Source organism: Cyanobacterium aponinum PCC 10605, assembly GCF_000317675.1.
GTDB lineage: Bacteria > Cyanobacteriota > Cyanobacteriia > Cyanobacteriales > Cyanobacteriaceae > PCC-10605.
This window is the reverse complement of record NC_019776.1, coordinates 2,941,244-3,402,616: the sequence shown is the minus strand read 5'-3', so window position 1 is coordinate 3,402,616 and position 461,373 is coordinate 2,941,244. Positions and strand designations below refer to the sequence as shown.

The 461,373-nt window shown below is 34.7% G+C and carries 378 protein-coding genes, 4 tRNA genes, 5 pseudogenes and 2 CRISPR repeat arrays (2 of these 389 only partly in view); of the genes and pseudogenes, 185 read left to right on the top strand and 202 right to left on the bottom strand.

Features of this window, described 5'->3' with window-relative positions:
* Together CYAN10605_RS14225 and CYAN10605_RS14220 are read right to left on the bottom strand one after the other, a co-directional pair.
* Nucleotides 1–602, bottom strand: the 5' portion of a protein-coding gene (locus CYAN10605_RS14225) for a response regulator transcription factor (protein WP_015220647.1). The gene continues 286 nt to the left of window position 1, outside the view; the window shows 602 of its 888 coding nt (coding positions 1–602); its start codon is at nt 600–602; its stop codon lies beyond the left edge, outside the window.
* 198 nt (nt 603–800) lie between these two features.
* On the bottom strand, nt 801–1,385 hold the full coding sequence (locus CYAN10605_RS14220) for a hypothetical protein (RefSeq protein WP_015220646.1): 585 nt from the start codon (nt 1,383–1,385) through the stop codon (nt 801–803).
* A 220-nt stretch (nt 1,386–1,605) separates the two neighbouring features.
* Here CYAN10605_RS14220 and CYAN10605_RS14215 point away from each other — a divergent pair, with 220 nt between their 5' ends.
* Entirely contained in the window at nt 1,606–2,550 is a 945-nt protein-coding gene (locus CYAN10605_RS14215) for an NAD-dependent epimerase/dehydratase family protein (RefSeq protein ID WP_015220645.1), read from the top strand.
* A gap of 290 nt (nt 2,551–2,840) precedes the next feature.
* On the opposite strand, the pseudogene CYAN10605_RS19450 reads toward CYAN10605_RS14215, so the two are convergent.
* Nucleotides 2,841–3,888 (bottom strand): annotated as a pseudogene (locus CYAN10605_RS19450) (IS630 family transposase).
* Between the two features lie 358 nt (nt 3,889–4,246).
* Between CYAN10605_RS19450 and CYAN10605_RS17940 the strand changes: the two are divergent.
* From CYAN10605_RS17940 to CYAN10605_RS14170, 7 genes are all read left to right on the top strand, one after another.
* A complete protein-coding gene (locus tag CYAN10605_RS17940; RefSeq protein ID WP_015220643.1) occupies nt 4,247–7,093 on the top strand; it encodes a response regulator in 2,847 nt (948 codons plus the stop codon).
* Between the two features lie 123 nt (nt 7,094–7,216).
* Nucleotides 7,217–8,935: a VWA domain-containing protein gene (locus tag CYAN10605_RS14195; protein WP_015220642.1), complete on the top strand. Its 1,719-nt coding sequence runs from the start codon at nt 7,217–7,219 to the stop codon at nt 8,933–8,935.
* A gap of 119 nt (nt 8,936–9,054) precedes the next feature.
* A complete protein-coding gene (locus CYAN10605_RS14190) occupies nt 9,055–9,780 on the top strand; it encodes a hypothetical protein (RefSeq protein ID WP_041922916.1) in 726 nt (241 codons plus the stop codon).
* 67 nt (nt 9,781–9,847) lie between these two features.
* Complete coding sequence (locus tag CYAN10605_RS14185; RefSeq protein ID WP_015220640.1) at nt 9,848–11,029, top strand: substrate-binding domain-containing protein; 1,182 nt, start codon at nt 9,848–9,850, stop codon at nt 11,027–11,029.
* A 232-nt stretch (nt 11,030–11,261) separates the two neighbouring features.
* Nucleotides 11,262–11,492: a DNA-directed RNA polymerase subunit omega gene (locus CYAN10605_RS14180; RefSeq protein WP_015220639.1), complete on the top strand. Its 231-nt coding sequence runs from the start codon at nt 11,262–11,264 to the stop codon at nt 11,490–11,492.
* Between the two features lie 36 nt (nt 11,493–11,528).
* Nucleotides 11,529–12,146 (top strand): hypothetical protein, encoded by a 618-nt coding sequence (locus CYAN10605_RS14175; protein WP_015220638.1) that lies wholly within the window; start codon nt 11,529–11,531, stop codon nt 12,144–12,146.
* A 6-nt stretch (nt 12,147–12,152) separates the two neighbouring features.
* Nucleotides 12,153–13,268, top strand: a complete 1,116-nt coding sequence (locus tag CYAN10605_RS14170) for an FAD-dependent oxidoreductase (protein WP_015220637.1) — start codon at nt 12,153–12,155, stop codon at nt 13,266–13,268.
* Nucleotides 13,269–13,403: 135 nt separating this feature from the next.
* On the opposite strand, the gene gloA is transcribed toward CYAN10605_RS14170, so the two are convergent.
* Nucleotides 13,404–13,808: a lactoylglutathione lyase gene (gene gloA, locus CYAN10605_RS14165; protein ID WP_015220636.1), complete on the bottom strand. Its 405-nt coding sequence runs from the start codon at nt 13,806–13,808 to the stop codon at nt 13,404–13,406.
* 28 nt (nt 13,809–13,836) lie between these two features.
* On the bottom strand, nt 13,837–15,201 hold the full coding sequence (locus CYAN10605_RS14160) for a recombinase family protein (RefSeq protein WP_015220635.1): 1,365 nt from the start codon (nt 15,199–15,201) through the stop codon (nt 13,837–13,839).
* Nucleotides 15,202–15,335: 134 nt separating this feature from the next.
* On the opposite strand from CYAN10605_RS14160, the gene CYAN10605_RS14155 reads away from it, so the two are divergent.
* Complete coding sequence (locus tag CYAN10605_RS14155) at nt 15,336–16,346, top strand: glucokinase (RefSeq protein ID WP_015220634.1); 1,011 nt, start codon at nt 15,336–15,338, stop codon at nt 16,344–16,346.
* A gap of 153 nt (nt 16,347–16,499) precedes the next feature.
* Here the strand turns inward: CYAN10605_RS14155 and prfA are convergent, their stop codons facing one another.
* Nucleotides 16,500–17,609 carry a peptide chain release factor 1 gene (prfA, locus tag CYAN10605_RS14150; RefSeq protein WP_015220633.1) on the bottom strand — a complete coding sequence of 370 codons (1,110 nt, stop codon included), beginning with the start codon at nt 17,607–17,609 and terminating at the stop codon, nt 16,500–16,502.
* 395 nt (nt 17,610–18,004) lie between these two features.
* Here prfA and petJ point away from each other — a divergent pair, with 395 nt between their 5' ends.
* Nucleotides 18,005–18,340, top strand: a complete 336-nt coding sequence (petJ, locus tag CYAN10605_RS14145) for a cytochrome c6 PetJ (protein WP_015220632.1) — start codon at nt 18,005–18,007, stop codon at nt 18,338–18,340.
* A 288-nt stretch (nt 18,341–18,628) separates the two neighbouring features.
* On the opposite strand, the gene nusB is transcribed toward petJ, so the two are convergent.
* From nusB to larE, 5 genes are all read right to left on the bottom strand, one after another.
* Nucleotides 18,629–19,258 carry a transcription antitermination factor NusB gene (nusB, locus tag CYAN10605_RS14140; RefSeq protein WP_015220631.1) on the bottom strand — a complete coding sequence of 210 codons (630 nt, stop codon included), beginning with the start codon at nt 19,256–19,258 and terminating at the stop codon, nt 18,629–18,631.
* 243 nt (nt 19,259–19,501) lie between these two features.
* Complete coding sequence (locus CYAN10605_RS14135) at nt 19,502–20,662, bottom strand: LptF/LptG family permease (RefSeq protein WP_015220630.1); 1,161 nt, start codon at nt 20,660–20,662, stop codon at nt 19,502–19,504.
* A gap of 5 nt (nt 20,663–20,667) precedes the next feature.
* Complete coding sequence (gene lptB / locus CYAN10605_RS14130; RefSeq protein ID WP_015220629.1) at nt 20,668–21,396, bottom strand: LPS export ABC transporter ATP-binding protein; 729 nt, start codon at nt 21,394–21,396, stop codon at nt 20,668–20,670.
* A 37-nt stretch (nt 21,397–21,433) separates the two neighbouring features.
* On the bottom strand, nt 21,434–21,811 hold the full coding sequence (locus tag CYAN10605_RS14125; protein WP_241212839.1) for an LptA/OstA family protein: 378 nt from the start codon (nt 21,809–21,811) through the stop codon (nt 21,434–21,436).
* A gap of 207 nt (nt 21,812–22,018) precedes the next feature.
* Nucleotides 22,019–22,843 carry an ATP-dependent sacrificial sulfur transferase LarE gene (gene larE, locus CYAN10605_RS14120; RefSeq protein ID WP_015220627.1) on the bottom strand — a complete coding sequence of 275 codons (825 nt, stop codon included), beginning with the start codon at nt 22,841–22,843 and terminating at the stop codon, nt 22,019–22,021.
* A gap of 418 nt (nt 22,844–23,261) precedes the next feature.
* Here larE and CYAN10605_RS14115 point away from each other — a divergent pair, with 418 nt between their 5' ends.
* The gene (locus CYAN10605_RS14115) at nt 23,262–25,061 is read left to right on the top strand and encodes a diguanylate cyclase domain-containing protein (protein ID WP_015220626.1); all 1,800 of its coding nucleotides are present in this window, start codon (nt 23,262–23,264) and stop codon (nt 25,059–25,061) included.
* 309 nt (nt 25,062–25,370) lie between these two features.
* On the opposite strand, the gene CYAN10605_RS14110 is transcribed toward CYAN10605_RS14115, so the two are convergent.
* Nucleotides 25,371–26,543: a class I SAM-dependent methyltransferase gene (locus CYAN10605_RS14110; protein ID WP_015220625.1), complete on the bottom strand. Its 1,173-nt coding sequence runs from the start codon at nt 26,541–26,543 to the stop codon at nt 25,371–25,373.
* Nucleotides 26,544–26,882: 339 nt separating this feature from the next.
* A complete protein-coding gene (locus CYAN10605_RS14105) occupies nt 26,883–27,125 on the bottom strand; it encodes a hypothetical protein (protein ID WP_015220624.1) in 243 nt (80 codons plus the stop codon).
* Between the two features lie 110 nt (nt 27,126–27,235).
* Between CYAN10605_RS14105 and CYAN10605_RS14100 the strand changes: the two genes are divergently transcribed.
* Both CYAN10605_RS14100 and CYAN10605_RS18910 read left to right on the top strand, forming a co-directional pair.
* A complete protein-coding gene (locus tag CYAN10605_RS14100; RefSeq protein ID WP_015220623.1) occupies nt 27,236–28,864 on the top strand; it encodes an MFS transporter in 1,629 nt (542 codons plus the stop codon).
* Nucleotides 28,865–29,028: 164 nt separating this feature from the next.
* On the top strand, nt 29,029–29,184 hold the full coding sequence (locus CYAN10605_RS18910) for a DUF8639 family protein (RefSeq protein WP_015220622.1): 156 nt from the start codon (nt 29,029–29,031) through the stop codon (nt 29,182–29,184).
* Nucleotides 29,185–29,228: 44 nt separating this feature from the next.
* On the opposite strand, the gene CYAN10605_RS14095 is transcribed toward CYAN10605_RS18910, so the two are convergent.
* From CYAN10605_RS14095 to mutS, 4 genes are all read right to left on the bottom strand, one after another.
* Nucleotides 29,229–29,420, bottom strand: coding sequence for a hypothetical protein (locus CYAN10605_RS14095; protein WP_015220621.1), 192 nt, complete (start codon nt 29,418–29,420; stop codon nt 29,229–29,231).
* A gap of 50 nt (nt 29,421–29,470) precedes the next feature.
* Nucleotides 29,471–29,995: a hypothetical protein gene (locus CYAN10605_RS14090; protein ID WP_015220620.1), complete on the bottom strand. Its 525-nt coding sequence runs from the start codon at nt 29,993–29,995 to the stop codon at nt 29,471–29,473.
* 58 nt (nt 29,996–30,053) lie between these two features.
* Nucleotides 30,054–30,272, bottom strand: coding sequence for a DUF2283 domain-containing protein (locus tag CYAN10605_RS14085; protein WP_041922532.1), 219 nt, complete (start codon nt 30,270–30,272; stop codon nt 30,054–30,056).
* Nucleotides 30,273–30,675: 403 nt separating this feature from the next.
* Nucleotides 30,676–33,297, bottom strand: a complete 2,622-nt coding sequence (mutS, locus tag CYAN10605_RS14080) for a DNA mismatch repair protein MutS (RefSeq protein WP_015220618.1) — start codon at nt 33,295–33,297, stop codon at nt 30,676–30,678.
* A gap of 504 nt (nt 33,298–33,801) precedes the next feature.
* Here mutS and CYAN10605_RS14075 point away from each other — a divergent pair.
* Nucleotides 33,802–35,111 (top strand): annotated as a pseudogene (locus CYAN10605_RS14075) (NF041680 family putative transposase).
* A 191-nt stretch (nt 35,112–35,302) separates the two neighbouring features.
* Here CYAN10605_RS14075 and CYAN10605_RS14070 read toward each other — a convergent pair.
* The 4 genes from CYAN10605_RS14070 to pilM form a co-directional block, all read right to left on the bottom strand.
* Nucleotides 35,303–37,531, bottom strand: a complete 2,229-nt coding sequence (locus CYAN10605_RS14070) for a secretin GspD/PilQ domain-containing protein (protein WP_015220616.1) — start codon at nt 37,529–37,531, stop codon at nt 35,303–35,305.
* A gap of 94 nt (nt 37,532–37,625) precedes the next feature.
* The gene (locus CYAN10605_RS14065) at nt 37,626–38,381 is read right to left on the bottom strand and encodes a hypothetical protein (RefSeq protein ID WP_015220615.1); all 756 of its coding nucleotides are present in this window, start codon (nt 38,379–38,381) and stop codon (nt 37,626–37,628) included.
* Nucleotides 38,378–39,241, bottom strand: a complete 864-nt coding sequence (locus tag CYAN10605_RS14060; protein ID WP_015220614.1) for a PilN domain-containing protein — start codon at nt 39,239–39,241, stop codon at nt 38,378–38,380. The genes CYAN10605_RS14065 and CYAN10605_RS14060 overlap by 4 nt, the downstream gene beginning before the upstream one ends.
* A 2-nt stretch (nt 39,242–39,243) precedes the next feature.
* The gene (pilM, locus tag CYAN10605_RS14055; RefSeq protein ID WP_015220613.1) at nt 39,244–40,359 is read right to left on the bottom strand and encodes a type IV pilus assembly protein PilM; all 1,116 of its coding nucleotides are present in this window, start codon (nt 40,357–40,359) and stop codon (nt 39,244–39,246) included.
* A gap of 288 nt (nt 40,360–40,647) precedes the next feature.
* On the opposite strand from pilM, the gene CYAN10605_RS14050 reads away from it, so the two are divergent.
* Complete coding sequence (locus tag CYAN10605_RS14050) at nt 40,648–41,979, top strand: ABC transporter substrate-binding protein (RefSeq protein WP_015220612.1); 1,332 nt, start codon at nt 40,648–40,650, stop codon at nt 41,977–41,979.
* A gap of 143 nt (nt 41,980–42,122) precedes the next feature.
* Here CYAN10605_RS14050 and CYAN10605_RS14045 read toward each other — a convergent pair whose 3' ends face one another.
* The gene (locus tag CYAN10605_RS14045) at nt 42,123–42,578 is read right to left on the bottom strand and encodes a hypothetical protein (protein WP_190275036.1); all 456 of its coding nucleotides are present in this window, start codon (nt 42,576–42,578) and stop codon (nt 42,123–42,125) included.
* Between CYAN10605_RS14045 and nrtS the strand changes: the two genes are divergently transcribed.
* Together nrtS and CYAN10605_RS14035 are read left to right on the top strand one after the other, a co-directional pair.
* Nucleotides 42,577–42,807 (top strand): nitrate/nitrite transporter NrtS, encoded by a 231-nt coding sequence (nrtS, locus tag CYAN10605_RS14040; RefSeq protein WP_015220610.1) that lies wholly within the window; start codon nt 42,577–42,579, stop codon nt 42,805–42,807. The two genes, CYAN10605_RS14045 and nrtS, sit on opposite strands and share 2 nt — an antisense overlap.
* 341 nt (nt 42,808–43,148) lie before the next feature.
* Entirely contained in the window at nt 43,149–43,817 is a 669-nt protein-coding gene (locus CYAN10605_RS14035) for a class I SAM-dependent methyltransferase (protein WP_015220609.1), read from the top strand.
* Nucleotides 43,818–43,895: 78 nt separating this feature from the next.
* Here the strand turns inward: CYAN10605_RS14035 and CYAN10605_RS14030 are convergent, their stop codons facing one another.
* The 5 genes from CYAN10605_RS14030 to CYAN10605_RS14015 form a co-directional block, all read right to left on the bottom strand.
* Complete coding sequence (locus CYAN10605_RS14030) at nt 43,896–45,125, bottom strand: DUF4336 domain-containing protein (RefSeq protein ID WP_015220608.1); 1,230 nt, start codon at nt 45,123–45,125, stop codon at nt 43,896–43,898.
* A 61-nt stretch (nt 45,126–45,186) separates the two neighbouring features.
* Nucleotides 45,187–45,744 carry an FKBP-type peptidyl-prolyl cis-trans isomerase gene (locus CYAN10605_RS14025; protein WP_015220607.1) on the bottom strand — a complete coding sequence of 186 codons (558 nt, stop codon included), beginning with the start codon at nt 45,742–45,744 and terminating at the stop codon, nt 45,187–45,189.
* Between the two features lie 90 nt (nt 45,745–45,834).
* On the bottom strand, nt 45,835–46,605 hold the full coding sequence (gene map / locus CYAN10605_RS14020; protein ID WP_015220606.1) for a type I methionyl aminopeptidase: 771 nt from the start codon (nt 46,603–46,605) through the stop codon (nt 45,835–45,837).
* 229 nt (nt 46,606–46,834) lie between these two features.
* Nucleotides 46,835–46,978 (bottom strand): hypothetical protein, encoded by a 144-nt coding sequence (locus CYAN10605_RS18905; protein ID WP_015220605.1) that lies wholly within the window; start codon nt 46,976–46,978, stop codon nt 46,835–46,837.
* 205 nt (nt 46,979–47,183) lie between these two features.
* On the bottom strand, nt 47,184–47,498 hold the full coding sequence (locus CYAN10605_RS14015) for a four helix bundle protein (protein ID WP_015220604.1): 315 nt from the start codon (nt 47,496–47,498) through the stop codon (nt 47,184–47,186).
* A 131-nt stretch (nt 47,499–47,629) separates the two neighbouring features.
* Here CYAN10605_RS14015 and CYAN10605_RS14010 point away from each other — a divergent pair, with 131 nt between their 5' ends.
* From CYAN10605_RS14010 to ftsH3, 3 genes are all read left to right on the top strand, one after another.
* Entirely contained in the window at nt 47,630–51,265 is a 3,636-nt protein-coding gene (locus tag CYAN10605_RS14010; RefSeq protein ID WP_015220603.1) for a hydantoinase B/oxoprolinase family protein, read from the top strand.
* 236 nt (nt 51,266–51,501) lie between these two features.
* The gene (gene trpB / locus CYAN10605_RS14005; RefSeq protein WP_015220602.1) at nt 51,502–52,743 is read left to right on the top strand and encodes a tryptophan synthase subunit beta; all 1,242 of its coding nucleotides are present in this window, start codon (nt 51,502–51,504) and stop codon (nt 52,741–52,743) included.
* Nucleotides 52,744–53,012: 269 nt separating this feature from the next.
* Entirely contained in the window at nt 53,013–54,860 is a 1,848-nt protein-coding gene (gene ftsH3, locus CYAN10605_RS14000) for an ATP-dependent zinc metalloprotease FtsH3 (protein WP_015220601.1), read from the top strand.
* Nucleotides 54,861–54,964: 104 nt separating this feature from the next.
* Here ftsH3 and clpX read toward each other — a convergent pair whose 3' ends face one another.
* Both clpX and clpP read right to left on the bottom strand, forming a co-directional pair.
* The gene (gene clpX, locus CYAN10605_RS13995; protein ID WP_015220600.1) at nt 54,965–56,314 is read right to left on the bottom strand and encodes an ATP-dependent protease ATP-binding subunit ClpX; all 1,350 of its coding nucleotides are present in this window, start codon (nt 56,312–56,314) and stop codon (nt 54,965–54,967) included.
* A gap of 49 nt (nt 56,315–56,363) precedes the next feature.
* Nucleotides 56,364–57,080 carry an ATP-dependent Clp endopeptidase proteolytic subunit ClpP gene (gene clpP / locus CYAN10605_RS13990; protein WP_041922529.1) on the bottom strand — a complete coding sequence of 239 codons (717 nt, stop codon included), beginning with the start codon at nt 57,078–57,080 and terminating at the stop codon, nt 56,364–56,366.
* 170 nt (nt 57,081–57,250) lie between these two features.
* Here clpP and fbp point away from each other — a divergent pair, with 170 nt between their 5' ends.
* Nucleotides 57,251–58,279 (top strand): class 1 fructose-bisphosphatase, encoded by a 1,029-nt coding sequence (fbp, locus tag CYAN10605_RS13985; protein WP_015220598.1) that lies wholly within the window; start codon nt 57,251–57,253, stop codon nt 58,277–58,279.
* A gap of 423 nt (nt 58,280–58,702) precedes the next feature.
* Nucleotides 58,703–61,027 carry a DNA helicase PcrA gene (gene pcrA, locus CYAN10605_RS13980; protein ID WP_015220597.1) on the top strand — a complete coding sequence of 775 codons (2,325 nt, stop codon included), beginning with the start codon at nt 58,703–58,705 and terminating at the stop codon, nt 61,025–61,027.
* 60 nt (nt 61,028–61,087) lie between these two features.
* Here pcrA and CYAN10605_RS13975 read toward each other — a convergent pair whose 3' ends face one another.
* Both CYAN10605_RS13975 and CYAN10605_RS13970 read right to left on the bottom strand, forming a co-directional pair.
* Nucleotides 61,088–61,429: a HepT-like ribonuclease domain-containing protein gene (locus tag CYAN10605_RS13975; RefSeq protein WP_015220596.1), complete on the bottom strand. Its 342-nt coding sequence runs from the start codon at nt 61,427–61,429 to the stop codon at nt 61,088–61,090.
* Nucleotides 61,401–61,742, bottom strand: a complete 342-nt coding sequence (locus tag CYAN10605_RS13970) for a nucleotidyltransferase family protein (RefSeq protein ID WP_015220595.1) — start codon at nt 61,740–61,742, stop codon at nt 61,401–61,403. Before CYAN10605_RS13970 ends, CYAN10605_RS13975 begins: the two co-directional genes overlap by 29 nt.
* A gap of 100 nt (nt 61,743–61,842) precedes the next feature.
* On the opposite strand from CYAN10605_RS13970, the gene CYAN10605_RS13965 reads away from it, so the two are divergent.
* Nucleotides 61,843–62,637 carry an ABC transporter permease gene (locus CYAN10605_RS13965; RefSeq protein WP_015220594.1) on the top strand — a complete coding sequence of 265 codons (795 nt, stop codon included), beginning with the start codon at nt 61,843–61,845 and terminating at the stop codon, nt 62,635–62,637.
* A 145-nt stretch (nt 62,638–62,782) separates the two neighbouring features.
* Nucleotides 62,783–63,622, top strand: coding sequence for an HIT family protein (locus CYAN10605_RS13960; protein ID WP_206536253.1), 840 nt, complete (start codon nt 62,783–62,785; stop codon nt 63,620–63,622).
* Nucleotides 63,623–63,628: 6 nt separating this feature from the next.
* Here the strand turns inward: CYAN10605_RS13960 and CYAN10605_RS13955 are convergent, their stop codons facing one another.
* The 3 genes from CYAN10605_RS13955 to CYAN10605_RS13945 all read right to left on the bottom strand — a co-directional run bounded on the left by CYAN10605_RS13955 (nt 63,629) and on the right by CYAN10605_RS13945 (nt 66,474).
* Complete coding sequence (locus CYAN10605_RS13955) at nt 63,629–64,909, bottom strand: DUF4912 domain-containing protein (protein ID WP_015220592.1); 1,281 nt, start codon at nt 64,907–64,909, stop codon at nt 63,629–63,631.
* Nucleotides 64,910–65,158: 249 nt separating this feature from the next.
* The gene (locus tag CYAN10605_RS13950) at nt 65,159–65,461 is read right to left on the bottom strand and encodes a WD40 repeat domain-containing protein (RefSeq protein ID WP_015220591.1); all 303 of its coding nucleotides are present in this window, start codon (nt 65,459–65,461) and stop codon (nt 65,159–65,161) included.
* Nucleotides 65,458–66,474 carry a hypothetical protein gene (locus tag CYAN10605_RS13945; protein ID WP_041922528.1) on the bottom strand — a complete coding sequence of 339 codons (1,017 nt, stop codon included), beginning with the start codon at nt 66,472–66,474 and terminating at the stop codon, nt 65,458–65,460. Before CYAN10605_RS13945 ends, CYAN10605_RS13950 begins: the two co-directional genes overlap by 4 nt.
* Before the next feature lie 747 nt (nt 66,475–67,221).
* Here CYAN10605_RS13945 and CYAN10605_RS13940 point away from each other — a divergent pair.
* The 4 genes from CYAN10605_RS13940 (at nt 67,222) to CYAN10605_RS13925 (ending at nt 71,130) form a co-directional block, all read left to right on the top strand.
* The gene (locus CYAN10605_RS13940; RefSeq protein WP_015220589.1) at nt 67,222–67,875 is read left to right on the top strand and encodes a cofactor assembly of complex C subunit B; all 654 of its coding nucleotides are present in this window, start codon (nt 67,222–67,224) and stop codon (nt 67,873–67,875) included.
* Between the two features lie 82 nt (nt 67,876–67,957).
* Nucleotides 67,958–69,043 (top strand): tetratricopeptide repeat protein, encoded by a 1,086-nt coding sequence (locus CYAN10605_RS13935; RefSeq protein WP_241212768.1) that lies wholly within the window; start codon nt 67,958–67,960, stop codon nt 69,041–69,043.
* A gap of 113 nt (nt 69,044–69,156) precedes the next feature.
* Complete coding sequence (locus tag CYAN10605_RS13930) at nt 69,157–70,125, top strand: undecaprenyl-diphosphate phosphatase (RefSeq protein WP_041922527.1); 969 nt, start codon at nt 69,157–69,159, stop codon at nt 70,123–70,125.
* Between the two features lie 60 nt (nt 70,126–70,185).
* Nucleotides 70,186–71,130, top strand: coding sequence for a GDP-L-fucose synthase family protein (locus CYAN10605_RS13925; RefSeq protein WP_015220586.1), 945 nt, complete (start codon nt 70,186–70,188; stop codon nt 71,128–71,130).
* A 402-nt stretch (nt 71,131–71,532) separates the two neighbouring features.
* Here CYAN10605_RS13925 and pstS read toward each other — a convergent pair whose 3' ends face one another.
* Nucleotides 71,533–72,618 carry a phosphate ABC transporter substrate-binding protein PstS gene (gene pstS / locus CYAN10605_RS13920; RefSeq protein ID WP_015220585.1) on the bottom strand — a complete coding sequence of 362 codons (1,086 nt, stop codon included), beginning with the start codon at nt 72,616–72,618 and terminating at the stop codon, nt 71,533–71,535.
* A 163-nt stretch (nt 72,619–72,781) separates the two neighbouring features.
* On the opposite strand from pstS, the gene CYAN10605_RS13915 reads away from it, so the two are divergent.
* Entirely contained in the window at nt 72,782–73,291 is a 510-nt protein-coding gene (locus tag CYAN10605_RS13915; protein ID WP_015220584.1) for a TolB family protein, read from the top strand.
* A gap of 161 nt (nt 73,292–73,452) precedes the next feature.
* On the opposite strand, the gene CYAN10605_RS18900 is transcribed toward CYAN10605_RS13915, so the two are convergent.
* A complete protein-coding gene (locus tag CYAN10605_RS18900) occupies nt 73,453–73,605 on the bottom strand; it encodes a hypothetical protein (protein ID WP_015220583.1) in 153 nt (50 codons plus the stop codon).
* A 216-nt stretch (nt 73,606–73,821) separates the two neighbouring features.
* Between CYAN10605_RS18900 and CYAN10605_RS13910 the strand changes: the two genes are divergently transcribed.
* From CYAN10605_RS13910 to CYAN10605_RS13885, 6 genes are all read left to right on the top strand, one after another.
* Entirely contained in the window at nt 73,822–75,498 is a 1,677-nt protein-coding gene (locus CYAN10605_RS13910; protein WP_015220582.1) for an ABC transporter permease, read from the top strand.
* 659 nt (nt 75,499–76,157) lie between these two features.
* On the top strand, nt 76,158–76,940 hold the full coding sequence (locus CYAN10605_RS13905; RefSeq protein WP_015220581.1) for a 4Fe-4S dicluster domain-containing protein: 783 nt from the start codon (nt 76,158–76,160) through the stop codon (nt 76,938–76,940).
* 84 nt (nt 76,941–77,024) lie between these two features.
* Nucleotides 77,025–78,071 (top strand): CoB--CoM heterodisulfide reductase iron-sulfur subunit B family protein, encoded by a 1,047-nt coding sequence (locus CYAN10605_RS13900; protein WP_015220580.1) that lies wholly within the window; start codon nt 77,025–77,027, stop codon nt 78,069–78,071.
* A 256-nt stretch (nt 78,072–78,327) separates the two neighbouring features.
* Entirely contained in the window at nt 78,328–79,371 is a 1,044-nt protein-coding gene (locus CYAN10605_RS13895; RefSeq protein ID WP_015220579.1) for an FAD-dependent oxidoreductase, read from the top strand.
* 236 nt (nt 79,372–79,607) lie between these two features.
* Nucleotides 79,608–80,210: a 4Fe-4S dicluster domain-containing protein gene (locus CYAN10605_RS13890; protein WP_015220578.1), complete on the top strand. Its 603-nt coding sequence runs from the start codon at nt 79,608–79,610 to the stop codon at nt 80,208–80,210.
* Nucleotides 80,194–81,084 (top strand): CoB--CoM heterodisulfide reductase iron-sulfur subunit B family protein, encoded by an 891-nt coding sequence (locus CYAN10605_RS13885; protein ID WP_015220577.1) that lies wholly within the window; start codon nt 80,194–80,196, stop codon nt 81,082–81,084. Before CYAN10605_RS13890 ends, CYAN10605_RS13885 begins: the two co-directional genes overlap by 17 nt.
* A gap of 164 nt (nt 81,085–81,248) precedes the next feature.
* Here the strand turns inward: CYAN10605_RS13885 and CYAN10605_RS13880 are convergent, their stop codons facing one another.
* From CYAN10605_RS13880 to CYAN10605_RS13860, 5 genes are all read right to left on the bottom strand, one after another.
* Nucleotides 81,249–81,911 carry a Fe2+-dependent dioxygenase gene (locus CYAN10605_RS13880; RefSeq protein WP_041922907.1) on the bottom strand — a complete coding sequence of 221 codons (663 nt, stop codon included), beginning with the start codon at nt 81,909–81,911 and terminating at the stop codon, nt 81,249–81,251.
* A 65-nt stretch (nt 81,912–81,976) separates the two neighbouring features.
* Nucleotides 81,977–82,732 (bottom strand): histidine phosphatase family protein, encoded by a 756-nt coding sequence (locus CYAN10605_RS13875; RefSeq protein ID WP_015220575.1) that lies wholly within the window; start codon nt 82,730–82,732, stop codon nt 81,977–81,979.
* Between the two features lie 755 nt (nt 82,733–83,487).
* Nucleotides 83,488–84,366, bottom strand: coding sequence for an alpha/beta fold hydrolase (locus tag CYAN10605_RS13870; protein WP_015220574.1), 879 nt, complete (start codon nt 84,364–84,366; stop codon nt 83,488–83,490).
* A gap of 21 nt (nt 84,367–84,387) precedes the next feature.
* Complete coding sequence (locus tag CYAN10605_RS13865; RefSeq protein ID WP_015220573.1) at nt 84,388–85,128, bottom strand: hypothetical protein; 741 nt, start codon at nt 85,126–85,128, stop codon at nt 84,388–84,390.
* A gap of 101 nt (nt 85,129–85,229) precedes the next feature.
* Entirely contained in the window at nt 85,230–85,538 is a 309-nt protein-coding gene (locus CYAN10605_RS13860; protein ID WP_015220572.1) for a hypothetical protein, read from the bottom strand.
* 438 nt (nt 85,539–85,976) lie between these two features.
* Between CYAN10605_RS13860 and glyS the strand changes: the two genes are divergently transcribed.
* The 3 genes from glyS to lpxB all read left to right on the top strand — a co-directional run bounded on the left by glyS (nt 85,977) and on the right by lpxB (nt 89,976).
* Nucleotides 85,977–88,112, top strand: coding sequence for a glycine--tRNA ligase subunit beta (gene glyS, locus CYAN10605_RS13855; protein ID WP_015220571.1), 2,136 nt, complete (start codon nt 85,977–85,979; stop codon nt 88,110–88,112).
* A gap of 194 nt (nt 88,113–88,306) precedes the next feature.
* Nucleotides 88,307–88,759, top strand: coding sequence for a signal peptidase II (gene lspA, locus CYAN10605_RS13850; protein WP_015220570.1), 453 nt, complete (start codon nt 88,307–88,309; stop codon nt 88,757–88,759).
* Between the two features lie 53 nt (nt 88,760–88,812).
* Nucleotides 88,813–89,976, top strand: coding sequence for a lipid-A-disaccharide synthase (gene lpxB, locus CYAN10605_RS13845; protein WP_015220569.1), 1,164 nt, complete (start codon nt 88,813–88,815; stop codon nt 89,974–89,976).
* Nucleotides 89,977–90,138: 162 nt separating this feature from the next.
* On the opposite strand, the gene CYAN10605_RS13840 is transcribed toward lpxB, so the two are convergent.
* The 5 genes from CYAN10605_RS13840 to CYAN10605_RS13825 form a co-directional block, all read right to left on the bottom strand.
* The gene (locus tag CYAN10605_RS13840; protein WP_015220568.1) at nt 90,139–92,466 is read right to left on the bottom strand and encodes a transglutaminase TgpA family protein; all 2,328 of its coding nucleotides are present in this window, start codon (nt 92,464–92,466) and stop codon (nt 90,139–90,141) included.
* 338 nt (nt 92,467–92,804) lie between these two features.
* Nucleotides 92,805–94,286 (bottom strand): glutamate synthase subunit beta, encoded by a 1,482-nt coding sequence (locus CYAN10605_RS13835; protein WP_015220567.1) that lies wholly within the window; start codon nt 94,284–94,286, stop codon nt 92,805–92,807.
* 1,051 nt (nt 94,287–95,337) lie between these two features.
* Nucleotides 95,338–95,439 (bottom strand): HNH endonuclease, encoded by a 102-nt coding sequence (locus tag CYAN10605_RS19190; RefSeq protein ID WP_241212837.1) that lies wholly within the window; start codon nt 95,437–95,439, stop codon nt 95,338–95,340.
* A 14-nt stretch (nt 95,440–95,453) separates the two neighbouring features.
* Nucleotides 95,454–96,527, bottom strand: coding sequence for a reverse transcriptase domain-containing protein (locus tag CYAN10605_RS13830; protein ID WP_015220566.1), 1,074 nt, complete (start codon nt 96,525–96,527; stop codon nt 95,454–95,456).
* 593 nt (nt 96,528–97,120) lie between these two features.
* Nucleotides 97,121–98,155, bottom strand: a complete 1,035-nt coding sequence (locus tag CYAN10605_RS13825) for an RNA-guided endonuclease InsQ/TnpB family protein (protein ID WP_241212767.1) — start codon at nt 98,153–98,155, stop codon at nt 97,121–97,123.
* Between the two features lie 169 nt (nt 98,156–98,324).
* Between CYAN10605_RS13825 and CYAN10605_RS13820 the strand changes: the two genes are divergently transcribed.
* From CYAN10605_RS13820 to CYAN10605_RS13800, 4 genes are all read left to right on the top strand, one after another.
* Nucleotides 98,325–98,915, top strand: a complete 591-nt coding sequence (locus tag CYAN10605_RS13820) for a GUN4 domain-containing protein (RefSeq protein WP_015220564.1) — start codon at nt 98,325–98,327, stop codon at nt 98,913–98,915.
* 281 nt (nt 98,916–99,196) lie between these two features.
* Nucleotides 99,197–100,615: an efflux RND transporter periplasmic adaptor subunit gene (locus CYAN10605_RS13810; RefSeq protein ID WP_015220563.1), complete on the top strand. Its 1,419-nt coding sequence runs from the start codon at nt 99,197–99,199 to the stop codon at nt 100,613–100,615.
* Between the two features lie 254 nt (nt 100,616–100,869).
* Nucleotides 100,870–102,075 (top strand): HhoA/HhoB/HtrA family serine endopeptidase, encoded by a 1,206-nt coding sequence (locus CYAN10605_RS13805; protein WP_015220562.1) that lies wholly within the window; start codon nt 100,870–100,872, stop codon nt 102,073–102,075.
* Between the two features lie 395 nt (nt 102,076–102,470).
* Complete coding sequence (locus CYAN10605_RS13800) at nt 102,471–104,708, top strand: CHASE2 domain-containing protein (RefSeq protein ID WP_015220561.1); 2,238 nt, start codon at nt 102,471–102,473, stop codon at nt 104,706–104,708.
* Nucleotides 104,709–104,814: 106 nt separating this feature from the next.
* Here CYAN10605_RS13800 and CYAN10605_RS13795 read toward each other — a convergent pair whose 3' ends face one another.
* From CYAN10605_RS13795 to proA, 5 genes are all read right to left on the bottom strand, one after another.
* Nucleotides 104,815–106,119, bottom strand: a complete 1,305-nt coding sequence (locus tag CYAN10605_RS13795; RefSeq protein ID WP_015220560.1) for an ABC transporter substrate-binding protein — start codon at nt 106,117–106,119, stop codon at nt 104,815–104,817.
* Between the two features lie 847 nt (nt 106,120–106,966).
* The gene (locus tag CYAN10605_RS13785) at nt 106,967–107,797 is read right to left on the bottom strand and encodes a thermonuclease family protein (protein WP_015220559.1); all 831 of its coding nucleotides are present in this window, start codon (nt 107,795–107,797) and stop codon (nt 106,967–106,969) included.
* Between the two features lie 309 nt (nt 107,798–108,106).
* The gene (locus CYAN10605_RS13780) at nt 108,107–108,811 is read right to left on the bottom strand and encodes an SIMPL domain-containing protein (RefSeq protein WP_015220558.1); all 705 of its coding nucleotides are present in this window, start codon (nt 108,809–108,811) and stop codon (nt 108,107–108,109) included.
* 260 nt (nt 108,812–109,071) lie between these two features.
* On the bottom strand, nt 109,072–110,940 hold the full coding sequence (ilvB, locus tag CYAN10605_RS13775) for a biosynthetic-type acetolactate synthase large subunit (protein ID WP_015220557.1): 1,869 nt from the start codon (nt 110,938–110,940) through the stop codon (nt 109,072–109,074).
* Between the two features lie 348 nt (nt 110,941–111,288).
* On the bottom strand, nt 111,289–112,593 hold the full coding sequence (gene proA / locus CYAN10605_RS13770) for a glutamate-5-semialdehyde dehydrogenase (RefSeq protein WP_015220556.1): 1,305 nt from the start codon (nt 112,591–112,593) through the stop codon (nt 111,289–111,291).
* Between the two features lie 525 nt (nt 112,594–113,118).
* Between proA and dnaK the strand changes: the two genes are divergently transcribed.
* From dnaK to CYAN10605_RS13755, 3 genes are all read left to right on the top strand, one after another.
* On the top strand, nt 113,119–115,296 hold the full coding sequence (dnaK, locus tag CYAN10605_RS13765) for a molecular chaperone DnaK (RefSeq protein ID WP_015220555.1): 2,178 nt from the start codon (nt 113,119–113,121) through the stop codon (nt 115,294–115,296).
* Between the two features lie 396 nt (nt 115,297–115,692).
* Entirely contained in the window at nt 115,693–115,938 is a 246-nt protein-coding gene (locus tag CYAN10605_RS13760; RefSeq protein WP_015220554.1) for a four helix bundle protein, read from the top strand.
* A 470-nt stretch (nt 115,939–116,408) separates the two neighbouring features.
* The gene (locus CYAN10605_RS13755) at nt 116,409–118,160 is read left to right on the top strand and encodes a succinate dehydrogenase/fumarate reductase flavoprotein subunit (RefSeq protein WP_015220553.1); all 1,752 of its coding nucleotides are present in this window, start codon (nt 116,409–116,411) and stop codon (nt 118,158–118,160) included.
* A gap of 272 nt (nt 118,161–118,432) precedes the next feature.
* Here the strand turns inward: CYAN10605_RS13755 and CYAN10605_RS13750 are convergent, their stop codons facing one another.
* From CYAN10605_RS13750 to CYAN10605_RS13740, 3 genes are all read right to left on the bottom strand, one after another.
* Entirely contained in the window at nt 118,433–118,915 is a 483-nt protein-coding gene (locus tag CYAN10605_RS13750) for a chemotaxis protein CheW (RefSeq protein WP_015220552.1), read from the bottom strand.
* Between the two features lie 203 nt (nt 118,916–119,118).
* Nucleotides 119,119–121,368: a glycoside hydrolase family 57 protein gene (locus tag CYAN10605_RS13745; RefSeq protein WP_015220551.1), complete on the bottom strand. Its 2,250-nt coding sequence runs from the start codon at nt 121,366–121,368 to the stop codon at nt 119,119–119,121.
* Nucleotides 121,369–121,744: 376 nt separating this feature from the next.
* The gene (locus tag CYAN10605_RS13740) at nt 121,745–122,197 is read right to left on the bottom strand and encodes a PEP-CTERM sorting domain-containing protein (RefSeq protein ID WP_190275001.1); all 453 of its coding nucleotides are present in this window, start codon (nt 122,195–122,197) and stop codon (nt 121,745–121,747) included.
* Nucleotides 122,198–122,405: 208 nt separating this feature from the next.
* On the opposite strand from CYAN10605_RS13740, the gene CYAN10605_RS13735 reads away from it, so the two are divergent.
* The 3 genes from CYAN10605_RS13735 (at nt 122,406) to CYAN10605_RS19505 (ending at nt 125,048) form a co-directional block, all read left to right on the top strand.
* Nucleotides 122,406–122,885, top strand: coding sequence for a WecB/TagA/CpsF family glycosyltransferase (locus CYAN10605_RS13735; protein ID WP_041922904.1), 480 nt, complete (start codon nt 122,406–122,408; stop codon nt 122,883–122,885).
* 153 nt (nt 122,886–123,038) lie between these two features.
* Nucleotides 123,039–124,265: an RNA-guided endonuclease InsQ/TnpB family protein gene (locus CYAN10605_RS13730; RefSeq protein ID WP_015218643.1), complete on the top strand. Its 1,227-nt coding sequence runs from the start codon at nt 123,039–123,041 to the stop codon at nt 124,263–124,265.
* A 27-nt stretch (nt 124,266–124,292) separates the two neighbouring features.
* Nucleotides 124,293–125,048, top strand: coding sequence for a WecB/TagA/CpsF family glycosyltransferase (locus tag CYAN10605_RS19505; RefSeq protein ID WP_051018156.1), 756 nt, complete (start codon nt 124,293–124,295; stop codon nt 125,046–125,048).
* A gap of 62 nt (nt 125,049–125,110) precedes the next feature.
* Here CYAN10605_RS19505 and CYAN10605_RS13720 read toward each other — a convergent pair whose 3' ends face one another.
* On the bottom strand, nt 125,111–125,971 hold the full coding sequence (locus CYAN10605_RS13720) for an SHOCT domain-containing protein (RefSeq protein WP_015220549.1): 861 nt from the start codon (nt 125,969–125,971) through the stop codon (nt 125,111–125,113).
* A gap of 438 nt (nt 125,972–126,409) precedes the next feature.
* Between CYAN10605_RS13720 and CYAN10605_RS13715 the strand changes: the two genes are divergently transcribed.
* From CYAN10605_RS13715 to CYAN10605_RS13700, 4 genes are all read left to right on the top strand, one after another.
* Entirely contained in the window at nt 126,410–126,757 is a 348-nt protein-coding gene (locus tag CYAN10605_RS13715) for an NINE protein (RefSeq protein ID WP_015220548.1), read from the top strand.
* Between the two features lie 138 nt (nt 126,758–126,895).
* Nucleotides 126,896–127,609 (top strand): helix-hairpin-helix domain-containing protein, encoded by a 714-nt coding sequence (locus CYAN10605_RS13710; protein WP_015220547.1) that lies wholly within the window; start codon nt 126,896–126,898, stop codon nt 127,607–127,609.
* 148 nt (nt 127,610–127,757) lie between these two features.
* Nucleotides 127,758–128,099, top strand: a complete 342-nt coding sequence (locus tag CYAN10605_RS13705) for a histidine triad nucleotide-binding protein (protein ID WP_015220546.1) — start codon at nt 127,758–127,760, stop codon at nt 128,097–128,099.
* Between the two features lie 78 nt (nt 128,100–128,177).
* Entirely contained in the window at nt 128,178–128,534 is a 357-nt protein-coding gene (locus CYAN10605_RS13700; RefSeq protein WP_015220545.1) for a DUF1823 family protein, read from the top strand.
* A gap of 51 nt (nt 128,535–128,585) precedes the next feature.
* On the opposite strand, the gene CYAN10605_RS13695 is transcribed toward CYAN10605_RS13700, so the two are convergent.
* The 15 genes from CYAN10605_RS13695 to CYAN10605_RS13625 form a co-directional block, all read right to left on the bottom strand.
* Entirely contained in the window at nt 128,586–129,935 is a 1,350-nt protein-coding gene (locus CYAN10605_RS13695) for a sensor histidine kinase (protein ID WP_015220544.1), read from the bottom strand.
* 272 nt (nt 129,936–130,207) lie between these two features.
* Nucleotides 130,208–130,990: a sulfite exporter TauE/SafE family protein gene (locus CYAN10605_RS13690; protein WP_015220543.1), complete on the bottom strand. Its 783-nt coding sequence runs from the start codon at nt 130,988–130,990 to the stop codon at nt 130,208–130,210.
* A gap of 20 nt (nt 130,991–131,010) precedes the next feature.
* On the bottom strand, nt 131,011–131,352 hold the full coding sequence (locus CYAN10605_RS13685) for a rhodanese-like domain-containing protein (RefSeq protein ID WP_015220542.1): 342 nt from the start codon (nt 131,350–131,352) through the stop codon (nt 131,011–131,013).
* A gap of 68 nt (nt 131,353–131,420) precedes the next feature.
* Nucleotides 131,421–132,119, bottom strand: coding sequence for an MBL fold metallo-hydrolase (locus CYAN10605_RS13680; protein WP_015220541.1), 699 nt, complete (start codon nt 132,117–132,119; stop codon nt 131,421–131,423).
* A 248-nt stretch (nt 132,120–132,367) separates the two neighbouring features.
* On the bottom strand, nt 132,368–133,717 hold the full coding sequence (glmU, locus tag CYAN10605_RS13675) for a bifunctional UDP-N-acetylglucosamine diphosphorylase/glucosamine-1-phosphate N-acetyltransferase GlmU (protein WP_041922523.1): 1,350 nt from the start codon (nt 133,715–133,717) through the stop codon (nt 132,368–132,370).
* A 129-nt stretch (nt 133,718–133,846) separates the two neighbouring features.
* The gene (gene psbQ, locus CYAN10605_RS13670; protein WP_015220539.1) at nt 133,847–134,299 is read right to left on the bottom strand and encodes a photosystem II protein PsbQ; all 453 of its coding nucleotides are present in this window, start codon (nt 134,297–134,299) and stop codon (nt 133,847–133,849) included.
* 210 nt (nt 134,300–134,509) lie between these two features.
* Entirely contained in the window at nt 134,510–136,888 is a 2,379-nt protein-coding gene (locus tag CYAN10605_RS13665) for a hypothetical protein (RefSeq protein ID WP_015220538.1), read from the bottom strand.
* A 339-nt stretch (nt 136,889–137,227) separates the two neighbouring features.
* A complete protein-coding gene (locus tag CYAN10605_RS13660) occupies nt 137,228–137,860 on the bottom strand; it encodes a phospholipase D-like domain-containing protein (protein WP_083887262.1) in 633 nt (210 codons plus the stop codon).
* A 39-nt stretch (nt 137,861–137,899) separates the two neighbouring features.
* On the bottom strand, nt 137,900–138,898 hold the full coding sequence (locus CYAN10605_RS13655) for a hypothetical protein (RefSeq protein WP_041922521.1): 999 nt from the start codon (nt 138,896–138,898) through the stop codon (nt 137,900–137,902).
* A 114-nt stretch (nt 138,899–139,012) separates the two neighbouring features.
* Entirely contained in the window at nt 139,013–140,437 is a 1,425-nt protein-coding gene (locus CYAN10605_RS13650) for a DEAD/DEAH box helicase family protein (protein ID WP_015220537.1), read from the bottom strand.
* 86 nt (nt 140,438–140,523) lie between these two features.
* Nucleotides 140,524–140,826 carry a hypothetical protein gene (locus tag CYAN10605_RS13645; protein ID WP_041922520.1) on the bottom strand — a complete coding sequence of 101 codons (303 nt, stop codon included), beginning with the start codon at nt 140,824–140,826 and terminating at the stop codon, nt 140,524–140,526.
* Nucleotides 140,827–141,003: 177 nt separating this feature from the next.
* Nucleotides 141,004–142,062 carry a DUF2357 domain-containing protein gene (locus CYAN10605_RS13640; RefSeq protein WP_041922519.1) on the bottom strand — a complete coding sequence of 353 codons (1,059 nt, stop codon included), beginning with the start codon at nt 142,060–142,062 and terminating at the stop codon, nt 141,004–141,006.
* 548 nt (nt 142,063–142,610) lie between these two features.
* Entirely contained in the window at nt 142,611–144,092 is a 1,482-nt protein-coding gene (locus CYAN10605_RS13635; protein ID WP_051018154.1) for an McrB family protein, read from the bottom strand.
* 170 nt (nt 144,093–144,262) lie between these two features.
* Nucleotides 144,263–144,904, bottom strand: a complete 642-nt coding sequence (locus CYAN10605_RS13630; RefSeq protein WP_015220536.1) for a hypothetical protein — start codon at nt 144,902–144,904, stop codon at nt 144,263–144,265.
* Between the two features lie 405 nt (nt 144,905–145,309).
* A complete protein-coding gene (locus tag CYAN10605_RS13625) occupies nt 145,310–146,098 on the bottom strand; it encodes a hypothetical protein (protein ID WP_015220535.1) in 789 nt (262 codons plus the stop codon).
* Between the two features lie 164 nt (nt 146,099–146,262).
* On the opposite strand from CYAN10605_RS13625, the gene rimM reads away from it, so the two are divergent.
* The 3 genes from rimM to CYAN10605_RS13610 all read left to right on the top strand — a co-directional run bounded on the left by rimM (nt 146,263) and on the right by CYAN10605_RS13610 (nt 148,707).
* Complete coding sequence (rimM, locus tag CYAN10605_RS13620) at nt 146,263–146,907, top strand: ribosome maturation factor RimM (RefSeq protein ID WP_015220534.1); 645 nt, start codon at nt 146,263–146,265, stop codon at nt 146,905–146,907.
* Between the two features lie 253 nt (nt 146,908–147,160).
* The gene (locus tag CYAN10605_RS13615) at nt 147,161–147,838 is read left to right on the top strand and encodes an ATP synthase subunit B family protein (protein WP_015220533.1); all 678 of its coding nucleotides are present in this window, start codon (nt 147,161–147,163) and stop codon (nt 147,836–147,838) included.
* A complete protein-coding gene (locus CYAN10605_RS13610) occupies nt 147,835–148,707 on the top strand; it encodes a transporter substrate-binding domain-containing protein (protein ID WP_015220532.1) in 873 nt (290 codons plus the stop codon). Before CYAN10605_RS13615 ends, CYAN10605_RS13610 begins: the two co-directional genes overlap by 4 nt.
* 264 nt (nt 148,708–148,971) lie before the next feature.
* On the opposite strand, the gene secF is transcribed toward CYAN10605_RS13610, so the two are convergent.
* From secF to CYAN10605_RS13595, 3 genes are all read right to left on the bottom strand, one after another.
* A complete protein-coding gene (gene secF, locus CYAN10605_RS13605) occupies nt 148,972–149,919 on the bottom strand; it encodes a protein translocase subunit SecF (protein WP_370670896.1) in 948 nt (315 codons plus the stop codon).
* A gap of 132 nt (nt 149,920–150,051) precedes the next feature.
* Entirely contained in the window at nt 150,052–151,464 is a 1,413-nt protein-coding gene (gene secD / locus CYAN10605_RS13600) for a protein translocase subunit SecD (protein ID WP_015220530.1), read from the bottom strand.
* Between the two features lie 289 nt (nt 151,465–151,753).
* Entirely contained in the window at nt 151,754–152,737 is a 984-nt protein-coding gene (locus tag CYAN10605_RS13595) for an alpha-ketoacid dehydrogenase subunit beta (protein WP_015220529.1), read from the bottom strand.
* Between the two features lie 125 nt (nt 152,738–152,862).
* On the opposite strand from CYAN10605_RS13595, the gene CYAN10605_RS13590 reads away from it, so the two are divergent.
* The 3 genes from CYAN10605_RS13590 to CYAN10605_RS13580 all read left to right on the top strand — a co-directional run bounded on the left by CYAN10605_RS13590 (nt 152,863) and on the right by CYAN10605_RS13580 (nt 155,224).
* Nucleotides 152,863–153,219, top strand: coding sequence for a single-stranded DNA-binding protein (locus CYAN10605_RS13590; RefSeq protein ID WP_015220528.1), 357 nt, complete (start codon nt 152,863–152,865; stop codon nt 153,217–153,219).
* 6 nt (nt 153,220–153,225) lie between these two features.
* Nucleotides 153,226–154,371: a glycosyltransferase gene (locus CYAN10605_RS13585; protein ID WP_015220527.1), complete on the top strand. Its 1,146-nt coding sequence runs from the start codon at nt 153,226–153,228 to the stop codon at nt 154,369–154,371.
* Between the two features lie 130 nt (nt 154,372–154,501).
* A complete protein-coding gene (locus CYAN10605_RS13580) occupies nt 154,502–155,224 on the top strand; it encodes an undecaprenyl-phosphate galactose phosphotransferase family protein (RefSeq protein ID WP_015220526.1) in 723 nt (240 codons plus the stop codon).
* Between the two features lie 408 nt (nt 155,225–155,632).
* Here CYAN10605_RS13580 and CYAN10605_RS13575 read toward each other — a convergent pair whose 3' ends face one another.
* A complete protein-coding gene (locus CYAN10605_RS13575) occupies nt 155,633–155,905 on the bottom strand; it encodes a FeoA family protein (RefSeq protein ID WP_015220525.1) in 273 nt (90 codons plus the stop codon).
* A gap of 104 nt (nt 155,906–156,009) precedes the next feature.
* Here CYAN10605_RS13575 and sir point away from each other — a divergent pair, with 104 nt between their 5' ends.
* Nucleotides 156,010–157,944, top strand: coding sequence for a sulfite reductase, ferredoxin dependent (gene sir / locus CYAN10605_RS13570; protein ID WP_502688801.1), 1,935 nt, complete (start codon nt 156,010–156,012; stop codon nt 157,942–157,944).
* Between the two features lie 194 nt (nt 157,945–158,138).
* On the opposite strand, the gene CYAN10605_RS13565 is transcribed toward sir, so the two are convergent.
* Nucleotides 158,139–159,362 (bottom strand): RNA-guided endonuclease InsQ/TnpB family protein, encoded by a 1,224-nt coding sequence (locus CYAN10605_RS13565; RefSeq protein WP_015220523.1) that lies wholly within the window; start codon nt 159,360–159,362, stop codon nt 158,139–158,141.
* Nucleotides 159,363–159,569: 207 nt separating this feature from the next.
* Between CYAN10605_RS13565 and CYAN10605_RS13560 the strand changes: the two genes are divergently transcribed.
* A complete protein-coding gene (locus CYAN10605_RS13560; protein ID WP_015220522.1) occupies nt 159,570–159,758 on the top strand; it encodes a hypothetical protein in 189 nt (62 codons plus the stop codon).
* A 55-nt stretch (nt 159,759–159,813) separates the two neighbouring features.
* Here CYAN10605_RS13560 and CYAN10605_RS13555 read toward each other — a convergent pair whose 3' ends face one another.
* Nucleotides 159,814–160,923 (bottom strand): glycosyltransferase family 4 protein, encoded by a 1,110-nt coding sequence (locus CYAN10605_RS13555; RefSeq protein ID WP_015220521.1) that lies wholly within the window; start codon nt 160,921–160,923, stop codon nt 159,814–159,816.
* Between the two features lie 574 nt (nt 160,924–161,497).
* On the opposite strand from CYAN10605_RS13555, the gene CYAN10605_RS13550 reads away from it, so the two are divergent.
* Both CYAN10605_RS13550 and CYAN10605_RS13545 read left to right on the top strand, forming a co-directional pair.
* Nucleotides 161,498–162,067 (top strand): DUF1997 domain-containing protein, encoded by a 570-nt coding sequence (locus tag CYAN10605_RS13550; protein ID WP_015220520.1) that lies wholly within the window; start codon nt 161,498–161,500, stop codon nt 162,065–162,067.
* 54 nt (nt 162,068–162,121) lie between these two features.
* Nucleotides 162,122–163,339, top strand: a complete 1,218-nt coding sequence (locus tag CYAN10605_RS13545; RefSeq protein ID WP_015220519.1) for an ABC transporter permease — start codon at nt 162,122–162,124, stop codon at nt 163,337–163,339.
* A gap of 133 nt (nt 163,340–163,472) precedes the next feature.
* On the opposite strand, the gene CYAN10605_RS13540 is transcribed toward CYAN10605_RS13545, so the two are convergent.
* The 6 genes from CYAN10605_RS13540 to CYAN10605_RS13515 all read right to left on the bottom strand — a co-directional run bounded on the left by CYAN10605_RS13540 (nt 163,473) and on the right by CYAN10605_RS13515 (nt 172,748).
* Nucleotides 163,473–165,884: a pentapeptide repeat-containing protein gene (locus CYAN10605_RS13540; RefSeq protein WP_015220518.1), complete on the bottom strand. Its 2,412-nt coding sequence runs from the start codon at nt 165,882–165,884 to the stop codon at nt 163,473–163,475.
* Between the two features lie 174 nt (nt 165,885–166,058).
* Nucleotides 166,059–167,234: an HhoA/HhoB/HtrA family serine endopeptidase gene (locus CYAN10605_RS13535; RefSeq protein ID WP_015220517.1), complete on the bottom strand. Its 1,176-nt coding sequence runs from the start codon at nt 167,232–167,234 to the stop codon at nt 166,059–166,061.
* Between the two features lie 254 nt (nt 167,235–167,488).
* Nucleotides 167,489–168,469, bottom strand: a complete 981-nt coding sequence (locus tag CYAN10605_RS13530) for an MraY family glycosyltransferase (protein WP_015220516.1) — start codon at nt 168,467–168,469, stop codon at nt 167,489–167,491.
* A 154-nt stretch (nt 168,470–168,623) separates the two neighbouring features.
* On the bottom strand, nt 168,624–169,064 hold the full coding sequence (locus CYAN10605_RS13525; RefSeq protein WP_041922901.1) for an FHA domain-containing protein: 441 nt from the start codon (nt 169,062–169,064) through the stop codon (nt 168,624–168,626).
* 177 nt (nt 169,065–169,241) lie between these two features.
* On the bottom strand, nt 169,242–170,393 hold the full coding sequence (bioF, locus tag CYAN10605_RS13520) for an 8-amino-7-oxononanoate synthase (protein ID WP_015220514.1): 1,152 nt from the start codon (nt 170,391–170,393) through the stop codon (nt 169,242–169,244).
* 201 nt (nt 170,394–170,594) lie between these two features.
* Complete coding sequence (locus tag CYAN10605_RS13515; protein ID WP_041922900.1) at nt 170,595–172,748, bottom strand: WD40 repeat domain-containing protein; 2,154 nt, start codon at nt 172,746–172,748, stop codon at nt 170,595–170,597.
* Between the two features lie 372 nt (nt 172,749–173,120).
* Between CYAN10605_RS13515 and tyrS the strand changes: the two genes are divergently transcribed.
* From tyrS to CYAN10605_RS13475, 8 genes are all read left to right on the top strand, one after another.
* The gene (tyrS, locus tag CYAN10605_RS13510) at nt 173,121–174,332 is read left to right on the top strand and encodes a tyrosine--tRNA ligase (protein WP_015220512.1); all 1,212 of its coding nucleotides are present in this window, start codon (nt 173,121–173,123) and stop codon (nt 174,330–174,332) included.
* Between the two features lie 525 nt (nt 174,333–174,857).
* On the top strand, nt 174,858–176,441 hold the full coding sequence (locus CYAN10605_RS13505) for a hypothetical protein (RefSeq protein ID WP_015220511.1): 1,584 nt from the start codon (nt 174,858–174,860) through the stop codon (nt 176,439–176,441).
* Nucleotides 176,442–176,444: 3 nt separating this feature from the next.
* Nucleotides 176,445–177,029, top strand: coding sequence for a type IV pilus modification PilV family protein (locus tag CYAN10605_RS13500; RefSeq protein ID WP_015220510.1), 585 nt, complete (start codon nt 176,445–176,447; stop codon nt 177,027–177,029).
* Entirely contained in the window at nt 177,007–177,549 is a 543-nt protein-coding gene (locus CYAN10605_RS13495) for a pilus assembly FimT family protein (protein WP_015220509.1), read from the top strand. Before CYAN10605_RS13500 ends, CYAN10605_RS13495 begins: the two co-directional genes overlap by 23 nt.
* 28 nt (nt 177,550–177,577) lie before the next feature.
* The gene (locus CYAN10605_RS13490) at nt 177,578–178,384 is read left to right on the top strand and encodes an Rpn family recombination-promoting nuclease/putative transposase (protein WP_015220508.1); all 807 of its coding nucleotides are present in this window, start codon (nt 177,578–177,580) and stop codon (nt 178,382–178,384) included.
* 112 nt (nt 178,385–178,496) lie between these two features.
* Nucleotides 178,497–179,234, top strand: coding sequence for a PulJ/GspJ family protein (locus tag CYAN10605_RS13485; protein ID WP_015220507.1), 738 nt, complete (start codon nt 178,497–178,499; stop codon nt 179,232–179,234).
* A gap of 131 nt (nt 179,235–179,365) precedes the next feature.
* Nucleotides 179,366–180,415 carry a biotin synthase BioB gene (gene bioB, locus CYAN10605_RS13480; RefSeq protein ID WP_083887261.1) on the top strand — a complete coding sequence of 350 codons (1,050 nt, stop codon included), beginning with the start codon at nt 179,366–179,368 and terminating at the stop codon, nt 180,413–180,415.
* 227 nt (nt 180,416–180,642) lie between these two features.
* Nucleotides 180,643–181,266, top strand: coding sequence for a biotin transporter BioY (locus CYAN10605_RS13475; protein ID WP_015220505.1), 624 nt, complete (start codon nt 180,643–180,645; stop codon nt 181,264–181,266).
* 628 nt (nt 181,267–181,894) lie between these two features.
* Here CYAN10605_RS13475 and CYAN10605_RS13470 read toward each other — a convergent pair.
* The 5 genes from CYAN10605_RS13470 to CYAN10605_RS13450 all read right to left on the bottom strand — a co-directional run bounded on the left by CYAN10605_RS13470 (nt 181,895) and on the right by CYAN10605_RS13450 (nt 186,182).
* Nucleotides 181,895–182,215: an STAS domain-containing protein gene (locus CYAN10605_RS13470; RefSeq protein WP_015220504.1), complete on the bottom strand. Its 321-nt coding sequence runs from the start codon at nt 182,213–182,215 to the stop codon at nt 181,895–181,897.
* A gap of 414 nt (nt 182,216–182,629) precedes the next feature.
* Nucleotides 182,630–183,706, bottom strand: a complete 1,077-nt coding sequence (gene acsF / locus CYAN10605_RS13465; protein ID WP_015220503.1) for a magnesium-protoporphyrin IX monomethyl ester (oxidative) cyclase — start codon at nt 183,704–183,706, stop codon at nt 182,630–182,632.
* Nucleotides 183,707–183,869: 163 nt separating this feature from the next.
* Nucleotides 183,870–184,616, bottom strand: coding sequence for a DUF2232 domain-containing protein (locus tag CYAN10605_RS13460; RefSeq protein WP_015220502.1), 747 nt, complete (start codon nt 184,614–184,616; stop codon nt 183,870–183,872).
* Between the two features lie 39 nt (nt 184,617–184,655).
* Nucleotides 184,656–185,258, bottom strand: a complete 603-nt coding sequence (locus CYAN10605_RS13455; RefSeq protein ID WP_015220501.1) for a L,D-transpeptidase — start codon at nt 185,256–185,258, stop codon at nt 184,656–184,658.
* Between the two features lie 342 nt (nt 185,259–185,600).
* On the bottom strand, nt 185,601–186,182 hold the full coding sequence (locus CYAN10605_RS13450) for a hypothetical protein (RefSeq protein WP_041922517.1): 582 nt from the start codon (nt 186,180–186,182) through the stop codon (nt 185,601–185,603).
* 370 nt (nt 186,183–186,552) lie between these two features.
* Here CYAN10605_RS13450 and CYAN10605_RS13445 point away from each other — a divergent pair, with 370 nt between their 5' ends.
* The 4 genes from CYAN10605_RS13445 to CYAN10605_RS13425 all read left to right on the top strand — a co-directional run bounded on the left by CYAN10605_RS13445 (nt 186,553) and on the right by CYAN10605_RS13425 (nt 192,920).
* Complete coding sequence (locus CYAN10605_RS13445) at nt 186,553–187,305, top strand: OB-fold-containig protein (protein WP_015220498.1); 753 nt, start codon at nt 186,553–186,555, stop codon at nt 187,303–187,305.
* Nucleotides 187,306–187,369: 64 nt separating this feature from the next.
* Nucleotides 187,370–189,469 carry a flotillin family protein gene (locus CYAN10605_RS13440; RefSeq protein ID WP_015220497.1) on the top strand — a complete coding sequence of 700 codons (2,100 nt, stop codon included), beginning with the start codon at nt 187,370–187,372 and terminating at the stop codon, nt 189,467–189,469.
* 350 nt (nt 189,470–189,819) lie between these two features.
* Nucleotides 189,820–190,128 carry a hypothetical protein gene (locus CYAN10605_RS13430; protein WP_015220496.1) on the top strand — a complete coding sequence of 103 codons (309 nt, stop codon included), beginning with the start codon at nt 189,820–189,822 and terminating at the stop codon, nt 190,126–190,128.
* Between the two features lie 287 nt (nt 190,129–190,415).
* Entirely contained in the window at nt 190,416–192,920 is a 2,505-nt protein-coding gene (locus tag CYAN10605_RS13425; protein WP_015220495.1) for an ATP-binding cassette domain-containing protein, read from the top strand.
* A gap of 201 nt (nt 192,921–193,121) precedes the next feature.
* On the opposite strand, the gene petA is transcribed toward CYAN10605_RS13425, so the two are convergent.
* The 4 genes from petA to CYAN10605_RS13405 all read right to left on the bottom strand — a co-directional run bounded on the left by petA (nt 193,122) and on the right by CYAN10605_RS13405 (nt 195,486).
* The gene (gene petA, locus CYAN10605_RS13420; RefSeq protein WP_015220494.1) at nt 193,122–194,087 is read right to left on the bottom strand and encodes a cytochrome f; all 966 of its coding nucleotides are present in this window, start codon (nt 194,085–194,087) and stop codon (nt 193,122–193,124) included.
* A 55-nt stretch (nt 194,088–194,142) separates the two neighbouring features.
* The gene (gene petC / locus CYAN10605_RS13415; RefSeq protein WP_015220493.1) at nt 194,143–194,682 is read right to left on the bottom strand and encodes a cytochrome b6-f complex iron-sulfur subunit; all 540 of its coding nucleotides are present in this window, start codon (nt 194,680–194,682) and stop codon (nt 194,143–194,145) included.
* 181 nt (nt 194,683–194,863) lie between these two features.
* The gene (locus CYAN10605_RS13410; protein WP_015220492.1) at nt 194,864–195,283 is read right to left on the bottom strand and encodes a putative toxin-antitoxin system toxin component, PIN family; all 420 of its coding nucleotides are present in this window, start codon (nt 195,281–195,283) and stop codon (nt 194,864–194,866) included.
* On the bottom strand, nt 195,265–195,486 hold the full coding sequence (locus CYAN10605_RS13405; protein ID WP_015220491.1) for an AbrB/MazE/SpoVT family DNA-binding domain-containing protein: 222 nt from the start codon (nt 195,484–195,486) through the stop codon (nt 195,265–195,267). The genes CYAN10605_RS13410 and CYAN10605_RS13405 overlap by 19 nt, the downstream gene beginning before the upstream one ends.
* A 182-nt stretch (nt 195,487–195,668) precedes the next feature.
* Between CYAN10605_RS13405 and CYAN10605_RS19030 the strand changes: the two genes are divergently transcribed.
* The 5 genes from CYAN10605_RS19030 (at nt 195,669) to CYAN10605_RS13380 (ending at nt 199,445) form a co-directional block, all read left to right on the top strand.
* Entirely contained in the window at nt 195,669–196,430 is a 762-nt protein-coding gene (locus CYAN10605_RS19030) for a DUF8820 family protein (RefSeq protein ID WP_015220490.1), read from the top strand.
* A 24-nt stretch (nt 196,431–196,454) separates the two neighbouring features.
* Nucleotides 196,455–197,042 (top strand): hypothetical protein, encoded by a 588-nt coding sequence (locus CYAN10605_RS13395; RefSeq protein ID WP_015220489.1) that lies wholly within the window; start codon nt 196,455–196,457, stop codon nt 197,040–197,042.
* A gap of 30 nt (nt 197,043–197,072) precedes the next feature.
* Nucleotides 197,073–197,387, top strand: a complete 315-nt coding sequence (locus tag CYAN10605_RS13390; RefSeq protein ID WP_015220488.1) for a DUF3067 family protein — start codon at nt 197,073–197,075, stop codon at nt 197,385–197,387.
* A gap of 165 nt (nt 197,388–197,552) precedes the next feature.
* On the top strand, nt 197,553–198,923 hold the full coding sequence (locus CYAN10605_RS13385; RefSeq protein WP_015220487.1) for an MFS transporter: 1,371 nt from the start codon (nt 197,553–197,555) through the stop codon (nt 198,921–198,923).
* Between the two features lie 90 nt (nt 198,924–199,013).
* Complete coding sequence (locus CYAN10605_RS13380) at nt 199,014–199,445, top strand: DUF4168 domain-containing protein (protein WP_015220486.1); 432 nt, start codon at nt 199,014–199,016, stop codon at nt 199,443–199,445.
* Between the two features lie 64 nt (nt 199,446–199,509).
* Here the strand turns inward: CYAN10605_RS13380 and CYAN10605_RS13375 are convergent, their stop codons facing one another.
* Nucleotides 199,510–200,298 (bottom strand): creatininase family protein, encoded by a 789-nt coding sequence (locus tag CYAN10605_RS13375; protein WP_015220485.1) that lies wholly within the window; start codon nt 200,296–200,298, stop codon nt 199,510–199,512.
* Nucleotides 200,299–200,443: 145 nt separating this feature from the next.
* Here CYAN10605_RS13375 and phoU point away from each other — a divergent pair, with 145 nt between their 5' ends.
* Nucleotides 200,444–201,088: a phosphate signaling complex protein PhoU gene (gene phoU, locus CYAN10605_RS13370; protein ID WP_051018152.1), complete on the top strand. Its 645-nt coding sequence runs from the start codon at nt 200,444–200,446 to the stop codon at nt 201,086–201,088.
* 35 nt (nt 201,089–201,123) lie between these two features.
* Here phoU and CYAN10605_RS18210 read toward each other — a convergent pair.
* Nucleotides 201,124–201,315, bottom strand: a pseudogene (locus tag CYAN10605_RS18210) (zinc ribbon domain-containing protein); the annotation flags it as partial.
* A 458-nt stretch (nt 201,316–201,773) separates the two neighbouring features.
* Between CYAN10605_RS18210 and CYAN10605_RS13365 the strand changes: the two are divergent.
* Together CYAN10605_RS13365 and CYAN10605_RS13360 are read left to right on the top strand one after the other, a co-directional pair.
* On the top strand, nt 201,774–202,658 hold the full coding sequence (locus CYAN10605_RS13365) for a Tab2/Atab2 family RNA-binding protein (RefSeq protein ID WP_015220483.1): 885 nt from the start codon (nt 201,774–201,776) through the stop codon (nt 202,656–202,658).
* A gap of 218 nt (nt 202,659–202,876) precedes the next feature.
* On the top strand, nt 202,877–203,767 hold the full coding sequence (locus CYAN10605_RS13360) for a TIGR04168 family protein (RefSeq protein ID WP_015220482.1): 891 nt from the start codon (nt 202,877–202,879) through the stop codon (nt 203,765–203,767).
* Here the strand turns inward: CYAN10605_RS13360 and CYAN10605_RS13355 are convergent.
* Genes CYAN10605_RS13355 through CYAN10605_RS13340 form a run of 4 tightly spaced genes read right to left on the bottom strand, consistent with a single transcriptional unit; the run spans nt 203,755 to nt 208,508 of the window.
* Nucleotides 203,755–205,770: a SpoIIE family protein phosphatase gene (locus CYAN10605_RS13355; RefSeq protein ID WP_015220481.1), complete on the bottom strand. Its 2,016-nt coding sequence runs from the start codon at nt 205,768–205,770 to the stop codon at nt 203,755–203,757. The two genes, CYAN10605_RS13360 and CYAN10605_RS13355, sit on opposite strands and share 13 nt — an antisense overlap.
* A 52-nt stretch (nt 205,771–205,822) precedes the next feature.
* Nucleotides 205,823–206,164 (bottom strand): XisI protein, encoded by a 342-nt coding sequence (locus tag CYAN10605_RS13350; RefSeq protein ID WP_015220480.1) that lies wholly within the window; start codon nt 206,162–206,164, stop codon nt 205,823–205,825.
* Nucleotides 206,134–206,568: a XisH family protein gene (locus tag CYAN10605_RS13345; protein ID WP_015220479.1), complete on the bottom strand. Its 435-nt coding sequence runs from the start codon at nt 206,566–206,568 to the stop codon at nt 206,134–206,136. The genes CYAN10605_RS13350 and CYAN10605_RS13345 overlap by 31 nt, the downstream gene beginning before the upstream one ends.
* Before the next feature lie 47 nt (nt 206,569–206,615).
* Nucleotides 206,616–208,508, bottom strand: coding sequence for a S9 family peptidase (locus CYAN10605_RS13340; protein WP_015220478.1), 1,893 nt, complete (start codon nt 208,506–208,508; stop codon nt 206,616–206,618).
* 216 nt (nt 208,509–208,724) lie between these two features.
* On the opposite strand from CYAN10605_RS13340, the gene CYAN10605_RS13335 reads away from it, so the two are divergent.
* The 3 genes from CYAN10605_RS13335 (at nt 208,725) to CYAN10605_RS13325 (ending at nt 212,524) form a co-directional block, all read left to right on the top strand.
* A complete protein-coding gene (locus CYAN10605_RS13335; RefSeq protein WP_015220477.1) occupies nt 208,725–210,131 on the top strand; it encodes an aromatic ring-hydroxylating dioxygenase subunit alpha in 1,407 nt (468 codons plus the stop codon).
* Between the two features lie 213 nt (nt 210,132–210,344).
* Entirely contained in the window at nt 210,345–210,896 is a 552-nt protein-coding gene (locus tag CYAN10605_RS13330; protein ID WP_015220476.1) for a photosystem I assembly protein Ycf4, read from the top strand.
* Between the two features lie 407 nt (nt 210,897–211,303).
* The gene (locus CYAN10605_RS13325) at nt 211,304–212,524 is read left to right on the top strand and encodes an ATP-dependent 6-phosphofructokinase (protein ID WP_015220475.1); all 1,221 of its coding nucleotides are present in this window, start codon (nt 211,304–211,306) and stop codon (nt 212,522–212,524) included.
* Between the two features lie 449 nt (nt 212,525–212,973).
* On the opposite strand, the gene CYAN10605_RS13320 is transcribed toward CYAN10605_RS13325, so the two are convergent.
* Complete coding sequence (locus CYAN10605_RS13320; protein ID WP_015220474.1) at nt 212,974–213,921, bottom strand: DNA polymerase III subunit delta'; 948 nt, start codon at nt 213,919–213,921, stop codon at nt 212,974–212,976.
* A 188-nt stretch (nt 213,922–214,109) separates the two neighbouring features.
* Between CYAN10605_RS13320 and purC the strand changes: the two genes are divergently transcribed.
* From purC to CYAN10605_RS13300, 4 genes are all read left to right on the top strand, one after another.
* A complete protein-coding gene (gene purC, locus CYAN10605_RS13315) occupies nt 214,110–214,856 on the top strand; it encodes a phosphoribosylaminoimidazolesuccinocarboxamide synthase (protein ID WP_015220473.1) in 747 nt (248 codons plus the stop codon).
* Between the two features lie 33 nt (nt 214,857–214,889).
* Entirely contained in the window at nt 214,890–217,169 is a 2,280-nt protein-coding gene (locus tag CYAN10605_RS13310; RefSeq protein ID WP_015220472.1) for a BamA/TamA family outer membrane protein, read from the top strand.
* A 436-nt stretch (nt 217,170–217,605) separates the two neighbouring features.
* Nucleotides 217,606–217,827: a hypothetical protein gene (locus CYAN10605_RS13305; protein WP_015220471.1), complete on the top strand. Its 222-nt coding sequence runs from the start codon at nt 217,606–217,608 to the stop codon at nt 217,825–217,827.
* Nucleotides 217,828–217,837: 10 nt separating this feature from the next.
* Complete coding sequence (locus tag CYAN10605_RS13300; RefSeq protein ID WP_015220470.1) at nt 217,838–218,965, top strand: response regulator; 1,128 nt, start codon at nt 217,838–217,840, stop codon at nt 218,963–218,965.
* Between the two features lie 134 nt (nt 218,966–219,099).
* Nucleotides 219,100–219,503: a CRISPR direct-repeat array (repeat unit 37 nt; unit sequence GTTTCAATCCCTTATAGGTATTAATTAGAGTTTAAAC).
* A 418-nt stretch (nt 219,504–219,921) separates the two neighbouring features.
* Nucleotides 219,922–222,571: direct repeats of the CRISPR family, unit length 37 nt; unit sequence GTTTCAATCCCTTATAGGTATTAATTAGAGTTTAAAC.
* Between the two features lie 229 nt (nt 222,572–222,800).
* On the opposite strand, the gene cas2 is transcribed toward CYAN10605_RS13300, so the two are convergent.
* The 4 genes from cas2 to cas4 form a co-directional block, all read right to left on the bottom strand.
* A complete protein-coding gene (gene cas2 / locus CYAN10605_RS13295) occupies nt 222,801–223,073 on the bottom strand; it encodes a CRISPR-associated endonuclease Cas2 (RefSeq protein ID WP_015220469.1) in 273 nt (90 codons plus the stop codon).
* Nucleotides 223,074–223,092: 19 nt separating this feature from the next.
* Entirely contained in the window at nt 223,093–224,100 is a 1,008-nt protein-coding gene (gene cas1d, locus CYAN10605_RS13290) for a type I-D CRISPR-associated endonuclease Cas1d (protein ID WP_015220468.1), read from the bottom strand.
* A gap of 59 nt (nt 224,101–224,159) precedes the next feature.
* Complete coding sequence (locus CYAN10605_RS13285; protein ID WP_015220467.1) at nt 224,160–224,528, bottom strand: four helix bundle protein; 369 nt, start codon at nt 224,526–224,528, stop codon at nt 224,160–224,162.
* 77 nt (nt 224,529–224,605) lie between these two features.
* Complete coding sequence (gene cas4 / locus CYAN10605_RS13280) at nt 224,606–225,196, bottom strand: CRISPR-associated protein Cas4 (RefSeq protein ID WP_015220466.1); 591 nt, start codon at nt 225,194–225,196, stop codon at nt 224,606–224,608.
* A 53-nt stretch (nt 225,197–225,249) separates the two neighbouring features.
* Between cas4 and CYAN10605_RS13275 the strand changes: the two genes are divergently transcribed.
* Entirely contained in the window at nt 225,250–225,630 is a 381-nt protein-coding gene (locus CYAN10605_RS13275; RefSeq protein WP_015220465.1) for a clan AA aspartic protease, read from the top strand.
* 47 nt (nt 225,631–225,677) lie between these two features.
* Here the strand turns inward: CYAN10605_RS13275 and cas6 are convergent, their stop codons facing one another.
* From cas6 to CYAN10605_RS13225, 11 genes are all read right to left on the bottom strand, one after another.
* Entirely contained in the window at nt 225,678–226,505 is an 828-nt protein-coding gene (gene cas6, locus CYAN10605_RS13270; RefSeq protein WP_015220464.1) for a CRISPR-associated endoribonuclease Cas6, read from the bottom strand.
* A gap of 71 nt (nt 226,506–226,576) precedes the next feature.
* A complete protein-coding gene (gene cas3, locus CYAN10605_RS13265) occupies nt 226,577–229,309 on the bottom strand; it encodes a CRISPR-associated helicase Cas3' (RefSeq protein WP_015220463.1) in 2,733 nt (910 codons plus the stop codon).
* On the bottom strand, nt 229,302–230,117 hold the full coding sequence (locus CYAN10605_RS13260) for a hypothetical protein (RefSeq protein WP_015220462.1): 816 nt from the start codon (nt 230,115–230,117) through the stop codon (nt 229,302–229,304). The genes cas3 and CYAN10605_RS13260 overlap by 8 nt, the downstream gene beginning before the upstream one ends.
* Nucleotides 230,118–230,189: 72 nt before the next feature.
* On the bottom strand, nt 230,190–231,065 hold the full coding sequence (locus CYAN10605_RS13255) for a hypothetical protein (protein ID WP_015220461.1): 876 nt from the start codon (nt 231,063–231,065) through the stop codon (nt 230,190–230,192).
* A gap of 3 nt (nt 231,066–231,068) precedes the next feature.
* Complete coding sequence (locus CYAN10605_RS13250) at nt 231,069–233,654, bottom strand: hypothetical protein (RefSeq protein WP_015220460.1); 2,586 nt, start codon at nt 233,652–233,654, stop codon at nt 231,069–231,071.
* A 100-nt stretch (nt 233,655–233,754) separates the two neighbouring features.
* Nucleotides 233,755–233,880, bottom strand: a complete 126-nt coding sequence (locus CYAN10605_RS19340; RefSeq protein WP_015220459.1) for a hypothetical protein — start codon at nt 233,878–233,880, stop codon at nt 233,755–233,757.
* A 462-nt stretch (nt 233,881–234,342) separates the two neighbouring features.
* The gene (mntA, locus tag CYAN10605_RS13245) at nt 234,343–234,735 is read right to left on the bottom strand and encodes a type VII toxin-antitoxin system MntA family adenylyltransferase antitoxin (RefSeq protein ID WP_015220458.1); all 393 of its coding nucleotides are present in this window, start codon (nt 234,733–234,735) and stop codon (nt 234,343–234,345) included.
* Nucleotides 234,736–234,741: 6 nt separating this feature from the next.
* Entirely contained in the window at nt 234,742–235,179 is a 438-nt protein-coding gene (gene hepT / locus CYAN10605_RS13240) for a type VII toxin-antitoxin system HepT family RNase toxin (protein WP_015220457.1), read from the bottom strand.
* 3 nt (nt 235,180–235,182) lie between these two features.
* Nucleotides 235,183–235,635, bottom strand: coding sequence for a type VII toxin-antitoxin system MntA family adenylyltransferase antitoxin (gene mntA / locus CYAN10605_RS13235; protein WP_015220456.1), 453 nt, complete (start codon nt 235,633–235,635; stop codon nt 235,183–235,185).
* Nucleotides 235,636–235,639: 4 nt separating this feature from the next.
* Nucleotides 235,640–235,972: a HepT-like ribonuclease domain-containing protein gene (locus tag CYAN10605_RS13230; protein WP_015220455.1), complete on the bottom strand. Its 333-nt coding sequence runs from the start codon at nt 235,970–235,972 to the stop codon at nt 235,640–235,642.
* Entirely contained in the window at nt 235,969–236,259 is a 291-nt protein-coding gene (locus tag CYAN10605_RS13225; protein WP_015220454.1) for a nucleotidyltransferase family protein, read from the bottom strand. The genes CYAN10605_RS13230 and CYAN10605_RS13225 overlap by 4 nt, the downstream gene beginning before the upstream one ends.
* Nucleotides 236,260–236,361: 102 nt before the next feature.
* Here CYAN10605_RS13225 and CYAN10605_RS13220 point away from each other — a divergent pair, with 102 nt between their 5' ends.
* The 5 genes from CYAN10605_RS13220 (at nt 236,362) to CYAN10605_RS13200 (ending at nt 244,742) form a co-directional block, all read left to right on the top strand.
* A complete protein-coding gene (locus CYAN10605_RS13220) occupies nt 236,362–237,231 on the top strand; it encodes a WYL domain-containing protein (protein ID WP_015220453.1) in 870 nt (289 codons plus the stop codon).
* A 478-nt stretch (nt 237,232–237,709) separates the two neighbouring features.
* Complete coding sequence (locus tag CYAN10605_RS13215; RefSeq protein ID WP_015220452.1) at nt 237,710–238,315, top strand: Crp/Fnr family transcriptional regulator; 606 nt, start codon at nt 237,710–237,712, stop codon at nt 238,313–238,315.
* A 257-nt stretch (nt 238,316–238,572) separates the two neighbouring features.
* Nucleotides 238,573–239,772 carry an OmpH family outer membrane protein gene (locus CYAN10605_RS13210; protein WP_015220451.1) on the top strand — a complete coding sequence of 400 codons (1,200 nt, stop codon included), beginning with the start codon at nt 238,573–238,575 and terminating at the stop codon, nt 239,770–239,772.
* A gap of 49 nt (nt 239,773–239,821) precedes the next feature.
* Nucleotides 239,822–242,968, top strand: coding sequence for an Hsp70 family protein (locus CYAN10605_RS13205; protein WP_015220450.1), 3,147 nt, complete (start codon nt 239,822–239,824; stop codon nt 242,966–242,968).
* A 139-nt stretch (nt 242,969–243,107) separates the two neighbouring features.
* Nucleotides 243,108–244,742 carry an alpha-D-glucose phosphate-specific phosphoglucomutase gene (locus CYAN10605_RS13200; protein ID WP_015220449.1) on the top strand — a complete coding sequence of 545 codons (1,635 nt, stop codon included), beginning with the start codon at nt 243,108–243,110 and terminating at the stop codon, nt 244,740–244,742.
* A gap of 138 nt (nt 244,743–244,880) precedes the next feature.
* Here CYAN10605_RS13200 and ndhD1 read toward each other — a convergent pair whose 3' ends face one another.
* Nucleotides 244,881–246,464, bottom strand: coding sequence for a photosynthetic/respiratory NAD(P)H-quinone oxidoreductase subunit D1 (gene ndhD1, locus CYAN10605_RS13195; RefSeq protein WP_015220448.1), 1,584 nt, complete (start codon nt 246,462–246,464; stop codon nt 244,881–244,883).
* Nucleotides 246,465–246,750: 286 nt separating this feature from the next.
* Here ndhD1 and CYAN10605_RS13190 point away from each other — a divergent pair, with 286 nt between their 5' ends.
* The 4 genes from CYAN10605_RS13190 (at nt 246,751) to cofG (ending at nt 250,138) form a co-directional block, all read left to right on the top strand.
* The gene (locus CYAN10605_RS13190) at nt 246,751–248,055 is read left to right on the top strand and encodes a M16 family metallopeptidase (protein WP_015220447.1); all 1,305 of its coding nucleotides are present in this window, start codon (nt 246,751–246,753) and stop codon (nt 248,053–248,055) included.
* Nucleotides 248,056–248,164: 109 nt separating this feature from the next.
* Nucleotides 248,165–248,488 carry an AbrB/MazE/SpoVT family DNA-binding domain-containing protein gene (locus tag CYAN10605_RS13185; RefSeq protein ID WP_015220446.1) on the top strand — a complete coding sequence of 108 codons (324 nt, stop codon included), beginning with the start codon at nt 248,165–248,167 and terminating at the stop codon, nt 248,486–248,488.
* Entirely contained in the window at nt 248,488–248,943 is a 456-nt protein-coding gene (locus tag CYAN10605_RS13180) for a type II toxin-antitoxin system YhaV family toxin (protein ID WP_015220445.1), read from the top strand. Before CYAN10605_RS13185 ends, CYAN10605_RS13180 begins: the two co-directional genes overlap by 1 nt.
* 250 nt (nt 248,944–249,193) lie before the next feature.
* The gene (gene cofG / locus CYAN10605_RS13175) at nt 249,194–250,138 is read left to right on the top strand and encodes a 7,8-didemethyl-8-hydroxy-5-deazariboflavin synthase subunit CofG (protein ID WP_015220444.1); all 945 of its coding nucleotides are present in this window, start codon (nt 249,194–249,196) and stop codon (nt 250,136–250,138) included.
* 48 nt (nt 250,139–250,186) lie between these two features.
* On the opposite strand, the gene CYAN10605_RS13170 is transcribed toward cofG, so the two are convergent.
* The 4 genes from CYAN10605_RS13170 to psaK form a co-directional block, all read right to left on the bottom strand.
* On the bottom strand, nt 250,187–252,151 hold the full coding sequence (locus tag CYAN10605_RS13170) for an ATP-binding protein (protein ID WP_015220443.1): 1,965 nt from the start codon (nt 252,149–252,151) through the stop codon (nt 250,187–250,189).
* 58 nt (nt 252,152–252,209) lie between these two features.
* Nucleotides 252,210–253,004: a hypothetical protein gene (locus tag CYAN10605_RS13165; protein ID WP_015220442.1), complete on the bottom strand. Its 795-nt coding sequence runs from the start codon at nt 253,002–253,004 to the stop codon at nt 252,210–252,212.
* A gap of 73 nt (nt 253,005–253,077) precedes the next feature.
* Nucleotides 253,078–254,145, bottom strand: coding sequence for a mechanosensitive ion channel family protein (locus CYAN10605_RS13160; RefSeq protein WP_015220441.1), 1,068 nt, complete (start codon nt 254,143–254,145; stop codon nt 253,078–253,080).
* Between the two features lie 550 nt (nt 254,146–254,695).
* Nucleotides 254,696–254,959 carry a photosystem I reaction center subunit PsaK gene (gene psaK / locus CYAN10605_RS13155; protein ID WP_206536280.1) on the bottom strand — a complete coding sequence of 88 codons (264 nt, stop codon included), beginning with the start codon at nt 254,957–254,959 and terminating at the stop codon, nt 254,696–254,698.
* Between the two features lie 369 nt (nt 254,960–255,328).
* On the opposite strand from psaK, the gene miaA reads away from it, so the two are divergent.
* On the top strand, nt 255,329–256,231 hold the full coding sequence (gene miaA / locus CYAN10605_RS13150) for a tRNA (adenosine(37)-N6)-dimethylallyltransferase MiaA (protein WP_041922891.1): 903 nt from the start codon (nt 255,329–255,331) through the stop codon (nt 256,229–256,231).
* Between the two features lie 24 nt (nt 256,232–256,255).
* Complete coding sequence (locus CYAN10605_RS13145) at nt 256,256–257,770, top strand: NAD(P)/FAD-dependent oxidoreductase (protein WP_015220438.1); 1,515 nt, start codon at nt 256,256–256,258, stop codon at nt 257,768–257,770.
* 206 nt (nt 257,771–257,976) lie between these two features.
* Here the strand turns inward: CYAN10605_RS13145 and CYAN10605_RS13140 are convergent, their stop codons facing one another.
* The 3 genes from CYAN10605_RS13140 to CYAN10605_RS13130 form a co-directional block, all read right to left on the bottom strand.
* Nucleotides 257,977–258,099, bottom strand: coding sequence for a photosystem II protein Y (locus CYAN10605_RS13140; protein WP_015220437.1), 123 nt, complete (start codon nt 258,097–258,099; stop codon nt 257,977–257,979).
* A 408-nt stretch (nt 258,100–258,507) separates the two neighbouring features.
* A complete protein-coding gene (locus CYAN10605_RS17935) occupies nt 258,508–260,163 on the bottom strand; it encodes an NHL repeat-containing protein (protein WP_015220436.1) in 1,656 nt (551 codons plus the stop codon).
* A 237-nt stretch (nt 260,164–260,400) separates the two neighbouring features.
* A complete protein-coding gene (locus CYAN10605_RS13130; protein ID WP_015220435.1) occupies nt 260,401–260,760 on the bottom strand; it encodes a Mo-dependent nitrogenase C-terminal domain-containing protein in 360 nt (119 codons plus the stop codon).
* A gap of 395 nt (nt 260,761–261,155) precedes the next feature.
* Here CYAN10605_RS13130 and truB point away from each other — a divergent pair, with 395 nt between their 5' ends.
* From truB to CYAN10605_RS13095, 7 genes are all read left to right on the top strand, one after another.
* Complete coding sequence (gene truB, locus CYAN10605_RS13125) at nt 261,156–262,046, top strand: tRNA pseudouridine(55) synthase TruB (RefSeq protein ID WP_015220434.1); 891 nt, start codon at nt 261,156–261,158, stop codon at nt 262,044–262,046.
* A 172-nt stretch (nt 262,047–262,218) separates the two neighbouring features.
* Nucleotides 262,219–262,656 (top strand): DUF6918 family protein, encoded by a 438-nt coding sequence (locus tag CYAN10605_RS13120; RefSeq protein ID WP_015220433.1) that lies wholly within the window; start codon nt 262,219–262,221, stop codon nt 262,654–262,656.
* Nucleotides 262,657–262,895: 239 nt separating this feature from the next.
* The gene (cimA, locus tag CYAN10605_RS13115) at nt 262,896–264,527 is read left to right on the top strand and encodes a citramalate synthase (protein WP_041922889.1); all 1,632 of its coding nucleotides are present in this window, start codon (nt 262,896–262,898) and stop codon (nt 264,525–264,527) included.
* 160 nt (nt 264,528–264,687) lie between these two features.
* Nucleotides 264,688–266,373 (top strand): DUF6930 domain-containing protein, encoded by a 1,686-nt coding sequence (locus CYAN10605_RS13110; RefSeq protein WP_015220431.1) that lies wholly within the window; start codon nt 264,688–264,690, stop codon nt 266,371–266,373.
* A 207-nt stretch (nt 266,374–266,580) separates the two neighbouring features.
* Nucleotides 266,581–268,314, top strand: a complete 1,734-nt coding sequence (gene ggt, locus CYAN10605_RS13105; RefSeq protein WP_015220430.1) for a gamma-glutamyltransferase — start codon at nt 266,581–266,583, stop codon at nt 268,312–268,314.
* A gap of 128 nt (nt 268,315–268,442) precedes the next feature.
* Entirely contained in the window at nt 268,443–269,639 is a 1,197-nt protein-coding gene (locus tag CYAN10605_RS13100) for a 4-hydroxy-3-methylbut-2-enyl diphosphate reductase (protein ID WP_015220429.1), read from the top strand.
* A 144-nt stretch (nt 269,640–269,783) separates the two neighbouring features.
* Complete coding sequence (locus tag CYAN10605_RS13095; protein WP_051018150.1) at nt 269,784–270,068, top strand: ArsR/SmtB family transcription factor; 285 nt, start codon at nt 269,784–269,786, stop codon at nt 270,066–270,068.
* Nucleotides 270,069–270,082: 14 nt separating this feature from the next.
* On the opposite strand, the gene recN is transcribed toward CYAN10605_RS13095, so the two are convergent.
* A complete protein-coding gene (gene recN, locus CYAN10605_RS13090; RefSeq protein WP_015220427.1) occupies nt 270,083–271,828 on the bottom strand; it encodes a DNA repair protein RecN in 1,746 nt (581 codons plus the stop codon).
* A gap of 263 nt (nt 271,829–272,091) precedes the next feature.
* Complete coding sequence (locus tag CYAN10605_RS13085; RefSeq protein WP_015220426.1) at nt 272,092–274,623, bottom strand: exonuclease domain-containing protein; 2,532 nt, start codon at nt 274,621–274,623, stop codon at nt 272,092–272,094.
* A 184-nt stretch (nt 274,624–274,807) separates the two neighbouring features.
* Here CYAN10605_RS13085 and CYAN10605_RS13080 point away from each other — a divergent pair, with 184 nt between their 5' ends.
* The 3 genes from CYAN10605_RS13080 (at nt 274,808) to CYAN10605_RS19500 (ending at nt 275,721) form a co-directional block, all read left to right on the top strand.
* Nucleotides 274,808–275,233, top strand: coding sequence for a helix-turn-helix domain-containing protein (locus CYAN10605_RS13080; RefSeq protein WP_015220425.1), 426 nt, complete (start codon nt 274,808–274,810; stop codon nt 275,231–275,233).
* Nucleotides 275,226–275,489, top strand: coding sequence for a hypothetical protein (locus tag CYAN10605_RS19180; protein ID WP_051018148.1), 264 nt, complete (start codon nt 275,226–275,228; stop codon nt 275,487–275,489). Before CYAN10605_RS13080 ends, CYAN10605_RS19180 begins: the two co-directional genes overlap by 8 nt.
* A gap of 112 nt (nt 275,490–275,601) precedes the next feature.
* Complete coding sequence (locus CYAN10605_RS19500) at nt 275,602–275,721, top strand: VapC50 family PIN domain-containing toxin (RefSeq protein ID WP_502688800.1); 120 nt, start codon at nt 275,602–275,604, stop codon at nt 275,719–275,721.
* Between the two features lie 42 nt (nt 275,722–275,763).
* On the opposite strand, the gene CYAN10605_RS13070 is transcribed toward CYAN10605_RS19500, so the two are convergent.
* From CYAN10605_RS13070 to CYAN10605_RS13030, 9 genes are all read right to left on the bottom strand, one after another.
* Nucleotides 275,764–277,047 carry a vWA domain-containing protein gene (locus CYAN10605_RS13070; RefSeq protein WP_015220424.1) on the bottom strand — a complete coding sequence of 428 codons (1,284 nt, stop codon included), beginning with the start codon at nt 277,045–277,047 and terminating at the stop codon, nt 275,764–275,766.
* An 18-nt stretch (nt 277,048–277,065) separates the two neighbouring features.
* Nucleotides 277,066–278,088, bottom strand: coding sequence for an ATP-binding protein (locus CYAN10605_RS13065; protein WP_015220423.1), 1,023 nt, complete (start codon nt 278,086–278,088; stop codon nt 277,066–277,068).
* A 453-nt stretch (nt 278,089–278,541) separates the two neighbouring features.
* Entirely contained in the window at nt 278,542–278,745 is a 204-nt protein-coding gene (locus CYAN10605_RS13060) for a hypothetical protein (protein WP_015220422.1), read from the bottom strand.
* 3 nt (nt 278,746–278,748) lie between these two features.
* Nucleotides 278,749–279,207 carry a PIN domain-containing protein gene (locus tag CYAN10605_RS19175; protein ID WP_015220421.1) on the bottom strand — a complete coding sequence of 153 codons (459 nt, stop codon included), beginning with the start codon at nt 279,205–279,207 and terminating at the stop codon, nt 278,749–278,751.
* 89 nt (nt 279,208–279,296) lie between these two features.
* Nucleotides 279,297–279,758 (bottom strand): hypothetical protein, encoded by a 462-nt coding sequence (locus CYAN10605_RS13050; RefSeq protein WP_015220420.1) that lies wholly within the window; start codon nt 279,756–279,758, stop codon nt 279,297–279,299.
* A gap of 108 nt (nt 279,759–279,866) precedes the next feature.
* The gene (locus CYAN10605_RS13045; protein WP_041922511.1) at nt 279,867–280,475 is read right to left on the bottom strand and encodes a hypothetical protein; all 609 of its coding nucleotides are present in this window, start codon (nt 280,473–280,475) and stop codon (nt 279,867–279,869) included.
* Nucleotides 280,462–281,898: a variant leucine-rich repeat-containing protein gene (locus CYAN10605_RS17925; protein ID WP_015220418.1), complete on the bottom strand. Its 1,437-nt coding sequence runs from the start codon at nt 281,896–281,898 to the stop codon at nt 280,462–280,464. The genes CYAN10605_RS13045 and CYAN10605_RS17925 overlap by 14 nt, the downstream gene beginning before the upstream one ends.
* Before the next feature lie 198 nt (nt 281,899–282,096).
* Nucleotides 282,097–282,507, bottom strand: coding sequence for a hypothetical protein (locus tag CYAN10605_RS13035; protein WP_015220417.1), 411 nt, complete (start codon nt 282,505–282,507; stop codon nt 282,097–282,099).
* 134 nt (nt 282,508–282,641) lie between these two features.
* Nucleotides 282,642–283,319, bottom strand: coding sequence for a M28 family peptidase (locus CYAN10605_RS13030; RefSeq protein ID WP_370670895.1), 678 nt, complete (start codon nt 283,317–283,319; stop codon nt 282,642–282,644).
* Between the two features lie 351 nt (nt 283,320–283,670).
* Between CYAN10605_RS13030 and CYAN10605_RS17920 the strand changes: the two genes are divergently transcribed.
* The 8 genes from CYAN10605_RS17920 (at nt 283,671) to leuB (ending at nt 293,775) form a co-directional block, all read left to right on the top strand.
* Complete coding sequence (locus CYAN10605_RS17920) at nt 283,671–285,224, top strand: 3'-5' exonuclease (RefSeq protein WP_015220415.1); 1,554 nt, start codon at nt 283,671–283,673, stop codon at nt 285,222–285,224.
* Nucleotides 285,225–285,363: 139 nt separating this feature from the next.
* Complete coding sequence (locus tag CYAN10605_RS13020) at nt 285,364–285,954, top strand: hypothetical protein (RefSeq protein WP_015220414.1); 591 nt, start codon at nt 285,364–285,366, stop codon at nt 285,952–285,954.
* Nucleotides 285,955–286,044: 90 nt separating this feature from the next.
* Nucleotides 286,045–287,862 (top strand): serine/threonine-protein kinase, encoded by a 1,818-nt coding sequence (locus tag CYAN10605_RS18200; RefSeq protein ID WP_015220413.1) that lies wholly within the window; start codon nt 286,045–286,047, stop codon nt 287,860–287,862.
* Between the two features lie 71 nt (nt 287,863–287,933).
* Nucleotides 287,934–288,095, top strand: a complete 162-nt coding sequence (locus CYAN10605_RS18895) for a hypothetical protein (RefSeq protein WP_015220412.1) — start codon at nt 287,934–287,936, stop codon at nt 288,093–288,095.
* Nucleotides 288,096–288,252: 157 nt separating this feature from the next.
* Nucleotides 288,253–289,071, top strand: coding sequence for a molybdate ABC transporter substrate-binding protein (gene modA / locus CYAN10605_RS13010; RefSeq protein ID WP_015220411.1), 819 nt, complete (start codon nt 288,253–288,255; stop codon nt 289,069–289,071).
* A 136-nt stretch (nt 289,072–289,207) separates the two neighbouring features.
* A complete protein-coding gene (gene modB / locus CYAN10605_RS13005; RefSeq protein ID WP_015220410.1) occupies nt 289,208–291,052 on the top strand; it encodes a molybdate ABC transporter permease subunit in 1,845 nt (614 codons plus the stop codon).
* A gap of 96 nt (nt 291,053–291,148) precedes the next feature.
* Nucleotides 291,149–292,372 (top strand): rod shape-determining protein RodA, encoded by a 1,224-nt coding sequence (gene rodA, locus CYAN10605_RS13000; RefSeq protein WP_015220409.1) that lies wholly within the window; start codon nt 291,149–291,151, stop codon nt 292,370–292,372.
* A 323-nt stretch (nt 292,373–292,695) separates the two neighbouring features.
* A complete protein-coding gene (leuB, locus tag CYAN10605_RS12995) occupies nt 292,696–293,775 on the top strand; it encodes a 3-isopropylmalate dehydrogenase (protein WP_015220408.1) in 1,080 nt (359 codons plus the stop codon).
* A gap of 258 nt (nt 293,776–294,033) precedes the next feature.
* Here the strand turns inward: leuB and CYAN10605_RS12990 are convergent, their stop codons facing one another.
* From CYAN10605_RS12990 to sufB, 6 genes are all read right to left on the bottom strand, one after another.
* The gene (locus CYAN10605_RS12990; protein WP_015220407.1) at nt 294,034–295,464 is read right to left on the bottom strand and encodes a TldD/PmbA family protein; all 1,431 of its coding nucleotides are present in this window, start codon (nt 295,462–295,464) and stop codon (nt 294,034–294,036) included.
* Between the two features lie 159 nt (nt 295,465–295,623).
* The gene (locus CYAN10605_RS12985) at nt 295,624–296,442 is read right to left on the bottom strand and encodes a TlyA family RNA methyltransferase (protein ID WP_015220406.1); all 819 of its coding nucleotides are present in this window, start codon (nt 296,440–296,442) and stop codon (nt 295,624–295,626) included.
* 174 nt (nt 296,443–296,616) lie between these two features.
* The gene (locus CYAN10605_RS12980) at nt 296,617–297,180 is read right to left on the bottom strand and encodes a peroxiredoxin (protein WP_015220405.1); all 564 of its coding nucleotides are present in this window, start codon (nt 297,178–297,180) and stop codon (nt 296,617–296,619) included.
* A 392-nt stretch (nt 297,181–297,572) separates the two neighbouring features.
* Nucleotides 297,573–298,622 (bottom strand): LOG family protein, encoded by a 1,050-nt coding sequence (locus CYAN10605_RS12975; protein WP_015220404.1) that lies wholly within the window; start codon nt 298,620–298,622, stop codon nt 297,573–297,575.
* Nucleotides 298,623–298,859: 237 nt separating this feature from the next.
* Entirely contained in the window at nt 298,860–299,183 is a 324-nt protein-coding gene (trxA, locus tag CYAN10605_RS12970; protein WP_015220403.1) for a thioredoxin, read from the bottom strand.
* A gap of 301 nt (nt 299,184–299,484) precedes the next feature.
* Nucleotides 299,485–300,924 (bottom strand): Fe-S cluster assembly protein SufB, encoded by a 1,440-nt coding sequence (sufB, locus tag CYAN10605_RS12965; protein ID WP_015220402.1) that lies wholly within the window; start codon nt 300,922–300,924, stop codon nt 299,485–299,487.
* A 429-nt stretch (nt 300,925–301,353) separates the two neighbouring features.
* Between sufB and ppk1 the strand changes: the two genes are divergently transcribed.
* The 4 genes from ppk1 to CYAN10605_RS12945 all read left to right on the top strand — a co-directional run bounded on the left by ppk1 (nt 301,354) and on the right by CYAN10605_RS12945 (nt 305,634).
* Nucleotides 301,354–303,525: a polyphosphate kinase 1 gene (gene ppk1 / locus CYAN10605_RS12960; RefSeq protein ID WP_015220401.1), complete on the top strand. Its 2,172-nt coding sequence runs from the start codon at nt 301,354–301,356 to the stop codon at nt 303,523–303,525.
* A gap of 193 nt (nt 303,526–303,718) precedes the next feature.
* On the top strand, nt 303,719–304,561 hold the full coding sequence (locus tag CYAN10605_RS12955) for a hypothetical protein (protein WP_015220400.1): 843 nt from the start codon (nt 303,719–303,721) through the stop codon (nt 304,559–304,561).
* Nucleotides 304,562–304,605: 44 nt separating this feature from the next.
* A complete protein-coding gene (locus CYAN10605_RS12950; protein WP_015220399.1) occupies nt 304,606–304,890 on the top strand; it encodes a hypothetical protein in 285 nt (94 codons plus the stop codon).
* A 51-nt stretch (nt 304,891–304,941) separates the two neighbouring features.
* Complete coding sequence (locus CYAN10605_RS12945; protein WP_015220398.1) at nt 304,942–305,634, top strand: ABC transporter ATP-binding protein; 693 nt, start codon at nt 304,942–304,944, stop codon at nt 305,632–305,634.
* A gap of 120 nt (nt 305,635–305,754) precedes the next feature.
* On the opposite strand, the gene pheT is transcribed toward CYAN10605_RS12945, so the two are convergent.
* From pheT to CYAN10605_RS12915, 6 genes are all read right to left on the bottom strand, one after another.
* Nucleotides 305,755–308,190, bottom strand: a complete 2,436-nt coding sequence (gene pheT / locus CYAN10605_RS12940) for a phenylalanine--tRNA ligase subunit beta (RefSeq protein WP_015220397.1) — start codon at nt 308,188–308,190, stop codon at nt 305,755–305,757.
* A gap of 316 nt (nt 308,191–308,506) precedes the next feature.
* A complete protein-coding gene (locus CYAN10605_RS12935) occupies nt 308,507–309,046 on the bottom strand; it encodes a chemotaxis protein CheW (RefSeq protein WP_015220396.1) in 540 nt (179 codons plus the stop codon).
* A 371-nt stretch (nt 309,047–309,417) separates the two neighbouring features.
* A complete protein-coding gene (locus tag CYAN10605_RS12930; protein WP_015220395.1) occupies nt 309,418–309,777 on the bottom strand; it encodes a response regulator transcription factor in 360 nt (119 codons plus the stop codon).
* A gap of 141 nt (nt 309,778–309,918) precedes the next feature.
* Nucleotides 309,919–311,121, bottom strand: coding sequence for a response regulator (locus CYAN10605_RS12925; RefSeq protein WP_015220394.1), 1,203 nt, complete (start codon nt 311,119–311,121; stop codon nt 309,919–309,921).
* A gap of 287 nt (nt 311,122–311,408) precedes the next feature.
* Nucleotides 311,409–312,908: a Ycf46 family AAA ATPase gene (locus tag CYAN10605_RS12920; RefSeq protein WP_015220393.1), complete on the bottom strand. Its 1,500-nt coding sequence runs from the start codon at nt 312,906–312,908 to the stop codon at nt 311,409–311,411.
* 384 nt (nt 312,909–313,292) lie between these two features.
* Nucleotides 313,293–313,586 carry a four helix bundle protein gene (locus tag CYAN10605_RS12915; RefSeq protein WP_015220392.1) on the bottom strand — a complete coding sequence of 98 codons (294 nt, stop codon included), beginning with the start codon at nt 313,584–313,586 and terminating at the stop codon, nt 313,293–313,295.
* 488 nt (nt 313,587–314,074) lie between these two features.
* Here CYAN10605_RS12915 and ppc point away from each other — a divergent pair, with 488 nt between their 5' ends.
* Complete coding sequence (gene ppc / locus CYAN10605_RS12910) at nt 314,075–317,104, top strand: phosphoenolpyruvate carboxylase (RefSeq protein ID WP_015220391.1); 3,030 nt, start codon at nt 314,075–314,077, stop codon at nt 317,102–317,104.
* Nucleotides 317,105–317,294: 190 nt separating this feature from the next.
* Here the strand turns inward: ppc and purF are convergent, their stop codons facing one another.
* Complete coding sequence (gene purF / locus CYAN10605_RS12905; protein ID WP_015220390.1) at nt 317,295–318,767, bottom strand: amidophosphoribosyltransferase; 1,473 nt, start codon at nt 318,765–318,767, stop codon at nt 317,295–317,297.
* Between the two features lie 322 nt (nt 318,768–319,089).
* Between purF and CYAN10605_RS12900 the strand changes: the two genes are divergently transcribed.
* The 4 genes from CYAN10605_RS12900 (at nt 319,090) to purH (ending at nt 323,993) form a co-directional block, all read left to right on the top strand.
* A tRNA-Arg gene (locus CYAN10605_RS12900) sits at nt 319,090–319,163 on the top strand.
* Nucleotides 319,164–319,581: 418 nt separating this feature from the next.
* Nucleotides 319,582–320,790: a bifunctional rod-capping linker CpcD/ferredoxin--NADP reductase PetH gene (gene cpcD/petH, locus CYAN10605_RS12895; protein ID WP_015220389.1), complete on the top strand. Its 1,209-nt coding sequence runs from the start codon at nt 319,582–319,584 to the stop codon at nt 320,788–320,790.
* Nucleotides 320,791–321,112: 322 nt separating this feature from the next.
* Complete coding sequence (locus CYAN10605_RS12890; protein ID WP_015220388.1) at nt 321,113–322,342, top strand: RNA-guided endonuclease InsQ/TnpB family protein; 1,230 nt, start codon at nt 321,113–321,115, stop codon at nt 322,340–322,342.
* 112 nt (nt 322,343–322,454) lie between these two features.
* Nucleotides 322,455–323,993 carry a bifunctional phosphoribosylaminoimidazolecarboxamide formyltransferase/IMP cyclohydrolase gene (gene purH, locus CYAN10605_RS12885; RefSeq protein ID WP_015220387.1) on the top strand — a complete coding sequence of 513 codons (1,539 nt, stop codon included), beginning with the start codon at nt 322,455–322,457 and terminating at the stop codon, nt 323,991–323,993.
* Between the two features lie 320 nt (nt 323,994–324,313).
* On the opposite strand, the gene psbA is transcribed toward purH, so the two are convergent.
* A complete protein-coding gene (gene psbA, locus CYAN10605_RS12880; protein WP_015220386.1) occupies nt 324,314–325,381 on the bottom strand; it encodes a photosystem II q(b) protein in 1,068 nt (355 codons plus the stop codon).
* 497 nt (nt 325,382–325,878) lie between these two features.
* Between psbA and CYAN10605_RS12875 the strand changes: the two genes are divergently transcribed.
* The 3 genes from CYAN10605_RS12875 to CYAN10605_RS19445 all read left to right on the top strand — a co-directional run bounded on the left by CYAN10605_RS12875 (nt 325,879) and on the right by CYAN10605_RS19445 (nt 326,929).
* Nucleotides 325,879–326,232, top strand: coding sequence for a nucleotidyltransferase family protein (locus CYAN10605_RS12875; RefSeq protein ID WP_015220385.1), 354 nt, complete (start codon nt 325,879–325,881; stop codon nt 326,230–326,232).
* 182 nt (nt 326,233–326,414) lie between these two features.
* The gene (locus CYAN10605_RS19170; protein ID WP_241212766.1) at nt 326,415–326,537 is read left to right on the top strand and encodes a HepT-like ribonuclease domain-containing protein; all 123 of its coding nucleotides are present in this window, start codon (nt 326,415–326,417) and stop codon (nt 326,535–326,537) included.
* Between the two features lie 131 nt (nt 326,538–326,668).
* Complete coding sequence (locus tag CYAN10605_RS19445) at nt 326,669–326,929, top strand: nuclease-related domain-containing protein (protein ID WP_083887259.1); 261 nt, start codon at nt 326,669–326,671, stop codon at nt 326,927–326,929.
* Here the strand turns inward: CYAN10605_RS19445 and CYAN10605_RS18640 are convergent.
* The 3 genes from CYAN10605_RS18640 to CYAN10605_RS12855 all read right to left on the bottom strand — a co-directional run bounded on the left by CYAN10605_RS18640 (nt 326,851) and on the right by CYAN10605_RS12855 (nt 327,831).
* Entirely contained in the window at nt 326,851–327,114 is a 264-nt protein-coding gene (locus CYAN10605_RS18640) for a hypothetical protein (protein ID WP_015220384.1), read from the bottom strand. The two genes, CYAN10605_RS19445 and CYAN10605_RS18640, sit on opposite strands and share 79 nt — an antisense overlap.
* 334 nt (nt 327,115–327,448) lie before the next feature.
* Nucleotides 327,449–327,670 (bottom strand): hypothetical protein, encoded by a 222-nt coding sequence (locus CYAN10605_RS12860; protein WP_041922509.1) that lies wholly within the window; start codon nt 327,668–327,670, stop codon nt 327,449–327,451.
* A gap of 76 nt (nt 327,671–327,746) precedes the next feature.
* A tRNA-Ser gene (locus CYAN10605_RS12855) sits at nt 327,747–327,831 on the bottom strand.
* A gap of 132 nt (nt 327,832–327,963) precedes the next feature.
* Here CYAN10605_RS12855 and cbiD point away from each other — a divergent pair.
* Entirely contained in the window at nt 327,964–329,043 is a 1,080-nt protein-coding gene (gene cbiD / locus CYAN10605_RS12850; protein ID WP_015220382.1) for a cobalt-precorrin-5B (C(1))-methyltransferase CbiD, read from the top strand.
* 272 nt (nt 329,044–329,315) lie between these two features.
* Nucleotides 329,316–331,313: a potassium channel family protein gene (locus tag CYAN10605_RS12845; protein ID WP_015220381.1), complete on the top strand. Its 1,998-nt coding sequence runs from the start codon at nt 329,316–329,318 to the stop codon at nt 331,311–331,313.
* A 307-nt stretch (nt 331,314–331,620) separates the two neighbouring features.
* Here the strand turns inward: CYAN10605_RS12845 and accB are convergent, their stop codons facing one another.
* Together accB and efp are read right to left on the bottom strand one after the other, a co-directional pair.
* The gene (accB, locus tag CYAN10605_RS12840; RefSeq protein ID WP_015220380.1) at nt 331,621–332,127 is read right to left on the bottom strand and encodes an acetyl-CoA carboxylase biotin carboxyl carrier protein; all 507 of its coding nucleotides are present in this window, start codon (nt 332,125–332,127) and stop codon (nt 331,621–331,623) included.
* 202 nt (nt 332,128–332,329) lie between these two features.
* Nucleotides 332,330–332,887: an elongation factor P gene (gene efp, locus CYAN10605_RS12835; protein ID WP_015220379.1), complete on the bottom strand. Its 558-nt coding sequence runs from the start codon at nt 332,885–332,887 to the stop codon at nt 332,330–332,332.
* Between the two features lie 368 nt (nt 332,888–333,255).
* Here efp and CYAN10605_RS12830 point away from each other — a divergent pair, with 368 nt between their 5' ends.
* Complete coding sequence (locus CYAN10605_RS12830; RefSeq protein ID WP_015220378.1) at nt 333,256–335,157, top strand: cation:proton antiporter; 1,902 nt, start codon at nt 333,256–333,258, stop codon at nt 335,155–335,157.
* 486 nt (nt 335,158–335,643) lie between these two features.
* Nucleotides 335,644–338,688: a peptidase domain-containing ABC transporter gene (locus CYAN10605_RS12825; RefSeq protein ID WP_015220377.1), complete on the top strand. Its 3,045-nt coding sequence runs from the start codon at nt 335,644–335,646 to the stop codon at nt 338,686–338,688.
* Nucleotides 338,689–339,342: 654 nt separating this feature from the next.
* Here the strand turns inward: CYAN10605_RS12825 and CYAN10605_RS18890 are convergent.
* Nucleotides 339,343–339,516, bottom strand: coding sequence for a hypothetical protein (locus CYAN10605_RS18890; RefSeq protein WP_015220376.1), 174 nt, complete (start codon nt 339,514–339,516; stop codon nt 339,343–339,345).
* Nucleotides 339,517–339,928: 412 nt separating this feature from the next.
* Between CYAN10605_RS18890 and CYAN10605_RS12820 the strand changes: the two genes are divergently transcribed.
* Complete coding sequence (locus CYAN10605_RS12820) at nt 339,929–341,674, top strand: diflavin flavoprotein (protein ID WP_015220375.1); 1,746 nt, start codon at nt 339,929–339,931, stop codon at nt 341,672–341,674.
* A 396-nt stretch (nt 341,675–342,070) separates the two neighbouring features.
* On the opposite strand, the gene CYAN10605_RS12815 is transcribed toward CYAN10605_RS12820, so the two are convergent.
* Together CYAN10605_RS12815 and CYAN10605_RS12810 are read right to left on the bottom strand one after the other, a co-directional pair.
* Entirely contained in the window at nt 342,071–342,364 is a 294-nt protein-coding gene (locus CYAN10605_RS12815) for a four helix bundle protein (RefSeq protein ID WP_015220374.1), read from the bottom strand.
* A 345-nt stretch (nt 342,365–342,709) separates the two neighbouring features.
* Nucleotides 342,710–343,489: a segregation/condensation protein A gene (locus CYAN10605_RS12810; protein WP_015220373.1), complete on the bottom strand. Its 780-nt coding sequence runs from the start codon at nt 343,487–343,489 to the stop codon at nt 342,710–342,712.
* Between the two features lie 137 nt (nt 343,490–343,626).
* Between CYAN10605_RS12810 and CYAN10605_RS12805 the strand changes: the two genes are divergently transcribed.
* The 5 genes from CYAN10605_RS12805 to CYAN10605_RS19330 all read left to right on the top strand — a co-directional run bounded on the left by CYAN10605_RS12805 (nt 343,627) and on the right by CYAN10605_RS19330 (nt 347,600).
* Entirely contained in the window at nt 343,627–344,136 is a 510-nt protein-coding gene (locus CYAN10605_RS12805) for an inorganic diphosphatase (protein ID WP_015220372.1), read from the top strand.
* 291 nt (nt 344,137–344,427) lie between these two features.
* On the top strand, nt 344,428–345,276 hold the full coding sequence (locus tag CYAN10605_RS12800) for a helix-turn-helix transcriptional regulator (RefSeq protein ID WP_015220371.1): 849 nt from the start codon (nt 344,428–344,430) through the stop codon (nt 345,274–345,276).
* Nucleotides 345,277–345,607: 331 nt separating this feature from the next.
* Nucleotides 345,608–346,702, top strand: coding sequence for an alkene reductase (locus CYAN10605_RS12795; protein WP_015220370.1), 1,095 nt, complete (start codon nt 345,608–345,610; stop codon nt 346,700–346,702).
* Nucleotides 346,703–346,884: 182 nt separating this feature from the next.
* Nucleotides 346,885–347,196 carry a glutathione S-transferase family protein gene (locus CYAN10605_RS19335; protein WP_277422483.1) on the top strand — a complete coding sequence of 104 codons (312 nt, stop codon included), beginning with the start codon at nt 346,885–346,887 and terminating at the stop codon, nt 347,194–347,196.
* Complete coding sequence (locus CYAN10605_RS19330; protein ID WP_277422482.1) at nt 347,148–347,600, top strand: glutathione S-transferase C-terminal domain-containing protein; 453 nt, start codon at nt 347,148–347,150, stop codon at nt 347,598–347,600. Before CYAN10605_RS19335 ends, CYAN10605_RS19330 begins: the two co-directional genes overlap by 49 nt.
* Nucleotides 347,601–347,949: 349 nt before the next feature.
* Here CYAN10605_RS19330 and CYAN10605_RS12785 read toward each other — a convergent pair.
* The 4 genes and pseudogenes from CYAN10605_RS12785 to CYAN10605_RS12770 form a co-directional block, all read right to left on the bottom strand.
* Nucleotides 347,950–348,802: pseudogene (locus CYAN10605_RS12785) on the bottom strand (RNA-guided endonuclease InsQ/TnpB family protein); the annotation flags it as partial.
* Between the two features lie 62 nt (nt 348,803–348,864).
* The gene (locus tag CYAN10605_RS12780; protein WP_015220369.1) at nt 348,865–350,256 is read right to left on the bottom strand and encodes an NAD-dependent malic enzyme; all 1,392 of its coding nucleotides are present in this window, start codon (nt 350,254–350,256) and stop codon (nt 348,865–348,867) included.
* A 222-nt stretch (nt 350,257–350,478) separates the two neighbouring features.
* Nucleotides 350,479–351,399, bottom strand: coding sequence for a hypothetical protein (locus CYAN10605_RS12775; RefSeq protein WP_015220368.1), 921 nt, complete (start codon nt 351,397–351,399; stop codon nt 350,479–350,481).
* Between the two features lie 862 nt (nt 351,400–352,261).
* Complete coding sequence (locus tag CYAN10605_RS12770) at nt 352,262–352,558, bottom strand: hypothetical protein (RefSeq protein ID WP_015220367.1); 297 nt, start codon at nt 352,556–352,558, stop codon at nt 352,262–352,264.
* A 233-nt stretch (nt 352,559–352,791) separates the two neighbouring features.
* Here CYAN10605_RS12770 and CYAN10605_RS12765 point away from each other — a divergent pair, with 233 nt between their 5' ends.
* The 3 genes from CYAN10605_RS12765 to proB all read left to right on the top strand — a co-directional run bounded on the left by CYAN10605_RS12765 (nt 352,792) and on the right by proB (nt 357,566).
* Nucleotides 352,792–355,896 (top strand): efflux RND transporter permease subunit, encoded by a 3,105-nt coding sequence (locus CYAN10605_RS12765; protein WP_015220366.1) that lies wholly within the window; start codon nt 352,792–352,794, stop codon nt 355,894–355,896.
* Between the two features lie 196 nt (nt 355,897–356,092).
* A tRNA-Phe gene (locus CYAN10605_RS12760) sits at nt 356,093–356,165 on the top strand.
* 288 nt (nt 356,166–356,453) lie between these two features.
* Nucleotides 356,454–357,566 carry a glutamate 5-kinase gene (proB, locus tag CYAN10605_RS12755; RefSeq protein ID WP_015220365.1) on the top strand — a complete coding sequence of 371 codons (1,113 nt, stop codon included), beginning with the start codon at nt 356,454–356,456 and terminating at the stop codon, nt 357,564–357,566.
* Nucleotides 357,567–358,308: 742 nt separating this feature from the next.
* Here the strand turns inward: proB and CYAN10605_RS12750 are convergent.
* From CYAN10605_RS12750 to CYAN10605_RS12680, 14 genes and pseudogenes are all read right to left on the bottom strand, one after another.
* Nucleotides 358,309–359,580 (bottom strand): L-lactate MFS transporter, encoded by a 1,272-nt coding sequence (locus CYAN10605_RS12750; protein ID WP_015220364.1) that lies wholly within the window; start codon nt 359,578–359,580, stop codon nt 358,309–358,311.
* Between the two features lie 342 nt (nt 359,581–359,922).
* A complete protein-coding gene (locus CYAN10605_RS17910) occupies nt 359,923–362,778 on the bottom strand; it encodes a cellulase family glycosylhydrolase (RefSeq protein ID WP_015220363.1) in 2,856 nt (951 codons plus the stop codon).
* A 536-nt stretch (nt 362,779–363,314) separates the two neighbouring features.
* Entirely contained in the window at nt 363,315–363,659 is a 345-nt protein-coding gene (locus tag CYAN10605_RS12740) for a hypothetical protein (protein ID WP_015220362.1), read from the bottom strand.
* A 327-nt stretch (nt 363,660–363,986) separates the two neighbouring features.
* The gene (locus CYAN10605_RS12735) at nt 363,987–364,886 is read right to left on the bottom strand and encodes a sulfite exporter TauE/SafE family protein (RefSeq protein WP_015220361.1); all 900 of its coding nucleotides are present in this window, start codon (nt 364,884–364,886) and stop codon (nt 363,987–363,989) included.
* 27 nt (nt 364,887–364,913) lie between these two features.
* Nucleotides 364,914–365,378 (bottom strand): putative iron-sulfur cluster-binding metallochaperone, encoded by a 465-nt coding sequence (locus CYAN10605_RS12730; RefSeq protein WP_015220360.1) that lies wholly within the window; start codon nt 365,376–365,378, stop codon nt 364,914–364,916.
* Complete coding sequence (locus tag CYAN10605_RS12725) at nt 365,371–365,712, bottom strand: hypothetical protein (protein WP_150108958.1); 342 nt, start codon at nt 365,710–365,712, stop codon at nt 365,371–365,373. The genes CYAN10605_RS12730 and CYAN10605_RS12725 overlap by 8 nt, the downstream gene beginning before the upstream one ends.
* Nucleotides 365,713–365,813: 101 nt before the next feature.
* On the bottom strand, nt 365,814–366,458 hold the full coding sequence (locus CYAN10605_RS12720) for a peroxiredoxin-like family protein (RefSeq protein ID WP_015220358.1): 645 nt from the start codon (nt 366,456–366,458) through the stop codon (nt 365,814–365,816).
* 48 nt (nt 366,459–366,506) lie between these two features.
* Nucleotides 366,507–367,859, bottom strand: coding sequence for a DUF3179 domain-containing (seleno)protein (locus tag CYAN10605_RS12715; RefSeq protein WP_015220357.1), 1,353 nt, complete (start codon nt 367,857–367,859; stop codon nt 366,507–366,509).
* Nucleotides 367,860–367,973: 114 nt separating this feature from the next.
* Nucleotides 367,974–369,341 (bottom strand): annotated as a pseudogene (trxB, locus tag CYAN10605_RS12705) (thioredoxin-disulfide reductase).
* Nucleotides 369,342–369,344: 3 nt separating this feature from the next.
* Complete coding sequence (locus tag CYAN10605_RS12700) at nt 369,345–370,205, bottom strand: cytochrome c biogenesis CcdA family protein (RefSeq protein ID WP_015220354.1); 861 nt, start codon at nt 370,203–370,205, stop codon at nt 369,345–369,347.
* 129 nt (nt 370,206–370,334) lie between these two features.
* Entirely contained in the window at nt 370,335–370,964 is a 630-nt protein-coding gene (locus CYAN10605_RS12695) for a TlpA family protein disulfide reductase (protein WP_015220353.1), read from the bottom strand.
* A gap of 149 nt (nt 370,965–371,113) precedes the next feature.
* The gene (locus CYAN10605_RS12690; RefSeq protein WP_015220352.1) at nt 371,114–371,713 is read right to left on the bottom strand and encodes a TlpA family protein disulfide reductase; all 600 of its coding nucleotides are present in this window, start codon (nt 371,711–371,713) and stop codon (nt 371,114–371,116) included.
* 226 nt (nt 371,714–371,939) lie between these two features.
* Entirely contained in the window at nt 371,940–372,602 is a 663-nt protein-coding gene (locus tag CYAN10605_RS12685; protein ID WP_015220351.1) for a DUF4079 domain-containing protein, read from the bottom strand.
* 56 nt (nt 372,603–372,658) lie between these two features.
* Nucleotides 372,659–374,923, bottom strand: a complete 2,265-nt coding sequence (locus CYAN10605_RS12680; protein ID WP_015220350.1) for a glycosyltransferase family 2 protein — start codon at nt 374,921–374,923, stop codon at nt 372,659–372,661.
* A gap of 409 nt (nt 374,924–375,332) precedes the next feature.
* Between CYAN10605_RS12680 and CYAN10605_RS12675 the strand changes: the two genes are divergently transcribed.
* The 6 genes from CYAN10605_RS12675 to cruF all read left to right on the top strand — a co-directional run bounded on the left by CYAN10605_RS12675 (nt 375,333) and on the right by cruF (nt 382,038).
* Nucleotides 375,333–375,944: a cysteine dioxygenase family protein gene (locus CYAN10605_RS12675; protein ID WP_015220349.1), complete on the top strand. Its 612-nt coding sequence runs from the start codon at nt 375,333–375,335 to the stop codon at nt 375,942–375,944.
* Nucleotides 375,913–376,089: a CopG family transcriptional regulator gene (locus tag CYAN10605_RS18625; RefSeq protein WP_190275000.1), complete on the top strand. Its 177-nt coding sequence runs from the start codon at nt 375,913–375,915 to the stop codon at nt 376,087–376,089. Before CYAN10605_RS12675 ends, CYAN10605_RS18625 begins: the two co-directional genes overlap by 32 nt.
* A 137-nt stretch (nt 376,090–376,226) precedes the next feature.
* Nucleotides 376,227–377,666, top strand: a complete 1,440-nt coding sequence (locus CYAN10605_RS12665; RefSeq protein ID WP_015220347.1) for a sensor histidine kinase — start codon at nt 376,227–376,229, stop codon at nt 377,664–377,666.
* Nucleotide 377,667: 1 nt separating this feature from the next.
* The gene (locus CYAN10605_RS12660) at nt 377,668–378,354 is read left to right on the top strand and encodes a response regulator transcription factor (RefSeq protein ID WP_015220346.1); all 687 of its coding nucleotides are present in this window, start codon (nt 377,668–377,670) and stop codon (nt 378,352–378,354) included.
* 155 nt (nt 378,355–378,509) lie between these two features.
* Entirely contained in the window at nt 378,510–380,837 is a 2,328-nt protein-coding gene (locus tag CYAN10605_RS12655) for a DUF3769 domain-containing protein (protein ID WP_015220345.1), read from the top strand.
* Between the two features lie 301 nt (nt 380,838–381,138).
* Nucleotides 381,139–382,038 (top strand): gamma-carotene 1'-hydroxylase CruF, encoded by a 900-nt coding sequence (gene cruF / locus CYAN10605_RS12650; protein ID WP_015220344.1) that lies wholly within the window; start codon nt 381,139–381,141, stop codon nt 382,036–382,038.
* Between the two features lie 130 nt (nt 382,039–382,168).
* Here the strand turns inward: cruF and CYAN10605_RS12645 are convergent, their stop codons facing one another.
* The 4 genes from CYAN10605_RS12645 to CYAN10605_RS12630 form a co-directional block, all read right to left on the bottom strand.
* On the bottom strand, nt 382,169–383,179 hold the full coding sequence (locus CYAN10605_RS12645) for a Rossmann-fold NAD(P)-binding domain-containing protein (RefSeq protein ID WP_015220343.1): 1,011 nt from the start codon (nt 383,177–383,179) through the stop codon (nt 382,169–382,171).
* Nucleotides 383,180–383,287: 108 nt separating this feature from the next.
* Nucleotides 383,288–383,839: a hypothetical protein gene (locus tag CYAN10605_RS12640; RefSeq protein WP_015220342.1), complete on the bottom strand. Its 552-nt coding sequence runs from the start codon at nt 383,837–383,839 to the stop codon at nt 383,288–383,290.
* Nucleotides 383,840–383,887: 48 nt separating this feature from the next.
* Entirely contained in the window at nt 383,888–384,955 is a 1,068-nt protein-coding gene (locus CYAN10605_RS12635) for an inorganic phosphate transporter (RefSeq protein ID WP_015220341.1), read from the bottom strand.
* Nucleotides 384,956–385,076: 121 nt separating this feature from the next.
* The gene (locus CYAN10605_RS12630) at nt 385,077–385,811 is read right to left on the bottom strand and encodes a DUF47 domain-containing protein (RefSeq protein ID WP_015220340.1); all 735 of its coding nucleotides are present in this window, start codon (nt 385,809–385,811) and stop codon (nt 385,077–385,079) included.
* Between the two features lie 94 nt (nt 385,812–385,905).
* Between CYAN10605_RS12630 and CYAN10605_RS12625 the strand changes: the two genes are divergently transcribed.
* The 6 genes from CYAN10605_RS12625 to CYAN10605_RS17905 all read left to right on the top strand — a co-directional run bounded on the left by CYAN10605_RS12625 (nt 385,906) and on the right by CYAN10605_RS17905 (nt 391,199).
* Entirely contained in the window at nt 385,906–387,039 is a 1,134-nt protein-coding gene (locus CYAN10605_RS12625) for a glycosyltransferase (protein ID WP_015220339.1), read from the top strand.
* Nucleotides 387,040–387,428: 389 nt separating this feature from the next.
* Nucleotides 387,429–388,367, top strand: coding sequence for a tRNA epoxyqueuosine(34) reductase QueG (queG, locus tag CYAN10605_RS12620; protein WP_015220338.1), 939 nt, complete (start codon nt 387,429–387,431; stop codon nt 388,365–388,367).
* Nucleotides 388,368–388,458: 91 nt separating this feature from the next.
* A complete protein-coding gene (gene lexA, locus CYAN10605_RS12615; protein WP_015220337.1) occupies nt 388,459–389,064 on the top strand; it encodes a transcriptional repressor LexA in 606 nt (201 codons plus the stop codon).
* 108 nt (nt 389,065–389,172) lie between these two features.
* Nucleotides 389,173–389,373 carry a hypothetical protein gene (locus CYAN10605_RS12610; protein ID WP_015220336.1) on the top strand — a complete coding sequence of 67 codons (201 nt, stop codon included), beginning with the start codon at nt 389,173–389,175 and terminating at the stop codon, nt 389,371–389,373.
* A gap of 257 nt (nt 389,374–389,630) precedes the next feature.
* Entirely contained in the window at nt 389,631–390,377 is a 747-nt protein-coding gene (locus CYAN10605_RS12605; protein WP_015220335.1) for a serine/threonine-protein kinase, read from the top strand.
* A 303-nt stretch (nt 390,378–390,680) separates the two neighbouring features.
* Nucleotides 390,681–391,199, top strand: a complete 519-nt coding sequence (locus CYAN10605_RS17905) for a hypothetical protein (RefSeq protein WP_051018143.1) — start codon at nt 390,681–390,683, stop codon at nt 391,197–391,199.
* Nucleotides 391,200–391,446: 247 nt separating this feature from the next.
* On the opposite strand, the gene CYAN10605_RS12600 is transcribed toward CYAN10605_RS17905, so the two are convergent.
* From CYAN10605_RS12600 to CYAN10605_RS12575, 6 genes are all read right to left on the bottom strand, one after another.
* Nucleotides 391,447–391,527: transfer RNA gene (locus CYAN10605_RS12600), tRNA-Leu, on the bottom strand.
* A 57-nt stretch (nt 391,528–391,584) separates the two neighbouring features.
* The gene (locus tag CYAN10605_RS12595; RefSeq protein WP_155084170.1) at nt 391,585–391,968 is read right to left on the bottom strand and encodes a PilZ domain-containing protein; all 384 of its coding nucleotides are present in this window, start codon (nt 391,966–391,968) and stop codon (nt 391,585–391,587) included.
* Nucleotides 391,969–392,100: 132 nt separating this feature from the next.
* Complete coding sequence (locus tag CYAN10605_RS12590; protein ID WP_015220333.1) at nt 392,101–393,726, bottom strand: TonB family protein; 1,626 nt, start codon at nt 393,724–393,726, stop codon at nt 392,101–392,103.
* Nucleotides 393,727–394,002: 276 nt separating this feature from the next.
* A complete protein-coding gene (locus CYAN10605_RS12585) occupies nt 394,003–396,033 on the bottom strand; it encodes a thioredoxin domain-containing protein (RefSeq protein WP_015220332.1) in 2,031 nt (676 codons plus the stop codon).
* Nucleotides 396,034–396,158: 125 nt separating this feature from the next.
* On the bottom strand, nt 396,159–396,605 hold the full coding sequence (locus CYAN10605_RS12580) for a VOC family protein (protein WP_015220331.1): 447 nt from the start codon (nt 396,603–396,605) through the stop codon (nt 396,159–396,161).
* A 260-nt stretch (nt 396,606–396,865) separates the two neighbouring features.
* Nucleotides 396,866–397,375: a TIGR02652 family protein gene (locus CYAN10605_RS12575; RefSeq protein ID WP_015220330.1), complete on the bottom strand. Its 510-nt coding sequence runs from the start codon at nt 397,373–397,375 to the stop codon at nt 396,866–396,868.
* Between the two features lie 102 nt (nt 397,376–397,477).
* On the opposite strand from CYAN10605_RS12575, the gene CYAN10605_RS12570 reads away from it, so the two are divergent.
* Nucleotides 397,478–398,158, top strand: coding sequence for an urease accessory protein UreF (locus CYAN10605_RS12570; protein WP_015220329.1), 681 nt, complete (start codon nt 397,478–397,480; stop codon nt 398,156–398,158).
* A gap of 295 nt (nt 398,159–398,453) precedes the next feature.
* Here the strand turns inward: CYAN10605_RS12570 and aroC are convergent, their stop codons facing one another.
* The 3 genes from aroC to arsB form a co-directional block, all read right to left on the bottom strand.
* On the bottom strand, nt 398,454–399,545 hold the full coding sequence (aroC, locus tag CYAN10605_RS12565) for a chorismate synthase (RefSeq protein WP_015220328.1): 1,092 nt from the start codon (nt 399,543–399,545) through the stop codon (nt 398,454–398,456).
* Nucleotides 399,546–399,749: 204 nt separating this feature from the next.
* A complete protein-coding gene (locus tag CYAN10605_RS12560) occupies nt 399,750–400,613 on the bottom strand; it encodes a 6-pyruvoyl trahydropterin synthase family protein (RefSeq protein WP_015220327.1) in 864 nt (287 codons plus the stop codon).
* A 282-nt stretch (nt 400,614–400,895) separates the two neighbouring features.
* Nucleotides 400,896–402,029 (bottom strand): ACR3 family arsenite efflux transporter, encoded by a 1,134-nt coding sequence (gene arsB, locus CYAN10605_RS12555; protein WP_015220326.1) that lies wholly within the window; start codon nt 402,027–402,029, stop codon nt 400,896–400,898.
* Between the two features lie 350 nt (nt 402,030–402,379).
* On the opposite strand from arsB, the gene CYAN10605_RS12550 reads away from it, so the two are divergent.
* Together CYAN10605_RS12550 and CYAN10605_RS12545 are read left to right on the top strand one after the other, a co-directional pair.
* Complete coding sequence (locus tag CYAN10605_RS12550) at nt 402,380–404,170, top strand: sodium:solute symporter family protein (RefSeq protein WP_015220325.1); 1,791 nt, start codon at nt 402,380–402,382, stop codon at nt 404,168–404,170.
* 215 nt (nt 404,171–404,385) lie between these two features.
* Nucleotides 404,386–405,354 (top strand): glycosyltransferase, encoded by a 969-nt coding sequence (locus CYAN10605_RS12545; protein ID WP_015220324.1) that lies wholly within the window; start codon nt 404,386–404,388, stop codon nt 405,352–405,354.
* A gap of 216 nt (nt 405,355–405,570) precedes the next feature.
* Here CYAN10605_RS12545 and CYAN10605_RS12540 read toward each other — a convergent pair whose 3' ends face one another.
* Both CYAN10605_RS12540 and recF read right to left on the bottom strand, forming a co-directional pair.
* Nucleotides 405,571–406,512 (bottom strand): diguanylate cyclase, encoded by a 942-nt coding sequence (locus CYAN10605_RS12540; RefSeq protein WP_015220323.1) that lies wholly within the window; start codon nt 406,510–406,512, stop codon nt 405,571–405,573.
* A 265-nt stretch (nt 406,513–406,777) separates the two neighbouring features.
* On the bottom strand, nt 406,778–407,911 hold the full coding sequence (gene recF, locus CYAN10605_RS12535) for a DNA replication/repair protein RecF (RefSeq protein WP_015220322.1): 1,134 nt from the start codon (nt 407,909–407,911) through the stop codon (nt 406,778–406,780).
* 118 nt (nt 407,912–408,029) lie between these two features.
* On the opposite strand from recF, the gene CYAN10605_RS12530 reads away from it, so the two are divergent.
* Entirely contained in the window at nt 408,030–408,947 is a 918-nt protein-coding gene (locus CYAN10605_RS12530; protein ID WP_015220321.1) for a pentapeptide repeat-containing protein, read from the top strand.
* A gap of 124 nt (nt 408,948–409,071) precedes the next feature.
* On the opposite strand, the gene CYAN10605_RS12525 is transcribed toward CYAN10605_RS12530, so the two are convergent.
* Nucleotides 409,072–409,701, bottom strand: a complete 630-nt coding sequence (locus CYAN10605_RS12525) for a CPP1-like family protein (RefSeq protein ID WP_015220320.1) — start codon at nt 409,699–409,701, stop codon at nt 409,072–409,074.
* Nucleotides 409,702–410,013: 312 nt separating this feature from the next.
* On the opposite strand from CYAN10605_RS12525, the gene CYAN10605_RS12520 reads away from it, so the two are divergent.
* The 4 genes from CYAN10605_RS12520 to aroF all read left to right on the top strand — a co-directional run bounded on the left by CYAN10605_RS12520 (nt 410,014) and on the right by aroF (nt 412,846).
* Nucleotides 410,014–410,715, top strand: coding sequence for a response regulator transcription factor (locus tag CYAN10605_RS12520; protein WP_015220319.1), 702 nt, complete (start codon nt 410,014–410,016; stop codon nt 410,713–410,715).
* Nucleotides 410,716–410,877: 162 nt separating this feature from the next.
* Nucleotides 410,878–411,147 carry a 30S ribosomal protein S15 gene (gene rpsO / locus CYAN10605_RS12515; protein WP_015220318.1) on the top strand — a complete coding sequence of 90 codons (270 nt, stop codon included), beginning with the start codon at nt 410,878–410,880 and terminating at the stop codon, nt 411,145–411,147.
* Nucleotides 411,148–411,168: 21 nt separating this feature from the next.
* A complete protein-coding gene (locus CYAN10605_RS12510) occupies nt 411,169–411,654 on the top strand; it encodes a PAM68 family protein (RefSeq protein ID WP_015220317.1) in 486 nt (161 codons plus the stop codon).
* Between the two features lie 133 nt (nt 411,655–411,787).
* Nucleotides 411,788–412,846, top strand: a complete 1,059-nt coding sequence (gene aroF, locus CYAN10605_RS12505; RefSeq protein WP_015220316.1) for a 3-deoxy-7-phosphoheptulonate synthase — start codon at nt 411,788–411,790, stop codon at nt 412,844–412,846.
* A gap of 219 nt (nt 412,847–413,065) precedes the next feature.
* Here the strand turns inward: aroF and CYAN10605_RS12500 are convergent, their stop codons facing one another.
* On the bottom strand, nt 413,066–413,470 hold the full coding sequence (locus tag CYAN10605_RS12500) for a slr1601 family putative cell division protein (protein WP_015220315.1): 405 nt from the start codon (nt 413,468–413,470) through the stop codon (nt 413,066–413,068).
* A gap of 327 nt (nt 413,471–413,797) precedes the next feature.
* Here CYAN10605_RS12500 and CYAN10605_RS12495 point away from each other — a divergent pair, with 327 nt between their 5' ends.
* Entirely contained in the window at nt 413,798–414,541 is a 744-nt protein-coding gene (locus CYAN10605_RS12495) for an alpha/beta fold hydrolase (RefSeq protein ID WP_015220314.1), read from the top strand.
* 232 nt (nt 414,542–414,773) lie between these two features.
* Nucleotides 414,774–416,174 carry a diaminopimelate decarboxylase gene (lysA, locus tag CYAN10605_RS12490; protein WP_015220313.1) on the top strand — a complete coding sequence of 467 codons (1,401 nt, stop codon included), beginning with the start codon at nt 414,774–414,776 and terminating at the stop codon, nt 416,172–416,174.
* A gap of 407 nt (nt 416,175–416,581) precedes the next feature.
* Here the strand turns inward: lysA and CYAN10605_RS12485 are convergent, their stop codons facing one another.
* The 3 genes from CYAN10605_RS12485 to CYAN10605_RS12475 all read right to left on the bottom strand — a co-directional run bounded on the left by CYAN10605_RS12485 (nt 416,582) and on the right by CYAN10605_RS12475 (nt 419,546).
* The gene (locus CYAN10605_RS12485; RefSeq protein ID WP_015220312.1) at nt 416,582–417,874 is read right to left on the bottom strand and encodes an ABC transporter substrate-binding protein; all 1,293 of its coding nucleotides are present in this window, start codon (nt 417,872–417,874) and stop codon (nt 416,582–416,584) included.
* A gap of 285 nt (nt 417,875–418,159) precedes the next feature.
* On the bottom strand, nt 418,160–418,858 hold the full coding sequence (locus CYAN10605_RS12480) for a TIGR04283 family arsenosugar biosynthesis glycosyltransferase (RefSeq protein WP_015220311.1): 699 nt from the start codon (nt 418,856–418,858) through the stop codon (nt 418,160–418,162).
* A complete protein-coding gene (locus tag CYAN10605_RS12475) occupies nt 418,836–419,546 on the bottom strand; it encodes a hypothetical protein (RefSeq protein WP_015220310.1) in 711 nt (236 codons plus the stop codon). Before CYAN10605_RS12475 ends, CYAN10605_RS12480 begins: the two co-directional genes overlap by 23 nt.
* A gap of 402 nt (nt 419,547–419,948) precedes the next feature.
* On the opposite strand from CYAN10605_RS12475, the gene CYAN10605_RS12470 reads away from it, so the two are divergent.
* Nucleotides 419,949–422,123 carry a glutamine synthetase III family protein gene (locus CYAN10605_RS12470; protein WP_015220309.1) on the top strand — a complete coding sequence of 725 codons (2,175 nt, stop codon included), beginning with the start codon at nt 419,949–419,951 and terminating at the stop codon, nt 422,121–422,123.
* 238 nt (nt 422,124–422,361) lie between these two features.
* On the opposite strand, the gene CYAN10605_RS12465 is transcribed toward CYAN10605_RS12470, so the two are convergent.
* Nucleotides 422,362–424,170 (bottom strand): SLC13 family permease, encoded by a 1,809-nt coding sequence (locus CYAN10605_RS12465; RefSeq protein ID WP_015220308.1) that lies wholly within the window; start codon nt 424,168–424,170, stop codon nt 422,362–422,364.
* Nucleotides 424,171–424,285: 115 nt separating this feature from the next.
* Here CYAN10605_RS12465 and CYAN10605_RS12460 point away from each other — a divergent pair, with 115 nt between their 5' ends.
* Both CYAN10605_RS12460 and accC read left to right on the top strand, forming a co-directional pair.
* Entirely contained in the window at nt 424,286–425,032 is a 747-nt protein-coding gene (locus CYAN10605_RS12460; RefSeq protein ID WP_015220307.1) for a sirohydrochlorin chelatase, read from the top strand.
* Nucleotides 425,033–425,362: 330 nt separating this feature from the next.
* Nucleotides 425,363–426,706 carry an acetyl-CoA carboxylase biotin carboxylase subunit gene (accC, locus tag CYAN10605_RS12455; protein WP_015220306.1) on the top strand — a complete coding sequence of 448 codons (1,344 nt, stop codon included), beginning with the start codon at nt 425,363–425,365 and terminating at the stop codon, nt 426,704–426,706.
* Between the two features lie 124 nt (nt 426,707–426,830).
* Here the strand turns inward: accC and CYAN10605_RS12450 are convergent, their stop codons facing one another.
* Nucleotides 426,831–427,499 (bottom strand): HEAT repeat domain-containing protein, encoded by a 669-nt coding sequence (locus CYAN10605_RS12450; RefSeq protein ID WP_015220305.1) that lies wholly within the window; start codon nt 427,497–427,499, stop codon nt 426,831–426,833.
* A 361-nt stretch (nt 427,500–427,860) separates the two neighbouring features.
* Here CYAN10605_RS12450 and CYAN10605_RS12445 point away from each other — a divergent pair, with 361 nt between their 5' ends.
* From CYAN10605_RS12445 to urtC, 11 genes are all read left to right on the top strand, one after another.
* The gene (locus CYAN10605_RS12445) at nt 427,861–428,556 is read left to right on the top strand and encodes a vWA domain-containing protein (RefSeq protein ID WP_015220304.1); all 696 of its coding nucleotides are present in this window, start codon (nt 427,861–427,863) and stop codon (nt 428,554–428,556) included.
* Between the two features lie 105 nt (nt 428,557–428,661).
* The gene (locus CYAN10605_RS12440; protein ID WP_015220303.1) at nt 428,662–429,393 is read left to right on the top strand and encodes a PP2C family serine/threonine-protein phosphatase; all 732 of its coding nucleotides are present in this window, start codon (nt 428,662–428,664) and stop codon (nt 429,391–429,393) included.
* Between the two features lie 182 nt (nt 429,394–429,575).
* Nucleotides 429,576–430,946, top strand: coding sequence for a protein kinase domain-containing protein (locus CYAN10605_RS12435; RefSeq protein ID WP_015220302.1), 1,371 nt, complete (start codon nt 429,576–429,578; stop codon nt 430,944–430,946).
* Nucleotides 430,947–431,351: 405 nt separating this feature from the next.
* On the top strand, nt 431,352–434,750 hold the full coding sequence (locus tag CYAN10605_RS12430) for a DEAD/DEAH box helicase (RefSeq protein ID WP_015220301.1): 3,399 nt from the start codon (nt 431,352–431,354) through the stop codon (nt 434,748–434,750).
* Nucleotides 434,751–434,889: 139 nt separating this feature from the next.
* Entirely contained in the window at nt 434,890–436,530 is a 1,641-nt protein-coding gene (locus CYAN10605_RS12425; protein WP_015220300.1) for a hypothetical protein, read from the top strand.
* 193 nt (nt 436,531–436,723) lie between these two features.
* A complete protein-coding gene (locus tag CYAN10605_RS12420) occupies nt 436,724–439,432 on the top strand; it encodes a hypothetical protein (RefSeq protein WP_015220299.1) in 2,709 nt (902 codons plus the stop codon).
* 108 nt (nt 439,433–439,540) lie between these two features.
* Complete coding sequence (locus tag CYAN10605_RS12415) at nt 439,541–441,688, top strand: hypothetical protein (protein ID WP_015220298.1); 2,148 nt, start codon at nt 439,541–439,543, stop codon at nt 441,686–441,688.
* Nucleotides 441,689–441,779: 91 nt separating this feature from the next.
* Nucleotides 441,780–442,463 (top strand): dual OB domain-containing protein, encoded by a 684-nt coding sequence (locus CYAN10605_RS12410; RefSeq protein ID WP_015220297.1) that lies wholly within the window; start codon nt 441,780–441,782, stop codon nt 442,461–442,463.
* 19 nt (nt 442,464–442,482) lie between these two features.
* Nucleotides 442,483–443,088, top strand: a complete 606-nt coding sequence (locus CYAN10605_RS12405; RefSeq protein ID WP_015220296.1) for a DUF488 domain-containing protein — start codon at nt 442,483–442,485, stop codon at nt 443,086–443,088.
* Nucleotides 443,089–443,090: 2 nt separating this feature from the next.
* Complete coding sequence (locus CYAN10605_RS12400; RefSeq protein WP_015220295.1) at nt 443,091–443,528, top strand: DUF488 domain-containing protein; 438 nt, start codon at nt 443,091–443,093, stop codon at nt 443,526–443,528.
* Nucleotides 443,529–443,828: 300 nt separating this feature from the next.
* Nucleotides 443,829–444,986, top strand: a complete 1,158-nt coding sequence (gene urtC, locus CYAN10605_RS12395; protein ID WP_015220294.1) for an urea ABC transporter permease subunit UrtC — start codon at nt 443,829–443,831, stop codon at nt 444,984–444,986.
* Between the two features lie 91 nt (nt 444,987–445,077).
* Here urtC and CYAN10605_RS12390 read toward each other — a convergent pair whose 3' ends face one another.
* Nucleotides 445,078–445,389, bottom strand: a complete 312-nt coding sequence (locus CYAN10605_RS12390; RefSeq protein ID WP_015220293.1) for a hypothetical protein — start codon at nt 445,387–445,389, stop codon at nt 445,078–445,080.
* A 159-nt stretch (nt 445,390–445,548) separates the two neighbouring features.
* Here CYAN10605_RS12390 and CYAN10605_RS12385 point away from each other — a divergent pair, with 159 nt between their 5' ends.
* The 5 genes from CYAN10605_RS12385 (at nt 445,549) to CYAN10605_RS12365 (ending at nt 454,087) form a co-directional block, all read left to right on the top strand.
* A complete protein-coding gene (locus tag CYAN10605_RS12385) occupies nt 445,549–446,166 on the top strand; it encodes a VWA domain-containing protein (protein WP_015220292.1) in 618 nt (205 codons plus the stop codon).
* Nucleotides 446,167–446,342: 176 nt separating this feature from the next.
* Complete coding sequence (locus CYAN10605_RS12380) at nt 446,343–447,305, top strand: glycosyltransferase family 9 protein (RefSeq protein WP_015220291.1); 963 nt, start codon at nt 446,343–446,345, stop codon at nt 447,303–447,305.
* Between the two features lie 92 nt (nt 447,306–447,397).
* Nucleotides 447,398–448,174 (top strand): nickel pincer cofactor biosynthesis protein LarB, encoded by a 777-nt coding sequence (gene larB / locus CYAN10605_RS12375; protein WP_015220290.1) that lies wholly within the window; start codon nt 447,398–447,400, stop codon nt 448,172–448,174.
* A gap of 218 nt (nt 448,175–448,392) precedes the next feature.
* Nucleotides 448,393–451,863 carry a hypothetical protein gene (locus tag CYAN10605_RS12370; RefSeq protein WP_015220289.1) on the top strand — a complete coding sequence of 1,157 codons (3,471 nt, stop codon included), beginning with the start codon at nt 448,393–448,395 and terminating at the stop codon, nt 451,861–451,863.
* Between the two features lie 10 nt (nt 451,864–451,873).
* The gene (locus CYAN10605_RS12365) at nt 451,874–454,087 is read left to right on the top strand and encodes a hypothetical protein (protein WP_015220288.1); all 2,214 of its coding nucleotides are present in this window, start codon (nt 451,874–451,876) and stop codon (nt 454,085–454,087) included.
* A gap of 95 nt (nt 454,088–454,182) precedes the next feature.
* Here CYAN10605_RS12365 and CYAN10605_RS12360 read toward each other — a convergent pair whose 3' ends face one another.
* The 7 genes from CYAN10605_RS12360 to CYAN10605_RS12325 all read right to left on the bottom strand — a co-directional run.
* Nucleotides 454,183–454,626 carry a hypothetical protein gene (locus CYAN10605_RS12360; RefSeq protein ID WP_015220287.1) on the bottom strand — a complete coding sequence of 148 codons (444 nt, stop codon included), beginning with the start codon at nt 454,624–454,626 and terminating at the stop codon, nt 454,183–454,185.
* Nucleotides 454,627–454,664: 38 nt separating this feature from the next.
* Nucleotides 454,665–455,159: an SMC-Scp complex subunit ScpB gene (scpB, locus tag CYAN10605_RS12355; protein WP_015220286.1), complete on the bottom strand. Its 495-nt coding sequence runs from the start codon at nt 455,157–455,159 to the stop codon at nt 454,665–454,667.
* A gap of 31 nt (nt 455,160–455,190) precedes the next feature.
* Complete coding sequence (locus tag CYAN10605_RS12350; RefSeq protein WP_015220285.1) at nt 455,191–456,774, bottom strand: Hsp70 family protein; 1,584 nt, start codon at nt 456,772–456,774, stop codon at nt 455,191–455,193.
* A 382-nt stretch (nt 456,775–457,156) separates the two neighbouring features.
* Complete coding sequence (locus CYAN10605_RS12345) at nt 457,157–457,363, bottom strand: hypothetical protein (RefSeq protein ID WP_015220284.1); 207 nt, start codon at nt 457,361–457,363, stop codon at nt 457,157–457,159.
* 117 nt (nt 457,364–457,480) lie between these two features.
* Complete coding sequence (bioA, locus tag CYAN10605_RS12340; RefSeq protein WP_015220283.1) at nt 457,481–458,797, bottom strand: adenosylmethionine--8-amino-7-oxononanoate transaminase; 1,317 nt, start codon at nt 458,795–458,797, stop codon at nt 457,481–457,483.
* Between the two features lie 721 nt (nt 458,798–459,518).
* Nucleotides 459,519–460,697 (bottom strand): transaldolase, encoded by a 1,179-nt coding sequence (locus CYAN10605_RS12330; protein ID WP_015220282.1) that lies wholly within the window; start codon nt 460,695–460,697, stop codon nt 459,519–459,521.
* 110 nt (nt 460,698–460,807) lie between these two features.
* Nucleotides 460,808–461,373: the 3' portion of an alpha-ketoglutarate-dependent dioxygenase AlkB family protein gene (locus CYAN10605_RS12325; RefSeq protein WP_015220281.1), read on the bottom strand. 13 nt of this gene lie beyond the right edge of the window; 566 of the gene's 579 nt are visible here — the last part of the coding sequence; its start codon lies off the right edge, out of view; it ends in the stop codon at nt 460,808–460,810.

The following is a 461,373-nucleotide window of genomic DNA, read 5'->3' as shown; positions in this document are numbered from 1 at the left end:
TCCAAAGATAAATCCAATAAATGACCATATTTAACCGTTAACTGAGAGAAAACATCAGGAATACTATCTTTCAACGCAGAAGAAGCAAACATCCTCGCTGTAATACTCGGTTGAATCGATTGAGCCAAATTTTCTAAACCAGCGAATTCTTCTTGTTGTTGTTTTTGTTGCTTTAAAGCAGATAATCTTTCCACATACTGTTGACGTTCGATCGCTAAACGAATAGCATAAACCAAAGAGTTACAGTCTAAATCTATCTTTCTTAAATACCCATTTGCTCCCATCTGAAAAGCCCGAACAATTACTGCTTCATCCGTTGAATCCGTTTGGATTATAATGGGGGTATCGGGGGCATTTTCTTTTAACTTTAATAAAGACTCAAAACCCTTGCCATCTGGTAAAGTTAAATCTAAGATAATCGCCTCAAAATCTTTTTCTTTAATTACCTGTAAAGCTCCTGCTAAATTTTGAACACAACACAAACAAAAATTAGACCCTTCTGCGAGGGGCGAGTGATGAGCTGAAGACAAAAGATTTTCTATTAGTTGAGCATTATCAGTATTATCTTCTACCAACAAAATTTGATAAACATGATTCGACATTAAAAAAATTGATTTAATTAAAGAATGAGAATATGGATTTATAGTTTTTTAATATGTGATTAAACAAGAGATAAAAAATAAGATATTCAGGTTTTGGAGTGTTGGGGAAAAACTAATTAATGACCTTTGCCCTCCCCCCTCTCGAGGGGGGATAAAGGGGGGTTTGCCCTTTACCATTTATGCCTTACCCTAATTGCCTTATTCCTGACTATCCATTTGATAAATAGTTTTCCAAGCATTAACTGTACCACTGCCAATAGTCGCATCTGTGGTGCTACCATCACTCCATACCAAGCGAATTTTTAAATTAGTAGAAGGTGCATTGGCTAAAGCACTCATTAAGTCATCAGAGATTTTCCCCCCCTGATATTCATATAATTGACCATTGATAGAAAACATTATATATTCTGGATTTTTGCTTTTCCAAGAATATTTGTAAACAGGTTCTCGATCCCAATAAACTTCTTCTTCATACTTATTATTACGCCAAACACTACGAGTTCGTTTTACTTGCTTATAGTAATCAACCTCTTTTATCTGCCAAAAATAACTTAGACGGATAGCTTGTTTTGACCAACTACTTACAATTGCATAGCTTTCCCCAAACCCACCAAAATCCTTATCATAAACAATTTTACCCTCAAAGGAATCTTCCGTAACTTTTGACCAAGGTACAGAAGAATCTTGATTAATAGGAGAAGGTTGCACCTTCGCCATTGCAGGAAAATTTAAGGTTAAGACGGCAATTAAACTCAATACAGTTTGAGTAATACTTCGATTCATGGTAGCTAATTAGTCAGTCAGTGACAGATAAAATACTTTTTATATTAATTCTTGAGTATGTCTTGATGAATCAATAACTCTAGTTTAATTTTAGCAGTAATTCATCGCAGTCCTTAATTATTTTATTTACAAGCATTTTCAATGCAAGGTCAACAGAATTTACACAATAGTGGGAGGATTGCTATACTTTTTATCTATCTATTCCCATAATTTGAAAGAAATGCGTATTTTTATCACTGGTGGAAGCGGTTGTATAGGACATTATATAGCTGATTTATTAATCAAAAATACAAACCATGAATTATTTTTTTTAGTGAGAAATCCTAGTAAAGTTAAATTTGATTATAATTATCGTTCTGGTATCAATATTATCGAAGATAATTTAACAAATATTTTGGCTTATAAAGATATATTAAATACTATTAATATTGCGATTCTAATAGCTACTTGTTGGGGAGGAGAAGTAGAATCTTATCAAATAAATGTAGAAGCAAATATTAACTTAATTAACTGTTTAAATAAAAAAAATTGTGAGCGTATAATTTACTTTTCAACAGCTAGTATTTTAGATCAAAAAAATCAATTATTACCCCAAGCAGGAGAAATTGGAACAGATTATATAAAAACAAAATATCAGTGTTTTACACAATTAGAAAAACATCCCCTTTACCCAAAAATTATTACTGTTTATCCGACTTTAGTTTTTGGAGGAGATGAAAAGAAACCCTCTTCCCATTTAAGTGCTGGATTGAAAGATTTACCGAAGTGGTTTAACTTAATTCGTTGGTTTCAAGCTGATGGGGGTTTTCATGTTATTCATGGTCAAGATATTGCTACTATTATCGGTTATTTGGTGGAAAATGGAGATAAATTAGATCCTAGTTTTGAGCGTAAATTAGTGTTAGCCAATTCTCCTTTAACGGTTAATCAAGCTATTAAAGAAATTGGTAATTATCTAAATAAAAAAGTCTATTTACAAATTCCTCTACCTATTTGGTTAGCAAATGTCTTTATTAAGGTTTTTAATATTCAAATGGCAAAGTGGGACTATTTTTGTTTAAACTATCGTTATTTTACCTATGATAAATACGTTAATCCTCAATCATTTGGTCTTGATTATTATGTACCCAATATTAGTAAACTTTTAGAAATTTCTGGAGTTTAATATTGTCAATAGTATAAAATAATGACTCTATTACTTCTCGTTGTGTAAATTATTAGTGTTTGGTAGGCAATAGACAATTATTAAATGATAATTTATAAACTTTTAGTTTTTATTTTACCATGAACACTATTTAATAAAAGTTATAGAATTTATTTTCTATTAATTTATCATAACCGCACTCTAAAGAGCCAAAATAATCAGTAAAAAATTTAACTGACAAAATGCTTTGCTAAAATCAAAAATGCAATGAAGTAGGTCAGGAGAATAAAACATAGTTATGTAACAAATAGTTAAGCTGTTTTTAGGTTGATAAATTTTAGGTTATGATTATTTTTCTCTCCCCTTGATTCCAACCCCCAAATTACGTGACAAGCTAATTCTTTTTCACTCTCAAACATTTGCCCAGCTAATTCTTCTTCTTTTAGATGTTGCCATTCCAACTCGATGGGATTCATTTGTGAGCAGTAAGCGGGCAAAAAGAAAAAATATAGCCCTTGAGCTTCCCAATCTTGATATTTTTCTTTCACTTTCTTGCTTACATGAATTGAACCATTGTCGAGTACTACAACTCTCATACGCTTTTGAGCTTGGGCGATTTTTGCCTGTTGATCCATCATGACGATAAACTCTTCGCTTTTGAGACTTCCTACCACCAAACCATAAAAGAATTCCGCCAATGGTTGCCAAATTCCCATAATGCTCAATCTTTTTCCTCTTTTCTTTGTTTGTTCTTGTCGTTTTTGCTCTCCGCAAAAATAGTAACTATAAGTGGCTTCACTCCAACAACAAAAACCTGATTCATCTCCATAAAGTAGATCTATTTCCCCTAAAGCCGCTGCTATTTCTAACATTTCTAAATCTGCTCTTTTTTGCTTCACCCTCTTTAAATCTTGTTTCTTTTGATGAGAGGTTCGTGTTCGCTTCCAGATGATGCCCTTTTTTTTAGTAGCTGACGTAAATGATCCGCACTTAGTTTTATTCCTCGATCTTGTTTCAATTTGGCGACTAATTGTTGACTATTATATGTTCGTTCTCTATCTCGTAAGGTTTCTTCTAAATATTGTAAGTCTGACTCTTGCCAAGTTTTTTTACGTCCTCGTTTCCTTTTTCATACAATGCTCCTAGTCCTTCTTGTTGCCATTTATTCAATGTTTTTCTGACGGTTTCTACAGTCCAATGAAGATAAACTGCAATTTTTTCGACATACCAACCATGATGACTTAAACAAATGGCTTCAGCTCTTTCTCTGACCCGATGGCAAAGATTATTTGCTTGTCTCATTTGTTTCAATGTCATTTCCTCTGTGGGAGTGAGGAATACTCGAAGTCTTGCCCCCATTATATTTCTCCTTGAGAGTCTCTTTTACTTTTCTTAATATAACATTATATTTTTACCCTGACCTACTGATTATAAATTAACAATTTTAATTCAACCTAAAACCTAGCACCTGACATCCTACACCTTTTTTGGGGATAATTTATCATATTCAAAACAAGAGAGTCGTTTCTTTTTGCTTTTATAATAGACTTGTTGTGAAATAATGTCTTAAAATGCTCGAAATCCTTGCTATGTAAGATTTACAAACACTTCTAGCGTCAAATGGCTACAACTTATACTCAGTAAAGTTTTCAGAGGTTTTTTTTGTTATTTTGCAACAACTCTAATAGATACAAATAAGTCAAACTAAATATGCTTTATGACTTTTCCCCTTTATTTCCCCTTTTCTCTGACTCAATTTTGGAATAATTCTAATTTGAGAAAAAAATTAGCTCTTTCTTTTGGCATTTCCACATTTTTACTTTCAATTATTTTTAGTTTAGTGGTTAGTCAATCTTTAAAAAGTCATATCCAAAAGGAAAAAATTATCTTTCTTCAACAAATATCTAATGAATTAACAAATACTTTTAATCGTGGATTATTTGAGCGTCAACATGACATCGAAAATATGGCAATTTTACCTCAATTTCGTAATCCAACTAATAACAACGAAGATAGACGCTTATTTTTAGAAAAATTGCAGAATAGTTATGAATACTATGCTTGGATTGGTTTTGCTAACACAGAGGGAATTGTGGAAGTAGCAACGGGAAAGTTGTTGGAAGGAGAAAAAGTAAATGAGCGCCCGTGGTTTATTGAGGGGTTAAAATCAATTTTTATTGGTGATGTGCATGAGGCAAAATTATTAGCTCGAAAATTACCTCCTTTACCTAGTGGTGAGCCTTTGAGATTTATGGATGTGTCAATTCCCGTTTACAGTGAACAGGGTAGTTTAACTGGAGTTTTAGGGGCTCATTTAAGTTGGAATTGGATTGAAGATGTTGAAGATTCTTTAGTGGAAAATATACCTAATGACCAACAAATACAAATTTTAATCATAGCTAATGATGGTTTAATTTTATTCGACTCGGGAAATAGCTGGCGAGGAAAAACCGTTACTTCTCCTCCAGAGGATGCTATTTCTACTGAGTTTTTTAATAATAATGACTATATTATCAGCACTCAAGCAGATAAGGGGAATTTTCTTGTAAATAATTTGGGATGGCGTATAGTTGTAAGACAACCAAAGATAACGGCTTTTAAATCCATCGGAATTTTACAACAAAAAATATTATTTTGGGGTTTATTATTAGCTACTATTTTTTCTTTAATTGGTTGGTATTTTGCAAGTTATCTTACTCAACCTCTTCTTAATTTAGCATATTATGCAGACCAAATCAGACGAGGTGATTATGAAATAGTAAAGTGCGATCGCACTTTATTTGCTAATACTAAAAAACACAAATATTATAATAATTATTTTGAAATCCAAAACGAAATATTATTGCTTTATAATAGTTTTGAAGAATTGATATTCACTTTAATTAAAAAAGAAAAAGATTTAAAAAATATTAATAAACAATTAGAGGAAAAAGTTAAAATCAGAACCCAAGATTTACGCAAAGCAAAAGAAATAGCAGAAAAAGCAAATCAGGCAAAAAGTGTTTTTTTATCAAGTATGAGTCATGAATTAAGAACTCCTTTAAATGCGATTTTAGGCTTTTCTCAGTTAATTTTAGAAGAAGAAAATATAACGAAGGATACAAAAGAAAATTTGCAAATTATTATTAATAGTGGAGAACATTTACTGTCTTTAATCAATGAAGTTTTAGAAATATCAAAAATAGAGGCAGGAAAAATGGTTTTAAATAATAGTACCTTTAATTTTTATGAATTAGCCTCATCTCTAAAATCAATGTTATTAATTAAGGCGACAGAGAAAAATATTAATCTATTATTAGAGATAGATAATAATATCCCTGAATTTATGTATGCAGATGAAAGAAAATTAAAACAAATACTGTTAAATTTAATTAGTAATTCTCTCAAATTTACGCAAGCAGGTAGTATCACTGTCAAGGCAGTTTTGGAGACAGAAAACAAAATTTATTTTGCTATCACTGATACTGGTAGAGGCATGAAGCCAGAAGAGTTAGAGAAATTATTTACCCCGTTTTTTCAAACTGAATCAGGGATAGAATCAAAACAAGGCACGGGATTAGGATTAACTATTTCACGGCAATTCGTCAAGATGATGGGAGGTGAGTTAAAGGTTAAAAGTCAATTTAATCAAGGTACTACTTTTGAGTTTACTATTAATTTTCAATCAGATTCCTTACCATTTCATCAAAAAGAGGCTTTCAATTTAAGAAAAATTATCGGTGTTAAAGCAAACACTGCTAACTATCGTATCCTTATTGTTGATGATGAAGATAATAATCGTTTACTTCTAACTAAATTATTGCAACCTTTGGGATTTTCTCTCAAAGAAGCGGTTAACGGTAAAGAAGCAGTGGAAATTTGGCAAGATTGGCAACCCCATTTGATTTGGATGGATATAGGAATGCCTGTAATGGATGGTTTTCAAGCGACTCGTGCTATAAGGAAAAAAGAATCTATGACTGAGTCTTCTCATCAAACTATTATTATTGCTTTAACTGCCCATGCCTTTATGGAAGAAAAAGGTGAAATATTGGCAGTTGGTTGTGAGGAAGTGGTTAATAAACCTTTTATTAAGGAAATTATTTTTGAAAAATTACAGCAGTTTCTTAAACTGGAATATATATATAATTTTTCTTCTGTCATTACCCCCTCTGTTACAAATGTAGATAAATCAGATACATCTGAAATTAAGCGAAAAATATTAGTGGCAGAAGATAACTTAGTCAATCAAAAATTAGTTGTCAATTTGCTCAATAAATTAAACTATACAGTCAAAATTGCGAAGGATGGAGAAGAAGTTATTGAGATATTAAAAAAAGAAGATTATGATTTAATTTTTATGGATATTGAAATGCCTAAAATTAATGGCATTAAAGCTACTGAAATAATTTATCAAGAATTTTCTCATCGACAAATACCTCCTATTATTGCCATGAGTGCCCATGAAGATGAAAATATTATTTCTGTGTGTAAGTCTGTAGGGATGAAAGACTATATTTGTAAACCAATAAAACAGGATAATTTGAAATTGATTTTAGAAAAATATATTGGAGTTAAAAGCTAAGAATTAAGAGTTAAATTGTGATTTTTTTCATGATAATGATTCTTAAAGTGAATTTAACATTGATATAACGACCTATTAGTTATGATTGTTATTGGGAATACTAATAATTAAGGTTGTGTTTTTATGGCTTCTAAATTTAGGTTAATTCTGACTTTTATATTCATATCTTTTTCTTTATTGTCAGGATGTAGCGATAATAGTTCCGTTGATGGTAACACAAATCAGAGGCGATCGCAACTAGAAATAAAATTTTTAGCAGGAAGTGATTTAGGAGAATTTTGCCGCCAAATAGCAGAGAAACTAAATGAAACTAACCCTAAATTAGATAACGGAAAACAGTTTTATCTAACCTGTGATGCAAAAGGTAGCGGTGATGTCATTGGCGAAGTCGTTAACCTTACTCAACAATTAGCCAACAATGCCATTTCTGCCGATGATGCCCAATTTCCCTCCATTATTTCCGTTGACGGTGAAATCTATCAAAATCAGTTAATTTACCAAGTTGACAAAATTTTCCCCGGAGAAAACTTAATTCCTCCCATTACGGATACTCCTTTAATCGTTTTTAGCCCCATGGTATTCATGACGACAAAAGAGTTAGCACCTGTGTTGGAAAAATTACCCAACATCTATACAGCCTTAACCCAATATGACAATTATCAACAATTAGATTCCCAAGCCCCACCATTACCGATATACTTTGTACAAACTGCCCCCACTCGCTCAAACTCAGGTTTACAAACTCTAGTTGCCCAATTTGCCTCTGTTAGCAATAAACAACCCCAAGATTTAACCATTAACGATATTACAAAATATCAGGATAAAGTTAAGGCTATTCAAGAAAAAGTTACCCGTTATGGGGCTTCTACCGCATCCCTTGCCAATTCTATGGTTGAAAATGGTGTTTTTTGGGCTTCTGTAGGCTCTGTGTATGAATCTTTAGTTATTCAAGCTAATAGTCAGCCTAATGCTTCTCAAACTCAATATCAAGCAGTATATCCTAAAGCCACATTTAGCTCTAATATTCGGGGAATAATACCCAATGCCCCTTGGATGTCGGCAGAAGAAAAAGAAGGCGCACAAAAAGTCTTGGATTTTATGTTAACTCCTGAATCTCAACAATTAGCGGCGAGTCTGGGATTACGCCCCGGTATTCCGAGTATTTCTTTGGGTAACAAGTTTAGTAGTCAATACGGAGTCAATCCTAATCCTAATTATGAATCCTATCGCCCTCCTGCCCCAGAAGTAGTAGAAGCAATGTTAACCAATTGGCAGGATTATTCAAAAAAACCTTCTCAGGTTGCTGTAGTTGTAGATATTTCAGGTTCGATGCGAGGGCAAAAAATAACCGCAGTGCAGAATACGTTGTTAAATTATATTAACAATTTAGGTTCAAAAGAAGAAATTGCAATTATCACTTTTAGTGATCAAATTAACCCTCCTGTCATTATTAAAGGCACTCCTGAAGGAAAAAATCAGGGTATTCAGTATATAAGTAGTTTACAGGCAAGAGGAGGTACAAAACTATATGACAGTGCTTTATATGCCCGTGATTGGTTACGACAAAATTTAAAACCCAATTACATTAATGCGGTATTAATTCTGACTGACGGAGAGGATTCTGGTAGTGGTATTAATCTACAACAATTGGAGCAGGAATTGCAAAAAAGTGGTTTTAATAGTGATGAAAGGATTGCTTTTTTCACCGTTGGTTATGGTAATGATGGGGAGTTTAACGCCCAAGCCCTAGAAGAAATTGCCAAAATTAATGCCGGATATTATCGAAAGGGCGATCCTAATACTATTGATCTAGTTATGAAAAATTTACAACTAGAATTTTAATGATTAAAAGGTTTTAGGTTTCAGGTTAATAAAAATTTCTCCCCACGCCTCCCATGCCACTGCGGGTTGAATATATTCAATCCTTACATTACCTATTACCCCTTACTCATTTTTTATCTATGATACCAAAAATTGTTAATCCTCTTAATTATCCTCTTGCTGTTTTTGTTGCAGGTGTTTGTCTCTTTTTTGGAGTAAGATTTGCTAATGTTTCCAGTTTTTTGATGTTGCCTATTAGTATCTCAGTTGGTGTAATTGGTTCTGGTTTTTTAGCCAATAATTCATTAAATAATGATAATAAAATTAATCTCGATAACAGAGCCCTTGAAGAAGAGTTAGAATTGGCAAAACAAGAATCTAACTTATTAATTAAAAAGGCTGAAAATTTACGTTTAGAAGCTAAAAATTTACTTCATGATGCTCACCAAATGGATTTATTAACTGCCATTGAATATGGATGCGATCGCACTTTTGAATTACCAGAAAAAATCGAGTATTTAAGTAAGAAATTATCGGGAAGTGATTCTTTATTATCAGAGGAAGAATTAGAGGAAAAATTAAAAACTAATCTCAAAAAACAACAATCGGCTAATGGATTAGCTCTGAAACAATTAAGACAAATTGAAAGTAATTTAAGACGTAATATTGATTTAGCAAAACAGGGTAAATCAGCAAGAGAAGCCCAAGTTTTTGCCCTAACAAATATTCTCACTGAATCGGCGGGAGTTTTACAACAATTACAAAATAAATTGCGCACTTCTGACTTGACTAATTCTCAGGCTTTGCAAGATTTACAAGATTTAACTCAAGAATTAAGCAGTCTTTTAACAATGAATAATGAATAGGTTTCAGGTTACAGGTTGCAGGTGTTAGATAATTACTCTTTACTCCCTAATTATTACTCATAATATTATGAATAAATTAACGGAAAAATTCTTCTCAGTCTTGAAAATAACAACATCATCAGGAGAAATAATGACTACTTCTGAAAAAAAAGATTCTTCAATAAACAAAGTAATTTCTTTATTGATTATTTGTGCTAGTTTAGGCATAACTTATTTACCAATTTTTCCTATCAAAACTAACGTTACTATTGTTAGTGGTTCAGAATTAAAAGAAGTTTTAGAGGAAATTAGTGATAAGTTTGAAAAAGATAATCCTCACATTGATTTAGAAATAGAAATTCAAGGCTCACAAGACATGATTAGTAATGTTATTGATAAAAAAAATGACTTTATTCCTACTATTTTGATTCCTGCTAATAGTGAGTTAATTACTGAGTTGGAAAACCGCTTAAAAGCACAAGGAGAAACCAATATTTTTTATAATCCTCCAGAGGTGATCACCCGTACTCTTTTAGTTGCGATCGCGTGGGAAGAGAGAGGAAAAGTGTTATTTCCTAATAATAAATTTAGTTGGAATCAACTAGAAAAAGCCTTAAAAGTAAGAAATTGGCAACAATTAGGAGGAGATAAAAATTGGGGAAGTTTTGATTTTGTGACAACAGATCCAACACGCTCTAATAGTGGGCAGTTAACCTTAAGTTTATGGGCAAAAAATGACTTAAATCAAAATATTTTAACAGTTAATGACATTAATAATAATCAAATAATAGACTTATTTACCCTTATAAAAAAGTCCGTTTATCAACCACCGAGAAGCACCGATATTTTATTACAAGAATTTATCGCCAGAGGAGCAAATGATGCCGATGTTGCTACGGTTTACGAAAGTATAGCCCTTTATCGTTGGTCACAAGCAAAAGAAAGAAGAAACCAAGGCTATCAAATTTATTATCCCAATCCTACCATTGAAACCACAATTTCAGGGGTAGTATTAAAACAAAATGTAAATAATCAAGAAGCAAAATCAGCAAAAAAATTCATTAATTACTTAAGAGAAAAAGAGCAACAAATTATATTTGCAAAATACGGTTTTAGACCCATAATTGATCTAAATTTAGCAAACCTAAAAGAGACACCTTGGAGTAACAATATTTCAGGAGTAGAAATCAAACCAAATACAAATATAAAACCTAGCCCTGATAGTAATGTTATTAACGAAATAGAAAAAATATGGAATCAAGCAAATTAACCTAAGAAGTATATCAATTACTTTGGCTCTATCACTTCTCGTCGTGTAAATTATTAGTTAGGGTAGGCAACAGGTTTGAGAGGAAATATAAAGAGGTTGCCTCTTCCCTGATAAAAAAACAAATATAATGTCAGCTTGGTATCACTCATTATGTTGGCAAGGGTTTACTGTGGAGAATGGGAAAGATTTTGATATAATAAGACACCACTAATATCATAATTGTAAAACAAGAATGCTCAAAAAAAATAGCTTTGATTCTAGTCAAATTATGTTTCGTAGCGATGCCTTACTTGCGGCCGCTTCCAATCGTTATAAAATTACTGTAGGCGTTGCTAAAAGGGCAAAAGAAAGAAGAAAACAAGATATGGAAAATGTGGAAGAGGTTATGAAACCTGTATTAAGGGCAATTATTGAAATGTCTGACGAGTTAACTCAACCAGAGATTATTAGTGAACTAAAATAGAGTTGTTATATTGATTAATAGTGAGTGAATAGAAAGATGAAACGGCAATTTAGAAAATATAAATGGGTTATTGTTACTATCTTTTCTGTAATCATTAATCTATTCACCCATTATTTCTCAGTTCATTATTATAATGGTTCAGTGAATGTTAATCAAAACGAGTTACCATTTACTAGAGTTTGGGCTCAAACCTTGACTCCTGAAGTAGTATCGAGAGAAGTTTATCAACAAATACCAGACTTTCCCTTAGAAAATAATTATTTGAGTGTAGAGACAAATCAGGTAGTTTCAGAAAATACCCTAGTGTCGAGAATAGTTCGTTATCATCAATATGTCAAATCTCGTCCAACAGTATATCGCCTTGATTGGAAACTGACTCTTGCAGATTATTTAGGTAAAAATGAAATCATGGATGAGCAACGTTATCCCAGTACAACAATAACAGAAAATCCCCTTGAAAAAGACAAACAAGTAATAAAGAGTTTGACAAGACAACAAAGAGATGAATTAGTTAGTGTCTTGGTAAATATTTATAATCCCGAAAATCAAGAAATCAATCAAGAATCTACACAAAATCAACAAAAAACCCCTTCTTCCCAATCTCCCTCTTTTCAATTACCTAAACCCGGAAGTGCAGATTTACTCCTACAATAAATGATAATGAGATTACTTTTAATAGGAGGAGGTCATAGTCATGCGATCGCACTTTCTTTAATTAGAAAAAATTATTTAAACAAGGTTAATATTACCATCATTAGTGATACTCCTCTCAGTCCCTATTCAGGTATTTTACCCGCCTATGTTGCAGGATATTATTCTCCCCAAGATTTATTTATCCCCATCAAAAAAATAGCAGAAAGCAAGGGAATTAATTTTATTTTAGATAAAGTAATAGACATAAATCCTGAGCAAAAATATGTTATTTGCCATTCAGGAAACAAAATTACCTTTGATATTTTATCTATTGATATTGGTAGCACTCCTGATAAAAGCACCATTAAAGGAGCAAATCTATATAGTATTCCGGCAAAACCCGTATTATCTTTTTTAGATAAATGGAAAAAAATAACTGACTATTATCAAGTCAGTAAAAATCAATCCCTCACTCTAAATATTATTGGAGGTGGTGCAGGAGGAGTAGAATTAGCCCTCAATATACACAAAAAATTAACATCAATTATGACCTCGGATAATATTAATATCAATCTTATTCATCGAGGAGAAAAAATATTAGAAAATCATAACCAATGGGTAAGCTATAAACTCACAGATATTTTACAGGCAAAAAAGATTAACCTATTTCTCAACTCAGAAGTAAATGCAATTAATCAAACAGAAATAATCCTCAAAACAGGAAAAAAAATATCAGGAAATCATCATATTTTAGTTACCCAAGCAAGTGCGCCTTTATGGTTAAAAAATAATCCTATTAACACCGATAAAACTGGTTTTATCTTAATAAAAAATACCCTACAAACCACTAACTATAATTATATTTTTGCATCAGGAGACATTGCCACATTAAGAGAAAATCCCCATCCTAAAGCGGGAGTTTTTGCCGTCAGACAAGGTAAACCATTATTAAAAAACTTATTTAGATTTATTGAAAATAAACCATTAAAACCATATTTCCCACCCCGTAATTATTTAAACATTATTGGCACAGGAAATGAAAGTGCCGTTGCTAGTTGGAGTTATTTAGGATGGGAATCGCCACTATTATGGTATTTCAAAAATTATCTTGATTTAAGATTTATGAACAAGTTTAAACACTAACCAAAGAAAATATTGCCTGTAAGCCAAAAAGCACTAACTTCAATTTTTCTTGTTAACAAAGTAAGAGGCTTAAACCTCTTGTTATGATTCAAATTTTTACCTTCTGCCTGTTGCTTACTAATATAACTTTTACTTCTATGAGGAAGTACTACCTTGAGTCCCTAACTGTATTAATTCTATCTTATATCCATCAGGATCTTCCACAAAAGCAATTACTGTAGAGCCGTGTTTCATAGGACCTGGTTCTCTAGTTACTTTACCACCTAATGACCTAATTTGTTCACAAGTACCATAAATATCGTCAACCCCTAAAGCAATATGCCCATAACCATTGCCAATATCATAACTATCAGTATCCCAATTGTGAGTTAACTCAATTACAGTGTTATCACTTTCATCACCATAACCAACAAAAGCCAGAGTAAATTTCCCATTTGGATAGTCTTTTTGGCGTAATAATTTCATGCCTAATACTTGACAATAAAATTCAAGGGATTTTTCTAAATTCCCTACTCTTAACATGGTGTGTAAAATACGCATTGTGATTTATTTAACTTATTTTTGAGAGCTATACTTTTTCCCTATTTTGCCATGAATTGTTTAATTGTGCATTAGCGAAAACAAAATTTAGTTGAATATCTTTTTTTTGTGGATAATTATTCTGAGGAATAATCTCAATTATCTTAACAAATTCTCTTAGATAAAATCTTTTTTCAGAGGAAGATAAGTCATACCAAAATTGTGGTAAAGATAATGTATTTGCAATAGTATTTAAACTATTGGGAGGAAGTTTTGCTATTTGCTGTTTCAGCACTCCTATATCCTGTTTTATTTTATAAGTTCTTATTTTTGCAGTTTCTTCATCTAAAATTTTTTCTTCTAGTAGTTTTTCTATTTGTGTAATTACTCTTTTTTTTTGATTAATTTCTGTCAATAAATAATTTTTAATTTGTTCTATATTTGGCATTTGTTCTTGATTTTTAATTTCCTTAAAACTATTACAAATATTCTCGATAACCTTTTGTAAAACAAAATCATAATTAATGGATTTACAAGGAATTTCTTTTTGGCATTCCACAGGAGTTAAATATAAATAATTGGCGGATTTATTTCGCTTTGTGACAGTATTAACTCGAAAATTTGACTTACACCATTGACATTGAATTAAACCAGCTAAACAGTGCTGAGATGATGCACTTTTCGATTTAACTCGGCGATGGCTTTGAAAAATTCTTTCTATTTGTGCAGACTCTTCTCTAGTAATAATCGCAGTATGAGTATCAGGAATAATTTGTTTATTTTTATAGTTTAAATCTCCTCGATAAATGGGATTATTTAACCAATATTTTGCCGTAGATACTGATATTTTTTTATTATATTTTTCAGCTAAATAATTGACCGCATCTTGAAGAGAACCATAAAGTAAAAAACGATCAAAAAAAGCTCTAATAATGGGAGCAGTGGCACGGTTAACAATATAACCATCTTTGCCTCTTAGGTATCCATAAGGTGGTTTTCCGGGAGGAGGAAGGATATTTAAACGATTTTTAGCATGGGCTTTTTTCAATTTTCTATGTTTAATTAAACTTTCTATTTCCTGCCAAATTTTTAATAATTCTTTTTTTTGTTGTATGCTTGTTACATTATGAAAATTTTTACTGTGATAATCCTGTTGTAAAGAGATTATTTCGATATTAAGACTTTCTAATTTAAATATGTTATTCTCCACTTCTGTTAGGCTATTACCCAATTCGTGAAGACTATTAATTAAAAGATAATCAGGGGCATTATCTTGAGAATCAATGAATAATTGATTAAGTTTTTCTCTTGTATCTATGTCTTGATAAATTTCTTCTATTTCCCATCCCCAGATTTGAGGATCTGGTATAGAATCTATTAATGGCTCAATGTAGCTATAAGCGACTATTCTCATAGTCTTACTATTCCTGATTTATAGTTATTAAATATAATTTCAATATTATCAAAATTTTGAGCTATTTAATATAGTCAATCTTTCTTAAATTACTGGTAACACTCTCTTTATAAAAACAATAATTAGATAATAATATGAAAGTTTTAATCGGTGATATTGGTGGAACTAAAACTATCTTAAGATTGGTTGAAATAAATAAAAATAATCATTATGAAACCATTAAACAAATTAAGTATTCTAGTCAAGAATATCAAACTTTTTCTTATATGATAGAAAAATTTTTAGATGGTTTTGCGATTGATAAAATATGTATTGCGATCGCAGGTCCAATTAATAATAATAGCTGTAAACTAACTAACTTAAATTGGCATATAAAAGGGGATGAATTAGCCCAAGAATTTCACTGTCAAGAAGCCTATTTGCTTAATGATTTTGCGGCGGTGAGTTACGGGATTATAAATCTAAAAGAATCAGAATTATTTACCTTACAAGAAGGAGAAAAAAATAATAATTCTCCCATTGCTGTGATTGGTGCTGGTACTGGATTAGGACAAAGTTTTTTAATACCAGAAAAAAATAAATATCGTGTTTTTGCCACAGAAGGAGGCCACAGCGATTTTTCACCAAAAAATGAATTAGAATGGCAATTATTAAAATATCTTAAAAATAAGTTTGGTTGGGAAAGAATTTCAGCGGAAAGAGTTATTTCTGGACAAGGAATTGTTGCTATTTATCAGTTTTTAAGAGATACAAAATTTGCCCCTGAATCTGAAGAAATAAGCAGTCAAATCAAACAATGGGAACAAGGGGATAATACCATAGATCCGGGAGAAATTATCGGACAATCTGCCCTAACAAAAAGCGATATTTTAACAACTCAAACCATGACAATGTTTTTGGATGCTTATGCTGGAGAAATTGGCAATTTTGCCTTAAAAATTTTACCCTATGGTGGAATTTATATCGCAGGAGGAATTATCACAAAAATTCTTCCTTTAGTTCAAGATAGTGATTTTGTCAACACCTTTTTACACAAAGGCAGAATGAAACCTTTATTGGAAAAAATGCCGTTGAAAGTGGTAACTAATACAGAAGTTGCGTTACAGGGTCTTTTATATTATGAATCTATTGCTTTGAGTATATAAGTGATTAGTTTAGGTAGTGAATAGTGAATAATTAAAAACTCCGAACTCCCGTACGGGCGAATGGCCATTCACCCCTAACTCCCTGAACTCATTTCCCCCTCTCACCCTTCTCCTCAAAACTCCGAACTCAGATAATATCTCGCAGTTTGTAAGTTAAATTGCTTCAGCAGTAGTGGGTGAAGCTGCCATTTTTTCCAATCTTTCTTGTTGATCCTGTGCAATACAAGCCTGTATCACATCATCTATTTTCCCTTCTAAAACAGAGGATAAATCAAAGTTTCTGCCCAAACGATGATCGGTTGCCCGGTTATCTTTATAGTTATAAGTTCGGATTTTTTCCGATCGCGCCCCCGTTCCTACTTGCGATCGCCTCATGGATGTAACCGCCTCTTGTTGTTCACTCAATTTGATTTCATAAAGTTTAGCCCGTAAAATCTGCATTGCCCGTTCACGGTTTTTAAGTTGCGATCGCTCCTCCGTACAGAAAATCCTAATCCCAGTAGGTTTGTGGAATAAATCCACCGCAGTTTCCACCTTGTTAACGTTTTGTCCTCCAGCACCACCAGAACGAGCCGTTGTCATCTCAATATCTTTGGGGTCAATCTGTACCTCAACCTCATCTACTTCAGGCATTACGGCAACCGTAGCCGTCGATGTGTGAACTCTTCCTCCTGCCTCTGTCACAGGAACTCTTTGCACTCGATGCACTCCTGCTTCAAATTTCAACTTACTATAAACACTTTCCCCTGTAATTTCTAAAATTGCCTCCTTAAATCCCCCCATTTCCGCTAAAGACTCACTCAGTAACTTAACACTCCAATTCATCATCTCCGCATAACGAGAATACATACGAACTAAATCTCCAGCCCAAATACTAGCTTCATCACCTCCAGTACCAGCACGAATTTCTAACATGATATTTTTATCATCATTAGGATCTTTCGGGAGGAGTAAAATCTTTAATTTTTGCTCTAATTCCTCTAATTTATTCTCTAACTCTTCAATTTCTAACTGTGCCATTTCCTGCATTTCAGGATCGCTTTTAGACTCCTTTAATATCTCCCTTGCCCCTTTTAAATCCTCTTGAGCTTTTTGCCACTCTTGATAAGTCATCACCGTTTCTTCCAAAGAAGAACGCATTTTTGCTACTTTCTGTAATTCATCAGGATTCGTTGCAATATCAGGATCTCCCAAGCGTCTAGTTAATTCCTTAAAAGTCATCTCTACTGACGCTAATTTTTCTAACAAATATGATTCTGCCATTATCTATATATAAACTCGAATAAAATTATCAATATAAAGTCAAACTATATCTATCCTATTTTAACTGCTATTGGTAAGTCCCTTAATTAGTGTTGGGGTGAATAGATTTTAAAAGGGCAAACCCCCCTTTATCTCCCCTCGAGAGGGGGGAGGGCAAAAGGCAAGGGGCAATGGAAAAATTAAGAATTAAAAACTCCGAACACCTGTAGGGGCGAATAGCCATTCGCCCCTACTTCCCCTCATCCCCCCATCTCCCCAACCCTAAGCCCCTACTCGTTACTCATTTATTTACATCATTAAGAAAAGTAACAAATTTTGACAAGTAGTCTTTTGACAGGAAAAAGCAAATTCTCGAAGATGAAAACAATAGAAAAAAATTCAATCTTACAGTAACGATGAAAAAACTTTTAGGCTTAATTTTGTTATTAATCACAGCAGTTAACTTTTTCTTTGCAACTCCCGCTTTAGCCGGTGATGTAACTAAGGGGGCGGCTATTTTCAGTGCTAATTGTGCATCCTGTCATATGGGGGGTAAAAACGTAGTTAACCCTGCAAAAACTCTACAAAAAGAGGACTTAGAAAAATACGGAATGTATGATATTGAGCAAATAAAAACTCAAGTCATGAATGGAAAGGCGGCGATGCCTTCCTTTTTAAGTCGTTTAACTGATGAAGACATTGACAATGTGGCTTCTTATGTTTTAGCACAAGCTGATAACGGCTGGAAATAAAGCATTAACAATTAATCCCACCGTTAAGCCTTATTAAGAAACCTGAATTCGGGATAAATTGTCGTCCATAAGTGATGGTGAAAAGGGCAAGGGAAAAATTAAGAATTAAGAATTAAAAACTCCGAACACCTGTACGGGCGAATAGCCATTCGCCCCTACTTCCCCCTCTCCCCTCATCTCCTCATCACCGTAAGGGTTGAATATATTTAACCCCTACCACCTGCAACTTGCAACCTAAAACCTGACATTTACCCTTATCTGATATTCTTAAACCGAACTGAGGTTTTCTTAGTTTTCTAAGAGCTTATTACTAACCTTTCTTAAAACTCCGTTAATAAACCGATAACCGTCATCATCTGAATATTGTTTAGCAATTTCAATGGCTTCATTAATAGCAATTTTATGATCTTGTTGAAAGAATTTCATTTCCGCCACCGCTAAACGTAGAATATTAGCGTCAATTTGAGTAAGACGATTAACTGTCCAGTCAGTCATTAAACCATCAATTAACGAGTCTATTTCCTCTTTGTTATTGCGAATACAACTAATTAAATCAATAGCGTATTGTTTTACCTCTGTTTCCCTTGATACTTGTATAAATTCTGGTATTTCAACAATTGTACCCACACGATTAATTGCTTTCTGAGTAAGTGCGATCGCATCTTTAAGCATAATACGAGCTGAAGAAACATCGCTGGTACGAGTTTCACTTTTAAAAATCTTGTCATTACTGCGATTCAATTCATCCGCCGCCGTTTCCAAAGTGTTTTCCACCTCAATGGTAAGAGTACGAATTGCCCCTAAAATAAGATCATTTATCTCTAAATCTTCTAGCTGATCTGACTTTATCCTAATCTGACTTAAACTTAATAAAGCTAGAACTCTCGCAGTTCTTCTCGGTTGTTGACGACTTGCCATGTATCTTGAAAAGTTAAATAATTAGTGTATTTTCTTGCCCGTATCTCATTCTCTATCTTTCTCTGTTGATTGTCAATTATTTAATTGAAGGCAAAGATGAAAGGGCAAAGGGCAAGGGAAAAATTCAGAATTAAGAATTAAAAACTCCGAACACCTGTACAGGCGAATAGCCATTCGCCCCTACTTCCCCCTCATCACCTCATCACCTGCAACCGTCAAACCTAAAACCTAACAACTCTTCACTTATTTTGCCGACTGAACTAATAACCATGTGCCAACCCCTAAACCTAGCAAATTAGGCAACCATGCCGCCATTAGAGGAGTTAAAATTCCCCAAATCCCCATAGACTCACTCACGAAAGAAAGCAGATAGTAAGAAAAAATTAAACCAACACAAATACCAAAACTGGTTGCTTTGTTAGTATTTTGCGGACGTAAACCCAAAGCTGAACCAATTAAACCAAAGACTACACACACAAACGGTAGAGAGATTTTTCCCTGAATTCGTACCATCATTTTACGAATTTCCTTTTCATCCGCTTGTAATTTCACCACCTCAAGATATTCTCTTGCTTGACTAATGCTCATTTCATCGGGATTGGGGGGGCGTTGAGCTAAATCTAAAGGAGCTCGTGATAAAGCTAGTTGTTGATGTTCAAATCTAACGATATTACGATAAGCACCATCTGGAGAGATAAGATAAATTGTACCATTAAAAAAATCCCAAACATTGTCACCAATATTCCATGTGGCGGTTTTTGCCGTTAAAATTTGGTTCAAACCCTCCCGAGAAAGATCCAAAATAGTTAAATCTTTCATTTCTTCCCCGTTGAATTCTTGGGCATAAAATAATCTTTCTAAAACTGAGTGTCTGCTTCCATCGTCATACTGCACTGTTTTGTATTCTGGATATAAAATATTTCTATCCTTAAAAGTAGGTCTGACTCTGTTTAAGGCTCTTTGCATAGTTAAAGTCGCTTCTCGATTAGCAGAGGGTGTCACCACATCGTTAATAAAAAAAGTCATTCCCGTGACACATAAGCTCAGAATCACTGCGGGTATTACCAAACGATAGATATTAACTCCGACACTGCGTAAAGCGATAATCTCACTATCACTAGATAAACGACTATAAGCCATCAGAGTGGCTAGTAATAGAGACATGGGGAAGGCAAGGGCGATAAACCCCGGCATTCTGAGGAAAAGGATTTTGAAAGCAACACTCAACAGTAATCCTGATTCGGTAACTTTACGAATTAACTCAAATAATGTGCCTATGGATAAACCCAAAGAAGTAAATAAACCTATACCGAATAAAAAAGGTAATAATAGCTCAACCGTAACATATCGATCCATCACCGATATTTTTGGTAAGGGTAAGAAAAATTTGGGTTCTTTGTCCATTAGATTTAAGCCTGAAAATTATCTCCTAAATAATATTGTCTAACTAGGGGGTTATTGTAAAGTTCTTCTCCTGTACCAGAGGCTAAAATTTGACCCTCTCTCATGATATACGATCGCCCCGTAATTGCCAAAGTTTCCCGAACATTGTGATCTGTAATTAAGATACCCATGCCGTTATTTTTGAGTTTAGCAATCATTTCTTGAATCTCTGATACTGCAATGGGATCAACCCCGGCAAAGGGTTCATCAAGAAGTAAGAATTTAGGTCCTTCTTTACCCACTGCCAAAGCCCTTGCTAGTTCGGTTCTACGTCTTTCTCCCCCTGAAACTTGAGAACCTTTGGTATTGACAATTTTTTCTAAGCGAAATTCAGCGATCAATTGTTCTAAACGCATTTGTTGAAAACGGGGAGAATTATTGGTTTGTTCTAAGACTAATTGAATATTCTCTTTGACTGTCAAATTACGAAAAATACTGGCTTGTTGGGTTAAGTAACCAATACCTAGTTTTGCTCTTTTATTTAACTGCAATTTGGTAATATCTTCTTGATCTAGGTATACATTACCCTCGTTAGGTTTGATTAGTCCTGTTGTGATATAAAAAGTAGTTGTTTTTCCTGCACCATTAGGCCCTAGTAACCCGACAATTTCCCCTTGGGAAACTTTAAGATTAACTCGATTAACAATACATCTTTTATTGTAATATTTATGAATGTTTTGTAAAAATAGCTCCATTTTCAATTAGGAATAAAGAATGATAGGTTATGAATGGTTAATTGTTTTCTTCTTCATCTACTAGATAGATAGATTCTACTTGTTGTTGAGTTTCCGGGGTAGCGATAAAGCGTCCTTCGTCAATTAAATAGGTCATGGTTTCTGCTCTCATGGTGTTTCCATCTTGTAAAACATAAACGTTACCTGTTAACACTAATCGTCTTTCTTTACTAAAATATTGAGCTTGGGCAGAGGTTGCCTGAATGTTTCGGGCGGGATAGTTAATATAAACGTTTCCTCTGGCGGTTACGACTCCTGTTTCTGAGTTCGCTTCTTGAATATCTGATCGCACTGTTAAGGGTTGTCTGGGGGCTACATTTTGGGCTTTTACTTGAGCAAATTTTGCCTCTGTGAGGGTATTGAATACCAAAGGCATGGTTAAGGATAATGACAATAGAGCTAAAGAATAGAATTTTTTTAACATAGAAATATACTTACAATTATGGACAAGTATTACCTCAGTTCGATATAAGAATATCTGATTTAAATAAGTTTGACGGTAAAGATTTTCTGAAGGTTTGTTAGTTAATCAAAGAATTGAAAATAAAAAATCAATTTGTTTACTTTTTTCATCAATATCTGTTTATTTTAACTCCGAACCCTGAACTCCTAGTATTTGATTTAATTTTCCACTACGATAGCCTTCTAAGTCTAGGGTGACATAGGTAAAGCCAAGATTTTGAAAATCTTTTACTAGGTCTGGAATGTTGACATTGACGACAAAATGGCTAATTTGTTCGGGCAGTAATTCAATTCTAGCGGTGTTTCCATCAGATCTAACTCTGAGGTTACTATAACCTAATTTGCGGAGATAAATTTCGGCTCTTCCCACTCGATGTAATTTTTCATAGGTGATTTCTTCTCCGTAGGGGAAACGGGATGAGAGGCAGGGTTGAGAGGGTTTTTCCCACCAAGGTAAGCCAAGTTGTTTGCTTATTTCTCTTACTTCCATTTTGGTAATACCAACTTCTGCTAGAGGCGATCGCACTCCCCTTTCTTTAGCGGCTTGTATTCCGGGGCGATAGTCTTGTAAATCATCGGCATTTACCCCATCAATAATGTAAGGATAACCCCGCTCTTGGGCGATTTGTTTTAATTTGTCGTGCAGTTCACTTTTACAGAAATAGCAACGATTAACGGGATTCGATGTATAGTTGGGGTTGTTCATCTCTTCGGTTTCGATTAGTTCATGGTTAATCCCCATAAATTCTGCTTGTTGTTGGGCTTCGTCTAATTCTTCTGGTAATAATGATGGTGATACGGCTGTAATTGCTAAGGTGCGATCGCCCAGACAATCATAAGCAATTTTTGCAACTAATGTACTATCTATTCCTCCTGAATAGGCAACTAAAGCTTGTCCCATTTCTTGGAAAATCTTTTTTAAACTGGTTAATTTATCTTGAATCATAAATAATCCCCTAATTCTTATATCTATTTCTATTTTTAGTTGGTTTCAGGTTGCAGGTGGTAGGGGTTAAATATATTCAACCCTTACGATGATGAGGAGATGAGGGGAGAGGGGGAAGTAGGTGCGAATGGCTATTCGCCCGTACAGGTGTTCGGAGTTTTTAATTCTTAATTCTTAATTCTTAATTTTTCCCTTGCCCCTTGCCTCTTGCTCTTTTAACTTAGCTCTTTGCCCTCTAAACTCTTGCCCAATCTGCTACCACAACAAAAAAATTTATTTTGAATTCAGGTTAACTAATATTTTAAACATTAATTAACAAATCGTTACGGTTCTTTTTCTAATTTTGGACAGTCATTAACAAAATATATAATTAGAATAGTAGGCAAAAAAAACACAGCAAATCTATAATAATGCTCAAATGGAAAAAATATCATCTTCATCTGCACAAAATTCAGAGGAGTGGCAAAAAAGAGAAACACTAAAAAAAGAAATTAAACAAAAAATAAATAATTATATAAACAATTTAGATGATTCTTCTCATAATCAATATTTATATTTACTAATTGTTGAAGATAGTCAAGAACATCATCTCTGTTATTTAGAAAATTCTATTTACGAAATCGGTAGAAGGCACGATGCAGATATAATACTTCGAGACCTTTCTGTGTCTCGGACTCATGCGACTATAGTAAAAGAATATAACCAAGAGGAAAACTTATTTTTTTACAAAATAATAGATGGCAGTTTATCTGGAAATAAAAGTAAAAATGGTCTTGTTATTAATAACAAAAAATTTGGTAGTAAATATTTAGAACATGGTGACTTAATTATTTTTGGAGATCATGCTAAAGCTAGATTTTTTGTCATTGATAAAAATTCTCAAAATCAAGATTTTTTTAACATAGTCAATTTTGAAAAAACTAATATTTTAGATGAAGATAGTTATGCAAAAAAGACATTGAACAATAATAATTATATCGTCAAAGAAATTGATTCTCAATCAGAAAATATAAGGGATTATATTGCAAAACTAGGTTCTTTTGCTGAGTTAAGTCCTTATCCAATTATTGAAATTAATTTACAAGGAAAAATTACTTATTATAATCCTGCTACAGGATTATTATTTCCTGATTTAAAGGATGAAAAAATGAATCATCCTGTTTTGATTAATCTATTAAAAGCTGAACATAAAATTCATGGTAATTTGTTTGTAAGAGAAGTTTTTTATCAGGATAAAATTTTTGAACAATATATTCACTATTTACCAGAATTAAAAGTAATTAGAATTTACATTTTTGATTTTACTAAAAGAAAAAGAATAGAAGCAAAACTTAAAGATAGTGAAGCAAAATATCGAGCTGTTGTTGAACAAATTTCCGAAGGAATTTTTCTTTTTAATGCAGAAAATAATAAAATAATTGAGGCTAATGAGTCTGTAACTAGAATATTGGGTTTTTCTTTAGAAGAGTTAATAGGAGAAAATATAGAAACTTTTTTAAATAATAAAAATTTTGATTTTTGTCATAAACTAAGATTATTAAAGCAAACTAAGGCTAGTTTTAGAGAGGAATTAAGACTTAAGGCAAAAAATAGAGAATCAGTATATGTAGAATTAAGTATTAGTATTATTAATTATCAAAATCAACTGGTATTTTGTTCTGTTTTTAGAGATATTGGTCAAAGAAAACTTTTAGAGGAACAACTTAAATTTCAGGCTTATCATGATAGTCTAACAGGTTTATATAAAAGAAATTATTTTCGTGAGTATGCGGCAAAAAAAATAAATACTTTTCACAGAAAAAAATATTATTTAGCGGTGGCTTTTTTTGATATTGATTATTTTAAAGAAATTAATGATTCTTATGGCCATGATGTGGGGGATATGCTGTTACAGAACCTTACAGAAAGAATTAAATATTGTTTGAAAAAAAGAGATTGTCTTGCCCGTTGGGGAGGAGATGAATTTGTTGCTCTATTTGGTAATATTAAAGAGATTCAAGATTTAATTGTCATCGTTGAAAGAATTTTACAATCTGTTCGTCGTCCTTTTGTTTTTGATGGAGTAACAATAAATGCTTCTACTAGTATTGGGGTTGCTGTTTATCCTTTACACGGAGATAGTGTAGATTGTTTATTGAAAAAAGCTGATGAAGCGTTATACGAGACTAAACGTAATGGCAGAGACGGTTATACTATTGCTGGTTCGATGATGAATTAGTAAAGGGAGTGATGGGGGATTGAGAGTTTAGGGTATTAGGAGAAGGTAACTACTAACTAACCTCAGTTCGGTTTAAGAATATTGGATAAGGGTAGGTGTCAGGTTTCAGGTTGCAGGTTGCAGGTGTTGAGAGAAAGTAATGAGTAACAAATAATGAGTGTTCGGGGTTTTTAATTCCTAATTCTTAATTTTTCCTTTGCCCTCCCCCCTCTCGAGGGGTGATAAAGGGGGGTTTGCCTCTTGCCTCTTGCCTTTTGCCTTTTTTTCTCCATCATTCATAGATGAAAATTTATCCCGAACTCAGGTTAACTAATATTTGAATCCTTTTAAAGAGTAGTTTTTTTGTTCTTTATTTAAATTTTTCCCTTGAAGTAAAATGCCAAAATTACCTAATCCTTCTGGGTTAATTAAGCTATGAAGTTGATTTCTACGCTCAATTATTTCTCCAATGGGTATTTTACCACTAGATAGCTCAGAGATGCGATCGCCCAATCCTAAATTCATTAAAAATAATGCTTGAGGAGTATAAGCAATATTGGATAACCCGTATCTTTCTCCGTAAGTTTCTAAGGCGGTGAAATTGATGTGACTGGTAATATCTTGACAACCAATATTTACATAAGGATTGTTATGATGACGATGTTGATAATAACATTTTAAAGTCCCCTGAAATCGTTGAGGATGATAGTATTTATCCCCTTGATAGCCATAGTCGATAGTTAAGACATAACCTTTTTTAAGTTTTTTTGTCACGGTTTTTAGCCAATTTAGGGCTTGGATATTAACTTCTGTTCTATATTTTTCTGGGTAAATATCTTGACTAAAATTAATGTTTAATGTTTTAAAAAAATCTTCTATTTCTATAGTTGATAAATTTCCTAAAACTTCTGTTAAATTGCCTTCATTATTTGTGAGATACACTTCTTGTAAAATGCCTTGATTAAATTCTACTAAATGCACAGGAAAAGCATCAATTAATTCATTACTAAAAATACATCCTTGTAAAGAATTGTTTTCTATATCTTCCCATTTATACCATTTACTAATGACAGATTTATTGAAGCTCTTTTTTATAATTTGCTTCTGTTTTTCTGCTAATATTTCAGATTTTTCGATGATTATATATTCTATACTTTGAAAAAAATCAGGATAATGGGTTTTTAAATAGTTTAAAATGTTGATTGTTAAATTTCCTTCTCCTGCTCCCACTTCAACTAAATGAAAAGGGGTTGGTTTATCCATAACACGCCAAAATTCTTCTAGCTGAATAGCTAATAATTCTCCAAAATCAGAGGATAAAGAAGTAGAAGTGTAAAAATCGCCATTTTTACCAATGAGGATATTTTCCGAATTATAATAACCATACTCAGAATCATATAAACACAAATTCATATAATCAGCAAAAGTAATTTTTTTCTGGTTTGAAGAGTCAATTAATTCAATAATTTTTTTCTGTAAAAGATTCGATTTATTATTAGTCATCAATCAATTTAGATTATATTGTTGAGTTAATATTTGATTCTTATTTTACTTACAATTAACAGTAATTAAGGGTCTATCACTTCTCGTCGTGTAAATTATTAGTGTTTGGTAGGCAACAGGCAAGAGGCAAGAGGCAATAGGGGATTATTAAATAATAATTTATAAATTCTTAGTTTTTTTACTATAGACATCTCCATTAATTGCTAAAACGAGGGCTGAAGCCCTTACTACGAGCCAATTAAAAATATTTTTTGGACAAGTCTTATAAACACGATTCAATAAAGGTTATGGAAGTAATTTTCTATTAATTTATCATAACCACACTCTGAAGAACCGTAATTAATTATGATTATCTTCAAACGAAGGGCGCTCGTTACTCCACGCCCACCAAACTTGTTCGCATTCACACAAATAAAACTCTTGCCATTTCCGTCGATAATTCTCCATAGTAACAGGAGCGTATCGATTAAGCCATACTTTTTTTGCCTCTCTTGAAGAAGCCTCACAACGGGGGCAACAAAAATCAAACGCATGAGTGGCGGTTTTTGTCCAGTCTGGGGCATTACGAGTAAAGGCTTCCATAATTAATAGTCAAAAATTGATAGTTAATAATTCACTATTGAAAGTTAAACTAAATGATTATTCCTAAATTAAACTAACTAGCTATTTCATATTAGTATAAAATCAGTTTTATGACATCTCAACAAAAATTATCAGAAAAACTTTATTTAACGACAAAATTAGCTTTTGGGGCAGGAGATATGGGGCCTGCTTTAACTGCTAATATTTTGGTCTTTTTTTTACTTCCTTTTTTAACCAATGTTGCGGGGTTGAATCCTACTTTAGCAGGTAGTGTTTTATTTGTAGGAAAGGTTAGTGATGCTATAAATGATCCTATCATAGGTATGATGAGCGATCGCACTTCAACAAAATGGGGTAGAAGAATACCATGGATTATTTTTTCAGCAATACCCTTTGGTTTAATTTTTTTTCTACAGTGGATAGTACCCCATTTTAGCGATAATTCTAGTTTGAATAATACCCTTTTATTTATTTATTATTTAATTATTGGTATTGTTTTTAATATTTTTTATACGGCAGTAAATTTACCTTATCAAGCTCTCACTCCAGAGTTAACTCAAGATTATAATGAAAGAACAAGTTTAAATAGTTTTCGTTTCAGTTTTTCCATTGGTGCAAGTATTTTTTCCCTAATTTTAGCAGGAATTGTTTTTCAAATTTTTCAGGGAAGTGATCAACAAAAATATATAATTTTAGGATTAATTTGTAGCATTTTTGCGATTATTCCCTTATTCTGGTGTCCTTTAATTATTAGAGAGAGAGGTTATCAACCTTTATTAAATTCTAATCAGAAAAAAATTAGCGGTTATTTGCTCTTAATTATTTCTACAATTTTAGTCATTTATGGTATTTCAAATATTCTGGCAAAAAATAGCGAAGCAACCTTTTTTGGCTTAATTGCTCTCGCTTTAAGTCTTTTATTCGGTACGATAGCATGGAGTTTAATTACTGCTAAAACAGAATCTCATTTGGAATCAAGAATTATTACTCAAATTCAAGACGGCAATGAAAATCATAATTTAACATTCAAACAACAGCTAATAATAGTTTTTCAAAATAAGGCTTTTTTATTTGTTGTTGGTATCTATTTATGCTCATGGTTAGCCGTACAATTAACTGCTTCTATTCTCCTATTTTTTGTTGTAAATTGGATGGGGCTTTCAGAGGCTTCTTTTCCAAAAGTTGCGATCGCAGTTCAAGGAACAGCTTTAATAATGTTATTTATTTGGCAAAAAATTAGTGAAAAGTTAGATAAAAAAATTGTTTATTTTCTCGGTTCAACTATTTGGATAATGGCTCAAATTGGCTTATTTATGGTACAACCGGGACAAACTTTTTTACTTTATTTCCTAGCAATATTAGCAGGGGTTGGAGTATCTGTAGCTTACTTAATACCTTGGTCAATGATACCCGATGTTATCGATTTAGATGAACTAAAAACGGGCGAAAGAAGAGAAGGTATTTTTTATGGCTTTATGGTATTGTTACAAAAATTTGGTTTAGCTTTTGGACTATTTTTAGTGGGCATAGCTTTAGACATATCGGGATTTGTGAAAACTGTGGCAGGAGAAGCCCCTCCCATTCAACCCGAAAGTGCTTTATGGGCAATTCGCTTTGTTGTCGCCCCCTTACCCGCCATAATTTTGTTTTTGGGTATTATCTTGGCTTATTTTTATCCTATTACCAGAGAATATCACGCTAAAATACGTTTAGAATTAGACCAAAGAAAACAAAGTTGAGCCTAAATACATTTAACCCTATTTTTTTATTAATAATAAGTTATGGAAACTAACAAAAAAACGATAATTGATTTAATCAGATAAAAGATTTTTCCATCGAGTTTATGTAAGTTCTGTTGATTTGTGGCAAAATGATATTAGTGACCACTTAACAAAAGTTAACAATGAAAGATCTCGATCGAGAAAACGACAACTTAAATAATTGTTCGCAAAATCAAGATCAAAAACAAGAGGAAAAAATTTTGTGTCCTCACTGTAAACGTACAGCAACTAATGGGATTAAATGTAAAGGGATTTGTGTTGCGGATAGTGATTATTAAACTTTTTGGTAATTAAATAAGATGAATGATATCTGATTCTAACTCTATTTTTTTTTGTTTGATTTTGTGAATTTGTTTATCATAGATTTTAACACCCCTATTTCTTCTTTTTCATTAGAAATACTAACCCATTCATCATTTTCAATACTGTCTAATAATTCCCTTTCTTCTTTGTCTAAATTTATAGCCATCGCCAATTCATCAATGGAAAGATTATCGTAGTCTAAGTTATTCATAGTTTTATGCACCTAAAATTGTTTGCCTTTTCAGAGTGGGACAATATTTATCATTCTCTTAGCTGTTTTCTTAATTCTTCTAATTCGTCATCAATATTAGCTATATCAAAAATGTCTTGATTTTTGTTATTCTTTAATACCTTAGACTCTAATTTTTCTAGAGCATTTGTTGCATATTTTAAATAATTTTTTATTAATTTTATTTCTTCCTCAATATCTAATTCTTCTTTTTGGGACAAATGATCATTATCATTAATTTCTCTTTCCATTTTTTCAAAGTCAGATAATGGTAAAGTTGGTTGAAAATTAGGTAGTATAGAACGAGATTGTTTTTGTTCTGTTTTATCAATTTCTGTCGAAAGTTGACTAAGTTGAGATTCCAAACTTTTAACTTTATCGATGTATAAATTTTCTTGTAAAGAAGCCTCTTTTAATAAATCAAATCGGTTATTTTCTAGTGATAAATTTACTCTTTTTGACCACATCAATAGCTTAGATTTGGCTTCCTCTAATTCTTCCGATACTTGTTTTTTTCTACGGTTTAATATAATTATTGATTGTGTAAAATTATTCATTTTATTATAACTCCTAATTTTTTTATTTTTCAAATATGTTGATTTACATAATTGAGAATTAAGATATTTGCATCAATTTAACTTGAGAAGAATCTAAAATTGAATCCTGAATAAAATTACTAGCTTTAATAATTTCCAAGCCAATAATTTCACCATTTTGATTTAATTCTAATGTGATATTAGGGCTAATTTCGACACTTTGAAACTCATCTTCTTCCGATATAGTTAAGTGTAAAATATCTTCTTTTTCAAAATAAACCATTTTTGTTTTATTCATAGTTATTCGATAATAAATCTACCCGTTTTTAAACGAAATTTAATTTGCTGACGACTGGTTGCATGAATTGTTATGGGTTGTATATTATTATAATCATCATAAGGAATTATGACTAAAGTTTGTTCATGTTTCCCTACTACAATTAACCGATTTGTTTCTATTTCATAGTATCTTTCTGTTGAAAATCTGAAAATTTCTTCTATTTTATCTAAATTAAATCCCCTTAATTTAGCTCTATATTTAATATAATCTGATCAAATTATATGTTTCATAGTAAATGTTAATAATTTTTGTTAAACAAGGTTTATAGAGGTTAAATATTATTCAATTATTCAATCATTCAATTATTCAACCCATCAAAGATTTAGCCTTAATATGTATGCCCTAAAAGGCGAACTACAAACTATTCAAAGATGTCTAATTGATTCATTATTTCCTCTGTATTTTCCTGTTTAGAAGGGGTTAATTTTTTGATATTTTTTCTTAAGCCGATCGCAATTTTACTATGTTTTTCAATTTGACTCATTACCTGTTTTGCCCTTTTTATCACGACTGGGGGTAAACCTGCTAGTCTTCCAGCCTCGATACCATAGGATTTATCCGCCCCTCCTGCCTTGACTTCGTGTAGAAAAATAATCTCATTTTCTAGCTCTTTTACTGTTACTTGATAATTGGCTACATTTTCCAAAATAGATGCTAATTCATTTAATTCATGGTAGTGAGTGGCAAAAATCGTACGACTCTGAATTTCAATTGCTAAATATTCCGCCACTGCCCACGCAATAGACAAACCATCAAATGTTGCGGTGCCTCTTCCAATTTCATCTAATAAAACTAAGGATTTTTCTGTAGCGTGATTGAGAATATTTGCGGTTTCATTCATCTCCACCATAAAGGTTGATTGCCCTGTCGCTATGTCGTCCACTGCACCCACACGAGTAAAGATGCGATCGCAGATCGATAATTTTGCACTTTCTGCGGGGATAAAACTACCAATTTGAGCCATTAATTGAATTAAACCTACCTGACGCAAATAACAACTTTTACCACTAGCATTTGGACCAGTTAAAATAATTAAATCTGGTGCTTTTTCTGTTCCTAAAACAGTGGAATTAGGCACAAACATCCCAAAGCCTAATAATTTCTCGACTACGGGATGACGACCATTTTTAATTTTAATAATTCTATCTTCGGTAATTTCAGGACGGTTATAGTCTTGATATACAGCTAATTCAGCTAATCCGCTCAAAACATCCATAGCTGCGATCGCTTTTGCAATTTTTCTGATTTCTTCAGTTTTTTCTGCGACTAAAGAGCGTAAATTAACAAAGATTTCATATTCAAATTTAGCTAAATCATCCTTAGCATTTAAAATACGATTTTCCTTTTCTTTTAACTCAGCAGTAATGTATCTTTCTTCATTTAATAAAGTTTGTTTTCGCTGATAATTTTCAGGGGCTAAATTAGCTTTGGAACGAGGCATACTGATATAGTAACCAAAGGTTTTATTGTACCCTACTTTTAAATTACTAATGCCCGTGCGTTCCCTTTCTGTCACTTCCAGATTAGCTAACCACTCCTTATCTCCGTCAATGAGTTTGCGCATCTCGTCTAACTGCTGATTCACCCCATCCCGAATAATTCCCCCTTCCTTAACGTGTTGGGGTGGAAACTCGACAATAGAATCAATTACCTTTTTGCCCAATTCTTCCAATTCTGACGGCACATCTTGCAACGCTTGAAAATAGGGAGATTTTCCTTCTTTCGCTAACTCCCCTAATTCCCTCAATTTTAACAAAGAATCCGCTAAATTAAGTAATTCCTTCGGGTTTGCCGTACCTGCACTCACTCGCCCCGTTATCCTCTCTAAATCGTAAATACTCTTAAGAATTTCCCTAATAGCTTCCCTCAAAGGTAAATTATCCATCAATTCTGCGATCGAATCTTGTCTGGCAATAATCCCTCTTTTATTGAGTAAGGGTTGCAATAACCAACGTCTCAAAGCTCTACCCCCCATCGCCGTACAAGTTCTGTCTAAAGCCCAAAGGAGAGAGCCGTGAAAGGTGTTATCTCGCACTGTGCTAGTGATTTCGAGGTTTCGTCTGGTGGTGCTGTCTAAGACTAAATAATCGCTGACATTATAACTGCGAATCAGTTGTAATGGTACTTGATTAGCTTTTTGGGTATCCTGCACATATTCTAATAATCCCCCTGCGGCGCGAATAGCCAAAGGTAAATGCTCACAGCCTACACCCTCTAAGGATTTGAGGTTAAATTCCATCAATAATCTGGGCTTGGCTTCGTGAATATCAAAGGCTTTGTGCGATCGCAATGAATAACAAAAGCAATCAGGAAGAAAGTTAGGAAGATAGTCAGATTTTTGACCCGGACGTAGTAAACTGTTAATATCAGGAGCATTGACGGGAAAAAGAATCTCTGCTGGTTGTAAACGCAGTAATTCAGTGGCTAAAGAGCTTAAATCTTTATTTTGAGTCGTAAAAAATTCCCCTGTAGAGATGTCTGCATAGGCTAATCCCCAATGCTCTTTTGCGACTACAACCGCCGCTAGGAAGTTGTTTTGCTTGGAGGGTAACATCTCATCTTCGGTGATAGTGCCGGGGGTTAATAACTTGGTGATGGCACGTTTGACTAACCGTTTCTCTGCCGTTGCTGTTGCCGCATCTTCCACTTGATCACAGATTACCACCGCATAACCCTTTTCTACCAATTGTCTTGCGTATCTATCTAAAGCATGATGAGGTACACCAGTCATAGCGATTCTACCGACATTTTTTCCTGCATCCTTACTGGTGATGACTAATTCCAATTCTTGGGCGATGGTGACTGCATCCTGAAAAAAGCACTCGAAAAAGTCCCCGACTCTGTACAATAATAAAGCATTAGGATACTGTTCTTTTACCTCCACATAATGCTGATACATAGGAGTTAATTCTTGGGGATTGATGGGGCGATAATCTTCGTGGGGGGCGTTTCTGGTGGCTTTAGTGGAAGCGGATTCAGTCATTATTCAATCACATTTTTAGATACTGCTTTATCCTATTATTAATGAAATTCGGTGAGCTAATCAATATTCACACTTAAAAATTTCTTGAAATAAGCTATTCGGATAAGAGTAAATTTCAGGTAATAGGTTCATGATTTTCTTGTTCTAACATTTAATCAACCTCAGTTTGGTTTAAGAATATCGGAGAAGGTTAGGTGTCAGGTGGTAGGGGTTGAATATATTCAAACCTTACGGTGTTAGAGAGAAACTAATTCTTAAAGTGCTGAAGTTACTAATTACTAATTGTTTATTACCATTGCCCATTACCCTCCCCCCTCGAGAGGGGGGATAAAGGGGGGTTTGCCCTTTTCGCCATCACTCATAGATAAAAATTTATCCCGAACTCAGGTTAATTAGTCAGTTATAACCGTAGTTTAGACTAAATGTAGAGAAAAATGAGGAAGGACAAGACAAAAAAGAAAAATAGAGAGAAAATAAAATAATCACAAATTAAAATCTCTCTACATGAACAAATATAACAGACTAAAAAATTTTCGTCATGATACCTATGAAATGTTAGTCAAAAGTAAAGATGCCACATTTGAGCTAATGGACAGCATCATGACCAGAGAAAATGCTCGTAGTTTGGCACAATTTTCTTTATCGCCTTTTTTCCAGAGACAATGGTGTAGCACCTATGAAGCGGCAGAGGATAGTCGTCCCAATGGCAAAAAATTGATGAAACGATACACTCAAGAAATAGACACTTTAGAATATACGTTATTAGGCATAGATCATACCCAGTGGGAATGTAAAGATAGTCCCACGATGAAAGATAGAGGTTATCAATATTCTCATTCATCCCTAAATTCATCAGTAGTAGGACAAGGATATAGCACCATAGCATGGTTACCACCATTAAAAGAGAAAGGAAGTTGGGCATTACCTTTAAGACATGAAAGAATAACATCCTTTGAAACTCCTTTAAGTAAAGCCCGATGGCAACTCAAACAAGTGTGTCGAGAATTGCCAGAAAATAGACGGAAATTAGTGGTCTTAGATTGTGAATATGGCAATGGCAAATTTATCCAACAAACGGCAGACATTGAGATAAGTAAGTTGATTCGAGTACGTTCTAATTTATGTCTTTATAGCAAGCCAGACCCTTATAGCGGTAGAGGAAGACCGAAAAAACATGGAGCAAAGTGGAAGTTAAATCAATGTGATGATTTTCCTCAGAGTAATAAAGTATTGGAAATGGAAGATTCATCCCTAGGACTCATACGCATCAGTAAATGGACGGAACTTCATTTCTATAATGCCCCCACACAACAATTAACTTTATTCAAAATTGAAAGATTAAAGGAGAAAAAAACAGGGAGTTTACATCGCCCACTTTGGTTAATCTGGGTAGGAGAGGAATTTTTATCTTTGGAGTATATTTGGAGTCAATATAGGCGAAGGTTTGGATTAGAACACTGGTATCGTTTTGCTAAGCAGAGGTTGCATTGGACTTTGCCAAATTTTCGCACTCCTGACAGGTGTCAAAGATGGAGTAATTTAATCGTCAATATCACTTGGCAATTATGGCTCTCAAAGGATTTAGTCCAAGAACACCATTTGCCGTGGCAAAAACCACAACAGAATTTAACTCCTGGAAGGGTTGCTCTATCTATGACTTCATTATTGATAGAGATTGGAAGTCCTACCCTTTCTCCTAAAAGTCGGGGAAAATCCCATGGCTGGAACCTCAAGGGGGAAAAAGAAACAAAGCTAAAGTTTATCCCACCATTAAAAAACAGCAATCCAAAAGTAAAAAAAGGCGAAAAACCTAACTTTGAAGGAATAGTTAACTCAATTTATTTTCTCCGTAAGCTAATTTTTGTTAGCTTATTGATTGTCTTGCAATTTTTTCTTAGTCTAAACTACAGTGAGATAGGTGTCAGGTTGCAGGTTGCAGGTTCTAGGCTTTAATGAATTGCCAATTGTTAATTACTAATTACTAATTACTAATTACTAATTGAAATTAATAGGGAGTTGTAGGAATATTTAACCCTCTTTCTCGTAAGTATTTACCAGTTTCACGGGATGGAGTGTAATTATAACCAAAACCACTATAACCCTCAGAATCATCGAGAATTTGAGGAGTTAAAATAACCACAACTTCTGAACGGGCTTTATCCTTAACGGTAGAACGGAATAAACTACCTATAATTGGTAAATCCCCTAAGATGGGAACTTTGGAAACAGTGGTTCTTTCGCCATCTTGAATAATCCCCGATAAAATTAAAGTCTGTCCGTCTCGCAAACGAATCTTACCAGAAGATACAGTTCTTTCAACTAAAGGAGTAATCACGTTATCTGCACCAACTCCACTTCTGAATACTTGAGGAGTTCCGGGTGCACTAATATTGGGTTCAACTTGTAACGTAATAAAGCCATTATCATCGATTTTATCTACTACCACTGATAAAGTAAGCCCAGCAGGTTCAATAACAGGAGTAGTTGTTCTCACACCACTTAACTGATCAATGGAAGTATTGACGCTGGTAACTACGTTTTCAACTAATTTGACAGCCCCAACTTGCCCTTCTTGTACCACCAAAGTAGGATCTGTAAGAATTTTAGCATTACCCGAAGTCACATTCGCCCGAATTTGAGCCAAAAATGCTTGAGGTACATTAAAGTTTCTGCCCGGGCGTACTGTAGCAGGATTTCCGGGTTGAGTGGCATCATAATTGACTCCAAAAGGAGAAATCTGACCTGAGTTTGGCGAACCTAGAGGAATACCTTGTAAGGTTCTCGTTACTGTACGACCAACATTATTAGTTATATCTCTAACAACATCCTGAGTTAATGCACTTAATTGGGATTCACTCAAAGTTCTACCAGTTGTATTAATTAATTCTTGTTGAAGATTCCTTGTTAAAGTTTCTACTTGGTCTCTGGTGAAATTAGTGGTGTTACCAAATTGACTCAGGCTACGATTAATAGTATCCGTAAAATTACGAGAAAGAGTATCTGTTAAATTAGAAGCACTCTCCTGATCCAAAACATTTGCTAATGAACGTTCCACAGTGTCTTGTAAACTATCAGAGAGATTAGTGGAGAACTCTTCTGTAATAACTATTTCGTTATTAAATGGGTCTACAAGTTCATTATCGGCATAACCAGGTATCCCTAGACCTTGACCGCTAGTTCTCCAACTTTCAGAGTCAACATTTTGATTATTTGTACCAAAATTAATTACACCAACTCCACCGTCCTGAACAACACCTGTGTTATCAATTCCAAAGGAGAAGCTAGAGCCGAAACTATCAACTTGGTCTAATTGTATATCAACAACTTTAACATTGACGGCTACTTGGCGTCGGCGTACATCTAATTGAGTGAGAAAAGATGTTGCCGTTTGTACTAAATAGGGTTCTCCGACGAGGGTAATTGTATCGTGAATGGGATCAGCATGAACTGTTAAACCTTTTAGCACTAGATACTCACTATCTTTTTCTTCACTTTCTAAAGGCTTGACTTCAAAAGTTTGAGTAACTCGACCATCTTGCTCTTCTTCCTTTAGCTCAACAATATTTCCCTGCGCACCCTGACTATTCAAAAAACTAGCCGCTCCGATCGCGCTATACTGATTAAGCCGAATACTACGAGTAATGGTATTTTTAACGGTGGGGGGAAGTTTATTGCCCACAAAAACGGTGTTACCCTGACGATTAGCTTTTAATCCAGAAATTAATAAAACACTATTAAAAACATCTTGTATCGGTTCGTTTTCTAAATCTAAGGATACTGTCGCCCCACTTCCTTCTGTACCACTTTGGTCTGTGAAGATAATATTTAGTCCTGCAGCACGAGTTAATAGAGCCAAAACTTCTGTGGCGGGAGCATCTCGCAACACTAAGCGAGGAATTAAAGCCGATGTACCTAAGTTAACAGTTGGTATGGCATTGCGTACATTAGAAACGGACATATCCCCAACTGGGGGAGCAACTGCCCTGGGCAAAAACTGAGGTGCAGGAATCGTTGGTTGGGTTGAGTCCACTGGTTTTCCATCAATTTCTACAATGGGATTTGGGACTAATACATCTTGATTTTGAGTAGACAATTGGGCAATCCATTCAGGGGATTTTTTTATTTTTAAGGTTTTATTTAAACGAGGATTCGCAATGGCAAAAGACTGCCAAAGAAGAATAAAGGCGGTTGTGCCACTGACAACTTTAACTTGATTAAAAAGAAATTTATTCATCGGTTTATGCTCCTACACACAAATAAATTTTAAAGGATTGAAGACAAAATGATAAAAAAAAAATGATAAGAAAAATTAACCATTTCAAAGGTAATTATTGACCTTCTGTTGGTTGTTCCCCTTCAGGTGCTGGGGCTTCTGGGGCTGGTTGTAAGTCAGGAAAAACCGCTTTAAGAGTAAGAGTTGTTTTCAGAGTTGGTTCTTGAACAACCGATAGGCTATTATTTTCCAGTAGATAAATGGGCGGCTCTAAAATGCTTGTATTCAAATTTTGCACGACTAAAAGAGGTTGTAATCTTTCTAAATCCTGCAAGAAGAACTGTAATTGAGAAAAGCCCCCCTCAATGTCAAGATTATAGGTTTGCACCTGTAAATTGTTCGCCGCTAGAGTGCCAAAAGAATCATCTGCTACTTTTTCTTTATCTCCAGTGGGTACATAGCTATTCATTTTGATATTGCTCAAGTTGGCAAAATTATTAACGTCTAGCAGTAGGGTTTCTAAGTTTTGAGTTTGAGCAAACAATTGCAATACATCCCCTTTTAAATCTTTTGCTTCTTCCAATTCTCCTTGTTTTCTGGCAAGAATTTGCTCTAGTTCATTAGAACTTAGTTGGTTTAATTGTTCCTGTTTTTCCTGCTTTTGTTTATTTAATTCTGACAATTCCCCCAACACTGGCATTACTTGAGAAAAAAATAAATAACCAGCAATCAAAAATCCTCCAACGCCGATAGCTATACCCGAAATTTTCGGGGTAAAAGTAATACCAAAAGCACTGGGATAGTCGGCTTCCGCACCAAAACCCTCGTCTTGGGGATCAAATTCGTCAGAGGTAGTAAAAGATGTTGTCATTGTTGAGCTTCTCCTTCTTGTTCTTCTGATTGTTCTTGGGTTTCTTCTGCAATGGCTTCTAGTTGTAACACTCCCTTTCTTTGTAAGTTACTGAGCCTTGAAACTAAGCCGATCGCACCTCGTCTATTCAATAAATTTAATAGTTGTTCTGAGGATAAATCACTAATTTCTGAGGTGATAGTATAAAGAATTACTTGAGGTAACTCCAATTGAATCCCTGTATTAGCTCCCCCCGGAGTAGGAGTTGTTCCTGCCCCTCCATTTTCCCCTTGTGTTTGAGAATTTAACTGAGCGCGATCGAAAATAACTGTGCTAGGATTATCAGTCAAACTGCTAGTAGTCAGTCTGGTATTTTCTCCATTGAGAAAAGGAGAATTTTTTAAAGTTAATAGAAAATCATTAACATCATCATAAGATTGAGCATAACCATTGATGGTTAAGGTTTTTGTATCATTTTGAGTAATAGAATTAATCTGAACACTCGGAGGGGTAACATAAGCTATTTCTGCTAACATCGCAGACCAAGGCTTAATATTATTGAAAACACTAGCCAGGATACCTGTTTCTCGGTTCACATTGTCAATTTCTGTTTGAATTTGCTGTACTTGTTGATTTTGACCCTGTAACCGTTGAATTTCTGCATCTAGTTCCGCAATAGTTTTATTTGTACTTGATTTCTGTCCATTGAGAAGAACTAAAGCACCCCCCACCGCCGCAATAAAAGCGACTCCAACCCCTGTGCCAATGAAAATAGGAACTCTCTCACTTAAAGGAGTCGTGGGTTTTTTTTGAAAGGCTGTAGTGCCTCCTGTAGAATCTAGCTTTCTATCCTTTAAAAAATTAATATCAATGTTGTACATAACTAGCTCATCCTCATTCCTAAACCAAGAACAGTTCCCAATCCAGCCCTTTGCATCGGGGATAAATCCTCTTTCAAACTCAGAGATAAAGCTGAAATTGGGTCAACCTGCATCGTTGGTAAACTTAATTTTTTGGTAAAAAACTCATCAATTTGCGCCAAACCCGCCCCTGGACCAGATAAAAGCATCTGCACTACTTCCACATCTCCACTCTGATTGAGATAGAAATTGATAGAACGACGCAACTCATCCACTAATTCACCTAAAACCCTTAATAAAGAATCCATGCCGGGGTTTATCCAAGTTTGACTGCTAGTGGTACTAGCGCTGGTAGTTTGTTCTGGATTATTGGGAATAGTGATTTCCTGCAATAGTTCTGTGTTTTTGGAAGTGGGCAAATTCATTGCTTGAGCCAAGGCTGTTTGCATTTGATATGTGCCAATGGGGATTGTGCGGGTAAATTGGGGTACACCTTCACAGATAATGGCAATTTCGGTAGTATCAAACTCAATATCCACTAAAACCACCGCCTCACTAGAAGAAAATTGTTTGAGTTGTTCTTTTATAGTTCTAATTAAAGCAAAACTATTGATTTCCAGAACACTTACTTTCAATCCTGCCTGTTGAAATGTTTCTAGGTATAAGTCAGTTACTTCTCTTCTGGTAGCAACTAACAAAACTTGTACTTTTTCGATGCCATCCTCATCCACAAAGTAGCCTAATTTTTGATAGTCTATATCCACTTCTTCTCTAGGATAAGGTAGATATAAGGCTGCTTCATGGTTAAGCACCATGTCTCTTAATTCCTGATCATTTAATTCTGCAGGAATTGGTATAATACGCATAACCGCATCTTTCATGGGTACGGCAGTAGCAATTTGCTTTGGTTTAACCTTTGCCTCCTTTAAAAGTTGGTCAATCAACTCAGCCAATGCCGGAGAATCAACTATTTGTCCTTCCTCAAATATTTCTTCTGGCACTTCTAAAGAATAGTACTTGAGTAATTTGTATTGTTGACCTTTTTTACTAATTTGAGCAAGGGTGACTTTATCGGGACCGATTTCAATACCGACACCGTTGGTTTTCCCCCCCATGAAGTTGTCTAAAAAACTTAACATTGTTTAGCTCCTTTTCCTCCGTATTTATACGGATTAAATATAAAGGTTTGATAAAGTTAATCTTATCTTATCCAATTTGATGGATAACAATAAAAGTTTTGATATAAACAAACAAAGTATAATCGAATATTATTTATCTAAGATCAATATTAAAAGTTAATTAACAAAATACCAACGGTAAATATGGGGATTTTCTTAATCTCTGTTTGTATGGTGATATTGTGAGTAAAGGTATATATATTTAGTCATTGTGTTTTTATTAATTGATTGTTAATTTTTTTTAAAAGTATGTTTTTGAGTTTATTTGGCTCTCGTTTACAATCTCTTTTTGTTTATTTATCTTGGTTTATTGCTGGATTATTGTTAACTTTTCTCGTCAGTTGTACTACTTCGGTGTCCAATCCATCAGAAAGTATTGAATTTTGGACAATGCAATTACAACCTCAATTTACTAGCTATTTTCAGGAATTAAATAGTAGTTTTGAGCAGGAGAATCCTCCTAGTAAGGTAGAGTGGATAGATGTACCATGGAATGCTATGGAAAGTAAGATTTTGACGGCGGTGTCAGCAAAAACCGCTCCAGATGTAGTTAATTTGAATCCTGATTTTGCTTCTCAGTTAGCTAGTCGTAATGCTTGGTTAAATTTAGACACGCAAATTCCTTCAGAAGTGAAAGATAAATACTTAGGGAAAATTTGGGATGGAAATAGTATCAATTTATGTAGTGCAGAAAATCAGTGCGAAAAAATAATTTTTGGCATTCCTTGGTATTTAACTACCACGATTACGGTTTATAATGAGGATTTGTTAAATCAAGCAGGAGTAAGTCAACCCCCTCAAACTTTTGCAGATTTGGCAGTTGTTGCTCAACAGGTAAAGGAGAAAACAGGAAAATATGCTTTCTTTGTGCCTTTTGTTGCCAATGATTCTAACGAGGTTTTACAGTCTTTTGTGCAAATGGGTGTGAGTTTGTTGGATGAAAACGGAAAAGCAACTTTTAACACTCCCGAAGGTTTAAAGGTGTTTCAGTATTGGGTAGATTTATATCAGAGAGATTTATTACCTCCTGAAATTTTAACTCAAGGACATCGTCATGCCATCGAACTTTATCAAGCTGGGGAATTAGCTTTATTAGGCACAGGGGCAGAATTTCTGAAAACTATCGCTACTAATGCGCCAACTATCTACGAAAAATCTAATGTTACTTCTCAGATTACGGGAGATACGGGAAAGAAAAATGTGGCGGTGATGAATTTAGTAATTCCCAAGGATACGGATAAATCTGAGGAAGCCTTAAAATATGCTTTGTTTGTCACTAATGGTGAGAATCAGCTAAAGTTTACTCAACAGGCTAATGTTTTACCTTCCCATAAAGATGCGATCGCATCTTACATTAGTAGTTTAGAAAAAGAGAATAGTAACGATATTCTTATACAAGGTAGAAAAATAAGTGCTCAACAATTAGAAGAAGCAGAGGTATTAATTCCCCCAGTGAAAAATATCGGTCAATTGAAGAAAATTATTTATGATAATATTCAACAGGCAATGTTAGGAGAAAAAACTGTTGAACAAGCCATTAACGATGCCGCTAACCAGTGGGATAATTCAACGAGGAGTTAATTATTTAAAGGGCAAGGGGCAAAATTTGAGTTAGGAGTTAGTTAGGGGCGAATAGCCATTCGCCCGTACAGGAGTTAAGATAAAAAAGAAATTTTCCGTAAGGGTTGCATATATTCAACCCCAATACCCCAACACTAAATAATTTATGGTGGATAACAGTAATCATTAATTTCACGAACTAATTGCTGTTGTTTTGTAAATAATTGATTAACAGCTTGTTTAGATGCGATCGCATTTTCAGTGTTTTTAGTAGTAAATGCCTGTAAAAAATCATAGGTTACCTCGCCATATTCCTGATAAGTTGAAGCCAAATTTTTAGTAGATTGACTTAGAAAATTATCATTGATTTCAACTTGTAATAGTTTTTCCCTCGTCATCTCAAACTCTTGGGCAATTGCCTTTATTTCCAACACATTATCACTAGCTAAGGCAGGTTCTATTTTACTATTTAGGTCAGTTATTATATTTTTTATCTGCCGACAAGTTAAGGTTTTCTGACTTGTACAACTAATAACAGTCAAATTGGCTATTATTAAAACAATAAGAATTGTAAACTTTTCGAGAATATTCATCTTTTTAATCATGAATAACAATGTCATGGATTACCTGCAGAGTCTATTTAATCCTAAATATTGTCAATCGGCATTAAAAGTGGCTTTATTTGTAGGTACGATGTTATTTACAATTAATCATGGAAGTGCCTTAATTCAAGGGGAAATGACGCAACAAAGATGGATTTCAGGGATGTTAACATATTTAATTCCTTATAGTGTCAATATTCATGGGCGATGGAGTAGTAGTCGTTTAAAATCCCCTGAATCAAACTAATTGTTATACTCACCAAAAATTTAGACTCTATTACTTCTCGTCATGTAAGTTATTGGTTGAGTTAGACATACAGAGAATTTTTAAAATAGTAAAAGATAAAATTTTAATTTATTGCTTTTGTGAGAAAAATAATCTTTGTTGCCCTTATTTTCTATTAATTTGTCGTAACCACTGTAGAAGAGACAAAATTTTAAATTTCGGAAATTATTTTTACTTTGCAAAATGCCTATTGTAACTATGTTGATGCAATAGAAAATCAGTGAAGATTAGAAAATTCTTTTTTTTCCCTTAAGCATCTTTGCTATAATTGAATAACCATATAACTAAACAATTAAGTTTCCGTGTCATCAGAAGCAAAAAAACAAACTATAAATGATTTAGTTGAGAAACACTTAAGTAATAATCAACCATCGGCATGGTTTGAAGAATTATATGCCTCTGCTAAAAGTAATCCTTCTTACATACCTTGGGCAAAGTTAGAGGCTAATTCTCATCTTCGAGAATGGTTAAAAAACCATCAGGGAATCAAGAAAAATGAACAATTAACGGCTGTTGTTATTGGTTGCGGTTTAGGGGATGATGCAGAATTACTTCAAGAAACTGGTTTTCAGGTAACGGCTTTTGATGTATCTCCTACTGCAATTAATTGGTGTCGTCAGCGTTTTCCCAACACCAAAGTTAATTATGTTTGTGAAGATATTTTTCAGTTACCGAGGATATGGGAAAAACAGTTTGATTTTGTTTGGGAGTGTCGCACTATCCAAGCCTTACCCTTAGAGGTGAGAGAAAATGCAATTAATGCTGTTGTCTCCCTAGTTAAAGTTACAGGCACACTATTAATGTTCACTCATTATCATACTGAAAAAAAACCGCCTTCAGGTCCTCCTTGGGCTTTATCTGAGAATGATTTAGATTATTTTATTCGTTTAGGCTTAAAGGAAAATAAACGCTCCATTGATTTTTTACATGAGGGTAAAACTAATACTTTGTTATTAGAATATAGTTTTTGAGATAGATTCTATCGAAAATGTTAGTAGAAGGCCCTCACCATAAACTCAAAAATAAATCGTTTTGGTGACGGGAGAATGTCAAGAAAAAAGCGAAGAATTGTCTTCACCCTGAACTCTTTTTAATTTAGGTGGCTTGGCTATATTAAGTTTAATTAATGTGGCTTCCAATTGTTTAATAAAAGTGCTGTCTCGGCTAAAAATCTGTTGATTACCGCTAGGATAGAGCTTTTCTGGGCGGTTTGACTCTATGTCTAAAAAGGAAAAGGCTTGACGAAATTCAAGGGGTGTCGCCTGAATTGGTGCGGAAAAATGAGCGGGAATAATTTGCTTAAATTGCCATGAGGCGATGTTATTCGCCCAATTAATAGCCGCAGAGGGATTTTGGGGTAAAATCAGTGTTTCTAATATGGGAGCGACAAAGGGTTTTTCTAAAGATGCGATCGCATCAAAGGACTGTTTCCACCCTGATTGCCAACGGAAGGGATAGGCGCCAAAATAGTTCTCACGAGAGCGATTAGGAGCGTTAAAAGCCTCTTTTAGCAATTGTTTGAGAGGGGCTGTATCCACCATACTAGGACGGAAATAGAGAGCAAATAGACAAATTCTTTGCCATCCTTTAAGACGATTTTCAGGGGTATCTTCTAGTTTATCTAAGGCGGTTTCTCTAGCGTGAAAAAGAAGAGGGAAAGGATTTAATTCAAGAATTGCCGGAGGAGAAGGAGGAATTTTGATAACCGCATCGGTTACTAATAAAGTCTCTGTGGATTTATGTAATAGGGCAACCTCTGCAAATGAGCCTTTACTTAAATCAATGTTAACCATTGCATATTTAAACTCATCAGAAAAAGGAGTTTCTCGCCAATCTTCAGGTAGTATATAGGTGCGTTGGGGGGGAAAACCAAGCCATGATAAGGGCAAATTGAGAGGAAAACTCCATTGACTAGGAGCACACCAAATTTGAGCTTGAGGAAAACGACGGGCAAAAGGGGCAACAAAAATTTTATGCTCTAACCCTGAACTGGTAGAGTGGATAATATATTTTACTTCTCCATAACGAGCTTCTAATTCCCTCATCAATTTAACACATTCTGGAGTAGGTGCGATCGGGCAATAGACTAATAAACCACCCTGCTTTAATTTTACTACTGTCATACGAATCGGAACAACAGCATAAAGCAATCCGTGAGGTTGCTCAAAAGTCCAAATGGTATCCTCGACAACTTCTTGTCTGACAGTTGCCCGTTGTTGATAAGGATACAGGGGTAGTAAAAACCACCAACCCCATTTTTGCTCTCGTTTTTTACTCAATGGACAATTTACAATGTACAATTAACAATGAATAATTAAACAACTCCGAACCCCGAACTAACTACTTAATATCCAATAATTCTACGTCAAAAATAAGAGTAGAATTAGGAGGAATAACACCACCGGCACCTCTTGCACCATAGCCCAAATCAGGCGGAATAATTAAAGTGCTTTTTGTGCCAACACTCATTTTCGCTACTCCCTCATCCCAACCTTTGATTACCTGCCCTACTCCTATGGTAAAGGAAAAAGGCTGATTGCGATCGCGGGAACTATCAAACTTTTTGCCTCTAGCAAATCCCTCTTCCGCTAGATAACCCGTATAATGAACCACTACTTTTTTACCTCTAGTGGGTGTTTCACCATTTCCTGCCTCTTGCTCAATATACATTAAACCCGTAGAAGTAGTTTCTGCCTTTGATAAATCTATATCCATATTTCCTGTTGATTGAAGTTGACTAGCGGATGCAATCTTTGATACATCCTGTGTGAGTGTAGCATTAGTTTGGCTCATTTCTTCAGCAATCGCTCTTGTTTTTCCCTGATTAAGAAAAAAAGAACCAATTAAAAATAAACCACAAACAATAACAACACTTAAACTGATAATAATTGGCTTCATATAATAGGATAATTTTCAAAAATTTTTAGCTCAATCAATATTATCATTATTCCCTCTTCCTTTTCCCCTACCCTAATCAGTAAAACTGACTTAGCGATTGAGGGTTAAAATTTCTACACCATCATTAGTAACGGCTACAGTATGCTCAAATTGTGCCGATAATTTACGATCTTTAGTATAAGCTGTCCAGCCATCATCCCCCATTTCCGCTTCCCATGTGCCTTCATTAATCATTGGTTCGATAGTAAACACCATTCCGGGGCGTAATTTTTTCCCTGTGCCTTTTTTGCCGTAGTGAGGAATTTGAGGAGGAGTATGAAATACTCGACCAACTCCATGACCTACAAAATTTCTGACCACGGAAAAACCCTGACTTTCGGCATATTCCTGAATTGCCGCCCCTATATCTCCTATTTTTCCTCCCGGGCGTACAGCATTAATACCCCGATACATACATTCTTCTGTTACTTCTACTAATTTTTTGGCTATAGGAGATGGAGTGCCAACAAAAAAAGTACGAGAAGTATCACCGTGATAACCGTCTAAAATGGGAGTAACATCGATGTTGATAATATCGCCGTCTTTTAAAATCTGTTTTTTGTCAGGAATACCGTGACAAATGACATCATTGACGCTAGTACAAATAGACGCAGGGAAAGGAGGCTTTCCATAGCCTAGGGGAGCACTTTTTGCGCCATGAGCTTTTGTCCATTTTTCGGCTTCTTCATTTAATTCGTAAGTACTAATACCGGGCTTTACCATCTTTTCTAAATGGTCTAATAATTGTGCCGCTAGTTTGCCCACCTGACGCATTTTTTCGATTTCTCGACTAGATAAAAGAACTATGTTTTCGTTACCCATTTCTATTTATTGGTTTCTATGTCTGTTAACATCAATTTTTGTTGCTTCTGTCTATTTTATCTTTGTTAGGCATCGACTATCATTCTTATTATTAACTGATGTTACGCAAAAAGATAATTAGTTGTTGTTTTGAGGTATCAGGTGTCAGGTTTGACGGTTGCAGGTTGCAGGTTGCAGGTTGCAGGTGTCAGGTTTAGGGGAGTAGTGAGTAATGAGTAACGAGTAATTATCAACTATCAACTATTCGCCCCAACACCCCAACACTATTTACCTTCGCCCATTGTCCTTTTAAATTTTCTCCTTGCCCTTTGCCTTTTTCTCCATCATTCATAGATGAAAATTTATCCCGAACTGAGGTTAAACTATGTAACATTCTGCCAATTTCCTCACATTTGTTTAAAGTAACTTTGGTTCTTCTACAGTGGTTATGATAAATTAACAGAAAATAACTTCCATAACCTTTATTGAATAGTGTTTATAGTAAAACAAAAACTAAAAGTTTATAAATTATTATTTAATAATCCCCTATTGCCTATTGCCTCTTGCCTCTTGCCTACCCTAACTAATAATTTACATACTCAAAGTGATAGAGCCGTAACTTTTAATTCTTGCTCTTTAAGATAGCCTAATCGTCCTACAATCATCAAATGAGTTTCTAATTCTTTGAGTGAGCCATTTGCCATAGAAAGATGACGAATATAATCACCCAAATGATTTCTCCCTTTTCCTTCTGCGATGTTGGCAGGAATTGAAACTGCGGCTCTTTGTATTTGACTACTTAAACCATCAATTTCTGTTTTGGGAAATTGAGAAGTTAATTGATAACATATTACTACCAAATCCATTGATTTTTGCCAAACCGTTAAATCTCGATAACTTTTTAGTTCAATCATTTTTATTATTTCCTGAAACCTGAAACCTGAAACCTCCCTTAACTTAACACATCAATAAGTGCGTAACGTCAGTTATTAAATATTAATTCTAAAAAATAAAGAAAAATTAAATAAATAAAAGAAGTTAAATCATGAATAATCCCAGATTAAAAAAAAGAAAATGGCAATTTTGGATTGATAGGGGGGGAACTTTTACAGATATTGTTGCTTTAACCCCAGATAAAAATATTATTACCCATAAACTTTTGTCGGAAAATCCTGAACATTATCAATCTGCCCCCATTGAAGGTATTAGACAAATTCTCAATATTCCCCAAGGGCAACCTTTACCTCTTGAAGAAATTGAGGTTATCAAAATGGGAACAACGGTGGCAACTAATGCTTTACTGGAGAGAAAAGGTGAACCAGTTATCTTAGTTATTAATCAGGGTTTTAAGGATGCGTTGAGGATTGGTTATCAAAATCGTCCTGATATTTTTGCCCGTCATATCATCTTACCTGAAATGTTGTACCAAGATGAGATCGAAGTTCAAGGACGTTTTTCCGCTACGGGAGAAGAATTACAACCCCTCAATTTACCCCAAATAGAAAAGGATTTACAACAGGCTTATGATAAAGGTTTTCGCAGTTGCGCTATAGTTTTACTCCATAGTTATCGTTATCCAGATCATGAATTGCAAATAGGTGCGATCGCATCTAAAATAGGATATACACAAATATCATTATCCCATCAAACCAGCAACTTAATGAAGCTAGTGAGTCGGGGAGATACTACGGTAGTGGATGCTTACCTCTCCCCCGTCTTACAACGATATATTCAACAAGTAAAAAATAATCTTGCCCACGAAAAACAATCTTTACCCCAACTGATGTTTATGCAATCCAACGGCGGATTGGTTGACAGTAAATACTTTCAAGGCAAGGATAGCATATTATCAGGACCTGCGGGAGGAATTGTCGGCGCCGTCAAAACTTCTCAACAAGCAGGATTTAATAAAATCATTACTTTTGACATGGGAGGCACTTCCACCGATGTTGCCCACTATGCAGGAGAATATGAAAGAAATTTCGAGACAGAAGTAGCAGGGGTAAGAATCTGCACTCCCATGATGGCAATACACACCGTAGCCGCAGGAGGAGGCTCAATTTGCCATTTTGACGGTGAAAGATACCGAGTAGGTCCAGAATCAGCAGGGGCGAACCCCGGTCCTGTATGCTATGGTAAGGGGGATAAACTAACCATTACCGACTGTAATTTATTATTAGGCAAAATTCAAGGGAATTTTTTCCCTAAAGTATTTGGTAAAAATGCTAATCAACCCTTAAACTTAAGTTTAGTAGAAAAGCAATTTCAGCAGTTAAAAGCTACCATTAAAACTGAGAGAAAAATAGAAGAAATAGCTCAGGGATTTTTAACCATTGCCATCGAAATAATGGCAAATGCCATCAAAAAAATATCACTACAAAAAGGTTATGATGTCAGTGAATATGCCCTTTGTTGTTTTGGAGGTGCAGGAGGGCAACACGCCTGTTTAATTGCTGAAAATTTAGGCATGAAAACTATTATTATTCATCCCTTCGCTGGAGTTTTATCTGCTTATGGTATTGGTTTAGCAGAAATCATCATTATCAAAGAAAAAAGCCTTAATCTTAATTTTAATCTTGATGTCATTGAAGATATAAAAAAAGAATATCAGCTATTGGAAATCAAGGCTAAGAAAGACTTAGAAAAGCAAATTAATGAAGAAAGTAACCGTTATCAAATTAACTCAAAAATTTATCTTAAATATCAAGGTACAGACTTTAGTTTACCCATTAACTTTAACGAAAATTATCAAATAATAACTGAAGAATTTAATCAAATTCACAAGCAAAGATATGGCTTTATTCTCCCAGAAAAACAGTTAACTATCGAAAAAATTTCCTTAGAATTAATCTCTCCTACCTATCAGCAAAATCATCAACTCTTAAACCATAAGATTAACTCTCATTCTCAACCCATTACCACTGTGAAAATGTATAGTAAAAATCAGTGGCATGACACTCCAGTTTATGAGAGAAACAATTTATCTATCAATCAAAAAATTATTGGTCCTGCCTTAATTATAGAATCCACTGGTACAAATATCATTGAAAAAGGATGGCAAGGAGAAATTAACCATAATGGGCATTTAATATTAACTTATTTAGAAAGTCCATCAGATTCAAATATTAATCATCAAGACATAGCAAAACCTGATCCTATTTTACTAGAAATTTTTAATAACCTATTTCGTTTTATAGCCGAAGAAATGGGCATAACTTTACAAAATACTAGCTATTCAGTAAATATTAAAGAGAGACTAGATTTTTCCTGTGCAATTTTCGATTCTCAAGGGGAATTAGTGGCAAATGCACCTCATATTCCTGTCCATTTAGGCTCAATGAGTGAAAGTATCAAAGCCCTAATTAAAGATGAAAAAATAACTATAGAAAAAGGAGATGTTTATTTAACGAATAATCCCTATAATGGCGGTACTCATTTACCAGATATAACTGCCATTACTCCAGTTTTTATTAATGATAGTTCACAACCTAATTTTTATGTTGCTTCCCGTGGACATCATGCAGATATCGGGGGAATAACTCCTGCTTCCATGCCTTCTAATAGTACCAATATTGAAGAAGAAGGTATTTTAATCGATAATTTCTGTTTAATTAAAAATAGTCAATTACAAGAGCAAGAATTACAAATTTTATTAACAAATCATGCTTATCCTGTGAGATATTATCAGCAAAATTTAGCAGATTTAAAGGCACAAATTGCCGCCAATGAAAAAGGAGTCAAAGAATTAATCAATCTCGTTAATAAGTATAGCTTAACAACTGTCAATAGTTATATGCAGTTTGTCCAAGATAATGCAGAAAAATGTGTAAAAAAAGCTATTAAAAATCTGCGTAATGGTACTTATACTATTAATTTAGATAATGGTGCTAAAATTAAAACTAAAATAACCATCAATCAGGAAAACTTAACGGCAGATATTGATTTTACTGGCACATCTGCTCAACAAAATAATAATTTTAATGCCCCTGCGTCCATTACAAAAGCAGTAGTTTTATACGTTTTTCGCACTTTAGTTGATGATGATATACCCCTTAACGCTGGTTGCCTGAAACCTTTAAATATTATTATTCCTGAAGGTTGTCTGTTGAATCCGAAGTATCCTTGTGCAGTGGTGGCTGGAAATGTGGAAACATCTCAAAATATTGCAGATTGTCTTTATGGAGCATTAGGAATTATGGCAAATTCTCAGGGTACTATGAACAATTTTACTTTTGGTAATAGGGAGTATCAATACTACGAAACCATTTGCGGTGGTTCAGGGGCGGGATATAACCATAATGGTACAGATGCGATTCAGGTTCACATGACCAATTCCCGTTTAACGGATGTGGAAGTGTTAGAAACTCGCTATCCAGTGAGGGTTGAGGAGTTTAAGATTAGAGAAAATAGTGGAGGGAAAGGAAAATATAGAGGGGGTAATGGGGTAATTCGGGCGATTCGTTTTTTACAGCCGATGAGTGCAGGAATTTTGTCTAGTAGAAGGGTTATTTTTTCTCAAGGTTTAGAGGGAGGAGAAAAAGGAAAAAAAGGAGTTAATTATATTATTAAAAATAATAAAGAAAAGCAATTACTATTATCTAATGATTCTGTTAATATCGATATAAATGATGTTTTTGTGATAAAAACGCCCGGGGGGGGAGGCTTTGGTTTCGTCAATTAAAAATAAAATTATTAGTCACAGCACTTCTAAATCATTTATAAAAAATCAATGATTAGAAAAAACATCGAAGATACTATCTCTCTTATCCCTTGCCCTTTATCCATCTCCTAAACACTTTTTCTGCAACTCTTGTGGTAATTATCGTTAATCACGAAAGTGTCTAAATTCACCATGAAAGAGCAAACATGAGAGTAAAATAAGAAAAGAAAAATATCAAACTTATTTGTGTAGAAATTGTGACTGTTACACCTATTAAAAATAATAAATTTACTCAAGTACCAGATAACTTAGGGCGTTTTGGACAATACGGAGGAAAATATGTACCTGAAACTCTGATGCCTGCATTAACGGAATTGGAGACAGCTTACTATCAATATAAAGAAGATCCAGATTTTAAAAATGAATTAAATCAACTTCTTAAAGACTATGTAGGAAGAGAAAACCCCCTCTATTTCGCAGAAAGACTAACCCAACATTATGCTAAACCTGACGGCACAGGCGCACAAATTTATCTCAAAAGGGAAGATTTAAACCATACAGGAGCTCATAAAATCAATAATGCCCTTGGGCAAGTTTTATTGGCTAAACGTATGGGCAAAAAACGTATTATTGCTGAAACAGGAGCGGGGCAACATGGAGTAGCAACAGCAACGGTATGTGCTCGTTTTGGTTTACAATGCGTCATTTATATGGGTGTAGAAGACATGGAAAGACAAAAATTGAATGTTTTTCGTATGCGTCTTCTTGGAGCTACTGTACAACCCGTTTCTGCTGGAACAGGAACACTAAAAGATGCTACATCCGAAGCTATTAGAGATTGGGTCACAAATGTTGAAAATACTCATTATATCTTAGGCTCAGTGGCCGGACCTCATCCCTATCCGATGATGGTGAGAGATTTTCATGGGGTTATTGGTAAGGAAACCCGTAAACAATGTTTAGAAAAATGGGGCGGTTTACCAGACATTTTAATTGCCTGTGTGGGAGGTGGTTCAAATGCAATGGGTTTATTTTATGAATTTGTTGATGAGTCTTCCGTACGTTTAATTGGAGTCGAAGCCGAAGGTAGCGGTATTAATACAGGAAAACACGCCGCTACTTTAACTCATGGTAAACCGGGGGTTTTGCATGGAGCTATGAGCTATTTATTGCAAGATAATCAAGGGCAAGTGGTGGAAGCTCATTCCATTAGTGCTGGTTTAGACTATCCGGGGGTAGGACCTGAACATAGTTACTTAAAAGATTTGGGTAGAGCTGAATACTATAGCGTCACTGATGCTCAAGCCTTAGATGCTTTTCAATTGGTGTGCAAATTAGAAGGTATTATTCCCGCTTTGGAAACCGCCCATGCTTTTGCTTATTTAGAAACTCTTTGCCCTCAAGTTTCAGGAAGTCCTCGTATTGTGATTAACTGTTCTGGCAGGGGAGATAAAGATGTGCAAACAGTGGCAAAACATTTGAAGGGAATAGATTTATAAATTGTAGTTAGCAATTAGTAATTAATAACGATGATGCACTTTAAGAATTAGTTTCTCCTTAACACCCCAATACCCCAAAAGCCTGACACCTAGTCTTATCCAATATTCTTAAACCGAACTGAAGTTTTTTAAGGTGAGGTAATCAATAAACCTAAAAATTCTTAACATAAGTTAACATAGAATTAATAATCATGAAAAAAGCTCAAAACTCAGATTTACAAAAGTTATTGATAAAATAAATACAAATATAACAGGAGGCTATAAAAAGCGTGAGCAAAAATAATAAAAAATGGCGTAATGTCGGACTATACGCAATCTTAGCGGTAGTCGTTGTGGCTTTAGGCACTGCTTTTTTAGATCGTCCTCAAAACAGTCAGTTAAGTTGGAAATATAGTCAATTTATTGATGAAGTTCAAGGGGACAAGGTAGAAAGAGTTAATTTGAGTGCTGATCGTAGCGTTGCGATCGCAACTGCAAGGGATGGACAACGTTATACAGTGAACTTACCCAATGACCCTGAATTAATCGATATTTTGTCTAATAATGGGGTGGATATTTCTGTGTTACCCCAAAGTGATGATAGTTTCTGGTTCAGAGCCTTAAGTAGTTTATTTTTCCCAGTTCTGCTCTTAGTAGGTCTATTTTTCTTACTCCGCCGTGCATCTAGTGGCCCCGGCTCTCAGGCAATGAACTTCGGTAAATCTAAAGCCAGAGTACAAATGGAGCCTCAAACTCAGGTTACTTTTAGTGATGTAGCGGGTATTGAACAAGCAAAACTAGAATTAACTGAGGTAGTTGATTTCTTAAAAAATGGGGAACGTTTTACAGCTATAGGAGCTAAAATTCCTAAAGGTGTCTTATTAGTAGGACCTCCCGGAACTGGTAAAACCCTTTTAGCTAAAGCCGTGGCAGGGGAGGCAGGTGTGCCTTTCTTCAGCATTTCTGGTTCTGAATTCGTGGAAATGTTTGTCGGTGTGGGTGCATCCCGTGTTCGTGATTTATTTGAACAGGCTAAACAAAACGCCCCTTGTATCGTCTTTATTGATGAGATTGATGCAGTGGGTCGTCAAAGAGGTGCAGGTTTAGGCGGTGGTAATGATGAAAGAGAACAAACCTTAAACCAATTATTAACCGAAATGGATGGTTTTGAGGGTAACACTGGTATTATTATTATCGCAGCGACTAACCGCCCTGACGTTCTTGATGCGGCTTTATTACGTCCCGGAAGATTCGATCGCCAAGTAGTAGTAGATCGTCCTGATTATGCTGGACGTTGTGAAATTCTTAATGTTCATGCCCGTGGTAAAACCCTTGCGGGAGATGTGGAGTTAGAAAAAATTGCTCGTCGCACCCCCGGATTCACTGGTGCAGATTTGTCCAACTTACTCAACGAAGCGGCTATTTTAGCGGCAAGACGCAACTTAACTGAGATTTCTATGGATGAGGTTAACGATGCGATCGACCGTGTTTTAGCAGGTCCTGAGAAGAAAAATCGTGTGATGAGTCAAAAACGTAAAGAGTTAGTAGCTTATCATGAGGCAGGACACGCTTTAGTAGGTGCATTAATGCCCGACTATGACCCTATTCAAAAAATTAGCATTATTCCTCGTGGTCGTGCAGGCGGTTTAACCTGGTTCACTCCTAGTGAAGATCGCATGGAATCTGGTTTATACTCCCGTTCTTACCTCCAAAATCAAATGGCGGTAGCATTGGGTGGACGTGTTGCCGAAGAAATCGTTTTCGGTGAAGAAGAAGTAACCACTGGGGCATCTAACGACTTACAACAAGTAGCCAGAGTAGCACGTCAAATGATTACCCGTTTCGGTATGAGTGAGCGTTTAGGACCTGTGGCGTTAGGTCGTCAAAATGGTAACGTGTTCTTAGGTCGTGATATTGCGTCTGATCGTGATTTCTCTGACTCCACTGCCGCCATGATTGATGAGGAAGTGAAAAAATTAGTCGATGTGGCTTATCAACGAGCAAAAGATGTTTTACAAAACAATCGTGAAGTGTTAGATACATTAGCACAAATGCTTGTAGAAAAAGAAACCGTTGATTCAGAAGAATTGCAAGAGTTGCTAAATAACAATGATGTTAAATTAGCGGCGATGGCTTAAATTCATTGGCAAACAAAAAATGGCTTATAAAAACATAAGCCCACAACAATAAAATTTATTACCCCCTATTTTTGGGGGTTTTTTATTTAATTTACCAATTGCCCTTAAGCGGATTCTGGTTCAGGTAAAGAGGAAGGATGAAGAATTAACTCTGCGGTACTACGCTTTTCTACCATTTCTTTGGTAATCACGCAATGTTGAACATCTTGACGAGAAGGAATTTCATACATTACATCAAGCATAATTTCTTCCACAATACCCCTTAAAGCCCTAGCCCCAGTTTTACGGCGATAAGCCTCCTGTGCGATCGCTCTTATAGCTTCAGGTTCAAACTCTAAAATAACATTATCCATCCCCACAAGTTTCTGATATTGCTTAACAAGGGCATTACGAGGACGAGTAAGAATTTCCATTAAGGCTTCTTCATTTAAAGGATCTAGCACTGCTACTACGGGCAAACGTCCAGCAAACTCAGGAATTAAGCCAAAACGCACTAAATCATCTGGTTGCAGTTGGCGAGCCGCTTTAGAAACTCTTTCTTCTTTAGTGGTATTCTCCGCAGGAATTTGAAAACCAAGAATTTTTTTCTCTTGATCTTGTTCCACGATTTTATCTAGTCCCACAAAAGCACCACCACAAATAAACAAAATATTGCTAGTATCAATGGTGATACAGTCTTGGTAAGGATGTTTTCTTCCCCCTTGAGGTGGAACATTTGCCACTGTACCTTCTAGCATTTTTAAAAGTGCTTGTTGTACCCCTTCTCCAGAAACATCTCTTGTAATAGAAGGATTTTCGCTTTTACGGGCAATTTTATCAATTTCGTCAATATAAATGATACCCCGTTGTGCTTCATCTAAATCTAAATTAGAAACTTGTAACAAACGCAGGAGGATGTTTTCCACATCTTCTCCCACATAACCCGCCTCCGTAAGAGTTGTGGCATCTGCGATCGCAAAAGGAACATCAAGAATATTCGCCAAAGTTTGAGCCAAGAGAGTTTTACCAGAACCCGTAGGACCGATTAAAAGAATATTAGACTTTTGTAATTCGATGGTTTCTTCTTTACTCTTACCTGTTTTTTGTTCACTTTCCGCAACCGTTAAACGCTTATAGTGATTATAAACCGCCACAGAAAGAACTTTTTTTGCCTCATCTTGACCAATAACATATTGATCCAACAATTCCTTAATTTCCTTTGGTTTAGGTAATTTACTTAAAGAAAGAGGCTTACGAGTAGAACTTGTTTTCTTAGAAGGGCGAGGATTTGATTTAACCGCAGAGTGACTTGGTTGACTCCTATTACTCGGCATCAATTCCTCTTCTAAAATTTCATTACATAATTCTACACACTCATCACAAATATAAACCCCTGGACCAGCAATCAGTTTTCTTACCTGTTCCTGAGATTTGCCGCAGAATGAGCATTTTAGATGAGAGTCATATTTAGACATAAAATTAAAAGTAATATTAGACGTATATAAAAAAACAAAACTAGAACCCCTAGAGTGCCTCACTCAAATCAACGGAACTACGACTGAGAGGAAGACTAATGCCTTCACGAATAATCACCTCATCAATCAATCCATATTCTTGAGCTTCCGTAGAGGACATATAAAAATCCCTTTCCGTATCAAGGCTAATCTTTTCTAAAGGTTGACCAGTGTGATCAGCTAATAGTTGATTCAATTTATTTTTAATGTAGAGAATTTCCTTTGCTTGAATTTCAATATCACTAGCTTGTCCTTGCGCCCCTCCTAAAGGTTGATGGATCATAATACGGGAATTAGGTAATCCTAAACGTTTCCCTTTCGCACCACCAGACAGCAAAAATGCCCCCATACTAGCGGCGATACCATAACAAATAGTAGAAACATCTGGTTTAATTTGTTGCATGGTATCATAAATAGCCATACCTGCATAAACTGACCCGCCAGGAGAATTTATATATATATATATATCTTTTTCCGGATCATCTGCTTCCAAATAGAGAAGTTGAGCTACAATCGAATCAGCTAATTTATCATCAATAGCAGTACCCAAAAAAATGATTCTCTCTCTTAGCAATCGGGAATAAATATCGAAAACTTTTTCTCCCATGCCGGAAGATTCGACAACCATCGGCACCGCACTATTGTATATTTTCTCCTCTTTTTGAGAAGTCATCTGAAAATGGAAATAACTGTCAATGGAGAATTGAGGTGATTGCGATTCTAGCATCATAAGACTTGCCGAGCTTAAAGTAAGACGTATATTCTATGTTTTTGTTCCTTAATATTATACTATCTCAATCTGTTTTATTAACTTTAGAGAATCGTAAAACTTTAGAGAATTGTAAAATTGAGATCTGAGTACAATGAAAATTAAAAGAACTATCAAGAGGAAAATAAATGAATATTACTCAAAAGCCACAGTTAAGCATTCCTGAACATAGTTTAGATCGAGATTGTACAACCCTTTCCCGCCACATTCTACAACAATTAAATGACTTTTCTGGCGACGCACAAGATTTGAGTGCCATTATGAATAGAATTGCCCTAGCTGGTAAATTAATTTCTCGTCGTCTCAGTCGTGCTGGTTTAATGGCTAATGTACTTGGTTTTACAGGGGAGGATAATATTCAGGGAGAATCCGTAAAAAAAATGGATGTTTATGCTAATGAGGTATTTATTTCTGTTTTTAAACAAAGTGGTTTAGTCTGTCGCTTGGCATCAGAAGAAATGGAAAAACCTTACTATATTCCTGAAAACTGCCCCATTGGTAGATATACTTTACTTTATGATCCCATCGATGGATCTTCTAATGTAGATATAAACTTAAACGTAGGCTCAATTTTTGCCATTAGACAACAAGAAGGGGATGATTTAGATGGAGAAGCACGGGATTTACTGCAAAATGGTCATAAACAAGTTGCCGCCGGTTATATTTTATATGGACCAGCTACGGTTTTAGTCTATACCATTGGCAAAGGTGTACACTCCTTCTTTTTAGACCCTAGTTTGGGAGAATTTATATTAGCAGAAGAAAATATAAAAATTCCTAATCATGGTTCCGTATATAGTGTCAATGAAGGTAATTTTTGTAAATGGGATGATTCTTTAAGAGATTATGTTCGTTATGTTCATCGTCATGACAGTTATACAGGAAGATATAGTGGGGCATTAGTGGGTGACATTCACCGTATTTTGATGCAAGGAGGAGTATTTTTATATCCTGGAACCAAGGATAAACCAGAAGGGAAATTAAGACTACTATACGAAACTGCACCTCTAGCATTCATTATTGAACAAGCAGGGGGAAAAGCATCTACAGGCAAAGAAGATATTTTAGATGTGATACCTCAAAAAATCCATCAACGCACCCCTGCGATACTCGGTAGTTGTGAGGATGTCGATTTAGTAAAATCTTTTATTCAATAAATTTTCAGCTTAAGTTGAACACATACTTTTAGTTTATTGGGTATTAGGATATTAGACTTCTTGCAGAAGTCATGAGATAAGGGAATGAGGGATAATGATAATATTGATTTTAAACTGAGCTAATTTTAGCTTAATTTTTATTTTGCGAGAGGTCTATAAAAAAGAGTTGATTAAACATTAATTTATTAAATGATGTTTATTAAAAATAACTACATTAAATCGGTACTAATTAATTATAAAAATAAAATATTTTCGTTTTTAAATTAATAAATAATAATTCTGAATTTATTGATTATCTCTTTAGTATTATAAATTAATAAATTTCTATTTTCTTTCTTTTTTTATCCATATTATTAGATCTTGAACAAAGTCTAAAATATGGTACAATATAGGAATTAAATACATTAAGTTTAGCCTTTACCCATGAATTCTCGTATTGATTTTCTCAGTCACCTTAATTTATCTCAACGTCAGGCAGTAGAACATTTTTGTGGTCCTTTATTGGTCGTTGCGGGGGCTGGTTCGGGAAAAACAAGGGCTTTAACCTATCGTATTGCCAACCTTATTTCAACTCATAAAGTAGCACCAGAAAATATCTTAGCGGTTACTTTTACGAATAAAGCCGCACGGGAAATGAAAGAAAGAATTGAGTTAATTTTTGCTCAACAAATGGCGGAAGAAAAATATGGAAATAAATTAGAACTATTAGGAGAATTAGAACAAAAACAGATTAAATCTAAGGTTTATAGAAGGGCAATAAAAGATCTTTGGATTGGTACTTTTCACAGTTTATGTGCTAAAATCTTACGTTATGATATAAATAAATATCAAGATGAAAAAGGAAGAACTTGGCAAAAAAATTTCACGATTTTAGATGAATCTGATGTGCAGAGTTTGTTTAAGCAAATTGTGACTAAAAATCTTAATTTAGATGATAAAAAATTTGAGCCAAGGAAAATCCGTTATACTATTAGTAATATTAAAAATTTAGGTTTTACTCCTAGGCAATATGCTTTAGAAAATCCTGATTATAGAGGCAGAGTAATAGCGGAAATTTATGAGGAATATCAAAATGAATTGGCAAAAAATAATGCCCTTGATTTTGATGATTTGCTATTAATTCCTGTTAGAATTTTTCAAGAAAATGAGTCGATTTTAGGTTATTGGCATAATCAATTTCATCATATTCTTGTTGACGAATATCAGGATACTAACCAGATTCAATACAATTTAATTAGGCTTTTATCTACGAATAATGAGACTAATAAAAAATACTGGAATTGGAATAACAGATCAGTTTTTGTGGTAGGAGATGCTGATCAGTCAATCTATTCTTTCCGTATGGCAGATTTTACTATTTTACTCAATTTTCAGGAAGATTTTGGGGATAATTTACCAGATCAAGAAACTCAAACTATGATCAAATTAGAAGAAAATTATCGCTCAAGGGAAAACATTTTACAAGCGGCTAATTATTTAATTGAACATAACTCCCAAAGAATTGACAAGGTATTAAAAGCCACCAGAGGAGAAGGAGAAAGTATTTATCTTTATCGGGGAGATAATGAAAGAGAAGAAGCTACTTTTGTTTGTCGGCAAATAGCCCAATTAGTGAGAGAAAATGCTGATTTAAACTGGGGTGATTTTGCAATTTTGTACCGCATTAATTCTCAATCTCGAGCCTTTGAAGATGAGTTAATTAAAAAGAATATTCCTTACAATATTGTGGGGGGTTTAAAATTCTATGAAAGGAAGGAAGTTAAAGATGCTTTAGCTTATTTGCGTTTGATTGTTAATCCTGCGGATACCGTTAGTTTGCTCAGAATCATCAACACACCGAGAAGAGGAATCGGTAAAACCACAATTGATAATCTATTGACTGCTTCTGTAGAGTTAGGTGTACCATTATGGGAAATATTAAACGATCGCACCTCTGTTAATACTATAGCAGGAAGGGCCGCAAAAAGAGTGAATGAATTTGCCCAACTCATTCTCGACTGTCAGGAAATGATGAAAGAATCTTCGGCAGTAGAAGTATTGAATCATATCTTATTAGCATCAGGATATAGTCAAGATTTGCAACAACAAAACACCGATGAGGCGGAAAATAGACTGGAAAACCTCAACGAGTTAGCAAACGCTATGTCACAATTTCAGGAAGATAATGAGGATAGCAGTTTGGAAGGTTTTTTAAGTAGTGCGTCTCTTGCTTCAGATTTGGATAATCTTAATGAGGATAATCAGGCGGTTTCTTTGATGACGTTGCATTCTGCGAAGGGTTTAGAATTTCCTATTGTCTTTCTGGTAGGATTTGAACAGGGATTATTACCCCATAACCGTAGTTTACGAGATCCACTAGAATTAGAGGAAGAAAGACGGTTATGTTATGTTGGCATAACTCGGGCAAAAGAGCAACTGTTTATTACCCATGCCAGAGAAAGATATTCTTGGGGTAATGTGGACTATTGTACACCATCTCAGTTTTTGGATGAGTTGCCCCCTGAGTTACTTTCTAGCAATATCCCTCCTCGTAAATCTTTCCGTCATAACATTATCGAAGAGACTCCCAAGAAAAAATCTCCTTCTCAATCGTGGCAGGAGGGCGATCGCCTGTATCATCCTACTTTCGGTAATGGGGTTGTGACTCATTTATTGGGATTGGGAAGTAAAAATACTTTAGTTGTGCAGTTTGAGGTGGGAAGAAAAATTATTAATCCCAGTCATACGAAGTTGGAGAAAATATCTTGAATAGGCTAATTTTATTCAATTAGTTAAAAAAGTTATTTCCAGTAATAAAATAAGAGAAAATTAATCAGATTGAGAGGGTAAAAGGGGAGTAATATAAGTTAAAAGTTCGGGAATATAATTAATCACAACTTGCCAAACTAAATCTAATTTTACCTCATCATAATCATGTACTAAACGATCACGCATTCCTGCAATTTGTCTCCATTGAATTTGAGGATGATTTTCTCTAAAACCGGGTGACAATCTTTTCACAACTTCACCAATAACGGTTATTTCATATAATACAGCAAGATAAGTTCTTTCATCATTAAAAAATTCTTCCCTTGTCATATTATTTGTTAACCTTAAAATAGTTTGACAAAGATGTGCAATGTCAAGCAGATAAGATAGATCGTAATTCATAAATAACCCTTGCTGTATCTAAAATATGTTGACGGCGTAACCAATTATAACTATCAAGAATAGAGGATTTTTCAATTAAATCAACTTTACGCCTAGTTAAATTTTCAAGTTGATATTGAATATCTACTAAATCCATTAAACTAAGCTGAAATTCTGGTTTAAAAACTACTAAAAAATCTAAATCACTATTGTCATTAAAATCATCTCTTAAAACTGAACCAAAAAGTGACAATTCTTGAATATTATTCTCTTGACAAAAATCTCTAATTTGTTGTTTAGTTAAATTTAATCTTTTCTCAATTTCTTTATTCATAACTAATAGATAAATTAAAATATTTGTCTTAATTCTATTATGTTAAACTTTTAAAGAAAAGACTATCGCAATCTTACCTATAATTCATAATTTTTAATTGATGAAAGTATTTTGGAATATCATTGCCATTATCCAAAAAGAGTTACACGGCTATTTTGTGTCTCCTTTAGCCTTTAGTGTTGCTGCCGTTTTTTGGTTGATTTCGGGTATCTTTTTTGTTTTCCTTCTCTTGAGTGAACAGGGTATCATTCAAAGTGTGGCAATTCAAGAGCAATTAGGAAACACCGCCCCTGTGGATGTGGTGTATGAGTTTATGCAAATTTACTTTAATGCGATCGCATCTTTGACTTTGTTTATATTACCGATTCTCTCAATGGGTTTATATGCTGAAGAAAGAAAAAGAGGTACGATTGAGTTATTAGCTACATCTCCGCTCTTTAATTGGGTAGTTGCATTGGGTAAATTGATGGGAGTTTTGATTTTTTTTACCACTATGATCATGCCAATAATACTCTATGAAGCGATCGCATTTCAAGGAGCAACCCCTCCAATTTCTCTTCAAGTGCCATTATTAGCACATTTAGGCTTAATCTTAATGGCCGCATCAATTTTATCATTAGGAATGTTTATTTCTTCTTTGACAGATAGCACTATTTTTTCAGCAATTATCACTTTTATTTTAGTTATTACCCTTTCTATTTTGGACGCTTTAGCCAATAGTATTGGTGGTCAATTAGGAGAATTTTTAGCACATTTTTCTTTATTAAAAAACTATGAAAATTTTGTTATGGGTATTTTTAATAGTAGTAATTTAATTGTGTTTTTAACTTATATTTTTCTTGGTTTATTTCTCACTTCTCAATCCATAGAAGTATTTAGATTTAGCCGTAAATAATTATATAACACCCCCGTTTGATTTATAAGATTATCACGAAGATAGTAGTCAGTAGAAATAATTATAAATTAAGATATTTTTTTTCTAATACTTCGTTTTAAAAGGTGTGAATCTCGTACCTAAATTTGTTATTAATATTAAATCAATGGAGAATAAATATAGTCATCTAACAGCAATTGAAAGAGAAAAATTGTCATTTCCTGCAAGATATTTACATCGAAAAAAACTTTTAAAAAGTAATATTCTCGATTTTGGTTGTGGTTTTGGGAAAGATGTGGAAATACTCTCAAAAAAAGGCTATAAAATTACTGGTTATGATCCTCATTATTTTCCTCAATATCCTCAAGGGAAGTTTGATACTATACTCTGTTTTTATGTTTTAAATATTGTATTTTTAGAAAATCAAGAAGAAGTGATAATGAATATATCACAACTTTTAAAACCGAAAGGAAAGGCTTATTTTGCAGTGAGAAGGGATATAAAAAAAGAAGGATTTAGAAAGCACTATATACATGATAAACCTACTTATCAAAGATTAGTTAAGTTACCTTTTAAATCTATATATCTTGATGAATCTTGCGAAATTTATGAGTATCAACATTTTAATCAAATTAAACATCAATCTTCCCCTTGTATTTTCTGTAAACCTTATCCTAAGTTAATTTTACTAACAGAATCAACTTTAGCTTATGCAATTTTAGATGGTTATCCTTTAACTAAAGGACATAGTTTAATTATTCCTAAACATCACGAAGAAAATTATTTTAATTTATCTTTTTCCTTGCAAAGCCATTGTTGGCAAATGGTGAATAGAGTACAAGAAATCATCGGGGCAAAATATCAACCTGATGGGTTTAATATTGGTTTTAATGTCAATCAAGCGGGAGGGCAAAAAGTTAAACATACCCATATTCATTTAATCCCCCGCTATCGAGGAGATAATCAAGGAAAAAAACACGGTATTCGTTGTGTGATTGCCCGTTAAAAACTATCAATTAATATTTTGGGGTGATGTGAACCATTCAAGGGTTGCTTCTTCTTCTTTGTTCGTATTTTCCGAAATAGTATCACGGTTAAAACGAAGATGAATAGAGCGGGTTTGTTCTCCATCAGGTGCGATCGCTTTTATGGGATAATCAATTTGACCATCAGGAAAGGGGATGTGAAAATGAAATGTACCATCAGGATTGAGGCTAATTGGCGTGTCTCCTACTATTACTTTAGCACGAGGGTCAGTTGCACCATAAACAATTAATTCTGCGTTGGCGATTAACCAAAATTTCCGATTCCAAACTAAATCACCAGAAAAACCAGCACCAGAGCCAGACATTAAACCTATCCCTGAAGCCCAAATATTGGGGGAATAATCTCCCCGATGAAGCATCCATGAGCCAAAGCTGTGATTTTTGAAATTTTCTGGGATAGAGCTATTTTTCACGGGAATTAAGTCTTTTTTCTCTTTAACTAAATTACTTTTACCCGTTGTTGATAATTGCCATTGTTTTCTTTCTTTTAAGTCTTCTTCCCAAGGAATGGTAACAAATACATCCTCTACCCATTCACTAGGATAAGCACTAGGTATTTTTACTTGGGGGGAGCGGGCAATGGCTAACCAACGTCCATCTTCACAGCGATAACCGATGTCCACAGCATAGATGCGATCGCTTACAGGAATAGGTACATACCAAGCCCTAGCGACATCTCCGCACAAAAATTCTTTCACATTATGGGGAGTTTCCGAATCATAGTCTATGTCAGTCACATCATACAAGCGTAGAGCTAAAAATTTACCTCCTTGATTACGTAATTCTTTTTGTTTTTGAGGGGAAATATCCCAGTAAATATAACCCCATTGGGGGCTAAGAGGAAGAAGCATAACTTTCTCCTCTCCATAACTTTCTGGTAAATCCCCTAAATTCTCGTCAATACCGAAAAAAAAATTGTCAGGTAAATTTTTTAGTGACGAAAGTCTGACATTTTGACGAAAAGTATCACTAGAAGTAGTTAAATCGGGGGGATTATTTTCTTGGGTTCGCCTATTAAGAAAAGACTTTCCTTCTGGAGAAAGCCTATTTAACGACTTTTTTGCCTGATTATCCACATTGTTAGATGGGTTGGAGTTTTCAGGGGAAATATCATTTTTTTTAGTTTTAATAATGTTTAATAGTTGCTGTTTGCGCATTCGACTATATCGGGGAATATTGAGGATACTAGCTATTTTTCTTAGTTGCCTCAAAGTCATTTCTTCTAGGGTTTGTTTTTGTTCAGTCATGATTTTTTATCTTGATTATTTTCTTTATTAATAATTTATAGTTATAAATAATATTATTTTTATTTACTTATGGATTAAATGTTAATATCGATAATTTACTTTATAATCTTAATCCTACTGAATATATTTTATTTTTAAAACTTATTTTGGGATCAACTAATTTTTGCAAAGACGGTAGTATCTAACATTTATTTGTCAGGAAACGTTGATCTAAGTTTGATAGGATTAAAAGATTAGTTAATCTCTGAATTAATGATTTTGCCAAACTTTAATAATACCATTATTGCTTCCTGTAACTAGAAGACTGCCATCTCGATTAAATGCGTGCTGCGAAGCAGATCCCTTTGGGATCGCACTTATCCAACTATCTTTTTGCGTGATAGTTCGGATGCACTCTCCAGATATATAATTCCAAAATTTAATCGTTTTGTCATTACTGCTACTAACTAAAATCATACCTTGAGGATTAAAAGCAAGAGATTCAATCCAAAAAGAATGCCCCATCAAAGTATTAATTAATTCCCCCGTTTCTGTATTCCAAAGGCGAATCATTCACCACAAATCAGACTTTCCCCACTACAATCATAGGCTACAGCAATAACAGAGTGATGATTACTCATTGTTATGTTTAGCAATTCACCAGAATATATGTCAAACTCTTGAATACCATCATAACCACAAGCACTAGCGATAATATCATCATTAGGATGAATGGCAATACTATAAATAGGATAATCTCCCCTCACCTTAATTGTATTTAATACTTTCCATTGATTAACATTCCCTTTAAGATTTTGCTCTTTTTTTTGTGCGATTTCTTCTAGTATTATTAATTCTTCTTCCTGCATTTGTTTTAGTTGAAGAAAATAACACTCAACACATTCTTTATTTCTAATTAATTCCTTTGCTAAATGAGTGGTAAATATAGGAAATTTTAATGGATAATAAGGATCAATACTCACATAGAAAGTATCAATGAAATAAGAAGCTAATAATTGATTATAAATAATTATTAATTCTCTGATAGCTCTAAAAGATTGCTTTTCATCTAATCCTATTTTAAAAAATTTATTAAATGTTTTTTCCCAGTTCCATAAAGGACTTGAAATGATAGTTGGTTCATAACTTTTATCATTCCAAAAACCCAAACTAAATCTACAATTATAATCTGTTATGTCAGTATAAAACTTAACTCCATAGTTATAATCTTTTTCAGAGTAAAATAGTTTCAATTTATCTTTAATTGATTTGAATTCAACAGGCAAATTATTTTGAATGGAAGGGGGAACATCAGGACTAAGTTCTGGGGGAGAAAATAAAATCAATAATGTATCTTTTTTTCCTAGTAAATTCTCTGTTTCTTTTCTGCTTAAAATACCTTGCCAATGATGCAAATCCCATTGTGCATCTATCTCTATTAATTTTAATTTGATCTGACTTTCTTGATATTCTCTGATGGTTTGTCTTAATAGATATATATATTCTTCTCGATTCACAAAATTTCCTGAATCTAAATCACTAATTCTATCCTGAAATAATCCATAAATATTATCTCTAATTGACATAAAGATAGGATTTAAAAGTTCATAAAATAAATTTTCACATGAATAAAAATAACTCCTATCGTACATATAAAATAGTATTATTAAATCATTGTTTAAAAATTATCAAACAGCAACCAATGGTTTATATCTATAAAAACTCAATATTATTGTTGATATTAACCAAAACTAAGGAGGCTTCATCTATCATTTATTAGTGAATAATGAGAAAATTTAAAAACAGTTAAGGCTCTTCTATCGTGGTTATGATCAATTAATAGAAAATTACTTTTATAACATTTATTTAATAGTGTTTATAGTAAAATAAAAACTAAAAGTTGATAAATTACTATTTAATAATTCTCTTTTTCCTTTTCCCTCTTCTCAATATCCGCTATCTACACCAATAATTTACATACTCAAAATAATAAAGCCATAATTAATTTTACTAATCATAAATTTTCACTTTCAACTAATTATAGTTAATATTTACTCCCTACAGATAAGGGTAGGTGTTAGGTTACAGGTGTTGGGGAGATAGGGGGATGAGGGGAGAGGGTGAGAGGGGGAAATTAACTCTTAACTCTCAATTTTTAACTGAAATTTATTCACTATTCACTTTTGCCTCTTGCCTTTTGCCTTTTGCCCTTTTCTCCGTCACTCATAGATGAAAATTTATCCCGAACTCAGGTTAGTTAAAATGTTAATCATCGTGAAAAAGACAATACTTTAAGTTATTAAAAATTCATTGCAAGGGAAAAAAGCATCAAGATGTCACAAAAAAAAGAAAATCAATGGTTAAAAAATTTTCCTCTTATTGCTGGGGTTATAGGAGGTTTTTTATTGATGATCAATCGTCTTACAACTGTAACTGTTTTAGATTCACAAGCAAGATCTGATGCTTTAGGGGTAATACTTTGTGCGGCACTTTTGTTAACTAGCGTTTTAATGCGTCAAATTAATCCTAACCCTCCTGAAAGTGTAACTTTAAAGGGTAAAGAGGCGTTTTTTTTGGTACAAGATTTGTCTTCTAATATTAAAACGGAATTAGCATGGGCTAGTCATTTGATTCTTACCAATACCGTCACAAAATCGATAATTATTTATTATCAGGGAAAAACTCTATTGCGGAGGGGAATTTTAGGGGAAATGGATGAATTTAAAGTCGGTAGTATCGTCAAAAGAGTAATGGAAACTCAAAAACCTGTATATTTAGTCGATTTGAAACACTATCCGGGAAAAATTGAATTTGACTATTTTCCAAGTAATATTCAGGGTTTAATTTGTTTTCCTCTCAATCGGGATGGGGTTTTAATGGTAGCGACAAATATTCCCCGCAGTTATACTAAGCAGGATGAGACTTGGATTCAGGGTATTAGTGAAAAAATAGCCCTAGAATTAGAGTCCTGTGCTATCTTGTCTTAAGAGAAAGATCAATCAAGGGTGTCATTGCAATTTTTCATGGTAATATTAAGATTCTTTAAGTTTAATGGAGGTAGGAAAAGTCGTGTTTAAGACAATTATCCCTCAAATCATGATTTCTTTGCTTATAGGAGGTATTGGTTTATTTTCTGGGGATTTATCCGCACAGGCACAGGCTAAAGCGTCTTTAAATTCACAACAAAGACAGCAACTATACAAGTTACTACAACAAGGGGAAAAATATGTAGTAGCAGGAAATGTTAATAATGCTTTATCTATTTACCGTCAGGCGGCAAGTTTAGATAGAAGTAACCCGAAAATTTTTTCTAGTATTGGTTATCTTTATGCTTCTGCGGGGAATTTCTCATCGGCGGTGGAGGCTTATCAACAAGCCATTTCTCTTGCCCCTGATAATGGTGATTTTTATTATGCCTTGGGTTATTCTTTGGCACAATTGGGAGATGATAAAGGTGCGATCGCAGCCTACGAGAAAGCAACAGTAGTTCAACCTCAAAAAGCTGACAATTTTGTTGCTTTAGGGGTTTTGTTGGTGCGCAATAGAGAATATGAAAATGTCGAAACTTATTTTCAAAGGGCGATCGCCCTTGATCCTAAAAATGAAACCGCCTATGATATGATGGCAACCGCACTCTATCAACAGGAAAAAAATACTGAAGCAATTGCTTTTCTGGAAACTGCCTTAAAAAAATTTCCCTACAATCAAGATTTAAGGTTAAAACTCGCTACGGCATATTTCAAAGAGCAAGATTTTGATGCAGGATTAAAAGAATTAAAAATATTAGAAGATTCTCAACCGAATAATCCCCAAATCATTTTCAAAATGGGCATGGTATATGAACAAACCCAAGACTGGGAAAACGCCCTCCAAGCCTACGAAAAAGCCTCAGCTTTAGACAATAACTTCCTTCAAGCCTATGGGGGTATTGCGAGAATTTTAGAGCAAAAAGAAGACCAATTTGGGGCAATTGTTGCCTATCGTCGTTTCTTGGAGTTAGCACCTCAAAATCCCTATGGCTACCATCGTTTAGGTTTGCTATTAAAAGCTAGAGGTAGAAATCAAGAAGCCCAAGAGATGTTGAGTAGAGCCTTAACTATTTACCAACAACAAGGAAATAACGAAGCAGTGGCACAGGTGCAAAAAGAGTTATAATCACTCTGGTTCAATTATCGGAACTAAAGCATATACGTTCATGTTTTTTTGTAATGTATGCTGACAAGGGGCAACAACCCCTTACACAATCACTGCTGTTTATTTTCTCATTTATGTCAAAATCCATTTCTCAATCTCATCTCTATACCATTGCTTCTGGTATCACTGGGGGAATATTATTGGTGCTTTTTTCTCAATCTGTTACTCTATCTCAACCAGTGGAGAATATTCCTAATAACTCGGTGTCATCCATGAATGTTTTTCAGGCTTTTATTTTAGGGATGGTACAGGGATTAACAGAGTTCATTCCCATTAGTAGTACAGCCCACTTAAAGGCGATTCCTGTAGCTTTAGGGTGGGGAGATCCGGGGGTGACTTTTACTGCTATAATTCAGTTAGGTAGTATCGTGGCAGTTTTATGGTATTTTTGGCAAGATTTGATGGATTTAGGGGTAGGTATTACTAAGGCAATTCGTAATCAAAATTATCAGACACAGGAATTCAAAATAGGTGTAGGTATTGTTATTGGCACTATTCCCATTGTAATTTTTGGTTTGATGCTCAAACTTTTTGTTAAAGATTTAGATAATTCTGCTTTCCGTAGTATGACAACAATTGCGATCGCATCTATTGTAATGGCTATACTACTAGCATTAAGTGAAAAATTCAGTCAACATCAAAGGGATTTTGAACATTTATCGACAAAAGACGGCATTTTAATGGGATTTGCTCAATCATTAGCTTTAATCCCCGGAGTATCTCGCTCAGGTTCTACCATAACCGCAGGTTTATTCATGAATCTGCAAAGGGCAACCGCCGCTCGTTTTTCCTTTTTACTAGGTATTCCCGCCATAACTTTAGCTGGTTTAGTCGAATTCAAAGATGTTTTTTCTGCGGGTTATAATTCAACTTCCATCGTCTCTTTAATCGTAGCCTTAATTTCTTCTGGGATTTTTTCTTATTTAGCCATAGCTTGGCTAATTCGTTATTTACAACGTCAAGATACATGGGTTTTCGTTTGGTATCGTCTAGCCTTTGGAGTTGTGATTCTAGTGGCAATTTTTAGTAAAAAAATGGTGTAGTTTTAGTTTTGTTATATGATCATTGAGAGTCAAATCTAGGGAAAATAAAGCAAAATAAATATGAAAATAGTCGTTACAGGTGCGAGCGGTTTTTTAGGCAGACATCTATTGCCTCAACTTAAGCAAAAATATCCCCATGCAAAAATTATTGGTTTATCTTCAAAAGACTATGACTTAATGAATCCTGTAGCGGTGGTAAAGATGTTTGAAGACTTACACCCAGAAATCTTGATACACCTTGCCGCTTACTCTGGAGGAATTGGGGCAAATCGTGCTTACCCTGCGGATTTTTATTATCGCAATACCCTCTTAACTGCCTTAGTATTTGAACAGGCGGCTAGATTTAACGTCAAAAAAATGATTTACACCATGGGAGGATGTAGCTACCCTGCAACTGCAAAATCTCCTATCGATGAATCTCAAATGTGGGAAGGCTATCCTCAACCAGAAAGTGCGGGTTATTCCAGTGCAAAAAAAATGGGTATTGTTGCCTCTCAATCCTATCGTACCCAATATGGTTTAAATTCTGTAGTATTGATTCCGGGAAATTTGTATGGAGAATATGATAATTTTCGCAATAATGAATCTCATGTTGTACCAGCATTATTAAGACGTTTTTATGAAGCTAAATTAAATGGTTTAGACGAAGTGACAATGTGGGGAACTGGCACACCTAAACGAGATTTTGTCTATGCAGAGGATGTGGCAAAAGTCATTCCTTATTTCATTGAAAATTATGATTCTAGTGAACCCGTTAATATATCTTCTGGTACAACAACTCCCATTAAAGAATTAGCTGAAACAATAAAAGAAGTAACAGGGTTTGCAGGAAAACTGAGTTGGGATACCACAAAACCTGATGGACAAATGGTCAAAATTTTTGATGTTTCTCGTCTTAATTCTTTTGATTTATCTTGCGATACTTCATTGAAAGATGGTTTGGAAAAAACCTTTGCTTGGTTAAGTCAAAATTATGCTAATAAAACTGACGGCATCAGACTTTAGTATGAAAAAGCGGTGTTAAGTAGCCCTACTTAATTCAACATAAAATAAGCTCAGTTTAGTTTAAGAATATCGAATAAGGTTTGGTGTCAGGTTGCAGATGTTAGGGAGAAATGAGAGAACGCTCGTACCGCAAAGCGGTACGGAGTTAGTTAGGGGCGAATGGCCATTCGCCCGTACAGGAGTTAGAAGTTATTAATTATCAACTATTTACCTTTCCCCCGGGCTGTTTCAAAGTAAAAAATTACGTTAACTGAGATGAAGTAAAACTAAGATATACAAGGATTTTTTCTATTAGTTAAAACGTTATGAAAAAAATCCCCTATCCCCCTATCTCCCGCTCTTTTTTATTTCTCGAAAATGAAACAGCCCTGCTTACTCTTCTCTCTTTAAATATATACTTGCCTATAGACTTTGATTAAGAGTAGTAATTACTTTCTCTTGTAAATCATCAGGAATGGGTAAATAACCCAAAGTTGAAGCGCTTTCATCACCTTCGACTAAACTCCACTGTACGAAGTTTTTAACTACTTCCGCTTTACTGGGATCATCATAATTAGTATATAAGAGTAACCATGTTAAACCAACGATGGGATAAGCATCAGGTGATTCAGTGTCGGGAATAACTAAAGCAAAATCATCAGGAACAGTTTGTCCTACAAAGGCTTTGGAAGCGTTTTCTGGAGAGGGTTTAATGAAGTTACCTGATTTGTTTTCTAAGACTGCTGTTTGTAAGTTTTTGTCTTTGGAGTAAGAATATTCTATATAACCGATCGCACCTGCAGTTTGTTGAATCTGGGTGCTAACTCCTTCATTTCCGGGAGCAGGAATACCGATAGGCCATTCAACTTCTTTGCCTGAACCCGCCTTCCAATCAGGACATACAGCCTCAATGTGGCTAGTAAAAATAAAAGTTGTACCACTACCATCAGAACGATGTACGAACAGCAAAGGAATATCTGGTAATCTTACATCGGGATTATCGGCGACGATGGCAGGATCATTCCATTTTGTAATTTTACCTGTCACAATACCGCAATAGGTATTACGAGATAAACGAATATTATCTAATCCTTCATAATTAGCAAGATTGTAGGCAAATACCAATAACCCCCCAGTCATGGGAATTTGTAAGGGTTTACCTCTATTCTCAGGAAACTTCTGTCTTTCTTCATTTTTCAAAGGTGCATCTGTAGCGCCAAAATCACCTTCTCCCGCTAGAAAGTTTTTTACTCCTGCACCACTACCGACAGAATCATAACTGATTCTAATATTTTTTTTATCATCTGTAGAACTATATTCCTGAATCCATTTTTGATATAAGGGAGCTGGAAAAGTAGCCCCAGATCCTTTTAACATTACAATTTGGTTAGGATCAACGCTAGGGGCGCTTACGGATGAGGTCGATTTATCACCACAAGCAGTTAACCCTGCAGACAAAAATAATAAACCCCCTAAAGCAGAAGGTATTAAACTCTTGAATTTTCCCATAACAATTCCAATATATTTAACTTAAATTAACTATTTCCAAGCAAAGAATATCTTAGCTAGTTTAAGTGGAGGTAAAGAATTGTAAAAGTTAATACTTTTTTAACTTATTTTTTTGAGGATATGTGAGTACAATAGAAGACTGACATTTTGTAATGAAAAATTTGTGAAGTTTGTTCATTTTTTCAAAATAATTATTTGCAGTTTTTGTCTCAGTAGTTGCAGTAATTATCCCCGCTTATTAAACTTCCCTTTTTCCGATAATAACCGTAGTTTTAACACTCGTTCAGCCGAATTCAATCCTTCTATTTCAGGGGAATACATTACGTTTGTTTCTGATCGTAACGGTTCTCAAGACATATATTTATTCGATGCGAGAAATCGTCGTTTAGTTGATTTACCCGGTTTAAATGCTTTTGATGAAGTTGCTTCTAATCCTTCTATTTCTGAAGACGGACGTTATCTTGTATTTTCAATACTAGCGGAGGGCAAGTCTGGATTGTATTTGTACGATCGCACCACTCAACAAAAAAGGTTGTTAATCCCTCAAACCAAACAGGAGATAAGAAATCCAACAATTAGTAGTAATGGAGAAAAAATTGCTTTTGAGATTGCCAGAAATGGACAATGGGATATTGTTGTTACCGATATTCGGGGTAATGTGTTGGATAACTAGAGTTCGGGGATAGGGATATGAGTTAGGAGGAGTTAGGAGAGTTCGCCTTTGGCTCTTACACTCCTTTGAGTCGTGAACGGGATTTTTAATTTTTAATTCTTAATTCTTAATTATCAACTATTTACTATTCACTATTCACTATTCATCTTTGCCCCTTCCTTTTATCTAAGTTTTTTGACTCGAATTCCTTTGGTCAAATACGCTAAAAAGAAACCCACCATCCCAGTCATACCTAACTGCCAATAATTAGGAATAATAGTTGCCGTGATGATTAGTAGTAAAATAACAATGATATATTTATTTTTTATTTTCATGGTGAATTTTTATTTGATTACCTAAGTTATTTTCAATAAGCTAAGACCCATTAATTTTAATTTTTATTAATTAGGTAAAGGATTAAACCGTTGTTATGAGTCACACAATTACCTGTTGCCTAATGCCCTTAAAGATTTAGATGCGTCCTAGCGTAATAATTTTTTTCTTATTAAAGTACATATTTATATTGATTTGACTTTGCTCTTAATAATAAAATGCAAAAAAGTTCTGAAAACTATATTTCTCTCTGGCTTACCCAATTACCTAACTATTTTTGGTATGTTTCTGTTGGTGCGATCGCACTTTTGATTTCTGTACCAATATTAACTGTTGTCACCAGTATTTTCGCAGATCATAAAGAAATTTGGCAACATCTTCAAGAAACTGTCTTAAAAGACTATATTGTTAATTCTCTGGTGTTAATGCTAGGGGTAGCAATGGGGGTTTTGATTATTGGTGTGGGATGTGCATGGTTAGTTACTATGTGCGAATTTTGGGGGGCAAGTTTATGGGAATGGTTATTATTGATGCCCCTTGCCGCTCCTGCTTATATTCTCGCTTATAGTTATACCAATATGTTAGAGTATTTCGGACCAGTGCAAATTTGGCTACGAAATATTTTTGGCTGGGAAACCATTGATGACTATTGGTTTCCGTCCATTCGCAATATTTGGGGTGCGATCGCAATGTTAGTATTAGTTCTGTATCCCTATGTTTATTTATTAGCTAGAGTAGCATTTTTAGAGCAATCAGTATGTACATTAGAAGCCAGTCGCTCTCTAGGATACAACCCCTGGAAAAGTTTTTTAAAAGTAGCTTTACCTTTAGCTCGTCCGTCTATTATTGCAGGTTTAGCCCTTGCTTTGATGGAAACTTTAAATGATTTTGGCACAGTGCAATATTTTGGCGTTAGCACTTTTACCACAGGTATTTACCGCACGTGGTTGGGTATGGGAGAAAGAGTTGCCGCCGCACAATTAGCTTCTTTTTTAATGGGTTTTATTGTTATTTTGTTAGCAATGGAAAAACTTTCTCGCTCTCATGCTCGTTACTATCAAACCAGTAGTAATCAACAAAAATTACCTCGTTTTCATCTTAATTTATGGCGTAGTATTTTAGCTTTTTTTGCTTGTTTAATTCCTGTTATTTTAGGCTTTTTTATTCCCTTAATATATTTACTTAATTTAACTATTCGTAATCGTGAGGAAACCTTAAATGAAAGTTTTTGGGAATTGGCAAAAAATAGTTTAATTTTGGCGATTATTAGTGGAATTATCGCTATTATTGTCGGTCTATTTATGGCTTATGGAAAAAGAATTATTCCCCATAAAATTATAAAAACCTCTGTTAGTATTGCCTCTTTAGGATATGCTATTCCGGGTTCTGTCATTGCCGTGGGTATTTTAATCCCTTTAGGTAGATTTGATAATGCCGTTGATGGTTGGATGAATAGTAATTTTAATATTTCTACTGGTTTATTATTGAGTGGTACAATTACAGGGTTAATTTATGCTTATTTAGTCCGTTTTTTAGCCGTTTCTTTTAATACGATTGAATCTAGTTTAACCAAAATCAAACCTAATTTAGATGATGCCTCCCGTAGTTTAGGTTATGGTGCGATCGCAACTTTAATTAAAGTGCATTTACCATTAATTAGAGGGGGAATTTTAACAGCATTAATGTTGGTGTTTGTCGATGTAATGAAAGAATTACCTGCAACCCTTGTAATGCGCCCTTTTAACTTTGATACCCTTGCCATTCGGGTTTATCAATATGCTTCCGATGAGCGATTAATTGAAGCCTCCGCCCCTGCTTTAGCTATTATCTTAGTGGGTATTTTGCCCGTTATTGCTCTCAGTTACCGCATTGCTCAATCTCGCCATAAAAATTAGGTGTCAGGTTTATTAGACTTTTTGCAGAAATCGGGGAAAAGGGAACAGAGATAAAATTCCCGATAAAATGCCCAAATTTTATTTTAATTTCTACCTTGCAAGAGGTCTATTGAAGCAACAAGCAAAATTCAAGAGCCAGAAGCCAGAAGCCAGAAGTTTTTACCATTCATCATCCAATAACAGACAATTTTAGATCTAACTCTGGGGAGATTTATCTTGCATTAGTAAGTATAACCTCAGTTCGGTTTAAGAATATCGGAAAAGGATAGGTGTCAGGTGTCAGGTTTCAGGTTGCAGGTGTTAAAGTGATGAGAGGATGAGAGGGGAAGTAGGGGCTTGGGGTTTTGGGGTGTAACGTCAGTTCGGGTTAAGGCCATTTTATTCTTATTTCTAAGAAGATATAAGGTTTTCTGACCACGAGATAATGCTTTCAGCTTATCCAAAACTCAGGTTAAGTATAAATAACCATTGACACTTTATATAACTATATTGTTATATAGGAAAGTAATGATTAATTTATATTCTAAGTAAAGTTACTAATTTTTACTGAGAGAGTTTTTATAAATATTTATACTTCATCCGAATCTCTTAGAATTAGTCTTTTTTTAGCTGAGAATTAATGGTTTTTGTCCTTGATCATTCTTATTTCTTTTTAGTCAATGGCATTATCTGAAGCTATCTTTTTTGATAGTTGCAATTATTTATATATTTCTTCTATTGCAATCATTTTTATCATTATGGGCAATCTAGTTGATGAGTTAAAACGGGATATTCAATATCAACATGGTATGAATGCCTGTTTAAACTGTGGTATTTGTACTGCGGTATGTCCTGCGGCGGAGGTTTATGAGTATTCCCCTAGAGAGGTGATGAATATTTGTCACACTGAGGATGAGGAATGGCTGATTGATTTACTCAAATCCGATAAAATTTGGTTTTGTGGACAGTGCTATTCTTGTAAGCCAAGATGTCCTAGAGGTAATAGTACCGCCGATGTGATTTTGGCTTTGCGTCGTCTTTCCGTGCGTCACGGTTATTTTGCGGAGTCGGAAAAAGGGCGACAACAGTTATTTGCAAAACGGGTATTCGGTGAAAATATGTTGAAACGGGGTTATACTCTCACTGCCGAAAATATTACTCCTGAGCATTTTCCTGAGTTGGGAGATAATTGGGAATACTATTTTGAGCATATGAAGGAGATGCGGGAATGGTGGGATGTGCCGATGGATAAGGAAAACAGTGCAGGTTCTCATCGTATTATCCCTGAAAAAGATATGGATGAGTTACGGGCTATCTATAAGGCTACAGGTGCGATCGAGCTTATGGAGGCAGTAGAGAAAGGCATGGAGAAAAAACTCGGTAGCAAGGAAGAAGTTGAGAGATATTGGCAAAACTGGGTGGAAACTGCCGATAGTCGCAATTATGAGATGAAAGGTTCGTAGTGAGGGCTTTAGCCCTATTGTTACAAGCAAGATGCTTGTTGCACGGAATTTTAAAAGTAAATAACATCAAAAGGAGAAACAAACATGAAAGTAACGAGAGAAAATATTATTTGGGAAAGTCATCAAAAGCACGTTCCTACTATTGACGAAGAAGGTGGTAAACTATGGGGATGTTTCCGTAGTTGTTTCTTACAAAGTGCCGCCCCCTATACTGAGGGTATCGCTTACAAAATCCTCAAAAATGACCTTGGTATCGATTTAAGAGAAGCGGCGGGGCATACTTCCTGCGGTGCGATCGGTTATCATGGGGATGTGACTAATATTGAAACTCAGATGGTGGTTGCGGCGCGTAATTTTGCCGTTGCCCATGATGAGTTAGGAGTCGATAACCTTTTTTCTTTCTGCGTCACTTCCTTTGCTAACTATACCGAAATGATCCATCTTTGGGAAGAAGAACCAGAATTACGAGAATATACAGCTAAAACCTTGAAAGAAACCACTGGCAGAGAGTTTTGGATTCCCTATGTATCCGGTGGCAGACCTTCTGTAGTTCATGCGTCGGATGTATTTTATGCAAATCGTCACAAGTTAGCAGAAAAAGCTAAATATAGCCTCAAAGGTATTAAAGCAGTGGATCACATCGGTTGTCACTACGGTAAAATCTTCCCGGGTGAAGCAATGGGAGGAGTTGAGTTTCCTCAAGTATTAGTGGGTTTACTAGAGGCATTTGGAGCGGAAATTGTGGATTATCCTGAACGCCGTCACTGTTGCGGTATGGGTTTCCGTCAATGTGCTTTCCCTGAAAATCGTGATTATACCGCTAGTAGCACCTATAAAAAGTTAGCTAGTTTAAAAGAGGCTCATCCCGATTGTAATTTAATTCTCACTAATTGCCCCGGTTGTACGGTGTTTTTGGATGCGGAACAAGGCACAATTAAGGAGGTATTAGAGGAAGAATTTAACGTTAGTATCCTCGATTATGCCCAATTGACGGGATTAATGTTAGGTTATGATCCTTTCAAAGATTGTGGCATGAATGCCAAAGTTGTACCCGTTGAGCCTTTACTCGATAAAATTGGCATTCCCTACGATAAGTCTAAAACCTTTGAGCAACGCAGACGACCCTTTTAAAAGTTTCGGGGTTAGGGGTTCGCTGTTCGGAGTTAATAACGAGCGAATACTGGCAAGATGCCTATTCCACAGAATCTCAGACTTTTTGAAGTTACACACCAATAAGGATATTCTGTCATTCCGGTGAGCCTTTAGCTCTGAGCGGAGCGAAGAGTCTGTCGAGGAATCTCAAAGTGTTTGGATTTGATCCCCTAACCCCCACCAAATTCGGAATTAAAACAAGAAGTTAATACAGTTAAAGAAAAAATAAAAAATTATGAGTAACAATAATGTCATTGTAATTGGTGCAGGTCCTGCAGGTTTAGCGGCGGCAGGTAAGTTGCAAGGTTTCGGTTTTGATGTGGTTTTGATTGAAAAACAGGCTCAAGTTGGTGGGCATTTAAACAAGTGGTTTAAGGTTTTCCCCGATTTTACCGATGCTTCCGAAATTACGGCTAATTTAAAGGCTGGTTTGGGTTCTACTCAAATTTTAACGGATACCACTGTAACGGAAATTAAGGGTTCTGCTCCTGATTTTTGGGTGACTACTTCCCACGGTGATACAATTAACGCTCAGGCAATCCTCGTCTCTACAGGTTATAAGCATTTTGATGCTAGTTTAAAAGAGGAGTATGGTTACGATATTTATGATAATGCCATTACTTCTGTGGAACTTGATGCGATGTTAAAAGCAGGAAAAGTTACCACCGCTCAAGGTAAAGTTCCGAAAAAGGTGGCAATGATTCACTGTGTGGGTTCGAGGGATGAGAAGGTTAATAATAATTATTGTTCTCGGGTTTGTTGTACAAATGCCATCAAAGTTGCGATCGAGGTTAAGGAGCAAAATCCAGATTGTCAAATCTATTGCCTCTACATGGATATTCGGGTTTTTGGACGGGGTTATGAAGAATTATATCGTACTTCTCAAGAGTCTCACGGTATCCAGTTTCTACGGGGGCGACTTTCGGAAGCTAGTGAAAAGCCCGATCGCAGTCTCTTATTACGTTTAGAAGATACTTTGACGGCTAAACCCATGCGTCTATCGGTGGATTTGATGGTGTTAATGGTGGGCATGGAAGGTAATCCCGATTTACTGGATGTGGCAGGTTTACAACTGGGGTGCGATCGCTTCTTTGCCACTGCCCATCAACAGTATTCTAACAACCATTCTCAACGCCCCGGAATCTTCCTTGCGGGGGCGGCAACAGGTCCAAAAGCCATTATGGAATCTATTACTGACGGGCGATCAGCGGCGGCGGAAATAGCAGGTTTTCTGTTACAACAACGGGGGATTTCTCTCAATAAGCTAGTTTGCATTTAAGTTTATTGGTGATGGTAGGGAATAGGGAAAAGGGAAGAGGGAAAAATTATAAGAATTTACAAAAAACTTATGTTTATTGATTTTTTATTATCAATTTTTTTGATTAATTCATTAATGTTAGAGAAATCTTTACCTGAAACCTGCCACCTGAAACCTGAAACCTACCTAAACCAGATATTTCTGCATCGAACTGAAGTAATAATCAAATCCCTAGTTTAGTATAAGGAGAAGATAAAATGATTACGAAAAAGAAAAAGTTTGTCTTCGGCATGAAAAAAGATCGTCAATTAGATGGCGATAAAATGAATCTCGATTTTGCCAAAAGAGTCGAAGCCGAAGGAGGAAAAGGAAGCGCGATCGCAGCTTGTATGCAATGTGGCACTTGTAGCGGTGGTTGTACAAATATCGATGTGATGGATATGTCACCCCGCACTTTAATTCTGATGATTCAGAGAGGGGAATGGGAAAAAGTCCTGCAAAGTAATACTTTGTGGATGTGCAGTTCTTGTTATATTTGTACCTCTCGCTGTCCTCGTGGTGTACGCCCTTCCGATGTCATTGAAGCAGTGAAAGCTATTGCCATAGAAGAAGGAATTAAGAACGATTCCACTAAATTTAACCAAATTTTCGTTGATTTAGTGCAAAAACGGGGCATTCTCTTTGAACCCGAATTGATGCAGAGATTCGGTGGTTTACAGGCAATGATCGATCAAGCCCCCCTCGGTATTCAATTAGTATTACGGGGCAAAATGTCACCCTTCCCCGAAAAAATCAAAAATCCTCAACAATTTAGCCAAGCCTTAGACAAAGCGAGAAAAAAGCATGAAAACAATGATTAAACCCACCACCACCCAATACGCCTACTATCCCGGTTGTAGTTTACACACCACCGCCAGAGAATTTGACATCTCCACCAGAGTGGTTATGAAAGAATTAGGCATTGACTTACAAGAATTACAAGATTGGTCTTGTTGCGGAGGTTCGATCGCAGCTAGTGTATCCCACGATATGGGCATGGCAATGGCGGGAAGAAATGTCGCCTTAGCCCAAAAACAAAACCTTGATCTCTTGGCTTCCTGCTCAGGATGTTACAATAAATCCGCCCGTGCCATGAAAGTCTTGAAAGACGATAACGAAAAAGATAAAATCATGGCGATTATGTCCGAAATGGGCATCGACGTTAAAGACTATAATATCCAAGTGCGGAATGTAGTGGATGTATTAGTTAACGATATAGACATCGCCTCCCGTGTCGTCAAACCCCTGACAGGCTTAAAAGTTGCTTGTTATTACGGATGTTTACTCACTCGCCCTGGGGATATAACAGGTTGGGATTCCCCCCGTTTTCCCACCTCTATGGATAAATTATCCCGTATTTGTGGTGCGGAAGTGGTGGATTTTCAAAGTAAAACCAGTTGTTGCGGAGGACCTATTTTAGTCTCTCAGGAAGAAAGAGCATTTCATCTTACAAAACAAATTCTTGATGAAGCCAAATCCCTCAACGCTGATTGTATAGTTTTAGCCTGTCCTTTATGTGATACAAATTTAGAGTTACGTCAAGCTGACATCGAGAAAAAATTTAACGTTACCTATAATTTACCTATTATTTATATAACAGAATTAATTGGATTAGCGTTAGGTATAAAACCCAATAAATTAGGTATGAATAAACATATTGTTTCTGTTAAACCTATCTTGGAAAAAATCAAATAACACAACTTTTTCATCAACTGCCAATTATTTAAACTCAGTTCGGAGTTTTTAATTTTTAATTCTTAATTCTTAATTATCAACTATTCAATATTCATCTTTGCCTCTTACCCATTGCCCTTTTCGTCATCACCCATAGATGAAAATTTATCCTGAACTCAGGTTATTTAGCTATCCGCAAAAAATCTTAGTAAATTAGAATAAGACTTAGAAAGTAAATCAAATTCGGCAGTTTTTCCTTGTTTATGAAAAATAGAACGACGTACTGTATCTAAATCAAAAAGAATCTCTCTTTTTTGAACATCTCTAATCCAGCTTTCTATCCAGCCTACGACAACTTTTCTAACTCCTTTCGTGACGGTTTCCACACGATGAAGAGAATAAGAAGGATAAAAAATAATCGTACCTGTACTCAATTTAAAAGAGCGTTCCTCATTAACTTCTTCCAAAATTAGCTCTCCCCCCTCGTATTCTTGGGGTGAGTTCAAAAAAATAGTAAAGGAAATATCTGTGCGCCCTTCTTTCATAAGAGCATCATCAACATGAGAACCATAACCCATGCCTTGACTATAACGGCTAAATCTGAGGGAGTGAATTTTTTTGGGTATCGTTGCCATTTGAAAAACTATATTTTCATTCAATGCCTGATAAATAATTTTTTCCAGATTACGAATCTCAGAGAATTGATTCGATAGCTGTTCATTATTTTTAACCTTAACAGCGTGCCAACCTGCGGTTTTTTTGCCGTCAATAAATTTAGCTTCTTCTAACTGGTGATTTATAGTCTGTAAGATTTCTGGTGTAAGAATGTTCTCTAGTTGCAAAATCATATAAAAAAGGGCTTCTGCCCTTAATAAAAACCAAAAAATTTCTTGTAGATGTCGGGAAAAGTAGATTATTGTCCTAATTTCATCCATTCTTCTGGTAGCAGATTTGCAATTAATTCAAATCCACCGTTGCCGTCTGGTTTTACAACATAAGCTAAACCTTGAGGCGCAGGATAAATACCCGTAGCCGCTTCAAATAAATCATCGTGACCAACAATAACCGTATTTTCTCCTTGAGGGGGTAATTTTGTCAGCATAGGAATCAATCTAGCTTTCATGTCGGCTACTTGTTCATCTGTATAATCTTCCGCTTTGGGAAAATTTAGGTCACCATTTTTCACGTGTCTTCCAAAAGCTAAATCTGCGGTTTGCCAAGCACGACAATATTGACTTGCAATAACATCAGCCACGGGAATTGAGTATTTTCTAAAGGCTTCCCCAATCATTTTAGCTTGATTCCAACCGTATTCACTCAGGGTTCTTTGAGTTGAACAATTACCCATAACAGCAGTTACTTGATCTGCATAATCTTTTTCTGTTTCTGCATGACGGAAGTAAATAACATAACCACCTTGTTTCAAAGAATCAAGTAATTGTTTTCCATTCATTTTATCTTTAAAATCAGCATTGGCTTGTTCTCCCTCGCTATATTCTTCGCCACCTTCTCCACCTTCGCCACCTTCTCCACCCTGTGCCAGTAAAAATGGTGGGATATTTGTATTGTTATGAGAGTTTTCTTGAGCATTAACAAATGATGAAGTAGAGCTTAAAGTTGCAGTTAACCCTATTGCCATTAATAGTTCGAGAGACTTAGATTTTTTCATGATAGTTATTTTTGCGATACGAATTTTCTTGTTTAAAACAGTTAAAGCCTATTGTTTTAATGAAAACAGAACAGATAAAACAAGTTGAATATACTTATCTGGGTTGTATTTACTGTCGCAACTAGAATATCATTATTTCTAAAAATTTGCAATAAGTGGGAAAAGTTTATGGGAAGATAAATAAGGGAAGTAATAAATATTAACCAGTTTTTTTCCCATTAACGTCTTTTTTAGATAATTTTCGTATTTTTTGTATTTAGTTTATCAAAATGTTTAAACAGTGATGCTACTTAAGTTGTCATAGTTAATGCTAATAAATATGAATAAGTATTCCTCAGTAACTAATTATTATTATTTCTTTTAGACCCATTTAAAATACTTAGATTAGGCTCAGAGTATAGTGAAGTATCAGCAGATGAGAGAAGAAGCTCACATTTCAACGAAGCGAATGTGAGTACTTCACGTTAAGATACTGAGGGAAGAATGAAAAAGTGGTATCAAAAAGGTAAGCAACAGGAAATAATTGACAGGCAATAGTCCAAAATACTTATTTTTTATTAAATTATTAAGGTTCTTCAGAGTGTGGTTATGATAAATTAAGAGAAACAGGACTTCCATAACCTTTATTGAATAGTGTTTATAGTAAAACAAAAACTAAAAGTTTATAAATTATTATTTAATAATCCCCTGTTGCCTCTTGCCTCTTGCCTACCAAACACGAATAATTTACACGACGAGAATTGATAGAGCCATTATTAACTTGTCTTTAAAAATTTATTAATAGCTTTTAGATAAGTTGTAGAATCTTCTAACATGGGAAAATGTCCTGTTTTGGGAACTTCAAAATAAGATATTTTTTCTGGGTTTAAAGCAACGGCGGCTTTACCCATAGAAGCAGGAATTATTTGGTCTTTTTCTCCTGAAACTAATAACGTTGGTACTTGAATTTTGCTAAATTCTTGGGGCATTATTTCCACTGCTTTTTTACTAACAGAAGAATAAATTGTGTTTAAAGCGGCATCATAATCTGCTAACAAAAAATCTTCTAAAAAATCGATGCCCATTTGCTTTGGTATGGGTTGATAAAGAAATCTTGCCATAAAAAGTTTTTCTGCAAATGGTACTTTTAAAAACCAATGATAACGAAATTTAACTACATATCCTCCCACTTTATGGAAAGCAGAAAAAGCAAGGGCATTATAAGTGAAAATACCATTACAGGTTAAAATTGCTTTATGTATTCTTTCTGGTGCTAAATTTAAGAATATTGTCCCTACTGATGCTCCCATAGAATGAGAGTTTAAATATACTTTTTCTAAATTAAATTTGTCTAGTAATAATAATAAATCTTGGGCATAATCTTCTAATTCGTAACCTATTTTTGCTCCTTTTTCTTCTTTTGATTGTCCAAAGCCTCTCATATCATAAAGTAAACAGTCATAGTTAGATGCGATCGCATTTGCTGTAGTACGCCAATAACGACAAGACCCCCCCCAACCATGAATAAATACCATTACAGGTTTAGGAGAGTTATTTTCAGAAGGGGTGCGAATCCACTCATAGTAATGATTTACCCCTCGAATGTTGACAGTGCCTTTTTCGTTTAAGTTGGTTTGTGCGGTGGAAGTATTCATTATGTTTCAAATTGAGTTTTTTTAACTTTTTAAGATTTTAAAGGTTTTTACTGATGATAATTTCTTTTTTCTTGAGAGAGGAAAATTATTAATCGGTATTCTTTGGCGATTATTTGGGAAGAAAGGAGTAATTAGTTCTAAACAATGGTCAATTTTACTAATAATAATCGGTTCTGTTTCTAAATCTTTTAGTATAGTTAAATATTCTCTTATTTGCTCATATTCTTCTTGGGTAAATGTTTGATGATGCCATTGTAAAATAACTTGATTAACAGCCCATAATCTTTTTAAAGGAGAAGAATCATTTAACTGTTCGATTATTTTTTCAAATAAATTATTCGCCTTCAAATTTCGGGACTTATTTTCAATCAGAATGTTGGCTAAAAATATTAGCCCTGCACCACTAAATATGGTTTGAATAATAATCCCAAATGCTAACCATTTATTGTCAATTTCTGTCCATATATTCAAAGAAAAATAGCTACTTAAAGAGAAAAAACTAGCAATGGCAATGGAGTAGAATAGTTTTTTATTTTCTGGGGTTAAGTGCTTAGTAAATTTGTGAATATAATTTAACCAATACTGAGATTTTATCTGATAGCTAATAACCATTAGACAAAGAAAAGCTACAGTAGATATAACCAGTTCTAAATCTCCGATAGAAGCGGTTAGTCCTAATAAAAAAAAATAAAATCTTTTATCTTTTAAGTATTGATTAAATAGTATTTTTTTTAAGAAAAAATTATTAACATTAATGGACATTGTTTAACTTAGTTAATCCTTTGGTATCATCAAAGCAGGTGTTAAAAATATACTGTTACTTTCGTCTAACAAAGTAATTGTATCAGAACTTGTAGGAATATTTAGAATGGCTTAACTACTTTTTGCGCTTTAATCAGAGTATCAAGCACTTGATCAGAATCGATTAATCTTTTTAAAACTACTTGACCGATATTCTTATCGAACTTGACATTATCAGACAAAGGACTTACTTCCACCATTATAATAGTATCTTCTACCTCATACAGCCAAAGAGTTTGATCATTTTCAATGATACCAATGGGCAGGGATTTTATATAGGGTTGTCGTCGCCAAACCATTTCATTCCAAAGCCCACTTCTTTCCCAAATACGATTATAAGTCCATCCCGCAGTCAAAAAAAAATATTTCATTAATTTGTTTTCGATATATAGTTTCTAAAATAATAAAATTCTAGTCAATATTCATTTTTCGATACAGTTTATTTGGCTCTATTACTTTAAAGTATGTAAATTATTGGTGTTTGGTAGGCTGAAGGGCAACAGGCAATGGGCAATGGTAAATAGTGAATAGTGAATAGTTGATAATTACTCGTTACTCATTACTTTTTTCTAAAACCTGAAACCTGATACCTGATACCTTGTCTCCCTCTCCCCTCATCTCCCCATCCCTTAAACACCCTAAAACCTGACACCTGACACTTGACACCTAATCTTATCCGATATTCTTAAACCTAACTGAGGTTATTTTTAGACTTCTTCAGGCTTGATTCTCTTAATCGTTGATTTATCCATCGACAATAACCGATAATGAGATGAAGATATAAATAAAGTTATTGTTAAACAGAGAATATGGCAAATTTCCTCTTAGAAATTGGGACTGAAGAATTACCCGCAGACTTCGTTGATAGTGCGATCGCACAATGGGATAGTAAAATTAAAGATAATTTAAAAAGTGAGTTTTTAGAGCCTACAGAGATAAAAATTTATGGCACTCCTCGCCGTTTAGCGGTGTTAATAGAAGGATTAGCAGAAAAACAACCAGATAGAGAGGAAGAAATAAAAGGGCCTCCTGTAACGGCGGCATTCAAGGATGGGAAAGCAACTCCTGCGGCTGAAGGTTTTGCCCGTAAACAAGGGGTTTCTTTAGAGGATTTTCAGGTTAGGGAAACAGAGAAGGGAGAATTTATTTTTATTCAAAAGAAAATGATGGGAGAGGCAACCAAAGATATTTTACAAAGGTTAGTGCCTCAGTGGATTACAGGCTTAGAAGGTAGAAGATTTATGCGGTGGGCTGATGATGAATTGCGTTTTCCTCGCCCTATTCGTCATTTAGTTGCTTTGTGGGATAGTGAGATTTTGCCCCTTGAATTAAATCTTGGTACTAATGTTTTAAGAAGCGATCGCATCTCTACTGGTCATCGTGTATTACATCCTGCAACTGTTGTCATTAATTCCGCTCAAGACTATGTTGCTACTTTAGAAAAAGCCTCGGTTTTAGTGGATGTTAAAACTAGATATAAGAAGATAGAAGAAGAAATTAAGCATTTAGCCACCTTAGTTAAAGGTAAAGCTGAAATTTATCCTGATTTACTCACAGAAGTTACTAATTTAGTAGAATATCCTACCCCTGTATTAGGTAAATTTGAAGCCGAGTTTTTACAATTACCTTCAGAAGTAATTACCACTGTAATGGTTACTCATCAGCGTTATTTTCCCATAAAAGACGAAAAAGGGGAATTAATGCCCTATTTTATCACTATTTCCAACGGAGATCCCACAAAATCTGACATTATCGCCACGGGAAATGCTAAAGTAATTAGAGCAAGATTAGCAGACGCTCAATTTTTCTACCAAGCAGATTGTGATGAACATTTAGAAACCTATTTACCAGAGTTAGAAAACGTCACCTTCCAAGAAGACTTAGGCACAATGCACGATAAAGTTAACCGTATTATTGGCATTTGTCAACAAATTAGTGAGCAATTGGGGTTAAATGAGTTACAAAAATCCGAAGTAGAAAGCACTGCATCATTATGTAAAGCAGATTTAGTTACCCAAATGGTGTATGAATTTCCAGAGTTACAGGGAATTATGGGAGAAAAATACGCCCTTAAAAGCGGTGAATCCCCAACTGTTGCCAAGGGAATTTTTGAACACTATTTACCTCGCAACGCAGGAGATATAATGCCAGAAACTCTTAATGGTCAAATTGTCGGAATAGGCGATCGCATCGATACTATTGTGGGTATAATTGGATTGGGGATGATGCCAACGGGTTCAAGTGATCCTTTTGCGTTAAGAAGATCGGCTAATGCTATCATTAACATTACATGGCACGGAAATCTTGAAATTAATTTAGAGGAATTGCTAACCCAAGCCTGTGAAGATTTTGTTACCTCTCATCCCGACAAAAAATCTCCCTTAAATGCCATTCAAGAGTTTTTTACTCAGAGAATACATACCCTTTTACAAGACGAATTAAATATTGATTATGATCTAGTAAACGCAGTTTTAGGGGATAATGATTCAGAATATATAACAAGGGCATTGACTAACTTATTAGACATCAGAAATAGGGCGTTATTCCTCCAAGAAATTAGAAACAATGGTTTACTCTCTCAAATTTATGAAACTGTAAATCGTTCCACAAAATTAGCAGTTAAAGGAAGTTTAAAAACCGACAAATTAGAAATAAATCAAGTAATCAATCCTGAATATTTTGAATCTAATTCTGAACAAGATTTATACCAAGCCTTACAAAAATTAGCTCCCATCAGTCAAGAAGCAAAAAGAGAAAGTAACTATCAATTATTAATCGATGGTTTATTAGAAATTAACCCCATTATTAGTAACTTTTTTGATGGAGAAAACAGCGTTTTAGTCATGGCAGAAGATGAAAAAATTAAAACTAATCGCTTAAATTTACTGGGTTTATTACGCAATTATAGCCGTGTTTTAGCTGATTTCGGTGCGATAGTTAAATAAATTAAAAGGGGTTTAAGCCCCTTAAATATATCAAATTAAGCAAGAATAGGTTTGTAGTAACCCTTTAAGGTTTCTATCGTTCTGAGAATAAAGGCTAAAGCCATTACTACGAACTTAATATATATTACGCTTGATTGGGGATTGCTGAAAAAGCACTATATAAAGTTTAATAAATTAATTAATCAAAGTTAACCATGAAAAAAAATCCAATCTTTTGGATAGTTGCAATTATAGCTTTAATTATTGACCAAATTACTAAATATTTAGTTGTTATTTCCTTTCCTGAAATTGGTGACACAATGCCTCTATGGCAAGGAGTTTTTCATTTTACTTACGTGCAGAATACGGGGGCGGCTTTTAGCTTTTTTCAAGGAGGAGTTGGTTGGCTAAAATGGCTTTCTTTAATTGTTAGTTTAGGTTTAATGATATTTGCTTGGAAAGAAAAGTTGAGTAAAATTGAACAATTTGCCTATGGTTTCATTTTAGCAGGTGCTTTAGGTAATGGGGTCGATCGCTTCTTATTTGGCTATGTGGTGGATTTTCTCGATTTTCGCTTGATTAATTTCCCCGTGTTTAATATGGCTGATGTGTGCATTAACATTGGTATTGTTTTACTAATTTACGCCACCATCAAAATGAGCCGTTAAAAAGAGACGAAATTTTGTTAAAATCAGTCTTGTTTTGCTCACGGTGGGTTAGTATGCGTCTTTTTATTAGTACAGGGGAAGTTTCGGGAGATTTACAGGGGGGTTTATTAGTCAAAGCCCTTTTTCAACAAGCCGAAAAACTCAATATCCCTCTGGAAATAGAAGGATTAGGAGGCAAAAAAATGGCAGAGGCGGGGGCAAAACTTATCGCTGATACTACGGCTATAGGCTCAGTGGGTTTATGGGAATCAGTGCCTTTCATCATTCCTACTTTACAAATACAAAATAAGGCAAAGAAATATTTACAAACTCATCTTCCTGATGCAATTATTTTAATTGATTATGTAGGGCCTAATCTTGCGATCGCATCTTCATTAAAGAAAAAATATCCAAATACTCCTATAATCTGGTATATTGGCCCACAATTCTGGGTTTGGACACCATTAGGGCAAGATGTTGAGCAATTAGTTAAAGTTACTGATAAATTATTAGCAATATTTCCCGAAGAAGCTAAATTTTACCAAGAAAAAGGAATGAATGTTACTTATGTAGGACATCCTTTAACTGACAGAATCAAAAAAGCCCCCAGTCGAGAAACTGCCAGAAAAAAATTAGGTATTCAAGAAACAGAAAGAATGATTGTTTTATTACCTGCATCTCGACAACAAGAATTAAAATATTTATTGCCAGTAATGGTAGAATCTGCAAAAAAAATTCAAGCTAAATTTCCCACAATTAAATTTTATTTACCCATATCCTTGGCTAAATATAAACAAGAAATAGAAAGAGTTATTAATCAAAATCAATTAAAAATAACCTTATTTGAAGGAGAAACCCTAGAGATTTTAGCAGGAGCAGATTTAGCAATTACAAAATCAGGAACAGTAAACCTAGAATTAGGCTTATTAAAAATTCCGCAAATAGTTATTTATAAAGTTAATAAATTAACCATGTGGGTTGCTCGAAAAATTCTTAACTTTTCTATCCCCTTTATGTCTCCTGTGAATTTAGTTTCTATGACAGAAATTGTGCCAGAATTATTACAAGAAAAAGCCACCGTTGAAAATATTACCCATCTTGCGGAGGAATTACTGTTTAACTCCTCTCGCCAACATCAACTAAGCCAAGATTATGCAACCATGATTAAAGTCTTAGATAATCAAGAAGATTCTGTGTGCGATCGAGTTGCTCAAGAAATTATAAACTATATTTTATAGTTAATAGTGAATAGTGAATAGTTGATAATTACTCATTACTCTTAACTCATTACTTGCTTCCCCCTCTCTCCTCATCACCTCATCACCTCATCCCCCTCTCCTCCGAACTCCGAACCCTTAACCCTTATCTGATACTCTTAAACCGAACTGAGGTTACTTAAATTATTTAAGAAGGGAAAGTTGAGCAAAACTTTTCTTTAAAAGTTGATATTGAGATGTTAAATAATCCATATTTGGAGTTATATCACCATAACGCCATTGTACGTAATTATTACTAATTAAAAATACTATTTCCCATTGCTCTAATATTAAAAAATCTCGTAAACTTTCACAATATTCTTTAGGAGTTTGAGAAGGAAGTTTCGGATAGCCCTTTTCTTTTAATAAATCTAACATTTCTCGGTACAATTTTTCTGTAGGATTAAGGCGAGATAAGTAATTGCGATATAGAAATTTTCTCACTGCCAAAAATCCCAACCAACCGAAAAAGGCAAACATAATTAACCCTAATACCCCTACCAAAATACCCAAAAAACTACCCGTTAAAAACTGCCATAATTTTCCTAGCCAACCGGCACGAAAAATATTCAAAATAGAATCGGTAATTGTACTAAATAAGGCGGTAATAAATGCCGTAATAGGTGGAGGTAACCAACCTGCAATCCATTTCCAAAAAATTCCTAAAACACCAAAAGGATTATCGTCTTGAAAAGAAGGTGGTATGATTTCGTGACCGGGTAAAGGATCAAAATAAAACCAACCATAGCTAGGAAAATAAACTTCTGTCAAAGCATGAGCATCGGTGTTATGTACAATATAGTAGCCCGTAAAAGGATTAAATTGCCCACTAGCAAAACCAACGGTAAAACGGGCAGGAATATCTAAAGCCCTTAACATCATGGTGTAAACTGTGGCAAATTGATCAGGAAATCCTCCCCCATTGGCTAAAAATGCGGTAATAATATCTTCCCCTTCTTCTAGTAACGGATTATCTGTTTTTACTTGATAATTTTGTTTGAGAGCTTGAGCAAGATATAAGGCTTTATCATAATTAGAAGGTAACTCTCTACCTGCTTTTACCATCAACTCTTCTGCTTTTTCTCTTAAATTCTCTTTAGCAGAAGGAGGAATATCCAAGTAATATTTTGCGATCGTATCAGGATAATTATCCCCTGCTAATTGTAAATCTGTTTGACTACGATAGGGTACTCTGGAAATAACCGTATAAGTTAAACCTTCAATTAATCCAGCAGGCGATCGCATACTCCCTTCTGTATCAAGAGCGATTACAGCAGAAGGAAAATAAAGATATTGAGGATAAGATAGAGCTGGAATAATATTAGGAAGATCCCTAACAACAGTATAGGTCTGAATTATTTTTTTTGTTTCGGCGGTGATAGCTGGTAAAGAGATATTAAATTGATAATTCCAAAAATTACGCTTAACATCAATGGTTTGATCTTCCCTAGATATTTCCCAACCTTGTCCTGTATAGCGATCAAAAGATAGTACACGCCAAAAACCGGGGGCTTGAGAGCGAATTCTGAAGAGGATTTTTCTTTCGGTGATAAGGTTATTCGTATTTTGATTAATGGTCGTGTTAAAACCATAATAACCACCATCATCAACTCCAGTGCCTCCCTGCCCATCACCCATTATATCCCCCCTTAAAGTACCATCAGGATTATAACCGGGGTTAACAATGCTTCTATCTCCTCCCTGAAAATCACGATTTTCAAAACCTTCTGGGGCGCTAACAGGAAATGATTGAATTTGATAACTAGGATAACGGGGCATAATCGCAAAAATGAATAAGCCCAAAGAAAGAATGATGAGGGAAAGAGAAAGAATTTTTTTAGGGGATAAAGGCGAGCTTTGCCATAATTGTTTTTGCCGAAATAAGTTTTTTTCTTGTTTGAGTTGTCTAAAATTCTCTTCCCAAACATTTAACCCCATGCGTGAACGATAATCTAAAACAAGAGTGGGAATACCTAATAATAATAAAGCTAATAACCACGGTGCAAAAGCTAAGGTTTGAGATAAAGTTGCAGATACTCCAATTAAAATTAAACCAATAATCATGGAGTAACCTAAATCTTTACGACGAGGTAAATCAAAGCTGTGTAAAACCTGTAATTGCACTAAAAATTCAGCTAAGACTAAACGGGTGTCATTAAGACTTTGAACTAAATTTCCTAAAAAAATCATTAAAGTAATAATCATTCCCATCGCAAGGGCAATCTTTAGGGCAATATTTTTCTTTTTTCTACGACGCCAACTAACTATTGCTCCCACAATGCTTAAAGGAATAGCCCAAATACTCATCGGATAAAGACTTTGAGCGGCAACATCTGTGGCAATGATGCCCACTATTACCATTATCTGTACCAATGTACGAAAAAGGATTGATTCTTCGGTAGGAGGTTTAGGCATTGCCTCCATTTTTTCAATCAATTCTCGAATGGTTGGATTATTTCTTAGCTGTTGCATTGTTAATGGTTTAAATTTATATGAGAAATGAGTTCGGAGTTAGTTAGGGGCGAATGGCCATTCACCCATACAGGAGTTAGAAGTTATTAATTATCAACTATTTATCTTTGCCCTCCCTCCTAAATAGGGCGGGGCTGTTTCAAACTAAAAAATTAGGTTAACTGAGATTAAGTAAGAGTAAGAGATACAAGGATTTTTTCTATTAGTTAAAACTTTATGAACAAAAATCCCCTCATCTCCCTCTCCTCCTATCTCCCGCTCTTTTTTCTTTCTCGAAAATGAAACAGCCCTGCCTCTCGAGGGGGGATAAAGAGGGGTTTGCCCTTTGTCCTTTTTTATTAAGGTAAATTCGTTTTTTGCATCAAGAAGCGATCGCACTCTCTAGCAACTTCTCTACCCTCATTAAAAGCCCAAACTACTAAACTTTGACCTCGACGACAATCCCCGGCGGCAAAAACTTTAGGAAGATTAGTGGCATATTGACCATAATCAGCTTTAATATTACTACGAACATCAGACTCTAAACCCATTTTTTCCAACAGCATTTGTTCAGGTCCTAAAAACCCCATGGCTAATAGTACCAGTTGGGCGGGGATTCTTTTCTCAGTCCCTTCGATGGGTTGAGGAATAAAACGCCCTTGCTCATTTCTTTGCCATTCCACCTCAACAGTATGGACTGCGGCAACATTTCCTTGATCATCTGCTTCAAATTTCGTGGCAGTGGTAGTATATACACGGGGATCATGACCAAATTTAGCGGCGGCTTCTTCCTGTCCGTAATCAAGACGGTAAATCTTAGGGTATTCAGGCCAAGGATTATTTTTTGCTCTCACTTCGGGAGGTTTAGGCATAATTTCCAATTGAGTAACACTCTTACAACCATGACGAATTGACGTACCCACACAATCTGTGCCTGTATCTCCTCCTCCAATGATTACTACATCTTTGCCTTTTGCGCAAATAAGTTCTTCTTTATTGCTATTTAACACGCTTTTCGTATTGGCGGTCAAAAATTCCATTGCGAAGTGAATTCCCCCTAAATCTCGTCCTTCTATGGGCAAATCACGGGGTTTTCCAGCACCGATGCAGAGAATTAAAGCGTCATTTTCTTCTAGCAATTGCTCAGGAGATATGTCTTTCCCAATCTCTGTATTACAAACAAACTTGATTCCTTCTGCCGCTAATACTTTAATCCGACGCAAAACAACCTTTTCTTTATCCAACTTCATATTAGGAATACCATACATAAGTAATCCACCGGGGCGATCATCTCTTTCATAAACAGTAACAGAATGACCAGCCTTATTCAATTGAGCGGCGGCGGATAGTCCTGCAGGACCGGAACCGATAACGGCAACTTTTTTGCCCGTGCGAGTTTTGGGGGGTTCTGGTACAACCCAACCCATGTCCCAACCATGATCGATAATCGAACACTCAATATTTTTGATGGTGACAGGAGGATTATTTATTCCTAACACACATGAACCCTCACAAGGGGCAGGACAGACTCTCCCAGTAAATTCAGGAAAATTGTTGGTTTTATGGAGGCGATCGAGAGCTTCCTTCCATAATCCACGATAAATCAAATCATTCCATTCGGGGATTAAATTATTGATGGGGCATCCCGTTGCCATACCATTAATCAGTTCTCCTGTATGACAAAAAGGCGTTCCACAATCCATACATCTGGCCCCTTGATTGCGGAGTTTTTCCTCTGGTAAAGGTCGGTGAAATTCATCCCAATTATTAATTCTTTCTAAGGGATCTTTATCAACGGGTAATTCCCTTGCAAATTCCAAAAATCCTGTTGCTTTTCCCATATTTTACCTATTGTTCTCTAAAAAATTAATCTATTTTTCTGAAAATATTTAATCAGGAATATCAATAATAAATAATGGCTTTTTTACTAATTTTGTTGGCTTAAAATAACATAACGAAAAAGAGAATAAATTTAATTAGCTAAAAAAATGTTACGTATTTCTTGACATTATTAAGAATTAATGATTTTATTTTCATGTAAATTTTGCCAACATCTAACCTACTTAATTTTTCCTGATAGATTCAGATAACATCTCTAAATTCAGTCTAGTGGAGTTATTTTCAATAAACAACTATTTTAAAGATTAATTCATGTTTTTTTAATAATTCGTAATATAGATGAAAATACTCTTTTTATCTTGAGATTTTCTTACTTTAGCTTCTAGCACACTTCCCATAAAATTAGAGAGTATTTTGTTACCAGTTATGAAAAATTATGGCTCTATTACTTACTTCTTATCGTGTAAATTATTGGTTAAAGTAAGCTGAGGGGCAACAAACAACGGAGCTTATAAAGTATAGAGAGCAAAGGAGAATAGTTTATAGTTGATAATTAAGAATAAAAAAACACCTGAAACCTGAAACCTTTTTCCGAACTCTGTTCATTTATGAGCGATCGAGCGTTCTCTCCGAACTCAGGTATATTATCCTCAGAGGGTTAAGTTCAAGATTTGACCTCTCCCTGTACTAAAGTAACGGGGATTCAAAAAAGGAATATTGAATCGGGTTAAAACCACGATTAAAAATATTTATCCTTTGTGGCAGGGTCAAAACTGCCCTAGACACCTTGGCTAGTGAGATATTCACTGGCTGTATGCTTACATATTTTCGGAGAATATTAGCGGCTGCCATTACATCGGCATTAACAAAAAAACCTTGTTTAGAGCGGTAAAGACCACGTTTAATCCGTTTTCCTGAAAACTGATACCCTTCGGGTTTTTCACCGAAATTAGGTATCAAATCATTATAGCGGGTAAAGTTCGAGAGTCACCTCTCTCCCCTCCCCTAAGAACCGTGCATGACTGTTTCCAATCACACGGCTCAAGCCTTACTTCAAGCCTTCAACTTGGATTTTGAGTGTACCTGTTTATGACAAGCCTTATGCAAATGTACAAGATTGTCAGTGGTATCCTTACCACCATCCTTAACAGGTATTATATGATGGGTTTCTATTTGCTCTCCATTGAATAAGTTTTCACCGCATACAGGACATTTCCAATAAGGACTTTTTCTTTCTGGGGTTTAGTCAATAATTTGCCTTTGTATTGGCGAAGGTTAAACCCTAAAAAGTTGAATCCGTTATCTATGTGAACTATCCGTGTCTTCTCAGCGCTGATTTCAAGTCCTCTTTCTGATAGCCATTGCTTTATCTGGATAAGCACTTCTTCCAAAGATTCTTTATCTTTAGCAGTGACGACAAAATCGTCTGCATATCGTATGATGCCTAGCTTTGGGTTACATTGTTTAATATGTTTTTCTAACCCGTGCAGTCCTATGTTTGCTAACAGTGGACTTATAACACCACCTTGAGGAGTGCCTGTCTCGGTAAGGTTGTGGACACCACTATCGATAAATCCAGCTTTTAACCATCCTTTGATAAGTTCCTTTTTAGGGTGACTATCAATCATGTTTAGGATAGATTCATGGGCAATGTTATCAAAGAAGCCTTTAATATCAGCATCTAAAACCCATTTGTCATGAGTACCCCCTTTTTCTGAATCTCCTCTTAATCGGAGATAGCATTGTCCGATTGCATCATGACAACTTCTTCCGCATCTAAAACCATATGAATTCGGTTCAAATGCAGCTTCCCATTCGGGTTCTAGTGAATTTTTAACTATTGCTTGTGCGACTCTATCTCTCACGGTTGGGATGCCGAGAGGACGTTTCTTGCCATTAGGTTTTGGTATATAAACCCGTTTTGTTGGAACTGCTTTTGGCATTTTCCATTCATTGACAAGTTTTACTCGTTGTGCAGGGGTATTAATCACCTCCTTATCTATCCCTGCTGTTTGCTTTCCGTCATTGACTTGAGTAATCTGTCTGACACACAACAATAGGTTTGATAGGCTTCTTATCATCAATTTCTGCAGTCTTCTCAACTGCTTCCATTGACCAAGTTTTCTGGCACGGAAGATTCGGCAACGCAAATTCTTAACAACTTTATAGGCTTTTCGCCAGTTGACCTGACTCCAGTCCTCTAGTTGTCCGTTGTCTCCATTTATCAAAATCGCATTTGACATCTAACTTTCAACACTCCGTTTAGAATCTTTGTTTTCGTCTCTATCCGTATAAGACCCAAGAGAAGTCTGCTATTCCTTTCGGTCAGGGGCAAATTTTGAACCCTTATCCTAACCATTACAGCTAGGCGTTCGCTTTTTCTCTCATCTTCTACCCTCCAGAGAATTCCGTCCTTGTTACCTTAGACCTAGTGGCTTATACCACACTCTGTAGGGTTTACCCTGTTGTATCAACTGGTTTTGGCAATGTAATTAGGATGGATGGCTATCCTGCGGTGGGGATTGCATTTCTACATCAATGTGATCCTAGAACACATTAATTACCCACTTACCATTTTGGTCTAAGCCTGTCAGGGATAATTTGGCTTATTGCTAGGTAACGCAGTTTAATTACCATCTTAGACTGTGTTCATCCTTCTACATCTTCCCTCTAGCTCCTCACCGCTTAATCCCTAGCAGTTACGGCTACATTTGTGGTCTGCATTCCAACTGTTTCGTTACCTACTCGGTTGTGACCGCACTCTAATGAGTGTTTTACACGAGGGCTGGTGGTAGAAATCACCAGAGGACACGGTGTCCCGTACCAGTTGACCAGTTCAGGTCGCACCAAGGAAACTAGCTTTAGAAGTGTAAGCCTCTGGTAATTCGACAAATTTAAGACCGTGTTCATCACACAATTGATGGATGCGGTCTTTTATTTTAGCCATTGGGATTTGCACAAAAGATTGATTATTTTTCTTGCCGATATTTACGGATTGCTTTTGTCCCTGATTCCATCCAAAGACAATTGTACCTATGCGATGATGACGACAAAAATTCACAATATATCTAGCAGATTTATTAATGAAATCACGCATTTGACGATTGCGTATTTCGGTAGTACGAGCCAAATCATCTGACCAAAACCCTTGGGGCTTTCCTTCTTTTAGTTTTGCAACTTTCTTGTTATACCACTGATTAAGGCTTTTTGCTTTTTTGCCATCAATGATGAATGATTTACCTATATTAGTAACACAACTAAGGGCATTTCCTATACCATGATCCATTGCCAAAACCTTTTCAGGATCATTTTTTTGCATTACTATTTCTTTTTCGTAAACATATTCTACATAGAAAACACGATTACGAGGGACAATGCGAAGTTCTTTGATGGTAGAGAAAGATAAATTGGTAGGCATAGGAAGAAAGAACTCACTCAGCCCAAACCATCTAGTAACGGTTTTCCCTAATGGCAAACGAATCTGATTACCCCGTAGTTTAAGGGCTTGTTTCGGATAGGTTAGACCACAAAAACCACCTTTCTTTCTATACTTTGGAGGACGGGGTTTATCTGTTATCGTCTTTTTATGATATTGTTTTTGCAACTCATAGTAAGATTTAAAGGATTCTGTCACCGATAACAACAATTGTTGAGCAACCTGTGAGTAAAGAATCCGATAGTGATTGTTGCTTTTCAGTAGTTTATTGAGATCAAATTTTTTCAGGTATCGCCTCCCTTTAAACCATAATTGCCTTCCTAGATATACTCCGCAATTATGGAGCTTATTTGACTCCTCGCATAAAAACTCTAGTATTGCTAGTGAATCAGGGTTCGGATTGATCAGATTTTGCTGACATCCATAATTCTTCATTGTATAGCACTACATTAATTGCTGATTGAACTTGTATTAAGATATTACCACAAAAAGAGTAGGATACAATGGGAGACTCAAGTCTCCTTAAGCCTTTCATCCCCTGATTAAAATCTAGGGTTTTTCAGGCTATTCATTTATAATTCACAAAAAATCACTAATCGGCAAAATGAATATTAAAGCTCTGATTTTCTCAGCTATTATTTCTTTTTCTTTTGTTTCTCTTCCTCATCAAAATTCCTTCGCTCAAAGCGACTTGTCTGAAAGTAGTAGTAATCTGGTTTCCCCTGAAACTAAGATAGATTACAGCAACTTAGAAAATTATCTCAAAAATAAAGAATGGCGTGAAGCCAACAATGAAACAAGAAATATCATTCTATCAGCAACGGGTAGAATGGATATTGGTTGGGTAAGAGAGAATGATTTAAAAAAAATTTCCTGTGAGGACTTAAAAAAAATTGACGATTTATGGTACACAAATTCTAATGGTAGGTTTGGTTTTCGAGTACAGTTACCTATATATATAGAAACAGGAAATCGACCGGGTAAATTAATTGCTGACGATGCGTATAATCGTTTTGGGGATCGTGTTGGTTGGAGAAAAGATAATGATTGGATTATTTTTATTGAAAACTTGAACTTTACTGATAACGCTCCCATTGGACATTTACCGAATCCTCGCTCTGAATATTCCGTTACGGGGGGGCGACTAGCTTATTCGGTTTTAGCAGAAAGAATGGTGCAATGTAATCTTAATTAACATCAGTTTGGCTTAAGAATATCTGATTTAGTTAGGTATCAAGGTTTTGGGTGTGGGGGGATGAGGGAGAAATGAGTTCGGAGTTATTAACTATTCACCTTTGCCCTCCCCCCTCTCGAGGGGGGAGAAAGGGGGGTTTGCCCATTGCCCTTTTCGCCATCACTCAGAGACGCAAATTTATCCCGAAATCAGGCATCGTTGAATTTATTTTTTCAATCCGATATTTATCGTTAAAATCACAATAGACGCAATTATAAAACAACAAATATATATGAATTTTTATGAATAAAAAGACTTTTTTTCGTCACAAAATGTTAACTTCCATTTCTTTAATCACACTTTTAACTTATGGATGTGGCAGTGAAAATAGTTCTGCACCTCAACCGAAAGCAATACCCGTTTCCACAACGGTTTTAAATTCTTCTACTCTGATCGATAGTACGGAATTTGTTGGTTCTTTAGAGGCAGTGGAAAGGGTTAATTTAGCCCCTAAAATTAACGGTAGAATCATGAATATCTTTGTGGAGGAAGGGGCAATAGTTAATCGAGGACAATTAATTGCTGAGTTAGAGCCAGAACAACAACAAGAAGATGTAAATGCGGCAACAGCTAATATTCAAGCTCAAGTTGCCGCTTATAACCAGTCATTGGCGGATTTAAGACAGACTGAGGCTCAAAGAGATAGTAGTTCGTCAGATGTTGCTCGTTTAAAAGCCTCTGTTAGTAGCGCCCAAGCTAATTTAAAAACGGCGGAGGCAAATCTTGAAAGTGCGATCGCAGATTTAGATTTAGCTCAAGTTAATTATGAAAGGTCTGTTTTTTTGGTTGAACAAGGAGTGTTACCGAAACAAGATTTAGATGATAAAACTAGAGACTTAAATAGTAGCAAAGCTAACGTAGAAGCCCAAAGAAAAACTGTTGATGCTTTTAGGAGTAATGTTGCATCAGCCCAAGAAGCCTTAAAATCGGCTCAAAGTAACTTCGCGGCGGCTCAAGAAAGAGTTGAATCAGCAAAAGCTAATGTTGCTCGTTCTCAGGCAAATATTGAAGAAGCTCAAAGCAATAGGGGAAGTATTGAACAAAATCTTGCTTTTACAAGACTTATCGCTCCTATTGACGGTAGAGTGGGAGATTTTCAGGAGTTTAAACTTGGAGATTTTCTAAATGTAGGACAAACACTAACAACGATTACTAATAATAGAAGATTCCATCTTAATTTGAATATCCCCACAGAGAATATCGATAATCTTCGTTTAGGACTTCCTGTTGAAATTATTAAGACTGATGGTGGTGTAGGAGTCAGAGGGGCAGTAACTTACATTGCACCTTTAGTCAATCAGGATAATCAGTCTATTAATATTAAAATTACTTTTGAAAATGATGGTACTCTCAAAGATCAACAATATGTAAGAACTCGTTTAATTTGGGATACAAAACCTGGCATCTTAGTTCCCACTAATGTTGTCACCAGTTTAGGGGGTCAGAAATTTGTTTTTGTTGCCCGTGAGGGAAAGTCTAATGACGATAAAACAACGATGATGGCTCACCAAGTACCAATTCAAGTACAAGGTATTCAAGGGCAAGATTATCAGGTTACATCGGGAATTCAACAGGGCGATCGCATCATTACTAATCGTATCTTAGACTTACGAGATAAAACTCCTATTAGTCTTCAAGAAGTCACTAGCCAAGTAAATTGAAAATATTTCAGCGTTGCTGAATTAAGCTATGATTTTTAGTTTGGATCGGAAATGGGGAATAAGCAATGGGCAAAGGAAGAATTAAGAATTAAGAATTAAAAACTCCAAACACTCATTACTTTTTTCTAAAACCTGAAACCTGAAACCTGAAACCTGACACCTAACCTTATCCGATATTCTTAAACCGAACTGAAGTTATGTTAAATTGGGAGAAGCCCTTGAACTAAAAAACACCCTAATTAAAGTTAATTTAGATGAATAAATTAATTAGCCAAATTTTCGTTTCTAGTAGCTTATTAATCATGGGTACAGCATTGGGTGTTTGGGGTAGTCGTCAGTTAGCAACCTTAAATCAATCTTCTGTATCTGATACCATCCCCCCTGAAACATCCCTTCAACCCGTTGCTAATTCTGTTTTTCCTCCTTTTAAACAATCTTCACCTCAAAAACAAGGTAATTTTAATTTCATCTCAGAAGTAGCTCAAAAAGTTGGTCCTGCGGTGGTCAGAATCGAGGCAACTCGTCAAGTTTCTTTTAATAATTCCGAAAATTTTGAACATCCTTTATTTAAACATTTTTTCCCAGAGCAAATACCTTTTGAACGTACAGAAAGAGGTACAGGTTCAGGTTTCATCGTCAGTGATGATGGTCTGATTATGACTAATGCCCACGTGGTGGAAGGAACTTCTTTTGTTTCTGTATTGTTACCTAGTGGCAAAACCTATGAGGGGAGAGTGTTAGGAATTGATTCTATGACTGATGTTGCAGTGGTTAAAATAACAGCCGAAAATTTGCCGACAGTGATACTGGGTAAAGCAAAAAATTTAATTATTGGGGAATGGGCGATCGCAATTGGTAATCCTTTAGGTTTAGATAATACAGTCACAGTGGGCATCATCAGTGCTAAAGATAGATCTAGCAGTGAAGTAGGAGTGTCAGACAAAAGAGTTAAATTTATTCAAACAGATGCCGCAATCAACCCCGGTAATTCAGGAGGACCCCTTTTAAACGCTAGAGGGGAAGTAATTGGCATTAACACGGCAATCAGGGCAGATGCGCAAGGATTAGGCTTTGCTATTCCCATTGAAACCGCTTCTCGCATTGCGGAACAACTCTACACCACAGGAAAAGCATCTCATCCCTATATCGGCATTCAAATGATTACTCTTAACCAAGATACTATCAAAAATGACAATATTCCTCAAAATTTGGGCTTTGAAAATGTACCAGAAAAAGGGGTATTAGTCGTCAAAGTAATGGAAAATTCTCCTGCTTCTCAAGCGGGTTTTCTCCCCGGGGATGTAATCAATAATGTTAATAATATAGAAGTTTTGACCGCACAAGATGTACAAGAACAAGTAGAAATTAGTACCATAGGAGAAGTAATACCCATAAGAATCGATCGTCAAGGGAAATTTATCACCCTAAAAGTTTATCCTGCGGAATTTCCCATCGAGTAATCATATTTGGCAAACAGTAAAGGGCAAAGGAAAAATGGCTCTATCAGTTTGAGTATGTAAATTATTAGTTAAGGTAGGCTGAAAGGCAAGAGGCAATAGGCAATAGGGGATTATTAAATAATAATTTATAAACTATTAGTTTTTATTTTACTATAAACACTATTTAATAAAGGTTATGGAAGTCCTGTTTCTCTTAATTCATCATAACCACACTCTGAAGAACCGGAAAAATTAAGAATTAAGAATTAAAAACTCCGAACACTCATTACTTTCTTCTAAAACCTGAAACCGTCAAACCTGACACCTTATCCCCCTAACACCCTGAAACATCTTTCATAAAGGATAAAATAAGAACAATTAAATATATAAAATAATTTACTTATTCCCCATTAGCAGTGATTAGTCAAAAACAGTTGCAATCTTTTTTCTGGCAATGGCGTGGTGTTTGGGTTGCAACTCCCCTTATCTGTATTGCAATTATTCTCACCCGTTACTTGGGTTTTTTTCAACCCTTAGAATTATTTGCTTATGATTTATTAATCAAAATGCGTACTTCACTACCTCAAGATGACAGGATAGTAATTGTGGGGATTGGCGAGGAAGATGTAGAAAAAATAGGTAGTGCGATAATATCCGACGAAATTTACGCTAATGTAATCCAAAATCTGCTTAAACAACAACCTATCGCCATTGGTTTAGATATTTATCGGGATGTTCCAATTCCTCCGGGTACAGATAAACTGAGTCAATTGTTTCGGGAAAATCAAAATATTGTCGGTATTGAGAAAATGGTGGGGGATACACGTCAATATCGAGTTAAGCCGAATCCGATTCTCAAGGAAAAAAAACAGATTGGTTTTAATGATGTCATTTTAGATCCAGATAACAAAATTAGACGGGCGTTATTAGCTTTACCTGACAAACAGGCTTTCAGTCTTTCCATGTATTTAGCTTTACTTTTTTTACAGAAAGAAAATATTAACTTGACTACTGTGGGGGAAAAAAATTACTGGCAATTAGGCAATACGGTATTTATTCCTTTGGAAAAAAATGACGGTAGTTACGCTCAAGCAGATAGTGGCGGTTATCAAATTTTACTTAATTATCGAGATAATGTGAATCACTTTGACACCGTTAGTTTACTTGATGTTTTGGAAAATCGCATTCCTTCTGATTGGGGTAAAAACAAGATTATTCTGATCGGTTTTGTGGGAGAGAGTTTTCAAGATGTTCATTTAACTCCTTATACTAACTCTCCAGATCAAAGAATGCCCGGAGTAGAAATTCATGGTCATATTATTAGCCAGATAATAGACAGTGCCAAGGGAAATCAAGATAGTCGCACTTTAATCAAGACATGGAGTGAAACTAAAGAAAATTTATGGATTATTTTTTGGACATTACTAGGTGCGATCGTGACATGGAATTTGCGTAAATCTAGTAATTTTCGTCAAGGAATCGTTATTTTTGTTGGTATAGAATTTATTTTAGTCGCTATTGTTTATTTTGCTTTTCTTGCTAACTGGTGGATACCTCTTTTACCTCCTCTAACAGGATTAATTGCTGTGGCAGGGGGAATAACTATCTATACCGCCAGAAATGCCTCTAAAATACGTTTTACTTTTGGGCGCTATTTAAGTACTGAAATTGTCAATACATTACTCGAAAGTCCTCAAGGAGTGAAGTTAGGAGGAGAAAGACGCACTATAACAATTCTTACTTCTGATTTAAGAGGATTTACGGCAGTTAGTGAACAATTACCCCCTGAAGAAGTGGTTAAAATTCTTAATTTCTATCTTGGTTACATGGCAAATATAATCAGTGAGTATCAGGGGACAATTGATGAATTTATGGGGGATGGTATTTTAGTTTTATTTGGAGCTCCTATTAGTCGAAATGATGATGCAGACAGGGCTATAGCTTGTGCGATCGCAATGCAATTAGCAATGAAAGAAATTAATCAACAAATTGAAATATGGGGTTATTCACCTCTCAAAATGGGAATTGGTATCAATACAGGAGAAGTGGTTGTCGGTAATATTGGCTCAGAAAAAAGAACTAAATATGGAATTGTCGGCAGTGAAGTAAATTTAACTTATCGCATCGAATCTTATACCAAAGGTAGAGAAATTTTAATTTCAGAAAAAACCCTACACAGTCTTAGAAACGAGGTACAAATAGCAGAAACGAGAGAAGTATCCCCGAAAGGAGTAAAAAAACCGATAACGATTTATAAAATTATCAGTATCAAAGGTAAATACTCTCTTTTCTTACCTGAAATAGAAGAACAAATTATTGACATTAATGAAGAAATAAAAATCAAATACTCTCCTCTCAATGACAAAGACATTACAGAAGATATTTATCAAGGAAAAATAGCCAAAATTATTATTAAAGATATTGAAATAGGGGCAATAGTTCAGGCTAATTGTAAAGAGAAATTTTTACCTAATCCATTAGATAATTTAAAACTAAACTTCACCAATTGGGCTTATCCAGATGATTTTTATGGAAAGGTAGTCATAAACAATAGAGAAGATAGTTCTTTCAAAATTTATTTTACCTATTTGCCACCTCAAATAGAACAAAAATTATTTAATTTACGCTTATCTGTCATGGATAAAAAAAAATAATTCATCATACTAATTAACCTTATCCCTATACTTCTATAAGATAAGGTTAGTCAACGTTTTGTTTTAAGGGCTTTAGCCCTTAAAATGTCGATTATAGTCAAAGAGTCTATTGAACAATCGGAGAAACCTTATCAATAATTTCTATACTTCCATCAGGTTGCACTTGCCAAACATCATAAACACCCACAACGTCACCATTCTCATCAATATCAACATTTCCACTAGCCCCTTGATAATTGATTTGTTCCCCATTACGTAATAACTCCATCGCCTGACAAGGATCAGTTACTTCTGTACCCTCACCGCCAGACACTTCTCGAATTTTACCCTTAATTGCCTCACCAGAGTTTTCTCCCGCCGCCTGTGCCGCCAACATCAACAATATAGTTGCATCCCAAGTATGAGGAACAAAAGCGGTGATTGGTGTATTATTTGTTCTTTCTGCCCATAAATTCTTAAAGTCTTCTAATGCCTTTCCATCTGCTCCCGGTACTGTGCCTAATGCCCCTGCAATAATAGAATTACCATCTGCTGTTTTTCCTACTTGTTTTGTAAAATCTTCTGAATAAACCCCATCTGTAAGTAATACAGTTACCCCGTTAGTTAAACCTTGTTTAAAAGCCGCTTGTAACAACAAACTACCTGTTTCTGCATATAAAACACCTGCCACTGCTTGGGGATTATTGGCAAAAGTTGCACTTGCCTCACTATCTAGTGTTACAGCTTTGGGATCATATCGTACAGGATTACTGCTATTTAGTACTGTACCTCCTAAATCTTGAAAAGAGTTAACAAATTCTTGCTCGAATGCTACTCCATAGTCATTATTAATAACAACAGTAGAAACATTTTGAAACCCTTGTTTTTTTGCTAAAGCCGCTAAGGCTTGTGCTTGATAAGTATCAGGGGGAGCAGTTCTCGCCCAATAACCGTTAAAATCCCCTGTTTTTGCTCTTTGTGTAAATATAGGACTGGTACTACCGGGAGAAATCATCATGACATTATTTCTGACTGCCACATCTAAAGCGGCGGTAGAAACGCTACTAGCAAAAGCGCCCACAACTCCTGCAACCTTATCAACTTCCGTTAATTTTGTCATTGCCGCACTACCCGCAACTGGATCAGTTTGACTGTCTTCTTTCACCAAAGTTACAGGTTGACCATTCACGCCACCACAAGCATTGATAGTATCCACAGCTAATTGCACAGCAGTGGGCATATTTTGACCGATGGAAGATAAATCTCCCGTAATGGGTAATAATGTTCCTACTTTCAGGGATTCTGCACCAGATGTAGTATTAGCGTTATTCCCTGAATCTTCTGTATTTGTTCCTAGTAAACCGCAACCAACTGTTACCCAGTTCAGACTAATAAATAAACTTAAAAATAATCTAATATTGGTCTTTTTCATAATTTTTATCTATTTTTTGTTAGGTTTAAGCCTTGATCATATCAGATGCAATTTATCGTTGCTAATTTATTTTGCTTCTCTTACTTTGAGTATGTAAATTATTGGTTTAGGTAGCGGATTTGAGGAGCAGGGTTTTTTCATTCTCAAAAATGTCAATTTTTGAAACTAACAAATAGTAACAGATACAGGAGTTTTTAAGTATTAATTAATCAATTATTAAGAAAAAACGCTCCCCTCTACTGTGGGAGAGGGGTTGGGAGTGAGGGCAAGATAATTTTGCCCTGACTTTGAAAAAACCCTGTTTGAGGAGAGGGAAACCACCGTATTTTCCCTTTGAAGGGGAGAAGGGAAAAAGAGAATTATTTAACAATAGTTGATAAACTTTTAATTTTTGTTTTGCTATAATCTCTGTACAGTATGATTTATATAAATTATTTTCTATTGTCATAGGTGCTGTAAAAGAACCTTTATTTTTTACCTCAGTTCGGCATAAGAATATTAAATGAATATGGCTCTGTTAATTTGAGTATGTAAATTATGGGTTAGGGTAGGCAACAGGCAATTATTAAATAATAATGGCTCTATCACTTTGAGTATGTAAATTATTAGTTAGGGTAGGCTGAAAGGCAAGAGGCAAGAGGCAATAGGGGATTATTAAATAATAATTTATAAACTTTTAGTTTTTTTTACTATAAACACTATTAAATAAAGGTTATGGAAGTTATTTTTTATTAATTTATCATAACCACTGTAGAAGAACCATAAAAATTTATAAACATGATAGAAGTTATTTTCTGCCAATTTATCATAACCACTTTAGAAAAGTCACATTATTATAAAATTTTGGTTATAGATAAACTAAATCTTCTGGTAGTTCTGATAACTTAAAAAAATGTTCATCCTGAATGATAATATCTCGAAAAAGTTTCTTTCTTTTATTTGGTAATATTAGTACTTTTTCTGATTTTACTACTGAATGTTTAAAATAATCTAAATTATCACTTGTTTCTAAATAACTAACTAAACGTCGAAATAACTTAGGGAGAATAATTACTGTTTTTTCTTCGTCGAAAAGATCCCAAACATTAAATCCATGATTAGTTAGATCAAATTCCCACAAACCTTTTTTGTTTTTTCTTGCTTGATTAACTGCCCAAGTCATTTTTTTTCTTAATGTTGGTGCAATTCCTCTGTAATAAGTGGGGTAAGATTGCCCTGATAAAAGACTTTGATAATTGACTGATTCAAAAAATAAATTAATTGGTAAAAAAAATTCTTCTCCATCAGGATGATCTATTTCACCTTTGAAAACAAATGCTAAAGGACGACCATGTTGATCTGTTTTTTTTACTAGGATAAAACCCTCTATTTTGTCTTGAGCGGAGATTATTATATTTTTTTCTTCGTTCCATTTAACCTCGTCTATTTCTAATGATTCTAGGAGAAAATGTGCGGCGTTCAAAGCCCATTTTACGCTTTGTTGACACTGACGGAAATGAGTTTCTAAACTGTCAATTCCTATTAGTCTTATCTGTGCATGATTTTCTTCATTCAACTCAGGAGAGATACCTTGTAATTTTGACCAATGTTCTAAATTATATGCTTGAAAACGAATGGAATCGCCATCTGGAGAATAACCAACTACATGAAATCTTCCTTTTATTAATATAAAAGCCATCTACCTACGTTATAAAATCAGAACTTATATAGCAATCCTAAATCATTTGTGATAATTGATGCTCACTCGCCTTAAAAATATGGATTCTTTGGCGACAAAAGACTATTTTTCTACACTTTTTTCTGATTTCATTATATTTAAAACCCTTGTTTGAAAAGAATTTTGATTTCCAACTGCAAACCCCAATTATCGCTCCACTTCCAGAAATTTGTCTATTGCTAATTACTAATTGTTAATTATCTTTATCCCTTGCCTCACCATAACTAGGGAATTTTATCTCGAACTCAGGTTAATTAAAATTTGTTACTGCTAATAACGAATTTGCAAAGTTACAGAAGCAGAGACTGTTTGTTCGCCACCAACAACAGGGGTATTAGCGACACTGGCATCCATTGCACTACGCATTTTGGGCATCATTACAGGATTAGGACTATTTGCCCCATTAACATTAATAGTCACAATCTCTTGAGCTGTTAAGTTAAGGGTTTGTAAAATAACATTTGCCTGTTTTTGTGCCGATGCTGTTGCTTTAACTAAGGCTTTTTCTTGAGCAGATGCGATCGCATCTTCTTCGGCGGAGAGAGTCACATTATCAATACGAGTGGCACCCACTTTGACACTTTCATCTAAAACAGCACCAACTTTGTCGATGGGTAACTCAAAACTAACAAGATTAGTGGCAACATAACCGATTAATTTTCTCTGATTATCGTTATAACTATAATTCGGACTTAATTGAATACCGCTAGTTTGCAGTCTTTGCACAGAACGAGATTTTAACAAGTTTACTAAAGAGTTACTTTTTTGGGCTACCTCCTCTTGAACTTGAGAAGCATTTTCTCCTTGGATTTCAACCCCTAACTGTACATTAGCAATGGTAGTAGGTATTCTTTCTATACCCTCTCCTGTAACAGTAATCGTTTTTAACATTTGTTCTTGTGCTAAAACTGGTTGCATTGAAAGTAAGCCAAAACAACCAATAGTAAGAAGCAATTTTGATTGATTAAATAACATAAAGAATTAACAATGAATAATTTAAGAGGTGTTAGGTTTCAGGTTTCAGGTTTCAGGTTAATTAACGTCAGTTCTGGTTAAGGCAATTTTATTGTTATTTCTAAGAAGCTATAAGGTTTTCCGACTACGAGTTGGGATGCTTTCAGCTTATCCAAAACTCAGGTTAATTAAAATTTCTTCTCACCTATTACTTATTACTTATTACTTATTACTTATTACTTATTTATTTCCGACTATTCCTCAATTCCCTGAACTTTGAATTATAACTTTGTGCCGCACTCAGAGCAAAAATTACTTTCTCCAGAGTTACGAGTACCGCAATTAGTACAAACTTGTACTTCTAAATGTTGTTTTTCTGGTGCTTTTTTCGGTAAACCTAACATTTGAGCATTACTTTTACCCGGAGCAACCATTGGATAACAATTTTCATCCCGCTTAACATGAACATCTAGTAACACAGGACCATCATGTTCCAACATAGATGCGATCGCACCTTTTAACTCATCACGATTACGAACAGTAATACCTTTGACCCCAAAAGCCTGAGCTAAGAGTTCAAAATTAGGCATTCCTGTGGCCATATTAGAAGCAGAATAACGTTCTCCATAAAAAGTTTCCTGCCATTGACGAACCATACCTTGCCAACCATTGTTGATAATAACAGTTTTGGCTTTGATGTTGTATTGAGCTAAAGTAGCTAACTCCTGTAAATTCATTTGGAAACTAGCATCGCCACTAATACAGATAACATCTTCATCGGCTAAAGCAACCTGAGCCCCCATAGCCGCAGGCAAACCATAACCCATAGTGCCTAAACCTGCACTAGAAATCCAACGGCGAGGACCTGTTTTCAAAAATTGTGCTGACCACATTTGATGTTGTCCTACATCAGTTGTATAGTAAGCATGAGGTGCTTGACGACCAACTTCCACAATAACCTCTTGAGGAGACAGAGCGTCTTCCGGATGGGGTACAACTAAAGGATAATCTTCTTTCCATTTATCAATGCGTTTTAACCAATCTTGAGTTAAGCCATCTGTGTTGGGTAAATCTAATTCTCTTGCCCGTTGCAACATTTGCTCTAAAACTTGACGCACATCCCCCACAATAGGCACATCAGGACGACGATTTTTACCCACCTCCGCAGGATCAATATCAATATGAATAACTTTAGCACGGGAAGCAAATTCATCTAATTTACCCGTTACTCGATCATCAAATCTCGCACCAACAGCAATTAGTAAATCACACTCACTTACCGCAAAATTAGCGTAGGCAGTGCCGTGCATTCCTAACATCCCCACAGAAAGAGAACTGTGTTCATCAAATGCACCTAAACCCATTAGAGTAGTAGTTACAGGAATTTGGAAAAGTTCAGCTAATTCCTTAATTTGAGCATGGGCATTAGATAAAACAGCACCGCCCCCAACATAAAGTAACGGTTGTTTTGCTTCACTAATCAAATCCAAAGCCGCACTAATTTGGCGGGGATTTCCTTTGACAGTGGGACGATAACCCGGCAATTTTACCTCTCCGGGGTTAAGAGGTTGATAGTAAAACTCCTCTAAACCCACATCTTTGGGAATATCCACTAACACAGGACCGGGTCTGCCTGTACTAGCAATATGGAAAGCCTCGGCAATAATCCAAGGAATATCGGCGGCATTACGAGCAACATAGGAATGTTTAACAATAGGTAAGGTGATACCATAAATATCAGTTTCTTGAAAAGCGTCAGAGCCAATAGCCGCTCTGGTCACCTGCCCTGTAATAATAACCATAGGAATAGAATCCATGTGTGCGGTGGCGATACCAGTCACTAAATTGGTTGCTCCAGGTCCAGAAGTTCCAAAACAAACCCCAACTTTACCAGTGGCACGAGCATAACCATCCGCCGCATGAGCCGCCCCTTGTTCATGTCTGACAAGGATATGTTGCAATTCGCCTTTAGCCTCAAAGCGGTATAATTCATCATAAATAGGAAGAATAGCCCCTCCGGGATAACCAAAAATATGCTTTACCCCATGACGGCAAAGACTATCCATTAAAGCATAAGCCCCTGTACACTTGATAGGGACTACATCAGAAGACGACAAATTGACAGGGGAAGTAGTGTTAGAAATTACCATATATCTTATTTCTCTCAACGAATCTGCGACTGTATCTATACTTTCATTTTAGAGTCACCCACAGATTAGAAGATTAATTTTTGTTCATAGATTACATATTTAACATTAATTCTAGGTTAAATTCTTTACACTATGCAAGATACGCTCTCATAAATCAAGTTTTTCTGACAAAAAGGTTTAGAGAGTTAAGATTTAGGAAAGAGGTATCAGGTATCAGGTTGCAGGTGTGAGGTTGTTGAGAGGTTGAGGTATTTGGATTTTGGGGTGTTTAGGGATTAAGGTGTTAGGGAAGCGTGTTAATTGAACTCTTTTGCCTTTTGCCTTTTGCCTGTTGCCTTATCTTAATGACTAATTGAAATCTAAATCCTTATGAGTGAAAGGTTTAGCATTGATACCACTATAATCGGCGGCGATTTGTCCTTGTCCTCTTAATTTGTATTTATATGTGACTAAGCCTTCTAAACCCACGGGACCTCTAGGAGGCATTTTTTGAGTACTTATGCCTACTTCTGCACCAAAGCCATAGCGGAAACCGTCAGCAAAGCGCGTTGAGCAGTTATGATACACTCCTGCTGAATCCACTTCATTTAAGAATTTCTCCGCATTATCTAAGTTGGTTGTTACAATACCATCGGTGTGTTTTGAACCGTATTTATTTATATGTGCGATCGCATCTTCTATACTATCTACAATCTTAAGTGCGAGAATTAAATCGCTATATTCAGTCCGCCAATCATCTTCTACTGCTTTTTCACAGTCAATAATTTTGCGGGTGGCTTCATCTCCTTTCAGTTTTACTCCTTTTTCTTCTAAGGCTTGGGCAATGGCAGGTAAAAATTGAGATGCGATTTTCTCATGGATTAGTAGAGTTTCGATAGCATTACAAGCGGCAGGGTATTGAGTTTTTGCATCGACAGTAATTTTGACGGCTGGTTGTAAATCAGCAAATTCATCGATAAATAGATGACAAATTCCATCAGCATGACCTAAAACGGGAATTTTGGTATTTTCCTGCACGTAGCGGACAAATTCGTTAGAACCACGAGGAATAATTAAATCTACATATTCATCTAAATCTAAAAGGGCTTTTATTTCTTCTCTAGTTGTCAAAAGTTGCACTGTATAAGGATTAACTTCCGTTTCTTGTAAGGCTTTTTGGATAATTTCTGTTAACACAGTGCAGGTGTGCAGAGCTTCTTTTCCCCCTTTGAGAATAACCCCGTTGCCAGATTTAATCGCTAAACTAGCAATTTGAATTAAGGCTTCTGGACGGGCTTCAAAAATTACTCCTAAGACCCCGAGAGGACAAGATACCCGCTCTAAAACCAAATTTTGATCTAATTCTCGTTTCAGGGAAATACTACCTAAAGGATCTCTTAATTTTGCCACATCTCTAACACCAGCGATCGCACTTTGTAATTTTGATTCTCCCAACTTGAGACGGGCATATAATGCAGAAGATATATTATTTTCAGCTAAACTACAGTCTTTTTCATTTGCTTTCACAATTTCTTCTTTCCGCTCAGTCAAAGCAGATGCGATCGCATTTAAAGCAGTATTCCGAGCAGATTCCGATAAAGTGGCAAGATGGTGAGCGGATGTTTTAGCTTGAGTCGCAATAGTCAATAAATCCATAGAATCAGAGGGAGGCACAGAAATTATAAAAAACAACAAAAAAAGTATAACTCAATATCATGTTATCTTAACCTGAGTTTTGGATAAGCTGAAAGCATCCCAACTCGTAGTCAGAAAACCTTATAGCTTCTTAGAAATAACGATAAAATTGCCTTAATGCAAACTGACTTAAACAAGGGGCTTAAGCCCCTTGCTAAAAACCCCTACCACCTGCAACCTGCAACCTGCAACCTGACACCTAACCTTATCGGGTATTCTTAAACCAAACTGAGGTTATCTTAGTTCGCAGTGTTGGAGAGAAAGAAGAGGAGGGGAGATGAAGGGAAAGAGAGATGGAATTAAAAATTAATTATTTTTTCTTAACCTAAAACCTGCAACCTGCAACCTGAAACCTAAAAACTGAGATGTTTTTCTTAAAGAACAAGATTTCAGTATTCTGAAGTTAGTGCAAGATCTAAGTAAAATAGATACGATTACATAGTAAATTAGAAAAAAGCCTCAACGGGGCGCAGTAGTGCAACAAACTGGAGAAAAAAACTAGCAATGGGAAGAGTCGTAGGTATAGACTTAGGTACAACCAACTCAGTAGTAGCTGTTATGGAAGGAGGGAAGCCTCTGGTAATTGCCAATGCCGAAGGTAGTCGCACCACTCCCTCTGTGGTAGGTTTTAACAAAGATGGTGAGTTAGTGGTTGGGCAAATGGCAAGACGACAAGGGGTATTGAATCCTCAAAATACTTACTATGGTATTAAGCGCTTCATGGGGAGAAGATACGGTGAATTGAGTGAAGCTAGTAAACGTGTTCCTTACACTATCCGCCGTGATGAGATGGATAATATTAAAATTCGTTGTCCTCGTCTCAAAAAAGAGTTTGCCCCCGAAGAAATCTCGGCGATGATTTTGCGTAAACTGGCAGAGGAGGCGGAAAGGTATTTAGGAGAAGAAGTAACGGGGGCGGTAATTACTGTACCTGCTTATTTTAATGATAGCCAACGTCAAGCCACAAAAGATGCCGGTAAAATTGCTGGTTTAGAAGTATTAAGAATTGTTAATGAACCAACGGCGGCTTCTTTAGCTTATGGTTTGGAGAAAAAGAGTAGTGAGAAGATTTTGGTTTTTGATTTGGGAGGTGGTACTTTTGATGTTTCTATCCTTGAGGTGGGAGACGGAGTTTTAGAGGTAAGGGCAACCAGTGGTGACACTCAGTTGGGGGGGAATGATTTTGATAAGAAAATTGTTGACTACTTGGCGGAGCAATTTTTAGAAACAGAGGGAGTGGACTTAAGGCGCGATCGCCAAGCCTTGCAAAGGTTAACAGAAGCGGCGGAAAAAGCAAAAATAGAACTGTCAGGGGTCAGCACCTCAGAGATTAATTTACCCTTCATTACGGCTACCGAAGATGGACCTAAACATATAGAAACCACACTTTCTAGGGCGAAATTTGAAGAATTATGCGGAGATTTGGTATCCCGTCTCCGTCGTCCTATTATTCGGGCTTTAAAAGACGCAGGATTGTCCCCTGTGCAAATCGATGAGGTGGTATTAGTAGGTGGTTCAACCCGTATCCCGATGGTGCAGGAATTAGTACGGAGTTTTATTGACATCGAGCCTAATCAAAATGTTAATCCTGATGAAGTTGTGGCGGTGGGAGCGGCGGTTCAAGCAGGAATTTTGTCTGGAGAGGTCAAAGACATATTACTCCTTGATGTGACCCCTCTATCTATTGGTGTGGAAACCATTGGAGGAGTAACCAAAAAACTTGTACCTCGTAATACAACTATTCCTGTAAGAAGATCAGATGTTTTCTCCACTTCAGAAAATAATCAAACCTCGGTGGAAATCCATGTGGTACAGGGTGAAAGGGAAATGGCTTCGGATAACAAATCTTTGGGGCGTTTTAAATTAACAGGTATTCCTCCTGCACCTAGGGGTGTACCTCAAGTGCAAGTATCTTTCGATATTGATGCGAACGGTATTTTGCAGGTGATTGCGAGGGATAAAACCACTGGTAGGGAACAAAGTATTATTGTCCAAGGAGCTTCTACTCTTTCTCAGTCAGAAATTAATCGCATGATTCAAGAAGCTGATGAGTTTGCTAGAGAAGATAGGGAAAGGCGCGATCGCGTCGAAAAGCGTAATCGGGCAAAGGCTTTGACAGATCAAGCACAAAGAAGACTAAGGGAAGTTACCCTCGACTTTGGTAGTCAATTCACTAATCCTTACCGTCGAGATATAGATAATCTTTGTCGGGAGATATTAGATAGTTTAGAACAAGATGACGATCGCCGTTTAGATCGTTCTCAAGCGGATTTAGAAGATGTTTTATATGAATTAAATCGAGAAGTCCGTTTGCAGTATAACGATGAGGAAGAAGGCTTTTTCGAGTCCATCAAAAAAACTTTTATCGGTGATGATGACGACGATTTTGACTATAATCCGCGCGATCGTCGGAATGTTTACCGCAATAGCCCTGATACAACTCTTTATGGTGGTAAAGTGAACCCTAGTCGTGATTCCCGTAGAGATTATCGAGATCCCTATTCTCCCCCTCCTGCGAGTAATACCCCTTACAGTGGTAGCAGTGTTTCTCGTCCCACTCCCCCTCCCCGCACTCCTTCCCGTCGCTCTCCTGATTATCCCCCAGAAAGAGGCTATCGTGTAAGTAAAGATAGAGAAATCCCCTATGAAAATGATTGGAATGATGATGATGATTGGTTTTAATAACTGACGTTACGCACTTATTGATGTGTTAAGTTAAGGGAGGTTTCAGGTTTCAGGAAATAATCTGACGGGGAGACAATGAAACTGCAGTGAGGGTAGGTTTTAGGTTTCAGGTTTCAGGTTGCAGGTTTTAAATACATGAACAGTATTTTGTCTTTACGAAATAAATAGCCCGACATATTATCTCAAAATGTTGATAATCCAATAGTTTTGCCTATTATTTGAACCATTGAGTAAATAGAGATAATGATAAATATTAGTGGAGACAAAACCTAACACCTAACACCTGCTACCTGCTACCTATAAGGTTTTTAGAGTTATTGTCCCCCCTTAAGGGAAATAATAAAAATGATTGAACTAAAAAGTTATCGAGATTTAACGGTTTGACAAAAATCAATGGATTTGGTAGTAATATGTTATCAATTAACTTCTCTATTTCCCAAAACAGAAATTTATGGTTTAAGTAGTCAAATACAAAGAGCCGCAGTTTCAATTCCTGCCAACATCGCAGAAGGAAAAGGGAGAAACCATTTGGGTGATTATATTCGTCATCTTTCTATGGCAAATGGCTCACTCAAAGAATTAGAAACTCATTTGATGATTATAGGACGATTAGGCTATCTTAACCTGAGTTCGGGATAAATTTTCATCTATGAATGATGGAGAAAAAAAGGCAAAAGGCAAGAGGCAAGAGGCGAACCCCCCTTTATCCCCCCTCAAGAGGGGGGAGGGCAAAGGAAAAATTAAGAATTAGGAATTAAAAACCCCGAACACTCATTATTTGTTACTCATTACTTTCTCTCAACACCTGCAACCTGCAACCTGAAACCTGACACCTACCCTTATCCAATATTCTTAAACCGAACTGAGGTTATCTTAAAGAGCAAGAATTAAAAGTTACTTTAAACAAATGTGAGGAAATTGGCAGAATGTTACATAGTTTAATCGAAAAACTAAGTCAAAATAAAAAAGGGTGAATTTTTCTGACTTTAAACCTGACACCTGATACCTCAAAACAACAACTAATTATCTTTTTGCGTAACATCAGTTAATAATAAAATATAGAAAAAGTTAAAACTCGATCGCACCTAGTAAAAAAAGGGAAAGCCAAAATGTTCAAGCATGATGTATTTATTGTTGGTGGTGGTTTAGCAGGATGTCGTGCGGCATTAGAAATCAAAAAACAAAATCCAGCCTTAGATGTTGCTTTAGTGGCAAAAACTCACCCAATTCGATCGCATTCTGTGGCCGCACAAGGGGGTATCGCCGCCAGTTTAAAAAATGTTGATCCCGATGACGGATGGAAAGCCCACGCCTTTGACACTGTTAAAGGTTCAGACTATTTAGCTGATCAAGATGCAGTGGAATATCTTACCAAAGAAGCACCAGAAGTAATCATCGAGTTAGAACATTTAGGAGTGTTATTTTCCCGTTTAGAAGATGGTAGAATTGCCCAGAGAGCATTTGGAGGGCATTCTCATAAACGCACCTGTTACGCCGCCGATAAAACAGGTCATGCTATACTCCATGAATTAGTCAATAATTTACGCCGTTTTGGTGTCACCATCTACGAAGAATGGTATGTGATGGAATTAATTTTTGAGGGGAAAGAAGCCAAAGGGGTAGTGATGTTTAACATCGGTGATGGGCGTTTAGAGATAGTTTCTGCAAAGGCGATAATGTTTGCTACGGGGGGCTATGGTAGGGTATTTAATACCACTTCTAATGATTATGCTTCTACTGGAGATGGTTTAGCCATGAGTGCGCTCACCAAAGGTGCGGCTACGCCGAACGCATCTTTACCCTTAGAAGATATGGAATTTGTGCAGTTTCACCCAACGGGATTGTATCCTGTGGGAGTATTAATTTCTGAAGCAGTGCGAGGAGAAGGGGCATATCTACGCAACAGCGAAGGGGAAAGATTTATGGCACGTTACGCCCCCAATCAGATGGAATTAGCACCCCGTGACATTACCTCCCGTGCGATAGTGATGGAAATTCGAGCAGGAAGGGGTATTAATCCTGACGGTAGTAGTGGCGGTATTTATGTTCATTTAGACTTAACCCACATGGGTAAAGAAAAGATAATGAGTCGTGTACCGTTTTGTTGGGAAGAAGCTCATCGTTTAGTGGGGGTTGATGCGGTAACTCAACCCATGCCTGTGCGCCCAACTGCTCATTATTGTATGGGGGGGATTCCCGTTAATACCGATGGTAGAGTGAGACTTAATGGAGAAGAATTGACAGAGGGATTTTTTGCGGCAGGAGAATGTGCCTGTGTATCAGTGCATGGGGCGAATCGTCTTGGTAGTAATTCTCTCCTTGAATGTGTGGTTTATGGTAGAAGAGTAGGACGTGCGATCGCATCTTATGTTTCCAATCGTAATTTACCTGACATTGATGAAAAGAAATATTTAGCTAAAGCGGAAAAACGCATTAAAGATTTACTAAACCAAAAAGGTAATATTCGCATAAATAGTTTGAGACAGGAATTTCAAGACTGCATGACGGAGCATTGTGGCGTATTTCGCACTGAAGAAGTAATGGGAGAGGGATTAAGTCGTATTCAGAACTTAAAGGCTAAATATAGTCAAATATATCTTGATGATAAGAGTCGTTATTGGAATCAAGAATTAATCGAAGCCCTTGAATTACAAAATATCATGATAGTAGGTGAAATAATTTTAACTTCCGCCTTTCATCGTCAAGAAAGCAGAGGGGCGCATTCACGGGAGGATTTTCCCGGCAGAAATGATCAACAATACTTACAACATACCCTTGCTTACTATTCTTCGAGGGGAGTAAAAATTGATTATATGCCCGTTGTAATTAATATGTTTGAACCAAAGGAAAGAAAATATTAGGCGTTAACCTGAGTTCAGGATAAATTTTTATCTATGAGTGATGGCGAAAAGGGCAATTAGTGAATAGTGAATAGTGAATAGTGAATAGTTGATAATTAAAAACTCCGTTCACGATTGAAAGGAATGTACAAGCACAGCGAACTCTCTTTTACCCCTAATACCCTAACCCTCTACTTCTCCCTCTCCCCTCATCCCCTAAACATCCTGACACCTGCAACCTGAAACCTGACACCTACCCTTATCTGATATTCTTAAACTAAACTGAAGTTAAATTAGGTGTTAGGGTTAATTAATTCATCTGGATCAAGTAAGAAAATAGTTTTTTCCTCTTCATTTTCCCTAAAAACAGCTACATGGGAGGCAATTTTAAGGGTGTCTGCTCGACGATAAGAAGGTGGTAAAATTCTAATCACATTTAAGGGAACATCGTATAATTCTGGAGTTTGAGAAATAACAATTCCAAAAGTTTCACCACCGCTATTTTTCACTAATAATAGATATTTTTTTCCTTCTGTGGATAATGCTTGAGGAGAGTTAAATAACTTTTTATGTAAATCAACAACGGTAATTTCTTTATCGCCTAAATTGACTAAACCAAAATGATTTAAACCACTACCAAATATTTGATTATAGTTAACCACTTTTTCCACTGCATCGATGTGTAAGGCAGTATTAAGATTACCAATAGAAAATACTAGCAATTTTACTTTTTCCGTACTCGAAGATGGTTGATTTGGTAAATTAGCGGTATTCATAAGAGTTAACTATTAGATGTTGGAGAATGACAGATAATGAGTAATTAAGGAAAGGGCAAAGTTAAAAGGGCAAGGGGCAAAGGTGAATAGTTGAGAATTAAGAATTAAGAATTAAGAATTAAGAAATCTGAACACTCATTAATCATTACTTATTTCCCCATCCCCCCATCACCTCATCTCCCTCTCCCCCAAACTCTAAACTCCTATGGTACTTGAATACAGATAGGATGTTCTTGGGTTAATGCTTCCTTAAATTTACCATTATCTGCTAAGACTGCGACTAAATATATTTTTTGATCTGGGTCAACGTGCAGATTTTTCCAAGGGAAAGCAATCTCTAAAGCGCGATCGAGTGCTATTCTTACTTCACAATGACGGGAATGCCATTTAAAATCCCCTCCAGCTTCCTCTAACCAACAGGTTTGAGAGGGAATATGAATTCCCAAGTGATAGCGGAAATAGTGGTTAACAGGATCTTTATCTGGTACATCTGCTAAAGGTAAACCGTTATTAGAACCTACCACATCGGCAAAATACCAAGCTAAATGAAGTTCTGAGGGTAAATCTTTGCCAGAGTTTATGCCCTGTTTTAAGTCAAAACGAAGATAGAAACTGAGGTGATTCCAACCGTAGAAAATACGAGGAATAACGCTACTGCGGTGCATAGTACCCCTTGAGCCGCCAATAATAATTTTACCTGCTCTTTCCCAATCTTCATCTTCTCCTTGTCCATCAATGGGGGGATGAATAAAGCTACCGGGGATATAGTCTTCTTCTTGTTTTCTCGGTTCTGCTACTGGTTTGTAGAGATATTCGGGTACAGGCTCTTTTAAGGCTTGATAAAGGGCGATTAAATGTTCCCTGAAAAGTTGATCAAACATATCATCATGGCTGGAGTGATGGGGATCGCCAAACCACCAAAACCAGTCTGAGCCTTCGGCGGCGTAGAGGGCTTCCCATGCTTCTGGGTTAGTTGTTTCTGTGGCTTCAGGATGTTTGGCAAGGGTTTCTCTGGCGGCTTGGAGGTATTCCCATGCTTTATTTTTATCGGGATCTCCAATCCATGTGGTGAAGTTTGCGTCAATCCATGAACCTGTATGGAGGCGATCGCGTTTAATTACTTCGGTGGGGGGGAATTTATCAATAAATTCAGAAACAGTGACTAATTGTATATCCTCTTGACGAGATAGTCTTTCATAGAGGGTTTCTAAGAAAATTTTGCCATCCTGCTCGTAAAACTCCCAGCAGTTTTCTCCGTCTAGGGCAATGGTAACTAACCAAGGTTGTTCTAAACTGGTTTGATCCTCTTCTTGCTTACTTTTGAGACGACGGGAAATGGCTTCTAAATGTCCGATTAAATCCTTTGCCGCATTATCCGCAGTCATCGAACCATAAGAAAAACCTATCAAATCTGATAAACGGTGATCTCTAAATACTATGCTTAAATCGCCGTTCTCCGTCTCTAAACGATAAGGACGATATAATCTATCAGGATCATAAACATTGCCCGTCTCATCCCGATAGAAGTAATGTTCAATGGATATTCCTAGCACTCCCTCATCAGAACATAACCAGTCAAATCCCCTTTTTGCCACATGGGGTAAAATAGTCGGACTTACTGATTGTTCACTAGGCCACAAACCACGAGGCGATCGCCCAAAACGTTCTTGATACATAGCCAAAGCCTTATCCAAATGACGAGGAATATCCTCCTCCCACTGGAAACGCACAGAAGGTAAACGCATTTTTGGTACTGCCACCTGTCCAGCATTAGTATCCGCTAACAAAGGTAAGATAGGATGAGTATAAGGAGTGGTTGTAACTTCCAATTGTCCTGCATCCTGCATCTTTTTATGTTGAGGTATGATGCGACTAATTATTTCCCTTTGCTTTTTCCAAATATTTCTGCGATCTTCTAAATTAAAACGTTTACCCTTTCTTAACCAACCTGCAATTTCTGGATCATCCCAAAAAACAGGATCAATCCATGCTAAGTTATGCCACGCTAAAACATCCGCATAATCATTATCCTGCCAATTTTTTAAACACCATTTTGTCCCCAAATCATGACGCTCTTGATACAGTTCATCATAGCGACGATGAGGGCGAATCATATGGTAATGATTAGCATCGAAAAAGTGATTAATAATAAATTCTTTTTGTTGTATCGTTAGTTGGGAAACCGCCGTCAAACTTAGAGCTAAATAGGGATCTAAAACATCTCCCTTGGCGTAATCCTCTAACTGCAACATTAAGGAAGGAACTAGGTTAACCGTTTGATGTAACTTTGGATATTTCTCAAGAATTAACATCAAGTCCAGATAGTCTTTTGTCCCATGTAATCTTACCCACGGCAAACGATATTGACCACCGAAATCATGATTAGAGAGACGAGACTTATAGAGTGGTTGATGTTGATGCCAAATAAAGGCTACATACAGGGGATGAGACATACTAATTCGCCTGATAGATAAATAATCGTTATCAGTTTATCTCAAATAATTGATAATTGACAATAGTAGATGTTGAGAAGGATACAGCCATAACAATATTCTTCGTGGTTCATTTTGGTTTTTGCTAACCGATGTTACTCATAAACAAGATTAGTTATTGACCAGAGGTGTTAGTAGCAGTTTTTAAGGTTTAGCGAGGTAATAAGTATAAATCAGGAGTCAGAAGTTTTTTACTATCAACTATTCACTAAATAAGGGCTATATTACTTATAATATTCACTTTAGATTTTGTTATCCAACAGATGTAAAATCATCTATAGAAAAACTTATTAACTATCAACAATAACCGAAGTATAAAAATTTAAAAAATAATGCTTTAACCCTCTAATTTTTGTTTTTGTTTACTTTTAAACAAACCACCTAATCCTAATGCTAATCCAGTTCCCAAAATAGTTAAAGGCTCAGGTACGGGTTGTGGAGTTTTTGCAGAAGTATATATGGTGAAATGAGATAGTCCAGGGCCTGGCTTGTAATTACCTTTCAAGATACCATCTGTATTCCAATTTAGACCAGCACTGTCTAATAGATAAGCACTAAAAGTAGGACCTCCTTTCAAAATGGCCATAATATCAAACGAATTGAAATCTATACCTGTTAAACTCCAAGTGCTAGAAGTGCCTCCTCCATTGACTGTTAATCCATTACTTGTTCCGCTATCTCCGTCAACTTTTGCATATTGAGTCCAATTGCTAACATTGAATAGTCCGCTTAAATCTTGATTTTCGTTATTTCCTGCAAAAGCACCCTCACAAGCAATTGAAACATCCAAATCACTCAAACTACACATTGTCGTATTAGCAATAGCCAGTGTCAGAGCATTGACCTTATCAGAAGATAGCCCCAGTAAACTCAGTAATATTGTTGATGAGGCTATTGAAACGGATATGATACTATTAATTCTCATTTAAATCTTTAAATCAAGGCTTTTCTATCTAATCCATATATTCAAACAAAATCGTGCAATTATTTTAAGCCTTATGGAAAAAATTAATTTTCTCAATATCACCATCAATAATGTATCTTTATCAGAACTACTAACCGAATTAAGTACAAAAGGAGGGTTAATTGTAACTCCAAATGTGGATCACCTTGTTAAACTACAAACAGATTCTAGTTTTCTTAAGGCTTATCATCTTGCTGACTATGTAGTATGTGATAGTAAAATCCTTCAATATGCGTTGAAACTGTTAGGAAAACCAATAAAAGAGAAAATATCAGGCTCAGATTTATTTCCTGCTTTTTATAATTACAATCGAGATAACAAAGACATTAAAATTTTTCTCCTTGGAGGTATGGAGGGAGTAGCTGAGAAAGCAAAGAATAATATCAATCAAAAAGTAGGCAGAGAAATGGTTGTTGAGGCTTTATCTCCTAGTTTTGGCTTTGAAAATAACGAGGCAGAATGTCAAGAAATCATCAAAAAAATTAATGAATCAGAAGCAAATGTTTTAGCTTAATTGGCGAGAAGCCTCACGCCTAATTTTCGACTAAAAAAATACATCAAATAGGCGTGGGATGAATCGCCCAACAAAAAAAATATCCGAAGGATTCCACATTTCCTCGAATTTGTGTTAACATAAATTATATCAAACCTCGTTTGCTCTAACTTAATGTTAAAAGTCATTAAAATCAGAATTTATCCAGATTCATCTCAAAAACTAGCACTGGCAAAAGCCTTTGGTAGTTGTAGATGGCTTTGGAATCATTTTTTGAATTTAATGAATGAGACTTATAAACAGACAGGTAAAGGTTTATCAGGTTACGATGTTAAGAAGTTAATCCCTGAGCTAAAAAAACAGGAGGAAACTTCTTGGTTGTCTGAAACTTACTCTCAGTGCTTACAACAGGTTTGTTTAAATCTTGGAGTAGCCTTTAATAATTTCTTTGAAAAAAGAGCAAAGTATCCTAATTTTAAAAGCAAACATGGTAAGCAGTCTTTACAATACCCTAGTAATGTCAGTATTAAAGGCGACTGTTTTAATGTTCCTAAAATTGGTTTGGTTTATGCAAAAATTCACCGTCCTATTGATGGAAAAATTAAAACCGTAACTATTACCAAGAATTGTTGTAATCAATATTATGCCTCTGTCTTGGTTGATGATGGTAAAGATAAACCAAAAGTAAGCTCTGAAGGTAAAGCTATAGGAATTGATTTGGGATTAAATCATTTTGCTATTACCAGTGATGGGAGTAAGTTTGATAACCCAAAAATATTAAAAAAACATGAAGTTAACTTAAAGAGAAAACAGCAACAATTATCCCGTAAACAAAAAGGGTCAAATAATCGAAATAAAGCAAGATTAAAAGTTGCTAAAGTACATAAAAAAATTACTAATTGCCGTGAGGATTTTCTACACAAACTATCTCGTAGGATAGTAAACGAAAACCAAGTTATAGTGCTAGAAGACCTCAATGTTAAAGGTATGATAAAAAATCATTGCCTAGCCAAAGCTATTCAACAGGTAGGTTGGGGGCAATTTTGTACCATGCTTAAATATAAAGCGGAACAAGAAGGAAAAACATATATGGAAGTAGATAGATTTTTCCCCAGTTCTAAAACTTGTCATGTATGCCTTAAGAGAGTAGATAGTTTGCCTTTGGACATAAGACATTGGGAATGTCCAAAATGTAAGACAAAGCATGACAGGGATATAAATGCGGCAATTAACATCCGAGATGAAGGACTACGAATATTAAAGACGGGGCTTACAAGGAGCGGAAATAAATTCCGCACACAGCCCCTCACCTCTGGAACGGGGGATAAAGCCTATTGCCCAGATGTAAGACGTGGTAGAGGAGGACGTAAGAAATCCACTACACCGCTATCTGTTGGGTAGGAAGCCCACACCGTAATCTTCGATTCGGTGTTGGGTAGTTCACTTGTCGGAGTTGGTGCCCCAAAACAAGAAAAATGGATTGTTAAATATCGCAATCAGCTACCCCATGTTAAACTTTTTTTTCCTGTAGGAGCAACCATAGATTTTGAAGCAGGTTACAAAGATAGATCACCTCAATGGATGAGTAATATGGGCTTAGAATGGTTATATCGCCTATTATCCGAACCAAAAAGACTATGGAAAAGGTATTTAGTCGATAGTGTGCCTTTTTTTGTTCATGTAATTCAGCATCATTTCAATATCTATCAACATAATCCTATTTTGGAATTACAATCCCTACCTTTAGGTAAAGTTTTATATCATGCCGGTTTATTATCTGCTGAAGAGTTGCAACAAATTCTGGAAAAGCAGAAAGAAGAAAAATACGGGGTTTATCTGGGGGATATAATTAAAGAGTCAGGTTTACTTTCCCCCGAAACCATTGAATTTTTTGCGGAAGAATTACCAGAAATTATCCAATCAAATCAAGTGTGGCGTATTGGAGACTACCTACAAAAAGCCCATTTAATTAGTCCATCCCAAATAGATTTTATTAAGGAAAAACAGGCTAAGTCATCTTCCCCTCTCAGACTGGGGGAATTGATTGTTTATGAGGGTTATGTTTCAAAACAGACAATGGATTGGTTTATTGAATTTCAGTATGTGTTAAAGTTTCAAAAAGGAAAGAATCCTACTTTCAAACAAGTATATCAAGAATTAGAGTCTTTTCCTATAGTCAAATAACTATAAGTTCGAGATAAAATTTTCGCCTGTGTTAAGGTGTCAGGTGTTGGGCTTTACCTGAGCTATGATAATTGAGCTATTTTGCGATCGAACTCTTGTTGTGTAATAATACCATTTTTGAGAGCTTCTTTTAACTTAACAATTTTGGTTTTATTTCTTTCTGCTTTTCTTTGAGTTAAAAACTTTTCCCTCACATTTGCCTCTAAATCATGCACTTTTTTTTCGTATTCTATTTGGTCTAAAATTCCTTGAGAAAAAGCATCTTGTAATTTTTTTACTTTTTCCTCAATGAGTAAATTAACCTCATAATCATCTAATTGTTTTTCTAAAATAGCCTTTTTTCTCACAAACTCTTCTTCTGTTAAAATCTCATCAGTAAAAGCAATTTCTAACTTATCAATTTCTGTTTGTAACTCATTAATTATTTGCTGTTGATCTGAATTTTTTTCTATATTTATTTCATAAACATAATCGGTGTTATTAGACTCTTTAATTGTCCCTTCTTCCTTTGGTTTTACTCTGACAAAATTAGCGTCTTTTTCTAAATAACTAATTAATTGATTTTCTAACCATAAACCCCAACCAGCCATGGCTATTCCTGTCCAAATAGTTAAACCCGCCGTAAAAATACTAGCAAAACTAGCCCCTGCTATATTTTGAATCCACTTTCCCCTACCTGTTTCTATTACAAACTCTTTTTTCCCGTTGAGGCTTTCTGAAGATATGTAGATTTTAATTTTAAAAGCCAAATTACTGCCTAATAACGTTCTAATTGTACCAGTTTTTCGAGCCTGAATTAAGTAGTAAGTATCTTGTTTAATACCCTCTACTTCATATAATTGACCTTTAAACCAGAGAATAATTGCTTGATATGCTTTTTCTAAATCTTGATTACTATTAAGAATAAAGTAGTTTTTTGCCATAGACTTTATTTTTTTCTTATTAATAAATAGTGTTTATACTTGTTATTATAATTGAATTTATCATGATCTCATTAACTAAAAATACAATAAGTGCGATCGAATCTCTTAACTATCTTAACAATCTCATTCTATTACTATCATTAAAAAAAACAAAAACTTGATTAAAATAAAAGGGAGAGAACCAGTTGTTCTAAATATTAATGAAATACAAAATGTTTTTTGAGCGAAATCAATGGCATAAAATTATATTTCTTCTGTTGGGGTTATTAATATTTTCTCTGACTTCTACCCTTGAAACTAATTATTTGCTCAGAAACTACCTATTAATTATAGAAATAAAAACTGTTTTGTTACTATTTTACTGGTTATCTTCCCAAAAGAGGAAATGAGAAACTGAAGTAAAGTAATAGATGATTTTTTTAGCAACAATTAGAAACTATGAAACAAAAATCTATAGCGGCTGTACTTGCATTTTTTGTGGGAGGTTTTGGGGTTCATAAATTTTATTTAGGGAACAACTTTGCGGGGATTTTATATCTATTATTATTCTGGACTTTTATCCCTTCTATTCTAGCAATTTTTGATTTTTTAGGACTATTATTAATGTCAGAACAGGCATTTAATGCCAAATATAATTTACAGGAAGTAAATAAACTTAATCTATTACAATCATCCCAAAATGATAATATTGACAAATTAAAAAAAATCAAAGAACTTTATGATCAAGGCATTATAACAGCAGAAGAATACGAAGAAAAAAGAAGAAAATTTTTAGATTTATTATAGTCTAGTTTCTATCTAATGACTTTTTGCAAAGGAATAAATAGAAAAGTTAAGGTTATACATTATTTTAAAAAACTAATAAAAAGTAAATTAAATGTGTCTTAGCCTAATCAGTTAAAAATTGTGAGAGGAAGAAAATAAATGTCTAATAGTAATTGGTTTGAAAAAATACCTTCATGGGTTTGGTGGTCATTAACTCCATATTTTGGTGGTTTTTCTTTTATATATGCAGGTTGGAAAATTAAAAATAATAGGTGGGTTTTATGGGGAATAGTTTTCATTTTTGGTTCAATAATTACTGGTGGTTTTATAGGTAGTTTTTCTAACTTTTTAATTTTAATTATGCCCTTAATTCAACTGGCTACAGCTTTTAAATTTAAGCAAGAATTTTTAGTAAAAACTGCCCCTAAAAATATTTTAATTTCATCCTTAGAAATAGCCGAATCTATCGCAAAATATCGAGGTAAAATAGATATTAATAATTGTTCTCAAGATGATTTAGTTTATGGTTTAGGTTTACCCATCGTTTATGCGAATGATTTACAACTTTTAAAAGAAGAAGGGTATATGTTTACCCATTTAGAAGAATTAGTCGATTTAGTCGGTATTCCTGAGCAAATTTTACGCAGAATTGAGCCTTTAATTATTTTCACCTACGACATAAATAAAGAAACTGATATTTCTTGGCGACGTTTAAATAGTCTTTCTATTCAAGAATTGGTTTCCCATGGTATTGATGATGTAAATGCGGAAAAAATAGTTTCAGAAAGAAACCAAAAAGGCGCTTATAAATCTTTATTAGATATAAAAAAACGTACAGGAATACCTATTAATATTTATCGTCATCTCGTATGATATTGGAGGTTAAAGAATAAAATTAGAGTTAGGAATTATTATACTAATGAATCATCAATTATTACTATTTTTTATAGTGTCTAACAGAGGTTATCTGATGGTATAATGTAGTGTGAACAAAAAATAATTACTTAACATAAATTTATTTATGGCAGAGACAATTTTTAGTAAAATAATTCGGAAAGAAATACCAGCAAATATAGTTTATGAAGATGATTTATGTCTAGCTTTTAAAGATATTAATCCTCAAGCACCAACTCATATTTTGGTGATTCCGAAAAAACCCATTGTTTGTATTGATGATGCTCAATCAGAGGATCAAAATTTATTAGGACATTTATTATTAACGGTGAAAAAAGTTGCCGCAGAAGCTAATTTAAGCAATGGTTATCGAGTAGTAATTAACAATGGTAATGATGGTGGTCAAACAGTGGATCATTTACATTTACATATTTTAGGCGATCGCGCTATGCAATGGCCACCCGGATGATTTAGCAATTATTAATGAACAATTAGTAATTAGTAATTAAAGAAAAAATAAAAGTTTTTATTACTGATAAATAATGCCATGCTAGAGAATTTACCACCTTTAACAAATGAGACTATTTGGGATATTTTAGGAGAAAAAATAGACGATGAAACAGTAAATAAATTAGTGTGGTATCATCTTGGTTATCGCTATAATCATGAATCGCAAACATGGGATAATTCAAAAGTAGAAGATAGTTGGAAAAAAGAATATCCTATTCCCCCCGATTTTATTGCCAATCGCCCACCCAATGTTAAATTAACTAGGTCAATTCCAAAGGAAAAAAAGCAATTATTAAAAGAAAAATTAGGTTTTAAAGGTTATAAAATTGGCGAATTTACCCCTAGACATACCCGTCGTGCAACAATGGCAAATTGGCTTTTATCCCTCACTTGAACTATTCACTAACTATCCTTTTCTCGCCAATCCCCCAAAATTTTATTGTACTCAGTTGATTAAAGAAGGAATAGTTACTATAAAATTACAGCCTTCATTTTCTTTGCTTTCTACCTTGATTTTGCCTTGATGATTTTCAACAATAGCAAGTGCGATCGCAAGTCCTAATCCTGTGCTAGAATTACCAAAACTATTATTGCTACGGGCAGAATCTCCTCGATAAAATCGCTCAAATAAATGGGATAACATAGATTCTTTTATGCCAACACCATTATCTTTCACTTCTACTTGATAATAAATTTTGTGATGTTTTTTATAACTGCTTAATAGTACTTTAATAACTAATTTTTCTGATAAATGTTTATCTCCTTTACCGTGAATTATGCCGTTACTAATTAAGTTAGTAAATAAACGATTTAATTGAGTCCAATCACCAATAATAGTATAAGGTTCATTATTTAATTCTTGCCAGTTTATATCACTATCTAAAATGTCAAAAAGTAAGTCTATATTCTGATTATGGGCTATAATTTTCTGTTCTTCAATTACTTCTAATAATAAACCATCTAAAGGTATTTCCCCAAAATTATAATTAACAATACCACTATCATTACGAGCTAAAAATAATAAGTCATTGACTAAATTATTTAATCTTTCTGTTAATCTATCTAAAATTTTTAACTGTTTTTGTTGAGTATTAATATCTATATCTGGATAGGATAATAAACTTTGAATATTCGTTTTAATAGTCGCTAAAGGATTGCGCAATTCGTGAGAAGCATCCGCCGTAAATTGTTTTAAACTTTGATAAGAATCTTTGACTGGTTGAATCGCAATACCTGACAAAAACCAACCAATAGCACCGACACTAATAATTAGTAATATAATGCCCAAACTTAAATCAACTATTAATTGTTGAATAGGTTTAACCACATCAAATAAAGGGTGACTTACTCGCAAATATCCTAAAACATAACGCCCTTTTTCAATCCTTTTCGTAATTTGACGCAGTAAATAATCATCAGAAATGCGGATAGTTTTTCCCCCAGAGTGAAAAGAAAGAGGAATTGGCAAAGGTTTTTCCAAAGTTTCCCATAATAGCTCACCATTGGGACTAAACCATTCTAAGTCAATATGATCATCTTCTACTTGATTCGTAGCATGAGGATGTTGATAAAAACTTTTGTCTAAATTAACTCGATACTTTCCCTCCGCAGCTGCTATTTCTTCTATTACTAAAGATGGTTCAACTATTTCAATAACGTGTTTTAATGTATCATCAATACGATCTAACAAAGTTTTATAAACATATCCATAAATACCTGTGGCAAAAATAATTAACAGGATTGCGGTAATAGTTGTGTACCAAATAGCTAAACGACGACGAGTGGCTTGAAACAAAGCAATAAAAAATTAAGTAATTAGGAGTTTATGAAAAAGTATTTTGGCGGAGGTAGGCAAAAGGCAAGAGGCAAAAGGCAAACCCCTCTGTGTCTCTCCTTAAAATAAACCGCCCTTTATCCCTCCTCTCCAGGGCAGAGCAAAAGTGTTTAATTAACACGCTTCCTTAATACCCCAACCCCTACCACCTGCAACCGTCAAACCTGCTATCTGTCATCTGAAACCTTTTTTTAGAAATAGTTTACCACAACTACTGTGAAAGAACTTTAATTTTATCTTACAATTAAGATAAAAACTGCAACTACTAAGACAAAATAACCGAAGGCTTTTTGTAAAGATTTTGCCTCTATTGTTTGACTTAATTTTGCTCCGATAATAATACCTAAACTAGCAAATAAGCTAAAAGTTATCATCACAAACCAGTTTAACTCTACCTGATTTAAGTAGCCTAAAAAAGCACTGGCTGAATTAGTAGCAATAATTAAGAGAGAAGTTCCCACTGCTTCTTTCATGGGTATTCCTCCCACTAATACTAAACAGGGAATGATTAAAAATCCTCCTCCTACTCCAACAAATCCTGTTAAAACACCAACGCCAAATCCTTGAAAAGTTGTGAGAATTATTTTTTGGTAAATTTTATTTTTAGAAGTAATTTTTTCTGAATTTTCTTCTTTCTTATCTTTGTTTTTTTTACTGCTTTTTTTAATCATTAAAATACTGGCTAGTAACATAATTATTGCAAAGCTAACCAGTTGAATTGTATCAGTAATAAACGATAAAGTTGTTATTTTTGATCCTAAAAAAGCCCCTATCATGGCAGGAGGAATAAAACCAAGTGCAACGGGTAAATTAACATTTTTTTGTTGCCAATGGGGTATTAAACCAACTATGCTCACTATTCCAACTATAAATAGACTCATGGCGATCGCTTCTTTGGCTGTCACACCCACTACATATTTAAGAATAGGCACAGCTAAAATTGAGCCACCGCCACCAATTAAACCGAGACTTAGACCCACTAAAACTGCTAAAAATAAGGCGATTGTATAACGCATATTACAAAAAAAAATTTAGGTTACAACTCAACGGGAAGATGATGAGATTGCCACCCCAAAATACCTCCTTCTAAATCAAAAACGAAATTTTTCCCCATAGCAATTAGTTTTTGTGCCACATCACTAGAGCGTTTTCCAGAACGACAATAAATGATTAAATTATCCTGTTGAGCAAGATTATGTAACTCTTGGGTAGTTAATAAGGAAGTAGGCTTGAGTACCGCTCCAGTAATATGCCCCTGATTATATTCTGATAATTCCCGAACATCAACTAAAGTAACGGACTCTTGACTTAACTTAGCGTATAATTGTAGAGGCGAAATCAAAATGATTTTTTCATTTTTCACAGGAATACAGACCATTTTTCCTCCTGATTTATAAGTAGAAAAATTAGTTTTTTGTTACTACTTGAAATTATTATTTTTAATACTTAAACTAAACTAGGAATATTTCCACATTGTTGATTTGCGGGAATAGCTTCCATGATTTTAGTCGGATTTGGTAAATTTAGATTATTCATAATCTCGACAAATTCTACTTTATCTTTATGAGCAATCCGAGGATTAAACTGTTTTTCTTCTTTGATAGTTGATACTGTTTGCCCCCGATAATCATGACCGGGATAAACGAAGGTATTATCTGGTAAAGTAAAGAATTTTTCCGTAATAGACTCATACAAATCTTCTGCATTTCCACTCTGAAAATCGGTTCTACCACAACCTCTGATAAATAAAGCATCCCCTGTTAAAAGATGAGTTCCATTTACTAAATACGCAAAATGACAGTCTGTATGTCCGGGAGATGCGATCGCCTTTATTTCAATTTTGCCTACCTTAAGGACTTCTCCATCGAGAATGTGTCGATCCGCACAACTTACATTCGCTTTTTCTGGTACGATGCCAATACAATGAGCTAATTCTTTCAATTTACCAGTACCCGTAATATGATCCGCATGAACATGGGTTTCTAGGCAGAAAATTAAATTTAACCCCAATTCTTTGATTAACTGAAAATCACGATCAACTTGTTCTAACACAGGATCAACTAAAACCGCTTCTTTGCTATCTTCATCAGCAATTAAATAAGTATAAGTCCAAGTACTCTGATCAAATAATTGACGAAATAACATAATATTTTGACTCATCTATATTGATTATATGACTATTCTACTATCTGGTTATATGATTGTAAAGACTTAGTCAGTGAAAAACCGAAGATTAAGCCAAGTTTTGAGTTTTGAAAAAATGGGGGGGGAGTGAGATGAGAAAATGATGGGGAAATTAGTTCGGAGTTCAGAGTTTTTAATTCTTAATTATCAACTATTCACCTTTGTCTTCCCCCCTAGAGAGGGGGGATAAAGGGGGGTTTACCCTTTATCTAATTCTTTTTCCGCCATCCCTTAATTACTTTTTGTTTTTCTCTGGCAATAGCGAGACTGTCATCGGGTACATCGTGAGTAATAACTGAACCTGCCGCAATGGTTACATCTTCGCCGATATTAACAGGCGCGACAAATACACTATTTGAACCAGTTTTGGTGCGATCGCCGATAATAGTAGGATGTTTGTTAACTCCATCATAATTAGCGGTAATTGTACCAGCACCGATATTAACTTGATTACCGAGGGTAGCATCTCCGATGTAGGATAAATGAGCAATATTTGTTTTATGTCCAATATTACTTTTTTTGATTTCTACGAAATTACCGACTCGACAACTTTCACCTAATACAACTCCTCCCCGTAAGTGGGCAAATGGTCCTATTTTTGTATCATTTGCTACTTGAGAATCACTGATGACTGAGTATAATGCTCTTACGTTTTTTCCTAGTTGACTATTTTCGACGAGACAGGCAGGACCAATATGACAACCGTTGCCGATAATTGTATTTCCTCTAATATGAGTCTGAGGCTCTATAATGACGTCTATGCCTAGTTGGGCAGATTCTTCAATGGTGATGCTATCGGGATCTATCATTGTCACTCCTGCCATCATCCATGCTTCTTTGATTCTGGCTTGTAATATGTCGTAAGCAACCGCTAACTGACAACGATCATTAATGCCACTTATTTCTAAATGATCATCTACATCTAAAGCCATGACTCGATGGAGATAGTCAAATACTTCTGTGAGGTAATATTCTTTTTGATCGTTATTAGTGCTTAATTTGGGTAAAACTGCTTTTAATTTTTGCCAATTGAAACAGTAAACCCCGGCATTGATGCGATTATTTTGTTTTTGGGCTCTATTACAATCTCTATCTTCTACGATTTGAGTAACAATATTATTACTGTCGCAAAATACTCTTCCGTAGCCTTTGGGATTGGGCATATTTGCCGTTAGGAGAGTGGCATCATTTTTGTTTTCCTGATGAGTTTTGACTAATTCTTCGATAGTTTGCGATCGCAATAGGGGTACATCTCCATTTAAAACCAATAAATCTCCCTCAAAATCGTCTAAAGGAGGCATTAACTGCTGAATGGCGTGTCCTGTGCCTAATTGCTCCGTTTGTTCTACAAATTCGACTCCAGACAAGTGATTAAGGGCAGATTTGACTTTTTCTCCCTGATAACCAATGATAACTAAACTGCGATCGGGTTTGATTAAATCACAACTATTTAATGCCCTTTCTACTAAACTTTTGCTTCCCAACTTATGTAATACTTTAGGAAGTTGAGACTTCATTCTCGTTCCTTTTCCTGCGGCGAGGATTGCAACTGCTAACATTGTCATTTCCTACTCAATTTATTTTACTAATTCCCCAATTCCCTAATACCCTATTTCCCCAATACCTTATAACTCCTAACTCCTGTACGGGCGAATGGCCATTCGCCCCTAACTAACACCTAACTCAGCTTAACTGTTGCTAGGAACTAAGTTTAAGTAAGCGTCAAAATCTTTGATGGCTTCTGAAAACTCATTTTTAGCACTAACGCTATTTCTGTCTTTAGCCGCCGCATCAATTCTTTCAAAATGTCCGAATAAGTCTCTGGCAATTTGTTGGGCAGGTTTTTGATCTTTAGGCAACAATTTACGTGCTACAATTGCCATGTTTTGACGTAATTCTCCTAAAGGACCATGGATAAAGGTTCTGGTATCAACCCAGTTTTCTGCGTTAATTAGCTCTTGGAGAGTGGACATTTGCGCTCTTGCTTCGGCAATAGGAGTGCGATATTCTTCTAATTGAGCGATTTTTTCTGGAGTGTAAACGGTGGGTATTTTCGCTTTGGTAGGTGAACCACAGCTAACTAATAATGTTGTTGTAAAGACTAAAATTAAACACAAGAGAGGACGAAATAAATTTTTCATTTGCTCTTTAATAAATTTTTCTGATGGTTTGTATGTTTAATTTTCAACTCTCCATTGTCAACTGTCAATAGTAATTAATTCTTAGGCTAACATGGTTTTTAGTTTACTGATAAGAAAGATGCTATAGATAAAGTTTAATTTATATTTTAAGAGTTGAAAAAAATGCGATCAAACTCTTATTCGCTCTATGTTAAACTTTCCCTTTCAAAGTTAATCAACTATTTCGATTTTAGGAATATAATCACCACTAGCCTTACCATCTAATAATTGAGCGAATAATTCATTTAAACTAAGATTATCTTTGATCTGAACTAAATTAGATCTAATTTGACAATTTTCTAGTTTATTTACCAGTTGTTTTGCTGATTGATAGTTATGGCTATTTTCTAGTACAAATTCAGAATTAATTTCTCTAAACGTTAAGAGATAAACTAGACAAAGTAAGGTATTTTGGAAATAACCTTTATTTTTGTTTTCTTCGTAATTTAGAGTTAAACAGTGATTGATAATATCAGAAAAATGTTGTTGATAATTTAACCACGTACTTGCTTCTTCAAAATTAAGATACCATAGTAAAATTCTTGCATATCCCCATAAATAGGCTTCTATTTTGTAAAACTCTTTATCTTCTTTTTGAGAATAAGTTGAAAATAGATTAAAATACTGTTTTTGTCTTGATAAAATACAAGCTAATCTGGCTATGTTTTGCAAGTGTTCCTTAAAATTTTTAACATTATTTGAAGTTAGTTTATCATAATCAAAAAGATAATTTAAAGACATATTTTGAGTCAGACCATAACTTTTTCCTAAAAATAATAAAATATCTATATAAATATTATTAATTGATAGTGAATTTTCTCCCTTAATACTATAATATTTTCTTCTTAATTTACTTAAATTTTCATCAATTAGGTTTTCTAAATCTAAATAAATACTCAATATGTGATTAATATTTTTTTCACTGTTTATTGGGATATAATTCAAAATAGGAGTAAAAGTGTTGTTTGCTTCTAATCTCAATCGTCTAATTTCTTTCGCATTTCTAACAAAATTATAACTATTATAGTTAGCTGATTTAATATTTCTTAGTTTATCTTTTATATTTAATAATGTTTGCTCAATATCTATATAGTTTTCCGATATTTTATCTAGCCCTATATTAGATAAATTATTACGAGTAAATTCATTAATATTTTTAGTAGGAATATAACCTAAATTATTTAATTCTGGTGCATTTTCTAAAGAAGAATTTAAAATTCGATTATATTGATCAATAACTTCTAATTTTGGCGGTTTACCCGGTTGAAGAATAAAACATATTTTTATCAATAAATTATTATCTTCATTTTCATCGTAATATTGATTTTCAATTTTATACATTTTCTTTTTCGATGTTTCTTCATCAATTAAAGACCCTCCATTAATAGTAAAAGGTAAATAAACTGAAGGAACTGGCATGGTAAATTCTTGTTTTAATTCAAGATTATCATTTTTATATTCTCCATAAATTTTTTCTTCTTTTTGCCCTTGATAGCAAATTTTTTCTGGTAAACTAATTTCGTTATCTTTATTTTTTTCTCTTCCTGCTACAAAAAAGCTAATTTTGTCTAAATGTTGCCCATATAGAGGAAATTCTTTACTTTCTTCTAACCAAATCTCTTTAAATTTTCTAAAATCATCAGTTTTAACGCTTATTACATTACTTGAGAATGAAGTATTAACTAATATTAAATCATAGCTACTTATCACTAAAAAGTTATACTTATCTCGGTTATCTTCGATAATCTTATTTAATTCTTGTAAAGGCAATTCTTGACTAATAATTTTCCTAATTTCTTCTCGGTTAAGATGATAATGATAAAATTTTTCACCTAAGTATATTATGATAGGAAAAGATGTGATATTCTTATCCTGTTGAGAGTTGATTATTTTAAAAATATTAATTTTCTGAAAATATTTAACTAAGTCTGTTTTTAGGGTTATATCTAATTTTAGTTTTTCTAAGATATTTTCTGCTATGGTAGATAAGATGCGATCGCACCTTTCCTCATACATAAAAGACAATTTTAAAGATTGATAATTGTCGAGATTACGAGTGTCAATGATAGGAATAGGATAGTTGCTTTTTGGGTGAGATTCAAAAGTTAAAGGAATTATTTGAGAAGGAGTAAAATCATCAAAACTATAAATAATTAAAGGCTTATCCAGATTATCAAATTTAATAATATCATCAACAAAATTCCAATAGTAAAAAACGGGTGAAAATAGATAAGATGCTCTTAATAAACTTAAACTAAAAGCATTAATAGGGGGAATAATAAAAATTTCTTCTTCCCGATTATCTTCAATAAAAAAGCCTAACTTTTCCTTAGATATTCTTGATTGATGACTAGGTGTTAATTGTGAAGGCAACAAAGAAGGTAGAGAAGGAAACTCTAAAAATTCAACCTTTTTATTCCTATCGATAAAATGCTTATATTCTAAAAGTAAATCTTGCTTATTTTTTTGATTAAGGTTAATCTTTTCTGTAAAAATCTGGGCATACTGACAATATTCGATATAGGATTCAAGGTTAAAAAATCTGCTCATAATCTTTACCGTTAATTTAATAATAGTTAATAAATAAAAGACAATTCATGATTATCAAAAACCGTGATATTTTTCGGAAAAATTGAGTTAAATTTATTTAAAGATTACCATTAGCAATGAAATGAATTTCATTGCGAGATAAGAATTGTAACTTATAAACCGCTTTGCAATAAATTGATAAAGCTAATAGATAACGTTCAATAAATTGAACTAAAAAATGCCATTTTAACTTTACATCAGCTTTTAAATATCATATTTTTATTAAGGTGGTTTAGAGAGTATTTTATCTTTATTAAAGAGAAGCGAAGGGGAATAAATATTTTTATAAATCATAGAAAATTAGTATAAATGATGTAATTGTTGTTTAATAGTTTCTATTAGTTTCAAATTAGTAATTTTATAGGTTAAATCATGAAAACCATAATGAGAATGAGTAAAAGCGAAATCTTGACTACTAATATAGGCAACTTGATTGCCAATAATCACAACCTTACCATGAAGAAAAGGAAGTTTTTTCGCAGGTAAATCACTAGCATTAAAATTGCCATAATAAATTTCACAAGATAGACTGTTTAACAAATTAGCTTGTATGCCATTGGGTTGAAAATTGCGAGTGTAGATAATAATTTTACCGTGAGGATTTTGCTTAAATTGTTGCAAACTAAGAGTTAAATCTTCTTCATATTGATAGGAGTTAAGAAAACAATTATCGAAACCAATACTAATATTTTTAGGTGTTAAGTTTTGTATTTGAAATTCTCCCATCTTAGGCAAAAATTGTGCCTTACTTTTATTTTCCCAAAGGTAGTTAAAATAATTAATTAAGCATTGATATTCAGGGGAATGAGAAAACAAGATTCCTGTCTCAATATTTCTGCTTAAACTACCTCCCGTTAAATTACATGAACCTAAATAAGCAGATTTTTCGCTAATATAAGTTTTAAGGTGAAAATTACCACTATGAAAACCTATTCCTTTTTCTGCTAATAATTGTAAGCATTGTTTTTTCTTTTAATTAGATGAGGCATATTCTAAATAATCCTCTTTATCTTCAACATTTTCATCAACTATTTTTATAACTTCATCGTTAAAATCCGTTAAAATCCAAATTCCTAAAGGTAAACTAGAGGCTTTGTTGACAATCAAATTAATAATATCTTCATCTTCAAGACGATAACTACTAATTAATAAAAATTTCTCGGCTTTTTCAATTAACTCATAAAGCAATTCTCGATGTTTTCCTCTATTTATTGTTATCTGATTATCGCCAGTCATCATCACATTATCTGACAAAGACGAAATTAAATTAATAGGAGATAAAGTTAAATATTGTTGCCGATAAGCCTTTACTAATAAATTCTCAGAAGTCAAAGAAGAATCATTTTTGAGAATCTTAATAGCTTCCTGTAAATTGATAGGTAAATCTTCTATTTTTAATAATGCGATACAGTCATCATAGAGGGAAATAACACAATTTTCCGCATCAGGATTTTGGAGAAATTGATCAATAATTGTTAGGGGTTGCTCTTGGATGATAAGATTAAGTTCATAAAAAGCATTTTCTGTTTTTTGCTTGATAATTGGATTATTATGATTTTCTGATAACTTAAGTTGATAAACTCCCTCACATACATCAATTAAGTTGACAGGAATTTGCTGATTATCTGAAGCCAAAATTAAGGTATCAATTCCTTCTGATTCTTCAGGAATAAATTTATAGTCAAATTCTTTAGGTTGAAAATTACGACTTGATTCTAGTGACGGTTTAATTTTCTGATTGATTAAGATTGCTGATTTACTTAGATTTTTTTCTAATAAATTATTAACTATATTAAGAGGAAGAAAATTTAAGCCAAAAGATTGATTAATAGTCGATACATTAGATATTTTTTGTTGAGTAGCGATGGCTTGAATATCATTAATGATAGTTTTTAATGGAGTTGCTTTTCTGGTTTCTCCATCCTTTGCTATTTTCTGATATTTACCTTTAATGTGCCAATATATTTCCATATTTTCACCTCAAAATTAATATAATATTGTGTTAAAAATCAAACAGAAAGAAAGAAAAATTAAACAAGGATACAGGCAAGATGCCTGTTTTACGGAGAGAGAGATTATCATGAGTTAAATAGTTGCTGATTTTAAGGCTAGATCTCGTTTAATAGTTATGGTATTATCTTGCAATAAGATGTTTAAGTTTGAATTTTCATAGTAGGTTTTATCTCCTAAAATAGTGATGGAATATTTTGCCCTAGTTAAGGCTAGTTTTAATTCTGTTAAGGTAGGATTATCTTGGTTATTTTTATCAACGACGATTAGTAAATTTTCTGTTTCCTCCCCATACCAGTTAGAGATAGATTTGATTATTTGATTATTTAAATTAGAGTCTAATAGTTGTTGAATGAGAGTAGATGTTTTTTGCGAAAAGGTTAGTATTTGATAATCTTTATTTTCTAGTAGATATTGTTTTAAGACGATAATCATTTGTTGAAAATTGACAATATCATGCCAGATTAAATAGTTTTTTTCTACTAACACTGGCAGATTGCCTGTCTTTCTGGGAATGTTTAATGAATGGGAAACGGGGGTATAAGGATAGTCATTGTAAAACAAGGGAAAAATTTTTCTGGCTAAGTCAATAGTTAAGCGATGGTTTTCTTTTATTTCCAGACGATAAGCAGGAGATAAATCATAAAATAGTCTTTTTAAAAAATTATCCCTATCTGTGTCTAATTCTCCCAATAAAATTAATTTTTGACTATTCTTTGCTATTATTTCAATGACATTTTGAGTCAATAAATGACTATTTTCAATAATGACTATATCAAAAATTTTGTCTGGCATTAAATCAATATCACTGATTAAACAGGTATGAGGAAAACTTACAGTATTGATAGTTAATTGGGTTAATTCTTCTAAGTCGTTATCGGCAAGATTTTGATAGTTTTGTTTGAGATATTCTCTTTGAATTAAGAGGTGAGAAAACTTTTTGATTTTTGCCATTAATAACATACATCGACTATCGGAGATTTGCGGAAATTTTTGCTTAATCCTTTTTCTCAATTTCTCTTGATTGGTTTCTGTGATTAACTCTGACAATTTTTGGATGTTAATTTCTAAATTATCAAAAAGAGTATCGGGTAAAAGATAAGGAGGAGTGAAGTTTATTTCTGGATTTTGTATTTTTGATTTTAACCAGTTTTTGACTGTTTCATAATATTCTATTTCCTGATTTATCTGTAATGGTTTGAGGCTAAGATTTTGATATTGATTTAAACTACTTTGATGAAGAGAAATAATTAAGGTTGAGTTGTGATTTTTTATGGCAGTATCAAGAATAGCTTTGGCTATTTCTGTTTTTCCACTGGCTGGATTTCCCACAATTATGACTAGAGGAAAATTCGATAATCCTAATTCAATGGCTTCTTTTTGTTTCACTCGAAAGGGGAAGTTACCTTGATAAGGAGGTAGGTTTAATTGATTTCTTGTGTTAATAAAACTTATGTGTTTTTCCGTTATTTGATTGATTATCTCTAAGGGTAAATTCATAGTGTTTAATTAATTTAAAATGATGATTTTTGTGTTAAGTCATATAAGGATAGAAGGGATAAATCCCTAACTACAAACCACTATTGCTATTTTGCTAACCAATAACAAATTTTTTCTGTAATTAGTCTGACTCCTGTTTCTAAATTTTCTTCTAAAGGATGAGGTATTTTGATAAGATTAATCTCACTCTCTATAATTTCTTCTGTTTCTTTTTCTGACAATTCTGGAGAGGGATAAAGATAAAAACAAATAGGCAACTTATCTTTAGATGTTTCTTTTATCTTCTTTAAGATTTCTGCTTCTGGTTGATACCAAAATACCCATATTAACCATTGAGAATTAAAAATTTCTGGTTCTTTTTTTGTTATTCTTTGCAGGGTGACATTCAACTGAAAATCGCCTTTTTCTAGGTTATTAGTATCTTGTTGAAGATTGAAAATAAATGCTGATTTGTTTAATAGGCATAATATCTTAAATTTTTGGTTATCCCTTAAATATTTACCTTCTTTGGGTATGTCTAAAATTTCTATTTTTGTTTGACAATCAAGATAACTTCCTTCTAATTTTCACAAGGCTTCTAACCATAAAATTTTGACAATATCCACTAATAAGGCTTGACGAAATCCCCAAAATTTTTCTTTCTCTGTGCGTCTTTTTAAGTAGTCTTGATAGGCTTGATAAAAACTTCGATAAATGGGATTTTGTTGTAAAACATAGTTGGGTTTTCCTGTAAATACTGTTGTACGAGGAATTGTTTTGACACTTGGCTCTTGACGAAAACGCTCTATTGCTATGTATAATGATTTAGCTTCTTGATAACTATCGTGATAGTCTTGACATTCTAAATGTAATAAGTCGCAAAATCCTTTCAAAAATCTATTTTCTGGGGTATTATAGTTTTGATAGCGTTTAATGCCCATTAGTTCTTGTCTCGCTCCTGCTTTTTCGATCGCATCTTTTCCTGGGCGACGCACATAATCTCTTAAACAATAGGCATCCATTTCTTGAATATGTCCTAAAGACATCATTTCTGCTACACGATTAAGTTGAGAGCGTAATTTAGGAGCAATTAATTCTAATTTATGTCTTAATTCATAGCGTTTATTAAGTGCTAAAACAAGGGGTAAACGGGCATCTTCTTGACTTAATTTATCTAAACTTTTTTCGATATTTAAAGGAGTAGTTTTTTTGCTTTGATGATGGTTAGTTAAACTGTCAAATAAACCAATAAAAAGGCTGATGCTTTCTGCGGTGGTGCGATCGCATTTTTTCCCCAACTCTTTTAATAATGCCTTAGCTAAATCCTCATCACTGATTAATTGAGTCTCGTCTAACACCTCATCTTCAAGGTAAAATTTAATCACTTTTCCTTGCTTAGTTTCGATCGCAATTAATTGAGTTAAACTATTATTAGTCTCAAAATCAGCAACTTGTATCAAGGGAAATCCGATTTCATATAACCCGTTACCTCTTTCCATTAAGAAATGATATTGATGTTGTAAATCTTCATCATCAGCTAATTTGAGAAAAGGGCGATTCTTACTTTTTAAGGTGACAATAGACTCTGAGTTAAATGAGTGAATTTTCTTGTCTAAATAATCAGCAATACTGGAATAATAACGCATTTCTTATCGTGAATAGTTAATAGTGAATAGTTAATAATTCATTCCCCCTTTGTTAAGCAGGGTTTCTTCAAAGTCTGGGTAAAATTATCTTGCCCTCACCCCCAAACCCTCTCCCACAGTAGAGGGGAGCGTTTTTTCTTAATAATTGATTAATTAACCTGAGTTCGGGATAAGCTGAAAGCATTATTTTCTCCTAGTCAGAAAACCTTATAGCTTCTTAGAAACAACGATAAAATTGCCTTAATCCGAACTGACTTAAACAAGGGGCTTAAGCCCCTTGCTAAAAACCCCTACCACCTGCAACCTGCAACCTGCAACCTGACACCTAACCTTGTTGGATATTCTTAAACCGAACTGAGGTTAATTAATACTTAAAAACTCCTGTATCTGTTACTATTTGTTAGTTTCAAAAATTGACATTTTTGAGAATGAAAAAACCCTGTTTGTTAAGGGGGGCTAGGGGGGATCATCGTGGTATATTGACTATTAGAAATCACCTAATCGTTAGTTGTTTCTTGATAAACCATCCCCTTCCATTGAAACTGCCCCTATTGCCCATTTCGTGCCACCTCAAAAGCCTGTTTTAAAGACTCATCCCCCAATTCATCGATTATTTTTTTCAACTCGTCTAACTGGGGTTTAACATTGCGATCCTCTACCATCAATCCCCTTAACTTTGGTAACAATTTTTGTCCAAATTGATCTGCGATAGCTTTTTTTCTGATATTATCGTTCTGTAGAGCATTAGGATAGTTTACCACATACTTTGCGATCGCCTGATAAACTCGGTGGGCAAAAGGTCTTCCCAAAGCCTCCATAATGTTATTAACCCGATTAACATATTCCTTAACACTCTCTAAAACACTGCTACCCTCCTGAGGTTGTTGACACCAATTGTTAAAAGTTTCCCAAGATAAGTATTCTTTAGGAGTCTCAACCGTCTGCTTAACTCCCCTTAACCTCAATTCGGGAGGTTTGCCAAAAGTTAATACATTTGCCCTATCTAGCACCTTATCCGATAAAGATTGAGTGGTTTCATCTTCATTCATTGTACCTACAAATAAAAATTGATCGGGAATTTTTACCCTTTTATCTTCGTCTAATAACTTTAAACTACCTGCCTCAATTTCTAAAAAAGTCGGCTTATTTCTTCTGCTTTCTAACTTGGATAAAAAGTCGCTAAAATAATATTCAACCCTTGCCAAATTCATCTCATCAAGCAAAACTAAAACCATGCGATTTTTTAAGTCATCTTGTTTTTGATGTTGATAGAGATAACGCATTAATTCAGTAGGTTTATATTTTTTTTCAATATAGTTAAAAAACCCTTGTAAATCTTGGGGAGAATCCCAACGGGGTTGCACAGGTAACATCACCAAAGGCGCACCAATAAATTCACCATAGGCTTGGGGTAACTCACTTTTTCCCGTGCCACTAATCCCTGCTAAAATTACTAAAGCCGAAATATCTTGCACCTTTAAAGAGGTATGAAAAGCATTAATCACTCTGTCAGAAAAAGTTAAGCCTTTTGCTTTTAAGTAATCTTTAAATTGATTTAAAAAGTCAGACTCATTAGCAAAATATCTCATCTGTTTTGCTTTTACTTCTACGGGAATCTTTAAGGCTTGAAAAGCATAGTCAACACTATTTTTTATCTCCTCTAAATCTTCTTTTAATGTCTTAATTTCTTTTTGTAACTCTTTAATTTTACCTTCTTTTGTTTGTATCTCTATTTCTCTCCATTTAATTTCATTTTCTAAATTCGCTTTTTCTGTTTCTAAATATTCTATTTTCCGTTTTAAACTACCTAAATCATTCCTTTTAATTCTAAATTTTGCTTCTAATTCATCTAATTCTCTTCTTAATATATCAACCTGTTGAGCCTTTGTTTCAATAGTTTGAATTTCTTGTAAAATTCTATCTCTTTCTGATTGTAAACGAGGAATTTCTAATGCTAAAGTTTCCTGTTGATTTTCTAAAGTATCATATTCACTTTTTAGCACATCATAGCTACTTCTAAAAATTTCCAATTCAGCTGTTTGTTGATTGAGATTTTCTAACTTATCGTTTAAGTTTGCTAATTCATTTTGTTTTTGTTCAAATTCTTCTTTTATGTTATTTAATTTTATCCCATATTTTTCGTTTTCATTAATTTTGTCTTGAATTACTTTTTTTGTGTTGTTAAGAATCTCAATTTCTTTTATTCTTTTAAGATTTTATTCCGTTCATTTTCCAAGATAGTATATTTTTGGTTTAAAGCCTCATAGTTAACTTTGGCAACCTCTAAATTTTCTTTGCTTTTACTTAATTTGTCTATATGTTGCTTTAAATCATCTAATTCAGCTTGTTTTTGCAGAAATTGACTAGATACTAAAGATAAATTATCTCTTTGATATTCCCTTTCTTTTATTTGCTGTTTTATAGTGTTTAATTCTCCTGTTAATTCATTAATTTCTGTTTTTAACTCTTGACTTTTGAGAACTCTTTTTTCCAATTCTTCTAAATTATAATTTTCCCGTTTAATAGCAATGATTCTTCTTTCCAAGTCTTCTTCTTCAATCTTCAAGTTGTTAATTTTCTCCATTAACAATTCTCGCTGTTGTTTTAAATCATCTAATTCTGGTTTAAATCCTAATACTTCTTTAAATTCCCTATTTTCTTTGTCTAAAATATTTGTATCTTTCTTGATTAAAGCAGTAGAAGCATAACCCCCCATTGCTGTAGTTGTCAATCCCATAAAAGTTTGTAAAGCATTTCCTCCCGTAACGTTAATAATACCTGCCACGATAAGCCCTGTCACTGCAGGTAAAGATTGATAAATAAACTGAGGTGATTTTCTCATAAATTTCATTTGATTCATATCGTATATATATAATCTTAATATTTGCTCAGAAAGAGGCTAAACATCTTCATAATTTTTAACATTTCACTCTCATTAGAGATTACAAAATGGCAATTATATAAAAGATAAAGATTGACTATTTTTCTCTTTCAATAACTTATCAGTATCAATTTTCTTTTTTATGTAGTTTTGAGGTTAAAGGCAATTAACAAGTGATAATCTAGGAATTGGGAATTTATGAATAAGTTTCTCTATCTCTGCTCTTCTCCCCATCCTCTTATCTTTCTTCCCAACCCCCTAACTTCTGACTTATACTTGTCACTCATTACTTATTACTATATTTCAACTAGAAAATTGAAAATAAAACTGCTATATGATAAACAAAGATGAGTTAATTTTTATTGTTTAACAGCTTCTAATTAATTGGTCTAAATCTTCTTCTGTAATATCTATATTTTTTAAAACATTGGTAATAAAGTAAGAAAGGCGATCGCAATCTAAATAGAGAAAATCATGAGGATTAAAGATAAAAAAGGATTTTTGACGGAATTCTTCTACATATCGCCAAAATCTTTTTAATATGAAATAACAAAAAATTAATGGTAGTTGACTTTCAATTTGTTCGGCTTCTGAGTTGGAGTTATTACTTAAATTAATTTGTAAATAATGGTTTTTATCATGATGTAAAATTAGAGTACATTCTGGTTTATCTTCAGCAAATTTAAGGGTAATATTTTGCCAATAATCCCAAGGAATAAAACTATATTTTTCTGATAGTTGAGCATAATATTCTTGACGATGATGGGGAAGAAAACTTAAGTAAGGTTCAGGATTTTCTAGGATGAAACCTTCTTGAGTAAAAATTAAAAAAGTGTTAAATTTTAAATTATCTACTACTCCTAAACGCCATCCTTGAGCTAGATTAACGGAAAAATTTGAGCCAAAAAATAAAGTAGGTAAATTCGGTTTTTCCTGAGTTTCTTGAATAATATCTCTGACTAAGAGTATTTCATTTTGACGATTAGTGACAACTGCGTCAATGGGGGATTGATTATTTTCATTAGTAGAAATGTTAAACAGGGGAATTAGTTTTTCCGTTTCCAATACCAAAAGAAACTTGATAATTAAACTAGCAGAGTTAGTCTCATGGCAAAAAATAGAAGTGAAAAGATTGTCAACAGTTGATTTAATCATGATTAGCAATACCTTAATCTTTATGTCTATTTCTTTATCCAGTCCAAAAATTGGGTTTATGCACAACGAAGAAAAAAACTTAGAAAAATATTGCTTAACAATGATGCGATCGTTGATAATAAAAATGAGACTATGTAAATAATAAGGTAAATCAGGATATAAAATTGGAGATTAAAGATTTAATTGCAATCGGTACGATTGTTGCACCTCAAGGATTAAAAGGAGAGTTAAAGGTAAAAACAGACTCGGATTTTCCCGAAAGATTTGAAACGGCGGGAGTGCGGTGGATAACCTCTCCTTCTCAAAAACAACCCCAACCAGTGGATTTACTTCAAGGCAGACAAATACCTGGGAAGAATATCTTTATTATCAAATTAGCACAAGTATGCGATCGCAACCAAGCAGAAACCCTAAAAGGATCAACATTGTATGTAGAAAAAACAGAAAAACCCTACCTAGAACCGGGAGAATATCATGTTGCTGATTTAATTAATTTAGAGGTATATAATCAACAAACAGGAGAAAATATAGGTATTGTAATTGATGTTTTAAGTGCAGGAAATGATATTTTAGAGGTCAAACTGCATAAGCAACCAGAAATTAAAACAGAAGAAAAAGAGCTAGATATATCAAAAATTAGTAGAATTTCAAAAAGAAAAAAAGTTAAAATAAAAAAACCTAAACCCGTAACGATATTAATTCCTTTTGTGGAAGAAATAGTGCCCATTGTTGATCTGGAAAACTGCAGAATCGAAGTTAATCCCCCCACAGGATTATTAAATCCCAAAGAAGCAGAAGAAGTAGAATAAAGAGTTCATCAATTTGAAAATAATATTGAGGAATCATAAGTAAAAATTACATAGTTAATAATCAATGTTTTTCTTAATTTCTTTCTTGAATTTAATCTATATTGTCATTGATTAGTCAAATTTGTTTATAACTTATAAGTCAAAAAGATTTAATTATCAGTGTTTTTTTTTAATCACTTTAATATATAGTTTTATTATTTTGATAAAGTTTTGTGAAAAATTGATAAACTCATAGAGAAGATAATGCAAAATCATGACTGAAAACTCTATTGTCACTCAAAGTAACCCCAATATGTCTAATAACGGAACAACTCCCCCCCAAGTGGAAGAAATGGGATTTGATTTAACAGGAGAATTAGATAGATTAGAAGACCTCATTTTAAGTGGTGTTCGCATTCCTTTCATTAGTAAAACTCTCATAGCAGAGGATGTTTTATTAAATCAACTAGACTTAATTCGGATTAATCTTCCTGACTGTTTTGAACAAGCAACTCAAATCTTACAACAAAGACAAAAAATTCTTACTGACGCACAAAGCTATGCTCAAAAAATAGTTGAAAATGCCCAAAGAAAAGCTAGTCAACTTTTAGATGAATCGAGAATTGTTCAACAAGCAGAAAGTCAAGCCTATCAAATTAGAAGACAAGTTCAACAAGATTGTGAAAATTTACAACAAAAAACTGTCGCTGAAGTAGAACAAATTAGGCAAAAAATACAGCAAGATGCCGTCAAAATTAGACAACAAGCCATCACTGAAGCAGAAGAAATTCAAAATGAAGCGGATGTTTATGCAGATCAGGTATTATCAAGATTAGAAAGAGATTTAGCACAGATGTTGAGAATCGTCAGCAATGGCCGTCAACAAGTTTATCAACAAAAGCTAACTCCTTCTCAAAAAGTATCTGATAACACGAATAAAAAGGCTTCATGAGTGTTAAGTTATCTAAACTATTATTGTCTTTTGCCCTTTTTTGTTGGTTTGGAGGGGGTTATCTAACCCCTTCTATAGCTAAGGGTGAGACGGTTTTAGAAAAAATTAATCGCACGGGGGTGTTAAGGGTAGGGGTAAGAAATGATGCAATTCCTTTTGGCTACCGTGATAATGGTCGTTTAGAAGGACTTTGCTTAAGTTTAATACAGTTAATTAGGGAAGAAATTATCAGAACAGAGCAAAGAAATATTATCTCCATCGATCTTTTAGTCTCTGGGCTTTACAATCGTTTCGATATTGTACAAGACAAAGTTGTTGATCTTGAATGTGGTCCTAATTCTATTAGAAGTATTCCTGAATATAGCCGAGTTACTTTTTCTGAACCTTTCTTTATTTCTGGTCTTCAATTAATTACAAGACGCGATCGCACTTCCTCCGTTCTCAATTCCGACGGCAAAGATTTAACCATCGGGGTTTTAGCCTACACCAACACAGAAAATTTAATTAAAGAAAAATACCCCCTTGCCCAATTAGAGTTTTTCCAAGGGGCAAAAGGTAATTTACGGGGAATTCAATCAGTCAACCAAGAAAGAATCGACGCCTTTGCCAATGATGGGATACTTCTTTTAGGGGAGGCGATATTAAACAGAATACCTATTGAAGATAATTCCCCCTTAAGTATTGTGCCAGAAATCCCCTTAACCTGTGAGAGATATGGATTAATCTTACCAAAAGATGAAAATTGGGAAAATCTAGTTAACTCCGTTCTACAATCAGAAGATTTTCGCCGTATCAGACGTGATTGGTTTATTTCCCTTGCTAAAGAGTCACTAATTCCCAGTCAGCAATGTGTTGACATTGATTCCTAATTTTCAATGTTGCCGATTTTAGAGATGATTCTTCATTTAGGTGGGCCAAGGGCAAAGGTAAATAGTAAATAGTGAATAGTGAATAGTGAATAGTGAATAGTGAATAGTGAATAGTTGATAATTACTCGTTACTCATTACTTTCTTCTAAAACCTGAAACCTGAAACCCGACACCTTATCTCCCTCTCTCCTCATCTCCTCATCTCCTCATCCCCTAAACACCCTGACACCTAACCTTATCCGATATTCTTAAACCGAACTAAAGTTAATTGTTTTCAACAATGACAGGATTTTCCCAATTAGTTTTTTTCCGCCACCATCCTAATAATGTACTAGCAACAAAAATACTAGAATAAGAACCAGCAAAAATACCAATAATTAAGGCAAGGGCAAAATATTTCAAGGTTTCCCCACCAAAGAGAAAAATTGCCACTAAAGGTAACAAAGTTGTTACACTGGTATTTATAGAACGAGTTAAAGTTTGATTAACAGCAATATCAATAATTTCATTCATTGAATCAGCATTGCTAGTTTTACTAATTTCCCGGATTCTGTCATAGATAACGACGGTATCGTTAACCGAATAACCGATAATAGTCAACAACGCTACGAGGAACAGAGTATCGACTTCTAAGCCCATAACTAAACCCAAAATGGCAAACACTCCAGAAGTAATTAATATATCGTGGAATAGAGCAACAATGGCAAAAATTGCATAATCGGTTTGAAAGCGAAAACTTAAATAAATTACAGTGCCAACGAAAGAAACAAGTAAGGCTAAAATACCAGATACAAAAAGTTCCTTTCCAATGGTAGGACCTACCGTATCAATTTGAGTGCTTTCAGCTTTAAATACTCCTACGTTATCTTGCAAAGCATTTTGAAGTTGTGTTCTTTCTTCTACATCAAGAGTTTTTGTCCGAATGGAAATTCCCTGTTTTTCTTGTCCAACTATTTGAATGCTACTGTTACCCAAATTTTCCGCCTCTAATACTTCTCTCACCTCATTGGCAGTTAAGGCACGATCGCAGTTATTCGGGACAGTACAATCTAATTCTATTTGTAAACGAGTACCACCGACAAAATCAAGACTAGGACGAATCACACTACCGATAGAAGAATAGGAAATAACCATCGCCGCAATACTTCCCAGACAAAGAATAGCGGATATTGTCCACCATAATTTTTCCCATTTAACAACACTAAATTTAATCATAAGATATTTTAAGTAAGAAGTAATAAGTAATGAGCAGGAAATAGGGAGAATTATGAAGAAATTAAATAAAACCTTACGGTTTGAAGATTGTTTAGCTCCTATCACCTGAAACCTGAAACCTGTCACCTTTTAATTATTAACTGCTTTTAGATTTGGGCAGAATAATTCAGGGCGTTGACGCACCGCAGGAAAACCTAACACAGTAATTAGTAATAAAGTACGACTACAAGTTAAAGCAGTAAACATACTGACTACGACCCCAATAGCTAAAGTTAAAGCAAAACCTTTGACTAAGCCTGAACCTAACCAAAATAAAGCGGCACAAGCAATTAAAGTCGTTACGTTTCCATCTAAAATGCTGGAAAATGCTCGATAAAAACCAGATTCTACCGAGCGATAAAGGGTTTTTCCATCTCTTAATTCCTCTCTGGTACGTTCAAAAATCAAAACATTAGCATCTACCGCCATACCAATACTGAGAACAAAACCAGCAATACCGGGTAAAGTTAGAGTAACCCCTGCTAGGGAAAAACAAGCTAAAGTTAATAAAGCATAAATAATCAGGGCAATGTCCGCCAAAAACCCCGGGAGACGGTAATAAATGACCATATAGACCAAAACAAGGACTAAACCTACTAAACCAGCGATAATACTGCGACGAATGCTATCTTGTCCTAGGGTTGCTCCCACTGTGCGATTTTCTACTATTTTGACAGGTAAAGGTAAAGCACCACCTTCTAGTTGTAAGGCTAATTCTCTTGCTTGTTCTAGAGTAAAGCCTCCGCCTCCTGAAATGGTTGCTCTTCCTCCCATAATTCCTGTACTGGCATATTCAGCACTAACGGTGGGAGAACTAATTAACTCATTATCAAGAAAGATACCTAAAGTTCTACCAGTACCCGCAATTTGTTTGGTTAATTCGGCAAAAAGTCGTCCTCCCTCGTTGTTAAATTCTAAAACGACTTCCCAATCATTACCTTGGGGGGCAGGTTGAAAATTAGCTCCCTGTAATTTCTCACCGTTTAACTCGGTTTTTTCATACAATTGCGTTGAAAGTTCCTCAATTTGTTTTTCAACAGCTTCAATTTTGCTCTGTTGTGCTTCTAGGGCTTCTCCCTGTAAGGATTGGGCTTGAAATATTAAACTTGCTAATTCTTGCTGTTTGATTTGATACTCTGCTCGAATTTCTTGGTTATCGGTTTCCACTCGAAAATCTAGTAAGGCTGTTCCTCCTAAAACTCTTTCGGCTTCTTCAGGATCACTAACACCGGGTAATTGAACTAAGATGCGATCGCTCCCTACGGTTTGCACCACCGCCTCAGAAACCCCTAAACCATTGACTCTATTACTAATGACCGATTGTACCCCTTGTAATTTTTCGGGGGTAATTTCAGGCACTTGGGGAGTGGTTTCTAGCTGAATTGTTAACTGAGAACCTCCTCTTAAGTCTAAGCCTAATTGTAGAGGCAAATTTACCAAAGTTACGATCGCCGTTGCCACTAAAATAATAATTAAAATTATAAAAGCCCTTTGTCTTTCCATTTATATAAATAAGCTAGTTTATGTTTAAAATCTTCTGGTGAAGATAGTGAATAGTTAACCTTAGTTCGGTTTAAAAATATTGGATAAGGGTAGATGTCAGGGAGTTTAGGTTTCAGGTTGCAGGTGTCAGGTGTCAGGTTTAGGGGAGTAATTAATCATTAGCATTATCAATTATTCACTATTCACTATTCACCCCAACACTATTTACCATTGCCCTCCCCCCTCGATAGGGGGATAAAGGGGGGTTTGCCCTGTGCCCTTTTTTATCTTAACTCCGAACCTCTAACCCCTAAACCTGATTATTCATAATCTTACGTACCGCATCGACAATTTGTTCTGGTTGTACGATGGTTAAACGCTCTAAAGTTCCATTATAAGGAGTGGGAATATCTTGAGATGAGAGACGAATAACGGGAGCATCTAATTCATCAAATAATTGATCATTAATTGAAGCAGTTAACTCCGCACCAATTCCTCCTGTTTTCATACATTCTTCTACAATAATGACTTTATGAGTTTTACGCACAGATTCACCAATGGTTTCCATGTCTAAAGGCTTCAAGGAAATTAAGTCAATGATTTCCGGATCATAACCATCTTTTTCCAATTGTTTTAAAGCCTGTAAACAGTGATGTCTCATGCGAGAATAAGTCAGAATAGTAACGTCTTTACCCTCTCTAACTATTTCTGCTTTATCTAAAGGTAGAGTATATTCGTAATCTGGTAAGTTCTCTTTTAGGTTGTATAATAAAACGTGTTCAAAAAACAGTACTGGGTTATCATCTCTAATGGCAGATTTCATTAAACCCTTAGCGTTGTAAGCAGTAGAACAAGCAACAATTTTTAAGCCCGGTACAGCCTGAAAATAGGCTTCTAAGCGTTGAGAATGTTCTGCACCTAATTGTCTGCCTACCCCTCCAGGACCTCTAATCACTGTAGGAATTTTAAAGTTACCTCCAGAAGTATAACGTACCATCCCAGCATTATTCGCAATTTGGTTAAAAGCAAGAAGAAGAAAACCCATGTTCATCCCTTCAATAATAGGGCGTAATCCTGTCATTGCCGCACCAACTGCCATTCCTGTAAAGCTATTTTCTGCAATGGGGGTATCTAAAACCCTAAATTCTCCGTATTTCTGATATAAACCTTTCGTTACTTTGTATGATCCACCATAATGACCCACATCTTCACCTAAAACAAATACTTTGTCATCTCTTGCCATTTCTTCATCGATAGCTTGACGCAAAGCATTAAACATTAATGTTTCTGCCATCTATATTCCTTTATATACTAATTTTTAATATTTACAGCAAAGATGATCTTATCATTTTTTCACAACCTGAAGATAATTGGAATTATATGCTAATATGATATTTGTTTAGTACATAGTTACCTAGTATGAGCTTAAATATAGTACATTTAGTAGGAAGAACAGGGACAGATCCCGAAATTCGCTATTTTGATTCAGGTTCGGTCAAATGTCGTCTTACTTTGGCGGTTAATCGTCCAACAAAAAAAGATGATCCCCCCGATTGGTTCGAGTTAGAAATCTGGGGCAAAACCGCAGAAGTTGCGGCTAATTACGCCAAAAAAGGTAGTTTAATCGGTGTGCAAGGTTCTTTAAAAATTGATACTTGGAGCGATCGCACCACTGGGGAAAATCGTTCTAAACCAGTAATTAGAGTGGATAAACTTGATTTATTGGGGTCAAAACGAGACAATGAAAACTATAACCAAAACAACGATAATTTTTAATCATTAATGAAAATCGCTCTGGTACATGAATGGCTTACCCCAAAAGCAACGGGAGGTTCAGAATTAGTAGTCAAGGAAATTTTACAGTTTATTGATGCTCAAGTTTTTGCCCTCATTGACTTTGAATCGGTGAATCCCCATAGTTATCTGTATCAGAGAGAAATAAAAACTACTTTTTTGCAACACTTTCCTTTTAGTGGCAACGGTGTGCAGAAATATTTACCTCTGTTACCCCTTGCCATTGAACAACTCAACCTTACTGAGTATGATGTGGTATTATCTTCCTCCCATGCGGTGGCTAAAGGAGTGATTACCCGTCCCGATCAACCTCATATATGTTACTGCCACACTCCGATGCGATATGCTTGGGATTTAACTTTTGATTATCTCGATCGCACCCCTGCAGGAAAAGGGATTCAGGGCATTTTTACCCGTTATTTACTCCATCAATTACGCCAATGGGATGTCATCTCTGCTAATCGAGTAGATTTTTTTATTGCTAATTCCCATCACACAGCAAGAAGAATTTGGCGTTGTTATCGTCGTCAGGCAAAAGTAATTTATCCCCCTGTACAAGTTTCCCAATTTCCCTTCAAAGCAGAAAAATCTGATTATTATCTCACCGTTTCCCGTCTGGTTAGTTACAAAAAAGTCAGTATGATTGTGGAGGCTTTTAACCGTAACGGTTTACCCCTTGTGGTAATTGGAGAAGGAGCAGAAATGGACTATATAAGAGCGATCGCTAAACCGAATATTACTCTTTTAGGTTCAGTGAACGACAAGACGTTAAAAGAATATATGTCCAACGCTAAAGCCTTTATTTATGCCGCCTGTGAAGACTTTGGCATTGCCATTGTTGAAGCCCAAGCCTGTGGAACTCCCGTGATTGCTTATGGTGGGGGAGGTGCATTAGAAACAGTTATTGACATGAGAGAGAATAGTCAACAGGGTACAGGAATATTATTTTCTCCTCAAACAGTAGAAGGTTTGCTCGAAGGGGTAAAAACTTTTACTATATTAGAGAAGGAATTTAAACCAGAAAATGCTCGTATCCAAGCTGAAAAGTTCAGTGCTGAAACATTTAAACAAGATTATCTTGCTTTTTTTGACCAATGTTGTCAAAATTTTGCACTCATAAGGTTTAAAAATTGAATTTTCTGGTCATAATACTAAATAATAAAACACAAAATTAAAATCGAAAAACAGAACAGATCATAATAATTGTCCTACCAGACAATTTTCCGTATCTGTAATTATTTATGGTGTGAAGTGAAGGAGAAACATGACAGCAAATAGCCAACTTGTCTCTGTAAAAGTAATTCAAAGTTTGGCAAGACGGGGATTAATTCGTCTCTCTCGTCAGTCAAACCGCGATCGCATTAAATTTACTAGAGAATTCTACAAACGAACCTTTGACATTGTCTTTTCGGCTTCGGTATTAATTCTATTTTCCCCTCTATATGCAATTCTTGCCATCTTGGTTGCCCTTAGCTCTCCCGGACCTATTTTCTATGCCCAAGAAAGAGTTGGAAAAAATTATCGGCATTTTAAATGTATTAAATTCCGTACAATGGTAGTTAATGCAGATCAAGTTTTAGAAAAGATGTTAGCGGAATGCCCAGAAAAAAGAAGGGAATTTGAAGAAAATTTTAAGCTAAAAGAAGATCCTCGTATCACATGGATTGGCAAATTTTTACGCTTGACTAGCCTTGATGAATTTCCCCAATTCTGGAACGTTTTAATGGGGGATATGAGTGTGGTAGGTCCTCGCCCTCTTGTTCCTGATGAGCTGCATAAGTACGGTAGTAAAATGGAACGAGTTTTAACCGTCAAACCCGGTATAACAGGCTTATGGCAAGTTTCTGGTAGAAATGACATACCCTATCCTCAAAGAGTCTTAATAGACGTTTACTATGTCAATCATCATAATTGGCTTTTAGACCTGTGGATTATTATTAAAACTATTGGGGTTGTTCTTTTTCCTCAAAATAATGGTGCTTATTAGATTGGACATTTGGGGTATTGGGGTATTAGTGTATTGGGGAGAAACAAGTAATGAGTTCGGGGTATTGTGTTAAGAGTTAGAAGTTATTAATTATCAACTATTCACTATTTAACCTGAGTTTTGGATAAGCTGAAAGCATCCCAACTCGTAGTCAGGAAACCTTATAGCTTCTTAGAAATAACGATAAAATTGCCCTAATGCAAACTGACGTTAAATAGTTAAGAATTAAGAATTAAGAATTAAGAATGAAAAACCACGAATACTTATTACTTATTTATTATTTATTACTTGTTTCCCCCTTTCCCCTCATCACCCCATCCCCCCATCCCCTACCACCTGCAACCTGACACCTGACACCTAACCTTATCGGGTATTCTTAAACCAAACTGATGTTATTTACCTTTGCCCTTACTCTTTCCCTTTTTCAGGATTATTGACTAATACTAAATCCGCCTCTTGAGAACGAAGTGCGATCGCAGTTGTACTACCAACTTTAACATGGAGAGTTCCCCCCAACCAAGATTTACGAATTACTTTCACCTTTTTTCCCGATACTAAACCAAGAGACTGAAAACGAGTGGTTAAGGCTTGACCATGAATACCGGTGATAATCTGGTTAATGATAGCTGTTTTTCCACATTCTAAATTGGTCAAAGGAATATTATTATTTGATTTCATCATTATTTTGGCAAGGTAGTTACTTTTTAAAACTAATATTTTATTTTTGCATACTAAGAAGCGATCGCATTAAAATGAAATAAGTATGAGAACTAAACAGAAAAAATATAATGAGTAATCGTGCCACCGCGCAAAAAAAACCTTCAAAAGTAGAAAGTTTAAAAGAAAAGAGCAATTTTTTAAGAGAACCGATCTTAACTGAATTACAATTAGATACAACTCATTTCAGCGAAGACGGGATTCAAATTCTTAAATTTCACGGCTCTTATCAACAAGATAATCGAGATAATCGTAAAAAAGGACAAGAAAAAGATTATCAGTTTATGTTGCGCACCCGTAGCCCTGGGGGTTTTATTCCTCCTCAGCTATATTTGACCCTAGAAAGATTGTCAGAAGAATACGGCAATCATACCCTAAGAACTACCACCAGACAAGGCTATCAAATTCACGGTATCCTCAAAAAAGATCTCAAAACAGTAATCTCCAACATTGTTAAAAGTATGGGATCAACCTTAGGGGCTTGTGGTGATTTGAATCGTAACGTTATGGCACCTCCCGCACCCTATAAAAATAGTCCTGAGTATCAACTAGCTTGGGAATACGCCGATAAAATTGCTGACTTATTGACCCCCCAAACAGGTGCTTATTATGAAATTTGGTTAGATGGAGAAAAAGCCATCAGCGCCGAAGAAGCCCCTGAAGTCAAAGCCGCACGGCAAAAAAACGGTAATGGTACTATATTTACCGACTCCGTTGAGCCTATTTATGGCACTCATTATATGCCCCGTAAATTCAAATGCTGTGTCACCGTGCCGGGAGACAACTCTGTTGATATTTATACCCATGACCTCAGTTTAGTTGTCATAACTAATAAAAAAGGCGAATTACAAGGTTTTAATATTTTAGCAGGAGGAGGACTCGGTAGAACTCATCGTAAAGAACAAACTTTTGCTAGAGCCGCCGATGAAATTGGCTTTGTCGCTAAAAATGACGTTTTTGACTTAGTTAAAGCCGTTGTTGCTACCCAAAGGGATTACGGCGATCGCACAGACAGAAGACACGCTCGTCTAAAATACTTAATTAACGATTGGGGCGTAGAAAAATTCAGAAACAAAGTAGAAGAATATTTTGGCAAAAAACTCAAACCATTCAAAAAACTGCCCCAGTGGAAATATGAAGACTACTTAGGATGGCATGAACAAGGAGACGGTAAACTGTTTTTAGGTATCTCCATCGAAAATGGTAGGGTAAAAAATGAGGGAGATTTTCAACTCAAAAATGCCTTGAAAAAAGTCATTGAAAAATATGAACTACCCACCCGTTTAACCCCCAATCATAATGCCATTATTTATGAAATTGAACCTCAGTGGCAAGAAGACATCGAAAAAATATTTCTCTCCCACGGCGTAGAAATCAATCCTGATAACGTTAACCATCTTACCCGCTATGCCATGGCTTGTCCTGCACTACCTACCTGCGGATTAGCTACCACAGAATCAGAGCGCATTATTCCTAGTATCTTGACACGCATTGACAGCCTCTTAGCTAAATTAGGAATGGCAGAAGAAACCTTTGTCATTAGAATGACAGGATGTCCTAATGGTTGTGCTCGTCCTTATATGGCAGAATTGGGTTTTGTGGGAGATTCCCCCAATGTCTATCAAATTTGGTTAGGTGGATGCCCTAATCAAACCCGTTTAGCACGTCCTTATGTTGATAAACTAAATATAGCGGAGTTAGAAACATTTTTAGAACCATTATTGGTTTATTTCCGTGATTCTAAAAAGAAAAAGGAAACTTTTGGACAATTTTGTCATCGAGTCGGCTTTGATGCTTTACGCACCTTTGCCAATGAATATCAACCTAATGAAGAAAATGTTATGAAAAAAACGACTAAAAAATCTCGTGGTACAAGAAATGAGCATCGTATCAGTGTTAACGATGAATGGTATCAAAAATTAAAAACCATTTCCAAAAACGATAACAAGCCTATGAGTCAAATTGTATCTGAGGCTTTGGAAAATTATTTTACTAACCAATAAATAAGTAATAGGGATTGAGAGTTCAGAGGAGAGGAAGATAAGGCGAGGGAGTGAGAGGGGGAAGTAGGGGTGAATGGCCATTCGCCCCTACAGGTATTCGAAGTTTTTAATTCTTAATTCTTAATTTTCAACTATCTGCTTTTACCCCTTTTCTTTCTTACGACAGTTTTTTGACACTCCCACCACTAAGCTCCTTACGTCGCTATAGTGGGGGATTCTTTGTTCACCGACTCGCCGTTAGACGACAGCCTATCGGCAATCGCCCAAGAGGGCAAATCTCCCAAAGCGAATGTTCCCGTATGCCCTACGGTACGCAATGCTTTTATCAGGATGTTTTTCGCCGCATTCGAGTCTCTATCTTCAATATGTCCACAGTGAGCACAAACATGAGTTCTTGTTGACAGAGATTTTTGTACTTTTTGACCACAATTAGAACAATCTTGGCTAGTATTATGAGGTGGCACTGCTACAGTTATTTTGCCGTATTTATGCCCAAAATATTCTAGCCATCCCCTAAAGATAGTCCATCCAGCATCGCTGATTGACTTAGCTAGTTTCCGATTCCTTACCATGCCTTTCACGTTTAAATCTTCATAGGCTACCAAATCGGCAGAATGGATTACGCAGTATGCTACACTCTTAGCAAACTCTTTACGTTGCCTACTTACCCTTAAATGTTTACGGGCATATCGGTTTCTAGCTTTGTGATAGTTATTAGATTGAGGTTTTTTACCTTTGACAAATTTCTTTGACTTTTGCCGATTAGCACGATTAAGAGCTTTTTCAGACTTTCTTAAAAAGCGAGGATTTTCTACCGTGTTTCCTTCACTATCAGTTAGAAACTCTTTCAAGCCTACATCTAAGCCAATTACCTTATTTGTCGGTTGAGTCTCAATCTGCACATTTACCTTGACTGAGAATTGGCAATAGTAACCGTCTGCTCTTTTTACCAGACGTACTCGTTTAATCTCAGAAGCATTGTAGAAATATATATCTCTACTGCCTACCAATTTAAGTCTGCCAATTCCCTTTTTATCTGTAAAGGTGACATGCTTTTTTGTTTTTTCGTCTAACTTCCAGCCACTATCTTTATATTCCACTGAACGAGAGTTTTTCTTAAATTTAGGATAGCCTTTCTTGCCTTTAATGCCTTTTTTACAGTTATCAAAGAAGCGAGAAATGGCACTCCAAGCCCGTTCTGCACTGGCTTGTCTAGCAGTAGAATTTAACTGCCTGGCAAAGGGGTACTCTTGAGCTAAAACAGCACAATACTTGTTTAAGTCATATTTATTAACTTTTTCACCATCCATCCACAACCGCAAGGCTTTATTTCTAATGAATTGAGCCGTGCGGATAGCAGAATCAATAGCTTGATATTGGTATTGGTTGCCGTTTAACTTATATTCGAGAACTATCATTTTGCTTAATAGTTTTCTTATGCCATTTATATTAGTACAAAATAGTTTGTTTGTGTCAATTTATTTGGGAGATTAAGGACTCGCTTTATAGTGGGAGTCTTCTTTGCACATTAAGATAACCTTCAAAAGAAAATTTTTAATTTTGTTTTTTCTTTTCCCATATATATTGAAAATAGGTAAAAATAATTAGTTTGTAGGGAAAATATTATGTCTGAAGATACCCAAAAATTAAGAAAAATGATTGAAAATGCTTTGGCGGACGGGGTTTTATCTCGTGCTGAAAGTGAAATGATAAAAAGAGAAATCTATGCCGATAAAAAAGTTACTCCTGAAGAAGCTAGACTTTGGCAAGATTTACAAAGAAAAATATCTGACGGAGAAGTAGAAATTAATTAAGAAAGTCGGAGTTATAGCAACTTATCTTATCTAGGAGAGTATATCTATCCTAAAATTATAGTTTTGAGTACAAATGCTCTAATTTGGTAACATTGTCACTGAGAGTATATTTTTCCAACACTCTTTTCCTTGCCTTTTCTCCTAACAAGTAATTTATTTCTGGGTGATGAGAAAATAAAGGTAATATTGTCTTTAGTTGGGTGGTAACGTCTTGGGTAGAAATGACAATTCCCGCATTGGCTAAAACTTCTCCATCAGCGCCCGCATCAGTAGCAACACAAGCTAAACCGCAACTCATCCCTTCTAGTAAAGATAAAGATAAGCCTTCTACTAAAGAGGGTAAAATAAAAACGTCTGCTCCTCGTAAAATATCAATTCGTTTTTCTTCATCAACGATCGCACCTAACCAGATAACATTATCATCTTGATTATATAATGGTTTGAGATTTGGAGTTAAAGGGCCATCTCCAATGATTAAAAGTTTTCCTTGTTGACTAATTCCTGAGTGTTTCCAAGCCCTCAGTAAAGACTCAACATTCTTTTCGACGGCAATTCTTCCTTGATAAACATAAAGCAAATCATTGGGATGCTGTTGCTTAAAATAGGATTTTCCCGGGCTATATTTTTGGGTATCCACTCCATTGGGAATAATGGCTAATTTTTCCCTTGGCACACCTAATTTAACTAATAAATCTCTCTGTAATTCTGAGAAAATAATAGTTTGATCATATTTTGCCAAACAAGGGGCATATAGTTGATAAGTTAAATATTGAGTGCTGGATTTCAGATTTCTTAAACGACTGTCAAAGGGTGGGTGAAAGGTTGCCACTAAGGGGATATTTAATTTTTGACAAATTTCGGGAAGGGTAAAGTCTAAAGGAGATAGGGTTAAGGAAGCATGAACAAGATCAGGTTGTAACTCACGAAGCGATCGCAGTAGTATTTTGCTAGATTTTGGTGCGGGAATAGTATAAATTTGAGATTTATAAAGAAAAGGAAGGCTAACTTCTGTAGAATAATGATCTTGCTCGGAATCATCATTATCTTGGCTAAAATGAAGGAAACTCACTTTATAGCCTCTTTTCACCAAAGAAGTTGTTATTTCTCTACTATAAGTAACGTTGCCGCAAAAAGGGGTTTTTTTTCCAAGCCAAGCAATGTGCATTCAATTATACTTTTATGAAAGATGGACGAGATAATTTAAGTTTTAAGTAATTTAGTTTAGTAGCATAAATAGTTTAAACCAAAACAGGTTTTTTGAGTAATGACTCATAGGTTAAAAGTAGTGTCTCTCGGTTTACTGATAATAGTATATTGTCGATCATTATAATTACCTCAATTAAATATTTTGGTTCTTCAGAGTGTGGTTATGATAAATTAACAGGAACAGGACTTCCATAACCTTTATTGAATAGTGTTTAGAGTAAAACAAAAACTAAAAGTTTATAAATTATTATTTAATAATCCCCTATTGCCTATTGCCTCTTGCCTCTTGCCTAACTTAACTAATAATTTACACGACGAGAAGTGATAGAGCCAATATTTTTGTTATAAAACTAAGGTTAATTACTAATTCCTCATGGAAATTTCCGCTTCAATGTAAAATAAGATACAAACACCTACTTTATCAGAATATAGGAATAAAATCTTATTCGGTAATCCACAGTGTTTAACCCACAATTATATTAAGTTATATTAATAAAAAAGCGTTAATAACTTTACATAAATATAAATATAATATGCAAATTTGTTTTCAAGCAGAAGAAACTGTAAAACTAGAGGTAAAACAACAAGCGATACCTATTCAACATTATCTTAGACAACCTTCAAGATTAGTAAAGGCGATCGCAGATCGAAAATTAATGACTGCTTTAAAAGATGACTGTTATCGTCTCCAAATGCACCCCCTCAGTTTTTTAGATATGTACCACTTTCAACCTACGGCAGTGTTGAAGGTTTGGTCTGGTGCTTCTGGAAATGTTTATGTTAATTCTGTATCCTGTGAAATTAAAGGGATAGAATATCTCAATCGCCGTTTTTCCCTACAACTTAAAGGAAAACTAACCCCAACGGAAATTGAGGGTAAAGTTTATTTACAGGGAAAAGCAAACCTCACGGTTACTGTTGATTTGCCTCCTCCACTTTGGTTAACTCCTAAATCTTTATTACTAACTACTGGTAATAGTTTACTTAAAGGGGTTTTAGTGAGAATTAAAAATAAATTGATGTCACAACTTTTAAATGATTATTATGATTTTGTTAAAAGTGAGCAAGAAAAAACCCATTCCCTCGGTTGGCAAGAAGCCTAAACTTAGGTTTTGTTAGAATAAGACATCACACAGTAGATGTAGTCTTAATCAGCGATGAAACTTAATGATGCTCTAAAAATGGCAATGACGACTATTTTTGCCAATAAAATGCGTAGTAGCTTAACAATGTTGGGTATAGTAATTGGGAATGCTTCCGTTATTGCTATGATTGGCATTGGAGAAGCGGCTCAAAGATTGGCTTCAGAACAGTTTGAGACATTAGGGGCTAATGTTCTTTTTGTTGTACCCGGTAGTAGGGAATCTCGTCGCACTACTTTTGAAGTTCCTAAGACATTAGTGTTAGATGATGCTAATGCGATCGCATCTCAAGTGCCAACGGTGGAAGAAGTTGCACCCCAAATAAATTCTCGCTTACTGGTGACTTATCGTAATCGAAATAATAATGTATCTATAATTGGCACGACTCCAGAGTTTTTGACGGTGCGTAGTTTTGATGTTGCTCAAGGGCGTTTTATTAATGATAGTGATTTAAAACGAAATAATCGGGTTGCAGTGTTAGGTTCGCAAATTGCAGAGGAATTTTTCCCCAACGAAAATCCCATTGGTAAGCGTTTACGGGTTAAAAACGTTTCTTTTGAGGTAATTGGCATTATGGAGGCAAAAGGTTCGTTTCTAGGCACGAATCAGGACGAAACTGTCTATCTACCTCTAACCACTATGGCAAATCAAATTGTAGGCAAGACTTCTAATTATGGTTTAGAATTGAGTTTCATTTCTGTTTCAGCTAATTCCTCTGACTCCATTGCGGCGGCACGGTTTCAAATTGAAAATTTATTGCGCTTACGACACAAAATTAATGGAGAAGATGATTTTCGGGTAGAAACTCAGAAAGATATTCTTAGTATTGTGGGAACTGTAACAAGTGGACTGACAATGATGTTAGGCGCGATCGCAGCTATTTCCTTGCTAGTGGGCGGTATTGGTGTGATGAATATTATGCTCGTATCAGTAAGCGAAAGGACTCAAGAAATAGGTTTGAGAAAAGCAGTCGGTGCAACGGAGAACAACATACTATCACAATTTTTGATCGAAGCAATTATTATTTCTGCCATTGGTGGTTTAATCGGCACTGTGATTGGAGTTAGTGGTTTAATTGTTATTGGTTTGGTTTCCCCTTTACCAACAGCCATTTCTGCTAACACGATTATTTTAGCGGTAGGGGTTTCTGGAGGTATTGGCTTATTTTTTGGAGTAATTCCTGCCCAACAAGCGGCTAAACTAGATCCTATTGTTGCTTTACGTAGTGCATAAAAACGAAGGGCAAAGATGAATAGTGAATAATTAAAAATTAAAAATTAAGAATTAAAAACCCCAAACTTCCTGTATGGGCGAATGGCCATTCGCTACTTCCTCTTCTCCCCTCATCCCTCGATTTTCGATACACTCATATCATTTTTGTATCGGAAAAATCAACATTAGTTAAATTCGCACCATCAAAATTTACTCGAGTCAAATTCGCGCCTATAAATTTAGCATTTTTTAAGTTAGCATTGCGAAAATCAACATCTTTTAAATCTGCATTGATAAACTTTGCTTTTTCTAAGGAGGTTTGTTGAAAATTAATTTTTTCTAAGTTACTACCAATTAAATTAATATTATCCAAGCAACACCCCTTAAAACTTTCCCCCGATAAACATAAGTATTTAAAATTTCGATTTCCCAAGGCAAATCTTTTCAATAAATCCTCTTTTTCGCTGGCTTTGATGATATTCTCGGGTAAATTACGTAAGGTTAAATTAAAACTATCTCCTTTAACTGCTAAAACTTCTTTTAATTCTGAATACATCACATAATTTCCTACACCGCTAAGATACACCCATCCTTTACTGCGAGTTAAAGCCACAAATAGTTGATTCCTTAAACTAATATTATCTTCTTCTTTAGCGATGCGATCGCATCCTATAATATAAACCAAAAATGCTTCATTTCCCTTTGCCTGATAAACATTACAAACGGTTACTGCCCCATCTTGCCAAAATTGACGGGAATTATCCTGATGGGGAAAATATACCGAAATGGCATTTCTTTCTAAAACATCCCGACATTGATTTTCAATAATTTGACTTTCATAACCATTTCCTAAAACGATTACTAAAATTTGCCGACTAGGGCGTAAACCATCATATCGTAGATTATATAAAATTTTTTCTGCTAGATAATTTAATTCTTCTTGACGAGAATAAAAAGACTGAAAATTGATTATTTCTCCCCTATCAAAATTATCTAATGGATGAATATATTTATGATTTTTTCTTTCAATGGAAATATTATTATTTGATTGTAAATTTCCCCTCAACTTATAACCCATTTCTTGCCAACTATGAGCAGATTTTATCATAGTTAAAACACCCAAAGGACGGCACCAACCCATATTAATAGCAAAAGCAGTATTAATAATTCTTTTAGGAGTGCGATAACTATTAGTTAAAGTATAAATTTTTTCTGATGGATGGTTAGAAGGTAAAATATCAGCGAATAATCCCCTTTGATAAGTTTCACCAATTTGATTTAAACATTGAATTTCATCATAAGCATAAATAAGTTTTTTTCTCTCTTTTCCATTGATATAATTAGGAGCTAAAGCATTATAAACTAAATACAAAAAAGGCTGTTTTCCTTGAAAAAGCCATCGGGACGATAAAAAATCTTGAGCCTCATCTAAAATTATTAAATCAAATAAAGCAGGAATTTTTTTATTCTCTAATAACTGACAACAAACTTCTGCCAAACTATCATTAGGTGATTGACTATAAGTATCATTAACTCTGAGTTTACTCGATTTAGTTTGATGACATATTAAACTATAAAAACCTTCTTGATTTTTGTTACCCCAACCATGAAGAATTAACAAATTTTTATCAAAAGTATTATACCCTATTTTATTATTACTAAAATGTCTTAACCATTTATCAATTAAAGTTATTATTTGTTCATATAAACTACGACTAAAAAAGATAAAAGCAATTTTCCATTCAGGATATTTTAAATGAAAATAAGCCGCTTTTTGACATAAAAGTAAAGTTTTTCCTGTTCCAGCAGTTCCTTTAATACCTTCAACCGCATTAAGATTTTTTTTACTAATTATTTCCTGTTTTAAATCTAAATGATAATAATAGTTAATTAATTTATTAATAATTTTACCTCTACTATTGTCTTTAGTTAAAACTCTATAAGTAGGAGGAATAATAACTGATTTTCCTGTGATAATAGATAGTAATATTTTCCATTGTTGGCTATCTAATTCCCTTCCTTTAACCACTGTAGAAGTGTTAATAATTTTTTCTTTTAACGAGTCTAAATTTAGTAAATCATTAGCAAAAATAATAGGAGGATTACTAGGTAATTTATCAAAACCTTTTTCTTGCCATGCTTTACTTTTGATGAAGGGTAATGCAATTAAAACCCGTCCTTTAATTTGTTGAGATAAACTAGGTTCAGTAGAAAAATAGTCTAAAACATTAAAAAGTTGATTTTCTGCTTGTTGATAAGGATTTCCTTGATTAGTATAAAAATTTTTATATTGCCAAAGATGTCCATTTATACTTACTATTTGTTCGATATTTATGGCTTTTACTTCTATAATAATAACGCCTATTTTTTTTTCAAAAATAAGTATGTCTGGCTCTTTTCTTTGATTTTTAGTATTAAATAAAGGATAACGCCAATAAGCTAAAATATCATGATTAACAAAAATATTTTTTATAGATTGCCAAACTAAATACTCTCCTTTTTCACCCTTATTATCTAATTTTTCTGTAGCGATAAAACAACTTTTAGGTAAGTCTATATCAGTCATCACTAAACACGATCGAAAGTTTTTTCAATTAGATAGACATTTCCAGAAAATACTAACATAAGTTTGTCTTAAATGATTATTAATTAGGTGTTGATAAAAAAGCAGTATCAGGGAGTTAGGAAAAAGGAAAAAGGGAACAGTTATAAAATTGGTTACAATTTGTAAGAGTTCTATTTACTGTTGAGTTCTCATTTGGGCTGTTTTTAAGCTCAACTGTAATTGTTGTTGATTACGAATGACAGTAAAACGGAGACTTTGATTAATACTGGTGTTTTCTACTATTTTTTGTAATTGGTTCGCATCTTTTATTGGTTGATTATCCACTTTAATGATGACATCTCCTCGACGCATTCCCCCCGCTTCCGCAGGAGTGTTTGGTAGAACTCTCATTACTAAAACTCCTTCCACTTCGGGAATTAAAAAAGTAGTATTTGGATCTTGATTATTTTTTCTGGCTAATTCTGGGGTAATATTTACCATCTGAATACCGACATAAGGATGAGGTACTTCTTTCCCTGCCACTAATGTTCCCTGTAACTGTTTAGCCTTATTAATGGGGATAGCAAATCCAATTCCCATGGCATCGGCACGAATAGCGGTGTTAATACCTATGACTTCCCCTTGGGCATTTAATAGAGGACCTCCTGAGTTACCGGGGTTAATTGCGGCATCGGTTTGCAAGAAATCAATTCTTTTATCGAGAATACCCACTTCTGACGAAGGACGATTTAAGGTACTAATAATCCCTAAAGTTACTGTGTTATCTAAACCAACAGGATTTCCAACTGCGATCGCCCAATCTCCAACTTTAACTTGATCAGAATTACCTAAAGATGCTACGGGTAAACTTTGCCCTTGAGGATTAATTTTCACCACCGCTAAATCTGTTACCTCATCAGCACCCTTAACTTCTCCTTGAAAACTGCGCCCATCTTTGAGAGTGACTGTTACTCTATCTGCTCCACTTACTACATGAGCATTAGTCAAGATTACTCCATTATTATCAATGATAAAGCCAGAACCTAATCCTGTCACAACTCTTTCTCTGGGAACGGCATTACGAAATTGATCGCCGAAAAATTGGCGGAAAAAGGGATCATCGAAAAAAGGATCAAAAGACCTTGTTACTGTTTTTTCTGTATCGATACGTACGACTGAATTACCTGTTTTTTCTACTGCTCGTGCTACAAAACTATCTTCTGTGATGGTGGTAGGAATTTGCGCAACTATTCCATCGTTAACCAATGTTTGGGCGCTTAAATGACTCATTCCTGAAAACGTCAAAGCAACTCCCACAATAATAGCTGTTAAATGGGAGACAAATTGACCAATAGACTTAGAAATTCTCATAAACTTACACAAGATACAATGATATTTATATTTTTTCTTATCAAGAGACGTAAAGGAATAAGATAATGGTTTCCTTGTTTATAATCTTCATTCTTTATTGTAAAAGGAAGAGCTTTTCCTTTGAGTTATTCAATGGTAGTGTTTTCCCTAAAAAACCTAAGTTTTAGATAAGTTGAAAGCATTATTTTCTCGTATTTAGAAAACCTTATAGCTTCTTAGAAATAACAATAAAATTGCCTTAACCGGAACTGATGTTAATTTAGTTTAGTTGTTTTTCTGGATATATAGCTCTGGGCAAAGAAAATTAAACCAATTACAAGCATTAAACTTAACCAACTACCAATTACTTGTAAATTAATAATTAAAAGTGCGATCGCACCCGTGAGAATACTATAAGTTAAGGCTACTTGACGATGACTCCAGCCAGATTGTTGTAATCTTTGATAAATGTGGGTTCTGTGGGCTTGAAATATGTTTTCTTTACGACGTAGACGAACAATCAAAGTATAGATAGTATCAGCAGTAATGGGTAGAGTAATGGCTAAAGTTGACCAAGCAATCGTCGTATCTTGAACTTGAATAAGTGCGATCGCAATCATAGCACCTAAAACAGTACTGCCCACATCTCCCATAAAAATTTTAGCAGGAGACCAATTCCACCACAAAAAACCAAATAAAGCCCCAATCAAAAGCCACCAAATCGGTTGATTGAGATAAAAAGCAATAAAACTCAATTGGATGATAGTAATACTAACCACAAACCCATCTAAACCATCCATAAAGTTATAAAAATTGATTAAAGCAGTAAAACCAATAACCGTTAAAATTCCTGCAATAATAACACCAACTAAGCCAATATTAGTTAACCACGGCTGGGGAAAAATACCGTAATGAATCACCCCTAAAATCGCCGTAACTAATTGCACCCCATATCTTACCAAAGAAGGCAAATTTAAACGATCATCTAAAAAGCCAACAATAGCTAAAGGTAAAATAATTACCAATAAAAAAGGATCAACCGTAAAATAAAGAGTAGGAACAAACTGTAAACATAATATAGCGACAATAAAACTGATGATAAAACCCAATCCTCCCCCCCTCGGAGTGGGGCGAACATGAGAACTACGCTCGTTAGGTATATCTAATAGTTGTTTACTAAAGTTCTGTATGATAATAAAAACAAGTAATAAACTGAGAAAAAAACTGCCAACCAAAAAAGTAAGAGTAAAAGCCATTATAATAATTCCATCTCATAGAGCCTTGATGAACTCAATTTATTTTTCATGATCCTTATATTTTCTGTCAAGAATTTTAAGAATTAATACTTAATCTCCCTCTATTCTCATCTCCTAATCCCCCAATAACTAAACCCTAACCAATAATTTCGTATTAAACCTCCTCCCATTCACTCACCATCATCGCAGGATCAATTAAAGTTATATCAAAAGGATCATCAGGGGGTAAAGAAGGAAATATATCTCTTTGACAATGTTGATAAGTGATTGATACTTGTGGTCCAAAAATGACTTTGTCACCGTGTTTTAACTCTTGATTGGCAATCTTTTTTCCGTTGACTAAGATACCATTTGCACTAAAATTAGATTTACCGTCCCCATCGCAAATTTGATAGTAAATATATCCCTGATTGTCAAACTGTCTAATTAAAGTGGCGTGATAACGAGACACGAAAGGAGAGTGAATGCGAATATCACACTGTTGAGCTCTACCAATAGTATATTTACTTTTCCTGAGTAAAAGTTCCCTTCTGCCTTTATCGTCTTCTACGATTAATATATGGGCTTTGTGGGGTTGTGCAGGATGTTTTGTCATTGTTGACCCTTCTCTAGGTAAATCATTAATGATTGAGTTTGATAATATCATCTTAACTTGCATAAGTGCTTATACTGAAAATAAATAAAGATTCTATATATTTTTTCCTCTTTATATTATCTTTAAAAAAACACTTAGGTGTTAAAAATTTAAAATTGGGAGGTTAAGCAGATAGTTTTAATTCCCCAAATAAGATTGTAAATCATAGAAATGACGTTTTTCATGGGTAGCCATAATGGAAAAACGAAGGCGACTGGTGGGAACAGTAGGAGGACGTATGGCTGGAACAAAAAACCCTTTCTCTTGCAGTTTTAAGCTCCATTGTAGTGCTTGTTTCGCAGTTTTTTCTTTTACACAGATAATGGCTGATTCTGTTGGTAAAAAGTCGATTTTGAGTGTAGTTAATATTTCTTTAAATAAGTTAATATTTTGCCATAATCGGGTTCTCATTTCAGGGTATTTTTGAATCAGCTTAATGGCGGCTAATGCTGAAGCTGTATCCGCAGGAGAGAGAGCGGTGGTATAAATCCATGTGGGACAACGGTTACGTAAAAAATCGATGAGTAATTTACTCCCCGCAACATAACCTCCTAGACTAGCAATTGCTTTACTTAAAGTCCCAATTTGAATAATATTATCTCCTTTTACCCCAAAATGTTCCAAACAACCAGCTCCTGTTTTACCCATAACTCCGGTGGCGTGGGCTTCATCTATCAGTAACCAACAATCAAATTTTTCGGTAATGGCAACTAATTCTGGTAATGGACACAAATCACCATCCATACTAAAAACGCTGTCGGTGACAATTAAACAATGGCGATATTGATGACGGTTTTGAGCTAATTTTTCGCTTAAATCTTGAATATTTCCGTGTTTATACTGAATTTTTTTCGCTTGGCTTAATTTTGCTCCATTTTTCAGACTAGAATGGTTATATTCATCTTCTAAAATTAGGTCTTTTTGTTTAACTAAGGAGGTGATTGTGCCGATATTCGCACTATATCCAGAACTAAAAACTAGGGCTTTTTCGACTTGTTTCCAAGATGCGATCGCATCTTCTAATTCTTGATGTAATTTTCTGTGTCCACTTAAAAGGCGCGATCCTGTACTACCTGTACCATATTGTTTTAAGGCTTCAATTCCTGCTTGAATAAGTCGGGAGTCTCCTGCTAATCCGAGATAATCGTTACTAGCAAAATTAACTAATTGTCGTCCTTCTATGGATACTACCGCAGAAGGCAAACCCGTTATCAATTTTTCTTGACGATACCAATGGGCTTTTTTGATGGTATTTAGAGATTGAGAAAGATAGTTGTTTAAAGAAGACATTAATTGATTGTAAAAAGGGCAAAGGCAATTAGTGAATAATTAAGAATTAAGAATTAAGAATTAAGAATTAAAAACCCCGTTCACGACCGAAGGGAGTGTAAGAGCCGAACTAATTTCCCCCTCTCACCTCATCCCCTAAACACCCTAACACCTGAAACCTGACACCTGGCACCTGACACCTCTTTCATAACCCCGAACTCTCTACTCGTTCTTTTGCAACTTAGCTAATAAGGTAATCCATTCTTGTTCTTGGGGGGTGAGATGTCCGCTTTCTAGGGCTGATTTAAGCCATTGTTTATCTTCTTTAGTCATTAAGCGGGGTGATATATTACATAATCGGGATAAATCCCAACGCCAAATTTTTAAGGTGCGATCGCCGCTTCCTGTTATTAAATTTGTACCATCATCAGTAAATTTTATTTGAGTGATAATTCCTTGATGCACATTCAAAGTATTAACATTTTCTCCTGTGGTTAAATCCCACATTCTCACAGTTTTATCTCTTCCTCCCGTAGCCAACAAGCGTCCATCAGGGCTAATATCTAAACAAAAAATACCATCTTCATGACCAGCGAAAGTATCTAATAAATTATGGGTGGTTAATGACCATATTTTTACCGTACCATCATCACTACCAGTCACAAGATTTTCATTATCAGAGGTAATTGCTAAACACCAAACTCTCCCTAAATGTCCTTCTAAAGTAGCAATTTCTTTTCCTTCTTCTAAAGACCATAATTTAATTGTGTGGTCTTTACTCGCAGAGGCTAAAATTTTGTTATCCGAGGTAACAGCTAAATCACAAATAGCATCCTGATGACCAAATAAATTATAAAGGTGATCTCCTTCTGGTAAACGCCATACCCGAATACTATTATCTTTTGTTCCTCCTCCAGCAATTAATAAACTGTCATCTTGAGATAGAATCACTTTCTCGACTTCCCTTTGATGTCCCCGTAAATTTTTAAATAATCTACCCTGGGGATATTGCCATAACCTTATTTCTTGGTAACTAGCACTAGCTATCAGTTTAGCGGATTTAGTCATAGCTAAAGACCATACGGAGGCAGTATTTGCTGATAAATTGCCAATTAAATTACCTTCAGGTAAACGCCACAAAGAAACCGTTTTATCTCGACTGCCACTAGCTAAAATCGTACCATCACCACTCAAACAAAGGCTAGTAATCGGTTTTAAATGTCCGTTAAGAGTATTCAACAGTTTTCCTGTATCTATATCCCAAACTCTAATTAATTCATCTCCTGCACTAACTAATGTTTTACAATCAGGAGAAATTGCGATCGCTTCTATGGCTTTAGTGTGTCCTTCTAAGGTGTGGTAACAACGAACTAAATTACCTTGAGGGGGAATATTACCTTTAATATTTTGGAATAATTGACTTAATTGAGTTAATTTTTGCTTTAATTCAGGCTCTTTAATAGCTAAACGTTTAGTTTCGAGCTTTTTAACTATTTTCTGACTAAAAACGGCGGGAACGATGGGAACAAATGATAGCAACAAATTCCAGTGTTGCCCCATCACCATTGTTTGAATGATATTTTCCCATTGACTTTTGGTAATTTCTCTTAATCGTCTGCCTTTTTTGCCCCCTAATACAATCCAAATCCATTCCAGTCTTTTGAAAGTGATACCATGTTTTTCTATCCTTTCTTGTAACTCTGAAGTCGCATTATAGTAAAAATTTTCCAAAAGTTGATAATCAGGGTCAATTTCTCGATATTTGTCCCATTGTTGTGTAAAATAGCAGAACAAAGCGGCTTGAGAAGGCTCTGAAGGAGTGTAACCGCATTCAGTAGCTAAGGTTAATGCTTCTTGATTATTTTCTTCACTGGCAAGGCGACAAACTTCTTCTTGTAGTTCAGGTTGAGAGAGGTTATTGAGCCACATTTGGGCTATTTTTTTGATAAAAGCGTCATTTTCTGTTAAAGATAAATTAATTAAAGGTGCAATAATTTCTATTCCTTTTTCATCGATAATGCCCCGCCATCCTAAATTTAAAGCTGTTAACAATCTCAATTCAGGAGGATTTGTTGCTACCCATCCTTTTAACTTAATAAGTTTACTTAAATCTTCATCTCTGGTTTCCGCCCATATTCTACATATTACATCTGTTAAGGCTGTTTCTTGAATTTTGATGCTTTTTAAACTGTTTAAAATTAGATTGCGGAAATTTTTATCCTGACTGAAAATAAAAACTCTGATTAATAATTCTACGGTTTGAGGAGTTTTTTCTTCGATTAACTCTTTAGCGGCATTTTGTCGAATGCGATCGCCAAAGAAAGGAGTATCGTTATATAGTTGTTCTTCTAATTTCTTTAATTTATCCTCATCCATAAGACTTAATTTTGTATTTAGGGGCATCAAAATAATTATAGTTAATTATTAGGCTTTGCTCAAAAAGTCTTTATCCAATTAGAAATTAGTAATTAGGAGAAGGCAAAAGTGAATGGTGAATAGTGAATAGTGAATAGCGAATAGCGAATAGTTGATAATTAAAAATTAAGAATTAAGAATTAAGAATTAAAAACCCCAAACACTCATTATTTATCACTCATTACTCATTACTTATTACTTTCTCCCAATACCTGACACCTTATCTCCCCATCTCCCCATCTCCTCATCTCCTCATCTCCTTATCCCCCAAACACCGAACCATGATATGATGTTGACTGAAATTTTGGTACATATTTAAAGAAACAAAAGTAGATGACAAGTGACAATTTTGAGTGGCTATATAGAGGCGTTACCGAAGTTTTTCCCTCCCAAACAGATTCTCAAGAAGAGAGTGAAAATTTAGAACAATTATGTAATAGATGCGATCGCCCTTTAAGGGTTAAATTAGGAATTGATCCCACGGGGACAGATTTACATTTGGGGCATAGCATACCCTTTCGCAAATTAAGAGCATTTCAAGATCAAGGACACACAGCAGTAGTTATTATTGGTGATTTTACCGCTCAAATAGGTGATCCCACAGGGAAAGATAAAGTTAGAAAACAATTGAGTGCAGAGGAAGTAAAGCAAAACGCAGAAACTTATTTACAACAATTACGCCCTATTTTAGATTTTGATACCCCCGGACGATTGGAGATTCGCTACAATTCAGAGTGGTTAAGTAAATTAGATCTAGCCCAAATACAGGAATTACTGGCTACTATGACAGTACAACAAATGTTAGCAAAAGAGGGTTTTAATAATCGCTACAATCAACAAACCCCCATTTATCTTCATGAGTTTCTCTATCCTCTAATGCAAGGTTATGATTCAGTGGCGGTAAATGCAGATGTGGAATTGGGAGGCACAGACCAAAAATTTAACATTGCAGTGGGGCGAGATTTACAGAGACATTTTGGACAAAAACCACAATTTGGAGTGCTTTTACCCATTTTAATCGGTACGGATGGAGAGCAGAAAATGTCGAAATCTCTCAATAATTATGTTGGGTTGAAGGAAGATGCCTTATCCATGTACTCTAAATTAGAAAAAACTCCCGATGCCTTATTACCCAATTACTATGAATTATTAACCAACTTTGCCTTAACAGAAATTCCCGAAAATCCTAGAGAAGCACAAAAATTATTAGCGGTAGAGATTATTTCTCAATACCATGGACAAGAAGCGGCTTTAATGGCTCAAAAAACTGCTTTAGAAATAGTTAGTCGTCAAAATATGGCTAATGCACAAGCCGTTCCCGAATTTTCTCTCGAAAGTGTTGAATTTCCAGCTAAATTATTTTACATTCTCAATGCCAGTGGTTTAGTAAATAGTAGTGGGGAAGGTAGAAGACAAATTCAGGGGGGCAGTGTCCGTTTAGAGGGCGATCGCATCTCTGATGTTAATATAACTTATGATGACCCTACTCAATTAAAAGGCAAAATTTTACAAGTCGGTAAAAAGAAATTTATTCGTCTAGTCTAAATCAATAGGCTTCTTGCAGAATATTCTTTGACTGGTTAGAATACTACCGCAAAGTTATGACCAAGATTGTTCGTGGTGTCAATCCACAATATACCAGTCAAGAAAACTTTAACTGTAGAGTGATAATAAAAAACTCTATCTAATATCCCAACACCCTAAGCCCCAATTTCTCCCCCCCTTGTCCCCGCATCACCCCAACACCTGCAACCTGAAACCTGACATCTGGCCTTATCCGATATTCTTAAACCGAACTGAGATTAATTACTATTTTTAATTCTTCTATTTTTTTATCTCAATTATATTTTATTCACTTGAATGAAGTATAGAAAAAACTCGATAAAAATTACTATAAATTCCTCTCTTCTAAAGGATTAATTAAAAAATATTTCATAAACTTCCGTATAAATACTAAGATTTAAAAGAAAAAACAAAGTTATCATAGAAATAGACTTATTATTATCATTACTATATAAAAATACATTAAGAATTGATACAGAATATGAATAAAAGAGGTGAAGTATCAAAATGAAAAACTCAAAACAAGAATTATTAAATTTGTGGCTTTGGGTTAATAAAATAAATAAAAATAACCCAGAAAAGGGAAATACATTAATTGTTGCGATCGGGATTGGTTTAGTTCTGATTATTGCTACTAGCCTAACTTTATTTAACTCTTCTAAAGATAAAACAAATGTTCAAGCTGGTGAGTTTTCCAAAAAAACCATGGCGGTTGCTGAATTAGGTGTGACCAGAGTGCATAATTTTTTAGCTAAAAATTCTAAATTGGCAGAATATTCTCTTGCAGACTGGGAATCTCAAGCCGGGACAATGCAATTACAAGGCACATTTACAAACACTTCTAGTACTAATTCAACCTGTTCAAGTTTAACTTCAGGTGCAGGAGGTACAACTGTTAGTACTACTGTTGGCAAATTTAAAACTGATGGAGATACGGTTGTCGAAAGTCCCTCCAGTGCCAGTGATTTTCGTCAAGGTGCATTTAAGGTGGTCGATTATAGGTTAGAAAAGACCGATGGTAAACCCATTGAGAAGATTCTCAGTCCTACTCCCAAAACCATAAAAGAACAATTGGATGAATTATCAGGTGGCGTAGCAGAAGGGGAAATTTACGCTCACGGAATTTTAGAAATAGAAAGTCAAATTAACCCCAGTGCTAATTCTGCTAGTGATTTATTTACAAGCACAAATAGTTCGCAAAGCAATGTGCAAGTAACGATACCCTTAAGAAGAGCAACTGTATCAACTCCATTTCCGGGGGTTTGGATTAGCGATCAACAAATAGGTTCACCATCTAACAGTATTATTAACGCAACACTACTTGTTCCAGACTGTGACAATATGGACTTAAATATCGCTCCGGGTAACGATGTTATTCTTTCTGATATGTTATTCCCCCAATTACCAACCCCACCCGCCGACACTGATCCAAAGTATTACAATCTCGGAGATATTACTAGCTCTACTACTTTACCAAGAAGTACGGATCAACATATTGAAACTCAGCAAATTACAGATAACGGTGTGACTTACAATGTCAAAGTTTATAAATACAAAGTTAATAATATTTCTCTTAATGGTGGGGAAAAGATTAAAATTGTACCCGGTAGAAAAGTTGTAATTAATTTATATGGCAATATTGATATTGGTGGTAGTCAAGTTATAGATAATAGTTGTACAACTACTACTGACTATATATGTGATCCTGTCACTAAAATAGTTACCTATCCTTCGGATCTACTTAATCCTAGTATTTTTAGAAGAGAGAATCTGAACATATTTGGATATGGTGTTAATACAGGAGGGCCAACTAGCCAAGAACCTCATATTTGTTTAGCTGGGGGTGCTGAAGTATTTGGTTTTGTTTTTGCCCCTGATTACGCAGTTGGGGCGGCTGGTACTGGTGCTGGTAATGGTTTTACAGGAGCTGTTTGGGCAAGAATGTTTAATCCTCCTAGCACTTGTGGCTCTAATACTGGTCAAGTAGTTGTGGTTCAAGATATTACTGATTGGGATGCGATCGGATTAGTTCCGACAAATATACCTCCACAAATTGGCTCAATCACTCAATGGCAAAGAATAGGAGGTTAACTAATGTCAAATTTATTCACTTTTATACTTCTAAAAAATCTGAAAAATATCTATTCTCATAAATTATCTCAAGATCCTACTTTTTGCCTCAAAAATGAGAAATGGGAGGAAGGTTTTTCCATTCTTGAAGTATTAGTGACAATTCTTGTGATTACTGGCTTTGTTTTAGGTTCCCTTCAAGCCACAGTCTTAGCAACTTTACTTAGAGTTCAAGCACAAGATAAACAAGAAGCGACAAATTGGGTACAACAAGATTTAGAATTGATACGTTATCAAGCGTTTATTTTAGATAACCCAACTGAAACTTCCGGATTAACACCCTCTCAAGCAAATGCTTGTGATAATTCTAAGTATGGAACTAGATTACAGGATTTTATTGACGGTACATACCCGAATACTTCCGATATTGATATAAATGGTAAGTCTTATGATGTGGCAAGAGCTTATACAGCTCCTGAGAATATTTTACAAGTTAGTTATACCATCAGCTATGATAGCACCCATCCCCGTTATAAAAGTGGTGGGGATAACGTCGTAACAACTTTATCAACGGAGGTTTTACCCAATGCGGCACTTAGTTGTAGTTAACTTATTACTGAATAAGTCTAATCAAGAAAAAGGAGTCACCCTCCTTGAGGTGGTTTTAGTCTCTGTCATTGTCGGTATCATGGCGGCGATGAGTGTACCTAATCTTTTAGAAGAGCAGAGACAGCAAAAGGTTAACGAGGCTTTTGGTAAAGTTAGGGGCGCCCTAGTAGAAGCTCAAACAAATGCCAATCGCCAAAGTACTGATTGTACTGTTGAACTTACAAAGTCTGGTGCTAGCGGTAATCCTGCAGGTTGTGTATTAGAACCATTCTCTGTTGACACAGATATTGTCAGCATTACTAAAACGGATTTTTCTACAACACCGACCAACATAACTTTTTCTTTTACAGGCACTACGGGTAATGCTGATACTCTTTGGATTGCTAGAAAAGATTTTGGAGGGAATGTAATTGAAAGTAGCGCTAAGTGTATAGTTATTTCTACTCTTGGAATGATTCGTACGGGAATTAATGAAGGTGGAAACTGTGTGAATGTTGAAAATAAACGCTATACCCCTTAAAGTGATTGATTCAGATTAACTCTTATACATGAAAACTGATTCTATTTTCTACGAACTATTTGCTAATTTGCCTGAAACTTTTTTTGCTCTATTAAATTTACCTAATAATGTGGTGCAAGAATATAAATTTTGTTCTCAAGAATTGAAACAATTAGCAAAAAGAATCGATGGGGTTTTTCTTCCCCAAACGGAAACGAAACCAATTTATTTTGTTGAAGTTCAATTTCAAAAAGATGAAAACTTATATCACCGTTTATTTACTGAAATCTTTGTTTATTTAGGGCAATATAAACCTGTACAAGATTTTAGGGCAGTAGTAGTTTGGGCAGACGAAAAAATGGATTATTCTTTGCCCGTTTATTATCAATTTTTTCAAGATATGGGCAAGGTAGATATTATTTACCTGAATCAGTTAAATGTAAACCCTAGTAAGGATATTGGCTTAGAAATCATCAAATTAATTGTTAGTTCTGAAGATCAAGCAAAAACCCAAGTAGATTATTTATTTAACTTAGCTCAAACAAATGTTGAGACGGAAACAAAACAGAAAGATATTATAGAGTTGGTGGAAAAAATATTAGTTTATAAATTTACTAATTATTCACTGGAGGAATTAGACAAAATGTTTACCTTATCAGATTTTAAAAAGACAAAATTTTATCAGGACACTTTTTCTCAGGGGAAAATTGAGGGTGAAATTGAAGGAAAAATCAAAACCATACCTAATTTAGTACGTTTAGGTTTAACTCCTGAACAAATTGCTGAAGCCCTTGATTTGAGTTTAGATTTGATCAACCAATTGACTGAACATAATAACCAAGGAGAAAAATCATAATAATTTCTTCTTTTGTCCTCATTCCGCATAACGGGAAAGAATATTCTATATAGCTTAAGGTAATTTTTAAACTAGGTATGATCTTAGATATTATAAAAAACAGTCAAAAACTATGAATAGATATAAATTATTGCAACTATTTTTAAACCTAAAAAAATATCAACAAAAAGGTCTTTCTTTAGTAGAATTAATCGTCGCTCTTGTTATTAGTGGTATAGTTTTAACGGCAGCTGCTAGTGGTTTTGTTAATGTTTTACGGGCAAATCAAAGTGTAGAATCAAAAACAGTTAGAAGTTCTACTCTAGCTAGGGCATTAGCCTATATGCAGGACGAAATAAAACAAGCTAGTAGTTTAACAGCTGTAAAGGAAGCGGATGATTCCAACTGCAATACTTCTTCTGGCAATGCTGATTCTGAATACTGCTTAAGATTGACTCTTCCTGATGGTGATAGTAATAGTGCAACCACTGAGTATATATACTATGCACTAGATGATATATCTGGAGTTACCAGTGAGTGGTTAAAGCCGGGAGTTTTACGAAGAAGAAGAATACAGGAAGATGGAACTGATTCTGGTTGGTGGGCAATCGCAGATGGTTTAACCAGTGTAAATGAAACTGAACCATCTACTATCGCCTGTGATCAAGACTCCGTTAACTGGACTGGACATAATACAATTTATGGAGGAACAACAGGAGGTAAGGGGGGTTTTCGTTTCTGTGTAGATCAAGATCCTACTACTGGGGAAAGTCGTCTGGCAAGAATTTTTCTCTACGGTCATATTATGGGAGCAGGGGATGGAAATAATACAATTTCAGCTAGTACGATCAGCTTTGCTAGATCTGAGTAATGTGTTTATTTTTAAGATTCAGATAAATTGCATCATAGGGTTTGAGAAAATTAAAATTTCATTGTTGAGGATGAGACAATCAGATATAATGAGCCGTGAATAGAGTTCTTGAAAACAAGGGGATAATATTGGTGGTAAATACAGTTAGTAAACCAAAAACCAACGTAAGTTTAGAGCAATGGTTAACAGATTTAAGTAATAAAATTATTGCTGGGTATCGTATTACAAAAAAGGAAGCTCTCAGATTAACGGAAATAGAAGGAGAGGAGAATATACTATTATTATGTGAGAAGGCCGATCGCATCCGTCAAGAATGTTGTGGTAATGTAGTTGATTTATGTAGCATTGTCAATGTTAAATCTGGTAACTGTTCAGAAAATTGCAGTTTTTGTTCTCAATCTGTTCATCATCAGGGAAAAGATTCTCCTATTTATGGCTTAAAAACCAGAGAAGAAATTTTAGAATATGCCAAAGCCGCCGATGAGGCAGGAGCAAAAAGATTTTGTTTAGTGTCTCAAGGACGAGGTATTAAGTATAATAGCCCTAAAAATAGCGAATTTGAAGAAATTTTAGCCACAGTTAAACAAATTATTGCCGAAACCAACGTTAAACCCTGTTGTGCTTTAGGTGAAATTACTATTGAACAAGCACAGGCATTGAAAGAAGCAGGAGTTACTCGCTACAATCATAATTTAGAATCTTCTGAAAACTTCTACGATCGCATCGTTACTACTCATACATGGCAAGATAGGGTAGATACCGTCAAAAATCTTAAAGCAGTAGGTATTCAAGCCTGTACGGGTGGTATTATGGGTATGGGCGAATCATGGACAGATAGGATTGACCTCGCTTTATCCTTAAGAGAGTTAGAAGTTGAATCCGTACCAATTAACTTCCTCAATCCCCGTGAAGGCACGCCATTAGGAGAGCAAATTAAATTAACTCCCCTTGAAGCAGTAAAAGCGATCGCAATTTTTAGATTCATTTTACCAACTCAAATACTTCGTTATGCAGGGGGTAGAGAGGCAGTATTAGGAGAATGGCAAAAACAAGGTCTAAAATCTGGAATTAATGCCATGCTAATTGGAAATTATCTTACCACTTTAGGACAGTCCCCAGAACAAGATCACGCCATGTTAACAGAATTAGGCTTAGAAGGGGGAGAAACTCCCGTTAAATAAACCAATCCATAGCAGATTAGTTAGGACATTTTTACATCTTTAATTGTCATTCTAAACGATAGTAAAGGATCTCAATATGTCTAAAATAACTTGCCCACTGCTATATCATAAGCGAAAAGACAAAAACTTAGTCAAAGCTCAATAATTTTTCTGTGTTTCCAGAGGGGCTTAAGCCCCTTATCCTAACAATTCTTAATTAAATGAAACATTCCTCCTTAATTTAATTTGTGAATAATAACGGCTTACCCCCACAACCTATATCCCCAGTTAACGAGTTTTTTTGGGCATTAATTGGCTTAATGCTAACTATTTTTGGCACTTTTGTTGAAGTTTTTTTTGTTATTCCCACCAACACAACAAACCTAGAAAATATAGACACTACATCTTTAGGAATCACCTATCAACTGGCTGGAGTATTTTTTACTGGAATGGTAGGAGGAAGAAATGCCGCCGCCTATGCTCAAATCGCTTATGTCATTATGGGTTTATTCAAACTGCCCATATTTTATCAAGGGGGAAGTTTTGACTATATTCAATATCCTAGTTTTGGTTATATTTTAGGTTTTATTCCTGGTGCGTGGTTATGTGGTTTTTTGGTGTTGCCCGGTAAGCGTCGCCTTGAATTATTTACCATAAGTGCATTTTTAGGCTTATTAGTCATTCATCTGTTTGGCATTCTTTATTTAATCTTATACACATATCTAACACCTTTTCTTGGTAATCAATTAACCCCTACTTACTTATGGGATGCTATTAACTTATATACCATTACTCCCTTTCCTTCACAACTAGCACTAATTTGTGCGATTTCAGTTGTAGCTTTTATAATTCGTTTAATTTTACTTTATTGATAGTGCTAGGCTTATATCAATGATTTTATTTCTATTTGTTTTGATTGTATTTCTGCTTAATCAGATAGGCTATTTCTTATTTATCTCGGTGATTACAAACTTTTTTCTCAGCCTAGCCCATTATTTATCCATTGCCTTATTGGTTATTCTCATTGGCTTCATTGCTTGGTGTTTCAGTGAAACTTAACTCAATGACATCTAGTTCGGAGTTAAGATTTAAAGTTATTAGATAAAAAAAGTAAATAAATTGATTTTCTTCTCTCAAGTTTTGATGACTATTTTTGGGGTTGCTTAGTTGTCACGCAAAATATTATTGAACTACTCCAAATATCCAACACTTAAAATAACCTGAGTTTTGGATAAGCTGAAAGCATCCCAACTCGTAGTCAGAAAACCTTATAGCTTCTTCTTAAAAATAATGGTAAAATTGCTTTAATACGAACTGACTTAAACAAGGGGCTTAAGCCCCTTGCTAAAAACCCCTACCACCTGCAACCTGACACCTAACCTTCTCCGATATTCTTAAACCGAACTGAGGTTAAAATATTATTAACATTGCAAGAGTGCCTATTCTCCATTTTTGATCTAGACTAAAAATTATAGCCTAATTCACCAATGCCCTATTTTTTTAACTTTTTAATTTTTCTTCCAATTCCGACTTATCGTTAATAATCTCAAAAAGATGTCCTGTATTTGTTAACTCAAACAACATCTTGACTTGGTCATTTAAAGACATTAAGAAAAGTCTTCCACCTTTTTCTCTAACCATTTTTAAGGCTAATACTAAAGCCCCTAAACCTGAACTATCCATAAAGTTAACTTTTTTTAGGTCAATCAAGATTAGATTGATACCCTCACTAACTAAATCCTTAATTTGTTGACGAAAAACAACTGCTTTATTAGCATCTAACATTCCATCAGGGCGGATAACTTTGACTTTAGATAACATGGATAGTCACGCAATTAGGTTGATTTGAGTATATCACCATTTATTTTAGCTGATACTATCATTTTTGAGGAGTTTAACTTTTGGTAAAGACATAAAAAAACCTTAACCGTTGCCAGTTAAGGAATATATCAAACAAAAATAATTAAGTTAACCTGAGTTCGGGATAAATTTTCATCTATGAATGATGGAGAAAAAAAGGCAAAAGGCAAGAGGCAAGAGGCAAACCCCCCTTATATCCCCCCTCGAGAGGGGGGAGGGCAAAGGAAAAATTAAGAATTAGGAATTAAAAACCCCGAACACTCATTATTTGTTACTCATTACTTTCTCTCAACACCTGCAACCTGCAACCTGAAACCTGACACCTACCCTTATCCAATATTCTTAAACCGAACTGAGGTTAAGTTATCTAGTTTTTTAACAAACACAACCTTGTTGTTTTTCTACTTCAATGGGTTTGATGAAGTAAAGTTTGATAAACTGAGTCATATTAGACAAGTATAAAGGTAGTTTACGTAAAAACTTCACAGGTGCGATCGCATTTGTTTCATCGATGGCTCTTAATTGTTCACAATTGCTAACGCAAATCTCTAAACTTTCGTAGAAAGCAGGATTATCAACATCAATAATTACAGGGAAAACTCTGGCGGCGGTGTTATTGGTTTTCTCAATAACGTGTTTGTCATAACTTCTTGCATCTAAGCCAATGGAAGCATAGAAGTCGGAGCGTTGTAAGTCATTGAGGTACATAGTAGCAAATACGGAAAGAAGGAAGAAACGACACCACAACTTCGCTTTCCAATCGTTTAAGAAACTGGGTTGAGCTTTAAGAATAGCATCGAAGAAATCTCCGTGACGATTTTCGTCTTGACACCAATTTTCAAAAAACTTGAAGATGGGATAAATGCGACTTTCAGGATGTTGCTCTAAGTGACGGTAAATAGTGATATAGCGCCAATAACCAATTTTTTCGGAAAGATAGGTAGCGTAAAAAATAAATTTAGGTTTAAAGAAAGTATATTTACGACTCTTGGTTAAAAAGCCTAAATCTAGGGTTAAATTAAAGTCAGAGAGTGCTTTGTTAAGGAAACCTGCGTGACGGGCTTCATCCCGAGACATTAATAAGAAACATTCAGCTAAGAGGGGATTGGTGTCTTTTAAACGTCTGCCTAATTCTTTATATAATAAGAATCCAGAAAATTCAGCAGTACAAGAACGCTCTAAAAATTCTACAAATAAACGACGAGTTTCACCATCAATGTGATCCCAAGATTGGTCAAAATCAGCGTTGCGGACGAAGTGATGACGGTTATAATCTTCTTTAAACTCAGCGAGGATGGCTTTTAATTCTTCCTCATTGGCACTTAAGTCCATTTTTGCCATTTCCTCGAAATCAGTGGTATAAAAACGAGGGGTGAGGATGGTTTCTTTCGCTGGTGCTTTCACTCCGGGGCGAATTTCCTCGAATTCTGAAGGTCTAACTGTTGTTACCATAATTTCTTGATAAAAATAAAATTTGTATTTATTGCTTTTGCTTTTATGTCCAATTCTAGCTAAATCTCAGTTTAACAAAATCTTTCCCCCCTCTTTGTCGTATTTTGTTAAGAGTTGTTAAGAACTCTCACTATATTTTCCCTTGTTCTTCTATTTTCTGTCTTTATTCATAATCTAAAATTACTTGTAACCACTTCGGAGGTCGTGGAATGGGGGTTTTAAGGCGATCGAGCATTAGTAAGGCAACGAGATGAACGGTTAAACTATAAATAATATTATTGACCATCACAACTGCGATCGCAAGTAGCTGAATAGTAATCATATCAGGACGAGCTAAAATTCCCAGTTTTAAGAAAATCCAATCAGCCAAATTAGTGATCTGACTAATAACATATACCCATAAATCTTCCCCTAACAGAATTGAAAATAACCAAAAGCGGAAAAAGAAACCAAAACAACCAATTAAACTCGCTACAAAAATAGAAACATACCAATTTACTCCTCTACGCCATAAAGCTCCTAATTGTATTCCCATTAAGCCATAGGGGACGATATAGACGATACTGCGAGGAGGACCCATCAAAATTGCTAATAACAAGCCACACACAATAGTAGTGATAATAGATGCTCTTTTACCCCTGCGTAGATAAACTAGGGCAATAGGTAAAGGAAATAACATTTTCAAAAAAGGACCGATGCGAAAATAGTAATCAATCAACCAAATTAAACTTGCTGTACTTGCCAAAAAGGCACTTTCCACAAGAGCGATAGTTTCTGGTTTAAATTGATAATATTTGGTTTGTTTGTCTTTTAAATTAGCATCAGACTCAGATGCGATCGATTGATAGGTTTCCTCTTCATCAATCCAATTAGAATCATCAACGGAAAAGTCTGGTTTAGAATCTGTCAAGGGTTATCTCTAAAATGAATTTTCAGGGCTTATTATAGCTTACTGCACCACCTTCACTGGTGTACCCATAGACACTAACTTAAATAATTCTTTAATATCTTTATTTCTCATTCTCACACAACCATGAGATACGGCTTGACCGATTAAATGTTCCCCGGGCGTTCCGTGAAAACCGATAAAATTTTTACCATCAGTCCAAAACCCGATCCAACGTTCTCCTAAAGGATTGGTAGGACCTGGGGGAATTACTTTCCCTGTCCAAGGATTTTGCCACGAGGGATTTTCTACCATTTGAATAATCTCAAATTCTCCTTGAGGAGTTTCCCAACCTTCTCTACCGACTGCGACGGGGAAACTAGCAATTACTTGGTCTTGTTCATAAACTTCAACTACTCTTTTTTTCAAACGCAAAACTAATTGAAAATTAGATACTTCATCGGGGCTGTAAAGATAAACACTTGAATCTCTGAGAGGGGGCAAACTAGGAGCATTGATTTCTAGCAGTTGCCGTTGAATATTATGAATATAATTGACCGATTCTGAGCTAAAACTGGGAGAAACTCCAGTTAAAGAGAAACAAAAAGTTATCAAACACAGAAGGAAATTTCGTCTTAAATGGCGACGATAAGAAAGGAGTTTCATGGGTTTATGATGCCCTGATTTTTCAAATAAGATTCGGTTTAATTTTATTTTATCGTTAATGGGCGCGATCGCATCAAGTAAAAAAAGGCAAAGCTAATTAACAATTAGTAATTAGCAATTAGCAATTAATTAAAGCCTGAAACCTAATACTGAGATCTTGTACCAGTACAAAAACACCAGAAAACAAGTTTTTTAAAATCAATAATAATAATAAGTTTTTTGTCAATTCTTATCACTATTTCCTGTTCTCTAATTTCATCAGTCCATTTTTGGCTAGATGCAAGATCTAAGTAATACATACCTTGATTGCTGTTTAACTGTCTCTGGGTTAGGGTTTATTGACTACCATAGTCCCCTGATAGGTTGAGAAGTTTCTTGATATTCCATAACTTCGGTTTCCTCCATCATCGTTTGAGTTTCCACCATGGTACTTTGACGAGGGGGAAGGTCTGCAATAGAACTACTAGAACTGGTTTCTAAAGCCTTCCAAAGAGCCGCCGTACGTTCATTCAAAGCAACATAAGACCCATCCAATCTTTTGTAGCCATATTTAGATTCTAAAATGGAAATCCACTCAGATTTTGCACCTTGTACGAAAGAGTAGCTACCATCAGCATTTTTTAAAACCAAAACATCTGACCCCGGAGGTACACTACCGACTGCCGTGAAGCTAGTACCGTCTTCTAAACCGATAAACATAATACCACCGCTTTTGCCGACTACTCTACCTAGTAAGTAATCACCCCATTCTATTTGAGGTTCACCCATATATGTTTGATGACCAAGTAGCTGAGTGATAATCAATTGTGATGAATTGTTTTTAGATTTATTTGAAGTGTTTTGTTGAATTTCTGCTTTTGTGGGAGAAAGAGAAACTAGACTTAACAAAATACCCAATCCGAGGGTGGAAACTGAGGAAAACATTTTTAGATTCATAATTGTCCTTCGCTTGTTATGAATTTATTTATTTTTGATAGGTTGTTACTAAAAATTGTATATTTCTTTTATTATTTATCCCTTAAACCTTTATAAAAAATTTAGAGTTATGAATTAAAAGTTAACAAATAATATGGAAAATGACATTCTATTTATTTATTTTGAAAAGAAATGTAATTAACTGCTAACTATTTAGTAGTCATAAATCAATGACTATATTAATTTTTCTGCTTTTTGTTTTTCTCTATGAGAAAGAAGATTGAGATTTGTTTATATTTTTCTCTTTCTTCAATATCTGGGGTTAAGCTATTAGTGGATGAGCTTTTTATTTTTTATTGATTGCTATTTCTTCAGAAAAATGCTATTCGACATTGCTAATTTAACTTACTGGATTTTTCTCGGTATCGGGGTTTTGCTATTTCTCTTTGTGATTATTTCTGGAGGTGGTGAAGATCAAGATTTAGATACTGATGTAAATTTTGATAGCGACATAGATGTTGATACTGATGTGGACTTTGATGCTGATGTCGATGGGGATGTTGATGGAGATATTGATCATAATCTCAAAACGGATTTAGATGAAGGAGTTGAGGCAACTATCTTTTCTTTTCTCTCTTGGTTTGGTTTGGGTAAATGCCCTTTGATGATTTTATTAGCGATCGATTTTTCTACGTGGGGGGTCACAGGATGGTTTTTAAATGTGTTGGTGGGTGGGCTTCTTAATGCTATTCCCACTGGTTTTATTGGTTTCTTGATCTTTTTTCTCTCTTTTTGTTTTAGTGTGTGGGTGGGTAGGGTGTTGTCTGTCCCTATTGGTAAAATTTTTGCTAATGCTGGAGAAAATGTGGAGGGCGATCGCCTTGTTGGTTGTAGTGGAGAGGTAACTTCGTCTAAAGTTCCCTATATTGTCGAAGGAAGAATCGCTCAAGCGGACATTTTAGACTCTGCTAGTAATCTGGTAACAGTGGAAATTTGTTTACCTGAATGGGCGCAAGTTATACCTTCAAAAGGTCAAGAAGTGCTAATTATCGAGAAAAGACAACATTGTTTTTTGGCTATAGCTAAAGACAGTTCCGATCAAGATAAATGGTTTAATTCAATTAAAAATTAAGAATTAAAAATTAAGAATGAACCATTAATAATGTAAAAAACTAATATAAAAAAGGAGTAAAAAAATGAGATATTGGTTAGAATTAATCCAACAAATACCTGTTAAAAATATTGATTTCGATTTAGAAAACAACCGAAAATTAGAATCTAATTTAACTAATAATATTGTCGAAATTCCCAGTGCTAATTATCCTACTACTATGGCTCAATTAACAGTGGGAAATATAACTTTTTTTGGCGGAATTATCGGAGTTTTAGTTATTCTTGGATTAGTGGCTATTTGGGGCTATACAAGGGTTTATGTGGTAACTCCTAACAACGAGGCTTTTGTTCGTAACGGTGGTATTTTTGCGAAAGAAAAAAAGGTAATTTTAAACGGTGGTTGCATCGTTATTCCGGGTATTCATCAATTAACCCGTGTGCCTTTGAGAGAAATTTCTATCGATGTGGTAAGACAGGGCAATTTAGCGGTGCGCACTAGGGATTATTTACGGGCAAATATGCGAGTAACTTTTTATGTCTGTGTTAGTGCCGATAAAGATGCGGTTTTAACTGCGGCTCAAAGGTTATCTAAACAGGGTAAAATTTCCCCTGAAGATATAAAAGATGCTTTAGAAAAACGTGCTGATGATGCCATTAGGGCGGCGGCGAAAAAGAAAAGTATTGCGGAAATTGATTCGGATAAATTAGGTTTTGCGGAGGAAGTTTTAAATTTAATTCAACAAGATTTAAGAAAGGTTGGTTTAACTTTAAATAATATTGCTATTTCCGAAATTGAAGAAAGCGATACCTATGATGAAAATAACTTTTTTGATGCCCAAGGAGTGCGATTACGTACCGAAACAATCCAAAAATCCATTAAGCAAAAATTGGATGTGGAATTGGAAACCCAACGGGAAAAAAGAGAGTTAGAATTAAATACTCAGGTAGCTATTGAGCAACAGGAATTACAAGCAGAAAAGCAATCCTTAAATATTAAAAAGGAAAAAGAAGAAGCTAAATTAACCCAAATGAAGGAAATTGAATTTCTCAAAGCCCAACGGGAAAGGGAAGTTCAAGAATCAAAAGATCAAGAACAGGCTAAAGTCGAACGTAATAAAATTTTACAGCAACAAGCCATCGAAGAAGAAGATATTAGAAAAAAATTAGCTGTACAACAAAAACAATATGAGGCTAATATTGCCTTAGAAGAAAGTAATAAACAGTTAAGAGTTGCCCAAACCTCACAGGCACAAGAAGCGGAAGTGGCAGAAATTGAGCGTCAACAAACCGTAGAAGCATCGAGATTAAGAGCCCAAATTGCGATCGCAGAAGCAGAGCAAGATTCAAAAATAGCACAACAACAGGCATCCATTGCCATTGCTAATAAAGAGAAAGAAAGATTTGCCGCCGAAGCCCAAAAAGCTCAAGCAGAAGAAGGGGTTAAAACCGCAAGAGAGGTAGAAAATGCGGAAAGACAGAAAAAACTATCTTTGATTGTGGCAGAGAGAGAAGCAGAAGAAAAACGTATTACCGATCAAAATGTAGTAGAAATTGATGTCTTCCGTCGTCGTCGTCAAGCAGAAATTGCCCGTCAAGCCGCAGAATTAGAAGCTGAATCTATCCGCACCCTAGCAGATGCTCAAAAATATAAAGCCATTGCTGAAGCAGAAGGAAGATTGGCGATTATCCAAGCAGAGAATGCCCTCAGCGATGCTAACCGCACTGCAGATTTACTCAAACAAATGATGCCTTTATTAATGCCCCAATTACCCGAAATAGTGAAATCTCTTGCACCGCAACCCGGAGTTTTAGGAGATGCCCGAATATATGCTTTTCCCGGCATAAGTGGTAATAGTGCCAATGGTAACGGTAACGGCAATGATATTAATAAATTATTGCTTTCCACTAGCGGTTTATCCTTGATTAATACTCTATTAGATGAGGGAAAATTAGGTAACTTAGTGGCACAACTAAAGGGCTTACTGCACTCAGATTCTAGTAGTAACAACTCTAATAATCCCTCAGAGGTAAAAATAAGTAAAAATATTGATAGTACTTCTACTATAGAATCCCAATCTTTAACGTCTGATTATAATGAAGAAACAGAGGATAGTTACTCTGGTGAAAATCTTGTTGACGAAGATGGGGATTTAGATTTCTCTCCTTGGGCAGAGAATAATTAGTATGCCCTGAGTTAGGAGTTCAGGTTAGTGTTAATTCAACACTTTTGCCCTCCCCCCTCTCGAAGGGGGATAAAGGGCAGGGCTGTTTCAAAGTAAAAAATTAGGTTAACTAAGATTAAGTAAGAGTAAGAGATACAAGGATTTTTTTCTATTAGTTAAAACTTTATGAACAAAAATCCCCCCATCTCCCTCTCCCCCTATCTCCCGCTCTTTTTTCTTTCTCGAAAATGAAACAGCCCTGGGGATAAAGGGGGGTTTGCCTCTTGCCTCTTGCCCGTTGCCTACCAAACACCAATAATTCATATACTCAAAGTAATAGAGCCATATTAATTAATCAATAAGGAAAAATTATGAACTCAAATCAACAACCTCAATGGAAAAAAAAATTAGAAGAAATAGAAGCTGAAATTTCTAACTCTAGTCAAAATCCCCTCAACGCCATTAATTCTGAAAAGTCTAAAAATATATTTATGCAGGTGAAAAATTGGTTTATTTCTCTTCCTGCTGTTGGAAAAGTAATCGTTGGTTTATTCGGGTTTGCCGTGACAATTTCTTTATTAAAAGCTGTTTTTTCTCTTGTTCAATTAGCTATTAGTTTAGCATTTTTAAGTGTTATTGTTTACTTTGTTTATCAATTTTTTATTAAATCTAAAGCCTAAAATAATGTAGTTTTTTGATAATATTAATTATCACTCAGTTCACAAATTCACAGAAATGTATTTTAGTTGATTTTCTTGTTTTCAATTTTTTTATGATTAATCACCAGTTTGAGAAAAGTTTGGGAAATTAATTTTTATCAGCAAGGAAATTAAACTCTTGGCTCTGTTACTTCTTGTTGTGTAAATTATTAATTTAGGTAGCAGAGATACTGTCAAAGTTCAACAATTTTCATCTCCGTAAAACCTGTCTAAATTTGATATTTTTATGCTGAACTGGGGTTGATTTTATGACGGAAGATAATCATGATTCAATAGTAATCAATACAGATAATCCTTATATTATTTGTAGCAATCATGGGCAAAAATTACCGCCCATGGAATTAGTTAAAGATCAATATTTATTAGGTAGAGATCCTAATTTTGTTGATTTTGTCGTACCTAATGAATGGTTAGTTTTCAGTCGTATTCAGGCAACTTTTGTTTTCATTGAAAATCATTATCACATATTTGATGGCGATCGCACTTCTCCTAGTAGTAATAAGCTATACATCAATAATCATTTAATCACCTCTGACGAGGGTTATATTTTGAGACACGGGGATGTAATCAGAATTGGCAATAATGTTAATGCAATCGCAACTATTGAATTTTATGACCCAACAAGGGTTACAGCATTACCAAGTATGCCCGAAGGTACAATTTTAATTAATGAAAGTTTAGTACAATCTAGTACAGTAATGTTTGACCCGAATACTCCCCCTGAAAAAATTGCGGTGGTAGGGGACAAATGTTCGGCAGATGTGATCAATTTAGCTAGTAAAAAGGAAATTACTATTGGGCGGGATAAAAGTTGTGATGTGGTGTTGAATGCCCCAACGGTGTCTCGTAAGCACGTAACAATTGACTATGTCACCGAGGGCAAATGTATTGTTTCTAATTATAGTCCTAACGGCATTTTTGTAGATGGTTTTCCCATTAAAGGACGAATTACCATTAATTCAGGTACGGTAATTAAAATCGTACCTTATACTTTTGTTTTTGACAAAGATAAATTATTAGTTGCGGACACAGGAGAAAATATCCGTTTAGATGCTCAAAATATTAGCCTTATTGTTACGAATAAAAAGAAAGAAAAAATAATTTTATTAAACAACTTATCTATGCCCATTGAACCAAAACAATTAGTTGCCTTAGTTGGAGGTAGTGGAGCAGGAAAATCAACTTTTTTAAGAACCTTGTTAGGCATTCAAAACACCACTTCAGGAAAAGTCTATTTAAACGGAGAAGATTTAGCAGAAAATTTTAATTTATATCGTCATCAAATTGGCTATGTACCTCAAACAGACATTATTCACAAAGACTTAAAAGTAGAAGAAGTTTTGCGTTTTACTGCTAAATTAAGATTACCGCCTGACATTGATATAGATACTATTATTGAAAAAACTTTAGCGGATATTGAGATGTTAGAAAAACGGGATGTTTTAGTCAAAAATTTGAGCGGAGGACAATTAAAAAGAGTATCCATAGGGGTAGAATTATTAGTTAATCCTAAGTTATTTTTTCTCGATGAACCTACCTCTGGATTAGACCCGGGCTTGGATAAAAAAATCATGCAATTATTGCGTAAATTAGCAGATCAAGGAAGAACAATTATTCTTGTTACCCATGCCACTAATAATATCAAATTGTGCGATCGCATTGCTTTTTTAGGGCAGGGAGGCAACCTTTGCTTTTTTGGTAGCTATGAAGAAGCTAAAAATTTTTTTGATTTAGAAAATAAAGATTTTGCCGATGTTTATCTTGAATTAGACAATAAAACTGCGGTTACTCAAACCGCCGAAAAATATCAACATTCTACCTACCAACGTCACAACATTGAAAATAAACTTCTAACAACTAATCCCGTTGATAAAAAGAAGGAAAAATCTAAGCCCATAAAAGGGAACTTTTTTCGGCAATTACTGGTTTTATCTCAAAGATACCTCGAATTGGTAAAGCGCGATCGCATCAACTTGATCATATCTCTCTTAACTGCACCCATTGGCATTATGTTGATCAACTTAGCCGCAAGAGAACGAGAACCCTTTATCATAGGAACAGAAAATGATCCTTCCATTGCACCCTTTGCTCAAACTGTCGTTTTTGTTTTTACTTGTGCCGCCCTATGGGTAGGATTAGCAGGATCACTACAAGAAGTAGTCAAAGAAAAAGATATTTATCAAAGAGAAAGACTAGTAAACCTCAACCTTCGTGCCTATCTCGGCTCAAAACTATTAATTATTGGTGCATTAGCCATCGTACAAACCCTGTTTATGGTGAGTATCGCCCTTCCCTCCTTTGCCTCTCCTGAACCAGAAATAATATCTTGGTGGGCAGGATTTGCCATTACTAGCTTTCTCACTCTTCTTAGTGCCTCCTGTTTGGGATTAATGGTTTCAGCTATGGTGACAAATATTACTCAAGCAAATAGCGCCTTACCAATTCTTTTGTTACCACAAATTATTTTTTCTGGGGTGTTGTTTGAAATTAAAGGCATAATTCAATATATTTCATGGTTAATGATTAGTCGTTGGTCTGTGGGTGCTTATGGTTCATTAGTGGATATTAATGGCTTAATTCCTGAACCGACTATCTTACCCGATGGTACAACAATGCCTTTACCATTTGAAGAAAAATATATCTATCAACCCGACTGGGATAATTTAAGTGCAAATTGGCAAATGTTATTAATTCACGCTTGTTTTTATCTTTTAATTACTTATTTTCTACAGAGAAATAAAGATATTCTTTGAGTAACAGGCAAAGGGCAAACCCCCCTTTATCCCGCCTCGAGAGGGGGGAGGGCAAAGGAGAAGAATTAAAAATTAAGAATTAAGAATTAAAAACTCCGAACCCCTAATACCCATCACTACTTTTTCATCAACCACTAATTTATCGACAAAAAAAGAGGGTATAAAACCCTCACGATCAAATAAATTTGAAAATCGGATTAATTAGAAGTATAAACCCGCTTCTTGTACTTTTTCGATTTGTTTTTTCTTCAATACTAGAAGAATTTGAGCAAGCATAATACCTGCAATGAAGACTAATAACCATTTGATGCGATCGGGGCTTTGTAAGACAACTTCGGTATCTTTTTGACCAAAACCACCAACGTTAGGATCATTTGTTAAAGCCTCGCCTACAGCAACTTCTTGTCCTTCAGTGACGATTAATTCGGGTCCTACTGGTATTTCAACAGAATAGTCGGTTTCTCCGTCATTGATAGTGACAGTGTAGCCACCAGCTTCAGCTTCGGTAATATTAGTAATTGCACCAGCAACAGTGGATTTGAAAACGTTATTATTGCTGAGTTGACCTGTAGGATAAACTTGACCTCTACCTCTGTTTGCTCCTAAATGTACGGAATATTTACCATAGTGAATGTTAGGATCATTTTTAGGATCAGGAGATAATACAGGGAAAACAATTTCTTCGTATTGATCACCGGGTAAAGGTCCAACGATAATCCAGTTATCTTGTCCTTCTTTATAGGTTTGGAAATAAGCACCGTTTACTTTTTCCTTCATTTCTTCAGGAATACGGTCTTCAGGGGCAATCTGGAAACCGTCGGGTAACATTAACACTGCACCCACGTTTAAACCACCTTTGCTTCCATCTCCTAATACTTGTTGTTGAGAGTGGTCATAAGGAATTTTTACCACTGCTTCAAAAACGGTATCGGGTAAAACCGCTTGGGGTATTTCCACCTCCGCAGGTTTTGCGGCTAAGTGACAGTTAGCACAGACAATACGTCCAGTCGCTTCTCTGGGGGTTTCAGGGGCAGTTTCTTGCGCCCAGAAAGGGTAAGCATTAGCGGCTTGAGGTAAACCTAGATTGCTGAATAATAATACGCTTAAAGAGGCGATCGCCACTAAGCAAATTCGACTAATTTGACGAAAAAAAGAATTATCTCTCATTGATATTTACAATTTGTTAAAACTTAGCTAAATAAAAACTAATAGGGGAAATTTTTTAACTCCACCAAGGTTCTTCACCAGTGCGGAAATCAGTTTCTTCCCAATTACTTAAATAAACTTTATCATCGTTAACATCAGCATGAACAAGGGCTAAAGATAAAGGTGCAGGACCTCTTACCACTTTTCCTTCATTGTTGTACTGAGAACCATGACAAGGACAAATAAATTTATTTTCAGACGCATTCCAAGGTACAACACAACCAAGGTGAGTACAAACGGCATTTAAACCATAGGAAGCAATTTGTTTATCTTCGGTGACAATTAAATAAGTGGGATCACCCTTCAAACCTTGAGCTAAAGTGCGATCGCCCGCTTGATGAGAAGCCAAAAACTCACTAGCTACTACATCATTTCCTAACTTATCTTTTGCGGCAATACCAGCACCAGTACCACCTGCGGATTTAGGGATAAAATAGCTAACAACAGGATATAAAGCACCAGCCGCCACACCAGTAATAGTACCGAAAGTCAGTAAATTCATAAACTGACGGCGCCCCATATCGGGTACATCAGCATTTCCAGAAATTTGTGTCATAGGTAAACTAAATTATTTGATTGTATAAGGTGGTTATGGTTTTACAATTAGCGAATAACCCTTATGTTAAACAAGGCTAATAAAAGTCATTATCTAATTATTACAAAAAATGAACGTTTTGCAGAACCAATCCTTAATCTTCAATGGTTTTTTTATTTTTGTTGACATTTTTTTTGAAAGCCTATAGTAAAGTAAAAAGTTTGTCTGTTGTAATTATTGGACAACAGAAATCACCATCCAAAGATAACAAATCCTTATCCCCCGCCACTAAATAATCAGCCTTACCAAGTTTAGCCAACAATAAAAAAGGTTCATCAAAACTATCTCGACATGGGGGGATAATAGGCAACTTAGAAGGTATCCTTACAGTTTCACCATAGGGTATATAATCAGCCAACAAATCCTCTTGTTCGGAAGGAGTTAAATTAAACTTAGGATAAGCTAAAACTCGGATTAATTCTGTTACCGTCACCTTAGAAATCAGAGGAATTAATAAATTAGTCTGCCAAGCATACCGCAAAGAAGCCACCTTTCCTCCAAATACCAATGCAGACAAAACCAAATTAGTATCAATGACAACCCTTAACCCTTTCTTGCCCATGCTACTGCCTCAGTAATATCGTCCTCACTAATTTTTAATTGTGCTAACTTTGCTCTTACGGCATCAGCCTTTTGAATTTTCACGGGAGTTAATACTATTTGCCCATCTTCGAGCTTGACATCGAAATATTCTACATCCCCCACTTCCTTCGTTATACTCTTTGGTAAAGTAAGCTGATTTTTACTGGTTAATTTAGCCAACATTATTCATACTCCTAGATTGTTATAGATAACCTTAATTATAACAAGCAAGGAAGTAAGAAATCCTTGCTTAAGGTCAAACAATCGCCTTTGATTTTTACTCGAACTCTCAAGATGATAACTTTTTTCACAAAATGGGTATATTAAATCTAAGTAAAAATACGGAAGAATGAGGTCTAATTATAATGACATCATCCACATTTACCCACACAGGAGTTATCCGCCAAGGGGATGTATTAATTATTCCTTTGAAAAAACTATCTGTTAAAGAATCAGTAAAATTACCTAATCTCACTCTAGCCAAAGGAGAAGTTACGGGGCATTCTCATCGTATCAGCGATGGTAAAGCAGAATTATACGAACGTAGTGGAATTTTATTTTTAAGGGTACTTTCTCCTACTGCTAAACTTCAACACGAAGAACATCACGCTCTCAATATCCCTAAAGGCGATTGGATGGTGCGTATTCAAAGGGAATATCGCCCTATTCCTCCTCTGGATGATAGTAGCAACGTTACTTTGAGTTCTAAAACTACTTTATCTCAAAAGAATACTTTAATTGATTCTCCTGATCATCCTACAGAACAAAAAGAAGAACCATTGAAAGATGATTTAATAGATTTAGCGAATAAAGTTGATTTTAAATACTGGAATAAATTAGTAGAAGATGCTGAAAAAAGAAAAGAATATTTAGAGAAAATACAAACCAATAAAAAGAAATTTAATGATGAGTATGCTGATAAAATAGAGGAAGAAAAACCAAAAATAAGAAAACATAAAATTAGATATTTAGAAGCAAAAAGAGAGTCATTAAATGATTATTTAACTCCTTATACCCCTGTAAAAAATGTTTCTCTTTCTCACACTCAACCTAGTAATTGGTTAGATAATCTCATTAATCATGTAATGAATTCACAACGAAAAAATTGGACTGATGTCGCAGATTAGAATTGAAAAATGAGGTGAATTATTATGGCTTGGTTTGATTTTCAAACTACTATCTACGAATTAAATCCTTCTAAGCAAATTACCGCAGAAGACGTTAATAATAAGCTAATTTCTTTAGAAGAAAAATGGCAACAAGAAGCGTTATCAACTAAGTCAATTAATTTCCCTCTTTTACGGTCTAGTTTGACTAGAATTTATCAAGATTTAGGTTATGATTTACCTCAATTTATTTATTTTAGCAGTCCTTGCCAACTAGGACAATATGTTTGCCAATCTGTCATTAATTCCTTTTCTCAAGAGGATTTACAATTATTAACCTGTAAGATACTATTTCATCTACAAGGCAAAGAAAAAGGATTATTAAGGGAAATTACAAAAGAAATAATAATAGTCTTTCATCACTATTTTGATTTATGGTTCGGGGCTAATTTTAAGGGAAAATTTAAAAGTAATTTTGAGACCAATAAAAATTTAAAAATAGCAGATATTGATCTAAATTTAAAAGTTGCCATTGAAAAGAGGCGATCGCACCTAGGGAAGCGATACGTTGGATTAACTGGGGAATCGATCCAGATGATATTATTATGGCTAGTTAGTATCAAAGATATTTAGAAACTATCTTAAAAAAAATTAGAGAAAATCATGACAGGGCAAGAATTACAACAACTAATTATAAATAAATGGGGTTACTCTTACGATGCCCAAGTAGTGAGAATTAAGGACAAAATTTATTTTCAGGTAATGTGGAAATATTTAGAACAAGCCTCCTTTCATTACACCCAAGCCGAATACATGGCGAATTTAGAACAAATAGCCCAGTATCTTACCAGTTGGGGGGTGGTGTCTCAGGTAATAGAAGGAATCACAGACACGAAAAGTAAGCCTCGCTTAGGAAAGGCAGTGAGTATTTCTTTAAATTTAGGGGAAAGGGCTTCTGAATGGATTTTGGATAATTAATTAACTTTGCACATTTACTCACAATATTAGGTTGAGGAAGGTTTCGGGCTTCAGGTTTCAGACAAAAATAAATTCGATGATCAAATAAAAAAAGTCCTTGTTTAATAAGATTTATAATAATTTAAGATCCATTCCTTAGTAATTGAATATTAATAGTAAACTCTAATGCCAGTATTTGAAACGGACACCGAAGAAAAATCAGAGCCAGTATCAGCCAACTCATCCCTCGCTAATCCTTCTCCCACCCATCATAAAGCCAATAACGGAATAATGAGTGTTTTAAGGAATATTAGTTTTCTTATTCTCTGGCTAGGACAAATTTTTTCTCAATTGGCGGATAAGATTTATTTAGTTTTAATGATCGCCTTAATTAGTGCTAACTTTCAGACTCAAGGAGAAAGTATCAGTTCATGGGTATCATTAATTATGATAGCTTTTACTATACCTGCAATTTTATTTGGTTCTTTGGCTGGAGTTTATGTTGATCGATGGTCGAAAAAAAGTGTTTTAGTTGTCTCTAATCTCGGTAGAGGTATATTGGTTTTAATCTTGCCTTTTTGCTTGTTAATTAATAAACAGGAAATGGGCTTTTTTTCTTTACCTTGGTCATTTTGGTTACTTTTATTAGTTACTTTCTCCGTCTCCACATTAACTCAATTTTTTGCCCCAGCCGAACAAGCAACAATTCCTTTAATCGTCAGAAAAAAAGACTTATTGGCAGCAAATTCTCTATATACCACAACTATGATGGCTATGTTAATCATTGGTTTTGCAGTTGGTGAGCCTTTATTAGAAATAACCTATAACTGGGGTGAGAATTTTTCTTTTGCTTATGGAAAAGAGTTGCTAGTAGGAGGATGTTATCTTTTGGCGGGAATTGTATTGATGACAATGCGCAGTCGGGAAAAGGATAAGGATAGACAGCAACAAGAAAATCATCCTTGGGAAGATATAAAAGATGGTTTACGATACTTGCAAAAAAATCATCGAGTGCGCAATGCTTTATTTCAATTAGTTATTTTATTTTCTATTTTTGCGGCTTTGGCAGTGTTAGCGGTGCGTTTAGCGGAAACTATACCCGGAATGGAGGCTGATCAATTTGGCTATTTATTGGCCGCAACGGGCATTGGCATTGCTATTGGTGCAGTATTTGTCACTCATCAGGGTAAAATGATTCCTCATGCTCGACTTAGTTTTTGGGGTTCAATGGGTATGGGAGCGGCATTGAGTGGCTTGTCTGTGGCTACTAACAATTTGATTTTGGCTTTACTAATGACGGTTATTTTGGGTATTTTTGCGGCTTTGGTGGGTGTACCGATGCAAACGACTATTCAAGCAGAAACCCCTTCTGATATGCGTGGGAAGGTTTTTGGTTTGCAAAATAATGCGGTTAATATTGCTTTGTCTTTACCTTTAGCTTTAGCCGGAATTGCGGAAACTTATTTTGGCTTAAGGATTGTTTTGATGATTCTTGCCTCTTTAGCTGTTTCGGGTATGGCTTTAACTTCTTTAATTACTGGTAAATCGGGGAACTAATTGGGTATGGATTGCTTCATACTAAGTAATAGATATTTTTATTTTTATTGTTACTCAACTATGTTATTTCATCAAAGTAATAGGAAATTTATGAAAGTCGGCTCTCAATTTTTTTTAGTTTGTGGTTTGGCTGTTTTTGGTGTTAGTTTGGGGATTGTTCCTGAGTACAATCAGGGTTCAATTTCTATTGAATCTAAAGCTATGGCGCAAAATGTTTCTGATGAAGATTTAAAAAAATATGCCCAAGCTGCGATCGAAATTGAGAATTTACGCAAAACTACTTATAGTAATATAGAAGGAATTGTTGGTAAATCTATGGGGCAAATGAGTTGTAACCAGCGACAAAGTTTCAGTCAACTTCCTGATAATGCCCGTAACATGGCGATCGAATATTGTGATCAGTCAGAAACTATTGTCAAAAATCATGGCTTAAGTGTTAATCGTTTTAATCAAATAACTCAGCAAGTCAAACAAAATCCCAGTTTAAAACAACGTTTGCAATCTATTATTGGACAAATGTAGTTTAGGAGTTATTAATTATTCACTCCAACACTACTTACCCTTGCCCCTTGCCCTTTCTTGATTGCTAAAAATTATAAACATCTTCAATAACCCTTACCCACCCCTGTGCTAAAGAAGCTAAAATGCGATCGCCTTTTTCCTTTGTAGCGGAGGTTGCATCCCCCATCACACCACTATCGCTTAACTCTTTTGTTAACCAAGCAAAGGGTAATTTTCCCTCCATTGACAATAAACTGTTGGGTGCAAGATTACGAGGGTATTCTTTGACCGCTAAATCCATTTTTACTTGTTGGGGCAGTAAAGCTAACATTAAACTGGTTTCAGCATCCCCAGCGTGAATTCCCCATTCTTGCTCTTCTTCCGTTAGCAGTTCGTTTGTGATGTTTGGAACTCTCCAAGTAAAAAAAGGAAAAACATCTAAATCGGGAAATTTTTGATGTAAATCACGGGCGACTATTTCCATAACTTGGGGTTGTCCGCCGTGAGAGTTCATTAAGACTATTTTTCTAAATCCAGCTTTGTAAATGCTTTCTGCCATTTCTAGGATTAAAGTGTATAGAGTTTGAGAACTAATCGTAATAGTTCCAGCAAATCCATCGTGTTCATTAGATTTACCATAATAAAGAGTAGGTAAAGCAAAAGCAGGAATTTTGTCGGATAGTAACGCCAACGCTTTCCCCAAAACTCCCTCACTAATTGCCGAATCTACTACTAAAGGTAAATGATAACCGTGTTGCTCGATCGCACCTATGGGTTGAATAATTACTGTGTTTTCCTTATTGGACATTTTCTCAATTTCTTGCCATGTTAAATAGGCGAAAAAACGATGAGGAGGTATAAAACCATGAATCATTTTCAAAAAAAATATTTTATTTTTCAGCTTTGTTACCAAGATAACACTACATAATCACTTTTTTCGAGATAGAATAAAGACCTAAATAAGGATCATTAAAGGGATTAATTTCGGGATAAAAAAAGTGGCATTATCAAATCAACTCATGGTCGAGGGTAGCAGGTTACAAAGACATACTAGCGAAGTGGCTCAAGACGTACTAAGAATGGGAGCTTTAGTGGAAGAGTCTTTTCGTTATAGCCATCAAGCCTTATTTGAAGGAGACTTAGAAACAGTTGCTTTAATTACAAACCAAGATATAGAAATTGATCGCTACTATCGCCATATAGAAATGAGGTGTGCAACAATCTTAACATTACAAGCACCAGTGGCTCAAGACTTAAGAATATTGAGTGCTTTTATGCAATTAGTCAGGGATTTGGAAAGAATCGGAGACTATGCCAAAGATTTAGGACAAATAGCTATAAAACTCGCCCTCTATCCATCCCATTCCTGTATGCCTGAATTAGCCGCCATGTCAAAACACGCTCAAGTCATGTTAGCTAAAGCAATGGTTGCGTTAAGCGAGTTAGACTCTCAGGCAGGAGAAAAAATTAAACTCCTAGATGATACCGTAGATAATGCCTATGACAAGCTCTATCACACCCTTGCACAACAAAGGGACATCAGGGGAGTAGTAGAACCTATTATCTTGTTAGCTTTAGCAATTCGCCATATAGAAAGAATGGCTGATCATGCTACAAATATAGCTCAAAGAGTATCGTATATTGTCACGGGAGAACGAAAGTGAAATACTCCCATCCGCTATGCTGAGATGGGAACTTCTTACCCAACAGATGGCGTTACAGTAGATTTCTTTCGTCCTCTACTATCTCGTCTTACATCTGGGCAGTAAGCTGACTCGCTAGTTCCTAACGACATTATTCGCAGTCCTTCATCTCTGATATTACATGAGGCGTTTACATCTCGATCGTGTTTAGTCTTACATCTAGGACACTCCCACCGTCTAATATTAAGGAAAAGTAATCATAATTTACAGAAAACTATTGCCCACCTTCACCGACAAATTTATATCGAACTCAGCTAAATCAAGCATTCAGGCTGAACAACAGAGGTTTATTTGACCCAAACCTGAGTTTTGGATAAGCTGAAAGTATTATTTTCTCCTAGTCAGAAAACCACCTTATAGCTTCTTAGAAATAACGATAAAATTGCCTTAACCCGAACTGACTTAAACAAGGGGCTTAAGCCCCTTGCTAAAAACCCCTACCACCCCAAAACCTTAAGCCCTACTTCCCCCTCTCACCCTCTCCCCTCATCACCTCATCACCCTAACACCTACAACCTGACACCTGACATCTGACACCTAACCTTATCGGATATTCTTAAACCGAACTGAGGTTGACCCAAAGACCTGTAAATGATAATATAGCCTAGACATAAAACCTCGATCGCCCCTTGGAATATAGATAATTATGGGAAAAATTTGGGAGTTAGACTTTTATTCTCGTCCAATTATTGATGAAAATAACAAAAAACGTTGGGAAATCCTCATCTGTGAAAGTCCCACCACTATAGACACCGACACAAGCCAATTATTTCGCTATTCTCAATTTTGCGCCAATACAGAAGTTAACTCCATTACTCTTCAAAATGCGATCGCAACTGCCATAGAAAAAGCAGGAGAAACTCCCAGTAAAATCCGCTTCTTTCGTCGTCAAATGAATAACATGATTCTTAAAGGATGTGAAGATGCGGGGATTCCAGCCCTTGCCTCCCGTCATACTTATACTCTCAATCAATGGTTAGAAGAGAGAATGACATCATTTTATCCCCTCCAAGAAGGCTATGACGAAAAAGCCACCATTGCCGCTTCTGTTCAATATCCTCAAACCAACCCAGTAAATCTTCCTGATGCTTTAAAAGGAGATAAAAAAGACAAATGGGCATTAGTTAGTTTAAATGGGAAAGACTTAGAAGAAATGCCCGAATGGGATATAGGTTTTAGAGAGGCGTTTCCCCTAAAAATAGCCAATATATCTCCAGACACCAAAATTCCGGGGCTAATTATCTTTTCCTCCCGTGCTTTACCTCTTGCAGGATGGATGTCTGGACTGGAATTAGGTTACTTAAGATTAGATAGAGGAAAGTTCCCCAGTATTTGCTTAGAAACAGGGGTGAGCGATAGTTGGATATTAGTTAACTTGACGGACAAAAACACCTTATCTGAGGCAGAAGGCTTTGAAAATACGAAAAAACAGGCTAATGGAGTTCATTTTTTAGCCATTCAATCTTCTCCTGAATCTCAGTCCTTTGAGGCTTTTTGGCTACTTTTGGAACAGTCAAGTAACAATAATTAGCAAGGGGCAAAGGCAATTAGTAATTAAGATAAGGTAATGGGCAATAGTGAATAATTAAAAATTAAAAATTAAAAATTAAAAATTAAGAACTAAAAACTCCTAACTCTCATCCTCATTACTTATTACCCATTACTCCCCTAAACTTGCAACCTGCCACCTGAAACCTGAAACCTGAAACCTCTCTATAATTATTATTTATCACACTTATTCTACTCACCATGACCGATAAAATTATAAAAATTGCAGTAATAGGGGATGTTCACGATCTTTGGAATGAGTTTGATCATGAGGCGTTGGAATTTTTGCAAGTGGACTTAGTCTTATTTGTGGGAGATTTTGGCAATGAGTCAATTCCCTTAATTAGTCGAATTGCTCAATTAAATATACCTAAAGCAATAATATTAGGTAATCATGATGCTTGGTTTAGTGCCACGGAATGGGGAAGAAAAAAATGTCCTTATGATCGCACCTTGGAAGACAGAGTACAACAACAGTTAGACATACTGGGAAAATCTCATGTTGGTTATGGCTATCTTGACTTTCCTGAATTAGATATTTCTGTGGTGGGCAGTCGCCCTTTTAGTTGGGGAGGTTCAAAATGGAAATGTGAAGAATTTTATCGAGAAAAATATGCGATCGAAAATTTCCATCAGTCTTCAGACAAAATCATCGCCTCTGTAAATAAAACTCAAGCCCAACAGATAATTTTTGTTGGTCATAATGGGCCTTTTGGTTTAGGTGCAAATCCAGAAGATACTTGCGGTAGAGATTGGAAACCTTTGGGGGGAGACTTTGGCGATCCTGATTTTCAAGAAGCGATAAAATACACTCAAGAATTAGGCAAAAATGTACCATTAGTCACCTTTGGTCATATGCACCATAGCTTAAGACATACTAAAGATAGATTAAGAACCATTATTAACCAAGATGAACATAAAACAATTTATTTGAACGCCGCCTCCACTCCTCGTATTCAAGAAATTGAGGGACAAAAAATCCATAAATTTTCCCTTGTTACCCTAGATGCCCGAATCGTTACCAAGATTGATTTAATCGGTATCAGTGAAAAGATGAAAATAAAAGAAGCAATTAACCTCTATGGTAAATGAATTTTAAGAATAGAAAGGTCATCATTAAAATTACTGGAATGGTTGACTTTTTCTATCTGCTTAATTAAATGTTGCAATTCGCCTTTATATTTTGCTTGGGTATCCACTAATAAACTAATAAAGTTTTCTAACCCCCAAATATTGTCATTTTCTTGCTCAATTTCGTAAATACCATCACTGAAAATATATAAATAACTATCGGGTTTAACCAGACATAAACTCTGATCAAATTCTACATCCTCAATCATGCCCACTGGTAAACTAGGAGTCTTTAATTTCTCATATCTCCACTGATTGTCTTCTTGATAAATCAATATAGCTGGAGGATGCCCCGCCGAAGAATATATTAGCTCATGGGTATCGGTATTATATACCCCATACCATATAGTAAAGTAATTGAGGCGATCGCTATCCATTTGAAAAAGACGATTTAATTCTGTGATAATTGTCCAAGGTTGATAAGGATTTGTGTTGTATAGTGAATTATTACGAACCAAATTAAGAATAGACACAGATAACAAAGCTGAATGAATACCATGACCTGCAACATCTAGTAAATAAATAGCGATATTCTCCTCATCCAACCAATAATAATCAAAAATATCTCCTCCCAATTTTGAAGATGGAATAAATTTTTGTTCTACGGATAAATTATGTTCCTCTGGGGAAGGTAACAAAGAAAATACATATTCAGAAGCGGTACTTAATTCTGATTGTAAAAGAGAGTTAGTTTCTTTCAGTTTTTCTTCTGCTTGTTTTCGTTTGATAAATTGACCGATTTGATTACCTAAATTAACAATATTTTCTAACAAGTTAATATCATATTGGGTAGATTTACGAGAAAAAAAGGTGATTATTCCTAATTTTTCTTCTCCATTACACACAGGAAAAGCAAATATATGTCTTAAATTTACCTCATTTTTTGACGAAAGTAATTTATGATTATTTAGCCAAAATTCATCATAAGCAAAATCCCATTTATCCCAGAAAATAGAGTTCAAGTTTTCTTCTCGAATCGAGAGTATTTTTTCAATTTCTTGATTGTTAATATGCCATTTTATTTCTGGATAAATTAAATTATCCTCTGTTTTTAACTCCCAATATTCCCCTATTTCCAAACCAAGATTATTGCCAATTACTTTTAATATTTTTTGGATAGCTTCACTTTTTCGCTCTGATTCTGCCAAGATTTTGATTACATCTCTTTCAATAATTTGATATTGTTCAATTCTTTTTCTCTCCGTAATATCATTAATTGTACCTGTTACCCCTTCTAATTCTCCCTTATCGTTAATAATTAGAGAAGCAAAAATTCTCATCCAACCGAAATTACCATTTTTCTTAACATATCTAACTTGACATTTCAGTTTTGAGGTAGTATCTTCAGAAGAATTAACGAGACAATGCCAATACTGGGCATAAATAGGTTGGTCTTCTGGATAAAGATAAATAGACAGGGGATGTCCAAGGCAGGAATGGGGGGGTAAACCAGTCAATTCTTGCCATGCAGGGTTAAGAAAAGTCAAATTACCCTTTTTATCTGCATAAAAAATAACTTCTCTCAAATTTTCTACTAAAGTTCGATATTTTTCTTCGCTTTCTTTTAATGCCCTTTCTGCTTTTTTCACATCAAGTAAATATTTAATACGACGACGTAAAACCGCAGGGTTTATGGGTTTAGTTAAAAAATCTGTAGCACCTGCTTCATAAGCCTGATTAACAGAATCGCGATCGTCTAAGCCTGTTATCATTAACACAATGGTATCATTGCCCTTCGGTAACTCTTTTAAACGACGACAACAATCAAAGCCATCCATCACAGGCATTAATCCATCCAACAACACCATATCAGGAAATATTTGTTGATATGTCTCTAAACATTTTTCTCCATTTTCTACGGTGATAATTTCATACCCGTCTTTTTGTAAAATCATCTTTAGGTATTTTCTGCTTACGGATTCATCATCTGCGACAAGGATGGTGATTTTTTCTTGATTAGACATTAGATTCAATGAGAAGTTAGCAAAGGAGTTGAAATATCTTATAAAAGTTAAATTAGGCTACGGCAAAATCTGTTAATTTACGTGTTTCTGGATCATGAAATGCTAATACTATATCTTCTTTTGGTACTCCTTTTTCTAATAATTCATTAGCAATACCTGCTTCTGTCCAATCTTCTTCAATATAAATTTTTTCATTTTTTATACGGATATGAATATGAGTTGATTTTAGTCTTTTATCTTCTTTCCAATCAACAGTTAACCAAAGATAATGATCATGATTTTCGTCAAATACTAGACAAGTTTCAGATTGATAATCAGGAGATTTATGAACTAATTGATCATATTCGGTTAGTATATTTTTTATTAATTCTCTATATTTGATAATTTTACCCATGAGATAATTTCCTCTCTATTCTGATTAAATACGATAAAATCAACCCCATAATGTTTGATGACTGCCTGTATAGATTTTCTTTGAAAAAAACTATTAAACACTGAGCTTTTTACGGCTAAATAAAGTTCATAATTTTTATGAGAAAAATTGAGAAAATCACGATACAGTAAATATTGACCTAAAGCATTTTGAAAGTCATTCATAGGGGATGGATTTAAAAAACTTTTTATTTCTACTACTATTTTACGGTCTTGTTGTTGAGCAAGTAATGTTTTTTGTGCCAGTAAATCAGCATAGAGGTTATCATCTTCATATTCAATGGTGTAAGGAGCTGCTAAAATCATCCAGCCATCTTTAATCAAAGCATTTTTTACTATGTCGTGGTAAACATCTTTTGCGGGCATTTTCCTTTATTTTGATGGTTTGGCGGGTTATACCCCGCCTTACGATTTTAATGATTGGAGAAAATTTCTATATAAAAATTATATTCGGTGTCTAAGGCTTTTTTTATGTTTTCTGCTTTACGGAAGCCGTGTTGTTCATCCGCAAAGGTGATATATGATGTTTTGATACCTTTTTCTTTAAGGGCATTGTACATCATTTCTGCTTGGTTAGGGGGTACTACTTTATCTTCTAGTCCTTGAAAAAAGATAACGGGACATGATAGTTTATCTATATGGTAAAGGGGCGATCGCATCTGATAGATTTCTTTTTCTTCGGGATATTTCCCAATTAAGCTATCCAAATAACGAGACTCAAATTTGTGGGTATCAGTAGCCAAAATTTCTAAATCACTCACCCCATAATAACTTGCACCAGCTTTAAAAGTATCAAAAAAAGTGAGGGCGGCTAAGGTTGTATATCCTCCTGCACTTCCTCCAGATATAGCTAATTTATCCCCGTCAACTTTACCCTCTTTCACTAAATACTGAGCAACATTGACGCAATCTTCCACATCCACAATGCCCCAATTACCTTTTAACCTCTGACGATAATCTCTACCATAACCTGTACTACCACCATAGTTAACATCCACAAAAGCAAAACCCCTACTCGTCCAGTATTGTATTCTGAGATTATAACTAGCGGATGTCATGGCAGTGGGGCCTCCGTGACTTTTAACTAAGAGAGGGGGTAATTCTCCTTCGGGGGCAACAAAATCTTTATTTTGGGGGGGATAATACCAAGCATAGGCAGTTTTGCCGTTACTGGTGGGAAATTCCAGAGGAATGGGTTGACTGATATATCCTTCATCAATGATTGTATTACTAGATTGTTTGAGAATCTCGTATTGACCATGATTAAGATTCATCTTTACAATAGCACCGGGTTGGGATGGTGAACTACCTGCAAATAAAATTTCTTCCCCTTGTACCTGTAAGTAAGCGATATTGGTAAAGGGTATTTCATAATCGGTGAGGGATTTTGTCTTTTTATCGATACTGCCGAGAAACCAACAACCATCTTGAGTATAGGTGCAAATAATCTTATCTTCCCTCTCAAAACCATAAACTGATTCTCCAAATACCCAATGAGGATAACCAAATTCAGCATCTAAGGGATAGGCAGAGTGAATATTACCTTTTTCATCTCGATAATATAAATTCCACCAGAGACTGCGATCGCCACTAAAATAAAGGATACCATTAGGACTAAACTCAGGTTGACAGATAGATTCGTTTTCCCCTCCAGCAACCAAAGTAATATTAGTTAAACTACCATCAGGGTTAATATCGGCTAAATGTAACTCGGTACTATCCCAAGGCATATTCGGATGATTCCATGATAACCATGCCAATTGAGAGTTATTAGGAGAAATACGAGGAGAAGCATAGAAATCAGCCCCTTTGCAGAGGGTTTTAACTTCTCCTGTGATTATATTAATGGTAACTAACTTATTTTGCGGTTCGTGATTTTCCTCAGAATGATCCTCACAGACGCAAATCAGACGATTATGGGATTTATCAAGACAAAAATCGGCATAACGCAACTTCGATTCAGGGGTTAAAGGTTGAGGAGATTCCCCTACTTTTTGGATATAAACTCTTTGATCTGAATTATTACAAAAATAAACTGTGCTATCTTGGACTAAAAAAGCACCACCACCATATTCATGGACACGACTACGCACATTAAAAGGGGCAGGGGTTATGTCTTGATGCTCCCCATTAGGACTATACTTGACAATAACACTTCTTCCGCCTTCTAAAGGACGACTTTCTAGCCAGTAAATATCCTCACCGTCAAAACGAGGGGTACTTAAGCCGATGGTAGCAGACACAATTAAATCTGAGGTTAGAGGCGATCGCCACTTTCCATAACTCACACAGTTTACTTCCGTCATTTTCCTTGATTTATTTTTCCACAAACTTTTACAACCTATCTTGACATAAATTCAAACCTTAAATATCTGAGTTCAGAAAGAGGTGTCAGGTTTCGGGTTTCAGGTTGCAGGTGTTTTTTTATTATTCACTATTGCTAATTACTAATTTCTCAGGGTCAAATATTAAGTTTTGTTACAATTAAAGAAACTTAAATCAAGCCATCATAGCCAGTAATTATGACTATCGCTCAACATGAAGAAAAAAATATCAAAAAATCTCTTACAAGCCTTCCTATAGGTGGAGAAGATCCCAATAAATTCGATTATAAAGAGGTCTGGTATCCTGTTTTTTTTGTTAATGATTTACACAAAGATAAACCAAGTCGTTTTACCTTATTAGATGAAGATTTAGTTATCTGGTGGGATAAAAAGGATCAACAGTGGCGGGTGTTTCAAGATATGTGTCCTCATCGTCTTGCCCCTTTAAGTACCGGTAGAATTGACGAAGATGGCTTATTAGAATGTCCTTATCATGGTTGGACTTTTTCGGGGAAGGGTGATTGTCAGTCAATTCCTCAGCAACCAGAAGGAGAAAATCGTCATAAATCCCCCCGTGCTTGTGTCAAATCCTACCCCAGTGCGATCGCGCATGATATGTTATTTGTGTATGCAGGAAAAAAAGAAAATGCCTTTTTAACTCCCATGCCCATAACTCAACCCCTCATAGAAAATGTAGAAAAATGGACTATCTTAAAAACCTTTAGGGATATACCCTATGATGCTCTCACTTTATTAGAAAACGTGTTAGATAGTAGTCATGTCTCTTATACCCATCATGGCACCGTAGGAAATAGGTCGAACGCCGCCCCCGTAGAATTAGAAGTCAAAACAGCCGACAGACAGGGATTTACAGGATTTTGGGCAGAAGGACCAAGAAAAGGAAAGCTAGGAAGTCAAAGCACAACCTTTATTGCTCCTAATTTAATGTGGCATGATTTAACCTCAAAACAACTAGGACGCACCATGACGGTAGTTTATGTTACTCCCATCAGCAAGGGGAAATGTCGAGTTTTTGCGTTATTTCCCTTCCAATTTGCTTCTAAAATCCCCCAATTTTTTATTAAATTAACTCCTCAATGGTACTCTCATCTTAATCAAAATACGATTCTCGAAGATGATCAAATATTTCTGCATTACCAAGAAAGATATTTAGAAAAATTAGGAGGGAGTAGAAAATTCAATCAAGCCTTTTATTTACCAACAAAATCCGATTTATTTGTCAGTGAATTAAGAAAATGGGTTGTGAACTATAATGCTTATTTATTCCCTGAACAAGAGTTTCCAGAAACACCTAATCATGATCAGTTAATTGAAAGATATTATTCCCACACGGAGCAATGTTCTAGTTGTAGCGGTGCTTTGAAAAATATCAAAACAATACGTTTTTCAGCTTTAATAATTACAGGAATTGTGTGGTCTTTGATACCTTTAATATTTTTTTATGTTGAAAAATTACCTAATTTTATTTTTCCCTTAGTTTCTATTATTAGTGTAATTAACTTTAGTCTATATCTCTATTTAGGCAAGTTAGAAAAGAGATTTTATCAAGGGGAAAAAATACCTTCTCGCAATAGAAAATCATAATTTATAAAGGACAAAGTGAAAAGGGCAGGGGGTAAACCCCTTTAAAAGAAACACCCCTTTATCACCCCTCTCGAGGGGAGAGGGCAAAAGTGTTTAATTAACACCTGATACCTGATACCTGACACCTCTTGTCGAACTCAGGTACAATTAAACTTGTTTCAATAATGATGAGGTTATCCCCTCTTAATAAGATAAATTTATTAATTTTAACCAATGACAGCAAATAATTTTATTTACAAACAACAGATAATAGGTTCAAGAAGATTTAGTAACTATTTTTGGGCGATCGCAGTTTCCTTTGGCGGTGTTGGCTTTCTTTTAGCGGGATTATCCAGTTATTTACATACAAATTTACTCATTGTTAGTGACACTTCAGAATTACAATTTATTCCCCAAGGTATTGCCCTAACTTTTTACGGTGTGGCAGGAACATTATTAGCTAGTTATCTATGGTTAATGATTATTCTCAATGTTGGTAGTGGTTACAACGAATTTGACAAAAAAAAGGGTAAAGTTACCATCTATCGCCAAGGTTTTCTAGGGAAAAATCGCAAAATTGAATTAGTCTATGATATTGACGATATTCAGGCGATAAGAGCGGAAATCAAAGAAGGATTAAACCCCAAAAGAGTTTTATATTTGAGAGTTAAACCCAAAAGAGACATACCCTTAACCTCTGTTGGTGAACCAATGCCTCTTTCTCAACTGGAAAATCAGGGAGCAGAATTAGCTCGTTTTCTAACAGTGCCTTTAGAAGGACTTTAACTCAGACTTGTAACTCCTAACTCCTGTACGGGCGAATGGCCATTCGCCCCTAACTCCTAAATACTAAGCCCGAACTCTCTACTCATTCCTCTAACAACTTTCTGTTATTTTTTTGGTTCTTCAGAGTGTGGTTATGATAAATTAAGAGAAACAGGACTTCCATAACCTTTATTGAATAGTATTTATAGTAAAACAAAAACTAAAAGCTTATAAATTATTATTTAATAATCCCCTATTGCCTATTGCCTCTTGCCTTTTGCCTACCAAACACTAATAATTTACAAGACGAGAAGTAATAGAGCCATTTTTTTTAATTTAATTTAATGTTTTCTCTTGATAGAAATTTTTAAATTAACCATAAGATTAAAGCATAAAACTTATGTTTTAAATAATAAGAAAATTGCAAGATGAAGACAAAAAAAAGAATCGGTATTCTCACCAGTGGAGGAGACTGCCCCGGACTAAATGCGATTATTCGAGCGGTGGTAAAATATGCAACTTTAAGGGGATGGGAAGTATATGGCATTCCTAGGGGTACAGATGGATTTATTGATTTTGTTCATGGAAAACTAAATATTGAGGAACTTAAGTTACATCCTCATGGCTATGATTTACCCGGTGTTTTGCAGGGTTTAGATGTGTTGCAGTTTATGAGTGGTAGTGTTTTGGGTTCTTTAAGTAGGGGCAATCCTCAAGAAGATCAAGTTACTCAGGATATTATTAAAGGTTACGAAGCCTTAGAATTAGATGCTTTAATTGCGATTGGTGGAGATGGTAGTTTAGATATTATTTATGATTTGGCTAAAAAAGGTAATTGGAACTTAGTTGTAATACCAAAAACTATTGATAATGATGTTGCGTTTACCGAGAGGTCTGTGGGGTTTGATACTGCTCGTAATACAGTGACACAAGCTCTATATGATTTGACTTTTACCGCCGCCAGTCATGAAAGAATTATGGTGGTGCAGGTGATGGGAAGGGATGCAGGTCATTTATCTTTACACGCTGGTATCGCTGGAGGTGCAGACTGTATTTTAATTCCAGAGTTAACTCCTCAATTAACGGAAGATACTTTAGTGGGGATGTGTGAATATATTGCTCAGTTACGCAAGGATAGGCGTAAGTTTGCCTTAATCGTCATCGCAGAAGGAGTAAAGGGACTAAATGCAGAAAAAGATCCTTATATTGCGGAAACCTTGGCAGATTTGTTGAAAGAAAAAAGTCATCAATTATGTTCTACTGAAGGCGATCGCTACTGTGGATTAAATCAAATTGACACAAGAGCAATGGTTTTAGGTCATTTACAAAGATGTGGTGTCCCTAGCTCATTCGATCGCATCTTAGCGACAGTTTTTGCCATTAAAGCTCTGGATTTGATCGGAGAAGAATGTTATAACCGCCTAGTTATTTGGCAAAACGGAAGTGTAGAGAGTAAATCCCTTGAGCAAATTATGCCTATGATTAAATGGTGTCATCAGGAAAAAACTTGTCCTGCTCCTGTAGATCCAGAAGGTTTCATGGTCAGAACAGCTTTATCTTTGGGTATTTATTTAGGGGAATCTCACTATCATCCTCATACTTCTAATTATCCTTACACTCCTTTAGCTTCAACCATTACTAATGAGTGAATTATCAAAGTTGGAGAGTTCAGAGTTCGGGTTTAGGAATTATTAATTATTCACTAATTCACCTTTGCCCTCACCCCCAACCCCTCTCCCACAGTAGAGGGGAGCGTTTTTTCTTAATAATTGATTAATTAATACTTAAAAACTCCTGTATCTGTTACTATTTGTTAAGCTGAGTTTTGGATAAGCTGAAAGCAGACCAACTCGTAGTCAAAAAACCTTATAGCTTCTTAGAAATAACGATAAAATTGCCTTAATCCGAACTGACTTAAACAAGGGGCTTAAGCCCCTTGCTAAAAACCCCTACCACCTGCTGTTCCTGCAACCTGACACCTGACACCTAACCTTATCGGAAATTCTTAAACCGAACTGAGGTTATTTGTTAGTTTCAAAAATTGACATTTTTGAGAATGAAAAAACCCTAGGATAAAGGGGGATTTTCTCTTTGATTCTTAGTTATTTTCTAAAATATTTTCTAAGAAAAAACAATCCCAAACAAGTCGGGGTTGTACATATCTAAATAATAATTTTTTAACTTTTTCTAAACTAATAATTAACTCTGATTTTCTTTCTTTTTCCCAATAAAAATACTGTAAATAATCAGCTAACCATAGTTGTGTATCTAATTCTAAATTTTTAGTAATTTCCTTGGCTAATACTAAGCCTTCTATAATATTTTTAGGAAACTTAGTTAATTTATTGATTAAATCAGAAGGAATATCAGTCAATTTTTGCCAGTCTGCGATCGCTTTACCCGGGCAACCTTGAGATAAATTTACTAACTGAGGATAATCTAAAACTTCAGCTTTATTAGCTCTATATAATACCAACTTTAAATGTTCTTCACTAAGACGAAAAAAAGGAATTATTTGACAGCGAGAAACTAAGGTTGAAAGAATAGAATCTGTGCTTTTGGCAATTAAAATAATTGTTGCTTTGCCCGGATCTTCAAGGGTTTTTAAAAGAGCATTTCCTGCGGATTCTGCCATTAATTCAGCCCCTTCAATCACCACAACAGAGCGATCGCCTTTTAGGGGAGGACGACTTAAAAATTGACTAATTTCTCTCACTTGCTCAATTCTAATTTGTGGAGCGGTTTTACGTTTTAAACCCTTTTCCTCAGCTTCTTTTGCCGTTAACAATTGACCTTTATCGTTGTAAGTTGGTTCAACCCATAAAAAATCAGGATGATTTCCTGCATATAACTTCTGACAAGCAGAAGCATAATCTTCATCGGGAGAAATTAACAACATTTCCGTAAAACACTTCGCCGCCAATGCTTTACCAATGCCTTCTGCACCGATAAACAAATATGCAGGAGCAATTCTATTAATGGCGATCGCACTTTCTAAAAGTTCTATGGCTAAAGGTTGTCCAATTAATTTTGCTAAGGGTTTCATCAGTGAATAGTGAATAGTGAATAATAACTCATGTACGGGCGAATGGCCATTCGCCCCTACTTCCTCCTCTCACCCCTCCCCTTATCACCTAATCTCCCCCTCCCCTGAACAGTGAAATCTCCATTCCTCAAATCGCTAATTATGATAAGGTAATATTTGGATTTATTTGTCTAGGATGATTTTTAACTATGTCAACATCGGCTCAAAAATTATATGAAGGAAAAGCCAAAATTGTCTATGCTACAGAAAAAGAGCAAGAATACTTAACTTATTTCAAAGATGATGCCACCGCTTTCAATGCCCAAAAAAAAGGAACAATAGTCGGTAAAGGAGAAATCAACTGTACAGTTTCATCCGCCCTGCTAAAGTGGTTGGAATCTAAAGGTATTCCCACGCATTTTATTGATCAGCCCTCCTCCCGTGAAATGTTGGTCAAAGCCGTTAAAATTATTCCCCTTGAAGTAGTAGTTAGAAATATCGCCGCAGGAAGTTTATGTAAACAAACGGGATTAAATCAAGGTGAAAAATTGCCTTTCCCCCTCGTGGAATTTTACCTCAAAAACGATGAATTGGGAGATCCTTTACTAACGCGCGATCGCCTCTCAATCCTTAACATTATACCTTCAGAACAAATAGAGCAACTAAAACAATACGCCTTACAAATTAATCAACACCTACAAGAATTTTTCCAGAGTTGCCAAATTACCCTCGTCGATTTTAAACTAGAGTTCGGCTTTGATTCAGAAAACAACATTATTTTAGCCGATGAAATTAGTCCCGATACTTGCCGTTTATGGGATGAATTGGAACAAGACAAACAAAAAAGAGTCCTAGATAAAGATCGTTTTCGCCAAGACTTAGGCAAAATAGAATCCGCCTATCAAGAGGTGCAACAAAGAGTTTTAACACAAATTGAAAAACTCAAAAATAGCTAGTATATTTAAAAACAAATAATTAACATTTGGTGTGTGGCAGTGAACAAAAACAGTAAGAATTATTTAAAGACAATAAGTCTGGGTTTGACACAGGCACAAAAAGAGGGTGTCAGTATCACAGCGAACAAAAAAAATATAGTCGAAAATCCCTCCTTGCTTACAACAAAAATCCCCCAGCAAACAATCTTTCATATAAAGCCTAAATCCCTATGGTCAAAACCCCTTACTCTTACACTGCTATCTCTCATTAGTGTTACGACTCCCCTAAAGGCTTTAGCAGAAACAGAAAAAAAATCTCCTCAGTTATTTTCCCATGACCCTGAAACTCCTCATCTTTCTATTCCTGTAACTTATCCCACTGAACCCCTGAACGAAGATAAAATTATCAAAGACTCATCTTCATATCTCGCCCAAAACTTATTATCTCAAACAGACACAACCACCTCTCCAGATACTCAAGAAAGTCAACAAGAAAATCAACCCCCATCAACGCCAAATTCTCCTCAAAATGAAACCCCCCAAGAACCCAGAGTCTTAGTTTCTGAAGTTTTAGTTACAGGGGTTGATCCTGAACTTACTGATCTAGTTTACAATACCATTCGTACAACCCCCGGACGTACTACAACCCGCTCTCGTTTACAAGAAGACATTAACGCTATCTACGCCACAGGCTTTTTTCGTAACGTTCGAGTAACCCCAGAAGATACTCAATATGGGGTCAGAATTACTTATCAAGTTGAAGCAAATCCAGTTTTACAAAAAGTAGAAATTCAAACTCTACCTGAAAAAACTGATGAACAAAGTCTATTACCCCCCGAAGTAATTAATGAAGCCTTTGCAGAACAGTATGGGCAAATTCTTAATCTGCGGGACTTACAAGAAGGCATTACAGAATTAAATAAATGGTACACCGATAACGGTTATGACCTAGCACAAGTAGTTGGAGCACCCCAAATCAGCGAAGAAGGAGTTGTTACTCTCGTTATCGCAGAAGGGCAAATCGCCGATATTCAAGTTAAATTTTTTAACTCCGAACAAGAAGAAACTAATGGTAGGACAAGAGATTTTATTGTCACCAGAGAAATGAAGCTCAAACCGGGAGATATTTTTAACCGAAGAACTGCACAACAAGACTTACAAAGAGTCTTCGGGTTAGGGATTTTTGAAGATGTCAAACTTTCCTTTAGTCCTGCGGAAGACCCCTCAGAAGTGGTCATGAATGTGGAAATTGTCGAAACAAATACTGGCTCTCTTGCGGCAGGGGCTGGTATTAGTTCCACTAGTGGTATTTTTGGTACAGTTAGTTATCAAGAAAGAAACCTTGGCGGAAATAACCAGACTATTGGGGCTGAATTCCAATTAGGGGAAAGAGAACTTCTTTTCGATTTAAGCTATCAAGATCCTTGGATTGCAGGAGATCCTTACCGTACATCTTACACTGGTAACATTTTCCGTCGTCGCTCTATTTCTCTCGTTTATGATGGTACAGACACCGAGACAATCCGCACAGAAGTGAATAATGATAGTCCTAGAGTTGTTCGTACTGGTGCTGGTATTTCTTTCTCCAGACCCATTGCTGAAGATCCTTTTTCCCCGGCTGAGTGGGTATTAAGTACAGGGCTACAATATCAACACATTGAAGTTCAAGACGCAGACGGGGACCTTTCTCCTCGTTCGGGAGAAGCCTTTGGTCGTCAAAAATTGGCTTATAATGCCAGTGGTGTTGATGATTTAATTACTTGGCGTTTTAATGTGTCTCAAGACACTCGTAATAATGGTTTAACACCAACTAGCGGTAGTTTACTACTTTTAGGAACAGAACAGACTATTCCGGGTACAGGTATATTATTCAATCGTGTTCGTGCTAGTTATAGTTATTACATTCCTCTAAAACTCATTGATTTTGACTTTACTGAAGGTCCTCAAACCCTTGCTTTTAACTTCCAAGGCGGTACTGTTTTCGGTGACTTGCCCCCCTACGAAGCCTTTGTTATCGGTGGTAGTAATTCTGTCAGAGGCTATGGAGAAGGTGATTTAGGAAATGGGCGATCGTACTTTCAAGCTACTGCGGAATATCGCTTCCCAATTATTTCTTTTGTTGGCGGTGCATTATTCTTTGACTATGGCACTACTTTAGGCTCTGGAGGAGCAGTAATAGGTAGGCCGGCTGAGGTTCGGGGCTTAAATGGTGATGGTTTTGGCTATGGTTTAGGAGTCAGAGTTCAATCTCCTGTAGGACCCATTCGTATTGATTATGCTATTAATGATGAAGGTGATAGCCGTATTCACTTTGGTATCGGTGAAAAGTTTTAAGCATTATTCAATTTTATATTTTATTACTCCTCTGGCTAAAGGCTAGAGGTTTTTTATTTCATAAACACTACTTATTACAGTATCTTAGTTTGTCTGAGTTCGATATTGATAATAGTGCAAGAAAGAGAAAAGTTAAAGTTATATATATTGTGAGCAAACGGGGAGAAATCAAACGGAAGTAGTGCGATATTTTATTAGAAGGATAAGATTCAGAGAGTAGGCTAATTGCCTTTTATTGTTTAAAGTCACTCTAAAAGGGCAAGGCTTTAAACCCAATTTTTTTTGATAAATCTAATTCTTTTATAAGCTAAAAATATAATTATTCTGAAAGATATGCTCAAAAGTTAGGTTAACCAAAACAAATTTTAACTAATATATTAATAAAAGAATCGATATAAAAATAGATATATACTTTGAAGATAAACAAGAAAATATGATGAAAAATGGAGTTCCTGAATTGTTAGACCCAAATTTGCTGAAATCTGCCCGTGAAATTTATAACACTTATCGCTACTTTCACGTTAAATTAAGTAAACCGCCCATTGGGGTTGCTATTAATCGCAAAACTCATCGAGGTCAACTATTATTTACTAAACGTCCAATTTTACTTCCGTGGGAAAATTTTATTCCCATTCATCAGATCGAATCAGAAAATTAAAAAACTTTTTATGTATGGCAACTTACAGGAAATAGATGTTAATTCTCTATTGAACTTTCTAGCTAATCAAAAAAAAACTGGTTTGCTATTAATTGAAAAAAAATATGATGTTTTCCTCACCCCTATTTTTTATTTTATATTTATATATCAAGGTTATATTATCTTCGCAGGAGATGAAAATTCTTCTACACTAACCAGACTTAAACAATATTTAACTCCTTATGAATTACAAAACAATGTTAAATTTATTCGAGATGAAATAAATAAGTCTAATAGTATTGTTGAATATGAAGGATTGTTAATATTAATTAAATACAATTATTTATCTTTTGAGCAACAAAAAAATATTGCAAATAAAATTATTGAAGAAGTTATTTTTCAAGTAATGAATTTACGGCAAGGTAACTTCATTTGGCAGGACAATTTTAGTTTACAACCCTTAAACTTTTTCTTTAAATTAGAGGATATTTTACCAAAAGTAATAGAAGATTTATATCAGTGGCATAAGTTAAGCCATTATTTTCAATCTCCATTGCAATGTCCTATCATCAGCTATTCAGATAAGGAAGAATTAATCAATCAAGATTTAAGTGTTAAATTTAATCATAAAATAGATGGTCAAACTTCTTTGTTACAATTATCTCGTTTTGCTAATAAAAGTATAATAAATGTTGCAGAATTAATTTACCCTTATTGCCAACAAAATTTAATTAAAATGATTAATCGTTATGCGGTAAATCAAGGGGAAATAAAGAAAAAAAATTATAGGAAAGTAATTTGTCTGAGTGAAAATAAAAATTGGCTACAAGAAGTAGAAATTATTTTAGAAGGGGAAAATTATATTTGTTTAAATGCAAATAACTTAAGTGAGAGTTTAAACTATATTTTTAAGACAAAAGTTGATTTGATAATTTTTCAATTAGAGACAGGAAATGAAGAAGCAGAAAAACTTTGCAAAGTAGTTCGTAGCTTGATGGAATATCAAACTTTACCCATTGTGATAGTGGCTGATAATTTTTGTTTTCAAAACTATTTAAAATTAAAAATTTATGGTGCAAATGAATACATTAGCCAGAAAATATTTCAAAAACAAGGGGTTGCCTTAATCAAAAAATATGTTGATGATAATTATGAGTGAAATGACCACTCAGTGTTAAGTAAACATCCAAGGATTTGAATAAAGAAAATTTATCGTTAGTGTCGTTTCAATTCCTTGTAAGTACAAAATTACTCCTTAGCAATTTTCAAGACTGCCGCATTCACGGAAAATGCGTTTCAATCCCTTATAAGTATTAATTAGAGTTTAAACGCTCGACAATCAGCCGATGAGGCGGTGGTGTTCTCGTTTCAATCCCTTATAGGTATTAATTAGAGTTTAAACACTGTCCCGGCTGTTTTGCCTCTTGATTGCGCTCCGTAGTTTCAATCCCTTATAGGTATTAATTAGAGTTTAAACGACGGATCGCAGTGTCAATTATGCATTAAAAGCTAGTTTCAATCCCTTATAGGTATTAATTAGAGTTTAAACATGGTGACGGGTATGACGAGTATCTTTTTCGCTTGGTGTTTCAATCCCTTATAGGTATTAATTAGAGTTTAAACTATCATGTTTATTCATAGTTATTAGGGTGTGTGCGATGTTTCAATCCCTTATAGGTATTAATTAGAGTTTAAACATAAGGCTACTCAGGTATTAAGGAAAAAAGGAAAAGGTTTCAATCCCTTATAGGTATCATTGGTAAGAAGTTAAGCAAAAGTGATTTTTGTCAATGATTTGTTTATAAAAACTAACAATCGCTCTAATCCTTTATTATCCATAACTTAGCGGATTTGACTACCTTAGACTAAATACTCAGAATTTGTTATTCTTATGATTTATGAAAAAGTGCGATCGAAACCCAAAAATAGACCCATCTCACCCAAGTCAACAGAGAAAAGTCTTAAGAGACAGAGTTAGCAAAGAATTGAGCTTATAATTAATAATTGTAACTATATACTTGACAAATTGCACGCAACTTTAACTTCTAACTAATGTATAGGTATTAATTAGAGTTTAAACATAGTATGTCCTGATAATTGTCCTGATTATGCCCTCGTTTCAATCCCTTATAGGTATTAATTAGAGTTTAAACGGACTGCTATTACTCGTCAAGTTGAGGATATGGAACGTTTCAATCCCTTATAGGTATTAATTAGAGTTTAAACACACAAATACGGAGGTTGAAATGGTCTATCCAATTAATGTTTCAATCCCTTATAGGTATTAATTAGAGTTTAAACTGGTAAATTAGCACAGAGATTCAAAACTAATAAAAAGTTTCAATCCCTTATAGGTATTAATTAGAGTTTAAACACGAAACATTTTATGTCCTGATGCGACAAGAAAGTTTCAATCCCTTATAGGTATTAATTAGAGTTTAAACTGTTAAATTGAGTTTTAAATAAGCGTCTAGGGTCTGTTTCAATCCCTTATAGGTATTAATTAGAGTTTAAACAATAATTGTGGTTTGGTCAATCCCGATGAAGCGTTTCAATCCCTTATAGGTATTAATTAGAGTTTAAACCTCCATGCCCTCGGTGGGGGATCAAGTAATTGTACTGTTTCAATCCCTTATAGGTATTAATTAGAGTTTAAACACCTCAATCACTGGGCGCAAATTTATTTTATCTTCGTTTCAATCCCTTATAGGTATTAATTAGAGTTTAAACATTCGGGGGAAAATTGGTTAAAGAAAAATTCTGGTGTTTCAATCCCTTATAGGTATTAATTAGAGTTTAAACCCCATCCGTCACATTAGTCACAATCCGTCACAATCAGGTTTCAATCCCTTATAGGTATTAATTAGAGTTTAAACTCAATGGGGTAAGGAGCGTCTTCTTTTGGAGTCAAGTTTCAATCCCTTATAGGTATTAATTAGAGTTTAAACAGAATTGAAAAAACTACTATTGCTTTGGGGGGCGTTTCAATCCCTTATAGGTATTAATTAGAGTTTAAACGGTATTTACCCTTGCACAATGAACTCGTTTAAAATTGTTTCAATCCCTTATAGGTATTAATTAGAGTTTAAACTCATGGTTAGAATTAACCTTTAAAAGTAGCATAATTGTTTCAATCCCTTATAGGTATTAATTAGAGTTTAAACTGTGATTGGGCTATTCATTATTGTCCAGAATGTGTTTCAATCCCTTATAGGTATTAATTAGAGTTTAAACTTGACAAGACGACTGCCCTTGAGGGATTGAGTTAGAGTTTCAATCCCTTATAGGTATTAATTAGAGTTTAAACTTTAAATACAGCTAATCAGCTAGGGAATCAAGGATTTGGGTTTCAATCCCTTATAGGTATTAATTAGAGTTTAAACCCATATAATTAAATTATAATTAAATTTGAAGCAACAAAACTTTGTTTCAATCCCTTATAGGTATTAATTAGAGTTTAAACAGCTCATAATTTAATTCTCCAATGATTTTGTTAAATGTTTCAATCCCTTATAGGTATTAATTAGAGTTTAAACATGAGGATGATAATCGAAATAAAAAGGAGGAATAGGTTTCAATCCCTTATAGGTATTAATTAGAGTTTAAACGCATCTTAATTGGGGGAGAAAGAAGGCGAAGGTTGTTTCAATCCCTTATAGGTATTAATTAGAGTTTAAACAAAGGAAGAAAATTAAGCTCTATGCCTTCTGGAGGTGGTTTCAATCCCTTATAGGTATTAATTAGAGTTTAAACTAAAATCGTCAAACTCTTTATTAGATTTAGATAATGTTTCAATCCCTTATAGGTATTAATTAGAGTTTAAACAAAAGAATTGGTAGAGAAGTCTCAAGAGTACTTGTTTCAATCCCTTATAGGTATTAATTAGAGTTTAAACAACCAGAAGAATCGCATTAAATAATTGGGAGGAAGTTTCAATCCCTTATAGGTATTAATTAGAGTTTAAACTAACAAGTTGTGCATAACCTATAGGCACTGTTTGGTTTCAATCCCTTATAGGTATTAATTAGAGTTTAAACACCAATTATGAAGCTATTTATTATGATGAAAACAAAGTTTCAATCCCTTATAGGTATTAATTAGAGTTTAAACTACGATGAGGTTGCTCAAAAAAGCACAGTAGTAGCGTTTCAATCCCTTATAGGTATTAATTAGAGTTTAAACAATCGTTGGTTAGAAGCAGTTTCCTACGACTGCGTTTCAATCCCTTATAGGTATTAATTAGAGTTTAAACACGGAAATTCGCATTGGTTATAAATGGAGAGAGGTAGGTTTCAATCCCTTATAGGTATTAATTAGAGTTTAAACATTTTTCCATTGGGTTTTGCTCATGGGGTGTTCTAGTTTCAATCCCTTATAGGTATTAATTAGAGTTTAAACTCGGCACATGGGAAAGAGCCTTGACGTGGGCTGAAGCCGTTTCAATCCCTTATAGGTATTAATTAGAGTTTAAACTCACCAGTGCTAAAGGCTTTAGTGAAATGTTATCTGAGTTTCAATCCCTTATAGGTATTAATTAGAGTTTAAACTAGTTGTAACAAAAGTAGTTAGTAATTTATGGAAGTTTCAATCCCTTATAGGTATTAATTAGAGTTTAAACCTGTAATAATTTCTTCTGGTTATCGCAGTTCTGCTGTTGTTTCAATCCCTTATAGGTATTAATTAGAGTTTAAACCAGAAATCAAAGAACCGCCAGAACTTGAAGAACCAGTTTCAATCCCTTATAGGTATTAATTAGAGTTTAAACCGCCCATAATCGAAGTCTTTGAAATATAAGGTTTTCAAGGTGCGATCGCGTAAGCCTAGCTTCAATTATAAATAAATTCATTTTTAATGTCCACCCTTTATCGCTGAAATCTTTGCAAATAAAGAAGCGTAAGGCTATAAGAAAATAAAATATTCGTAAACTATACGGGGTAAAGACTTTATGAATTTTTTAGCCGATTATGTTTTTTACACCCTACCCCTTACGCTATTTAGACAACAAAAATAGTATTATCCCTTGGCATTTCACCCCCAATACGTTCTATTTTACCTTGACAACATTTACACATAGAATAGAAACGGATACTATCAGAATCGTCTTTTATTAATTTTGAGAGACGATGACGTAATTTTGCGTACTGAGTTTCGGTTAGTTCACACTCAAAAATACTATATTGCACCCATTCACCATAGGATTTTAATATTTTGTGAATTTTAGTTCTTTTTTTATCGTCTTTTATATCGTAGCTAATAATTATATACATATTTAATCTAAAAATATGATTATTTTTTTATAATTAAAGGAGGATATTGTTTTGTTTCATCCATTAAATATTTAGCCAAAAAACGAGCCTGAATTTCAAAGGATTCTTGATAAGTACATTGTCGATTTAGAACGGGATGTTTAAATTTTGACTGTTTTTTTTCTTCATAAGCTCTCAAAAATATTTGTAATCCTTCCTTTGTTAAAGAAACAGCGTTACTGAGAGGTTCTATTATAAAATCTTTGGGGGTAATTTTTTTATTATTAATTACATTTAAAACCACCGCATCAGTTACAATTGGTCTAAATTCTTCCATTAAATCTAAGGCTAAAGCAGGTCGTCCATAATGGGCTACATGGAGATAACCTAAATAAGGATCAAAACCCACAATATTGACTGCACTTTGAATATCGTGTCTTAGTAAAGCATAGCCTAAACTTAATAAAGAGTTAACAGGATCAGTTGGTGGACGACGATTTCGAGTATTAAAACTAAACTCATTATTTTTGATTAAGAGATTAAAGCAACTAAAATAAATGGCACTTCCAGCACCCTCCAAACCTCTTAAAGAGTTAACATTATTTTTACGTTCTAAACCATCGATAATATCCTGAATTTGGTTAATACTTATTTCTAGTTTTTCATGGTTATTTTGCCTATTTCTGAGTTGAAGAAAGTTACGGTAATTTTTTAATTTTCCTCTGATAAATCCTTTGACAATATGAAGGGCTTTTTCTGAGTTATCTTCTGTTTTCCATTGAGCTTTTCTGATAAAAATATTTTTAGTTAATTCTGGTTCTAATCTTCCTAAATATTTCCCTGTAGTTGTTAAAAAACTCATAGGGATTTTTCTTTCTAATAATTCAGCTACTAAGGCAGGTGAAAAGTTCGATCGACCTAAAATAACTAAACCATCAACTTTAATAAAAGGCACATCTAAAATTTGTTTTCTATCAGCTTTGACGTGGATTCTTTCGTCAATTTTACCGATAAAAGTGTCATCTTTAGTAATGTAAATAGTTCCCATTTTTTAGTGAATAATGTATAGTTTATAGTGAGTAGTTAAAAAATTATAGTTAATACTAATTAGCTTGTATTTGATTTATTATTTTTTGCTTTTGTGTTTTTTACTATAGAACATAAAATTTTACTAATTTCTACAACATCTTGATAAATACTTTGATAACTTTTGACATCTATCACTTCAGAATCCTTTAGTAAAGAAAGCCAATATTGTGTTTCCAAAGATTCCTTATAAGCAATAGACATTTTGTGTCTGAAATCTGCTTTGGAAATTGCTCCATTAGCTTCAGCTATATTTGCACCAATTGACGTACCACTTCTTAATAATTGTTTTGATAAAATAAATTCTTTTTTTTCTTCAATTAAATATTTATATGCTTTGATAATTCTTAAAGAAAACTTATATGCTTTTTGATAAATAATACTATTCATTTTACTTTTTATAACTTTTAAAAAGACTAAAGAGTATTGATCATTAATTTGTTCAATTATCGACTATTCATTATTCACTATTCACTTTCTCGGTAGCGATTGATTTTGTCTTTTGCCATGGGCAGACAAGCAGAGTAAAGACTACAACCCTTACATTTTTTGCTATATTCTGCTTTGGGTATGGTTTCCTTTTCTATAATCTCTTGAATAGCTTTTATAGATGCGATCGCACTTTGTCTTAAAGATGAGTTAATTTCTACCTCTTGCCTTTGATGGGTTTGAGCGTAATAAATATAACCTGTATGAACATGAGTACCAGTCATTTCTTCTATACATAAGGCTTGGGCGACAACTTGCAATTCATCATTTGCCCATTCGCCTTTTTTGCCTCGTTTATATTCTACAGGGTAAAAAGTGCCATTTTCTGCTTCAATTAAATCTGCTTTACCAATTAATTTATATTGTTCAGATTTGAGATAAATTGCTCTAATTTGCCATGTTTCTCCTAAGTTTAAATCCCCTACGGTATGGACTCTTTCATGTAAAGTTGTGCCATCAATGGTATATTGATTATCAGTGAATTCTGATGCACAAAACATCCTCCAAAAACGATGGGGACAATAGGAATAATGGTTTAAAGATGCAATGGAAATAAGTTGATTTTTCATTGGTAATAATTAATGATATTATAATAATTAAATAATAAAAAATAGGTCATTTTATGGGTTTAGTATTTAGTGAAATTCAATTAAGAAATCCCAGTAAAAGTAATTTGCAACCTATCAAAGTAAATGCTTTGGCTGACTCAGGTGCAGTGCATTTATGTATTCCTGAACATATAAAAATACAATTACAATTAAATGAGGTGGATCAGAAAGAAGTAACATTAGCTGACGGTAGTAGAAAACTAATTGGCTATGTAGGTCCGATCGAGATAAAATTTAAGAATAGAATTGGTTTTAGTGGTGCATTAGTCATGGGAGATCAAGTGTTACTAGGGGCAATTCCGATGGAAGATATGGACTTAATTATTATTCCTAGCAATAGAAAATTAGACGTTAATCCTAATAGTCCAAATATCGCTAGTTCTATTGTGATGTAGTGTTTCTTTCTATTTTCTAAGGTAATAAGAAAAAGATGGAGGTGAGGTTAAGGAGATGATTTGAGTCTTTTAATGATGCCAAATCCCATTGTTGTTTTTCTTCCTAATCCACTAAAAAAACTATAATCTGCTAGGGTATTTATTTGTTTAATAAGCGTGGTTTCTACCTCTCCTAAAATTTTGTAATTAATAGTACCTATACAGCCAATAAATTTAGTTTTTGGTTCAATAATTATTTCTGTATTTATATCAAAATAAGCAGGAAATAAGCAGTCAAAATTAGCATTAGAGAAACTAATATTACTGTATTTTTCCCATTTCCTTAATAAGCTATTAAATACTAATTCTGCGGTAGGCAGTGATACATCATATTTTCCTTGTCTAAAGGCTGTAGGTGTATATATTTTTAAGGTTATGTTTCTTTCTGTTTCGGACGCTTGATTATATAATTCTTGATAACTAATGGCATTAGCCCATAAATGACTATCTGGACTAGCTAAAACACTGGTAATCATCAATTCTCCGCTACCTAAATGATAGGGTTTTTGTGGTCTTAAATTAAGCCATAATTTAGTTAGTTTGCTAAATAAGGTATCATCCAATAAAGTAATTCTCCACCAACAATTAGAGCCTTTTTTTATATTATTTTGCTGTTTATAATTTAAGAAATTATCTCGATTTTTATAGTTACTAATAACCTGTAAAGAGGAAACGGTAAAACTCTTATTGGCTTCGGATTGATGAAAATATTGAGCCAATTCAGGGTTGACAGAATTAACTAAGGTAAAAAACAAGGCGTGTAAATGTTTTCCCGATGTATAACCCACAGGAATATCGGAAATAGGGGTAAAATTTATTACTAAGCTATGGGGCATAATTGGTGAATGATTAATTATTAATAGTAAATTTTCTTGTTAGGTGCGATCGATAATTTTCATAGTAGTATTTAATCATTATTAGGGGTTATATAATTAATTACAGCAATAGTTTTATCGCCGTCTTTATATGCTAATTGTTGCTCAAAATTTTTTGGTTTCCATTTAACAAAAACTCCAGGTAAATCAACAAAACCAAATTCTGCATTATAATCATATTCATGAAAACCAGCATCAAAAACAATACCATCTTGACTTTTATTTATTTTGATAATGATGTTTTTTTGGTAAGCATTTCCCCATCTTAAAGTGCGAGTTTTCCACTGTGTCGTTTCTTGATCATAGTAGCTTTCTTCTACTGTTACATTTGCATATTGATTCGTTTTGTCTGTTTCCTGATCTTTTTTCACAATAAGTCGATCGAGTGGTACAGTAATCTGAGCGTCTTCATAAATGAGAGTTGCTGAAGGTATCCAACTGCGAGTTATGACTAAACCTTTTTCATGAGTAGGTTTACAGGTTAAATTTGCCTCATAAACGTATTCTTGTAACTGGGAAAATAACTCTACAACTCTATAGTCATCTACTTGCTGAGTTTGGGATACACATTTCATGATTTCATTGGCGTTAAAATTTTGGCTATGATGCGATCGCAACTTTTCTTGATATAATTGAAGTTCAGAATCCGTTAAAGTATTCAAAAAATCAGGAATAGAATCACCGATAATTATAACTTTCGCATTGGCAATATTTCCTTTACGGTTACATCTCCCTGCACGTTGAATTAAGTTTTCGGGAGGGCATAATTGGGTTATTAAGGTTTGACAATTCAAATCACAACCAACCTCGATCGCACTTGTTGTTATAATCAGATAAGGTTTTTGATCATTGTCTCTTTGCTTAATTTGTTGATAAACACCACTACGAGAATATTGATAATTTTCGTGAGTTTTATCTTTAGGAGTGTCAGAAATTCGCCCATGATATAAAAATAAAAATCTCCCTTCATCATCTAAATTAGTGCCTAATTCTTCTTTAACTTGTTTATAAATTTCTACGGCATCTTTAACCTTTTCAACTACTGTAATTAGTCGATGATTTTCTTGTGATTGCCATTCATTGAGAATAAGATTTATAAATTCTTGTTGAAAATTATTACTCTCTTTTCCCTCTGGAGATGCTTGAATTGCTACTTCACTTTTCCATAATAAAATTTTCTCATTAGGATAAGGTTGTTTAAGATTTTTTTCGAGAAATTGATCGAGTTTTTCTTTATTATCTATATTATCAATATAATCAATTAATCCCTCTTGTAAATAATCAAATCTTGGTATCTGATTTTTAGGTAAAGTTGCTGTCATTAAGACTAAATTTCTACCCGTTTCGTATAAGGCTTTAACTAAATTACAAAAATTTGTAAAAGCCAGATTATCGTAACTATGAGCTTCATCAAAACAGATAATTGTTTTATTTTGGTTATCATTAATTCTCAGGGGAAAAATAAAAGATTTTTGCTTATCTCCATAGCCAAAATAACGATACATAAACTTATCTAAAGTAGTTAAAATCACATCCCCTTTATATAAATGTCGGCGAGGATTTTTTACCCTAGAGGGTACTTTTTCCCCATTAAAATAAATATAACGATACATTTGTGAACCGGTATCGACTACTAAAGAAAATTCTTTTTGAGGATATAATTTCGAGAGTTTTTTCAGATAATTTTCTATTCTTTCTTGATGATCTTCTAATAAACTACGAGTAGGTAATGGTAAAATTAAACGATAACCTAGTGCTAAAGTCGGAATTAAAACGGCTTCTAATTTGCCTACTCCCGTTGGCGCTTTTAATAAAACTGCAATATCTTCATTATTCGTAATGGCGGTAAAAACTTCCCGTTGCATCGGGTTAGGTGTTTGAAATTTAGTGAGATTTTGATACCAATAATCACAATCTTTATGATATTCACAATTAAGAGATTGATAAGGTTTTAATTGGATAGTAATTAATTCTTCTTCTTGTGGTTTTGCTTCTACTTTTTCCCACCAATCTTTGACTATTTCATCTAATGTTTTACCTAATTTGTTTTCCTCATTTTTATCAATAAGTTGCTGTAATTTCTCTTTGTTTTCTGCCAATAAAGTAAAAACCCAGTATTTAAACGTTAATTCTATATATTCTAAGTCATCACTAAAAGGAAAAGGATCAATTCGATAAATATTAGGATTATTTTCATCTATTTTGATGGTATATTCCATGAAAGTCCTTTCTTCTCCTTGAGTTTTATCTTTCAAAAGACAAGCTAATTCTGCTTCTATTTGATCACACATTTCTAAGATATAAAGTTCTTTTGCATAAGCTAAACTATCTTTATTTAATATGTCTTGATAATTTTTATATTTTCTTAATTTATAAGCATCATTAGTTACACAATCGGTAGAGAAATTATGATGTCCTTGGGCTAAAGTTTCTATCCATAAATCATCATGTTGTGCTTTAAAACGATGTCCTTTAAAAGAATAAATATATTTTTTAAATTTTTCTTTTTTATTTGTTTCTACTTGCAGACTAAATGTCTGTGGTTTTGCCATATCATGAATTTTAGAGGCTTCGATTACCCTTTCTAAAGAGGATTGATCTGGAAAATCTTTTTTATCCCATAATTTAACTAATTTAACCACATTTCCGACATGATTTCCTAATGGTTGAAATAAAATTTTTTCTGGAATTACCTGAGAATCAGGAAAAAAAACTCGCCCAAAATTATAAGGATATTTTCTTTTTTTAGTTAATAATTTAGACATTAGTAATTTCTCCTTTTAGTTGTAATAAGTTAATTAAAGATAAGGGAATATTAATCTGATTATTACTATCGGTTAAATAATCTAATTCTGGGGTTAATTGATTCTGAAAATAACTAGCAACAAAGGGAATAAAACCATTAACCGCAGTAGGTGAGTTATCGTTTAAATTATCTTGATTAGTTAGCCAGTTATAACGGTAAAGGTTATAAATATCACAACCATTAACAAACTGATTTGTTGCTAATAATGCCTCCATTGGCACAATAGTTGAAGGTATTGCTTCTTTTGTTATTTGAGTTAGTTTAATCGGTTGAGAAATGTCTTGAATAACGGCAAATCCTTCTTTTCCTAATTTGCAACCAAAACCTTTTATTTCTTGTAATGGTTTTAAGTCTTCTGCTGATTTGGTGACAACATATCCTATCAATTCACTGGTGATTAAATATTCCCATGTATGTAGTTGAAAATCAGCTTTTTCTTTCTCTATATATAAACGGGAAAATACATCATGATTAAATTCTCGCATCCCTTTTCTATAAGTGCGATGAATGGCGGTAAAATTATCTCTAACAGGATAAGCCCCTAATGTTATATATTTTCGAGGTAAGGCATAAACTGGGGGATTGTTTTTATTGATGTCCGTTTCTGGTATTTCTAACTTCATGCTTAACATGACTAATCTGCGCAGATAACCTGATAAAGTGGTAGGTGGTACAAAGGGATAAGTTGCAATATTCAAAATCGAACTCGGTAAGATTCTAAATGTCATTGCCGATGTAGGTGCGATCGAAATTTTTAGACAATACATAATATTCTGGTTTGTAGTGACAACTTTAGTTGTATGATTTTTGAGAAGCCCTGAAGGGCTTACTACGAACTTTTATTTTTGTAATACCTCGTCAACGAATATTGAGGCGTATTCCTGTAATTTTTCTAAGGCTTTATCCCCAATCCAACGCTCAAAATGTTTTACCTGTATATAATCTGTATTTTCTTCAGGAGTTTGGGCTAATCGCCAAAAATTTTCGATCGCACTTTCAGGGTTAGTCTCAGAAGGTGATATAATAGGGCGTTTACCTTTAGGCACTAAATATCTGTCAACTACTAACAAAAGTTTTTCAGCATCTTCCGCTAAACCAATACCTTTAGGATTACCTGCACCAATACGAGGTAAAGAATCAAGAAAAGCATAAGCTACGGTAGCAAAGTCTTCATCTGTAAGACTCAAACAATGATTATACACAGGGTAAAGAATACCGGGTTGATTATATTCCCGTTTAAAAGGTGTTGGAGTTTCATCTTTTCCGCTTTCTGGGGAAGCTATACGAGAAGGGTGCATCGCCCTTTGCTTTTGTTCAGGTAAAATAGGTTGTATTGCCACCCCCCCGCCATGAGATACCCTACCAATTAAGGTTTTTTCACCCACTTTTAAACCGCCGTAAGTGCTACAAATAGGGCAATCAATCTTAACGCAAGTTTTAGGTATTCCACAATCTAACTTATCTCCTAATAACTTACCCAATGATTTAACGGGTGCCCAAATCAAACAACGTCTTTCAATACCTCTTCTTTTAGTAGGTGAAAGATAACATTTTTCTAAATCTTCACCATTTTTGGTACTTAATTTAACGGTTTCTACTAAGTTAATATTTACTTGAGTTTCATGACCAAAATAAAGTTCTTGTGAGCCTTCTAAGATAGCATAAATATCGAAATGTACTTTTTCTTGATCAGTTTTTGGTAATCCAGTAGTCATAATTTAATTATCTCCTTTTGATGATTTTTGTAATTGTTCAGGAAAACGAGCATAAATAGAAAGTTCGAGGTGATAAGTCAAGGTTTTCCAATCTTTATCACTACTATATTTCTGTCTGAAAAAATTAAAAGCCCTTTCAATATCATCAGGATATAAAGTTAAATATTCTGTGGATAAATCTTCTGTTTTTTGCTCTCTACCACTAATATTTAATTTGTCCGTATTTTCTAATAAATCTTTAACTTGCTCATAAATAAATTCATTATCTGGATATTTTTTAAAAGAAACACTGGTTATCGATCTTTTTTCATCTTCGCCAACAATCTTTATATAAGAATATTTACAAAAATAATTGTGAAAAATAATACCATCATTTACTTTCTCTATTAATTTACCAACTTCTCTTTTTGCATCTTCAGGTTTTTCTTTAGAAAAAGCACCTTTTTTAAAAGATTGAATAAATGGATATAGTAACCCAGTTAAAGAAGCAACATCCTCATATAAAGTAAACTGTTTTTTTAGTTGTACTGAATTCATGAAATTTTCTCTCATTATTTGATAATAATTTTTTCGAGTTTTCTCTAAAAGTATTTGGTTTTTTAAAGAAATATTTGGGGTTTTTCTGAAATTAACAAAAACTTTTGCTAAAGTATAATCAGCAAGATAAGGTAAATCTTGTTCAATATAACGAATAGCATCTCCGAGTTTTGAGTTAATTTCTTTTCCTGATTCAATTATTTTTTGTGCATAACCCTCCATTAAACCTTTAATAAAAATTAAATGTCTGCTTTCTAATTTAATTTGTTGGCTTCCTTGTAAAACTAAACAAAAATCAAAATCAGTTAGCACCTCAAGAGGAAAAATATCAGCTATTTTTGCCCTTGCATATTGCACTTGCCCTAACTTATTAGAAGCAATATCTCCTCCAGTGGTTTTATCAGAAGTTAAAATTAGATAATGTCCAGAATTAAGGTGCATTTCTTTATTAGCTAACATTCGTAAATAATCCTTAATTTTATATTGAAAAATATCATTATTATTTTTAGCATTAAGTTTAATAATAATACTTTCATCAGTTACTTTTAAAGGTGATGCAAAAGCTAGTACTGAACAGGTAGCACAAATATACGGACGATCTTCACTAGATGACGATTGACGACGTTGCGATGGTCTTTCAAACATAAATCTTGCAACTCGCCATTGTGGTTTATCCAAAACTACACCGCAAGAATAACAAAATTTATTGCCATCATCACCCGGAGATCGAACTCTTGTTATAATAGATTTTTCTGTCAATAAAGAATGAGGAATTGTCTCAAATGTTTGATTTTCTAAAAGACGATACATTTCAACTAAACATTGAGCAAAAATATCACCTCTAGTAGAATTAATTTGTTCTGTAGCAGTGCGATTAAAACTCTTAGATAACTGATTAATTATAGCAAATTTATCTTGATTTTCTTTTTGATCTTGTACTATAAATAAGAAAGGATTACCTCCACTATTTTCGAGTAACTTTGTTTTTTGATTAACGAAATCTTGAGAAAAAATTATTTTAGCTCCAACCTTTTCTTTTTCTTTCTTTAATTTATTGATTTGTCTTTTATTTAAACTAGCGTCTTGTAACTGTAAATTTATTTTATCCTGCTCATCGAATAAAGATTTATGTTCAGTTAAAATTTTGATAAAAGTTTTTTCAAAGCCTTCACAGTATTTTTTATATTCTTTTTTTTGCATTTCTTCTTTTTTCTGTAATTCTTTTTCTTTAGAATTACGCTCTTTTTCACTTAAAGAATCAATATTAAGCTCTTTTTTTAATTGTTTAATCAGAGATTCTCTATCATCTTGACGTTGTTTGACTTGTTGAAAAACTGCTAAATATAAAGATGCTAAAATAATACCTTGATCTTGAGTGATAATAGGAACATTGATCGTACTAAATCCTCTACCTGCTAAAGTTATACTCTTAAGCATACTGATAAAAGTTTGCGGTAATCTGGGTAATTTATCATTATCTTTATCTTCAATAGAAAAGAGAACTTTCTTGACAAATTTTACCCATTCTTGTTCAATATTTAACCGATATTTAGCAGGAATAAAAATGTGAATATGATAATCTGTTTCTCCTAAATTTATTGAATAATAGTGTGTTTGTAGATATTCTAAAAATCGATCGATGGTACTAAGATAAGCTAACTTTGCCTGTAATTCACCCGGTATAGAAGGCTTATATAATAATTTAATCTCACCTATTTGTTGATTATCATAAAAAACTTGATTATTCTTATTTTCTAAACTAGGTTTTTCAACTTGCTTCTGTTGCTTACTCTTTTTTAATTTTCTAGTTAATTGGGGTGAATTGAAAGAAGATAGAATTATTTTAGTTTTGGGGTTACTAGCTAAAAATGAGAGTAAATAATTATCAGAATCTATAATAGATTGACTGGCTAAAGCACTAATTAAAATTGCTTCAGTATATGAGTCTAAATCATAACTTATTTGAGGTATATAAGAAGGTAAAGTTTCGTTGATTTGTTTGATGTCATTAACTACATTAGTATCGAAAATTGAAAGTTGATTTTCATTCATAGTTTTAGTTTAATAACAGTTAGATAAAAGCAGGAATTAATATTTAATTCCCACTATGATTAAAATTGATCAAAATCAGGACAAAAATAAAAACTTCCTACTAAAGTTGATATTTTTCGATAAAGTCTTGATAAGAAATAAGATTTCCCTCATCGTCGACTATTGGGTGATACAAATACTCTAAATCATCAGAAGGATAGTAAAAGTCATCTTCTAGTTGTTTCATGGTAATTAACTCCTGTTTTAAATATAAGGATTAACCCACCAGAGATAATTGTCAGTTACCGTTATAATGTTTAATACGAAATTTTTTATCAAGGAGGGTAACTACTGACTCTCGTTCAGGGTTATCCGTTTTATTCTAATTTATTCTAATTCATCCTGTTAAAAAATAACAATGGTTATAAGACTATGTAGTAGAAGTTTTTTTAAAGCTGGACTAAAAATTCGAGTGACGTTTAACTTATAATGGAGAAAACTAATACCAAAAGAGGGATTGAAATATAAGTACTATTTAGGCAATAAGTTACTCATTGCTTTATTTAATACCTATTAGGGTTTGAAAGTCAGGGGTTTATCTCTGGCTTTATAATTTCTCCTTGTCGTAGCTAAAATTCGATCGAAATTTATCATGGTATCAATTCCGAATCTTTAAGAAAATCATTAATTTCTTGTTGAAATTCCAGTCTCATAGCTTTTTTTGCTCATCACTTAACAAAGATTTCTCTTTAAAGTTATTAAATAATCTCTCCTCAATTTCATAAATTAGTATTCCCTCGGTAGCAACTCTGTCAGCAATACGAGCAGAACAATTATTCAAATCTACGACATCAATGGGAGCATTAATTTGAAATAAGTTTTCTAAAATACTTGATACTTCAAAGTAACTGAAAGATTTATTCTTAGAGTATTTTTTACGCTTTTTTTCATCATAAAAAACTGCAAAATTCCAATCACTTTTATCGTGAATATCACCCCTTGCCCTTGAACCAAATAAAACTAGCATTTTTATATAGGGTATTTTTTTTCGTATTTGTCGAGATAATAATTGTAAATGTTCAATAGAAATTTGTTTATTCATAATTACTTAATTTTCTAAAGTATTTAAAGTATCTAAATAGTTTAAAATTTGTCTTTGATATAAAGGATAATCTCTCAGAGTTTCTTTAATGGCAGAATGCACAAAGGGAGGCTCAATTATTTCGTAAAGATGCACCAATAAATTACGCATTTTTCCTGACTCTTTTAACCTTAATGCCAAGTCATCATCAAGGATTTTTAATTGGGCTAATTTAATGAAACTTTCGGCATTTTCTTCTGGTTGTTTAATCCGTAAAGATTTGAATAAGTAACGGTTTACATCTAAGGCAACTTCTATTGTTAATTGCAATAAACGCTCTATGGCTAACTGGATAACTTGATCGTTTATAAAAGTTTCATAGTCAAGATTTTCATAAACTTTTAAGTTAACTAAATATTCTTTTTGTTTTTGAAATTTCCTAAGAATAATTCGTTCATCTAACATAGTTTAAACCCCACACTCTGATAAAAATTCTTCTATTTCTGCTCGTAAATTTTTAGATATGACATTCATTTGAGATTCCGTTTTTAATTTCTCTCGTCTAAAATGCTCAAACTCTCCCTCATTTTTTTCATATATTAAAACACCATCACGAGCAATATAATGGGCTATAAAATCAGAACAACTATTCAAATCAATAATATCAATACGCTCAGTTTTTAGGTCAAAAATTTCATTCAAATTAACAGAGTAAGCAAACCAGCTAGAGACTTTATTTTTAAAAGTTTTTGCAACTATTTCCCGATCGCACAAAATAGCAAAATCCCAATCACTTTTATCATTAATATCACCCCTTGCCCTTGAACCAAATAGAATTACCATTTTTATATAAGGCATTTTTTCGGGAATTTTTTGTGATAAGTTTTGCAGTTCTTTAATGTCAATATTTTGATTATTCATTAGATTATATATCCCTTAAAATATCGTTAATTTGTTGCTTTAATTTAGGTAACTCATTTTCGACAATTTCCCAAACAATACCTAAATCAACCCTAAAATATTCATGGACAAGAAGATTTCTAAAATCGGCTATTTTTAACCATAAAACTTGAGGATATTTTGCTTTAAATTCTTCAGAAGTTGCCCGACTTGCCTCACCGATAATTTGTAAATTATGAATAATCCACGTCTGAATTAACTCGTCTTCATAAAATTCTTTTTTTCCTCTCACAGAATATTTCTCTATTTTTTCAATACATTCTCTAATATCTCTGATTCTTTCGCTATCATTCCTCATAAACTAATTGCCTCCTGAAATACTCTCTCTTTAATTCTTTCTTTTAATCCGCTGGCAGTGACAACATCCACTTTTTTGCCCAAAAAATCCTGCAAATCGTGAATTAACCCTACTGGAAACCACGGGGTAATTTTATCTATGTCATAATCAATTAAAAAATCAATATCGCTTTTTTCGTCAGCTTCTCCCCTTGCCACTGAACCAAATACACGCACATTATACGCCCCATGCTTTGAGGCTATTTTAATAATTTCTTCTCGTTTTTCTTTCAGTAATTCTAAGTTCATAACTTTTTTAAATACTGTCCGTAAGTTATCGATACCACCATAATAAACCAGTAAAATAGAAATAGCAACAAAATATAAATATAAAGTACACGGACAAATTTGATGACAAGAAAAAATCAAGCTGTCACCCTATCTATTGGCGAAAGAGAAAAGAAAGCCTTGGAAAATTTGGCTTTGGAATTTGGTAAGACTTGGGGGGATAAACCTAATGTATCGAAATTGATAAAGGCGATCGCGCTTAAAGAGTTAAAAATAACTATCAATGATGATTGGAATAGTCAGAGAATAGAAACCTTAGAAAAAGCGAGAAAACTATTATTAGATTTAGGATTTATCTTAGAAGCAGAAGAAATAGGCAGAATTTTACGAGAAAGAAGTGAATTAAACATATTTTTTCGTGATGAAATCGAACAATTTTTGGCAAAACCAAAACCCCTATGGCGTAAAAATATTGAAAACTTTATCCAAAAACAACAACCCTTTAAATTAACTTATCAGGATGCTTCTGACAACTTATTGAATTTTACTGTAATCCACGGACAATTAAAAATAATAGAAAAACATCAATATTTAGTTTGTACTTGTCGAGAAACAGAAGGCAATGACGACATTACAGAATTAAAGCATAATTGGACATTAAGACTCGATCGCATCCAAGAAGCGGTAGTGAATAGGGTAGAATTATCATGGCAACCTGAGTTAGATATGATTGAAGCAGAGTTTAAAGTTTTTGGTAATTTAGCATTTGCTTATGGCAAAGAAGAAGTTAAAATAGATGACACTTTTAAAGGAGAAATAGAAGGAAGTCCGCCCCATCGATTAATTCGGAGAAAAGTTTGGAGTAGCTTTTGGTTTTTTCGAGAAATCGCCAGATATTGGGATAGTTGCAAAATAATCTCCCCAGATTCTCTCAGAGAAAAATTTTATGAGAAATTATTAAATCTTAATCACCTTTATTCATCAGAAGAATAACACTCTATCTGAGGGGGATAAATCAATTATAAGCTGACCTTACGCACTTGTTCATGTGTTAAGTTAAAGAGGTTTCAGGCTGATGGTTTCAGGTTTCAGAAAACAATAGAAAAACTAAGTCAAAAGAAAAAAGGGTGAATTTTTTTGATTTTAGACCTGACACCTGACACCCGACACCTGACACCTAAAAACAACAACTAATTATCTTTTTGCGTAACATCAGTTATAAGTTTAGTGTTTTGGGGATTAAGGAGAAAAATGAGTAATAAGTAGAAGAAGTTTTTTATTATTCACCCCAACACTATTCATCTTTCGCTCTCAAATTAGTTACAGATTTTTTGCACAAAAATCAAGTAAAATCGTCGTGAAAAAAAATATTCTATAAAGTTAGAAAAAAGTTAGAAATCTTTACCTGTTCTTAATTTTGTTCTGTTAACCTAATGCTTAAATCAATGTATTCTCAATAACAGTATTTATTATGCTACTGGGTTATCCTTCCAATCATAATCTGAAAACTCAATTACGTTCCGGAGAAAGAAGATTACATTTTTATGAGCGGGGGGAAGAAATACCCTTAATTGCTCAAGGCATTTGGCAAGTTAATAGAGGAGTGGTACAGCTTTTCAAAGTGGGTGCATTAGGAGAGGAAACCTTACTAGGATGGTCACAAACAGGCAATTTTTTTGGCTTGTGGTTTACTAATCTCGATACTTTTCAGGCTAAGGCTTTATCCGATATTTATTTACAATGGTTTTCTTTAGAAGAAATTGAAAATAATCCTAATTTAGCTCAAAAGATTCTTACGGAAACTGTTACCCGTATTCGTCAAACAGAGGAGTTATTAGCGATCGCAACTTTGAAAAGAATAGAAGAACGTCTGCTAAAATTATTAAATCTTCTCGGTGCATATTTAGGGGAAACCAAAGAAGATAAAATTAGAATTAAAGTTAGATTTACTCATCAAAACTTAGCAGATGCGATCGGTACAACCAGAGTAACAGTAACAAGACTATTAGGAGATATGCAGAAACAAAAATTAATCTCCTTAGATTCCAGTCGTCACTTACTTTTACATTTTTCATAGATTGAAAAAGCATTAGAAATTAAGAAAGAGTGCCATAGCACAAGCAAAACAATCAGAAATGAGGGATAATTATTCTGGGGAAATTTTAATTACATATAGTTTCATTCTTATTCTTTCAAAAAATTATTATCACTTTGCATAAAATTGAAAATCGCTACTGATATATAGATAAGCACCTAAAAAACATAATTATATATAGATGTTACTTGTATTGCGCAAGAGGTGATTTATATTCATATATGCGGTGGGTATTTTTCATGAATAAACCTGATTTTTCACAGAAAATAAATGCAAAAGCCTTTGAAAGAAATACAAAACCTAAACCCATTATCAACAAACAGAAAAATCCTGTTTCTCAAGCTGAATTAGCGTCTTCACCATGGGGCAAATTAACCTTTTTTCTTGATCGTGCTTTAGGAGATATAACCCCTAGAAGTTTTGGTAAAAAAAGACAATATTCTGAACTAGCAGTTATTCAGATTAAATGTTTAGAAAAATTACTCAACTATAAAACAAATAATTGGGATGACTTATTAGACGAATTAGAAGAATTAGACGACGAAGAATATAACAAAGCAGAAAATTTTTATTACCATCTCTCTCGCAAATATAGTATTAGACCAGATAAATTTATCACTTTTTGGCATCAAAAAATATCAGAATTTGTCGATTTATTTGAAAAAATTGTTAACAGCGATCAACTTGATTTAATCAAATTAGAAAACTTTGCTAATATCATCGATAACTTTAATCGCTCAAGGGAAAGAAGTTTTTGGTTTTTGCATCAACTACCTTATTACTTAGACGAAAAAAATAAATATTTCCTTCTTAATTCTGAATCTTATCAAACCATAATTCAATTTGGTGCATCAGAATATATTAGTAAATTTGGTTATCAATTACAAAAAGAATTTAATTTAACTAGGACTGATATAAAAGAAAAAGCCGCACAAAATTTAGTTCAAGAATTAGGAGAAACAGAAAATAATTTAAGGGCAGAAATTAGCAGACTAGAAAACGAGAATCAGGAGTTAGAAAGAGAAATTCAAGACATAAAAGAAAACTCCTTACAAGAAGCGGTTTGTACACTAGCTAAATCTCTCCAAGATGAACAACAGCAACCTGTTTTAGATCAACTCTTTAGCCTTTATAAAAAGATTGATAAATTACTAGAAAATAATGAAGGTTTATCAACTCAAGACACCCTCACTTGTTTTATTAATTTAGAAAATTTATTTAAGGCTTTTTCTACGTTAAATATTCAACCTTTTCCACCAGATACAGAAGCCATATTAGAAATCACAGGAGAAGATTTAGACAATAACAAATATAACTATGTCTCTGGTAGTCAATTCATCAGTAAAGAAGAAGTCAAAAAAGTTAAATGTGTTGCCTGTGGTTGGAAAGTAGGAGAGGAAATTGTTACCCCCGCCAAAGTGGAAGAAATTGAAAATTAGAAATCAATTAACTTGTGCCTAAATACCTGATAATCAAGAGGAAAAAATTATGTACAATATCGCTGTTCTATTAGATTTAGATAATATTAAACCGAGATTAGAAACCATTGAGCAACTATGTGGTAAATACGGCAATATGGTTGTCAAAAGAGCTTTTTCCAATACTCCTTCTGTCTTAACTGCCTATGGTAGTAGTTTTCGTAAATTTGACTATCGTTTTGAGCTAACCCCCGGTTTAAATCCTGTTTCTCAAGAAGTAGATAATCTAATTTTTCAAACCGTAGATGAGTTAATTAATAATAGTAAATTAGCCATTAATTTAGTAGCAATTGTTAGTAATGATAATGACTATGCTCGACTTTTTCGCTATCTTCAATCTAAAGGTATAAAATCCCTAGTAATTGGTAATCAAATCGGGAATAAATCCAGAGAAAATGCTAATTATGTGGAAATTCTTACGGAGGTAATGCAACCTACCTATGTGGGGATAGATTTAGGCACAACTAATACGGTTATGTCTTTAGCTAATTACAATACCCTAAGAAAAGAATGGAATGCTTCGGTGGTGGAAGTGCCTGTAAAGGATGAAAATGGTAGCTTGGTGAAAAAGGCAATTATTCCTTCTGGGGTGCGTTTTACTTCGACGGATGAAGGGGAAATTGGTGGACATATTAAGAGTAATGCTTATGCTTTCCGAGATCAAACTATTTTGGCATGGAAACACAATATGGGGGATAATCTTGATGGAAAACCCTTTGAATATTCTCTGACATCGGGAAAAGTTTCTCCTGAAAAGGCGGCTTCTCAAGTGTTGAGTTTTTGTCGTCAGCAGTTGTTAGATAAATATACTAATGTGGGAGGAGTGGTGATTACTCATCCTGCTTCCTATGAATCAGATGCCATTGAAGCAACAAGAAAGGCGGCAGTATTGGCGGGTTGGCAAGAGGAAGATGTTGTATTATTATCTGAGCCTCAAGGGGCTTTGTATGATTTTCTTTACTCGATGCAACGGGGTGATATTCCTCCTGCTTTTGATGTTAATACCCCTGCAAATATCATGGTTTATGATTTGGGGGGAGGTACTTTAGATGTTACATTACATCAGGTGCAGTGGGATAGTAATAGTAATACTTTTTTGATCAATGATGTTGCGATCGGATCTCGTACCCGTGTTGGAGGGGATAAAGTTGATCAATTAATTGCTGATTATATTTTAAAGAATGCAGTTAATAATGTTAATTTGTCTCCTGCGGATCGAGATAAATTAGGATATGAATTGCCTCTTTATGCAGAGAAATTTAAGAAATTATGGGGATCTGAATATTTTTCTGCTAATGATAAAAATAACTTTAAATTGGCTTTTCAAGGTACTTTTTTAGATAATCAATTACCCATCCGCCATTATATCAGTGTCGATAAGATGAGTCTGATTCTAGCAGATTTACTCTGCCCTGATCTCAATTTGGAGATGTTACAAGCCATGAACCCCGAAACGGCTTTTGATGAAACTCCTTTTACTGATCGCTTTGATACCTTTGTCGTACCAATTTTAGATGTATTGTTAAAGGCGAAAGTAAACACTGGAAAAATACCAGAAGTGGACGCAATTTTGCTCAACGGGGGTATGACTTATTTTCCTCCGATTAAAGACAGATTAAGAGAACTTTTTGGTAATATTCCCATTTTAGATGAAGGGAATCCTGATTTGGCAGTGGCAAGGGGTGCGAGTTTATATGCCGTTGGGGATATTTTCCCATCTCCTGAAAGAGTTAATCCTACCCATATCTATTTGCAAACCAATCAAGAAGATACAACAGGATTAAGATTACTAATTGCCCAAGGACAAAAATACCCCTATAAAACGACTCTTAATGGTTTGAAGTTACCTTCCTTAGCTGAAGGCTATCTAAGTTTTAATATTTGGGTGGGCATGGGTAGTAAACCTAATGTAAATACCAATTTACAACGCTCACGAGGAGTATCATTTAATGAAATTTTAGAAGCTAATTTACAACCGGGTGATCCTCTTAATTTAGAGGTAGAATACACCTTTGATGAACGATTGTTATTAACTTTAGTATCTCAAAAAAATGAGAAGGCACGATTTAAGTTAGAGGTTGCCTCTGATCATCATAACAACGGTTTTGTGGCCACCACTAAAACCATGAAAGTAGCCAGTAAATTTGACCCCAAAACTTTGATTCCTCATATCTCTCGCACCCGTAAAGGTAAGGAAATTGACGATGGCGTGCAAGTAAAATTTAAAGATTGGGAAGATGTAGCCCATCAGTTAGATCGCAATTTCAATAATGCTCGTTTACATGATCGCCGTCGTGATTTAACTAAGTTAAGCGCGATCGCATCTAATCGAGGAGAAATCGTCAATGATTTACTGCGATGGCTAGAAATGGATAGTTTTTGGGGGACATCTAACCATCCAACCCGTAGTTATCTAGCGGTATTGTGTTTAGGGGAAATTTTAGCCTCTCTAAACCCAGAAGAATCCCTCGCCTTAAAAAGTGCTGAGATTAAATTTGAACAGTGGATTCAAATGAAAATTAATCAGGATTTAGCTCGATTAGATAATAAACTTTATCAGGCGATCGCAAATATTCCGGGTAAACTATTATGGGAAGGGTTTGACCTCAAACTAATAGAAGCCTTTAAATGTTTTCAAAGAGAACCAAGCTCTCTAGTATTCTTGAACTCATTGGGAAAATGTGGTCAATGCAACTCCAATAACCTTAACTTCCTGAAAAACGTTTTAAAAACGAGCAAACATTTAGGACAAAAAGAAAAAGCCGCATGGGCGTTAAGTCGCTTAATTAGCCCCGGACAACCTGAAGAGTATAGAATTGACTTTAAACAGGTAGAAGGAATCGCCCAATTTGCCCTAGAACAGTTGCACCATGTAATCATCAAACCTCAAGTTGCCTTAAATATGTTAGGATGCTTATCCCAGTGTTTAGCATGGCACGCCCTCGATTATGAACTAAACCCCAGTATTTGCCGACAAATAGAGTTATTACCGAAATCCGATTTACCTGTCCATAGTTATTTAAGTGGTTTCCGACAAATTGAGTCCATATTTGATGATCGCATCGAATTATTGCCAAAAATGTTAAATATTGCCACAGTTTCTGAAGAAGATTCTAGCCAAATCAAACAATTCCTCATTGATACCATCAGAGATTGAAGTTTTGACCTCTCCCCTGTTTAATTATTTTTTTCTGAAAAATAAAGTAAGGGGAAACCTCTCGTCAATTAAGCTAAATTTAAAACTCCAATGGTATAGTAATGGCAGATCAAACAGATTTAATCAAATTGCGATTATCATGAGTATCAAAACAGTTTCTACTCAACCTTTTTTAGATCAAAAACCCGGTACTTCTGGTTTAAGAAAATCAGTACAGGTATTTCAAAAACCTCATTATTTAGAAAATTTCATTCAGTCTATTTTTGACAGTTTAGAAAATTTACAGGGTCAAACTCTTGTTTTGGGCGGAGATGGTCGCTATTATAACCGTCAAGCGATTCAAACCATTCTCAAAATGGCGGCGGCTAATGGTGTGGGTAGAATTTTAGTTGGTTGCAACGGTATTTTATCAACTCCTGCGGCTTCTTGTGTGATTCGTGGCAATGGTGCTTATGGGGGAATTATTCTTTCTGCTTCTCATAACCCCGGCGGTGTTGATGGGGATTTTGGAGTTAAATATAATATCAGCAATGGTGGCCCTGCTCCAGAAAAAGTTACCGAGGCAATTTTTGCTCGTACTCAAGTTATAGATCAATATCAGATTTTAGAATCCGCAGACATTAACTTAGATCATATTGGCTCTTTTAAATTAGGCACAATGGAAGTGGAAGTTATTGATCCCGTTAAGCCTTATTTAGAGTTAATGGAGTCTCTATTTGACTTTGACTTGTTACATAAATGTCTTACCAGTGGTAATTTTACCATGTGTATGGATTCTCTCCATGCGGTAACAGGTCCTTACGCTAAGGCAATTTTTGAGAATAGACTCGGTGCACCCGAAGGCACAGTTATTAATGGTGAACCTTTGGAGGATTTTGGGGGAGGACATCCTGATCCTAATTTAGTTTATGCCAAAACTTTAGTTGATAAGCTCTTTGGCGATAATGCCCCTGATTTTGGTGCGGCTTCCGATGGAGATGGCGATCGCAATATGATTTTAGGTCGCAAGTTTTTTGTTAATCCTAGTGATAGTTTAGCCATTTTAACTGCCAACGCTCATTTAGTGCCGGGTTACAAAGATGGTTTAAAGGGCGTAGCGCGATCGATGCCTACCAGTGGTGCAGTGGATAGAGTAGCAGAAAAACTAGGAATTGACTGTTATGAAACCCCTACAGGTTGGAAATTTTTTGGGAATTTACTAGATGCAGAAAAAGTTACTCTTTGCGGAGAAGAAAGTTTTGGTACTGGTTCAAACCATGTGCGAGAAAAAGATGGTTTATGGGCAGTGCTTTTCTGGTTAAATATTGTTGCCGCTAGAGGAGAATCTGTTGAACAGATAGTAAAATCTCATTGGCAAGAATACGGACGCAATTTTTACTCTCGTCACGACTATGAGGAAGTAGCTTCTGATGGTGCAAAAGCCTTAGTAGATCATGTATATAGCCAGTTTGATAATTTGAAAGGTAAACAATTTGGACAATATATCGTTGCCTATGCCGATGATTTCAGTTACACTGACCCCGTTGATGGAAGTGTAAGCAAAAATCAAGGGTTGCGTATCGGCTTTACTGATGGTTCAAGAATTATATTCCGTCTCTCTGGCACAGGTACAAAAGGAGCAACTTTAAGGGTATATTTAGAAAGTTATGAAGCCGATGTTAGTAAATATGATCTTGATACACAAGTGGCTTTAAAAGAATTAATTGACATTGCAGAGGAAATCGCCCAAATTAAGAAATTCACTAACCGAGATCAACCCACTGTTATCACCTAGTAAGTAAAGGGTTAAGGGTTGAGAAAGAGGTTTCAGGTGTCAGGTTGCAGGTGTTAGAGAAAAGTAATGAATAATGAGTAATGAAAGTTTAGTGTTTTTAATTATTCACTATTCACTATTCACTATTCACTATTCACTCTAATTGATGTCTGGGGCTTTTAAAGCTACCCATTGGGATTGATGATGGGCAGTCTTGGTTTCCTGCAAACTCGGTACAGACTGACGTAGTAAGGCAGTTAATTGATTGGTTGTGGCATCATAAATTTGTGTAACTATTTTGGGATATAAGCCAATACCGATAATAGGAATTAAGAGACAAGCAATGATAAATACTTCTCTTGGTTCAGCATCGATTAAGTTTGTATGGGATACCAACTCTTCATTTTCTGGCCCATAAAGCATTTCTCTAAGCATAGATAAGAGATAAATGGGAGTTAGAATTACACCCACTGCCGCCAATGAAACCATAATTACTTTAAACGTGAGGTTATAAGCATCACTGGTGGCAAAGCCGATAAATACCATTAATTCTGCCACAAAACCGCTCATACCGGGTAATGCAAGGGATGCAAGGGAGCAAGTTGTCCACATGGCAAAAATTTTTTTCATTTTCTGTCCCACTCCCCCCATTTCGTCTAACATTAGGGTATGGGTGCGATCGTAGGTTGCTCCTACCATAAAGAATAAACTAGCCCCAATTAAACCATGGGAAATCATCTGTAACATAGCACCACTTAAACCGATGTCGGTAAAAGAAGCGATACCAATTAATACAAATCCCATGTGAGAAATGGAGGAATAGGCAATTTTCCTTTTCAGATTTCGTTGAGCAAAGGAAGTAAAAGCGGCATAAATAATATTCACTACCCCTAAGATAATCAGAATCGGTGCAAATACGGCGTGAGCATCAGGTAACATTCCTGCATTCATCCTAATTAGGGCATAACCACCCATTTTTAAGAGAATACCAGCTAGTAGCATATGAGCGGGGGCTGTAGCTTCTCCGTGGGCATCGGGCAACCATGTGTGAAGGGGGAATATCGGTAATTTTACTCCGTAGGCAATTAAAAAACCTCCGTAAAGTAACAGTTGTAAATTTAAACCAAAATCCTTAGATGCGATCGCACTCATGTCAAAAGTAACGGTATCGCCATAAAAAGCCATAGTTAAAGCCGCCACAAGGATAAATAAAGAGCCTCCTGCGGTATAAAGGATAAATTTGGTAGCCGCATATAAACGCTTCTTACCGCCCCATATAGATAGGATTAGATAAACAGGGACTAATTCCAATTCCCAGACCAAAAAGAAAAGTAACATATCCTGCACAGCAAAGACAGCAATCTGCCCACCATACATTGCCAACATCAGGAAATAAAACAATTTTGGCTTGAAAGAGACAGGCCACGCCGCCATAATTGCCAGAGTGGTGATAAATCCCGTCAGAATAATTAAGGGCATAGATAAACCATCAGCCCCTACAGACCATTTTAAGTCAATGTCGGGAATCCAAGTATAACTTTCTACCAGTTGTAAATTAGGATTGCTTAAGTCATAACCTTGATAAAAAGCATAGACAATGAGGACAAAATCAATTAATCCCACTGTTAAGGCATACCACCTAACGGTTTTGCCGTCTTTATCGGGAATAACAAATACAAATAGCGAGGCAACTATGGGGAAAAGAATAATAGTTGTTAGCCAAGGAAAATTTATTAAATCCATTCTGAAATTACTATTTTTATCTTGATTTTCTGAATATGTAAATGAATGTCTATGATTCCAACCTTAATGATTGAAAGACATCAATAACAAAATCTTGAACCTATACCAACAATCTAGCAAGATTTCTTGAAGATCTAACTATTCATAATGTTAAGTTTTGTTTTTACTAGAAAAAGAAAGTCTCTAATTTTTCTAAATTTAAGTAGAAGAAAAAAATAGTGTTCCAGATAACAATTTCTTGACCTATTAGAGTTAAGATTAAGTAAAGGTAAAATAGAGATTTTCCATGATTTTGCTAACACAACCCACAATTTGCCCTCAGCGTCGGTCTAATCTTGATTTAAATGTGATTCCATTTGACAATGGACTGACTCTAATTCATCAACAAATACCTTCTAGTCAAGTGGTTGTTGCCGATGTTTGGGTAAATGCGGGGGTAACGTCTGAACCAGAATCTTGGTCTGGGATTTCTCACTTTTTAGAGCATATGATCTTTAAGGGAACAAAAAATATTTTACCGGGAGATTTTGATTATGTAGTGGAAAATAGTGGCGGTTGTGCTAATGCGGCAACAAGTTACGATTATACTCATTTCTTTTTAACCACTGCCCCTCAATATCTACCAAAAACTTTACCTTACTTGGCAGAAATTCTTTTACAGGCGGAAATCCCTGAAGATGAGTTTTATGTTGAAAGAGATGTAGTTTTAGAAGAAATTCGCTCTAGTTATGATGATTATGACTGGATTATCTTGCAAACGGTAGCAACTATTCTTTATCAACATCACCCTTATCGTCGTTCAGTTTTAGGGGAAGAACCTCTATTATTAGAAAATACCCCCAATCGTATGCGTTGTTATCATCGCACCCACTATCAACCCGAAAATATGAATATCGTTTTGGTGGGAAATATTGACCGTTGTTCGGCTACATCCCTTGTAGAAAGATACTTTCAAGATTTTTCTGTGAGATCGGAATGTCCTACCGTTAATTTTGACAGTGAGCCCCCTTTGGTGGATATTCGCCGTGAAAAACTATACTTGCCACGTTTGGAAAATCCTCGACAAGTCATGGCATGGGCAGGCCCCGGGATTGAAAATTTAGAAGGTGCGATCGCACTTGATTTATTATCCATCATCTTAGCAGGAGGAAGAACATCTCGCCTAGTCAGAAAACTTAAAGATGAATTGGGATTAGTATTTGATATTTGTTGCCATTTCTCCCTGCAAAAACATTCTAGTTTATTCACTGTAACCGCCTATTTATCAGGGAGTCATAATCTGAGAGTTGAAGAATTAATAAGACAAGAAATTTCTCGCTTACAGCAAGAAGCAATTACAGAAAACGAGCTAAAAAATTGCCAGAGGATTTTATGTCATGACTATATCTTCTCTACTGAAACACCAGAGCAATTGTCCGCTTTATATGGTTATTATCAAATTTTAGATAAGGCGAATTTAGCTCTTCAATATCCCCATGTTGTCAAGAATTTAACCGCAGAGAAGTTACAGGGGTATGCACGTCAATATCTTTCTCCTGAATATTATGCTATCTGTGACGCTTATCCTTGTCGATTTTCTCCAAAAAATTGATTCTTTAATTATAGGTTTTTTGATTATCTGCAAATAAAGATACTTAGTGGCTATATTTTCCTTCTTGATTATGTTATAACAAAATATAATAACATTATCTATCAAAATAATGAAACAAAAAACATACACTATAAACCCTGCCAAAATAGGAAATCAACAAGGTTTTCGCCTTTCTAGTGCCTTTTATAAAGAAAATCCCCAATTTGCTGAAGCAACTGGGGAAATAGAAGTATTAAGCGAAGATACACTATTATTACGTATTAACCCCAAAAATGATATTGATGAGGAAGAAGAAGAAAAATTAATGATGAGTCTTTTTCTTGACTTTTTAAGTAAAGATGCCGTAAAAAATCCAGAACAACTTATCCCCTATACCCAAGAAATGAGCGACGAAATAGATAATTTATTATCGGGTGTTGATATAGAAGAATAATGAAACTCATAAAAATAAATGGATATTTAATTTACTTTCATCCCCTTTTTTATCAACAATGGTTAGAGTTAGTAAATAGAGTTAAATATCTTAAGCAAAGATCAGCACCAGAAAACTTTGTAACTCATCCAGATGTTAAACTATTAAAAGCCTTAGATCAAGGAATAAAGGATAAAATACCAAAGGATCCTTTTGCCTCTTATTTTGCCCTTAAAAAACCTTTACAAAAATATAGCCGTCTCAAAAAAATGGGTTTACCATCAAGGTATAGGCTATTTTTCCGAGTATTTAAAGAAGCAAATACAATTATTATTTTGTGGTTAGGATTTCCCCGTAAAGAAAGAGATAAAAAAGACTGCTATAAGGTATTTTCTAAGATGGTTATTAATGGCAATTTTCCTGAAGATATAGCCAGTTTTTTAGACTTGGCTAATAATTCAGAAAATGATAATTAATGCTTTTTTATTTTGTAACTATTTTTTTTGTAATTATAATATTAGTTATAACAAACCTTAAAATAATACAAAGTAATAATTAATAATTAATAACTCCGAACACTCATTACTCACTACTCATTACTCGTTACTTATTACTTTCTCCAACACCTGACACCTGTAACCCGCAACCTGCAACCTCTTTCATAACTTCGAACTGAGGTTATATTTAATCGCTCAATATGTTTCCCTAGAAAAAGTAGGTTCATCTATGGCAAAGATAATCACTTACAGTCCAGCTTACACTCTTGTTCCTACTTATGAATGTTTTAATCGTTGCAGTTATTGTAATTTTCGCACAAACCCCTTTCAAAGCCCTTGGTTAGAATTAGAAACCGCAAAACAAATTTTAACTTCTTTGGAACATCAGGGAATTATAGAAATATTGATCTTAAGCGGTGAAATTCATCCTCTATCCCCTCGTCGAAAGTTATGGATAGAAAGAATATATGATTTAGCCAAATTAGCTTTATCTATGGGATTTTTACCCCATACTAATGCGGGTGTGTTGAGTTATGAGGAAATGGCTTTACTCAAGGAAGTCAATGTTTCTCTTGGTTTAATGGTAGAACAAGTTAGTCCTAAATTGTTAGATGATGTTCATAAACACGCACCTACCAAAATACCCCAATTAAGGTTACAACAACTACAATGGGCTGGAGAGCTAAAAATTCCTTTCACTACAGGCATTTTAATGGGTCTAGGAGAGTCCAAACAAGACCGTAAAGATAGTTTAGATGCGATCGCACTTTTACATGGACAATATGGGCATATTCAAGAGGTGATATTACAACCCTACCAACCGGGGAAAAAAGACATATTTCAAGGAAAGCCCCTTAATGATGAAGAAATATTGGAGGTTATCGCCCTAGCAAGGGAAATTTTACCGAAAGATATAGCTTTACAAATACCGCCAAACCTACTTAAAAATAGCCAATTAATTCTCAAATCTTTAGAATTAGGAGTGACAGATTTAGGGGGAATTGTGCCAAAAGATGAGGTAAACCCAGACTATCACCATCAAAAAATTGATTTACTCCGACAGGAATTATTACAACAAGGTTATCAACTAAAACCACGTTTGCCAGTATATCCCCAATATTATTCATGGTTATCCGACTCCCTTCAATCTTCTCTCTATCAAAAAATATCCTAGTTTCAATTAAATGCAAACTAGCTTGACATTTATGCTAATAATTGAGAGCTAATTTAAGAGTGAAATATTCCATTGAGTATATGTATCTTTAGGGTTAACAATATTAATAATTGATTTATTTTTATACAGACTTAAAATGATATTACGAAAAAAATAAGGAGGAATAAAACAATCACAAAAATCAATATCTTCTTTGATGTTATCGTGAATTTCTGGAAAACTTGTTGCGTTTTTATGCTGTAATAGATTTATCAACTTTTTCTCAAAAATATTTATCTCAGGAGAATGTTTAACTAAACCTAAGCTATTTAAAATTGAACAATTGTTTAATATTTTATATCTGAGCATATCTGATAATAATTCTTGTCTTAAAATAGGCTTAAAATTAACATTTAAATCTCCTGATATTGAGTACTTGTATAATTTTTTATAAGTAAAAAGGTAATGTAAATCTTCTAAATTTAGCTTATGGTGAATACATTTCTTAGAAACAGGTTGAAATAGAGTTTGATAAATTTCTGCACCTTTTCCTGTTTTTGGTGTGTCAACATTTCTAATAAGAATTAATTGCTGACATCTATTTTTATTAATCACTTCTTCACATTGTTTCATGAAAGCAGTAAAACTATTTCCGCTACGAGTATTATTAATAATAAAACCTTTCTTCATACCTGTTTTCGGACAAGTAAAAGTAAATCCTTTTGATAAATTTTTACCTGACAAAAATTGAAAGTTAATATTTTCTACTCCCAGACATTCTAAAACATATCTAAACATTTCTAAAAATTCTTCATCGCTATAATCTAAAATAATGCTTAACTTTTGAGTTTCTTGTTGATTTTCTGCAAAGACTTGCTCCCATTTGTTCAAAAAATCTGGACGCTTTTTATTTGGAGTTGGTAGGGGGATTTTATTTATTTTATCTATATATTCAGCAAAGAATTTACCGCCTAAATTTAAGGCATTTCTCAGATTTATTCTTTCTCCTAAAGCATTATCGGCTAATATTTTTTTCTCCAAAGGATAAATAGCAGAATTTGGTTGAGGATGACATTGAAGATGGAGAGGTTTGAGGCGATTTATCCATAATTTTTCGGCTTCTTCGATAGTTATATCATCAAGAAAAATATTTTTATTAATACGAGCTAAATCTGATTGAACCATGGTTCTTTTATAGGTTTGCCAATTTTCTTGGGTAATGCTAATTAATACTAAAAAATTGACTAAACGTTCATTATGAAAAATTGTGTTAGCGTTAAAAACATTACTAAAAGCTCTTTCAATTTGGTCAAAACAAATAATAATTGGTTTACTGGCATCGGTAATTCTGCCGAAATTACTTAAAATTCCTCTAGCTAGTCTTTCATTATCAATAGATTTATTTAACCCTAAAAGTTGTAAGTCTTCTTCGTCTAAATCTTCTCCTGCTAACCATTCACAGGCTAAGTCATAATTATCTGTAGTTAACTGGTATAAAGCAGTAAAGAATTTTTTTGCTTCGACAATTCCAGCAGGATAACTATTTTTTAAATGACGAATAAAGGCTCTTTTTTCTCCTAATAATCTTTCTACCCAGTCAGAGGAGTTTAAGACAGGTAAACTCTTTAACCATAGCTGTAGTTGTGATTGTTTTTCCCCTTCGGGTATTTGCATTAAACTGGTGACGGTATATTGTAAGGTATGTCGCCAAAAATAACGATAATCTTCGATGGGTTGAATATAAACAAAATAAGCTGATGAATTTAATTTATCTTTTAAACGCCCTAATAAATGACTTTTTCCACATCCTGCATCCCCTGTTAATAAAATTGTTTTAGTTTGCCGAAATTTATCTTTGATGAGTAGATTTAATTGATATTCTATTTGCTGAAATGCTGGTTGATGAATGGAGTCAACATTTTCTTGATGGTGTTTTTCGAACCAGAAGTTACCGTAAGTTACATCATCAAAAGGATTAGGAATTATTTCTTCTTTTGCTTTTAAATCTGATAATACTGTTTCTAAATCTACCATGTTTTACTAAGTTTAATCAATCAAATTGTTATAGTTTTTTGGCAAATATTGTTTATTTTTACTTGACTATTAAATAGAAAATTGGATAGCCAATACTTTGGGGAATGCCTGTATCATATTCTTCCGCACTGTATTGGGAAGCATCCACTAAACGGCTAAGGGAAATTTTATTTTCTTTTTGTAATTCAAATATCATACTATCTAACTCATCTCTGGACAATAAGGATTTATACTCATTTCTCAGATGAAAAATTGGTAAGTAGTTATCAGTGTTTAAGGTGCGATCGAGTCTTATAATAGTTTTCAGAATATCATCAGGAGTAATTTTTTCTTTAATTTTGGGGGGGATTTTGCCAATAAAGTAATCACGAATAAAGTTTAAATAATTATTAAATACTGCTTTTGTTAAGTTAATATGTCCTAATCCTTCAGCTAAATATTCTTCAGCTAAATATTGTTTTCCTTTGTCTGTCAATTCTACATGAATAATTTTTTTAGTAATATCTATTAAGTTTTCCTTGACTAATTTATCGATTAATAAGTCTCTCTTAGAAGCTGGAATAATATTTATTTTTGATATTCTAATCTCTCTATTTTTACATTTTTTAAGTATATTAATCTCCAGTTTATTTCTATTTTCTCTGTTGTTTAAAACTTGTTGCCCATTGTTATTAATTTTGATAGTGACATTTTTTTCTTTGAGGTGAATCAATTTATTATTGTAGAGTTCATAGCAAAGTTTTTGAGTCTGTTCAATGTTTGTTTTTGTATTTGGTTTAACATCACCTATTTTTCCTTGGTAATTATCTTTTCCTAATAGTTTTAATAAAATTTTGATATGTTGTATTTCCATAGGTACGATCGCTTCTTAATTTGATTCTCAAAATAATACTATAATTTAACGAAAAATAGTACTCTAACAATTTTTATTGACTATTATTATTCATAATTTCTCCAGAAGCTCCATAATATTTTAGTGGATAAGCCATGGTGATATTTTCTTCTTGATACTTATGATGAATTGCCTTCATAAATTCGTGGGTAATGATAAACTTATCAAAATACTCATTTATCTTTAAATAGACCGTTAAATTGATAGCAAAATAATCAAAATTTTCATATCTCAAAAAAGGCTCAAATTCTTTATCTCCTCCTTCAGTATTTTCTAAAATAGATTTAGCAACTTCTAGGGTAACTTTTTCAACTTTTTCTAAATTACTATCGTAACTAACTCCAATTTTTATCGTTATTAAAATGGAGGAACTATCTAAAGTATAATTCTTAAAACTAGCATCAATAATTTTGGCATTAGGAATAACAATTATATTATTATAAATATCTTTAATAAGAGTATATTTTAATTCAACATCCTGCACATATCCCTCTTCTCCATCTTTTAGTTGAATATAATCTCCCGGTCTAATTTTGCGAGAAACAATAATATTAACCCCTGAAATAAGATTACTTAAAGTGTTTTGAAAAGCTAAACCAATAGATAAACTACCAATCCCAAAAGCAGTAATTAAAGCCGTAATTTTGATGCCAATAGATTGGATAATTATTAAAAAACCAATACTAAAAATAAGAACTTTTGTTAAATATTCAAATAAAGAAGTTAATGAAACAGCAGTCTCATTTTCTAGGCTATAAAGTTGAATTAAATTAACCGCTAAACGGGAAACTAATATAGTTCCCATAGTTAAAGCAATAACTATTAATATCTTTTCAATGAGAATATTTAAGGTTGATGGAATATTAATACCCGGTAACATAAGTGCGATCGCACCTACAATAGACCAAGTTAAAATAACCCCTCTAAAAGACTTAATAATAAAAGAATATTTCCCTAAAAATCTATCAGGTTGTAATTCTAAGTTTTGTCTAAATTTCTGTAATCTATTCTCTATAACAAAACCAATTAATCCTGCTAATAAAACAGTTAAAAAAGGAATTAAAAAACTAGATAATAATTGCCAATTTAAAAACGACATCATAAATAATGATTGCTAACATAAATTTATTACTCAAAATATAACTATAGCAATCCTATTTGAGTTGTGTTAATTATCTTATGGAAAAAGACGATAAATAAAAACTTATATAGTAAGAGGGATAGTATATTCGATATTTTTTTCTTATAATTGATTTTTCACTAATGATGTAGAGATGCCATGTGAAGAATAATTTATTTAACCTCAGTTCGGTTTAAGAATATTGGATAAGGGTAGGTGTCAGGTTTCAGGTTGCAGGTTGCAGGTGTTGAGAGAAAGTAATAAGTAACAAATAATGAGTGTTCGGGGTTTTTAATTCCTAATTCTTAATTTTTCCTTTGCCTCTTGCCTCTTGCCTTTTGCCTTTTTTTCTCCATCATTCATAGATGAAAATTTATCCCGAACTCAGTTTATTTAAGAATCTCCTATTGCCCATCGCCTATTGACTTTTGCCTACCCTAACCGACAATTTTAGATCTAAATCAAGTAATAATAAAGTTAGAATCCCCCACACAATGTTTGATTGGTAGTCGGTGGGAGAATCTCAAAAGGCTTACAATGCACCTAAACTCGCTAAACCAAGAATAACTCCAGCACCGAGTAAATGTCCAAAGCTAGTAGTTGCTAATAAAGCAGGTAATCCCATACCACCAAAAAATGCTTCTCCGGGTAATTTTGGACCTGCACCGGGTTCTTTCACGGTATATTTAGCAAATGCGATCGCAACTATATTACAAACAATCATGGTTAATCCTACATTCAAATTCCATTCTAAGGTAGTAGGAACAGCAGTAGCTAGTAAAGAATTGAGATACAACATAGATTTTTAGAGAAAATAGTTCATAATGTTTTCAAAGTCTTCATTTTAAGTCTCCCAGAGAAAAAAATTCTCATTTTGTTGCAATACTTTGCATTTTTGTTAATTATTGTAAATATCTTGGTTGAGTTATTCAGTTTTAAATAGTTAGAAAGATGGCTCTTTCACTTCTCGTCGTGTAAATTTCTGGTGAGGGTAGGGAACACTTAACTGGGAACAGGGAACAGAGAGTTATTTAATAATAATTTATAAACTTTTCAATTTTTCTTTAACCTAACACCTGCCACCTGCTACCTGACACCTTTTTTAAGCAATAATTTATCATAACTACTGTAGAAGAGCCAGAAAGATTAAATATTGATGAGAGAAATAGATCAAAAACTAATTGTAATTTGTGGAGCGACAGCATCAGGTAAATCCGCTCTAGCCCTTGAAATAGCCCAAAAACTAGACACATTGATTATTAGTGCCGACTCTCGCCAAGTATATCGTGATTTCGACATTGGTACAGCCAAACCCTCCCCCTTAGAACAAAAATTAGTACCCCACTATTTAATTGATATTTGTCATCCCCAAGAAGTATTGACCGTTGCTCAGTATCAAGGTTATGCTCAAGATATAATCGAAAAATCGAGGTCTATTCCTTTAATGGTAGGAGGTACAGGATTATATATTAAATCCGTTACTAAAGGGTTAAAAATACCTCCTGTTGCCCCTCAAGCAAAATTGCGATCGCAGCTTGAAACCTATAGTCAACAAGAAAGATACGCTTTTTTACAAAAAATTGACCCCATTTCCTGCGAAAAAATACATCCCAATGACGATACAAGGACAATTAGAGCATTAGAGGTATATTATGTCACGGGAAAGACCATATCTGCCCAACAGGGAGAAAATCCCCCATCTTACCCAATTTTACATCTAGGCTTACACTGTGAAAGAGAGTTTTTGCGCCAAAGAATCGCCACCCGCACCAAAAAAATGCTAGAAATGGGTTTAGTAGAAGAAACAGAATTCTTAATTAGTAAATATGATATTGATTTACCCTTATTAAATACTTTAGGATATGCAGAAATTAAACAATATTTGCAAGGAGAAATTAGTTTATCAGAAGCACAAGATTTAATTATTACCCACACCTGTCAATTTGCGAAAAGACAACAAACTTGGTTTAATGGCTACCCTGAAATAGTCTGGTTAGATGTAAGTTCCTCTCAATTAGTACCAAATGCTTGGGAAAAAATCTATCAATTTATCCATAAAAAATATTAAATTTATTAAAAAATTCTCAGAATCATGAATTTTAAACTACCCAGTGAAACTGAAACCAGATTAACATTAGCAGATAAATTTTGGTCAGATTTTCGTCTTAATAATCAACCTATTAAAAATGTTGTTTATTCCAGTCAAGAAATAGTTAGTAATCATGATTTTGATGTTGTTATTTGTGGTGGCACTCTTGGTATCTTTTTAGCCACAACTTTACAGCAAAAAGGTTATAAAGTAGCAATTATTGAAAAAAATATTTTACAAGGTAGAGAACAAGAATGGAATATTTCTCGCTCTGAGTTAGAATCACTATTAGAATTAGATTTATTAACTTCTCAAGAATTAGAAAAGATTATTTTTACTGAATATAATCCTGCCAGAATTGGTTTTTATAAAGGTTATGAATTATGGGTCAAAAATATTCTAAATGTAGGGGTTAGTCCAAAATTATTGATTGCAAAAATCAAAGAAAAATTTATATCTTTAGACGGAGTTATCTTAGAAAATACCGCATTTAATTCAGCTCAAATAAATGATAATGGAGTAGAAATAAAAACAGATAAAAACTCCTTAAAAACAAGACTATTAATTGATAGTATGGGGCATTTTTCTCCCATTGTTAAACAGATAAGAAACGGAGAAAAACCCGATGGAGTTTGTTTAGTTGTCGGTAGTTGTGGAAAAGGATTTAAACAGAATGAAACAGGAGATTTAATTTATTCTTTTACTCCGATTATTAATCAATGTCAATATTTCTGGGAGGCTTTTCCTGCTAAGGATGGACGCACAACCTATCTTTTTACCTATGTGGATGCTAACCCTGAAAGAATTAGCCTAAAAAACTTAATGACGGAATATTTAAGATTACTGCCCGAATATCAACAAATAGAATTAGATAATCTCGATTTTCAACGGTTTTTATTTGGTTTTTTCCCCGCTTACCGTCAAAGTCCTTTAAAAATGCCTTGGGATAGAATTATAGCGGTGGGGGATAGTAGTGGTATGCAATCTCCTGTCAGTTTTGGTGGTTTTGGGGCGATGATGCGTCATTTACCTCGTTTAAGTTTAGCCATTGATGAAGCCTTAAAAGGAGATTATTTAACCCGTGAGGATTTAGCTTTAATTCAGCCTTATCAACCAAATATTTCTGTTACTTGGTTATTTCAAAAAACTATGAGTGTGCCTATTGATAAGCAACCCCAACCTAATCAAATCAACGATTTAATGAGCGGTGTTTTTCGGGTAATGGATAAATTAGGTGACGATGTGCTAAAGCCTTTTTTACAAGATGTGGTGCAGTTTTCGGGCTTAACAAAGACTTTACCGCTAGTTAATCCGATGTTAGTTTTACCTTTACTTCCTCAAGTGGGTTTACCCATTTTAGCTGATTGGCTCAAACATTATCTTAGTCTTGGAGTTTACACGGGTTTATATCCTTTCGCTAAGGGTTTTATTGGTTTCTCTGAAAAATTTTCTCCTCGACAACAGTATTACTATCATCGTTATTTGGAATTGTTGCAATATGGAAGCGGCGATCGCTAAAATTTATTAAGGATTGAAAAGAGGAAGACTTATTTAACCTCAGTTCGGTTTAAGAATATTGGGTAAGGGTAGGTTTCAGGTTTCAGGTTTCAGGTGTTAGGGTTTGCCTTTGCTTCTTGCCCTTTTCGCCATCATTCATAGATGAAAATTTATTCCGAACTCAGTTAAAAAAGGGGTTTTACCCCCTTGCGTTTTAGCCTCTGAAGTTAAGAATTTTGTTTGTTGAGAACTTTTTGGAATTGTGCGATCGCAGCAGCACCAATATTAAATAATGCCCAACCTGCGGCAACTCCAAGGGGTAATAATACGATTAACACTCTCCAGTCCATTTTTTTATTCTCCAGTTTTTATCTTCTTAATTTATGTAAAAGATAATAACATTTGTTGAGCATTTGTTTGATGTTGTCTGGGGTAGTTTTTCCCCTACAACCATGATTAAATCAATTGATTCTCGTTGATGGCGAATAGTGACGCTCCATACACTTGCTTACGCAGAGTGTAGGCTTCAAGCGGAAATTATCCTTCTTGAACTTCCATCGTGGTACTCCTTCTTTCCCACTACGGCGTTTTTTAGTGAGGTACACGTCCAGCCCCACTTTTTAGTCATTATAACACGTCACTGGCGATTCATGAGGGGCAGTGAGCGGAACTATTTCCGCTCTTTAAAAGCCCCGTCCCACGCTTGTTTAATTTTTTTGTCGAAAACTAAGCGTGGGGCTTCTCGCCGATTAAGCTAACTAAGTAGCCGCTTCAAAAGCAATGCCCTCTTCTACAAAATTGGGGAAATTCTGAAGAATACTTTGTCTTTCACTATCACCAACAAAAAGGTAAGTACCGGGTACATCAGTATTTTGGAAACGATAAAAAGGAGTGGCTTGATTTGAACCTGCACCAAAGGCATAAAAAGCGACTCCTTCTTCGATAAAGTTGGGGAAATTCTGACGAATATTTTGACTTTCTTGCTCCCCTGCAAATAAATATGTACCGGGGCGATCGCTGTTTTGAAAACGGTTAAAACGAATTAAGTTATCTTGAGGGTTTTCCGCCACAGAAAAAGCAAATCCTTCTTCCACAAAGTTGGGGAAATTCTGACGAATATTTTGACTTTCTTGCTCCCCTGCAAATAAATATGTGCCGGGTTGACTGGTATTTTGAAAGCGATTTAAAGGGATATTGAGAGTATTACTAGCATCAGGAGTTAGAATTTGACCATAAGGGTTAAAACTATTGTTATTTCCTGCATCAGCGACAACTACTGCTTTATTATTAGTCCCTACTGCTATGGCGGAGTTAGTTTCTTGATTGCCCTCAACGTCAAAAGTGGCACTATCTCCTAGAGGTTCACCGTTACTGTTAAACTGACGATATTTCACACTGTTAGAACTTTCATCGGTGTAACTAATGAGGATACTACCATCAGGAGCGAGATCCACATCAGGATTGTTTTGATTACCTAAAGAGCTATCAACAATAATTTCCATGCTGTCTAAAGCCGTACCATCAGAATTAAAGCGCCTGAAATGAATATCTGTGTCGTTTTCTCCAAATTCATGAGTCCAAGCAATGACAAAGTCTCCCTGAGAGTCGATAGCAATGGAAGATTGGGTTTGATTTTTGTCTCGGTTAGCTTCTGATACTGCATTAATTTCTGCTCCCAATTGATTACCGTCATTACCAAAACGGCGGAAGAAAATAGTATCATTACCATTAAAATCAACGGTATAACTAACTACTCCCACTAAATCTGTATTAGGGTTATTATTATTTGCAATGGGAACAGAGGCGATCGCACTTTCTGATTCATTACTAAAGCTAGAAGAAATAGGAATATCATCAGTTATAGGGCTTCCATCAGCATTAAAAAGCCGACCTCGAATATCAGAATCATCGGCTTCAAACTGGTGAGTCCAAACAACGGAAAAATCACCCTCTGAATCAATAGCCACTTGAGGAAAAGATTGAAGTTTATTTTGCTCAAAAGTAGCAACTAAAATCTCATTGCCCACTTGATTAATACCATCAGAAGTAATGTTAAAACGACGGGCAAAAATATCATCATTCCTCGAATAAGCTACCACAAAGAAACCGTCAGGAGCAACAGCGATGGACGGATTAAACTCACTACCTACGTCACTAGAAATAAAAATCTCAGATTCGGGAAAAGGTATTTCAGCACCACTAGGATCAAAAACTGTTCCTCGAATGTCAAAATCATTAATATCATTATTAAAAGGTTCTTGCCAAACTACGACAAAGTTTCCATTGCTGTCAATACCAATATCTGGACGACTAAAAGCATTAGCAGTAATAGTGTTATCGTTAACTTTAAAAGGAGAATTAAAGGGTGCAAACAAAACCATGTTTATTTCTCTCGCTAAATCTGTGTATATCATTACAGATTCATCATAGGATTTATTTGTTCCTTAACAAGAGATAATTCCACTGGTTGTAAACTTACTTTACTATCACCTAAGTTTGATGCAAGAATTAAGAAAAAGTTTATAGTGAATTCTTTTGGGTTTCTGTCATCTTGATTTTGAGAATAACGACTCAAATCATTGCTAATAACTTGATGTTTATTGAGCTTATATTGAGCTACGGTTACTTGATTGTTATTGTCGGTTTTAGGCTCAATTTCCTTCCATTTCTGCTAAATAGGTTAAACAGCGAAATTTCAAAGCCATTAAATTATCGTAAACAGGATTTAGTTTGCAAAGAGGTGGGATTGTTAAAATTGTACGATTAAAAATAGTTATTTTTCTTGCGAAAGGACATTCAGCAGGAATTAAATTGTTAATACGGTGAGCAGTAACACTGTCAGTAATTTCAATATTATCCAACCAACTTCTTAGAGGTAAGAGCAAATCTATTTTGTGCCATTTAAACTCAAATTTAGGTAAATGCCATCTACTTTTTAAAGATAAATCCTGAGAATAACTTATTTGATTTTGTAAAACTATTTCAGAAAAAAGATAATCGACAACACCCATTATTTTCATCCTCAATTAAATAGAAAGAATGTAGCTTAGTTCTCCATTTTTTTGACTTTATATTGATCAAAATAGTTCCAACAAATTTGAACAAGGGATTAGTAAATTATTGTTTGAATAGACATCTCCAATAATAGACATTTTAAGGGCTGAAGCCCTTACTACGAGCCAACGAAAAATAATTTATGGAGAGGTCTAATGTAATTTTCTTAGTTTTTGCAATATTTCCCTAAATAATTCACTTTTATATTAACTCTATCGGAAAATTTAATCAATAAAAGCTGATTTGCTACTAACTAAAAATTAAATTAATCTTTAGTCAGAAAATGTAACTTTTGATACCTAATGTACTTTTATGCTTTAATTAAATTCTAACATTATTGATCCTAGAAAAAATGAATGGTTTTCTTAACTTAAATAAACCTCAAAATTTTACCTCTCACGATTGTGTTGCTAAATTAAGAAAAATTCTCAAGACAAAAAAAATTGGTCATGGTGGTACTTTAGACCCCTTAGCTACAGGAGTTTTACCCATTGCTGTTGGCAAAGCGACTCGTTTATTACAGTTTTTACCATCAGAAAAAGCCTATAAAGCCAGAATAAAATTCGGTATTCAAACAACTACGGATGATTTGGAAGGGGAAATAATTAGACAACAAGAGGTTAAAGATTTAACTCTGGCGAAAATTATGGATATATTACCTGAATTTATCGGAGAAATTGACCAAATTCCTCCCGCTTATAGTGCTATAAAAAAGGACGGTAAAAAACTATATGATTTAGCAAGAAAAGGGGCAGTTATTGATATACCAATAAGAAAGGTTTTTATTAATAAAATAGAGATTTTAAACTGGCAAGAAAGCGATTATCCAGAATTAGATTTAAAGATTGTTTGTGGTGGTGGTACTTACATAAGAGCGATCGCACGAGATTTAGGGGAAAAAATAGGAACAGGGGCAACCTTAGCTAATTTGCAAAGAACTTTAAGTTGTGGGATGACATTAGAAAATAGTTTAACTTTTGAGGATGTAATCAATCAAAAAACAGAAGAAAAACTATCTTTAATTAATTTAGATTTTCCTTTGCAAAATATGCCGAAAATATATTTAAACGAAGAAGAAAGTAAAAATTGGTTACTAGGACAAAAAATTAGTAAAATCACGGAAGCAAATTATCAATTTTATTGTACTTATAATCACAAAAACCAATTTATTGGTATTAGTGAACAAAGAGAAACTATTGAAACAAATATAAAACCCAAAATCGTTATTTACCCAAATTTGTAATATAATTTTTTCATAATGATCGAAATTATCAAAAAAAGGCTTTAGCCCTAATACTAAATATTAAAAATTTTTCTTTGTGAAACAAGCATCTTACTTGTGTTTTTCTCCTTCATTTCTGATAAACTTAGCTACGGAAATAACTGATAACTAAATCAAAATCGAGATATTACAGATGAAATTGAGCGAACAAATCCAAGATCAAGAAATACGTTTAAATATAGCCCAAGATTGCGTAGAATTAATGGAAGCTCAAGTAGAAGCAAAAACTGGTGTTACTGGTATTCTTTTTAAGACTCTTTATAAAGGAATTAAAAGTATTAGTCCAAACTATGCCCAAAAAGCAATATTTGGTTTGATTCCCCCCATTTCTCAGGCAATTAATCCTTTATGGGATGAAGGAATTGAAAAAGGAAATCCTGTCACTTACTTACAAAGTAATCCGACATTAACAGCTAATACCATTTTAAGTGTGACAGATGGGCGAATTCAGAAAACTGCAAATAAAATTATTAAGGTTTCCTACGAAAAAATTCGTAATTCTTTACAAGATGAAATTGAACAGGTAGTTCCGCAATTAGCTGAAATATTAGGTAAATATGCTAATAAATAGTGCTTTTCTACAATTGAATAGTGTTTACAGCAAAATAAAAGCTAAAAGTTTAAAAATTGTTATTTAACACTCCGAACCCTCATCCGATGTTCTTAAACCGAACTAACGTTAAATATATTTATTCACCCCTACCACCTGCAACCTGCAACCTGACACCTAACACCTAACCTTATCGGATATTCTTAAACCGAACTGAGGTTATAATAATTAGTGTGACTATCAAAGATAATCAAACGGCGATGAGAGAGAAAAAAATCTGGTTGTATGACACAACTTTAAGGGATGGAGCGCAAAGGGAGGGTATATCTTTATCATTAACAGACAAAATTAAAATAGTTCACAAACTTGATGAAATGGGGATTCCCTTCATTGAGGGAGGATGGCCCGGAGCGAATCCTAAGGATGTTCAGTTTTTCTGGCAGTTAAAAGAAACTCCTCTTAAACAAGCTCAGATAGTAGCTTTTTGCTCCACTCGTCGCCCCCATCAATCTTGTGACAACGATCCGATGCTTAAGGCTATTTTAGCGGCAAATACTCACTGGGTGACAATTTTTGGTAAGTCTTGGGATTTACACGTTACCGAGGGCTTAAAAACTAGTCTTGAAGAAAATCTTGCCATGATTGAAGAAACTGTTGCTTTTCTTGTGTCTCAGGGAAGAAAGGTAATTTATGATGCTGAGCATTGGTTCGATGGTTATCAAGCTAATCCAGATTATGCGATCGCAACTTTAAAATCTGCCATAAAAGGTGGTGCTAAATGGTTAGTTTTCTGCGATACGAATGGTGGCACTTTACCCCATGAAATTAGTCGTATTGTCTCGGAAGTGGTGAGTAAATTAAACCTGAACTTAGAGGAAGAAGAAGGAGTTAAATTAGGTATTCACACTCATAATGATAGCGGTACGGCGGTAGCAAATGCGATCGCATCTGTATTGGAAGGAGTAACGATGGTACAGGGTACTATTAACGGTTATGGCGAAAGGTGTGGTAACGCCAACCTATGTACACTTATTCCCAATTTACAGCTAAAATTAGGCTACCAATGCTTAGAAAAAGAAGATTTAACCCAACTAGCCCCTAATAGTCGTTATATTAGCGAAATCGTTAATTTAGCACCAGATGATCATGCTCCCTTCGTCGGAAAGTCTGCCTTTGCCCATAAAGGAGGAATCCATGTTTCTGCTGTTGCTAAAAATCCTTTAACCTATGAACATATAGAACCTGAATTAGTGGGTAATGAACGTAAAATCGTCATTTCTGATCAAGCTGGTTTAAGTAACGTCATTGCTAAAGCGAAAAGTCTGGGCATCACCCTTGATAAAAATGATCCCACTTGTCGAGAAATCTTGCAAAAATTAAAAAATCTTGAACATCAAGGCTATCAATTTGAAGGGGCAGAAGCAAGTTTTGAATTACTAATTTTATCCGCTTTGAAACAGAGAAAAAAACTGTTTTCCATTAAGGGTTTTCAAGTTCACTGTGATATTTTAGCCTCAGAAAAAAATAATTGTAGTAATGCCCTAGCCACTATTAAAGTTTTAGTGGATGAAAAAGAGTTATTAGAAGTAGCAGAAGGAAATGGCCCTGTGTCTGCCTTGGATCACGCTTTGAGAAAGGCTTTAGTCCAGTTTTATCCCGAAATAGGTCAATTTCATCTAACAGACTACAAAGTGAGGATTCTTGATAGTACAGCAGGAACAGACGCAAAAACAAGAGTATTAGTAGAATCAAGCAATGGGGAAAGCCGATGGACAACGGTAGGAGTGTCCACGAATATTATTGATGCTTCTTATCAGGCTGTGGTCGAGGGCATAGAATATGGTATCTTACTCACTAAAGCGGAAATTAGTCCCATTTCTGTTGGTAATTAGTAATGATTTTGCTATTAGCTATAGGGAGGTATTAAAATTGTTTTTTGGCTGCTTATTCTTAAATTTCTCCATTTCAACCTTTGTTTTTTCTCCATTACCAATTCTTAATTATTAATTTCTCCAACTTTTATTATTTTTATAACCAAACTTTTGATTATCCATGACATCTTTACCAGAAAGCACATTAACCCGATTACAACGTATTCCTCAAGTTCCCAGTGTGTGGGAGGGCGATCGGCTCCCCATTCTTGGTATGATGGACAATTTAGAACCAGAAATAGCAGAGAATAGCGATTGTATTATTTGGTTAGATGGTTCAGAGGGCTTTGTGCGTTCCATGGATATTGTTAGAGCAACCATTGGACCTGAAGCAGTGGTGAGGGCATTATTAAAAGCAATGGAAAATCCCCACAACCCAGCACAACCGGCACGACCTCAAAAAATTATTGTGAAAGATCGGGAATTACAATTTTTTTTGCGCGGTGTATTACAGGATTTAGATATTAAAGTTGACTATCAACCAGAGTTACCTTTATTAGATGAATTATGGGTTAATTTTCAGAATAATAAACCCCAGTCAAATACCCATATTTCTCGGAAATTAATTTCTGCCTTAGAAGATGTGGCATTATCTTTGATTTGGAAACAGCAACCATGGCAATTTTTGTCAGAAGAAGAAATAATCAGAATTGATATTAATCAATGGAATATTGACAGTCTTTATGCTTGTGTAATGGGAATGTTGGGACAAGAATTTGGTATTATTCTTTATCGTTCCCTTGATTCTTTAAAGAGTTTTCGTCAGAGGGTGATAGATTTAAGCGAATCAGAGGAAGAAGGGGAGTTAGAAAGTACTTTTTTACAACAGGATTGTTGGTTTCTTAACTTTAATGAGGAGGAAATAGAAACATCTTCTTTTCAGTGGCATAAAAGAGATAATGATGTTTCCGCTATTTTTGGTAGTATTCATCCTTATGAGGGTATTCGCTCTTTAAAAGAGGAAGAGGAGATTTACCCTATTTATGTGGCGTTGAAGTCTTTAGGTTTATTTATTCAAGATAATGAGGAGTTTTTAATTCTCGATGAAGTTGACTTATTGAAAAATGAGTATATTATTGATTTGCCTCTTGAGGATGATTCCATTAAAGTTTCTGTTTCTACCATGCCAGAGTTGACGGAGGAGTTAGAAAGCGCTTTTGATGATGATGATGACGATGATTATCTATATGACGATGACGATGAAGATGAAGACGAAGATTTCCCTATTTATGATGATTTAATTCCTGCAGGTACTTTAGTTTCCTTCTTAGAAATTGAAGGAGATTTTCTTCGTTTCTTTGATGATAAGTCTTTTAGTTGTATTCACAAAGATGCGGGTTGCACAGTACTTCCCGAAGGAATCGCATCCATACAAAAAAAAGTTTCTGATCAAGGTTTTCCCGCCATAATTTTACAAACAACCAGACCAAAAGCGAAAGAATTAATCAATAATCTTCAAGAAGAAGAAGGTGTTTTGCAAATAACATTTGGACAAGGTTATGATCCCTACGAAGATGAAAGTTATGAATTAGGTATATTAGAAACAGGAGACAATAACCATTATATTTTTGCACAATTTCCTCAATATAGCGGTCAAAAAGGAGAAAAAAATTGGTCTTTGATTATTGAAAATTGGATCAAAAAAGTAGCTCAATTTGACGGCTATTGCGGTATTCTAATTGCTATGGGTTCAACTGGTGCTTCTCGTGGCAATCCTCAACCAAAAGACTTATTACACTTATTCTATTGTCGTTTCACTTCAGCAGAATCCCTCGGTTTAAAAAGACTAATCATGTCTCTTGAATAAATTTCCATCGGAAATGAAGCATAGTTAACGGTTAATTCCTAATAGCTAATTCCTAATTGAAATCGCCTTATTTTCTAAATATAAGCTAAGACGTATTTAACTTAAATTTTTATCAATTTGTGAAAATGACTCAAAGTTTTAGCTCTTCCCTACCATCACCATTGTACTTAAATATACTCCTAGCTTATCAATATCTTTAACCTCATAATGATTGCCTCTTTAAAAAAATATATTTGGTTAATTTGCCTTATTTGTGTCTTTGTTATCGGAGTAGAAAGTAATCTTGCTCAAACTCCCATCTATGACACAGAAAGTATTTTTCACCCCATTACTGCCCGTAGTGGTATGGTGTCAAGCCAAGAAAAATTAGCTACTCAAGCAGGTTTAGAAGTATTGCAACAAGGAGGCAATGCTGTTGATGCGGCGGTGACAGTGGGATTCGCTTTAGCCGTAACCTTACCTCGTGCAGGAAATATTGGCGGTGGCGGTTTTATGATGATTCATTTTGCTGATAATAACCAAAATATTGCCCTAGACTATCGAGAAAAAGCCCCTCTAAAAGCAACAAAAAATATGTTTCTCGATGACAAAGGAGAAGTGGATAGTAATAAATCTCGCTTTAGTCACTTGGCTGTAGGAGTACCGGGTACAGTTGCAGGACTTACTTTTGCTTTGGAAAAATATGGCACAATTAGCTTAAAAAGGGCTTTACAACCGGCTATTGAATTGGCAGAAAAGGGTTTTCCTGTTACTCAAGATTTTTATGACTCTCTTTTATTTTCTCGTCCGTATTTAGAAAGAAACCCCGCTAGTCAGGAAATATATTTTCCTAATGGTAATCCCCCTCCTATTGGCTCAACATTTCAACAACCACAATTAGCGAAAACTTTAAAATTAATTGCGAAGGAAGGAAAAAAGGCTTTTTATGAAGGAGAAATTGCCAGAAATATAGTTCAAGAAATGAGTAAGAATGGTGGCCTAATTACTTTAGAAGATTTAATGAGCTATGAACCTAAAATAAGACAACCAATTCAAGGAGAGTATTTAGGTTATCAAATTTATTCGATGCCTCCCCCAAGTTCAGGGGGTGTTCATTTAATACAAATGTTGAATATTTTAAAAGGTTTTGATTTAAAAAATTTAGGGCATAATACTGCTGATACTATTCATTTAATGGCAGAAACCATGAAATTAGCTTATGCCGATCGCAGCTTATATTTAGGAGATCCTGATTTTGTTGATGTTCCTATTCAAGGTTTAATATCTCAAGAATATGCAGATTTTTTAAGAGAAAAAATAGATAAAAATCAAGCAATTCCTAGTAATAAAATTAAACCAAATCATCCTTTTAATTTTCGAGAAAGTCATGAAACAACCCATTATTCTATTGTTGATCAGTATGGCAATGCAGTGGCAAATACTTATACTTTAAATTTTAGCTATGGTACAGGAATAACAGTGCCTAATAGTGGTTTTTTACTTAATAATGAGATGGATGATTTTGTCGCTAAACCCAACACTCCCAATGCTTACGGCTTAACAGGAGGAGAATATAATGCGATCGCACCTGAAAAAAGAATGCTGAGTTCTATGACTCCTACTATTATTACTAAAGATGGAGAAGTCTTTTTGGTAACTGGTAGCCCCGGAGGAAGTAGAATTATCACCACAGTTTTACAAATAATTATCAACGTTCTTGAATTTAACCTCAATATCGCTGAAGCAACTGTTTCCCCCCGTTTCCATCATCAATGGTTGCCCGATGAATTATTACTAGAAAAAGGCATCAATCAAGATACTCGACAAATATTAGCCAAAAAAGGACATAACTTAAAAGACAGTCGAGCAATGGGTAGCACTCAAAGTATAATGAAACAGGATAAATTTCTATATGGTTTTTCCGATCCTCGTAGGAGAGAAGCCCTAACCCTCGGATTTTAATTGGGACTATTTGTCTCAATATTTGAGTAGTCATCTTAGTTCCAGATTTTAAGATGCAATAAGTTTGTTGATTAAGATATTCTAGGAAGTAGCCAAAATAAGACTATTGCTTAATTTCTATAATATCTATGGATACTAAAACATTTAAACGTACTCTACAGCAATCCGATAATTACCATCGTAAGGGATTTGGACATCAAGAAGAAGTTACCTTAACTCTCAATCAAGAATATCAAAGTAATTTAATTCAAACTATCCGTCAAAATAATTATCAAATTACCCAAGGAAATGTCACTATTCGTTTAGCAGAAGCCTTTGGTTTTTGTTGGGGGGTAGAAAGAGCAGTAGCTATGGCATATGAAACTCGTACTCATTTCCCTACAGAAAAAATTTGGATTACCAATGAAATTATACATAATCCTTCAGTAAATAAACGTTTAAGGGAGATGAATGTAGATTTTATTCCTGTTGATAATGGTGTTAAAGATTTCTCTGTTGTCAACCCCAAAGAAGTGGTTATTTTACCTGCTTTTGGTGCAAGTGTTAGTGAAATGCAACTATTAAATGATAAAGGATGTACTATTGTTGACACAACCTGCCCTTGGGTGTCTAAGGTTTGGAATTCGGTGGAAAAACACAAGAAAAAAGAATATACCTCAATTATTCACGGTAAATATAAACACGAAGAAACCGTCGCTACCAGTTCTTTTGCAGGTACTTATTTAGTAGTTTTAAATATGAAAGAAGCCCAATATGTTTGTAATTATATTCTCAATGGGGGGGATAAACTCGAATTTTTGAATAAGTTTAAAAATGCCTATTCTGAAGGATTTGATCCCGATGTGGATTTGGTTAGAGTTGGTATTGCTAATCAAACTACCATGTTGAAAAGTGAGACAGAAGCCATTGGCAAGTTGTTTGAACAAACAATGATTAAAAAATATAATCCTGCCGAGTTAAATCAGCATTTCATGAGCTTTAATACTATTTGTGATGCTACTCAGGAAAGACAAGATGCAATGTTAGATTTGGTAGAAGAAAAACTTGATTTAATGGTGGTTATTGGTGGTTTCAATTCTTCTAATACTACTCATCTTCAAGAAATTGCCATAGAAAACCAGATTCCTTCTTATCATATCGATAGTTGCGATCGCATCTTAGAAGGTAATAGAATAGAATATAAACCCTTAGACAAAGACTTAGAGATTCAGGAAAACTGGCTACCAGAGGGAAAAATTACCGTGGGAATAACTTCGGGCGCATCCACCCCTGATAAAGTAGTAGAAGATGTGATCGAGAAAATATTTGCATTAAAATCCCATTAAACAAATTTTTGAATTTTGATTAGTTTGGTGGATTATTTCCACTCCATAAACAGTAACGAAAGTGTTAGGTGTAGCACCAATTATGATCGAATTAGGAGAAAATAACCATTGTCATCTATAACAATTGAGTCACAAAAAGAAGTAATGTCGGGTTTCCGTGCTTTATCCGATACCATTAGAATTAAAGTGTTAGAGTTATTAAGCACCAGAGAATTATGTGTGTGTGAAATCTCCGAAGTTTTGGATATTAGTCAGTCTAAATTATCTTTTCACTTAAAAACTTTACGAGAAGCAAATTTAGTTAATAGCCGTCAACAGGGAAAATGGACTTACTATAGTCTTAACTTATCTCAATTAGTGGCTTTAGAACAATATCTAGCCGATTTTAGACGTAACACTGTTTTACTTCCCACTCGTCTTTGTGAATAGAGTTAGAGTCATTCCTAATTACTCGGTGATAACAGTATTTGCTCTTTTCTGGTTTGTGCCATTTCTAACAAAGAATCAGCAAATGCGATCGCATCTTCTGCGGAATGTCCTCCCGTTAACTCTGCCAATTCATCACGACGATGGATTTCTTCTTCTAAATGTCGTACTTGTACAATAGTTCTTAAATCCTTACCATCAGACGATTGTTGCAATTGTTTTTCCACCCGAAAATGATGATCTGCCATAGCGGCGACTAAGGGTTGATGGGTGACACATAACACCTGATGATGATGACTTAATTTGTGCAACTTATCAGCTATAGCCTGTGCCACTTTCCCCGAAACCCCCGTATCAATTTCATCAAAAATTAGGGTTTTATCATCCCTTTGAGCCTCAGAAAAGCAAGATTTTAAAGCCAAGAGAAAACGACTCATTTCTCCCCCCGAAGCAGTCATCGCTAAAGGTTGTAAATCTTCCCCCGGGTTAGGACTAAAATAGAACTCTACTTGATCAGCTCCCCAATAGTTAGGATTAATAGGTGTCACCCGACATTGAAACTGTACTTTTGCCATGCCTAGAGGCTTTAATTCTTGGGTTAATTGGGTTTCTAGGTTTTTTGAAGCCTTCGTCCTCAAATCCGTTAATTTAGCACATAAATCGAGCATTTTTTGCTCACTAGCAAGGTATTTTTGTTCTAGCTCCTCAATAGACTGACTATTATCCGTTAATTCGGTCAACTCTTTTTGTAAATTATGGTAATAATCAATTACTTCTCCCAAATTTGAGCCATATTTACGACAAATACGCTTTAAAAGCCTAATTCTTTCTTCTATCTCCTCTAATCGCTCTGGATCTGCTTCTAAACTCGATCCATAACTATAAATTTGTTGTCCTGCCTCCACTACCTGATTTAAGGCTTCCTGCACCATTTCTAGTATGCTCCCCAATTCTTTGTCATAATTAACCATATCTCCGATAATAGATTGAGCTTTACCCAAAATATCCGCTACAGCCTGACTTTCATCTGATTCACTTTGATATAGTAATTGATAGGCTTGATAACTCAATTGTTGCAGTTCTACTACATGAGTGAGGCGATCGCTCTCTATTTCCAACTGTTCCAACTCATCAGCCGATTCCAAATGTACTGCACTTAATTCCTTAATTTGATGTTGTATTAAATCAAGACGTTGAAGGCGTTGTTGCTCCCACTGACGACGAGTTTCAAGAGCTTCTAAGGCTTTTTGAGCTTTAGCAAAGGCTTGAGACACTAATTGCCTTTGTTTACCCAATTTTTCCCCCCCATAAGCATCTAATAAATCTCTCTGAGTCGTCACAGACAATAATTGCCCTGTTTCTCCTTGGGCTGTCACTTCCAGAAGTCGGTCTCGTAATTGATTAATTACAGTTTTATTAATTACCACTCCATTTATCCGACAACGAGAGCGAAAATTATCTTTACTCATACTCAATTCTCGGCCACAAATCACCGTACCATCATGGAAAGATTCTATTTCCTGAGCCTCCAACCAATCCTCTAACAACGGGGATGAATAAAATGTCGCTTCAACAATAGCTTTTTTTGCACCAGTGCGAATCATCCTCTGATTAGCTTTTCCCCCTAAAACCACATCAATAGCATCGAGGATAATTGATTTCCCCGCACCAGTTTCTCCTGTTAAAACATTTAACCCCTTACCAAACTCTAATTCTATATGATCTACCAATGCAAAATTATCAATGCGAATAGTTATCAGCATTCATTTCCTAACTACACATCAAATATATGCCATGATATATTATTTCTGGTGATTGTGGCTAAGAAAAAGGTTTCAGGTTGCAGGTTTCAGGTGTCAGGTAGCAGATATTAGGTGTTTTTAATTGTTAATTATTACTCTTATCTTAACTCCGAACCCCTAACTCTGTACCGCTTTGCGGAACGAGCGCAGCGAACTCTCCGAACTCAAATTATTACCTTGTCTTAATTACTAATTACTAATTACTAATTCCTAATTACTACTTGTTAGTTATGATTTGTCGCAAAAATTTCCCTGATTAACCAGTAATTTGCATACCTATTTAAAACCACTTTAATAGCATCATTCATACTAACTTCTAAATCATTTTGATTAATGTCCAAAATCATTTTATAAATTGATTCAAAAATAACTCTTGCTTCTTTATCTACTACCATAAATTGACCATTACTTGTGTAATTTAATTGTTCTATTCTATTCCTACCTCCTGTAGCAGTTATTTCTCCTTCTTTTTCATCTCTTAATAAATAGAATTTAGTCTGAGGAGAAGAAACAACTAATTCATTGAAATTCCTGATTCTATTGGTAAAAGCTGAACCACCAATATTGAGAAAACCAACTGCTAATTTAATCTTGTCTTTAATAATTAATAAATTTGAAGGAAGTACTCTATTTCCTAAAGTTAAATGGTCTAATTCTATCCTTGAATCATAACTTTTAAATGCTTCCATAATTGTTACTAATTTTCCATATTCATCATCATCGGTAATAATGTTAGGTTTGTCATATTTTTGAGAAATTAATTGCTCATTTTCTTCAAAATAATTTAAAACTATTTTTTCTTGAGATAGTTTATTATTTTTCGTTACTTTTATTTTCTCATCATTAGGCTTTGTTGATTCCGTTTTGTTGATCTCAAAATCAAATATTATATCTTCTTGTTTCTCGTTATCTAATCCATTATTATTAATATTCTTATGTGTTTCTATATTTAATTGTTTTTCGTTATTATGATTTAATAAGGGTTGACAAATAAGAGCAATTTGTGTTAAGGCATTTTCTAAACTTACTAATCTTTCTTCTACAGAAGCCTTGTTAATACGAGGTAATTCTTCAGGTAAGGGTAAATTTAACACTCGATAATGGTAATAATCTGAGGCTTTATTAATTACTTTTCTGATAGAAGATTGTTTTAAAATAATTTGTAAATCTTCAGGCTTAAATAACTCCTCTAAAGTTGTGCCAACTCTTTCGCATTTCATGGCTAACATTTTTTTTAATTCACCTGTCGAAGGAGTTTGTAAAATTAGTTGGTTAATAGATAGTCTGTCAATGGTAGAATCGTCAAAATATCCCTGAAAACTTTGCCATCGATCTGGAAAAAGATTAACTACAATTAACGAGTTAGGAACATGGGTTATAATTTCCCTTAAAGCATTACCAAAACTGGTTAAAATGTCGGGTTTATGTATGAGATATTCTAATTGATCAAAGATAATAATTAATGGTTCATCTAGGGTGGATAGTTGCCCAAATAAACGGATTCCTTCTAAGGCAAAATCTTCTTTACTTAGGTTATCTTCTTGCCAATTATTTAAGCCTATTTCTTCACAAATTTGACTGTCTAATTCGTTTCCTGTTAACCATCTCCTGACTTTATCTTTGGTTTTTATATCTTTATAGCTACAATATTTAATGATACCTTTAAGAATATTAGGAGCGTAACCACTAGCGGAATAATTATTTTCCCACCACTGAGTTATTTTTGTTTCTATATATTTCCAATTATCCCTATTTCTTTGGGTATTTTCTCCTCCTAAACGTTCATATAAAATTAGGCTATCATCTTGTAAAAGTTGAATTATTTGCTCTAATTTTTGGGTTTTATCCTCCTGCTGAATTGTTTTTAAAATATTGACAAAAACATGAGCTAAAAGTAAGTCTAATTGAGTGCGCTGAGTGCCTTCGATGTCAACTTTTTGGGCAAAACTTTCTAGTATTCTTGAGTAAATATGGTGCATCACAGAGTTAGGATTATTCGGTTGACGCACATATAAGAGGCGATTGGTTTTTAAGGTGGCTTTGGCTAGGCGCATCATCAGGTGAGTTTTTCCGCTTCCTGCTTCCCCCAGTATCAATGCGCCTCGACTTTGTTGGTTTTCTTTATCTTGTTTAATTTCTTCTACTAAGGATTTTAGATGATAAAATTGGCTTTTGTATATATGTTCAAAGTCTAAATGATTTTGATAAGGGTCATCTACACGACTGCTACTAAAGGGATTTTTAACAGAGGGTGTTGTCACAATTTTTTCTACTCTCATCGCTGGTTTATCTTCTATTCGGGGGTGAGAAGTTAAGTATAAATATAATTGTAAGGTAAATTGTGCATCATAGCGAGCGCGATGGGCTTGAACTCTTTTAAAATAAAGATTGTCAACTTGCAGAAAGAATCTACGGCTGAGATTGCCTAGTTGATAACTGTCGAAGTTGGGGTATTTTTGTTGTGCTAATTCAAGGGTGCAAATAAATTGTGCTTGAGGTAATTGTTGTCGGCATTTATAAAAACTCTTATCAAGAATGGCGCGATCGTGCTGTACATTATGACAGATAATGGTTTGGTTAGGTAAGATGTTTTGTAAGTCTCTGACTATTTCTGTTAGAGGTTTGTGATTTAGTCTTTTTGTTGTACTGCCTCTTGTTCTAACAAAGGCTTCATAAATTAGCTTTCCGTCTTGGTTGATAATGGCTATTTCTCTGAGGGTGTCACTTCCTTCGGTATCGATGACAATAAAATTCATTATAATTACAAAATTGCGAACTTATATTAATTTACCTGAGTTCGAGCTTCTTAAATCGGAAAACTTTACTCACTTGTGAAAGAAAGATTGAACAAGAGTTAGACAATGTTAGTATTTAAGTTATTTGTAGCGTTTATAGCGTTTGTGCTAAATTAATAATTATTGGCTTATTGAAAGAATTGTCATGGTAATAAAACTGACTGCATCTGAGGAAATAAAAGAAGTTGCTCAAAATCTTTTGAATCATAAATTTAAAATAAACGTATTAAAGTTAGAAGAACATGAAACAGTTAATATCCCCGTTGATTTGGCTAATTTCGTCGAACAAATAATTCGTGAGGTTGCGGAAGGTAACTCCATAACTTTAGTATCTAATCATCAAGAAATTTCTACCACAGAAGCATCGGAAATATTAGAGGTTAGTCGTCAGCATTTAATTGAATTACTAGAATCAGGGGAATTGCCAATACCGTTTCGTCGAGTCGGAAAACACCGTAGATTAAGGGCGGAAGATGTTATTAATTATAAGAACAAAATTGATGAACAAAGGCTAAAAACACTGGAAGAATTAGCTAAACAAGCTCAAGAATTAAAATTGGGTTATGAATAAAATTGAGAGCATTTTTTGTCACAGAAAAGTAACTGCGGTACTTTTTCCTGCTCAACTGAGAGATATTTTTATGCACTTGGCATTAAAAGGGGTGTTTCGTCCAAGATGGAGTGATGAAATTCATAATGAGTGGATTCGTGCTGTTTTGCAAAATCGACCTGATTCGACTAATGAACAATTACAAAGGACTCGATTTTTAATGGATTCTAATGTTATCGGTTGCCTAATCAAAGGCAGATGTAATTGTTACATTTAATCTTAAAGATTTTCCTGAGCAAGAATTAAATAATTTTAATATTATTGCTTTACATCCTGATATTTTTCTTGAGCAATTATTGATACATAATACAGCAAAATTTATTGATGCAATGGAAGAACAAATAAAAATGTTAAAAAATCCTCCTATTTCTAAGAAAGAATTTGTGAAAATTTTGCAAAACAGTAAATTACCCCAGACAGCTACTAGACTAAATCAAAAAAAGTTTTGAGATTATTTGTTATCCCCTGCCCATTAAAGTCATAAATATTCTCTAGTAAATCTTAACTATTTCTCCAAAGGGAAATTTATCCATATCTAATCCCCCCGGCACAACTACCCATAAAACGGGTAAACTTGGTTTATCTCTGGGAAAATCTCCATAACCGTCTGTTAAATAAACACAAACTCCTTGTAAACATAAGTCTCTGGTTTTTTCTACTTGTTCAAAAAAGGGAATAAATGATGTGCCACCACCGCCAATGGGTTTGGGAATGTCATCGTTAGCTTTTAGTTCATAACCTCCATAAATGTTGGCATCGGCATAGTATAATTGGCATTGGAGATGAGGATATGCTCCTAATATTCCCTGTAGTTCACTACAAAATAAATTCATCTGATGATCTGATATTGAACCGCTAGTATCAATGCAAACATATACTTGCACTGATTCCCCTGCTAAAGTATCTAAATATAAACCATGAGAGATAAAACGGCGATCGAACCCTTGAAAATCCGTCGGAGTTTGCACTAAATACCGCCAAAGATAAGTACGCCAATCGATTTGTGCTGATTGTAATTCTTTGAACTGCCTTTCCATCCCTGCTGGTAATTTACCTTGATTACTGGTTCGAGCAACGATATTCGCTTGTTGCATGGCATTCTGCCAATAGGCTTTTAATTCCCCTTGTTTATGTTCTTGGATTGAACCTGTTAATTCTACCTCTAAATTAATATCATTGTTTGCTAAAAATTTGTCTTTACTTCGAGTCTGATTACCATTTTTAGGTGATTTATCGATGGTTTCCTGCTGATTATTAGCAGATTTATTAGTGGTTTCTGCTTGATTATTCTCCTCGTTGTCAGAATCATAAAGAGGTTGATTAAGTAAATCTGGCATTAACAGACTAGGTTTAGATTCATTGGGTTGTTGTAAGAGTAATTCGTAAATCTCCTCAACGCTTTTAGTTTCCCATTCAGGTTTACGGATTCCATTGGGGGGTAATTCATAATTTTTATCCTCAGCGATTAAACCGTTAACCACTATATCACAAGCAATATTCCATAACTGACATTCTCGATGGTGTCGGCGAATAGTATGCAATAAAGCCATGTGCAAGATTTCATGTAAAATTAAACCATCTTGTTGTGCCTTCGGTAAAGAAATCAAATATTCGGGATGATAAAAAACTGTTTTACCATCTGTAGCGGCGGTATCAATGGCATAACTAGCTTTAAACTGGGCAAATAGGGCTAAAGTAGCAAAAAAGGGGGATTTTACCCTCATTCTTAATCTGCTATGACTAATTAATTGTTCACTTTGCTCGATCTCACTCATAATAGATACAACTAAAAATTAGAGAATACCGATAATATTTTGAAAATCCTTGAAAAAAGTTTGTAATTGTTTTTCCGTTTTTATTAGCTTACTTAAAGCCCCTAATTGTCCTTTTTCCCTCATTATTCTCATTAAATCCACAGCAAATAACTGTATCCATTCATTACCTGCCTTATCAATCAACCAGCGAAAACTATTTAACGCTTCATCGGCATTTTTCCCCCTAATAGCAAGGGCGATGGCAGTAGCGTAACGGGTAGATGCTTCGGTGGGAAAGTCGATTTTTTCTCCTTTACCCTTTAAAATCCCGTCAATATCAGGTAAATTTTGATATAACGCCACAAAAGCATTAAACTCCGCACTTGCACCCTCTCCCACCGCAGGAGTAATATCTATTTGATTAGAGTGTAACTTACTCGCCATTTCCCATGTGCGAGGAGAAGCCCAAGCATGACTTTGAATATCTAGTTTATGTAATAATTCGCTACGGTAACTGAGAAAAGCGATAATTTGTTCATGAAAGTTATTTGTCAGGGCGTAGGCTTTAAAACTATCAAAATCAACAGTTACCTCCAAATGTAGAAAACGATTAGCTAAAGGAGAGGGCATTTCAAATATACTCGCTCTATCTTCTTTACGATTACCTGCCGCCCAAATAAACCACCCTTCAGGCACTTCATAAGCCCCTACTTTCCGATCTAAAATTAACTGTTGTGCCACTCCCTGCATGGTAGGCGGTGCCATATTTAACTCATCTAAAAAGAGAATACCCTTACCATCTTGGGGTAAAAAATCGGGGGGATACCATGTGGAAATACCTTGTTTTTTACTTCTTCCTGCCACTGCTACGGGTAAACCTCTTAAATCAGTGGGGGCAAGTTGAGACAACCGTAAATCGATAAAATCGAGATTATTTTCTTGGGCGACTTGGGCAACAATACTGGATTTACCTATACCGGGTGCACCCCAAATCATCGTACTAATGTGTAATTGGTTTTTAACCAGTTTGTTTAAATATTTTTGGAGGTTAGCAGGTGTCATTAATATTTGTTAGTGAATAGTGAACAAGTTTTTTGGTTGTTAACCTATATTAAGTGTTGAATTTGATCCCCCCTAACCCCCCTTAAACAAAGTCGGCGTAAAATTATATTTTATTAGTTCAATTCATTGAACGTTATCTATTAGCTTTGTCAATTTATTGCAAAGCGAGTTATGGGATGAAACCCTTACCCCGCAATGAAATCAATTTCATTGCTAATAGCTCTCGTTAAATAAATTTAACCCAATTTGGCTGAAAAATATTATTTTTTTTTATAATTGATTAATTAATAGTTAAAAAGCTCTGTATATAGCAGTATTTATTAGTTTCAGAAATTAACATTTTTGAGAATGAAAACACCCTGTTTAAACAAAGGGGGAACTTATTTTAAGTTTCTCATGAATGATTTAGGATTTCTATAACTAATTGATCGCACTCTATTAATTTAATATAAATTATGTTGGTTTTTGTTCTTTTCTCATTTCTTCAATTTCACACCAAAATTCTGCTCTAGTAGTATTTTTTAATGTATCTTGACGCTCTTTTGTATAATCACCATTTCCCCAACCCATTTCTTGTAAAAAACGAATGGTGTCAACTTGTCCTAATTCTTTTACTAATACTTGATAACCTTTTTGTTTTAATTCAGTTGGAATCATTTTTTAATCTCCTTTTAATAAAATATTATTCATTAACCAAATAACTGGATTGTCCAATTTAACTTTTAATAAATCCTGGTATTTTAATGCTTTTTTGAGTAATCTATCATCGGTTGTTAATAGCACATCTACCATAGCATATTCAGCACTAGCAATATGAAAAGAATCATATAATCCAAAGCCTAGTTTTTCTAATTCTTGAGATCGAGCGTCAATTTCTTGATTTAAGATTATGGTATGGTCTGCTTTTTTTAGCAGGTTTTTTATTTGTTTTAATTTATCAAGGTTTTTCATTTTTCTAAGTTCAACTTCAACTACTTCACTACTAACTAATTTATATTGCTCAGAATTAAAAAGTTGAAGAATTGAAGTTACAGATTCTCCTTCTAAACGATTTCTTTCATAACTCCAATCATCAAAAGGACGATTTAGACAGCAGACATCAAGATAAATTTTAATCATGATTATAAAGTAAAAATTATTTTAAGATGCGCTCATCGAAGATGCCGCTTTGCGGTTCGCACTCCTTCAGAAAAAAAATATGATCGCACTTATTTTGATAGATTAAATATTTTATGTGCTAAGTCAATGGAAGTAATAATAATATACTCTCTAACTTTAGATTTTTCTTTTTTTGTGTAAATAAACCACCCATTATCTTGAGGAAATCCCAATATATTATAAGGAAAATCATTTGGGCAATAGTCACATTTAAAGTCTAAACAATAGCCAAAAAGATTATTTGTATTTTTATTCTTATTTAATACCTCATCACTAATAAGCCCATAATGTTTTTCATCGCTATTAATTATTTTTCTAATTCTTAAAGTGTTCTCATTATCTTTATTATTCTTCTTATTTTTAAAAGAAATTTCATAACCAGAATCATGTAAATTTTCTAATAAAACTTTTAATTTTTCTCTCTCAGATTTTATTTTATCAAGTAATTTTTTTTGATTTTTACAAGTATTTTTATCTAAATTTTCCCATAATGAATTATCATTTTTAACCATAGCAATTTACTTTAATTATGTGATTAAAATTATGTTTATTAGTAAATATAGTACACTTTATAGATTGTGAATTACTTATTACTTTTTTACCAGAGTTATTTAAAGATTTTATTTAACTATAATCGGATTTAAAACATAATTTTCAAAGCAATATTGAGTTTTATTATCCAAATTTTCTTTGAGAATATTGCAAAATCCAATGCTTGTTTTCGAGTTAACATTTCCACCATGAACCGTCATTACCCCATGAGCCACTAGATGTCTAATAGATTGAGCCAAAATCAAAATATTATGATTATTTCCTAGTTTAAATTCAATTATTCTCCGTTTTAATCCATTTGTATCAACTTTATCATGAAGAAAATCTATAACTCTATGGCTCTTGCGTAACTCCTCAGCAATAGATTCATTTTCGATCGCCCATTCCTCAACAATATGTTTTCCCCTTATCTGTGTTAAACCAACGGCTTTGTATAATTGTTCAAAAGCAGAGTAAGCCAGAAAAACCCCCAAAAGACAACCATAAGCCTCCACACTTTGCTCAGGGTAATCTTGGAGATTAATACCCTGATAGGAATAACTAAGGCGATAACGGGCGGCAAAACGATACAACTCCGAAAGATTAACACCATCTGGAAGGGGAGCATCTGGATTCATCTTTATCCAGTAACAAAACTCTTTCCAGCCATCAAGATAAGCCATATTATTTACCCCCATTTTGTCTTTGTTTGATGTTTAATTCGGCGGCACTCCTGACTAATCTGTTTCCGTCTTGGACTAAATAACTAAGGGTATTCTCAGGGGTATTAGGATTTTGAGCGATCGCCCAGCGCTCTAACCAAGAAGTAGAACGGAAATTTTTGGCAAGGTGAGAAGTTTCTGCATAGGGGCTAAGAAATACCGCTAAACACCCTAAATCTGGTCTTCGACTTTTTTCAGATATTCTAAATATATAATCAATGCCTAATTTTTTTGATAAGGTTACAGGAGTATTGGGATTTTCTGCTACACTACGGCGAACATCTTTATCATCATCAGTAGCTAATTTTTCTAATACTCTTACAGGAGTATTGGGATTTGAGGCTAAACTAATGCGAAGATTCTTATTAGAAAATAAGAGATCATAACCCCATTGAGAAGAAATCATTTCCTTAAAAAAATAGTTAACAAAAAACTCTAACTCTTCCCTTAACATATAAGAACTTAAATTATTGTACCTCAAGGCTTTGCGGATAAATTCTTCTGGATTTTCAATTTCCTCATTCCAATTAATGTGAAGTTTCGCTTCTTCTACAATCTGAGGGTTTTTATGTTTTGTTAGCTGGACTAAATCTTCTTGGGATAATTGAGGATTGCTCAATAAAGCGATTAACACCTCATCATCACCATAATTTACCGCCCAATTTAAAAAGGAGTTTGGTACAGTTTCTATTTTCACCATGCTTTTAAGAGTGCTAGTGGGCATCTCAGCTAATAAGTTGGGGTTTTCTAGTAATAACAAATCAAAGATCGGATTATCTAGTAATTCTTCGGGAAATTCAGTGCCCAATTTTAATAAAGTATTTTTAGGAGTATTGGGATTATTGGTTACTGCCTGACGAATTAACCTATCTTCATTATGAGCTAACTCCGCCAGTAAATCCGATGGACAATGGGGATTTTGTGCAACCAGACAAGCTAATTCAATACTTTTATTTGCTAATTCTTTTAACCTTTCAGAAGTAGTAGTTTCCCCAGATGCTTCCGCACGTTCATTTGCCAATTCGGTTAAATCTTGAGGAGTCGTGGTTTCCTTTAACGTTTTTTCTTCTGTGAGAATGGTTTGACTTTGTTCATTATTTAAGTCCGAATTTTTAGCAATGACAGAATCTAAGTCTTGATCAATTTTAGTGATATTTCCTTTGACTAAATAGTAGTTCCCTTTTGTTTTTTCTATGGTTTCTACTGAATATAATGCCCCTTCTTCTCTTAAATCACGAGGAAATCTAACATTTAATTCTGAATCATAACCTTCGGAAATAACTCTTATTTTTAATTTATTATTTTTTTTATAACATTCCAAAATAATTTCTGATAAACCTTCAACATTTATGTTTGTTTCGGTGGTGGAGTGTTTAGTCGCTTTTTTGTTATCAGTCATAATTTATTTTTGCTATAAAGTGATAATTTGTGTTTCTATGGATATATCCAGTTTATATTGATAATTTATGCAATGAATGAGCGAAACAATGGTATCTTTGTAAATTGCGTTGCACTTAGTTACAAGAACCTTATATTTAGGTTAACTTATAATTCTGTTTCAACTACTATCTAATTTAGTCTAGGCAGAGTTCATTGGTCACATACCACAGGCAACAATAGCATTTTCAAGGATTGGCTCGATCGTACTGAGCGTTCCGAGTGTTTCAATCCAATTTAATCCAGCTTCCTCCCCAGCACTAAAGATGAGCGTAGTGCCTTTTACCAAAATACCAATAGTCCCAGAAAGATCATCAACATTCTCTGCTTCTTGCTCAAAATTATGCTCTTCGGAAAGGTTCTTCGTGTTATTAAGAATCTGAATGTAGTTGCTATATACATCTTCTTCGGCATTCGCCTTCAACTTTTTGGCGGCACAACTGCAAACAGATTTACTATTACCTATTTCTGTACAATATTCTATCACTATTGGATCTCCGCCCACTAATCCACTACAGGCAACAAGCCCCGAATGAAGAATAATTGAAAAATAAAAGTTGAGTCGTCGCATATCTTATGTCCTGATTGTAATTTTATGGTTAAATTGGTGTGTTATTTTGGTTCTATTTATTTATCCAATTCAAACTGATAATTTATGCAACAATGAGCAAAAATAATTTCTCCCAATCTTGCCAAATCGATTAATTAACTCTGTGTTAAATGTTTTGTCACTAAAATCAATCCTTCCACCACTTTGGCAAAAAAGTCTAAATCCAGACTATCAATAGTATCGCTATATTTATGATAGTTAGGGTTTCGCAAAAAAGCAGTATCGGTCAACAATAAGCCGTCATAACCACATTCCCAGAAGGGAGAATGATCACTCAATGTTATTTCAGGAAAACTAGCTCCCCTATCAGGCACACAGAGAAACCTTGTCGGTAGATGACGACTAAAAATTTCATTCATCTCCTGTACCAGTAAGTATATTTCCTGATTAGCAACGAGAGCTAAATAATCTCCCTTACTACCAAATAATTGATACATCTCAGGTTGAGGGTAATTCTGAACCTCACAGGTAAAACCTAACATTTCCAAAGAAATCATTAACTTCAAAGGTTGTTTTTGCTCTTTCAAGTGTCGTGCTAAAGCACTACTTCCTCTCATGCCCCATTCTTCCTGATCAAATGCCACTAACCAGAGAGAGCGATTTAAAGATTGTTGGGCGAACATTTCCGCCAGTTGAAGTAAAGCCACCACCGCCGTGCCGTTATCATCTGCAGCCGCAGTATCTGGTACACCGTCATAGTGGGCGCCAATGAGAATCGGTGCTAATTGGGGATTATTGCCTTCGAGTTTAAGGATTAGGTTACAGCCTTCCATTTCCATGCTAGGAAAAATATGCTTTTCTACTTTTCCACAGGCGTTTAATTTTGTTTCAATATATTCCTGTACTTTTTGATAACCCCAATTATTCCAGACGGGATGACCGGGAATGCAAATTGCTTCTAATTCTTTCTCTAACCTTGATTGACTAGGGTTATAGGACATGAATTCTGTTGAGTGTTATGATTATTTTATTTGTATTATACCCTCGAAAAAACTATATTGTATTTCATTTTATTAACAAAAAATATTCTTTCTCCTTACTGCATAAAATCAATAAACTAACAAGATAAATACATAGACAAGATAAAAACAAATTAAATTATCAATAAATAATTCATCATAATCATGACTAAAAATAAAAATAACTCGCAAACAACTATTAATATTATTGGCTTGATTAGTAGCTTATTAATCATTCTCACTGGTTTTTTTATTAAGTCTAATTCATTAAAAATTATCGGTATTATTACAGGAATTTCATCAGCAATATATACCCAATTAGCATCAAAAAAAATAGAGCAAGAATCTGAAATATCGACAATCTTGTCAGAATCAGAAACATCAGAAATTATAGAAGAAAAAGAGCAAGAATCTGAAATACTGACAACTTTACCAGAATCAAAAACACAAAAAATTATAGAGGAAGAATCCGAAAGAAAAGAAAATGTAATCAAATATCAGTATTTAGAAGATGAAGAAATAATTAAACAAACTATTGATCAACTTAGCAATAATTCTATTCTTTGGCTTGACACCGAAACCGCCGACTGGGATAAACCGAAAAAAAGACTATCTCTATTACAAATAACCGCTAACCCTAATGACTTAACAGGGGAATCCATTTATCTTTTAGATTTATTAGATAAAAACCATTTAATAGACTACTTTATTCAAACAATAATGGTTAATGAAAATATCCAAAAAGTTTTTCATAATGCTTCTTATGATGTAAAGTTTTTAGGAGGAACAAATCAAGTTCAAAATATTTTCTGTACTTATAAGTTATCTCAAAAATTATCTTTAGAACAATTAGGAACATCCAACAGACAATTAAAAACCTTAGCGAGCTATTTATGTGGTTTTACCATTGAAGAAAATGAACAAGGAAGCGATTGGGCAATGCGTCCTCTAACAGAAAAACAGATAAAATATGCCGTAATGGATATTATTTTTCTCACTCAGGTTCATCAAAAATTAGAACATATCTACAATTCATTTTCAGTCAATCAACCTGAAATCAAAGCAGAAAATAATCCAATAAATAATCAAGAAGATATTAATAGTAAACCCTCAAATTTTGAAGAAGAATTAAAGCGATTATTAAATATACAAAAAGAAAAAAATTATCAAAGAGTTTGGGTTTATCATCAAATTAGAAGTAAATTTGATTTAGACTTAGAAAAATTAAAAGTTATTGGTCAAGCACTAGGTTATCACGAAAAATGGGCTTATTATCAAGGTCAAGAAATAATTGAAAATGAGAAAAATAATAATTCTTTTAATAGATTAACTGCATCAACAAATAACAATCAAAATACTCAAAATGTATCTTTATCTTCTAATCGTCTAAATATTACAGAATCAGCCATTTTATTTCGTATTACTAAAACTTATTCGCCTGATTTATCTCCCGAAGAACTTTATGACGCTACAAGAGGAAATTGGGTATTAAAAGAGCGTCGAGAAAATGCAGATTATGGTTTTGCAGTTTATAAAGGAATTGTCAAACAAGTTTACCGCATTCATTCTTGGCATTTTTCAGGAGTTATCACCAATGGTAATGAAAGATATTGTTTTGAAGGAGAAATAGCACAAGATAAACAACATTATATAGGTATGAATGTCGCACATTATTTCCCTCAAGGTATGGCTTATCCTACTAGATATGTTAATTGCTAAAACATATTTGTAACTCATTTAATAACTAAAATATTTACTTGATTTTAAAAATATTTTTCTGATTACCGCATAATTTTACAAAAATAACTGGATAAATATATAGAAACGAGAAGCATAAAATTGACTGGAGAAATCAATCATGACAGAACAAAATTTATCTCAAAAACCTTTGATTAGACAAAGAGGTAATCTTAATGTTAATCAAATTCAAGTAGGAGAGTATTTAGCGGAAATTCAATATTATAAAGTAATTAAAGTTAACCCTAAAACTATTAAAGTTATCAGTGATAAGGGTATAGAATCAACTATAGATAAAGATTTAGTATGGGAGATGTATTCTGCTAGTCAATATCATATAGAAAAATATATTACTCGCACAGAAATTAATCATGTTTTAGCCAATATTGGACAGCAAATATTTACAGTTAATTTTAATAAACAAGTAAAACCTACGGACATTAAAAATAAATTATTAACTGCTATTAAAGATGAAGAAGGAAAACCTCTTAGTTATGAGGATATTGAAAAAAATTTACAAAAAATTAGTAAAGATTTAAATAAGGGGGAAGAAAGAACTTTAATTGGTTATTTATTGGAAATTAATAATGAAATGGGCAGAAGCAGTGCCATTGATTTAGAAATAGAAAGAGGTAAAAATCGCTTACGTCAAATAGATCATCGTACCATTAATTATTTAATCTTTAAAAATACAAAATATATTGTTAAATAACTGATATTTATTACTTTATCAGTTGAGTTAAAACAAGGAAATAAAACAAAAAATAAAATATTAATTCTATTAAATTTTAATTTAGCTAAAATGACTAATCTATCAAACTTTAATTCCTTTGGTTATCAACTAATTAAACAATTAAATCATAATCTTCAAGGAGGAAGAATTACTTACCAAACTATTGATCTAAAAACTCAGCAATACGTTGTGATTAAACAATTTCGTTTTGCTACCACAAACAATTGGGATAGCTATAAAGAAATTGAAAGAGAAATAGAAGTTTTAAAAGAATTAAATCATCCTGGTATTCCTCGCTATATTAGCCAATTTGATTCCGAAGAAGGATTATGTTTAGTTCAGGAATATAAATCTGCTCAACCATTATCTAATTTTACGACTTTAAGTTTAGAAGAAGTAACGAATATTGCTAAACAAATCCTCGACATTCTAGTTTATTTACAAGAAAGATTACCCCCTATTTTTCACCGTGATATAAAACCAGAAAATGTTTTAATGGATCAAAACAAACAAATCTATTTAGTAGATTTTGGTTTAGCTAAAATTGGTCATCAAACGATAGCATTAAGTACGATGATGGGGGGTACTTTTGGATTTATGCCTCCTGAACAATTGCACAATCAAAAATTAACTGAAGCCTCAGATTTATACAGTGTTGGGATGACTTTAATTTGTTTAATTACTAATACTAAATCAGGAGATGTAGGCAGTTTAATGGATCTTTCAAGTAATAGGGTGATGTTTGATAAAAAGATGCCTAATGTGGGTGTTCATTTTATCAACTGGTTAGAAAGAATGGTTGAACCTAATCCAAGTTTGCGTTATCAAAATGCTAAAATGGCTTTGGAAGCATTAGAAAAGAAATCAATTATTACAAGAGAAAATTTCAAGAAAGAAAGGTTGACTTTTACTTTTCTCTTTGTTAGTTCTATTATCATTATTACTACACAAACAGCGTTTGCTTTTATTTACACTTTTATTAGTATTTTTATAGTTATATTTTTGGTTTATATCAGGTTTATAAAATCAGTTAATTATACAGTAAAAAAACAACTTAATAGTAGAAAAAAAGAATTACAAAAAGAACGAATCAAGATAACAAAAGCTATAGAAGGTGAGAAAGATAATGTTAGTCAAAAATTAATAGAACAACAGCAAAAACAAAGACAATTATCAAATCAAGAAGAAGATGAAATTATCCGAGTAAATAAACCTTTAGAACAAAAAATTTCTAATATAGAAAGAGAATTGAGTCAGTTACAAAATAATAAAAATAAAGAAATTAGTCAGGAGTTAAAAAGAATACAAAATGATTTTATTAATCGTGAACTTAATAAACCTATTAATCCTGATTCGGTGGAGGGTATTGGTCAAAAATTCTTACAAAAATTGAATAATGCAGGTATTGTTCGAGTTTGTGATATTAGTTATTATCGTGCTAAAAATGTTAAAGGAATAGGGGAAGTAAGGGCTTCTAATTTAGTTAATTGGCGACAACAAATGGAAACAAACGCCAGAAACAATGTTCCTAAAATCTTACCGATCTATCTTCAAGAAAAAATAGATAAAAAGTATTTAGATTTGTCTAATCAATTAAGTGAAGAGAAGGTAAAATTAAGAGAAAATATTAGGATTAATCAAATTAATATTAATCGTAAATATAAACTAGAGCAAGAAAGAATTTTAGATGTAATAGCAAGAATAAAAGAACAAGAAACACACTTAGAAAATAGTCCATTTATGCAAAAACAAGAAAATCAGTTGATGATGGTAAAACAAGAATTAGATCGTGTTGCTGAACAGTTGGAAGTCTATCGTCAGTGGACTTTTTCTCGTTATCTAATTAGTTTCGTTTTATTTCGTTCTGAAATTAATATCAGAAATTGATCGTTTCCCAATTTTATTATCTTCATTTCTACTCTTATTATTCATAATTAAAGTTAGTATATTTCCCGAAAATGAACAAATTTATTCTTGAACCAACAGACGAAAATTTAGAACGCTTTAAAAAAGTTAAAGGAACAGCAGTTTATTGGCATACAGCCGATTTTTTCAGATATGATTCTGCGATTGAAGATGAATTATCTGTTATTTTTGATGCTTATAGCGATGTTTTTTGAGGATGGAAAACTACTGACAAAACAGAATTCTCGATCGCACGAATGATTTTGAAAGCGGCAGGAAAGAATAACATTTCTTCCCAAGACTATCAAAGAAATTAGATAATTATATTAAAGTAAGTTATTCTCTTAAAAGTAATTTATAGTTATAAATTTTATGGGATGGCGTGAGAATTGGTTAATATTTTTTAGTGTAATTATTTGTTTTTCTTTATTAAAAATAGATTTTTATGGTTTAGATGATAAACAATCAAATAAGATCAATTTAGGAAATTCTGCGACTCAAATAACTGTATCATGTGCCGCTAGTTTAAAAAATATTATGGAGGAAATCAAGCCTCTTTATGAGCAAAAATATTCTCAAACACAACTTATATATAATTTTGGTTCATCGGGTTCATTACAACGGCAAATTGAACAAGGAGCCCCTGTAGATGTATTCATTTCTGCCGCCGATAAACAAATAAATGCTTTAGAAAAAAAAGGATTATTATTAGAAGGAACTCGCTATGATTTAGTCAGTAATAAAATAGTTTTGATTGTACCTAAAAATCACAATAAAAATAAAGTAAATATTACAAATTTTACTGATTTAACTAATACAAATATAACAAAAATTGCCCTCGGTGAGCCTCAAAGTGTACCTGCTGGTAAATATGCTCAAGAAGTTTTACATTACTATAAAATTACAGAACAAATTAATGCTAAAGCTGTTTATGGTAAAGATGTTCGTCAAGTTCTTAACTATGTGGCTACAGGTAATGTTGACGCTGGAATTGTCTATCTTACTGATGCCAAAATCGAAGATGAAGTAAAAGTAGTTACTACAGCTCCATCAGGTAGTCACTCCCCTGTTGTTTACCCCATAGCAGTTGTCAAAGACAGTAAAAATCCCCAAGAATCAAAACAATTAATCAACTTCTTGAGTACTTCCGAAATTCAAACAATGTTTACAAAATATGGATTTAGTAAGTGAAAAGTTTGTAGTTAGCCCCTTTAAGGCTTAAAATCGCTGAAAGAATACGGTTGGAATGTTATTTAAAATTGAACTCAGGTGAAATTATTACGCCAATATCGACAGTTTTAGTTTTTCCTATTTCATCCCATTAATCATGATTGATTTAACTCCTGTTTGGATTTCTCTAAAAACTGCCATAACGGCAACTATTATCACTTTTTTTCTGGGTATTTTCAGCGCTTGGTGGATGTTAGGTTGCAAAAACAAATTTAAGCCTGTAATTGAAAGTATTTTAACTGCACCTTTAGTTTTACCACCCACCGTTGTCGGTTTTATCTTACTCTTTTTATTCGGTAAAAATGGCTTTATCGGACAGTTATTAGCTAATTCATTTGATTTTACTGTTATTTTCTCATGGTATGCTACTGTTATTGCTTCCACAGTGGTAGCATTTCCCTTGATGTATAAAACGGCTTTGGGTGCATTTAAACAAATTGATACTAATTTACTAGATTGTGCAAGAACATTAGGAGCAAGAGAATGGGTTATTTTTTGGCGAATTATCTTACCTTTAGCTAAAAATGGTCTAATTGCAGGAATTTTACTTTCTTTCGCTCGTGCTTTGGGGGAGTTTGGGGCTACTTTAATGTTGGCAGGTTCGATTCCCAACAAAACGGAAACTATTCCCATCGCTATTTTTTTTGCTTCGGAAAGTGGTGAGATGGATGAAGCAATGGGGTTAGTCATCATCATGTTGGTAATTTCTCTGGGAGTGATTATGGTAGTTAATTACACTACCGAGGGTAAAGGATTTGATAAATTGAAGCGTCACCATCAATTAAATGGTTATAATCTCCAATTTTGGCTAAAAAAACCCTTATTAACTTCTAAAAATCGTAATTATCCTTTTGTTCAAGCTAAAATCGAGTTGGTGGTGCAAATTCAAAAACAATTATCGGAATTTTGCTTAGACGTTAATTTTAAAACAGATCAAACTCCTTTGGGTTTATTAGGGGCATCAGGTGCGGGGAAAAGCATGATTTTACGGTGTATTGCTGGACTGGAAACCCCTGATCGAGGTTTAATTATCTTAAATGGCAAAGTTTTGTTTGATTCATCTCAAAAGATTAATTTACCGCCAAGAGAAAGAAATTGCGGTTTTTTATTTCAGAATTATGCTCTCTTTCCTCATTTAACTGTTGCGGAGAATATTGCTTTTGGAATGCCACCTCAACAGTCTTATCAAGAAATGAAAGCGGAAATTGAAAGACAACTTATTACTGTGGGATTGTCTGGGATGGGTCATTATTATCCAACACAACTTTCAGGAGGACAACAACAAAGGGTTGCTTTAGCCCGCGCAAAAGCTAGTAAACCTGAGATAATGTTATTAGATGAGCCTTTTTCTGCTTTAGATACTTATTTGCGAGATAAACAAGAAAAATTACTCAGAAATAGTTTAATTCATTATCAAGGAGCGACTCTTTTTATCACCCATAATTTAGAAGAAGCCTATCGAGTTTGTCCTTATCTTCTCATTATAGATCGAGGAAGTGCGATCGCATCTGGCAGGAAACAAGATATTTTTGAGTGTCCTCCCAATTTTAGATCAGCACAGTTAACAGGGTGTAAAAATTTTTCTTCTGTAGAGATAATAGCTCACAATAAAATTAAAGCACTAGACTGGAATTGTACTTTAGAACTAATTGAGCCAGTATCAAAATCTTGTAAATATATTGGCATTAGAGCTCATCATCTTCTTTTTCCCAATATAAATCAAGAGCATCAAATCAATACTTTTCCTTGTTGGTTAGCAACAATTAGTGAAACTCAACATCGTGTGACACTATACCTCAAGTTAAACCTACCAACTAATCATCAGGAAGACTATAATCTACAAGCGGAAGTGTTAAAAGATAAATGGATGGAATTAAAAGATAACCCTTTCCCTTGGAAAGTTCAAATTTTACCCCCAACAATTATGGTATTTGATAATTAAGGGTTGCCGAAAAAGTATTTTGGTGAGGGGATAAGGTGAGAGGGGATAATGTTCGATAATAATATAACCTAGTCAAATAGGAAAGAAGCTATTTTTATGAATCATACAAACAGAAGTCTTGATTGGTTTTTGATTACCCTTGTGGTAGGCATTAGTGGTTTTGGTAGCTTAATCATTTATACCACCCAATTATATAAACAGGGTTCGGATTGGCAACAACAATTAATTATGGTGGTGATTGGAAGTGCTATTTTACTTGGGCTATCTTATTTTCCCTATGAATTACTACTAAAATTTCATTGGTTTACCTATGGTTTCACAAACTTATTATTAGTGGCTGTAATTTTTTTTGGTACTACTATTAATGGGGCGCAAAGTTGGATTTATATTGGTAGCTTTAATTTTCAGCCCTCAGAATTTGCCAAAATTGGTTTAATAATTACCCTAGCGGCTCTATTGCATTTTCGTGATGCTTCAAGGGTATCCCGTTTATTTCCCATTGCATCAACGGTTGCGTTACCTTGGTTATTAATTATGGCACAACCAGACTTAGGGACAGGGTTAGTATTTGGGGCGATTACTTTCACAATGCTTTATTGGGCTAACGCTAATTTAGGTTGGATTTTATTGATTCTTTCTCCTCTGGTGTCTGCTTTCCTATTCAATTTATTTCTCCCAGCATGGTTAATTTTTACGGTGGTTATGATTATCATTGCTTGGTTTACTTTACCTAGAGGGGCTATTTGGGCATTAATTACCCTGACAGTAAATTACATGGCTGGAATTTTAGGGCATATTTTATGGGACTTGCTCAAACCTTACCAGAAAGACCGTTTAACTTTATTTTTAGACCCTGAAAAAGATCCGTTAGGGGGGGGATACCATTTAATTCAATCTCGCATTGCGATTGGCTCTGGAGAGCTTTGGGGGAATGGTTTATTTGAGGGTACTCAAACTCATCTTAATTTTGTCCCTGAACAACATACAGACTTTATTTTTAGTGCTATTGGTGATCAATTAGGCTTTGTCGGTGCGATCGCAACTTTAATAGTTTATTGGTTTATTTGTTTGCGATTAGTAATCATCGCCAATAGGGCAAGAGACGATTTCGGCTCTTTAATCGCCATTGGAGTTTTAGGAATGATTGCCTTTCAAACCATTATCAATATCGGTATGACTATCGGATTAGCACCCATCACAGGAATTCCTTTACCTTTACTTAGTTATGGACGTTCATCCCTACTTAGTAATTTTATCGCTTTTGGTATCGTAGAAGCGATCGCGGCTAATATTCCCAAGAAAAATACATCTTTCCGTTAATCAATATTTTTCACTATTCACTATAGTGATTCTAAGGGGGCAAAGGAAGAATCAAGAATTAAGAATTAAGAATTAAGAATTAAAAACTCCGAACACTTATTACTTATTTATTATTTATTACTGGTTTCCCCCTCTCCCCTCATCCCATCATCTCCCTATCTCCTAAACACCATGACACCTGCAACCTGAAACCTCAAACCTGACACCTACCTTTACTCGATATTTTTAAACTGAGTTAAGGTTAACTAGAAACATTCAGACTTTAGAAAATAACAGCTTAAGAGTATGATAGAAAATTGGTCTATACTAAACTTTTATTGATAATGACGAATAAATATTCTATTACTTTGTTACCCGGTGATGGCATTGGCCCTGAAATTATGGCAGTCACCGTTGATGTTTTAAAAGTAATTGCTCAACAATGTGATTTAGAATTTTCATTTCAAGAGGCTTTGATTGGAGGGGCGGCAATCGATGCAACGGATACTCCTTTACCAACTGAAACTATTGAAAAATGTCGTCAGAGTGATGCGGTTTTATTGGCGGCTATTGGGGGTTATAAATGGGACAATTTACCGAGGGAAAAACGTCCTGAAACAGGGTTATTAGGTATTAGAGCGGCTTTAGGATTATTTGCTAATTTGCGTCCTGCGACTATCTTACCTCAATTAATTGATGCTTCTAGTTTGAAAAAAGAAGTAGTCGAAGGTGTTGATATAATGGTAGTGCGTGAGTTGACAGGTGGTATTTATTTTGGTCAACCCAAGGGAATTTTTACCTCGGAAACGGGGGAGAAACGAGGGATCAACACTATGGCTTATACTGTATCAGAAATTGATCGCATCGCTAAAGTGGCTTTTGAAACTGCCCAAAAACGAAAAGGGAAATTATGTTCTGTGGATAAAGCCAATGTACTAGATGTTTCTCAACTATGGCGCGATCGCCTCAATGCTATGGCTAGTCAATATCCTGACGTAGAATTAACTCATATGTATGTGGACAATGCGGCAATGCAGTTAGTTCGCAATCCCAAGCAATTTGACACTATTGTTACAGGTAATTTATTTGGGGATATTCTCTCTGATGCGGCGGCCATGCTAACTGGTAGTATTGGTATGTTACCATCAGCAAGTTTAGGAAGCGATCGCCCCGGTTTATTTGAACCCGTACACGGTTCAGCCCCTGATATTGCAGGACAGGATAAAGCTAACCCTCTGGCGCAAGTTTTAAGTGCGGCTATGATGCTTCGTTATGGTTTAAATGAACCATTGGCGGCGGATAAAATTGAACAAGCTGTCTTAAAAGTTTTAGATTTGGGCTACCGCACGGGAGATATTATGTCTGAAGGTTGTCAGGCGGTAGGTTGTCAAGGTATGGGAGAAGCCTTACTCAAGGTTTTATAGTTTTATTTCTGAAGGGGGGACAATAACTCTAAAAACCTTATAGGTAGAAGGTAGCAGGTATTAGATGTTAGGTTTTGTATCCACTAATATTTATCATTATCTCCATTTACTCAATGGTTCAAATAATAGGCAAAACTATTGGATTATCAACATTTTGAGATAATATGTCTGGCTATTTATTTCGTAAATACAAAATACTGTTCATGTATTTGAAACCTGCAACCTGAAACCTGAAACCTGAAACCTCTTTCCGAAACCCTAACAACCAAATACTTGAATATCTTTAAAAGCACATACGGGAGAGGCATGGCCAACCCTAATGGCTTGATTTGGCTCTCCCTTGCCACAGTAGGGAGTTCCATAAAATTCTCTGGTGGATTCATTCCCTACATAAATGAGATTGTGCCAGAAATGTTGGGTTACTCCTCGATAGTTGGGGTTTCTCAGGGTTTTAGTAATTTTACCGTTTTCGATTAATTGGGCATATTCACAACCGAATTGAAATTTGTTGCGGTAGTCATCAATAGACCATGAGCGGTTAGATTTCATATAAACTCCAAATTCGATCGCACTAATAATCTCATGGAAACTACTATTACCTGATTCTAAGTTTAAATTAGCCATGCGATCAATGGAAGGACGATTCCAAGAGGAAGAGCGAAAATTAGCCACTCCTTGAATATTTGACCTCTGCTGACTTTCAAGGCTACCTAATCCCCTAAGTAAGATACCGTCTTTAATTAAGTATTGTTTTTCTGCTTTTAGCCCTGCATCATCGTAACCATAACTGGCAAATTCCCCTTTAACAGTAGGATCAAAGGTAATATTCATCAAGGGCGAACCATAGGCAAGAGTACCAAAATCTGACAATTTGACAAAGCTACTTCCAGCGTAATTACGTTCATCTCCCAAAATGCGATCAATTTCCAAAGGATGACCTACACTTTCATGGATTTGCAACATCATTTGATCTGGTGCTAAAACAAGGGTAGTAGTCATGTTCGGACAGTCTTGGGCAAAAACTAACTCTACCGCTTCTTCTCCTATTTGTTGCACACGATTGAGGGTAATTTCAGGGTTAAAAACGTCCTTTCCTGCTTGATAACATCTAGCTAACATTCCGTTATCACTTCTTTTCTGAATAATATTACCATCTTGTGCGATCGCAGCATAATCAGTTTCCACAAGGGAAAATTGCTGTTGAATATTCGCCCCATTACTACTAACAAAATGAGAGGAAATATCACTAATTCCTGCCATAGCCGTAGCTTTAACCACTTTATCCGACACCCGAAGGCGATGACAAATTTGGACTAATAAATCATTTAACTCTTGGGGATGAACTAAATTAGCAGATTCAGTAATAGGGGATTGATAACTTCCCTTTGCGGGAGGTCTAATATCCGTATTAAATTTAAAAATACTCCATTTACTCGCTTTTTCAGCTTGTTGTTGAGCAATTTCTGCCGCCTGTTGAATTGCAGATTGATTCAAATGATTAGTCGCACAATAGCCTATTTGTCCATTAACCATTACTTCCACCATTACTCCATGATTTATTTTCCTGCCGTTACTTTGGGGTTTGCCGTCTCGGAAAATACGATGAGTAGTGGTTTCGTAAACTTGTCTTAATCCGATCCAGTCTGCATTAATATCAAGATTCTCAAGGGTTTTTTCAAGATCTAACATTTATTTATAATCAATTATTAATGAACTTTACCTATCATATATAAACTCAGTTCGGCTTAAGAATATTGGATATTGGATAGATGAATTTATTTTTTATTTTTGTATGTATTTCATGTTTCAAGTTAGCAACATCAAAATAGCTCTTAAACTTATAATTATCTAATTTTTAATTTCTTTTTGACTAGATTTCGTTAATTGTTCTATTTGCTCTAAAGTAGGATTTACATTATTAATATCTTCCGAAAGCCATAGTAAATATTCTATATTACCAGCCGGACCTGTAATAGGAGAATAGGTTAAATTTTGATATTGCCATCCGATTTCTAGGGCATGGCGTAAAACTTGATTGATAGCTTCTGCTTGTAAACGATAGTCTCTTACCACTCCATTCTTACCAACTTTTTCTTTGCCGACTTCAAATTGAGGTTTTACCAACAAAATAACATCTCTGGGAGTTATTAGTAATTCCCATAATTTTGCTAAAACTTTGGTTAAAGAAATAAAAGACAAATCCATTACTCCTAAGTCGGCTGGGGTTTCTCCTTGATAAAGTTTTTCTGGAGTTAGATGACGAAAATTAGTTCTTTCTAGGAGAGTAAGTCTTTCATCCTGTCTTATTTTCCATGCCACTTGCCCATAACCTACATCTACACCATAGACTTTTTTTGCCCCTTGTTGTAATAAACAATCGGTAAATCCCCCCGTGGAAATTCCTCCATCTAGGCAGATTCTACCTTTTACTTCTATTTTAAAAGATGCGATCGCTTTTATCAGTTTTTCTCCCCCTCTGGAAACGAAAGGAGGTTCTGATTCTACCTCTATAATGCTATCTAAAGACACCAAAGTCCCGGGTTTATCAACTATTTGTCCCTTAACTCTTACTTTACCTGCTCTAATTAGTTTCTGAGCAGTTGTTCTTGTGTCACATAATTGTTTTTCTGTTAATAGAATATCTATTCTTTCTTTATTTTTTGGCAAGATTTATTTCTCCTTGTTTATCTTTAAAAAGGGCAAAAGGCAAGAGGCAAACCCCTCTGTATTTCCCCTTTTAAGGGGAGAGGGCAAAGATGAATAGTGAATAATTAATAACTCCTAACTCTCTAACACCGTAAGGGTTGAATATATTCAACCCCTACCACCTGACACCTAACCTTATCGGATATTCTTAAACTGAACTGAGGTTAATTTATTTAACTCTGATAATACTTCTTGAGAATGTATTGCAGGACGTACCCCTAGAAATTTTGCTACCAAAATACCTTCAGGATTTATAATATAGGTATGACGGAGCGATCGACCACTTAACCATGAACCATAAGCCTTACTAACTTTACCTTCCGTGTCAGCTAAAAGGGGAAATTTTAATCCTTCTTCATCACAGAAATTTTGATGGGAATTAACATCATCGACGCTAACTCCGACAATCTCTGCATTCAAGTCATGATATTTCTGTAAATCCTGTTGAAATCTTTTTGCTTCTAAAGTACAACCGGGGGTGAAGTCTTGGGGATAAAAATATAACACCACCCATTTTCCTCGATAATCGTGCAAAGAAACTTCTCCGTCTCCTAAGTTTGTCGGCAGAGTAAAATCTGGTGCTGATTCGTTAAGGGAAGGTTGTATTCCTCCTAATGCCATAGCAGAAGGCATAAAATTAAAGGAAGCAATGAAAATAAAACTAAAGACAAGAATATTGCGTAATAAATGTTTGAACATAATTTATAACGAATGATTTAGCACTGCTATACTACTCTAATTTTGGCAATTTTAACTATTTCTTGATTCTAATTTTTTTGGTTCTTCTACTGTGGTTATCATAAATTAAGAGAAACAGGACTTCTATAACCTTTATTGAATAGTATTTATAGTAGAATAAAAACTAAAAGTTTAGGTTCTTCAGAGTGTGGTTATGATAAATTAAAGCCAAGAGAAAAAGTTAAAAGGGCAATGGGCAAAGGTGAATAGTGAACAGTGAATAGTGAATAGTTGATAATTACTCGTTACTCATTACTCATTACTCCCCTAAACCTGACACCTGCAAGCTGCAACCTGCAACCTGACACCTACCCTCACCAATAATTTACATACTCAAGGTTATAGAGCCATTGTTATCGATATTGAGGAAGACAATAAGGAGATTCTTCACAGGAAAATGTATTAATTAACTGAATCATTTGATAAAGACGACTAAATTTTTTTGCTTGTAAATGAAAGGCTATTTGAGGTAAATTTAGGCTATCTTTTTCTGATTTTGTTGGTCTTCTTCTTTCTATTTTACCTCTGGATAAAACATCAGCAAAACTATCATTTAATCCCTGAAGTTGGGCATCTGTTAAGTCGTAATTTAATCTAATTACGAATAAGTCTTCTATATAGCGACTAGAATGATATACTCGATAAAAATTGGTAATAATTTCACAGGCAGATTCTACATTATCTGTTATTTGATATATTTTTATGTCATCTTCTTGAATATATCCCCTAGCTAAAAGATTTTCTACCAAGTAATTATGCCAATTATGCCAATATTTACCACCTGGTTTATCGATTAAAACTAATGGTATTAAAGGTTGTCTTCCCGTTTGGCAAAGGGTTATGGTTTCAAATGCTTCGTCTTGAGTGCCAAATCCTCCGGGGAAAAGTGCGATCGCATCACTTTCTTTTAAGAAGAATAATTTGCGGGTAAAAAAGTATTTAAAATTAATTAATTTCGGATCATTAAAAATAAATTTATTGGCTGTTTGTTCAAAGGGTAATTTAATATTTAAACCGAAAGAATTATTTGACGAAGCTCCTTCGTTTCCGGCTTCCATAATTCCTCCCCCTGCCCCAGTTAAAACCATAAAACCTAACTGAGAAATAGCATGAGAAAAGTCTTTAGCCAGTAAATATTCAGGGCTATCCACAGGTGTTCTAGCAGAACCAAATACGGTTATTTTTCTTCTATTTTTGTAATCTGAAAAAGTCCGAAATCCTCTTTCTAAATCTTTTAATGTTCCCGTTAATATTTTCCATTCGAGGCGATCGAGTTCTTTTTTTTCAACAATTCTAATCAAAGTTTTAAAACTCTTTTTTAACCATTTACTTTTTTTGGTATTAGGTAAGTTTTTGACTAAATTTTTAATTGTTGCTAATGATGGAGAATTAACTAAAGACATTATATAATTTCTTTTAAATTGATAATGCAGAGAAAAATTGAAAAATGAATCATAGAGGAGAAAATTTTAACCTAGAGTAGAAAATATAGGAGAGCTAATAAGCAATGAGTTCGGGGTAATATTATTAACTATCAACTATTCATTAATTTACTATTCACTATTTACTAATTACTACTTTTACAAAACAGTCCCACGCAGAAATAATCAACGTGGGAGAAGTTGCTATCAAATAATTGCTTAAAGATGCTTTTCAAGGGTGTTAGACAAAGTAGTTTTAGGCACTGCACCTACTACCATATCTTTTTTTTCACCATCTTTAAAGACCATCAAAGTGGGAATGCTACGAATTCCGTATTGACTAGCAATTTGAGGATTTTCGTCGGTGTTTAATTTAACAACTTTCACCTTACCTTCATATTGTTGAGCTATTTCCTCTACCACCGGTGCAACCATACGACAAGGTCCACACCAAGGAGCCCAAAAGTCAACTAAGACAGGCAATTCACTATCTAAAACAACTTCTTTAAAATCCGCTTCTTTAACTTCTGTCACCTCTGACATTGCACTTATTTCCTTAAACTAAAGTTTTTTGCATTTTAAATACTATCAGATTTTACCATAGCAAATATTAGGACTCTTGCAGATAATTATTACTAGAAGTTTACATTACCTACTTGATTCATAATTCAAATCATAATCAAAAAAATCCGCCCCTAAAAATAAGAGCGGTTTATGGTGTGAGGAGTGAACGGAAACTTTGTCTCCGCCATCTCTATTCTAAAACAATTTAAGATGCGATCGAGGCTTCAGACGCAAAATTTCTTCTTAATTCCCTCAAAAGCAATAAATCTTAACATCACATCTAACCAACACTACCTTCTAACTTAAGACTGAGTAACTTATCAGCCTCCGCCGCAAACTCCATGGGTAACTCATTTAATACGTCTTTACAGAATCCACTTACCAACATAGAAATGGCATCCTCCTCAGAAATACCTCTTTGGGCAAAATAGAATAATTGATCCTCTCCAATCTTAGAAGTAGAAGCCTCATGCTCCAATTTAGCGGTATTGTTATCCACTTGAATATAAGGGAAAGTATTAGCCTCTGCATTGTCACCAATTAACATAGAATCGCATTGAGAGTAATTTCTTGCACCAGTGGCTTTATTACCCATTTTCACCAAACCACGATAGCTATTTTTGGATTTACCAGCCGAAATTCCCTTAGAAATAATTGTACTGCGGGTATTTTTGCCAATATGCACCATTTTTGTACCTGTATCCGCCTGTTGCATATTATTTGTCAGAGCAATAGAATAAAACTCCCCTACGGAATTATCACCCACTAAAACACAACTAGGATATTTCCATGTTATTGCTGAACCAGTTTCCACTTGTGTCCAAGAAATTTTTGAATTTACCCCTTTACACAAACCTCGTTTAGTCACAAAGTTATAAATACCACCCTTACCGTTTTCATCTCCAGCAAACCAATTTTGCACCGTAGAATATTTAATCTCAGCGTTATCTAAGGCAACTAATTCCACCACCGCCGCATGAAGTTGATTACTATCATACATAGGAGCAGTGCAACCTTCTAAATAGCTCACAGAAGCCCCTTCTTCCGCCACAATGAGAGTGCGTTCAAATTGTCCTGTTTCTCCGTTATTAATGCGGAAATAAGTTGATAATTCCATGGGACATTTAACCCCTTTAGGAATGAACACAAAAGAACCATCACTAAATACTGCGGAATTGAGAGCGGCAAAATAATTATCAGCAGTAGGAACAACAGTACCTAAATATTTTTGAACTAATTCAGGATGTTCGTGGAGGGCTTCAGAGATAGAACAGAAAATAACTCCAACTTCTGCCAATTTTTCTTTAAAAGTAGTGGCAATAGAAACACTATCAAAAATAGCATCAACAGCTACGTTACTTAATCTTTTTTGTTCAGAAAGGGGAATCCCTAATTTTTCAAAGGTTTCAAGCAAAGTGGGATCAACTTCATCTAAGCTATTTAATTTTTTCTTTTGCTGTTTAGGAGCGCAATAGTAGATAATGTTTTGGTAGTCGATAGCGGGATAGCCTACATGAGCCCATTTTGGTTCATTCATCTGTAACCATTGACGATAGGCTTTGAGGCGAAATTCAAGCATAAATTCAGGCTCATTTTTTTTAGCGGAGATTAATCTAATTACATCTTCATTTAAGCCTTTTGCGATCGTATCTGATTCAATATCCGTGATAAATCCGTATTTATAGGGCTGATTAACTAGGTTTTTTACAGTAGCGCTCATATTTAAGTTAATTAATTATTAAAATATATCTTCTTGATTTTTTAGTTTAACAACATTTTTGTTGTTTAAGTCGATTGTAAGCCATTTTAACCTGCTTTGCAAAACAATAAGTTTTCAGGGTGTTTAGGGGATGGGGGGAGAGGGAGATAAGGTGTCGGGTTTCAGGTTTCAGGTTTTAGAAGAAAGTAATGAGTTAGGAGTTAGTTAGGGGCGAATGGCCATTCGCCCGTACAGGAGTTGTGGGTTTTTAATTCTTAATTATCAACTATTTACCATTGCCCTCCCCCCTCTCGAGAGGGGAGAAAGGGGGGTTTGCCGTTTGCCTAAATTGCTTATTAACCTAATCATAACGTGATAGTTAAGCCCCTCAAGATAAGATAATGAGAGGCAAAAGTACATCATTTGATCATCATATTATTAAAAATAGTTATGAAAACTGAGCAAATTAAAGAGCAAGTAGTTAACATTGAAGAACATCAGTATTATTTTAATAGAGAATTAAGTTGGTTAGAGTTTAATTATCGAGTATTACAAGAAGCCCTAAGTGAAAGAACTTTGTTGCTAGAAAGGCTGAAATTTACTGCAATTTTTAGTTCTAATTTAGATGAATTTTTTATGGTTAGGGTGGCGGCACTAAAAAGACAAGTAGAAGCAGAAGTGACTAAGTTAACCCCTGATGGTAGAACCCCACTACAACAAATTCAAGATATTAATAAGCGTTTACGTCCATTAGTTAAGCAACAAGTAGAAAATTTTGAAAACAATCTCAAGCAAGAATTAACTAACCATAAAGTATATCTCATCAACTTTGTGGACTTAAATCAAGAACAGAGAAAATACTTAAACAACTATTTTGATACGAATATTTTTCCCGTTTTAACACCTTTAGCGGTTGATCCTAGTCACCCTTTCCCTCATATGTCGAATTTAAGCCTTAATTTGGCTGTTTTGGTCAAAAATCCCGACAGTGGGGCTGAATTATTCGCTAGGGTCAAAGTTCCTAAAACTCTTCCTCGTTTTGTAACTTTTCCCCCTGAATTGTGCCAAGTGAGTAATCTTGATGATGATCCTCTTTGGGTAGGTGTGCCTTTAGAGCAAGTGATTGCCCATCATTTAGAGACGTTATTCCCCGGTATGGATGTTCAAGAATGTCATAATTTTCGTTTAACCCGTGATGCTGATTTAGGGGTGCAAGAGGATGAAGCTGATGATTTACTTTTAGCTATTAAACAAGAGTTGAGAAAACGACATTTTGCGGGTTCGGCGGTAAGATTAGAAATTCATCCTACTATGCCAGAAAATATTAAACAAATGTTGATGCAGGGTCTAGGTTTGGAGGAAATGGATATTTATGAAATAGATGGTTTATTGGGGTTGAATGATTTATTTGCTTTTATGGGCTTACCTTTGCCACAATTAAAAGATGTTCCTTGGAATGGTATTGTACCCCCTCCTTTTGATCAGTTTCAAACTTTGGAGATGGCTAGGGCTAATGAAAGTGATGATAATGTAAGTGATGAGTTTTTTGCAATGATTCGTAAATCTGATTTATTGGTACATCATCCTTATCATTCTTTTTCTGCTACTGTACAACAGTTTATTACTCAAGCGGCTCATGATCCAGATGTCATGGCAATTAAAATGACGCTTTATCGTACTTCGGGAGATTCTCCTATTATTAAAGCCTTAATTGATGCGGCGGAGAATGGTAAACAGGTGGTGGCTTTGGTGGAGTTGAAAGCCCGTTTTGATGAGGAAAATAATATTATTTGGGCGAGAAAACTAGAAAAAGCAGGGGTACACGTTGTTTATGGTATCGTGGGTTTGAAAACTCATACTAAAATTGTTTTAGTTGTCAGAAAAGAAAAAGATAAAATTCGTCGTTATGTGCATATTGGCACAGGAAATTATAATCCTAAAACCGCTAAACTTTACACCGATGTGGGTTTAATTAGTTGCCGAGAAGATTTAGGGGCAGATTTAACCGATTTATTTAATTTTTTAACGGGTTACTCTAAACAGCAATCTTTCCGTAAGTTATTAGTTGCCCCAGTAACAATGCGCGATCGCATGATTGAAATGATTGAAAGGGAAGCGGAACACTGTCGAAATAATGGTACTGGTAGAATAGTAGCAAAAATGAATTCTTTGGTAGATGTGCAGATTATCCGTGCTTTATATCGTGCATCTCAGGCAGGGGTAAAAATAGACTTAATTATCAGGGGTATTTGTTCTTTACGTCCCGGAGTGGAAGGGGTGAGTGAAAATATTAAGGTTATTAGTATTGTGGGGCGTTTTCTGGAACACTCACGAATTTTTTATTTTCAAAATAACGGACAAGAAGAAATTTATATCGGTAGTGCTGATTGGATGAGTCGTAATCTTTCTCGTCGAGTCGAGGCAGTAACACCCATTGAAGATCCTGATTTAATGAAACAATTACAAGAAATTTTGGGCATTATGTTAGCAGACAATCGTCAATCATGGGAATTGCAAAGCGATGGAACATATATCAGAAGAGAAGCAAAAGAAGGAGAGAAGGAGTTGAATACTCATGAAGTCTTAATGAATATGGCTCTGAATAGCAGTACGATGATTTAGTTTTTCTCTGTGGAGATTGAGAATAGAGTAAAGGGCAAACCCCCCTTTATCCCCCCTCTCGAGGGGGGAGGGCAAAAGGTAAGGGGCAAAGGTAATAAATTGTAATAAAGAATGAGGAATTTACTTTTCCATTAACTCAATAGGGAATTATAATTTTGAATGTTAAGATCAAAGAAAAAATATTCTCAAAATAATGAAAAAACTATCACCATTGATAATATTAAGTCTTTTATTATTGTCAGGTTGTGGTGTATTTGGTGGTGGAGGAAGTGACAATCAAGCTAATATTACTCCGACTCCCCCTCAACAACCAACTCCTGACGGAGAAAACCAACAAGAAAATCCTGAAGAGACGGTTATAGAAGAAAATATGGGCAGTACCAATAGTGTTCCTAATGCTCTTATTCCTTCAACTAATCCTAAAGAGAGACTTAACCAAATAAGTCAGGGAAGAGGTGATCCATTTGGTTCTATTCGCCCTCCGGCGGTAGTTAAAGTGTCTGCTAGTCAACCTGTTCCCCCCTCCGCAGTTGCTAAAGCTATTTTGCGTGAGCCAGTGTCTAATGTTTCAGAAGGGGTAAATAATGCTGGAAACTCTAATACTGCCAGTGGTAGAAACTCGCAAAATCCTACTTTGAGTAAGGATGGAACGCCGATTAGTGATCAGAAATTTGATGCAGAAGGAAATGTTATTCCATACGCTCCACCTGAACCAAAAGAGGCTGAGAGTATTGTTATTTCAGGAATTGCAGATCTACAAGGACAGAATATTGCTTTTGTGACAACTCCTTGGGACAATATGACTCGTAGTGTCCGAGTGGGAGATACTTTGTCAAGTCAAGATTCTGGGGTAATGATTCGAGTTAAAGATATTCGTTTTACATATCCTCAAACTATTGCCTTAAGGGATAATAATCAAATTGTTTATCAGAATATTAATGATTCTAATGGTATTGTGGTTTTGGAACAGTATGGGCAACAGGTTACCAAAGAAATTGTCGGAGTCCAACAAGATCCTGTAGAATCACAAGGATAATATGATGATTATTTATTATTGCTAATAGGGAGGAAATAACTACATTGTCTCAAACTATCACTAATCAAAAACAAAAAAATCTTAGTTGTCATCGTTTACCTTTGGCGGTTTATCGAGAAGTCGCCGCCCATTTAAGACAAGTGGAAGGAGTTAGCACCCAATTACTACCTCAAAAGGCAAAGGATTTTGATTATTTACAAAGTCAGGTAGGAGGTTTAAGTGTTAGTTATCCTGATCAATTAGAGATTGAAACTCAGGTGAATAGCATCTTAGCTTATTATGAAAATAAATACGGTAAGTGGGAAACTGTGGATGATGATGCTTTATAAATGAGATTTATGGGGATATTTGACAAAATCCTAAAATTTTAGTGACAGACAATGAACTCATCTATTTCAACTCCTCAACCTTTGATTAAACTAGATAACATTTATAAAATTTATGGTAGCGGTGATATTCAAGTTAATGCCTTATCCGCTATCAATCTCAAGATAGAATCAGGGGAATATTGTGCGATTATGGGTTCTTCTGGTTCGGGAAAGTCCACGATGATGAATATTTTAGGATGTCTCGATCGCCCCACTGCAGGTAATTATTATCTTAATGGTAAAAATGTGGCGGATTTATCCCGAAAAGAATTAGCTCATATTCGCAATGAACAAATTGGGTTTGTTTTTCAACAGTTTCACCTTTTACCCCAATTAAGCGCCCTTGAAAATGTCATGTTACCAATGATATATGCAGGAATTTCTGAATCAGAAAGGAAAAAAAAGGCAACGGAAGCATTAATTAAAGTTGGTTTAGAAGCAAGGATTAATAATAAGCCTAATCAGTTATCTGGGGGACAACAGCAAAGAGTTGCGATCGCACGTGCTATAGTAAATAATCCATTAATTTTATTAGCAGATGAACCGACCGGGGCTTTGGATTCAGAAACAACAAAAGAGGTTATGAGTATTTTTCGCCAACTCAATGAGGAAAAAATTACCATCATCTTAGTGACTCATGAAAAAGATGTTGCAGAAGAAACCAAAAGAATTATTCACTTTGCTGATGGAAAAATTATCAGTTAATTCGCAATCAAAGGGTAAAGGGCAAAAGTTTTTAATTAACACGAACCCATCCCCATAAGGGTTGAATATATTCAGCCCCTACCACCTGACACCTGCAACCGTCAAACCTCTTCCCCAACTTTAACTACGCAAAGTAACAGCAAATTGTTTAGTCAACGCATCCCGAATTTTATTATGGATAGGGTCAACATCACTATCTTTTAATGTACCATCGGGCGATCGATATACTAGACTAAAAGCAAGACTGCGTTTTCCTTCCTCTACATTTGCTCCCTTATACTCATCAAATAATTTAACATCCACAAGGGTTTTACCCCCCGCTTTACGCATCGCATTAACGATGTCTGCGACGGTTAAATCAGTGGAAGCAAAGAAAGCTAAGTCACGTTCTACAGAGGGATAAGTAGAATAGGCTTTGAAAATGGGGGTTTGTAAATATTTTTGGTCTAAAAAGGTGATTAATGGCTCTAATTGTAATTCAAACACATAAACAGAGTTAGGTAAATCCCTTTCTTGACATAACTGGGGGTGAAGTTGCCCAAAAACGCCGATTCTAGTTTTATTTAACCATAAACCTGCAGTACGTCCGGGATGGAGGCGATTATCGTTTGATTCTGCTTTATAGGTAATGGGTGCTTTTAAAGCCTTGAATAGACTTTCTAAGATGCCCTTGGCTTCATACCAAGTCATGGGTTGAGGTTTACCACTTCTTGTCCAAATACCATCGGTATATAGATCACCGCCTATAATGCCTCCTAGTGCGTCTCCTTCGGCTTTGTTTTCATTTTCGAGCCAAAAAATTCGTCCAATTTCAAAACCTTTTAAATAGCCGTTTCCTTGAGCTTGATTGTATTCAAAGGCGTTGATTAAACCATCGATGAGATTGCTACGCAAGGCAGAATATTCACTGAAAAGGGGATTAGCGATTTTTATTTGGGCTTGATTGGCACTAACAAGGGAGTATTGCATTAATTCTGTTAAGCCTAACCCTTGTAAACTAGAGCGAATTTTCCGTTGAATTTGCAAGTTTGTGGGAATATAACCGACTTCTGATTGAGTGGGCAAAGTATCGGTAAAATGATCATAACCGTATAAACGAGCGACTTCTTCAATTAAGTCAATTTCTCTTTCTAAGTCACGATAACGGTAAGGAGGGACTGTGACAAGCCAGATTAGGGGAGATTCGCTTTTTACTTCCAGTTTACAGCCTAAATCCTCTAAAATTCTTACAATATCTTCTTTTGGTACATCAATGAGCTTTTCTTCTTGTTTGACTTTCCCTAACACTTGATAGATGCGATCGCACCTTAATTCTATGGTATTTTGGAAACTGCTACTACGATTATCAGCGACAATTTGAGTGGAAACTGTGCCTCCTGCTAATTCGGTAATGAGAGAAACCGCACGATTCAAGGCTTTTTCTAACTCCACCTGATTAACACCCCTTTCATAACGGGTAGAAGACTCAGTGCGAATCCCCTGACATTTACCACTACGACGAATAGGCACAGGCTCAAACAAAGCCGCCTCTAAAATAATATTCTGGGTGTTATCATCTACTTCGCTATCTTCACCCCCCATAACTCCTGCTAAAGCAACAGGGTGATTATTGGCAGTAATAACTAAATTTTGGGCTTGTAAATCACGTTTTTGCCCATCTAAAGTAGTTAAAGTTTCCTTATCGTTAGCAAAACGCACCCCAATAGTTAATTCTTGAGAGTTGGCAATATGGTAGAGTTTTTCCCTGTCAAAAGCGTGTAAAGGTTGCCCCCATTCTAATAAGATATAGTTAGTAACATCCACAACATTATTGATGGGGCGTACTCCTCCCGCTTCTAAACGCCATTGCAACCATTGAGGAGAAGGGGCGATTTTCACATTTTCAATCATTGTACCAATATAAGCCGTACAAGCAGAAGGCTCATCAATTTTGATTGCTGTCAATCCTCCCTGCTGATTGGGGTTAATGTCTCCATTAATGGCAGGTAAGGTTAATTCTCCTCCTGTCAAAGCCGCAACTTCTCTGGCAACTCCCACCATACTTAAAGCATCGGCACGGTTAGCAGTGGCGGTAATGTCTAAAATAACGTCATCTAAGCCTAAAATGGGTCGAATATCCTGCCCTACTTGCAAATCTCCCTCTAAGATTTTAATTCCTTCGCTTTCCTTTGCCAAGCCTAATTCTGCTAAGGAGCAAATCATGCCCTTACTTTCTACTCCCCTAAGTTTAGCAGGTTTGATTTTTATATCCACATTGGGCAAATAAGTACCGAGGGTGGCAACGGGTACAAATATATCTTGTCTCACATTGGGTGCACCGCAAACGATTTGGGAAGGGGTTTCTTCTCCTATATCCACTTGACATAAACTAAGTTTATCAGCATTAGGATGGCGATCGCATTTTATTACTTTTCCGACAACAACTCCATCCGCCCAACTTCTCCTATCTTCGGTGTCTTCCACTTCAAAACCAGCAATGGTAAGGATTTTGCCTAATTCTTCAGGGGTAATGGAAATATTAACTAATTCTTTTAACCAGTTGAAAGAGATACGCATTCTTTAATATCAAATTACTATATATAGATGAGCTAATCTTCTATTATCAATGAATTTCGAACGTGAGTAAACAAGGATTTTTTCTCAATCATTTGAATAAGCTAAGGATTTATTTTTATTGCCTGATGACTTAATCTATTTAAATAACCTTAGTTCAGTTTAAGAATATCGGATAGGGTTAGGTGTCAGGTGTCAGGTTGCAGGTTTTAGAAGAAAGTAATAAGTGTTCGGAGTTTTTAATTCTTAATTCTTAATTCTTAATTCTTAATTATTCATTTTTGCCCTTTACCCTTTGAATTGTCGAAATCCCCATATTTTACTCCTTCGGCATAGCCGCAAAAATAGCATCTGCATCGACTGTCACAACAATTTCACCATTATTTTTGATCCAATAACCTCTTAAAAATGGTGCTAATTCAGGAGTGACAGCTGAAGCAGGAGGGGAGTGGATATCGCTTGTGTCACACAATTCAATATCATTCACATCACTCACAATTAAACCAATTAAATCACCAGAAGCACTATTTCTTAAATTTTGATTACTAGGATGAATAACAACTGCTTTATGATTGGAGGCAATCACTGATTGTTGATACCAAGGAGTAAAACCTAATAATTGTCCCAAATCTACCATCCAAATAATTTGCCCCCGCCAATTATATACTCCTATCACCCATGACGGCATTTCAGGAATCGGAATAATTTGTCCTAAAGGTATTTTTAGCACTGCGGCAATTTCTGACAAAGAAATCATCAAGTTAGTGTCTGGTAATAAGACAAATTTCAGAAACCGTTGTTGAAAGACAGTTGTATTTTGACTAGAAGGCTTTGCAACAGATAAAGGAGATTCACTCATGGTATTTTACGTGTCGAATCTAAAAAAATATTGTATTAAATCGTGATATATCGAACAATAACAAAAAAATTTATAACAACTATTATTTCTCCATTTTCACTTTAAAATTTTTACCCCCAAAAGTGATACAACTCAAATAAAATCAATATAGACAACTCCTACCCCAAATATTTTTATGTAATGGGGATTTGTCATCATAGATGAGTCAATAACTATAATCTTCAAGGACATAACTTTAGTTTGACAAGAAAGAAAGAATAAAAAATAATTGTTGTAACATCAGATTATGACCTTTGCCAATATAATTTTTACCTAAATAGTATTGAAAATTAACTCATTGGAGATGTCTAATTTTTTGCAAATTTGATCAACTAAATCAGTTTTTTGACAGCACTGAGGAATTCTTCTTTATCCACTGGTTTAGGAATATAAGCATCTGCACCTTGCTTCATTCCCCAAAATTTGTCCATTTCACTACCTTTTGTAGAACACATAATGATTGGTATTTTACCCGTGTTTGTACCTGATTTTATTTCTCGACATACTTCAAAACCACTTTTCCCCGGCAAGACTACATCTAAAACGACGAGGTCTGGGGTATTACCTTTGATTTTTTCGAGGGCTTCTTCTCCACTTTCGGCAGTTGTAACACTAATACCCAATTCTTGTAAATAACCTGTTAAAATTTTTCTTTCAGTGGAAGAATCGTCAACAATTAATGCGTTTCCCATATTTTTATTACCTCTATATGTTTGTTATTTGGATACTGCTTAATAATTAAATAATAATAATAATGATATAACAATACCTAACGTCATTTTTGCGAAATTCATTCTTACTACCTCATAAAACAATGATTAAGTAAGAATAACTTAAGCAACCCCGATTTTTAAGTGTTTACGGATAGTTTCTAAAACCAAAGTAGGATCAATGGGTTTACCTAAAAAGTCTGATGAGCCAACCATCTTCGCTCTTACTCTATCGACAATACCGTCGTTTCCTGTGAGGATAACAATTGGGGTATGCTTGAAAAAAGTTAGTTTGCGCAGTTGGCTACAAATTTCATAACCATTGGCATTTGGCATAATCAAATCAAGAAAGATAATATCTGGTTTTTTTGATAGTAAAACTGCGATCGCTCTTAAAGCATCATTAATACCAACAAAGTTGTAACCAGCTTCAGTGATAATTTTTTCCATGGTTTGACAAATCAAGGGACTATCGTCAACACAGGCGACAGTTATTTTCTGATTGTTGAGAATACCACTGTCAGAATCATTTTTTTGAGGTAATTTAGGCGGTTCTATATCATTGATTTCAATTAGTCTAACTAATCCCCTTTGGATATACGGTAAAAGAGAGCGAGTCACTGTAACAACATCTCTTTTCATTCTTACTGACAAATCTCTCAGAGTCTGTTGTCCATCCAAAAGTTGACTGAGAGTTTGATAAATTTGCGGATTCGTTTGCTGTTGCAACTCCTGAGGTTGTGCGATGATTGGAGCCATATCGGGAGAGCGATCGGCAATTTTCGCCCCTTGCCATGCCTGCCATAATTTTTGAGCTTCTGCAATTAATTGTTCTGCATCAATTAATACTAAACGAGTAGAAAAAGGCAAGTTTTTATCGGGTTTTAGCTGACAAGTTACTTGCATAGCTTGGGTAACATCAAACAAAACCTCAACAATATTTTGACGAATCATTTTCGCCGCTTGTTCGAGAGTGATTTTCTGTTGCTCTACCCAAAAACATAATAGTTCATATTCCCAACAATTATTTTCCCCTGTTAAATCCAAACTATCCACATCTGCTTGAATTGCTGCCATGTGAGAGGGGATATTGGGTAAATGGGCGACTAAATTACGACGCCACCTTCTGACGGGATGATTTCCCCCTGTGGCATAAACTAATCTTCCTAAATAGAGATAAAATACCCATTTACTGTGATTAGGTCCTGTGAGCAGAAGTTGACCACTAAAACGAGGCTGTTTTAAATTCTCAAAAAAACCCGTTTGTTTGACACCAGTAAACTCTTTAAACGGTATTGGATTAGAAGCGTTTTCGTTAGAATTCATTTACTCTTATTATTTATACTTTAATATATTGATCGATGATAGCTTTAAGAATAATTAAAAATAAACAATCAACTTTATTTACCTATGATAATATCCTAGCTTGATTTAGCATAGAGAAACTAAATTTCAATAATCGGAGTTTTGGGATTGGGGAGAAAAGAGTTCGGAGTTAGGAAAGAGGTTTCAGGTTTCAGGTTTCAGGTTTTAGGATGCAGGGTATTGGGTTTTATTTTAAGGGGAGACACAGAGGGGTTTGCCCCTTGCTCTTTTTACTTTGCTCTTTGCCTTCACTTTCCTAATATAGATTGACTGCGAGAAGCTAAACGGGCTTTTCCCGAAGTTGCCCAATTTTGTAAAAATTCGATCTGTTCTTTTGCAGTACGGGCTAAAGGTATAATTTGACTAGCGGCACTTAATATATCTTCGGTGGTGAAGTCTCGGTTTTCACTGAAGCCAATGTGCATTGCTTCTATGATAGTTTGTTCGATTTCTGCCCCTGAAAATTCTGGAGTTTCGTAAGCAAGGCGTTTAATATCGTAGGTTTGCAGGTTATGGGGGCGTAGTCTGTTTAAATGTACTGTAAAAATAGCTTCTCTTTCTGCTTGGGAGGGTAGCCCAACGAAAAAGACTTCATCAAAACGCCCTTTTCTCAGTATTTCAGGTGGAAGGGTTTGAATATTATTGGCAGTGGCAACCACAAAAACAGGGCTTTGTTTTTCTGCTAACCAAGTGATAAATGTACCAAATACTCTTGAAGTTGTGCCAGAATCCCCTTTACCGTCTGCCCCGGCAAAGCCTTTATCTATTTCGTCAATCCAGAGAATGCAGGGGGATAAGGCTTCAGCTATTTGTATCATTTGTCGGGTACGGGATTCAGATTCTCCCACTAAACCACTAAATAGTCTTCCTACGTCCAGTCTTAAGAGGGGTAAATGCCAGTGATGGGCGATCGCTTTTGCGGTTAATGATTTTCCTGTCCCTTGAATACCCACAAGTAGTAATCCTCTGGGATAAGGTAAACCGTAAGCTCTGGCGGATTCACTGAATGCCCCTCCTCTTCGCAATAGCCATTCTTTGAGGTTGTCTAAACCGCCAATGTCGGATATTTGTTCTTTGGTAGGGTAGTAGTCAAGGATTTGTGTTTGCCGTATGGACTGTTTTTTTTCCTCTAGTATCAGTTCTACGTCTTCCCCTTCTAATTTGCCATTTTGTGCGATCGCCCTTGTTATGACCCTTCTAATACGTTCTAAGGACAATCCCTGAGCAGAGCGAACTAACTCCCCTAAAAATTGTTCACTAAGATTTTGACGGGTAGCCGATAAAAGTCGTTGAATTTCACTCTTGATTTCTTCGGCTTGGGGTAAGGCAAACTCGACAATGGTAAATACTTCTCTTAATTCTGTGGGCAGATTAACTTCAGGGGCAATAATAACGATATTTTTTGGTTGAGCTTTGAGACTACGAGCTAAATTACGCAATTTACGAGAGATAGAAATATCTTCTAAAAAACGGTGAAAATCCCTCAAAATAAATACTCCTCCTGTGTTAGAAGGTAATTTCTCCAAAAACTCTAACGCTTGTAATGGATTACGTCTGCCAAAATTAGCATTGTTGGGATTATCTTGATAACCTTCCACAAAATCCCAAATATATGTATGACGATTACCTAAACTTTGTGCCACAGATGCGATCGCTTTTTCTACTCTTTCTTCTTCCTGACTGGGAATATAAATGAGGGGATAACAAGCCCTTAACAAGAGGGAAAATTCTTGATTAAATTGGTTCATGATAATCTTTTATGTTTGTATGATCAATATCTATAGAAGTTAAAGATAATTTAACTTAATGTCGAAAGAAGTCCCACGCCTAGTTTACTACTAATTTATGAAGAGCCAAGTTAAAAGGGCAAAGGGCAAAGATAATTAATTACTGATGTTACGCAAAAAGATAATTAGTTGTTGTTTTGAGGTATCAGGTGTCAGGTTTCAGGTTTCAGGTTGCAGGAACAGCAGGTGTTGAGAGAAAGTAATGAGTAACAAATAATGAGTGTTCGGGGTTTTTAATTCCTAATTCTTAATTTTTCCTTTGCCCTCCCCCCTCGAGAGGGGGGATAAAGGGGGGTTCGCCTCTTGCCTTTTGCCTTTTTTTCTCCATCATTCATAGATGAAAATTTATCCCGAACTCAGGTTAAGATAGCCTAATCGTCCTACAATCATCAAATGAGTTTCTAATTCTTTGAGTGAGCTATTTGCCATAGAAAGATGACGAATATAATCACCCAAATGATTTCTCCCTTTTCCTTCTGCGATGTTGGCAGGAATTGAAACTGCGGCTCTTTGTATTTGACTACTTAAACCATAAATTTCTGTTTTGGGAAATAGAGAAGTTAATTGATAACATATTACTACCAAATCCATTGATTTTTGCCAAACCGTTAAATCTCGATAACTTTTTAGTTCAATCATTTTTATTATTTCCTGAAACCTGAAACCTGAAACCTGAAACCTCCCTTAACTTAACACATCAATAAGTGCGTAACGTCAGTTAATTAGTTTCTTCCTAATACCCTAATACTCTGAGTTCCTATCCTTGACCTTTTAGTTAAAATGTATCGAAAAAAACTGTCTTGAGTAAAGGATTAGAGCTAAGATAATAAGGTTATATAAAAAATGTCTATGATGAGATAAAATTTGGTGAGTTTTCCTATTACCGGGGAGAAAATAACCATTTGACCAATATATCTTCATTATTTAATAATGATTAATTGCTACCTAAGTTAGATTAGTAAAATAAAATAAGAGCAAGTTGTTCGTAACTAGACAAGAAATAAACTAGAGAAAAACTTGCTCCTGTGTGTGCTGTGAATCATTTTAGGTTAGTGATATTTTCTTTTCTGTGGTTAAATCAGTAAGTAACATCGAGAGTTAAAGTAGAGATTAAGCTAAAAAATATTATGACTTCAGTGACTACTAATTATCAAGAAGATTTGAGTATATATTCGAGTTCAGAATTATTACTACGCCACCGACTGAAATTAGTTGAAAATTTATGGGAATCAGTATTAGCTAATGAATGTGGACAAGAGTTGATAGATTTGTTAGAAAGATTAAAGTCGGCTTGTTCTCCAGAAGGTCAAACCACCGAAACTGAAAATTTTTCTGTGAGTAAATGGATTGAGGAATTAGAATTAGATGATGCCATTAAAGCCGCCCGTGCTTTTGCTTTATATTTTCAGTTAATTAATATTGTTGAACAGCACTACGAACAAAGAACACAAAAACTTATTCGTCGCACTACCACTGAGGCTCAGGTTAACGCTATCCAAAAACCGTCAGTAAATAATAAGACTTCTTCTATAGATGGGGATAGTTATTTTCATCCTAAGCTCAATCCTAGCAGTGGTGGAACTTTTCACTGGCTTTTTCCCCATTTAAAAACTTTGAATGTGCCACCCCAGAAAATTCAAAAGTTATTGGATGAGTTAGATATTAGTTTAGTTTTTACTGCACACCCTACAGAAATTGTGCGTCATACTATTCGTAAAAAACAAAGACGTATTTCTTATATTTTAGAGCATCTGGACAGAGCAGAAGAATCTTATCGAGCCATGGGATTAACTAACTCTTGGGAGGCAGAAAATTATCGTCAATGTCTGTTAGATGAAATTCGCATTTGGTGGCGTACAGATGAATTACATCAGTTTAAACCCACTGTGTTAGATGAAGTTGATTACGCTTTACACTACTTCCAAGAAGTTTTATTTAATACCATTCCAGAGCTATTCGTTCGATTAAAACAGGCTTTGAATAACACTTTCCCTAAATTACAACCTCCTACTCACAAATTCTGCTATTTTGGTTCATGGGTGGGGGGCGATCGCGATGGAAACCCTTTTGTAACCCCAGAGGTAACATGGTCAACCGCTTGTTATCAGAGAAATTTGGTGTTAGAGAAGTATATTGACTCTGTGAATCAGTTGGGGGATATTCTCAGTTTGTCTCTCCATTGGAGTAATGTTTTACCTGAGTTGTTAGACTCCCTAGAGCGCGATCGCATCTTTATGCCAGAAGTTTATGATAAATATTATGTTCGTTATCGTCAAGAGCCTTATCGCTTGAAATTAGCCTATATTGAGCAAAAATTGGAAAATACAAAAGCAAGAAATGAAGCCTTATCCAATCCCGAAACAAGAAAGTCGATTAAACTAGCTCATAAAGATGATAATGTTTATCCCACTACCGCCGATTTTTTAACAGATTTAAACCTAATTAAAGCTAATCTCGAACATACTGGCTTAAATTGCAAAGAATTAGAGCATTTAATTTGTCAGGTAGAAATTTTTGGTTTCCATCTAACTCCCTTAGATTTTCGTCAAGATTCTTCCCGTCACTCAGAAGCATTAAATGAAATAGCCGAATATTTAGGAGTTTTAGATAAACCCTACAATGAATTATCAGAAGACGAAAAAACCGCATGGTTAACCCAAGAATTAAAAACCCGTCGCCCCTTAATCCCCAGTGAAGTCACTTTTTCTGATAATACCAAAGAGACGATCGAAACTTTTAAAGTTCTAAGAGGATTACAATTAGAATTTGGCTTAGATATATGTCATACCTATATTATTAGCATGACTAACTATGTCAGTGATGTATTAGAAGTATTATTACTAGCAAAAGAAGCAGGATTATATGATCCAATTTTGGGAGTAACAACTATTCGCATCGTGCCTCTATTTGAAACCGTAGAAGACTTAAAACGAGCACCAGAAGTAATGACAGAATTATTTGAATTACCCCTTTATCGTGCTTGTTTAGCGGGTGGTTATGACAATGTGGACAAATCATCTTCTTTCCTCAATCTACCGGAATTAGAGCCAAAAAATCTCCAAGAAATAATGCTAGGTTACTCCGACAGTAACAAAGACTCAGGATTTATGAGTAGTAACTGGGAAATTCACAAAGCTCAGAAAAATCTAGCAAGAATCGGCGATAAATACGGCTTAAACATTAAAATCTTTCATGGCAGAGGTGGTTCAGTCGGTAGAGGAGGAGGCCCCGCTTACGCCGCTATTTTAGCACAACCTACATCCACCATTAACGGTAGAATAAAAATTACCGAACAAGGGGAAGTTTTAGCCTCTAAATACTCCTTACCAGAATTAGCACTGTATAACCTCGAAACCATTAGCACTGCGGTTATTCAAGCTAGTTTATTAGGCAGTGGATTCGATGATATTGAGCCTTGGAATGAAATCATGGAAGAAATCTCCGTTGCTTCCCGTAAGGCTTACCGTCAACTAATTTACGAACAACCAGACTTCCTCGACTTCTTCTTATCTGTTACTCCCATTGAAGAAATCAGTAAATTACAAATAAGTTCACGTCCCGCTCGTCGTAGTAGTGGCAAAAAAGATATATCATCCTTAAGAGCGATTCCTTGGGTATTTAGTTGGACACAAAGCCGTTTCTTACTTCCTGCTTGGTATGGTGTCGGCACAGCATTACAGCAATTTTTAGATCAAGAACCAGAAGAAAACTTAAAATTATTAAGATATTTCTATCTTAAATGGCCTTTCTTCAAAATGGTGATTTCTAAAGTAGAGATGACACTTTCTAAGGTTGATTTACAAATGGCGAGTCACTATATCGAAGAATTAGCAAAACCTGAAGATAAAGAGCGTTTCTTAAAGGTATTTAACCAAATTGCGAAAGAATACTACTTAAGTCGAGAAATGGTGCTAAAAATCAACGAACAGGGCAGATTATTAGATAATGATCCCGATTTACAACGGTCTGTACAATTGAGAAATGGTACGATTGTACCATTAGGTTTTTTACAAGTATCGTTATTAAAACGCCTGAGACAATACGCCAATCAAAACAAAGCAGGTTTGATTCATTTCCGTTACAGCAAAGAGGAGTTATTGCGGGGAGCATTGTTAACCATTAACGGTATCGCCGCAGGAATGCGTAACACCGGTTAATATGAGGATTCAGTGTTGGGGTATTAAGGTGGTAGGGGTTGAATATATTCAACCCTTACGGGACATTTTTTTTATCTTAACTCCTGTACGGGCGAATGGCCATTCGCCCCCAACCAACTCTGAACTCAAATGATTGCCCCTTGTTCTTTTTTCCCAATTCCTCTTTAAAATATCTCCTACTTACTAATAATTAAACAGTTTCCAACATTAACTTAGAACGTTTAATATTCTCTGGGATCTCAATGGGGTAATTGCCATTAAAACAAGCAGTACAGAAACTCTGAGGATTTTGAGATGTAACCTTTAACATTCCTTCCTCTGAGAGATAAGTTAAAGAATCTACCTCTATTTGACGGGCAATTTCTTCTACGCTCTTAGTAGCGGCAATGAGATGATCTTGACTATCCGTGTCAATACCATAAAAACAAGGATGAGTAACGGGAGGAGATGAGATTTTCATGTGAACTTCGATCGCACCTGCATCTCTTAAGGCACGAACAATTTTGCGGCTAGTTGTACCCCTCACAATAGAATCATCAATAATAATAACTCGTTTTCCTTCTAAAACATCCTTAAGGGGGTTTAGTTTCATGCGGATACCGTGTTCACGCATATGTTGAGTAGGTTGAATAAAAGTTCTTCCCACATAACGATTTTTAATTAAACCTTCTTGATAAGTAATGCCCGAATGACGAGAATAACCAATGGCCGCAGGAATACCAGAATCAGGTACACCCATAACAATATCTGCATCCGTCAAAGACTCTTTTGCTAACTGTTCTCCCAGTCTGAGACGATAAGCATATAAACTATCATGACCCATAATACTGTCAGGACGGGCAAAATAAATCATTTCAAATACGCATAGCTTAGGATTGGAAGCCTCAGTCCACTTTTTAGAGGTCAAACCATTATCATCAATCCAGACTAATTCACCCGGTTCAACATCTCGAATATACTCCGCTCCGATAATATCTAAAGCACAGGTTTCAGAAGCCAAAACGTAGCGATTAATATTATTTTCTTGACGGATAGTACCAATTACTAAAGGACGAACGCCATGGGGATCTCTTGCTCCAATTATACCATCAGGCGTACCAATTACTAAACTGTAAGCACCCTGACACCACTTAAAAGAACTAATAGCTGCCTCAATCCAATCTTTACCCGTGTCCACCTCTTTCCCAATCATAATCGCAATCATTTCTGAATCAGTAGTAGAAACGTATTGACCATTGCGGCGATCGAGTTCTTGCCTCAATTCTAAAGTATTAACTAAGTTACCATTATGGGCGAGGGCTAACTTTCCTAAACGGGTATCAACAACAGCAGGTTGTGCATTGACTTTCAAACTTGATCCAGTGGTAGAGTAACGGGTATGACCAACAGCAATCTGACCTTGTAAATTTGCTAAAATAGACTCGTTAAATACTTGGGAAACCAAGCCCATATCCTTGTAAGAATAACAAGAACCATTATCAAAAGTAGCAATTCCTGCTGATTCCTGTCCCCGATGTTGAAGGGCATATAAACCAAAGTAAGCTAATTTGGCAACGGTTTCTTCTGGTGCGTAAACCCCAAAAACCCCACAGGCTTCTTCTGGCTTATCCCCATACAAAATAGAATGCTCGTTTACTGATGAATTATGTTGATTATCCTTCATATTTTGACCTGATTTCTCTCTACCTGATCAGTTGATGATTTTGACATTGCACAAGGTAGATCTTAACAGAATTTTCGGGCTATTTGTCTTTTTTTTTAACCAATCCTTAAACAATAGTATTATCTCCCTTTTTTCCCATCAAATAGTATTATTAAGAGAACTCATTAGTCATAGCTCTGGATGTAGAAGGTTATTCATGTGTATGTATTATCTTCTCCAGTAGAAATATTGAGTAAATGGGGAAAGAAATTAACAACTATTTTGAAAATTTCTCTTGCTTTTTTAAATCTGATCAGTTATGATAGATAAGTGTCAATTAGCTGGGTGTGTAGCTTAGTGGATTAGAGCGGCTGACTACGGATCAGCAGGTCGGGGGTTCGAGTCCCTCCACGCCCGTAAATAAATTATAGATAGCTCCAAAATCATAACAGTTAACTCTAAAAGATTAGAGCTTACTATCTTACTCAAACTTGAATCAATACTCTTTCTTTTGTCAAACTCCGTAAGCCTTTGTAATTTTCAAATTTTTTGATTCTTGTATGTTAATCACTCGAACTAATATTTAGGACTTTAAACTTTGTCTTTTTTTCTCTTCTTGAAAAGACAACCCAAAAATTTTATATCGAACAGAGTTTAAGATATACAGGCTTTAGTTCTGAGTCTTTTTCATGTAAGATTAACAATAAGTTGATAGTGATTATTGACTCGATTCTATCGAAATAAAAATGTTGATGTGTGGAAAAGTTGACATCATTATTGATTTAAGACAAACTTTACTTTAATTTCATAAAATCAGGAGTATATTAAGGATTAAATGAGAACCTTTAACAACATTAAAACCTTTGCTAGTTCTGTTAATGAGAATCGTCGCTTTCTCTTTGAAGTAGTGGGAGTTTCTCAACAGGAAAGCAATACATTAGACTATCCTATTCGTAAAAGTGGCAGTGTATTTATTGCTGTACCCTACGCTAGGATGAATCAGGAAATGAATCGGATTAACCGCCTTGGGGGTAAGATTATTAACATTACTCCCATTGATGGTCTAACTCCCGTTCAATCTCCGAGTCAAGGTTCTAGTACAACTACTGAAACACAACCCATGACTCAAAGCGAACCCAAAGCAAAAAAAGAAAAAAAAGAAGTAAAAGTTCCCGTTAATATTTATCGTCCTAAAAATCCCTATGTCGGTAAATGTTTAGAAAATTACGAGTTAGTAGCAGAAGGCGGTAGTGGTACTGTGCGTCATTTAACCTTCGATCTTTCTGCTGGTGATTTACACTATTTAGAAGGTCAAAGTATTGGCATTATCCCCCCTGGAGAGGATGATAATGGTAAACCCCATAAATTACGTCTTTATTCCATTGCTTCTACTCGTCACGGTGACAACAGAGATGATAAAACAGTTTCTTTGTGTGTGCGTCAATTAGAATACCAAAATGATGAGGGAGAAACCGTATATGGTGTTTGTTCTTCTTATCTTTGTAATTTAGAAGTTGGTGCAGATGTTGCGATTACAGGTCCTGTAGGGAAAGAAATGTTATTGCCCGATGATGAGGATGCAACTATCATTATGTTAGCAACTGGTACTGGTATCGCTCCCTTCCGTGCATTTTTATGGCGTATGTTCAAGGAAAGAGAATTAAACCCAGATTACCAATTTAAAGGTTTAGCTTGGTTAATTTTCGGTATTCCTTACACTCAAAACATTCTTTACAAAGATGATTTAGAGAAAATGGCGGCGGATTATTCTGAAAACTTCCGTTTAACCTATGCTATTAGCCGTGAACAACAAACTGCAGACGGTGGCAAAATGTATGTTCAAAGCCGTGTAAGCGAATATGCTGACGAATTGTTTGAGTTAATCCAAAAACCCAATACCCATGTTTATATGTGTGGTTTGAAGGGTATGGAGCCTCCTATTTCTGAAACCTTTACTGCTGAAGCAGAGAAAAGAGGTATGAATTGGGATGATTTACGCAAACAGATGAAGAAAGAAGAGCGTTGGCACGTTGAGGTTTACTAAATTGTAACTTAGTCTTAATGGTTTATGGTTTAGGTGTTAGGGAGATAAGGTATCAGGTGTCTAGTAGGGTGTTAGGGGTTGAATATATTCAACCCTTAGGGGGAATTTCTTTTTTATCTTAAACTCTGAACTCAAATTGATTGCCCTTTTGAAATCTATCTTAGATGTCAAAAGAGGACTCCCGTTCAATTTCTCCCGAAAAAATACCCTTGAAATGAACGGGGGATGAATTTTGACCAACAGAAAAATGGAGCGACATCTACATTTTGACACAAGTTTTGTAGATAACTTAAGATGTTAGAAAAGGTAAATTGTTTCCCAAATGTTGAATCTTTCCTACGAGTATAAACTCAAACCAAGTAAATTCCAGATCGAGCAAATAGAACACACGCTAGATGTGTGTCGCTCCATCTGGAATTTTGCGCTCTTGGAAAGAATCGACTGGATGCGGTCACGAAAATCACCTGTAAACGCTTGCTCCATTCAACAGGAGTATATTTTGTCACCTGAGACAAAATATCCTAATTACAATGAACAAGCAAAATCCTTGACTTTAGCCAGGAAGCAAAACAAAAAGATTGCGGACGTCAATGCTCAGGTTGAACAACAGGTATTAAGGACCCTAGAACGTGCTTTTGCGGATCGTGAAAAGAAAAATCTAGGTTTTCCCCGATTCAAGAATCTTAATCGCATGAGATCTTTCGTTTTCCCTCAAATGCTAAAGAATTGCATTAAAGGAAATCAAATTAAGTTACCCCAATTAGGTTGGGTTAAATTTAGACAATCTCGCCCCATTCCCGATGGTTTCTTGGTAAAACAAGCTCGGATAGTGAGAAAAGCGACAGGGTATTTTGTCATATTGTCCTTGCAGTCAGATGTGGATATTCCCCAGCCAATCCCTCATGGACATCCTAAAGGTTTGGACATCGGCTTTATCTGCGCTGTGGTGACATCAGACAATGAATCCATCCCTAGACCTAGGTTCTTAAATAAGTATTTACGGGAGTTGAAAAGACTACAAAGAATGCTGAAAAAGAAACAGAAAGGGTCTTGTGGATGGAAAAAGTTACAAAAACGTATTGCTCGGTTACATTTTAAGACTACTTCCCATCGTAAAGATTACCATTTCAAACTCTCCCACCACTTGGTAAAGGATGCAGGGATGATATTTGTTGAGGATATAAATTTCCGAATGTGGCAAAGGTCATTCTTGTCAAAATCTAGTGCTGATTTTGGTTTTGGACAGTTTATTGACATTTTGGAATGGGTTTGTTTCCGAACGGATACTTATTTGTGCAAAGTAGATCACCGTTACACAAGTCAAGGGTGTCCTGAATGTGGTGCGAGAACAGGGAAGAAAGACTTAAAAGAACGAGTACACCAATGTCCTGAGTGTGGTTACATTACAGGGCGAGATCATGCTTCTGCTTTAGTAATTAGGAATCGTGGTTTAGATTTAGTGGCGGTCGGGCAGTCCGTCCAAGAAAAGGCTAGTGGAGATGGTCGAGGCGGGGGCGAGTTTACTCGTCTAGCTACGAATCTGCGAAGCTAGAATCCCCCGCTCACAGAGTAGCTTGACGGGGGAGTGTCAATGATTTGAATCTGTAAGTACAAGATACGAGTATAATATTGTTTGACAAGTTGTACAGTAAATATTATAGATAATGAAAGGTTTAGCCTTATTAAGTGTTTCTGATAAAAGTGGTATTGTTGAGTTAGGACAAAAATTAGTAGAAGAGTTTGATTTTCAAATTGTTAGTAGTGGCGGGACAGCAAAAACTTTACAATCTGCTGGAATTCCTGTAACTAAGGTAAGTGACTATACTGGAGCTCCAGAAATTTTAGGAGGAAGAGTAAAAACTCTACATCCTCGTATTCACGGTGGTATTTTGGCTAATTTAGATTTGGAATCTCATCAGGAAGATTTAAAGGCTAATAATATTACTGCTTTTGATGTGGTTGTTGTTAATTTATATCCTTTTGAAAAAACTATTGCTCAGGATAACTGTACTTTAGCAGATGCGATCGAACAAATCGATATAGGGGGTCCTGCTATGGTAAGAGCTAGTGCAAAAAATTATCATCATGTTACTATTTTAAGTAATCCTGCCAGTTATGATGAATACTTGCAACAGTTAAGGGAGAATAAAGGTAAAACCACCCTTGAGTTTAGGCAAAAACGAGCTATGGAAGCCTTTGCCATGACTGCGGCTTATGATCAGGCAATTTGTCGCTATTTTGCCCAAGTTAACCCAGAATCAGCAAACTATTATGGTATTGGTGGAAATAAAATTACAACCCTTCGCTACGGAGAAAATCCTCATCAAAAAGCCAGTTGGTATCAAAGTGGAAATGAAGCAACGGGATGGGCTAGTGCACAACAATTACAAGGCAAGGAATTAAGTTATAACAATCTTGTGGATTTAGAGGCGGCGAGAAGAATTATTTGTGAGTTTCCTTCTGATACTCCTACTGCAGTAGTGATCAAGCATACTAATCCCTGTGGTGTAGCAACGGGTGAGACTTTGGCTACTGCTTATAATAAAGCCTATAATGCTGATTCTGTTTCTGCTTTTGGGGGAATTGTCGCTTTAAATCAACCTATTGATGCCCCTACAGCAACGGCAATGAGTAAAATCTTTTTAGAATGTATTGTTGCTCCTGATTGCACTGATGAGGCTAAGGCAATTTTAGGGAAAAAATCTAATTTGCGAGTATTATTATTATCCGATCTAAACTCTGGTAGTCAGGATAACATAAAAGCGATCGCAGGAGGTTTTCTGATACAGGAAAATGATTTAAGTATTGAATTACCTGAGTCATGGCAAGTAGTGACAGAAAAACAACCCACCCAAGAAGATTTAAAAGAACTATTATTTGCGTGGAAAGTGGTTAAACACGTTAAATCAAATGCGATCGCAATTACAAAAAATTGTACTACTCTAGGAATTGGAGCAGGGCAAATGAACCGTGTAGGGTCTGTTAAAATTGCCCTAGAACAAGCTCAGAATCAAGCACAAGGAGCTTATTTAGCTAGTGATGCCTTTTTCCCTTTTGATGACTCTGTCCGTACCTGTGGTGAAGCTGGAATTAAAGCCATTATTCAGCCCGGAGGTTCTATTCGAGATGAAGATTCCATTAAAGCGGCTAACGAATTAGGTTTAGTGATGGTATTTACAGGGGTACGCCACTTTTTACATTAAACACATTTTATTTGAGTTTGGAGTTAGGAAAGAGGTGTCAGATTTCAAGTTGCAGGTGGTAAAGGTTTAATATATTCAACCCTTACGGTTTTGGGTATTGGGGTGTTAGAGAGAAACAAGTAATGAGTTAGGAGTTAGTTAGGGGCGAATGGCCATTCGCCCGTACTGAAGTTATTAATTATCAACTATTTACCCTTGCCTTCCGGGGATAAAGGGGGATTTGCCCTTTGCCCTTTAAGACCAAATACAAAAAAGTACCCCCTAAAAAATTAGAAGGTACTTGCAGAAATTATGGTATTAGAGAATCAAGTTAGATGAAGTTATCCGTTGATAATGGGAGCAGAAATGGGTTCTGCACCAGCTAAATCTAAGGGGAAGTTGTGAACATTACGTTCGTGCATTACTTCGATGCCGATATTAGCGTAGTTAATCACATCAGCCCAACTTTTGATTACATGACCATTGCTATCAAGGATAGAATGATTAAAATTGAAGCCGTTAAGGTTAAAAGCAAAACAACAAACGGCTAGGGCGGCAAACCAGATACCAATTACAGGCCAAGCACCGAGGAAAAAGTGTAAGGCACGACTATTGTTAAAAGAAGCATATTGGAAAATCAATCTGCCAAAATAACCGTGAGCGGCGACAATATTGTAAGTTTCTTCTTCTTGACCAAATTTGTAACCACTGTTTTGAGATTCAGTTTCAGTGGTTTCTCTGACTAGAGAGGAGGTAACTAAACTTCCGTGCATAGCGGAAAATAACGCTCCTCCAAATACCCCTGCAACTCCCAACATATGGAAGGGGTGCATCAATACATTGTGTTCAGCTTGAAGCACAAACATAAAATTAAATGTGCCACTGATACCTAAAGGTAAGCCATCAGAGAAAGAGCCTTGTCCGATGGAGTAAACTAACAAAACAGCAGTAGCCGCAGAAACAGGTGCCGAGTATGCCACACAAATCCAAGGACGCATTCCTAAACGGTAAGATAATTCCCACTGTCTGCCCATATAGCAGTAAATTCCAATGAGGAAGTGGAAAATAATCAACTGGTAAGGGCCACCATTATATAACCATTCATCAAGAGTTGCGGCTTCCCAAATAGGATAAAAATGAAGTCCGATCGCATTTGAGCTAGGTACAACAGAAGCAGTAATAATATTATTACCATATAGTAATGCACCAGCCACAGGTTCACGGATACCATCAATATCCACTGGAGGAGCGGCAATAAAAGCGATGATAAAACAGGTGGTTGCAGTCAAAAGAGTAGGGATCATTAAAACTCCAAACCAACCGATATATAAGCGATTGTTGGTAGATGTGACCCACTGACAAAACTGCTCCCAAACAGATAATTGTTGGCTTTGTATCGTTGTTGTCATGTGTTTATGATTTCTTATTTAATTGTCTCGGTACAAATTAGATGATTCATTTATCACCATGTCTTTATATTACTAAATAGCGATATGGTTGTCAAGTAGAGAATGAATTTTTTTTCTCAAGAAATGTACAGTGACAAATTAAATGACGTAATAACAAATGAGTGTCACTTTAAAATAAGACTCTTCAAATCTTTATACATCAAAATCATAACTTGTCCCCACTCTAAAACGAGATGCGATCGCACATTAAGTAAGATTAACAAATTAGATGTCTAAAATTAGTATAAAACCATATGGTTTTTAAAATGTCGGCTATACTGTGACTAACTATAATCAACGCCTTAATGTCCGTATGGAAAGCAAACTGACTTTCAACGTTGGGAATCTGGATTGCTTTCTGCTTCTTAAATGACTATGGTAGTGATTCAGAAAGAGAGGACTTTCTTTATGGTAACTTGGAAAATATACCCGATGTAGAAAGTTTTGATATTTAAGCTATGGACATCTATCAACGATTAAATACCGATAGGACTTACGTTAATAGGATATGTCAACAATGGCAAATTGTCGAATTAGCCTTATTTGGTTCGGTTTTAAGAGATGACTTTAATCAAAATAGTGATATAGATTTATTAGTCACCTTTGCGGAAGATGCCAAAATTACCTTTTTCGATCTCGATACCATTGAACATCAATTCAGTTTATTATTTAATCGTGCCGTTGATGTGGTGACAAAAAGATCGATCGAAAATAGCCATAACTGGATCAGAAAAAACAATATTTTAAACAATTCTCAAATAATCTATGAACAGAAATCGGGAAGCAATCTTAGATTTAATAAAAGCCTGTAATTTGATTAGTGAACTACCCAAGACCGAATCGAAGATTACGGTGTGGGCTTCCTACCCAACAGATAGCGGTGTAGTGGATTTCTTACGTCCTCCTCTACCACGTCTTACATCTGGGCAATAGGCTTTATCCCCCGTATTTTATTGCTAAATATCCTCAAATTCCCTTTAATGCGATTCGGGGAATGCGTAATCGTGTTGTCCATGAATATAAAGAAGTTGATGTTCAAATTTTATGGGAAGTGACTCAATCTAATATACCTGAATTGTTAGCTCTAGTTGAATCTATTGATAAATTAGAGAATTAAAATCATAAAGTTAAATAAAAACACTTATTACTATTAAATCAATATCAAAAAAATATATTAATCATGGCTCAAATGATCCCTAGAAACTTTCCCTCAATAATAAAAAGTTATGCGGAAAAAAACTATTTGACATTTTTCATAAACACTTAAGTGATGAATACATCGTTTTTCATGGCACATGGTGGCAACACATAAAATATGTGGTTCAAGACAGAGAAGCTGATTTTATTATTATTCATCCCAAAAAGGGAATATTGATATTAGAAGTTAAAGGTGGACAAATTAGATATGATCATTTTAATAAAATTTGGTATCAAAATGAGAAAAGACTCAAAATATCCCCCTTTGAACAAGCAAAAGATATTAAGTTTAAATTTTTAGATTTTTTTTGACTTTCAACCTGTTCTAATTGCCAGTTGTTAAATTCTTGATAACAATCAAAATAAGGTTTATAAAGTACACTAGAAAAGTTATTATTTTCGCTTATTTTTATTTCTGTTTCTGTTTGTAAACGATAGGAAAAATATCTTTCTATTAATGTAAAATCTAATAATTCTGCAAGAACAATTATAAACATCTACTTAACAACTAAGTCTTTAAAAGGAACATAAATCATTCTTCTTAAGAACATATCGGATTTTGGCAAATAAAATGAAAATGCAGTATCTGCTTTATATGTTTCTGGTTTATCAAAAATTAATTCAACTTCCTTCCTTAATTGTTCTTTATTTTGTCTATAAAAATCTATCTCAATAAAATTACAAAATGAGTCTTGTTTTATTCTATAAAAAAATAGCAGATAAATAAGCTCTTTCAAAAGTTTCCGTATTTTTTATTTTTTCTTTAAAAAATTTTTTACTCATTAGATTATCAGTCTTTATTAATCTATTTTATTTACATTAATTCTCATGCTATAAAACTGCTTTTAACTTAGAATGAATCTGATCAATCCACAAAGGCACGATCAACTTTCCTTCCTCCAGAAGTTTGATCGCATCTTTCCGTTGATAAGGCAATAACTCAACAATACCATCATGAGCAATTACCATAAAAGGCTTCTTAAAGTCCGCATCGGTGAATGATGGCTCTTTTTCCCTCAAATCATTGAGGATTTTTTGTACTAAATTTGTCATAACGACACTAATCTATTACCGATGACAAATAATTTGTTACTGTACAATCGAACTTAGGTTGTATTAATTAAGATAACGGAGAGGGTGGGATTTGAACCCACGGACTGTTTCCAGTCACTCGATTTCAAGTCGAGCGCGATCGACCACTCTGCCACCTCTCCAAAAGATAGCCATTATACATTATAACATAATAATTAGACATAAGGGTAAAATCTTGGAATATCCCCTTAAAGCCTAGACACTAGATGTTAATATATATTCTATATTTTTTGTGATTTACATTTATTGATTAGATGCTCAGTAGTTTTGGTTATACATTACCTGTATTTGCCACAGCCTCAGCAGTGGCAGGTATTAGATATTTAGATAATAATTTGGAGGATAATTCTGTAGAAATTGATTTAATTAATCCACCAGAAAAAGCCATTATTCCTATTGAGCAAATCGCTAAAATTAGTAGTAATCAAGTATTAGCAATTACGAGATCTCAACCGGGTACAAATCTGGATATAACTCGCAATACTCCTATTTGGGGTTTAGTTACCCTAACTCCTAGTCAAGAAACAAAAATTATCATTGAAGGAGGAGAAGGGGTGGGAAAAATTATTGATTTAGGGGGAAAATCTGCTATTTATAATTATGCTCACAAACTACTAGAATTTAACATTTTAAATAATCTTAAAAATCATTCTTTAGTTGAAGTAAAAATTATTTTACCTGAAGGAAAAAAACTCGCAGAAAAGACTTCTAATTCTGCTTTTGGGGTAATAGAAGGGTTGTCTTTGTTGGGTACAAGTGGAATTTCTCAACCTTTGACGAGCAAGGAACAGTTAGAATTATATCAAGAGGAGTTAATTAATAAGAGTAAAAATCATGATCAATTGATATTTTGTATTGGAGAAAATGGTTTGGATTTAGCGGTTAAATTAGGTTTTAATCCTTCTCAATTAGTTAAGACTGCTAACTGGTTAGGTTCAATGTTAGTTACGGCTTCTCATGCAAAAGTTAAATCAATTATTCTTCTTGGTTATCATGGTAAGTTAATCAAATTAGCCGGTAATATTTTTCATACTCATCATCATTTAGCCGATGGAAGACTAGAAATTTTAACTGCGATCGCATCTTTTTTGGGGTTAAATCAAGATGTTTGTCGATTATTATTCACAGCAAAAACTACTGAATCAGCATTAGAAATTTTGCGAGAATTTGATAGAAATAATAATAGTAACTGGACTGAAAAAATATATAATTATATAGCTGAAAAAATAGCTAAAAATTCAGAAAAATATATTCTTAATCATAGTGATTTTCCTGTTAAGATAGGAGTTATTTTATTTAATCGTCAAAGAAATATTATTGCAAAATATCAATAAGTGAGTAAAACGATAATCATCTTATCTGAGTTCGCTTAATCTATCCTTAATCATCCCTATTTAAAATTAAATAACCTGAGTTTTGGATAAGCTAGTTTTGGATAAGCTGAAAGCATCCCAACTCGTAGTCAGAAAACCTTATAGCTTCTTAAAAATAAGAATAAAATTGCCTTAACCCGAACTGATTTAATTAATAACTCTGAACTCCCTAACACCTGCAACCTGACATCATCTTTTCATCAACCCCTAACTTAATGATTGACTGAATTTGTATGGACTACTTTTTAGTCTGTGGATTGGGATATTTAGGACAACATTGCGTAATCGCCTTAAAAAAATTTGGCGTGAAAGTAATTGCCATTGAAAAAAATCCTCCCTCTGATTGGGAAGTGAAAAATTTGCACGAATCTTTGGATGAATTAATTATTGGTGATTGTAGTCAACAGAATATTCTCTTACAAACTCCTATTAGTAAAATTCGAGCGGCTTTAATTGTCACAACTATTGAAAAAGTTAATATTGAAACTGCCATCGCAATTCGTGCATTGAATCCCCATACTCGTTTAATTGTAAGGAGCGATCGAGAAAATCTCAACTATTTATTAAGTAATCAATTAGGTAACTTTGTTGCTTACGAACCTAAACACTTACCAGCAAACGCCTACGCCTTATCCGCATTAGGAAAAGACACTATCGGCTTTTTAGACTTAGAAGGGGGCAAAATGAGAATTAATCGTTTACAAATGCCTTCTCATCACCCTTGGTATAGTTACAAATCCCTTGAAGAATTAAATACCCGTCACCGTCGTATTATTACCCATTATCGTCATAATTTTCCTGACACAGAGGTTAATTTCTATCAATGGAATCCTGAAGCTAAGTTGCAACCCCAAGATACCATCGTTTATGTGGAAACCGAAGATAACTACTTAATGACAAAGGGTTATAACAACAATTCATCCCAAAGAAAATTATTTCAAAATATTATTCAATACATAACCCATATTCAACATCGATTTAATCGCTATCTGAAAGAATTTTGGCAGTTGAATCGTAAACAACAAATTAGAAGAGTTGCTTTGGTATGTACATTAGTTGTTTTTTTATTATTAATTATTGGGACAATACTTTTCCATTTTTACTATCCATCCATTAGTTTTACTTCCGCATTTTATGTCACAGCAATATTGTTATTAGGGGGTTATGCTGACTTATTCTCTCCTTTTGAGCCTTTATCTAATTTACCTTCATGGTTAGAATTATTTAGTCTTCTTTTAACTCTAACTGGCACTGCTTTTGTGGGGGTTTTATATGCTTTGTTGACAGAGGCTTTATTGTCTTCTAAATTTCAGTTTAATAGTAAACGTCCTCCCATACCAAAAGAAAATCATATCATCATAGTTGGTTTTGGCAGATTGGGGCAGAAAATAGCGGAAAAACTACAGGAGTTGAAAAAACCTGTATTAGCAATAACTCTTAATTCTATTACAGATATATCTACTGCTTTAACAATCCCTTTAATCTCTGGTCATAATTTAAATGATAGTCTCAAACTAGCCTATTTAGAAAAAGCTAAAAGTATGGTAATTGTCACCGATGATGACATTATCAATATTGAAATTGCCTTACTGAGTCAAAAAATTAATCCTAACTGTCAGTTAGTTATTCGTACTAATGGAGATACTTTAACGGAAAATCTAGGTCAACTGCTACCTCATGCTACTATAATTGATCCCTACATAGCGGCGGCGGAGGCTTTTACGGGAGCGGCTTTTGGAGAAAATATCCTCGGTTTATCTCGTTTACAACGGCAAACGATTTTGGTTACTCAATATCACATTGAAGCGAATGACACTTTACAAGGTTTACTGTTATCCGAAGTTGCCTATGGTTATGGAGTGATTCCTGTCATCTATCAAAGTCATCTCGATGCCTCTAGCGTTACTTTACCTTCTGATGATATACGTTTAGCAGTGGGAGATTTATTGATTGTTTTAGCTACCATTGAAGGGTTAAAAGCCATAGAATTAGGCAAACCTCATTTAAGACAATGGCAGTTAGAAATTTTGTCCGCTAAGTCGAAGATGACTATTTTTGATGGTACAAGTGCGATCGCACGTATTTCAGGATGTTCTTTAAAAATAGCGAGGGAAGTTATGGATAATATTCCTTGTATTTTACCAGTAAAAATGTATCACCATCAGGCAGTAAGACTGAAAAAAATATTACACCAGAATCAAATTCAAAGCCATTTGGTAAGAGTTAGATAGACTTTCATACACCTAAACACTTTTTAAAAACTTTCTAATCGCTTGATTTCAGAATTAAAATTAATAGAATTTGACAAAAATAGTAAATAAATTGATTTTCTTAGTTTTTTTTAAATAGCTCAAACTCCTGTAAGAGTGGCTATTGACCCTTTCTCATTCCCTGCCTTAACCAGAAAACTTAAATGCAAACCAGTTTATAAATAACTAATGAGTCAATATTCAAAAAACCAAACTGTCAAACCTGCCACCTGAAACCTGAAACCTGAAACCTGCTCTTACCCGATATTTTTGCCGAAAAACGAGGGTTTTAATTGGGGGCAACCCACATCAAAGTTTGTCCATATTCCACAGGTTCGCCATTTTCTACCGCAATCTCCATTATTTGTCCAGAAACTTCCGCCTCAATTTCATTCATTAGCTTCATAGCCTCAATAATACAGACTACTTGACCATCAGAGATGCGATCGCCATTTTCCACAAAAGGAGGCTCACCCGGGGCAGGGGCGCGGTAGAATGTACCAACCATTGGGGAAGTGATAGCTAACCAATTATCTGTTTTTTTACTAGCAGAAGATTTTTCCGCAGGAGGAGTTGAGGGAGTATCTACCTCCACAGCATGATTATTTTCTTGAACGGGGGTTATAGATTGAGGAGGGCTTACTGGGGTAGCAATAGAATAGACAGCATTGTTACTGTAAGGAGAATTTTTTTGCAATGTTAGCTCAAAATCACCCTCTTTGATCGCTAATTCCGAAATATCTGTTTTTGCGATCGCTTCTATAAATTCTCGTAGTTGATTAAAGTCGATTGGCACTGTTAAATAATAATATTATTAATAGTTGTATTTACAATTTATTACAAAAAAGACAGAAAAAATAAATTTATTTAATCTTATAGCAATCAGTCTTAACCTATCAAATATCAGTACCATTATAAATAAAACACTGATAAATAAATATTATGGAGTTGATCTGACTGCTTTAGTTGAGAATGAAATATTTAATAAGGATTAAGAATTACTCTCTGCCTAAATAACTATCATTTCTAGTATCTACTTTAACTTTTTCGCCGATAGAAATAAATAAAGGAACCATAATTTGTGCTCCAGTTTCCAAAATAGCAGGTTTTGAACCACCTGTTGCGGTATCACCCTTCACACCGGGGTCTGTTTCAATAACTTCTAATACTACAGAAGTAGGTAATTCTACTTCTAAAACGGTATTATTCCAGAAAAGAACATTAACCTCCATTTCCTCTTTAATATATTTTGCTTTGTCTCCCACTTGCTCCTCTGAAAGTCTTGCTTCTTCAAAGGTTTCCATATCCATGAACACAAATTGATCTCCATCTTTATAGGTGTGTTGCATGGTACGTTTATCTAAATTTGCTTGAGGCACAGTTTCCCCTGCACGGAAAGTTTTTTCTACAACACTACCTGTCTGGGCATTTTTTAATTTTGTACGCACAAAAGCTGAACCCTTGCCCGGCTTAACATGGAGAAACTCAACAACTCTCCAAACACCACCATCCAATTCAATACTCACACCGGGGCGAAAATCATTACTAGAAATCATAAAAATTAATACTCTTTATCTTTAAATATTTATCTATTTTTAATTCATACTGGCTATAAAAATACCAAAACTATATTCTCTCAAAATGGTACTAATGACAAGTAACAATTAGTAATTAAGACAAGGCAATAGGCAATGGGCAATAGGCAAAAGTGTTTAATTAACTCTACCACCCCAAAACCCTAAGCCCCTACTTCCCCCTCTCACCCCCTCCCCTCATCTCCTCATCACCCTACCACCTGCAACCTGCAACCTCTGTCTCCCTCTTTTAGTCAAAGCAAGTGCGAATAATTAAGTTACTATGTATAGGAGTATTTTACTACTGAGCTTATAAAGCAAAAAAATATCGAACTATCAGGATTGCCATAATGGATGGATCATTTACTCTTACCCTACAAATAGTAATTACCGTTGTAGCGGGGATTAGCGCCCAAGTATTAGGGGAATTTTTTAAAATCCCTAGTATTGTTTTCCTGCTAATTTTCGGAATTGCGATCGGTCGAGATGGTTTGGAGTTACTACATCCAGAATTACTAGGCTCAGGATTAGAAGTGTTAGTTGCCCTTTCCGTTGCCATTATTTTATTTGAAGGGGGCTTAAATTTAGAGTTAAATAAAATCGGACAAGTATCAGGAAGTATCCGTAATTTAGTAACTATTGGCACTCTCATTACCTTTCTGGGAGGAGGGATGGCGGCTCATTGGTTTGCAGAATTTCCTTGGCAAATAGCCTTTTTATATGCCTCGTTGGTAGTGGTGACAGGTCCTACGGTAGTCGGTCCACTACTTAAGCAGGTTACAGTGGATAAAAGAGTTGCCACTTTATTGGAAGGAGAAGGAGTACTAATTGATCCTGTGGGCGCTATTTTAGCAGTGGTTGTATTAAATACGATTCTTAACCAATCAGCAAACTCTTTAGAAATTGTTTCTGGTTTGCTCTTGCGTCTTAGTTTTGGGGCGATTTTAGGAGGAATTAGTGGTTGGTTATTAGGCACTTTTCAAAAAAAAGCTAACTTCCTCAGTGATGATTTAAAAAATCTCGTGGTTTTAGCGGGAGTTTGGGGTACTTTTGGACTTTCTCAAATGATTATTAGTGAGTCTGGATTAATGGCAACTGTTACCGCAGGTATCGTTTTAAGGGCGGCGGGGATTCCAGAAGAAAGATTGTTATTGAGATTTAAAGGGCAGTTAACAACTTTGGGGGTATCCGTTTTATTTATTCTTTTAGCGGCGGATTTATCTATTGCCAGTATTTTTGCCCTTGGTTGGGGTAGTGTTGTCACGGTTTTAATTTTAATGTTTGCAGTGCGCCCGTTAAGTATTTTGGTTTGTACTTGGGGTAATGGGATGAATTGGCGACAAAAGTTTTTTTTAGCTTGGGTTGCACCCCGTGGTATTGTGTCTGCTTCTGTTGCTTCTTTATTTGCTATTTTACTTACTCAAAATGGGATTAATGGTGGCAGTTCCATTAAGGGTTTAGTATTCTTAACTATTATGATGACTGTCTTTTTACAGGGATTGACAGCAGGTGCGATCGCAAGATTGTTGAAAATCACTTTAGATCAAGCCTCTGGAGCAATGATTGTCGGTTGTAATCCTTTAGGAAGATTGATTGCTAGTTTAATTCAAGCTGAGGGAGAATCAGTAGTTTTAATTGATACAGATAAAGAAGATTGTGAGAGAGCAAAACAAGACAATCTCTCGGTATATGAAAGTAGTGCATTAGATCATGAACTATTAGAAAAAGCAGGGATAGATTCTTTTGGTACTTTTATCGCTTTAACAACTAACGCAGATGTTAACTTAATGATCACTCAAAGGGCATTAGAAGAATTTTCTCCGCCTCGATTATTCGCAGTATTTCCCAATGATGAAGAAAACAAAATCAAAACGAATAAACAAAAAATTAATCAAGCATTCATTTCTAAATTATCAGTTAAAGATTGGAATCAATATCTCAAAGAAGGACAATTTAAACTAGGTAAAACCATTATCAAACCTCAAGTTGAGTTACAAACAGTACATTTGAATAGCCTGATTAACTCAGGGGAATTACTACCTCTGCTTTTGAAAAGAAAAGGCAAATTGCAAATTGTTGGTGCTGGGGAGGAATGGCAACCTAATGATGAGATTATTTATTTACTTCACGACTCTCGCCCTCAACTTTTAAAACAACTGTCAGGAAATACGGTTTCTTCTCGCTTTAGTCTTAGTCAATTACCAGAAGTGGAGGAAATCCCTATTGCAACTTTGATGAAAGTAGTTAATTAATTGACGTTACGCACTTATTCATGTGTTAAGTTAAGGGAGGTTTCAGGTTTCAGGAAATAATAAATTTTCATCGATGGTGATTTAAGAAAAGGGCAAAGGGCAATGGGCAAGGGGCAAAGGAAAAATTAAGAATTAAGAATTAAAAACTCCTGTACGGGCGAATGGCCATTCGCCCCTAACTAACTCATTACTCATTACTTGTTTCCCCCTCTCACCCCCTCCCCTCATCTCCTTATCTCCCTACCACCTGCAACCTGCAACCTGACACCTGACACCTAACCTTGTCGGATATTTTTAAACCGAAATGAAGTTAATAACCCAACACCTTAACGCCTCCTTCTTAAGGAACTCAGGTGGAATTTTATTAACCAAATCTTAATTATTAGAGAAGTTCTAATTTTGACGGTACAATTAACTCTACAGATATTTGCTGAGATTAATTCACATATTAAATACGATTAATTATTAATTTTTTATCGATAAGTTATGGTTTATACAACAGGTTCAGTAGCAGAATTTATTTCTAGTGTTGAACCCTTTAATAATCTTTCCCGCAGTGAAATAGAGGTCATATCTCCCCATTTTAAGCCCTTAAAATACGAAATGGGGCAAATTATGTTGGTTAAGGATAATATTCCCCCTCATGTAGCAATTATTTACGAAGGTCAAGCTCGTTGTATTGCTTATGATCCTCGAAATAATTTACCTGTTAGTGTTCAGTTACTCAGTTATGGTAGTGTTATCGGTTGGGAAAGTTTAATGCGGGGCTTTTCGACAGAAACTGCGATCGCATCTACGGAGGTGGTTGCTCTAACTATTGATAGAGATAAGTTTTTAGATTTACTTAAACAGCATTCCAGTTTAAAAAATTATTATCAGCAAAAAGCAGGTTTAATCGAGGTATTTGATTTATTAGGCTCTCAACTGGTCAAAAAAGCTATTGCTCACGGAGATATTAAAGCCCTCGCTAAAGATGCCGTTAATAAAGCTCAAGTTTGTCATTTAGTGGCTGGAAAATGCGATCGCCTTCCAAATCCTCCCGAAAATCAGGAATGGGTATTAAGTAGCGGAAAAATCAACGGTTTCGACATCGGAGATATAGTCACAATAAATGAAAGTTTAACCCTAGAAACTAACTGCCGTCTTATTTCCTTGAGCATTCCCCAATCTATTCCCCTTAAAAATCAAAATGGGCAAGTAATAGAAAAAGATGAGGAAGAAGATTTATGGGCAGAAGAAGACAGAAAAGAAAACAATTCTCCTTCTCAAACAGCCATTACCCCTGCTGTATTGATGGATAACGAGGAAATCCCTTTAGCTGACCCTCAAATTCTACAAAAACAACCTCGCACTCTTCAAGCAGAATCCCGTAAACCCCTGAAAGATTATCCTTTCTATAGCGGTAGAAGTGAAGCCGAAATCGGTATTGCTTGTATGCGAATGCTATCTAAATATTATCGAATTCCTTTTCGGGGAGATGTTTTAGAACGTATTATTAAAGAGCAAGTACAAAGAAATGGGGCATTATCCCTTGATGTTTGTGGAGCTATTACAGAATTAATCGGCTTAAATGCACAACTAATAGGTGTTCCTGCCGGGGCATTTGGCAAACTCGAAGGAACTTTTTTAACTAAGTTGTCCGATTCTCTGGTTGTTGTCTATACAGCCAATGAAAAAACGGTCATCGTAGGCGATCCCACTTTAAGAGGAGTTAGAGAGTATAAAACCCTTGAATTTCTGGAAATGTGGGGACAAGAAGGGAAAGTTTTATTGTTGAAAAAAACAAAAGAAACCCCTGAAGAAAAATTTGGTTTAAATTGGTTTGTTCCTTCCATCATTAAATATAAATGGGTTTTATTAGAAGTATTTATAGCTTCTTTCTTTGTGCAACTATTCGCCTTAGCAAATCCTCTGATGATTCAAATTATCATTGATAAGGTGATTGTGCAAAATAGCCCCGACACTCTGCAAGTATTGGGTATATTTTTAGTTGTTTTAGCGGTTTTTGAGGCAATTTTAAGCACCCTGCGGACTTATTCCTTCGTTGATACTACGAACCGCATTGATATGACCTTGGGATCGGAGATCATCGATCACCTTTTAAGGCTACCACTCAGGTACTTTGAAAAGCGTCCTGTGGGGGAAATTTCCACCCGTATTAACGAGTTAGAGAATATTAGGTCATTTTTGACGGGAACTGCCCTAACAGTGGTGTTAGATGCTATTTTCTCGGTAATTTATATTGTGGTTATGTTTATCTATAGCCCTTTATTAACCTTTGTGGCATTAGGTATCATTCCTATTTTTGTGGCGTTAACACTAATATTTTCCCCTCTCATTCGTCGTCAATTAAGGGCAAAAGCCGAACGTAATGCTTCGACTCAATCCCATTTAGTGGAAATTATGTCGGGGATTCAAACGGTAAAAGCACAAAACATCGAGTTAAAATCCCGTTGGGAATGGCAGGAAAGATATGCTAGATATGTGGGTACAGGTTTTAAAACCGTTATTACTCAAACCCTTGCAGGTTCTGCTAGTAATTTCTTAAATAAATTGTCTCAGTTATTAGTGTTATGGGTGGGTGCATATTTGGTTTTACAAGGAGATTTAACTTTAGGACAATTAATTGCTTTCCGCATCATTTCTGGTTATGTTACCCAACCGATTTTACGTCTTGCTCAATTATGGCAAAACTTCCAACAAACAGCCCTTTCTTTAGAACGTTTAGCGGATATTGTTGATCATCCTCAAGAAGCAGAAGAAGATAGAGATAATATACCGATGCCTTTGATTGATGGTCATTTACAGTATGAAAATGTTTGTTTTCGTTTTAAGCCTCACGGTCCTTTACAATTAAACAACGTTAGTATCGACATTAACGCTGGTACTTTCGTGGGTATCGTAGGGGAAAGTGGGGCAGGTAAAAGTACCATGACAAAACTGGTTTCTCGCTTATATGAACCAGAATCTGGACGTATTTTAATCGATGGTTATGATGTTAACCGAGTAGAACTGTATTCTCTCCGTCGTCAGGTGGGGGTTGTACCTCAAGAGAGTCTTTTATTCGATGGCACTATTTTCGAGAATATCGCTTTAACTAATCCTTCTGCTAGTTCTGATGAAGTGATTCGGGCGGCAGAAATTGCTTGCGCCCATGAGTTTATTATGAATCTTGCTAATGGTTACAATACCAGAGTGGGAGAAAGGGGGGCTTCTCTTTCTGGGGGACAAAGACAAAGAATTGCGATCGCACGTTCTGTTTTACAAAATCCTCGGATGTTAGTCTTAGATGAGGCAACCAGTGCTTTAGATTACAATACAGAGGCTCAAGTTTGTCATAATCTAATTCATGCTTTCCACGATCGCACAGTTTTATTTATTACTCACCGTTTAGCGACTATTCGCAGTGCAGATTTAATTGTGGTGATGGATAGCGGAATTATTGCTGAAAAAGGAACTCATGATGAGTTAATGGCTTTACAGGGGCGTTATTATCATCTTTATCAACAACAACAAAAAGTTAAGAGTTAGTTCGGAGTTCGGAGTTCGGGGTTCGGATAAATTAAGAATTAAAAATTAAGAATTAAGAATGAAAAACCACGAATACTTATTACTTACTGATGTTACGCAAAAAGATAATTAGTTGTTGTTTTGAGGTATCAGGTGTCTGGTTTAAAGTCAGAAAAATTCACCCTTTTTTATTTTGACTTAGTTTTTCGATTAAACTATGTAACATTCTGCCAATTTCCTCACATTTGTTTAAAGTAACTTTTAATTCTTGCTCTTTAAGATAACCTCAGTTCGGTTTAAGAATATTGGATAAGGGTAGGTGTCAGGTTTCAGGTTGCAGGTTGCAGGTGTTGAGAGAAAGTAATGAGTAACAAATAATGAGTGTTCGGGGTTTTTAATTCCTAATTCTTAATTTTTCCTTTGCCCCTTGCCCATTGCCCTTTGCCCTTTTCTTAAATCACCATCGATGAAAATTTATTATTTCCTGAAACCTGAAACCTCCCTTAACTTAACACATCAATAAGTGCGTAACGTCAGTTACTTATTTATTACTTGTTTCCCCTTTTCCCCTCATCCCCTCATCACCTCATCTCCCCATCCCCTAACACCTGCAACCTGCAACCTGACACCTGATACCTAACCTTATCGGAAATTCTTAAACCGAACTGAGGTTAATTAAATTAGGTCTGCTTGATAAATAATCACTGCTAAAAGGGCAGAAAATATAGTAATTCCCGTTGCCACAAGGGGGTGTTGTCCTTGACTAACCGCATAAGATGTAATAATTCCTGCACCAATAGCGGCGGTTAAACCTGCACCTACTAAATCTTTTCCCTGATTATCTCTCATTTATTTTAGTGTTTTATGTAAATGTTTATTTTTATATAAATCTCAAGCTAACACCTTTTTTTTAAGGGAATAATCTTTTGTTAATAACATTAATAATTATCTATATTTCTTAATAATTTCACCTTTTTAATAATGTTTTCCAGATAAAATTTTAGGTGTTGCTGATTTTAGATGTGATTTTTTATTTAGGTGAGCAATAGGCAATAGTGATAATATTTTGATGTCTCAATTTTTGGTATAATTTCAGTACATTTCATACCATGATTGAGCAACGCTAAATTTTAATTACAATAGATTTTAATAAATGAAATTAATCAAAACAATTGATATAAATAAATATTGTTTGCTTGATCCTAAACAAACCATAGTAGATAATGGAAGGTAAAAGAAAATAATAGCGGGGACGTTAGTTATGGGATCTAAAGATGTACAAGTGTGTAATATTGCTTTGGATACGAGAATATTCCGTTCTCGAACTTGGGAACGCTTAAAGTTTGAGGTAGAATATGGCTTAAGTCGTGGTACAACGGCGAATAGTTTTTTAATCGAAGCAGACAAAACCGCTTTAATTGATCCTCCGGGGGAGTCTTTCACTGAAATATTTTTATCCGCTTTATCGGCAAGAATTGATTTAAAAAAGATTGATTATGTGATTTTAGGACATATCAATCCTAATCGTGCTTTTACTTTAAACCGACTAATTCAATTAGCCCCTCAAATTACTTTTATTGTCTCTAATACGGGAGCAAAATCTTTACGAGAAATTTTTGAAAACTCCTATAGTGAAACAGTTAAAGATTATTCTTTAAATATTATTTCCATCAAAAATGACTATCAATTAAATCTAGGAAAAGAGCATCAATTAGATTTTATTACTACTCCCAATCCCCGTTATCCTGATCAACTTTTAACTTTTGATAAAAAGACTGATATTTTTTACACAGATAAGTTATTTGGTTCTCATGTTTGCGGGGATCAAATATTTGATGAAGGTTGGCAAGTTTATTTTGAAGATAGACGATACTATTTCGACTGTGTCATTGCTCCTTACAGTAATCAGGTGAGTAAAGCATTAGAAAAAATTAAGCCTTTTTCTGCTCTGGTTTATGCCCCTAGTCATGGTCCTCTAGTGAAATATGGTTTACATGAGTTAACGGGTTTATATTCTCAATGGTTATCTGCTCAACAAAATCAAACTCTTAATGTTGCTTTGGTTTATGCTTCTGCTTATGGTAATACCGCTATTTTAGCTAATGCGATCGCACGGGGAGTTACTAAAGCGGGGGTAAGGGTAGAATCTATCAATGCAGAGTTTGCCGCTAGTGAAGAAATAAAAGAAGCGATCACCACTTGTGATGGTTTTATTTTCGGTTCACCGACATTAGGAGGTCATGCACCAACTCAAATTCAAAGTGCTTTAGGTGTTGCTTTAGCCACTGCGGATCGCAATAAGATAGTGGGGGTATTTGGTTCTTATGGATGGAGTGGAGAAGCCATAGACCTATTGGAATCAAAGTTTAAGGATGGGGGTTATCGCTTTGGTTTTGACACCATTAGAGTTAAATTTAAGCCCACTGAAGCAATTTTAAAAACCTGTGAGGAAGCAGGAACAGATTTTGCTCAAGCCCTGAAAAAACGCAAAAAGGCTCTAAAATCGAAGGAATCTGCCGCTAGTAATACCTTAACAGCCCGTACAGAACAAGCCTTAGGGCGCATTATTGGTTCTCTTTCTATCGTCACTACTCAAAGGGAAGAATTAAAGGGAGCGATGGTTGCTTCTTGGGTGTCTCAGGCAACTTTTACGCCCCCGGGTTTAACTATTGCAGTAGCCAAAGAAAGAGCGATCGAATCTTTGTTACCTATTGGTAGTCATTTTGTCTTAAATATTCTTGAAGAAGGGAAACATATCGATTTAATGAAACATTTTCTCAAGCCCTTTGCCCCCGGAGAAGACCGTTTTGTGAATATTAATTGGGAAACCGCCGACAATGGTAGTCCTATTTTAACTGATGCTTTAGCCTATCTTGAATGTGAAGTCAAAAATCGTTTAGAATGCGGTGATCATTGGGTATTATATGCGATCGCAACTCAGGGTAAATTACTTTCAGAAACAGGAATAACCGCTATTCATCACCGTAAATCTGGTACACATTACTAGAGAAGAAAGTTGTTTTGAGGTGTCAGGTATCAGGTGCCAGGTGTCAGGTTTAAAGTCAAAAAAATTTACCCTTTTTTCTTTTGACTTAGTTTTTCGATTAAACTATGTAACATTCTGCCAATTTCCTCACATTTGTTTAAAGTAACTTTTAATTCTTGCTCTTTAAGATAACCTCAGTTCGGTTTAAGAATATTGGATAAGGGTAGGTGTCAGGTTTCAGGTTGCAGGTTGCAGGTGTTGAGAGAAAGTAATGAGTAACAAATAATGAGTGTTCGGGGTTTTAATTCCTAATTCTTAATTTTCCTTTGCCCTCCCCCCTCTCGAGGGGGGATAAAGGGGGTTCGCCTCTTGCCTCTTGCCTTTTGCCTTTTTTCTCCATCATTCATAGATGAAAATTTATCCCGAACTCAGGTTAAGATAGCCTAATCGTCCTACAATCATCAAATGAGTTTCTAGTTCTTTGAGTGAGCCATTTGCCATAGAAAGATGACGGATATAATCACCCAAATGATTTCTCCCTTTTCCTTCTGCGATGTTGGCAGGAATTGAAACTGCGGCTCTTTGTATTTGATTACTTAAACCATAAATTTCTGTTTTGGGAAATTGAGACGTTAATTGATAACATATTACTACCAAATCCATTGATTTTTGCCAAACCGTTAAATCTCGATAACTTTTTAGTTCAATCATTTTTATTATTTCCCTTAAGGGGGGACAATAACTCTAAAAACCTTATAGGTAGCAGGTAGCAGGTGTTAGGTGTTAGGTTTTGTCTCCACTAATATTTATCATTATCTCTATTTACTCAATGGTTCAAATAATAGGCAAAACTATTGGATTATCAACATTTTGAGATAATATGTCGGGCTATTTATTTCGTAAAGACAAAATACTGTTCATGTATTTAAAACCTGCAACCTGAAACCTGAAACCTAAAACCTACCCTCACTGCAGTTTCATTGTCTCCCCGTCAGATTATTTCCTGAAACCTGAAACCCTCCTTAACTTAACACATGAATAAGTGCGTAACGTCAGTTAGATAATGTAAACATCAATATCTTGATAAAATTCTTGTTGATGTAATTCAACCTTTGATTGAGAGGAAAGCAATAATAACGCCCAAAAAACTCCGACTTTATCGGATTTTGTTTCTTGTTTATGACTTTGCCAATGGCTGATTAGTTGTTCTAACTTGATTTTATTCTCATTAACAGTAATTAAATTATCTCGGAGAAAATTATTGATTTGTTCAGCTAATTCGGTCAAATTTTCATTATGAGCTAAATCAGTAATTGTTTTGAGGGCTTGTTTACGGGTATAGCCTCTTTTTGTTTTATTTAAAGGCAAATTGTGGTCTATGGTCTTACTTTTCCCTTGTAATTCTTTTTCTATTGACTGAAGTTGGGCTATGAATTCCCCTAGAGTCACTTTTCTTTTGGCAACAGGTAGAGCAGATGTTCTTCTTTTAATTTTTTTGTCTAGTTCATTAATTTGATAGCGTTTTGTTTCTAATTCGAGATTATCTTCTATATTTGTTTCTGCCGATTCCTCGTCTTCTGGATTTAATTCACTAATTCTGGCAAGGGTTTCTGCTTTTAATAAAACTAATTTAGAAGCCCATAACATCACCTGCCCGGATTGAGATAAATCAGTTTCCTGCACAGATAGGTTATCGCTATCATTTATTCCTAATTCAGCTAAAAAACGGTCAATAATTTCAATTACTTTGACATCCCAAGGATCAATTTCTCCTGTTTGGGCTAGTTCTATCAATTGTTCTATTGCTTCACTGGCAGGACTTTTTGTTAATACCATCGGCTTTTTCTTGAAGTTAGATTTGGGCTATTTGGGTAGTGAGGAAATTTGTTGATTCTAAATTGTTAATTCTTAATTTCGTTTTATGGTTAAATATTAACCGTATTGATTAACTATAAGTAAGGACAATATTAAAAATGGATTTATCTCGTATTCCTGCTCAACCTAAACAGGGTATTATCAACGTTTTAATCGAAATCCCCGGCGGTAGCAAAAATAAATACGAATTTGATAAGGATATGAATGCTTTTATCCTAGATAGAGTTTTATTCTCCTCAGTCAAATATCCCTATGATTACGGTTTTGTACCTAACACTTTAGCAGATGATGGTGATCCTCTTGATGGTATGGTAATGATGGATGAACCTACTTTCCCCGGTTGTGTTATTGCCGCTCGTCCTGTTTGTATGTTAGAAATGATTGATGGAGGCGATCGCGATGAGAAGATTTTATGTGTACCCGCCGAAGACCCTCGCTATGATCATGTTAAATCTTTAAAAGATATTGCCCCTCACCGTTTAGAGGAAATTGCTGAATTTTTCCGTAGCTACAAAAATTTGGAGAAAAAAGAAACTCAAATTCTTGGTTGGAAAGATATTGATCAAGTTGCTCCTTTAGTGGAACAATGCGTTAAGGCTTATAAATAATGGGATTTAGGTGCGATCGCACTTAGTCATAACGGTAAGTTGGGTTAACGAAGTGTAGCCCAACACAAAAAATATAAAACAAGAAATCAATTTCTTGCTAATAGCTTAAACCCATTTCAATGGGTTATTTTTTTCGATTATCTTCTCATTCTACTTAAGATGCGATCGCATCAAATCAAAATCAACACTGTGAGCATCAAAACCAAAAAAATCTTTTCCCGTGTTGGCTAAAGTCACCTACAAGTTTTATGAGTTAAGATAAACTCGATGAAATAGTTGCAAAATTTTTTCATGCCTAATCAAGTAATTGTTAATTCCCCTTCCATCGTCCATGAATCTGTACATAGAATTATTCAAGTTTATCAAAATTATCATAGCACCGGGGAAGATCCAAAACCTAAAATTTTAGATCGTCATTTAATTGGTTTAACTACTAATCAAATCTGTTATTTAACCCTAAAACATAATAGCGATAAGTTAAAAGAAATTCGTTATTCTACGGAAGAATTAATGATTTTTCCCGCAGGAATTAATCATTGGGCAAGTTGGAAAAATTCCACAGGTATTTTTTTATCTATTGATAATAAATTATTCGATTCTTATGCCCAAAAACTACTAGATGGACAAACTTTTCAGTTAATTTCTCATCTTAAAATGAGAGATAATTTTTTGAGAGAATTAATAGGTGCGATCGCACTTGTTAGTAAAAAATCTAGTGAAATTGATGATTTATATTTAGAAAGTCTTTTCAGTACCTTAAGTTTACATTTAATCTCAAATTATACAGAGAAAAAAACAATTAATAAATCAAACTACGGTGGTTTAGCACCACATAAATTATCCATCGTAATTGATTATATCAAGAGCAATCTTAACGAAAAAATAACCATCGCCACATTAGCTAATTTATTAGCCTTAAGTGAATATCATTTTATCCGTTGCTTTAAAGAAAGTACAGGAATTAGTCCCTATCAATATATCTTAAAAGAAAGACTAAAAAAAGCTGTTGAAATGATTAAAAAAACCGATGAAAATTTAGCTCATATTTCCCTTATTTGTGGTTTTTCTTCTCAAAGTCAAATGAGTGTTATGTTAAAAAAACATTTTAATTTAATACCTAAAGATTTGCGTGATAGTTAAAGTAATTTAGACAAATAATTAGGTTTTTTTCTCTCGCAAAGGCACAAAGAGTATAGCAATCCTGAATGGGTTGTGTTAATTATTTTGTCAAAAAAGGCAACAGGCAACAGGCAAAAGGCAAGAGGGATGGTATCTTCGATGTTTTTTTCTAATAATTGATTTTTCACAAATGATTTAAGAGTGCTATATCATATATATCTTTCATGAATTTTAAGCTATCAAAGGAAATAAAAAAACCGCAAGAAAACATCTAAACCGCAATAATCTACAAGACAAAGATTCATCAATTATGGATACTTTCACTTAAAAATATTTGTGGTTACTGATAGCTATGGAAAACTTTAATCTTTTCTCTCCATTTTCACTCGGTGGTTACACTTTGCCTAACCGTATCATTATGGCGCCTATGACTCGTTTGAGGGCAACCGATGAGGGTATTCCTACGGAAACAATGGCTACATATTACGCTCAAAGGGCAACTGCTGGATTGATTATTACAGAATGTACCATGATTTCTCCTTCTGCCCATGGTTATCTTAACTGCCCCGGTATCTATAATCAAGCCCAAATTGACGGATGGAAGTTAGTTGTAGAAAAAGTCCATCAACAAGGTGGTAAAATCTTCCTACAGTTATGGCATTGTGGGAGAGTTAGCCATCCATCTTTACTACAAGGTGAAATGCCGATCGCACCTAGTGCCATTCCCGCCCAAGGACAATTACATACCCCTAATGGTAAAGTGTCATTAGAGAAACCCCGTGCCTTAAATCTCGATGAAATCCCTACCATTGTCAAAGAATTTCAACAGGCGGCTCTCAATGCTTTTCATGCTGGTTTTGATGGTGTAGAATTGCATGGTGCGTTTGGTTACTTAATTGATCAATTTTTACAGGATGTTTCTAATCAACGTACAGATGAATATGGAGGCTCGATCGCCAATCGTAGCCGTTTTCTGTTAGAAGTAGTAGAGGCGGTAATAGAGGTTTGGGGTGATAACAAAGTGGGAATTAAATTATCCCCCACTAACACATTTTACGGAATGTTAGATTCTAACCCCATCCCCTTATTTACCTATGTTTTACAAGCACTAAATCAGTATAATTTAGCTTATGTTCATTTAATGGAAGCTAGTGAGATGGATTTACAAAACGAAAATGCCATACCATCCGTCTTAGACACTTTTTCAGGCTTCTACAATGGCACAATTATTACTAACGGTGGTTATGATAAAACCAAAGCAGATAAAGCTATTTCCTCTCAAAAAGCCTCATTAGTATCTTTTGGGAGGCCATTTATTGCTAACCCCGACTTAGTGGAAAGATTAGCCATTAATGCACCTCTAACAGAAGTTAACATGAAAACTCTTTATGGTCAAGGAAATCACAATGCAGAAGAAGGATATACCGATTATCCCTTCTTAAATTAAAGATTAACTAACCTAAGACGCATTTAACTTACATTTTTTATTATTCTTGGGGTTTAAACCCCTTGCCTTATGATTCAACCCCTTACCCATTGCCTATTGCCCATTCCCCATTCCCCATTCCCTATCTCAACCAGACAACTTATAATGCAAACTAACTTATCACTAATCAATAACTTTTATTTATGGGACTTTTAATTGAAGGTGTTTGGCACGATCAATGTTATGATACCACTGCCACTCAAGGCAAATTTGTGCGTCAAGCCTCGCAATTTCGTAACTGGATTACCCCCGATGGCAGCGCCGGTATCACGGGAAAAAGTGGTTTTAAAGCCGAATCAGGGCGTTATCACCTTTATGTGTCTCTAGCTTGTCCATGGGCTCATCGTACCTTAATTTTTCGCAAATTAAAAGCCTTAGAAGATATTATACCAGTTGCGATCGTACATTGGTTCATGGGGAAAATGGTTGGACATTCGCCCAAGGAGAAGGCGTAATACCTGATCCATTATTTGAGGCACAATATCTTTATCAAATATATATCCAAGCTGATCCTAACTATACAGGAAGGGTGACAGTTCCCGTCTTGTGGGATAAAAAAACTCACACCATCGTTAATAACGAATCCTCTGAAATAATCAGAATGTTTAATAGTGCCTTTGATGATATTGGTGCGAAAGCGGTGGATTACTACCCTTCTCATCTCCGAGAAGAAATAGACGAGGTTAACGATCGTATTTATCATAACATTAACAATGGGGTTTATAAATGCGGTTTTGCCACCACTCAACAAGCCTACGAAGAAGCCTTTATCCCCTTATTTTCCACCTTAGATTGGCTAGAGGAAAGATTGTCAAAACAAAAATACCTTGTGGGAAATCAACTCACAGAAGCCGACTGACGCTTATTTAACCTGAGTTCGGGATAAATTTTCATCTATGAATGATGGAGAAAAAAAGGCAAAAGGCAAGAGGCAAGAGGCAAACCCCCCTTATATCCCCCCTCGAGAGGGGGGAGGGCAAAGGAAAAATTAAGAATTAGGAATTAAAAACCCCGAACACTCATTATTTGTTACTCATTACTTTCTCTCAACACCTGCAACCTGCAACCTGAAACCTGACACCTACCCTTATCCAATATTCTTAAACCGAACTGAGGTTATTTACTACCTTAGTGCGTTTTGATGCAGTCTATGTCGGGCATTGTGAACTACTACCCGACCACTATCGCTGAGTCGGGAGCTTCATCTTTTCTCTTATCTCTAATGGCATTTCAGACATTTGATAATGACAATGAGAGCAAGTTTTAGAGCTAGGAAACCATCTATCTATCTCCACTAATAACCCACCTTTTTGCTTGAGTTTATAGTCTAGGAAGTTGATAAATGTTCCCCAACCGACATCAGTTATTGCTTTTGCTAATTTGTGGTTACGAACCATACCCTTGATATTCAGTTGTTCAACGACTACCACTTGATTATTATTCACAATGTGTCTAGGGTTAGCATACTTACTGGTTTTTTTGCCATCATGAACAATAGCAAAATCCTTAATTCCTAAGTCTATACCACAAATTTTTCCTGTCATATTTACTAATGGTAATTCTTGTTGGGTATCGAATAGGATACTAGCAAAATATTTGCCAGTGGGCGTTTTGCTTACTGTTACAGTCTTAATCTCACCTTCAAATATCCGATGAATAACTGCTTTTACTAAGCCTAATTGCGGAATTTTGAGACATCCATCAACTATCGAGACATTTTGGGGATATTGACAAGACTGTTTTCCGTGATATGACTTGTATCTGGGGTATTTGGCTCTACCTTCAAAGAAGTTTTTGAAAGCCTTAGTCAGATTAAGAGTCGTTGATTGCAGACATTGTGAGTAACAATCTCCTAACCAAGCCGTATCTTCCTCTTTTTTTTAGCTTAGGGAGATACTTATTAAGGGCTACTTACTTTAGTGCCTTACCTGTAGCTTTATAAGTGTCAATACACAAGTTTAGAGCGTAGTTATACCACCAACGACAACAACCCATAACCTGAGATAATTTCTTGGCTTGGGTTTTGTTGGGATAGATTCTGACTTTTATCGCTCTGTGCATTGAGGTTTATTGCTAACTTAGGTTGCCAATAAATTTATTATAAGTAATGATTTTGGTTTTGTTTAATTTCTCGCCACTCCTGCTTCTCTTGCCGCTTTTTTCACCGCCTCCGCTACCACTGTGGCAACTCTGGGATCAAATACAGAAGGTACTATGTGTTCTTTATTTAATTCTTCTGTAGATACTAAAGATGCGATCGCACCTGCGGCTTGAAGATACATTTCGGTGGTGAGGCCTTTAGCACGACAATCCAATGCACCTCGAAAGATACCGGGAAAAGCCAAAACGTTATTGATTTGATTGGGGTAATCACTTCTACCAGTGGCAACAACGGCGGCTATATCTTTGATTAATTCGGGTTGAATTTCGGGGATAGGATTCGCCATCGCAAAGATAATGGTATCTTTTGCCATTGTTTTCACCATATCAGGGGTTAAAATATTGGGGGCGCTAACTCCGATAAACACATCCGCATCAACCAACGCATCCGCTAAAGTGCCTCCTTTTTCTACTGCTAAGAGTTGCTTCTCTGCATTGAGATTTTCCCGATCTTTACTAATAATACCCTTAGAGTCACAAAGTGTAATATTATAACACTGAGCTTGATTCAACAAACGGGCGATGGCAACCCCTGCCGCCCCTGCACCGTTGATAACAACTCGAATTTTGTCAATTTCCTTCCCAACTAATTTGAGGGCATTAATTAACGCCGCCATTGTTACTATGGCTGTACCATGTTGGTCATCGTGGAAAATGGGAACGTCTAATTCTTCCTGTAATCTTTTTTCGATTTCAAAACAACGAGGTGCGGCTATATCCTCTAAATTCACCCCGCCGAATACGGGAATGATATTTTTGACAATGGAAATAATTTCTTCCACATCCTGAGTGGCTAAACAAATGGGAAATGCGTCAATATCTGCAAAGCCTTTAAATAACATCGCCTTACCTTCCATTACCGGTAAAGCCGCCTCCGCCCCTAAGTTACCTAAACCTAAAACAGCACTACCATCAGTAACAATAGCTATACTGTTGCTTTTAATCGTCAAAGAAAAGACTTCTTCCGGTTTTTCCGCAATCGCTTTACAAATTCTACCAACTCCGGGAGTATAAGCCATTGCTAAATCAGAGGAGTTTTTAATCTCAATGCGATTTTCGATGCGGATTTTTCCCCCCTTATGCAATTCAAAGGTGCGATCGCTCACTTGTAGTATTTTTACATCTTCTAGGGATTTAATGGCGTCAAGAATTTTATCAGCATGGTCACTACTAGAAGCATCAATCTGCAACTCTCTTTTTACTGTCTGTAAATTTCTCTCTATCAGGGTTATATTCCCTAAACTTCCTCCCACAGATGCGATCGCATTTGTAACTTTAGCTAAAGCACCCGCACGGTTTAACAATTCTAAATGTACCGCTAAACTAAAACTAGAACTAGGAGTTAAATCTGTCATGAATTATGTTTACTCTTTTAATTTAATAAATATCTTCTATAGGTATCTTTTGAATTTTAGCCGAAACCAGTGCCAGAAACGAGTCTGTTTGTTAACAAATAACGACTTAATTTATCATATAAAAATTAAAAATTAGTTTCCTCCAATACTTGCCCCTCCTCTCTCCTTATCTATTTTTCTTTCTACCGCCGACTCTAAGTTATCATTGCCATCATTAGACATTTAGGCAGAAATTGCTACCCATAAGAAAAAACTAATAAATAGCACCAAAATAAAAACCAAAAAATTTAAACAGCCTATATTACTACGCAATCCTCGAATTTGTTTATCCTGTTGGGCTATTTTATCGCTTAATTGCTCATTCATTTGTATTACTCTCTCAAGAATAGATTTTTCCTTAACATCAATAAGAGAATAAACTTGTCTATTATTAGAGATAAATATATCATTTAATTGAACAAATTTTTCTTCTAATTCAATAATATTTTCAGACTCAATATATAATCTATCTTTAATTTTTAAAGTTTCATTATAGTAGCTATCCAAAAGGTCTAGTAATTTGCTAATATTATCTGGAATTTGCTTATCTTTATCTTGAAATTTGAGCAATTCTTTTAATAGTAAATCAGATGGTGAAATTTTACTTATTATTTCTCCTTTTGCTTTTAAAATCCAAGATAAACCATTCGGTAAAATATCGATAGTGGCACACCTTATCAAGGAAAAATTATTACCTATATCTAAAAAATTACCATGAAGGATAAATACAAAATTGATATAGTTTTGTAAACGAGCAAAATTGAATTTTATATTACCATTAGGGAGTAAATAATAATTTTTGATTCCTTGATTTTCTAATAAAATTACCCAATAATAACCATTATGTTGATAATCTAACTCAACCTCCTCTATTTTTTCTCTATAAGTTTTAGCACTCAAAGAAACTGGTGTAGCGTATTCACTTAATATCTGAGGTATGTAGTTATAAATATTGATTAATTCTTCTAATCTAATATTAATTGGTTTTGGTTGTTTATTTAGTTTTCCTCCCGTAACAATAATTCTGTCTGCTTTTTTCTCTAATTTTTTAAGTTTAATATTAATTTCATGGAACTTTTTATAAATTTCTTCTAATTCATTCAAAATTATTACTCCTTCACTAAATTAAATTTATTCTTCCCTATTTAGCAATATTTGACTATTTTATTTTGACTTTATCACTATTAATCTATAAATTATTGATTCGGATAAGCAAAAAGCAAAGATAGTTTTTAAATAAAAATATAATGGTTTTTCTACAGTGGTTATAATAAATTAATAGAAAATAACTTCTATAACGTTTATTAAATAGTGTTAATAGTAAAATAAAAGCTAAAAATTTATAAATTATTATTTAATAATTCTCTTTTCCCCTTCTTTCCTAAAAAGGGGACATACAGAGAGTTTTTCCAGATTCACTACCTAAATTAATCATTTACACACTCAAAGTAACAGAGCCTAATTTTTTAATGGCAACTTCTAAAACACAAAAAAATCGCCCCTAAGGAGACGATATTCTATTTGTTATTCTACACTAATTCCGTAACCGATTAAAGTAGTTATGACAAATTAATTATTTCTCAAAAAAGATTTCGGTCAGGTTAAATCAAAGTTAAAAGTTGATAAATTATTATTTCATAACTCTGTTTTCCTCTTCTCCCCTCCTTTTAAGCAGGGTTTTTTCAAAGTCAGGGCAAAATTATCTTGCCCTCAACCCCAACCCCTCTCCCACAGTAGAGGGGAGCGTTTTTTCTTAATAATTGATTAAATTAAAATGGTTCTTCAGAGTGTGGTTATGATAAATTTAAGAAAAACGGGACTTCTATAACCTTTATTGAATAGTGTTTATAGTAAAATAAAAACTAAAAGTTTATAAATTATTATTTAATGATCCCCTATTGCCTATTGCCTCTTGCCTACCAAACACTAATAATTTACACGACGAGAAGTGATAGAGCCATTAAAATTAATTCTTAACCAAATTTCGCCAAGCCTTTAAATGATTTCCGTCTCGAAAAATAATTGATTTTGCTAATCCAAATCTTTCCATCACATTCAATAAAATAGAGACGTTTTCTTTGACTATTTCCAATGAGTAAGGGCAATTCTGAAAATCGAGACAAATCACTGTGCGAGAATCCCAAGTTTCCCTATGAATTTCACATTCATTCGGTAATATTTCAACTAGAACACGAAAACGAGTTAATACTTCTTGCTCAAAATCATAACTAGTGGACTTGAAAAAGGATTGTGACTCAGACATAAAAATCACCGAAAAAAGGTTTCTAACTTAAACCTAACACTGTTTATTGAAGATAAGGATAAAATGTTAATAAAAAATTATTTCAAATTAGTTACGAAAGAAGAAACGATATTTACTTTGTTATAATTTTCCTAGATTTGTTTACAAAAATTAACACTAAAAGCGATTCCGAAGGGGTCGGCTACGTAGCACGCATCTATAAAATAGCCTAAGATAGCCTAAATTATAAGTCTATGTCATTTCATCTTTCCACTTGGTCTGTTAAAAATCCTGTTTCTGTCTTAGTTTTATTCCTTTTCTTTAGTATTTTTGGTCTATTTTCTTTTTTTCAACTAGGAATAAATGATCAACCTAATATTGATGTACCGGTGGTTCAAGTTACTATAACCCAAAGAGGTGCAGGACCTGAGGAGCTAGAATTTCAAGTAACGCAAAAGGTAGAAGATGCAGTGTCTAGCGTCAATCTTATCGATAGTATCTCTTCAACGGTTAATGATGGACGTTCGGTTACTACCATTAATTTTGAACTAGAAGCAGATGCAAATCAAGCCACTAATGATGTGCGTAATGCCATTGCCCAAATTCGTCAGGATTTACCCGCAGATATAAACGAACCCATTGTCCAAAAATTAGAGTTTGCTGGAGGTGCGATCGCAACTTATGTAGTATCTTCAGAAAAAAGAAGTGTGGATGAATTAACAGATTTGGTGGATCGGCGTATTGCTAGGGATTTGGCAAACGTGGATGGAGTAGCACAAGTAAACAGAATTGGAGGCAAAGATAGAGAAGTTAGAATCGACTTAGACCCTGCCCGTTTACAGGCTTATAATATTACAGCTACAGAAGTAAATGAACAAGTACGCAACCTTAATCTTAACTTATCTGGGGGGCGATCGAATCTAGGAGAAGGAGAACAAAATATTCGTACCATTGGCAGTGCTCAAACCGTCAGAAATTTAGCGAATTATCCCATTATTCTCAGTAATGGTGATACCATACCCTTAAAAAATTTAGGAGAAATTAGAGATGGTTTTGCCGAAGCCCGTCAATCAGCTTATTTGAACAATGAAGCTGTAGTAGGATTTTCCATTTTGCGCAGTACAGGAAGCAATCTTGTCACTGTCGCCGATAATGTTGAAAAAAAACTAGAGCAAATTAAGCAAAATCTTCCTGATGACATCAACATAGAACTAATTTTCACCCGTGCCACCGCCATCAGAAATTCTTATGAAGGTACTATTGGCTCTTTAATTATCGGTTCAATTTTAACGGTAATTAGTGTCGGTATTTTTTTGCGGGATATTCGAGCAACTTTAATTACAGGTTTAGCCCTACCATTATCTATTATTCCCACCTTTTTGGTGATGCAAGCCCTTGATTACACCCTCAACGGTATGACATTACTGGCTTTAGCTTTGGCTATGGGTAATTTAGTCGATGACGCTATCTGTATGATTGAAAATATTGACCAACATTTAAACATGGGTAAAAAACCTTATCAAGCGGCAATGGATGCGGCAAGGGAAATCGGTTTGGCGGTAGTGGCTACCACCGCAACCATCGTGGCAGTATTTTTACCCGTTGCCTTTATGGGGGGAGTGCCGGGGCAATTTTTCCAACCTTTTGGAGTAACAGTAGCAGTTGCAACTATGTTTTCTACCCTTGTGGCAACTACCATGACTCCCATGTTAAGTGCTTATTTGCTCAAATCTAAACCTGCCCACAAACGATATAATCATCATGATATAAACCCTTCAGGAAAATGGCATCCTTATCGTAGCCTGTTAAAATGGGCTTTGCGTAACAAAATTTCAACCCTTTTAATCGCCCTCATCTTCTTTATTGGCAGTTTACAGTTAATCCCTTATATTCCCCAAGGTTTATTTACCGAACCAGATCAAGGTTTGAGCTTAGTAGAGGTGGAATTGCCTCCCGGAGCAAGTTTAGAAAACACGGAAAAAATAGTTTTTGATGTTACTAACAAGTTAACAAGTCAAAGTGCAGTAGAAAATGTTTTAGCAAATATTGGTGAAAATGATGTCAGTAATGCTTTGTTATACGTCAACTTATTGCCTAAAGAAAATAGAGAGGTTAGTTTACAGGACTTTCAATCACAGATGCGTCCTATATTTAAACAGATACCGGGAGCAAGAGTTACTTTTCGCTCTCAAGGGGCAGGAGGAGGCAGTAAAGACCTTACCATTGTCTTAAAAAGCGATGATGGGCAAATTTTAACCGAAACTGCCCAAGAATTGGAAAAACAAATGCAGTCTATTCCCGGATTAGTGGAAGTATCTTCCAGTGCTAGTTTAGTTAAACCAGAAATTATCATTCAACCAGACTTAGCAAAAGCAGGAGATTTAGGAGTTTCTGTAAATGCGATCGCTCGTACTGCTTCTTTAGCTACCATTGGCGATAATGATTCTAATTTAGCAAAATTCAATCTGCGCGATCGACAAATTCCCATCAGAGTGCAAATTAATCCAGAATATCGTCAAAACATAGAAACTATCAAAAACTTAAAAGTGCCTACCAACGATGGCTCATTAGTCACCTTAGATAACGTTGCTTCGATTCGTTTAGCCACAGGCCCTGCGGAGATTCAACGCTACAACCGACAAAGACAAGTAGAATTAGGAGCAAATTTACAAGGTATTTCCCTCGGCGATGCCCTAGAAGCGGTGAAAGCCCTACCTATTATGAATCCTCTGCCTTCTGAAGTGTCAGAAGAACCCGCAGGAGATGCAGAAATTATGAGAGATGTATTTACTCGTTTCTTGAGTGCAGTATTTTTGGCTATTAGCTGTATTTATGCCATTTTAGTCTTACTTTATGGTAATTTTCTTTATCCCTTTGCAATTCTTGCCGCTCTCCCCCTTTCTATTGGTGGTGCATTATTAGGATTGTTAATCACCCAAAAAGAGTTAGCCTTATTTGCTCTAATTGGGATTGTCTTACTATTAGGTTTAGTGACTAAAAACGCTATTTTGTTAGTGGATTTTGCCCTCTCAGGGATGAAAGAAGGAAAATCTCAACGGGATGCTGTTATTTATGCAGGTGTTTCTCGATTGCGCCCCATTGTTATGACCTCTATTTCAACTATTGCGGGGATGTTACCTATCGCTTTAGCTTGGGGAGCAGATGGAGAAGTCAGAAGTCCAATGGCGATCGCTGTTATTGGTGGTTTTACAACTTCCACTCTTTTAACACTAATCGTTGTTCCTGTAATTTTTTGTTATGTGGATAACTTTATTCACTGGCTAAGTAAATTATGGAGAAATGAACAAGCAGAGGAAGTACAACAAGTTTTAAACTTAGAAGAAACCCTAAATAAATAAAACAACTGACGTTACGCAGTCCAATGAGAAATTAATAGTTACAGCCGTCAGTTGACTACTAAAGTTCAATATTTCGAGGGGGATAGTGAGTAACATAGTAACATCTGTAAAATAATGTAGAAAAATTTATCAGAAAACCCCAAAAAAACTTGCCAAAACAAAAACTAATCGTTAGAATATAGAAGTGACCAAAAACGGCAGGATAGCTCAGTTGGTAGAGCAGAGGACTGAAAATCCTCGTGTCGGCGGTTCAATTCCGCCTCCCGCCATAATCTATACTTATGCAGTAATTTGATATTCGTTTCAGTTAATTAAAGCCTTTTGTCAGGCAAAATTACGCATTTTGAAAGTTAACACAGTTGGAAAATTTAATTGATAATAATGTGTAAAATTCCTAAATAATTTCTAGTTGATTAGTTATTAGAAAAAAACTCAAAGATACTATAAATATTGTTATGTAAATGTTTGCTTCTTATCTTTGAGTACACAATAAATAACACAACTCAGATAGGATTGCTATATTTATTCATTATTCATAATTTTAATTTTTCTTTTCTATGTCCAAAACTATAGTTGTCAAAATTGGCACTTCTAGCTTAACCAGACTGGAAACAGGTAATTTAGCCCTTTCAACTATTGCTAGTTTAGTGGAAACTCTCACAAATTTACGTCAACAAGGTAATCGGGTTATTCTCGTTTCTTCTGGAGCGGTAGGAGTAGGCTGTGGGAGACTTTGTTTGACTGAACGCCCTCGTAATATTAACATAAAACAAGCGATCGCAGCCGTTGGACAAGGAAGATTAATCAGAGTTTATGATGATTTATTTAGTAACCTCGGACAACCCATCGCCCAAATTCTCTTAACTAGAAGGGATTTAATGGATAGAAACTCCTATGTAAATGCAAACAATACTTTTAATGCTTTGTTTGAGTTAGGAGTAATTCCCATCGTCAATGAAAATGATACTGTTGCTACGGATGAATTGAAATTCGGAGATAATGACACTCTTTCGGCATTAGTAGCGAGTTTAGTAGAAGCGGATTGGTTATTTTTATTAACGGATGTGGACAAACTTTATTCGGCAGACCCTCGTATTGTACCCTCTGCCGTTCCTATCGATCTAGTTAATAGTGACGAATTTGCCCAACTGGAAATAAATGTTAGTGAAGGAGGTAGTGGTTGGGGTACTGGTGGTATGATTACAAAGTTAAGGGCGGCAAAAATTGCTTCTAGTGCTGGAGTAACGACGGTTATCACTAACGGAAAAACACCCTATAATATTAGCAAAATTATAGCAGGAGAGGCGATCGGGACAAAATTTACGGCTCAACCAAAAACAGAAAATGCTCGTAAACGTTGGATAGCAAATGGCTTAGTTTCCACGGGTAGAATCCATTTAGATGATGGGGCAGTTAATGCTCTTTGTAAACAAGGAAAATCTTTACTGGCGGCTGGAATTACTACTATAGAAGGCAATTTTAGCGTTTCTGATGCTGTGGATCTCATCAATTCTCAGGGAGAGATTATCGGCAAGGGTATTGTTAATTATAGTTATGATGATTTAGATTTAGTCAAAGGGCAAAAATCCGCCAATATTTCCCAGATTCTAGGTTATCAAACCCCTGAAACTGTTATTCATCGAGATAATCTAGTTATTTTTGATAATTAATCTTAGTTCGAGATAAATTTTCATCGATGAGTGATGGCGAAAAGGGTAACTTTAAAAAAGCAATGGGCAAAATTATCTTGCCCTCACCCCCAACCCCTCTCCCACAGTAGAGGGGAGCGTTTTTTCTTAATAATTGATTAATTAATACTTAAAAACTCCTGTATCTGTTACTATTTGTTAACCTGAGTTTTGGATAAGCTGAAAGCAGACCAACTCGTAGTCAAAAAACCTTATAGCTTCTTAGAAATAACGATAAAATTGCCTTAATCCGAACTGACTTAAACAAGGGGCTTAAGCCCCTTGCTAAAAACCCCTACCACCTGCTGTTCCTGCAACCTGACACCTGACACCTAACCTTATCGGAAATTCTTAAACCGAACTGAGGTTATTTGTTAGTTTCAAAAATTGACATTTTTGAGAATGAAAAAACCCTGCTTTATCTCCCAGAGCTGTTTCATTCTAAAATTTTTGGTTAAGAGAGATTAATAAGTAACGAGTAATAAGTAATGATTTTTGATAATTTAAAATGATTAATTGATTGTTTTAAGATTTTTTACTATTACTTAAAATCTACAAGTCAAAAATCCCCCCATCTCCCTCTCCCCTTATCTCCCGCTCTTTTTTTTCCTCGAAAATGAAACAGCCCTGCCCTTTATCCCCCCTGGGAGGACAAAGGTAAATAGTGAATAATTAATAAATCAATAACTCCGAACTCATTTCCCCCCAATCTCCCAAGTCTTTATCACTCACGATAATCTTTTGAGCTATGGGGACTTTTGAGGGTAAATTGGGCGATGAAAATACCAATAATTCCTAAGAAACCCATAATATAAAAGCCATAAGTATAACTGCCAAACAAATCTCGCATCTGTCCGACAAATACTGTGCCAATTAATGCACCTATACCATAAGCGGTAAAAACAATACCATAGTTTTGAGCATAGTTATCAGGATTAAAAAATCGGAGTGTCATTGTCGGTGCCATGGCTAACCATCCTCCTAAGCAAAACCAAAATAGGCAAAAGGCAATTAGATAAGTTGCAATATCTCCTGCTTGAGCAGAAATCATAAGGGTACAAGCTATAATTATGATGGTAAAAGATGCGATCACGAAGTGGCGCTGCGCGATCGCAACTTGACGAGGGGAAAAACGATCTGTTAACCATCCGAATAAAGGGCGACTGATGCCGTTAAATAAAGCAAATAGGGAAACACTTCGAGCGGCAAAGTTAGAGTCAATCTGGATAATTTCTTCTCCCACAGGGCTAGAAATTCCAATGGCACTCAAACCTACTAATGCACCAATGGCATAACAAAACCATAATCCATAAAAAGAAGGGGTTTTTAACATGGGAGTGTAGTTAACCATAACAGAAGCGTTATTTACAGAGGTAGAGGAGAAAGAGAGATTCCAATGGGAAGGTGGTAACTTAAGTGCGATCGCCATTGTGGAAATAATGATAATAAAAGTAATCCCTAAAATTCTTAAGGTTGAGTTAACTCCATAAGAGATAATTAATTGATTAGCTAAAGGTGCGCTAATAAGCGGAGAAAGTCCAAAGCCAATGATTGTTAAACCCACCGCCAAACCTTTTTTATCAGGAAACCATTTTGCTACCACTGCCATCGGCACACCATAGGCAATACCAACCCCCGCACCGGCTATTACACCATAACTAAGAGTCATTAAAGTAATATTAGGAGCAAAACTAGCCAAAATATAGCCTGCACCAACTATCAACCCTCCTATGGCGGTTATAACTCTTGTGCCAATCCTAGTAATAAAAAAACCAGCAATAGGCATTAAAATTGAATAAGACAATAAACCGATAGTGTAAGGTAATAAACTTTCTGTAGCAGTTATATTTAATTGTGTTTCCAGAGGTTTACGAAAAATACTCCAAGAGTAAACACTACCCAAACAAAGCAAAACGATTATTCCCACGGGAATTAATAACCATCTACCTTGTTTTGCAGGAAGGCTAAATAATTTTAAATCTACGCAACTATCCATTTAATCAGTTAAATAAATGTATATATTATTTATTTTAATCTATTCATAGGCAATAAGTGATATAAACTTCTCAATTGGTAATTAACCTGAGTTCGATATAAAATTGTCTGGCGGTGGTGGAGAAAAATCAAAGTCATAATAATTTACAGAAAACGTATGTTTATTGATTTTCCTCTTTTCATTTTTTTGCTAAATCATCAATGCTAGAGAAATATAACACCTGATACCCGTCAAAATCAAACATTCTTGCTCAACAACTGAGGTAAAAAAAATATTCCCCCCTTTGATTCCTTATAATTTTGGGAAGTGAGGGGAGGATTTTAGATGACTAATTCAGGATTACTATATTGAGGAAAGACTAGAAATATCAATCAATGGTTGTCCATTTAAAAAGTAATTATCTGGATTGGGTATTATTTCTCCGTCCCATAATCCATTAAAGCCAAAAGAAATCGAGCCGTTAACGGGTATTTCTTCATTCCATGATAGGTTAGATACTAAATAGCGATCGCTGCTAATTTGTTTTTGTTTTCCATTCCAAAGAGAAGTTAAGGCAAATGAAGAATCAAATTCTAATTCCCAACCTTGAATCGGTGTTTCTCCCTGATTTGTAATGGTAATAGAGCCGGTGAAACCATCATTCCAACGATTATCTACTTGGAAGTTAATTAAAATATCTCGGTCAGAATTCAATGAATTATTTAGGGTTTGAGCATTATTAGAATTTTCAGAGGACTCTAAAGCAAACAGCGACGTTTCTGGATTATTATTTTCCATGGTAAAAGTACCAGAAGACGAAATCCCCCCGTTATCAATCAAAAGATTATTAAGAAGATTTTGTTTATCGGTGTTAACGGTATTCCAGTCATCTTGAAGAATACCTCCAGTATCGCCAGAGTTGGGATTCCATGACCAATAAGTCCAGTTAATGCCGTTACTTCCTTCCCCTAGATAGTTTATTAGTTCTTCTAACCAGAGGCGATCGCTTCTTGTTTCCAACTTTGTCCCAAATTCTCCTAGTAGCACAGGAGCAATATTTTCTTGATGAAGATAACCCCAATGACGATCCCACAAATCGGGCAAATTTTGAGGATAATCAGCACTATTAAACCACGATTGGGGATAAACCGAAGCAGGATAATCATGGGGAGCATACACCAAGCGATTCGCCACGTTAAGGCGCACAGGAAAATCTTTTGCTCCCATTAAATTACCACCCCACCAGTAATTTTCGCCGTTATAGTTTTCGATACCTTCCACAAAAATCAACCAGTCAGAATTAACAGAGAGAATGCCATTTCCAGCCCTTTCAGCCGCTAAACGCCAATCTGTAGCTATATTTCCACTACCCCAAGTAGCCGAACCATGGGGTTCATTATGCAAATCTGCCCCAATAATTGTGTTATTCCCACTATAGCGTTGAGCTAACATCTGCCAATCACTAATCCATCTTGCTTCAGAATATTGATTGGTGTACCATAAAGAAGATTGAGACTCAGCACTAGGACGATGGCGATCGAGGATTATTTTTAAGCCTATCTGTCCTGCATAGTCAACAACTTTATCCATGATTTGTAATCCATTAAGCCCCTGCAAATCTGGATTGAGACTATAATTAATACTATTGGGAACACTGCCAGAATCAAAAAGTTGGTTAGAAAAAGGAAGTCGGATGGTGTTATATCCTAAATCCCTCATCTGATCCATCATATCCCGATAATTTCTTGCCCATAAACCATGGGGAGTAAAATTACTCGTTTCCAACCCAAACCAGTTAACTCCGCTAATCCGGAAGGGGTTTCCATCGGGGTCAATAATTTGATTACCCTGAGTTTGCCATCCTCCCTCGGCAGTAAGTCCCCCTTGTAAAATAGTTGCGATTCCTTGTCCATCTTCGATGGTTGCATTAACAGGGGAAGATAAATTTAAGCTCAACGTCTCATTATCTTCTAAAATGCTATCATTAAAGATATTAACTGCGATGGTTTTACTTGTTTCTCCAGGGTTAAATACCAAGTTTCCGCTAATAGCTTCATAATCTAAACCGGCACTAGCAGAATTATCCTCAGTACTATATCTTACTTCTACTAACCTTTGACTAGGTTCACTCAGGGTAACAATAAAATTAGCGATGGTATTATTTCCTTCAGTAACATTTACATTATTAACCGTTAGAGTAGGTAAAACAACATTTCCCTCCGTATCTTCAAGGGGAATACCATTAAATGAATAGTTACTAGGCTCAGGAATATTTCCTTGGGTCCATGCGCCATTAAAGCCAAAAGAAATCGAACCATTAACGGGAATTTGTCGATTCCAACTCAGATTGGAAAAATTATAACCTTGGCTATCATTGCTATTATTATTAGCATTCCAAACATTAACTATTTCAAATGGTGCGTTAAAACCTAGTTGCCAACCATCTATAGGGTTTGTTCCTTGATTAGTAATGGTAATCGTACCGGTAAAACCACTATTCCATTGATTATTGACGGTGAAATCAACAACTATATCACTATCATTTTCTGAAGGAGGATTTTGATCATCATTGATAATATTTCCCAGTGCTTGACCATTTTCAATTACTGCCCCTGAAGCATTGTCAAGAATGACCTGTAATGTCTCATTCTGTTCTACTAAATTATCGCCATATACTGGTACAGAAATAGTTTTGGTTGTCTCTCCTACAGCAAAAGTTAAAACCCCCGACATGGGTTCATAATCTTGAGATGCTGTTGCTGTTTGATTTATGGTGCTATAGTTCACCGTAACGGTTTGATTACTTCCCGAGTCAAGAGAAACTGTAAAAATAAGATAAGATAGTCCTTGATTACCTTCTGTTACTGTGGCATCACTAATAGTTATACGGGGAAGAGGATTTTCAGTATTAACACCCTCACCATTGAGTATAAAGTTAGTTGGTTCGGAAAAACTTGTGTTGAGAGGTTTCCCAATAAAACCAATGGAAACAGTTTCTTGAGGAGATATATCACGATCCCAACTGGGATAACTAATGGTATATTGATTACCTTGACGATTTATAATCGTGCCATTCCAAAGATCTGTAATTTCAAAATCTGCACTAAAAGTTAAAGTCCAATCAGAAATTAACAAGCTACTGTTGTTTGTGATTGTGAGTTGTCCTTGAAAACCTGAACCCCAATCATTAACTAGAGCAAAATCAACGGTATTCACCATTTATTCTCATTCCTTAAGTGTGAGTTTATAAAGATAGAGTGTATAAGCAGTCAGTCATACTATTTCTTTAGAGAATATTTAGTTAAGTAAAAATTATGATATTTATTTGCTTCTCTAATTATTACTCAAAATCTGAGAATCTTATATTAACTAAACCTCACACAAATTAGCTTTTCTATTATCATATTAATACTTTTTAATACTTAATAGCTAAGAGTTTTAAACATTACTCCAGAAAATTACTGACTTTTTATAACTGTTTCTATAATGACATTTTTAAGTAAAAAATGCTGAACGGTTATCTCTAATATTTTCGATGAACCGCTCATGATTAAATAATTTTTAATATTTTTTATTGAAACATTGTCATCTAACTAATGAATTTTTGATGATAACTGTTCTCTTCTTTCCAGTTTTTTCTCTCTATTTTCTTTATAAATAATCATTTTTAATTAATAGTATTGATTTAAAAGCATAAAATTTTAAAAAAAGATGGGTTTTTACCCATCCTATACTTTCTTAAAATATTTAGCTATTTAGTGAATTTGATTTAATTGACGCAAATAACTAGCAACAGAATTAATATAACTATCGTCGTTAATTTTGTCAGCAGATAAACGTCCATTATCAATACCAATTTGCACTAACTTTTGAGCAGTTATTTTACCTGTATTTACTTGATGAAGAAATAAACCTGCAGAGGGAATACCGCTATCTTTAAAGTAACCTTGATACCCTAAATCTACTAAATTATGAGGATTCGTCTCATAGCCTATAAATCGAGAATTCTGACTTTTCATTGCTAAATCATTAGCATAACTTGGGTTTACCATTAAGATCAACATTGAAGTGTAAATGACACTACTAATTAAGTTTTTCATGACCGTCTTCTCCTATATATTTATACTTTCTTGTTTCTTTTCTTATTTATTATTGTGGAGTCTGACTATGAAATAATGATGAACAAAAGTACAATTTTAAATGAATTTTTTTTACTATTTATTAGTCTTTAATAAAATATGAACTAATTTTTTTTTAATAGTTAATCATTTTATATTAATTAGAATATGTTATGATCAACTGCCCTTCAGAATTTGGTTATAATAAAACATTAAATCAGTTGTACAGCAATTATATTTCAGTTATGGTATTTACTTCCCCTTAACTTCTCTTAACAAACAGGAGAATAAGAAGATATGGCACACAATTTATATCATACTAATATATATAAAACTAGAAATTAAATCTTGATTTTTAACCGCCAATTCAAAAAGTACGATCGCACCTACAATAATAAACAAAATACCCATACTTCTTTCCAACAATTTTTGAGACAATTTAGAGGCAACCATTGAACCAAATTGCGCACCAATTAAAACACCCGGTGCAGTAAAAATAACTAAACTTAATACTGTCATCAACTCATCATTTCCTGCTTGAAGAAATTGTAATACATGACCTACCGATGCGATTAAAGCAGTAATAGCCACGATAAAAACACTGGTAGCCACTGCCACCTGAGAAGGCACTTTACACCGTTGAATCAAGAAATAACCATTTAACTCCCCTAACCCCGTAGATACCATGCCTAAAAATAACGCCCCAATTCCCGAAAGTAATCGCCCCTCAGTGGTATTGGCTATGGTATAACAAAAAGTTTCACCATCATTGCTAGTGAGACAAGTTTGAGGATTTTCTCTCGAATGACTAGCTATATTTGCGTCTAAAACTTCTATTTCTTCTGATTCAGGATTACTCAAAAAACTTTGGGCGATGACAAATAAACCTACTCCTAACATCGCTTTTAAAGCAGAAGGGGAGATTAATTTACCCAACCATGTACCGATTAAAGCTAAAGGAATCGTGACAATTAACAGTTTTTTTCCTAACTTAAAATCAATTAATCCTTTGCGAATATAAGCAAATAAACCACTAGAAAAACCAAATACTTCCGTAATTAAACCAGTACCAATAGCAACTTCTGGCGGTAATTTTAACACAAGCATAAATAACGGAGTAAAAAAAGTCGCCCCCTCAACTCCCGAAGCCATAGCAATAGTAGCGATGACGATGGAAAAAGGAAACATATACCAATATTCAAAGTTCATCGTAATCACATAAAAATAACAAAATTTCTAATTTTGGGTTAATACTATCATCTCATCATCATTAAGTAATTCAAATTCAGAAGAGTAATTATCAATAGTTTGATGCACATTAGTTAAACAACAACTACCTTGAGGATTTTTGATTTCACAAGCACAAAGTTGAGCTTTCATTTTCGCTTTAATGGAATTTTCCACATCATTTTGTTGAGTTTCTTTTATTTTTTGATAAATACTTTCTCTAGTCCAATTAAAACAATAACAAACAGGAATATTTTTGCTTTTATCTTTTTGATAAACAGGTACTTTCAATTCTTCAATGATAAAAATTTGCCCTTGTTGATTAAAATAAACAATTGGACAATTTTCTTCACCACAAAAAAAGTAATTAAGAGTTGTATTTAACTTAGCTAATACTTCAGTTTTAAGTAAGTTTTGAAGAGTAACAATTTTGACTGGCTTTCCTTTTTGTTGACAAACAAAACAATTAGACATTTTCAATCTCAATTTTTAAAGCGTGATGATTTCTAGGTAATCCAATTCTAAACCAAATAAAAGGCAAAAGAGGATTAGGAATGACATACATCCAAGCAATAAATTCTTCTTTATAATCTTTAACTTTAAGATGTAGCCAAACATATAAAAATTTATAAATACAAAATCTGGGTATATAACTAAATTGAAAACCAGTGGTTCTTATGTATTTAAGACGAATATAATAATTTCCCTCAAAAGCCATAAATCCCCAACCTTCAAACCCTCTTGCAATGATTTTGCTTGTAGGAATGTGAGTAATTGTAATTAATTTTTTATTCTTTTTATTCATCAAATAAATAAACTCAAAATAGTATTTTATCGAGGTTGAATATTATTCAACCCTTGAACTTGATTTAACCTTTAACAAGATTGAAAAAAGCCTTTTAAGGCTTACTACAAACTTTTTAAAATATCAATAATTTCTTGGGGATCAACTCTTTTGGTATAATCTGTATCGACAAAACTATAAATAATAGTACCATTTCGATCCACAATATAAGTGGCAGGAAGGGGTAAGGTATAGGAGTCATCGCCGTTAGATTTAGGTAAATCAATGCCAAAACTGTGGTAGATATTACGCAAAATTTCTGGTACTGTAAAAACTAAACCAAATTCTTTCGCCACATTGTTACCGACATCGCTTAAAACTTCAAAGGTTAATTCTTGTTTTTCAATAGTTGAGAGGGAATTGTCGGGAGTTTGAGGAGATATAGCCACTAAATTTGCCCCTGCTTCTTTTATTTCTGGCAATCGCTGTTGTAAAGCCTTTAATTCGAGGTTACAATATGGACACCAACCTCCCCGATAAAAAGATATAACGGCTTTTGATGTGGCTAAAATATCACTGATATTAATTAATTTACCTGTGCTGTTAGGTAAGGCAAAACTAGGGATTTTATCGCCTTTTTTCAAGGCTTTTTCGCTGATTTGAGAGTCAATTAATTCTTGAGCAGTTTTTGCCATAATTTTTTTAACATCATCGGATAATTTTTGTTGCATTTGTTGGGAAAGATTGTTTAATTCTTGTTGTAAATTCATTGGTTAATTACCTATATTTTATTATTGAAAATAAGTCGATATTTTTGATTAAAAAATATCAAAAAAACTGGGATAAACGAAGGCAAAAGCAGTAGAACTAGGGATAATTTTTCCGTCTAATTCTTCCACAATCACTGTGTTTAATTCGGTATCCCAACGAGCTTTGACAGTGCGATCGCCAAATTTGACGGTTTTTTCTCCTAATTTTTTTAATTCTTCATGGGGAAATTGTTGACTAATACCAGAAAAACTATTATGGGGTGTTTTTTGATTTTCTTCCCAAATATAACTAACAATGGCTTTTGGATGCAGTTGCAGTTGTTCTTGATTTCTGACAGGGAAAATCAATTTAGTATCAGTGTCATAACTGCCATAAGGGTAACGAAAATAATCCCGATTATGCCCGGTTTTTGTCGCTAAAATTTTACTATCTGGATATTTTTCTAACCAGTCTCCGAGGGTTGTTTTAACGGCAGCTACTCTATTTAAGGATGTATTAACATTTTTGCCCACTACTCCCAATGCCCAAGGTTGAGAATAAAGAGTATCATCGCTGCGATCGAACATTACTAGACAACTTTGATAGAGTTTCCCAGAAACTCCGAAAGTAGTATTACCCCTTTCAAAAGCAACAATAGTATCACATAAAGGACAATAGGTAATTGTCAGGTTAGTACCGCCTACGGTATCATTAACGATTTCGTGCCAATTCATAATACCTAAAGGATAGGCTTTAGCTTCCCCATTAACTACTACACCAATTACTAATTCATTTTGGGGAAAAGGAGTTGTTTGAGAAGTATCAAAAACGGGATTATCAATACTAGGAATACCGTCTTTAGGAGGCCCACCATTAAGAAGCTGACTTAATTCAATACGAGTATTTTTAGCAGGATTTAAGTTTTGGCTTCTAATATCTGCTAATTCCTTAGTTTGATCTTGGAAAATACCTGTTAAGGCGAAATAACGCAGTTTGAAATTTTCCACTCCTCCTGCTTGATATATCAATCCGAATAAGATAAACCCTGAAAAAGTCAGGCTACCCAAAGTCATTGTAATAATTTTCCTCATGATTAAAACCTCAATCAAATGACGAATATTTTTTAATTCTTCTTCACTAATTCCCATATTTAATAAGGCACGAGAATGGGCGCAAACGCAATATTCAGTACTATTATCCAGAGAAATTAATACGGCAATGGTTTGTTTTAATTTTGGTGATAATGTTCCCCCTTCCATAGTTGCCCGAAATTTTTGCCAATTAGCTTTTAATAAAGGGGGATAATAAGCGTAGGTTTTGAAAAGATTGGGAATCATCCCAAATTGATTTTCTATTTCTGTTAATATTTCTTGGGCTTGGTCAGAAACTTCAGTTTTTGCTAAGGGTTTTAAATAAGACATATTTACTTAGTTTGAATTATTGGTCAAAGTTAAGCAGAAATTCAGGCGAGAAACCTGACCTTTCCTCGAAAATGATAAAAGTTTCAGTAAAACTTCAAAAATTCATGTCTAGTTTTAACTGATTAAATCTTGATAGAATTTTTTTGGTTTTAATCCTGCCACTTTTTCTTTAACTTCATTTCCCTTGAGTAAAACCACAGTAGGAGCACTTCTGACCTTAAATTCGATCACAATTTCTACATCTTCAGTCATATCAATGGATACTAACTCAAAATCATCAGGGCGATCGCGCTTCAACTCATCCAAAATAGGGGCTAAAGTTTCACAAGAAGGACAATGAGGAGCAGTAAACTTAATCAAAATAGGCTTATCAGATTCTTGACGTAACTGAGTTAAAACTTCCGCACCATGTAAATTAGACATAAATCTTACCTCCAAAAAAATAAGTGGGGTGGGTAATACCCACCAAAAAAATAAAGTGTCAATAAATAGTTTTCACGGTTCACAAACACCTAACTAAACTAAAGAAGGAACAGAAAGAGAACCCTTTTGAGATAACCAACGTTCCGCTTCCAATGCCGCCATACACCCAGTACCTGCGGCGGTGATAGCTTGGCGATAATGGTGATCTTGTACATCCCCTGCCGCCCAAACTCCCTCAACATTGGTAGCTGTGCTTTTACCTTTGGTGATGATATAACCTTGCTCGTCGAGGGTAATTTGCCCTTGAAATAACCGAGTGTTAGGAGTATGCCCGATCGCATAAAACAAACCATTCACAGAAAACTCAGAAACTTCTTTTGTTAGGGTATTTTGCACTTGAATCCCTTGCAAGATTTCATCCCCATAAGCCACTACTGGCACAGTATGCCAATGGATTTTGATTTGAGTATGGGCAAAAAGACGCTCTTGCATAGTTTTAGAAGCACGGAGGCGATCGCGCCTTACCAATAGATATACCAAAGAAGCATATTTAGTCAAATAAAGAGCTTCTTCCGCCGCCGAATCCCCACCACCCACCACCGCAACTTCGGTATTACGAAATAAAGGACTAGCACCATCACAAATAGCACAAGCAGAAATACCATTATTCCAAAACTCTTCTTCTCCAAGAATATGCAAACGTTTAGCCGTTGCCCCAGTGCAAATAATTACAGCTAAAGCCTGAACTTCTGTTTCATCCGCAGTGATAATAAAAGGGCGTTGAGAAAAATCAACCTTAATCACATCTTCTCTAATTAACCTTGCACCCCATCTTTGAGCCTGTTGTCTCATTTCCTTCATTAAATTTGGTCCAGTAATACCTTGAGCAAAACCGGGGTAATTTTCTACCTCCGTTGTAGTCATTAACTGCCCTCCCGGCACACCACCAACACTAAAACCTTCAAACATCAGGGGATTAAGTTGAGCTCTCCCCGCATAAATCGCCGCCGTATAACCTGCAGGACCAGATCCGATAATCACTAAATTTTCTACCATAATTATTTAACCTCCAAAAAACCATTTCGTACCAGTGAACAAATAATAAGCACCTGTCATCAACAAAGCCACACTACCGAAGCGAATAATACCCTCAGAATGTTTCAACAAATTATTACTCTGTTTGGCTAAACCAGTAAATAAACTAGCTAAGAAAATCAACATGGTATAACCCAGAGCATAACTAACCATAGTTAAAGTCGCTAAAACCTGAGAACCAGTAGCCGCCGCCGCCGCTAACACTGCAAACAACACAGGACTAGCACAAGGAGAACTCACCAAAGCAAAGGTTAAACCCACCCCAAAAGGACCTGCTTTAGGCAAATTTAACTCTGTTTCCGGCAGATTGATTTTTATAACCCCCAATAACCATAAGCCCATTACTGCCATAATTAAACCGACAACGATGTTAATATAGCCTCGATATTCCACCATTACCGCCCCGGCAAAGGAGGAAACTAAACCGAATAAACTTAAAATTACTACCGAGCCTAGTACAAATAAACCAGCTTTTTTAAAAGCATCCCAACGGGATTTAATTTTCAAAGTACCGATATAACTGAGGTTAACGGGGAGTAAGGCAAGGATACAAGGAGAAACACTAGCAATCAAACCACCAAGAAAAGCAAGGGTGATTAAAATTAAAGGATTAGCGGTATCCTGTTGCTCAAACCATTCTTGATAACGATTTTCCACCAAAGAAATAAGTTTCTCAATGGGATGACTAATCACAGGGCCTAAAGTGAGAACGACGATTAAGGCGATTAAACCCAATCCGAGATAAAAGAGAAATTTTTTAGTATTATGAGAAGGAGAAGACTTGATTTTCTCCTTTCCATCAGGGGGAATTTTTTGAATTTGAGTCATGATGAGAAAACTTCCTAAAATTAAAACGACAATAGAATTCTGTTAAAAAGATTCGTTTCTGGTTTTGTAGTAAGGGCTTCAGCCCTCCTTTTTCCAAATTTGGTTGATGTCTAATACTAAGTAAAAAAATTATTGACTAATTGCTTTATCCAAAACACTTTGATAGTCTTCAATATTCGGGTTATTACGATGTTGAGCGAGAATTACCCCAGTAGATGGTTCAATAATTGTTAGCATTCCCGTTTGAGTTTTGTTTTCTGCTAAAAATTTTGCTAAACCTAATTCTTGAGCTTTAGCTTCAGCTTGAGCAGTGGTAGATTTATCACTCATGTCAAAGACAACAAAATGAACCTTATCAGCATAATCTTTCTCTAGTTGCGAAAGAGTCAGAGCAATATTTTTACAAGCGGGACACCAACTAGCATAAACATCAACAAGAACGGGCTTTCCTTGTAATTCTTGAGCTAAGGATGCGCCCACAGTTCCGGCTTTACCAGCACAAGGGTTTTTACTAGCACAAGGGTTTTTACCAGCACAAGGGTTTTTACCAGCACAAGGGTTTTTACCAGCACAAGGGTTTTTACCAGCACAAGGGTTTTTACCAGCGCAAGGGTTTTTACTAGCACAGGGGTTATTCTGTATCTCTTGAGTTTCAGTTGCTGAATTAGTTTGACTGACATTTGGATTGACGCACCCTGTTAAACTAGCGATACTCAGAAGGGAAACTATAGATACAAAGGAAAAAAATCTAATTTTCATGGGCTTTAAGATGTATTGGAAAAAGTCTGAGATACGTTTTTGACAAAATTCCTCAGACTTTGAACAACAGTACTAAGATTTTTGAATTGAATTTTTTTGATTAAAATTTTCGGAGGAATGTGATTGAGATGATAATACTCACCATTCACTTATTTTTGAGAAATAGCTGTATTGAGTACGGACGTATAATCACTTAGTTTATTATTGTTGCGATACTGACTGAGAATATCTCCGGTTTTAGGATCAACGATGGTAACACTACCTGTCTGAGACTTATTAGCGTTGAAAAAGTCTTCTAAACCCAATTGTTTTGCCCTTGCTTCTGCTTGACGAGCTTTAGCTTTATCGCTAACGTCAAATACAACGAAATGGGCTTTATTCCCATATTGTTTTTTCAATTGAGATAAAGTAGGTGCTATATTTTTACAGGCAGGACACCAACTAGCGTAAATATCGACAACAACGGGTTTTCCTTGTAATTCTTTAGCTAAAGGACCACCTACATTTCTAGCAGATTTACCAGCACAAGGATTGTTACCAGCACAAGGGTTTTTACCAGCACAAGGGTTTTTACCAGCACAAGGATTGTTACTAGCACAGGGATTTTTACCAGCACAAGGGTTAGCTTGAGCAATAACAGTATTATTTTCTAAGGCTGAAACCCTCAAGTTGTTAGCCACTAAAGAAACAGGGATAACAAGGCTAGTGAGAGAAAGAGTTAACCAAAATGATGCGGATTTCTTAAACACGATCGAATCTCCTGAGTTAATAATTTTTTCTTCTGTGTCTATTAAAAAGAGTCAAAATGAGGAGAAGATGAATTTAAGATAGAGATTAGATAAAATTATTGGTTTATAAAGATTCAATAGAAACCAACTAAAAATACAGGCAAGATGCCTGTATTACGGTACAACAATTATGATTTTTACCCTTATATTTGTCATGCGAAAGACTTAATATAAAAAGTAATGAAACTCAACTTGGCGGAGACGTCCATAAACCGATTTCAAATAAGTCTCTGCTACCAGTAAAGCCTTGTCCGATAAACAGAAGTAATGCTAAACAGTTTAAAATAATATGTATATTGCGCCATTTTTGAGATTTATCTCGATAAATATTATTAATAATCGCTACAGAAAATATCATTAGTAAACAGATTGTTATTCCATAGTAATAATGAGACCAATACCATTCATTACTACGGCGAAATATTCCTTCTTGACTTCCTAAAATAACTATTCCCATACCGCTTAAAGTGGCGAAAATTCCACGCCATAATTTTACCCTAGCATGGTATAAGAAAATAAAAGAAACTATGGAAAAAAGAAAGATTAAGATAATAAAAATAAACAGAAAAAAATCTGTTGCCCACAGTTCATTTTTAAGAATATTTTTGGTGATTAGAGGTTGTGCTAATCCAATTAAAGTAACAAAAAAAACGGTACTTGATAGTATTTTGCCAATGGTAACATGATTAAGACCAACGGATGGAGGTATTTTACTTTTTTCACCTCTTTTTATTTGTAAATGTCGTTGAAAAGTTTCCCACGCAAAATAGAAAACGATACCAAGTAAAGGAAAAACTGTCACAATGACGAAAAAAGGATGAATTAGGAGGCTAAATTGTTCTAAAGTCATAACGATTTATCAATAAATATTTTTTAATTATTCGATTGATTTTCCTTTTAAATTAGTTATATTTGAGAAACAATGAGGGAATTAGTTTTTGGTTCACGCTCAAAAATAAACTTAGGCTTAATTAAGGTTTTCAGTAACAAGCCAATAGATTGAAATTCCCCTGGAGTTTTTTTAGATTGCCATTGCCCCGGACGACAATAAAGTAAGATAATTAACTGTCTCAGTTGTGTTAAAGTCATTTTCTCAAAGCAAATTTGAACTAAAGGAAACTCACCATCAAACTCGGTGTGAATAACCATTCCTGTTAAATTAATTGATTCTTCCTGTAATTCAATTTTTAGAGGTAAAGCATCACCACGACTAATGCGGGGAAATTCCTTTTGAGTTAAAGCCACTTCTACGCCCACTTCAGAAATGTTATTGGTTACGCCCCAAAATACTTGTCCAGATTCGAGGGTTAATTTTACAACACGCCGTAATTGAAACCAATGGTATAAACTGTGATTAGGAACATCGATGAGAATTAATAAAGCAACTCCTAACACAATCAGATTATAGATACCCCAAATCCAACTCAGGTTAATTCCCTGATACTGATACAACAAATCTGCGGGAGTATTGACTTCGGCAATAATGCAAATACACAAATTTAACCAAAGACTAACGGCATTAAGAATAAATAAGATTAACAACGGAAATGCTAAACCCCAGTTAAAATGATATTTATTTTGTATCGTTCCTTTAGGAGTAACTTTAAAACCTTTAGAAAATGGATTCAACATCACTTGAATTACGGTAATAGCAAGGGGAAAAGCAAGAACTAAACCATAAACATTGGATAAAATTGCTGAACGAGAATGATGATTAAGCCAAGAGAAAACGGTAATTTGGGTAATATAGTAGGGTAGGAAAAAATAAAGAAAATCTGAAACATCAGCGCGAATGGGAATCACATTTAAAAATCCATAGGCAAGAGGCATCATTAAAAAGACAACCTGAGAAATACTGGTAAACCAGTGCAATAACCCTTCTAAATGTGCCAATCTTTGTAGCCAACTTAATCCCTTAATGGTTAAAGGATTAGAATCAATAAAAAAGGCTTGTAGTGTTCCTCTTGCCCAACGTAAACGCTGAGTGGCATGGGCGGAAATATTTTCTGCGGCTAATCCTGCACTTAGTTTTTCATCTAAGTATATTAAACGATAACCTTGAGCAGAAAGACGAACCCCTGTAAAATAATCTTCACTTAAAGAATCTGTGACAAATCCCCCTATTTCTTCTAAGGCTCTACGCCGCACCACAAAAGAAGTTCCTGAACAAACTACACTCCCCGCACCGTCTTTGATGGGTTCAATCTGACGGTAAAAAACTTCTTCTTCTGGGGTTAATACATTCTCTAAACCAAGATTGCGTGCGATCGGATCTAAATTATAGAAGTTTTGGGGTGTTTGCACAAGGGCAACTTGGGAATCTTGAAAAAAGCCGAGGGTGCGTTGGAGAAAATTACGGGTGGGAATAAAATCAGCATCGAAAACAACGATAAATTCTCCCGTTGTCTGGGGGATTGCATAATTGAGATTTCCTGCTTTAGCATAAAGATTGTTAGGACGAGTACGATACTCACAACCTAATTCTTGAGCTAATTTGGCTATTTCTGGTCTTTTTGTATCATCAAGTAAATAAATAGTTTTCAATTCATAATCTATCGCCTGACAACCAATTAATGTTCGTCGTAAAATTTCGATAGATTCATCATAGGTAGGTATTAAAATATCAACAGTAGGTTTAAATTGATGTGCGATCGCACTTTGTTGAGCTAAATCTGCTTCTCGACGGCGATTTTTAACCCGAAGCATGAGAAGTAATTGTAAACTACTACTAAATAAAACTAATAATTCTAAAAAGAATAAAAGTAAACTAAAAGTACCATTTAATGGATCACTAAGGTTTAAACTGGATAAAGAGCGCCACAATAAATAACGAATCAATAATCCCCATAATATCAGAATTACGAATGTCCTAGACCAAAAACGAGGTTGAGGAGAAATAACCGTAATTAACCAGACAGATAAAAACATCACGATGGTAGGAGTTAACAGAAATTTACCCATAATCATGGGAGTTTCTAACCACATCGGTGGATTTTCTTGGAGAGAATTAAAATAGGTAAAAATAGTAGCGATTTCACCATTTCCCGTTGCCCATAAAGCGACAATGATTGCGGATAAAAGAATGATACTAACTAAAACAAGAGTTGCAGTTTGGGGTTTGAGCTTATTTTTTAAGGAATTTTGTTGCAATATTTGAGATGGCTGGAGCATTTTCTCTTACTAATCAATTATGTATTATCTGTTTCGTAGTAAGGGCTTTAGCCCTTATTATTGTCATTGCGATCAATATTTAATAGATATTTTTAACAATAATTTGATTAAAACCCATGAAGATGAGGAGAACATGAATTTAAGATACAGATTATATAAATTTTAATTAGAACATTTTTAAAACTCTGATTATCATTCTGAATGAACGTTAAGAATCCTCAAAGCGTCCTAAACAACTTGGTCACTGCTATAGTTGATGATTTTTGCTGTTAGATTTTACAGGCAAGATGCTTATTTTAAGGAATTTATAAATGCCTGTTTTACGGGATTCATAAACGATTAATCTTGTTTTTATTTTCCCCTCATTTTGCTTACTTATAATAATTATAAATATATTTATTTTCTATATATGAAAAAGCAAGATTGGTTAGTGGATAACAATGGGGTGTGCCTTCCTTTAAAAATTCTCTCTATACCCTCTAAAACTGCTTCTGTGTATCGTCTTTATCGTTTTTTGACAGATTTAGAAGATATCCTCGAAACAATCCAAGATGACGAGAAAAGATTAGGTGCGATCGCACCTTTAATGAGAAAATTATTAAATGAATCCCCTTGGTTATATTTATCCATGCTAGAACCAAATCCAGACACAGGGTGGGAGATAATGACATTATACGATGAGCCTTCCTTTCCCTTAACCGTGCAGTTAGTAGCATGGGCAGGAGGCACGGTGTCACCAATTCATAATCATGGCTGTTGGGGTATCGTGGCATTATTAGAAGGCAAAGAAAAAAACACCTTTTGGCGTAGGAATCCTCAACCTAATCAACCTGACAAAATCGAAAAAGTAGGGGAAAAAATCCTCACCGAAGGAGATATTCTCTGTTTTTCAGCAGACGCTATCCATCATATCGAAGCGATGGGAAATCAACCAACTATCAGTTTTAACTTATACGGAGAAACAGACTATGACAGACGATTTGAATTCAATGCCAGAGAAAACACCGCCATCAACTTTTAATAACTCTAATACAGATGACGTGCAAAAAAAATTAATATTACCCCATGAAAAAAATTTAGAAAATGCCTATAGGGAAGCTAATAACGAAATTGATAATTTATGGGATGCGTTAATTGCTGATGGATTAGATGATGAAATGTGGTGATATTTTCTGTACAAATGTTTTTTATTTCCCCCAAAATCTTGTTTTTCTATTTTTCCCGCAAAGACGCAAAGGTATTTTTCGATATGTGGTTTTTGGGTTAAAGGAAGCAAAGAAGTATCTATGTAAAGACTAAAATTATGAAACTAATTAGACAGCTACAAAAAATCATAAAAAAAATAAAAATACCCTCCTCATCTTTGCAATTTCAATTAACCTTAGAATTAGTGATATTATCGGTGATAGGTTTAGGAAGTGTGGCTTTTTGGGCAGGGTGGCAAATGGAACAGAATTTAGTAGCCGCCCATAAACAAACCTTAGAATATATAGCAATGCGTTTCCCAGAACAATTAGAGGTTTATAATGAAGCCGAATCCCTTGAAACTGTTATCGAAAAAGCCATTTCACGGGTAGAAACATCAAACTTAATGGTATGGGTAAAAAATCCCCAAGGACAACTATTAGGACAATCTTCGTCTCTTAATAATTCTCTGGTAGAATTTCAAGCGGTAGAAAATACTCAACAAATACCAACTAAACCACAAGTTGTTAGATTTAATGGGCGTGATATTGTCTTGTGTGGTACTCCTTTGATTGTTAATGGGGATATGGTGGGAAAACTCTATCTTTCTCAGGATATAACCCTTGATCAACAAAAATTAAACTTTAGTCTCTGGCGCTTATTCTTTATTAGTATTGTTACAGTCACAGTTTTAGTTATTGCCATATCATATACTATTAGCACTGGTTTAAAACCTTTAAAAAAAATGAGTCGGGTTGCCTCTACTATCAAAGCAGATGATTTAAGTGGGGCAAAATTAACCCTAAATCAAGCACCTCAAGAGATAATTGGACTAGCACAAGCCTTTAATGAGATGTTATTTCGTCTTTCTGCTTCTTGGGAGCAACAACGGCAATTCGTTGGTAATGTTTCCCATGAGTTACGCACTCCTTTAACCATTGTTTTAGGTTATTTACAAAGCTTACTGCGCAGGAGTGATAATTTAAGCACCCATCAAATTCAGGCTTTAGAAACTGCTACGGCGGAAACGGAAAGAACTATTAGAATGTTAGAAGATTTATTGGATTTAGCCCGTGCAGATAGTGGTAATTTACATTTTCACTGTCAACCTTTGATGCTAAATACTTTGGTGACAGAAGTAGCCCAAATGAGTCAAAAAGTAACCGATCGCACCATCAATTTAATAATTACTGATGAGGATGTCATTACCTGTGCGGATCAAGATCGTCTGCAACAGGTTTTAATTAATTTAGTCGATAATGCCCTTAAATATTCTTCTCCCCCTCAACCCATTGATATTATTTTAGAGAAGTGTTTTCCCAATGCCCTAATTCATATTCGTGATTACGGTATCGGTATTTCTTTAGCACACCAACAACGAATCTTTGAAAGATTTTACCGTGCAGATGATGGTATGACTCGCTCACGGGATGGCACAGGGTTGGGATTAGCCCTTGCTAAGGGTATGATTGAAGGAATGGAAGGTACAATAAAAGTGCGATCGAAACCTCAAGAAGGCAGTGTTTTTACAATCAGTTTACCTTTATGGGGAGAATAAGATGACTAATTCAATTCTTGTAGTGGAAGATGATCAAAGACTATCTCAATTTATCGTCACTGAATTAAAATTAGAAGGCTATGAAGTGGCGACTGCTGATGATGGCATGGAAGCCTTAGAAAAAGTGAGAGAATTTCCTCCTGATTTAATTATCCTTGATTGGATGTTACCGAGAATCTCCGGGTTAGATGTCTGTTTGCGATTGCGCAAAACGGGTATTAAAATCCCTATTATATTATTAACTGCCAGAGATGAAATTCCCGATCGAGTTTTGGGCTTAAATTCTGGTGCAGATGATTATTTAACCAAACCTTTTAGTATTGAAGAATTGTTGGCAAGAATTAATGCTCGTCTGCGTAGTAGTCAAGTAAATGATACCTCAGAAATTCTCCAATTTGCAGACTTAAAACTGAATCTCTTAACTAGAGAAGTATTCAGGAGTAAGGATTCGATTGAACTAACGGCAAAAGAATTTGATCTATTAGAATATTTATTAAGACATCCCCGTCAAGTATTAAGTAGAAATCAAATTATCGAAAATGTCTGGGATTTTGACTTTATGGGAGAATCAAATATTATTGAGGTTTATATTCGGGCATTAAGACTCAAATTAGAAGTCAATCAATCCCCTCGTTTAATTCATACTGTCAGAGGAGTTGGTTATGTGTTAAAAGACTCTCCTTCTTAGATTAGTAGTGAATATTCTGCTGAATAAGTTATCAAAATATCTATCGATATTAACAAGTAAAAATAAGATAAGTTCTTTATGGGCTTTTCAATTAGGATCTCTATGGGTTTATTTCTAAGTTATAATTCTTATTTTACAACTATAGAGTAAAAAAAATGATTCCGATTCTTAGTAGTACATTAATTGCAGTTACTCCCTATAATGGTTCTATACAGGAAAATAATACTACTATTGTTAATCAGAATCCATCCTCGATTATTCTGGCTGAAAAAGATACTTCTGTTTTTTCCCCTCGTGTACAAAGGGAAGAAATTTCTCCTATTCCTATTTCTGTGGAAAATCCCCCGGAAACAACTGCGGATGGCTTAGGCACACCGTTGAAGATAAATAGTTTAGGACAATCAACGGTTAGTTTTGATGATAATTCTTCTTTTCGTTTTGCCACTGATGTAAAGCGTTTAATTACTGTCAGTCGTAAAGGCTCATCACGGGAATATGATTTTAACACTAAGGGGAGAGGTTTTTCTGTGGTGCAAAATCCAAATACTCAAGAGGGTCAAGAGGTTGTTAACTCTTCTTTAAATGTAGTGGAAATTCTGGCAGATGAGCAGGAATATTTAGATCAACAGGAAATTGTTAAGGCTAGGGGTAATGTGGTAATTCGTTTTTCTAATGGGGTGTTGAGGGCTGATTTAGTTTCTGTGAATTTGCGCGATCGCATCGCTGTAGCGGAGGGAAATGTAAGTTTACAAAGGGGGGAGCAAAGTTTAAGGGGCGATCGCTTCGAGTATTATTTTGTGAGGGATGAGGGGGTAATATTTAATGCTCAAGGGGAGATATATCAACCAAATCTAGCCCAAGATTTTCGGGGAGATACGGGGAATAATCCTGTTAATGCTCAAATTCTTTCTCAACAAATAGAAGCTAATCAACCCCTAAGAAGGGTGACATCGGCGGAAGGTTATAGTTTTGTGGTTGGTAGTGTGAGAGATTTATCTTTATTGCAACAGGCGGGGGGAGCACCTTCAACTTCCAGTGGAGGGCAAATTAATCGTTTTCGTTTTCAGGCGGGGAAAGTAGATTTTAATAACGAGGGATGGTTTGCCACTAATATACGTATTACCAATGATCCATTTTCTCCTCCAGAGTTTGAAATTCGAGCAGATACAGCAAGATTAAGAAGTATTTCTCCTTTTCAGGATGAATTAACAACTACTAAATCTCGGCTTGTATTTGACCAAACCGTTTCTATTCCTTTGTTTCAAGATCGTTTAGTTTTCGATAGGCGCGATCGCCGTCCCGGATTATTTAATATTGGATTTGATGGGGAAGATTTGGGGGGATTGTATATAGAAAGAGATTTTGAGGTTTATAGTGATCAAAAAACCCGTTTTACTTTAACTCCTCGCCTTCTACTACAAAGGGCATTTTTCCCCGATTCTTTCTTTGATGATAATGCCATTGATTCTGAGGAAAATGGGGGCGTATTTAACCCCAGTAGCTACGGTTTGGTAGCAAATTTAGAGGTGGATTTTGCTGAACGTACCCGCCTTAACGGAATTCTTAATTTTACTGGTTTAGACTTAGATAATATTGAAAATCGTCTGCGTGCCAGTGTGCAGTTAGATCAAAAACTAGGAGAATTAAACGCCCCTCACACCCTCAGCTTACAATACAATTACCGCGATCGCCTCTTTAACGGTTCATTAGGTTTCCAAACAGTACAACAAAGCTATGGAGTAATCCTTACCTCTCCTTATATTCCCATTGCCAATAGTCCTTTTGGTTTAGTTTATCAAGCCTCTGTTCAAAACATCAACGCTGACACCGATAGAGAAGATTTACTAAGAAGCAAAAGAGAAAATAACCGTGCCACTTTAACCCGTTTTCAAGGAGCTGCGATCGTTACTGGTAATTTTTTACTATGGTCAGGAGAGGCATTGCCTCCCACCCCAGATCAAGGGTTAAAATTTACTCCCACTCCTGTTGTGCCATATCTTAGTTTGAATACAGGATTAACAGGGGTTGGTAGTTATTACAGTAATGGTGAGACCCAACCCAGTATAACCGCAACCGTCGGACTACAAGGACAAATCGGTCATTTTTCTGATCTATTTTTTGACTACACGGGATTTCAGGTCAGTTTTAGTCAGGGTATTAGAGGGGATCAATCTCCCTTTTTCTTTGATCGCTTCGCAGATGATCAAGTGTTATCCCTAGGACTAACTCAACAATTATATGGACCAATCCGAGCAGGAGTTCAAAGTTTTATCAACGTTAAAACCAATCAAGAAATTAGTACCGACTACTTTTTAGAGTTTAGCCGTAGAACTTATAACATTATCTTACGCTACAACCCTGTTTTAGAATTAGGTTCTGTGAATCTGCGCATCAGTGATTTTAATTGGGAAGGTGATGCAGGGTCTTTTGAAGGTAGCACCGGAGTCCGTTCTGTTGTTGATGGTGTCACAAGAGGTAATTAGTGAATAGTGAATAGTGAATAGTTGATAATTACTCGTTACTGGTTACTCATTACTCCCTTAAACCTGACACCTGCCACCTGATACCTGCCACCTCTCCCCCCATCCCCTCATCTCCTCCTCACCTGAAACCCGACACCTGACACCTCCGAACCCTAACTAACCCCCAATACCCCAACACCCTATTTCTCCTGTAAATCTGAAGTTTTGAAATAGTAAAACCTGAACTATATCTTAATAAAAGTTAAAAATAAAATATAAAATATTAAGAATGAATAAAAATTTGGAAAATTAAGCAATATCTATGATATTTGGAATCAACTTGAGGGAAATTTTCACGACCAAAGCCGGTTATTTTCTCATCGGTCATATTGTAGCCATGGCTTTTGGTTTGGCTGGTTTATTGTTAGTCTTGCCTCATCCTGAATTTATCGCTAATTTACCCCCTATTGGTCAATCTGCATTCAGTTGGTCTATGATTGGGGGCGGAGTTATCTATATGATTTTAGGGTGGAGTGCGATCGCAGTTTATGCTTATACTCAATTAGGGTTATGGCATTGGTTAGGATTTATGCTTCCTGCCTTAAGTATTTCTTTAACCAGCGAGTTATTAGGTACGAGTACGGGTTTTCCCTTCGGTGCATATCATTATCTTTCAGGATTAGGTTATAAAATTGCTGGATTAGTGCCTTTCACTATTCCTCTTTCTTGGTTTTACCTCGGTTTCAGTAGCTATTTAATTACCAGAGTCGGTTTGAATAGATTAGATATTCCTAATTGGTTAAAAGACTTAGGTGCGATCGCATTTGGTGCATTATTATTAACCTCATGGGATTTTGTTTTAGATCCTGCCATGAGTCAAACATCTGTACCATTTTGGCAATGGGATCAACCGGGAGAATTTTTTGGAATGCCCTATCAAAACTTTATCGGTTGGTTTGCCACAGGAGCAATATTTATGAGTGTGGCAACCTTAATTTGGCGAGTTAAACCCTTACAGTGGGAAAAAATTTCTTTAACAATTCCTACTGCTGTATATTTAGGAAATTTTGGCTTTGCGATGATTATGAGTATCGGAGCAGGGTTTTATGTTCCTATTTTCCTCGGTATTTTACTGGGAGTTATACCCTTAATTATTTTTCTTCGATTGGCTTATAAGGAAGAAACTTCTGATAATAATAGACAATTAGTAATTAGTAATTAAGAAAAAGCAATAGGCAATAGGGAAACCCCTCTGTGTCTCCCCTTAAAAGGGGAGAGGAGCAAAGATAATTAAAAATAAAAAACACCTGAAACCTGTCACCTGACACCTCTTTCCGAACCCTGAACTGAGGTTATTTATTGCTGAAATGTTGTTCAATTAAGGCAAACATACCTAAATCTAATGCTTCCTGACATTCAGGAGATGCAAATGCTTCATTATGGGCAAATTGTAAATGAGGATATAAGGGCTTGAATTCCTCTGCTCGTCTTTGGGCTGTATCTATCCTGACAAACATCTTTCCTTGTTGACTTAACTCATTCATAAGTCTTAAAGCCGATTCACTAAAGATTCTTGGTACAGATGCTGAAACTATTTTGCAAGGTTGTGTTAAGGTTTCTATTTCTTTTGCTGTGATTAAGTCTGCTTGGGGTTTTCCGTCTTTATCTTTCCATGGAATTGCGATCGCAACATGGGTAGCATTATGTATTACTTTTACTAGGGAATCTTCACAAATTACTTGTGCTGGATTTATTCCTCTTTCTTGTAAGTAAAAACTTTGCCTATTTTTATCGATTAAAGAGGGACTAAAAATATGGGTGTTCAGATTATATTTTAGGGATTCATTAACAATAACTTTACCAATATTTCCTACTCCAATAATAGCTATTTTATTTTTATTTTTATCTGCTTTATATAGTTCTAAATATTTGAGCATATGTTGAGCAACATAGGGGGAATTAATACCGGGTAAATTACCCACTTTTATATTTAATTTTTCGGCGGTAAAAACTGCGATCGCTCTTGTGTCAACTCCTCTCCTAATTACCATTAATTCTCTTTCATTACCCACTGCTGAGCGCCATGAAGTTAGAACCCAAGCAGGAACAGCATTGCTACCAACGATTAAAATATCAGGTTGAAATTGAGTTAGTAAATAACCTAATCTATCAATACTAGGATCATTTTCTTCATCGGGAATTTGTTTTGCTCCAATATCTGGTACATATAAAATTGCTTGATTATTTATTTCTTGATAATAGGCTTTTTTATCTTCTAAACTATACTTTTCATGAATTGATTTTAAATTAAGTTTTTCAATGGTAGCAGATGCTATCGGATGAGTAATAATAACTTTTTTCATAAAATAATATTATCTAAATTAGGGGCTAAGAAAATCGAATTTTCCCTAGAGGAATTAATCTTAATTAATGATTTAGTATTGTTAAGTTACTTTTTTTCGTATTCCAATTTAGGGTATTTCCAGTTGACAAACAAGACCTTTAATTGTTGAAGCAGGGGGAGTTTCCCATTTTTCGGTTTGCAAATTTGCCAAAAAAGACCTAATCGGTGTTGCTGTATCTTGATGATATTTGACAATAATCAATATTCGACTATCTTGCAATTTTTGTCCATTAGGATAAATACAATTTTCTTGTACTCCTCTCATAATCCTATAGGTTGATTGTTTTGCTAATTCTGGCACAACAACCACATCCAGATTTTTCATGATTGGTTTTCCATCAGAAGTTCTTGCTTGTAACTGTTGAAGTATTAAAAATACTGTATTTTTTCCCTGAGCAAGATGATACCAATAACTGCCTTCATCTAAATTACCTCCATACATGGCTTCACTGTTATTTAATGGAATCCAAGCACCTCCTAGATACTCTAAATCTTCTATTCTTTCAGGTAATATTTGCTCTGGGGGAAGGGCTTTCACATCATTAAAATAAGATAGTGATAGTATTAAAATTAAGCTCTTAACGCCAAAAAATTTGATGTATTTAGTCAGATATTTCATTTGCTTTTAGAAATCAACAAACAATGAACAATTCACGATATAGCAATGTTAAGTCATATAAACTTGTTGATCAAAAACATTCTGTACGATGAATAAGAGAATAAAAGCAATAAAAGCAGAAATGATGGGGGTTGTAATCCATCCTGACGCAATTTCCCCTAATACTCCCCATTTTATCTGTCTAACTCCCTTAAATCCTTTACAAAAAGCAATTCCTATCACCGCTCCAACTACTGCCTGAGAACTAGATACAGGAATAAGGGGAATGGCAGGTAAGCCTAAATTAACGACAAAATTTGATAGGGCTTTGGAAGAAAAAATAAATAAAACTAAAGAATTTGCTAATACTACAGTTAAAGCACCAACGGGGGATAAAGCCATTAAACTATCTCCTACAGTCATCATCACTTTCTTTGAATAAGTAAATACTCCTATGGCGATCGCGATCGAACCTAGTAGAAATAATTGTTCCACAGAAGAAATTTCGGTAACTCCTGCAATATTAATATCCTTAAAAGGGGAAGCGGAAATAAAAACCCCCATAACATTACCAATATTATTCGCACCGAGGGTATATGAACCAAATGCACCCACCAAAATTAAACCCCAACGCACATTACTATCCAAACTCAATAAATGAGGCTTAGTGCGTTCAATTAAAATTACTACTATCTGATAAATGCCATAGGAAAAAACACCCGCCAGAATCGGGCAAAGAATCCAAGTGCTAACAATTTTACCCAAACTCTGAAAATCCGTTGGTGAGCCACTAAACCAATTCCAACCAATAATTGCCCCTACCACTGCCTGAGAGGTAGAAACAGGAAGTCCTAATTTTGTCATCCATAACACCGTTAAAGCCGCCCCCAACGCCACAGTAAATGAACCGGGTAAGGCATTGACTTTTCCCAATTCTCCCAAGCCATGAGCCGCCCCCGCCCCTCCTGTCACTGCACCGATAATCACAAAAACACTGCATATTGTCGCCGCCGTTGAGAAGCGAATCATGCGACTACCTACCGCCGTACCAAATACATTTGAAGCATCATTAGCACCCAATGACCATCCCAAAAATAAGCCACTAGAGAGAAAAATTAAAGTTGTAATTAAATTCATTTGATTCAAGCAAAAAGTTAAAAGGGCAAAGGGCAATTAGTGGATAGTGTTGGGGTGAATAATTAAAAACTCCGAACTCTTGTACGGGCGAATGGCCATTCGCCCCTAACTAACCCCAAACTCAAATAATTCTTTGTATAGCGTAAATAGATAATTCGTCAGCAACTTCTTCGGCTTTGTCTGCGATCGCATCTATGGCATTAACTTTATCTCTGAGGTTAATTTTATGGGAAAACTTTAAATTGGAGGAAAAAATATTTTTTTTAATACTAATGGAAATGCGATCGGCTTCTGATTCATATACCCGAACCTGATAAATATGATCTCTTACTGCTTTGGGATTACGAAAAAAGTCTCTTGCCGCCACTACCACCATTTCCACACTTTTAACCACCATTTTCACTAACAATAACAATTCCCCTTCACTCAAATTGTTTTCTTTTTGAATGCTACTTTGATTTTCAATGTGATTGTTTTCTTCTTCAGAATTAGAAGGGCTTTTTGACTCAATTTCTTGATGCTCAATCATTAATTCTTGAAAGTTTTTCCCCAAGGCATCTAACAAAGAAAATAAGTTAGTTAATAAACTTAAAACATCCCCCCTGAAATCAGGAATTAACATTTCGGTATAGAGAATATTAACAATTGTTCGACGCAGTTCACTACACTTTTCTTTTAAACTATTAATTTGAAATAACTGCTCTTCCGAAGTTTGATTGACTTTTCCTGCTCCCAAAAAAGCCGTCATCCCGATTTCAAAATGAATTGCCCCTTCCGCTATTTTGTCTAAAAATTCATCTATTTGTCCTTCAAGGAACTTTGTTTTTTGGAATAGTGCCGGTATTTCTTTTGACATAAGTATTATGTTATCAGATAAGCTCTTCTAATATTTTCTTTCTTCACCCTAACTATCTTAAAATTATTAATAGTTTATTTACCATTTTTAATTTTTGTCCTTGCTACTATCTTTAATTATTCCTACTTACAACGAAAGCGAAAATATATCCCCTTTAATTATTCAGTTGACTTCTCTACTCGATCGCACCTTAGAGCAGAAATATGAAATAATTATTGTGGATGATGACAGTCCTGATTTAACTTGGAAAATAGCCCAAGATTTAAGTGATCAATATCCTCAACTCAAAGTTATTCGCCGTCAAGGTGAAAAAGGATTATCTACCGCCGTGATGAAGGGATGGGAAAAAGCCCAAGGAGAAATTTTAGGGGTAATTGATGCGGATTTACAGCACCCCCCAGAGTCTTTATTACAATTATGGTCAGAAATAGAAAAAGGGGCAGATTTAGCGGTTGCTAGTCGCCATGTAGAAGGAGGGGGAGTCAGCGACTGGAGTTTGTTAAGACGGTTTCTTTCCCGAGGAGCTCAAACTTTAGGTTTAATTATCTTACCCGGTGTAATTGGACGAGTTTCTGATCCCATGAGTGGCTTTTTCTTGGTACGCCGTCGTTGTTTAGCCAATAGTACATTAAACCCTTTAGGATACAAAATTCTAATTGAAGTTTTAGCCAAAGGTAAAATCGGTTGGATTAGTGAAGTGGGATATGTTTTCCAAGAAAGACAAGAAGGTCAAAGTAAGGTAACAAAACAGCAGTATATTGACTATATTCGCCACTTAGTCCGTTTAAGGTTATCTTTATGGAGATTTGAGCGTTTTATTCGTTTTGGGGTAGTAGGTTTAAGCGGTGTCTTTGTCGATATGGCTTTCCTTTACTTGTTGAGCGATTCCTCTACCCTTGGCTTACCCCTAACTCGAAGTAAAATCATCGCCGCAGAGTTAGCTATTATCAATAATTTTCTTTGGAATGATAGTTGGACTTTTCGAGATATTGCCCAAACCCAACCGGGTAAAAGACGCAAAATTAAGCGATTTATTAAGTTTAACCTGATTTGTTTGGCTGGATTAATTCTTAATGTTCTATTTCTCAATATTTTTTACAATATTTTCGATTTAAATCGATATGTAGCAAACTTAGGTGCGATCGCAATTGTCACTATTTGGAATTACTGGCTAAATTTAAAACTTAGTTGGCGAAGCACAGATTTAGATTCTGAATCGAGAAAATGAGTGAAACAATAAATCTGGCTCTATCACTTCTCGTCGTGTAAATTATTGGTTAGGGTAGCAACAGGCAAGAGGTAAAGTTAAAAGACTGACGGGGAGACAATGAAACTGCAATGAGGGTAGGTTTTAGGTTTCAGGTTTCAGGTTTCAGGTTTCGGGTTTTAGATACATAAATAGTATTGTGTATTTACAAAATAAATAGCCAGACATATTATCTCAAAATAAAGAAAAGGGAAACCCCTCTGTGTCTCTCCTTAAAAGGGGAAAAAGAAAACAAGAAACAGTAATAAGAATTGATAAAAAAAATATTTAAATCGATTTTAAAGATTTTGTTTTTTATTATTAATATACTAATGCAAGATCTTAGTTTAAGCTAAAAATAATTCTCAAATATGGAAAAATTGAGTGAACAAATCAAAGAAAAAGCCCTAGAAATAGGATTTCATCGAGTCGGCATAGTTGATGTAAATGAAAATAGAGATAAACAGCAAGAAAATCAAAAAAGACTGCAAAAATGGCTAGACAACGGCTACCATGCTCAAATGGAATGGATGGATAATCCTCGGCGTAAAGATATTACTCTTTGTTGGCAAGAAGTTAAATCAATTATTTGTCTGGCTTTAAACTATTACACTCCTCATCAACACTCAGATAATCCAGAAATCGGTAAAATATCCCGTTATGGTTGGGGTAGAGACTATCATCGCATTATCACGAAAAAACTTAAAACACTCGCCCGTTGGTTGACAGAAAAAGACCCTAGCGCAAAAGTTAGATACTATGTGGATACAGGACCTATTCAAGATAAATTTTGGGCTCAACAAGCAGGTATTGGTTGGATTGCGAAAAATGCTAATGTGATCACAAGAGAATATGGTAGTTGGGTCTTTTTAGGGGAAATTTTAACTAACCTACCTCTGGAGGCTGATCAACCCCATACTAACCACTGTGGTACTTGTACCCGTTGTTTAAGTGCCTGTCCCACTAATGCTATTACAGAACCTTTTGTTGTTGATGCTAACCGATGTATTGCTTATCACACCATTGAAAATAGAAACCCTCAATTACCTGATGAGATTGCTAAAAACTTAAACGGTTGGGTGGCAGGTTGTGATATTTGTCAAGATGTTTGCCCTTGGAATCAGCGCTTTGCCCAAGAAACAGATATTACCGATTTTCACCCTTATCCAGAAAATCTCCATCCTAAATTAGCGGACTTAGCAAACATGACTGAACAAGAATGGGATAAACGCTTTCAGGGTTCAGCTCTAAGACGCATCAAACCTCAAATGTGGCAACGCAATGCAAAAACTCAAATGAAAAAGATTTAATTTTTTTTCTCAAAATACTTGTTTAGTACGAGTGTTCTAGGTTAAATTAAAACTAATACAGACTAAATCTCATACCTAAATTTTGTAAATTATGGAAAATTTGACTCCTGCTCAAAAGCAATTATATGATTGGTTGGTGGAGTATATCAATACAAATAAACATTCTCCTTCCATTCGAGAAATGATGAAAGCAATGAATTTGCGATCGCCTGCTCCTATTCAGAGTCGTTTAGAAAAGATGCGTAAAAAAGGCTATCTTGAATGGACAGAAGGACAAGCGCGCACCTTAAAAATTCTCAAAAACTATCATCAAGGTTTACCTTTGTTGGGTAAAGTTAAAGACGGGGGGGTAGTTGAATCTTTCTCTGATGAACAAGAAAAAATTGATTTTGGTTCGATGTTTCCTTCATCCACTTCTTATGTGTTGCAAGTTGATGGAGATAGCATGATTTCCGCCTATATCAGTGATGGAGATTACTTAGTTATGGGAGACATAGAAGGCGATAAATCCATCAAAGCAGGGGAAATTGTAACGGTAAAAGCAGAAGGATACGGCACAATGGTCAAAAGAATTGATTATAATGCCAGTAAAACTATTCTGACAGGTTTTAATCCCGAAGAGGAGAAAATTACTATTGCATCTAATAAGGTGGAAATAGAAGGGGTTTTATTAGCGGTTTTCCGCTTGAATCAGTAGAAAAATGGCTCTCTTGCTTTGGATATGATAAATTATCTTTAAAAAAGTTGTCAGGTGTCAGGTGGCAGGTTTTAGGTTGAATTTTTATTATTTGAGGAGTGATAATCAATGAAAGTTTGGTTAGTGAGTTTTTTTATTTTGTTTGCTTTGACCCAGTTTATTATGTGGTTAAAAAATTTTTTTATGCCCCTTCCTCTCTATATTTTTGGGGGAGCTTTCCTTGCGATCGCATCTAACTATGATCAGAATATTAGCAAGTTTATTAGTCATAAAACTCAAACTTTTTTTGGCTCAAAATTGGATGATTAATTTAACATCAGTTTGGCTTAAGAATATCCAATAAGATGAGGTTTCAGATTAATTTACTCTCAGTTACCTGAGTACGACGTAAAAAAACCTTGTGGAATAAGGCATTGAGAGGGATCATTATCTCTGTTTGTACCGATAAAAACTATTAAACTTAGAAAAAAAGATGTAAAATCAATTTATCTATTATTTTTATCAATACATTTAAGGTTTAACTCCGAACTCAGGTTTAGTTAGGGAATAAAAAAGAGGGGAAGACTATGGAGTTGTTAGTCAAAAATCGTTATCAAGCCGTAAAAATCATTGGAGAAGGGGGTTTTGGAAAAACTTTTCTAGCCATTGACACCCATAGTCAAAATCAATATCGTTGTGTTATTAAACAACTGTTAAACACTTCAACATCTTCTCAGTCAAAAAACTGGCAACTATTTATTGCGGAAATTCATCGTTTACAATTTCTCAATACTAATCCCCATATTCCAAAATTAATTGATTTCTGCGAACAAGATAATAATTATTATATTATTCAAGAATTTATTGATGGAGAAAATCTAAAATTAGAGTTAAATAAGCAAGGTATTTATTCAGAGAAAAAAATAATAAAATTACTTCAAGAAATTTTGCCAATATTAAAATTTATTCATGATAAAAGCATAATTCATAGGGATATAAAGCCAGAAAATATTATTAGAAAAATAGATAATCAACAACTTTATTTAGTTGATTTTGGTGCTTCAAAATTATTAAGTCAACAAGACCCTTATAAAACTGCTACAGTTATTGGTAGCCCCGAATATGTTGCCCCCGAACAAGCCAGAGGAAAAACCGTTTTTGCCAGTGATATATATAGTTTGGGTGTCACTTGTTTATCTTTACTTACAGAGCGATCGCCCTTTGATTTAATTGACCTAAATAATAATTGGATTTGGCAAGAATATACAAGAGAAAAAATAAATAAAACTCTCTGTAAAATTCTTAATAAAATGGTTTGTTTTTCCCTTAATTAACGCTATACAAAAGTAGAGGAAATAATTAAAGATTTAGAAAAAATAGAAGAAAAAAAACACATATCTTGGCAGACAACTACAGCCCTAGTTATTGTTTCAGTTTTAGGATTATTCAATATCAATAATTATCACAATCAGAAAGAAGAAGAAAATTTAGAAAGAACCAAAAAAGAGGATTATAACAAAGAAAATATAATTCATAATCAAGAAAAATTACCAGATCAAAATAAAAGTGTATCAGAAAAAATCACATTAAAATCAGATAAAGAACTAGAAAAAGAAGCCTTAGAAGGATTAATTTTATTGACAAATATTCAAGATAGCTATTACCAAAAAAATGGAGAATTTTTAGAAAAAACTCCTTATTTACCATTTGGACAAGGACATATTTTTAAAATACAAAAACTATCATCCCATCACATAGCAATTATTGCTTTAGCGAAAAATGATAATCTCAAAAATTTTGTGACGATGATTTGGGGAGGAAATCCTAACACAAAAGAAAATATTTCCAAGCAAAAAAACTATAAACCTAAACCAACCGATTGGGGGGTTTTTGCAACCCATAATTTAGGCACACAAACCACAAAATATGCCATTAGATTCAATAACTGCGAAACGGAAAAACCAGAAAAAAAATATCCCCATTTCACTCACTTAAAATTAACCGAATCTTTACCTTTATCCTATGAAGAATTATCTTGTCCTCAAGGATATACCTATTCTTTATCTATGCTAGAATTAATGAGTCAAAAAGCCAGTGAAGTGCCTCCAGCCATTACTTATGATGTGAGGGGCGATAATTTAACCATTAAAGACTAACTAAAAAACCTCAGTTCGGTTTAAGAATATTGGATAAGGGTAGGTGTCAGGTTTCAGGTTGCAGGTTGCAGGTGTTGAGAGAAAGTAATAAGTAACGAGTAATGAGTAATGAGTAATTATCAACTATTCACTATTCACCCCAACACTATTTACCTTCGCCCATTGTCCTTTTAAATTTTCTCCTTGCCCTTTGCCTTTTTCTCCATCATTCATAGATGAAAATTTATCCCGAACTCAGGTTAAAAAATGCGGATGGCGAGACTCGAACTCGCAAGGCAAAGCCACACGCCCCTCAAACGTGCGCGTATACCAATTCCGCCACATCCGCTAGGTCACATTTCAACATTCTAACGAATTTTTTTTTACAAGTCAATATCTTATTGTTTTATTGCCAATCTAATTGGTATCTTTCCTTAGCACGGCGATCGCAATAATCAATTAATTCCTCGATATACTCAGGGGAATCAACTTCTATAATCACCCCGCCGATTTGATCAAACTCCTCATTAGTAGAAGTTCTCCATTTCTGCTCTACCTTAACCACAATATCAGGGCTTATTTCCTCATCCTCTTTAACAGGACTTAAGATAATTTTAAACTCATCCCCAGAGGGAAAATTCTTATCGACAATAATTTTAATTCCAGAACGGTTTAAGTCGAGAGTGAATCCTAAAAATTTATGATCCAAGTCCAGCACCCGGCAAACAGCAAGAATACGTCTTAATTGTCTCTGTTCATTTATCGAATTAATATCAACATTATTATTCATAATTAATAATAGTAAAAGAGTGAAAAACTTATACTGAATCTTATTTTTTATATTTCCATTGTAATGCCCCATAGGGGGATTATTCCATTAATTTTGATTCATAATTTTCTTTCATCCATTCATGAGCTTTTTTTATTCAGGAGAAGACACGGGGTCTTTTTCTTTGATTATAACTTCATTTTCAGGGCTTTTTTTTTCTTGCTCTTTTTCTCCAGAGGAGTTGACGGAAGGATTAATTATTTCTCTTGCAGAAGGAGATGGTGCTTGACTGTCTTTCTTGCTTGGATTCTCGATAATTGGGGGTAATTTCGGGGGGGTAGTAGTTTTTTTTGTTTCAGGATTAGGTTTCAGTAAAACTTCTGCACTATTAGTCGGTGTACTTAATTTGTTGACTGTGGTAGGTTGTTTTATCTGGGGATTATTAGAATTCTCTTTTTTAACAGGAGTTTTCTCCGATGAGGGTTGAGAATTACTTGGGCTATCTTTGACATTGTTAGGGGTAGCAGGTTTAACATTATTAGGCTTTACTGGATTAGGATTAGAAGAAGGTTGAGGACTAGATTGGGGAACATTACCCAAATTAGACAATGAAACAGAAGGACATACTTTTGTATCGTATTGAAAATTAACATAAACATGATAAGGAATATTACCATTACCAGTATTTTCAAATTGTCGGGCATTAATTTGTTTTAAGGCTTGTTCATTGAACAAGTTATATCCAGAACTTTTAATCAGTTGAGTGTCAACCACATTACCCATAGAGTTAACCACAACACCGTAAGTGGTAGTGCCTTCTAGTTTTTTAACACAGGCATCTTTCGGATATGCACCAACAATAGTAATTTCTTTCGGATTAACGTTTTGGACATTTTTCGCCCATGCAATATAATTTTTTCTGGCTTCCTCATCGCTGGTATTTTCTGGATTTGGGGCTAATTTGTCAGTTAGATTATTAAATTGATTTTCCAGCTTAACGGGTAAGTTATTGTCAGGATTTGATGAATCTTTAACATCGGTTTTATTATCTCGATTATTTATCACATCTCTGGGGTTAACCGTAACTTCAATGGGAGAATTTGCAAATAATTGTCTTCTGATTTCTGCTTGTCTTTCCGCATCAAGAATTTGATTAACGGGAACATCTGTCTGCTTAAAAGGAGAAGATGTGGATGTGTTAGAGTTATTTTTTTCAGTTATTTGATCAATTTTATCTTGGGGAATTGGTGGTAAATTAGCAAGGGATTTTTGATTAATGGGTGGTGGTGGCGGTAAGTCTAAGGGAGCAGTCGAATTAGTTTCAAACTGTAAAGATGTTTGAGGGATAGGGGCGGTGGAAAAGTTACTAATTGAGGCAGGAGGAGGGGGAGGTAAGGCAGAAAAATCCTGATACATCATTCCTCCATCTAGTGGCGGTAAATCAAAACCACTATTCTCCAAACTTTCTAAAGGGGGTACAGGAATTGTTAAACCGTTGAAATTATCTATTTCTGGTAAGGGGTTAAGACTATTCCAATCTAACGAGTTGGAGGGGTTTAAATTGGGCAGACGAGTTTGTTCTAAAGAATTTAATTCTATAATCGGGGTATTGGTCAAACCATTAGAACTATTAGAGTTACCTTGAGCATACCATCTGGGAAAGATGAGGGTGAAAAAAATCCCATGGACTGTAATTGAAGCTAATAACGCCCAGTTAATTTCCCTGATAATTTGATTAAAAGCAATGGTTGGTTTTTCTAAATTTTTAATGGTAGTCATAGAATATTCCTTTAGGTATGGGAGAAATAAAGATTAGCTAATGAGTTAATGATGGAGAAATTTTCTCTTATTGTATCGAAACCTTTTGAGACTTACACGGAAAATAATCTAAGTTAGGTTAAGAAGGGCAAGGGGCAATGGTGAAGAATTAAGAATTAAAAACCCCAACACACCGACATCTGTAACCTGACACCTACTCTTATCCGATGTGTTTAAGCCCAACAAAGATTAATGAAGGCTAGAAGCCAAAAATGTAGTAAAAATTATCTTTTTAAACTAGCTTAATTGTTGCCACAGTTGGGTTATAGTGGTTGCAGGTTCAAAACAAGATACTCCTCGACACACGATAGCAATACTATTAGATGGTAATTCCTCATCGGTACGAATAACGGTATTGGGCAAGTATTTTTGGATAAGTTGTAGTTTTGTATCTTTTGTGGTTTTGACACTGGTGCGGTTTAAATACCAGTTTAAGGCGGTAAATAAACTAGGACAACTGGTACTTGCTTTATTCATAATGTCACTAAATAATTTTAGGGTTTTTTCTGCTTCATCTAGGTATTTTTCTTCATCAGTAAATAGGTGCAAACGAACTAAATTTGCGATCGCAATTCCATTGGGAGAAGGTGTGGCATTATCGATATAACTTTTTTCTCTAATTAATAAATCACTGCTATTATCATGGGCATTGTTATAATATCCTCCTTGTTCTTTATCCTGACAAAATTGATTAAATTCAGCTTGAATTTTTATGGCTTGATCTAAGTAAAAACCTGTATTAGTGGGATGATTTTGGGCTAAATCTAATAAGGCTTTAATAAATAAACTATAATCTTCACTTTGGGCGAAAACTGCAACATTTCCCTCATAATTAAGACGATGTAAACGTCCATTTTCCCATTGATGATTAAGGATGAATTCTGTTGCTTTTTCCGCTAAATCTAAATAACTAACATCCTGAAAAACACCATAAGCAGTTGCTAACCCAGAAATCATTAAACTATTCCAAGCAAGAATCATTTTTGTGTCTGTGACAGGAGGTATTCTACCTAACCATTGAAAGGTTTTTGCTTCTTGATTATTTTTAGCAGGAGAAAACTTTTCTAAGGAGTTTCTTTCTTCTCCATAACGAACTTTAAAGAGTTTATCTAAGGCATTATTAATTATTTCATTAATGGACTTATCTTCTCTTTTTTGTAAAACATTTTTACTTTCAAAATTGCCATCTTCACTAATGATAAAAGTATCGATAAAAGCGTTAAATTCTTCTGCTGATAATATCTCTTTTAATTGTTGATAACTCCAGACATAAAACTCTCCTTCTTCTGGTTCAATGTGATGAATATCCGCAAAATTATCCGCATCCTGTGCCGCATAAAAATAACCTTTTTCCGAAGTCATTTCTCTTTTTAACCAATCTTTTATACCTTCACAAGCTCTTTTTATTTCTGATATTTCAACGCCATTAGCCCATAAATTTGCTAAAAACTCCATAATTAAGCCATTATCATAGAGCATTTTTTCAAAGTGAGGCACAGTCCAAGTGGCATCAACGGTATAGCGGTGAAAACCTCCACCTACATGATCATAAATACCGCCATTAACTAAGTCTAAGGCTCTTCTGATAGCCAAATCCCGGTAATTTTTGTCTTTTACCCCCCCTTGCAACGTAATATTGCTGTAAGGCATCATTGGGAAACGGGGTGAACCATAATCATTTCTGGCGATAACCTTACTATTATTGGCAATACCTTGTTGTAATAATTCTGGAGTTAGTTGATTTTCTGAGGTAAAAATTATATTACTATTTGTTTCTAAACCCTTGACAATTTCGTTTTTTAATGATATGAATTTATCTGATTTATCATGATAAAAATCACGAAGAGCCTGTAAAATCTGTAAAAATCCCGGTCTGCCATAACGGGGTTCAATGGGGAAATATGTACCACCATAAAAAGGTACTAAATCATCGGGGGAAAGAAATATATTTAAAGGCCATCCTCCTTGCCCTGTCATCATCTGCAAAGCTGTCATATAGATGCTATCAATGTCGGGGCGTTCTTCCCGATCGACTTTTATTGAGATAAAATTGTCGTTAAGGTAAGATGCGATCGCACCATCAGAAAAGGCTTCTCCTTCCATAACGGTACACCAGTGACAGCTAGAATAACCAATAGAGAGAAAAATAGGCTTATCCTCCTGCTTTGCCAAATTAAGGGCTTCATCGCACCAATACCACCAATTAATCGGATTATGGGCGTGTTTTTGTAAGTATAAACTTTGAGTGTTAATAAGATGATTTGTCATGGTAATTAATGAATAAATGTTTAACGGATAACGATGCAAAAGTTAAAAGGCAAGAGGCAAACCCCCCTTTATCCCCCCTCTCGAGGGGGGAGGGCAAAAGAGTTTAATTATTACTTTTCCATTATTCAAGGACTTTTTTCACAAAGCCTAATTATTTCAATGGGTAAGTTATCTATATCAGCAATAAAAGCTACTTCATATACTTGATTTTCAATCATTTGTTGTTGAGGGGGAAGCAGAATTTTTAACGGTGAAATTTTAGAATTATCTTTTTGACTTTCACGCCAAAATTTTTGTTTTAATTGTTCTAACCATGTGGGTAAATCTATTTGTTTTTCTGTAATATCTAAAGTGAAGTGATAATAACCAACATAGTGTTCATCATTAAAAGCATCTGGGGCTGGTTTAGGTTCTGGTATTTGCATTAATTCTAGTCTTCCTCCTTCTCCTTCTAGCCAACAAGCAAGAGTGTAACCGGTGGTGAATCTTTCCTTTACCGTAAAACCTAATAATTCATAAAATGCGATCGCACCTATTATATCAGCCGTGCGAATTGAAATATGATGAATCATAATTAACCTGAATTCGAGATAAATTTTCTTCGATGAATGATGGCAAAAAGGGCAATGTGCAAAGTAAAGGGGCAAGGGGCAAGGGGCAAAGGAAAAATTAAGAATTAAAAACTCCGAACTCCGAACCCCTGTATGGGCGAATGGCCATTCGCCCCTACTTCCCCCTCTCCCCTCATCACCTCATCACCCAAACACCTGCAACCTACAACCTGATACCTACCCTTATCCGATATTCCTATGTTGAACTAAGATTAAGTATATTATTCAAAAAGACGAAAATAAGGATAACGGGAAGGTGTGCCTTTTTCCTTTTCTAAGACAAAGTTAATCACTTCCCAACAAGGCTCGGCATCGGATTTATGACTAAATTCTACGGGTAACCCATATAGTTTATATAATTTGCTTTCTTGATTTCCTTGCCAATTATTGCCTTTATCTAAATAAGAACTAATTAGGTTATGGTAACGTTCTGCTATAATTACTTTTGTTGCACGGTATCCCTCAGTATAAAGACGATCTAAGGCTTCATGAATTTCAAAGCGAATACCATCAGGATGAGTATGTTGACGATACCATTTATGCTCCCACAAACGCCATTGTCTGCCCGACTGTAAATGAACTAATACTTCTGTTTCAGGGTTAGCCTCAAAAGCTCCATGACGAGGACATAGGTAACTATCTGTTAGGGTTAAAGCATCTATGGTTTGACGACAATGGGGGCATTTTATTTGAGGTCCAAAGATGGGATATTGTAGATTGGTATTAGTCATAGTTATGGTGGGTGAATAGCTTAAGCAATGGCTTTGATTTTTTTTATTATAGTTCTCTGGTTAATCATCAGTTTATTTCTGCTAATTTATTAAGCATTTGTAATGTCAAATTATTTATTATCTTTACTACAGCTATGTAATTCTAGCTTACCTTTGGGGGCTTATAGTTATTCTGAAGGCTTAGAGTTTTTGGTAGAAAATGGCAATATCACCAATGGTGAAAGTTTACGACAATGGCTAGAAAATGAGTTATTTTACGGTTCAATTCGGATTGAGGGTGCGATCGCATTTCGAGCTTATAATTGTTATCTCAATGATGATTGTAAGGGATTATATTATTGGAATAACTGGCTAAGTGCCTCCCGTGAAACCAAAGAATTAAGAGAGCAAAGTTGGCAGATGGGGAAAAGTTTGTGTCGTCTAACTCTCCAGTTAATACCAGATGATAAAAAACTAAAATCTGTTATTGACAATTTTGATTCTCCCTGCAATAGTGCGATCGCATTTGGAATTATAAGTGCTTATAGTCAAATACCTTCAACAGAAATGCTATGGGGCTATCTCCACAGTTGGCTCAATAACCTAGTAAATGGAGGAGTTAAATTAATACCTTTAGGACAAACGGAAGGACAAAAATTGATTTTTAATTTACATGAATCTATTATTAATACTACTCAACAAATAATTAACCTTCAAGATGATCAATTAGCCTCCTGTAGTTGGGGTTTATCTTTTGCTAGTATCCATCACGAAACTTTATATAGTAGGCTTTTTCGTAGTTAACAATTAATAATTAACCTCAGTTCGGTTTAAGAATATCCGATAAGATTAGGTGTCAGGTGTCAGGTTGCAGGTTGCAGGTTGCAGGTGTTAGGGGATGGGGGGATGAGGTGATGAGGGGAAAGGGGGAAACAAGTAATAAATATGTGTCTCCCCTTTTTAAGGAGAGAAGGGTAATGGGCAACAGTGCTTATAATTGATGGTGACAGATACAGAAATTTTTATCAGTCAATTGTTCAAAAAAAAGTCTCCCCTCGCCTGTGGGAGAGGGGTTGGGGGTGAGGGCAATAAGCAAATCCTAAATATCTAAGCCACATTGAGCATGGTGACGTAATAAATGATCACATAGTACCAACGCAACCATTGCTTCAACCATTGGTACAGCCCTTGGTAACACACACGGATCATGTCTGCCTTTTGCGGCTAAAACAGTTTCTTCTCCCTCTTTGGTAACGGTTTTTTGTTCTTTGCCAATGGTAGCAGTGGGTTTAAATGCCGCCCGGATAACAATATTCTCTCCGTTACTGATTCCCCCCTGAATACCTCCAGAGCGGTTTGTCATAGTACGAGTATTTCCTGCTTCATCAAGATAAAATTCATCATTATGTTGACTGCCTGTTAATAATGTTCCTTCAAAACCAGAACCAATTTCAAAGCCTTTAGTAGCTGGTAATGACATAATTGCTTTAGCTAAATCAGCTTCTAATTTATCGAAAACAGGTTCACCCAAACCTTTAGGCACGTTTCTGACGACGCATTCCACAACACCGCCTAAAGAGTCTTTTTCCCGTCTAATTTGATCAATTAACTCGATCATCTTTTCGGCGGCTACACTATCAGGACATCTAACTATATTACTTTCTACTTGTTCGAGAGTAACAGTTTCTTGATCCACACTGGCACTAATATCCTTGATAGTTTTGACATAGGCGATAATTTCAACCCCTGCGATTTGATGAAGAATTTTTTTTGCGATCGCACCTCCTGCCACTCTACCGATAGTTTCCCTTGCGGAAGAACGTCCACCACCTTGCCAATTACGAATACCATATTTAGCATCATAGGTAGCATCAGCGTGAGAAGGTCGATATTTAACCGCCATTTCATCGTAATCTTGGGAACGAGCATCCTTATTTCTAACTAGAATGGCGATGGGAGTCCCTAATGTTTTCCCCTGAAAAACTCCTGATACAATTTCGCATAAATCAGATTCTTGACGGGGAGTAGTAATTTTACTCTGTCCGGGTTTACGACGATTTAATTCTGATTGAATTTCTTCGGCACTAATTTCAACACGGGGAGGGCAACCATCCACTATTACCCCTACTCCGCCACCGTGAGATTCTCCAAAAGTTGATATAGTGAATAATTTTCCAAATATACTGCTCATGAATAATTTATCAATATAGTCTGGGTTTAAGTTTACTGGTTACCATAAGCAATAAGCAACGTTACCAGAGTTCGGGGTTCGGAGTTCGGAAAGAGGTTTCAGGTTTCAGGGTTAGTGTTAATTAAACACTTTTACCCTCCCCCCTCTTGAGGGGGGATAAAGGGGGGTTTGCCTTTTGCCTTTTGCCCCTTGCCCTTTTATTCACTAAACAAGGGCTACTTGATGGTTTGCTGGTGACTGATTTAAAACCCCTTTGCGGCAGTAAATTTCACAGGAATTATTAGGACTTTCAATCAATTTAACTTTATCTAGTTCTACCCCTAAAGATGCGATCGGATCTTTTAATAATTGAGCAATATATACAGCAATATTTTCCGCCGTAGGTACAACATCAGCAAAATATGGAATATCCTTATTAAGAAAAGTATGATCAAAAGGTTCAACTACATAATCATTAATGGCTTTTTGTAACTCCCCTAAGTCCACAATCATACCAGTACGAGCATCCATTTCTCCCGTTACTGACACTTCTAAATGATAATTATGTCCATGACCATTAACACGTGCGCATTTACCATAAATTTCGGTATTTTCTTCTAAACTTAATTCAGGTAAAGCTAAACGATGAGCGGCACTAAAATGAGTTTGAACAGTTAAAGTAGCTTCCATATTATTTCCTTGATAATTAACCCAAAGTTGAGGATGTTCGTATAGTTGTATATCAACCAGTGGTAAATGAGGCGATAAACGCTCCCATATCACCTTAGCAATATTTTCTGTGGTTGGTAAAGTTTGTTGAAATTCTGCCCAAGTATCATTAAGATAGCTGTAATCTAATTGGCTAGTTACTTCTTCCTTAATAACTTTTTTGACTTCAGATAAATTCTGTACCATTCCATACTTGTCTAATTCCCCGATAAGAGAAACATACAAGACATAATTGTGTCCATGCCCCGGAAAACGACTATTTGCACCGAAACGCTGTTGATTTTCCGCTTCTGATAACTCAGGCAACCAATAGCGATGACTGGCACTGAATTTCGCTCGACGATTGACGATACATTCCATGAAAAATATTATGGCTTAAATTTTAAGATTTTTTAAGATTCCTTTTTTAATTTACCATAATAAGTTTGGTTAGGAGTTCGGGGAGAACGCTCGAGCACTCGTACACTTCTTTCAGTAGTGAACGGAGTTAGGAGTTAGAAGTTATTAATTATCAACTATGTACCTTTACCCTCCCCCCTCAAGAGGGGGGATAAAGGGGGGTTTGCCCTTTGCCCTTTGCCCTTTGACCTTTTTTCTTTGCCTCTTGCCTGCTTTAACCGACAATTTCAGATCCAATTCAGGTTAAATTAGTCTAGGGTCTAGTAAAGTGGCTTTTTCTGGGTCTCTTTTAAACCATGATGCTGTTTTCTTGCAAATTTCCACTAAAAATAACATTACTGGCACTTCTATTAATACCCCTACCACTGTGGCTAAAGCCGCTCCTGAATTTAACCCAAATAACATTACCGCAGTTGCGATCGCAACTTCAAAATGATTACTAGCACCAATCAAAGCTGTAGGGGCGGCATCTTCATAAACTAAGTCGAGTTTTAGGGCTATGGCATAGGTAATCAAGAAGATAAAGTTGGTTTGCACTAATAAGGGAATAGCAATGAGGATAATATGGAAAGGATTATTAATGATTAATTCCCCTTTAAACGCAAATAGGAGAATCAAAGTTGCTAATAAAGCGGTGATGGAAATAGGAGTGAGATAAGAAAGAAAACGATTTTCAAACCATTGTCTGCCTTTATATTTAAAAATCCAGTAACGACTTAACAAAGCAGTTATTAATGGTAAACCCACATAGATAATGACTGATAAAACAATTGTTTGCCATGGTACAATTAAATCATTAGCCGATAATAACCATTTTCCTAACGGTGCATAAAGTAGTAACATCGTCAAAGAGTTTACCGCTACCATAACCAAAGTATGAGCCTGATTACTATAGGAAAGATAACCCCACATTAACACCATTGCTGTGCAAGGAGCAATACCTAACAAGATACATCCTGCAATATAAGAATTACTCAAACTGACTTCTACTCCTCTAATTATCTCGGTTTCCTGTAACCAACCAGCAAATAGCCATCCCAAGAAAAATTGAGCAAAGATTACCATTGAAAAGGGTTTTATCAACCAGTTAACAACCAAAGTTAAAATGACGGGCTTCGGTGTTTTGACTGCTTTTACCGCTTGAGAAAAGTCTATCTTCACCATAATTGGATACATCATGAAAAATAGACATATGGCAATAGGAATAGAAACATTATAAACGTTGAGGAGATCGAGGTTTTGTGCCAAAGATGGAAATATACGCCCTAAACCAATACCGATAACAATACAAATCAGAATCCAGAGGGTAAGATATTTTTCAAAAAAACTTAAATCACTTCCTGCTTTTTCTGCACACTTATTCAATGACTTTCCCATAAAACTAATCAATTATAGTTGATTCTATTTTTAAATAATGCTTTTATCTCTATATTTTAGCTTATTACCTACTAATAAAAGTTGATTTGAAGGAGTTTTTGATTCTTGATTATCAACTGAGCTAAGACGCAACTTATTTCAATTTTTATTAAGTCTTAAAAATAACTCAAACCCTTATCTTTTTTCTTTTTCCTGTTCCCCTTCTCCCCTTAAAAGGCGGGATACAGAGGGGTTTCTCCTCCCCTTTTGCTTACCTTAACCAATCAATTTTGGGCTAGATGCCAAGGGTGACAAGTATCAAGTTTTAGATAATAATGACTAATTACTAACTGCTAATTACTAATTGGACTATGCAGACTATAGATTGGATTGTTGTTATTTGTTATCTCATTGCCACAATGGTACTTGGAGTTTATCTTTCTAAACAAGCCTCAAAAAGTATGGAAGATTTTTTCGTATCAGGTAGGAATCTTTCTTGGTGGTTGGCAGGTACAAGTATGGCGGCGACAACCTTTTCTATTGATACTCCCCTTTATATTTGCGGTGTGGTAGCCACAAGAGGTATTGCTGGTAATTGGGAATGGTGGAGTTTTGGTATTGCCCATATTGTCTTAATTTATATTTTTGCTAGACTATGGCGTAGGGCGGAAATTGTTACCGATGCAGAGTTAACGGAAATTCGCTATGGAGGAAAAATGGCGGCAGTATTGAGGGCAACTAAAGCCTTTTTATTCGCTGTGCCAATTAATTGTATCGGTATTGGTTATGCTATGTTAGCTATGGTTAAGGTGGTTTCTGCACTGCAACTATGGGAAAGTCTGGGCTTAAATGTGGGAGAAAGCGGTAAGTTATGGAGTGTGGTGGCAGTTAGTATTTTTGTTTTAATCTATTCTGGTTTTTCGGGATTGTGGGGAGTTGTGGTAACAGACTTTTTTCAATTTTTTCTTGCTCTTTTTGGTGCGATCGCAGTTGCTGTTGTATCAGTGAATTATGTAGGTGGTATTCATGAATTAGTACCGGCGGTACAAAAAGCCACAGATATTGACGTACTTTCCTTCGTGCCTTTGATGAAAGGAGAAGGGCTGTTGAATTGGCAATGGAGTGATGTAGCAGGAATCAGTTTAAGTACCTTTTCTGCTTATTTATTGGTGCAGTGGTGGAGTTTTCGCCGTAGTGATGGGGGGGGAGAGTTTATCCAAAGATTAGTTTCTGCTAAGGATGAGGCAGAGGCAGAAAAAGCGGCATGGTTTTTCAATATCCTTAATTATATTATCCGCACTTGGCCTTGGATTTTAGTGGCATTAGTCGGTATTGTTATCTATCCTAACTTAGAAGATCCAGAATTAGCCTACCCGAAGTTGATGCTTGATTTTCTTCCCCCTGTTATCTTAGGGATTGTGGTAGCTTCGTTGATTGCCGCTTTTATGAGCACTGTTTCCACCTCTATTAACTGGGGGGCTTCTTACATCACCAATGACTTATATCGCCGTTTTTTTGCTCCTAATGCCTCTCAAACTCAATTAGTCTTTGCGGGTAGGATAGCTTCTATTTTAGTTACATTCTTCGGTGCGATCGCAGCTTTTTATGCAAAAGACATCACAACTATTTTTCGCCTAGTAATTTCCATCGGCACAGGCCCCGGATTAGTGTTAATTTTAAGATGGTATTGGTGGCGCATTAATGCCACAGCAGAATTAGCGGCAATGGTGGCAGGATTTATCATTGGTTTAACTAGCGTTATCCCCAACTTGAATATTTTTCCCTCAGATTTTGGTTATCGATTAATGATTATTTCAGGCTCAACCGCCATTATCTGGGTTACTGCCATGTATCTCACCCCTCCAGAGTCAGAAGAAACCCTCAACAAATTTTATTTAAGAGTGCGCCCGGCTGGAATTGGCTGGCAAAAACAACGGGAAACTACGGGAGTAAGCCCCTTACAAAATTTACAACTAGATTGCCTAAAAGTTATTGCTTCAGTGTTACTACTATTTGGTTTAATGTTAGCTATTGGTGGCTTTTTACTCTTACAATCTGCCACTGGATGGATAGCTTTAATTATTGCTGTCATCGGCGGTTTCTGGCTAAAGCAACTCAATAAAAAACCTATTTTCCCCATGCCACGCCCCGGAAGTGAGTGATAAGCAATTAGTAATTTAAGACAAGGCAATGGGCAATGGGCAAGAGGCAAGAGGCAAGAGGCAAACCCCCCTTTATCCCCCCTCAAGAGGGGGGAGGGCAACAGTGTTTAATTAGTTTCCCCTAATACCCCAAAACCCTAAGCCCCCACTTCTCTTATACCCTGAAACCTGAAACCTGAAACCTGACACCTCTTTTCTAACTTCACTATTCCTCTATGAATCTCTATTTTCTCTTTCCTCAAATGCACATCAATAGTGGTGGCCATATTGCTCAAATGAAATTTATGGCGATCGCACAATCTCTTACCAATGCTTATCCTGTCACCTACGAACGCAAAGAAAAGGATGTTTTATACTTAGAGGATATAATTAGACAGACTCCAACGGCTAATTCTGACATTTATGTTATTCACTGGGGACCTCACATAAACAAACTCTTAACAAAACTTAAACATCGCAATGTTGTTTACATAGCACATAGTACAGGTTATAAATTTAAAATACCGCCACAAGTACCAATAATTGCCGTCAGCAAACACTCTCAAGCCTACTGGGGAAGATATGCCCCTAATTCCCTAATTTTCCATTTACCAAATGAAATTTCCCCTCAATATCAAAACTGGCATCAAGAGCGCCCCATTGATGTTTTAGTACAAAAAAGAAAATCCTCTCAATATTTACTTAAACAATTAATACCAGCCTTAAAACCCCACTGTAATTTATTTGTGATTGACTCATGGGTAGAGGATTTAGCCACATTATTTAATCAAAGCAAAGTCTATCTTTATGACTCAAGTGAATATTGGATTCAAGCAGGAGCAACAGAAGGTTTTGGTTTACCTCCCCTAGAAGCAATGGCTTGTGGTTGCACTGTTTTTTCTAGTATAAATGATGCTTTATCAGATTATTTAGATCCTAGTTTTAATAGCTATAAATTAAGGGTTTATTCTCAAGAATATGATGTTCAAAGAATTTTAAAAGTGGTTAATAATTGGCAAGATAATGATCATGAACAGCTATTAAAACCCTACCGTATTGAATCTATAGAAGTTCGATTTAAAAATATTTTATCAGAGATAAATGAATTTTTCCTACATCAGCAAAGTTATCAACAAAATATCCCTTTAATCAAAAAAAATAAATGGCAAATCATCAAAAAGATTATCAACAAAATCAAAAGATAAAGGCTCTATTACTTCTCTTCATGTAAATTATTGGTGTTTGGTAGGTGTCAGGTTTCAGGTTACAGGTTGCGGGTTGCAGGTTTAGGGGAATAATGAGTAATTATCAACTATTCACTATTCACTATTCACTATTTACCTTTGCCCATTGCCCTTTTAACTTTTTCTCTTGGCTTTAATTTATCATAACCACACTCTGAAGAGCCAAGATAAAGATGTTTAAAAATAACAAACACCATTCTCATCCACCACTCTATTTCTACCGCTATTTTTCGCCTGATATAGTGCCATATCACCACGAATAATAGTTTGATTTACATTTTTGTCTTCAGGGTTATACACAGCCACACCAATACTCACGGTAACGTTTATCTGTTCAGACTCAAAAGCAACAGATAATTCTTCTATATCTTGACGTAAACGTCTTGCCACTGCAATACCATCTTCTAACATACTTTCAGAGAGAAAAATGATAAACTCTTCCCCCCCCCAACGAGCACATAAATCTTCTTGACGAATGGATAAAACGCATTGTTGTGCCACAGATTTAATCACAAAATCTCCAGCAATATGGCCATGGGAATCATTAATTTTTTTAAAATAATCAATGTCTAAAATTAACAATGCAAAATATCTTTTTTGTCTTTTTGCTAGGTTAAATTCTCTTTCTGCTAAAGTACTAAAATTGCGACGATTTGATATTCCTGTTAGTTCATCTGTTGTTGCTAGTTTTTCTAATTCTACTAAGGCTTTTTTTAGCTCGTCTCTGGTAAATTTTAACTCTAAATGAGTTTTTATTCTAGCTAATAACTCACGGTTATGAAAGGGTTTTGTAATATAATCTACAGCTCCTAAATCAAAGGCTTTTAATAAATCTTGTTTTTCATCACTAGCTGTAATAAAGATAACGGGAATATCTTGAAAATGAGGATTCAGTTTTATTTGTTGACATAATTCTAACCCGTTTATATTGGGCATCATTAAATCGAGTAAAATTAAGTCAGGGTTAATTTGTTCCATATAGGGTAAAACTTCTTGACTGTGGGCTAAAATTTTAGCCTGATAGCCTTCTTTACGGAGTATTTTCTCGATAAGAATTCTATTTACTGAATTGTCATCTACCGCCAAAATCAAAAAGTTTTTCGGATTATAGTCAGTCATGGAAATTTTTTGCCTTAGTAGTACTGATTTAATGGGATTCTGATAATAAAGAGTACCTATATTTAATAATTATCATTAATATGATAAAACCAAAATTCGATCGCTTCCAAAATTTTTTTCTATCCTATTATCAAACTTAGAAATCAGATCCAAACATTATAAATAGATTATGATCTAATTAATAATAGTTAACAAAATCGAAACAATATTTTTTCTATATTCTTAATTTTGACGGCGAAAAATATCCCCAATTCAAATATAATTATTATACAATTTTACCTTTTTCCACACGAATAATTTGTGCTTCTTGTAGTAATCTTTCATCAAAATAATTAAGGTGAGTAGTTGTAATAAAAGTTTGAAAACGATTCCCTAAACAGTCTAATAGCTGTTGTTGTCTTTGTAAATCTAATTCTGCCATCACATCATCTAGTAGTAGCAAAGGGGTTTCTCCGATAATCTGTTCAATTAATTGCAACTCCCCTAATTTGAGAGATAATACTAATGTACGTTGTTGCCCTTGAGAGCCATAATTTCTAGCTACACTTTTATTAATCACAAATTCTATTTCATCACGATGAGGACCGACTAATGTCACTCCCATTAGCAATTCTGTGTTTCTTTTATCTTCAATTTCCCTTTGAATTTTTTGTTTTATTTCTTGTATATCGTCACGATCATAAGTTACATTGGGGTGATAAATAATTTCTAATTTTTCAGTTTTATTACTAATTTTGTCATGCCATAATCTTGCTAAAGGCTCTAATTTATCTAAAACTCTTTTTCTTCTGCGCATTACTCTACAGGCATTTTCAATTAGTTTATTTTCCCATATATTAAGTTCTAAAATAGTGGTTTGAGATAAATCTTCATAATTAGTTATACCTTGTTTTTTCAATCTTTTTAATAAACTATTTCTTTGTTTTAATACATGATTATATTCTTTGATAATATAGCTAAAAACTGGCTCTAATTGTAATAAAAGGTTATCCACCCAATTTCTTCTATATTCGGGAGAACCTTTCACCAAATCAAGGTCTAAACTAGAAAATAAAACTGTATTAACAATACCTAAAAAGTCTATATTTCGAGATATTTTTTCATAATTTACTTTTAATTCTCTTTTCCCTTTTGCAGGAAATAAGATGCTTAAACTATAATCTGCGTAGTTGCGAGTAATTTCTCCTTTTATTTCACCATAGATGCGATCGCGGTAAACTAAATCTAAATCCTTATTAGTGCGATGACTTTTTAGACAAGATAATAGCTGTATTGCTTCTAATAAATTAGACTTTCCTTGGGCATTATTTCCCAAAATAATTATCTTATTACTAGAGAAATTAATTTCTGATTGAATATAGTTACGAAAATAGTTTAAATTTAATTTACTTAAATACATTATTGTCTTTTCTTTTATACCTATGGCAGATATTACTAATTATTAATAATATAAAAAAATCGGTTTAAAATATGATATAACATACAAAACAAAAGAGTTAGATATTCCATTATATATTATGAACAAAAATAAACAACTATTAACTATATTGGTGTTTTTAATAAGTATCGTTTTTTGTTTCTGTCAAAATACCCTAAATGCTTACGCTTATCAAAAAGAAGATCTACTAAAGTTAGAAAACTATCATAAATGTATAAAATGTGACTTAGAAAAATATCATTTTAACTCGAAAAAAATTGATTTACAAAAGGCAAATCTTAAAGCATCAAACTTACATAAGGCTAATTTAAAAAACAATAACATATCTCAAGTAAACTTTAATCAAGCTGACTTATCTTTTGTTAATTTAGAAAATACAACAGCCATAAAAACTAATTTTAAACAAGCTAACATATCCCATAGTAATTTAAAAAGAAGTAATTTCAGTAATAGTGATTTTTCCCAAGCTCAATTAAATAATGCCAACTTAAGCTATAGTACACTAAATAAAAGTAATTTATCTCGATCGCATCTTATATCTGCCAAATTAATTCAAACGAATTTAACCGCCACAAACTTACACAAAGCAAATCTATCTCAAGCAGATTTAACAGAGGCAAATTTAAGTAGTAAAAGCAAAAAAGAAATCACAAATTTATCCCAAGCAAACTTAAGTGAAACAAGAATAATTAACGCCGAAATAAAAGGAGTAAATTTAATCAAAGCAAATCTTTTTCACGCCGATTTAGAAGGTAGTGATTTACAAAATTCCAACTTAAAAAAAGCGAACCTTGCACAAGCCAATTTAAGTCATGTTAACTTAACCAATGCCAACTTAAAAAAAGCCAATCTAATTAATTCTTCTTTAGTTTATGCCAAATTAGATCACTGTGATTTAAGAAAAGCAAACCTAGAAAAAGCTAATCTGACAGGAACTAACATAGAAACTTGCAACTTAAAAGGCACAATAATGCCTGACGGCACAATTCATAATTAATCCCTTAATAACCAATGGATTATTAGTTTGTATCTAAATAAAAAATAAGTAATAAGTAATATTAAAAAAGGCAAAAGTTAAAAGGTAATTACGATAATTACCAATTAATTTTAACCAGAAAAAATTAGCGAGTAAAATTGCTAACTAACCAGAGTAAACAAAAAGTAAATAAAGAAGCAAATTGTTCTGCAGAAAGACTTAAATTAAATCCAGTATTAAGAGATAAGCTAAAAATAACATTTGCCAGACAAATACCAACAATAAAAGTAATAAAAGTTATCCCTACAGAACGCCAAAAAGCTCTTTGTTTACGATATAAAACAGCAAAACTAGTACCTACTCCCACCGTTAAAAGTAGAGGTAAAGTTTCACTACTATTATTAAAAATACTAATAACTATTAAAACTAAAAAAATTGAACTATTGATTAATATTTCTTTTCCAGAAGGTTGATCAATTAGATTATTAAACCAGAGAGAAATATTTGCTTTCTTTTGAGCATTAGAAATAACTGTCACTTTTTTCGGTTCTACAGTTTTTTCAGGAAAGCGAATTTGTTCAGGTACTTTTATTTTTCCTTCCTGTCTTAAACGTAACCTTTGCATAATGATAGCATCATAAGCAACCTCGATATTTTCCAGTTGTTGAGGGTTATTTTCGTATTTATCCTTCAACTTTTTTTTAGCTTTTTGTATCTCTTCAAAAGAAGCATCCTCCTTTACTCCTAATAGTTCATAAGGATTCAACTCACTCATACTCATTTACTCCTCCAATTCCTGATATTGATTTAAGTTAGCGAGAAAAAAGTTAATAAATTTTTAGATGATTATTTCAAGATAACACTACTTATTATATTCAAACAGATCAACTCAATAAGCGGAAAATTAACAATTAGTTTCTTTTCGGGAAACTTATGGGGTAGGATTGTTAGATAGAGATTATAAAAAATTCAGTGTAAATTCAGTGAAATTACTGATATCTGAAGTGTGTAAACTTACAAGCCACTCTTTCGGTAACGTAAATCTTTTTGATGATATTTTTCTCCCTAATAGATAAGAAAACAAAAAATGGAAGTAGTTTTAGCAAAAATATTGGTAGTTGATGACGATATTCATATCACTAATTTAATAACTCGTTTTCTTAGGCAAAAGCAATATTTAGTTGAATATGCCAATGATGGACAAAAAGCAAGAGATATTTTCAAACATTTTCATCCAGATTTAGTAATTCTTGATATTAATTTACCTGACACTCTTGGATATAATCTTTGTGCAGAAATGCAAGAAAATAATGATGTATTCGTATTAATGCTTACCAGTCGCACGGATGTGGAGGATAAGAAAAAAGGTTTTTCCACAGGGGCGGATGATTATTTAACAAAACCTTTTGATTTAGAAGAATTAGAATTCAGAATACAAGCCATCTTACGTCGTCGAAGAATAATTAAAAGCGTAGGGGGAGAAACTCTTGATTTTGGTGATTTAGTTATTAATCCAGAAACCAGAGAGGTAAAAGTAAAAACTCAGTCAATTACTTTAACAAGCCTTGAATTTGACTTATTATATTTTTTAGCCAGTAATCCCAATCGAGTATGGAGTCGAGAAGATTTAGTAAATAACGTCTGGCAAAGCAATCCTATGGGAGATAATCGAGTGGTAGATGTTCATATTGGACAAATTCGCCGTAAAATTGAATTAGATTCTGAGGCTACTCGTCATATTTCCACTGTTAGGGGAGTTGGTTACAAGTTTGAAATTGAAAATAGTTAACCTGATTGTTGTAGTTTGCTTGGTTATGTTAGCAGATTTGGGAAAGAGAGAATAGTTAATATTTGATAATTAATAATATTATTCTGAACTTAAACTGTTCCTAATTAAAATCGGTTTATGATATAATCATAGATTGCAGTATTTAAACTTTTAAAAGTAAAAATGAGTTTAACCCAAGAGAAAAAACAAGAAATTATTGGTCTATATCAAATTCACGAAACTGATACTGGTTCTTCTGCCTTGCAAGTTGCTTTACTCAGTGCCAGAATTAGTCAATTAACAGAACACCTAAAAATTAACAAAAAAGATCATTCCTCTCGTCGTGGATTGTTAAAATTAATTGGTCAAAGAAAACGTTTATTAGGTTACATTAAGAGACAAAGACCTCAAGATTATCAAGAGTTAATTAAAAAGCTCGGTATTCGTGGTTAAAATCTTATCGTAAATTTTATTATGCCATCTCCCGCAAATAGAAACTCTTTACCCTTTGAACCAAAAAAGTCTAAGAATAAAAAAGTTAACGACAAAAATTTAAGTCAACCAAAAGAAACTCAACGAAATCAGACTGAGTCTAAGGTGGCAAAATCAAACAAAGGTGGTAACTCCCTTCAAGGGATTCCCGAAGTGGTTAGTAAAAGAATGGTAAGAAGAATGGCTGTTTTTAGTGGTATTCCCACGGCTATGGGTATTTTCTCCTTCTTTGCTTTTTATGCCATTGTTAGTCAGGAGTGGTTCAAGATACCAAATACAGCAGTTTTGTTGGTTAGTATGGGTTTATTTGGTTTGGGTGTGTTAGGTTTAAGTTATGGTATTCTTTCAACGTCTTGGGATGAAGAAAGAGTTGGTAGTTGGTGGGGATGGTCTGAATTTGTCCTCAATTTTGGCAGATTTACTTCGGCTTGGAGAAATAATCGACAAAAATCTCTGAATGAAGAATAACAAGGTATTACTAAAGTGAATATCTGCCTTTTAATTTCTTCTTTGTCAACTATCCTGACCAAATTAAGCTGTTATAAACGCATAACCCTTAACCGAATTTTCACCGTAGTCAATTAATAAATGGTAGTTTAATATGATTGTTGTAATGAAAGTGGGGACTCCAGAACCAGAAATCACTCGTGTAAGTGATGAATTGGCAACATGGGGTTTAACACCTGAAAAAATCGTTGGACAACACAAAGTTGTAATTGGTTTAGTGGGAGAAACTGCTTCCCTAAATCCTGAACAAATTCAAGAAATTAGTCCTTGGATTGAAAGTGTTTTAAGAGTTGAACAACCTTTCAAAAGAGCCAGTTTAGATTATCGTCATGGACAACCTAGCGATGTAGTTGTACCTACTCCTAATGGCGATGTAGTTTTTGGTTTAAATCATCCTGTGGTAGTGGTAGCAGGTCCTTGTTCGGTAGAAAATGAGGAAATGATTGTTGAAACCGCAAAACGAGTCAAAGCGGCAGGGGCAAAGTTTCTTAGAGGTGGTGCTTATAAACCAAGAACCTCTCCTTATGCTTTTCAGGGACATGGGGAAAGTGCTTTAGAATTATTAGCGGCGGCGAGAGAAGCAACGGGATTAGGAATTATCACAGAAGTCATGGATACTGCTGACTTAGATAAAATTGCTGAAGTGGCGGATGTCTTACAGGTGGGAGCAAGAAATATGCAAAATTTCTCTCTCTTGAAAAAAGTTGGAGCTCAGTCTAAACCTGTTCTCTTAAAAAGAGGAATGTCGGCAACTATTAGTGAATGGTTAATGGCGGCAGAATACATTTTAGCAGGGGGTAATTCTAATGTAATCCTTTGTGAACGTGGTATTCGTACTTTCGATCGAGAATATGCTCGTAATGTCCTTGATTTGTCTGTAATTCCCGTTTTACGTTCTCTAACTCACTTACCGATTATGATTGATCCTAGTCATGGTACTGGTAAGGCAGAATACGTTCCTAGTATGGCAATGGCTGCGATCGCGGCAGGTACAGATTCTTTGATGATAGAAGTACATCCTAACCCTGCAAAAGCCTTATCAGATGGTCCTCAATCTTTGACTCCTGATAGATTTGCTCAAGTAATGCAGGAATTATCTGTTATTGGTAAAACTTTAAATCGTTGGGAATCCCCCGAAGCAGTATTAGCTTAATTTTTTCCTTGATGTCAGGGAGTGGAAAATTGGGGCTTAGGGTATTATTGGGGTATTGGGATGTTAGGGAGAAACGAGTTCGGGAAATTCGCTGGGTTCGTACACTCCTTTCAGTCGTGAACGGAGTTCGTGTTAATTCAAAATTAATTAAACACTTTTGCCCTCCCCCCTCTCGAAGGGGGATAAAGGGGGGTTTACCCCTTGCTCTTTTCTTCATCCTTAATTGTCTTGTTGTTTCTTATCGATAAAAAAAATAGGACTCAAATTCGGATCAGCTTTATAAGTATTTTTTTCAATAACCTTGCGGGTTAATTTTGGATCGAAAGTATTACCAAAATCTTCCTCTAACTTCTCCACACGGGGTTTTATTTTGGCGATTTCTCCATCTATCTCAGCTAATTTTGCCTGTTGTGCTAAATGATAGGGTAGTAATTGTTTCACACTAAAAAATGCAATAATAGTAATACTGATATTAACGGTCATTTTTAAACCAGTTTCGATCGCTTTTTCTGTGTTTAAGCGTTTTTGTCGTCTCTGTTGTTGCTTTAAGGCTCGATTTTGAGAGATAGATTCTTGATAGTCTCGTCTTCTTTGTCTGGTTTTTAATGATAAATTAGAATTCATATTACACTCCTCAATTCAATCAGTTAAATATTCAATCTTACGGCAAACTATATCAGTTATGACGCTATTTTTTTATTCTTGATCCCAAAATTCTTCTTAAATTTATCTTTTTTCAGTCTCTTCATTTGTTTATACTCGGTTTCATGATTACTTTGATAAAAAATAAATGATAATAACTTGCAATAAATCAGGATATTAGTTATGCTAGTTATCAACAAATTGATGCCAAAAGTTTTCAATAAGAATCGGTTACTGAGTATTAAGCATGAGGGTATAATAACGATTTATCCTTTGCTAATACTTTTTTTTCAATAAGTTTTTAGTAAAATGTATAAAAATCCTGATATACTCTGGTTAAGCACAAATCCTTACCTAATGCGTTTTAATTTACCAGTAATTAAATATTTATCGCAATATGTCAGCATTGGTCAATGGGAATATCAACTAACAGAAGATGAAACCACCTCCCTTGATTTAGCGATCGAATTTTTGAATAATTATCTGGAAATGGTGAAAAAACCCGTTCATTTAGTAGGTCATAGTACTTGTGGACTATTAGGGTTGCAGTATGCGAACAAGTATCCAGAAAAGGTAAAATCTTTAACTCTTTTAGGGGTAGGAATTAATCCAGCTTTAGACTGGGTAAGTTATTATTATTTATTACGAAATCATTTTAAATGTAATCAAGAAGCAATTTTAACTCATTTAGCTAAATATTTATTCGGGTATCGTAATTTTTATTATCAAAAATCTTTAGTAAAAATTCTTAAAAAAGCACTAATTTACTCTCTTTCTCCTCATTCTTTATATCGAAAATGTGATTATTTTTCTGTAGAAAAAACTGCTTATCCTTTGATGGTATCAGGTAGTAATGATGATCAAGTGGTTTTTTGGTCTGAAATTGAAAAATGGAAATCTTATCTTAAACCCGAAGATTATATCTGGCAATGTCCAAACGGAGAACATTTTTTTCACTATTTTCAAGCAAAATTATTAGGTAATCAAATACTTAGCTTTTGGTCATCATTAGAGCATTCTGTTAACCATAAATTAGCAATGAAAAATTATTAATAAAATTGTTAAAATCCTATTTGTTGCTCAAGGGAAAAAGAATTAAAAATCATTTAATCTGACACCTCATATTTGCTATTTTCACTTAGTTTCTGTGTACTATTGCAAGATTAAAATCTGGGTTTATGGTAGAAAAAGGAATTCAAGAAAGAGTCTAATCGTATCAAAATTCAGTTAAAATGAGAGGTTAAACAAATAAACTTACTATTATAGAAAAAATAACATCTAGTAAATGCTATTAACGGAAAAATTAAGCGGTGAAAAATTGGTCAATTCCTCTAACTCACCTTCTCCCAATCAAAGATTATTACCCCTCACAGCAAAAATTAACGATAAAAATCACCTCGAAATTGGTGGTTGTGATGTAGTAGATTTAGTTAAGCAGTATGGCTCTCCTTTATACATTCTGGATGAAAAAACATTGCGCACCTGTGCCATTCAATATCGGGATGCTTTTAAGGAATATTACCCTGGAGAGTCTCAGGTTATTTATGCCTCCAAAGCGTGGAGTTGTATGGCAATTGTGAGTATTCTTGCCAGTGAAGGTATTGGTTTTGACGTAGTTTCGGGAGGAGAGCTTTTCACCACAACCAAAGCCTTAGAAATGAGTGGTTATAATGGGGATGACATCAAGGAAAAAATTTATCTTCACGGAAATAATAAATCCATAGCAGAATTAGAACTAGCTATCGATGCAGGATGTAAAATTATAGTTGATAATTGGTTAGAATTAGAAACTCTTGCTCAATTAACTGCCAAAAAAGAACAATCAGCGAAAATTTTAATTCGTTTAACCCCCGGTATCGAATGTCATACCCATGAATATATCCGCACTGGTAGTATTGACAGCAAATTTGGTTTTGACTTAAATCAATTAGAGGCTGTTTTCACTTTCATCAAAGAACAAAATTTCATTGAGTGTATTGGTTTACACGCCCATATCGGTTCACAAATTTTTGAACTTGAGCCTCACAATGATTTAGGCGGTGTGTTGGCAGATTGGTTTAAAAAAGCCCTTGACTATGGTTTACCCCTCACTGAGTTAAATGTGGGCGGTGGTTTAGGAATTCGTTATACTGAATCTGATGATCCTCCAAGTATTGCCGATTGGGTTAAAACCGTTGCCACCGCAGTAACTAAAGCCTGTGAAGAAAGAGGTTTAGCTTTACCCAAGTTAATTGCTGAACCCGGACGCTCTATGGTAGCCACTTCTTGTATTACTGCTTATACGGTGGGCGGAAAAAAGGTAATCCCTGATGTGAGAACTTATATTTCTGTTGATGGGGGAATGTCAGATAATCCTCGCCCGATTACCTATCAATCCTTGTATCAAATGGCGATCGCATCTAAAATGGATCAAGAACATAGTGAAACTGTTACTGTAGCTGGAAAACACTGCGAATCAGGGGATATTCTGATTAAAGATATTCAATTACCAGATACTAACCCCAATGATATTTTAGTTGTATTTGCCACAGGGGCTTATAACTATAGTATGGCTTCTAATTATAACCGTATTGGCAGACCCGCCGCAGTTTTAGTTAATGAAGGCGAAAGCAGTTTAATTATTCGTAGAGAAACCTATGATGATTTAGTCAGACAGGATTTGTTACCTACCAGACTTGCTCAATAGTCGTTTTATGGTTGAGGTGTTAGGGTGTTGGGGTGTTAGGGGGAAGTTAAGGAAGTTAATAAAATCTCAGTTTGGTTCAAGAATATCCGATAAGGTTAGGTGTCAGGTGTCAGGTTGCAGGTTGCAGGTGTTAGGGTGATGAGGTGATGGGGGGATGAGGTGATGAGGGGAAAGGGGGAAACAAGTAATAAATAATAAATTAGTAATAAGTATTCGTGGTTTTTCATTCTTAATTCTTAATTTTTAACTATTTAACGTTAGTTCGGGTTAAGGCAATTTCATTCTTATTTCTGAGAAGCTATAAGGTTTTCTGACTACGAGATAATAATGCTTTCAGCTTATCCAAAACTCAGGTTAATAAAAATCAGTTGTCAGGCACACAACGACAAGCAAGAGAGCTACTTTTCTTAATTCAATAATTGTCGGGTTTCGGTGGCGGCTTTCTTCATGGCATTTTCCGGAGTCATAGTTTGAGTTAGTGCCGCACTTAAATATCTTTGTAGAATGTCTGACGCTTGGGCATATTGAGCAATAGGTGGACGCAATACGGAATTTTCTACTACTGTTAATAGTTGAGGGTAATAGGGATATTTTTCCACTATTTGAGGATCATTAAAAAGAGATTTTCGGCTAGGCACATAGCCCGTTTCTAAAATAAAATCCCTTTGTGAGTCTTCGCTAGTGATAAATTCAATAACTCGCCATGCTTCTTCTGGGTGTTTCGTGTTTTTTGACATTCCTAATCCCCATCCTCCTTGACAAGCTCCGCTTTGATGTTGAGGTTGATGTACCATTGGTTTAAGGGAGAATTTCCCTGCTATTTCTGATTTACTGGCTAATCCTGCCACATAAGGCCAGTTTCGTAAAAATACGGTTTGTCCATTTTCAAAGATACGGCGGGTTTCTTCTTCTGCGTAGGTTGTGACACCAGAGGGAGAAATTCCTTTTTTAATAGTATCTAATAAAAACTGCACAGATGCGATCGCTTCTGGAGAATCTAAACCCACTTCTAAGGTGTCTGAATTAATCCAATAACCACCAAAACCTTGTAAAACTTCCACAAACATGGCGGAAAGTCCCTCATATTGTCTTCCTTGCCATACATAACCCCATTTCGCTTTCCCTTTTGCTTGTAAATCCTGAGAAATATTGATTAATTCGGTAAAAGTTTCAGGGGGATTATAACCATTTTTTTCTAACAAATCCGTGCGATAATAAAGCATACCACCATCGGAGCGAAAAGGAATTCGATAAAGAGAATCTTGATATTTTCCTCCCTCTACATCTCCCTTTAAAAACTGTTTTAATTCATCCTCACTGATAAAGTTATTCAGGGGTTGTAACCAATTAGCCGCCGCAAATTTTTGAACCCAAACTATATCCAAATAAACTAAATCATAGGGCGAATCTCCCAATAAAAAAGCAGAGGTATATAAGTCTTCTACTAAATTAGTGGCATTGGGTGCGGAAATAATTTCTAAATCAATATCAGGATTTTCCCTTTCAAATTTTTCCACTAAGTTTTGCCATTGTGCCGCTTCTAGGGCTTGTATCATCAAAGTTATAGTTGTTTTTTCTGTACTGTAAACAACATTTACTAACACAAAAAATAAAATTATTAATAAAATTGAAATATATCTAAATTGTTTCTTTAAAAAACTTAATAAATTACTAATTCTAAAAGAAAATTGAAAAGACATGACTTAAATTTTTTCTCTCAATCATTCCTTTTTATCCTAAAGTAATATTCTAATCTTGTCAAAACTTTAGTTTTTATTTTTAGAATGAGACACGATAAAAATTTGATAAAATTTTCTGATTTTGCTAAGAAAAAGACAATTAATGAATAACGTCAGTTCGGGTTAAGGCAATTTTATTCTTAATTTCTAAGAAGCTATAAGGTTTTCTGACTACAGGATAATAATGCTTTCAGCTTATCCAAAACTCAGGTTAATTAATAACTTCTAACTCTTAGCTCTGAACCCCTAATTACTTTTTATTTGTCGATAAAAATTAGCTAGTTTTTTTGTATTTATTCCTAGATAATAACCAATAACAATTAATTGATTTATTAATGTGGTTTTAAATATTCCCAATTTTTCCCAACGTCTTGCAGAAGTGATTACTGCTTCGGAACTAATATAAATTTTCCCTTTTTTATTCAACCTTTTTATTAACTCAAAATCTTCCATTATTGCTAAATTTTTAAAGCCTCCTATTTTTTCAAATATTTTTTTCTTGATAAATATTCCTTGGTCTCCATAGGGCAAAGAAAAAAGATGCGATCGCATTTTAATCATTATTTCTAATAATCGAAAAATGATTTTATCACTATCAATTTTTAGTAAAAAAGCTCCCGCAATGAAGTTACTATTGCTAACAATATCAATAATTATTTGAGGAAAATTATGAGGAAGAATAGTATCACCGTGTAAAAATAAAAGTATATCTCCTTGGGCAGATTCTGCTCCTAAATTCATTTGATAACTACGATTCAAGATAGGAGAAGAAAGACATTTAAAACCAGCTTGATGAATTAAGTTAATAGTATTATCTTGACTACCCCCATCCACAAACAAAATTTCCACATAAGGATACTGCTTGAGAATAGGAATAGTTTTTAGCAACATCTTTTCTTCATTAATAACAGGGATAATGATACTAATTTTGAGGGGTAAGTTCATTCAATTGTGAGGATTTTTTTTCTTCAATTATTGCTTGACACTCGGTAACAGATAATCTTTTTCCCATAGCTTCTACCAGAGCAAAATAAGCATCTTTATATTTTTCAATTAAAGTTTCTGCTTGTAAAATAGCTAATCTTTGTTTAATTTTTATTTGACTATAATTTATTCCTAAACTTTTATAAATTTCCGATAATTTCTGATTATCTTCCTCTCCTCCCTCACTATTTTTATATACTAATTTTTCGGCGGCAATTCCTGCCATTAAAACAACAGCAAAACGTTCCGTTAATAAATTTAATTCCCTTAAATCTTGCCCTTTTTCTTCTAAAAAGCTAGTATCAAACATCACCCCCCCTGAACCTAAATTATTAATTTTCATATTTTCCCAAGGAGTTAAAGTATAGCCAATAATAGGAATTTCGTATAAATAAGCTGTTAAAAAATGTCCTGCTTCGTGATGAATAATCCGTTGTTTTTGTTCTTCCGAAAGAAATAAATTTAAAAATAAATTAGTCCCCTGATTTCCCCAAGCTAAAGTATCGACAGTTACTAAACTTAGTAAAATAAAAGTGATTGTAGCAGGAATAAAAGGAGAGATACTTAATAAAGGACCAACTAACACTAATAAAGTAATAGAAAAAATGCCGATAGCGAGAATATTTAAACCAATGTCGTTTTTTTCCATAAAGCTAATTCAAAAATTTATGTAATCTGAGTTCGGGATAAATTTTCACTGATGAGTGATGGCGAAAAGGGTAATTAAAAATTAGTAATTAGGAATTAGTAATTAAGACAAGGCAAGAGGCAAAAGTGTTTAATTAACCTATCCCTCTCCCCTAAATACCCTGAAACCTGACACCTACTCTTATCCGATATTCTTAAACCGAACTGAGGTTATGTCTCAATATAACAATCCTAAATGATTTCTCCAAAATTAATGGACAACAGAAAAAGTTGAGCAAGTGAAAATTTGGAATCGTTATCTAAATAAATTGTTAATTTTGCTAATTTTGTAGCCAAAGTATCTTCTAAAGGTTAGTAAAAGTCTGGTATTGTTAACAATATCTTAATCAAAATCTATGATGTTATGAGCGGAAATAAATCACGGGTTCAAGCCATTTACGAAATCACTAATCGCAAAGTTAAGCCCTTCAAGACTCCTAAAAAATTAGAAGAAATGTGGGCTACAGATGTTTTTACTTTAGCGAAAATGCAAGAATCTTTGCCCAAAAGTGTGTTTAAATCTTTGAAAAAAACCATTCAAACTGGTGAACCTCTGGACGTATCCATTGCAGACGTAGTCGCTACAGCTATGAGAGATTGGGCAATTTCTAAGAATGCTCTCTATTATGCCCACGTATTTTATCCTTTAACCAATTCTACGGCGGAAAAACATGATAGTTTCGTTTCAGTGCAGGGAGATGGTTCGGTAATATCGGAATTTTCAGGCAAAGTATTAGTAAAAGGCGAACCCGACGGCTCATCTTTCCCTAATGGTGGTATTCGTTCCACTTTTGAGGCTAGAGGTTACACTGCTTGGGATGTTACTAGCCCTGCTTATGTCATGGAAACTGACAATGGTGTTACTTTATGTATTCCCACTGTATTTGTTTCTTGGACAGGAGAAGCTCTGGATAAAAAAACCCCCCTACTGCGATCGAACTCTGCCGTTAATAAATCCGCTCGTAGAGTATTAGAATTGTTAGGACATACAGATATAGCCCCCGTGAGTTCCAGTTGTGGAGCAGAACAAGAATACTTCCTTGTGGATTCTCATTTTGCCCATTATCGTCCCGACTTACTTCTTGCAGGAAGAACCTTATTGGGAAAACCCCCGGCTAAAGGTCAAGAATTTGATGATCACTATTTTGGTGCAATTCCTGAACGAGTACAAATTTTCATGCAGGATGTAGAAGAGTGCTTATATCGCCTAGGAATTCCCGCTAAAACCCGTCATAATGAAGTTGCCCCCGGACAATTTGAAATAGCACCCTTTTTTGAATCCGCCAACGTTGCCACAGATCATCAACAGCTAACCATGACCATTTTAAGACAAATGGCAAAAAAACATGGCTTTACCTGTTTACTCCACGAAAAACCCTTTGCAGGAATTAATGGCTCTGGAAAACACGTTAACTGGTCTGTAGGAAATCGTACTCAAGGCAATTTATTAGACCCCGGAGATACTCCCCATGCCAATGCTCAATTTTTGGTCTTCTGTGGAGCAGTAATTCGAGGTGTTCATAAATACGGAACTCTATTAAGGGCAGTGGTAGCAACCGCCAGTAATGACCATCGCTTAGGAGCAAACGAAGCACCTCCGGCTATTATCTCTATTTATTTAGGAACTCAATTAGAAGATGTATTTGAGCAAATTCGCAAAGGTGAAATAACAGGCTCTCAACTAGCACAAGTAATGAATATCGGAGTGGATACTTTACCTGAAATTCCGAAAGACCCCGGAGACAGAAATAGAACTTCCCCCTTCGCTTTTACTGGTAATCGTTTCGAGTTTCGAGCAGTGGGTTCAAATCAATCCGTAGCAGGTCCTTTAGTGGCAATGAATACTATTTTGGCGGACTCTTTGAATTGGATTGCAGACAAACTAGAGGAAGAATTAAAACAGGGTACTGAGTTAAACACGGCGATTCAGAAAATTCTCAAGGAAATAATGGAAAAACATGGCAATGTGATTTTCGGGGGCAATGGTTACTCAGAAGAATGGCATAAAATGGCAGTAGAAGAAAGAGGATTAGCAAATCTACCTACCACCGCCGATGCTTTACCTGTCCTCAAACAAAAACATATCGAAGAATTGTTCGATCGCATGGGAGTCCTTTCCCCAAAAGAATTAGAAAGCCGTTTTGAAGTTTATGCAGAACAGTATTTATTGTCTTTAGAGGTAGAAGCTAAATTAGTGGCGAACATGGCAAAAACTATTGTTTATCCTACGGCAATGAAATATTTATCTCAGTTGATGAATACCCTTTCTAGTTTAAAGGATATAGGTTTGGAAGGGGATTTAAGCATTGTAAAACACATCTCAACCTTAACTAATGAAATGATGGTTCAGGTACAAAAATTACAAGATGCCATTTCTGTTCATGATTTTGAAAGTACTGAGGCTAAGTTACAGTATTTTGCTAAAACTGTTCGAGCTTTAATGGATGAAGTTCGTAAATATGCCGATGCGTTGGAAGCAGAAATTGCCGATGAATTATGGCCCTTACCAACTTATCAAGAAATGTTATTTATTAAATAACCTCAGTTCAGTTTAAGAACATCGGATGAGGATAGGTGTTAGGTTGCAGGTATTAAGGTGCGGGAGAGATGAGGAGAGAGGGAGAAATTAGTTAGGAGTTAGTTAGGGGCGAATGGCCATTCGCCCGTACAGGAGTTAGGAGTTTTTAATTCTTAATTCTTAATTATCAACTATTTACCTTTTCCTTTGCTCTTCCCCCTCTCGAGGAGGGATAAAGGGGGGTTTTCCCCTCTTGCCCCTATAACCCATAAATTTTCACGATGAGTAAAGGCACAGTAAAAGTTAAAGTTAAGGTTAACGGTAAACCAACACGAGTATAATCAAGAAACTTATATCCCCCCGGTGCATAAACCATGGTATTCGTTTGATAACCAATGGGGGCTAAATAGCTATTAGAAGCCGCAAAAGTCACCGCATACATAAAGGATAAGGGTTCAAGTCCAATAGTTTCCGCCACTTTTACCGCAATAGGAATCATTAAAACCACTGCGGCATTATTCGACAAAACCTCCGTCAACATGGAAGTGGCAAAATAAAATAAAACTAAAATCCAATACCCTGATAAATTTCCTGCAACTTTCAATAAATTATCGGCTAACCATTGGTTTGTACCAGAATTATCCATCGCAATACCCAAAGGTATTAAACCAGCTAACAGAAAAATAATATCCCATCTTACAGAGCCATATACTTCACCGGGTTTGAGACATCCTGTAATTACCATTATTAAAACCCCCGCTAAACTACTCACCAAGATAGGTACAAAATTAAAAGCAGAAGTGAAAATAACCGTTAAAACAATCGCTAAAGCAATTCCCGCTTTGTTTTGTCTTAAACCCTCTCGATTTTTTTCTTCTAAAACTAATAACTCTCTGGTAGTTTGTAAACCAATAAAACTATCTTTAGGAGCTTGAATTAAGAGTAAATCGCCGAATTTCAAAGGAATTTTGCCAAATCTTTCTCTAATTAATTCTTGACCTCTTCTAACAGCTAAAACCGTAGCATTATAACGCTGTCTAAATCTTAAATCTTTCAAACTAGAGCCAATTAAACGAGAATTGGATAGTATCAAAACCTCTGCTATTTTTTCCTCTTGAGAATTATTTTGTTCTTCTAATTCTTGAGAATTGAATTTAAAGTCTGCGAGGATTTCCACTCCTCTTTCATCTTTGATATTTAATAAGTTACTACGACTTCCCCTAACTAATAAAATATCTCCTACCGCTAAAACTTTATCCGCTAAAGGGGGAGGGAAATGGGTATCATTGCGGATAATTTCTAAAACATCTAAATCAAATTTACGTTGAATTTCACTACTGCGCAAAGTTTGTCCAATTAAACTTGATTTGGGAGGAATAATCATTTCACTGACGTATTCTTTTAATTCATAATCTTCGGCTAAAGATTCTCCTCCCGGAGGTTTTCTTGCGGGTAATAATTTTGGAGAGGCGATAGATAAATAAATTAAGCCGATAAAAAAGACAGGTAAACCTAATTTAGTAAATTGGAAAATACCAAATTCTGGATACCCTAATTGTACCGCAATCCCACTGGCAAGAATGTTAGTTGATGTACCTAGTAAAGTAATTAATCCCCCCAATATTGTTAGAAATGACATGGGTATGAGCAGTTTAGAAATAGAAACTTTTGCTTGTTTACTCCACTGTTCAACTATTGGTAAAAAAATGGCAACTACTGCGGTATTATTAATAAAAGCACTAATAGGACCGACTATCATCCCTAGAGTGAAAATTTGCTGAGTCGGATTTTTCCCCCCCCATTGAATTAGCCAATCTCTGATAATATTAAGAATGCCTGTTTTGGTTATTCCTGCACTGAGAATAAACATCGCCATAACGGTAATAGTTGCGGAGTTGCCAAATCCGGAGATACCTTCATTAGGAGAAACTAACCCCAATATCATCAAAACAACGGTAATGGATAAAGAAGTTAAATCTACGGGCAACCATTCGGCAATGAAAGCAATTAGGGCAACAATTAAAACCGTCAAGGTCAAAAAGATAGGGGAAATATCCAACCAATTCATAGACTATATGCTTAAAGATTAGTAATCAATATACAGAATTTTTTGTTTTTATGGGGGTATCTTTTAATTTTGTTGTGGTTTTATTATCATGGTTTCGACGAGGAAAGATGTAAATATGATTAATTCTTCTGCTTATCTTTTAGTGGTTCATGGTAGTCGAAATTCTTTTTATGCTCAACAGTTAAGAGATTTAACTTTTTCAGTGAGACAAAAATTAGATTTGTTGCAGGTTACTTGTGATTTGGATATTGCTTATTTGGAATTGGGGAATCAATCTCTATCTGAGAAAATTATCGAATTTGGGAATCAATTAGAAAGAAAGGGCTATAAAAATCTTAAAGTTTTACCTTTATTTTTGTTATCGGGTACTCATGTTATCAACGATATTCCTTTTGAAGTGGAGGTTTCTCGGCAAAAATGTTCTTTACAAATCGAGATTCTACCTCATTTGGGAAGGAGTTTATCTTTAATTTCCTTATTATGTGCTGAATATGAAAGGCAGGAAAATTTAGACCATCATAAAGATTCTAGTATTGAACGCATTTTGTTTTGTCATGGTACAAGTTTACAAAAGGGAAATGAAGAAATAGAAGGCTTGGCAGGTAAAATTAACGCCCATGTGGCTTATTGGTCAATAAAACCGAATTTACACTCTGTTATAGCCAAATTAGCTCTAAATGATCCCCCAAAAATCATGATTATGCCTTATTTTCTCTTTACGGGAAAAATCATAGATGCGATCGCATCTGAAGTAGAGGAGTTACAAAAAGAACTAAGTTGCGAATTGAAGTTATTGCCACCTCTGACACAGATTGATGGTTTCTCAGATATTATTGTCAATATACTTCTGACAGAAAAATAAAGGGCAATGGTAAATAGTGAATAGTGAATAATTAATAATTAATAACTCCAAATACTCATTACTCGTTACTTATTACTTTCTCCAACACCTGCAACCTGAAACCTGAAACCTGACACCTTGTCTCCCTCTCCCCTCATCCCCTTATCTCCTCATCCCCTAAACACCCTAACACCTGAAACCTGAAACCTAACACCTAACCTTACCCGATATTCTTAAACCGAACAGAGGTTACTTAAAAAATTTTTTTACTCTTTCCAAGATTAAAGAAGCAATTGCCAGAAGTGCCAAAACCAAATATGATACAAATGATATTAGTTTTAATGATCAACGATGCCCTTTGCCAAAATCTTAATTGCGAACCGAGGTGAAATTGCTTTAAGGATTATTCATAGTTGTGAAGAAATGGGGATTGCCACCGTAGCGGTACATTCTACTATTGATCGCCATGCCCTTCACGTTAAATTAGCCGATGAGAGTGTTTGTATTGGACCTCCTCCAAGTAATAAAAGTTATTTGAATATTCCTAATATTATTGCCGCCGCTTTAACCAGAGGTGCAGAGGCAATCCACCCGGGCTATGGATTTTTGGCAGAAAATGCCCGTTTTGCCCAAATTTGTGCTGATCATAATCTTCAGTTTATTGGACCTTCCCCAGAGGCAATTATTGCCATGGGCGATAAATCCACCGCCAAGAAAACGATGCAAGAGGCAGGTGTGCCAACTATTCCAGGTAGTAAGGGTTTAATTACTGATGAGGAGGAGGCCGCTAGAGTTGCTGCCGAAATTGGCTATCCTGTGATTATTAAAGCCACTGCTGGAGGTGGTGGCAGAGGAATGCGTTTTGTCTCTGACGAAACAGAATTGAGTCGTTTATTAAGAGCCGCCCAAGGAGAAGCAGAAGCGGCTTTTGGTAATGCTGGAGTTTATTTAGAAAAGTTTATTGAATTACCCCGTCATATTGAGTTTCAAATATTAGCAGACAGTTACGGCAATGTTGTCCATTTAGGAGAGAGAGATTGCTCTATTCAACGCCGTCATCAGAAATTACTAGAAGAAGCCCCTTCTCCTGCTCTTAATCCTGAATTAAGGCAGAAAATGGGAGAAGCGGCGGTTAAAGCCGCCAAATATATCAATTATGTTGGTGCTGGTACAGTAGAATTTTTAGTGGATAAATACGGTAATTTCTATTTTATGGAGATGAATACTCGTATCCAAGTAGAACATCCTGTAACAGAAATGATTACTGGATTAGATTTAATTAAAGAACAAATTGCGATCGCGCAAGGAGAAAGATTAGCTTTTACTCAAGAACAAATACAATTGAAAGGTCATGCGATCGAATGTCGGATTAATGCAGAAGATCCTGATCATGATTTTAGACCAAATCCCGGGAAAATTATCGCCTATTTGCCCCCCGGAGGACCTGGCGTAAGGATGGATTCTTTTGTTTATCCTGACTATGAAATTCCCCCTTATTATGATTCTTTGATTGGTAAATTGATTGTTTGGGGAGAAGATAGAGAAACCGCAATCAAAAGAATGAAAAGGGCTTTAAGAGAATGTGCGATTACAGGAGTACAAACCACCATTAACTTCCACCAAAAAATTCTCAACAACCCCGAATTTTTAGCAGGGAATGTTTATACTAACTTTATCGAACAAAATTTATTGTAATAAAAAGCTATTGGCGAAGTTTTTTTGAGTTCTATTATTGCTACCTATTGAGGGGGAATACAGGGAAATTAACTTCTTCCCTTTTTCCTAGCCTTACTAATAATTAATAATATTAACAATCATATTAAACAGAAATCTTTTGTAAAGAATACTCTGCCGCCTGACATACTTGGGGATGAGGGTCTTTTACTAAGAAATTAAGGGCAGATATTGCTTTTTTGTTACCCTTAAAATTACCTAAAGATTCAGATACCCTTTGGCGAATTAACCAATCATCCGATTGAACAAACACTAAGATTTCCTCGATACAATCTTCCGCTTTAACTTCCCCCAAAGCAGAAATAGCCGCTTGTTGTAGGGCGGTTTCATTGCTATGCAGAGCATCTAAAAGTAATTTTTTAGCACGAATATCTCCTAAATTGCCTAAAGAGACAGCCGCACTAAAACGTACTAACCATTCAGTATCTTCATAGAAAGCCCTAACTAAAGACTCGAAAGCACGAATATCTTTTAAGTATCCTAAAGCCCCCGCCGCATCCGCACGAATACCATAGTCTGGATCAGTTTCTAATAATTTTACTAAGATTGGTAAACATTCCTCAGTTTGTTTAACTCCTAAGGCAAAAATTGCCATGGAACGCACGGGCAACATTTCATCATAAATTACCTTCTTTATTAATGGTACAGCATCCTTGGCTTCAACTTCTCTAAGGGATGCAAGGGCTAATAGTCTATCTTTTGAGTTGTTGCTTTCCAATTGGCGATCTATTTCTGCTAAATTAATCTGACTCATAATTTTAATTTTCTCAACATTTCTTTACAATTTTCATTATAATCCGATAAAAAAGAAATAGAGAAACAAACAATTTTTTAGCTAAAGGTCACCATAATTCCCATAAAAATATATTTTTAGCTAGATTTTTTGAAAATGAGCGTTTAATAGCGTTAATTATACGAATAACATTAGCGTATAGTTGGTCAATATTTAATATTTAGTGGTGAAAAACTAAAAAGAAAGGGAAATGAGGAAATATTACCCCACAATCGCTATTGGTAGAGGTTTTGATAAATAGATCAAAAATTTTTGGCAAAATCTGCATAAAAACAAAAAATGATCCTGATAGATATATAGAACTAAATCTAAAAATTGATTAATGAGTAATCTTAAAAAATTTACTGTGCATTCTCCCCGAAAGTTACCAGTTATCATTCTCGCTGATGTCAGTGGCAGTATGGAAAGCAACGGCAAAATTCAAACTCTCAACCGTGCGATCGCATCTATGATTGATAGTTTTGCCCAAGAGGAAGATGTGAGGGCAGAAATTAACGTTTCTGTGATTACCTTCGGAGGAGAAAAAGCTCAGATTCATATACCCTTACAACCAGCAGAAAAAATCGAATGGCAAGACATGAGTGCCATGGGGCGAACTCCTATGGGTAATGCTTTTGGAGTAGCTCAGGCAATGGTGGAAGATCGATCGATTATTGCTAGTCGAGACTATCACCCCACTATTATTTTAGTATCTGACGGCATTCCTACCGATGAATGGATACCACCTCTTAATAATTTAATTACCTCAGAAAGGGCATCTAAAGCACTACGGTTATCAATGGCAATCGGTGCTGAAGCTGATAACGAACCTTTACAAAGTTTTTTACAAAATCAACATCCTGAAATTCCAGTATTTAGAGCTGATGAAGCCAATCAAATTAAACAGTTTTTCCGCTTTGTCACCATGACAATTACTAATGCTTCCAAAAGTGTTAATCCCAATAGTATTCCTGTTCTTAATTTTGATGCTCTTGATAATTTTGATGATCTCGATGATGAATATACTGGTTGTTTTTAAGCATCCTTAATTTATTTCAGTTTTATTTCTCTGGTAATCATTAAAAAGGGCTTTAGCCCTTACTACGAAAATAGTAAAAATGTATGAAGCAACCAAAATTTAATTATGTCATCTCGTAATAGAATTAATTATGAAACCTTTGGCACTTCAGTAATTGGGCCGTTTCATCAACAAAAAAACCGCCTTAATGAAGACGCTTGGGGAAGAATTAATAATAACTCTGGGGTGGGGATTGTTGTTAGTGATGGCATGGGTTCAAAATCTAATGCTCGTATGGGTGCAAAAATGGCTTGTTTAGCAGTGAAGCAATCCTTATTAGCTTGGGTAAAAGCTCCTTCTGCTTTCCCTAGTTTATTGTTGAGGCTTATTCACATACATTGGGAATTGAATATATTACCTGCATTGAAAAAAGATAGTGTCGCCACTTGTTTATTTGCTGTGGTAATTCCTAACGGGCAATTAATTATGGCTCAATTAGGGGATGGTATTGCGATTTTAAGGGAAAATAACGGGCAACTGACAATTTTAAGCGAGAAAAATAAAACTTTTGGCAATCAAACCACTGGCTTAGGTGTAGCTAAATCCACTCAAGAATGGTCATTTTTTACTGTACCTAATTTTCCTCCTAACTCGGCGGTGTTATTAGCCACTGACGGCATTGCTGATGATTTAAAAAGCGATACTTTGGGGGATTTTGTGCAATTTATTTTAGATGATTTTGGTACTTTAGCCCCACAAAAAAGGTGGCGATCGCTTACTAAAGAACTCAAAAACTGGCCTACTCCTAAACATCTTGATGATAAAACCCTTGCCGTTTTATGGCATCGCCCTAAATAGTTTTGTTGAACTAAAAGACTTAAGTAGCCCCATTTAATTAAACGTAAAATAGGCTCGGTTAGTAGTGAAGGCTTCAGTTCCGTTATTTCAAGAACGTTTGAAACCCCTAAAGGGGTAACTACGAACTTTCTTTTATTTAATTGGATTTACTAATCACTCAATCAAAAAAGGATGAAAACACCATGAAAATAATAGTTGATGAACAAAATACGGTTTATGAATTGGATCAAAAATTAGGAGAAGGGGGGCAAGGTAGAGTTTACAGTATCAAAGGAGGAAGAAAAGCAATTAAGTTAATTCCAGATAAATCAACCGTTAGGCGCGATCGTCTTCGTCGTCAACTCAGTCAAGTAAGAATGTTATTTGACATCCAACAATTACCCATTGCCATGCCCTTAGAAATGTTACAACCGCCCCATGTAGGTTATGTAATGGAACTATTAACAGGAATGATACCCATTAGTAAATTAACTTACCTACCCCAAAAAATTGAATGTCCAGTTACATGGTATTTGCAGGGGGGAGGTTTACGGCGAAGATTAATTTTATTGGCAAAATCCGCCGAAGCCCTATCTCAATTACATGGTAGAGGATTAGTCTATGCCGATCCTTCACCGAATAATATTTTTGTATCCTCAGACTTAGATGCGAATGAAATTAGATTTATTGATGCTGATAATCTTTGCTATGAAAGTAATGTTTCATCCTCATTTTATACCCCCGGTTATGGAGCTCCCGAATTAGTCAAAGGCAAATCAGGAGTTAATACTCTCACAGATGCCCACGCTTTTGCCGTGATAGCTTTTCAAATTTTAACAACACTGCACCCTTTAACTGATGGTGATTTAGTTAGTTATGGTGAACCAGAATTGGAAGAAAAAGCCTTACAAGGAGAAATCCCTTGGATAGATAATCCTAATGACAACAGTAATTACACAGACAAAGGATTTCCTAGAGATATAACTCTTTCTCCTCGATTGCAAACATTAGCCAATAAATGCTTTGGTGAAGGACTTTTAAACCCTCAAAAACGCCCGGGGTTGAATCAATGGGCTGAATATTTATACAATGCCGCCGATTTTACCATTACCTGTCCTAGCTGTCACAGTACCTACTATGCAAATCAAAAAGATTGTTCTTGGTGTGAATATCCTCGCCCAGATTTAGTAATTGTTGAAATTTATCGTTGGCATCCTGATGAAAAACCAGAAAAAAAGGGTAAATTATTACAAGTTATGGCTTTACAAAGAGATAGCTCTGTAATTTTAACTAACAGAATTATTAACGGAAGATTGGGAATAGATGCCCATCAACCTAATTTAGAAATAGAATTTACTGATCATTATTTGCGAGTTCATAAGTGTAATAATCAAACTTTTTTATTGACTTCTCAAAATCAAGAAAATAATAAAATTGAGAGAGAAATTTCTGAAGATAGATGGTTAAAATTTCCTGTGGAAGCTGGAAAATATGGTGATTGGCTTTTACATTTTGGTTCTTTAAGTTGTCCTCATCGATACGCTTCTTTTCGCTTAATTAAAGGAGGTGATTAAACTTGAAAAATAATATAATATCACCCCAAAATCTCTTAAAAAAGATTCCCTCTAATCCCCCCAAAAAACGCAGGGCTGTTTCATTTTCGAGGGAAAAAAAAGAGCGGGAGATAAGGGGAGGGGGAGATGGGGAGATTTTTGACTTGCAGATTTTAAGTAATAGTAAAAAATCTTAAAACAATCAATTAATCATTTTAAATTATCAAAAATCATTCCTTATTACTCGTTACTCATTACTCTCTCTTAACCAAAAATTTTAGAATGAAACAGCCCTGCCTAAAAAACGGGGAATATAACTCTCAATTTCTCAAATAAGTTTCTGATTGCACTATCTAAAACTTAGAAAACAAAGACTAAAGTCTTTACTACAAACCTATACAATTAAATTTAGGAGTAAATTAAATAATGAAAGTTAGTGAAGTTCAAGCAGGAAGAAAGTTAAGTTTAGAAATTAAACAAGTTCATGATAATCTTTTTTTACCTGAAAAATCTTTCAATATTGAGCAAGAAATAAGTATTTTACAATCTCAATTAACTGGAGAAATTTTTATAACTAATCAACAAGATTCTTGGGTAATTGAAGGGGTAAATCAGGATAATCAAAATAAATTATTAGACTTAATAGATAGAAGTTTACCTCGTTTATGTTGGGTAATGGCTTTACAACCTAATCTACAAACTCCTGATACTATTTTTTTACAAGTTCATGAATTCCCTAATAAGTTGTATTTACCTAATGAAAAAATAGAAATTGGTATTGATGAAAGAATTGTTGATGATATTCGCGATCGACATCTGAGAAAATCAGAACCCATTGATAAAATTATTGAATGGTTGAACAAAAAAATATTATTACCTCATCCTAAAAATAATCAACTTAAAAGAGCATTATTACAAGCAGGAAATAAAATTAAAAACAGTTTAGAAAGTAGTTTTCAATTATGGGGTAATGGCATCGTTATTAATATCAAAAAAACTGCCGATAATAAGTTTTTAATTAACAGAGTAGAAAGGGCAAGACAACCTAAAGATATTAATGAGCAACGCCCGATGATTATTTTAGAAGCTGATATTTATTTTTGTGATGCTTCGATCGCAGGTAGTTTAAGGGGTAATATACAAACAGAATTAGATGATATTGTCAAAAAATCTGATAGCTACCTCGCTTTATGGCAGGAATATAATAATATAGAACGAAAAATTATTTGGGATAATGCGAGAGAATTTGGTTGGTTAAAATATGTAAAACAAATTGCTTTAAAAAATGGCAATTACCGTTTTAAATTAGAAAATACAGTAAACAGAAAAAAGGAATTAAAAGCAAAATTTAAGCTATTAAGGGAAAATCCAACTTTATCTTTGGAAGTTAATAAAAAACCGCCTAATTTTAGCCATGATAAAGATGATAATAATGAACAAGATTCAGGGCTTTTAAAAAGAGAATTTTCTCAAGATGGTAAAAGTTTTTTAGGGGAAGTTGTAGAAATTGATTCGCAAAAATTAGAGATTGAAATTAAACCATCTAATGCGGATGATGAAGAAATAACCCCCCCACATCAAGGATATATTTTTATTTCCCTGTTGGGCGATCGCATCAGACTACAGAGAAGAACATTAGCAGAATCTGCCATTAGAATGGCTCAAAATCCCATGCCCCAATTAGCTTTACTGTTAGAAAACCATGCAGTTAGCTTCAGACGTACCAGAAACATAAAACCTATTACCAAAGAAGTCAAAAAATTATTTAATGGTTTATCACCGACACCGCGCCAAGAAGAAGCCATCAATATAGCCTTGAATACCCCCGATATTGCTTTGATACAAGGACCCCCCGGCACGGGTAAAACCAAGGTAATTACTGCCATTGAGGCTAGATTAGCAGAAGAAGCAGAAGACGCTAATCGCTCGGTTAATCATCGTATTTTATTAACCAGTTATCAACATGATGCGGTAGAAAATGCCGCCGAGAGAACAACTTTGTTTCAACTTCCTGCGGTGAGAATTGGAGGCAAAAAAGGCAAAAATTCAGAATTGGATAATGTTGATCGATGGCGTAGGGAAAGAATCCAAAGAGTTAGGGCTAGTTTAGCTCATTTACCCAAATTAACGGGACAAGAAACCTTAAGGAAAGTAAAACAATTAACGGCTATGTATCAGTTAACCCCCGGTAATCAAGAAGACACCGTTAAATTACTAAAAGATATTTACGAGTTAACCATCTGTTGTATTTCCCCTGATTTATCGGATCAACTTTTACGATTAAGTCAAGAATTAAAACAAAATCGATCGCACCTAAATCAAGAAGACTCAGAAAAAAGAGAATTAGCACTCAAAGCGGTGCAAGGAATTAGAGTTACTTGGGCTACTTTTTCTGATGACGGTGATGAAAATGCTCTCAAAGCTCTAGCTAGACTAAAACCATTAGATATTTTAAGTAAAGAAGAAGAAGACTTATTAAAACAAGCAGGGGTTTGGGTAGAAGAATCAGAACCTCCTTTTTTAGGAGAATTGGCGGATTTACAGCAAAAACTATTAGAAAGATTAATTCCCAAAGAAACTCAACCCGTGACAACTCCCGTAGCAAATCCCAAAATTCTTGATTTGTTCAAACAAGTTCGTTTATCCCTCGATAATTATGTTAAACAATCCCCCGATGGCATTGAAGGAGTATTGACAGAATATTTGAACGATTTAGAAACAGATCCCGAAGAAGTAGCTCGTACTATTCGCAAATATACGGTAGTTTTAGCGGCAACCTGTCAGCAATCGGTGGGCAAAAAAATGATTGAGGCAACAGAAAATAAAGATCATGTATTTGAGAGTGTGATTATTGATGAGGCGGCGAGGGCGAATCCCTTAGATTTATTTATTCCTATGGCTAAGGCTGAAAGGCGAATTATTTTAGTGGGAGATCATCGTCAATTACCCCATATTTTAGAGGATGATGTGGAAAAGGAGTTAACTAAATCAACCTTCGATACTCAAGATGCCCTCAAAAAAAGTTTATTTGAACGGCTTTTTAATCAATTACAGGAGTTGGAAAGAAAAGACGGCATCAAAAGAACTGTCACCCTTGATACTCAGTATCGAATGCACCCCATTTTAGGGGATTTTGTCAGTGAAAATTTTTATGAATGTCATGGGGAATCTCATATTAATTCGGGAAGATGTGCCAATGATTTTATTCACAATTTACCGGGTTATGAAAATAGCGTTACTGCTTGGCTTAATGTTCCTTTTTCTGCGGGGGGTGAAATACAAGGGCAAAGTAAATCTCGCCCAGTGGAAGCAAGGGCGATCGCATTTGAACTAAAAAGATTGATTGAACATGATCAAAAACTAACTTTCGGCATTATTGCTTTTTATTCTGCTCAAGTGACGGAAATTTGGAAAGCCTTAGAAGAAGTGGGCATTGCGGAAAAATCAGAGGAGGGATTTTTTCAAGTGGCGAAACAATGGCAAGAAACTACTAACTATGAAAATAAGATTGTGGAAAGGTTGAGAGTCGGTACTGTGGATGCTTTTCAAGGGAAAGAGTTTGATGTAGTTTTTCTTTCTTTAACTAGAAGTAACAATATTAACCCTATCGATGAAAGAATGTATCGCCGAAAATACGGCTTTTTGATGTTGGAAAATCGTCTTTGTGTGGCAATGAGTCGGCAACAAAGATTATTAATCGCTGTGGGTGATGGGGATATGGTAAATCATAAATCTGCTCGTGTTGCTATTCCTCAACTGGTTAATTTTTATCAACTTTGTCAGAGTCAACAGGGAAAAATTTATCAATGTTATGAAAAGCCTTAAAAAAATTATGATCCTGTCATTCCGAACGAATATGAGGAATCTCAACTCATTTGATGAAAAGCCTTAAAAGGCTTACTACAAACCTAATCAAAAACTCTCATTCTGAACATCTTTAATTATTTACAAACCAGAACAAACAATGTTATTTACCAAAGAAACTCCCATCTTATATTATGAAGCGCGATCGCACCAACGTTGGCTTAATCGTGAATATATATTATTTCCAGCTTACTACTATCGAGTTTTAGCCCCCCGTGTCTCAAGTCGCAAACTAAATATTTTAGAAAAAGCCGTGTTAGGAATTTGTCGAATAGGGGCTTTTACAGCCCAAGAAATAGGGGAAAAATTAGATATAGGCGGGGATTTATCCGCTTTAATTATCAGTGAACTTCAATATAACAATTTTATTGATCATCAAGGTTTAATCACTAAAAAAGGAAAGCAAATTTTAGAAAATGAATTGATAGAAACAGAAGATTTAATAGCAGGTTATGTATTTCAAGAGCCTTGGCAGGGTGAGTTATTTCCCCGATTTATCGAAAACTTAGAATATGCCGAAACTCGATTTAATGACAATGATTACCCTGAATTAGTTTTAGGCACAACGGGAAAACCCTTTTATCAAAAAATTTTCATGCCTTTACCCATTAATAATACTTTGATGGTTAAACCGACTCCCAGAGATATTTTAAGAGCAATAAAAACTCATAATCAAACTTTAACTAATCGTCATCGGGAAAACGACGTTGAAGCTAATGAACAATTATGGAATATTGAAAAACAACCAGATTTAAAACGTATTTCATTTATTGAAGAACAACCTCAACCTGTTTGGTTAGCGACTTTTATTTATACTCCTGAATCAAATTTTGATGAATTTACAGAGAATAATTGGCAAATATCAGATCCTTTCGGTTTAGGAGATAGCCCTTGGTTATATCGTCAAATTAATAAATGTTGCCAAAAACAAGATAATTTCCCCTTACAAAAGTCCATTAATAATTTGCTGAATAGTAACACTAAATTGAATGAATCAAAGGAAAGACAAGAAAAACGTCAAGACTTGATGATTTATCATGAAGAAGCTATTAATATCATCGAAAATAAATTAAGTTTAGAAATACTTAAATGGGATGATTTATATAAAGGATTAATAGTAATAGAAAGAACCTATTTAGAACTAGAATTATCTAGCAAAAATAAACAAAATATAAATTACATTAATTACTTTATTAATGATAAGTTAGAAGATATTGTCATAAAATGTCAAAAATTATTAGAAAATATATTCCTAATTATAGGAGATCAATATCCTACAGAAAAATGTTGGGAAATCTTAGATCATCGAGACAAAGAATATAATAAAATTATTCTCGAACAAATAGTCGAAAAAATAGGATTCAAACCCTTAAAAAATGAGTCTCACGACAGCAAATTAAAATTACCGAAGTCTTTATTATCAGTGGATATTAATAAAATAAAATCTGCGTCAGATCATCAAAGTGGTTCACTGAGAGGTTATGTAATAGCTAGTTTATTAACTGCTTATAATTATGAGCAACATCCGCTATATTTCTTTGCTGAAAAGATGCCAAATTTACTTTTTGAGTTAGATAAATTAGCTGACCTAAGAAATAAAAGTGGTCATTATAGTTCACAAAAATTAACTCAAGAGATAGTTAAAAAACAAATAGCTTTAGTCTATCAATTAATCGAATTATTTTTACAAACAAATTTTCATAAACCCATAGAACTAGAGGAGGAAGTTATTTATGTTTAAAAATCTAAAAGAGTTTTATATTCCCCTAAAACCCCCTTAGTAAGAGTGACTTTTTTCATCATTTGCCTGTAAATTCTCCTCTTTTAATAAGAGAGCTAGGGTGTTTTAAAAGAGGATTTTATTGCTTTCCAATTCTAACTACTTCAAAAACTTATTTTATACTCAATAATTTATCAATCAAGAGGAAATTACCATGAATGAATTAAACAATCAAAATAATTTACCTGATAATCAAGATTTAGAAATTTCTTTAGAAAAAGCTCAAAAAGATAGCCAATTAGTCCAAGAAAAACAACAGGAATTAGAGCTTCAAATTAATCAGTTAAAACAAGAAAAAGATTTATTAAATCAACAAAAACAGATGTATCAAGAACAACTGGAACAATTAAACCAAGAGAAACAAGCATTAATTACTCGTGAGAGAGAATTACTTGACAAAGAACAAAATTTATATCAAAACTTAGAGATAGAAATTGAGCAAAAAAGAAATGAATTTGAACGGCAAAAAAATAAAGAATGGCAAGTTATTAATCAGGAAAAAAATGATTTAGAAAGAGATAAAACTCGTTTAAATTTAGTGCGAGAAGAATTAACGAAAGAACAAAATATTCTTGAGGAAGAAAAGCAGTATTTACAACAGAAAATAAATGAAATTAAAGAAAAAGAGACTACGTTAAAAACGGCTTTAGAAAATTTTGATCATGAGCAGTTTGAGTTACAAAGAGAAAAAAATAATTTAAGGGAAGAAAAAGCATATCTTGAGCAAGAAAATGAGAAGATTCAAGAAAAATATCGATATTTACGTCAACAAGAACAAGAAATTAACCACAGAAAACAAGAACTAGAGGAATTAAAATTACAAGCTCAATCAGGTTTTATTGAACAAAATACTAGCATTATTAAAGAGTTAGAAAAACAAATTGATAATTTACATGAAGAACGGAATAAACTTTATCAAGAATTAGCAAGAAAGCATCAAGAATTAGAATCAGAAATTACTCAAAAAAATCAAGATTTACAACAAAAGATAGAGGAAGAATATAAAAAGTTAGACATCACAAGACAACAACTTGAACAGGAGTTTATTAATAAGAAAAATCAACTGGAAACAGAAAAAATCAATAATAAATTAGAGTTAGAAAAAGAATATCAGCAGTTAGGAGAAGCAAGAAAAGAGTTAAAAATACAGCAAACCCAACTGGAGTGCGATCGCACTATATTAGAGGAGGATAGAGAAAATTTAGAAGTAAAAATTAATCAAAAGTCAGCACAAAAAATAGAACTTTTAGAAGCAAAAATAACCTATCAAAAAGAACAACTAGACGAAAGAAAAAGAATTATTAATTTATTACAAACAACGATAATTAATCGAGAAGAAAGCGATCGCAGATTTGGCAATAGATCGCCCCATGAAATATTAACCGAGTTGGAAAATTTACGCAGAATTAAAGAGGAATTAGAAATTGAATTAGCCTCAAAACCTAGTGACATTGCTACGGAAAAATTAGCTCAATTAGAAAGTGAAAAAGAACAATGGGAAAGAGATAGATTTCGATTAGTAACGGAATTACAGGAATTAAAAAGAAATAACACTTATAGCAAAATGGCAGTGACAGAAGTAGAAACACTACGAGATGAAAAAGAATCATTACAAGTAAATAACGATCGCCTCCGAAATGCCTTAGAAGAATTGAGAAAAGAAGTAGGGCAAGAAATAGAAAAAAGTAAAGATACTAGCCCCTTCCCGGAATGTATTGCGATGGATGAGAATGAAACACTGCAAACCATTACACCTTTAGAAGAAAGTATCCCCAATTTAAGAGAATTTGCTGAAGATTTGCGTTATCGTATTGCAGTTTCTTCTGAACATGAGCAAAAACGCCTTTATTACTCAGCCCAAGATATTCGTACTTTTCTTGGTGGTTTAGCCATGAGTCGCCTACACTTGCTCGAAGGTATTAGCGGTACAGGTAAAACTAGCTTGGCAACAGCTTTTTCCAGTGCAGTAAATGATCCCAATAATGAATATAAGTTAGAACCAAACAAAAGAACTGACTATAAATTAATTGAAGTACAAGCAGGATGGAGAGACAGACAAGACTTAATCGGTTATTACAACGCCTTTGAAAAGAGATTTTATGAATCGGAATTTTTACAGGCACTTTATCAAGCACAATGCCCATTTTATCGAGATCGCATTTACATTATTGTCTTGGATGAAATGAATCTTTCTCGCCCTGAACAATATTTTGCCGATTTTCTCTCTAAATTAGAACAAGAATCACCCACACTAACCCTTACCACCGACTTAAATCGCCGTTACCCTGCCTTATTTGAGGATCATAAAACCCTAAAAATTCCCGAAAATATCTGGTTTATTGGTACAGCTAACCAAGATGAAACTACCCTTGAATTTGCTGATAAAACTTACGATCGCGCCCATATTATGGAATTAGGCAGAAATCAAGTAAAATTTGATATTCCTGAATTAAATTATCGAAACCCCATTTCTTATCAAGCCTTAAAATTAGCTTTTCAACAAGCCCAAAATCAGTATCAATCACAAGCAAAACAAGCCGATCAATTTTTGAAAGACTATTTAGCTGATTTGTTGGAAATAAAATTTAAAATCGGTTGGGGAAATCGTTTAGAAAGACAAATAGAGGCATTTATTCCCGTTGTAATTGCATCTGGTGGCACGATTGGAGAAGCAACAGATCACTTATTAGCAACTAAGATTTTACGCAAAATTAAAAATCGTTATGATATTCCTGCCATTTATTTAAGGGAATTAAGAGAACAAATAACTGTTTTTTGGGGTGAATTAGATTATCAATATGACCCAATTAAATCTTTAAATATTATTGACACTGAAATCAATCGTATTGAACCTCAAATCTAAAAATAAAGGTCTCCCTTCTCCTCTGGGAGAGGGGTTGGGGGTGAGGGAAACAGGTTTTTAATGTTTAGCCATTACTACAAACTTATTTATAATAATCCAAAAAAAACTATGAAATTTGTTAATCGTATAACTGGACAAATCTTTAATCAATTACCAGAAAATGCCCTTTTAGGTGAATGGTTAATAATAAATGAATCAGATAATCTCAAGGTTAATGATGTTTTAATACCCTCAAATTTAAGATTTTATTTATGGGTGAATAATAGTAATAATATTCATTTATTCAGTGATTCTCAAACTCAGAATTTAGGCAATATAAAAATTCCTAAATGGCAAATCGCTAGCGATATTTTAAGAGAAAGCATTGCTTATTTTTATTATCAATCTCATAACTTAAATATTAATCAAGATAACTGGAAAAATTGGCTTAATTTATCTCCTTTAGTACCAGAAATTAACGCAAAAATTCACTTACAAACCTTAGAAATTGACCTACAAAAACAATGGGGGCATTTAGAAAATGTTTGCCGTCGTCCCCGCACTTATTTGAAAATGGAAACAGAAAAATTAGCCATTTCTCGTACTAAAAAAATAGCCAACGGTGCGATCAAACATTTAGCATCCCATTCCGAAGACTGGTATCGCCGTAACTTTAATTCTGTCAAACCGAATAAATTACTTTGTTTAGTGAGGGAAGACTTATTAAACATCTATGAAAATCAAGTTACAGCAAAATTAATAGACAACTTATTAGAATATATTTCTCGCCGTATAGCAGAATTAAAATTAATTGAAAATGAATTAAAAGAAGCGATGAATTTTTCTGATGAAATGTATAAAGTACATTGGAAAAATAGAAAGCGTATATCATCCTTGTGGGGAGAACAATTTAATGCAAAAGAAAGAATTTTAGAACTTGAAGAAACTTTAAAAGAATTAAATGATAAAAAGCGTAAATTATTAGGCTTAATTACCACTGATTTATATAAAGCAATTCCTAAACAAACTTATGTACCAATGACTTTAAAAAGGACAAATATTTTTGTTAATGATCAACATTATAAATACATAGATTTGCTCTGGAGAAATTGGAGTAAATGGAAAACAAGACAAATAAAAAATCCTCAACAATTCTTTGAAGAGTATCAACAATTTTTTCAAGGTTTTGAGGCTTTCTGTTTATTACTCATTTGTAAAACCTTCTGTGGAAATAACGATAATAACGATCAAGGCTTAAATTTTGAGCCTATTTTTAATCAAGATTTAAAGCATAATCAACAAGATACCAATAATCAAAATAATCTACTTCTTTCTTTTCAAGGATTATTAGGAAAAATTGACTTATATTTATCAAAAAATCGCACTTTCTATTTAAGTTCTGATTTAATTAATCAAGATTTATGTTTAATTCCTCTAGGGATTAATTTAACAGGAATAAACGATGAAAAAGAAATTAATAATATCTTAGATAAGTTATTCGCTCAAGTTGATAACTCTTGTCATAATATTATTCTCTATTTAGGCACAAAAGAAGAACAAAATTTATTATCTAAAAATTTACAAAATAGACTAAACAATATTCTTATTCAAAATAATAATTTAACTGGGATATTTCCCGTTAATCCCTTTGAAATTCTTAGCTTAGAAAGGGTTGCTTATACAATTAAATGGTGGTTATATGGCAACTTATACTTATCTTATCCTCCTATTTTGAATCTTCCTTTGCAAATTCCTGACAATTTACTGACTTATTTTCATGGCTATTTAACAATAAAAAATAATCGAGAATTGAACATTACTGCTTTTATTTCTAATGAAAATATTAATGATTTTAATAGAGAATTAACTAAAGAAATAAAGAGGGTTGAAAGTATGGGAAGACAAGGGCGATCGCAGTTAGCAGAATTAAGAAATATTCAAAATCATGATTTACCTAATCAAATAAATCAACTAATTCAACCTTTTACAATTTGTCCTGTTTGTAATCATCAAGAAGATTTAAAAAATATAGAAAAACTCAATAATCATAGTTTTCAATGCCATTGTAGTCAATGTGGAAGTAGCTGGGGAACAAAACATTGCGGTAATTGTGATAAAAATTATCCCTTTATCGCCGTTCAAGGAATAGAAAATAAAGAACTAAATTATAATCCTCTTAATCTCGATCGAGTTTTTGGTAGAGATATTTTAGCCATTCCCACAAGAAAAGATGATCATAATATCGGTTTTATTTGTTGTTTTTGTGGTTCAAAATAATCGTCATTCGCATAAAACAAAAGACATAAATAAAAATAGCTCGTAAATTATAAATAGAAGATATTTAAGACTATTTTTTCCGAAAGGATTAATGACAAAAGTGGAAATTATTTGTTTGGCTAATTCTAAAAAACATGGTGGGCGTTGTATTGCGGGTATTCGCACCGATGAAAAAGGATGGATTCGCCCCATTGGCAGAAATGATGATCACGGTGCACTTTTCCCCGAAGATTATATTCTGATTGATGGTAGTGAACCCAGAAAATTATCTGTTATAGAAATCGGTATTTCAACCCCAAAACCAAAACCATATCAGCCTGAAAACTGGCTAATTGAAACAATCCCATGGCGATTAGTCTCTAATTCTCTCAATCAGTCTCATCTGCGATTAATCAAAAATGCTTTTTTTCAAGGTGATAATTTATTTGGTACAACATCAGATCGTATCCCCTATATCCAATTAGAACAATATCCAGCTAAAAGTTCTTTGGAAATTATTCAACCAGTGGGAGTTAAATGGGTGATAAAAAATAACTATTCTGGTAATCGGCAAATCAGAGCTATATTTTATTTACATAATGTTGAATATGATTTAGTGGTAACAGACCTCGATTGGCTCAAAAAATTAGCACAATTCGATTTAGGTTACTATACTTCCGAAGATATTGGATTACCTCAACAAGTCAAATTTTTATTTACAATAAGTTTAGGAGTCCCTTATAACGGTGACTGTTATAAACTTGTAGCGGCAGTTATACCTTATTTTCCTCAATAACAAACCTACTTTTTGATGAATGAAAATATTTACTATTGGACATAGCAATCATAGTATAGAAAAATTTATTGACCTGTTAAAACAACATCAAATAAGTGCGATCGCAGATGTTCGTTCTACACCTTATTCTCGATATAATCAACAGTATAATCAAGAAAAATTAAAACATGAACTCAGAAGAAATAATATTAGCTATAGCTTTCTTGGAAAAGAATTAGGTGCAAGAAGTGATAACCCAAATTGTTATGAAGAAAATAAAGTAGTATATGACAAAATAGCCCAAACAGAAGAATTTTTAAAAGGTTTAAAAAGATTAAAAAAAGGCTTAAAACAATATAAAATTGCCTTAATGTGTGCAGAAAAAGATCCTATTAATTGTCATCGAGCCATATTAATTTCTCGGTATTTAAAAAAAAATAAAATAGATATATGGCATATTTTACCCAATGGTCAACTAGAATCTCAAACAGAACTAGAACAAAGATTAATTGCCTTTTTTGAATTGAACTTATCACAACAATTAAACTTATTTGAACAAAATATAAATTTTACAAAATCGGAAGAAGAGTTAATAGAAGAAGCATATACTCTTCAAGGGGAAAAAATAGCTTATTTACAGGAATAAAAATGGATTTATTTACTATTGGTTTCACGCAAACATCAGCAGAGGAATTTTTTGAATCATTAAAAAAAAATCACATTAAAACACTAATAGATGTGAGATTAAATAATTCTTCTCAACTTGCAGGTTATGCAAAAAAAAACGATCTAAAATATTTTTTAAAAGCATTATGTGATATTCATTATGTACATATTTTAGATTTAGCACCAACGAAAGAAATGTTAGACCAATTTAAGAAGCAGAAAAATATGTCGTGGATAGAATATGAGCAATCTTATTTAAACTTAATCGATAACCGAAAAATTGAGAAAAAATTATCCCCAGAATTATTTGAAAATGGATGTTTGTTATGTAGTGAGAAAAAACCTCATCATTGTCATAGAAGGGTATTAGCAGAGTATCTTAACGAAAAATGGGGTGATATAAGAATTAAGCATCTGTGAATTGTTGACCTTCACTACTTAAAAGTGAGTTGATTTATCGTTCACCCACCGAGTTCACTTACATTGAATTCTTTGGGTTTTTCAATGTAGAGGTATTTCTCTCCCAAGCACAAGCATTTACTTGAGGGCATCGTTTATTTACCGCCCTATGAACCGAACCCCGTTTCATTCGCTCCACGATAGTTTTATTTCTTCAAAAATTTGGTAAAGCCAAAAATGTATTCAATTTAACTAAATATACATACACTTTTATTGATAATGAGATGATCTAAAAGTAAACTTCATGACGAATTAAAAACTGTGACTAATATTACGTTTTCTCAAGTTAGACAAGAACAAAAGCGTAAAATTCTAATAGAAATAGCTATAGCCGTTGGGGCAATAATTATTCTGTCGTTGATTTTGCCTCTTATACTCAGTCCTTTTCGATTGCAGTTGTTGGGTAGGTTTTTAGCTTTGACTATTGTTGCTTTAGGGATTGATTTAATTTGGGGATACACGGGTTTACTCAGCTTAGGTCATGGAATTTTCTTTGCTTTAGGTGGTTATGGTATTGCCATGCACCTTAAATTACAATTACCCGATGGGCAGTTACCAGAATTTTTTACTCTTTATGGTGTGAGTGATTTACCTTGGTTTTGGAAGCCTTTTTACTCTTTCCCTTTTACCGTTGTTGCCATTTTTGTGATTCCCGCCATTGTTGCTGGTATATTGGGATATTTAGTTTTTCGTAATCGCATCAAAGGGGTTTATTTTTCGATTATTACTCAAGCGGCACTCATTGTCTTTTTTAATTTTTTTAACGGGCAACAGAAATTAATTAATGGTACTAATGGTTTAAAAACAGATACTGAAACTATTTTTGGTGTGGTTGCTAGTTCTCAAACTGCTCAATTTGCCTTTTATCAATTTACAATTCTTTTTTTACTTTTGGCTTATCTTCTTTGTCGTTGGTTAACCAGTGGCAGATTCGGACGTTTATTGATAGCTATTCGAGATGATGAAAATAGAGTTAGGTTTTCTGGCTATAATCCTACAGGATTTAAGGTTTTAGTATTTGCGGTTTCAGGTGCGATCGCAGGAATTTCAGGAGCTTTATATACTCTACAAACAGGGATTATAACTCCTAGTATTATGGAAGTTGCTTTCTCCATTGAAATGGTTATTTGGGTTGCCGTTGGCGGTAGGGGAACATTATTAGGGGCGATAATTGGTACTTTATTAGTAAGATTCGGACAAACATTCCTGAGTGAAGAATTTCCAGAAATTTGGCTTTTCTTTCAGGGGGCATTATTCCTGATGGTAGTAACGGTATTACCTGATGGTATTGTCGGGTGGTGGAATAATTGGGCATGGATTAAATTAAAATCAGTTCTGGGCTTACAACCCAAACTCAGCACTTATCCTGCCATTGAACAAAATCCTGAAGTTGAGATGGAAAAAGAAAACATTGGTTAATCTCACATCATTAAATAAAATATTTACCTAAAACCTGCAACCTGCAACCTGAAACCTGCCTAAACCCAATATTATTATTGAAGAATTAAAATTAACTAGGTACTTGAGCAGTTTTGCCACTGAATTTAGCACGATTGGAGGATTTACTGCTCTCGGTTTGTTCCATAGGCACAAACTCAATATGATTAAATAAAGTGGTTACAAATGCAAATAACAGAAAAGGCAGAGATAAAACTAAAACAATGGCAACGGTGGCAAAAGCATAAATTTGACGGGTGCTACTCCATAAAGCTAGTGTGCTAGCCAAACTGATAAAAATGACCCCTAACCATACAATTATTTGACCATAAATATCCCCAAAAGTTAGGGTACAAATCATACGATATTTTTGCTGATTTTCCATAGTGAAAATAATAATTTTACAAACTGTAAATTTTACTCATAAATCCGTTGTAACTTAGATCTAAAATTTCTGAAAAAAATCGCAAGAATAATTTACAATTCCAAAACAATTTTTTTAGCTATGATTTTGATTAGAAGGCAATACAAGGAATAATATTTTATGAATATTGAATCAATTGTTACTAATCGAGACTATACTTTAATTATTGATAAAAGTGGTAGTTTAAACAGTGATGATGGCAAAGGAAAAACTAGATGGGAAATTGCCCAAGAGTCCACCATTGCGTTAGCCAAAAAATGCGATGAATTAGATAGTGATGGTATTACTGTTTATTTATTTTCAGGGCGTTTTAGACGTTATGATAATGTTAATTCTGACAAGATTAGGGAAATCTACGCTCAAAACGAGCCTATGGGCAGTTCAGATTTAAAGAGTGTTTTACAAGATGCTTTGGATAATTATTTCCAACGTAAGGCAGAAGGCAAAGCAAAGGAAAATGGCGAAACTATTTTAGTTATCACTGACGGCATTCCCGATGAACCAAAAGAGATAATTCGTTTAATTATTAATGCTAGTCAAAAAATCGATCGAGATGAAGAATTAGGAATTTCTTTTATCCAAATTGGGCAAGATGTCAAAGCTAAAGAGTATTTCAAAGCCCTTGACGATTTATTGCAAGAAGCGGGGGCGAAATTTGATATTGTTGATACCATCACAATGGATGATTTGGACAATATGAGTTTGACTGATGTTTTACTCAATGCAGTTATCGACTAACTTACTAATAGGGGTAAAGGATTAGTATAAGCTAAGGAATAAAGGAATAATTTTTTCTGCCCTTTGCCCTTAATTTATGATTTGTAATTCATAATTCATAATTGTTGATGTTGGGTTTTAGGTGCTATTTAAAGGTTAAAATTATCCTCAGAAATTATTTATAAAATATTTTTATTATGCGTGTTTTAGTTTTGATTCCGGGTGGCATTAGCGATCAAATTCTCTTTTTCCCAACTCTACAAACCTTAAAAAATAAATATCCTCAAGCAACTATTGATGTAATTGTTGAGCCAAGAAGTAAGAATAGCTATCGCATTTGTAAGCACGTGCAAGAAGTGTTAGTATTTGATTTTCAAGATCGTAATGGATTAGCTGATTACCTTAATCTCTTGGGTATGATTAGAGATAGAGAGTATGAGTTAGTGATTACTCTTGAACAGAATTGGATTGTTAATTTCTTACTTTGGCTAGATGGTATTCCTACTCGGGTGGGTTATCAAAGCTCTAATTCTTGGTTTCTCAATTGTACTATTCCCAAAAATACCGATCAATATATCCCTTTTATGTATCATGATTTACTCAAAGCCTTGAAAATAGACGATCCTTGTCCTGATTTAAGTGTTAATGTACCGAGGGAGGATATTGAATGGGCTGAGTCAGAACAAAAAAGATTGAAAATTAAAGATACTGGGTATATTATCATTCATGGTGGTGCTAGTATTTTAACTGCTTATCAGGGTATTAATAAAATTTATCCTGTTCCAAAATGGCAAAGGGTGATTGAGGACATACGAATGAAGCAACCTGATATTCCTATTGTCTTATTGTGTGGACCTGATGATTTAGAATGGACAACGGAAATAGTTTCTTTATGTCCTTATGTGAAAGTGGTTAGTCCTCCTGATATTGGTAAATTAGCGGCAATAATTGCTGGAGCAAATTTAATGCTTTGTACTGATAGCGCACCCATGCAATTGGCCATCGCAGTAGGAGTCTATACTATTGCTTTATTTGGACCGACTAAGACAACTAAATTATTACCACCAAAATGCGATCGAGTTTTTGGTATTCAGTCTTTAAGTTCCCAAATTGCCGATATTCCTACTGATAAAATCCTAGAACAAATCTGGAAACAATAATAAAGAATTAGTAATTAGCAATTAGCAATTAACAATTAATAACTCTGAACCCCGAATCTCCTTACTTATTACTCATTACTTAATCATTAATAATGGTCGATCGCACCTCATTAGAGATACTATTAAAACAGATAGCAGAAGGAAAAATTACACCCAGTGAAGGGGTGGAAAAACTGAAATATTTGAATTTTGAAGCCATAGACAACTTTGCAAAAATTGATCATCATCGTCAGCTACGCACGGGCTTTCCAGAAGTGATTTGGAGTCAGGGCAAAACTCCAGAACAAATTAGACAAATTATCCATGTCATGAGACAAAATTCTCCCCTTGTGATGGCCACCCGTTTAGAAGCTGATGTAGCTGAAACTTTACAAGAACAGATACAAGATTTGCGTTACTACCCTCTGGCAAAAATAGCTGCGATCGGGCAAAATAGCAATAAATACAAGGGTAAAATTTCGATCGTGACTGCGGGTACAGCCGACTTGCCAGTAGCCGAAGAAGCCGCTATAACAGGGGAATTATGTGGATTTACCGTTGAGCGTTTATGGGATGTGGGAGTGGCAGGAATACATCGTTTATTAAATCATCGTCATCTCATCACCCAAGCAGATATTTTAATAGTGGTGGCGGGAATGGAAGGGGCTTTACCCAGTGTTGTGGCAGGTTTGGCTAATTGCCCAGTCATTGCTGTGCCAACAAGTATCGGTTATGGTACAAGTTTTGGAGGTTTATCAGCATTGTTAACTATGCTTAATTCTTGTGCCACTGGTATAGGTGTGGTTAACATCGATAATGGTTTTGGAGCGGCCATGTTAGCAGGACAAATTTTGAGATTAGCCAATAGATTTTCGGAAAAAAAGGAGTAAAGCACATAAATTTCTCGTGAAATACTGCATAAAATTCAATTTTGCCACTGATATATGAATATATGACATTTTTCTCGTTCCCAAAAGGGTAAATATTTTAGTAGCTGAATGCTACTCATGGTGATTAATGTATATATTAATTGTAAGACATTGAGTATGTTTTGACCATGATATTTACTCTTAGGGTTTTTCTATAATTTGTTAACTTTGGTAAGAAAATGAGTACTCTACAAAATATATTAAGAGAATACGCCCTCGATCAAAAAAAAGGTTTATTACTCCTGAGTATGCCTACTGGTTTTGGTAAAACCCATAATGTTTTAGATTTTATATATCAAAACTATCATAAATTTAAAACAGAAAAGAGAAAAATCATCTTTATTACTAATTTAAAAAAGAATTTACCCCATGAAGATTTGAAAAAGCGGTTTGATAAAGATAATAAACAAAGTGAATATGAGGATAACGTATTATTTATCAAATCTAATTTAGATTTTGTCTTGGAAAATTTACCTGATTTAGAAATTCCTGAAAAATTTTCTAAAAGTAAAAATTATGATACATTAATTGAAGAAATAAAAGCATACAATAATTGTTGGGATAATAATTATTTAAAAACATATAAAAAACTAATAAAAAAAGAAATTAGAGAGAAATATGAACCTGCTTTTCGAGCAGAAATTGTACAAGAATTAGACAAGCGACATAAGAATAAAAATAATCGTTTACAGTTAATAAAAAATAATTCTGATTATCAATGGATAGGGAAGCTATACCCCACAGTTTTTACAGATGAAAAGACAATATTATTTATGAGTATGGATAAATTTCTTGTAAAAAATTCTACTTTGATTGAACCAGCCTATTACTGTTATCAAGAATTAACTGAAAATTCCTTAATCTTTATCGATGAATTTGACGCCACTAAAGATACTATCTTAAATCAAATTATAGAAAAGGGAACAGAAAATCCTATTGATTTAATTACTTTATTTTCTAATATCCATAATAATCTTAATGGTAGGAAATTTCCCTCTTTTATACTTAAAGATTCCTTAGTGAGAAAAAAAGAAATTTCTAAGAAAAAACGGCAATCACTATCAAAAATTTTAGCCAACCTAAAGAAAGATGCGAGAGAAATATTTAAAGACTTTTCTTTGGTATATACCCATAAAACTTTTCCATCCGATTTTAAAAAATCCAGAAATTTTTTATTCTATGACTATGAATCTCATCACGTTTTAGATCGTAAATCTAATCTCATGATTGAAACGATACAGGAAGATAATGTTAATTGGTTAAAAGTAGTTTTGCGTGAGGACAAAAGTTATAAAAACTATAAAACAATATCATCTTTACTAGGAAGAATTGGTGGATTTTTTAGTTACTTCCAAAAGGTTATTTATTTGTTTGGTACGAATTATAAAGAGTTGAGAAAAGAAAATGGAGATGAAGTTTTTTCTCTCAAATCTGCCATTGACTCAATTCTGGTTCTTGGGTTCCAATTAACAGATGAAAAAACTATTGAATTACTAACTAATAAAATACTAGAAAATCGTTATTCTTTTACTAAAGAAAAAGCCTCAAAAATTAATAATCAGTTACAAAGTTTTTACGAAGTGGGTTTTAAATATCATGACATCGTAGATAATGATAATCACGATTTGACCTCAAAAATTTATTTGTATAGCTTCGATCGCACTCCTGAGAGTATCCTAACACAAATTTGTCAACGGGGAATGGTCATAGGAATTTCTGCCACTGCTCATATAGACACAAATATTGGTAACTATGACATTAAATATTTAAAACAATATCTTAAAGATTCTTTTTATTCTCTTTCTCAAGATGAAATTAATCAGTTAAAAACTGAATATCAAGAAATAATTAAAGGATACGAGAAAATTCAGATTAAATCTAAATTTATTGGTACAAAAGATAAAAAAGATAAACATGAAGCGCTAGAAACCCTAAAGCAAATGCTTAATGATGAAGAAAGTGCCAACAAATTATGTAATAAATACAACGATGATAATTATATTTTTTGTCGTTATGTAAGATTATTAGAAGTCTGGGAATATTTCAATAAAAATGAAGATTGTCAGTGTTTTATTTGTTTTCTCAATAAGTTACCTAAATCAGGGGATGATAAGTTAGACTTGGATATTATTAAAGAGTATTTTTGTTATATAAAAAATCTTCCAGCCACGAAAGAAAATCAAAAATCAATCGAAGGGGAGTACTTTATTTTAAATAGCGAAAACTTTGAGGAAGAACAAACAAAATTAGAAAAAAAACTCAGTAAAGGAGAACGAATTTTTATTATTTCAACTTACCAAACTTTAGGAGCTGGGGTTAATTTGCAATATCCTATTCCTCAGAATTTTACCCCTATCAAAATTAATGATTTTAAAAGTAGAAAAAAAATGGATATTAATGGGGTGTATTTAGAAAAGCCTACTAATTTACTGACTCCTCTTAACTTTGAAGAAATAGAACAAAAAGAAAAAGACAAAAATTTCATTAAGTATCTTTTTCAATTAGAATTTTTGTTTGAAAATGGTGCTATGTCTCGTCAACAATTTAAGCATAAATTAGATGAAGCATTCCGTAAATATCTCAACCCTAATTACAGGAGTAAAAAAATAAATACTGATAATAATAATCTTTACCAAACTTCAGCATTTACTAAGTATTTAAACAAAGTAATAATTCAGGCATTAGGAAGAATTTGCCGTACTAACATGAAAGCATCTACTATTCATATATTAGCTGATAATAGTATGAAATCATATCTTCACTCTGTCTCATTACCCCCTGATATTATTCCTGTTCGAGAATATCAAGAATTAGTTAAAAATTGTACTCAATTGATTCCCCCTTCAGAAGAAGAAAAAGAGGCAAAAATTAAAGCTGAAAATAACAGTCATCGGGCCTTTCAATATATTCAAAGTAGCTTGACAAGGACATGGAATAAATCAAGTATAGAACAATGGCAATCCTTGAGACAACAAGTTTTATTCCAACCAACTATTACTAATCAATCAGATTGCGAAAGCCGATGGTTAAAAGTTTATGTAGAATTGCCTACACCGAATAATTGTTATCGATTTACCCAAACAAATGATTATGGAGAGGTAGAAATTTTCTTTGACAAAGATAACGGTTTACAAGAAGTCAGTGAAACTGCTTGTCGGTTACCAGAATTAATGAAAATCAGTATCTTAAAAGATTTATTTATTAAGAATAATTGGGCTACCAATTTTGTACCCGGAGAATTAATTATTAGTCCACCTATTTTTAATAATATTTATAAGGGTGCTTTAGGAGAAGTTTGCGGTAAACATATTTTAGAAAAAACCTTTAATATTCATTTATTAGAACTTGAAGAAAATGAATATGAGAGATTCGACTTTAAAACTAGAGATGGTATTTATGTGGATTTTAAATTTTGGAATAATTTTGATAAAGAAGAAGAAGCTGAATTAGAGAAAATTAGACAAAAGATGAGAAATATTAATGCGGAAAAAGTATTAATAATTAATATCTTAGCCGATAAAGATAATTGTAAATTTGAGCCTATCCCTTCCGATAATAATAAAATTATTAGAATACCGTTTCTATGCCAAGATAATAAAATTCATCCAGAAGCGTTAAAGTATCTATTTCAAGAGTTATATTTATCCTAAGAGTAAAAAAATGAATATTATTACTAACCGTTTAAAATTTACTTTTCACATAGATAATATTAAAAGAGATTTTATTTTCCTTTCCCTTCAAAGAGAGAAAAATAGTAAGTGGTGGGGAGCAAAGCAGCTGGATTATATTATAGGAGACGAGTATAAAGCCTTGGCAGTTTGCTATAAAGATAATTATGCTTATGCTATGTTTAAAAAGCAGGGAAATAATGGTTATGAATTGGAAAAAAGAATTAGAAATAATGATGATTGTTTGCAAGACTGTATAGCAAAAGAAGTTGAAATTGAAAAAATAAATAGTTGTGATGAAGAAAATTTTATTAATAATGAAGTTCTTGGTCGCTTATTATTAAATTATCTTGGCTCTTCAAGGTCAAGATTTAGTAATCTTCATTTTTCCAATTTAACTGGTTCTTTATTAAAAATTCCATCCTTAAAAATAGGTAAATTAGCTCGATCTATTTTGGTAGCACAGGTAAATCTTAATTATATTAAGAATACTGATAATGAGTTTTTACTAAATGTAAGTATGGGAAATTATCGCTTAGAAAAAGATATTAGAGCTGAATTAAAAAATGCAAAAGGTAAAGATAAAAAACAACTATTAAAGTACTTAAAAAGACCACGATATGTAATTGATGAAGGTAAGGCTACTTTAATAAGATGGTTAGGTTCAGAAGATAAAAATAATCCCAATAGTACATATATTAAAGCGGGGAAAAAAGGAAAAAAAGCTCATAAAAATTTTTTAAATTTTGATTCCTTAGCAGATTTTGAAAATAGTAAAGCTGGTATTCTTCATCAAGTAATTTTAGATATGAGAAAATATTTAAAATCATATTTAACTGTGGAGTTTATTCCATTGGAAACTAAAAAATGTTTAAGGTTCGATCGCACCAATTTTATTTTTACTCAACAAAACAAAGCAACAAAAAAACTTAATTCTATTATTGAAAACCAGTCAATTAACATTATAGATTTAGTTAATAATGAAGAATCTCAAAATTTAGTTGAAAAGATAAAAAAAGAGCTGATACCTTATTTTCAAAATGAAACTTTAATTTCTGTTAGTAATCATGATATTAATGATGCTTTTAATGTCAGAATTATTCGGGATAAAAACTATTATAAAAGAAATAATATTGAGGATAAATATTTATCTTCTGAGAATAATATTCAAAGACAAAATCTTACCATTGAATCAATACCAACAAAAGAAATAAAAACGATTATTAAAACTATAATAAAAGAATTAATTATTAAACAAGATATTTCTCGTCAAAAAATAAGTCTTTTTGATTGGAGTAAAATAACACAATTATCTAATAAAAAATGGATATTTGCGATGTACGATGAAAATAATGACGATAAAAATCAAAATAAATCTTTAACTTTTATGACGATTAATCATGATGGTAGCTTTGAATTAGACACATTAACATCAGATGATAATATGTTTTTACAAACTCATAAATATGATGAGTATAAAGAGTATATTGAGCAAGTTATTAAACAGGAAAAGAAAGCCGAATCTTATTTTAAATTTGAAGGGTTTATCTTGTCAGAAAATCATGATATTAATTTAATTTTTCGCTCCGATGAAATCACTTTACCAAATTTAGATCAAATAAAATTCGTGCTTGAAGAACAAGAAAAAGAATTATCTGAGTATCTCAGTAACGGTTTTACGATAACAAATATTGTCCAAGACTTTCTAACTATTTACCCTCAGTTTAACAACAATGAAAAATTTGATATTTTTTGTCAAGAATTGAAGAATAACTATCCCCGTCATATTTCCAAAAAAGAATTATATGGTTTAATTAAGCAATATTTGGGAGGAAAAAATAATAGTGCTAGTACTAAAGAAGCTACACAATTTAGAGATTATTTACTAGAAAAATATCAAGTTAGGTTCACTTTTCCCAAAGATAATGACAGTAAATATTCTTTCTTTTTTAATAATATAAATATTAATTATTTTGGAGAAACAGAGACAGAAGCCCATTATTTTGTCGGCTGTAGTGTTGAGGCGATTAACTCATCTTTTAAGGATAGCTGTCATCTTCGCAAAATTGTAGCGGTGAAAAATTCTCAATTAGTTTTTCAAGACTTATTAAAAACTATGGATGTTGACTTTGTGCGTACAGGACAAAGTACAGTTATTCCTTTTCCATTTAAATATATTCGAGAATATCATAATCTTAGTTCTTAACTGAATTATAGTTACATCGCTTTTTCCTAGCTTCATGAAGATGTTTTATTCCCTTGCTGAGTATAGTAAACTTACATAGAAACTCAAAATTTTGTTTATTCACAATGTTTATTCAATAGGGATATAACTAAATCATAGCCTTCAGGGTGAGTTTGTACCGCATAGGCTTCAGCTTCTAAATGTCTCCTTAAACCATGATTGTAGTGAGTAAAATAAGGACGGGCAATATTGGGAGGAGATAAAGACAGATTAAGAGCGGTAATTTCGTTTTTCCCTGCACATAATTGGGCGGCGTGGGTTGCTTCATGAATTAAGGTGGGGAGGGCAATTTGTAAATCAAATACAATGGGGTTTATCCAAATAGTGCGGTTTTTTACTTGCAATAAACCATAGGTGCTTCTCAGGGGAGGAGGCTCTATTTTTACGTTGAAATTATAGTTTTCTAAGGTCCTTTTTAGGGTGTTGAATTTATCTTGAGTTGGGTTTTGACTAAGGAGAAAGATTGAGGTTGTAATGCCTATTAATGGAGTTAAATTCATTGTTTTGCTTGTAGTTAATTCTTAATTGAATTTCATTTTCATTCTTCTTCTGTTTGGGCTTGATTAAATTCAAAATATTTATGAAACTTATCAGTAACTTCTAACCAATACGATCGCCCCTCTTCTTGTCGCCGTTTACGGATAAAGCCAGATTCCACTAATTCGCTAACGTGTTGATAAGCGGTGCTTCCCCTTAGATTTATTAAATCACTCTGAAGTATAGGGCTTTGAAGTGCGATCGCAGCTAAGGTTTTAAGAGTAGCGGTATTTAACTCTGCGGGTACAAGATTAGAAAGGAGAGATAAATATTCCGACTGTAATTGTAAACTATAACCTTGCTCTGTTTCAATAATTTCTAAAGCACTGTTACGATAAGCATAATCAGACATTAATTGAATGAGAGCCTCTTGCACTTCTTCTGTAGAATGATTGGTTAGGGTAACAATTTCTTGTAGAGTAGTTGGTTGAGCCTTTAGATATAAAATCGCTTCGATGTGTTGACTTAAACTAGGAGAAAATATTTTTTGATCCATATTTTATTGACTATAAAAAAAGTGTCTTGCTTTAACTCAACTCGGCTACCATAACATTATCTAACAAAATCTCATCGGTTAATAAGTCTTCCACAGTAATTTTTAAACATCTATCCTCATCTACTCTAAATAATACCTTAATGCGATCGCTCCCCGGATTGCCCAGAGGATTTAATTGGGCGATAGTTTTCCCTCCTTCCGTATCATTTAACGGTTGTACTTGACCTGTCCCTCGACTTATACTACGAGTAACTAAACGCTCACCATCGAAATAAACTTCCGTAGAGGTATTGTCTTGCCCTAACTCACCAATAATCAATTCAATACTAGGTTGATTTTCCACTGAAGCCCCCAAAATTAACTCTCTGGGTTGTGTCATGGGGTAAGGTTGCCCACTAGGAATAATGGTGTGCCAATCATGACGTTTTTGCCGACGATTCCAATATCTAATTCCGTAGCTATGATAAAGAAAGTCTTTGATCTGTAAATTCTGTTCTAATTTTAATGCACCCATGGCAATAGCGTCAAAAGGGCGATCGCATTTTATTTTTTCGAGAGGGAAGTATTGCTGTAACCATTGATTAACGGCAGGAATTTGTCCACTTCCCCCCACCAACAAAACTCGATTAACGTCATTGATATTGACACCGTTACTTCTTGCTTGTTGTAAGACTCTTTCCATCAGAGTATCTAGTTGAGCAAAAAACTGATTATGGTTGAGTATTTCCTCAAAAGTTTCTCTATTTAGGCTTAAATCGTAAGTTTCTAGGGTTAAATCATTAAAAAAGACTTCTTGAGCCTCCTCAGTCTGAGAAAGACGAATCTTAATTCTTTCTGCTAAACGGCTAGTTAGAGAAGACTTTGTTACCCCTTGTTTTTCATGAAAATAGTCTAAAATCCAGTTATCTATGTCACAACCCCCTAAATTGGCCCCTGCCTTAGCTATCACTTTGGCTAACTTCGTTTTTTGAGCCGAGCTTTCCCCTAACAGCTTCTCACCCCATTTCAATATAAATCCTTGAGGTTTTTTCTTTTCTCCTAAATCTAACTCTACCAAAGAAAAATCGATCGTACCTCCGCCGAAATCTACCACTAAAATTAAATTATCTTCTTCCGTACCATAACCTAAAGCCGCCGCCGTTGGCTCATCAATAATTCTGACTTTGTCAATATTCCACTTTTCGCACACCCCAGTTAACCAATAGCGATAACTTTCAAAGCTATCTACTGGCACAGTCATAATTAAAGAGTCTAACTCACCGTTTAATTCTTGTAAAATATTACTTAAAAATAAATCTCCAATTTTTTCAAAATCTAATTGTTTATCATCTAAAATAGGTAAAAAACCCTGAATATCAGTACCTATACCTCTTTTAAAATTACTAAAAAAACGCTGATTATTTTTACTATCCAAACCTTTATTTCTAACTTTTTGACCAATAATTACATCGTCATTATTAGCATTATTTATATATACTAAACTAGGAATTATCGGGGGAATACTGCTATTTTTTTGAGCAAGATTGGCTAATTTAACAATTTCTGATTCCCCTGTCACAGGGTTGATGCGAGTAATGACAGTGTTACTTGTACCAAAATCAATTGCGATTGCCATTTTTAGGAAAATAAAGTTAGTTATAGATAGAAAATAATTCCCAATTATACTTTACTGTCGTACTAGGATTAAATCAACTTCATCTGAGTTCGGAATTAAAATAAGTAACCTTAGTTTGGTTTAAGAATATCGGATAAGGTTAGGTGTGAGGTTGCAGGTGGTAGGGTGATGACCAGATGAGGGGAGAGGGTGAGAGGGGGAAGTAGGGGCTTAGGGTTTTGGGGTGCTAGGGATTGAATATATTTAACGTCAGTTTGGGTTAAGGCAATTTTATCGTTATTTCTAAGAAGAAGCTATAAGGTTTTCTGACTACGAGTTGGTCTGCTTTCAGCTTATCCAAAACTCAAGTTAATTTACACGACGAGAAGTGATAGAGCCATATTTATTGATTCTGGGGATCTAAATTTTTAAATCTTTCACTACCTTTTTCCAGATTCTCATTAAGTTTATCTTTATATTCTTCTACAACCTTATTTTCTTTTGCTTTTTCTTCTGGAGTTGGCTCAGATGATTGTTGACTTAAATATTGATTTACAAACCAGTAACCAGCAGTGATAAAAATAATCAAACTAATTAGTGCTTTCCACATACTTATTTTTTTGTACGTTTTCTATAGGTTAGCATTTTCCTTTCGGTTCTAAGTAATCTCAATTGGGTTTAAGAATATTGGATAACGGTAGGTGTCAGATTTAGCAGAAATAATAGCTTAATTCACCAACGTATTAATTTTTTGGCAATAGTCAACCATAGTAGAAGTTAATAATCTGAGATCTTTTTGGCTGATAATATAGGGAGGCATGATGTAAATTAAATTCCTGAATGGTCTAATCCAAACCCCTTTTTCCACAAAAAATTTTTGAGCATGGGCAACATTAACGGGTTGATGAAGTTCGATTACACCGATCGCACCTAATACCCTAACATCCTTCACATTTTCTAAGGTTTTTGCTTCATTCAGCCCTTGTTTTAACTCTTTTTCAATGGTCAGTATCTTAGATTGCCAATCAGACTTCAATAATAATTCAATACTTTTAGATGCGATCGCACAAGCCAAAGGATTAGCCATAAAAGTGGGTCCGTGCATGAATACACCCGCTTCTCCCTGACAAATAGTTTCTGCTACCCGTTGGGTGCAAATAGTCGCCGCAAGGGTCATATAACCCCCCGTTAAGGCTTTTCCCAGACAAAGAATATCAGGAGAAATACCAGCGTGTTCACAAGCAAATAGTTTTCCCGTTCTCCCAAAACCGGTGGCGATTTCATCGGCAATTAGAAGCATATTATGGACTTCGCACAGACTTTTTATTTTCTTTAAAAATTGAGAAGAATAAAACCACATTCCCCCCGCCCCTTGTACGATAGGCTCTAAAATAAAACCTGCACATTGATGACTATGGAGACGGAAAAATTCTTCTAAGAAAAAAAGCTCCTCCTCCTCATAGGTTTCGCCAAATCTTTTCTGAGGCTTTTCTATAAAAAAATGTTTCGGTAAAAAATCCCTAAATAAGTGGTGCATACCGCCTTCAGGATCACATACAGACATTGCCCCTGTTGTATCACCATGATAGCCCCTTCTGATAGTCATAAACTTATTTTTCTGGGGTTGTCCGAGGGAGTGTTGAAACTGTATTGCCATTTTCAGAGCTACTTCTACAGAAACCGAACCTGAATCCGCTAAAAAGACTTTCTCTAAACCCTTCGGGGTAATTTCCACCAGTTTTTGACATAGTAAGATGGCTGGTTTATGGGTAATCCCTCCGAACATAACATGAGACATTTTCTGTAACTGCTCATTTGCCACCTGATTTAATTCTGGCACGTTATACCCATGAATTGCAGTCCACCAACTAGACATTCCATCTATAAGTTGTTTCCCATTATCCATTATTAACCTCACTCCTTCGGCACAGACAATGGGATAAGTCGGTAAAGGATTAATTAATGATGTGTAGGGATGCCAAATATGATTGCGATCAAAATCCAATAATTTCTGACTAAAATGATTAGATAAATTGTCACTCATTATGTTTGATGAAAGAAATAATCATTATTTAATTCCTGTAAAAAAGAATCAAAAAACTTTATATTACTCCTGAGAGAATTATAAAAGAAAATAGACCAAATACAGTATATATTGAGCAAGATAATATTGACATCCTCCTTGTCGTAAACGCACAAGAATTCCTCGCCACGCCACACTTTAGAAGTGAGGTCGCTGAATGGGGTTGACGCTGATTTTAGCTTACTGCTATCTATGGGATAGTCTTACGTCTGCTCCACGTCCGTTTTAAGTTTCCGACTGCCCGACGGCAACTAATTAAAATTCTGGTTTAGTTTTTTTGAATCGTCTTAGGGTTGACTAAATCATTGCCCCTCAACTATTTCCCTATTGCTGGTTCAGGCTCGGTTTCACGGCTCAAGGCTCAGTATATCGACTGCAAACTTAGGTGGGGATTTCAACCATCCTCATTGTACCATTAAAGCCGTCGTGAACGACGGGGCTTGTATCCCAAAAAGTTTTGGTCATGGAAGACAAATAACACGTCAAGTATCTACATGGAATAATTATAAAGATTTACCAAAAAAGATTAGTGATAAATTGGAAGAGATAAAAAATATAAGGCTCTTCAGAGTAACGAAACAGCTCTGCCTATTTAGGGGGGATAAAGAGGGGTTTGCCTTTTGCCTTTTGCCCACTGCCCATTACCCTTTTAACTTTACCCCTTGCCCTTTTTGACTTTAATTTAACTAGCCTTCGCTAAATAAACAACAGCCCCTAAACCACAAGCCATTTCTTCAGGAGTGATTTTACCATCATGGTTGGCATCAAGGGCATCAAAAACCACATCTGCCCCTGCCCATTCTTCACGGGTGATAAAACCGTCTCCATCTAAATCATAGACATGGAAAATATCATCTACTGCATGGGCTAAGGTTTCTTCTCCTTCTAATCTCGCTAAACGACTAGCTAATAATTGCTCTAAAGTTTCCAAAGCCTTTGTAAAACCTTTTATGCCCTCATCTAACTTCTCATTTGCCATTCTGTCCTCACTGTGCATTTTATCAAAAGTAGCTTTGTCCACAGTGATTTTTTCAATATCCATCTTTTGAGCTTTTTCTACAGATAATTTGAGGGGTAATTCTTCCTCTGTATTTTGTAATTGCTCTAATAGTTTAGGAGAAATAGTTAATAAGTCACATCCAGCTAATTCACAAATTTCGCTGATATTACGGAAACTAGCTCCCATTACTTCTGTTTTGTAACCAAACTTTTTATAATAATTATAAATTTCTGTTACAGATTGTACTCCGGGGTCTTCCGCTCCAGGAAAATCTTCCCTACCTGTTTCTTTTTTGTACCAATCAAGGATTCTACCCACAAACGGAGAAATTAAAGTAACTCCAGCCTCCGCACAGGCTACGGCTTGATGGAAACCAAATAAAAGAGTTAAATTACAGTGTATTCCCTCTTTTTCAAGAACTTCGGCGGCTCTAATTCCCTCCCATGTGGATGCAATTTTGATTAAAATACGTTTTCTACTGATACCTGCTTTTTCATATTGAGAAATTAAATAACGAGCTTTTTCGATCGTAGCTTCAGTATCATAAGATAAACGGGCATCAACTTCAGTGGAAACTCTCCCGGGCACAATATCAAGAATTTTTCTGCCAAAAGCAACCGCTAACCAATCAATGGCTAATTTTACCACTTCATCAACCTTGGCATCTGCCCCTAATTCCCTTCTCGCTTCAGTGAGGGTATCATCTACAATACTTTGATACTCAGACATTTGAGCGGCCGCAGTAATCAGAGATGGATTTGTCGTAGCATCTTGAGGAGTGAAGGTTTTAATGGCTTGAATATCCCCTGTATCTGCCACAACGGTAGTGTATCGTTTTAATTGATCTAATAAGTTAGTCATAGTGAAGTTATGTGATTTTTGTCAACAATTACTATTTACAGCTTAACTTCAGTCTAGGAAAACCAACGTTTTAGGGATAACATTATTTACTATTTTTAACCAAATCTACATTATTTAATCCAACGAAAAGTCAGATTAATTCTTTCAGAAACAGGTTTACTGGTTTTGGGAATTTGATGTAACCAATAATGTTGAGTTTCTCCTGCCATAATCAATAAACTACCATGACGCAAAATAATTTCTTTTCTTTGAGATTGGTTTTTATCCCTCGGTTTTAACAAAAATCTTCTTTCTCCCCCAAAACTAGCAGAAGCTATCACAGGATTTTTACCTAATTCCGGTTCGTTATCGCTATGCCATCCCATACTATCTTTCCCGTGACGATAATAGTTTAGTAAAACGCTATTAAACTCAATACCGATAATGTTTTCAATTCTATTTTTAATGGTAATCAAAGTTTTATTCCACTTGTGGGGAAACATAGTACTATTAGAGTAAGTATAGATCTTACCCTCATCACCATACCATGCCGTTAAACGGGGTTCTAAATGAGTTTTCCCGAATAATGTTATTGTTTTTTGTTGCCATTGTATTTCTGATTTCAACTTTTCTAACAACAAAGTAGCTTCTTTTTCAGACCAAAAATTTTTATGATAGCTAATTTCACTGTGGGGTA

What these genes read in the sequence shown, in the direction of transcription:
- CYAN10605_RS13615 (WP_015220533.1), top strand. Translation starts at nt 147,161, where the DNA reads ATGACTGAAAACTCTATTGTCACTCAAAGTAACCCCAATATGTCTAAT.
- CYAN10605_RS12935 (WP_015220396.1), bottom strand. Translation starts at nt 309,046, where the DNA reads ATGAGTGAATCTCCTTTATCTGTTGCAAAGCCTTCTAGTCAAAATACA.
- CYAN10605_RS12330 (WP_015220282.1), bottom strand. Translation starts at nt 460,697, where the DNA reads ATGACTAACTTATTAGATCAATTAAAACGATACACTACCGTTGTGGCA.
- CYAN10605_RS13735 (WP_041922904.1), top strand. Translation starts at nt 122,406, where the DNA reads ATGGAAAAAATTAATTTTCTCAATATCACCATCAATAATGTATCTTTA.
- CYAN10605_RS14010 (WP_015220603.1), top strand. Translation starts at nt 47,630, where the DNA reads ATGAATAATCCCAGATTAAAAAAAAGAAAATGGCAATTTTGGATTGAT.
- CYAN10605_RS13565 (WP_015220523.1), bottom strand. Translation starts at nt 159,362, where the DNA reads ATGATAGTTCTCGAATATAAGTTAAACGGCAACCAATACCAATATCAA.
- CYAN10605_RS13910 (WP_015220582.1), top strand. Translation starts at nt 73,822, where the DNA reads ATGCAAAAAAGTTCTGAAAACTATATTTCTCTCTGGCTTACCCAATTA.
- CYAN10605_RS13900 (WP_015220580.1), top strand. Translation starts at nt 77,025, where the DNA reads ATGAAAGTAACGAGAGAAAATATTATTTGGGAAAGTCATCAAAAGCAC.
- CYAN10605_RS13380 (WP_015220486.1), top strand. Translation starts at nt 199,014, where the DNA reads ATGAAAGTCGGCTCTCAATTTTTTTTAGTTTGTGGTTTGGCTGTTTTT.
- CYAN10605_RS12475 (WP_015220310.1), bottom strand. Translation starts at nt 419,546, where the DNA reads ATGGAAAAAAACGACATTGGTTTAAATATTCTCGCTATCGGCATTTTT.
- CYAN10605_RS12780 (WP_015220369.1), bottom strand. Translation starts at nt 350,256, where the DNA reads ATGACAGATTTAACTCCTAGTTCTAGTTTTAGTTTAGCGGTACATTTA.
- CYAN10605_RS13955 (WP_015220592.1), bottom strand. Translation starts at nt 64,909, where the DNA reads ATGACTGAACAAAAACAAACCCTAGAAGAAATGACTTTGAGGCAACTA.
- CYAN10605_RS12735 (WP_015220361.1), bottom strand. Translation starts at nt 364,886, where the DNA reads ATGAACTTTGAATATTGGTATATGTTTCCTTTTTCCATCGTCATCGCT.
- CYAN10605_RS13445 (WP_015220498.1), top strand. Translation starts at nt 186,553, where the DNA reads ATGCTATTCGACATTGCTAATTTAACTTACTGGATTTTTCTCGGTATC.
- gloA (WP_015220636.1), bottom strand. Translation starts at nt 13,808, where the DNA reads ATGCGTATTTTACACACCATGTTAAGAGTAGGGAATTTAGAAAAATCC.
- CYAN10605_RS14175 (WP_015220638.1), top strand. Translation starts at nt 11,529, where the DNA reads ATGAAACGGCAATTTAGAAAATATAAATGGGTTATTGTTACTATCTTT.
- CYAN10605_RS13705 (WP_015220546.1), top strand. Translation starts at nt 127,758, where the DNA reads ATGGCAGAGACAATTTTTAGTAAAATAATTCGGAAAGAAATACCAGCA.
- CYAN10605_RS13930 (WP_041922527.1), top strand. Translation starts at nt 69,157, where the DNA reads ATGTCAAAATCCATTTCTCAATCTCATCTCTATACCATTGCTTCTGGT.
- CYAN10605_RS13180 (WP_015220445.1), top strand. Translation starts at nt 248,488, where the DNA reads ATGAAACTCATAAAAATAAATGGATATTTAATTTACTTTCATCCCCTT.
- acsF (WP_015220503.1), bottom strand. Translation starts at nt 183,706, where the DNA reads ATGGTAACAACAGTTAGACCTTCAGAATTCGAGGAAATTCGCCCCGGA.
- CYAN10605_RS13425 (WP_015220495.1), top strand. Translation starts at nt 190,416, where the DNA reads ATGACGGAAGATAATCATGATTCAATAGTAATCAATACAGATAATCCT.
- CYAN10605_RS18900 (WP_015220583.1), bottom strand. Translation starts at nt 73,605, where the DNA reads ATGAAAATAAAAAATAAATATATCATTGTTATTTTACTACTAATCATC.
- CYAN10605_RS12370 (WP_015220289.1), top strand. Translation starts at nt 448,393, where the DNA reads ATGAGTACTCTACAAAATATATTAAGAGAATACGCCCTCGATCAAAAA.
- cimA (WP_041922889.1), top strand. Translation starts at nt 262,896, where the DNA reads ATGAGAGAGAAAAAAATCTGGTTGTATGACACAACTTTAAGGGATGGA.
- CYAN10605_RS12510 (WP_015220317.1), top strand. Translation starts at nt 411,169, where the DNA reads ATGCCATCTCCCGCAAATAGAAACTCTTTACCCTTTGAACCAAAAAAG.
- CYAN10605_RS13885 (WP_015220577.1), top strand. Translation starts at nt 80,194, where the DNA reads ATGAAAACAATGATTAAACCCACCACCACCCAATACGCCTACTATCCC.
- CYAN10605_RS13110 (WP_015220431.1), top strand. Translation starts at nt 264,688, where the DNA reads ATGACATCTTTACCAGAAAGCACATTAACCCGATTACAACGTATTCCT.
- lysA (WP_015220313.1), top strand. Translation starts at nt 414,774, where the DNA reads ATGCTATTAACGGAAAAATTAAGCGGTGAAAAATTGGTCAATTCCTCT.
- CYAN10605_RS13730 (WP_015218643.1), top strand. Translation starts at nt 123,039, where the DNA reads ATGTTAAAAGTCATTAAAATCAGAATTTATCCAGATTCATCTCAAAAA.
- CYAN10605_RS12575 (WP_015220330.1), bottom strand. Translation starts at nt 397,375, where the DNA reads ATGACTAATACCAATCTACAATATCCCATCTTTGGACCTCAAATAAAA.
- trxA (WP_015220403.1), bottom strand. Translation starts at nt 299,183, where the DNA reads ATGTCAGAGGTGACAGAAGTTAAAGAAGCGGATTTTAAAGAAGTTGTT.
- CYAN10605_RS13355 (WP_015220481.1), bottom strand. Translation starts at nt 205,770, where the DNA reads ATGTCTAATCAAGAAAAAATCACCATCCTTGTCGCAGATGATGAATCC.
- secD (WP_015220530.1), bottom strand. Translation starts at nt 151,464, where the DNA reads ATGGAAAGACAAAGGGCTTTTATAATTTTAATTATTATTTTAGTGGCA.
- CYAN10605_RS14090 (WP_015220620.1), bottom strand. Translation starts at nt 29,995, where the DNA reads ATGAATAATTTTACACAATCAATAATTATATTAAACCGTAGAAAAAAA.
- CYAN10605_RS13035 (WP_015220417.1), bottom strand. Translation starts at nt 282,507, where the DNA reads ATGCGACGACTCAACTTTTATTTTTCAATTATTCTTCATTCGGGGCTT.
- CYAN10605_RS12920 (WP_015220393.1), bottom strand. Translation starts at nt 312,908, where the DNA reads ATGAACCAATTTAATCAAGAATTTTCCCTCTTGTTAAGGGCTTGTTAT.
- CYAN10605_RS13665 (WP_015220538.1), bottom strand. Translation starts at nt 136,888, where the DNA reads ATGAGCAGATTTTTTAACCTTGAATCCTATATCGAATATTGTCAGTAT.
- lptB (WP_015220629.1), bottom strand. Translation starts at nt 21,396, where the DNA reads ATGGAGCTATTTTTACAAAACATTCATAAATATTACAATAAAAGATGT.
- CYAN10605_RS13640 (WP_041922519.1), bottom strand. Translation starts at nt 142,062, where the DNA reads ATGCGTTATTATTCCAGTATTGCTGATTATTTAGACAAGAAAATTCAC.
- CYAN10605_RS14180 (WP_015220639.1), top strand. Translation starts at nt 11,262, where the DNA reads ATGCTCAAAAAAAATAGCTTTGATTCTAGTCAAATTATGTTTCGTAGC.
- efp (WP_015220379.1), bottom strand. Translation starts at nt 332,887, where the DNA reads ATGATTTCTAGTAATGATTTTCGCCCCGGTGTGAGTATTGAATTGGAT.
- CYAN10605_RS14170 (WP_015220637.1), top strand. Translation starts at nt 12,153, where the DNA reads ATGAGATTACTTTTAATAGGAGGAGGTCATAGTCATGCGATCGCACTT.
- CYAN10605_RS13755 (WP_015220553.1), top strand. Translation starts at nt 116,409, where the DNA reads ATGTTCAAGCATGATGTATTTATTGTTGGTGGTGGTTTAGCAGGATGT.
- CYAN10605_RS12645 (WP_015220343.1), bottom strand. Translation starts at nt 383,179, where the DNA reads ATGAAAAAAGTTATTATTACTCATCCGATAGCATCTGCTACCATTGAA.
- CYAN10605_RS12360 (WP_015220287.1), bottom strand. Translation starts at nt 454,626, where the DNA reads ATGAATTTAACTCCATTAATAGGCATTACAACCTCAATCTTTCTCCTT.
- CYAN10605_RS13360 (WP_015220482.1), top strand. Translation starts at nt 202,877, where the DNA reads ATGACCGATAAAATTATAAAAATTGCAGTAATAGGGGATGTTCACGAT.
- petC (WP_015220493.1), bottom strand. Translation starts at nt 194,682, where the DNA reads ATGACACAAATTTCTGGAAATGCTGATGTACCCGATATGGGGCGCCGT.
- CYAN10605_RS13385 (WP_015220487.1), top strand. Translation starts at nt 197,553, where the DNA reads ATGCCAGTATTTGAAACGGACACCGAAGAAAAATCAGAGCCAGTATCA.
- CYAN10605_RS12585 (WP_015220332.1), bottom strand. Translation starts at nt 396,033, where the DNA reads ATGACAAATCATCTTATTAACACTCAAAGTTTATACTTACAAAAACAC.
- CYAN10605_RS17935 (WP_015220436.1), bottom strand. Translation starts at nt 260,163, where the DNA reads ATGATATACACAGATTTAGCGAGAGAAATAAACATGGTTTTGTTTGCA.
- CYAN10605_RS13865 (WP_015220573.1), bottom strand. Translation starts at nt 85,128, where the DNA reads ATGTCCATTAATGTTAATAATTTTTTCTTAAAAAAAATACTATTTAAT.
- CYAN10605_RS12390 (WP_015220293.1), bottom strand. Translation starts at nt 445,389, where the DNA reads ATGGAAAATCAGCAAAAATATCGTATGATTTGTACCCTAACTTTTGGG.
- CYAN10605_RS12915 (WP_015220392.1), bottom strand. Translation starts at nt 313,586, where the DNA reads ATGATTGAACTAAAAAGTTATCGAGATTTAACGGTTTGGCAAAAATCA.
- modB (WP_015220410.1), top strand. Translation starts at nt 289,208, where the DNA reads ATGATTGATTTAACTCCTGTTTGGATTTCTCTAAAAACTGCCATAACG.
- CYAN10605_RS13965 (WP_015220594.1), top strand. Translation starts at nt 61,843, where the DNA reads ATGAAAGTATTTTGGAATATCATTGCCATTATCCAAAAAGAGTTACAC.
- CYAN10605_RS14050 (WP_015220612.1), top strand. Translation starts at nt 40,648, where the DNA reads ATGTTTTTGAGTTTATTTGGCTCTCGTTTACAATCTCTTTTTGTTTAT.
- CYAN10605_RS13685 (WP_015220542.1), bottom strand. Translation starts at nt 131,352, where the DNA reads ATGGTCTGTATTCCTGTGAAAAATGAAAAAATCATTTTGATTTCGCCT.
- CYAN10605_RS14185 (WP_015220640.1), top strand. Translation starts at nt 9,848, where the DNA reads ATGAATAAATTAACGGAAAAATTCTTCTCAGTCTTGAAAATAACAACA.
- CYAN10605_RS13860 (WP_015220572.1), bottom strand. Translation starts at nt 85,538, where the DNA reads ATGAAATATTTTTTTTTGACTGCGGGATGGACTTATAATCGTATTTGG.
- pcrA (WP_015220597.1), top strand. Translation starts at nt 58,703, where the DNA reads ATGAATTCTCGTATTGATTTTCTCAGTCACCTTAATTTATCTCAACGT.
- CYAN10605_RS14100 (WP_015220623.1), top strand. Translation starts at nt 27,236, where the DNA reads ATGACATCTCAACAAAAATTATCAGAAAAACTTTATTTAACGACAAAA.
- sufB (WP_015220402.1), bottom strand. Translation starts at nt 300,924, where the DNA reads ATGAGCGCTACTGTAAAAAACCTAGTTAATCAGCCCTATAAATACGGA.
- CYAN10605_RS13255 (WP_015220461.1), bottom strand. Translation starts at nt 231,065, where the DNA reads ATGACTACTGGATTACCAAAAACTGATCAAGAAAAAGTACATTTCGAT.
- pheT (WP_015220397.1), bottom strand. Translation starts at nt 308,190, where the DNA reads ATGCGTATCTCTTTCAACTGGTTAAAAGAATTAGTTAATATTTCCATT.
- ppc (WP_015220391.1), top strand. Translation starts at nt 314,075, where the DNA reads ATGACTTCAGTGACTACTAATTATCAAGAAGATTTGAGTATATATTCG.
- CYAN10605_RS13100 (WP_015220429.1), top strand. Translation starts at nt 268,443, where the DNA reads ATGGATACTAAAACATTTAAACGTACTCTACAGCAATCCGATAATTAC.
- CYAN10605_RS12800 (WP_015220371.1), top strand. Translation starts at nt 344,428, where the DNA reads ATGCCTAATCAAGTAATTGTTAATTCCCCTTCCATCGTCCATGAATCT.
- recN (WP_015220427.1), bottom strand. Translation starts at nt 271,828, where the DNA reads ATGCTGATAACTATTCGCATTGATAATTTTGCATTGGTAGATCATATA.
- CYAN10605_RS14085 (WP_041922532.1), bottom strand. Translation starts at nt 30,272, where the DNA reads ATGAATAAAACAAAAATGGTTTATTTTGAAAAAGAAGATATTTTACAC.
- larE (WP_015220627.1), bottom strand. Translation starts at nt 22,843, where the DNA reads ATGATTCAAGATAAATTAACCAGTTTAAAAAAGATTTTCCAAGAAATG.
- CYAN10605_RS13070 (WP_015220424.1), bottom strand. Translation starts at nt 277,047, where the DNA reads ATGAGTGAGATCGAGCAAAGTGAACAATTAATTAGTCATAGCAGATTA.
- CYAN10605_RS13895 (WP_015220579.1), top strand. Translation starts at nt 78,328, where the DNA reads ATGAGTAACAATAATGTCATTGTAATTGGTGCAGGTCCTGCAGGTTTA.
- proB (WP_015220365.1), top strand. Translation starts at nt 356,454, where the DNA reads ATGTCCAAAACTATAGTTGTCAAAATTGGCACTTCTAGCTTAACCAGA.
- CYAN10605_RS13325 (WP_015220475.1), top strand. Translation starts at nt 211,304, where the DNA reads ATGAAGACAAAAAAAAGAATCGGTATTCTCACCAGTGGAGGAGACTGC.
- CYAN10605_RS13305 (WP_015220471.1), top strand. Translation starts at nt 217,606, where the DNA reads ATGAAAAATGGAGTTCCTGAATTGTTAGACCCAAATTTGCTGAAATCT.
- CYAN10605_RS13710 (WP_015220547.1), top strand. Translation starts at nt 126,896, where the DNA reads ATGTCTAATAGTAATTGGTTTGAAAAAATACCTTCATGGGTTTGGTGG.
- nusB (WP_015220631.1), bottom strand. Translation starts at nt 19,258, where the DNA reads ATGGCAAGTCGTCAACAACCGAGAAGAACTGCGAGAGTTCTAGCTTTA.
- CYAN10605_RS14190 (WP_041922916.1), top strand. Translation starts at nt 9,055, where the DNA reads ATGATACCAAAAATTGTTAATCCTCTTAATTATCCTCTTGCTGTTTTT.
- accC (WP_015220306.1), top strand. Translation starts at nt 425,363, where the DNA reads ATGCCCTTTGCCAAAATCTTAATTGCGAACCGAGGTGAAATTGCTTTA.
- CYAN10605_RS12740 (WP_015220362.1), bottom strand. Translation starts at nt 363,659, where the DNA reads ATGAAAAACTTAATTAGTAGTGTCATTTACACTTCAATGTTGATCTTA.
- rpsO (WP_015220318.1), top strand. Translation starts at nt 410,878, where the DNA reads ATGAGTTTAACCCAAGAGAAAAAACAAGAAATTATTGGTCTATATCAA.
- CYAN10605_RS12405 (WP_015220296.1), top strand. Translation starts at nt 442,483, where the DNA reads ATGAAAATATTTACTATTGGACATAGCAATCATAGTATAGAAAAATTT.
- CYAN10605_RS13285 (WP_015220467.1), bottom strand. Translation starts at nt 224,528, where the DNA reads ATGAATAGTATTATTTATCAAAAAGCATATAAGTTTTCTTTAAGAATT.
- prfA (WP_015220633.1), bottom strand. Translation starts at nt 17,609, where the DNA reads ATGGCAGAATCATATTTGTTAGAAAAATTAGCGTCAGTAGAGATGACT.
- CYAN10605_RS12385 (WP_015220292.1), top strand. Translation starts at nt 445,549, where the DNA reads ATGAATATTGAATCAATTGTTACTAATCGAGACTATACTTTAATTATT.
- CYAN10605_RS13555 (WP_015220521.1), bottom strand. Translation starts at nt 160,923, where the DNA reads ATGCACATTGCTTGGCTTGGAAAAAAAACCCCTTTTTGCGGCAACGTT.
- cruF (WP_015220344.1), top strand. Translation starts at nt 381,139, where the DNA reads ATGATATTTGGAATCAACTTGAGGGAAATTTTCACGACCAAAGCCGGT.
- CYAN10605_RS13680 (WP_015220541.1), bottom strand. Translation starts at nt 132,119, where the DNA reads ATGTTATTTCGTCAATTATTTGATCAGAGTACTTGGACTTATACTTAT.
- CYAN10605_RS13575 (WP_015220525.1), bottom strand. Translation starts at nt 155,905, where the DNA reads ATGATGAAATCAAATAATAATATTCCTTTGACCAATTTAGAATGTGGA.
- CYAN10605_RS13795 (WP_015220560.1), bottom strand. Translation starts at nt 106,119, where the DNA reads ATGAAAAAGACCAATATTAGATTATTTTTAAGTTTATTTATTAGTCTG.
- CYAN10605_RS12810 (WP_015220373.1), bottom strand. Translation starts at nt 343,489, where the DNA reads ATGGTATTAACAAAAAGTCCTGCCAGTGAAGCAATAGAACAATTGATA.
- CYAN10605_RS12630 (WP_015220340.1), bottom strand. Translation starts at nt 385,811, where the DNA reads ATGTCAAAAGAAATACCGGCACTATTCCAAAAAACAAAGTTCCTTGAA.
- CYAN10605_RS19340 (WP_015220459.1), bottom strand. Translation starts at nt 233,880, where the DNA reads ATGAAACAACTAGAAGATGACTTTTACTATCCTTCTGATGATTTAGAG.
- CYAN10605_RS13080 (WP_015220425.1), top strand. Translation starts at nt 274,808, where the DNA reads ATGGTAATAAAACTGACTGCATCTGAGGAAATAAAAGAAGTTGCTCAA.
- arsB (WP_015220326.1), bottom strand. Translation starts at nt 402,029, where the DNA reads ATGGGAAAGTCATTGAATAAGTGTGCAGAAAAAGCAGGAAGTGATTTA.
- CYAN10605_RS18890 (WP_015220376.1), bottom strand. Translation starts at nt 339,516, where the DNA reads ATGAGAGATAATCAGGGAAAAGATTTAGTAGGTGCAGGTTTAACCGCC.
- CYAN10605_RS13530 (WP_015220516.1), bottom strand. Translation starts at nt 168,469, where the DNA reads ATGGCTTTTACTCTTACTTTTTTGGTTGGCAGTTTTTTTCTCAGTTTA.
- CYAN10605_RS13020 (WP_015220414.1), top strand. Translation starts at nt 285,364, where the DNA reads ATGACAGAACAAAATTTATCTCAAAAACCTTTGATTAGACAAAGAGGT.
- CYAN10605_RS13085 (WP_015220426.1), bottom strand. Translation starts at nt 274,623, where the DNA reads ATGAATTTTATTGTCATCGATACCGAAGGAAGTGACACCCTCAGAGAA.
- CYAN10605_RS12955 (WP_015220400.1), top strand. Translation starts at nt 303,719, where the DNA reads ATGAAAAAACTATCACCATTGATAATATTAAGTCTTTTATTATTGTCA.
- CYAN10605_RS13830 (WP_015220566.1), bottom strand. Translation starts at nt 96,527, where the DNA reads ATGTCAAATGCGATTTTGATAAATGGAGACAACGGACAACTAGAGGAC.
- CYAN10605_RS12720 (WP_015220358.1), bottom strand. Translation starts at nt 366,458, where the DNA reads ATGAATTTACAACAAGAATTAAACAATCTTTCCCAACAAATGCAACAA.
- bioF (WP_015220514.1), bottom strand. Translation starts at nt 170,393, where the DNA reads ATGTCTTCTTTAAACAACTATCTTTCTCAATCTCTAAATACCATCAAA.
- CYAN10605_RS12685 (WP_015220351.1), bottom strand. Translation starts at nt 372,602, where the DNA reads ATGACTTTAGAACAATTTAGCCTCCTAATTCATCCTTTTTTCGTCATT.
- CYAN10605_RS13975 (WP_015220596.1), bottom strand. Translation starts at nt 61,429, where the DNA reads ATGAATTACGATCTATCTTATCTGCTTGACATTGCACATCTTTGTCAA.
- CYAN10605_RS14125 (WP_241212839.1), bottom strand. Translation starts at nt 21,811, where the DNA reads ATGCCTTTGGTATTCAATACCCTCACAGAGGCAAAATTTGCTCAAGTA.
- CYAN10605_RS13260 (WP_015220462.1), bottom strand. Translation starts at nt 230,117, where the DNA reads ATGTATTGTCTAAAAATTTCGATCGCACCTACATCGGCAATGACATTT.
- CYAN10605_RS12350 (WP_015220285.1), bottom strand. Translation starts at nt 456,774, where the DNA reads ATGGCAATCGCAATTGATTTTGGTACAAGTAACACTGTCATTACTCGC.
- CYAN10605_RS13455 (WP_015220501.1), bottom strand. Translation starts at nt 185,258, where the DNA reads ATGAAACTCCTTTCTTATCGTCGCCATTTAAGACGAAATTTCCTTCTG.
- CYAN10605_RS18640 (WP_015220384.1), bottom strand. Translation starts at nt 327,114, where the DNA reads ATGTTTATAATTGTTCTTGCAGAATTATTAGATTTTACATTAATAGAA.
- CYAN10605_RS12590 (WP_015220333.1), bottom strand. Translation starts at nt 393,726, where the DNA reads ATGACTACCATTAAAAATTTAGAAAAACCAACCATTGCTTTTAATCAA.
- CYAN10605_RS13700 (WP_015220545.1), top strand. Translation starts at nt 128,178, where the DNA reads ATGCTAGAGAATTTACCACCTTTAACAAATGAGACTATTTGGGATATT.
- CYAN10605_RS12345 (WP_015220284.1), bottom strand. Translation starts at nt 457,363, where the DNA reads ATGTGGAAAGCACTAATTAGTTTGATTATTTTTATCACTGCTGGTTAC.
- hepT (WP_015220457.1), bottom strand. Translation starts at nt 235,179, where the DNA reads ATGTTAGATGAACGAATTATTCTTAGGAAATTTCAAAAACAAAAAGAA.
- pstS (WP_015220585.1), bottom strand. Translation starts at nt 72,618, where the DNA reads ATGGGAAAATTCAAGAGTTTAATACCTTCTGCTTTAGGGGGTTTATTA.
- CYAN10605_RS13430 (WP_015220496.1), top strand. Translation starts at nt 189,820, where the DNA reads ATGAACTCAAATCAACAACCTCAATGGAAAAAAAAATTAGAAGAAATA.
- purH (WP_015220387.1), top strand. Translation starts at nt 322,455, where the DNA reads ATGAAAGGTTTAGCCTTATTAAGTGTTTCTGATAAAAGTGGTATTGTT.
- CYAN10605_RS17940 (WP_015220643.1), top strand. Translation starts at nt 4,247, where the DNA reads ATGACTTTTCCCCTTTATTTCCCCTTTTCTCTGACTCAATTTTGGAAT.
- purC (WP_015220473.1), top strand. Translation starts at nt 214,110, where the DNA reads ATGTCAACATCGGCTCAAAAATTATATGAAGGAAAAGCCAAAATTGTC.
- CYAN10605_RS13170 (WP_015220443.1), bottom strand. Translation starts at nt 252,151, where the DNA reads ATGGTAGATTTAGAAACAGTATTATCAGATTTAAAAGCAAAAGAAGAA.
- larB (WP_015220290.1), top strand. Translation starts at nt 447,398, where the DNA reads ATGGTCGATCGCACCTCATTAGAGATACTATTAAAACAGATAGCAGAA.
- CYAN10605_RS18200 (WP_015220413.1), top strand. Translation starts at nt 286,045, where the DNA reads ATGACTAATCTATCAAACTTTAATTCCTTTGGTTATCAACTAATTAAA.
- lspA (WP_015220570.1), top strand. Translation starts at nt 88,307, where the DNA reads ATGAAAAAAAATCCAATCTTTTGGATAGTTGCAATTATAGCTTTAATT.
- CYAN10605_RS12425 (WP_015220300.1), top strand. Translation starts at nt 434,890, where the DNA reads ATGTTATTTACCAAAGAAACTCCCATCTTATATTATGAAGCGCGATCG.
- CYAN10605_RS13450 (WP_041922517.1), bottom strand. Translation starts at nt 186,182, where the DNA reads ATGTTTTCCTCAGTTTCCACCCTCGGATTGGGTATTTTGTTAAGTCTA.
- CYAN10605_RS17925 (WP_015220418.1), bottom strand. Translation starts at nt 281,898, where the DNA reads ATGACTGATAACAAAAAAGCGACTAAACACTCCACCACCGAAACAAAC.
- CYAN10605_RS12815 (WP_015220374.1), bottom strand. Translation starts at nt 342,364, where the DNA reads ATGATTGAACTAAAAAGTTATCGAGATTTAACGGTTTGGCAAAAATCA.
- CYAN10605_RS14110 (WP_015220625.1), bottom strand. Translation starts at nt 26,543, where the DNA reads ATGACTAATAATAAATCGAATCTTTTACAGAAAAAAATTATTGAATTA.
- CYAN10605_RS13820 (WP_015220564.1), top strand. Translation starts at nt 98,325, where the DNA reads ATGAATATTAAAGCTCTGATTTTCTCAGCTATTATTTCTTTTTCTTTT.
- CYAN10605_RS12770 (WP_015220367.1), bottom strand. Translation starts at nt 352,558, where the DNA reads ATGTCTGAGTCACAATCCTTTTTCAAGTCCACTAGTTATGATTTTGAG.
- CYAN10605_RS12610 (WP_015220336.1), top strand. Translation starts at nt 389,173, where the DNA reads ATGAAAGTTTGGTTAGTGAGTTTTTTTATTTTGTTTGCTTTGACCCAG.
- CYAN10605_RS12845 (WP_015220381.1), top strand. Translation starts at nt 329,316, where the DNA reads ATGGACTACTTTTTAGTCTGTGGATTGGGATATTTAGGACAACATTGC.
- CYAN10605_RS12700 (WP_015220354.1), bottom strand. Translation starts at nt 370,205, where the DNA reads ATGACTCAAATTCAAAAAATTCCCCCTGATGGAAAGGAGAAAATCAAG.
- CYAN10605_RS19180 (WP_051018148.1), top strand. Translation starts at nt 275,226, where the DNA reads ATGAATAAAATTGAGAGCATTTTTTGTCACAGAAAAGTAACTGCGGTA.
- CYAN10605_RS19500 (WP_502688800.1), top strand. Translation starts at nt 275,602, where the DNA reads ATGGAAGAACAAATAAAAATGTTAAAAAATCCTCCTATTTCTAAGAAA.
- CYAN10605_RS12945 (WP_015220398.1), top strand. Translation starts at nt 304,942, where the DNA reads ATGAACTCATCTATTTCAACTCCTCAACCTTTGATTAAACTAGATAAC.
- CYAN10605_RS12715 (WP_015220357.1), bottom strand. Translation starts at nt 367,859, where the DNA reads ATGTCTTATTTAAAACCCTTAGCAAAAACTGAAGTTTCTGACCAAGCC.
- CYAN10605_RS13200 (WP_015220449.1), top strand. Translation starts at nt 243,108, where the DNA reads ATGAGTATCAAAACAGTTTCTACTCAACCTTTTTTAGATCAAAAACCC.
- queG (WP_015220338.1), top strand. Translation starts at nt 387,429, where the DNA reads ATGGAAAAATTGAGTGAACAAATCAAAGAAAAAGCCCTAGAAATAGGA.
- CYAN10605_RS14155 (WP_015220634.1), top strand. Translation starts at nt 15,336, where the DNA reads ATGAAAGTTTTAATCGGTGATATTGGTGGAACTAAAACTATCTTAAGA.
- CYAN10605_RS13300 (WP_015220470.1), top strand. Translation starts at nt 217,838, where the DNA reads ATGTATGGCAACTTACAGGAAATAGATGTTAATTCTCTATTGAACTTT.
- clpX (WP_015220600.1), bottom strand. Translation starts at nt 56,314, where the DNA reads ATGTCTAAATATGACTCTCATCTAAAATGCTCATTCTGCGGCAAATCT.
- CYAN10605_RS13650 (WP_015220537.1), bottom strand. Translation starts at nt 140,437, where the DNA reads ATGAATTTACCCTTAGAGATAATCAATCAAATAACGGAAAAACACATA.
- CYAN10605_RS13030 (WP_370670895.1), bottom strand. Translation starts at nt 283,319, where the DNA reads ATGGAAGGCTGTAACCTAATCCTTAAACTCGAAGGCAATAATCCCCAA.
- CYAN10605_RS12605 (WP_015220335.1), top strand. Translation starts at nt 389,631, where the DNA reads ATGGAGTTGTTAGTCAAAAATCGTTATCAAGCCGTAAAAATCATTGGA.
- CYAN10605_RS13395 (WP_015220489.1), top strand. Translation starts at nt 196,455, where the DNA reads ATGGCTTGGTTTGATTTTCAAACTACTATCTACGAATTAAATCCTTCT.
- cbiD (WP_015220382.1), top strand. Translation starts at nt 327,964, where the DNA reads ATGCTCAGTAGTTTTGGTTATACATTACCTGTATTTGCCACAGCCTCA.
- CYAN10605_RS12430 (WP_015220301.1), top strand. Translation starts at nt 431,352, where the DNA reads ATGAAAGTTAGTGAAGTTCAAGCAGGAAGAAAGTTAAGTTTAGAAATT.
- CYAN10605_RS12460 (WP_015220307.1), top strand. Translation starts at nt 424,286, where the DNA reads ATGATTAATTCTTCTGCTTATCTTTTAGTGGTTCATGGTAGTCGAAAT.
- CYAN10605_RS12520 (WP_015220319.1), top strand. Translation starts at nt 410,014, where the DNA reads ATGGAAGTAGTTTTAGCAAAAATATTGGTAGTTGATGACGATATTCAT.
- map (WP_015220606.1), bottom strand. Translation starts at nt 46,605, where the DNA reads ATGGGTAACGAAAACATAGTTCTTTTATCTAGTCGAGAAATCGAAAAA.
- bioA (WP_015220283.1), bottom strand. Translation starts at nt 458,797, where the DNA reads ATGAGTGACAATTTATCTAATCATTTTAGTCAGAAATTATTGGATTTT.
- CYAN10605_RS14215 (WP_015220645.1), top strand. Translation starts at nt 1,606, where the DNA reads ATGCGTATTTTTATCACTGGTGGAAGCGGTTGTATAGGACATTATATA.
- CYAN10605_RS12380 (WP_015220291.1), top strand. Translation starts at nt 446,343, where the DNA reads ATGCGTGTTTTAGTTTTGATTCCGGGTGGCATTAGCGATCAAATTCTC.
- CYAN10605_RS12485 (WP_015220312.1), bottom strand. Translation starts at nt 417,874, where the DNA reads ATGTCTTTTCAATTTTCTTTTAGAATTAGTAATTTATTAAGTTTTTTA.
- CYAN10605_RS13505 (WP_015220511.1), top strand. Translation starts at nt 174,858, where the DNA reads ATGAAAAACTCAAAACAAGAATTATTAAATTTGTGGCTTTGGGTTAAT.
- CYAN10605_RS12480 (WP_015220311.1), bottom strand. Translation starts at nt 418,858, where the DNA reads ATGAACTTACCCCTCAAAATTAGTATCATTATCCCTGTTATTAATGAA.
- tyrS (WP_015220512.1), top strand. Translation starts at nt 173,121, where the DNA reads ATGACAAGTGACAATTTTGAGTGGCTATATAGAGGCGTTACCGAAGTT.
- CYAN10605_RS12640 (WP_015220342.1), bottom strand. Translation starts at nt 383,839, where the DNA reads ATGAAATATCTGACTAAATACATCAAATTTTTTGGCGTTAAGAGCTTA.
- CYAN10605_RS13495 (WP_015220509.1), top strand. Translation starts at nt 177,007, where the DNA reads ATGCGGCACTTAGTTGTAGTTAACTTATTACTGAATAAGTCTAATCAA.
- CYAN10605_RS12730 (WP_015220360.1), bottom strand. Translation starts at nt 365,378, where the DNA reads ATGTCTAATTGTTTTGTTTGTCAACAAAAAGGAAAGCCAGTCAAAATT.
- CYAN10605_RS12695 (WP_015220353.1), bottom strand. Translation starts at nt 370,964, where the DNA reads ATGAAAATTAGATTTTTTTCCTTTGTATCTATAGTTTCCCTTCTGAGT.
- CYAN10605_RS13905 (WP_015220581.1), top strand. Translation starts at nt 76,158, where the DNA reads ATGGCATTATCTGAAGCTATCTTTTTTGATAGTTGCAATTATTTATAT.
- leuB (WP_015220408.1), top strand. Translation starts at nt 292,696, where the DNA reads ATGACGAATAAATATTCTATTACTTTGTTACCCGGTGATGGCATTGGC.
- CYAN10605_RS13890 (WP_015220578.1), top strand. Translation starts at nt 79,608, where the DNA reads ATGATTACGAAAAAGAAAAAGTTTGTCTTCGGCATGAAAAAAGATCGT.
- CYAN10605_RS12525 (WP_015220320.1), bottom strand. Translation starts at nt 409,701, where the DNA reads ATGAGTGAGTTGAATCCTTATGAACTATTAGGAGTAAAGGAGGATGCT.
- CYAN10605_RS13960 (WP_206536253.1), top strand. Translation starts at nt 62,783, where the DNA reads ATGGAGAATAAATATAGTCATCTAACAGCAATTGAAAGAGAAAAATTG.
- CYAN10605_RS13250 (WP_015220460.1), bottom strand. Translation starts at nt 233,654, where the DNA reads ATGAATGAAAATCAACTTTCAATTTTCGATACTAATGTAGTTAATGAC.
- CYAN10605_RS19030 (WP_015220490.1), top strand. Translation starts at nt 195,669, where the DNA reads ATGACATCATCCACATTTACCCACACAGGAGTTATCCGCCAAGGGGAT.
- CYAN10605_RS14195 (WP_015220642.1), top strand. Translation starts at nt 7,217, where the DNA reads ATGGCTTCTAAATTTAGGTTAATTCTGACTTTTATATTCATATCTTTT.
- rodA (WP_015220409.1), top strand. Translation starts at nt 291,149, where the DNA reads ATGAATCATACAAACAGAAGTCTTGATTGGTTTTTGATTACCCTTGTG.
- CYAN10605_RS13390 (WP_015220488.1), top strand. Translation starts at nt 197,073, where the DNA reads ATGACAGGGCAAGAATTACAACAACTAATTATAAATAAATGGGGTTAC.
- CYAN10605_RS13760 (WP_015220554.1), top strand. Translation starts at nt 115,693, where the DNA reads ATGGATTTGGTAGTAATATGTTATCAATTAACTTCTCTATTTCCCAAA.
- CYAN10605_RS13130 (WP_015220435.1), bottom strand. Translation starts at nt 260,760, where the DNA reads ATGGGTGTTGTCGATTATCTTTTTTCTGAAATAGTTTTACAAAATCAA.
- pilM (WP_015220613.1), bottom strand. Translation starts at nt 40,359, where the DNA reads ATGTTAAGTTTTTTAGACAACTTCATGGGGGGGAAAACCAACGGTGTC.
- CYAN10605_RS13780 (WP_015220558.1), bottom strand. Translation starts at nt 108,811, where the DNA reads ATGTTATTTAATCAATCAAAATTGCTTCTTACTATTGGTTGTTTTGGC.
- cofG (WP_015220444.1), top strand. Translation starts at nt 249,194, where the DNA reads ATGGCAAAGATAATCACTTACAGTCCAGCTTACACTCTTGTTCCTACT.
- lexA (WP_015220337.1), top strand. Translation starts at nt 388,459, where the DNA reads ATGGAAAATTTGACTCCTGCTCAAAAGCAATTATATGATTGGTTGGTG.
- CYAN10605_RS13880 (WP_041922907.1), bottom strand. Translation starts at nt 81,911, where the DNA reads ATGATTTTGCAACTAGAGAACATTCTTACACCAGAAATCTTACAGACT.
- CYAN10605_RS12415 (WP_015220298.1), top strand. Translation starts at nt 439,541, where the DNA reads ATGAAATTTGTTAATCGTATAACTGGACAAATCTTTAATCAATTACCA.
- CYAN10605_RS13870 (WP_015220574.1), bottom strand. Translation starts at nt 84,366, where the DNA reads ATGAATACTTCCACCGCACAAACCAACTTAAACGAAAAAGGCACTGTC.
- petA (WP_015220494.1), bottom strand. Translation starts at nt 194,087, where the DNA reads ATGAGAGATAATTCTTTTTTTCGTCAAATTAGTCGAATTTGCTTAGTG.
- CYAN10605_RS14220 (WP_015220646.1), bottom strand. Translation starts at nt 1,385, where the DNA reads ATGAATCGAAGTATTACTCAAACTGTATTGAGTTTAATTGCCGTCTTA.
- dnaK (WP_015220555.1), top strand. Translation starts at nt 113,119, where the DNA reads ATGGGAAGAGTCGTAGGTATAGACTTAGGTACAACCAACTCAGTAGTA.
- lpxB (WP_015220569.1), top strand. Translation starts at nt 88,813, where the DNA reads ATGCGTCTTTTTATTAGTACAGGGGAAGTTTCGGGAGATTTACAGGGG.
- CYAN10605_RS12860 (WP_041922509.1), bottom strand. Translation starts at nt 327,670, where the DNA reads ATGACAAATTTAGTACAAAAAATCCTCAATGATTTGAGGGAAAAAGAG.
- CYAN10605_RS12450 (WP_015220305.1), bottom strand. Translation starts at nt 427,499, where the DNA reads ATGAGTCAGATTAATTTAGCAGAAATAGATCGCCAATTGGAAAGCAAC.
- CYAN10605_RS12660 (WP_015220346.1), top strand. Translation starts at nt 377,668, where the DNA reads ATGACTAATTCAATTCTTGTAGTGGAAGATGATCAAAGACTATCTCAA.
- CYAN10605_RS13065 (WP_015220423.1), bottom strand. Translation starts at nt 278,088, where the DNA reads ATGACACCTGCTAACCTCCAAAAATATTTAAACAAACTGGTTAAAAAC.
- CYAN10605_RS13590 (WP_015220528.1), top strand. Translation starts at nt 152,863, where the DNA reads ATGAGCTTAAATATAGTACATTTAGTAGGAAGAACAGGGACAGATCCC.
- CYAN10605_RS13535 (WP_015220517.1), bottom strand. Translation starts at nt 167,234, where the DNA reads ATGAGAATTTCTAAGTCTATTGGTCAATTTGTCTCCCATTTAACAGCT.
- CYAN10605_RS13630 (WP_015220536.1), bottom strand. Translation starts at nt 144,904, where the DNA reads ATGAGAAAATCACCTCAGTTTATTTATCAATCTTTACCTGCAGTGACA.
- CYAN10605_RS12595 (WP_155084170.1), bottom strand. Translation starts at nt 391,968, where the DNA reads ATGAATAATAATGTTGATATTAATTCGATAAATGAACAGAGACAATTA.
- CYAN10605_RS14060 (WP_015220614.1), bottom strand. Translation starts at nt 39,241, where the DNA reads ATGTACAACATTGATATTAATTTTTTAAAGGATAGAAAGCTAGATTCT.
- CYAN10605_RS19170 (WP_241212766.1), top strand. Translation starts at nt 326,415, where the DNA reads ATGCGTAATCGTGTTGTCCATGAATATAAAGAAGTTGATGTTCAAATT.
- CYAN10605_RS13970 (WP_015220595.1), bottom strand. Translation starts at nt 61,742, where the DNA reads ATGAATAAAGAAATTGAGAAAAGATTAAATTTAACTAAACAACAAATT.
- CYAN10605_RS13945 (WP_041922528.1), bottom strand. Translation starts at nt 66,474, where the DNA reads ATGTCAATTAGAGATAATATTTATGGATTATTTCAGGATAGAATTAGT.
- CYAN10605_RS13825 (WP_241212767.1), bottom strand. Translation starts at nt 98,155, where the DNA reads ATGAAGAATTATGGATGTCAGCAAAATCTGATCAATCCGAACCCTGAT.
- CYAN10605_RS12420 (WP_015220299.1), top strand. Translation starts at nt 436,724, where the DNA reads ATGAATGAATTAAACAATCAAAATAATTTACCTGATAATCAAGATTTA.
- cas4 (WP_015220466.1), bottom strand. Translation starts at nt 225,196, where the DNA reads ATGAAAAATCAACTTATTTCCATTGCATCTTTAAACCATTATTCCTAT.
- psbQ (WP_015220539.1), bottom strand. Translation starts at nt 134,299, where the DNA reads ATGAAAAATTTATTTCGTCCTCTCTTGTGTTTAATTTTAGTCTTTACA.
- CYAN10605_RS13205 (WP_015220450.1), top strand. Translation starts at nt 239,822, where the DNA reads ATGTACAATATCGCTGTTCTATTAGATTTAGATAATATTAAACCGAGA.
- petJ (WP_015220632.1), top strand. Translation starts at nt 18,005, where the DNA reads ATGAAAAAACTTTTAGGCTTAATTTTGTTATTAATCACAGCAGTTAAC.
- CYAN10605_RS13595 (WP_015220529.1), bottom strand. Translation starts at nt 152,737, where the DNA reads ATGGCAGAAACATTAATGTTTAATGCTTTGCGTCAAGCTATCGATGAA.
- CYAN10605_RS13745 (WP_015220551.1), bottom strand. Translation starts at nt 121,368, where the DNA reads ATGTCTCATCCCCTGTATGTAGCCTTTATTTGGCATCAACATCAACCA.
- CYAN10605_RS14135 (WP_015220630.1), bottom strand. Translation starts at nt 20,662, where the DNA reads ATGGACAAAGAACCCAAATTTTTCTTACCCTTACCAAAAATATCGGTG.
- CYAN10605_RS14070 (WP_015220616.1), bottom strand. Translation starts at nt 37,531, where the DNA reads ATGAATAAATTTCTTTTTAATCAAGTTAAAGTTGTCAGTGGCACAACC.
- ndhD1 (WP_015220448.1), bottom strand. Translation starts at nt 246,464, where the DNA reads ATGGATTTAATAAATTTTCCTTGGCTAACAACTATTATTCTTTTCCCC.
- cpcD/petH (WP_015220389.1), top strand. Translation starts at nt 319,582, where the DNA reads ATGAGAACCTTTAACAACATTAAAACCTTTGCTAGTTCTGTTAATGAG.
- CYAN10605_RS13320 (WP_015220474.1), bottom strand. Translation starts at nt 213,921, where the DNA reads ATGAAACCCTTAGCAAAATTAATTGGACAACCTTTAGCCATAGAACTT.
- CYAN10605_RS13095 (WP_051018150.1), top strand. Translation starts at nt 269,784, where the DNA reads ATGTCGGGTTTCCGTGCTTTATCCGATACCATTAGAATTAAAGTGTTA.
- CYAN10605_RS12680 (WP_015220350.1), bottom strand. Translation starts at nt 374,923, where the DNA reads ATGCTCCAGCCATCTCAAATATTGCAACAAAATTCCTTAAAAAATAAG.
- CYAN10605_RS13210 (WP_015220451.1), top strand. Translation starts at nt 238,573, where the DNA reads ATGAATAAACCTGATTTTTCACAGAAAATAAATGCAAAAGCCTTTGAA.
- CYAN10605_RS14105 (WP_015220624.1), bottom strand. Translation starts at nt 27,125, where the DNA reads ATGGAAGCCTTTACTCGTAATGCCCCAGACTGGACAAAAACCGCCACT.
- CYAN10605_RS13470 (WP_015220504.1), bottom strand. Translation starts at nt 182,215, where the DNA reads ATGTTATCTAAAGTCAAAGTTATCCGCCCTGATGGAATGTTAGATGCT.
- CYAN10605_RS13750 (WP_015220552.1), bottom strand. Translation starts at nt 118,915, where the DNA reads ATGAATACCGCTAATTTACCAAATCAACCATCTTCGAGTACGGAAAAA.
- CYAN10605_RS13165 (WP_015220442.1), bottom strand. Translation starts at nt 253,004, where the DNA reads ATGGAAATACAACATATCAAAATTTTATTAAAACTATTAGGAAAAGAT.
- CYAN10605_RS13560 (WP_015220522.1), top strand. Translation starts at nt 159,570, where the DNA reads ATGTCTGAAGATACCCAAAAATTAAGAAAAATGATTGAAAATGCTTTG.
- CYAN10605_RS13810 (WP_015220563.1), top strand. Translation starts at nt 99,197, where the DNA reads ATGAATAAAAAGACTTTTTTTCGTCACAAAATGTTAACTTCCATTTCT.
- CYAN10605_RS12440 (WP_015220303.1), top strand. Translation starts at nt 428,662, where the DNA reads ATGTCATCTCGTAATAGAATTAATTATGAAACCTTTGGCACTTCAGTA.
- CYAN10605_RS12445 (WP_015220304.1), top strand. Translation starts at nt 427,861, where the DNA reads ATGAGTAATCTTAAAAAATTTACTGTGCATTCTCCCCGAAAGTTACCA.
- CYAN10605_RS13715 (WP_015220548.1), top strand. Translation starts at nt 126,410, where the DNA reads ATGAAACAAAAATCTATAGCGGCTGTACTTGCATTTTTTGTGGGAGGT.
- CYAN10605_RS12830 (WP_015220378.1), top strand. Translation starts at nt 333,256, where the DNA reads ATGGATGGATCATTTACTCTTACCCTACAAATAGTAATTACCGTTGTA.
- CYAN10605_RS13185 (WP_015220446.1), top strand. Translation starts at nt 248,165, where the DNA reads ATGAAACAAAAAACATACACTATAAACCCTGCCAAAATAGGAAATCAA.
- CYAN10605_RS13350 (WP_015220480.1), bottom strand. Translation starts at nt 206,164, where the DNA reads ATGGGTAAAATTATCAAATATAGAGAATTAATAAAAAATATACTAACC.
- aroC (WP_015220328.1), bottom strand. Translation starts at nt 399,545, where the DNA reads ATGAGCAGTATATTTGGAAAATTATTCACTATATCAACTTTTGGAGAA.
- ggt (WP_015220430.1), top strand. Translation starts at nt 266,581, where the DNA reads ATGATTGCCTCTTTAAAAAAATATATTTGGTTAATTTGCCTTATTTGT.
- CYAN10605_RS13580 (WP_015220526.1), top strand. Translation starts at nt 154,502, where the DNA reads ATGACAGCAAATAGCCAACTTGTCTCTGTAAAAGTAATTCAAAGTTTG.
- CYAN10605_RS12890 (WP_015220388.1), top strand. Translation starts at nt 321,113, where the DNA reads ATGTTGAATCTTTCCTACGAGTATAAACTCAAACCAAGTAAATTCCAG.
- CYAN10605_RS12410 (WP_015220297.1), top strand. Translation starts at nt 441,780, where the DNA reads ATGACAAAAGTGGAAATTATTTGTTTGGCTAATTCTAAAAAACATGGT.
- CYAN10605_RS13610 (WP_015220532.1), top strand. Translation starts at nt 147,835, where the DNA reads ATGAGTGTTAAGTTATCTAAACTATTATTGTCTTTTGCCCTTTTTTGT.
- CYAN10605_RS12980 (WP_015220405.1), bottom strand. Translation starts at nt 297,180, where the DNA reads ATGTTCAAACATTTATTACGCAATATTCTTGTCTTTAGTTTTATTTTC.
- CYAN10605_RS12500 (WP_015220315.1), bottom strand. Translation starts at nt 413,470, where the DNA reads ATGAATTCTAATTTATCATTAAAAACCAGACAAAGAAGACGAGACTAT.
- CYAN10605_RS13230 (WP_015220455.1), bottom strand. Translation starts at nt 235,972, where the DNA reads ATGAGGAATGATAGCGAAAGAATCAGAGATATTAGAGAATGTATTGAA.
- CYAN10605_RS12675 (WP_015220349.1), top strand. Translation starts at nt 375,333, where the DNA reads ATGAAAAAGCAAGATTGGTTAGTGGATAACAATGGGGTGTGCCTTCCT.
- CYAN10605_RS13375 (WP_015220485.1), bottom strand. Translation starts at nt 200,298, where the DNA reads ATGATTCATGGTTTTATACCTCCTCATCGTTTTTTCGCCTATTTAACA.
- CYAN10605_RS14095 (WP_015220621.1), bottom strand. Translation starts at nt 29,420, where the DNA reads ATGAATAACTTAGACTACGATAATCTTTCCATTGATGAATTGGCGATG.
- CYAN10605_RS12540 (WP_015220323.1), bottom strand. Translation starts at nt 406,512, where the DNA reads ATGACTGACTATAATCCGAAAAACTTTTTGATTTTGGCGGTAGATGAC.
- CYAN10605_RS13120 (WP_015220433.1), top strand. Translation starts at nt 262,219, where the DNA reads ATGAAATTGAGCGAACAAATCCAAGATCAAGAAATACGTTTAAATATA.
- CYAN10605_RS13940 (WP_015220589.1), top strand. Translation starts at nt 67,222, where the DNA reads ATGTCACAAAAAAAAGAAAATCAATGGTTAAAAAATTTTCCTCTTATT.
- CYAN10605_RS13950 (WP_015220591.1), bottom strand. Translation starts at nt 65,461, where the DNA reads ATGATTCGCCTTTGGAATACAGAAACGGGGGAATTAATTAATACTTTG.
- CYAN10605_RS12975 (WP_015220404.1), bottom strand. Translation starts at nt 298,622, where the DNA reads ATGTCTTTAGTTAATTCTCCATCATTAGCAACAATTAAAAATTTAGTC.
- nrtS (WP_015220610.1), top strand. Translation starts at nt 42,577, where the DNA reads ATGGATTACCTGCAGAGTCTATTTAATCCTAAATATTGTCAATCGGCA.
- CYAN10605_RS13550 (WP_015220520.1), top strand. Translation starts at nt 161,498, where the DNA reads ATGCAAATTTGTTTTCAAGCAGAAGAAACTGTAAAACTAGAGGTAAAA.
- CYAN10605_RS13215 (WP_015220452.1), top strand. Translation starts at nt 237,710, where the DNA reads ATGCTACTGGGTTATCCTTCCAATCATAATCTGAAAACTCAATTACGT.
- CYAN10605_RS12365 (WP_015220288.1), top strand. Translation starts at nt 451,874, where the DNA reads ATGAATATTATTACTAACCGTTTAAAATTTACTTTTCACATAGATAAT.
- CYAN10605_RS13160 (WP_015220441.1), bottom strand. Translation starts at nt 254,145, where the DNA reads ATGATGTCGTTTTTAAATTGGCAATTATTATCTAGTTTTTTAATTCCT.
- CYAN10605_RS13345 (WP_015220479.1), bottom strand. Translation starts at nt 206,568, where the DNA reads ATGCCCGCAAAAGATGTTTACCACGACATAGTAAAAAATGCTTTGATT.
- CYAN10605_RS13190 (WP_015220447.1), top strand. Translation starts at nt 246,751, where the DNA reads ATGATTTTGCTAACACAACCCACAATTTGCCCTCAGCGTCGGTCTAAT.
- aroF (WP_015220316.1), top strand. Translation starts at nt 411,788, where the DNA reads ATGATTGTTGTAATGAAAGTGGGGACTCCAGAACCAGAAATCACTCGT.
- cas2 (WP_015220469.1), bottom strand. Translation starts at nt 223,073, where the DNA reads ATGTATATAATTATTAGCTACGATATAAAAGACGATAAAAAAAGAACT.
- scpB (WP_015220286.1), bottom strand. Translation starts at nt 455,159, where the DNA reads ATGGATCAAAAAATATTTTCTCCTAGTTTAAGTCAACACATCGAAGCG.
- CYAN10605_RS12545 (WP_015220324.1), top strand. Translation starts at nt 404,386, where the DNA reads ATGAATCTCTATTTTCTCTTTCCTCAAATGCACATCAATAGTGGTGGC.
- cas1d (WP_015220468.1), bottom strand. Translation starts at nt 224,100, where the DNA reads ATGGGAACTATTTACATTACTAAAGATGACACTTTTATCGGTAAAATT.
- CYAN10605_RS18625 (WP_190275000.1), top strand. Translation starts at nt 375,913, where the DNA reads ATGCCAGAGAAAACACCGCCATCAACTTTTAATAACTCTAATACAGAT.
- CYAN10605_RS13545 (WP_015220519.1), top strand. Translation starts at nt 162,122, where the DNA reads ATGAAACTTAATGATGCTCTAAAAATGGCAATGACGACTATTTTTGCC.
- CYAN10605_RS13805 (WP_015220562.1), top strand. Translation starts at nt 100,870, where the DNA reads ATGAATAAATTAATTAGCCAAATTTTCGTTTCTAGTAGCTTATTAATC.
- CYAN10605_RS13275 (WP_015220465.1), top strand. Translation starts at nt 225,250, where the DNA reads ATGGGTTTAGTATTTAGTGAAATTCAATTAAGAAATCCCAGTAAAAGT.
- CYAN10605_RS12820 (WP_015220375.1), top strand. Translation starts at nt 339,929, where the DNA reads ATGGGATCTAAAGATGTACAAGTGTGTAATATTGCTTTGGATACGAGA.
- CYAN10605_RS12665 (WP_015220347.1), top strand. Translation starts at nt 376,227, where the DNA reads ATGAAACTAATTAGACAGCTACAAAAAATCATAAAAAAAATAAAAATA.
- CYAN10605_RS13050 (WP_015220420.1), bottom strand. Translation starts at nt 279,758, where the DNA reads ATGGTTAAAAATGATAATTCATTATGGGAAAATTTAGATAAAAATACT.
- CYAN10605_RS17920 (WP_015220415.1), top strand. Translation starts at nt 283,671, where the DNA reads ATGACTAAAAATAAAAATAACTCGCAAACAACTATTAATATTATTGGC.
- CYAN10605_RS18895 (WP_015220412.1), top strand. Translation starts at nt 287,934, where the DNA reads ATGAACAAATTTATTCTTGAACCAACAGACGAAAATTTAGAACGCTTT.
- mutS (WP_015220618.1), bottom strand. Translation starts at nt 33,297, where the DNA reads ATGACTGAATCCGCTTCCACTAAAGCCACCAGAAACGCCCCCCACGAA.
- CYAN10605_RS13840 (WP_015220568.1), bottom strand. Translation starts at nt 92,466, where the DNA reads ATGCAACAGCTAAGAAATAATCCAACCATTCGAGAATTGATTGAAAAA.
- CYAN10605_RS13440 (WP_015220497.1), top strand. Translation starts at nt 187,370, where the DNA reads ATGAGATATTGGTTAGAATTAATCCAACAAATACCTGTTAAAAATATT.
- CYAN10605_RS19335 (WP_277422483.1), top strand. Translation starts at nt 346,885, where the DNA reads ATGGGACTTTTAATTGAAGGTGTTTGGCACGATCAATGTTATGATACC.
- CYAN10605_RS13690 (WP_015220543.1), bottom strand. Translation starts at nt 130,990, where the DNA reads ATGCGTTATACAATCGCCTTATTTTTAGCAGTTTTAGTGGGTCTAAGT.
- truB (WP_015220434.1), top strand. Translation starts at nt 261,156, where the DNA reads ATGAATGGTTTTCTTAACTTAAATAAACCTCAAAATTTTACCTCTCAC.
- CYAN10605_RS13835 (WP_015220567.1), bottom strand. Translation starts at nt 94,286, where the DNA reads ATGGGAAAAGCAACAGGATTTTTGGAATTTGCAAGGGAATTACCCGTT.
- CYAN10605_RS17910 (WP_015220363.1), bottom strand. Translation starts at nt 362,778, where the DNA reads ATGGTGAATACCGTTGATTTTGCTCTAGTTAATGATTGGGGTTCAGGT.
- ilvB (WP_015220557.1), bottom strand. Translation starts at nt 110,940, where the DNA reads ATGGTAATTTCTAACACTACTTCCCCTGTCAATTTGTCGTCTTCTGAT.
- CYAN10605_RS13500 (WP_015220510.1), top strand. Translation starts at nt 176,445, where the DNA reads ATGTCAAATTTATTCACTTTTATACTTCTAAAAAATCTGAAAAATATC.
- CYAN10605_RS12750 (WP_015220364.1), bottom strand. Translation starts at nt 359,580, where the DNA reads ATGGATAGTTGCGTAGATTTAAAATTATTTAGCCTTCCTGCAAAACAA.
- modA (WP_015220411.1), top strand. Translation starts at nt 288,253, where the DNA reads ATGGGATGGCGTGAGAATTGGTTAATATTTTTTAGTGTAATTATTTGT.
- CYAN10605_RS13625 (WP_015220535.1), bottom strand. Translation starts at nt 146,098, where the DNA reads ATGATTAAATCAACTGTTGACAATCTTTTCACTTCTATTTTTTGCCAT.
- CYAN10605_RS13720 (WP_015220549.1), bottom strand. Translation starts at nt 125,971, where the DNA reads ATGGCAAAAAACTACTTTATTCTTAATAGTAATCAAGATTTAGAAAAA.
- CYAN10605_RS12990 (WP_015220407.1), bottom strand. Translation starts at nt 295,464, where the DNA reads ATGTTAGATCTTGAAAAAACCCTTGAGAATCTTGATATTAATGCAGAC.
- mntA (WP_015220458.1), bottom strand. Translation starts at nt 234,735, where the DNA reads ATGAATAAACAAATTTCTATTGAACATTTACAATTATTATCTCGACAA.
- CYAN10605_RS12655 (WP_015220345.1), top strand. Translation starts at nt 378,510, where the DNA reads ATGATTCCGATTCTTAGTAGTACATTAATTGCAGTTACTCCCTATAAT.
- CYAN10605_RS13525 (WP_041922901.1), bottom strand. Translation starts at nt 169,064, where the DNA reads ATGACAAAACATCCTGCACAACCCCACAAAGCCCATATATTAATCGTA.
- CYAN10605_RS13655 (WP_041922521.1), bottom strand. Translation starts at nt 138,898, where the DNA reads ATGGAAATATATTGGCACATTAAAGGTAAATATCAGAAAATAGCAAAG.
- CYAN10605_RS18905 (WP_015220605.1), bottom strand. Translation starts at nt 46,978, where the DNA reads ATGTTACATAGTTTAACCTCAGTTCGGGATAAATTTTCATCTATGAAT.
- cas6 (WP_015220464.1), bottom strand. Translation starts at nt 226,505, where the DNA reads ATGCCCCATAGCTTAGTAATAAATTTTACCCCTATTTCCGATATTCCT.
- cas3 (WP_015220463.1), bottom strand. Translation starts at nt 229,309, where the DNA reads ATGTCTAAATTATTAACTAAAAAAAGAAAATATCCTTATAATTTTGGG.
- CYAN10605_RS12470 (WP_015220309.1), top strand. Translation starts at nt 419,949, where the DNA reads ATGAGCGGAAATAAATCACGGGTTCAAGCCATTTACGAAATCACTAAT.
- CYAN10605_RS12550 (WP_015220325.1), top strand. Translation starts at nt 402,380, where the DNA reads ATGCAGACTATAGATTGGATTGTTGTTATTTGTTATCTCATTGCCACA.
- CYAN10605_RS13220 (WP_015220453.1), top strand. Translation starts at nt 236,362, where the DNA reads ATGACAAGAAAAAATCAAGCTGTCACCCTATCTATTGGCGAAAGAGAA.
- CYAN10605_RS13540 (WP_015220518.1), bottom strand. Translation starts at nt 165,884, where the DNA reads ATGACTGATATAGACTTACCTAAAAGTTGTTTTATCGCTACAGAAAAA.
- CYAN10605_RS13925 (WP_015220586.1), top strand. Translation starts at nt 70,186, where the DNA reads ATGAAAATAGTCGTTACAGGTGCGAGCGGTTTTTTAGGCAGACATCTA.
- phoU (WP_051018152.1), top strand. Translation starts at nt 200,444, where the DNA reads ATGGTCGAGGGTAGCAGGTTACAAAGACATACTAGCGAAGTGGCTCAA.
- CYAN10605_RS14025 (WP_015220607.1), bottom strand. Translation starts at nt 45,744, where the DNA reads ATGAAGCCAATTATTATCAGTTTAAGTGTTGTTATTGTTTGTGGTTTA.
- clpP (WP_041922529.1), bottom strand. Translation starts at nt 57,080, where the DNA reads ATGCTAGAATCGCAATCACCTCAATTCTCCATTGACAGTTATTTCCAT.
- CYAN10605_RS13875 (WP_015220575.1), bottom strand. Translation starts at nt 82,732, where the DNA reads ATGAAAAAATCTAAGTCTCTCGAACTATTAATGGCAATAGGGTTAACT.
- recF (WP_015220322.1), bottom strand. Translation starts at nt 407,911, where the DNA reads ATGTATTTAAGTAAATTAAATTTAAACTATTTTCGTAACTATATTCAA.
- CYAN10605_RS13410 (WP_015220492.1), bottom strand. Translation starts at nt 195,283, where the DNA reads ATGGGCAAGAAAGGGTTAAGGGTTGTCATTGATACTAATTTGGTTTTG.
- CYAN10605_RS13515 (WP_041922900.1), bottom strand. Translation starts at nt 172,748, where the DNA reads ATGGATGAGGATAAATTAAAGAAATTAGAAGAACAACTATATAACGAT.
- glyS (WP_015220571.1), top strand. Translation starts at nt 85,977, where the DNA reads ATGGCAAATTTCCTCTTAGAAATTGGGACTGAAGAATTACCCGCAGAC.
- CYAN10605_RS13330 (WP_015220476.1), top strand. Translation starts at nt 210,345, where the DNA reads ATGACAGCAAATAATTTTATTTACAAACAACAGATAATAGGTTCAAGA.
- CYAN10605_RS13045 (WP_041922511.1), bottom strand. Translation starts at nt 280,475, where the DNA reads ATGGGGGTAAATAATATGGCTTATCTTGATGGCTGGAAAGAGTTTTGT.
- CYAN10605_RS12495 (WP_015220314.1), top strand. Translation starts at nt 413,798, where the DNA reads ATGTATAAAAATCCTGATATACTCTGGTTAAGCACAAATCCTTACCTA.
- fbp (WP_015220598.1), top strand. Translation starts at nt 57,251, where the DNA reads ATGAATATTACTCAAAAGCCACAGTTAAGCATTCCTGAACATAGTTTA.
- CYAN10605_RS13225 (WP_015220454.1), bottom strand. Translation starts at nt 236,259, where the DNA reads ATGAACTTAGAATTACTGAAAGAAAAACGAGAAGAAATTATTAAAATA.
- CYAN10605_RS12875 (WP_015220385.1), top strand. Translation starts at nt 325,879, where the DNA reads ATGGACATCTATCAACGATTAAATACCGATAGGACTTACGTTAATAGG.
- ppk1 (WP_015220401.1), top strand. Translation starts at nt 301,354, where the DNA reads ATGAAAACTGAGCAAATTAAAGAGCAAGTAGTTAACATTGAAGAACAT.
- CYAN10605_RS12570 (WP_015220329.1), top strand. Translation starts at nt 397,478, where the DNA reads ATGTCAAATTATTTATTATCTTTACTACAGCTATGTAATTCTAGCTTA.
- purF (WP_015220390.1), bottom strand. Translation starts at nt 318,767, where the DNA reads ATGAAGGATAATCAACATAATTCATCAGTAAACGAGCATTCTATTTTG.
- psbA (WP_015220386.1), bottom strand. Translation starts at nt 325,381, where the DNA reads ATGACAACAACGATACAAAGCCAACAATTATCTGTTTGGGAGCAGTTT.
- CYAN10605_RS12435 (WP_015220302.1), top strand. Translation starts at nt 429,576, where the DNA reads ATGAAAATAATAGTTGATGAACAAAATACGGTTTATGAATTGGATCAA.
- CYAN10605_RS12400 (WP_015220295.1), top strand. Translation starts at nt 443,091, where the DNA reads ATGGATTTATTTACTATTGGTTTCACGCAAACATCAGCAGAGGAATTT.
- CYAN10605_RS13485 (WP_015220507.1), top strand. Translation starts at nt 178,497, where the DNA reads ATGAATAGATATAAATTATTGCAACTATTTTTAAACCTAAAAAAATAT.
- CYAN10605_RS12805 (WP_015220372.1), top strand. Translation starts at nt 343,627, where the DNA reads ATGGATTTATCTCGTATTCCTGCTCAACCTAAACAGGGTATTATCAAC.
- CYAN10605_RS14160 (WP_015220635.1), bottom strand. Translation starts at nt 15,201, where the DNA reads ATGAGAATAGTCGCTTATAGCTACATTGAGCCATTAATAGATTCTATA.
- CYAN10605_RS13340 (WP_015220478.1), bottom strand. Translation starts at nt 208,508, where the DNA reads ATGACGGAAGTAAACTGTGTGAGTTATGGAAAGTGGCGATCGCCTCTA.
- CYAN10605_RS12635 (WP_015220341.1), bottom strand. Translation starts at nt 384,955, where the DNA reads ATGAATTTAATTACAACTTTAATTTTTCTCTCTAGTGGCTTATTTTTG.
- CYAN10605_RS12925 (WP_015220394.1), bottom strand. Translation starts at nt 311,121, where the DNA reads ATGAATTCTAACGAAAACGCTTCTAATCCAATACCGTTTAAAGAGTTT.
- CYAN10605_RS12530 (WP_015220321.1), top strand. Translation starts at nt 408,030, where the DNA reads ATGAACAAAAATAAACAACTATTAACTATATTGGTGTTTTTAATAAGT.
- mntA (WP_015220456.1), bottom strand. Translation starts at nt 235,635, where the DNA reads ATGAATAATCAAAATATTGACATTAAAGAACTGCAAAACTTATCACAA.
- CYAN10605_RS13585 (WP_015220527.1), top strand. Translation starts at nt 153,226, where the DNA reads ATGAAAATCGCTCTGGTACATGAATGGCTTACCCCAAAAGCAACGGGA.
- CYAN10605_RS13335 (WP_015220477.1), top strand. Translation starts at nt 208,725, where the DNA reads ATGACTATCGCTCAACATGAAGAAAAAAATATCAAAAAATCTCTTACA.
- CYAN10605_RS14065 (WP_015220615.1), bottom strand. Translation starts at nt 38,381, where the DNA reads ATGACAACATCTTTTACTACCTCTGACGAATTTGATCCCCAAGACGAG.
- CYAN10605_RS13490 (WP_015220508.1), top strand. Translation starts at nt 177,578, where the DNA reads ATGAAAACTGATTCTATTTTCTACGAACTATTTGCTAATTTGCCTGAA.
- CYAN10605_RS12930 (WP_015220395.1), bottom strand. Translation starts at nt 309,777, where the DNA reads ATGGGAAACGCATTAATTGTTGACGATTCTTCCACTGAAAGAAAAATT.
- CYAN10605_RS14045 (WP_190275036.1), bottom strand. Translation starts at nt 42,578, where the DNA reads ATGACATTGTTATTCATGATTAAAAAGATGAATATTCTCGAAAAGTTT.
- CYAN10605_RS12580 (WP_015220331.1), bottom strand. Translation starts at nt 396,605, where the DNA reads ATGATTCATCATATTTCAATTCGCACGGCTGATATAATAGGTGCGATC.
- CYAN10605_RS12765 (WP_015220366.1), top strand. Translation starts at nt 352,792, where the DNA reads ATGTCATTTCATCTTTCCACTTGGTCTGTTAAAAATCCTGTTTCTGTC.
- CYAN10605_RS12560 (WP_015220327.1), bottom strand. Translation starts at nt 400,613, where the DNA reads ATGGAATGTATCGTCAATCGTCGAGCGAAATTCAGTGCCAGTCATCGC.
- CYAN10605_RS14015 (WP_015220604.1), bottom strand. Translation starts at nt 47,498, where the DNA reads ATGATTGAACTAAAAAGTTATCGAGATTTAACGGTTTGGCAAAAATCA.
- CYAN10605_RS13365 (WP_015220483.1), top strand. Translation starts at nt 201,774, where the DNA reads ATGGGAAAAATTTGGGAGTTAGACTTTTATTCTCGTCCAATTATTGAT.
- CYAN10605_RS12795 (WP_015220370.1), top strand. Translation starts at nt 345,608, where the DNA reads ATGGAAAACTTTAATCTTTTCTCTCCATTTTCACTCGGTGGTTACACT.
- CYAN10605_RS19175 (WP_015220421.1), bottom strand. Translation starts at nt 279,207, where the DNA reads ATGATTAAAATTTATCTTGATGTCTGCTGTCTAAATCGTCCTTTTGAT.
- CYAN10605_RS12465 (WP_015220308.1), bottom strand. Translation starts at nt 424,170, where the DNA reads ATGAATTGGTTGGATATTTCCCCTATCTTTTTGACCTTGACGGTTTTA.
- glmU (WP_041922523.1), bottom strand. Translation starts at nt 133,717, where the DNA reads ATGTTAGCAGTTGCAATCCTCGCCGCAGGAAAAGGAACGAGAATGAAG.
- CYAN10605_RS18910 (WP_015220622.1), top strand. Translation starts at nt 29,029, where the DNA reads ATGAAAGATCTCGATCGAGAAAACGACAACTTAAATAATTGTTCGCAA.
- CYAN10605_RS14115 (WP_015220626.1), top strand. Translation starts at nt 23,262, where the DNA reads ATGGAAAAAATATCATCTTCATCTGCACAAAATTCAGAGGAGTGGCAA.
- CYAN10605_RS13785 (WP_015220559.1), bottom strand. Translation starts at nt 107,797, where the DNA reads ATGGCTTTTATATTAATAAAAGGAAGATTTCATGTAGTTGGTTATTCT.
- CYAN10605_RS12825 (WP_015220377.1), top strand. Translation starts at nt 335,644, where the DNA reads ATGGTTTATACAACAGGTTCAGTAGCAGAATTTATTTCTAGTGTTGAA.
- CYAN10605_RS13060 (WP_015220422.1), bottom strand. Translation starts at nt 278,745, where the DNA reads ATGATTCCAACTGAATTAAAACAAAAAGGTTATCAAGTATTAGTAAAA.
- CYAN10605_RS13145 (WP_015220438.1), top strand. Translation starts at nt 256,256, where the DNA reads ATGAATTTTAAACTACCCAGTGAAACTGAAACCAGATTAACATTAGCA.
- CYAN10605_RS13405 (WP_015220491.1), bottom strand. Translation starts at nt 195,486, where the DNA reads ATGTTGGCTAAATTAACCAGTAAAAATCAGCTTACTTTACCAAAGAGT.
- CYAN10605_RS13140 (WP_015220437.1), bottom strand. Translation starts at nt 258,099, where the DNA reads ATGGACTGGAGAGTGTTAATCGTATTATTACCCCTTGGAGTTGCCGCA.